The organism is Promicromonospora sp. NPDC110617 (assembly GCF_055598465.1).
The window spans coordinates 1,025,560-1,474,595 of sequence record NZ_JBVKBM010000002.1; the positions used below are offsets into that span (position 1 = coordinate 1,025,560).

Annotated in this window: 413 protein-coding genes, 5 tRNA genes, 3 pseudogenes and 1 riboswitch (2 of these 422 only partly in view); of the genes and pseudogenes, 149 read left to right on the plus strand and 272 right to left on the minus strand. The window is 73.4% G+C overall.

Annotated elements, in window-relative coordinates:
* Positions 1-2,091 carry the 3' portion of a tetratricopeptide repeat protein gene (locus ACZ7LE_RS15265; RefSeq protein ID WP_470404095.1) on the plus strand. Its footprint begins 744 nt before the window's first position, so the window shows 2,091 of its 2,835 coding nt (coding positions 745-2,835); its start codon lies off the left edge, out of view; its stop codon occupies positions 2,089-2,091.
* On the opposite strand, the gene ACZ7LE_RS15270 is transcribed toward ACZ7LE_RS15265, so the two are convergent.
* A complete protein-coding gene (locus ACZ7LE_RS15270) occupies positions 2,088-2,990 on the minus strand; it encodes a LysR family transcriptional regulator (RefSeq protein WP_470404096.1) in 903 nt (300 codons plus the stop codon). The two genes, ACZ7LE_RS15265 and ACZ7LE_RS15270, sit on opposite strands and share 4 nt — an antisense overlap.
* Positions 2,991-3,078: 88 nt before the next feature.
* On the opposite strand from ACZ7LE_RS15270, the gene ACZ7LE_RS15275 reads away from it, so the two are divergent.
* On the plus strand, positions 3,079-3,882 hold the full coding sequence (locus ACZ7LE_RS15275; RefSeq protein WP_470404097.1) for an SDR family NAD(P)-dependent oxidoreductase: 804 nt from the start codon (positions 3,079-3,081) through the stop codon (positions 3,880-3,882).
* 22 nt (positions 3,883-3,904) lie between these two features.
* Here the strand turns inward: ACZ7LE_RS15275 and ACZ7LE_RS15280 are convergent.
* Positions 3,905-4,159, minus strand: a pseudogene (locus tag ACZ7LE_RS15280) (NADP oxidoreductase); the annotation flags it as partial.
* Positions 4,160-4,199: 40 nt separating this feature from the next.
* Here ACZ7LE_RS15280 and ACZ7LE_RS15285 point away from each other — a divergent pair.
* From ACZ7LE_RS15285 to ACZ7LE_RS15310, 6 genes are all read left to right on the plus strand, one after another.
* Complete coding sequence (locus ACZ7LE_RS15285; RefSeq protein WP_470404098.1) at positions 4,200-4,982, plus strand: hypothetical protein; 783 nt, start codon at positions 4,200-4,202, stop codon at positions 4,980-4,982.
* A gap of 66 nt (positions 4,983-5,048) precedes the next feature.
* A complete protein-coding gene (locus ACZ7LE_RS15290) occupies positions 5,049-5,378 on the plus strand; it encodes a hypothetical protein (RefSeq protein WP_470404099.1) in 330 nt (109 codons plus the stop codon).
* Between the two features lie 151 nt (positions 5,379-5,529).
* Entirely contained in the window at positions 5,530-5,763 is a 234-nt protein-coding gene (locus ACZ7LE_RS15295; RefSeq protein WP_470404100.1) for a hypothetical protein, read from the plus strand.
* A gap of 74 nt (positions 5,764-5,837) precedes the next feature.
* Positions 5,838-6,293, plus strand: coding sequence for a DUF6879 family protein (locus tag ACZ7LE_RS15300; RefSeq protein WP_470404101.1), 456 nt, complete (start codon positions 5,838-5,840; stop codon positions 6,291-6,293).
* A complete protein-coding gene (locus ACZ7LE_RS15305; protein WP_470404102.1) occupies positions 6,259-7,149 on the plus strand; it encodes a helix-turn-helix domain-containing protein in 891 nt (296 codons plus the stop codon). Before ACZ7LE_RS15300 ends, ACZ7LE_RS15305 begins: the two co-directional genes overlap by 35 nt.
* Before the next feature lie 45 nt (positions 7,150-7,194).
* On the plus strand, positions 7,195-8,010 hold the full coding sequence (locus ACZ7LE_RS15310) for an HAD family hydrolase (RefSeq protein ID WP_470404103.1): 816 nt from the start codon (positions 7,195-7,197) through the stop codon (positions 8,008-8,010).
* On the opposite strand, the gene ACZ7LE_RS15315 is transcribed toward ACZ7LE_RS15310, so the two are convergent.
* Both ACZ7LE_RS15315 and ACZ7LE_RS15320 read right to left on the minus strand, forming a co-directional pair.
* Positions 8,011-8,310 (minus strand): hypothetical protein, encoded by a 300-nt coding sequence (locus ACZ7LE_RS15315; protein WP_470404104.1) that lies wholly within the window; start codon positions 8,308-8,310, stop codon positions 8,011-8,013.
* Between the two features lie 47 nt (positions 8,311-8,357).
* Positions 8,358-8,627, minus strand: coding sequence for a hypothetical protein (locus ACZ7LE_RS15320; protein WP_470404105.1), 270 nt, complete (start codon positions 8,625-8,627; stop codon positions 8,358-8,360).
* Between the two features lie 125 nt (positions 8,628-8,752).
* Between ACZ7LE_RS15320 and ACZ7LE_RS15325 the strand changes: the two genes are divergently transcribed.
* The 3 genes from ACZ7LE_RS15325 (at position 8,753) to ACZ7LE_RS15335 (ending at position 9,727) form a co-directional block, all read left to right on the plus strand.
* The gene (locus tag ACZ7LE_RS15325) at positions 8,753-8,956 is read left to right on the plus strand and encodes a hypothetical protein (protein ID WP_470404106.1); all 204 of its coding nucleotides are present in this window, start codon (positions 8,753-8,755) and stop codon (positions 8,954-8,956) included.
* A 103-nt stretch (positions 8,957-9,059) separates the two neighbouring features.
* The gene (locus ACZ7LE_RS15330; RefSeq protein ID WP_470404107.1) at positions 9,060-9,557 is read left to right on the plus strand and encodes a helix-turn-helix domain-containing protein; all 498 of its coding nucleotides are present in this window, start codon (positions 9,060-9,062) and stop codon (positions 9,555-9,557) included.
* Positions 9,558-9,574: 17 nt separating this feature from the next.
* A complete protein-coding gene (locus ACZ7LE_RS15335) occupies positions 9,575-9,727 on the plus strand; it encodes a hypothetical protein (protein WP_470404108.1) in 153 nt (50 codons plus the stop codon).
* 209 nt (positions 9,728-9,936) lie between these two features.
* On the opposite strand, the gene ACZ7LE_RS15340 is transcribed toward ACZ7LE_RS15335, so the two are convergent.
* From ACZ7LE_RS15340 to ACZ7LE_RS15555, 44 genes are all read right to left on the minus strand, one after another.
* Entirely contained in the window at positions 9,937-10,200 is a 264-nt protein-coding gene (locus ACZ7LE_RS15340; RefSeq protein WP_470404109.1) for an Acb2/Tad1 domain-containing protein, read from the minus strand.
* 1 nt (position 10,201) lies between these two features.
* A complete protein-coding gene (locus ACZ7LE_RS15345; RefSeq protein ID WP_470404110.1) occupies positions 10,202-10,696 on the minus strand; it encodes a hypothetical protein in 495 nt (164 codons plus the stop codon).
* 9 nt (positions 10,697-10,705) lie between these two features.
* Positions 10,706-11,614: an N-acetylmuramoyl-L-alanine amidase gene (locus ACZ7LE_RS15350; RefSeq protein WP_470404111.1), complete on the minus strand. Its 909-nt coding sequence runs from the start codon at positions 11,612-11,614 to the stop codon at positions 10,706-10,708.
* Position 11,615: 1 nt separating this feature from the next.
* Positions 11,616-11,861 carry a hypothetical protein gene (locus ACZ7LE_RS15355; RefSeq protein ID WP_470404112.1) on the minus strand — a complete coding sequence of 82 codons (246 nt, stop codon included), beginning with the start codon at positions 11,859-11,861 and terminating at the stop codon, positions 11,616-11,618.
* A complete protein-coding gene (locus ACZ7LE_RS15360) occupies positions 11,861-12,061 on the minus strand; it encodes a hypothetical protein (protein ID WP_470404113.1) in 201 nt (66 codons plus the stop codon). Before ACZ7LE_RS15360 ends, ACZ7LE_RS15355 begins: the two co-directional genes overlap by 1 nt.
* Positions 12,058-15,435, minus strand: coding sequence for a hypothetical protein (locus ACZ7LE_RS15365; RefSeq protein WP_470404114.1), 3,378 nt, complete (start codon positions 15,433-15,435; stop codon positions 12,058-12,060). Before ACZ7LE_RS15365 ends, ACZ7LE_RS15360 begins: the two co-directional genes overlap by 4 nt.
* A gap of 13 nt (positions 15,436-15,448) precedes the next feature.
* Entirely contained in the window at positions 15,449-16,279 is an 831-nt protein-coding gene (locus ACZ7LE_RS15370; protein ID WP_470404115.1) for a hypothetical protein, read from the minus strand.
* A 2-nt stretch (positions 16,280-16,281) separates the two neighbouring features.
* Positions 16,282-20,091 carry a phage tail tape measure protein gene (locus ACZ7LE_RS15375; RefSeq protein WP_470404116.1) on the minus strand — a complete coding sequence of 1,270 codons (3,810 nt, stop codon included), beginning with the start codon at positions 20,089-20,091 and terminating at the stop codon, positions 16,282-16,284.
* A gap of 189 nt (positions 20,092-20,280) precedes the next feature.
* Positions 20,281-20,835, minus strand: a complete 555-nt coding sequence (locus ACZ7LE_RS15380) for a DUF7426 family protein (RefSeq protein ID WP_470404117.1) — start codon at positions 20,833-20,835, stop codon at positions 20,281-20,283.
* Between the two features lie 3 nt (positions 20,836-20,838).
* On the minus strand, positions 20,839-21,609 hold the full coding sequence (locus ACZ7LE_RS15385; protein WP_470404118.1) for a phage tail tube protein: 771 nt from the start codon (positions 21,607-21,609) through the stop codon (positions 20,839-20,841).
* Positions 21,606-22,019 (minus strand): phage tail terminator protein, encoded by a 414-nt coding sequence (locus tag ACZ7LE_RS15390; RefSeq protein ID WP_470404119.1) that lies wholly within the window; start codon positions 22,017-22,019, stop codon positions 21,606-21,608. Before ACZ7LE_RS15390 ends, ACZ7LE_RS15385 begins: the two co-directional genes overlap by 4 nt.
* Before the next feature lie 41 nt (positions 22,020-22,060).
* Positions 22,061-22,405 carry a hypothetical protein gene (locus ACZ7LE_RS15395; RefSeq protein WP_470404120.1) on the minus strand — a complete coding sequence of 115 codons (345 nt, stop codon included), beginning with the start codon at positions 22,403-22,405 and terminating at the stop codon, positions 22,061-22,063.
* The gene (locus ACZ7LE_RS15400) at positions 22,402-22,656 is read right to left on the minus strand and encodes a hypothetical protein (RefSeq protein ID WP_470404121.1); all 255 of its coding nucleotides are present in this window, start codon (positions 22,654-22,656) and stop codon (positions 22,402-22,404) included. The genes ACZ7LE_RS15395 and ACZ7LE_RS15400 overlap by 4 nt, the downstream gene beginning before the upstream one ends.
* Before the next feature lie 8 nt (positions 22,657-22,664).
* Positions 22,665-22,994 (minus strand): hypothetical protein, encoded by a 330-nt coding sequence (locus ACZ7LE_RS15405; protein ID WP_470404122.1) that lies wholly within the window; start codon positions 22,992-22,994, stop codon positions 22,665-22,667.
* A complete protein-coding gene (locus ACZ7LE_RS15410) occupies positions 22,994-23,404 on the minus strand; it encodes a hypothetical protein (RefSeq protein WP_470404123.1) in 411 nt (136 codons plus the stop codon). Before ACZ7LE_RS15410 ends, ACZ7LE_RS15405 begins: the two co-directional genes overlap by 1 nt.
* 16 nt (positions 23,405-23,420) lie before the next feature.
* Entirely contained in the window at positions 23,421-23,903 is a 483-nt protein-coding gene (locus tag ACZ7LE_RS15415; protein WP_470404124.1) for a hypothetical protein, read from the minus strand.
* Entirely contained in the window at positions 23,900-24,853 is a 954-nt protein-coding gene (locus ACZ7LE_RS15420; RefSeq protein WP_470404125.1) for a major capsid protein, read from the minus strand. The genes ACZ7LE_RS15415 and ACZ7LE_RS15420 overlap by 4 nt, the downstream gene beginning before the upstream one ends.
* A gap of 12 nt (positions 24,854-24,865) precedes the next feature.
* Complete coding sequence (locus ACZ7LE_RS15425) at positions 24,866-25,420, minus strand: hypothetical protein (RefSeq protein ID WP_470404126.1); 555 nt, start codon at positions 25,418-25,420, stop codon at positions 24,866-24,868.
* Complete coding sequence (locus tag ACZ7LE_RS15430) at positions 25,417-25,569, minus strand: hypothetical protein (RefSeq protein WP_470404127.1); 153 nt, start codon at positions 25,567-25,569, stop codon at positions 25,417-25,419. Before ACZ7LE_RS15430 ends, ACZ7LE_RS15425 begins: the two co-directional genes overlap by 4 nt.
* 110 nt (positions 25,570-25,679) lie before the next feature.
* Positions 25,680-26,519, minus strand: coding sequence for a VG15 protein (locus tag ACZ7LE_RS15435; protein WP_470404128.1), 840 nt, complete (start codon positions 26,517-26,519; stop codon positions 25,680-25,682).
* A 3-nt stretch (positions 26,520-26,522) separates the two neighbouring features.
* Positions 26,523-28,124 (minus strand): hypothetical protein, encoded by a 1,602-nt coding sequence (locus ACZ7LE_RS15440; RefSeq protein ID WP_470404129.1) that lies wholly within the window; start codon positions 28,122-28,124, stop codon positions 26,523-26,525.
* The gene (locus tag ACZ7LE_RS15445; RefSeq protein WP_470404130.1) at positions 28,121-29,548 is read right to left on the minus strand and encodes a terminase large subunit domain-containing protein; all 1,428 of its coding nucleotides are present in this window, start codon (positions 29,546-29,548) and stop codon (positions 28,121-28,123) included. Before ACZ7LE_RS15445 ends, ACZ7LE_RS15440 begins: the two co-directional genes overlap by 4 nt.
* Before the next feature lie 28 nt (positions 29,549-29,576).
* A complete protein-coding gene (locus tag ACZ7LE_RS15450) occupies positions 29,577-29,840 on the minus strand; it encodes a hypothetical protein (RefSeq protein ID WP_470404131.1) in 264 nt (87 codons plus the stop codon).
* A gap of 14 nt (positions 29,841-29,854) precedes the next feature.
* Positions 29,855-30,382: a bifunctional DNA primase/polymerase gene (locus ACZ7LE_RS15455; RefSeq protein ID WP_470404132.1), complete on the minus strand. Its 528-nt coding sequence runs from the start codon at positions 30,380-30,382 to the stop codon at positions 29,855-29,857.
* Between the two features lie 189 nt (positions 30,383-30,571).
* Positions 30,572-30,889, minus strand: coding sequence for an HNH endonuclease (locus ACZ7LE_RS15460; RefSeq protein WP_470404133.1), 318 nt, complete (start codon positions 30,887-30,889; stop codon positions 30,572-30,574).
* A gap of 126 nt (positions 30,890-31,015) precedes the next feature.
* Positions 31,016-31,909 (minus strand): hypothetical protein, encoded by an 894-nt coding sequence (locus ACZ7LE_RS15465; RefSeq protein ID WP_470404134.1) that lies wholly within the window; start codon positions 31,907-31,909, stop codon positions 31,016-31,018.
* On the minus strand, positions 31,906-33,231 hold the full coding sequence (locus tag ACZ7LE_RS15470) for an HNH endonuclease (protein ID WP_470404135.1): 1,326 nt from the start codon (positions 33,229-33,231) through the stop codon (positions 31,906-31,908). The genes ACZ7LE_RS15465 and ACZ7LE_RS15470 overlap by 4 nt, the downstream gene beginning before the upstream one ends.
* Positions 33,232-33,322: 91 nt before the next feature.
* A complete protein-coding gene (locus ACZ7LE_RS15475) occupies positions 33,323-34,321 on the minus strand; it encodes a WDGH domain-containing protein (protein WP_470404136.1) in 999 nt (332 codons plus the stop codon).
* Positions 34,322-34,324: 3 nt separating this feature from the next.
* Positions 34,325-34,519, minus strand: coding sequence for a hypothetical protein (locus ACZ7LE_RS15480; protein WP_470404137.1), 195 nt, complete (start codon positions 34,517-34,519; stop codon positions 34,325-34,327).
* Positions 34,512-34,652 carry a hypothetical protein gene (locus ACZ7LE_RS15485; RefSeq protein WP_470404138.1) on the minus strand — a complete coding sequence of 47 codons (141 nt, stop codon included), beginning with the start codon at positions 34,650-34,652 and terminating at the stop codon, positions 34,512-34,514. The genes ACZ7LE_RS15480 and ACZ7LE_RS15485 overlap by 8 nt, the downstream gene beginning before the upstream one ends.
* Positions 34,649-35,155 carry a hypothetical protein gene (locus ACZ7LE_RS15490; protein ID WP_470404139.1) on the minus strand — a complete coding sequence of 169 codons (507 nt, stop codon included), beginning with the start codon at positions 35,153-35,155 and terminating at the stop codon, positions 34,649-34,651. Before ACZ7LE_RS15490 ends, ACZ7LE_RS15485 begins: the two co-directional genes overlap by 4 nt.
* Positions 35,148-35,468: a hypothetical protein gene (locus ACZ7LE_RS15495; protein WP_470404140.1), complete on the minus strand. Its 321-nt coding sequence runs from the start codon at positions 35,466-35,468 to the stop codon at positions 35,148-35,150. The genes ACZ7LE_RS15490 and ACZ7LE_RS15495 overlap by 8 nt, the downstream gene beginning before the upstream one ends.
* Positions 35,465-35,992 (minus strand): hypothetical protein, encoded by a 528-nt coding sequence (locus ACZ7LE_RS15500; RefSeq protein ID WP_470404141.1) that lies wholly within the window; start codon positions 35,990-35,992, stop codon positions 35,465-35,467. The genes ACZ7LE_RS15495 and ACZ7LE_RS15500 overlap by 4 nt, the downstream gene beginning before the upstream one ends.
* Positions 35,985-36,158: a hypothetical protein gene (locus ACZ7LE_RS15505; RefSeq protein WP_470404142.1), complete on the minus strand. Its 174-nt coding sequence runs from the start codon at positions 36,156-36,158 to the stop codon at positions 35,985-35,987. Before ACZ7LE_RS15505 ends, ACZ7LE_RS15500 begins: the two co-directional genes overlap by 8 nt.
* Complete coding sequence (locus tag ACZ7LE_RS15510) at positions 36,155-36,490, minus strand: hypothetical protein (protein ID WP_470404143.1); 336 nt, start codon at positions 36,488-36,490, stop codon at positions 36,155-36,157. The genes ACZ7LE_RS15505 and ACZ7LE_RS15510 overlap by 4 nt, the downstream gene beginning before the upstream one ends.
* A complete protein-coding gene (locus ACZ7LE_RS15515; protein ID WP_470404144.1) occupies positions 36,487-37,221 on the minus strand; it encodes a DNA-methyltransferase in 735 nt (244 codons plus the stop codon). The genes ACZ7LE_RS15510 and ACZ7LE_RS15515 overlap by 4 nt, the downstream gene beginning before the upstream one ends.
* 50 nt (positions 37,222-37,271) lie before the next feature.
* A complete protein-coding gene (locus ACZ7LE_RS15520; protein WP_470404145.1) occupies positions 37,272-37,751 on the minus strand; it encodes a hypothetical protein in 480 nt (159 codons plus the stop codon).
* Positions 37,748-38,107 (minus strand): hypothetical protein, encoded by a 360-nt coding sequence (locus tag ACZ7LE_RS15525; RefSeq protein WP_470404146.1) that lies wholly within the window; start codon positions 38,105-38,107, stop codon positions 37,748-37,750. Before ACZ7LE_RS15525 ends, ACZ7LE_RS15520 begins: the two co-directional genes overlap by 4 nt.
* Positions 38,108-38,240: 133 nt before the next feature.
* Positions 38,241-38,660 (minus strand): hypothetical protein, encoded by a 420-nt coding sequence (locus ACZ7LE_RS15530; RefSeq protein WP_470404147.1) that lies wholly within the window; start codon positions 38,658-38,660, stop codon positions 38,241-38,243.
* Positions 38,657-39,247, minus strand: a complete 591-nt coding sequence (locus tag ACZ7LE_RS15535; protein WP_470404148.1) for a hypothetical protein — start codon at positions 39,245-39,247, stop codon at positions 38,657-38,659. The genes ACZ7LE_RS15530 and ACZ7LE_RS15535 overlap by 4 nt, the downstream gene beginning before the upstream one ends.
* A 109-nt stretch (positions 39,248-39,356) precedes the next feature.
* Positions 39,357-40,868, minus strand: a complete 1,512-nt coding sequence (locus ACZ7LE_RS15540; RefSeq protein ID WP_470404149.1) for a hypothetical protein — start codon at positions 40,866-40,868, stop codon at positions 39,357-39,359.
* On the minus strand, positions 40,865-41,134 hold the full coding sequence (locus tag ACZ7LE_RS15545) for a hypothetical protein (RefSeq protein WP_470404150.1): 270 nt from the start codon (positions 41,132-41,134) through the stop codon (positions 40,865-40,867). The genes ACZ7LE_RS15540 and ACZ7LE_RS15545 overlap by 4 nt, the downstream gene beginning before the upstream one ends.
* Before the next feature lie 78 nt (positions 41,135-41,212).
* On the minus strand, positions 41,213-41,437 hold the full coding sequence (locus tag ACZ7LE_RS15550; protein WP_470404151.1) for a hypothetical protein: 225 nt from the start codon (positions 41,435-41,437) through the stop codon (positions 41,213-41,215).
* A 53-nt stretch (positions 41,438-41,490) separates the two neighbouring features.
* Positions 41,491-41,733, minus strand: a complete 243-nt coding sequence (locus ACZ7LE_RS15555; protein WP_470404152.1) for a helix-turn-helix domain-containing protein — start codon at positions 41,731-41,733, stop codon at positions 41,491-41,493.
* Between the two features lie 78 nt (positions 41,734-41,811).
* Here ACZ7LE_RS15555 and ACZ7LE_RS15560 point away from each other — a divergent pair, with 78 nt between their 5' ends.
* A complete protein-coding gene (locus ACZ7LE_RS15560; protein ID WP_470404153.1) occupies positions 41,812-42,195 on the plus strand; it encodes a helix-turn-helix domain-containing protein in 384 nt (127 codons plus the stop codon).
* 256 nt (positions 42,196-42,451) lie between these two features.
* Positions 42,452-43,999 (plus strand): recombinase family protein, encoded by a 1,548-nt coding sequence (locus ACZ7LE_RS15565; RefSeq protein WP_470404154.1) that lies wholly within the window; start codon positions 42,452-42,454, stop codon positions 43,997-43,999.
* Positions 44,000-44,017: 18 nt separating this feature from the next.
* On the opposite strand, the pseudogene ACZ7LE_RS15570 reads toward ACZ7LE_RS15565, so the two are convergent.
* Positions 44,018-44,575: pseudogene (locus ACZ7LE_RS15570) on the minus strand (NADPH-dependent F420 reductase); the annotation flags it as partial.
* Between ACZ7LE_RS15570 and ACZ7LE_RS15575 the strand changes: the two are divergent.
* Positions 44,493-45,113 (plus strand): TetR/AcrR family transcriptional regulator, encoded by a 621-nt coding sequence (locus ACZ7LE_RS15575; protein ID WP_470404155.1) that lies wholly within the window; start codon positions 44,493-44,495, stop codon positions 45,111-45,113. The pseudogene ACZ7LE_RS15570 and the gene ACZ7LE_RS15575 overlap by 83 nt on opposite strands.
* 260 nt (positions 45,114-45,373) lie before the next feature.
* Here ACZ7LE_RS15575 and ACZ7LE_RS15580 read toward each other — a convergent pair whose 3' ends face one another.
* From ACZ7LE_RS15580 to ACZ7LE_RS15615, 8 genes are all read right to left on the minus strand, one after another.
* Positions 45,374-46,480, minus strand: a complete 1,107-nt coding sequence (locus ACZ7LE_RS15580; protein ID WP_470404156.1) for a Gfo/Idh/MocA family protein — start codon at positions 46,478-46,480, stop codon at positions 45,374-45,376.
* Positions 46,477-47,223, minus strand: coding sequence for a sugar phosphate isomerase/epimerase family protein (locus ACZ7LE_RS15585; protein ID WP_470404157.1), 747 nt, complete (start codon positions 47,221-47,223; stop codon positions 46,477-46,479). Before ACZ7LE_RS15585 ends, ACZ7LE_RS15580 begins: the two co-directional genes overlap by 4 nt.
* An 89-nt stretch (positions 47,224-47,312) precedes the next feature.
* On the minus strand, positions 47,313-48,188 hold the full coding sequence (locus ACZ7LE_RS15590; RefSeq protein WP_470404158.1) for a hypothetical protein: 876 nt from the start codon (positions 48,186-48,188) through the stop codon (positions 47,313-47,315).
* Positions 48,143-50,230 (minus strand): alpha-galactosidase, encoded by a 2,088-nt coding sequence (locus ACZ7LE_RS15595; protein ID WP_470404159.1) that lies wholly within the window; start codon positions 50,228-50,230, stop codon positions 48,143-48,145. The genes ACZ7LE_RS15590 and ACZ7LE_RS15595 overlap by 46 nt, the downstream gene beginning before the upstream one ends.
* Entirely contained in the window at positions 50,227-51,126 is a 900-nt protein-coding gene (locus ACZ7LE_RS15600; RefSeq protein WP_470404160.1) for a carbohydrate ABC transporter permease, read from the minus strand. The genes ACZ7LE_RS15595 and ACZ7LE_RS15600 overlap by 4 nt, the downstream gene beginning before the upstream one ends.
* A 1-nt stretch (position 51,127) precedes the next feature.
* Positions 51,128-52,033, minus strand: a complete 906-nt coding sequence (locus ACZ7LE_RS15605) for a carbohydrate ABC transporter permease (RefSeq protein WP_470404161.1) — start codon at positions 52,031-52,033, stop codon at positions 51,128-51,130.
* Positions 52,030-53,325 carry an ABC transporter substrate-binding protein gene (locus tag ACZ7LE_RS15610; protein WP_470404162.1) on the minus strand — a complete coding sequence of 432 codons (1,296 nt, stop codon included), beginning with the start codon at positions 53,323-53,325 and terminating at the stop codon, positions 52,030-52,032. The genes ACZ7LE_RS15605 and ACZ7LE_RS15610 overlap by 4 nt, the downstream gene beginning before the upstream one ends.
* A gap of 77 nt (positions 53,326-53,402) precedes the next feature.
* The gene (locus ACZ7LE_RS15615) at positions 53,403-56,909 is read right to left on the minus strand and encodes a DUF5107 domain-containing protein (protein ID WP_470404163.1); all 3,507 of its coding nucleotides are present in this window, start codon (positions 56,907-56,909) and stop codon (positions 53,403-53,405) included.
* 130 nt (positions 56,910-57,039) lie between these two features.
* Here ACZ7LE_RS15615 and ACZ7LE_RS15620 point away from each other — a divergent pair, with 130 nt between their 5' ends.
* Positions 57,040-57,921 carry a helix-turn-helix domain-containing protein gene (locus ACZ7LE_RS15620; RefSeq protein ID WP_470404164.1) on the plus strand — a complete coding sequence of 294 codons (882 nt, stop codon included), beginning with the start codon at positions 57,040-57,042 and terminating at the stop codon, positions 57,919-57,921.
* A gap of 308 nt (positions 57,922-58,229) precedes the next feature.
* Positions 58,230-60,383 carry an NPCBM/NEW2 domain-containing protein gene (locus ACZ7LE_RS15625; protein ID WP_470404165.1) on the plus strand — a complete coding sequence of 718 codons (2,154 nt, stop codon included), beginning with the start codon at positions 58,230-58,232 and terminating at the stop codon, positions 60,381-60,383.
* A 65-nt stretch (positions 60,384-60,448) separates the two neighbouring features.
* On the opposite strand, the gene ACZ7LE_RS15630 is transcribed toward ACZ7LE_RS15625, so the two are convergent.
* Positions 60,449-61,315, minus strand: coding sequence for a LysR family transcriptional regulator (locus ACZ7LE_RS15630; RefSeq protein WP_470404166.1), 867 nt, complete (start codon positions 61,313-61,315; stop codon positions 60,449-60,451).
* Between the two features lie 117 nt (positions 61,316-61,432).
* Here ACZ7LE_RS15630 and ACZ7LE_RS15635 point away from each other — a divergent pair, with 117 nt between their 5' ends.
* From ACZ7LE_RS15635 to ACZ7LE_RS15645, 3 genes are all read left to right on the plus strand, one after another.
* Positions 61,433-62,299, plus strand: a complete 867-nt coding sequence (locus tag ACZ7LE_RS15635) for an aldo/keto reductase (protein ID WP_470404167.1) — start codon at positions 61,433-61,435, stop codon at positions 62,297-62,299.
* A gap of 33 nt (positions 62,300-62,332) precedes the next feature.
* Entirely contained in the window at positions 62,333-63,265 is a 933-nt protein-coding gene (locus ACZ7LE_RS15640; RefSeq protein WP_470404168.1) for an aldo/keto reductase, read from the plus strand.
* A gap of 197 nt (positions 63,266-63,462) precedes the next feature.
* Positions 63,463-65,097, plus strand: a complete 1,635-nt coding sequence (locus tag ACZ7LE_RS15645) for a hypothetical protein (RefSeq protein WP_470404169.1) — start codon at positions 63,463-63,465, stop codon at positions 65,095-65,097.
* On the opposite strand, the gene ACZ7LE_RS15650 is transcribed toward ACZ7LE_RS15645, so the two are convergent.
* The gene (locus ACZ7LE_RS15650; protein ID WP_470404170.1) at positions 65,094-66,518 is read right to left on the minus strand and encodes an FAD-binding oxidoreductase; all 1,425 of its coding nucleotides are present in this window, start codon (positions 66,516-66,518) and stop codon (positions 65,094-65,096) included. The two genes, ACZ7LE_RS15645 and ACZ7LE_RS15650, sit on opposite strands and share 4 nt — an antisense overlap.
* A 104-nt stretch (positions 66,519-66,622) precedes the next feature.
* Between ACZ7LE_RS15650 and ACZ7LE_RS15655 the strand changes: the two genes are divergently transcribed.
* Both ACZ7LE_RS15655 and ACZ7LE_RS15660 read left to right on the plus strand, forming a co-directional pair.
* Entirely contained in the window at positions 66,623-67,162 is a 540-nt protein-coding gene (locus ACZ7LE_RS15655) for a MarR family winged helix-turn-helix transcriptional regulator (RefSeq protein WP_470404171.1), read from the plus strand.
* A gap of 97 nt (positions 67,163-67,259) precedes the next feature.
* A complete protein-coding gene (locus tag ACZ7LE_RS15660) occupies positions 67,260-68,693 on the plus strand; it encodes an MDR family MFS transporter (RefSeq protein WP_470404172.1) in 1,434 nt (477 codons plus the stop codon).
* A gap of 3 nt (positions 68,694-68,696) precedes the next feature.
* On the opposite strand, the gene ACZ7LE_RS15665 is transcribed toward ACZ7LE_RS15660, so the two are convergent.
* On the minus strand, positions 68,697-69,125 hold the full coding sequence (locus ACZ7LE_RS15665; RefSeq protein ID WP_470404173.1) for a helix-turn-helix domain-containing protein: 429 nt from the start codon (positions 69,123-69,125) through the stop codon (positions 68,697-68,699).
* 62 nt (positions 69,126-69,187) lie between these two features.
* Between ACZ7LE_RS15665 and ACZ7LE_RS15670 the strand changes: the two genes are divergently transcribed.
* On the plus strand, positions 69,188-70,138 hold the full coding sequence (locus ACZ7LE_RS15670; RefSeq protein ID WP_470404174.1) for an NAD(P)/FAD-dependent oxidoreductase: 951 nt from the start codon (positions 69,188-69,190) through the stop codon (positions 70,136-70,138).
* Between the two features lie 206 nt (positions 70,139-70,344).
* Here the strand turns inward: ACZ7LE_RS15670 and dnaG are convergent, their stop codons facing one another.
* Together dnaG and ACZ7LE_RS15680 are read right to left on the minus strand one after the other, a co-directional pair.
* Positions 70,345-72,297 carry a DNA primase gene (gene dnaG, locus ACZ7LE_RS15675; RefSeq protein ID WP_470404175.1) on the minus strand — a complete coding sequence of 651 codons (1,953 nt, stop codon included), beginning with the start codon at positions 72,295-72,297 and terminating at the stop codon, positions 70,345-70,347.
* 9 nt (positions 72,298-72,306) lie between these two features.
* Positions 72,307-73,176 carry a helix-turn-helix domain-containing protein gene (locus ACZ7LE_RS15680; RefSeq protein WP_470404176.1) on the minus strand — a complete coding sequence of 290 codons (870 nt, stop codon included), beginning with the start codon at positions 73,174-73,176 and terminating at the stop codon, positions 72,307-72,309.
* Between the two features lie 43 nt (positions 73,177-73,219).
* On the opposite strand from ACZ7LE_RS15680, the gene ACZ7LE_RS15685 reads away from it, so the two are divergent.
* From ACZ7LE_RS15685 to ACZ7LE_RS15695, 3 genes are all read left to right on the plus strand, one after another.
* Positions 73,220-73,672: a VOC family protein gene (locus ACZ7LE_RS15685; protein ID WP_470404177.1), complete on the plus strand. Its 453-nt coding sequence runs from the start codon at positions 73,220-73,222 to the stop codon at positions 73,670-73,672.
* Positions 73,673-73,803: 131 nt separating this feature from the next.
* Positions 73,804-73,977, plus strand: a complete 174-nt coding sequence (locus ACZ7LE_RS15690) for a DUF4236 domain-containing protein (RefSeq protein WP_357486753.1) — start codon at positions 73,804-73,806, stop codon at positions 73,975-73,977.
* Positions 73,978-74,085: 108 nt separating this feature from the next.
* On the plus strand, positions 74,086-75,381 hold the full coding sequence (locus tag ACZ7LE_RS15695) for a deoxyguanosinetriphosphate triphosphohydrolase (RefSeq protein WP_470404559.1): 1,296 nt from the start codon (positions 74,086-74,088) through the stop codon (positions 75,379-75,381).
* 123 nt (positions 75,382-75,504) lie between these two features.
* Here the strand turns inward: ACZ7LE_RS15695 and ACZ7LE_RS15700 are convergent, their stop codons facing one another.
* Genes ACZ7LE_RS15700 through ACZ7LE_RS15710 form a run of 3 tightly spaced genes read right to left on the minus strand, consistent with a single transcriptional unit; the run spans position 75,505 to position 79,180 of the window.
* Positions 75,505-76,389 (minus strand): sugar ABC transporter permease, encoded by an 885-nt coding sequence (locus tag ACZ7LE_RS15700; RefSeq protein ID WP_470404178.1) that lies wholly within the window; start codon positions 76,387-76,389, stop codon positions 75,505-75,507.
* Entirely contained in the window at positions 76,389-77,957 is a 1,569-nt protein-coding gene (locus ACZ7LE_RS15705) for an ABC transporter permease subunit (protein WP_470404179.1), read from the minus strand. Before ACZ7LE_RS15705 ends, ACZ7LE_RS15700 begins: the two co-directional genes overlap by 1 nt.
* Positions 77,957-79,180, minus strand: coding sequence for a sugar ABC transporter substrate-binding protein (locus ACZ7LE_RS15710; RefSeq protein WP_470404180.1), 1,224 nt, complete (start codon positions 79,178-79,180; stop codon positions 77,957-77,959). The genes ACZ7LE_RS15705 and ACZ7LE_RS15710 overlap by 1 nt, the downstream gene beginning before the upstream one ends.
* Positions 79,181-79,365: 185 nt before the next feature.
* Between ACZ7LE_RS15710 and ACZ7LE_RS15715 the strand changes: the two genes are divergently transcribed.
* Both ACZ7LE_RS15715 and ACZ7LE_RS15720 read left to right on the plus strand, forming a co-directional pair.
* Positions 79,366-80,415 carry a LacI family DNA-binding transcriptional regulator gene (locus ACZ7LE_RS15715; protein WP_470404181.1) on the plus strand — a complete coding sequence of 350 codons (1,050 nt, stop codon included), beginning with the start codon at positions 79,366-79,368 and terminating at the stop codon, positions 80,413-80,415.
* 123 nt (positions 80,416-80,538) lie between these two features.
* The gene (locus ACZ7LE_RS15720; protein ID WP_470404182.1) at positions 80,539-82,317 is read left to right on the plus strand and encodes a glycoside hydrolase family 13 protein; all 1,779 of its coding nucleotides are present in this window, start codon (positions 80,539-80,541) and stop codon (positions 82,315-82,317) included.
* Between the two features lie 16 nt (positions 82,318-82,333).
* Here the strand turns inward: ACZ7LE_RS15720 and ACZ7LE_RS15725 are convergent, their stop codons facing one another.
* Both ACZ7LE_RS15725 and ACZ7LE_RS15730 read right to left on the minus strand, forming a co-directional pair.
* Complete coding sequence (locus tag ACZ7LE_RS15725) at positions 82,334-83,608, minus strand: arginine deiminase (protein ID WP_470404183.1); 1,275 nt, start codon at positions 83,606-83,608, stop codon at positions 82,334-82,336.
* Positions 83,609-83,618: 10 nt separating this feature from the next.
* Complete coding sequence (locus ACZ7LE_RS15730) at positions 83,619-85,061, minus strand: basic amino acid/polyamine antiporter (protein WP_470404184.1); 1,443 nt, start codon at positions 85,059-85,061, stop codon at positions 83,619-83,621.
* A gap of 194 nt (positions 85,062-85,255) precedes the next feature.
* Here ACZ7LE_RS15730 and dusB point away from each other — a divergent pair, with 194 nt between their 5' ends.
* Positions 85,256-86,506 (plus strand): tRNA dihydrouridine synthase DusB, encoded by a 1,251-nt coding sequence (gene dusB / locus ACZ7LE_RS15735; RefSeq protein WP_470404185.1) that lies wholly within the window; start codon positions 85,256-85,258, stop codon positions 86,504-86,506.
* A gap of 64 nt (positions 86,507-86,570) precedes the next feature.
* The gene (locus ACZ7LE_RS15740; protein WP_470404186.1) at positions 86,571-88,397 is read left to right on the plus strand and encodes a serine/threonine-protein kinase; all 1,827 of its coding nucleotides are present in this window, start codon (positions 86,571-86,573) and stop codon (positions 88,395-88,397) included.
* A gap of 25 nt (positions 88,398-88,422) precedes the next feature.
* Here ACZ7LE_RS15740 and ACZ7LE_RS15745 read toward each other — a convergent pair whose 3' ends face one another.
* From ACZ7LE_RS15745 to ACZ7LE_RS15765, 5 genes are all read right to left on the minus strand, one after another.
* The gene (locus tag ACZ7LE_RS15745) at positions 88,423-89,028 is read right to left on the minus strand and encodes a response regulator transcription factor (protein WP_470404187.1); all 606 of its coding nucleotides are present in this window, start codon (positions 89,026-89,028) and stop codon (positions 88,423-88,425) included.
* Positions 89,025-90,227, minus strand: coding sequence for a sensor histidine kinase (locus tag ACZ7LE_RS15750; protein WP_470404188.1), 1,203 nt, complete (start codon positions 90,225-90,227; stop codon positions 89,025-89,027). The genes ACZ7LE_RS15745 and ACZ7LE_RS15750 overlap by 4 nt, the downstream gene beginning before the upstream one ends.
* Positions 90,228-90,237: 10 nt before the next feature.
* A complete protein-coding gene (locus ACZ7LE_RS15755; protein WP_470404189.1) occupies positions 90,238-91,044 on the minus strand; it encodes an ABC transporter permease in 807 nt (268 codons plus the stop codon).
* Positions 91,041-92,012: an ABC transporter ATP-binding protein gene (locus tag ACZ7LE_RS15760; protein WP_470404190.1), complete on the minus strand. Its 972-nt coding sequence runs from the start codon at positions 92,010-92,012 to the stop codon at positions 91,041-91,043. The genes ACZ7LE_RS15755 and ACZ7LE_RS15760 overlap by 4 nt, the downstream gene beginning before the upstream one ends.
* 125 nt (positions 92,013-92,137) lie before the next feature.
* Complete coding sequence (locus ACZ7LE_RS15765) at positions 92,138-93,412, minus strand: hypothetical protein (protein ID WP_470404191.1); 1,275 nt, start codon at positions 93,410-93,412, stop codon at positions 92,138-92,140.
* 229 nt (positions 93,413-93,641) lie between these two features.
* Here ACZ7LE_RS15765 and ACZ7LE_RS15770 point away from each other — a divergent pair, with 229 nt between their 5' ends.
* Entirely contained in the window at positions 93,642-94,877 is a 1,236-nt protein-coding gene (locus tag ACZ7LE_RS15770; protein ID WP_470404192.1) for a hypothetical protein, read from the plus strand.
* 112 nt (positions 94,878-94,989) lie between these two features.
* On the opposite strand, the gene amaB is transcribed toward ACZ7LE_RS15770, so the two are convergent.
* The 7 genes from amaB to ACZ7LE_RS15805 all read right to left on the minus strand — a co-directional run bounded on the left by amaB (position 94,990) and on the right by ACZ7LE_RS15805 (position 102,493).
* The gene (amaB, locus tag ACZ7LE_RS15775) at positions 94,990-96,543 is read right to left on the minus strand and encodes an L-piperidine-6-carboxylate dehydrogenase (RefSeq protein ID WP_470404193.1); all 1,554 of its coding nucleotides are present in this window, start codon (positions 96,541-96,543) and stop codon (positions 94,990-94,992) included.
* Positions 96,540-97,970, minus strand: coding sequence for a 2-oxoadipate dioxygenase/decarboxylase (hglS, locus tag ACZ7LE_RS15780; protein WP_470404194.1), 1,431 nt, complete (start codon positions 97,968-97,970; stop codon positions 96,540-96,542). Before hglS ends, amaB begins: the two co-directional genes overlap by 4 nt.
* A gap of 16 nt (positions 97,971-97,986) precedes the next feature.
* Positions 97,987-99,234, minus strand: coding sequence for an NAD(P)/FAD-dependent oxidoreductase (locus ACZ7LE_RS15785; protein WP_470404195.1), 1,248 nt, complete (start codon positions 99,232-99,234; stop codon positions 97,987-97,989).
* A gap of 142 nt (positions 99,235-99,376) precedes the next feature.
* The gene (locus ACZ7LE_RS15790) at positions 99,377-99,772 is read right to left on the minus strand and encodes a Fur family transcriptional regulator (protein WP_377230724.1); all 396 of its coding nucleotides are present in this window, start codon (positions 99,770-99,772) and stop codon (positions 99,377-99,379) included.
* Positions 99,772-100,701 (minus strand): metal ABC transporter permease, encoded by a 930-nt coding sequence (locus tag ACZ7LE_RS15795; RefSeq protein WP_470404560.1) that lies wholly within the window; start codon positions 100,699-100,701, stop codon positions 99,772-99,774. The genes ACZ7LE_RS15790 and ACZ7LE_RS15795 overlap by 1 nt, the downstream gene beginning before the upstream one ends.
* Before the next feature lie 2 nt (positions 100,702-100,703).
* Complete coding sequence (locus ACZ7LE_RS15800; RefSeq protein ID WP_470404196.1) at positions 100,704-101,528, minus strand: metal ABC transporter ATP-binding protein; 825 nt, start codon at positions 101,526-101,528, stop codon at positions 100,704-100,706.
* A complete protein-coding gene (locus tag ACZ7LE_RS15805; RefSeq protein ID WP_470404197.1) occupies positions 101,525-102,493 on the minus strand; it encodes a metal ABC transporter solute-binding protein, Zn/Mn family in 969 nt (322 codons plus the stop codon). The genes ACZ7LE_RS15800 and ACZ7LE_RS15805 overlap by 4 nt, the downstream gene beginning before the upstream one ends.
* A gap of 180 nt (positions 102,494-102,673) precedes the next feature.
* Here ACZ7LE_RS15805 and ACZ7LE_RS15810 point away from each other — a divergent pair, with 180 nt between their 5' ends.
* Complete coding sequence (locus tag ACZ7LE_RS15810) at positions 102,674-104,080, plus strand: glycine--tRNA ligase (RefSeq protein ID WP_397399010.1); 1,407 nt, start codon at positions 102,674-102,676, stop codon at positions 104,078-104,080.
* Between the two features lie 89 nt (positions 104,081-104,169).
* On the opposite strand, the gene ACZ7LE_RS15815 is transcribed toward ACZ7LE_RS15810, so the two are convergent.
* Positions 104,170-104,892, minus strand: coding sequence for a helix-turn-helix domain-containing protein (locus ACZ7LE_RS15815; protein WP_470404198.1), 723 nt, complete (start codon positions 104,890-104,892; stop codon positions 104,170-104,172).
* A 320-nt stretch (positions 104,893-105,212) separates the two neighbouring features.
* Between ACZ7LE_RS15815 and ACZ7LE_RS15820 the strand changes: the two genes are divergently transcribed.
* From ACZ7LE_RS15820 to ACZ7LE_RS15840, 5 genes are all read left to right on the plus strand, one after another.
* Entirely contained in the window at positions 105,213-105,755 is a 543-nt protein-coding gene (locus ACZ7LE_RS15820; RefSeq protein ID WP_470404199.1) for a hypothetical protein, read from the plus strand.
* Positions 105,756-105,855: 100 nt separating this feature from the next.
* Entirely contained in the window at positions 105,856-106,902 is a 1,047-nt protein-coding gene (locus ACZ7LE_RS15825) for a FecCD family ABC transporter permease (RefSeq protein WP_470404200.1), read from the plus strand.
* Entirely contained in the window at positions 106,902-107,963 is a 1,062-nt protein-coding gene (locus tag ACZ7LE_RS15830) for a FecCD family ABC transporter permease (RefSeq protein WP_470404201.1), read from the plus strand. Before ACZ7LE_RS15825 ends, ACZ7LE_RS15830 begins: the two co-directional genes overlap by 1 nt.
* The gene (locus tag ACZ7LE_RS15835; protein ID WP_470404202.1) at positions 107,960-108,757 is read left to right on the plus strand and encodes an ABC transporter ATP-binding protein; all 798 of its coding nucleotides are present in this window, start codon (positions 107,960-107,962) and stop codon (positions 108,755-108,757) included. Before ACZ7LE_RS15830 ends, ACZ7LE_RS15835 begins: the two co-directional genes overlap by 4 nt.
* A gap of 187 nt (positions 108,758-108,944) precedes the next feature.
* A complete protein-coding gene (locus ACZ7LE_RS15840) occupies positions 108,945-109,997 on the plus strand; it encodes an iron-siderophore ABC transporter substrate-binding protein (RefSeq protein ID WP_470404203.1) in 1,053 nt (350 codons plus the stop codon).
* 115 nt (positions 109,998-110,112) lie between these two features.
* On the opposite strand, the gene ACZ7LE_RS15845 is transcribed toward ACZ7LE_RS15840, so the two are convergent.
* From ACZ7LE_RS15845 to ACZ7LE_RS15895, 11 genes are all read right to left on the minus strand, one after another.
* A complete protein-coding gene (locus ACZ7LE_RS15845; protein WP_470404204.1) occupies positions 110,113-110,910 on the minus strand; it encodes an isoprenyl transferase in 798 nt (265 codons plus the stop codon).
* Complete coding sequence (recO, locus tag ACZ7LE_RS15850) at positions 110,910-111,656, minus strand: DNA repair protein RecO (protein WP_470404205.1); 747 nt, start codon at positions 111,654-111,656, stop codon at positions 110,910-110,912. The genes ACZ7LE_RS15845 and recO overlap by 1 nt, the downstream gene beginning before the upstream one ends.
* A 63-nt stretch (positions 111,657-111,719) precedes the next feature.
* Positions 111,720-112,349, minus strand: coding sequence for a hypothetical protein (locus ACZ7LE_RS15855; RefSeq protein ID WP_470404206.1), 630 nt, complete (start codon positions 112,347-112,349; stop codon positions 111,720-111,722).
* 83 nt (positions 112,350-112,432) lie between these two features.
* Positions 112,433-113,188 (minus strand): cytochrome d ubiquinol oxidase subunit II, encoded by a 756-nt coding sequence (locus tag ACZ7LE_RS15860; protein WP_470404207.1) that lies wholly within the window; start codon positions 113,186-113,188, stop codon positions 112,433-112,435.
* On the minus strand, positions 113,185-114,492 hold the full coding sequence (locus ACZ7LE_RS15865) for a cytochrome ubiquinol oxidase subunit I (protein ID WP_470404208.1): 1,308 nt from the start codon (positions 114,490-114,492) through the stop codon (positions 113,185-113,187). The genes ACZ7LE_RS15860 and ACZ7LE_RS15865 overlap by 4 nt, the downstream gene beginning before the upstream one ends.
* Before the next feature lie 99 nt (positions 114,493-114,591).
* Positions 114,592-115,176 (minus strand): nucleotidyltransferase family protein, encoded by a 585-nt coding sequence (locus ACZ7LE_RS15870; RefSeq protein ID WP_470404209.1) that lies wholly within the window; start codon positions 115,174-115,176, stop codon positions 114,592-114,594.
* Positions 115,177-115,179: 3 nt separating this feature from the next.
* Positions 115,180-116,022 carry an ABC transporter permease gene (locus ACZ7LE_RS15875; protein ID WP_470404210.1) on the minus strand — a complete coding sequence of 281 codons (843 nt, stop codon included), beginning with the start codon at positions 116,020-116,022 and terminating at the stop codon, positions 115,180-115,182.
* Positions 116,019-116,801: an ABC transporter permease gene (locus ACZ7LE_RS15880; protein WP_470404211.1), complete on the minus strand. Its 783-nt coding sequence runs from the start codon at positions 116,799-116,801 to the stop codon at positions 116,019-116,021. Before ACZ7LE_RS15880 ends, ACZ7LE_RS15875 begins: the two co-directional genes overlap by 4 nt.
* Complete coding sequence (locus tag ACZ7LE_RS15885; RefSeq protein WP_470404212.1) at positions 116,794-117,657, minus strand: ABC transporter ATP-binding protein; 864 nt, start codon at positions 117,655-117,657, stop codon at positions 116,794-116,796. The genes ACZ7LE_RS15880 and ACZ7LE_RS15885 overlap by 8 nt, the downstream gene beginning before the upstream one ends.
* 2 nt (positions 117,658-117,659) lie before the next feature.
* Positions 117,660-118,706: an ABC transporter substrate-binding protein gene (locus ACZ7LE_RS15890; RefSeq protein ID WP_470404213.1), complete on the minus strand. Its 1,047-nt coding sequence runs from the start codon at positions 118,704-118,706 to the stop codon at positions 117,660-117,662.
* A 148-nt stretch (positions 118,707-118,854) separates the two neighbouring features.
* Complete coding sequence (locus ACZ7LE_RS15895) at positions 118,855-119,373, minus strand: nucleoside deaminase (RefSeq protein ID WP_470404214.1); 519 nt, start codon at positions 119,371-119,373, stop codon at positions 118,855-118,857.
* A 220-nt stretch (positions 119,374-119,593) separates the two neighbouring features.
* Here ACZ7LE_RS15895 and ACZ7LE_RS15900 point away from each other — a divergent pair, with 220 nt between their 5' ends.
* Positions 119,594-120,601, plus strand: a complete 1,008-nt coding sequence (locus ACZ7LE_RS15900) for a DUF2332 domain-containing protein (RefSeq protein WP_470404215.1) — start codon at positions 119,594-119,596, stop codon at positions 120,599-120,601.
* Here the strand turns inward: ACZ7LE_RS15900 and ACZ7LE_RS15905 are convergent.
* From ACZ7LE_RS15905 to ACZ7LE_RS15950, 10 genes are all read right to left on the minus strand, one after another.
* On the minus strand, positions 120,564-123,338 hold the full coding sequence (locus ACZ7LE_RS15905; RefSeq protein ID WP_470404216.1) for a molybdopterin-dependent oxidoreductase: 2,775 nt from the start codon (positions 123,336-123,338) through the stop codon (positions 120,564-120,566). The two genes, ACZ7LE_RS15900 and ACZ7LE_RS15905, sit on opposite strands and share 38 nt — an antisense overlap.
* Entirely contained in the window at positions 123,335-124,213 is an 879-nt protein-coding gene (locus ACZ7LE_RS15910) for an FAD binding domain-containing protein (protein ID WP_470404217.1), read from the minus strand. The genes ACZ7LE_RS15905 and ACZ7LE_RS15910 overlap by 4 nt, the downstream gene beginning before the upstream one ends.
* Before the next feature lie 10 nt (positions 124,214-124,223).
* Positions 124,224-125,060 carry a MurR/RpiR family transcriptional regulator gene (locus ACZ7LE_RS15915; RefSeq protein WP_470404218.1) on the minus strand — a complete coding sequence of 279 codons (837 nt, stop codon included), beginning with the start codon at positions 125,058-125,060 and terminating at the stop codon, positions 124,224-124,226.
* The gene (locus ACZ7LE_RS15920) at positions 125,057-126,316 is read right to left on the minus strand and encodes an allantoate amidohydrolase (RefSeq protein WP_470404219.1); all 1,260 of its coding nucleotides are present in this window, start codon (positions 126,314-126,316) and stop codon (positions 125,057-125,059) included. Before ACZ7LE_RS15920 ends, ACZ7LE_RS15915 begins: the two co-directional genes overlap by 4 nt.
* Positions 126,313-127,590: a pyridoxal-phosphate-dependent aminotransferase family protein gene (locus ACZ7LE_RS15925; protein ID WP_470404220.1), complete on the minus strand. Its 1,278-nt coding sequence runs from the start codon at positions 127,588-127,590 to the stop codon at positions 126,313-126,315. Before ACZ7LE_RS15925 ends, ACZ7LE_RS15920 begins: the two co-directional genes overlap by 4 nt.
* Positions 127,587-129,023 carry an allantoinase AllB gene (gene allB / locus ACZ7LE_RS15930; RefSeq protein WP_470404221.1) on the minus strand — a complete coding sequence of 479 codons (1,437 nt, stop codon included), beginning with the start codon at positions 129,021-129,023 and terminating at the stop codon, positions 127,587-127,589. Before allB ends, ACZ7LE_RS15925 begins: the two co-directional genes overlap by 4 nt.
* The gene (pucL, locus tag ACZ7LE_RS15935) at positions 129,020-129,967 is read right to left on the minus strand and encodes a factor-independent urate hydroxylase (RefSeq protein WP_470404222.1); all 948 of its coding nucleotides are present in this window, start codon (positions 129,965-129,967) and stop codon (positions 129,020-129,022) included. The genes allB and pucL overlap by 4 nt, the downstream gene beginning before the upstream one ends.
* Positions 129,968-130,261 (minus strand): hydroxyisourate hydrolase, encoded by a 294-nt coding sequence (locus ACZ7LE_RS15940; protein WP_470404223.1) that lies wholly within the window; start codon positions 130,259-130,261, stop codon positions 129,968-129,970. It lies immediately after the preceding gene.
* Complete coding sequence (gene uraD / locus ACZ7LE_RS15945) at positions 130,258-130,788, minus strand: 2-oxo-4-hydroxy-4-carboxy-5-ureidoimidazoline decarboxylase (protein ID WP_470404224.1); 531 nt, start codon at positions 130,786-130,788, stop codon at positions 130,258-130,260. Before uraD ends, ACZ7LE_RS15940 begins: the two co-directional genes overlap by 4 nt.
* A 195-nt stretch (positions 130,789-130,983) precedes the next feature.
* Entirely contained in the window at positions 130,984-132,126 is a 1,143-nt protein-coding gene (locus tag ACZ7LE_RS15950) for an amidase family protein (RefSeq protein ID WP_470404225.1), read from the minus strand.
* A gap of 224 nt (positions 132,127-132,350) precedes the next feature.
* Between ACZ7LE_RS15950 and ACZ7LE_RS15955 the strand changes: the two genes are divergently transcribed.
* Complete coding sequence (locus tag ACZ7LE_RS15955; protein WP_400550132.1) at positions 132,351-133,343, plus strand: LuxR C-terminal-related transcriptional regulator; 993 nt, start codon at positions 132,351-132,353, stop codon at positions 133,341-133,343.
* On the opposite strand, the gene ACZ7LE_RS15960 is transcribed toward ACZ7LE_RS15955, so the two are convergent.
* The 3 genes from ACZ7LE_RS15960 to ACZ7LE_RS15970 all read right to left on the minus strand — a co-directional run bounded on the left by ACZ7LE_RS15960 (position 133,336) and on the right by ACZ7LE_RS15970 (position 135,581).
* Positions 133,336-133,620, minus strand: coding sequence for a hypothetical protein (locus tag ACZ7LE_RS15960; RefSeq protein ID WP_470404226.1), 285 nt, complete (start codon positions 133,618-133,620; stop codon positions 133,336-133,338). The two genes, ACZ7LE_RS15955 and ACZ7LE_RS15960, sit on opposite strands and share 8 nt — an antisense overlap.
* 6 nt (positions 133,621-133,626) lie before the next feature.
* Positions 133,627-133,794 (minus strand): hypothetical protein, encoded by a 168-nt coding sequence (locus ACZ7LE_RS15965; protein ID WP_470404227.1) that lies wholly within the window; start codon positions 133,792-133,794, stop codon positions 133,627-133,629.
* A gap of 191 nt (positions 133,795-133,985) precedes the next feature.
* On the minus strand, positions 133,986-135,581 hold the full coding sequence (locus ACZ7LE_RS15970; protein WP_470404228.1) for a peptidase inhibitor family I36 protein: 1,596 nt from the start codon (positions 135,579-135,581) through the stop codon (positions 133,986-133,988).
* 250 nt (positions 135,582-135,831) lie between these two features.
* Here ACZ7LE_RS15970 and ACZ7LE_RS15975 point away from each other — a divergent pair, with 250 nt between their 5' ends.
* Positions 135,832-136,698: a GNAT family N-acetyltransferase gene (locus ACZ7LE_RS15975; RefSeq protein ID WP_470404229.1), complete on the plus strand. Its 867-nt coding sequence runs from the start codon at positions 135,832-135,834 to the stop codon at positions 136,696-136,698.
* Positions 136,699-136,730: 32 nt separating this feature from the next.
* On the opposite strand, the gene ACZ7LE_RS15980 is transcribed toward ACZ7LE_RS15975, so the two are convergent.
* The gene (locus ACZ7LE_RS15980) at positions 136,731-137,879 is read right to left on the minus strand and encodes an acetamidase/formamidase family protein (protein WP_470404230.1); all 1,149 of its coding nucleotides are present in this window, start codon (positions 137,877-137,879) and stop codon (positions 136,731-136,733) included.
* Positions 137,880-137,940: 61 nt separating this feature from the next.
* A complete protein-coding gene (locus ACZ7LE_RS15985) occupies positions 137,941-138,513 on the minus strand; it encodes a TetR/AcrR family transcriptional regulator (protein WP_470404231.1) in 573 nt (190 codons plus the stop codon).
* 70 nt (positions 138,514-138,583) lie between these two features.
* Between ACZ7LE_RS15985 and ACZ7LE_RS15990 the strand changes: the two genes are divergently transcribed.
* Positions 138,584-139,543, plus strand: a complete 960-nt coding sequence (locus tag ACZ7LE_RS15990; protein ID WP_470404232.1) for a DMT family transporter — start codon at positions 138,584-138,586, stop codon at positions 139,541-139,543.
* The gene (locus ACZ7LE_RS15995) at positions 139,540-140,217 is read left to right on the plus strand and encodes a GNAT family N-acetyltransferase (RefSeq protein WP_470404233.1); all 678 of its coding nucleotides are present in this window, start codon (positions 139,540-139,542) and stop codon (positions 140,215-140,217) included. The genes ACZ7LE_RS15990 and ACZ7LE_RS15995 overlap by 4 nt, the downstream gene beginning before the upstream one ends.
* Here the strand turns inward: ACZ7LE_RS15995 and ACZ7LE_RS16000 are convergent.
* Positions 140,171-140,959 (minus strand): DUF3626 domain-containing protein, encoded by a 789-nt coding sequence (locus ACZ7LE_RS16000; RefSeq protein WP_470404234.1) that lies wholly within the window; start codon positions 140,957-140,959, stop codon positions 140,171-140,173. The genes ACZ7LE_RS15995 and ACZ7LE_RS16000 overlap by 47 nt on opposite strands.
* A 48-nt stretch (positions 140,960-141,007) precedes the next feature.
* Here ACZ7LE_RS16000 and ACZ7LE_RS16005 point away from each other — a divergent pair, with 48 nt between their 5' ends.
* Positions 141,008-141,280 carry a hypothetical protein gene (locus ACZ7LE_RS16005; RefSeq protein ID WP_470404235.1) on the plus strand — a complete coding sequence of 91 codons (273 nt, stop codon included), beginning with the start codon at positions 141,008-141,010 and terminating at the stop codon, positions 141,278-141,280.
* 52 nt (positions 141,281-141,332) lie between these two features.
* Here the strand turns inward: ACZ7LE_RS16005 and ACZ7LE_RS16010 are convergent, their stop codons facing one another.
* Entirely contained in the window at positions 141,333-142,241 is a 909-nt protein-coding gene (locus tag ACZ7LE_RS16010) for a hypothetical protein (RefSeq protein WP_470404236.1), read from the minus strand.
* 85 nt (positions 142,242-142,326) lie between these two features.
* Between ACZ7LE_RS16010 and ACZ7LE_RS16015 the strand changes: the two genes are divergently transcribed.
* Positions 142,327-144,057 (plus strand): serine/threonine-protein kinase, encoded by a 1,731-nt coding sequence (locus ACZ7LE_RS16015; RefSeq protein WP_470404237.1) that lies wholly within the window; start codon positions 142,327-142,329, stop codon positions 144,055-144,057.
* 96 nt (positions 144,058-144,153) lie between these two features.
* Here the strand turns inward: ACZ7LE_RS16015 and leuA are convergent, their stop codons facing one another.
* Together leuA and ACZ7LE_RS16025 are read right to left on the minus strand one after the other, a co-directional pair.
* The gene (gene leuA, locus ACZ7LE_RS16020) at positions 144,154-145,983 is read right to left on the minus strand and encodes a 2-isopropylmalate synthase (protein ID WP_470404238.1); all 1,830 of its coding nucleotides are present in this window, start codon (positions 145,981-145,983) and stop codon (positions 144,154-144,156) included.
* Positions 145,984-146,239: 256 nt separating this feature from the next.
* The gene (locus ACZ7LE_RS16025; RefSeq protein ID WP_470404239.1) at positions 146,240-148,375 is read right to left on the minus strand and encodes a DUF7937 domain-containing protein; all 2,136 of its coding nucleotides are present in this window, start codon (positions 148,373-148,375) and stop codon (positions 146,240-146,242) included.
* A gap of 221 nt (positions 148,376-148,596) precedes the next feature.
* Between ACZ7LE_RS16025 and ACZ7LE_RS16030 the strand changes: the two genes are divergently transcribed.
* Positions 148,597-149,367, plus strand: a complete 771-nt coding sequence (locus ACZ7LE_RS16030; RefSeq protein ID WP_470404240.1) for a 4'-phosphopantetheinyl transferase family protein — start codon at positions 148,597-148,599, stop codon at positions 149,365-149,367.
* 88 nt (positions 149,368-149,455) lie between these two features.
* On the opposite strand, the gene ACZ7LE_RS16035 is transcribed toward ACZ7LE_RS16030, so the two are convergent.
* The gene (locus ACZ7LE_RS16035; RefSeq protein WP_470404241.1) at positions 149,456-151,075 is read right to left on the minus strand and encodes an alpha/beta hydrolase family protein; all 1,620 of its coding nucleotides are present in this window, start codon (positions 151,073-151,075) and stop codon (positions 149,456-149,458) included.
* Between the two features lie 81 nt (positions 151,076-151,156).
* Positions 151,157-151,762 carry a PadR family transcriptional regulator gene (locus ACZ7LE_RS16040; protein ID WP_470404242.1) on the minus strand — a complete coding sequence of 202 codons (606 nt, stop codon included), beginning with the start codon at positions 151,760-151,762 and terminating at the stop codon, positions 151,157-151,159.
* Between the two features lie 85 nt (positions 151,763-151,847).
* Between ACZ7LE_RS16040 and ACZ7LE_RS16045 the strand changes: the two genes are divergently transcribed.
* Entirely contained in the window at positions 151,848-153,071 is a 1,224-nt protein-coding gene (locus tag ACZ7LE_RS16045; protein ID WP_470404243.1) for an FAD-dependent oxidoreductase, read from the plus strand.
* 246 nt (positions 153,072-153,317) lie between these two features.
* On the opposite strand, the gene ACZ7LE_RS16050 is transcribed toward ACZ7LE_RS16045, so the two are convergent.
* From ACZ7LE_RS16050 to ACZ7LE_RS16085, 8 genes are all read right to left on the minus strand, one after another.
* Complete coding sequence (locus tag ACZ7LE_RS16050; RefSeq protein WP_470404244.1) at positions 153,318-154,079, minus strand: crotonase/enoyl-CoA hydratase family protein; 762 nt, start codon at positions 154,077-154,079, stop codon at positions 153,318-153,320.
* Positions 154,076-155,602 carry a class I adenylate-forming enzyme family protein gene (locus tag ACZ7LE_RS16055; protein WP_470404245.1) on the minus strand — a complete coding sequence of 509 codons (1,527 nt, stop codon included), beginning with the start codon at positions 155,600-155,602 and terminating at the stop codon, positions 154,076-154,078. Before ACZ7LE_RS16055 ends, ACZ7LE_RS16050 begins: the two co-directional genes overlap by 4 nt.
* A 106-nt stretch (positions 155,603-155,708) precedes the next feature.
* Positions 155,709-156,986, minus strand: a complete 1,278-nt coding sequence (locus ACZ7LE_RS16060; RefSeq protein ID WP_470404246.1) for a cytochrome P450 family protein — start codon at positions 156,984-156,986, stop codon at positions 155,709-155,711.
* Positions 156,987-157,077: 91 nt separating this feature from the next.
* Positions 157,078-158,046 (minus strand): GTPase Era, encoded by a 969-nt coding sequence (era, locus tag ACZ7LE_RS16065; RefSeq protein ID WP_470404247.1) that lies wholly within the window; start codon positions 158,044-158,046, stop codon positions 157,078-157,080.
* Positions 158,043-159,434 carry a hemolysin family protein gene (locus ACZ7LE_RS16070; RefSeq protein ID WP_470404248.1) on the minus strand — a complete coding sequence of 464 codons (1,392 nt, stop codon included), beginning with the start codon at positions 159,432-159,434 and terminating at the stop codon, positions 158,043-158,045. The genes era and ACZ7LE_RS16070 overlap by 4 nt, the downstream gene beginning before the upstream one ends.
* Positions 159,431-159,883 (minus strand): rRNA maturation RNase YbeY, encoded by a 453-nt coding sequence (ybeY, locus tag ACZ7LE_RS16075; RefSeq protein WP_397398910.1) that lies wholly within the window; start codon positions 159,881-159,883, stop codon positions 159,431-159,433. Before ybeY ends, ACZ7LE_RS16070 begins: the two co-directional genes overlap by 4 nt.
* Positions 159,880-160,932 carry a PhoH family protein gene (locus ACZ7LE_RS16080; protein WP_357487385.1) on the minus strand — a complete coding sequence of 351 codons (1,053 nt, stop codon included), beginning with the start codon at positions 160,930-160,932 and terminating at the stop codon, positions 159,880-159,882. The genes ybeY and ACZ7LE_RS16080 overlap by 4 nt, the downstream gene beginning before the upstream one ends.
* A 117-nt stretch (positions 160,933-161,049) precedes the next feature.
* Positions 161,050-161,400, minus strand: coding sequence for a histidine triad nucleotide-binding protein (locus ACZ7LE_RS16085; RefSeq protein WP_285108565.1), 351 nt, complete (start codon positions 161,398-161,400; stop codon positions 161,050-161,052).
* Positions 161,401-161,645: 245 nt separating this feature from the next.
* Here ACZ7LE_RS16085 and ACZ7LE_RS16090 point away from each other — a divergent pair, with 245 nt between their 5' ends.
* The gene (locus ACZ7LE_RS16090) at positions 161,646-163,460 is read left to right on the plus strand and encodes a helix-hairpin-helix domain-containing protein (protein WP_470404249.1); all 1,815 of its coding nucleotides are present in this window, start codon (positions 161,646-161,648) and stop codon (positions 163,458-163,460) included.
* Positions 163,457-164,302 (plus strand): OmpA family protein, encoded by an 846-nt coding sequence (locus ACZ7LE_RS16095; protein WP_470404250.1) that lies wholly within the window; start codon positions 163,457-163,459, stop codon positions 164,300-164,302. The genes ACZ7LE_RS16090 and ACZ7LE_RS16095 overlap by 4 nt, the downstream gene beginning before the upstream one ends.
* 91 nt (positions 164,303-164,393) lie before the next feature.
* On the opposite strand, the gene ACZ7LE_RS16100 is transcribed toward ACZ7LE_RS16095, so the two are convergent.
* The 3 genes from ACZ7LE_RS16100 to hrcA are packed head-to-tail and all read right to left on the minus strand — an operon-like array spanning position 164,394 to position 167,347.
* Positions 164,394-165,158: a 16S rRNA (uracil(1498)-N(3))-methyltransferase gene (locus ACZ7LE_RS16100; RefSeq protein ID WP_470404251.1), complete on the minus strand. Its 765-nt coding sequence runs from the start codon at positions 165,156-165,158 to the stop codon at positions 164,394-164,396.
* 10 nt (positions 165,159-165,168) lie between these two features.
* Entirely contained in the window at positions 165,169-166,290 is a 1,122-nt protein-coding gene (dnaJ, locus tag ACZ7LE_RS16105; RefSeq protein WP_470404252.1) for a molecular chaperone DnaJ, read from the minus strand.
* A gap of 37 nt (positions 166,291-166,327) precedes the next feature.
* Positions 166,328-167,347, minus strand: coding sequence for a heat-inducible transcriptional repressor HrcA (gene hrcA / locus ACZ7LE_RS16110; RefSeq protein ID WP_470404253.1), 1,020 nt, complete (start codon positions 167,345-167,347; stop codon positions 166,328-166,330).
* A 388-nt stretch (positions 167,348-167,735) separates the two neighbouring features.
* Between hrcA and ACZ7LE_RS16115 the strand changes: the two genes are divergently transcribed.
* The 4 genes from ACZ7LE_RS16115 to ACZ7LE_RS16130 all read left to right on the plus strand — a co-directional run bounded on the left by ACZ7LE_RS16115 (position 167,736) and on the right by ACZ7LE_RS16130 (position 172,397).
* Positions 167,736-167,921: a hypothetical protein gene (locus tag ACZ7LE_RS16115; RefSeq protein WP_470404254.1), complete on the plus strand. Its 186-nt coding sequence runs from the start codon at positions 167,736-167,738 to the stop codon at positions 167,919-167,921.
* Positions 167,922-168,030: 109 nt separating this feature from the next.
* On the plus strand, positions 168,031-170,880 hold the full coding sequence (locus ACZ7LE_RS16120) for an ATP-binding protein (protein WP_470404255.1): 2,850 nt from the start codon (positions 168,031-168,033) through the stop codon (positions 170,878-170,880).
* A 101-nt stretch (positions 170,881-170,981) separates the two neighbouring features.
* Entirely contained in the window at positions 170,982-171,845 is an 864-nt protein-coding gene (locus ACZ7LE_RS16125; protein ID WP_470404256.1) for a DUF3097 domain-containing protein, read from the plus strand.
* A 24-nt stretch (positions 171,846-171,869) separates the two neighbouring features.
* Positions 171,870-172,397 carry a DUF4870 domain-containing protein gene (locus tag ACZ7LE_RS16130; RefSeq protein ID WP_470404257.1) on the plus strand — a complete coding sequence of 176 codons (528 nt, stop codon included), beginning with the start codon at positions 171,870-171,872 and terminating at the stop codon, positions 172,395-172,397.
* Between the two features lie 124 nt (positions 172,398-172,521).
* Here the strand turns inward: ACZ7LE_RS16130 and ACZ7LE_RS16135 are convergent, their stop codons facing one another.
* The 4 genes from ACZ7LE_RS16135 to lepA form a co-directional block, all read right to left on the minus strand.
* Positions 172,522-173,490 (minus strand): hypothetical protein, encoded by a 969-nt coding sequence (locus ACZ7LE_RS16135; protein ID WP_470404258.1) that lies wholly within the window; start codon positions 173,488-173,490, stop codon positions 172,522-172,524.
* Between the two features lie 93 nt (positions 173,491-173,583).
* On the minus strand, positions 173,584-174,528 hold the full coding sequence (locus ACZ7LE_RS16140) for a hypothetical protein (RefSeq protein ID WP_470404259.1): 945 nt from the start codon (positions 174,526-174,528) through the stop codon (positions 173,584-173,586).
* A 128-nt stretch (positions 174,529-174,656) separates the two neighbouring features.
* Positions 174,657-176,042, minus strand: coding sequence for a radical SAM family heme chaperone HemW (gene hemW, locus ACZ7LE_RS16145; RefSeq protein WP_470404260.1), 1,386 nt, complete (start codon positions 176,040-176,042; stop codon positions 174,657-174,659).
* Positions 176,043-177,908: a translation elongation factor 4 gene (gene lepA / locus ACZ7LE_RS16150; protein WP_470404261.1), complete on the minus strand. Its 1,866-nt coding sequence runs from the start codon at positions 177,906-177,908 to the stop codon at positions 176,043-176,045.
* Between the two features lie 133 nt (positions 177,909-178,041).
* On the opposite strand from lepA, the gene ACZ7LE_RS16155 reads away from it, so the two are divergent.
* Complete coding sequence (locus tag ACZ7LE_RS16155; protein ID WP_470404262.1) at positions 178,042-178,596, plus strand: DJ-1/PfpI/YhbO family deglycase/protease; 555 nt, start codon at positions 178,042-178,044, stop codon at positions 178,594-178,596.
* A gap of 57 nt (positions 178,597-178,653) precedes the next feature.
* Here the strand turns inward: ACZ7LE_RS16155 and ACZ7LE_RS16160 are convergent, their stop codons facing one another.
* Positions 178,654-179,700 carry a hemolysin family protein gene (locus ACZ7LE_RS16160; protein WP_470404263.1) on the minus strand — a complete coding sequence of 349 codons (1,047 nt, stop codon included), beginning with the start codon at positions 179,698-179,700 and terminating at the stop codon, positions 178,654-178,656.
* A complete protein-coding gene (locus tag ACZ7LE_RS16165; protein WP_470404264.1) occupies positions 179,697-181,106 on the minus strand; it encodes a hemolysin family protein in 1,410 nt (469 codons plus the stop codon). The genes ACZ7LE_RS16160 and ACZ7LE_RS16165 overlap by 4 nt, the downstream gene beginning before the upstream one ends.
* Before the next feature lie 272 nt (positions 181,107-181,378).
* Between ACZ7LE_RS16165 and ACZ7LE_RS16170 the strand changes: the two genes are divergently transcribed.
* Positions 181,379-182,119 carry a maleylpyruvate isomerase N-terminal domain-containing protein gene (locus tag ACZ7LE_RS16170; protein ID WP_470404265.1) on the plus strand — a complete coding sequence of 247 codons (741 nt, stop codon included), beginning with the start codon at positions 181,379-181,381 and terminating at the stop codon, positions 182,117-182,119.
* A gap of 47 nt (positions 182,120-182,166) precedes the next feature.
* On the opposite strand, the gene ACZ7LE_RS16175 is transcribed toward ACZ7LE_RS16170, so the two are convergent.
* A complete protein-coding gene (locus tag ACZ7LE_RS16175) occupies positions 182,167-183,057 on the minus strand; it encodes an aminoglycoside phosphotransferase family protein (protein WP_470404266.1) in 891 nt (296 codons plus the stop codon).
* A gap of 55 nt (positions 183,058-183,112) precedes the next feature.
* On the opposite strand from ACZ7LE_RS16175, the gene ACZ7LE_RS16180 reads away from it, so the two are divergent.
* The 3 genes from ACZ7LE_RS16180 (at position 183,113) to ACZ7LE_RS16190 (ending at position 185,093) form a co-directional block, all read left to right on the plus strand.
* Positions 183,113-183,934, plus strand: coding sequence for an alpha/beta fold hydrolase (locus ACZ7LE_RS16180; RefSeq protein WP_470404267.1), 822 nt, complete (start codon positions 183,113-183,115; stop codon positions 183,932-183,934).
* Positions 183,935-184,008: 74 nt separating this feature from the next.
* Positions 184,009-184,440, plus strand: a complete 432-nt coding sequence (locus tag ACZ7LE_RS16185; protein ID WP_470404268.1) for a type II toxin-antitoxin system PemK/MazF family toxin — start codon at positions 184,009-184,011, stop codon at positions 184,438-184,440.
* Between the two features lie 59 nt (positions 184,441-184,499).
* Entirely contained in the window at positions 184,500-185,093 is a 594-nt protein-coding gene (locus tag ACZ7LE_RS16190) for a type II toxin-antitoxin system PemK/MazF family toxin (RefSeq protein WP_470404269.1), read from the plus strand.
* Positions 185,094-185,156: 63 nt separating this feature from the next.
* Here ACZ7LE_RS16190 and ACZ7LE_RS16195 read toward each other — a convergent pair whose 3' ends face one another.
* The gene (locus ACZ7LE_RS16195; protein ID WP_470404270.1) at positions 185,157-186,278 is read right to left on the minus strand and encodes a calcium:cation antiporter; all 1,122 of its coding nucleotides are present in this window, start codon (positions 186,276-186,278) and stop codon (positions 185,157-185,159) included.
* A gap of 243 nt (positions 186,279-186,521) precedes the next feature.
* On the opposite strand from ACZ7LE_RS16195, the gene rpsT reads away from it, so the two are divergent.
* Positions 186,522-186,782, plus strand: a complete 261-nt coding sequence (gene rpsT, locus ACZ7LE_RS16200; protein WP_026365415.1) for a 30S ribosomal protein S20 — start codon at positions 186,522-186,524, stop codon at positions 186,780-186,782.
* 165 nt (positions 186,783-186,947) lie between these two features.
* Here rpsT and holA read toward each other — a convergent pair whose 3' ends face one another.
* The 6 genes from holA to ACZ7LE_RS16230 form a co-directional block, all read right to left on the minus strand.
* Entirely contained in the window at positions 186,948-187,955 is a 1,008-nt protein-coding gene (gene holA, locus ACZ7LE_RS16205) for a DNA polymerase III subunit delta (protein WP_470404271.1), read from the minus strand.
* A gap of 45 nt (positions 187,956-188,000) precedes the next feature.
* The gene (locus tag ACZ7LE_RS16210) at positions 188,001-188,867 is read right to left on the minus strand and encodes a neocarzinostatin apoprotein domain-containing protein (RefSeq protein WP_470404272.1); all 867 of its coding nucleotides are present in this window, start codon (positions 188,865-188,867) and stop codon (positions 188,001-188,003) included.
* The gene (locus ACZ7LE_RS16215; protein ID WP_470404273.1) at positions 188,867-189,556 is read right to left on the minus strand and encodes a hypothetical protein; all 690 of its coding nucleotides are present in this window, start codon (positions 189,554-189,556) and stop codon (positions 188,867-188,869) included. Before ACZ7LE_RS16215 ends, ACZ7LE_RS16210 begins: the two co-directional genes overlap by 1 nt.
* Before the next feature lie 10 nt (positions 189,557-189,566).
* Positions 189,567-190,361: a hypothetical protein gene (locus ACZ7LE_RS16220; protein WP_470404274.1), complete on the minus strand. Its 795-nt coding sequence runs from the start codon at positions 190,359-190,361 to the stop codon at positions 189,567-189,569.
* 227 nt (positions 190,362-190,588) lie between these two features.
* The gene (locus tag ACZ7LE_RS16225; protein ID WP_470404275.1) at positions 190,589-193,096 is read right to left on the minus strand and encodes a ComEC/Rec2 family competence protein; all 2,508 of its coding nucleotides are present in this window, start codon (positions 193,094-193,096) and stop codon (positions 190,589-190,591) included.
* On the minus strand, positions 193,093-194,163 hold the full coding sequence (locus ACZ7LE_RS16230; RefSeq protein WP_470404276.1) for a helix-hairpin-helix domain-containing protein: 1,071 nt from the start codon (positions 194,161-194,163) through the stop codon (positions 193,093-193,095). Before ACZ7LE_RS16230 ends, ACZ7LE_RS16225 begins: the two co-directional genes overlap by 4 nt.
* Positions 194,164-194,423: 260 nt before the next feature.
* On the opposite strand from ACZ7LE_RS16230, the gene ACZ7LE_RS16235 reads away from it, so the two are divergent.
* Entirely contained in the window at positions 194,424-195,287 is an 864-nt protein-coding gene (locus ACZ7LE_RS16235; RefSeq protein ID WP_470404277.1) for an alpha/beta fold hydrolase, read from the plus strand.
* 97 nt (positions 195,288-195,384) lie between these two features.
* On the opposite strand, the gene ACZ7LE_RS16240 is transcribed toward ACZ7LE_RS16235, so the two are convergent.
* On the minus strand, positions 195,385-196,266 hold the full coding sequence (locus ACZ7LE_RS16240) for a DegV family protein (protein WP_470404278.1): 882 nt from the start codon (positions 196,264-196,266) through the stop codon (positions 195,385-195,387).
* Between the two features lie 94 nt (positions 196,267-196,360).
* Between ACZ7LE_RS16240 and ACZ7LE_RS16245 the strand changes: the two genes are divergently transcribed.
* The gene (locus ACZ7LE_RS16245; protein ID WP_470404279.1) at positions 196,361-198,124 is read left to right on the plus strand and encodes a helicase HerA-like domain-containing protein; all 1,764 of its coding nucleotides are present in this window, start codon (positions 196,361-196,363) and stop codon (positions 198,122-198,124) included.
* 134 nt (positions 198,125-198,258) lie between these two features.
* Positions 198,259-199,146 (plus strand): endonuclease domain-containing protein, encoded by an 888-nt coding sequence (locus ACZ7LE_RS16250; RefSeq protein WP_470404280.1) that lies wholly within the window; start codon positions 198,259-198,261, stop codon positions 199,144-199,146.
* A 67-nt stretch (positions 199,147-199,213) separates the two neighbouring features.
* On the opposite strand, the gene leuS is transcribed toward ACZ7LE_RS16250, so the two are convergent.
* Positions 199,214-202,171, minus strand: coding sequence for a leucine--tRNA ligase (gene leuS / locus ACZ7LE_RS16255; protein ID WP_470404561.1), 2,958 nt, complete (start codon positions 202,169-202,171; stop codon positions 199,214-199,216).
* Between the two features lie 127 nt (positions 202,172-202,298).
* Here leuS and ACZ7LE_RS16260 point away from each other — a divergent pair, with 127 nt between their 5' ends.
* Positions 202,299-203,624 carry an alkaline phosphatase family protein gene (locus tag ACZ7LE_RS16260; protein WP_470404281.1) on the plus strand — a complete coding sequence of 442 codons (1,326 nt, stop codon included), beginning with the start codon at positions 202,299-202,301 and terminating at the stop codon, positions 203,622-203,624.
* 182 nt (positions 203,625-203,806) lie between these two features.
* Here the strand turns inward: ACZ7LE_RS16260 and ACZ7LE_RS16265 are convergent, their stop codons facing one another.
* The 4 genes from ACZ7LE_RS16265 to ACZ7LE_RS16280 form a co-directional block, all read right to left on the minus strand.
* Positions 203,807-204,478 carry a vitamin K epoxide reductase family protein gene (locus ACZ7LE_RS16265; RefSeq protein WP_470404282.1) on the minus strand — a complete coding sequence of 224 codons (672 nt, stop codon included), beginning with the start codon at positions 204,476-204,478 and terminating at the stop codon, positions 203,807-203,809.
* Between the two features lie 46 nt (positions 204,479-204,524).
* On the minus strand, positions 204,525-205,754 hold the full coding sequence (locus tag ACZ7LE_RS16270) for an MFS transporter (RefSeq protein WP_470404283.1): 1,230 nt from the start codon (positions 205,752-205,754) through the stop codon (positions 204,525-204,527).
* A gap of 78 nt (positions 205,755-205,832) precedes the next feature.
* On the minus strand, positions 205,833-206,573 hold the full coding sequence (locus ACZ7LE_RS16275; RefSeq protein WP_470404284.1) for a metal-dependent transcriptional regulator: 741 nt from the start codon (positions 206,571-206,573) through the stop codon (positions 205,833-205,835).
* 9 nt (positions 206,574-206,582) lie between these two features.
* Positions 206,583-208,250 carry a metallophosphoesterase family protein gene (locus ACZ7LE_RS16280; protein WP_470404285.1) on the minus strand — a complete coding sequence of 556 codons (1,668 nt, stop codon included), beginning with the start codon at positions 208,248-208,250 and terminating at the stop codon, positions 206,583-206,585.
* A gap of 15 nt (positions 208,251-208,265) precedes the next feature.
* Here ACZ7LE_RS16280 and ACZ7LE_RS16285 point away from each other — a divergent pair, with 15 nt between their 5' ends.
* The gene (locus ACZ7LE_RS16285; protein ID WP_470404286.1) at positions 208,266-208,853 is read left to right on the plus strand and encodes an SRPBCC family protein; all 588 of its coding nucleotides are present in this window, start codon (positions 208,266-208,268) and stop codon (positions 208,851-208,853) included.
* Between the two features lie 16 nt (positions 208,854-208,869).
* Here ACZ7LE_RS16285 and ku read toward each other — a convergent pair whose 3' ends face one another.
* Together ku and ACZ7LE_RS16295 are read right to left on the minus strand one after the other, a co-directional pair.
* Positions 208,870-209,688: a non-homologous end joining protein Ku gene (ku, locus tag ACZ7LE_RS16290; protein ID WP_470404287.1), complete on the minus strand. Its 819-nt coding sequence runs from the start codon at positions 209,686-209,688 to the stop codon at positions 208,870-208,872.
* Between the two features lie 68 nt (positions 209,689-209,756).
* The gene (locus ACZ7LE_RS16295) at positions 209,757-210,077 is read right to left on the minus strand and encodes a glutaredoxin family protein (protein WP_470404288.1); all 321 of its coding nucleotides are present in this window, start codon (positions 210,075-210,077) and stop codon (positions 209,757-209,759) included.
* A 122-nt stretch (positions 210,078-210,199) separates the two neighbouring features.
* Here ACZ7LE_RS16295 and ACZ7LE_RS16300 point away from each other — a divergent pair, with 122 nt between their 5' ends.
* Positions 210,200-212,761 (plus strand): ATP-dependent DNA ligase, encoded by a 2,562-nt coding sequence (locus ACZ7LE_RS16300; RefSeq protein WP_470404289.1) that lies wholly within the window; start codon positions 210,200-210,202, stop codon positions 212,759-212,761.
* A 119-nt stretch (positions 212,762-212,880) separates the two neighbouring features.
* The gene (locus tag ACZ7LE_RS16305; RefSeq protein ID WP_470404290.1) at positions 212,881-213,804 is read left to right on the plus strand and encodes an NADP-dependent oxidoreductase; all 924 of its coding nucleotides are present in this window, start codon (positions 212,881-212,883) and stop codon (positions 213,802-213,804) included.
* Between the two features lie 238 nt (positions 213,805-214,042).
* On the opposite strand, the gene ACZ7LE_RS16310 is transcribed toward ACZ7LE_RS16305, so the two are convergent.
* The 5 genes from ACZ7LE_RS16310 to ACZ7LE_RS16330 form a co-directional block, all read right to left on the minus strand.
* Entirely contained in the window at positions 214,043-214,570 is a 528-nt protein-coding gene (locus tag ACZ7LE_RS16310) for a GNAT family N-acetyltransferase (protein ID WP_470404291.1), read from the minus strand.
* Positions 214,567-215,022 carry a VOC family protein gene (locus ACZ7LE_RS16315; protein ID WP_470404292.1) on the minus strand — a complete coding sequence of 152 codons (456 nt, stop codon included), beginning with the start codon at positions 215,020-215,022 and terminating at the stop codon, positions 214,567-214,569. Before ACZ7LE_RS16315 ends, ACZ7LE_RS16310 begins: the two co-directional genes overlap by 4 nt.
* Positions 215,023-215,135: 113 nt before the next feature.
* Positions 215,136-216,167: a hypothetical protein gene (locus ACZ7LE_RS16320; protein ID WP_470404293.1), complete on the minus strand. Its 1,032-nt coding sequence runs from the start codon at positions 216,165-216,167 to the stop codon at positions 215,136-215,138.
* Positions 216,168-216,688: 521 nt separating this feature from the next.
* Positions 216,689-217,705 (minus strand): siderophore-interacting protein, encoded by a 1,017-nt coding sequence (locus ACZ7LE_RS16325; RefSeq protein WP_470404294.1) that lies wholly within the window; start codon positions 217,703-217,705, stop codon positions 216,689-216,691.
* Positions 217,706-217,724: 19 nt separating this feature from the next.
* Positions 217,725-219,143, minus strand: coding sequence for an MFS transporter (locus tag ACZ7LE_RS16330; RefSeq protein WP_470404295.1), 1,419 nt, complete (start codon positions 219,141-219,143; stop codon positions 217,725-217,727).
* An 86-nt stretch (positions 219,144-219,229) separates the two neighbouring features.
* Between ACZ7LE_RS16330 and ACZ7LE_RS16335 the strand changes: the two genes are divergently transcribed.
* From ACZ7LE_RS16335 to ACZ7LE_RS16365, 7 genes are all read left to right on the plus strand, one after another.
* Positions 219,230-219,769: a GNAT family N-acetyltransferase gene (locus ACZ7LE_RS16335; RefSeq protein WP_470404296.1), complete on the plus strand. Its 540-nt coding sequence runs from the start codon at positions 219,230-219,232 to the stop codon at positions 219,767-219,769.
* A gap of 76 nt (positions 219,770-219,845) precedes the next feature.
* Entirely contained in the window at positions 219,846-220,481 is a 636-nt protein-coding gene (locus tag ACZ7LE_RS16340; protein ID WP_285108475.1) for a GNAT family N-acetyltransferase, read from the plus strand.
* 323 nt (positions 220,482-220,804) lie between these two features.
* Positions 220,805-222,010: a GNAT family N-acetyltransferase gene (locus ACZ7LE_RS16345; protein ID WP_470404297.1), complete on the plus strand. Its 1,206-nt coding sequence runs from the start codon at positions 220,805-220,807 to the stop codon at positions 222,008-222,010.
* Positions 222,011-222,187: 177 nt separating this feature from the next.
* On the plus strand, positions 222,188-222,406 hold the full coding sequence (locus tag ACZ7LE_RS16350) for an SCO4848 family membrane protein (protein ID WP_400546311.1): 219 nt from the start codon (positions 222,188-222,190) through the stop codon (positions 222,404-222,406).
* Between the two features lie 110 nt (positions 222,407-222,516).
* Positions 222,517-223,095 carry a TetR/AcrR family transcriptional regulator gene (locus ACZ7LE_RS16355; RefSeq protein ID WP_470404298.1) on the plus strand — a complete coding sequence of 193 codons (579 nt, stop codon included), beginning with the start codon at positions 222,517-222,519 and terminating at the stop codon, positions 223,093-223,095.
* Positions 223,092-223,745, plus strand: a complete 654-nt coding sequence (locus ACZ7LE_RS16360; RefSeq protein WP_470404299.1) for a pyridoxine/pyridoxamine 5'-phosphate oxidase — start codon at positions 223,092-223,094, stop codon at positions 223,743-223,745. The genes ACZ7LE_RS16355 and ACZ7LE_RS16360 overlap by 4 nt, the downstream gene beginning before the upstream one ends.
* 112 nt (positions 223,746-223,857) lie before the next feature.
* Positions 223,858-224,583, plus strand: a complete 726-nt coding sequence (locus ACZ7LE_RS16365) for a maleylpyruvate isomerase N-terminal domain-containing protein (protein WP_470404300.1) — start codon at positions 223,858-223,860, stop codon at positions 224,581-224,583.
* 68 nt (positions 224,584-224,651) lie between these two features.
* On the opposite strand, the gene ACZ7LE_RS16370 is transcribed toward ACZ7LE_RS16365, so the two are convergent.
* Positions 224,652-225,611 (minus strand): SDR family oxidoreductase, encoded by a 960-nt coding sequence (locus ACZ7LE_RS16370; RefSeq protein WP_470404301.1) that lies wholly within the window; start codon positions 225,609-225,611, stop codon positions 224,652-224,654.
* A gap of 195 nt (positions 225,612-225,806) precedes the next feature.
* On the opposite strand from ACZ7LE_RS16370, the gene ACZ7LE_RS16375 reads away from it, so the two are divergent.
* Both ACZ7LE_RS16375 and mqo read left to right on the plus strand, forming a co-directional pair.
* Positions 225,807-226,646, plus strand: a complete 840-nt coding sequence (locus tag ACZ7LE_RS16375) for a helix-turn-helix transcriptional regulator (protein ID WP_470404302.1) — start codon at positions 225,807-225,809, stop codon at positions 226,644-226,646.
* Positions 226,647-226,778: 132 nt separating this feature from the next.
* Positions 226,779-228,272 carry a malate dehydrogenase (quinone) gene (gene mqo / locus ACZ7LE_RS16380; RefSeq protein ID WP_470404303.1) on the plus strand — a complete coding sequence of 498 codons (1,494 nt, stop codon included), beginning with the start codon at positions 226,779-226,781 and terminating at the stop codon, positions 228,270-228,272.
* A gap of 72 nt (positions 228,273-228,344) precedes the next feature.
* On the opposite strand, the gene ACZ7LE_RS16385 is transcribed toward mqo, so the two are convergent.
* From ACZ7LE_RS16385 to ACZ7LE_RS16395, 3 genes are read right to left on the minus strand one after another with little or no spacing between them, the layout of a single operon-like run.
* Entirely contained in the window at positions 228,345-229,895 is a 1,551-nt protein-coding gene (locus ACZ7LE_RS16385; protein WP_470404304.1) for a hypothetical protein, read from the minus strand.
* Entirely contained in the window at positions 229,876-231,483 is a 1,608-nt protein-coding gene (locus ACZ7LE_RS16390; RefSeq protein ID WP_470404305.1) for a hypothetical protein, read from the minus strand. Before ACZ7LE_RS16390 ends, ACZ7LE_RS16385 begins: the two co-directional genes overlap by 20 nt.
* Positions 231,480-232,964: a condensation domain-containing protein gene (locus ACZ7LE_RS16395; protein WP_470404306.1), complete on the minus strand. Its 1,485-nt coding sequence runs from the start codon at positions 232,962-232,964 to the stop codon at positions 231,480-231,482. The genes ACZ7LE_RS16390 and ACZ7LE_RS16395 overlap by 4 nt, the downstream gene beginning before the upstream one ends.
* A 190-nt stretch (positions 232,965-233,154) precedes the next feature.
* Between ACZ7LE_RS16395 and ACZ7LE_RS16400 the strand changes: the two genes are divergently transcribed.
* Positions 233,155-234,609: a hypothetical protein gene (locus tag ACZ7LE_RS16400; RefSeq protein ID WP_470404307.1), complete on the plus strand. Its 1,455-nt coding sequence runs from the start codon at positions 233,155-233,157 to the stop codon at positions 234,607-234,609.
* Positions 234,610-234,704: 95 nt separating this feature from the next.
* Here the strand turns inward: ACZ7LE_RS16400 and ACZ7LE_RS16405 are convergent, their stop codons facing one another.
* The gene (locus ACZ7LE_RS16405) at positions 234,705-236,054 is read right to left on the minus strand and encodes a glycosyltransferase (RefSeq protein WP_470404308.1); all 1,350 of its coding nucleotides are present in this window, start codon (positions 236,052-236,054) and stop codon (positions 234,705-234,707) included.
* 53 nt (positions 236,055-236,107) lie between these two features.
* Here ACZ7LE_RS16405 and ACZ7LE_RS16410 point away from each other — a divergent pair, with 53 nt between their 5' ends.
* Positions 236,108-237,586, plus strand: a complete 1,479-nt coding sequence (locus tag ACZ7LE_RS16410; protein ID WP_470404309.1) for a hypothetical protein — start codon at positions 236,108-236,110, stop codon at positions 237,584-237,586.
* A gap of 143 nt (positions 237,587-237,729) precedes the next feature.
* Here the strand turns inward: ACZ7LE_RS16410 and ACZ7LE_RS16415 are convergent, their stop codons facing one another.
* The 5 genes from ACZ7LE_RS16415 to ACZ7LE_RS16435 all read right to left on the minus strand — a co-directional run bounded on the left by ACZ7LE_RS16415 (position 237,730) and on the right by ACZ7LE_RS16435 (position 243,655).
* Positions 237,730-238,623 (minus strand): ketopantoate reductase family protein, encoded by an 894-nt coding sequence (locus ACZ7LE_RS16415; protein ID WP_470404310.1) that lies wholly within the window; start codon positions 238,621-238,623, stop codon positions 237,730-237,732.
* Positions 238,620-239,030 (minus strand): hypothetical protein, encoded by a 411-nt coding sequence (locus ACZ7LE_RS16420; protein WP_470404311.1) that lies wholly within the window; start codon positions 239,028-239,030, stop codon positions 238,620-238,622. Before ACZ7LE_RS16420 ends, ACZ7LE_RS16415 begins: the two co-directional genes overlap by 4 nt.
* A gap of 173 nt (positions 239,031-239,203) precedes the next feature.
* The gene (pntB, locus tag ACZ7LE_RS16425) at positions 239,204-240,640 is read right to left on the minus strand and encodes a Re/Si-specific NAD(P)(+) transhydrogenase subunit beta (RefSeq protein WP_470404312.1); all 1,437 of its coding nucleotides are present in this window, start codon (positions 240,638-240,640) and stop codon (positions 239,204-239,206) included.
* Entirely contained in the window at positions 240,637-242,259 is a 1,623-nt protein-coding gene (locus tag ACZ7LE_RS16430) for a Re/Si-specific NAD(P)(+) transhydrogenase subunit alpha (protein WP_470404313.1), read from the minus strand. Before ACZ7LE_RS16430 ends, pntB begins: the two co-directional genes overlap by 4 nt.
* 100 nt (positions 242,260-242,359) lie before the next feature.
* A complete protein-coding gene (locus ACZ7LE_RS16435) occupies positions 242,360-243,655 on the minus strand; it encodes a cytochrome P450 family protein (protein WP_470404314.1) in 1,296 nt (431 codons plus the stop codon).
* A gap of 350 nt (positions 243,656-244,005) precedes the next feature.
* Here ACZ7LE_RS16435 and ACZ7LE_RS16440 point away from each other — a divergent pair, with 350 nt between their 5' ends.
* Complete coding sequence (locus tag ACZ7LE_RS16440) at positions 244,006-244,767, plus strand: IclR family transcriptional regulator (protein ID WP_397398819.1); 762 nt, start codon at positions 244,006-244,008, stop codon at positions 244,765-244,767.
* Positions 244,768-244,799: 32 nt separating this feature from the next.
* Here the strand turns inward: ACZ7LE_RS16440 and sigJ are convergent, their stop codons facing one another.
* From sigJ to ACZ7LE_RS16460, 4 genes are all read right to left on the minus strand, one after another.
* Positions 244,800-245,759 (minus strand): RNA polymerase sigma factor SigJ, encoded by a 960-nt coding sequence (gene sigJ / locus ACZ7LE_RS16445; protein ID WP_470404315.1) that lies wholly within the window; start codon positions 245,757-245,759, stop codon positions 244,800-244,802.
* Positions 245,759-246,397, minus strand: a complete 639-nt coding sequence (locus tag ACZ7LE_RS16450; RefSeq protein WP_470404316.1) for a carboxymuconolactone decarboxylase family protein — start codon at positions 246,395-246,397, stop codon at positions 245,759-245,761. Before ACZ7LE_RS16450 ends, sigJ begins: the two co-directional genes overlap by 1 nt.
* 368 nt (positions 246,398-246,765) lie before the next feature.
* On the minus strand, positions 246,766-247,755 hold the full coding sequence (locus ACZ7LE_RS16455) for a diacylglycerol kinase family protein (RefSeq protein WP_470404317.1): 990 nt from the start codon (positions 247,753-247,755) through the stop codon (positions 246,766-246,768).
* Positions 247,756-247,843: 88 nt separating this feature from the next.
* The gene (locus ACZ7LE_RS16460; protein ID WP_470404318.1) at positions 247,844-249,451 is read right to left on the minus strand and encodes an FAD-binding oxidoreductase; all 1,608 of its coding nucleotides are present in this window, start codon (positions 249,449-249,451) and stop codon (positions 247,844-247,846) included.
* A gap of 90 nt (positions 249,452-249,541) precedes the next feature.
* On the opposite strand from ACZ7LE_RS16460, the gene ACZ7LE_RS16465 reads away from it, so the two are divergent.
* Complete coding sequence (locus tag ACZ7LE_RS16465; protein ID WP_470404319.1) at positions 249,542-250,207, plus strand: TetR/AcrR family transcriptional regulator; 666 nt, start codon at positions 249,542-249,544, stop codon at positions 250,205-250,207.
* 59 nt (positions 250,208-250,266) lie between these two features.
* Positions 250,267-251,904 carry a glycerol-3-phosphate dehydrogenase/oxidase gene (locus ACZ7LE_RS16470; protein ID WP_470404320.1) on the plus strand — a complete coding sequence of 546 codons (1,638 nt, stop codon included), beginning with the start codon at positions 250,267-250,269 and terminating at the stop codon, positions 251,902-251,904.
* 20 nt (positions 251,905-251,924) lie between these two features.
* On the opposite strand, the gene ACZ7LE_RS16475 is transcribed toward ACZ7LE_RS16470, so the two are convergent.
* Both ACZ7LE_RS16475 and ACZ7LE_RS16480 read right to left on the minus strand, forming a co-directional pair.
* Positions 251,925-252,677, minus strand: a complete 753-nt coding sequence (locus ACZ7LE_RS16475) for a phosphatase PAP2 family protein (protein ID WP_470404321.1) — start codon at positions 252,675-252,677, stop codon at positions 251,925-251,927.
* A 292-nt stretch (positions 252,678-252,969) separates the two neighbouring features.
* Positions 252,970-254,043: a LacI family DNA-binding transcriptional regulator gene (locus tag ACZ7LE_RS16480; RefSeq protein ID WP_470404322.1), complete on the minus strand. Its 1,074-nt coding sequence runs from the start codon at positions 254,041-254,043 to the stop codon at positions 252,970-252,972.
* A gap of 97 nt (positions 254,044-254,140) precedes the next feature.
* Here ACZ7LE_RS16480 and ACZ7LE_RS16485 point away from each other — a divergent pair, with 97 nt between their 5' ends.
* From ACZ7LE_RS16485 to ACZ7LE_RS16500, 4 genes are all read left to right on the plus strand, one after another.
* Positions 254,141-255,091, plus strand: a complete 951-nt coding sequence (locus ACZ7LE_RS16485) for a carbohydrate ABC transporter permease (protein WP_470404323.1) — start codon at positions 254,141-254,143, stop codon at positions 255,089-255,091.
* 3 nt (positions 255,092-255,094) lie between these two features.
* A complete protein-coding gene (locus ACZ7LE_RS16490; RefSeq protein ID WP_470404324.1) occupies positions 255,095-256,024 on the plus strand; it encodes a carbohydrate ABC transporter permease in 930 nt (309 codons plus the stop codon).
* A gap of 85 nt (positions 256,025-256,109) precedes the next feature.
* The gene (locus ACZ7LE_RS16495; RefSeq protein ID WP_470404325.1) at positions 256,110-257,450 is read left to right on the plus strand and encodes an ABC transporter substrate-binding protein; all 1,341 of its coding nucleotides are present in this window, start codon (positions 256,110-256,112) and stop codon (positions 257,448-257,450) included.
* A 121-nt stretch (positions 257,451-257,571) separates the two neighbouring features.
* Positions 257,572-259,410 carry a glycoside hydrolase family 35 protein gene (locus tag ACZ7LE_RS16500; RefSeq protein ID WP_470404326.1) on the plus strand — a complete coding sequence of 613 codons (1,839 nt, stop codon included), beginning with the start codon at positions 257,572-257,574 and terminating at the stop codon, positions 259,408-259,410.
* Positions 259,411-259,680: 270 nt separating this feature from the next.
* On the opposite strand, the gene hutI is transcribed toward ACZ7LE_RS16500, so the two are convergent.
* The 5 genes from hutI to hutH all read right to left on the minus strand — a co-directional run bounded on the left by hutI (position 259,681) and on the right by hutH (position 267,638).
* Positions 259,681-260,916: an imidazolonepropionase gene (gene hutI / locus ACZ7LE_RS16505; protein ID WP_470404327.1), complete on the minus strand. Its 1,236-nt coding sequence runs from the start codon at positions 260,914-260,916 to the stop codon at positions 259,681-259,683.
* Entirely contained in the window at positions 260,913-262,394 is a 1,482-nt protein-coding gene (locus ACZ7LE_RS16510) for a formimidoylglutamate deiminase (RefSeq protein WP_470404328.1), read from the minus strand. The genes hutI and ACZ7LE_RS16510 overlap by 4 nt, the downstream gene beginning before the upstream one ends.
* 111 nt (positions 262,395-262,505) lie before the next feature.
* Positions 262,506-264,047: a M20/M25/M40 family metallo-hydrolase gene (locus ACZ7LE_RS16515; protein WP_470404562.1), complete on the minus strand. Its 1,542-nt coding sequence runs from the start codon at positions 264,045-264,047 to the stop codon at positions 262,506-262,508.
* A gap of 29 nt (positions 264,048-264,076) precedes the next feature.
* Entirely contained in the window at positions 264,077-265,753 is a 1,677-nt protein-coding gene (hutU, locus tag ACZ7LE_RS16520) for a urocanate hydratase (protein ID WP_470404329.1), read from the minus strand.
* 46 nt (positions 265,754-265,799) lie between these two features.
* The gene (hutH, locus tag ACZ7LE_RS16525; RefSeq protein WP_470404330.1) at positions 265,800-267,638 is read right to left on the minus strand and encodes a histidine ammonia-lyase; all 1,839 of its coding nucleotides are present in this window, start codon (positions 267,636-267,638) and stop codon (positions 265,800-265,802) included.
* Positions 267,639-267,886: 248 nt separating this feature from the next.
* Between hutH and ACZ7LE_RS16530 the strand changes: the two genes are divergently transcribed.
* Complete coding sequence (locus ACZ7LE_RS16530; protein WP_470404331.1) at positions 267,887-268,654, plus strand: IclR family transcriptional regulator; 768 nt, start codon at positions 267,887-267,889, stop codon at positions 268,652-268,654.
* A 297-nt stretch (positions 268,655-268,951) separates the two neighbouring features.
* Here ACZ7LE_RS16530 and ACZ7LE_RS16535 read toward each other — a convergent pair whose 3' ends face one another.
* Complete coding sequence (locus tag ACZ7LE_RS16535; RefSeq protein ID WP_470404332.1) at positions 268,952-269,140, minus strand: hypothetical protein; 189 nt, start codon at positions 269,138-269,140, stop codon at positions 268,952-268,954.
* A gap of 360 nt (positions 269,141-269,500) precedes the next feature.
* Here ACZ7LE_RS16535 and ACZ7LE_RS16540 point away from each other — a divergent pair, with 360 nt between their 5' ends.
* Positions 269,501-270,673, plus strand: coding sequence for a UDP-N-acetylglucosamine--N-acetylmuramyl-(pentapeptide) pyrophosphoryl-undecaprenol N-acetylglucosamine transferase (locus tag ACZ7LE_RS16540; protein ID WP_470404333.1), 1,173 nt, complete (start codon positions 269,501-269,503; stop codon positions 270,671-270,673).
* A gap of 7 nt (positions 270,674-270,680) precedes the next feature.
* Here ACZ7LE_RS16540 and ACZ7LE_RS16545 read toward each other — a convergent pair whose 3' ends face one another.
* Positions 270,681-271,133, minus strand: coding sequence for a MarR family winged helix-turn-helix transcriptional regulator (locus ACZ7LE_RS16545; protein ID WP_470404334.1), 453 nt, complete (start codon positions 271,131-271,133; stop codon positions 270,681-270,683).
* A 91-nt stretch (positions 271,134-271,224) separates the two neighbouring features.
* Here ACZ7LE_RS16545 and ACZ7LE_RS16550 point away from each other — a divergent pair, with 91 nt between their 5' ends.
* On the plus strand, positions 271,225-272,040 hold the full coding sequence (locus ACZ7LE_RS16550; RefSeq protein WP_470404335.1) for an SDR family NAD(P)-dependent oxidoreductase: 816 nt from the start codon (positions 271,225-271,227) through the stop codon (positions 272,038-272,040).
* Positions 272,041-272,081: 41 nt separating this feature from the next.
* Here the strand turns inward: ACZ7LE_RS16550 and ACZ7LE_RS16555 are convergent, their stop codons facing one another.
* The gene (locus ACZ7LE_RS16555; RefSeq protein ID WP_470404336.1) at positions 272,082-272,915 is read right to left on the minus strand and encodes a phosphotransferase; all 834 of its coding nucleotides are present in this window, start codon (positions 272,913-272,915) and stop codon (positions 272,082-272,084) included.
* A gap of 104 nt (positions 272,916-273,019) precedes the next feature.
* Between ACZ7LE_RS16555 and def the strand changes: the two genes are divergently transcribed.
* Complete coding sequence (gene def, locus ACZ7LE_RS16560) at positions 273,020-273,583, plus strand: peptide deformylase (protein ID WP_470404337.1); 564 nt, start codon at positions 273,020-273,022, stop codon at positions 273,581-273,583.
* 221 nt (positions 273,584-273,804) lie between these two features.
* Here the strand turns inward: def and ACZ7LE_RS16565 are convergent, their stop codons facing one another.
* Positions 273,805-274,482 carry a DUF429 domain-containing protein gene (locus ACZ7LE_RS16565; RefSeq protein WP_470404338.1) on the minus strand — a complete coding sequence of 226 codons (678 nt, stop codon included), beginning with the start codon at positions 274,480-274,482 and terminating at the stop codon, positions 273,805-273,807.
* A 132-nt stretch (positions 274,483-274,614) separates the two neighbouring features.
* Between ACZ7LE_RS16565 and ACZ7LE_RS16570 the strand changes: the two genes are divergently transcribed.
* The 6 genes from ACZ7LE_RS16570 (at position 274,615) to ACZ7LE_RS16595 (ending at position 278,190) form a co-directional block, all read left to right on the plus strand.
* Positions 274,615-275,190: a shikimate kinase gene (locus tag ACZ7LE_RS16570; RefSeq protein ID WP_470404339.1), complete on the plus strand. Its 576-nt coding sequence runs from the start codon at positions 274,615-274,617 to the stop codon at positions 275,188-275,190.
* A gap of 88 nt (positions 275,191-275,278) precedes the next feature.
* Complete coding sequence (locus ACZ7LE_RS16575) at positions 275,279-275,698, plus strand: GNAT family N-acetyltransferase (RefSeq protein WP_470404340.1); 420 nt, start codon at positions 275,279-275,281, stop codon at positions 275,696-275,698.
* Positions 275,699-275,702: 4 nt separating this feature from the next.
* Entirely contained in the window at positions 275,703-276,095 is a 393-nt protein-coding gene (locus ACZ7LE_RS16580; protein ID WP_470404341.1) for a hypothetical protein, read from the plus strand.
* Positions 276,092-276,307 (plus strand): hypothetical protein, encoded by a 216-nt coding sequence (locus ACZ7LE_RS16585; protein WP_470404342.1) that lies wholly within the window; start codon positions 276,092-276,094, stop codon positions 276,305-276,307. Before ACZ7LE_RS16580 ends, ACZ7LE_RS16585 begins: the two co-directional genes overlap by 4 nt.
* Positions 276,304-276,852, plus strand: coding sequence for a cysteine hydrolase family protein (locus tag ACZ7LE_RS16590; RefSeq protein ID WP_470404343.1), 549 nt, complete (start codon positions 276,304-276,306; stop codon positions 276,850-276,852). The genes ACZ7LE_RS16585 and ACZ7LE_RS16590 overlap by 4 nt, the downstream gene beginning before the upstream one ends.
* A gap of 120 nt (positions 276,853-276,972) precedes the next feature.
* Positions 276,973-278,190 carry an MFS transporter gene (locus ACZ7LE_RS16595; RefSeq protein WP_470404344.1) on the plus strand — a complete coding sequence of 406 codons (1,218 nt, stop codon included), beginning with the start codon at positions 276,973-276,975 and terminating at the stop codon, positions 278,188-278,190.
* Positions 278,191-278,195: 5 nt separating this feature from the next.
* On the opposite strand, the gene ACZ7LE_RS16600 is transcribed toward ACZ7LE_RS16595, so the two are convergent.
* Entirely contained in the window at positions 278,196-278,675 is a 480-nt protein-coding gene (locus tag ACZ7LE_RS16600; RefSeq protein WP_470404345.1) for an SRPBCC family protein, read from the minus strand.
* 203 nt (positions 278,676-278,878) lie between these two features.
* On the opposite strand from ACZ7LE_RS16600, the gene ACZ7LE_RS16605 reads away from it, so the two are divergent.
* From ACZ7LE_RS16605 to ACZ7LE_RS16615, 3 genes are all read left to right on the plus strand, one after another.
* Entirely contained in the window at positions 278,879-279,562 is a 684-nt protein-coding gene (locus tag ACZ7LE_RS16605) for a YceI family protein (RefSeq protein WP_470404346.1), read from the plus strand.
* A gap of 77 nt (positions 279,563-279,639) precedes the next feature.
* Positions 279,640-280,143, plus strand: coding sequence for a sigma-70 family RNA polymerase sigma factor (locus ACZ7LE_RS16610; protein WP_470404347.1), 504 nt, complete (start codon positions 279,640-279,642; stop codon positions 280,141-280,143).
* Entirely contained in the window at positions 280,140-281,003 is an 864-nt protein-coding gene (locus ACZ7LE_RS16615) for a zf-HC2 domain-containing protein (RefSeq protein WP_470404348.1), read from the plus strand. The genes ACZ7LE_RS16610 and ACZ7LE_RS16615 overlap by 4 nt, the downstream gene beginning before the upstream one ends.
* Before the next feature lie 28 nt (positions 281,004-281,031).
* Here the strand turns inward: ACZ7LE_RS16615 and ACZ7LE_RS16620 are convergent, their stop codons facing one another.
* From ACZ7LE_RS16620 to ACZ7LE_RS16630, 3 genes are all read right to left on the minus strand, one after another.
* Entirely contained in the window at positions 281,032-281,514 is a 483-nt protein-coding gene (locus ACZ7LE_RS16620) for a nitroreductase/quinone reductase family protein (RefSeq protein ID WP_470404349.1), read from the minus strand.
* 103 nt (positions 281,515-281,617) lie between these two features.
* The gene (locus ACZ7LE_RS16625) at positions 281,618-282,487 is read right to left on the minus strand and encodes an endonuclease I family protein (RefSeq protein ID WP_470404350.1); all 870 of its coding nucleotides are present in this window, start codon (positions 282,485-282,487) and stop codon (positions 281,618-281,620) included.
* 220 nt (positions 282,488-282,707) lie between these two features.
* Positions 282,708-283,478, minus strand: a complete 771-nt coding sequence (locus ACZ7LE_RS16630; RefSeq protein ID WP_470404351.1) for an SDR family NAD(P)-dependent oxidoreductase — start codon at positions 283,476-283,478, stop codon at positions 282,708-282,710.
* A gap of 66 nt (positions 283,479-283,544) precedes the next feature.
* Here ACZ7LE_RS16630 and ACZ7LE_RS16635 point away from each other — a divergent pair, with 66 nt between their 5' ends.
* Positions 283,545-284,129, plus strand: coding sequence for a TetR/AcrR family transcriptional regulator (locus ACZ7LE_RS16635; RefSeq protein ID WP_470404352.1), 585 nt, complete (start codon positions 283,545-283,547; stop codon positions 284,127-284,129).
* A gap of 16 nt (positions 284,130-284,145) precedes the next feature.
* On the opposite strand, the gene ACZ7LE_RS16640 is transcribed toward ACZ7LE_RS16635, so the two are convergent.
* The 9 genes from ACZ7LE_RS16640 to ACZ7LE_RS16680 form a co-directional block, all read right to left on the minus strand.
* Complete coding sequence (locus tag ACZ7LE_RS16640; protein WP_470404353.1) at positions 284,146-285,654, minus strand: sulfatase-like hydrolase/transferase; 1,509 nt, start codon at positions 285,652-285,654, stop codon at positions 284,146-284,148.
* Positions 285,655-285,658: 4 nt separating this feature from the next.
* A complete protein-coding gene (locus ACZ7LE_RS16645) occupies positions 285,659-286,660 on the minus strand; it encodes an aliphatic sulfonate ABC transporter substrate-binding protein (protein ID WP_470404354.1) in 1,002 nt (333 codons plus the stop codon).
* An 8-nt stretch (positions 286,661-286,668) separates the two neighbouring features.
* On the minus strand, positions 286,669-287,499 hold the full coding sequence (locus tag ACZ7LE_RS16650; protein WP_470404355.1) for an ABC transporter ATP-binding protein: 831 nt from the start codon (positions 287,497-287,499) through the stop codon (positions 286,669-286,671).
* On the minus strand, positions 287,496-288,308 hold the full coding sequence (locus tag ACZ7LE_RS16655) for an ABC transporter permease (protein WP_470404356.1): 813 nt from the start codon (positions 288,306-288,308) through the stop codon (positions 287,496-287,498). Before ACZ7LE_RS16655 ends, ACZ7LE_RS16650 begins: the two co-directional genes overlap by 4 nt.
* Positions 288,305-289,576, minus strand: a complete 1,272-nt coding sequence (locus ACZ7LE_RS16660; protein ID WP_470404357.1) for an ROK family protein — start codon at positions 289,574-289,576, stop codon at positions 288,305-288,307. Before ACZ7LE_RS16660 ends, ACZ7LE_RS16655 begins: the two co-directional genes overlap by 4 nt.
* 164 nt (positions 289,577-289,740) lie before the next feature.
* Positions 289,741-292,065, minus strand: coding sequence for a glycoside hydrolase family 43 protein (locus ACZ7LE_RS16665; RefSeq protein ID WP_470404358.1), 2,325 nt, complete (start codon positions 292,063-292,065; stop codon positions 289,741-289,743).
* A gap of 189 nt (positions 292,066-292,254) precedes the next feature.
* The gene (locus tag ACZ7LE_RS16670) at positions 292,255-293,091 is read right to left on the minus strand and encodes a carbohydrate ABC transporter permease (RefSeq protein ID WP_377230929.1); all 837 of its coding nucleotides are present in this window, start codon (positions 293,089-293,091) and stop codon (positions 292,255-292,257) included.
* 2 nt (positions 293,092-293,093) lie between these two features.
* Positions 293,094-294,041: a carbohydrate ABC transporter permease gene (locus ACZ7LE_RS16675; protein WP_285107974.1), complete on the minus strand. Its 948-nt coding sequence runs from the start codon at positions 294,039-294,041 to the stop codon at positions 293,094-293,096.
* Complete coding sequence (locus ACZ7LE_RS16680; RefSeq protein ID WP_470404359.1) at positions 294,038-295,387, minus strand: ABC transporter substrate-binding protein; 1,350 nt, start codon at positions 295,385-295,387, stop codon at positions 294,038-294,040. Before ACZ7LE_RS16680 ends, ACZ7LE_RS16675 begins: the two co-directional genes overlap by 4 nt.
* Positions 295,388-295,607: 220 nt before the next feature.
* Between ACZ7LE_RS16680 and ACZ7LE_RS16685 the strand changes: the two genes are divergently transcribed.
* Complete coding sequence (locus ACZ7LE_RS16685) at positions 295,608-296,537, plus strand: sugar-binding transcriptional regulator (protein WP_470404360.1); 930 nt, start codon at positions 295,608-295,610, stop codon at positions 296,535-296,537.
* 29 nt (positions 296,538-296,566) lie between these two features.
* On the opposite strand, the gene ACZ7LE_RS16690 is transcribed toward ACZ7LE_RS16685, so the two are convergent.
* Together ACZ7LE_RS16690 and ACZ7LE_RS16695 are read right to left on the minus strand one after the other, a co-directional pair.
* Positions 296,567-298,063: a mannitol dehydrogenase family protein gene (locus ACZ7LE_RS16690; RefSeq protein WP_470404361.1), complete on the minus strand. Its 1,497-nt coding sequence runs from the start codon at positions 298,061-298,063 to the stop codon at positions 296,567-296,569.
* Positions 298,064-298,208: 145 nt separating this feature from the next.
* Positions 298,209-299,063: an SDR family NAD(P)-dependent oxidoreductase gene (locus ACZ7LE_RS16695; RefSeq protein ID WP_470404362.1), complete on the minus strand. Its 855-nt coding sequence runs from the start codon at positions 299,061-299,063 to the stop codon at positions 298,209-298,211.
* A gap of 59 nt (positions 299,064-299,122) precedes the next feature.
* Here ACZ7LE_RS16695 and ACZ7LE_RS16700 point away from each other — a divergent pair, with 59 nt between their 5' ends.
* Positions 299,123-299,776 carry a TetR/AcrR family transcriptional regulator gene (locus ACZ7LE_RS16700; RefSeq protein WP_470404363.1) on the plus strand — a complete coding sequence of 218 codons (654 nt, stop codon included), beginning with the start codon at positions 299,123-299,125 and terminating at the stop codon, positions 299,774-299,776.
* 60 nt (positions 299,777-299,836) lie between these two features.
* A pseudogene (locus ACZ7LE_RS16705) lies at positions 299,837-300,163 on the plus strand (GNAT family N-acetyltransferase); the annotation flags it as partial.
* Between the two features lie 342 nt (positions 300,164-300,505).
* On the opposite strand, the gene ACZ7LE_RS16710 reads toward ACZ7LE_RS16705, so the two are convergent.
* Positions 300,506-301,453: a helix-turn-helix transcriptional regulator gene (locus ACZ7LE_RS16710; RefSeq protein WP_470404364.1), complete on the minus strand. Its 948-nt coding sequence runs from the start codon at positions 301,451-301,453 to the stop codon at positions 300,506-300,508.
* 94 nt (positions 301,454-301,547) lie between these two features.
* On the opposite strand from ACZ7LE_RS16710, the gene ACZ7LE_RS16715 reads away from it, so the two are divergent.
* A complete protein-coding gene (locus tag ACZ7LE_RS16715; RefSeq protein ID WP_470404365.1) occupies positions 301,548-302,693 on the plus strand; it encodes an epoxide hydrolase family protein in 1,146 nt (381 codons plus the stop codon).
* Positions 302,694-302,773: 80 nt separating this feature from the next.
* Here the strand turns inward: ACZ7LE_RS16715 and aztD are convergent, their stop codons facing one another.
* A complete protein-coding gene (gene aztD / locus ACZ7LE_RS16720) occupies positions 302,774-304,060 on the minus strand; it encodes a zinc metallochaperone AztD (protein ID WP_470404366.1) in 1,287 nt (428 codons plus the stop codon).
* A 145-nt stretch (positions 304,061-304,205) separates the two neighbouring features.
* Positions 304,206-305,093 (minus strand): alpha/beta fold hydrolase, encoded by an 888-nt coding sequence (locus ACZ7LE_RS16725; protein ID WP_470404367.1) that lies wholly within the window; start codon positions 305,091-305,093, stop codon positions 304,206-304,208.
* Positions 305,094-305,202: 109 nt separating this feature from the next.
* On the opposite strand from ACZ7LE_RS16725, the gene ACZ7LE_RS16730 reads away from it, so the two are divergent.
* Positions 305,203-305,808 (plus strand): TetR/AcrR family transcriptional regulator, encoded by a 606-nt coding sequence (locus ACZ7LE_RS16730; RefSeq protein ID WP_470404368.1) that lies wholly within the window; start codon positions 305,203-305,205, stop codon positions 305,806-305,808.
* Positions 305,809-305,847: 39 nt separating this feature from the next.
* Here the strand turns inward: ACZ7LE_RS16730 and ACZ7LE_RS16735 are convergent, their stop codons facing one another.
* Positions 305,848-306,510, minus strand: a complete 663-nt coding sequence (locus tag ACZ7LE_RS16735) for a DUF6518 family protein (RefSeq protein ID WP_470404369.1) — start codon at positions 306,508-306,510, stop codon at positions 305,848-305,850.
* A gap of 177 nt (positions 306,511-306,687) precedes the next feature.
* Between ACZ7LE_RS16735 and ACZ7LE_RS16740 the strand changes: the two genes are divergently transcribed.
* Positions 306,688-307,593: a helix-turn-helix transcriptional regulator gene (locus ACZ7LE_RS16740; RefSeq protein WP_470404370.1), complete on the plus strand. Its 906-nt coding sequence runs from the start codon at positions 306,688-306,690 to the stop codon at positions 307,591-307,593.
* 10 nt (positions 307,594-307,603) lie between these two features.
* On the opposite strand, the gene ACZ7LE_RS16745 is transcribed toward ACZ7LE_RS16740, so the two are convergent.
* Positions 307,604-308,095, minus strand: a complete 492-nt coding sequence (locus ACZ7LE_RS16745) for a MarR family winged helix-turn-helix transcriptional regulator (RefSeq protein WP_470404371.1) — start codon at positions 308,093-308,095, stop codon at positions 307,604-307,606.
* 46 nt (positions 308,096-308,141) lie between these two features.
* Between ACZ7LE_RS16745 and ACZ7LE_RS16750 the strand changes: the two genes are divergently transcribed.
* Positions 308,142-309,542 (plus strand): MFS transporter, encoded by a 1,401-nt coding sequence (locus ACZ7LE_RS16750; protein WP_470404372.1) that lies wholly within the window; start codon positions 308,142-308,144, stop codon positions 309,540-309,542.
* Between the two features lie 10 nt (positions 309,543-309,552).
* Here the strand turns inward: ACZ7LE_RS16750 and ACZ7LE_RS16755 are convergent, their stop codons facing one another.
* Together ACZ7LE_RS16755 and ACZ7LE_RS16760 are read right to left on the minus strand one after the other, a co-directional pair.
* A complete protein-coding gene (locus ACZ7LE_RS16755; RefSeq protein WP_470404373.1) occupies positions 309,553-310,065 on the minus strand; it encodes a hypothetical protein in 513 nt (170 codons plus the stop codon).
* 32 nt (positions 310,066-310,097) lie between these two features.
* Positions 310,098-310,748: a GyrI-like domain-containing protein gene (locus ACZ7LE_RS16760; RefSeq protein WP_470404374.1), complete on the minus strand. Its 651-nt coding sequence runs from the start codon at positions 310,746-310,748 to the stop codon at positions 310,098-310,100.
* Positions 310,749-310,902: 154 nt separating this feature from the next.
* On the opposite strand from ACZ7LE_RS16760, the gene ACZ7LE_RS16765 reads away from it, so the two are divergent.
* The 4 genes from ACZ7LE_RS16765 to ACZ7LE_RS16780 all read left to right on the plus strand — a co-directional run bounded on the left by ACZ7LE_RS16765 (position 310,903) and on the right by ACZ7LE_RS16780 (position 315,279).
* Entirely contained in the window at positions 310,903-313,221 is a 2,319-nt protein-coding gene (locus ACZ7LE_RS16765; RefSeq protein WP_470404375.1) for an exo-beta-d-1,3/1,6-glucosidase, read from the plus strand.
* 427 nt (positions 313,222-313,648) lie between these two features.
* A complete protein-coding gene (locus tag ACZ7LE_RS16770) occupies positions 313,649-314,323 on the plus strand; it encodes a hypothetical protein (protein ID WP_470404376.1) in 675 nt (224 codons plus the stop codon).
* Between the two features lie 77 nt (positions 314,324-314,400).
* Positions 314,401-314,473 (plus strand) — tRNA-Ala (locus tag ACZ7LE_RS16775).
* A gap of 179 nt (positions 314,474-314,652) precedes the next feature.
* A complete protein-coding gene (locus ACZ7LE_RS16780; protein WP_470404377.1) occupies positions 314,653-315,279 on the plus strand; it encodes a superoxide dismutase in 627 nt (208 codons plus the stop codon).
* Between the two features lie 48 nt (positions 315,280-315,327).
* Here ACZ7LE_RS16780 and ACZ7LE_RS16785 read toward each other — a convergent pair whose 3' ends face one another.
* Positions 315,328-316,731, minus strand: coding sequence for a hypothetical protein (locus tag ACZ7LE_RS16785; RefSeq protein ID WP_470404378.1), 1,404 nt, complete (start codon positions 316,729-316,731; stop codon positions 315,328-315,330).
* A 108-nt stretch (positions 316,732-316,839) separates the two neighbouring features.
* Positions 316,840-317,802 (minus strand): alpha/beta hydrolase family protein, encoded by a 963-nt coding sequence (locus ACZ7LE_RS16790; RefSeq protein WP_470404379.1) that lies wholly within the window; start codon positions 317,800-317,802, stop codon positions 316,840-316,842.
* 87 nt (positions 317,803-317,889) lie between these two features.
* On the opposite strand from ACZ7LE_RS16790, the gene ACZ7LE_RS16795 reads away from it, so the two are divergent.
* A complete protein-coding gene (locus tag ACZ7LE_RS16795; protein ID WP_470404380.1) occupies positions 317,890-318,744 on the plus strand; it encodes a helix-turn-helix transcriptional regulator in 855 nt (284 codons plus the stop codon).
* Between the two features lie 81 nt (positions 318,745-318,825).
* Here ACZ7LE_RS16795 and ACZ7LE_RS16800 read toward each other — a convergent pair.
* The 12 genes from ACZ7LE_RS16800 to ACZ7LE_RS16855 all read right to left on the minus strand — a co-directional run bounded on the left by ACZ7LE_RS16800 (position 318,826) and on the right by ACZ7LE_RS16855 (position 330,294).
* Positions 318,826-318,898: transfer RNA gene (locus tag ACZ7LE_RS16800), tRNA-Ala, on the minus strand.
* Positions 318,899-318,990: 92 nt separating this feature from the next.
* Positions 318,991-319,656, minus strand: a complete 666-nt coding sequence (locus ACZ7LE_RS16805; RefSeq protein ID WP_470404381.1) for a histidine phosphatase family protein — start codon at positions 319,654-319,656, stop codon at positions 318,991-318,993.
* Positions 319,653-320,090, minus strand: a complete 438-nt coding sequence (rsfS, locus tag ACZ7LE_RS16810) for a ribosome silencing factor (protein ID WP_470404382.1) — start codon at positions 320,088-320,090, stop codon at positions 319,653-319,655. Before rsfS ends, ACZ7LE_RS16805 begins: the two co-directional genes overlap by 4 nt.
* Complete coding sequence (locus tag ACZ7LE_RS16815; protein ID WP_470404383.1) at positions 320,087-321,256, minus strand: hypothetical protein; 1,170 nt, start codon at positions 321,254-321,256, stop codon at positions 320,087-320,089. The genes rsfS and ACZ7LE_RS16815 overlap by 4 nt, the downstream gene beginning before the upstream one ends.
* Positions 321,249-321,863, minus strand: a complete 615-nt coding sequence (gene nadD, locus ACZ7LE_RS16820) for a nicotinate-nucleotide adenylyltransferase (protein ID WP_285108607.1) — start codon at positions 321,861-321,863, stop codon at positions 321,249-321,251. Before nadD ends, ACZ7LE_RS16815 begins: the two co-directional genes overlap by 8 nt.
* Before the next feature lie 45 nt (positions 321,864-321,908).
* Positions 321,909-322,061 (minus strand): hypothetical protein, encoded by a 153-nt coding sequence (locus ACZ7LE_RS16825; RefSeq protein ID WP_285108609.1) that lies wholly within the window; start codon positions 322,059-322,061, stop codon positions 321,909-321,911.
* 126 nt (positions 322,062-322,187) lie between these two features.
* Positions 322,188-323,549: a glutamate-5-semialdehyde dehydrogenase gene (locus tag ACZ7LE_RS16830; RefSeq protein ID WP_470404384.1), complete on the minus strand. Its 1,362-nt coding sequence runs from the start codon at positions 323,547-323,549 to the stop codon at positions 322,188-322,190.
* A 134-nt stretch (positions 323,550-323,683) separates the two neighbouring features.
* Positions 323,684-324,862: a glutamate 5-kinase gene (gene proB, locus ACZ7LE_RS16835; RefSeq protein ID WP_470404385.1), complete on the minus strand. Its 1,179-nt coding sequence runs from the start codon at positions 324,860-324,862 to the stop codon at positions 323,684-323,686.
* Between the two features lie 146 nt (positions 324,863-325,008).
* Positions 325,009-326,526 carry a GTPase ObgE gene (gene obgE, locus ACZ7LE_RS16840; protein ID WP_470404386.1) on the minus strand — a complete coding sequence of 506 codons (1,518 nt, stop codon included), beginning with the start codon at positions 326,524-326,526 and terminating at the stop codon, positions 325,009-325,011.
* A 145-nt stretch (positions 326,527-326,671) separates the two neighbouring features.
* On the minus strand, positions 326,672-326,929 hold the full coding sequence (gene rpmA / locus ACZ7LE_RS16845) for a 50S ribosomal protein L27 (protein WP_470404387.1): 258 nt from the start codon (positions 326,927-326,929) through the stop codon (positions 326,672-326,674).
* Positions 326,930-327,016: 87 nt separating this feature from the next.
* A complete protein-coding gene (gene rplU / locus ACZ7LE_RS16850; protein ID WP_377228594.1) occupies positions 327,017-327,325 on the minus strand; it encodes a 50S ribosomal protein L21 in 309 nt (102 codons plus the stop codon).
* Positions 327,326-327,579: 254 nt separating this feature from the next.
* Positions 327,580-330,294: a glycine betaine ABC transporter substrate-binding protein gene (locus ACZ7LE_RS16855; protein WP_470404388.1), complete on the minus strand. Its 2,715-nt coding sequence runs from the start codon at positions 330,292-330,294 to the stop codon at positions 327,580-327,582.
* A 117-nt stretch (positions 330,295-330,411) separates the two neighbouring features.
* On the opposite strand from ACZ7LE_RS16855, the gene ACZ7LE_RS16860 reads away from it, so the two are divergent.
* Positions 330,412-331,002, plus strand: coding sequence for a protein-L-isoaspartate O-methyltransferase (locus ACZ7LE_RS16860; protein WP_397398734.1), 591 nt, complete (start codon positions 330,412-330,414; stop codon positions 331,000-331,002).
* A 179-nt stretch (positions 331,003-331,181) separates the two neighbouring features.
* On the plus strand, positions 331,182-332,291 hold the full coding sequence (locus tag ACZ7LE_RS16865; RefSeq protein ID WP_470404389.1) for a fatty acid desaturase family protein: 1,110 nt from the start codon (positions 331,182-331,184) through the stop codon (positions 332,289-332,291).
* Between the two features lie 18 nt (positions 332,292-332,309).
* On the opposite strand, the gene ACZ7LE_RS16870 is transcribed toward ACZ7LE_RS16865, so the two are convergent.
* Entirely contained in the window at positions 332,310-332,915 is a 606-nt protein-coding gene (locus tag ACZ7LE_RS16870) for a thymidine kinase (RefSeq protein WP_470404390.1), read from the minus strand.
* A gap of 35 nt (positions 332,916-332,950) precedes the next feature.
* Between ACZ7LE_RS16870 and ACZ7LE_RS16875 the strand changes: the two genes are divergently transcribed.
* The gene (locus ACZ7LE_RS16875) at positions 332,951-333,613 is read left to right on the plus strand and encodes an alpha/beta fold hydrolase (protein WP_470404391.1); all 663 of its coding nucleotides are present in this window, start codon (positions 332,951-332,953) and stop codon (positions 333,611-333,613) included.
* 66 nt (positions 333,614-333,679) lie between these two features.
* Here the strand turns inward: ACZ7LE_RS16875 and ACZ7LE_RS16880 are convergent, their stop codons facing one another.
* Both ACZ7LE_RS16880 and ACZ7LE_RS16885 read right to left on the minus strand, forming a co-directional pair.
* Entirely contained in the window at positions 333,680-334,837 is a 1,158-nt protein-coding gene (locus tag ACZ7LE_RS16880) for an acyltransferase family protein (protein WP_470404392.1), read from the minus strand.
* Between the two features lie 187 nt (positions 334,838-335,024).
* The gene (locus ACZ7LE_RS16885) at positions 335,025-338,816 is read right to left on the minus strand and encodes an Rne/Rng family ribonuclease (protein WP_470404393.1); all 3,792 of its coding nucleotides are present in this window, start codon (positions 338,814-338,816) and stop codon (positions 335,025-335,027) included.
* A 449-nt stretch (positions 338,817-339,265) separates the two neighbouring features.
* Here ACZ7LE_RS16885 and ACZ7LE_RS16890 point away from each other — a divergent pair, with 449 nt between their 5' ends.
* Genes ACZ7LE_RS16890 through cydC form a run of 4 tightly spaced genes read left to right on the plus strand, consistent with a single transcriptional unit; the run spans position 339,266 to position 346,004 of the window.
* The gene (locus ACZ7LE_RS16890) at positions 339,266-340,762 is read left to right on the plus strand and encodes a cytochrome ubiquinol oxidase subunit I (protein ID WP_470404394.1); all 1,497 of its coding nucleotides are present in this window, start codon (positions 339,266-339,268) and stop codon (positions 340,760-340,762) included.
* A 43-nt stretch (positions 340,763-340,805) separates the two neighbouring features.
* Positions 340,806-341,855, plus strand: a complete 1,050-nt coding sequence (gene cydB, locus ACZ7LE_RS16895) for a cytochrome d ubiquinol oxidase subunit II (protein WP_470404395.1) — start codon at positions 340,806-340,808, stop codon at positions 341,853-341,855.
* Between the two features lie 34 nt (positions 341,856-341,889).
* Positions 341,890-344,058, plus strand: coding sequence for an ABC transporter ATP-binding protein/permease (locus tag ACZ7LE_RS16900; RefSeq protein ID WP_470404396.1), 2,169 nt, complete (start codon positions 341,890-341,892; stop codon positions 344,056-344,058).
* A complete protein-coding gene (gene cydC / locus ACZ7LE_RS16905) occupies positions 344,055-346,004 on the plus strand; it encodes a thiol reductant ABC exporter subunit CydC (RefSeq protein WP_470404397.1) in 1,950 nt (649 codons plus the stop codon). The genes ACZ7LE_RS16900 and cydC overlap by 4 nt, the downstream gene beginning before the upstream one ends.
* Before the next feature lie 139 nt (positions 346,005-346,143).
* Here the strand turns inward: cydC and ACZ7LE_RS16910 are convergent, their stop codons facing one another.
* Positions 346,144-347,241 (minus strand): sensor histidine kinase, encoded by a 1,098-nt coding sequence (locus ACZ7LE_RS16910; RefSeq protein ID WP_470404398.1) that lies wholly within the window; start codon positions 347,239-347,241, stop codon positions 346,144-346,146.
* Positions 347,242-347,263: 22 nt separating this feature from the next.
* The gene (locus ACZ7LE_RS16915) at positions 347,264-347,944 is read right to left on the minus strand and encodes a response regulator transcription factor (protein ID WP_470404399.1); all 681 of its coding nucleotides are present in this window, start codon (positions 347,942-347,944) and stop codon (positions 347,264-347,266) included.
* A gap of 88 nt (positions 347,945-348,032) precedes the next feature.
* On the opposite strand from ACZ7LE_RS16915, the gene ACZ7LE_RS16920 reads away from it, so the two are divergent.
* Both ACZ7LE_RS16920 and ACZ7LE_RS16925 read left to right on the plus strand, forming a co-directional pair.
* Complete coding sequence (locus tag ACZ7LE_RS16920) at positions 348,033-348,842, plus strand: ABC transporter ATP-binding protein (protein ID WP_470404400.1); 810 nt, start codon at positions 348,033-348,035, stop codon at positions 348,840-348,842.
* Positions 348,842-351,367 (plus strand): ABC transporter permease, encoded by a 2,526-nt coding sequence (locus ACZ7LE_RS16925; protein WP_470404401.1) that lies wholly within the window; start codon positions 348,842-348,844, stop codon positions 351,365-351,367. Before ACZ7LE_RS16920 ends, ACZ7LE_RS16925 begins: the two co-directional genes overlap by 1 nt.
* 239 nt (positions 351,368-351,606) lie before the next feature.
* On the opposite strand, the gene ACZ7LE_RS16930 is transcribed toward ACZ7LE_RS16925, so the two are convergent.
* A complete protein-coding gene (locus ACZ7LE_RS16930) occupies positions 351,607-353,409 on the minus strand; it encodes a phytoene desaturase family protein (protein WP_470404402.1) in 1,803 nt (600 codons plus the stop codon).
* 155 nt (positions 353,410-353,564) lie between these two features.
* Positions 353,565-353,716, plus strand: a riboswitch (cyclic di-AMP (ydaO/yuaA leader).
* Position 353,717: 1 nt separating this feature from the next.
* Between ACZ7LE_RS16930 and ACZ7LE_RS16935 the strand changes: the two genes are divergently transcribed.
* Positions 353,718-354,602, plus strand: coding sequence for a C40 family peptidase (locus ACZ7LE_RS16935; RefSeq protein WP_470404403.1), 885 nt, complete (start codon positions 353,718-353,720; stop codon positions 354,600-354,602).
* Positions 354,603-354,700: 98 nt separating this feature from the next.
* Positions 354,701-355,684, plus strand: a complete 984-nt coding sequence (locus ACZ7LE_RS16940) for an NAD(P)-dependent oxidoreductase (protein WP_470404404.1) — start codon at positions 354,701-354,703, stop codon at positions 355,682-355,684.
* A gap of 104 nt (positions 355,685-355,788) precedes the next feature.
* Here the strand turns inward: ACZ7LE_RS16940 and mutM are convergent, their stop codons facing one another.
* The 9 genes from mutM to ACZ7LE_RS16985 all read right to left on the minus strand — a co-directional run bounded on the left by mutM (position 355,789) and on the right by ACZ7LE_RS16985 (position 365,039).
* A complete protein-coding gene (gene mutM, locus ACZ7LE_RS16945; protein WP_470404405.1) occupies positions 355,789-356,880 on the minus strand; it encodes a bifunctional DNA-formamidopyrimidine glycosylase/DNA-(apurinic or apyrimidinic site) lyase in 1,092 nt (363 codons plus the stop codon).
* Positions 356,873-357,613, minus strand: a complete 741-nt coding sequence (rnc, locus tag ACZ7LE_RS16950; RefSeq protein WP_470404406.1) for a ribonuclease III — start codon at positions 357,611-357,613, stop codon at positions 356,873-356,875. Before rnc ends, mutM begins: the two co-directional genes overlap by 8 nt.
* A 1-nt stretch (position 357,614) precedes the next feature.
* Entirely contained in the window at positions 357,615-357,809 is a 195-nt protein-coding gene (gene rpmF, locus ACZ7LE_RS16955) for a 50S ribosomal protein L32 (RefSeq protein ID WP_108495103.1), read from the minus strand.
* A gap of 2 nt (positions 357,810-357,811) precedes the next feature.
* Positions 357,812-358,366, minus strand: coding sequence for a YceD family protein (locus ACZ7LE_RS16960; RefSeq protein ID WP_470404563.1), 555 nt, complete (start codon positions 358,364-358,366; stop codon positions 357,812-357,814).
* Positions 358,367-358,552: 186 nt separating this feature from the next.
* Complete coding sequence (gene coaD, locus ACZ7LE_RS16965; RefSeq protein WP_470404407.1) at positions 358,553-359,065, minus strand: pantetheine-phosphate adenylyltransferase; 513 nt, start codon at positions 359,063-359,065, stop codon at positions 358,553-358,555.
* The gene (locus ACZ7LE_RS16970; RefSeq protein WP_470404408.1) at positions 359,062-359,817 is read right to left on the minus strand and encodes an RsmD family RNA methyltransferase; all 756 of its coding nucleotides are present in this window, start codon (positions 359,815-359,817) and stop codon (positions 359,062-359,064) included. Before ACZ7LE_RS16970 ends, coaD begins: the two co-directional genes overlap by 4 nt.
* A gap of 140 nt (positions 359,818-359,957) precedes the next feature.
* Positions 359,958-360,935: an endonuclease/exonuclease/phosphatase family protein gene (locus ACZ7LE_RS16975; RefSeq protein WP_470404409.1), complete on the minus strand. Its 978-nt coding sequence runs from the start codon at positions 360,933-360,935 to the stop codon at positions 359,958-359,960.
* Between the two features lie 103 nt (positions 360,936-361,038).
* Complete coding sequence (locus ACZ7LE_RS16980) at positions 361,039-363,324, minus strand: ATP-dependent DNA helicase RecG (protein WP_470404410.1); 2,286 nt, start codon at positions 363,322-363,324, stop codon at positions 361,039-361,041.
* Positions 363,321-365,039, minus strand: coding sequence for a DAK2 domain-containing protein (locus ACZ7LE_RS16985; RefSeq protein ID WP_470404411.1), 1,719 nt, complete (start codon positions 365,037-365,039; stop codon positions 363,321-363,323). Before ACZ7LE_RS16985 ends, ACZ7LE_RS16980 begins: the two co-directional genes overlap by 4 nt.
* 332 nt (positions 365,040-365,371) lie before the next feature.
* Here ACZ7LE_RS16985 and rpmB point away from each other — a divergent pair, with 332 nt between their 5' ends.
* A complete protein-coding gene (gene rpmB, locus ACZ7LE_RS16990; RefSeq protein WP_119143026.1) occupies positions 365,372-365,569 on the plus strand; it encodes a 50S ribosomal protein L28 in 198 nt (65 codons plus the stop codon).
* Between the two features lie 152 nt (positions 365,570-365,721).
* The gene (locus ACZ7LE_RS16995) at positions 365,722-366,231 is read left to right on the plus strand and encodes a GNAT family N-acetyltransferase (protein ID WP_377227809.1); all 510 of its coding nucleotides are present in this window, start codon (positions 365,722-365,724) and stop codon (positions 366,229-366,231) included.
* A gap of 17 nt (positions 366,232-366,248) precedes the next feature.
* Here ACZ7LE_RS16995 and ACZ7LE_RS17000 read toward each other — a convergent pair whose 3' ends face one another.
* Positions 366,249-367,319 carry a thiamine-phosphate kinase gene (locus ACZ7LE_RS17000; RefSeq protein WP_470404412.1) on the minus strand — a complete coding sequence of 357 codons (1,071 nt, stop codon included), beginning with the start codon at positions 367,317-367,319 and terminating at the stop codon, positions 366,249-366,251.
* Positions 367,320-367,444: 125 nt separating this feature from the next.
* On the opposite strand from ACZ7LE_RS17000, the gene ACZ7LE_RS17005 reads away from it, so the two are divergent.
* Positions 367,445-367,936, plus strand: a complete 492-nt coding sequence (locus ACZ7LE_RS17005) for a DUF3515 domain-containing protein (protein ID WP_470404413.1) — start codon at positions 367,445-367,447, stop codon at positions 367,934-367,936.
* A gap of 8 nt (positions 367,937-367,944) precedes the next feature.
* Entirely contained in the window at positions 367,945-368,712 is a 768-nt protein-coding gene (locus ACZ7LE_RS17010; protein ID WP_470404414.1) for a TetR/AcrR family transcriptional regulator, read from the plus strand.
* 28 nt (positions 368,713-368,740) lie between these two features.
* On the opposite strand, the gene ACZ7LE_RS17015 is transcribed toward ACZ7LE_RS17010, so the two are convergent.
* The 4 genes from ACZ7LE_RS17015 to ACZ7LE_RS17030 all read right to left on the minus strand — a co-directional run bounded on the left by ACZ7LE_RS17015 (position 368,741) and on the right by ACZ7LE_RS17030 (position 373,895).
* Positions 368,741-369,274, minus strand: a complete 534-nt coding sequence (locus tag ACZ7LE_RS17015; RefSeq protein WP_470404415.1) for a hypothetical protein — start codon at positions 369,272-369,274, stop codon at positions 368,741-368,743.
* Between the two features lie 87 nt (positions 369,275-369,361).
* Positions 369,362-370,543, minus strand: coding sequence for a D-alanine--D-alanine ligase family protein (locus ACZ7LE_RS17020; RefSeq protein ID WP_470404416.1), 1,182 nt, complete (start codon positions 370,541-370,543; stop codon positions 369,362-369,364).
* A 24-nt stretch (positions 370,544-370,567) separates the two neighbouring features.
* Positions 370,568-372,154, minus strand: a complete 1,587-nt coding sequence (locus tag ACZ7LE_RS17025; protein ID WP_470404417.1) for an AMP-binding protein — start codon at positions 372,152-372,154, stop codon at positions 370,568-370,570.
* A 37-nt stretch (positions 372,155-372,191) separates the two neighbouring features.
* Entirely contained in the window at positions 372,192-373,895 is a 1,704-nt protein-coding gene (locus tag ACZ7LE_RS17030; protein WP_470404418.1) for an aldehyde dehydrogenase family protein, read from the minus strand.
* Between the two features lie 194 nt (positions 373,896-374,089).
* Between ACZ7LE_RS17030 and ACZ7LE_RS17035 the strand changes: the two genes are divergently transcribed.
* Positions 374,090-375,376, plus strand: a complete 1,287-nt coding sequence (locus ACZ7LE_RS17035; RefSeq protein ID WP_470404419.1) for a PucR family transcriptional regulator — start codon at positions 374,090-374,092, stop codon at positions 375,374-375,376.
* Between the two features lie 9 nt (positions 375,377-375,385).
* On the plus strand, positions 375,386-376,561 hold the full coding sequence (locus ACZ7LE_RS17040; RefSeq protein WP_470404420.1) for an acyl-CoA dehydrogenase family protein: 1,176 nt from the start codon (positions 375,386-375,388) through the stop codon (positions 376,559-376,561).
* 131 nt (positions 376,562-376,692) lie between these two features.
* Here the strand turns inward: ACZ7LE_RS17040 and ACZ7LE_RS17045 are convergent, their stop codons facing one another.
* Together ACZ7LE_RS17045 and ACZ7LE_RS17050 are read right to left on the minus strand one after the other, a co-directional pair.
* A complete protein-coding gene (locus ACZ7LE_RS17045; protein WP_470404421.1) occupies positions 376,693-377,904 on the minus strand; it encodes a trans-sulfuration enzyme family protein in 1,212 nt (403 codons plus the stop codon).
* Positions 377,905-378,036: 132 nt separating this feature from the next.
* Complete coding sequence (locus ACZ7LE_RS17050) at positions 378,037-379,356, minus strand: MFS transporter (RefSeq protein ID WP_470404422.1); 1,320 nt, start codon at positions 379,354-379,356, stop codon at positions 378,037-378,039.
* Between the two features lie 83 nt (positions 379,357-379,439).
* On the opposite strand from ACZ7LE_RS17050, the gene ACZ7LE_RS17055 reads away from it, so the two are divergent.
* The gene (locus tag ACZ7LE_RS17055) at positions 379,440-380,489 is read left to right on the plus strand and encodes a GlxA family transcriptional regulator (protein ID WP_470404423.1); all 1,050 of its coding nucleotides are present in this window, start codon (positions 379,440-379,442) and stop codon (positions 380,487-380,489) included.
* A 179-nt stretch (positions 380,490-380,668) separates the two neighbouring features.
* On the opposite strand, the gene ACZ7LE_RS17060 is transcribed toward ACZ7LE_RS17055, so the two are convergent.
* The 3 genes from ACZ7LE_RS17060 to ACZ7LE_RS17070 form a co-directional block, all read right to left on the minus strand.
* Positions 380,669-382,552, minus strand: a complete 1,884-nt coding sequence (locus tag ACZ7LE_RS17060; RefSeq protein WP_470404424.1) for a right-handed parallel beta-helix repeat-containing protein — start codon at positions 382,550-382,552, stop codon at positions 380,669-380,671.
* A 214-nt stretch (positions 382,553-382,766) separates the two neighbouring features.
* Positions 382,767-384,668, minus strand: coding sequence for a right-handed parallel beta-helix repeat-containing protein (locus ACZ7LE_RS17065; protein ID WP_470404425.1), 1,902 nt, complete (start codon positions 384,666-384,668; stop codon positions 382,767-382,769).
* Positions 384,669-384,751: 83 nt separating this feature from the next.
* Complete coding sequence (locus tag ACZ7LE_RS17070) at positions 384,752-387,178, minus strand: glycoside hydrolase family 95 protein (protein WP_470404426.1); 2,427 nt, start codon at positions 387,176-387,178, stop codon at positions 384,752-384,754.
* A 159-nt stretch (positions 387,179-387,337) separates the two neighbouring features.
* Between ACZ7LE_RS17070 and ACZ7LE_RS17075 the strand changes: the two genes are divergently transcribed.
* Entirely contained in the window at positions 387,338-388,042 is a 705-nt protein-coding gene (locus ACZ7LE_RS17075; protein ID WP_470404427.1) for an AMIN-like domain-containing (lipo)protein, read from the plus strand.
* A gap of 37 nt (positions 388,043-388,079) precedes the next feature.
* On the opposite strand, the gene ACZ7LE_RS17080 is transcribed toward ACZ7LE_RS17075, so the two are convergent.
* The 3 genes from ACZ7LE_RS17080 to murA form a co-directional block, all read right to left on the minus strand.
* Positions 388,080-389,129, minus strand: coding sequence for an NAD(P)H-dependent glycerol-3-phosphate dehydrogenase (locus tag ACZ7LE_RS17080; RefSeq protein ID WP_470404428.1), 1,050 nt, complete (start codon positions 389,127-389,129; stop codon positions 388,080-388,082).
* Positions 389,126-389,881 (minus strand): lysophospholipid acyltransferase family protein, encoded by a 756-nt coding sequence (locus tag ACZ7LE_RS17085; protein WP_470404429.1) that lies wholly within the window; start codon positions 389,879-389,881, stop codon positions 389,126-389,128. The genes ACZ7LE_RS17080 and ACZ7LE_RS17085 overlap by 4 nt, the downstream gene beginning before the upstream one ends.
* 144 nt (positions 389,882-390,025) lie before the next feature.
* A complete protein-coding gene (gene murA / locus ACZ7LE_RS17090; protein WP_020013735.1) occupies positions 390,026-391,342 on the minus strand; it encodes a UDP-N-acetylglucosamine 1-carboxyvinyltransferase in 1,317 nt (438 codons plus the stop codon).
* A 282-nt stretch (positions 391,343-391,624) separates the two neighbouring features.
* Here murA and ACZ7LE_RS17095 point away from each other — a divergent pair, with 282 nt between their 5' ends.
* Positions 391,625-393,007 carry an MFS transporter gene (locus ACZ7LE_RS17095; protein WP_470404430.1) on the plus strand — a complete coding sequence of 461 codons (1,383 nt, stop codon included), beginning with the start codon at positions 391,625-391,627 and terminating at the stop codon, positions 393,005-393,007.
* A gap of 116 nt (positions 393,008-393,123) precedes the next feature.
* Here the strand turns inward: ACZ7LE_RS17095 and ACZ7LE_RS17100 are convergent, their stop codons facing one another.
* From ACZ7LE_RS17100 to ACZ7LE_RS17110, 3 genes are read right to left on the minus strand one after another with little or no spacing between them, the layout of a single operon-like run.
* Complete coding sequence (locus ACZ7LE_RS17100; RefSeq protein ID WP_470404431.1) at positions 393,124-394,035, minus strand: hypothetical protein; 912 nt, start codon at positions 394,033-394,035, stop codon at positions 393,124-393,126.
* The gene (locus ACZ7LE_RS17105) at positions 394,032-395,063 is read right to left on the minus strand and encodes an ABC transporter ATP-binding protein (RefSeq protein ID WP_470404432.1); all 1,032 of its coding nucleotides are present in this window, start codon (positions 395,061-395,063) and stop codon (positions 394,032-394,034) included. The genes ACZ7LE_RS17100 and ACZ7LE_RS17105 overlap by 4 nt, the downstream gene beginning before the upstream one ends.
* Positions 395,060-396,178 (minus strand): LolA family protein, encoded by a 1,119-nt coding sequence (locus tag ACZ7LE_RS17110; RefSeq protein WP_470404433.1) that lies wholly within the window; start codon positions 396,176-396,178, stop codon positions 395,060-395,062. The genes ACZ7LE_RS17105 and ACZ7LE_RS17110 overlap by 4 nt, the downstream gene beginning before the upstream one ends.
* A 143-nt stretch (positions 396,179-396,321) precedes the next feature.
* Here ACZ7LE_RS17110 and ACZ7LE_RS17115 point away from each other — a divergent pair, with 143 nt between their 5' ends.
* The 4 genes from ACZ7LE_RS17115 to ACZ7LE_RS17130 all read left to right on the plus strand — a co-directional run bounded on the left by ACZ7LE_RS17115 (position 396,322) and on the right by ACZ7LE_RS17130 (position 399,996).
* Entirely contained in the window at positions 396,322-397,005 is a 684-nt protein-coding gene (locus ACZ7LE_RS17115; protein WP_470404434.1) for a response regulator transcription factor, read from the plus strand.
* Positions 397,005-398,351, plus strand: a complete 1,347-nt coding sequence (locus ACZ7LE_RS17120; RefSeq protein WP_470404435.1) for a sensor histidine kinase — start codon at positions 397,005-397,007, stop codon at positions 398,349-398,351. The genes ACZ7LE_RS17115 and ACZ7LE_RS17120 overlap by 1 nt, the downstream gene beginning before the upstream one ends.
* Positions 398,352-398,464: 113 nt before the next feature.
* Positions 398,465-399,187, plus strand: a complete 723-nt coding sequence (locus tag ACZ7LE_RS17125) for a hypothetical protein (RefSeq protein WP_470404436.1) — start codon at positions 398,465-398,467, stop codon at positions 399,185-399,187.
* Between the two features lie 62 nt (positions 399,188-399,249).
* Positions 399,250-399,996 carry a TSUP family transporter gene (locus tag ACZ7LE_RS17130; RefSeq protein ID WP_470404437.1) on the plus strand — a complete coding sequence of 249 codons (747 nt, stop codon included), beginning with the start codon at positions 399,250-399,252 and terminating at the stop codon, positions 399,994-399,996.
* Positions 399,997-400,004: 8 nt separating this feature from the next.
* On the opposite strand, the gene ACZ7LE_RS17135 is transcribed toward ACZ7LE_RS17130, so the two are convergent.
* The 4 genes from ACZ7LE_RS17135 to ACZ7LE_RS17150 all read right to left on the minus strand — a co-directional run bounded on the left by ACZ7LE_RS17135 (position 400,005) and on the right by ACZ7LE_RS17150 (position 404,458).
* On the minus strand, positions 400,005-401,513 hold the full coding sequence (locus tag ACZ7LE_RS17135) for a tripartite tricarboxylate transporter permease (protein WP_470404438.1): 1,509 nt from the start codon (positions 401,511-401,513) through the stop codon (positions 400,005-400,007).
* Positions 401,514-401,540: 27 nt separating this feature from the next.
* On the minus strand, positions 401,541-402,104 hold the full coding sequence (locus tag ACZ7LE_RS17140) for a tripartite tricarboxylate transporter TctB family protein (RefSeq protein ID WP_470404564.1): 564 nt from the start codon (positions 402,102-402,104) through the stop codon (positions 401,541-401,543).
* A 1-nt stretch (position 402,105) separates the two neighbouring features.
* Entirely contained in the window at positions 402,106-403,116 is a 1,011-nt protein-coding gene (locus tag ACZ7LE_RS17145; protein ID WP_470404439.1) for a tripartite tricarboxylate transporter substrate-binding protein, read from the minus strand.
* A gap of 148 nt (positions 403,117-403,264) precedes the next feature.
* Positions 403,265-404,458: a hypothetical protein gene (locus tag ACZ7LE_RS17150; RefSeq protein ID WP_470404440.1), complete on the minus strand. Its 1,194-nt coding sequence runs from the start codon at positions 404,456-404,458 to the stop codon at positions 403,265-403,267.
* Between the two features lie 104 nt (positions 404,459-404,562).
* Here ACZ7LE_RS17150 and ACZ7LE_RS17155 point away from each other — a divergent pair, with 104 nt between their 5' ends.
* Positions 404,563-405,183, plus strand: coding sequence for a TetR/AcrR family transcriptional regulator C-terminal domain-containing protein (locus ACZ7LE_RS17155; protein WP_470404441.1), 621 nt, complete (start codon positions 404,563-404,565; stop codon positions 405,181-405,183).
* 15 nt (positions 405,184-405,198) lie between these two features.
* Here ACZ7LE_RS17155 and ACZ7LE_RS17160 read toward each other — a convergent pair whose 3' ends face one another.
* From ACZ7LE_RS17160 to ACZ7LE_RS17175, 4 genes are all read right to left on the minus strand, one after another.
* Positions 405,199-405,516: a DUF5808 domain-containing protein gene (locus ACZ7LE_RS17160; protein WP_470404442.1), complete on the minus strand. Its 318-nt coding sequence runs from the start codon at positions 405,514-405,516 to the stop codon at positions 405,199-405,201.
* 122 nt (positions 405,517-405,638) lie between these two features.
* Positions 405,639-406,535 (minus strand): aminoglycoside phosphotransferase family protein, encoded by an 897-nt coding sequence (locus tag ACZ7LE_RS17165; RefSeq protein WP_470404443.1) that lies wholly within the window; start codon positions 406,533-406,535, stop codon positions 405,639-405,641.
* 13 nt (positions 406,536-406,548) lie between these two features.
* On the minus strand, positions 406,549-407,742 hold the full coding sequence (locus tag ACZ7LE_RS17170; RefSeq protein WP_470404444.1) for an NUDIX domain-containing protein: 1,194 nt from the start codon (positions 407,740-407,742) through the stop codon (positions 406,549-406,551).
* A 93-nt stretch (positions 407,743-407,835) separates the two neighbouring features.
* Complete coding sequence (locus tag ACZ7LE_RS17175; protein ID WP_470404445.1) at positions 407,836-408,336, minus strand: SRPBCC family protein; 501 nt, start codon at positions 408,334-408,336, stop codon at positions 407,836-407,838.
* Between the two features lie 113 nt (positions 408,337-408,449).
* Here ACZ7LE_RS17175 and ACZ7LE_RS17180 point away from each other — a divergent pair, with 113 nt between their 5' ends.
* A complete protein-coding gene (locus ACZ7LE_RS17180; protein ID WP_470404446.1) occupies positions 408,450-409,775 on the plus strand; it encodes a glycoside hydrolase domain-containing protein in 1,326 nt (441 codons plus the stop codon).
* A gap of 23 nt (positions 409,776-409,798) precedes the next feature.
* Positions 409,799-410,071, plus strand: a complete 273-nt coding sequence (locus ACZ7LE_RS17185; RefSeq protein WP_470404447.1) for a nickel-binding protein — start codon at positions 409,799-409,801, stop codon at positions 410,069-410,071.
* 27 nt (positions 410,072-410,098) lie between these two features.
* Here the strand turns inward: ACZ7LE_RS17185 and ACZ7LE_RS17190 are convergent, their stop codons facing one another.
* Entirely contained in the window at positions 410,099-413,017 is a 2,919-nt protein-coding gene (locus tag ACZ7LE_RS17190) for a helix-turn-helix transcriptional regulator (protein ID WP_470404448.1), read from the minus strand.
* Between the two features lie 169 nt (positions 413,018-413,186).
* Here ACZ7LE_RS17190 and ACZ7LE_RS17195 point away from each other — a divergent pair, with 169 nt between their 5' ends.
* Positions 413,187-413,864 (plus strand): hypothetical protein, encoded by a 678-nt coding sequence (locus ACZ7LE_RS17195; protein WP_470404449.1) that lies wholly within the window; start codon positions 413,187-413,189, stop codon positions 413,862-413,864.
* Positions 413,865-413,891: 27 nt separating this feature from the next.
* On the opposite strand, the gene ACZ7LE_RS17200 is transcribed toward ACZ7LE_RS17195, so the two are convergent.
* On the minus strand, positions 413,892-415,310 hold the full coding sequence (locus tag ACZ7LE_RS17200; protein ID WP_470404450.1) for an FAD-dependent oxidoreductase: 1,419 nt from the start codon (positions 415,308-415,310) through the stop codon (positions 413,892-413,894).
* A 131-nt stretch (positions 415,311-415,441) separates the two neighbouring features.
* On the opposite strand from ACZ7LE_RS17200, the gene ACZ7LE_RS17205 reads away from it, so the two are divergent.
* Positions 415,442-417,037: an SLC13 family permease gene (locus ACZ7LE_RS17205; protein ID WP_470404451.1), complete on the plus strand. Its 1,596-nt coding sequence runs from the start codon at positions 415,442-415,444 to the stop codon at positions 417,035-417,037.
* Between the two features lie 29 nt (positions 417,038-417,066).
* Here the strand turns inward: ACZ7LE_RS17205 and ACZ7LE_RS17210 are convergent, their stop codons facing one another.
* Both ACZ7LE_RS17210 and ACZ7LE_RS17215 read right to left on the minus strand, forming a co-directional pair.
* Complete coding sequence (locus tag ACZ7LE_RS17210) at positions 417,067-417,357, minus strand: hypothetical protein (RefSeq protein WP_470404452.1); 291 nt, start codon at positions 417,355-417,357, stop codon at positions 417,067-417,069.
* A 150-nt stretch (positions 417,358-417,507) separates the two neighbouring features.
* On the minus strand, positions 417,508-419,574 hold the full coding sequence (locus tag ACZ7LE_RS17215) for a hypothetical protein (RefSeq protein ID WP_470404453.1): 2,067 nt from the start codon (positions 419,572-419,574) through the stop codon (positions 417,508-417,510).
* Between the two features lie 237 nt (positions 419,575-419,811).
* Between ACZ7LE_RS17215 and ACZ7LE_RS17220 the strand changes: the two genes are divergently transcribed.
* Positions 419,812-420,696 (plus strand): hypothetical protein, encoded by an 885-nt coding sequence (locus ACZ7LE_RS17220; RefSeq protein WP_470404454.1) that lies wholly within the window; start codon positions 419,812-419,814, stop codon positions 420,694-420,696.
* Positions 420,697-420,808: 112 nt separating this feature from the next.
* Here ACZ7LE_RS17220 and lpdA read toward each other — a convergent pair whose 3' ends face one another.
* Positions 420,809-422,212: a dihydrolipoyl dehydrogenase gene (gene lpdA / locus ACZ7LE_RS17225; RefSeq protein ID WP_470404455.1), complete on the minus strand. Its 1,404-nt coding sequence runs from the start codon at positions 422,210-422,212 to the stop codon at positions 420,809-420,811.
* 88 nt (positions 422,213-422,300) lie between these two features.
* The gene (gene rnhA, locus ACZ7LE_RS17230) at positions 422,301-422,768 is read right to left on the minus strand and encodes a ribonuclease HI (protein WP_470404456.1); all 468 of its coding nucleotides are present in this window, start codon (positions 422,766-422,768) and stop codon (positions 422,301-422,303) included.
* 159 nt (positions 422,769-422,927) lie between these two features.
* On the opposite strand from rnhA, the gene ACZ7LE_RS17235 reads away from it, so the two are divergent.
* Together ACZ7LE_RS17235 and ACZ7LE_RS17240 are read left to right on the plus strand one after the other, a co-directional pair.
* Positions 422,928-423,794 carry an LLM class flavin-dependent oxidoreductase gene (locus tag ACZ7LE_RS17235; protein ID WP_470404457.1) on the plus strand — a complete coding sequence of 289 codons (867 nt, stop codon included), beginning with the start codon at positions 422,928-422,930 and terminating at the stop codon, positions 423,792-423,794.
* 139 nt (positions 423,795-423,933) lie between these two features.
* On the plus strand, positions 423,934-426,045 hold the full coding sequence (locus tag ACZ7LE_RS17240) for an acyltransferase family protein (RefSeq protein WP_470404458.1): 2,112 nt from the start codon (positions 423,934-423,936) through the stop codon (positions 426,043-426,045).
* 91 nt (positions 426,046-426,136) lie between these two features.
* On the opposite strand, the gene leuD is transcribed toward ACZ7LE_RS17240, so the two are convergent.
* Positions 426,137-426,772, minus strand: coding sequence for a 3-isopropylmalate dehydratase small subunit (gene leuD / locus ACZ7LE_RS17245; RefSeq protein WP_397398666.1), 636 nt, complete (start codon positions 426,770-426,772; stop codon positions 426,137-426,139).
* A 14-nt stretch (positions 426,773-426,786) separates the two neighbouring features.
* Positions 426,787-428,316, minus strand: a complete 1,530-nt coding sequence (gene leuC, locus ACZ7LE_RS17250) for a 3-isopropylmalate dehydratase large subunit (RefSeq protein WP_397398665.1) — start codon at positions 428,314-428,316, stop codon at positions 426,787-426,789.
* A 92-nt stretch (positions 428,317-428,408) separates the two neighbouring features.
* On the opposite strand from leuC, the gene ACZ7LE_RS17255 reads away from it, so the two are divergent.
* From ACZ7LE_RS17255 to ACZ7LE_RS17265, 3 genes are all read left to right on the plus strand, one after another.
* Positions 428,409-429,128 carry an IclR family transcriptional regulator gene (locus ACZ7LE_RS17255; RefSeq protein WP_026365378.1) on the plus strand — a complete coding sequence of 240 codons (720 nt, stop codon included), beginning with the start codon at positions 428,409-428,411 and terminating at the stop codon, positions 429,126-429,128.
* Positions 429,129-429,344: 216 nt separating this feature from the next.
* Positions 429,345-429,515 carry a hypothetical protein gene (locus tag ACZ7LE_RS17260; RefSeq protein WP_020013705.1) on the plus strand — a complete coding sequence of 57 codons (171 nt, stop codon included), beginning with the start codon at positions 429,345-429,347 and terminating at the stop codon, positions 429,513-429,515.
* A 57-nt stretch (positions 429,516-429,572) separates the two neighbouring features.
* Positions 429,573-430,754, plus strand: coding sequence for a PH domain-containing protein (locus tag ACZ7LE_RS17265; RefSeq protein ID WP_470404459.1), 1,182 nt, complete (start codon positions 429,573-429,575; stop codon positions 430,752-430,754).
* A 189-nt stretch (positions 430,755-430,943) separates the two neighbouring features.
* On the opposite strand, the gene ACZ7LE_RS17270 is transcribed toward ACZ7LE_RS17265, so the two are convergent.
* From ACZ7LE_RS17270 to ACZ7LE_RS17315, 10 genes are all read right to left on the minus strand, one after another.
* Positions 430,944-431,016 (minus strand) — tRNA-Glu (locus tag ACZ7LE_RS17270).
* Between the two features lie 37 nt (positions 431,017-431,053).
* Positions 431,054-431,126, minus strand: a tRNA-Glu gene (locus ACZ7LE_RS17275).
* An 88-nt stretch (positions 431,127-431,214) separates the two neighbouring features.
* Positions 431,215-431,286, minus strand: a tRNA-Gln gene (locus tag ACZ7LE_RS17280).
* A 136-nt stretch (positions 431,287-431,422) separates the two neighbouring features.
* Entirely contained in the window at positions 431,423-432,211 is a 789-nt protein-coding gene (locus ACZ7LE_RS17285) for an HAD family hydrolase (RefSeq protein WP_470404460.1), read from the minus strand.
* Positions 432,208-433,521: a lysostaphin resistance A-like protein gene (locus tag ACZ7LE_RS17290; protein ID WP_470404461.1), complete on the minus strand. Its 1,314-nt coding sequence runs from the start codon at positions 433,519-433,521 to the stop codon at positions 432,208-432,210. The genes ACZ7LE_RS17285 and ACZ7LE_RS17290 overlap by 4 nt, the downstream gene beginning before the upstream one ends.
* Before the next feature lie 59 nt (positions 433,522-433,580).
* Positions 433,581-435,053 carry a glutamate--tRNA ligase gene (gene gltX / locus ACZ7LE_RS17295; RefSeq protein WP_470404462.1) on the minus strand — a complete coding sequence of 491 codons (1,473 nt, stop codon included), beginning with the start codon at positions 435,051-435,053 and terminating at the stop codon, positions 433,581-433,583.
* Positions 435,050-435,502: a hypothetical protein gene (locus ACZ7LE_RS17300; RefSeq protein WP_470404463.1), complete on the minus strand. Its 453-nt coding sequence runs from the start codon at positions 435,500-435,502 to the stop codon at positions 435,050-435,052. Before ACZ7LE_RS17300 ends, gltX begins: the two co-directional genes overlap by 4 nt.
* Positions 435,503-435,555: 53 nt before the next feature.
* Positions 435,556-436,416 (minus strand): GNAT family N-acetyltransferase, encoded by an 861-nt coding sequence (locus ACZ7LE_RS17305; protein ID WP_470404464.1) that lies wholly within the window; start codon positions 436,414-436,416, stop codon positions 435,556-435,558.
* 7 nt (positions 436,417-436,423) lie between these two features.
* Positions 436,424-437,017, minus strand: a complete 594-nt coding sequence (locus ACZ7LE_RS17310; protein ID WP_470404465.1) for an NUDIX hydrolase — start codon at positions 437,015-437,017, stop codon at positions 436,424-436,426.
* 1 nt (position 437,018) lies between these two features.
* Positions 437,019-437,801, minus strand: a complete 783-nt coding sequence (locus tag ACZ7LE_RS17315; protein ID WP_470404466.1) for a fumarylacetoacetate hydrolase family protein — start codon at positions 437,799-437,801, stop codon at positions 437,019-437,021.
* A 181-nt stretch (positions 437,802-437,982) separates the two neighbouring features.
* On the opposite strand from ACZ7LE_RS17315, the gene ACZ7LE_RS17320 reads away from it, so the two are divergent.
* Positions 437,983-439,614, plus strand: coding sequence for a serine hydrolase domain-containing protein (locus ACZ7LE_RS17320; RefSeq protein ID WP_470404467.1), 1,632 nt, complete (start codon positions 437,983-437,985; stop codon positions 439,612-439,614).
* A gap of 3 nt (positions 439,615-439,617) precedes the next feature.
* On the opposite strand, the gene ACZ7LE_RS17325 is transcribed toward ACZ7LE_RS17320, so the two are convergent.
* Positions 439,618-440,433: a class I SAM-dependent methyltransferase gene (locus ACZ7LE_RS17325; protein WP_377230583.1), complete on the minus strand. Its 816-nt coding sequence runs from the start codon at positions 440,431-440,433 to the stop codon at positions 439,618-439,620.
* Positions 440,434-440,813: 380 nt separating this feature from the next.
* Here ACZ7LE_RS17325 and ACZ7LE_RS17330 point away from each other — a divergent pair, with 380 nt between their 5' ends.
* A complete protein-coding gene (locus tag ACZ7LE_RS17330; protein WP_470404468.1) occupies positions 440,814-442,145 on the plus strand; it encodes a heparan-alpha-glucosaminide N-acetyltransferase domain-containing protein in 1,332 nt (443 codons plus the stop codon).
* Positions 442,146-442,210: 65 nt separating this feature from the next.
* On the opposite strand, the gene ACZ7LE_RS17335 is transcribed toward ACZ7LE_RS17330, so the two are convergent.
* Together ACZ7LE_RS17335 and ACZ7LE_RS17340 are read right to left on the minus strand one after the other, a co-directional pair.
* Positions 442,211-443,095 carry a PhzF family phenazine biosynthesis protein gene (locus ACZ7LE_RS17335; RefSeq protein WP_470404469.1) on the minus strand — a complete coding sequence of 295 codons (885 nt, stop codon included), beginning with the start codon at positions 443,093-443,095 and terminating at the stop codon, positions 442,211-442,213.
* A 163-nt stretch (positions 443,096-443,258) separates the two neighbouring features.
* Positions 443,259-444,227 (minus strand): aldo/keto reductase, encoded by a 969-nt coding sequence (locus ACZ7LE_RS17340; protein ID WP_470404470.1) that lies wholly within the window; start codon positions 444,225-444,227, stop codon positions 443,259-443,261.
* A 129-nt stretch (positions 444,228-444,356) separates the two neighbouring features.
* Between ACZ7LE_RS17340 and ACZ7LE_RS17345 the strand changes: the two genes are divergently transcribed.
* The 4 genes from ACZ7LE_RS17345 (at position 444,357) to ACZ7LE_RS17360 (ending at position 448,201) form a co-directional block, all read left to right on the plus strand.
* Positions 444,357-445,517: a 3-methyladenine DNA glycosylase gene (locus ACZ7LE_RS17345; RefSeq protein WP_470404471.1), complete on the plus strand. Its 1,161-nt coding sequence runs from the start codon at positions 444,357-444,359 to the stop codon at positions 445,515-445,517.
* 167 nt (positions 445,518-445,684) lie between these two features.
* Positions 445,685-446,293, plus strand: coding sequence for a lytic polysaccharide monooxygenase auxiliary activity family 9 protein (locus ACZ7LE_RS17350; RefSeq protein WP_470404472.1), 609 nt, complete (start codon positions 445,685-445,687; stop codon positions 446,291-446,293).
* Positions 446,294-446,535: 242 nt separating this feature from the next.
* On the plus strand, positions 446,536-447,180 hold the full coding sequence (locus tag ACZ7LE_RS17355) for a lytic polysaccharide monooxygenase auxiliary activity family 9 protein (protein WP_470404473.1): 645 nt from the start codon (positions 446,536-446,538) through the stop codon (positions 447,178-447,180).
* A gap of 136 nt (positions 447,181-447,316) precedes the next feature.
* Complete coding sequence (locus ACZ7LE_RS17360; RefSeq protein ID WP_470404474.1) at positions 447,317-448,201, plus strand: phosphotransferase; 885 nt, start codon at positions 447,317-447,319, stop codon at positions 448,199-448,201.
* Here ACZ7LE_RS17360 and ACZ7LE_RS17365 read toward each other — a convergent pair.
* Positions 448,180-449,036, minus strand: the 3' portion of a protein-coding gene (locus tag ACZ7LE_RS17365) for a DUF418 domain-containing protein (RefSeq protein WP_470404475.1). It continues 424 nt past the right edge of the window; only the last 857 of its 1,281 coding nucleotides appear in the window; its start codon lies off the right edge, out of view; its stop codon occupies positions 448,180-448,182. The two genes, ACZ7LE_RS17360 and ACZ7LE_RS17365, sit on opposite strands and share 22 nt — an antisense overlap.

Sequence of the window (449,036 nt, forward strand, 5' to 3'; positions counted from 1 at the left end):
GACGCCGACCTCGACGCCCTCGACGCCGACCCGCAGGAGGTGTTCGACGCCGCGGCCCTCGCGTTCGCCCGCGACCTGGGCGTCGCCGTCCCGGAGCGGCGGCTGAGCGGCGCCGCCGGGCAGAAGCGGGTGCTCGACGTGACGGCCGCGGCCCTCGTGGCGGTGCTGAGCACCATGGGGCGCCTCGGACGGCCAGGCGTCGTCGAGAACGTCACCACCGCCGACGTCTTCGACGAGCTGCTCCGCCACGAGACGACGACCTACTGGGCCGCCACGGCCGCGGAGGTCGGCATCGCCCACCGCCTCACCGTCGCGATGCGACAGGCCCTCGTCGCCGCGGTCACGCTGCTCGGCGCAGAGGACGAGGCGGCGACCGTCGCGCTGACCCGGCGGGTGCTGAGCGCCTTCACCGAGGACGTCCACCCCGACCCTCGGGCGACCGCGACCTGGCTGCGCAAGACCTACACCCCCGCTGACCCACGGCAGTGGGTCGGCCCGCTCACCCCGGACCGCGTCGCCGAGCACCTCGTCGTCCGGGTCCTGACGCAGGGCCGCCGTGCGGAGCGGCTGACCGCGGCGCTGCTGGAGAACCTCAGCGCCACCCAGGCGGCCCAGGCGATGACGGTCCTGTCCCGGGCGGCCACCGACCCTGCCCGGGACGAGGACCAGCAGGAGCGGGTGCGCTCGCTGGCCGACCACCTCGCCGCGCACCTGCCCGGCACCCCGGACGCCCACGCAGCCACCCTCGCGGCGGTACCGCACCCCTCGGTGCGGATGGCGCCCACCGCCGCCCTGCTCGCCCGCCGGCACGTCGAGCTGCTCGACGAGGGCGACGGCGGGGCCGACGCCGGCGCCGAGCCCGACGAGCAGCTCGCCGCGTCGCTGTCGACGCTCGGCACCAGGCTGTCCGCGGTGGGACACCCGGGCGACGGGCTGCCGCCCACGCTGCGGGCGGTGTGGATCTACGAGCGCCTGGCGGCGGACGCCCCCGGCCGGTTCGAGCCGCAGCTGGCCAGGACGCTGATCGACCTAGGCAACCGGCACTCCGACGTCGGACACCCCGGTGCCGCGCTCGACGCGACACGACGGGCAGCCGAGATCTACGAACGTCTGGTGGCGGACGACCGCAGCCGGTTCGAGCCGGGGCTCGCGAGGGCGCTGACCGACCTCGGCAGGAGACATGCCGACCTCGGGCGCCCCGGGGACGCGCTCGGCACGACCCTGGCGGCGGCCGAGATCTACGAGCGGCTGGCGGCGTCCGACCGCGACCGGTTCCAGCCCGACCTCGCGGACGTGCTGTCCGACCTCGGCGTCTGGTACGGCCAGCTCGAGCGGCAGCGGGACGGCGTGCACGTGACCATGCGGGCGCTGCGGATCCGCGAGCAGCTCGCGCAGTCCAACCCCGACCGGTTCCTGCCCGGTCTGGCGACGACGCTGTCCCACCTCGACACCTGGAGCTGGCAGCGCGGCGGGAGGGGCTCGGAGGCCCCTGCGGAACGAGCGGTCAAGATCTTCGAACGGCTGGCGCAGTCGAGCCCGGACCGGTTCGAACCCGATCTCGCGAGGGCGTTGTCCCGCCTCGGCGGCTGGTACTCGCGCACGGAGATGCTGGGTGACGCGCCGCCCCCGACCCAGCGGGCGGTCGAGATCTTCCGGCGGCTCGCCCTGTCCAACCCCGACCGGTTCGAGCCAGACCACGCCAGGACGCTGTCCGACCTCGGCGTGCGGTACTCCGAGGTCGGCAATGCCGCTGCCGGCCTGCCCCTCATCGAACAGGCCGTACGCATCCTCGAACGGCTGGCCCGGTCGAACCCCGACCGGGTCGAGCCTGACCTCGCGGACACGCTGTCCCGGCTCGGCGACACGCTCGCCGGGCTGAGCCGGCCGGGCGACGCGCTCGCCGTCCGGGAACGGGCCGTCCGGATCCTGCAGGGCTGCCACGACCGAGGGCTGGTGCACGTGCGCGACCGGCTGCTGGACCGCCTGGACCGGCTGGCCGCGATCCAGGCAGGACTGGGCGACGACGGCGCGGCGCGGGCTCTCCGCGCGCGTGCCGCGGCACTGCGCCAGGAGCCGCCCCGACCGCGCTAGGAGCCCAGCCCGCCCGCGACCTCCCGGAGCGCCCGGACCACGGCGGCCACGCCCGCCGCGCGGTCCGGGCGGGTGATGGCGACCGCGGCCCGGCCGAGGCAGGCCGGGTCGTCGACCCGGACCGTCACGACGCCGGCGGGGACGGCAGGGACGGCGAGCTCGGGCACCGTGGTGATGCCGAGCCCGGCGGCGACCAGCCCGAGGCGGGCGGGCCACTCGCGCACCGCGTGCACGACCCGGGGCGCGGGCAGCGTGGGCCACGCGCCGAACTGCGGGTCGCCGCGCAGCCCCTTGCCGACGATCCATCCCTCCCCGGCCAGCTCCGCGACCGGGACCTGGTCGCGGCCCGCGAAGCGGTGGTCGCGCGACACCGCGACCAGGGAACGGCCGTCCGCGAGGTGGTCGCGGCGCAGCCCGTCGAGGTCGTAGGCGGGCAGGTCGGCGCCCATGCCGATGACCGCCACGTCGATGCGGCCCGCACGGAGCTGCCGGAGCTGGGTGGGGGTCGACGCCTCGTGCAGGTCGACCGTCAGGCCCGGGTGCCGCTCCCGGACGAGGGCGACGGCGCGCGGCGCGAGCACCCAGGTCGCCGTCGGGAAGGCGCCGAGCACCACCCGGCCGCCCAGGGTGTCGGCCAGGCCCGCGAGGTCCTTGCCCACGGCGTCCAGCTCGGCGAGCACCACCGCGGCCCGGCGCGCCACCAGCGTGCCCGCCGGGGTGGGGACCACGCCGCGCGCGCCCCGCAGGAACAAGGGCACGCCCGCGGCGGCCTCGGCAGCGGCCACCTGACGCGACACCGCGGACTGGGTGTACCCGAGCAGGTCGGCCGTCGCGGTGAAGGACCCGGTGCCGACGACGGCGTGGACCACGCGCAGCGCGGTGACGGTGAGCTCGGCCATGGACCCATCATGAGCCATGCGTCAGACGCATGTCTTGTGTGCCGAAGAGTCGCTGGTGGAATGGCTCGGCGCGGCGCACGCTGGAGGCATGCACACCACATGGTTCATCACCGGAGCAAGCAAGGGGCTCGGCCGCGAGTGGGCCGAGGCCGCCCTCGGACGCGGCGACCACGTCACCGCGACCGCGCGGGACGTGTCCGCGCTGGAGCCCCTGACCAGCACGTACGGCGAGGCCGTGCTGGCCCTCCCCCTCGACGTCACCGACCGGCCCGCCGTGCAGGCCGCCGTCGACCGCGCCGTCGAGCGTTTCGGCCGGCTCGACGTGGTGGTCAACAACGCGGGCTACGGCCAGGTCGGCATGGTCGAGGAGGTGACCGAGCAGGAGCTGCGCGCCCAGCTCGAGACCAACTTCTTCGGCACGGTCTGGGTCACTCAGGCGGTCCTGCCGGTCCTGCGCGCGCAGGGTTCGGGCAGGATCCTGCAGGTCACCAGCGAGGGCGGCGTCCGCGCCTACCCGGGGTTCGGCGCCTACCACGCGTCCAAGTGGGCGGTCGAGGGACTGTCCGAGGCCCTGGCGCAGGAGGTGGCGCCGTTCGGCATCCACGTCACGAACGTCGAGCCCGGCCCGTACGCGACGGGGTTCGGCGCCGGGATCCGCGCCAGCGCGGAGCACCCGGACTACGCCGAGGCCCGGGTCGTCACGGCCCCCGAGTTCGAGCTCGGGGACCCGCGCGCCACGCGCGACGCGCTGCTGCGGATCGTGGACGCCGAGCGACCGCCGCTGCACGTCTTCCTCGGCAAGCCGCTCGCCGACGTCGAGCAGATCTACGCCGAGCGTCTGCGGACCTGGCGCGAGTGGGAGCCGGTGGCGCTGGGGGCGTTCGGGGCCTGAGCCCCGAACGCCCGCGGGCGGGTCAGAGGACGCGCTGCGCCTTGGTCAGGTTCTCCCGGAGCTCCTCCGCGTTCTGCCGGGAGACGTAGGCCGGGCGGTCGCGCTCGAAGCGCCAGGACTCGCTGAGCGGGCCGGCGCTGACGGTGTCGAAGCCCGCCTCGTCGTAGAGCCGCGTCACGAGCTCGACGGCCTCGGGGAAGTCGCTCGCCGTGGCCAGGGCGCGGCGGTTCGGGGTGCCGGCCGGTGTCCCGTCGGTGGTGATCGTCGGCGCCGTGATCTGTGTCAGTAGCGCGTGATCGACACAGAGAGGCACCCCCATGCGATTCCTCGCTCGCTTCATCACCGTGCTGGCCGTCATGCTGGCCACCGCCGCCTCAGCTCCACCTGCCATAGCAGCAGGATGCACCACAGCCGACGGCGCTCGCGGCAGTTACGTCTGGATCAAGAGCCCCACGACGATCGACGGCCTGACCAAGGGCAAGACGCTGCCCGCCGGCACCCGCCTGTGCAGGTCCGCCGACCAGTTCGTGAACGCGCAGCTCGTCGAGAGCCGGGACGGGCTGATCAGGGTCACCAAGCGCACGCCCAACATGGGCGGTCCCTACGGCTCGGCCGGGCGGGCGCACGCCGACGCCGCGAAGGCACTGGCCAAGAAGTACGGCGCGGTGCTGCAGTTCTCCGCGGCCGACGAGGTCGGGCGCGTCGGCTACGTCACGAAGTCCGGGGCAATGCTCACGGGCAACTACACCCCCGGCGGCGAGCGGGCGCCCGGTCAGGGCCTGATCCGGATTGGCAACGGCGGCGACAACATGTCCGTCGCCGGCAAGGGGAACAACTGGTTCAGGAAGTACCTGCTGGACGTGGCTCGCCACGAGATCGCGCACTCCGAGATCGAGCAGCGCTGCGGCACCACCCGGCCGCCCGTCGCCGGCGGCGACAAGGTGCGGACGTCGACCGGGAAGCCCGTCTACGAGCACGTGACGGAGGCATACGCCGTGCTGTACCTCGGCGCCGGCACATCGACCCGGGACGGCTACGGGTACTCGAAGGCGTGGGACGTCCCGCGCGCGAAGGCGATCCGCGCTGGCAACTGCGGCTGAGATCGCCGGAGGGCGTGGATCATGTATCGAGCGAACAACGACCAGGAGGCAACCAAGGTGCGACAGGTGAACGACCTGAACGAAGCGGAGCCCCGCGTGGGGACCCTGTACGTGGGCCAGGGCGGCGACGCCGTCATCATCGACCAGACTACGTACGACCTCGTGGCCGCCTCCGGAGCGTTCAACGCCCACGGTCGCGCCCTGGGCGCCACGGTGAGCGTCCGGGACCCGGAGCGCAACGGCCCCGACGTGGTCTTCGAGGGGTCGCTGTTCAAGGCCGCCGGCATCCTCACGTCGGGCGCGTACCGCGTGATGTACGACGACGGATCCGACACCTGGGTGCCCGTCGACGACGCCGGCCAGGTCGCCGTCATCGACGCCTCCCGGCTCCCCTGACCCTTCACCACCACGGCGCCCCGCCCGTCCGCACGGACGACGCGGGGCGCCGTTCGTGTGTCCTGGTTCACACCGAACCCTTGACGAGGGCCACAGACCATGGTGATTCTTGTCGGGCTGTCACCCCTGTTTTCGAGCAATGGAGATCGCCATGCGCGTACGTTTCCTCGGCAAGGACCCGCAGTCCGGCAAGGACGGGTCGCCCACGCTGTTCGCCACGGACCGGACCGACCGGGAGACCTTCCTCGTCCAGGGCTGGAAGGTGACCGACAGCGAAGCGCTGGCCGGCGTCGGCCAGATCCCCGGCCACGAGGACATCGTCGAGGTGCCCGTCGAGATCCTGGAGATGTACATCGCCCACAAGGAGCGGGAGGCGCAGTCCTGAGCGACCTGATCCCCATCGGGCCCCGATGGCGTGAGCTGTTCGAAACCTTCGAGCACACCGCCTTCCGGCTGGAGGTGCGCGACACGTATAACGTGCCGAGCGAGCAGGAGCCGCTGCACCAGCTCCTGGACGACGGCGTCGAAGACGCCCGCTGGCTCGACGACTGGGTGCTCGACATCCGCGCGGCGACGGCGGCCGGACGTCGGTTCCACCGGGTCCGCGTGGTCTCGCTGCCTCTGACCCGCTACAGCCGGTTCGGGCTGACCTACGCGAAGTACAACAACGACGCCGGCGAGGACATCCGGTACCTCGCTCGCGACGACGCCCAAGGGCTGCCCGAGTTCGACTACTGGCTGTTCGACTCGCGGACCGTAGCGAGGATGCACTTCGGCGACCAGGACCGGCTGCTCGGCTTCGAGCTCGTCGACGACCCGGCCGTGATCGTCGAGCTCAACTACCAGCGCGACGCCGCCTGGCACCGCGCGACAACGAGAGATGAATTTGCCGCGCGACACATTGACCAGCGGTGACATCGGCGAAGCTCGCAACGAGCTCGCCGCGCGGCTGCGCGGACTGAGACGAGCTGCTGGCCTGACAGGCCAGCAGCTCGCTCTGTCGCTGTCGTGGCAGCCGTCGAAGGTCTCCAAGATCGAGCACGCGAAGCAGACACCGTCCGACAACGACATCCGGGCCTGGTGCCGGGCCGCGAGCGCCGTGCACGAGACGGATGACCTGCTGGCCGCGCTCCACCAGGTGGAGACTCGGCACGCGGAGTGGCGCCGGGTGCTGCGTGGTGGGCACGCCGCGTTCCAGGACCATCACGCGGTCACTGAGGAGCCGGGGCGGGTCTTCCGGGGGTTCTGCCCTGTGTTCGTGCCGGGGCTGTTGCAGACGCCCGACTATGCGCGTGCTCGGTTCGTGGAGAGCGCGAAGCAATTCGGGGCGAGTCAGCACCTGGACAGCGCGGTGGCCGCTCGGATGCGGCGCCAGGAGATCCTGACGCGGCCGGGCAAGGTGTTCCGGATCGTGATCACCGAAGCGACGTTGCTCTACTCGCTGTGCCCACCGCAGGTGATGCTCGACCAGATCGGTCGCCTGATCTCGTTCTCGCTGCTGCCGAACGTGCGCCTGGGCGTGCTCGGGTTCGACACGTTCTGCCCAGTGGCTCCGCAGCATGGCTTCTGGGTCCAGGACGACGACCTCGTCACGGTGGAGACGTTCTCCGCCGAGCTCAACCTCGCGCAGCCGCGCGAGATCGAGCTGTACACGAACATCTTCGAGACGCTGGCTCTGGCCGCGAGTTACGAGCGCCGCGCGCGGGATTTGCTCGACGGCGCAATGGAGAAGGTTGCCGCCCGGATCGGCGATCAGGCCGAGCAATTTTGAGCAATCTTGTCGCCAGGTGTGACCGGCGTCTCTAGCGTCCCGTGCATGACGTCAGCGACCCCGTACCGAACCGTGCGACAGATCGACCTCACCGGGCCGGCGCTCGTCGCGAGCGACATCGACGGAACCCTGCTGCGGACCGGGGAGCCTGCCTCCCCGGCCGTCCGGCAGGCGGTGAGCGCCGTCGTTGGGGCCGGTCACCACTTCATCCCCGCCACGGGTCGATCGCTGGTCGGTACGGTGCCGGTGGGCCTGCAGCTCGGCCTCGACGACACCACGATCGTCGCGAGCAACGGCGCGATCACCGCGCACCTGTTCCGGGACCGGTACGAGATTGTCGAGCAGCACGACGTCGACGCCGAGACGGCGATCAGCGTGGCGCTCGGGGAGTCGCCGTCCCTGCTGGTCGCCGGCGAGGTCGTCGGAGCCGGCTGGCGGGTCAGCGCACCCTTCCCCACGGCCAAGCTCAACGGCACCCAGTACGTCCGACCCATGAGCGAGTTCGTGAACAACGCGACGCCGCGACTCGTCTTCCACGGGCCGGGTGCCAACAGGATCGTGCCCGCCCTGCAGGCGTACGGCTTCACCGCGATCGCCACGCGGCTCGACTGGGTCGACGTGATGGGACGCGGCGTGTCCAAGGCGGCGGCGGTGGAGAAGGTGCGGGTGCAGCTGGGAGTCGACGAGCACGACACGATGGCGATCGGCGACGGCGAGAACGACGTCGAGATGTTGCAGTGGGCCGCGTGTGGCGTAGCGATGGGCCACGCGCCCGCCTTCGTCATCGCGGCAGCCGACTACCGCACCGGCAGCCTGGACGAGGAGGGCGCCGCGAACGCCCTGTGGTCGTTGCTGGCCTGACTAGCGGGGCACGACGTCGGCGCGGCGGAGCCAGGTCGTGGGCGTCTTGCGCCGCGGGTCGTCGACGAGGACCTCTGCGACGAGCTCGCCGTCGACGATCGCCCAGCTCGTCGCGATCGTGTCGCGCCACTGCTCGCCGTCGGTCTGCCAGACGAACCGTACGGCGACCATCGGCGGCTCGGGCCACGTCCGCCGGGCGCTCTCCGGGGGCACAGGCACGGAGTTCATGAGCAGCTGCCACGGGACCCGGCGGGCGCGCGTCTCGGGCGCCGTTGGGCGGCGCTGGGCGTAACCGATCATGCCGCCAGTATGCAACACGTGTTCGAATCTGCCCACCGATGCGCCGCCTACCGCCGTTCGATCACGGCGTTGGCCCAGAGCCACGCGGACTCCAGGTTGCCCGCCCGGTCGACGAAGCGGAACCGGACCGCCTTGCGGGTGTACGCGACGACGTCGCCGTCGACCTGCTTCCAGTCGCCACCAACGAGCTCGACCCATGCACGCACCGGGATGGGCCGCTCGGGCTGGACGATCTTCGCCGTCCCGAGACCGTAGACCTTGGCCGGCATCGATCGCGGTTGGTCCGGCCATGACGTCTTGCCCCGTGGTGCACTCACACCCCCGAATATAGAACGTTCGTTCGATAGATCCAGGCCGATCGTCCGGTTCACCCTCTCTCGCCTTGTCAATTAGCAAGGCTTCCGGTAGTCTTATCTTGTCAACGAGAGAGGAGGTGGAGAAGATGGACAAGGACCTACGGAAGATCGTCCGGGCGCTGGAGGCCCAGGGCTTCGAGGTGAAGATCACGAAGCGCAGCATGGTCGCCGTGTACCGCGATGGAGAGTTCGTCGCGATGTTCGGCGCCAACGCCAGCGACTGGCGGGCGATCCGTAACGGCCTGGCCGCGCTCAAGCGGGCCGGGTTCCAGTGGCCGCCCCGGCGGTAACAACTGGGCCGGGGGTGGGAGACAGAGCTAGTGCCTCCCACCCCCGGTGGTCCTCCATCGTCCCACCACGACGCGGCATTACCCACCCATCACGGAGAATCCCATGACCCAGTACAACGCAAGGATCGAGTACCAGACCCGTGACCACGTGCTCGCAGAGCACCTGGTCGCCGTCCTCCACGACCACCACGCCGCCGCCGGCCGCAGCCCGCGCGGCTTCCTCGAGGTCACGATCACGCTGCCGGCCGAGTCCCTTCGGCAGGCCACCGTGACCGCCCTCGCCCTCGCCGACGCCGCCCTGGCCGTCGAGGTCCTCGGCTTCGAGGTCCTGCCCACCGACGAATACGACGCGCGTATCGGCCTCGCGCACCTGCCCGAGCTGGTCTCGGTCACCGAGGCCGCCGAGCGGCTCAGGGTTAGCCGGCAGGCGGTGCTGCAGCGCCTGGAGTCCGGGTCGCTGCTCGGCCAGAAGGTCGGCAAGACCTGGGTCGTGCCCGCGGACGCCCTGCTCACGCCCGAGGAGCGCCGCGAGCACTTCGAGGCCGACCGTGCCGTGCAGCTCGCCGCGGCGCCGGCCATGCAGCAGAAGCCCCGCCCCTGACCATGACGGAGGACAGCATGACCACCCAGCCCGATCACGCCGGCGAGCTCGCCGACGTCGACGTGGCCGCCTACGCGGCGGACGACCGGATGTTCGGCCCGGAGGACAGCGAGCCGGAGGAGGCGACGCCCATGGACCAGTGGTTCCGCAACGGGCGCGCCGGCCTGTGATCGCCCGGCCTTCACCCCGGGTTTCCCGAGCATTCGTCGGGTCACGCCCGTAGCGTGGAGGTGCCCCGGCGTCGCGGGGCAGCCCTCGAAGAGAGACGAGGGACCGGTCCGACGACGAAAGCGCCCCACCCCGCGTGAGCGGGGTGGGGCGCTTCTCGTTCGAGCATCCTCGGCGATGTCGGGATCAGGCTACGCCGAGGGTCTGACACTCACTCCGACGGCGGCCGGTTGGGCAGGTGCGGGGTGACCGTGTCGACCGGGTCCTGCCGGGCGATCGCGGCGTTGGACCACATCATCGCCTCCTGCAGCGCCGTCATCGCGAGCGACTTCTCGCGGCCGTCGGGCACCAGCTCGTCGAGCGCGAGGGCGTGGCCCTCGAAGCCGGCCCGGACCCGGGCGTGGAGCTGGGCCGAGTCGGGCGTGGCCCGGTGGTAGCCGAACCGGTCCTCGATCTCCTGTCGTCCAAGCGCCATGTCAGGCCTCCACCACGCCGCGCACCGCGGCGAGCGCCGCGGTGGTGGCGCCGGCCACGCGTGCGTCGTCGACGCCCTGGTTGGGAAGCGTGACGGCCAGGGCGTCCGTGATGGCCTCGCGTACGCCGGTCGTGCGGATGATGGCGTGGGTCGGCTCGGTCTCGGCCGGCAGGCTGGTCACGACGTGGGCGCCGTCGGCGGTCACCGGTGCGTAGCTGGGCGCCTGGGCAGAGCCGAGCAGGGCGCGGGTGAGCCAGTCAGGCAGGCGAGGCTCGACGTGTCGCAAGACGTAGTAGTACGCGACCTCGACCAGGCCGACGACGGCGGCCACGACGGCCCCGACGACGAGCGGGGAGGACAGGTCGACGCCGAGGAACTCCAGGGCGTCCAGCGCCCACGGGGCGTGGGCGCCGAGCCAGGCCACCAGGAGGCCGAGCAGGTAGCCGTAGACCTTGGGCACGTACGTGCGCAGGTAGGAGGTGATGCGGTCGTTCATGGTGTCCTCTCAGACGCGGTTGTTGTTCAGGCGGCGCTGCAGCGCCATGACGGCCTTGGACTCGGCGGACAGGTGCCCGTCGGCGGGGGTGCCGAGGGCCAGCTGCAGGAAGGTGATCGTCTGGGGGCCGACCTTCCCGTCGCGGTCGGCGCCGATGACCTTCTGCAGGGCGGAGATGACCCGGGAGCCGTTCGGCGTGGTGTCCCAGTCCCAGCCCGAGCTGAGCCCGGGGTTGTCGCCGCGCCAGCGCGCCGGCTGGGAGGAGACGATCCCGTCGACGGGGGTGCGCAGCACCTGCTGCAGGCGGCGCGTGGTCGCCGAGCCCCAGGAGCCGTCGACGACCAGCAGCCCGGGCTTGGCCGGCGTGGCCGGCTTCGACGGCTTCGACGGGGCCGGGTCGTCGACGAGCAGGGCGCCGGACTCGATCTCGTCCAGGCGCGCGTAGACGTGCCGGCCGGGACACGCGGTCTGCGAGACGTCGCGGTGCCCGCCCAGCGGCGCGCCGGCCGTCCACCAGCGGCCCTTGCCCTTGCGGAAGATCCGGGCGGCCGTCGCGAGCTGCGCCGGCGTGGGCTTGTTCGTCTCGTAGTTGCCGGCGAAGCAGATTGACCGCGAGGTGCTGTTGCGCCCACCGGTGTGGGTGCCGCGCCGGTTCCAGCTCACGCCCTGGTAGGCGCGCCCGGACGGGAAGATCACCACGTTGTACGAGATGCCGGTCCCGAACCGGGTCTGCCCCACACTCTCCAGGGCGCGCATCTGCTCGCACTCGTCGGCCATGTCGGCGTCGGGCGAGAGCTGCGCGCTCACGCTGTGGTGGGCCCACACCTCGCCGGCGGGGCCGATCAGCGTCAGGTCGCCGTCGGAGTACCGGGCGCCCCAGGCGCTGCGCGGGTGGATGGTCACATCGGGTTCGGTCATGTCAGGCTCCCCTGTTCTCGGGCGGTTCGTCGATGTCGTCGGGCCACGGCGGAGGCGGCGGCGGCTTGCCTTGGTAGATGTGGTCGATGAGCTGGCGGCAGTAGATCCACAGGCGCCGATTGCGGTACTCGACGACGTCGACGCGCTGCTCGAGGCGGGCCATGCGCGTGTACCGGGTGGTGAGCAGGGTGACGCCGACGGCGGCGAGCGCCGCGAGGCCGGCGAGCCAGGCGGGGATGTCGGGCATCAGGGCTCGCGCAGCTGCTCGAGCTCGGTCTCGGCCACCGCGGCGCGCTCCTCGGCCTGCAGGGCACGTCGTTCGGCGTGCTCGGCGCGCTCCTCCGCCTCTTGCGCGCGGGCGAGGTTGACGGCGGCGGAGAGCTGCGCGTCGGCGAGCTGCTGTTGCTGCGCGGCGATGATGCGGTGGGGCGCGGGCTGGTCGGTCATACGGTCTCCAGGGCTGCGAGTCGGTTGGTGAGGTCGGTCAGGCGGACCTCGTGGTCGACGAGCACGCCCTGCGCGCCGACGACCATGCGGTCGTAGTTCAGGCCGTCGGGCAGGCCGTCGGCGCCGTACTGCACGAATTCCGGGAAGCCGGCGTCGTGCACCTCCTCGGCGATGAACCCGACGTAGCGCGACGTGATGTCGGGGTTCTCCTCCACCTCGGTCCGGTCCCGCCAGGACCGGGGCCGGATGGTCAGGTACGCCGCGGTGTCGATGTCGTGGTACTCGACGTCGCGCTTGTACTTGAGCGAGCTCGTGATCCGGCGCAGCGGGTACGTGGTCCCGGAGACAGCGGCCAGGCCCAAGGTGGCGGCGGAGGTCGTGGTCGTTAGCAGGTTGTTCAGACCGACCGACCCGGCCGAGCTGATGTTCAGCCGCTCCGTGGCGCCACCCATGAGCGAGACCGAGTCGTTGCCCCGCAGGACCACGGTCGCGCCCCACAGGCGCACCTCGTTACTCGTGGTGCGCAGCAAGAGGTTGCGGTCGTTCGAGATCATCGCGAGCGCGTTCGTGAACACGTCGTGGTTGATGAACCCGAGCTGATCGCCGAGGCCTGTCTCGTCGGACGTGGTGTAGAACTCGACGCCCGCGGTCTTGATGTTGTCGGCCTGCAGGAAGTCGACGTAGGTCATCTCGCCGGAGGTGGTGTAGGCCGACAGGCGGAACTTCAACGCGCCGGTCGAGTCGAAGGCGGACAGGCCGTTCGGGTCCAACTGGAGACCCAGGTTGCTCCCGACGTACCCCTTGAACGACGTCCCGGACAGCTCGAGGCGGCTGCCGCTGGCTGCGGTGCGGATGGTGGCACCGGTGACCACCTTGCCGTCCAGCGCGCCGGCCTTGATGTTCCCGGCCTCGACCGCGTCCGCCGCGAGCTTGACCGTGGTGATCGACCCGTCGACGACGAGCTCGGCCGTCGTCCGAGCGCGCACGTCCGGCATGCACATGCGCACGACGTCGGTCGTCGTCCCGGTCTTGTACAGGCCGAAGATCACGCCGACGTTGTCCACCCCGGTGGGCACCGACATGTTGCCGGTGATCCGCGTCCACGTGTTCGCGGGGATCGCCTGCGAGGCCACCGACGTGTTCAGCACGGTCGCGCCGGTGTCCAGGCGGACCGTGCGCACCCACACCCGCGCCACGTTCGCCGCGAGCGCCACCGGGGAGAACACCCAGGCGTACACCTGCAGCTGCTGGCCGCCGGTGACGCGCACGGCGTACGTAGTCGGTGCGCTGCCGCCGAAGTAGGAGCCCTGCTGGGCGGTGCCGGCGGGGATGACGACGGCGCGGGAGCCGTCCTTGCCCTGCCCGTCGACGATCCAGGTCGGGTTCTCCCAGGCGGCGGGCAGCTGCATGCCGGGGTCGGCGTGCATGTTGTCGCCGGGGCCGATCAGAACCCGGTTGGGCAGGACGGTCCACGGGGTGAGCCGGCTGCCGTCGACGGGACCGGTGAGGGCCTCGTCGATCGCGTCGATGATGGCCTGGTCGATCTCGCCGGCGACGACGGACTGCACGACGACGGGCACCGCGGTGGTCCAGGCCGAGGGGTTGCCGGTGGTGTCGACCGCGCGCATGCGCACGTAGCGGGTCTCGCCTACGGTCTCGCCGTCGATCTGGGCGGTGCCGGTGCTGGTGAGCTTGCCGCGGATCGTCGTCGGGGTCGCCGTCGGTCCGACGGCGATCTCGACCGCGGCGAAGTCGACGGGGGTCGCCGCGGTGAGGGTGCCGTCCCAGGTGACCGAGATGACGGTCATGGAGCCGTCGACGTCGGGCACGGTGGGTACGGGCGGCGCGGTGACGTCGCCGGGCACGGTGACGTTGTCGACGGTCGTCCAGGCCGAGGGCAGCGTGGTGCGGGCGCCGATGGTCCGCACGCGCCCCTGGACGACGGAGCCGGGGGTCAGGCGGGCGATGAGCGCGCTGAGCTCCGGCGTGGTGATCGTCTGCCAGGCGCCGGCGCCGATCCGCCACTGCAGCTCGTAGCCGGCGATCGCCAGCGTGCCCGTGTCGGTCGCCGTGGTGACGGCGTTCCAGACGGCGGTCACGTTGCCGTAGGGCTGGGCGACGTCGAACACGAGGGCCGCGGTCAGGTCGAACCCGGTCGGCGTCGACGGGATACGGGAGGCCTCCGGGTCGACGGCGATCGGGGCCGGCGGCCCGCCCGGGGCGACGGTGCCGCCGCCGGCGAGGCTGGCCAGGGTGCGGGCGCGGCGCTCGTCGACGTCGAGCAGCAGGTCGTTGAGGGTGGCCGACCCGGTCACCTCGACGCCGCGGACGTCGAGCGTGATCTGCTGCACGCGCAGCGTCTCGCCGGCGGCCGTGGCGCCGGGTGCCTCGATCCACGCACCGGGCCAGTAGTCGACCAGGGGCCGCTCGGACTGCGGGGTCAGGATCAGGTCGCGGGTGTACTGGCCGCGGACCTTGCCTACGCGCTCGAGCTCGGCGTCGCCGACGGCGACCGCCGCCGACTCGTTAGCGACGGAGCCGACCTGCAGGAAGCCCTCGAACGTGCCCCAGGGGGCCGGCGCGGTGGGCTCGGTCGCCGTGGCCACGCCGCCGGCCTCGGTGCGCACGTACATGCGGCCGGCGAGGTTCTCGATCGTGCGCTTGTTCGGCGCGGCCGAGACGTCGACGCCGAGCTGCAGCACGACACCGTCGTCCCCGGACAGATCCGGGGACAGCGCGGGCGAGTCCGGCACGTAGGCGTACAGGCCGCGGGCCTGGGTGGTCCAGTCGACGGCGCCCTTGGCGGTCAGGTCGTCCAGGATCGTCAGGTAGTCGACGCCGATCGGGTAGGGCTGGTCCGGCAGGGTCGGCCACGCGACGCCAGCGGAGTCGTGGGTGGCGGTGAAGGTCGCGGCGATCGCCTGGCACACGCCGCCGCGAGCCGTGTTCTCGTTGAGCAGAGTCAGCAGCAGACTGCCCACGGTCGGCGCGACGAACACGCGGTCGCCGGCATCGTTCAGGCCAGCGGTGGCGTAGTTCTTCGCCTTGGACAGCAGCCAGGCGTAGGACGGCAGCTCGAGCGAGATCTGCCGGGTCGGGTCGGCCGGGTCGTCGCCGTCGCTGATCCGCACGAACCGGCAGCCGCGCGGCTCGGTCCAGTCCTCCGGGCCGGGCCCGAGCCACGCCTCGACGGCGACCTCGAGGCCTTCGCCCAGGGCGGTGGCCAGGTACTCCCCGCCGGCGGCCACGCTGGTGTACGTGATCGACAGCGAGCCGACGTCGTTGCGGGCCACCATGGGCCCGAACACGGTCGGGTCGGGCAGCAGCCCCAGCGGGGCGCCGTCGGGCGCGTAGGCGCGCAGGCGGTACGGCATCAGCAACCCCCGTTCACAAGTGAGCCGGCCGGCCGCGGACAGTCAGCGCAGTCGTGCCGGCGAAGCCGGATCCGGTCACCGTCACGGCCGCGCCCAGGACCGCGGGGTCGGCGCCGGCCATCCGCGGCCAGATCTGTAGCCGGCCCCCGACCGGGTAGGACACGCCGCCGGACACGTTCGTCCCGCCCGTGGCCCAGTCGGTCGCGTTCTCGCTGATCCGGGCCGTGAGCCGGTCCGCGTGCAGGAACAGGTACCGGCCGGCCGCGAGCGCCCCGGTCCAGGAGATGCCGGTCTGTGAGACGACGTCGACGGCGGAGACGAGGGTCGCCGGGCCGGTGAAGCGCAGCACGGCGTCGCCGACCGGGGCGTTCCCGGTCGCCAGCCCGGGCAGGTTGACGGTCTCGCCCGGGGTGACGACCTCGGGCGCGGAGTCCACCGACGCCCCGCGCAGGAACACGCCGGGGATGTCGAGGACCGCGGAGAACGCGGCCCAGGTGTCGGCGATGAACCGTCCTGGGGACATGCTCAGGAAGCGGGCCGGCGCCGTGGTGGTCACGCCGCCCGAGGAGCGCCCCAGGGTCAGGCCTGGGGCGCTCAGGAGGCCGGCGAGCTCGCGCTTGCGGGCCTCGAGCTCGGGCTGGGTGCTGGCCCGGCAGACGAACTCCATGGGCAGCTGCGGCACGGTGAACACGGGCAGCCCGATGGGCAGCACGCCGTGCCTGCTGGGGATGGCCACCTGGGGCACCTCGGCCCCAATGCCGGGGGTCCACGGCGTGGCTTCCTGGATGTTCCAGCGCCGCGCGTCGACCCCCGACAGGGTCCAGGTCATGTCAGCGAGCACCACGGTCACCGCCTCCCCACCCCGGCCAGAGACCGGGCCGTCTTGGCGGCCGTGACCGACGGCGCCTCATTGATCGGGTGCACGTTCGTGATGTTGAAGTTGTTCACGACGCGCGCGCCCAGGGCGCTGGCGGTCTTGGTGGCGTCGAGCATGTAGCCCGACTGCTGCGGGATGAACAGCTCCTCGCCGACCTCACCGACCTTGTACGCGGCGCCGGCCAGGATGTCGCCGCCGGCGGCCCGGGGCTTGATGCCCAAGGCCTTGGCGGTGGCGTTGCCGATCTTGGTCGCCCAGGTGCCGATCTTCTTGTCGATCGACTTCACGTTCGCCTCGGCCGCCTCGACCGCCGCCTTGGCGGCCGACGAACCTCCGGGGCTGATCGCGTCGGTGACGTACTCGCCGGCCGCCGAGGCGTACGTGTTGATGCGCGCGTACGTCTGCGCCAGGCTGGCGAGCTCGTCCTTGGGGAGGCTGAGCAGCGCCTCGGCGATCGGGATGCCCTCGTCGATGCCGTACCGGCCCAGCTCCTGCATGATCGCCGGGCCGGCCTTGGCGGCCGTGAGCTTCTTGAGCAGGTCGGCGTACTTCCACACCTTCCCGCGGTAGGCCTCGGCAGCAGCCTTGAGCTGCTGGCCGGTCGCCGGGCCCTGCTCGCCGGACCACCGGTCGACGTCGCCGGCCACGCCGGCGAGGCTGAACCCGCCCACGAGGTTGGACTGCACGCCCTTGCGGACGTCCATCAGCTCCTCGTACCGGTCGCGCGCCTTGGTCAGCGCGCCCTCGGCCTTCTCCGCCTGCTTGTACAGGGTGGTGAGGGCCTTCTCCGCGGCCGACGCACCGCTGCGCAGGCGCGCGGCCTGCGTCTTTGTCAGATCGCCCGACGCCGCCAGCTCGAGCATGTTGTCGACCTGGCCGAGCGCGCCGTCCAGGCCGCCGGTGACCTGCTCGCGGATGTCGCCGCGGCGTAGGGCCCGGGCGGTGTCCGTGCGCTCGTCCCGGAGGCGTTCGATCCGCGCCCGGGTGTCGTCGATCTTCTCGTTGATGTCCGCCAGGCGGTCCTCGGCGGCGGACAGGACCCGCGCGGAGGCGGTGGTGTCCTGCTGCCGGTCGCGTGTGCGAGCTCGCTTGACGCGGTCGAGCTCACGCCGGCGCAGGCGCAGCTGCGTGACGAGCGCACGCTGCGCGGAACCGAGGGCGCCGCCCGTGGCGAGCCCGGGCAAGTCCTCGAGCGCCTCGCGGGGGATCTGCCGGGCGTTGAGCCGGGCCATGATCTCGTCGCCGTAGTAGTCCGACGCCGGCTCGTTGACGACCCACTCGCGCGAGCGGACGCGCACGCGCGGGATGCCGGCGCCGTCGACGCCGAGGAGGTTGTCGCGCGTCGGGTCGCCCGGTGGGATGCCGGGCAGCCGGCCACCGGTCGGGAAGCCGGGCAGCCGGCCACCGGTGTACAGGGCGCCCTGGCCGTACTGCCGGATCGCGGCGTACGCGGTGACGGTACGGCCGTTGATGCTGTTCAGCGTCCGGTCCAGGTTGCCGACCGCCGCGAGCGCGGCGGACGCGTCGAGCGTCGCCTGGGTGGCGATGCGCTTGGGGATCAGCCCGTACTTGTTCGCGAGCTTCTCGGCCTGGGCGCTGGTGAGCCCCATGGCCGTGACCTGGTCGATGAACGCCTTGCGGGCCTGCTCGACCCGCGACGTGACTTCCTTCTGCGACTCGCCGTTGCGGGCCGCGGCGGCGGCCTGGTCCTCGAACGACTTGCGGACCCGCCGGACCTGGGAGTCCAGGCGCTTGCCGGACTCGGTCGAGGTGTCGATGCGGCCGTTGAGGGTCTTGATCGACAGCTCGGAGCCGTCCGCGGCGTACCCCACGCCGGCGATGTCGTCGGCGAGCCGGTTGGTCGCGTCGGACAGGGCGGCGTTGCTGATCAGCCCGTCGCCCAACTCGTTGAGCTTCGCCTGTGCCGGGTCGAGCCCGTTCTTGATCAGGTTGGTGCGGATGGCGTCCGCGGCTTCCTCGGAGCCGGCGTCGAACTCGGCGAACGAGGCCTCGGCCTCCTCGCGCATCGCGGTGAAGTCGTCGACGGCGTCGCCCAGGTCGAGACCCGGGATCGAGTCGAGGCCCTCCAGGATCGACCCGATCAGGCCGAGCACGGCGGGGCCGGTCTCGCCGACGAAGTCGCCGAAGCCCTCGGTGCCGGCGGCGGCGCCCTCGATGAGGGCGCGCCCGGCGTCGAGGCCTCCGTTGGCGACGTCCAGCAGGAACTGGACGACGGCCTCTCGGTTCTCGCTGATGTCCTCGGCGAAGTTCTGCAGCTGGGGCGCGAAGCCCTCGGCAAGGGCGCCCTGGATGCCGTTGACGGCGACCTCGATGGACCGCTGCGCGGACTCGACCTTGCCGGCGCTGTTGTCGCCGAGGGTGGTCAGGGCCCGCGACGCACGGCCCTCGAGGTCCTCGAACCCCTGGGCGGCGGTGTCGAGATCCATGGCGAACAGGGCCTTGCCGAGGTCCTCGGCCTGGGTCCCGAACAGGGCGACCGCCGCGGCGTCGCGCTTGGCCGGGTCCTCGATCTCGCGCAGCCCGTCGAGCGTGTCGCCGAGCGCCTCACGCGCCGAGTCGCCGCCGGCCGCGAACTTGGCCGACATGACCTCGGCGGACAGCCCGATCGCGTCGAAGCCCTGCTTGGTGAGCTTCGACCCGTCGATCGACCGGATCGACAGCTCCTTGAGGGCGTCAGCTGCGATGTCGGTGTCGCGGGCGCCGGCGCGCACACCCTGCGACAGCAGGCCCAGGACGTCGCCGCCGTCCAGACCGAGCTTCTGCCACTGGATGGAGTACTCGTCGAGCGTGTCGAGCCAGTCCTCGGACACGTTCAGGCCGGCCTGCTGGCCGGCGATGATGATGTCGAACGCTTCCTGCGCGTTCCGGGCGATCCCCGTGGTCAGCAGCCGAGAGGTGGAGCGGGCGACGCGGGAGACGTCCTCGTCGAGGACCTTCGCCACCCCGGACAGGGAGGAGATGATCGTCTCGGCGTCCCGCTGGGTCGCCTTGGGGTCGAGCAGCCCGGTGTCGACGGCGCGACGCGCCGTGTCCATGTTCGCCTCGAGGGTGTCGCCGAAGTTGTCGGCGTAGCTCTCGGCAGCCGCGGCGCCCAGGCGGCCCGTGGTGGCCTCGTCCAGGCCCGTACGCGCCGCCAGGGTGTCGGCCCGCACCTCGACGGCCAGGCCGTCCTGGAAGCCCTGCACGGCCGCCTCAGCGGCCGACTTCGCGATGCCGACCAGGGCGCCCGCGATCGGGATGGTCGCCAGGGCGGCGACCACCCCGGTCACCAGGGCCTTGCCCGAACGCCGGCCGCCGTCGGCGCCGGCGCCCTCCGCCGTGTCGGCCAGGCCGTCCAGCCCGGACTCGGCCGCGCTGGTGTCGACGTCGACCGTCATCTCGGCGCGCAGGCCCTCGAGCGCGCGCAGGCGATCGCGGGCCGTGCCGAGCGCGGCCTCGGCCTTGGCGATGTCCGCGTCCACCTCGGGCGAGGCGTCCAGGCGCCGCAGCACCTCGAGCTCGCGCGTGATGTCGGCGACCTTGCCCTGGGCCTTGGTGATGTCCGCGTCGATCTTCGGGTCGAAGACCCGGCCCGCGAGCGCCTTGCCCTGGGCGTCGACCTTGCTCATGCCGGCCAGGGCGTCACGCACGTTGGCGTCGACCTTGGCCACGGTCGGGTTGGCAGTGATCCGCTTGCCCGTGGTCTCGACGATCTTCGCGCCCTGCTGGTGCGGCGCGATGTTCGCCGTGAACAGGGTCTCCAGCTCGGCGATCCGCATGTGGCTACCCCCCTGTCAGTGCTCGGTACAGGCGGGAGGTGGGCTCCTCGAGCAGCCCGTGGATCCGGACGCGGACGCCCGGCCACGGGCTGGCCAGGACCTGCGGGTCATACAGGTCGATGCCGTGGATCGCGGACAGGTCGCAGATCACGGCGTCCCAGTGGGCGAGAATGTCCGCCCACCCGACGCCTACTTGCCCTGCGGCTTGGGGCGCTTGTTCCGCTTGCGGCGCCTGCGGCTTGAGCTCGACCGGGACCCGGTAGTCCGGGTAGACGCCGTCGGCGTCGGGCTCGCCGATGCCGTACTGCGCCCACTCGTCGAGCCCTTCCGGCCTTTTGGGGCCGAGGCCGCCGCGGTCTTCCCGGCGGCGTCCTCGGCCTCCTTGCGCCACATCGCCTCGGCCAGCCAGTCGGCGCGCTCCTTGCCCCGGGCCCAGTAGAAGATCCCGTAGATCCCCATGCGGCTGATCGTCTCGGGGTCGACGCCGTCGGCCACGAGCTGCTCGCGGGTCTCCTTGCCGAGGGAGGCCTCCGCCACGGGCATGGCGCCCAGGGCGTCGACCAGCTCCTGGAGATCGGCCGGCATGTCGACCTTGGCCAGGCCGAGGTGGATCTCGGACTGCACGGCCAGGGCGAGCAGGGTCTTCGCGTGCTCGACGGACGGCGGCTTGGAGCGGTACTCCTTGTCGCCGATCGCCAGCACGAGGTCGCCGCGGGCCCAGTCGGTGAAGTCGACGGTGGCCATGCGTCAGGCGCCGCGGGTGTACGAGAACGCCGCGGACGGGCCCGCGGAGTTGGTGACGATCAGCGGCGCAGCGCCGGCGTCGTCGACCGGCAGGACGCCCACGATCGTGGACCCGCCGATGACCTGGAACTCGAGCGGCTCGCCGCCGAGCGTGACGGCGGTCGCGCCGACGAACCCGGCGCCGATGATCGTGACCAGGTCGCCGGTGCCGGCACCGGCCGGGGTGACGCCGGCGATGGTCGGCGCGGTCACGCCCCAGCCCAGGAACGGGTTGGCGATGGACCGCCACGGGCCCTTGTTGGTCAGGGTGACCGCCTGGGTCTCGGTGGCGCCGTCGTTGCCCGTGTTGCTGCGCTGGGCCGCGACGGTGGCCAGGCCCTGCTGGGCGTCGGTCGGGTTCGGGGTGCCCTCCTCCGGCTTGTGGTACCACCGGGCCTCGATGACCGCGGCGTCGCCCTTGGACTCCGGGCGGCTGCGCGCCAGGATCGCCTCGACCTCGGGCAGGTACAGGCCCGTGGTCGGGGACCGGTTGATCAGCACGGTGAACGCGACCGTGTTGTTCCAGCCCACGACCTCCAGGTCCTGGGACCCGAACGAGTCGTAGCTGCCGGCGTCCGCCGTGACCGGCGTCGGGGTCGGCTGGAACGCGCTGTGCCGGCGCACGGGCTGCCACACCGGGGCAGCCGAGGTGCCGAGGTTGACGTCGATGCCGTACTCGAAGGAACGGCCGAGCTGAGAGCCGGCGGGAATGCTGGGTGCATCGGGCATGGTCATGCCTCCAATTCGAGGGTGATCTGGTAGTTGTCCGGCCGCTCCATGCGCCGGGAGCCGTCGGCCTTGGACGGCGCGGCGGAGACTCGTTGGATGGTCGACAGGCCGAGCGAGGGGCGCCGGCGCTGCAGGACGGCGAAGGTGTCGTTCGCGAGATCGTCGGCGCCGCCCGGGTCGCCGGGTGCGCCGCGGAACCAGAACTGCACCCGGCGCACGGCCAGGCCGGTCTCCAGGTCGTCGGTCGGCAGGTACGGCGTGATGCCGATCCCGCGGTGCGGGGTGGTGCCCAGCGGCCCGTACCGGATGGCGACCTCGTCGGCCGTGTAGGTCGCGTCCGGGGCCGGCCGCCAGATCCCGACGCCGGCGTCGTGCAGGATCTGGGCCAGCAGGTAGGTCAGGATGCGGTCACGCACGCGGCCCCCTCTCTGTGCGGTCGGGGTGCCGCGCGCGGCGGCTAGCTCAGGCGGCGCATGGCCGCGAGCGCCGCGGCCTGCTCGAGCCGAGGTACGGAGTCGGCGCCGACGACGGCGGACTCCATGAACTTCGCCTGCCCGCCGTTGGGGTGTTCGAGGTAGAGCGCCTCGTGCTGGTAGCGGGCGTAGACCAGCTCGGAGCCGATCTGGCCGGTCAGGTCGTCCGGGGTGGCGTGCTCGGCGAAGATCGAGTCCTCCAGGACGTGGTCTTCCTTCGGGGTGTTCTTCCGGGTGCGCTCCTGGGCGAGGTCGACCTGCGCGTTGACGGCGTCGGCCGCGGCCTGCCGGATCAGCGCGTCCAGCGCCGCCGCGCTCATGCCCGTCACGGCGCCCAGCCCGCGGGCATCTGCACGATGGCGACCGGCGGGGCGGTGGCCAGCGCGGGGGCCACCTCCTCCAGGAGCTCCTGGAACCGGGGGTGCTCGCGGGCCGCGTCGGTCGCGAACGCGGCGCCCAGCTCGAAGCCGCGCGCGCGGTCGGGCGAGCGGGGCGTGACGATGAGGAACCCGCGGGCCCGGTACTTCTCGGTCCAGCGGCGCGCGTCGGCGTGGTCGACGGCGATCAGTGCGAACTTCACGGGTCACCTCACATCAGGTGGAGGGTCTGGTACGCCGGCAGGCGCGGGTGGGCGGCCCGGGTGGAGGAGATGACGATCGCCTCGCGCTCCCCCGCCACGCCGGGCCACACGGTGACCAGGGACCCGGGCGGGGCGGTCACGTCGAAGTTGACGTGCGCCTGGGAGGTGGAGACGACCTCGGCGCCGGTGGCGTCGAGCACGAGCTTGTGCTCGTCGATGACGAACGCCGGCACCGTGACGGGGTCGGCGTGCACGTCGCCCAGACCGCCCGAGCCAATCAAGGCCCGGACGATCACCGTGTGCGGGGTGAGGCGGTCCGGGAGCGGGTGGATGTCCATCAGCTCGCTCCGTAGGCGCCGGGCCACATGTCCACGTGCCCGGCCCGCTGTCGGGCGAGCTTGAGCCGGCGCCGCTCGGCCTTGGTCAGGTACAGGTCGGCCGTGGGGTTGGCGAACGTGCGCTGCTCGGTGAACGTGCCCATGGTCTGGGAGAACTGGGTCACGCCGGGGCCGGCGCCGTCGTCGTCATCCGCGCCGGGCATCGCGCGCTTGACCATCGCGCACACGATCCCGACCAGGGTCAGGGTCGGCACGGTCAGGTTGTCCAGGACGCCGCGGCGGTCCTCGTCGAGGATCAGCTGCGACGCGTCCAGGAGCTTGGTCTCCGCGAGCGCCTGCTCCGTGGGTGTGAGGGGGCGCCAGCGGTCTTCCAGGTCGTCCACGGTCGCGAACGGTGGTGTCAGAGCCATGACGCCCCCTCTCCCCCTACTCGCCCTCGACGGGGCTGTCGGACTCGGCGGCGTCGCTGGGGGCGCCGGCCTCGTCCTCCTGGTCCTCGTCGAGGCCGCCGTCGGCGAGCTCGTTCTCCTCGAGCTCGTCGTCGTCCAGGTCGTCGTCGTCCAGGTCGTCCTGGTCGTCGTCGTCCTGGTCGTCTTCCGGGTCGTCGTCCTCGCCAGCGGTGAGGATCACGGCCAGGATGTCCGGCTTGGTCCGTGCCCCGTCGAGGTCGATCTTGCGGGCCCGGACGTACGCCCGTAGCTGCGGCACGGTCCAGTCCTCCGAGGGCTCGCCCTGGGGGTAGCCGACGCCGCCGGCGGTGTCGGTCTGCTCCCCGGCCGGCTTCTCGGGTGCCGGCTTCTGGGCGTCGTCCTTGATGACGATGTCCTGCTTGCCGGTGTCGATGTCGCGGGTGATGACCGCGACCGAGCCGTCGGGGCGGCGGCGCTCGTAGGTCTCGGTGCGGCTCATGCGTTGAGCACCCCCGTCAGGCGGGCAGCGGCCTTGCCGCCGAACACGCCCACACCGCAGTAGAACTCGATGCGGGTGCGCAGGGCCGGCTTGGTCTCCAGCTCGCCCAGGTCGGTGACCTGGACGCCGCCGTTGGTCAGGCCCGTGACCGCGCGGTCCTCCTCGTCCTCGCCGAACCGCACGGCGTAGATCGAGGACGCGACGGCGCTCGAGCCCTGGGTCTCGGACTGGGGCAGCACCAGGGTGCCGGCGCCGTCGTCGCCCGGGTCGAGGAAGGGGATGCCCTGCCACATGATCACGCGCTTGCCGTTGATGTCGGTCTCGACGAACACGTCGGCGGACAGGCGGCGGGCCGCGGAGCGCATCTTCGCGATGATGAGGTTGTTCGCGTAGATCGCGCCGTTGGAGCCGTTGATGCCGGGCACCGCGGCGCACAGGTCGTCGAGCCGGTCGAAGAACGCGTGCCGCGTGGTGTCGTCGGTGTTGATCGCCGCGCCGTTGGTGCCCGAGGAGAGCACCTGCGCGCCGGTCAGACGGGTCTTGAGGCCGTCGAACTCCTCCGGGGTCGCCGTGGCGTTGCCGTTGAAGAACGCGTCGGTGAACCCGTAGGACGCCGCCTTGATCTTCATGCGGGTCTGCGTGGCCCGCTGGTCGTTGATGTTCGACCGGGTCTGCTGGATGAACCGGTCGACGTCGGCGTCGCCACCGAGGATCTTGAGCGACTCGGTGAGCTGGTTCACCGTGCCGGTCGACTCGGTGTAGCCGGAGTTGACGGCACGGAACGCGACACCGGGGAGGGTGGCCTCCTGGTTGTACGCGTACGCGTTGCCCTCGATCTCCATCAGGGGGATGCGGTCCAGGATCGGGTTCATCTCGATGAACGTCTCGATGACCCCGCGCTGCAGGTCGTTCTCGGAGAGCTTCGCGCTCTCGGTGAGGGTGATGGCCACGGTGGGCCCTCCTTACTTCTGGGAGTTGGCGTAGGCGGCCCGCAGGGTGCCCATGCCCGAGGTCGGCTTGGGGGCGTCGGCCAGCGGCTTGGACAGCTCCCGGTAGGGCACGTGCGGCTTGCCGTCGTCGACGGGCGGCGGCGGGTCCGCGGGTGCGGCGATGAGCGGCTTGAGGAGGTCGGCGTGCGCCTGGATCTCCTCGAGCGTGGATCCCTTGAGCGCCGCGGCCGGGACGCCGGTCGCCTCGGCGACCGTGGTCTTCCAGGCCTCGACCTGCTCCTTGGACTTGAAGGCCTGGTTCTCGGCCTCGAGCTCGGCCAGCCGTGCGGCGGCCTTCTGAGCGTCGGTCATCTGCGCGGCCTTGAGCTGCGCGAGCTCGTCGGCGGCGGTCTTGTTCTCCTTGGCGCGTGCCTCCCACTTGCGGGCCTCGGCGACCCAGTCGGTCGGCTCCTGTGCAGGGGCCGCCGGCGCCGCGGGTGCGGGCGGGGCGGGAGTGGCCGGCGGTGCCGGCGTGGGGGCAGGTGTGGGCGCCGGGGCGGGCGTGGGGGCGGCGGGTGCGTCGGTCACGCCTTGACCTCCAGTCCCTGCTCGGTGACGAGGGTCAGGCCGGCCTGGCGGACCAGGTCGTCGGCCAGTGCCTCGGGCACGCCCTCCTCGGTCAGCTCCTTGCGGTATCTGCCGAGGTATTGCGCCGTGGACAGGTCAGGGGTGCTCATCGGTTGTCCTCCCGTGCGGGATCGCCACGGCAGCCCGTGCGGGCCCCGCGGTGGTGGTGGATGTGGTGGTGGTGCGCCCGCCGTCGGCCGTGCGGCCCTGGGCGGGAAGATCAGTCCTGGTCGTCCGGGTCGTCGTACGTGACGCCGGCGTCCTCGGGCAGCTCCTCGAGGTAGTTCGCCAGCCGCGCCCGGTACTCCGCGAGCTTGGCCGCGGCGCCGGCGTCGCCCCGCTCGGCCTGCATGCGCAGGGCCTGGGTCCGGGTCGAGGCGATGTAGGCGGCAGCGACGTCGATCTTCGGGGCGTCCGGGTCCCAGGTCGGGGCGACCACGCACCGGCACTCGCCGTCGTGCGCGTCGAACGCCGCGGAGATCTCCGTGTACACGCCGCCGCGGCCCGAGAGCATGCGGCAGAACTTGCACGCGCCGGCACGGACGAACCGGGCCCAGCCGCTGGCCGCCCGGTCGCGGGAGGTGTTCCGCGTGATCGTGTCCCGGCCGGGCTGCAGCACCTGGCGCTGCAGCGAGCCGCGCAGCGAGCGCAGTGTCTCGGCGGGGGTGGCCGGCATGTTCGGTGCGCGCGGGGTGCCGTCCGGTGTCGGGAACAGGCCGCCGGCCGCCCACCGCACGGTCTGCTCGATCGCCACGGCCGGCACGGAGACGGCCGGGTCGACGGCCACGGCGCGGTACGCCGCGACCGCGCCGACGGCGACGAACATGCCGGTCGACGCGGCCTCGTCGCGCAGGTCCTCGAACCACTCCGCGGCGACGGCCGCGGCGAGCTGCCCGTACTGGGTGACCAGGATGGGCAGGAACTCCAGCAGCGCGTCCCGGGCGGTCTCGGGCCGGCTCAGCGGGAGGGTGGCCCAGAACGTGGCCAGGTCCGCGTTCACGCGGTCCACGATCGTCTGGTTCGCGCCGGCGAACTCCGCGATCTGGGGCAGCGTCGCCACGGGTCAGGCGTCCTCGAGCGCGCCGGCCGCCGCCTCGGGCAGCCGCAGGGAGACCGGGACGGCGCCGGTGAACTTCACGCCGGCCAGGCCGAGGCGAGCAGCTGCATCGTCGGGGTCGACGCCGGCACGGACGGCGACGCCGAGGGCGTCGAACCGGGCCTTGAGCGCGTTCGCCTCGGCATTCGGGTCCTCCGGCTCGGCGGCCGGCGCGGGCACCGCGCTGGCGGCCAGGGACGCGATCAGCGACCCGCCCTGCTGGCGACGCCAGTCGGACTGGATGCGGGCGATCTGGTCGCGGGTGTACCCCATGCGCTCGAGCTCGACCTCGGTCGTCGCGAGCGCCGGCACGGCCTGCACCCGGGCCAGGGACGCCTGGGCCTGGGTCGCCTCCGACGGCGTCGACCAGGAGCCCCACTGGGCCTGGATCGTCTTGTGCGCCTCGAGCGCGGCGGGCGAGTCGTCCAGCAGCGCCAGGGCGCGGCGCACGATCCGCTTCCACGCCGGGCCCAGGGTGGTGCGCTCCCAGTGCTCGATGTCGATGCCGAGCTCTTCGTACCTGGCGGTGATCGCCTGGGCCGACTCGGGGTTGTCCTGGACGATGCCGAGCGAGCCGACCGGGATGTTCACCTCGCCGGCGAACATCATCGCGATCGAGCGCAGCTGGGCGACGTTCGGCTCCATGGACTGCTGGGCGAACTGGCCCACCTGCGGGAGGTTGCCCTCCTCGTCGCGGGACATCGTCAGCATCCGGCCGAGCATCACGACCCACGCGGGGATCGGGTCGCCGTTGTCGTCGGTGAACGCGTCGTCGTCGGCGCCCAGGGCGTACCGCTGCGGGGCGTTGTAGAACTCGGCGCCGATCTCGGTGCGCAGCATCGTGCGCACCCCGGAGTCCGTGTAGTACATGACGGCGCGGGAGATCCGCGAGCGCCCGAAGGGGCGGCCGAGGTCGGGCTGGTAGGGCAGCAGCTCGGCGAGCATGCCGAACCGGTGGCGGCGTTCGAAGGCGCGCCAGCGGCGCCCGTCCCACTCGATGATCACGTACCGGTTGGGGAAGTGGAGCACCATCGAGACGGGCCGGCCGAAGCTGTCGCGGGCGACGATCTCCAGCGCGGTGGACAGGGACTCGGTGTACCGGTCCCAGGTGCCGGTCGCGTCGGTCGCGTCGCGCGTGGTGATCAGGGCCTCGGGCTGGCCGGCCTGGGTGTCGCCGTTGGTGACGAACCCGAACGCGCAGGAGTGGATCAGGGCGCTGGTGTGCGCCTGGGGCGCCTTGGACGCCATGTGGTTGTCGTCCCACAGGTCCGTCAGCCCGAGCTCGTCGGGGTCGGCCGCGGTGGCGGTGAAGCCCTGCAGGATGGTGCGGCGCGAGAGGGAGTTGACGGCCTTCATGGGCCAGCCGATGACCGCCTCGACGTCGCGGAACGCCGGCGGCAGGGCGATGCCGAAGTCGCGCAGCGCCTGCTTGCTGTCGGCGTACATCGTGCGCAGCCGGTTGCGCTGGGTCTTGCGGTTGATCTTCTTGACCAGGCCGGCCAGGACGTCCTGGTCGGCGTCGTCGAGACCGTCCACGTTCGGCGTGGTGGTGAACGTCGTAGCCCTCATGCCATCACCCGCCCTCTCGTTCGTCTGCCCGGCTGTCGCTTGCTCGTCCGTGCTGCCCAGGTGGCGAACGCGGCCGACTCGACCGCGGTGGGGTCACCGCCGTTGATCCCGACCAGGCCCCAGCCGCCGGCCTTGCCGATCAGGCGTTCGCCGGACCGCTCGACCGAGTCGTTCAGGACCGGGTCGTCCAGGTGGGTGATCGTGCCGCGCTTGACGCCCTCCAGGAGCATCGTGTGGGCGGCGATCACCTGGTCCGTGGTCGGGGTGATGATGACCTTGCTCGCGACACGCCTCGCGATCAGCTCGGTGACCAGGTCGGCCTGCCCGGACTTGCCGTCGATCACGATCTGCGCGGCCTTGCGGCGCCGCGGCGCGAGCCAGGCGACCAGCCACGCGGTGCCGTCCGACGTCGGCCGGCGGGCGATGCACTCCACGTGCAGGGTGCCGTCGTCGGCCTTGCGGCACGCGGACAGCGCCACGGTGGAGCCGTCCGGGGAGAACTTCACGCCGTAGGAGTCGACGCCCTCGGCCGGCGGGGTGTTGACGTTGCCCTTGGCCCACCGCTTCGGGTGGATCTTGGACCGCAGCGCGTCGTCGTCCCATATCCCCAGCGCCTCACGCCGGAACGATCCGGGGATGTTCATGTTCTTCTTCATCCGCAGCACGGACGCCTCGTTGGTGCGCGAGGGGTAGCTGGGGTTGGCCTTGGCCCACTGCTTGCGGTCGTCCTCGTTCGCGTCCGGGTCCGCGGAGAACTCCACGTACACGGTGTCCTCGTCGCCGGCGATCGCGTCGCGGCGCTTGCCGCGGAACACCTCGCCGGGGTCCTTCGGGCGCGGCGGGGTGCCGATGAAGAACAGCAGCGGATTCTTGGCGACGTTCGTCGCCGGCACCATGTCCTCGACGGCGGCCTCGGTCAGGATCTGCGCCTCGTCGAAGATCTCGATGTCGACGTCGTCGAAGCCGCGGCCGAACCCGCGCTCGCGAGCGCCGAACAGGATGCGCGAGCCGTTCTTGAAGTAGACGACCTCGTCGCCGGAGCCGGTGGTCACCTTGGTGACGTGCGGCGCGATCTTCTTGCGGCGGGCGAAGGCCTGCAGCTTGCCGAAGGTCTCCTCGGCGGTCTTCATGCGGTGCGCTGTCCACAGGACGGTCAGGTCCTTGTTGAGCAGGCACAGCGCGAACACGATCGCGGCGATCAGGAACGTCTTGCCCGTCTGACGCGGGATGCTGAGCACGACGCCGCCGATGCCGGCCGCGTAGCTGCCGTCGGCGCGCTTGGCCAGCGCGAGCTTGCCGACGTCGTCCTGCCACTCGTCGAACGTGAGGCCCAGCTGCTTGCACTTGGACCGCACGGTCGGCCAGTACGTGGTGCGGATCCCCTGCGGGGCGCACACGTGCCGCGCGACGTCGCGCAGCCGCACCCGCTGCGGGTGCCGGCCGCGCCGAGCGTCAGAGGTCCTCGTCCGGGTCGAACTCCTCCTCCGGGTCGAGGTCGCTGTCATCGCCGGCCTCCCGCTCCTCCGCGTCGATCGCCTCGATCTCTCGGGCGATGTCCATCAGCCGGCGGGTCAGGGACGCGAGGTCGCGCGGTGAGGTCTTCTCGGAGTCGATCGCCGCGGCGACGACGTCGCGCATGGCGACCAGGACCGCGCGGCGGTCGCCGTTCTTCACGGCGTTCTGCACGGCGTTGGGCACGCTCTGCTCGGAGGGCATGTGCACACCCCCGCTCAGATCGTCAGGCGCTCCTGGGTCGTGCGGATGAACCGCTCGCGCGTGTACCGCTCGACCTTGATCGGCTCGCCGTCCAGCTGCAGCGTGCGGCGCCAGCCGCGCACCTCGGGCGCCTCGATGAACACGTGCACGCCGCGGCCCGACACGCTGCGCTCGACGTACAGCACGGGCTCGGTCACGGTCGCCAGGAACGCCGCGGCCTGCGCGTCGGTGACGCCGTCCAGGTCGTAGCAGCCCAGGCCGGCGCCGAGCATGACGCCCATGCCGTCGCCGGCCCGCGAGCGCCGTGCGGCGGTGAACGTGCACCAGGTCGACGGGTCCGTCGAGGACGCCGGCGTGCCGGCGGTCGTGATGGGCCGCTTGCCGTCGGCGCGCACCCAGCGGGCGGTGTCGGTGAGCTGCGCGGGCAGCTGCGCGCGGACGCGGGCACGGTGCGCGGCGACGCGGCAGCGCGTGGTGCAGTACTCGGCGTCGGCGCGCATGAGCGCGTCGATCTTGCCGCCGCACCTGCCGCATGACCTCATATCTCAAGTGTAACGGCTACGGGTCTGTGACCTGGGGTTATGTTCGGGTGAGGTTGGCGCGCGGGTAGACGCCGTTGCGGCGCAACGCTCTGACCTGCGGAAACGCTCGTGGAAAAAATTCGTGGATAGATCGCGCAATACCCCGGGCAGCGACCCCCTTGGGGGTGGGAGGGGTGCCTCCCCCGGGTCTCACCAGATGTTGGAGTGCAGCGGCTCGGGCCAGCCGTCGGGCAGGTTGGCTCGGTTGCGGCGCCGCGAGCGCCGGCGCTTGTTGCAGTCGGCGCAGATCACGCGGGCGTTCTCGACGGCGTCCTGGCCGCCGTCCTCGACGGGGACGATGTGGTCGACCTCGGCGCGGCGCGGGTTGTAGTTCTCCAGGCTGCGCGGCACGTAGTGCAGCGGCAACGAGCACAGCGGGCAGGTGGTGATGCCGTTGTGCAGTGCTTCGGCGATCACCGTGCGCTGCACGCGCTTCCAGTTCGCGGTGCCGGTGCGCGACGTCGCCATCGTGCCCACCTCCGTTCGGTGGTGGACGACGAAGGCCCGACACCGTGAGGGGTGATCGGGCCTTCCGCCACTTCTTGCGACCGTGACACACATTAGCGCAGACGACCGACACGATCGAGCGACACGCTACGTGGCGCGCTCCTGCGGGGCTGCGGTGATCGTGCGCAGCCGGTCGACGTCGGTGGTGTCCTGCCCCCGGCCCCGGGCGATGCGCTCGACCACGGCCAGGACCTCGGCGACCCGGTAGACGGGGTGCCCGTTGACGCGCAGCTCGTTGCCGGCGCCGTCGTGCACGGGCTCGATCAGGCCGCGGGACTTGTACTCGCGCACGCGCGACGGCGTGACGTCCAGGCCCAGTCCGACCAGCGCTCGGGCGCAGTCGGTGGCGCCCAGCTGGAGGCCGGCCGCGAGGCCGAGCAGGCGGGCGCGACGCTCGGCGATCGTGTAGATCCATCCGCACCGCCGGCACGTGAACTCGGGCCGCGTGGCCACGGAGTACAGCTCCTCGGTGCACGGCTGCTGCCGGCCGTCCTCGAGCTGCACGGTGCCGACGCACCGGCCGAGGTAGAGCCGGTCCGGTGGCCGGTCGACCGTGATCGCCGCGGTGTGCAGCACGGCAAACAGGTGGTCGACCATCTCGGCGCCGTCGTACTGCGCGCGCATCCAGGGCACCTGGGCGGCCAGCCAGTGGCCGAGCGCCTTCGGGGTGTCCAGCGGACGGAACAGCCCGCGCTCGGTGGCGATGTGGTCGGCGGCCTCCCGGAGGCGGTCGATCAGCTCGGTGCGGGCGCTGCTGGCCCGGGAGTTGAACGGGACGGGCGACTCGTCGGGGTTGCCGGGAGCCGGCGTCGACGACGAGAAGTGTTGCGCCTTGATCGTGGCGTCCTCGAGGGCGTCGGCCAGCGAGCCGGTGCCGAGCAGCTCGAGCGCGAGCTCGTCGGCGTGCCGGCCGCACACCACCATCCCGGGCGGCACCATCTGGTCGCAGCGCGGCGTCACCTGGCACTTGGACAGCTTCATGCGAGGGCCTCCCTCATCTCGTCGTTGCACTTGCGGCACGGCTCTGGGAGCCCGTGCCGGCTGCACAGGTGCTCGTCGCCCAGCGGGGATGCCGGGCCACGCCACCCGTGCCAGGGGGAACCGAACCGGTCCACCTCGGGCACCACCTCGACGTCGCCGGCATCCCAGGTCGGGGCAGGCGCGGGCGCAGGTTCGGGTGCCGGGTTGGGAGCGGGGGTCGTGGTCTTGCGGCCTCCCTTGCCCCGTCGACGCTTCCGCCGGCGGGCAGATGGAGATCCAGGTGACGGCGAGGAACCCTCCCCCTGTCCCAGGACTAACCCAGGAGAAGACCCTCCCCCTGACCCTGCCCCGCGCGTGACACGCGCGCGAGGAGACTTCTGGGGGCTGGAAGACCAGTCGGTTTCCAGCTGGTCCGTCTCTGGTCTGGTCGGCGGGCGCTGCGCCTGGTCCGGGACGGTTAATTCCGGGGCGCCAACTATTCGCGAACTATTCGACCACAGGTCAGCCTCAGCGTCCGGTGCGGGCTCGGGCGAGACAGTGGTCTCAGCAGCCGGGCCCACCACGGGCGAGACAGCGGTGCTCACAGCGGCCACCGGGGCGACGTCGGGCGAGACCGTGGTCCCAGCGTCCGACGTCGCCTCAGCGGGCGTGAGCGGGTCGAGCTCGGTCGCGCGTGGCGCCGGGCGCAGCGTCATGCCGGCCTGGGCCGGAGTCCGCTTCCCCTTGCTCCCGTTGCAGCCCTTGCAGGCCACCACGAGGTTGCGCACACCCTGAGCCTTCATCGGGTCGACGTGATCGATCGTCCCGCGATCCGGCTCCGGTGAGCGCGTGTCCTTCCTCTTCACGGTCTTGCCGCAGTAGCGGCAGGCCGCGTGCTCGGCGCCCTTCTTGTGCGTGCCCGGGAGCGCGTCGCGCGCCCAGACCGCGTTGACGAGCTCCGGCTTGGCCAGCTCGGCCCGCTTGCGGCGGTTGAGCTTGTGGATCTCGCCCGGGTCGTACCGCATCTGGAACCAGTCGTGAAACCGCCAGTGCCCGGCAGGCACTGCTGGGCAGATCTCGCACGTGTGCCCGGGGCCATGCCAGAACCCAGCGTCGACCAGCAGGCCGGCGAGCTCCTCGATGGTGGGCACGTGGTACGCGACCGCGACCAGGTCAGGCAGCGACAGCAGGCCATCGGTCAACGACGCCTGAGTCGAGGAACCCGCCTCCGTCCACAGTCCCAGCGCGGCCAGACCTCGAAGGTCCCCGGCGAGAGTGCGGGCGACGAGCTTCCTCGTCTTGGGGTTGACCGGCAGCTGGTCATCCACCTGAAAGAACGGCACGAACGGTAGCTCCTTGCGTGGTAGGGCAGGTATCGGTGGCGCGCGGCGGTCCGCGCGCGGGTCTCGACCGGTCGGCGAGCGCCATGGGTGATCAGGCCTCCTCGGGCACGCTGACGACGGTCAGGGGGCCTGCGCCGGCCAGGTAGACCGAGGGGCGCGTGACGCCGCCAGAGGCCCAGGGGTGGTGCATGGCGCGCTTCGTGTGCCGCTCGCCGAACCGGTCAGCGATGACGGTGTCGACCGGCGCGCACGCCAGCCACTTCGTGACCGGGACCTCGGCGGCGTCTAGGACGTCGCCCGGCTTGAACGGCCACGCTTTGGGCTCGACGGCGGGGGCCGCGAGCGCCGCACGCAGCCGTCGGGCCGCTTCGGCGGGCGTGTGCCCGTCCCAGTCGGGTGCGCGGTCGACCTCGGGGACGTGGAACAGGTCCCAGTCGGCGGCGGGGTAGTGGTTGGAGACCTGGCCGTGCGGGTGCAGGTCGACGACGACGATGAACCATCCACCACCGAAGCACTCTTCGCCGTCGCTGTGCCGCCAGGACTTCACGGCCTTGCCCTGCTGCGCCCAGCCCTCGGCCGCGTGGGCGTTGTAGAGCATCCGGTACTCGTAGAGCTCGGCCATCGTGTGGTGCTCGTCGCGGGGGTTGTCGCGCGCGTCGCGGAGCTGCTTGCCCACGCGCTTGAGGGCCTTCACGAGCTTGCCGTGCGATGCCTCCAGCGCGTCAGCCCGGTCGGCGAGGTCCCGCACCTCGACCGCGGTGACGCCGAAGTACCCGTCGTCAGCCAGGTACGCGGTGGGGATGATCGCCCGGATCGCCTCCCCGAGCCCGACGCCGCTCCCCCGGTCGCCGGCGGCGTCGACCTCACGGCGAGGCACGCCGGCGCCGGTGGGGATGACGCACCCCGTCGGGTGCTCGCCCACGAGGTACAGCCCCTTGGTGGTGATCGGCCCGCCGGTGGCCAGCTTCACCGGCTCCTGCCCACTGGGGGTGTCCTCGGCCGGGCTCGTCGGCGTCGGGGGCGGGCAGGCCGAGGCTTCGCCGCAGTGGTCGCCGTCGGTGCACGGGGGGCGGTGGGCGTTCGCGGTCATCGGTCAGGTCTCCTTGGTGGTCGGGGCGGTGTGGGTGGCCCGGTGCGCGTCCCAGGCGTCCGGGGTGACGTGGAAGACGGTCGGCCGGCGCTGCCCGCGCGTGACGCGCGAGGGGCGGATGGGCACGTGGGTCTTGCACTGGTGGCACCAGAGCCGGACCGCGGTCGCGGGTGCCTCGTCCGTCGCGGTGTCAGTCACTGGTGGCCCGCAGCGTCATGTAGTCGACGAGCACGTCGAGCTGCCACCGCTGCAGCTCGAAGCCGGCGGCGCGGGCCTTGCGGGCGATCCGGCGACGGATGCGCCAGCGACGGAACGGGGTCAGGTGGCTCACCGGGCGCCCCCGGTAGCCGCGAGCGCCTCGCCGGTCTCGGTGAGGGCGATGGGGCGTCCGCGGCCGTGGTAGCCCTTGGCGCCCCAGCCGGGGATCTCCTCGAGGTTGCCGAGCTCGACCAGGCCGGCGTCGACGAGCGGGGTGATCGTGACCGGGTAGGACACGCCGGAGCTCCACCGCGGGCCGAGAATGGTCTGCACGACGATGACGGCCGCCCCGTGGGTGGTGCGGTGCGCGACGACCCACGACCGGGGCGCCTTCGACCTGTTGAGGTCGGCCAGCAGCGCCCACTGGCGGGGCGTGCACTGCTGCCCGGACGGCTTCACGTCGGGCAGCAGCCGGGCCCGTGGTGCGCCGGCGCCGTCCGCTTCGGCGAACGTCAACTCGACCTTGCCGTCGCGGACCAGCTGCGCCGCCTCGCGGGCGGAGAACGCCTCGACCTGGGCCGAGCCGACGACGCGGTACGCCTCGGTGACCTCGTACACCCGCAGGCGGCTAACCACGGCGCGCCTCGAGCAGGTGTGCGCGGATCCGCTCGGCGTGCTCGCGGGCGAGGAGCTGGCGTGCTGCCATCTGGAAGCCGCGCAGGCGGGCGTGCCGCTCGCTCTTGGGCTCGAAGGGCTCGAAGGCCTCCGGGTCGGCGGCACGCGCGAGCTCGTCGACGTCGAGCAGCACGTCCAGCGCGGCGTCCAGGCCCTCCTCGAGGATCACCCGGTACGCCACGAGGTCGTAGTGCTTCGTGCGGGACACGAACGCGGCGACGGCGCGATCGCGCCGGGTCGGACCGGCCGGGGCTTCGTTCTTCGGCTCGGTCATGACAGGAGCCCGTCGACCAGGGCGAGCACGCCGGCGACCAGGCCGACGGCGCACAGCGCGCCGAGGAGGATGACCAGCAGCGCGGGGTCGGCCGAGCCCCAGTCGAGGGTCTCGGCGGGCTCGACCGGGCGCACGGCGGGCGAGACCGTGTAGCGGGAGTAGGACGGGAAGGCCTGCCGCGCCTCGCGCTTGGTGTCGTACCCGCCGCGCCGGCCGATCGGCCGCCCGTACTTGTTGTCCTGCACCACCCATGCCTCCTGGCGGGACGGGACGAGGCCGCCGGCGGCGATCTCCAGGACGACGGGCCGGTCGATCGCGTCGTGCCAGCGCGTGAGGTCGGTGCCGCCGTCCAGGGCGGCGGAGAACGGGCAGTCGCGGAGGTCCTCGAACAGGTCGCGGCACTGGCGCGAGTGCAGGACGTAGATCGTGTCGGTGCTCGACACCGCGCGGCCGAGGTGTCGCACGTCCTCCCGCCGGGCGCCGACGAGCGTCTCGATCTCCTGCGGGCTTACCAGGTCAGCCACGGCCGTACCCCTTCCTGGTCTCGTTCTCGGCGCGGGCGGCCTCGAGCTCGTCGACGTCGCGCGCCGGCCTCGGGTTGTAGCCGCGGCGTTCCGCGGCGCGGCGGCGACGGGCGGCCTCGCGGCGCTCGTCGCGCTGTCGCTGGCGGCTGTGGGATCGGGCGGTCATGCCTTGGGCTCCTTCGTGGGCTGCTTCATGAGCTGGGTGCGGATGGTGCCGTCGAGGAGGTCGGCCGGCCGCCAGACGCCGACGTCGCCGGAGGCCTTCGTCAGGGCCGCGATCCACTTCTGCTGGGCGGGCGACAGCTCGCCGTCCGCCGGGAGCAGGGCGCGCCAGATGGTCTGGCCGGGCCGGCCCGGGCGGTGCAGGACGAGCATCGGCGAGCGCCAGGTGCCGTGCTGGAGGTTCCAGCGCAGGGCGCGGGCGAGCTGCTCGACGCCGGCGCGCAGTGCCGTCTCGGTCATGTCGTCGACGCGCGGGTCGTGGGTCGTGGTGGTCATGCCAGTCCTTCGAGGTCGAGTACGTCCTGGGCGAGGCGCCGGGCGGCGATCTCGCAGTACTTCTCGTCGAGCTCGATGCCGATCGCGCGGCGGCCGAGCGCCTTGGCGGCGACGAGGGTGGAGCCGGACCCGGTGAACGGGTCCGCGATGACGCCGGCGGGGGCCTTGGAGATCAGGGACTCCATGAGCTGCAGCGGCTTGGGGGTGGGGTGCCCGATGCGGTTCGGCGCGGAGGAGGAGTGGACGGCGCGCAGGATCGGGGACTCGCGCTTGCCGTTCCAGCCGCCGCCGGCGATGTAGATCAGCTCGTACCCGCGGCCCCAGGGGAACCGGGTGTCGCCCATGCCGACGCTGCCCTTGTCCCAGATGAGCGGGAACTCACGGAACCGCGGGGCGGCGTCGATCCGGGCGGGGGATCCGAAGATCGCGTAGGGCCGGTCGCCGCCGTGCCCGCTGCGGGCCCACGCCTCGAGCGCGGCGTCGCGCACGACCAGGTCCTTGTCCCAGTCCGGCTTGGCGATCGCGCGCCGGCGCTCGGGCGTCGCGTCGGTGCGAGCCGCGTGGGACAGGTGCGCGTCGAGGCCGTAGGGCGGGTCGGTGATCAGGACGTCGGCCGTGAGCCACGCCGTCACCTCCAGGCAGTTGCCGTGGTACAGCGTCACCTGGTCGTCCTGGTAGTACGGCGCCGGTGTGACGCCTCGTGCCTCTTCGCGCTCGTGGTTCGTGATCATGCGGGCCCCCTTCGTGGTGCTGGTGTTGCAGGTGGTTCTGGTGACGGCGCTCAGCCGCCGCCGGCGTCGTCGACGCCGGGTGGTGACGCCGCTCGTTCGCGCTCGCGCATGCGGGCGCGGTAGGCGAGGTTGCGGTGTGACGGCTTGCAGTACTCCTGCGTCGGTGACGTCGGCAGGAACGGCTTGCCGCAGTGCGCGCACGCGCGCGTCACCGCCGGGGTGACGGCGTCGGACGCGGCGTCACCCCGGTCGGTGGTGACGGCGGCGGGCGCGGCGTCACCCGTCGTGGTGGTGACGGCGCGCTGGCCGTCACCACCGGCGGCGTACGCGGCCTCGGCGGTCGCGTCGAGCAGCTCGTGCGCGTGCGCGAGGTCGGTCGCGGTGGTGACGTCACCCGCGAGCAGCGCGAGCACGGCGTCACGCGCGGCGCGACGGCGGGCGTACAGCGCGGCGGTGTACCCCTCGGCGAACCCGAGGCGCACCATCTCGTCGAGGATCCGCTGCGCCGTCACCCGGCCGGGCGCCGTCACCAGTCACCGCCGTCGTCCGGCTCGTCGACGTCGTCGACGGCGATGGAGTAGACGGGTGACGGCGCCGGCCGGGTCGCCGCGCACACCGCGTGATGGATCAGCGCGGGGTGCTCGGTCGGGTCCGGCCGCTCGCCGCGGCGCAGCGCCCGGACGGTCTTCCGGCCGGCGGACAGCGCGTGTGACGGCGCGACGCCGCCGTGGTAGGTCGGGTAGCCCACCACGAGCGGGACGTACGTCGGTTCGCCCTTGGTCGGCACATCGCGCACCAGGCGCACCAGGCGCACCTGCTCGCCGCACCCGTCCTTGCACGCCTGGGTCTCGAACGGGGACCGGGACAGGGCCATCTGGCGCGTCACGAGGCACCCCCGCCGTCTCGGGCGCGGGCGGCGGCGTCGCGGGCGATCGCGTCGAGCGAAGCGCGCGCGAGCTCGTCGCGGCACGTCCCGCACAGCGAGCCCGCCCCGGGGGCGCCGCACCGGTCGCACGCCGTCACGAGGCCAGCTCCGTCGCGTACTCGGCGAGGGCGTGGTCCCACCGCGCGGCGGCCTCCACCAGGAAGGCCAGGCGCTCGTGCGCGGTGGCCATGTCCGGGGCGAGGGCGTACCAGAGCGTGCCCTCGTCCAGGTCGGTCCGGGCCTCCCCCACGGCGAGCCCGTGCCGGCGGCCGGCGACCCACGACCCGAGGTCGAGGGCGAGCGCCGGGCGCAGGTCGGGGTGGTCGGCGCTGGGGCCCAGGACGATCGGCCGGGGCTCCAGCGGGGCGCGCCAGGTCAGGCCTGGCGCGGTGTGGGACTCGACCGTCCAGTGCCCGTCGGCGATCGCCGCCTCGAGGAACAGGGCGGACGGCGCGGGCGCGCCGATCGGCAGGGCGGGCGGCAGCTGCTCGTGCAGCAGCGTCAGCTCGGTCACTTCTTCCTCCAGCGGGCGACGAGGTCGGAGGCCTGGGCCAGGCCGACGATGCGGGCGGAGATGGTGCGGGATCGGGCATCGGCGTCGAGGTCGCGCACGCGGGCTCGGCTCGTGGCCACGGCCGCCTGGGCGAAGGCATCGCCCAGCTCCGGCCGCGCCAGGCCGTGGTCGGGCAGCGCCGCGGCGAGCACGTCGTGCGGGGACGCGCCCGGGGCCGGGGCCGGCGTCGAGCAGGTGTGCTCGTCGCCGGTCCAGTACCAGTCGCCGCAGTCGTGGCACATCGTGCGGTCGATGTGATCCCGTGGGTTGGTGGCCGCCCGTGCGGCCACGGCGGCGGCCACGAGGTCGGCGTCGGCGACGATGAGCTTCGCCTGCAGGTCGGTCCGCAGCTGGCGGTGCAGGGCGTCGCGCTGCTCACCGGTCAGGACCGGTTCGGGCTGGTCGCGGGTGTCCCACGGCATCGGCCGGGCGGGGGCGTCCGAGATCTCGACCCACGGGGGCAGCGCGATGCGCGGCTGGCCGGGGCGGTTCGCGTGCCGGGCCTTGGGCGCGCCGTGGCGACGGCGCAGGGTGCGCAGGGCGTTCACAGGGAGCCCCCGATCGCGAAGCCCACCACGACGACGTAGCCCAGGATCAGCAGGCTCGCGATCGTGACCAGCGCGGACATCCGGCGCGCGGGGTGGTGCCGGCGGGCGCTCACTGGGCACCCCCGGCCGGCGTCGGGTCGACCGTGCCGCGGGAGGCCGGCAGCGTCCGCTCGGACGCCGCGCGGCACTCCTCGGCTTCGAGCTCGGCCTCGCCGCGGTGCTCGCGCACCCGGCCATCCGCGGCCCACACCTCGGCCTTGAGGTCCGCGATGTCCTCGGTCGCCGCGGTGACGCCGGTGCTGCTGCTCTGCTCGATCGCGTCGATCAGGGTGACCGTCGCGAGGGAGGACAGCTCGTCGGCGTCGGCGTCGCGCTGCTCCTGGTCGGCCCAGGCCGCGTCGGTCGCGTCCAGGGCGGCCAGGCACGCGGTCGGGGTCGTGACCGGGACCTCGCGGGTCACGGTCACGAACTCGACGGACGGGGCGGCCGGCGCCGTCGTCCCCACGATGCCGAAGACGACGAACAGCGTGACCACGGCGACCGCGAGCAGCGTCGCGGCGCGGCGGATCAGCCGCCGGCGGCGAGGCCGGTCCGGCACCACGACCGGGGCCGTCGTAGCGACGACCATCGGGGCGCGGTCGATGACCACGACGTCGGCGGGGGTCTGCTGGGGCTTGGGGACCGCGCGAGAGCAGGGGCGGTTCCACCCGCCGCCGCCCTGCTCGAACCGGACGTGCACCGATCCGTGCGCGCCGTTCAGGCCTGCGCACTCCGGGCAGCGCACCTCGGCGCGAGCCGAGGGGGTCGTGCCGTCGTCGGCGCCGTCGGGCTCGGCGGCTGCCGCCAGGGCCTGCTCGCCCTCGGCGGCCAGGTCCAGGGTCAGGGCGTCGGCGTGCAGGACGAGCAGGCCACTGCCGACGGCGACCGTGTACAGGTCGGGCAGGGGCCCGACGGCGACCACCTTGCCCGGGCGGCCGACGAGGCTCTCGGCCTCGGCGTAGCCGTCGGCGTGGACGATGCGGACGTGGTCGCCCGGCGTGAAGGTGGCGAACGAGGCGCCGCGCGTGCGCTGCGGCAGCTCGGGCAGCTCGCGCGGCTCCGCCGTGGCGGCGTCCGCCGTGGCGAGCATCCGGTGGGCCGCGAGCGCCGGCGTGCCGGTCGCCGGCGCCAGGTCCTGGGCGGCCAGCTCGTCGGCGCGGCGGTGCTCCTCCTCGTGCGCCTCGACGGCGGCGAGGTGCTCCTCGTGCTCCTCGTCCGTCGCGTCGGACGTGCAGATCATGACGAGCATGTGCTCGTCACAGGTGTAGACGGACTGCGACAGGGTCGGCTGGTCAGTCACGGTGACCTCGAGGGGCTCCGGCTCGGCGGGCAGGACGCGGACCTCGACGACCTTGTACGTGCGGCCGGTGCCGGCGTGCTGGGTGCGCAACTCGTCGACGGCCGCCTGGGCGTCGGCGGCGTCGTCGAACAGCGCCCCGCCGTCGTGCAGGGTGTGGTCGCTGGGCGTGCCGTCGACGACGTCGGCGCTCGACCAGATGTCCGCCCCCGCGACGGTCCACTCCTCGCGGGTCTCCGCGATCGCGTAGCCGAGGATCTCGCCCGGCTCCAGGGCGGCGCTCATGCCTTCACCGCCGCGGCGGCGCGGTCGGCCAGGGCGCGGATGCCGCCCTTGTCCCCGAGGTAGGCCAGGGCGTCGAGCCAGGCCTGCGCCATCGTGTCGTCGCCGGCGAGGACGGAGCGCCACCGCTCCTGCCACACCGTCTTGCGCGCGACGGCGACGGCCTCGTCGCCCTCGGCGCCGCGGGCGGTCGCAGCCGCCAGGGCGTCCTTGGCCATGCCGCGAGCAGTGGTGCTCACGGCCAGGCTCTCGGTCTTCGACTGGTGCATCTCGTACACTCCTTCTGAGTGATCGGTAGGGCCCCGGGACGTCTTGGTGGGTGACCCGGGGCTTTGCTGTGTCTGCGGTCAGGCAGCGGATTCGGTGGGCCAGTGCGCGCGCTGGGCGCGGATCAGCTCGACGAGCTCCTCGTACGACTTCCCGCCCGGGCGGACCGCGCGGCGCGCAGCCTCCTCGACGGGCAGGGAGTCACGGATCCGACGGGCCTCGAAGAGGAGGCGGCCGGCGTCCTCGATCGCCTTGTCCGACGGCGCCAGCGCGGCGACGTCACCCGGCTTGAGCTCGGTGCTCACAGGTCCCCTCTCGGTTTCGTAGGCGGGCGAACACGTATCGACTATTCGATACGTCAGGCCGCGACAATGGCGATAGTGCGGCGCGCGAAAAGCTCCTTGACCTCGACGCCGAGGAACTCGGCGATCCGGTCCAGCTCGTCCGTGTTGAACGGGCGCTTGCCGGCGAGCTTCTCCGAGACGGTCGTTGGGGTTCTGCCGATGTAGCTGGCGAGGGACGCCTGCGACTGGCCCGCGACCTTGAGTCGCACTTGGATCTGCTCGGCCACGACGTCGCGGCTCCTGACGAACGGCTTCATGGCGCGAACGTATCGAACTATCGATACTCTCGCAAGGTGACCTAGCGGGTGATCTCGAATAGTCGATACCCTCGTGGCATGCCAAGTGACTTCTCGCGCGAGTTCGCGCGCCACCTGAACGACGTGAGGGTTGAGCGCGGGGTCACCCAGACCGCCGTCGCCAAACTGCTCAGCAAGTCCCAGAGCGTGATCTCCGAGCACGTGTCGGGCGTCCGACCGCCCGACACCGACCTCATCGACGCCATCGCCTACCTAGGAGGCTTGACCAGCATGGAGCTGGTCACGATCATCCAAGACCGCATGCGCGCGCTCGCCCGACCCGCACCCGGCGCACCCGGCACACCTTCGGGTGCCGGCGTCGGTTCGCCGCATCCAACATCGCTCGCGCCCGGGGACACGAATGCAGCCCCGTCGCGCGTCCACGGACAGTCGGTTCGTCGTCGGGGCGGACGCTCCCGGTGACGTGAGCTGGATGTAGCAGGCACCACGTTGCCCAGCAGCTCGTCTCTGGGCACTTCCCCCGCAGGACACCCTTGCCCCTGTTTTCCCCCGTATGTGGCATGCACGTAAGTCTGCAACTCGCCACCCGGCCGAATGCGCCACTTGTCCGACTTTTCCCAGTACCGATCACCCGGGTGAATTGATATCCCATGTGATGACATCACCCATTTGAATGCGAATTCATCGAGTGCTTTACAAAACCGACGAGGAGGTACAAATGGGCGCACAACTCGCCGCCGTCCCGCGCGCGCTCCGGCGCGTCATCGCGATCATCCGCGTGTCCGACGAAGGCGACCGCGGGGAACAGCTCCTGTCCCCCGAGCTGCAGCTGGCAGCCATCGAACGCGATGCACCACGACGCGGCTGGAAAATCGTCGACACCGTCGAGGCCATCGACCAGTCCGGCTCCCAGCGCCGCTCCGCATGGTGGCCCACACTCGACGCACAGATCGAACGTGTCGAGGCCGGCGAGGTCGACGGCATCGTGGCCTGGAAATACTCGCGCTTCGCCCGAAACCGCGTCCGATGGGCAATCGCGGTCGACCGAATCGAATCGGCCCACGGCATTCTGGAATCGGCGACGGAGGAGCTCGACGCCACAACCAGCGCGGGGCGCTTCCAGCGAGGCGTGCTCGCCGAGGTGAATGCGTTCCAGGCCGACCAGATCGGTGAGACCTGGCGCGAGACGCACCAGAACCGCCTTGAGCGCGGCCTGCCCATCAACGGACGGCCACGCTTCGGCTACAGCTACTCACGCGAGACCGGCTTCGTGCCCGACCCGATCACCGGACCCGTGCTCGCCGAGGCATACCGTCGCTACGTCGCCGGCGACTCGTTCTACGCCGTCACGGGCTGGATGAAGGACACTGGGACACGGCCCGTCGACTACGGCAACGACGTCAAGGGCAAGGGGAAATGGACCTCCACCACGATCCGGCGCATGCTCGACTCCGGCTTCGGTGCCGGCCTGCTCAACCACCATGACCCGGAGTGCAAGCGCAAGCACGCGTCCACAGGCAGCTGTAAGCAGCGCATCTTCCGAGCCGGCGCGCACGAGGCCGTCATCGACGCCGCCACCTGGGAGAGGTTCCAGGCAGCCCGCGCCGAGCGCGGACGCCCACAGAGCGCCCGTGCCGAACGATCCGAGCACCTGTTAGTCGGCCTGGTCCGATGCGTGACAGACGTAGACGGAGAGCCCTGCAACGGACGGATGGCCTACCGCCGGCAACGCGAGGGGGTCATGGTCGTCTTCTGTGCACGTGCAGCGAACGAGCTCGTTCACCCGCGCAGCGCCGCCGTCTCAACCAACGTCGAAGCCGACGTCATGAAGTGGCTCCGGAAAACCGCCGACCGTGTCGAGGACGCCGTTGCCCTCGCAGCTGCCGCCGCGGCCGACCGCAGCAATGAGCTCGCCCAGCTCGACACCGAGATCTCTGCTGCGCGGGCCGACCTCGACCGCCAGACCCGGCGCTACGTCGCCGACCTCATCCCCGAGGAGATCTGGCCGTCCATCCTTGCCGACCTCCAGTCCAAGATCACCACGCTCCTGCGCCGGCAGGAGCGACTGAACGCGACCGACCACACCCCTCCCGAGGTGATCGCGGCCGAGGCGCTACACGACTGGGACACGCTCCCCGTTGAGCACCAGCGGAGCATCCTGCGTCGCCTGATCGACCGTGTCGAGGTGAAGACTGGGCGAATTACGCCCGTCGAGGGTGCCCGAAACAAGACCCGCCGCGCTATGGTCCACGTCGTACCCCGCTAGTTCCGATCAGACAACACTCACGTGGTTGAACGCCTTGACGACCTTGGACGTCGGCAGGTGCTCCTGGAGCAGGCCGGCGGTGGTCGCCTCGCCGCGGTCCAGGGCCTCGATGTGGCCGTCGCGCTCCCAGTAGTAGTTATTGGTGTCGAGCACGACCTTGCCCGCGAGCGGCTCGACCGGGATGTCGCGGTAGGCCTTCAGCGGCACCGAGATCACGGCGACGTCGGCGGCCTCTGCCGCCTCCTGCGCGGTCGCGGCGCGGGCCTTGGGCCCGAGCTCCTCGACGAGATCGGCGAGCGTCTCGGGGCCGCGCGAGTTGGCGATCACGACCTCGTTGCCCTGCGCGATCGCCACGCGGGCGACCTGGCTGCCGATGTGTCCTGCTCCGATGATGCCGAAGGTAGTCATACGCTCGGCAACCCCGCGGACGGGCACCGCATTCCACCCGCTCCCGCCCAGGGGATTCCTGGCGGTCGTTCGTACGATGGCCCCCATGGTGAACGGCGACGCGGGAGCCCAGGCACGGTCGTACCGGAGGGCCCCGGAGCGGCGCGCCCAGATCCTCACGAGCGCCATCGCCGTCTTCGCCGAGCGCGGCGTGGGCGCGTCCCTGCGGGCCATCGGCGAGGCGATCGGCGTCTCGCACGCCGCGCTGCGCTACTACTTCGCGCACCGCGACGAGCTGCTCGTCGAGGTGTACCGGGCGCACGAGGCCCGGGCCGCGGAGCCCGCGGCCCCGGAGGAGGTCTCGGCGGTCGCCCTGATGGAGCGCAGCGCCGAGCGCAACGCGACCATCCCCGGCCTGGTCGAGCTGTACGCGACGCTCACCACCGACGCGCTCCAGGCGGAGCAGCACCCGGACACCCGCGAGTTCGTGCGAGCCCGGTTCCGGGGCGTCCGCGCCGACCTCGCCGAACGGGTCCGGGCGGGCCAGGCCTCCGGCGTGATCGCCGCCGACATCGACCCGGACGACGCCGCCGCGCTGGTCGCGGCGGCGTCCGACGGCCTCCAGCTCCAATGGTTGCTGGACCCGGAGGCCGTGGACGTGCGGCGGTCGCTGGAGCTCCTGGAACGGCTGCTGCCCGGAAGCGAGCACCCGGCGGCGCCGGAGTAGGTCTCGTCGCGTCCCACCGCGGATTGCGAGGTGTACCGCGGGTAGTGAGGTGTACTCGGAGAGGACTGGCCGGGTGGGCTGTATTCGGGCTGTCCTGGACCCGCCGAATCCGGCCCGACCGGACTGTCCGGCTAAGCCGGCAAAGCCGTGTCACGGCCGAACGAAGTTCAGCCCACCCGGCCAGAGCCGTCCGCGTACACCTTGCTTCCCGCGCCGCCTCGCCGAGCGAACCGGACCGGCCCGGCGAGGCGGTACCGGCCCTACCCCGTCGCCTCGGCCGGGTCCCAGCCCTCCGGCAGCGGCGCGACCGGCCCGACGGCTGAGGCGATCTTCACCGGTTGTCCGGCCGCGGCGGCGTCCCGGATCCCGAGCAGGATGTCCAGGACGTGCGCCGCCACCGCGCCCGACGCCCGCTCGGTGCCGCCGTCGCGGATCGAGCGCACCAGGTCGACGACGCCGGCGCCGCGCCCGAACTCCGGGCCGGACGCCGGGAGCGCCGTCGGCTCGTCGGAGCCGTAGCGCCACAGGGACGACGCGCCGTCGAACCCGTTCGGGTCGGGCAGCACGATCGTGCCCTCGGTGCCGTTGACCTCGACGAACCCGCTGCGGGGCAGCGCGTGCTGGAACGAGAACGTCGACTGCGCCGACCGCCCCTCGCCGAACTCGATGATCGCGGCGTGGTGGGTCGGCACCTCGACGGGGAACACCTCGCCCGCCCGGGGGCCGCTGCCGATGGTGCGGGTCTGCCGGGAGGTGGAGGCCACGGCCTGGACCCGGGTCGCGGAGCCGAGGACGTGCACCAGCGTGGTCACGTAGTACGGCCCCATGTCGAACAGCGGGCCGCCGCCGAGCGCGAACAGGAAGTCGGGGCTCGGGTGCCAGGACTCCGGCCCGGGCACGTGGAACATCGTGGTCGCCGTCAGCGGCTCCCCGATGTCGCCGCGCGCGATCGCCCGCAGCGCCGTCTGGATGCCGGCACCCAGCACCGTGTCCGGGGCGCACGCGACGCGCAGGCCGCGCGCCTCGGCGTCCGCCAGCAGAGCGGCCGCGCCGTCGGCGTCGAGCGCGACCGGCTTCTCGCTCCACACGTGCTTGCCGGCGGCCAGGATGCGGTGCCCCACCTCGGTGTGCACCGCGGGGACGGTGAGGTTCACGACCACGTCGACGTCGTCCCGGGCCAGCAGCTCGTCCACGCTGCCGGACGCCGGAACGCCGTACTCCCGGGCCCGCTCGGCGGCACGCGCGAGGTCGAGGTCGGCGACGAACCGCACCTCGACGTCGGGGAACCGCGTCAGGTTCTCCAGGTACTGGGTCGAGATGTTGCCGGCCCCGACGATGCCGACGCCCGCGGCGTTCGGCCCGCTCACCGGTCGTGCTCCGTCAGCCAGGCCAGGGACTCCGCGATGCCCTCGAACACGTCCCCGCCGTAGGCGTCGAACTCGATGACCCGGGTCGCCGCCGGGGCCGCAGCCAGGATGGCGGGCACGTCGACCTCGCCCGAACCGGCCGGCTGCTGCCGGTCGACGTCACCGTCCAGCGTGCCGTCCTTGACGTGGATCAGGCGCACCCGGTCGCCCAGGGCCGCGAGCAGCGCCGGGACGTCCGCTCCCCCGACGGCCGCCCAGTACGTGTCGACCTCCAGCACCACCTCCGGCGCCAGGTGCTCCACGAACACCTCCAGGGCGTGCCGGTCGCCGAGGCGCGTGCCCAGCTCCCAGGCGTGGTTGTGGTACCCGAACTCCAGACCCCGGTGCGCGGCGAGCGCCGCCAGGGCGTTGACCCGCTCGGCGAGCCGGGCCACCTGGTCGGCCGTCTGCCACTCCTCCGCGGGCAGGAACGGGTCGATCACGGTCGCCATCCCCAGTGCGACGGCGGCGTCGAAGATCGCCTCTGGGGTCTCGGCCGCGAGCACGGGTGCGTGGCCCGACGGCGCGGTCACGCCCGTCGCCGCGAACGCCCGCAGGTAGTCGTCGGTGCGCTCGTGGAAGGCGTACGGCTCCACGTGCCGCAGGCCGATCTCGGCCAGGCGCGCCACGGCGCCGTCCAGGTCGTCAGCTACCGCGTCTCGGACCGAGTAGAGCTGTACGGATGTCACAGGCGTCGTCGGCATGGAACTCCTTCGTTCGGCACGGCCTCTCCCCGGCCACCCCGTTGCGGCCGCGTCGCTGAGTACCGCCGACGATGGTAGCGACGAAATTCTTACAGTGGAAGATTCTGTGCGCCTCCACTCACGTCCAGCCACCACTCCAGCCGGCCGTGCCCGTCCAGGTGGGCCAGCCGGTCCGGGGCCGCGCGGTCGAGGTTCGTCTCCGCCCCGAGCATGGGTTCGACGCCGACCGACCGGTACGGGCCGGTGTCGGGCCAGCCGCCGAGGTTGCGCCACACCACCAAAGACACCGGGGCGGCGTACCCCGACCCGACGCCCCAGCGCAGCACGAGCCGGTCGGCGCCGTCCACGACGTCGAGCCGGTCGGTCGCGACCACCGCGCACCGGGCGGTCCCGTCGTCCGGGCCGAGGACGTCGAGCGGCACTCCCCTGCCGTCGGGCCAGGTGCCGGCCCGCGTCGCTCCGGGCTCCGGCCACTCGACCACCAGGGTGTCCGGGCGGCCGGGGACCTCCAGGCGCGCGTCCGGACCGAGGTCGAGCAGCAGGTGCACGGCGTGCAGCAGGCCGGCGCCCGGCGGGCCGTCGATCGTGTAGCGGGCGCGGACCACGCCGTCGTCCGCCCGGAGGCGGCGGCTCAGGGCGAGGTTCCCGGCCCGGACCCGCGCCGCGCCGTCGCCGCCGTCCGACCAGGGCCGGGACCACACCTCGCCGTGGTCGCTCGGCCCGCCGATCGTCGGCAGGCACTCCTCGCCGCCGCCGGCATCGACGAACGGGTCGCCAGGGGCGACCCCCGTCCGGGCTGCCGCCGGGACCCACGGGTTGCGCCAGAGCCACTCGCGCTCCGGCGTGGCCAGCGAGGTCCAGCGGCCGCCGAGGGCCGGGTCGGTGCGGACGGTGAGCGGCCGGCCCGCGCCCGGCCCCGTCACACCCGGTCCAGCAGGACGACGTCGCAGTCCTGCCAGGTCCACGGCACGTCCAGGCCGTCGGCCGCGAGGGCCGCGCCCGTCCGCACCTCGTCCTCGCCCCGCACCCGGTACTGCGCGTCCGGGTCCAGGTCGCACAGGCGCACGGTGAGTCCCGGGGCACCGGTGCGACGCCAGGCCAGCACCACCACCGTGTCGGTCCCCGTGTACTGCACCGCGCACGCCGGGTCGGCCGGGGCGCCGTGCCGCCGGACCCGCCCGGTGTGCACCACCGGGCGGATCGAGCGGTACAGGTCCACGAACGACGCCGCCCGCTTCCGGGTCGCGTCGTCCCAGGCCAGGAGGTCCGCCCCGATACCGAGCACGCCGGCCATGGCCACGACGAACCGGAACTCCAGGCTCGCCGGTGCGCTCTGCCGGTCGGCGTCGAGGTTGTCAGGCAGGTCGGTGACCCACGAGCTCATGGTCCACGCGGGCAGCACGCCCAGGAACCCGTGCTGGATCGCCAGCCGGTCGCGCGGCCCGGTCTCGTCGCTGGGCCAGACGACGTCGGTCCGGGCGAGGACGGCGTGGTCGATCCGGCCGCCGCCGCCCGCACAGCCCTCGACGGTGACCCGCGGGAACTCGGCGCGCAGCGCGTCGAGCACCCGGTAGTAGGCCTGGGTGTGCCGCCAGGACCAGTCGTCGCCGCCCGGGGCGGTGCGCCCGCCGTCGGCGATGGAGCGGTTCATGTCCCACTTGAGGTACGTGATGTCGGTGTCGGTCAGCAGCCGGCGCAGCGTGCCGAGCACCCACTCCTCGACCTCGGGCAGGCCGAGGTTCAGCATGTACTGGTGGCGCAGCGTCTCCAGGGGACGCCCGTCCACGTGGTGCGCCCACTCGGGGTGCGCGCGGTACAGGTCGCTGTCGGGGCTGACCGCCTCGGGCTCGACCCAGAGGCCGAAGCGCATGCCGAACGCCTGGACGCCGTCGGCGAGCGGCCCGAGGCCGCCGGGGATGCGCTCGGTGTCGACCTCCCAGTCGCCCAGCGCGGCCCGGTCGGTCGTGCGGCCGCGGAACCAGCCGTCGTCGACCACGAAGACCTCCGCGCCCACCTCGGCCGCCGCCTGCGCGAGCCGGAGCTGGTGCTCCACGCGGACGTCGAACGTGGTGGCGAACCACGAGTTGTAGACGACGGGCCGGTGCTCGGGGCCGCGGGTGCGGGCCAGGGTCGCCTCGTACTCGTGCCAGGCCTGCGCCAGATCGTCGGCGTCGCCGTCGACCCGCACGCCGGCCAGGACCGGGGTGGTCAGCGTGGCGCCGGGGCCCAGGGTGAGGATGCCCGACTCGTCGTCCGGCCCGGCCGAGACGCGGACGTGGTCGGCGAACGGGACGGCGTCGAGGGCCATCCGCCACGAGCCGCTGTAGGCGAGGGCGACGCCGTACCGGACGGGGGCGTCCGTTCCGGCGGAGCGGACCACCCCGTCCGTTCCGGCGGCCACGACCGTCACGACCGGCGCGTACGTGTGCGACGTGATGCCCTGCCGGCTGCCGATGCTCAGGGTGCCCGCGCCCAGACCGGTACGGAACGGCGTGAACTCCCGCGACCACGCCCCGCCGAGCAGGTCCACCTGCGCCCCGCCCGACGTCGGCACGGTGAACGCCCCGCCCCAGCCGCGCAGCACCTCGATCGGCTGCGCCGAACGGTTGTCGAGGCGAGTCCACTTCTCCACGACGTCGTGGTCCGGGTGGGTCCTGAGGTGCAGGGTCACGCCGAGGCCGAGCACCTCGTCGGCGAGCGGGCAGACCAGGTGCGTGCCGCCGTCGTCGTCCTGGGTGAGCGAGACCTCGCCGGTCAGGGCGAGGCGCGCGCCCCGGACGCCGTCCGCGCGCCGGACCACCAGCTCCGCGCCGTGCACGTTGCGCGTGCCGAGCGCCGTGGCCTCCAGGGGCAGCAGGTCGAGGTCCGCCTCGAAGGACGACGTCGCCGCCACGGGCGGCACCGCGCCGTCGGCTCCGGGCCCCCAGCCGACGGCAACCAGCCCGGCCCCGCGCGGCGCCTCGCCCACGACGTACTGACCCGAGCGGGTCGGAAGAATCCAGGTCACTTGTTGGCTCCTACGAGAAGTCCGGACACGAACTGCTTCTGGAACAGGAAGAACACGATCGCCGTCGGCACGGCCGCGATCAACGAGCCCGCCGCCACCACGTTCCACGCGCTCGAGAACCCGCCCTGCAGGTTGAGCAGGGCCGCGGTGATCGGGAACTTCGCCTCGGTGCGCAGCACCGTCATCGCCCAGATCAGGTCGTTGAAGATCCAGGTCGTGGCGAGGGCCGCGAGCGCCGCCAGGGACGGCCGCGACAGGGGCAGCACGATGCGCCAGAAGATGCCGCCGGGGCCGGCGCCGTCGAGCCGCGCGGCCTCGAAGACCTCGTTCGGGAGGCTGCGCATGAACCCGTGCAGCACGAAGGTGTAGAAGCCGATGCCGAACCCGACCTGGACCACGACGAGGGCGGTGAGCGTGTCGCCGATGCCGATGGCCTCGGTGATCGACGCGACCGGCACGAGCAGGATCTGCGGGGGCAGCAGGTTGCCGGCGAGCATGGTGAGCAGGATGGTCCGACGGAACGGGATGTCGAACCGGCTCAGGGCGTACGCGGCGAACGACGACAGCGCCAGGGAGAGGATCACGGCGCACACGGTCACGAGCACGCTGTTGCCGAGAGAGCGCAGCACGCCGCCCGCGGTCAGGGCGGTGGTGAAGCCGTCGAGGCTGAACGACGCCGGGAGGGCGCCGAGGCCGCGGCCGGCGATGTCGTCGTAGGAGCGCACCGCGACGAACAGCACGAACACGATGGGGCTCAGCCACAGCAACGTGACCGGGACCATCGCGACGTGCAGCCACGGCGAGCGGGCGGGCTTGGGCCGGCGCCGCCGGGCGGCGGGCCGTCTGCTGGCCGTCGTCGGGGCGCCGGTCGCGGCGGGTGGGGCGAGTGCTGACATGTCAGTCCTCCGTCCGGGCCTGGCGGGCGAGGTAGGTGATGATGAAGCCGATCGCGAGGGCGAAGATGACCACCGCGATGGCGGAGGCGTAGCCGAGGTTCCCCGTGGTGAAGGCCTGCTGGAACATGTAGGTGCTCAGGAGCTGGGTCTCGTTGTAGGGGCCGCCGCGGGTCATCGCCCAGACGATGTCGAAGGTGCGCAGCGAGTCGATGACGGTCACGGCGAAGACGACCATGTTCACGCCGCGCAGCTGCGGCATGACGATGCGCCAGAACCGCTGCCACGCGTTGGCGCCGTCGACGGCGGCGGCCTCCTCCAGCGTGCCGTCGGTGCCCTTGAGGCCGGCCAGGTACAGCACCATGATGTAGCCGACCTGGCGCCAGACGGCGGCGATGAGCACGGCCCCGAGGGCGACGGCGGGGTCGGCGAGCCACTGGCGTTCCAGGTGCTCGAGACCGAGCAGGCCGAGGGTGCCGTTGATCGGCCCGTCGGGCGCGTACATGACGCGCCAGAACAGGCCGCTGACGGCGAGCGAGACGACCATCGGCAGGTAGATGGCGCTGCGGTAGAGGCTCACCATCGGGCCGGGCTTGTTCAGGGTGACCGCGAGGGCGAGGCCGCCCACCACGGACAGGCCGCCGAAGCCGAGCACCCAGATCACGTTGTTGCGCAGGGCGGTCAGGAAGATCGGGTCGGCGGCCAGGTCGCGGAAGTTCTGCAGGCCCACGGGCTCGGCCAGACCGATCCCGTCCCAGCGGGTCAGGGCGAGCGAGAACGAGTTGGCCGCCGGCCAGAACACCCAGAACAGCTCGACCACGAACGGGACCAGCAGGAACACCCAGACGAGCAGCGGGACGCGGGCGAACCGGTTCGGGCGGCGGGTCGCGGTGGACGGCTGCGCGCTCACGACGCGAAGACCCCCTCGGCCGCCGTCTGCCACTCGTCGAGGGTCTTCTTCATGGAGCCCGGGTCGGCGAGGAACTTGGTCAGGGCGGTGTCGGCGGTGGCCTGGAGGGCGTCCGAGGAGTCGCGGTTGAAGAACTGCGTGATCTCCTCGGTGTTGTTCAGCAGCTCGATGCCCTTCTGCACCAGCGGGCTGAACGACGTGGTGTCGACGTCGGGCGAGGTGGGCAGGTTGGCGGACTTGGACTGCTCGATGTACTGCTGCTGCGAGTCGGCGGACGCGAGGTAGCTCAGCAGGTCCCGGGCGCCCTGGTGGTTGTCGCTCCGGGCGGCGGCGAAGAAGCCGTCGGTCGGGGCCTCCTCGGCCGTCGGCACCGAGTCGTTGATGACGGGCACGGAGAAGAAGTCGAGGTCGTCGCGCTGGTCCTCGGGGAAGTAGCCGGAGACGAACGCCCCGACGAGGTACATGGCCGACTTGTCCTGGGCCACGGGCGTGGCGGCGTCCTGCGCGGTGTAGGAGGCCGCGTTCTTGTCGAAGTACGGGATGAGCCGCTTGTACTCCTCCATGACGGCCACCACCTCGGGGTCGTTGAAGGCGTGCTCGCCGGCCAGCAGCTCCCGGTGGTACTGGGCCCCGTTGATCCGCAGGTCCAGGTAGTCGAACCAGCCCGACGCCATCCACGGCGTGGACGACAGGCCGTTGGTCAGCGGCACGATGCCCTGGCCGCTGAGGTTCTCGCACAGCGCGTGGAACTCGTCCCACGACGTGGGCGGCTCCACGCCCCACTTCTCGAACGCCGACTTCTTGTAGAAGACGCTCCACCAGTAGTAGCTGGTCGGCACGAAGATCTGGTTGCCCGACGCGTCGCTGGACAGGCTGCGCAGCGCGTCCGAGTACCCGGCGCACGCGCCGTCGCCCTCCCACAGGGGCGACACGTCGAGCAGCAGACCCTCCTCGGCATAGGACCGGGCCACGGACCCGGCGTACCAGCTCAGCACCTCGGGCGAGTCGCCGGAGCGCAGGTAGTTCGTCAGCTGCGCCCGGAACTGCTCGGTGGCCACCGAGTTCATCGTCACGTCGCCGCCGGGGTACGCCTTGACCAGCGCCTCCAGGGCGGCCTTCGGGTCCGCGTCCTGGATCGAGTTCTGCAGCGTGATCAGGCCGGAGCTCGCGCCGCCCCCGCCACCGCCGCTGCCGCCCGACGTCGTCCCCACGCATGCGGCCAGCAGGCTCGCCGCACCCAGCGTCATACCGCCCGCGAGCAGCTCGCGGCGGGTGATCGTTCGCTTGGACATCTTTGTTCCTCCTCCGTGCGCCCTCGTTGGCGCACCTGGTACTGCTCAGATCACGGGCGCGGGTCGGTCCGCGCCCGTCAGGTTCCTGCGGCCGGGTGCACAGCCTCCCGGACGACGGCGGCGGGCCCGCGCAGCAGCGCCTCGCCGCGACGGGCGACGGCGTGCCGCAGGTCGGCCGCGTGCCGCGACGCCGCGAGCTCCGGGCGGCCCAACAGGGCCTCGGCCGTCGCGGTGTCGCCGGCCAGCAGCGCGAGCTGGGCGTCCAGCACGAGGACACGCCGGTCGCGCACGCGCAGCGGGTCCTCCTCGAACAGCAGGAGGTCGGGCAGCGAGGTGGCGAAGTAGTCGACGCGCGGCACCTCGACGGCGTACGCGTCGCGGTAGGCGCGCAGCGCCGCCGTCAGGTCGTCGGCGGCCGCGGTCTCGCCGGTGCGGCGCAGCGCGAGGACCGTCCAGAAGGTCTGCTCGCCGTGCTCCTGCGTGCTCATCTCGACGAAGTCGCCGCGCTGGGTCGCGGCGGTGCGCCACGCGTCCCGGGCTTCCGCTGTGCCGGCCGCGTCCGTGCCGGCCGCCGCGAGCGCGTCGCCCAGCAGCAGGTGCAGGTTCGCCGTGCTCGCGAGGGGGTGGCGTGCCTCTCCCAGGGTCGGCGGCGGGGCGAGGGCGGCGCGCACGTGCCCGACGGCGTCCGCGGCCCGGCCCTCCGCGAGCGCGTCCAGGGCGCGGTGGGTCTGCGCGCGGTCCCAGGCCAGGAGCGCCTGACCCTCGCCGCCCTCCCACGGGTGCAGCCGGCGGCCGCCGAGGATCGCCAGGGCCTCGGCGGCCCGGCCCTCGGTGACCATGAGGTGCAGGGCCTCGACGGCGAGGTCGTCGCGGTCGAGAGGCCCGCCCCGCTGGTCGAGACCGGCACCCCGCTGGTCGAGCCTGTCGAGACCCCCGAGCAGCATCTCGAGCCGCTCCCCCGGACCGACCCCCGTCAGCGCCGCGAGCTGGTCGCGTTCGTAGCGCAGCCGGGCGTCGTCCGGCGCGACGGCGCACGCCCGGTCGTAGGCCTCGGCCGCGCCGGCCAGGTCGCGCTCGTGGTTGACGGCGGCCAGACCGATGTTGCGCCAGGCCACGGCGTCGGACGGGTCCCGCTCGACGGCCGCGCGCCACAGCGCGAGAGCATCGCCCCGGCGCCCGGCGGCGTAGGTCCAGTGCCCCAGGAGCGACCGCGCGCGGGCGTCGGACGGGGCGGCGCCGGCCGCTTCGCGCAGCACCGCGGCGTCCGCGAGCCGGCCCGGGAAGCACCAGGCGGCGTCCACCCCGCGGGCCCGGGCCCGCTCGGCGGCGGCCTCGTCCGGGCGCCCGGCCAGCCGCAGCACGTGCGCACGGTGGTAGGCGAGCAGCGGCCGGACGGCGGTCTGCCCGGCGGGCCGGTGGTCCTCGCGGGACTCCGCCTCGTCCAGGCACGCGAGCGCGGCGTCGTGCTCCCCCACCCCGGCGAGCTCGATCGCGACGTCGAGCAGGGTCTGGGCGTCGCCGCTGGCGGGCTGCCCGTCCAGGTGCCGCAGCCACGCGTCGAGCGGGTCGAGGGCGCGGGCGGCGGCGAGGGTGGCCGCCGCGTCGGTGTGCTGCCGCAGCCGACCGTGGCACACCACGCTCAGCGCGAGCGCCTGGAGGTGGTCGGGCTCGGTGCGGCGCACGTCGGCCAGCCGGTCCAGGGCGGCCGCGTGCCGCCCGGCGCGTGCGTCGAGCCGCGCCATCCGGTAGCCCGCGGCGGCCCGCCAGGCCCGCGACCAGGCGGCCTGGGCGTAGGCGTCGTAGGCACCCGGGACGTCGCCGAGCTCCTCGCGGACCAGGCCGAGCAGGTAGACCGCCGTGGTGTCGCGGGGGCTGCGGTGCAGGCGGGTCAGCCGCGCGACGGCGCGCTCCAGGTGGTCGCGCGCCGCCTCCGCGTCGCCCGCCACGTAGGCACGCCGGGCCAGGCCCACCCGGCTGTCCACGTGCCCCGGGTCCCGGTCCAGGGCCGCGCGCCAGTACGGCTCGGGCGAGCGCGTGGCGTGCCGGTACAGGTCGAGGTGCGCCGCGACGAGCGCCAGCTCCTCGACGGTGCCGACCTCGTCGGGGGCGGGCGGCTCCTCGGCGGGGTCGGGCTCGGCCTCGTCACGGGGCGTGCCGGCCGGGGTCCCGGTCTCGGCCTCAGTCTCGGTCCAGGTGACCAGGGTCCGGTCCCCGTGGGTCACCGTGACCGTCAGGGGGCCAGTGCCGGCGGGGACCTCGTGGCTCAGCAGGGCCGGGCGGATGGGGTCCACGGCGACGACGTCGGTGGTCAGCACCGCGCCGTCGGCCGAGAGCGTGACCGTCAGATCGTCCAGGGGGCGCGGCACGACGACGCCGACGCGCGCCGTCGTCGTCGGCACAGCACCGTCGTCCCCGCCCGGACCCGACCGCTCCAGCCGGACCGCGGCGTCGAGCGTGGCCCGGTCCACCGGGCCGACGTCGCGGAACGGGTACCAGTACTGGGAGAAGACCTTGGTCTCGCCCGGGGCCAGGTACGCGAAGTCGGGCTGGTTGTCGGTGAACACGCCGGCCATGAGCTCGACGTAGTGCGAGCCGTCGTCGGCCAGGTTGGCGTCCCAGGCGTGGCCGAACGGGGCGTTGCCCCAGGTCCACTGCTTCTTGCCGGGCGAGAGGGCACGGTCGGCGACGTGCACGAAACCGAGCCGCGCCGCGTGGTCGTAGCCGCCGAAGAACTCCTCGTCGCTCGCGAGGCACATGTACGAGGTGGGCACCGGGATGTTGCGGTACCAGTCGAGGCGGTCGCCGCCCCGGTCCGCGAGCGCCGGGTAGTCCACGCCGTAGTAGGGGCGGTCCGCGTGCGGGAACGCGGTGATCGCGCGCCGCGCGTGGTCGGCCACGTACGTCACGTCGTGCGGGAAGAAGGACTGGTAGTCGTCGTCCACCTTGGCCGCCACGTTGGCCCACCACAGGAACGACTGCGGCAGCTCGCTGCGGTTGTAGAGCCGCACCGTCAGCTCCAGCACCGCGCTGTCGGGGCGCAGCCGGACGCCGTGCATGCCCTTCATCCGGGTGAACGGGTCGTGGTCGGAGCACCAGACGACGACGGCGCCGTCCGGCTCCTCCTCGATCTCGACGTCGACCGGAAGGTAGGTGGCCGGGCGGTGGTGCTGCGGCCAGTTGAGCTCCACGCCGCCCGCCACCCACGGCCCCGCCAGGCCCACCAGCGCGGGCTTGATCACGGGGTTGGTCCAGAAGAAGTCCCGGCCGCTGCCCCGCTCGCGGGCCACGTGGATGCGCCCGCCCAGCTCCGGCAGCACGACCACGCGCAGCCACTCGTTCTCCAGGTGCACCGCCTGCCAGTCGCGCGGGTGGGGCTCGTCGGCGATCTGGTGGTGGAACGGCAGGGGGTACACGCGGCCGGACGACCCCTGGTAGACGCGCCGGTCCAGGTACGCCGGGAACCGGTCGGGCGGCAGGGGTTCGTAGGTGGTCAGGGTGAGCGGCGCCTCCCAGGCGGCCGCGGCCCGGCCGGCCAGGTCGTCGGGCCGGGCGGGAAGGTCGAGCATGGACTCCACATCGAGCATGGGTCCGACGCTACGAACCTCCGGGGCGCCCCGGAAGCGACGTATCGATGCACTTGCCTGGACGATCCGACGATTCCCCGGCGGGCAACGCCCCCTGACGCGGGCGGGCGGACGGCGCTACCCTCCAGGGGTGCGCATCCGTGACGGCTTCCCCGGGCAGCGCCTGCGCGTGCTGCCGACCACCGTGGTCCGCGCGACGTCGAAGGCGGGCCCCACCTCGCGCCTGCTGGTCACGGACGCGGGCTATTTCCCGCACGCCACGAACCACGGGCGGGTCCGCCGGCAGGGCGCCGTCGGGACCATCGTCATCGTGTCCTCCGCCGGGCGCGGCTGGTGCCGCACCCCGGGCGGCCTGCACCGTATCGGCGCTGCTCAGGCGCTCGTCATCCCCGCGGGCGTGCCGCACGAGTACTGGGCGGACGACGACGACCCATGGACGATCTGGTGGATGCACGTCCGGGGCGACGACGCCGCCGAGTTCGAGCGGCACCTGGCCGGGCACGCCGGGCCGGACGACGTCGCCGTTGTCGAGGTGCACGACCTGGTGCGGGTCGTCGCCGACCTCGAACGCGTCGTCGACGCCCTGGAGACCGACGAGACCTACCCCAGCCTGCTGCGCTGCGCGGGCGCCGCGTGGTCGGTGCTCGCGCAGGTCGGGGCCGACGCCGCCGCGGGCAGCCCGGTGCGCGGCGAACCGGTCCGGGCCGCGCAGGAGTACCTGCGCACGCACCTGGACGCCGTCGTCGAGGTGGCGGCGCTGGCCCGCCGGTTCGGCCTGAGCACGTCGCACTTCTCCGCGCGCTTCCGGGCCGCGACCGGCGGCGGCGTGGTCGAGTACGTCAAGCGGCTGCGGATGGCCCGGGCGTGCGAGCTGCTCATCACCACGGAGCTGCCCGTCGCCGACATCGCGCGCTCGGTGGGCTACCCCGACCCGTTCTACTTCTCGCGGCAGTTCCGCAGCGTGCACTCGTGCAGCCCCACGGACTTCCGCCGCGGCCTCCACGACCGCTGACCACCGCTGCGGCGCTGCTGCTGCCGCCACTGCTGCCGGCGCTGCTGCCGGCGCTGCTGCCGCTGCCGCCGGCGCCGTCGCTGGCGATTCCGGGTGGTCGGCAGAATGTCAGGTGGTCGGCAGCCCGAGGTGCCGACCACCTGACATTCTGCCGATCATCGGGTGAGCCCTCGCAGGCCGCCGCGTCGGATCGTCCAGGCGGGTGCGTCGTCCTCTGCATTCCGTCGGGCCCGGGCCCGGGGTTTGCTGGGCGGGTTCCCTCCCCTCGGCCTCTTGGCCGAGCCGACGACGACGTCAGGAGACCCTGGATGTTCACCGTACGAACCTGGGCGGCGAGGACGAGTGCCGCCCTGCTCACGACGGCGCTGGCCGCGACCGGCCTGGCGGCGGGCGCCTCGGCGGCACCGGCCGCGCCTGCTGTCGGCCCCGCGCTCGCCGGCGGCCCCGCTACCGCCGGCGGCACCCCTACCGCCGTCGGCCCCGCGCCCGCGGCGACCGCCCCGGCGTCCGACAGCCCCAGCCCCACGCCCTACCAGGGCTGGAACACGTACTACGGCCTCGGCGGCGACTTCACCGCCGACGAGGTGCTGGACGTGGCCGACTTCCTCGTCTCGTCGGGCCTCGCGGACGCGGGCTACGACATCGTGTGGCTCGACGGCGGCTGGCAGGCCGACGTGCCGCGCGGCGCCGACGGCCGCCTGCAGGGCGACGCCGCGCGGTTCCCCGACGGCATGGCCGCGCTGGCGGACGAGATCCACGACCGTGGCCTGCGCGCCGGCATCTACACCGACGCCGGCCCGTACATCCCCGGCACGTGCGGCCTGGGCAGCGGCGGCCACTACCAGACCGACGCCGACACCTTCGCGGAGTGGGGGTACGACGCCGTCAAGGTCGACTTCCTCTGCGGCATCACCGCCGGCCTGGACCCGCAAGAGGCGTTCAGCGCCTTCTCGGCGGCGCTGCGGGACAACAGCTCGGGCCGGTCGATGATCTTCAACCTGTGCAACCCCGTGACCTCGCCGGACTGGGGCGACTATCCCGAGGAGCAGCAGTCCACGTGGTCGTGGACCTACGCGCCCGACATCGCGGAGTCCTGGCGCACCTACACCGACGTCGGCTTCGTGGGGCAGATCCAGTTCAAGGACGTGCTGCGCAACTTCGACGCCAACGCGCGGCACCCGGAGGTCGCGGGGCCGGGGCGGTTCAGCGACCCGGACTACCTGGGCCCGGAGCTCGGCATGACCACCGAGGAGTTCCGCACGCAGATGTCGCTGTGGACCGTCGCGGCCGCGCCGCTGGTCATCTCCAGCGACCCGCGCACGCTCAGCCAGGAGTCGATGGACATCCTGCTCGACGAGGACGTGCTGGCGATCGACCAGGACCGGCTCGGCCTCCAGGGCACCCGCGTCGGCGCCGCCGGCACCACCGAGACGTGGGCCAAGCCGCTCGCGGACGGATCGGTCGCCGTCGCGCTGCTGAACCGCGGCGACCGGCCCGCCGAGGTCGCCACGACCGCCCGTGACCTGGGCCTGCGTGGCCGCTCGTTCGAGGTGCTCGACACCTGGACCGACGCCCGCACGCAGTCCTCGGGCACGCTCCGCGCCGCGGTCCCGGCGCACGGCGCCGCGCTGCTGCGGGTCACGCCGTCCCGGCCGGGCGGCGTCCCGCGCCTGGTCGCCGCCCCGCCCGCCTTCACGGCCGTCGGGGCCGACGCCGTGGCGCCCACGACCGACCTGCTGGCCGCGGCCGGCGACCGGCTGACCACCGAGGTGACGCTGCACAACGACGGCGGCACGGCCGTGCGGTCGCCGCGCGTCTCGCTGGCGGTTCCCGAGGGCTGGTCGGCGCGCGCGCTGGGTGCCGCGCCCCGGGTGGTGCGGCCGGGCGGCTCGGCCACGGTCGCGTTCACGGTGTCGGTCCCGGTCGGGACCGAGACCGGCGGGTACGACGTCGCGGCGTCCGTCTCGTCCGGCTCCGGGCGGATCGCCACGCCGCCGTCCCACGTGACGGTCGCGCCCGCGGCGCCGTCCGGCAGCGACGTCGTGCTCTCGCGGCACCCGTGGGTGAGCGCGAGCAGCGGCTGGATGGAGCCCACGGTCGACCAGAGCGTGGGCGGCGGCAGCCCGCTCACGGTGGCCGGCGTCGTGCATCAGACCGGGATCGGCGTCGCCACCCCGTCGCACGTCCGGTACTACCTCGGGGGCGCGTGCACCGCGCTGACCGGGAGCGTCGGCATCGACGACGTCGTCGGCACGGTCGGGCCGGAGGGCGGCACGGCGACGTTCGACGTCGTCGGCGACGGCGAGACCCTCTGGAGCAGCGGCACAGTGGAGCGCGGCACGGCGATCGACTTCGAGCTGGACGTGACCGGGGTCCGCGACCTGTCCCTCCGCGCGGGCGACGCGGGCGACGGCGGCTACAACGACCGGGCCGACTGGCTGACCCTCGCCACCACCTGCTGACCCCTTCCGCTGAGTGCTGGGTATGTGCGCCCTCGAACCGATTCGAGACCGCACATACCCAGCACTCAGCGATCGGGGTCGGTGAGGAGCTCCGTGAGGTGCGGGGCCGGGGAGTCCTGGCGGTCAGGGGTCGTGACCAGCGAGACGATCCAGTTCGCCGCGCCGTCCGCCGCGACCGGGAGCGCGACCAGGCGAGCCGCCTGGGGCTTCGCCGCGACGTGCCGGGGCACGAGCGCGACGCCGAGACCGCGGTCGACCAGGTCGAGCAGCGTGTGCACGTCGTTGACGGTGAACCGCACCCGGCGCCGCACCCCGCGTGCCGCGAAGGCGTCGTCGTTCATCTGCCGCACCGCCCAGGACGGGTGGAAGTCGATGAAGCTCTCACCGCCCAGGTCACCCCGGTCCACGGCCGCGCGGGACGCCAGCGGGTGGTCCGCCGGGCAGAGGAAGACCACCGGCTCCTCACCCAGGACGGTCCGCGGCAGCACGCCCACGTGGTCGGCCGTGGCCACGAACGCGGCGTCCAGCTCGCCGTCGCGCACCCCCGCGAGCAGCTCGTGCGAGCCCGCCTGCTGGAAGGCGATCTCGACGCGCGGATAGCGCCGGTGGAAGCGTTCCAGCAGCGTGGCCACGTCGACGACGCCGAGGCACTGCTCCGAGCCGACCCGCAGCGTGCCGGCCAGCTCGCGGGAGACCTGGACCACCGCATCGCGAGCTTCCGTCGCGGAGGAGAGCATGGAGCGGGCGAACGGCAGCAGCGCCAGGCCCGCCTCGGTGGGTTCGACCCGCCGGGTGGTCCGGGTGAACAGCCGGGTGCCCAGCTCGACCTCGAGGTTACGGATGGCGGCGGACAGCCCGGACTGGGAGACGCCGGTGAGCTCGGCGGCCCTCGTGAACTGGCGCTCGTCCGCCAGGGCCACGAGGTATTCCATCTGACGCAGTTCCATTAAGAAACACCAGTTCTGGGAATGATGATGAAGAGTTGTTGGACTTCTAGGTTATCGCTTCCTAGTCTCTGGACCGAACCCGTTGCGACACGAGGAGAAACCATGCAGCTCCGTTCCATCGGCGGCCGTTCCGTCTCCGCGATCGGCCTCGGCGGCATGCCGATGTCCATCGAGGGACGACCCGACCGCGAGCGCTCCATCGCCACGATCCACGCCGCCCTCGACGCCGGCGTGACCCTGATCGACACCGCCGACGCCTACCACCAGTTCGCCGACGAGGTGGGGCACAACGAGGAGCTCATCGCCGAGGCCCTGCGGTCCTACGGCGGCGACACCTCGGGCGTGCTGGTCGCCACCAAGGGCGGGCACCTGCGCCCCGGCGACGGTTCCTGGACCAAGGACGGTCGCCCCGAGTACCTCAAGGAGGCCGCCAAGGCCTCGGCCAAGCGCCTCGGCGTCGAGGCCATCGGCCTGTACCAGTTCCACCGGCCGGACCCGAACGTGCCCTACGGCGACTCGGTGGGTGCCATCCGCGACCTGCTCGACGAGGGCGTCATCGAGCTGGCGGGCATCTCGAACGCGAACCCGGACCAGATCCGCGAGGCCAACGACATCCTGGGCGGCCGCCTGGTGTCGGTGCAGAACCAGTTCTCGCCACGCTTCCGGTCGTCGCTGCCCGAGCTGGAGCTGTGCGCCGAGCTGGGCATCGCCTTCCTGCCGTGGAGCCCGCTCGGCGGCATCTCGCTGGCCCGCTCGGGCGAGCTGGGCGCGGAGTACTCCGCGTTCCAGGAGGTCGCGGACGCGCACGGGGTCTCCCCGTTCCGCGTGACGCTGGCCTGGGAGCTTGCGCTCGCGCCCGTCGTGGTGCCGATCCCCGGGGCGTCGCGACCGGAGAGCATCCGTGACTCGGCCCAGGCGCCCGAGCTGACGCTCACCGCCGACGAGGTCGCCCGCCTGTCTGCGGCCTGAGCCCTACCGCACCAACGACTGGAGAGATATCCCGTGAAGACCTTCACCCTGCCCGGCACGGACCTCACCGTCCCCAACGTCGTCCTGGGCCTCATGCGCATCCAGGAGAAGACGGACGAGGAGGTGCGCACCCTGGTCAAGACGGCCCGGGACGCCGGGATCTCGTTCTTCGACCACGCCGACGTCTACGGCTCGGCCCTGCACGGCTGCGAGACCCGGTTCGCCGAGGCCATGCAGCTCACCTCGTCGGAGCGCGAGCAGATCGTGCTCCAGACCAAGGCCGGCATCGTGCGCGAGGGGCCGTACTTTGACTACTCGTACGAGCACCTCGTCGAGTCGGTCGAGGGCTCCCTGGAGGCACTCGGTACCGACTACATCGACATCCTGCTGCTGCACCGCCCGGACGCCCTCGTGGAGCCGGACGAGGTGGCGCGGGCGTTCGACGACCTGTCGACGTCGGGCAAGGTGCGCGCGTTCGGCGTCTCGAACCACACGCCGGGCCAGATCGAGCTGCTGCGCAGGTCCGTGTCGCAGCCGCTCGTGGCCAACCAGCTCCAGCTCTCGGTGACGCACGCGCCGCTCGTGGCGCAGGGCGTGGCCGCGAACATGCAGGGCCTGGACCAGTCGATCAGCCGCGACTCCGGCACGCTGGACTACTGCCGCCTGCACGACATCACCGTGCAGGCCTGGTCGCCGTTCCAGGCCGGGTTCTTCAACGGCGTGTTCCTCGGCTCGCCGGACTACCCCGAGCTGAACGCCGTGATCGACCGGCTGGCGAAGAAGTACGACGTGCCGGCCATCGCGATCGCCACCGCCTGGATCACGCGCCACCCGGCGCAGATGCAGGTGGTGCTCGGCACCACCAACCCGGAGCGGGTGGCGGGCGCCGCCCTCGGCTCGGACGTGCCGCTGACGCGCGCCGAGTGGTACGAGATGTTCCGGACGGCGGGCTACACGGTCCCGTGACCCGCTGACACGGGCGCCGACGGCGGCCGGAAGGTAAGGACGCGACCGCGGGTGTGTTGCGCTGCGTAGAGATTGTCTACGCAGCGCAACACACCCCGCTGTCGCGGTCGCTCCCCCGCCCCGAACCCCGGGTGAATTGCCGCCCTGACCGCCAACTTTCCTTCTCGGCGCCGAGCGGCTCTGCCAGGGTGTGCGGCATGGCCGCAACCGCACCGGACCGACGGGCAGGCACGCGTGGCCGCACCTGCGCCGCCTCCCTGGCCGCCGCGCTGCTGCTGACGCTGTCCGGGCTGGCCGCCCTGCCGGCAGGCCTCTACTCGCCCGAGTACCACAGCGACAGCTGGGCGGTGGCAGCCGCCGCGGGCCCGGCGTCCGTGCTGCCCACCCTGGTGCTCGCGGCCGCCGCGGTGACCTACGGGTCAGCCCTGTTCCTGCTGCTGGCGAGCGCTCTGACCACCCTGCACCTGGTGGGCCTGGCCGCGCTCGCGTCGGCGGCCGCGAACGGCCCGCAGGACCCTCAGGTCTTCCTGTCCGGACCCGTCGTGCTGAGCTTGGCGCTGGTCGGCCTGCTGCTGGCCTGGTGGGACGGGACGCGCGCGGACCGCCGACCGGGGATCGCGCTCGTGGCGGTCGCGCTGGCCCCCGTGCTCGGCCTGCTGGTCGACGCGCGGCAGGCCGGGGACAGCCCGTGGTACCTCCTCGGTGTCGGCGTCCTGGTGCTCCAGCAGGTCCCGGGCATCCTCACGGTCCTGGCGGCAGGTCTCGTCTGCCTGCCGGGCCGGGGAGCGCGGCTCGGCGGGGCCGCGCTGATCGCGCTCTCGGGGGCGAGCCTCCTGTGGGCCGACTCCGTCCTGTCCCCGGCGACGCCGGTGCCCGGGCTCCGGCTCGCCGCGATCTCGGGTGCCGTCGTGTGCGCGCTCGTGGCCGCCGCCCAGGCCCCGGGGTCCACAGCCCACCACGAGTTCGACGAGACCGACGTCGCGTCACCGGCCACCACGCCCACGCCCGCACCCCCGCCCGCGCCCGCTCCCACGCCCCCACCCACACACCAGTCCGGCACGCCCGGCCCCACGGTCGCACCGCCGACCCGGAGCCTGCCCGCGGTGGCCCTCGCGGTGCTCGTGCTCGCGGTCGCGGTACAGGTCCCGGAGCTGTTCGCGCTGGGCCCCGGCATCCGTCCGGGGCTCGCGGGTCCGTGGCCGCTGGCCGGCTTCGTGGTCGACGCCGGGCTGCTGGCGGTACTCACGCTGACAGCCGGTGCGCTGACTCTCAGGACCCGGGGAGTGCTCGTCGTCGCGAGTGCCTGCTCGGCCTTGCTCGCGGTCGTCCTCGCGGCGAGCCGGGTGACGACGGGCGCCGGGCTCACCTTCCAGGACATGCTGCCGTTCATGTCCCTCGGCCTGGCTCTCGCACTCGCGTGGGCCACCACGCCCCGGCCGGGGCGGGACGACCGGACGGTGCTCCGCTGGGCCGCGGTGGCGCTCCTGGCCCTCACGGCCTCACCGCTGGTGCTGCTCGCCGACCCCGGCGTCGACCTGGCCTCTCTGAGCCGGTACCTGCTGTCGTACCCGCTGGCCGGTGCCGGGCCCGTGGTCGCCGCAGCCCTGCTCGGGTTCCCGCGCCGCGGCACCCGGCTGGCGGCGGCGGTGCTGCTCACGGTGCTCGCGCTGATCGCTGTCAACGCCCTGATGTACGACGCCTCGGGGCTCCGCCTGGCCGCCGCACTCGACCTCCTCCGGATCTGCGGGTACGGCCTGGCCGCAGCGCTGGCGGCCGTGGCCGCCCTGCCTCGCCGCGGCGAGACGGGGCAGCCGACGCCGCCGGCAGGCTAGGCCTGGGGCGCCACGTTGTGGTTGGACGCGAACAGGTTGCCCGGGTCGTAGGCCCGCTTCACCTCGCGCAGCCGGGCCAGAGTCTCCTCCGGGTACGCGTTGCGGACGTCCTGCTCCGTGGCCGTGCCCATGAAGTTCACGTAGCCGCGGCCGCGCACGCCCAGGGCCTCGGCCGCCGAAGCCACCCAGGCGGTCGTCGCGGGCAGCGCGTCGGGCGACATCGCGGTGCCGCCGACCGAGACCATGAACGCCGGGTCGCGGTGCGCGAAGGCCGTCGCTGCCGGGTCCACCCGGGAGATCGCACCGCCCATGGGCCGGATGTTGACCGCGGAGGGCCCACTCGCCCCGGACACCGCCTCGATCGCGGCGGCAGCCCAGTCCTCGTCGGGTGCCCAGGCGCCCTGCCCGAGGAACCCGGTCCGCACGTCGCCGACGCCGCCCGCGGGCGGCCCGCCCGGCCCCTCGAACAGCGCCGGGTAGGGGATCTGCTGGACGCCGTCGAGCAGCGGGCCCAGCGCGCGCAGCGGCCCGAACACCTCGGCCGCGTCCTCCACCGCGCCCGAGTGGCACAGCAGCGCCATGAGCACCGGCTTGCCGTGCAGCTCGGCCGGGATCATCGGCACGGGCGGGGCCAGCATGACGTTCACCATGCCGGAGAACTCCTCCGGCCCCTCGGCGAACGCCCGCAGGACCGTGGCCAGCCGCGCCGGGGTGGGCTCCCACATCATCATCCCGCCCGTGACCGTGCCGACCTCGCGCAGCCGCAGGTCCAGCCGCGTGACGACGCCGAAGTTGCCGCCGCCGCCGCGCAGCGCCCAGTAGAGGTCGGGGTTGTTGTCGGCGTCGGTCTGGACCACCTTGCCGTCCGCCAGGACGACCTCGGCACCCAGCAGGTTGTCGACCGTGAGGCCGTCGCGCCGGCTGAGGTAGCCGATCCCGCCGCCGAGGGAGATGCCCCCGACGCCGACGGTCGCCGTGTCGCCGAACCCGGTGGCCAGACCCTGCGCGCCGGCCGCCGCCGTGTACGCACCCGCGAGCACGCCGCCCTGCGCGCGCCCGACGCCGGCCGCGGTGTCGATCTCCACGCCGTCCAGGAGCCGCAGGTCCAGCACCAGCCCGCCGTCGACCAGGGCGTGGCGGGCCTGGTGGTGCCCGCCGCTGCGGACCGCGAGCGGCAGGCCCGCGTCCCGCGCGACCGCGAGCACTGCCGCGACCTCGTCGGTGGTCCGGACGCGCGCGACGGCGGCCGGGGTGAGGGGCGGCCCGCCCACGAACAGGGCCGCGGTGTCGGCGAACGCGTCCGCCGAGGGGGTGAGCAGGCGGTCGCCGAGCGCGGCTGCGAGCGGGGCCAGGGCGCGAGCGAGCGCCTCGGGCGAGAGCTGTGTGGTTCCGGTGGTGCTGGGGGTGTCCTGCGTGGCCATCGTCGAGCCTCCGTGTCGGTACCGGATCTTCCAGGTGACAAACGTTAGGCATCTAAGGATTAGGCGTCAATGCATTTCGGGGACAGCCGAACTATCCTGCGTCCATGCAACCAAGCGGACGGCCCGGCGGCGATCCAGACGGCCCCGCGGCGGGGGTGAACCCGGGCCGGACCGGCCCCGTGCCGGTCGCGGTGGCCATGTGGCAGTCCGTGCACCGCGTCATGCGGGCGTTCGACGCGCAGCTCTCCGAGCAGGGCGCGAGCTGGCAGGTCTGGCACATCCTGCTCGCCCTGCACCAGGGCACCCCCGCCACCCAGCGCGAGCTCGCGCACGCCGTCGGCATCCGCGAGGCCACGCTCACGCACCACCTGCGCGGCATGGAGGACAGGGGACTGATCGTCCGCAGCCGCCAGGAGACCAACCGCCGGGTGCAGCGGATCGAGGTCACCGCCGACGGCGAGGCGCTGTTCCGCCGGCTCAAGGCCGAGGCGATCGAGTTCGACCGGACGCTGCGGGGTGCGATCGGCGCCGAGGAGGACGACGTCGAGGCGTTCTTCGCGACGCTGGGCCGCCTCGCCGACGTGGTGCCCGACGGCGGACGCGACATCCTTCCCGAGGGTTGGCCCGGCAACCGGCAGGGCTGAACGGGCAACTGCCGGGAACAACCCACGACCGATCGGGAATAGGCGCTGCCCCGGGCAACCTTGTACGTGTCGTGCAGCACACCCCGGAACCCCAGGCATGACCGCGACGTCCACCACCGACACGCGGCTCGGCCTGCGCGGCGACCGCGGCCCGATCCTCGGCGCGCTCATGCTCGCCACGGCGCTCGTGGCGCTCGACGCCACGATCCTCGCCACCGCCTCGACCACGATCGCGCGCGACCTCGGCGCGTTCGAGCAGGTCCCGTGGCTGTTCTCGGCGTACACGCTCGCCCAGGCCGTGACCGTCCCGGTGTACGGGCGGCTGGCCGACGTCTTCGGCCGCAAGCGCGTGATCCTCGCGGGCATCACGCTGTTCCTGCTCGGCTCCGTGCTGTGCGCCGTGGCCTGGAGCATGCCGGCCCTGATCTGGTTCCGCGTGCTGCAGGGCCTGGGCGCCGGCGCGATCCTGCCGATGTCCATGACGATCGCCAGCGACATCTACACGCTCGCGGAGCGCGCCAGGACGCAGGGCTACATGGCCAGCGTGTGGGCCGTCTCCTCGGTGCTCGGCCCCACCCTCGGCGGCGTGTTCAGCCAGTTCGTGAGCTGGCGCTGGATCTTCTGGGTCAACGTGCCGATCGGCGCCGTGGCCCTCCTGGCGATCTGGCTCAAGTTCCACGAGAAGGAGCGCGACGGCGAGCGCCAGCCCGTCGACTACGTGGGCGCGGTGCTGCTCACGGGCGGCAGCACGCTGCTGGTGCTCGGCCTGCTGGAGGGCGGGCACGCCTGGGGCTGGGCCTCGGCGCAGTCGATCGTCATCTTCGTCGCGGCCGTGGCGCTGCTCGTCGCGTTCGCCGTGTCGGCCCGGCGCACGGCCCACCCGATCTTCGACCTGCGGCTGCTGCGCCGCCGGGTGGTGGGCGCGTCGACGGCGGCGTCGCTGATGGTCGGCGTCATCACGCTGGGCCTGTCCACCTACATCCCGATCTACGCGCAGGGCGTGCTCGGCGTCGGGCCGCTGGTTGCCGGGTTCGCGCTGGCCGCGCTCACGCTCGGCTGGCCCATCGCGGCCACGCTGTCGGGCCGCGTCTACCTGGCGATCGGCTTCCGCTGGACCAGCACCATCGGTGCGGTGGTCGTCCTGGCCGGTTCGCTCCTGACCCTCCTGCTCGACGCCGACGCCGCCGTGTGGCAGATCTCGGCCGCCGTGTTCGTCATCGGGCTCGGCATGGGCCTGGTGGCCGTGCCCACCCTGCTCGCCGCCCAGCACAGCGTGGGCTGGGGCGAGCGCGGCGCGGTGACCGCGACCAACATGTTCGCCCGGTCGATCGGGCAGGCCGTCGGCGTGGCCGCGCTCGGCGCGGTGGTCAACGCCCTGACGGTGGTCGGCGCGGACGGCACGCCCGAGGGCGCGGGGCTGGCGAACGCCATGCACCTGGTCTTCTGGTGCGTCGTGGCCTGCGCCGCGGTGATGATCGTGACGGTGCTGCTGCTCCCCCGCGACAACCCGAGGCTCACGCAGGACGCGTGAGTCTCACGCGGTCCGCGTGACCACGAACCCCTCCCGCACACCGTCGAGCACGTCCTGCACGTGCTTGCGGAAGCCGGGGCAGGTGGCGATGTCGTGCGCGCGGCACTGCAGGGCGTGCTCCGTCATCGCGCGGGACGCCGCCATGTCGGCCATCCGGCGGTCGAGGTCCGCGATGTGCGCCTCCAGGACCTGGTGCCGGTCGTACGCGCCGGCGTCGAGCATGACCCGCACCTGCTCCAGGCTCATGCCCGCGGCCTTGCTGCGCACGATGACGCCCACCCGCACGACGTCGTCGCGCCCGTAGCGCCGCCGCCCGGCGCCGTCGCGCGCCGGGCGCAGCAGGTTCTCGTCCTCCCAGTAGCGCAGCACGTGGGTCTCCAGCCCGAACCGCCGGGCTGTCTCGCCGACCGACCAGGTCTCGCTTGACTTCATGTCAACATGAAGTCACATCCTGGGGTGGTACCGCAAGACGTACCGGGAAACGGAGCCCTGCCATGTCCGCCACAGACCCCCTGACCTCTTACGACGCCGTCGTGATCGGCGGCGGCCCCGCCGGCCTCCAGGCCGCGCTCACGCTCGGCCGTATGCACCGGCGCGTGCTGCTGCTCGACTCCGGCGAGTACCGCAACGCCACGGCCGAGCACATGCACAACGTGGTGACCAACGACGGCCGGCCCCCGGCCGAGTTCCGCGCCGCCGCCCGCGCCGAGCTCGCCGCCTACGCGACGGTGACCGTTCGCGAGGCGGCCGCGACCGCCGTCGTGCCGGACGGCGACGGGTTCCGGGTGGAGCTGGGCACCGAGCCCGTGACCACCCGCGGCGTGGTGCTCGCGACCGGGCTGCGCGACACCCTGCCCGCAATTCCCGGCCTGGAGCCGCTGTTCGGCACCGTCGCGGCCGTGTGCCCCTACTGCCACGGGCACGAGCTCAGCGGCAAGCCCGTCGCCGTCCTGGGCAACGGACCGCACGTGGCTCGGGTCGCGTTCCTGCTGGAGCGCATCGCCAGCCGCCTCACGATCCTGGCCGACGGCGGCGACCTCGACGCGGACACCCGCGCCCTGCTGGCCGACGCCGGCGTGGCCGTGCGGCCGGAGCCCGTCAAGGAGCTCGTGCGCACGGTCGACGGAGCGCGCGTCGTTCTCGCGGAGGGGCCGAACGAGGAGGTGGGCGGCCTCTTCGTCGCCGCCGAGTTCGGTCAGCGGGCGCCGTTCGCGGAGCAGCTCGGCCTCGACCTGCTGCCGTCGGGCGCCGTGGAGGTCGACGCGATGGCCCGCACCAGCCTGCCCGGCGTGTTCGCGGCGGGCGACATGGCGCACACCGCGGCGATGCCGGGGCCGATGGCGTCGGTGCTCATGGCGGCGGCGTCGGGCCAGCTGGCCGCCGTGTCCCTGGACGCCGAGCTCCTGGGCCGGGACCACCCGGCGCCCGCGGCGACGCCGGCCTGACGCGCTGCGAGTCGGCAGTCTCCTGAACCCGATCCCACCAGGTCGGCAGTCTGTATCGAGGTCGGCACAGGCCTGTGTCGACCTCGACGCAGAGTGCCGACCTCCAGGCGGGCACCCAGGAGACTGCCGACCTCAGCACCAACGCCCCAGGGGACTGCCGGCCTCAGCACCAGCACTCAGGAAGTGCCGAACTCCGGCTCACGCACTCACGCGCTCTCGCGCAGCGCCCGCCGCTCACTCTCGATCGCCAGGAGCTCGGCGAACGCCGAGTTGTAGGTCTCGGCGTCGGCGGGGTCGAGGCGCTGGAGGCGGCTGCGCGCGTCGTCGACCCGGCGCTTGAGGCCCAGGTCGACGACGCGGCGCACCACACCCTCGACGAACGCCGCGACGGCCGCCTCCCGGTCCTCCGGGAGCGACGCCACCGAGAGCTGGGTGACCACGATCGCCACCGTCTCGGACGACTGCTCCAGCACCGCGGCGACCCACTGCGCCGCCGACAGCTCGCGCCCGACGGCGGCGCCCCCGGCCGCCCGGATCGCGGCGTGGACGGCGCGCCAGGCCGGCACGGCGAACGCGTCCTCGCCCAGGTCGTCGAACGACGCGGGCGCGTGCTGCGGGTACTGCAGCACGGCCACGAGCGCGAGCCGCTCGTCGCGCGCCACGGGGTCCCGCGGGTCGGGGGCCGGGAGCTGGGCCACGGCGCCCGACGCCGGACGGCCGGCGCCCGGCGCGGCACCAGCGACCGGGGTCGCGCCGGAGGCCGGACGCGCGCCGTCGGCCGGACGCCGCTGGGACGGCGTCGACGCCGCGCGCGCCACCTCGCGGCGCACCTCGTCGATCTCCGTGCCGATCCAGCCCGCGACCTGGCGCATGTACCCGTCGCGCTGGCTGCGGTCGCGGATGCCCACGATCTCGGGCGCCGCCGCCCGCACGGCGGACACGCGACCCTCCACCGTGTTCAGGTCGAACTGCTTGATCTTGGCCTGGATCACGAAGGCGAACAGCGGCTTGCGGCCGTCCACCAGCGCGCGCACCGCCTCCGGGCCCCTGGCCATGCGCAGGTCGCACGGGTCCATGCCGTCGTCCGCGACGGCCACGTACGTCTGCGCGAAGAACCGCTGGTCCTCGCCGTAGGCGCGCTCGGCGGCCTTCTGACCCGCCGCGTCGCCGTCGAACGTGAAGATGATCTCGCCGCCCACGGTCCCGCCGGACGCGAGCTGCATGCCGCCCCCGGCCGTCGTGTCGCCGAGCAGGCGCCGCACCACCTTGGCGTGGTCGGCGCCGAAGGCCGTGCCGCACGTCGCGACCGCAGTCGTCACGCCGGACAGGTGCGCCGCCATGACGTCCGTGTACCCCTCGACCACCACCACACGCTTGCCCTTGGCGATCTCCCGCTTGGCGAGGTCGATCCCGTACAGCACGTGCGACTTCTTGTAGAGGCTGGTCTCGGGGGTGTTGAGGTACTTGGGTCCCTGGTCGTCCTCGAACAGACGCCGCGCGCCGAACCCGATCACGGCCCCCGTCACGTCCCGGATGGGCCACATGACCCGCCCGCGGAACCGGTCGTAGATGCCGCGCTGCCCCTGCGACATCAACCCGCTCGCGACCAGCTCCGCCTGCGTGAAGCCCCGGCCCTGGAGATGCCGCTGCAGCGCGTCCCAGCCCTTGGGCGCGAAGCCCACGCCGAACCGCTCGGCGTCGGACCGGTCGAAGCTGCGCTCCGCGAGGAACGTGCGCGCCGCCGACGCGTCCGGCCCCATGAGCTGCTCCGCGTAGAACTCCGCGGCCACGCGGTGCGCGTCCAGCAGCCGCTGCCGCCGGCCCGGCTCCTCGCGCGGACGGGCGGAGCCGCCCTCCTCGTAGCGCAGCTGCACGCCGGTCTTGCCCGCGAGGTACTCGATGGCCTCGGTGAAGCTCAGCCCGTCCATCTTCATGACGAACTCGATGACGTCGCCGCCCTCGCCGCACCCGAAGCAGTGGTACCGGCCCACGCTGGGCCGCACGTTGAAGCTCGGGCTCCGCTCGTCGTGGAAGGGGCACAGCCCCACCAGCGCGCCCACCCCGGCGGGCTTGAGGGTCACGTGCGCCGAGACGATCTCGTCGATCCGCGCGCGCTCGCGGACCTGGTCCACATCCTCGCGTCTGATCAGCCCGGCCACGTCGGAATTCTATGCCCGCTGCCGGGCGCCCTGGCGGCAGGTCCGGGCGTACTCCCCCGGCGGCACGCCGACGGCGCGGACGAAGTCTCCCGTGAAGTGCGCCTGGTCGTAGTAGCCGACGGCGGCGGCCAGCCCGGCCAGGTCCAGCTCCGGGTCGCGGCCCAGCAGCTCGGCGGCGAGGTGCACCCGGTGTCGCTGCAGCACCCACTTGGGGCTCACACCCACCCAGTCGGCGAACAGCCGCTGCAGCGAGCGCGGCGTGGTGCCGAGCGTGCCGGCGAGCGCCGCGACGGATGTGCCCGGCACGGCGTCGGCGAGCACGGCGAACGCCTCCCTCAACGCGGAGAGCGCCGCGGCCGAGCGGACGGTCCGGGACCGCTCGGCCGCTTCCCGCAGCAGCGGGGTCAGGGTCCGGACGGCGGCGTCGGGCTGCCCGGCCGCCGCCTGGGCGACGGCCTCCTGGTTGGCGCGCGCCGCCGTCGGGCCGAGAAAGGGCTCGACGGTGCCGCGGTCCCCGGGGTCGGCTCGGCCGAGCAGGGCGCGGTAGCCGCCGGGGCGCAGCTTGGTGCCGACCACGGCGCCGGAGCCGGTCAGCGTGCGCACGAAGAGGCCGGCGGGCATCGCGTAGGCCAGCAGCCCCTCCTGCTCCGCGACCACGTGCCCCACGGGGTGCGGCATGACGGTCTGCGTGAACGCGACCCCGGGCGGCAGGTCCCAGCTGATCACCCAGTGCCAGTCCACGAGGTCGGCGAGGTCGGCCGCCGGTTCCACGCGGGCCAGCGCGAACGCGTCACGCGCCCGCACGGGGTCGACGATGCCGAGGGTGGGCCCGGTATCGAGCGCACTGTTGACCGTCTCGCCGTCGAACACCTGTCGCATTCTTCCAAGACTGGCACATCCGGGCCGGGGCAGCATCGACGGTATGAGGAACTCAGCCCTGCACCCCAACATCGCCGTGTCCGACGCCCGCGCCGCTATCGCCTTCTACGAGGCCGCGCTGGGGGCCGAGACGCTCGACGTGATCACCGCGGGCGACGCCGTGATCCACTCCGACCTGATCCTGCGCTCTGCCGCGGGCGAGTCGACGTTCACCGTGGCGGGCGCGTGCCCGCCCGACTCGGTGGCGCCCGAGCCGGGCGGCCCGACGCACGCAAGCTTCACGATCCCGGTCGAGGACACCGACGCGGCGTACGCCCGCGCGATCGGCGCCGGCGCGAGCAGCATCGCCGAGCCCGCCGACTGGTTCGAGGGCTTCCGGCAGGCCGCGGTGCGCTGCCCGTTCGGCCACCGCTGGTACTTCGTGACGGTCGCGGAGTCGGTGACGCCGGACGACGTCCAGCGCGCGAGCGACGCCTGGATGTCGGCCCGCGACTGACGCCCGCGATCGACGTGTCAGACATACAGGTCACCCGAGGGATCTGTATGTCTGACACGCTCCCTGGTTTGGTTTGCCGGACTAGCGCGGTTCGGTACGCTTTGCCCGACTCAGGGAGGAACAAAGGCACCATGGGAATCAGGTATCGCAAGCGGCTGTCGCTCGGTCCGCTCAAGTTCAACATCACGCAGCGGGGCCTGTCGTCGATGAGCTTCAAGGTGGGTCCCTGGACCTGGAACTCCAAGACCAAGAAGCACTCGATCAACCTTCCCGGCGGCCTGAGCTGGTACAGCAACAACAAGTAGCGCTGCACGGCGGAGGCAGGCACCTGCCTCCGCCGGCGACGGCACCGGGCGCTCCCCCGGAGTCTCCGCGGACCGCGTGATTCCGGGATGTCGGACCGCGTGACTAGAGTGGCGGGCGTGGAGCAAGCCCTCGGGAAGAGCATCCCGCCGTCGTACAGCGCGCAGGACGTCGAGCGCTGGGTGACCGAACCACCCAAGTCGCAGGCCCGGACCCCGTTCGAGCGCGACCGCGGGCGCGTGGTGCACTCCTCCGCGCTGCGCCGGCTCGGCGCGAAGACCCAGGTGCTCGGCGCCGGGCACGACGACTTCGTGCGCACCCGCCTGACGCACTCCCTCGAGGTGGCCCAGGTGGGCCGCGGCATGGGCCGCTCGCTCGGCTGCGACCCCGACGTCGTCGACACCGCCTGCCTCACGCACGACCTGGGGCACCCGCCCTTCGGGCACAACGGCGAGACGGCGCTGGCCGAGATCGCCGAGCCGATCGGCGGTTTCGAGGGCAACGCGCAGACCCTGCGCCTGCTCACGCGGCTGGAGCCCAAGGTGATCGGGTTCGACGGCGTCCCCGCGGGCCTCAACCTGACCCGGGCCAGCCTCGACGCGAGCGTCAAGTACCCGTGGGCGTACGGCGCCGGGCCCGCACGGCCCGACGGCACGGCCAGCCGCAAGTTCGGCGTCTACCCCGACGACCTGCCCGTGTTCACGTGGCTGCGCAAGGACGCGCCGGACGGCGTGAAGTGCCTGGAGGCGCAGGTCATGGACCTCGCCGACGACATCAGCTACTCCGTGCACGACGTCGAGGACGGCGTCGTGGCGGGCCGCATCGACCTGGACCTCATGGCGGACGCCGAGGAGCGGGCGCGCGTGGCCGAGTTCGTGCGGTCCTGGTACGGCGAGTGGTACCGGGCCGACGCCGTCGACGCCGCGATCGGGCGGCTGCAGGAGTACCTGCGCGGCGAGGGTCACCTGGTGCGGGCCTTCGACGGCTCGCGCGGCTCGCTGGCCTCGCTCAAGGACATGACGAGCCAGCTCATCGGCCGGTTCATCGGCGCGGCGATCGACGCCACGCGCGCCGAGTACGGCGACGGGGCGCTGACGCGGTACGCCGCGCGGCTCGTGGTGCCCGACGAGACCGAGCACGAGATCCTCGCGCTCAAGGGCATCGCGGTGGCCTACGTGATGGCCCCGCGCGGCCAGGAGCCCCGCTACCTGCGGGAGCGGGAGATCCTGACCGACCTGGTGCGCGTGCTGGCCGACCGCGGCCCGGACGAGCTGGAGCCGCCGCTCGCCGCGGACTGGCGCGCGGCGTCCGACGACGCCGCGCGCCTGCGCGTGGTGGTGGACCAGGTCGCGTCGCTGACGGACCTGTCGGCGATCGCGCTGCACCAGCGGCTGGTCAGCCCCTAGGTTCGTCCGCCAACCGTGGACTGGCTCATAGGGTGCCCGTGACCTCATCTTTGAGGCCTAAGTTTCTTCGCTTTGAGGTACCTCAAAGCGAAGAAACTTAGGCCTCAAAGGGGAATGAGTCACTCAGCCCTTGACCGAGCCCGCCGTCAGGCCGCCCACGATGTACTTCTGCAGGAACAGGAACAGCGCCAGCACCGGCAGCGCCGAGATCACGGCGCCCGCCGTGAACAGGCCCCAGTTGGCGTCCTGCAGCGACGACACCCAGCCGTAGAGGCCCACGGCGAGCGTCCAGTTCTCCTCCGACTGCAGCAGCACACGCGCGATGATGAACTCGCCGAACGTGCTGATGAAGCTCAGCAGCCCCACCACGGCGAGGATCGGCGCGGTCAGGCGCAGCACGATGGTCCAGTAGATCTGGGCGTGCGAGGCGCCGTCGATCTTCGCGGCCTCGTCGATCTCGCGCGGCACGGTGTTGAAGAACCCGTACATGAGGAACGTGTTCACGCCGAGCGCGCCGCCCAGGTACACGCAGATCAGCGAGAGCTTGGAGTCCAGGCCCAGGCCCGGCACCACGTTCCCGAGCGAGATGAGCAGCAGGAAGATCGCCACGAACGCGAGCATCTGCGGGAACATCTGGATCACGAGCAGGGCGGTGAGCCCCACCCGGCGTCCGCTGAACCGGAACCGCGAGAAGGCGTACGCGGCCGCCGCGCCCATGATCACGGTGCCGGCGCCCGTCGCGACCGCCACCACCAGGGTGTTGGCCATCCAGGTCCAGAACCGCGTTCCGGCCAGGGCCGCGTAGTTGGCCCCCGACACCGACGCGAACAGTTCGTTCGAGCCGGTCAGGGTGCCGCCGTCGGCCAGGGACGCGGAGACGACGTAGACCAGCGGGAAGCCCGCGTAGACCACGGCGACGACGCCCACCAGGTGGCGCCAGCCGATCTCGGAGAACCAGCGGGCGCGCTGCCCGGGACGCCGGGCGACGTGTGCGGTGCGCGACTTCATCAGGCGATCTCCTCGAGCGATCGGGTGCGCCGGAACGCGAGGGCGGAGATGGTCGCGACCACCACGAAGATCACGATCGACAGGGCGCTGGCCAGGCCGTAGTCCTTGGCCGCCGTCCCGTCGAGCCCGGACACCGAGTAGACCATCGAGATGAGGATGTCGGTGTGCCCGAGCGGCACCGAGGCGTCGTCGAAGCGCGGGCCACCGCCCGTGAGCATGTAGATCAGCGTGAAGTTGTTGAAGTTGAACGCGAACGACGAGATGAGCAGCGGCGCCGTCGCGACCAGGAGCAGCGGCAGCGTGATCGAGCGCCACGTGCGCCAGCGGCCCGCGCCGTCGATCTTCGCGGCCTCCAGCACGTCGGTCGGCAGCGACTGCAGCGCGCCCGTGCAGATCAGGAACATGTACGGGAAGCCGAGCCACAGGTTCACGCCGAGCACGGCCAGCTTGGCGAGCACCGGGTCGGTGAGCCACGGGATCGAGGCCCCGCCGAGCAGCACCTCGTTGACGAACCCGTAGGACCGGTTCAGCATGCCGGACCACAGCAGGGCCGCGAGAAACCCCGGGATTGCGTACGGCAGGATCACGAGCGTCCGGTAGATCCGGCGGCCGCGCAGGCGCGCGTCGTTGAACGCGATCGCCAGGAACAGGCCGAGCAGGAACGTGGACGCCACCGAGAGCACGGCGAACGCGAACGTCCAGACCAGGATCTTGCCGAACGGCCCCGCGTAGCGGTCGTCGCCGAACGCGGTGACGAAGTTGTCGAACCCGACCAGCACGCGCCAGCCCACGGGCAGGGTGCTGCCGTCGGCAGCCTCGAACTGGCCGTCGTCGTTGGGCGTGTACGTCACCCCGGTGGTGGTGTCGGTCATCGTGTCGGACGCCGCGTCGTACTCCAGCGTGGACGTGAACACATAGCCGGTGCGGGCGTCCTGCGTGCGGACCGAGCCCTCGTTCGGGTCGTCCGAGACGGGGACGCGCAGCTGCGTGACCTCCTGCTGCCGCTCCAGGACGGCGGCGTACTCCAGCACGTCGTAGCCGGGCAGCGCGGTGACGCGGCCGGCGTCGACGGTCGCGCCGTCCACGGCCGCCAGCGGCTGGTCGGCCGTGCCGGCCTCGACCTCGCCGTCGGGCGAGACGATCGCGAAGCCGAGCGTGTCGCCGTCGGCCACGACCGTCAGCGGCGCGGCGGGCGAGCCCTCGACGCGGCGCTCGTTCTGCACCAGGAGGGCCTCGATGGCCTGCTCCTTGGTGCTGTTGTGCCCGTCGCCGTAGTTGGTGAACGCGACGTAGCCGGTGTAGGCCACGACATACACCTGGTAGACGAGCAGGAAGGCGAGGCCGGGCAGGATGTACTTCAGCGGCAGCGCACGCCTGGAGAAGTAGGCCCAGTTGGCCACGAGCAGCAGCGCCACCATGGCGGCCAGCACGCCCCAGGACTCGGCGCCCCACGCGGCCAGCACGGCGTAGACGCCCAGGGCGTCGACCAGGGCGATCAGGACGAGCTTGACGAGAAACCCGGGGCTCCAGCCGGTCCGGCCGGAGCCCCGGGTCACGGGTGAGTACATCAACCGATCTCGCCCTGGATGTCGGCGACCATCTTGTCCCAGGCCTTCGCCGGGTCGGACTTGCCGGAGATGATCGCGGCCTCGGTCACGCCCCAGTACGCCCAGACGGCACCCATCTCGGGCAGCGACGGCATCGGGACGGCGTCGGCGCCGACGGCGCGGAAGCCCGCGGTGATCGGGTCCTCGGACGCGGTGTCGGCGGCCTCGATGAGAGCCGGCGGACGGTCGCCCGCCTCGTAGAGCGCGAGCTGCGCCTCGGGGGTGGCCATGTAGTTGACCAGGAAGTCGTTGGCGAGCAGCGCGTTCTCGCTCTGTGCGCTCACGTAGAAGCCGGCCACGCCCACGAACGGCTGGGCGGGCTCGCCGCCGGCGCTCGGGAGCGGGTCGATCGACAGGTCGAGGTCGCCGAACGACTCCAGCATCCACGGGCCGCCCACGATGAACGGCGACTCGCCCTTGGCGAAGGCCGCCAGCGCGATGTCGTAGGTGACGTCGGTGCTCAGGTTGCCGGCGTCGCCCTGCTCCGCGAGCCACTCGGCGAACGCGGTGCCGCCCTCGCCGCCGAGCGCGAGCTCCGGCTTGTACGAGCCGTCCTCGTTCTGCTCGAACACGGGCGCGCCGAACGACGTCTGCAGCGGGTAGAAGGTGTAGGGGTCACCCTCGGTGGAGGTCTGGATCAGCAGCGGGTACTTGGTGCCGGCGTCCTTGCCGGCCGCGATCGCGTCGTCCCAGGTCGCGGGCGCCTCGGAGGCGAGCTCCGTGTTGCGGATCAGCGCGATGTTCTCCACCGCGTAGGGCAGGCCGTAGACCTGGCCGTCCTGCGTGAACGCCGAGACGGAGACCGGCTCGAACTTGTCGGCGGTGTCGCCGAGCTCGATCGGGGCCACGACGCCGTTGGTCGTGAGCTCGCCCAGCCAGTCGTGCGCGCCGACCGTGATGTCCGGGCCCTTGCCCGTGGGCACCTGCGCCAGGAAGTCGGGGCGGATGTCCTCGAAGTTCTTCAGGACCACCTCGACGTCGGCGCCCGTGGTCTCCTCGAAGCCGACTGCGGCCTCCTCCACGGCGGCCTGGCGGGTCTCGTCGACCCACACGGTCAGGGTGCTGCCCTCGCCGTTCGGTGCGGCCGACTCCTCGCCGCCTGCTTGCTCCTCCGCGCCGCCCGCGCAGGCGGCCAGCGCCAGCGTCGTGGTCAGGACAGCGGCGGTCAGGATGCTCCGTCGCATCGTCACTCCCGATGGTTCGCGGCCCGACGTCGGGCCTGGGTTTCGATGCCCGAACCGTACGGGCACATCGGCAGATTATGCAAGAAGTTGCGATAAAGTTTCAGCATCGCTTGCAGCCGTTACCAGGACGACGGCGGCGACCGCGGGGCACGACACCCGTGGATCACCCGGGACGAGGAGGTCACATGTCACTTAGGCTGCCAGGCGTGCGCACCCGACTGACCGACCTCGCCGAACAGGCGGGGGTCTCCACCGCGACCGTGTCGCGCGTGCTCAACGGCAAGCCCGGCGTGGCGGGCGAGACCCGCCAGGCGGTGCTCGCCGCCCTGGACGTGCTCGGCTACGAGCGGCCGTCCGCGCTGCGCGCCCGTCCCGCGGGCCTCATCGGCCTGGTGGTCCCCGAGCTGTCCAACCCGGTGTTCCCCGCGTTCGCGCAGGCCATCGAGTCGCAGCTCGCATCGCGGGGGTACACGCCGCTGCTGTGCACCCAGTCGCCGGGCGGCACCACCGAGGACGAGTACGTCGAGACGCTCATCGACCACGCCGTGGACGGCATCGTCTTCGTGTCCGGCAAGCACGCCGACACGCGCGCCTCGACCGAGCGCTACCAGCGCCTGCGCGGGCGCGGCCTGCCGATCGTGCTGATCAACGGCTACGCGGAGGGCATCGACGCCCCGTTCGTCTCGCCGGATGACAGCGCGAGCATCGAGCTCTCGGTGCGGCACCTGGTGGCGCTGGGCCACCGCAGCATCGGGATGGCCATCGGGCCGGACCGCTTCGTGCCCGCCAAGCGCAAGATCGAGGCGTTCGTGGCCCAGCTCCTGCGACACGGCCTGGCGGCCACCGAGGAGGAGGCGCGCAAGCACGTCAGCCTCACGCTCTACACCCTGGAGGGCGGCCAGGCCGCGGCCGGAGAGCTGTTCGACGCCGGGCACACCGCCGTGGTCTGCGGATCCGACCTGATGGCGCTCGGCGCCGTGCGCGCGGCGCACGCCCGCGGCCTCTCCGTGCCCGACGACGTGAGCGTCGTCGGCTACGACGACTCCCCCCTCGTCGCGTTCACCGACCCGCCGCTGACGACGGTCCGGCAGCCCGTGGCCGACATGGCGCACGCGGCCGTGAGCGCCCTGCTCACCGAGATCCACGGCGAGCGCGCACCCCGCTCGGAGCTGCTGTTCACCCCCGAGCTGGTCGTGCGCGGCTCCACCGGCGCGGCGCCGCACGCCGCCGGCTGACGACTGTCCGACGGCCGGCCAACGGCTGTCTGACGCAGCACACTGTCCGATCGGGCGCGATTCCTCCCGTACGCTTGCAGCAAGCGTTACAGCCCCTTTTCCCGACCCCTGAGGACGCGCCACGTGACAAGCACTGCCCCGATCACCACCGACGACCTCACCGCCGGAGCCCTCGTCCACACCCCCGCCGGCAGCGGCGAGTGGTGGCGTGACGCGGTGATCTACCAGGTCTACCCGCGCTCGTTCGCGGACGGGAACGGCGACGGCACCGGCGACCTGCCGGGCGTCACCGCCAAGCTCGACCACCTGGCGCAGCTCGGGGTGGACGCCGTCTGGCTGAGCCCGTTCTACCGCTCGCCCCAGAAGGACGCCGGCTACGACGTGGCCGACTACCGCGACATCGACCCGCTGTTCGGCACGCTCGCCGACTTCGACGAGATGCTCGCCGGGGCCCACGAGCGCGGCCTGAAGGTCATCGTCGACCTCGTGCCGAACCACTCCTCCGACCAGCACGCCTGGTTCCAGGAGGCGCTGGCCGCCGCCCCCGGCTCGGCCGAGCGCGAGCGGTACATGTTCCGCGACGGCCGTGGTCCGGCCGGCGACGAGGTGCCGAACAACTGGCAGTCCATCTTCGGCGGTCCGGCCTGGACCCGGCTGGCGCCGCGCGAGGACGACGGGCCGCTCGGCCCGCAGTGGTACCTGCACCTCTTCGACTCCACGCAGCCCGACCTCAACTGGGACAACCCCGAGGTCCGCGCCGAGTTCGAGGACGTGCTGCGGTTCTGGCTCGACCGGGGCGTGGACGGGTTCCGCGTCGACGTCGCCCACGGCATGATCAAGGCCGCCGGCCTGCCCGACTGGGACGGCCAGGTCGCCATGGTCGAGGGCACCGTCGAGGAGGCCACCGAGGGCGCGACCGACCCGGCCGCCCCCGAGGACGGCTCCACGGGCGCGGGCAACCGCGGCCCGATGTTCGACCAGGACGGCGTGCACGACATCTACCGCGCCTGGCACCAGGTGCTCGCCGAGTACGACGGCGACCGCTGCCTGGTCGCCGAGGCCTGGGTCGAGCCCCTGAGCCGCCTGGCCCGGTACGTGCGCCCCGACGAGATGCACCAGGCCTTCAACTTCTCGTTCCTCACGGCGCCGTGGGACGCGGCGACGGTGCGCACCGTCGTCAACGCCTCGCTGAGCACCATGGAGGCCGTCGGCGCCCCCACCACCTGGGTGCTGTCGAACCACGACGTGGTGCGGCACGCCTCCCGCTTCGGCCTGGACGAGATCGGCGGGCGCCAGCTCAACGGCATCGGCGCGACCGACCCGCAGCCCGACGCCGCGCTCGGCCTGCGCCGCGCCCGTGCCGCGACGCTGCTCATGCTCGGCCTGCCCGGCTCCGCGTACCTGTACCAGGGCGAGGAGCTCGGCCTGCCCGACCACACCGCCCTGCCCGACGACGTCCGCCAGGACCCGTCGTTCTTCCGCACGAACGGCGCCGAGCCGGGCCGCGACGGCTGCCGCGTGCCGCTGCCGTGGGTCGGGGCCGCCCCCGGCAACGGGTTCGGTCCCACGGGCAAGACCTGGCTGCCGCAGCCCGACGTCTACGCCGAGCTCGCCGCCGACCAGCAGTACGGCGTCAAGGGCTCGACCTACGAGATGTACCGGGCGGCCCTCGGCCTGCGCCGGGCCGAGAACCTCGGCGCGGGCGCGCTGGCGTGGGTCGACTCCCTGGCCGACCACCCGGACGTCGTCGCCCTGCGGGTGGCGGACGTCGTCGTGGTCGCCAACCTCGGTGCGAAGCCGTTCGCGCTGCCCGCCGAGGCGGAGGTGCTGGTCGCCTCGGGCGAGCTCGACGAGGCCTCGGGCGACCTGCCGTCGGACACGACGGTCTGGCTGCGCGCCTGACCCGTCCGGGCCCGGCTCAGAAGGCGGGTTCGCGGATGATCGGGCACGTCATGCAGTGCCCGCCTCCGCGGCCCCGCCCCAGCTCGGCACCCGTGATCTCGATGACCTCGATGCCGGCCTTGCGCAGCAGGTCGTTCGTGGTGGTGTTCCGGTCGTAGGTGAAGACGACGCCCGGCTCCACCGCGACGGCGTTGTTGCCGCTGTCCCACTGCTGTCGCTCGGACTCGTAGACGTCGCCGCCGGTCTCGATCACGCGCAGCGTGCCGAGCCCGGTCTCGCGGGCGACGACGTCGAGGAACGGGGTGCTGCCCTCGTCCGTGACGGCCACCTCCCCGGCGCCGGCGGGCCGCAGCACGAACGCGTGGATCGCCTCGACGATGCGCGGGTAGACGGTCACGGTGTCGACGTCGGCGAAGGTCATGACGGTGTCCAGGTGCATCGCCGAGCGCAGCTTGGGCATGCCCGCGACGATCACCTGCTGCGCCGCGCCGCCCTCGAACAGCGCCGCGGCGACCTGCGTGATCGCCTGCCGCGACGTGCGCTCGCTCATGCCCACCAGCACGGTGCCGTTGCCCACCGGCATGACGTCCCCGCCCTCCAGCGTCGCCCGCTGGTGGTCCGTCTCCGGGTCACCCCACCAGATGGTGGACCCCACGAAGTCGGGGTGGAACTCGTAGACGGCCTTCATCAGCAGCGTCTCGTCGTGCCGGGCCGGCCAGTACAGCGGGTTGAGCGTCACGCCGCCGTAGAGCCAGCAGGTGGTGTCGCGCGTGAACAGTGTGTTGGGGACCGGGGCCATGAGGTACTCCCGGGCGTCCTGCGTGTACTCGGCGAGGGACCGGTAGGCGGCCGGCAGGTCGGGCACGTCGTGGGTGGCCAGGCCGCCGATGAGGTACTCGGCGAGCTGCTCCGGCGCGAGCCCCTCGAGGAACCCCCGGGTCGCGTCGATCAGCCCCGGCCCGACGATGCCGGGGACGATCTTGCGGTCCAGCAGCCAGTCCCGGGCCCCGGGCACCCGCAGGGTCGCGGCGAGGACGTCGTGCAGCTCGACCACGTCGACGTCGCGCGCCCGCAGGTCCGCGACGAACGCGGCGTGGTGCTCGATCGCCCGGTCCACCCACAGCACGTCGTCGAACAGCAGGTCGTCGGAGTTGGTGGGCGTCAGGCGCCGGTGCGCGAGCCCGGGCCGGCAGACCAGCACCTTGCGCAGGCGCCCGACCTCCGAGTGCACGCCGTAGGCCGCCGAAGGCAGGGTCGTGCCGCCGTTCTGGTCGCCGCTCTGGATCGTCATGGTGCCCCTTTCAGATGGAGATCGCGCCCGTGGCGAGCGCGACGACGCCGATCACCGCGCCGATCACCGACACGACGAAGATCACCAGCTCGCCCCGGCTGAACACGCGCCGGCCCTGCTCGCGCCGGGTCATCGCGAACAGGATGGTCGCCGGGGCGTAGATCACGAACGACAGCAGCACGAACGTCAGCCCCGCCGCGAACAGCAGGAACGCGGTGTACAGCACGGCCAGCGTCGCGATCACGAGGTCGCCGGTGGTCCGGCTGCCCTCCGCCGGGCCGCCGCGGCCCAGCGCCAGCTTGAGCGCGTAGCCCGCGGCGAGCAGGAACGGGATGAGGGACAGCGCGCTGGTCAGGTCCAGCGCGAAGGTGAATGCGTCGTCGGAGAGCAGCGTGATGAACAGGACCACCTGGATCAGGGCGGTCGTCAGCAGGAGCGCGGCGCGCGGCACGTCGTTCGCGTCCGACGTCGCGAGAAACCGCGGCATGTCCCGGTCCTTGGCCGCGACGTACAGCACCTCGGACGACATGAGCGTCCACGCGAGGTAGGCGCCGAGCACGGACACGATCAGGCCGGCGCTCACGAACACGGCGCCCCAGCCGCCGACGGCCGCCTCCAGCACGCCCGCCATCGACGGCTGGCGCAGCTCGGCGAGCTCCTCCATCGGCAGGATGCCGTACGACACGATCGTCACGGAGGCGAAGATCGCGAGCACCATGAGGAAGCCCAGGACGGTCGCCCGGCCGACGTCCTCCCGGCGGCGCGCGTGCCGGGAGTAGACGCTCGCCCCCTCGACGCCGAGGAAGACGAACACGGTGGCCAGCATGGTGCCGCGGACCTGATCGAACAGCGGGCCGGTGATGCCGTAACCCTGGAAGTTCTCCGCGAGCACCTGCGGGTCCAGCAGGAACGCGCAGATGAGCACGAACACGATGATGGGCACCAGCTTGGCGACGGTGACGATGCGGTTGATCGCCGTCGCCTCCTTCACCCCGCGCCGCACCAGCAGGTAGAACAGCCACACGCAGGCCGAGGACGCGACGAACGCGACCACGGTGTCGCCCTCGCCGAGCACCGGCAGCAGCGCGCCGAGGGTGGACATGATGAGGATCCAGTAGGTGACGTTGCCGACGCAGGCGCTCGCCCAATACCCGAACGCCGAGAAGAAGCCGAGGTACTCGCCGAACCCCGCCTTCGCGTACGCGTAGACCCCGGAGTCGAGGTCGGGCTTGCGGATCGCCAGGCGCTGGAAGACGAAGGCGAGCATGAGCATCCCCGTGCCGGCCACCGTCCAGGAGATCAGCGCCCCGAGCACGCCGGTCTCGCCCGCGAACCGGCTGGGCAGCGAGAAGACCCCCGCACCGACCATCGAGCCCACCACCATGGCGGTGAGCGTGGCCACGGTGATCTTCGCCGTGCGGCCCTGCGTGCCGCTCTCCGACTGCTGCGCCATCGTGAGACCCCCATGCGGTCGAGCACGGCCCGGTTGCACCTCGCCGGTGCGTCGCGTCGTCCGGCGCTCCGGCAGAGCAATTACATACATGGGGGTAACTAGTCGGCAAAAGATGGCAGACCCGGCCTCCCGACCGTTCCCGACGGCCGGGCTGTGGCCCCCGTCGCAGCGGCTCCCGGCGGGCGTGCGTCAGAATGGACCCCGTGACCTCCCTGCTCGGCTCCGCCCCGCTGCCCGACGCCGCCACCCGTCCGGGTGACGCGGCGCGCCCGGGCTCGCCCGTGCTCGCGCCCCTCCAGATCGGGCCCATCACCGTGGGCACGCCGGTGGTGCTCGCACCGATGGCCGGCGTGACCAACCGCGCCTTCCGCACCCTGTGCCGCGAGGCGGGGCAGTCGGCCGGGTTCGACCCGGGCCTGTACGTCGCGGAGATGGTCACCAGCCGTGCGCTGGTGGAGCGCAATGTCGAGGCCCTGCGCATCGTCACCTTCGGCGCGGACGAGACGCCGCGCTCCGCGCAGGTGTACGGCGTGGACCCGGCCACCGTGGGCGCCGCCGTGAAGATCATCGCGGGCGAGGACCGCGCCGACCACGTCGACCTCAACTTCGGCTGCCCCGTGCCCAAGGTGACGCGCAAGGGCGGCGGTGCCGCCCTGCCGTGGAAGCGGCAGCTCTTCACGGACATCGTCCGGGCGGCGGTCGAGGCCGCCGAGCCGCACGGCGTGCCCGTGACGGTCAAGATGCGCAAGGGCATCGACGACGACCACCTGACGTATCTGGAGGCGGGCCGGATCGCGGAGTCGCTCGGCGCCGCCGCCGTCGCGCTCCACGCCCGCACCGCCGCCCAGCACTACTCCGGCCAGGCCGAGTGGGAGGCCATCGCGCGCCTCAAGGAGGCCGTGCGGACGGTGCCGGTGCTCGGCAACGGCGACATCTGGTCCGCCGAGGACGCGCTGCGCATGGTCGAGGAGACCGGCGCCGACGGCGTCGTCGTGGGCCGGGGCTGCCAGGGCCGGCCCTGGCTGTTCGCCGACCTCGCCGCCGCGTTCAACGGCTCGGACCTGCGGATCCGGCCCGGCCTGCGCGAGGTCGCCGACACGATCTACCGGCACGGCCTGCTCATGGTCGAGTACTTCGACGGCGACGAGGGCAAGGCCATGCGCGACCTGCGCAAGCACATGGCGTGGTACCTCAAGGGCTACGCCGTGGGCGGCGAGAAGCGGCACTCCCTCGCGCTGATCGACACCCTGGCCGAGCTCCGCGAGCGGCTCGACGCCTTGGACCTGGACGCCCCCTACCCCGGGGACGACGCCGAGGGCCCGCGCGGCCGTGCCGGCTCCCCCAAGACCCCGCACCTGCCGTACGGCTGGCTCGACTCGCGGGAGCTGTCCGAGGAGTTCGAGGCGAAGCTGCGCGAGGCGGAGCTGAGCGTCAGCGGCGGCTGAGCTGACGAGGGGTAGAACTCCCCAGACCGTGGGTGAAGCCGACCCCGTCCGCTAGGCTCCTCGGGTGCTGTCCGCCGTGGTCCGACGTGTCCAAGTACCTGAGGTCGAGCCCCCCACGGTCGATGACCCGCCCGAGATCGGTGGTTACGAGATCCGCGGCCGGCTGGGTCAGGGCGGCATGGGCGTGGTCTACCTCGGCGCGACCCGCAGCGGCCGCCTGCTCGCGATCAAGGTGATCCACCCCGAGCGCACCGGTGAGAGCGAGTTCCGCACCCGGTTCCGCCGCGAGGTCTCCGCCGCGACGCGGCTGCGCAGCCACCGCACGGCGGCCGTCGTCGACTTCGACGTCGACGCGCCCACACCCTGGCTCGCGACCGAGCACGTACCCGGGCCCACCCTGGCACAGGCCATCACCGAGCTGGGCAGCCTGCCCGAGGACGCCGTCCGTGAGCTCGCCGTCGGCCTGGCCGAGGCGCTCGACGCGATCCACCGCCAGGGCCTGGTCCACCGGGACGTCAAGCCCACCAACGTGCTGCTCGGCCCGGACGGGCCGGTGCTGATCGACCTGGGCGTCGTCGCCGACTCCGACGCGACCTCCCTGACCACCACGGGTGTCCAGCCGGGCACGCCCCAGTTCATGTCACCCGAGCAGGCCCGCGGCGAGGCCGTCACCACCGCGACCGACGTGTGGTCGCTGGGCGCCGTCGCCCACCTCGCCGCGACCGGGACCCCGCCGTTCGGCACGGGCAGCCTGGCCACGGTCACCTACCGGATCGTGCACGAGCCGCCCGCCCTGGACGACGTGCCGGCCGGCCTGCGTGCCCTGGTGGCCGCGTGTCTGGCCAAGGACCCCGCCAAGCGCCCGACGACGGCCGCGGTGCTCGCCTCCCTCGCGCCCCTGCCGCTCGTCGAGCCGGAGGTCACGGGCCTGACCGGCGCCGGCCTGACCGGCGCGGACACCGTACTGGGCACGGAACAGACACCCGGCCCAGGCGACGCGGCACCCGATCCTGTGCCCGCGCCGGGGCGGGTGCGACGCCGGGTGCTGACCGGTCTGGTCGCCCTCGGCCTGGTGCTGGCCGGCGGCGGTGCCGCGGCCCTGGTGCACTTCCTCGGCCCCGACAACCCGGGCAGCACGTCCCAGGCCGAGGAGTCCGCGCCCGCGGAACCCTCCACCACACCCAGCCCCAGCCCCAGCCCGAGCACGACGGGGCCGTCGAAGGAGCCGTCGGCGTCCCCCAGCGCCCCGGCCGCCCCTGTCGACGAGCCCGTCGACGAGCCGGACGACGGGGCCGCTGAGAAGCAGGACGCCGTCCTGACCCAGTTCCGGCCGGGCACCGTGTCGATCCCGGCACAGGTCGAGGTCGGCCAGAAGATCACCGCCTGGCCGAAGAACTGGGCGCCGCAGCCGGCCAGCAGCACGTGCGTGTGGAGCATCGGCGGCGTGGAGCGGGACAACCTCGGCTCGTGCAGCTACACCATCGCACTCGACGACGTCGGCAAACCCGTCCAGGTCAAGCTGACCGGCACCCGGACGGGATACCGCGAGGCCGTGGCGCTCTCCAACGCCACCGGCACGGTGCCCCAGCCCACCGTGCCGAAGCCGAGCTGCGCCGTACACCTGACCGAGGGCACGCTGCACGCCGGCTGGTTCGCGTACTGCGAGGTCGACCAGGACCCGAACGTGACCTACACCTGGACCTACGTCGACATCGACGGCGGCGTGGCCATCGGGTCGGCGGAGGAGCCGGCCGGTCCGCGCACGTGGATCCGCGGGAGCCACAAGGGCAACCGCATCACCGTGACGGTCAAGGCAGAGCGGGCAGGCTACCGTTCGGACGAGTTCCGCGACACGTTCACCATGCCGGCCGACTGGACTCCGCCCGAGTGACCTGCCCGGCGCGACCCGGCGCGCCTCACAACCAGCCGTTCTCCCGCGCGATCCGCACCGCCTCGGCCCGCGTCCGCGCGCCCGTCTTGCCCATGGCGGACGACAGGTAGTTACGGACCGTCCCCTCCGACAGGTACGCCTCCGCCGCGACCTGGGCCACGGTCCCGCCGTCGGCGGCCAGGGCGAGCACGTGGGTCTCCCGCTCGGTGAGCGGGCTGGAGCCGACGGCCAGCGAGGCGACCGCCAGGTCCGGGTCAACCACGCGCAGGCCCGAGTGCACCCGCCGCACGGCGTCCGCGAGCTGCTCGGCGGGGGTGTCCTTGACGACGAACCCGCTCGCCCCCACGTCCAGCGCGCGCCGCAGGTAGCCGGGGCGGCCGAACGTGGTCACGATCAGGGACCGGCAGCCCGGCAGCTCGGCCCGGATCGCCGCCGCTGCGGCGATCCCGTCCAGGCCCGGCATCTCGACGTCGAGCAGCGCGACGTCGGCCCGCGCGGCCCGTGCCGCGGCCACCACCTCGTCGCCGCGCCCCACCTGCGCCACGACCTCCAGGTCGGTCTCCAGGTCCAGCAGCGCGGCGAGCGCGCCGCGCACGAGCGCCTGGTCGTCGGCCAGCAGCAGCCGGATCATGCGGTGTCCTTCCTGTCCTGTGCGGGTCCGTCGGGGGCGCGCACCTCCAGCCGGAGGCCGCCCAGCGGGCTCGGCCCGGTCGCCACGGCCAGGCCCGCGGCCCCGGCCCGCTCGGTCAGGCCCGTCAGCCCGTGCCCGTTCGACGCCGCCGTCCCGCCCCCGCGCGCGCCGCGCCCGTCGTCGTCCACCACCAGGGCGTCCGGCGTCAGCGTGACCACGACGTGGCGGGCGGCCGCGTGCCGCAGCACGTTGGTGGTGCCCTCACGCAGCGCCCAGGCGAAGACGTCGCGGCGTGACTCGGCGACCTCGTCCACCGCGCCGGGCAGGTCGGCGTCGATCCCCGCGGCGTCGAAGGCGGACCGGGCCGCGGCGAGCTCGCCCGCCAGGGTCACCTGGCGCTCCCCGGCCACCATGCCCCGCATGTCCGCGAGCGCCGAGCGGGCGAGCGCCTGGACCTCGGCGATCTCGTCCGCGGCGCGCCGGGCCTCCGGCGTGAGCTCGGCGGCGCCGCTGCGCAGCAGCCGTGCGGCGAGCTCGGCCTTGACGGACACGACGGTCAGGGAGTGACCCAGGATGTCGTGCATGTCGCGGGCGATCCGTTCCCGCTCCCGGGAGACGGCGAGCGCGGCGACCTCCTCGTGGGCCAGGACCAGCTTCCGGTTGCGCTCGACCACACCGCGCAGGCCGAGCACGGCGAGGCTCGCGAGGACCGCCGAGACCACCGTGCCGTCCTCGGGCTGCCAGCCGGGGACCACCCGGGGCAGGAGCAGCAGCCCGAGCAGAAGGGCTACGACGATCACGAGACCGAACCGTCGCGGTACGACCAGCACGACGCTGACACAGACGAACACGAAGCCGACGAGACCGTGCTGCGCGGCGGCGATCGTGGTCAGGCCGACGCACACGAGCTGGGCGGCGACGAGGAGCGCCGTCTCGCCCGGCGTCGGCGGCCTGCGGCTCCGGAACCGGTAGAGCGCCCGGACGAACAGCGCGGCGGTCCCCGCCACGCCGATCACCCCGATGACACGGAGCGCGACAGTGGGGGCCGCCAGCGCCTCCCGGAGCGGCTCGGCGAGGAAGACGATCCAGATCATGCCGAGCGCGGGGCCGAACCGGGCCAGCCCGGCGCCCTGGTAGGGCGCCGGGGCGGCCTCCGGGCTCCGGGCCGGCCCGCCGGGCGGCGCCTGTCGCGTGGTCACGCGGTCATCCTCACACCCGGGCCGTGTCCTTGCGGAACCGCCAGACGGCCCCGGCGAGGAAGATCAGCGTCCAGGCCACCACGTTGACCACGGCCGCGGCGCCCACGGAGCCGCCGCCGAGCGGGGCACGGACGAGCTCGGCGAGCCCGTAGGTGGGGACGACCTGGGCGACAGTGGCGAACCAGGTGTCGCCGAGCGGCATGAACAGCCCGCCGGCGAAGGACAGCAGCGCCAGGACGGGACCGAGGATCTGGATCACGTTCTCCGTGGGCAGGAGGTAGCCCATGAACAGGCCGAAGGCGGCGAAGACGAGCGAGCCGAACCAGGCGATGAGCGCGCAGGCGATCCAGGCGGACACCGGCATCCGCGCCCCGGCGAAGGCGCCCACCACGAACGTGACGACCACCGACACCGCGCCGAGCGTCATCGACGCGAGCACCTTGACCAGCACGTACGCCCAGGGGTTCAGCGGCGTGAGGCGCAGCTGCCTGGTCCAGCCCTGGGCGCGCTCCACGGCGACGCCCGCACCGCCGGCCGTCGCCGTCAGCAGCGCCCCGTAGAGCGCCATCGAGACCAGCACGTACGCGACGACGTTCGTGTCCGGGCCGACGGAGGTGGAGCGGTACTCGGCGGAGGTGCCGAACAGCAGGAAGAACACCGGCGGCATCACGAACGAGAAGACCAGGGAGCGCCGGTTGCGCAGCATGCGGCGCAGCTCGAGCCCCAGGTAGGCGCGGACGGCCCCGGCTCCGGGGGACGGGCGCCCGGCGGTGCCCGACGTCGGACGGGTCACCTCGGGCAGGGACGTGGCGGTCATCGGGTCGCTCCTTCGCGGGTGGTCGGGCGGTCGGGGACGGTCGCGGCGGCGTGGTCGGAGGTGAGGGCGACGAACGCGTCCTCCAGGTTGTCGGACGTGATGCTCAGGTCGTGGGCGCGGGTGGTGGTGAGCAGGTGGCGGGCCACGGTGTCCGAGTCCGCCGTGCGCACGAGCAGCCGGGTGGCGCGGACGTCGACGCTGTCGACGCCCGGCAGGGCGCGGACCTGGCCGGCGGCGCGGGCGGCGGCCTCGGGGTCGTCCAGCTCGGCGCTCAGGGTGCGGCCCGACGCGAGCGCCTTGACCTGCGCCGCGCTGCCGTCGGCGACCACGCGGCCGTGGCTGACCAGCACGATCCGGTCCGCGTAGGCGTCGGCCTCCTCCAGGTAGTGCGTGGCGAAGACGACGGTGCGGCCGGCCGCCGCGTCGTTCCGGATGGCCGCCCAGAACTCGCGGCGGCCCTCCACGTCCATCCCCGTGGTGGGCTCGTCCAGCAGCAGGAGGTCGGGCTCGGAGACCAGCGCCATCGCGAACCGCAGGCGCTGCTGCTGCCCGCCGGAGCACTTGCCGACCCTGCGGCCGGCGAGGTCGGCGATCCCGGCGCGCTCCAGGAACGGTCCTGCCGGCCCCGTGCGGCCGAACAGGGCCGCGGTGAGCTCGACCGTCTCACCGACCGTGATGTCGCGCAGGAGGCCGCCGGTCTGCATGACCGCGGCGACCTGGCCGTCGGCGATGGCCCGGGCCGGCTCCTTGCCGAACACGCGGACCGTGCCGGACGTCGGCGCGGCCAGCCCGAGCACCATGTCGATGGTCGTGGTCTTGCCCGCGCCGTTCGGGCCCAGGAAGGCCACGACCTCGCCGGGCCGGATCGTGAGGTCGAGGCCGTCGACGGCACGGACCGTTCCGCCGGGCCCACGGAACTCCTTGACGAGGCCGCTCGCCTCGATCGCCGGTGCAGTTGTCGATGTCATGCCCCCACCCTGCGCCGCCGCCGCCTGCCGGACCGCTGCCGGGTGTCACCAGGTCGACATGACATCTGTCATCCCGCCGGCCGACCTGGCCTCACGACGAGCCCGGCCTCACGACGTGCCCGGCCTCACGACCAGCCCGGCGGCGGGACGCGGCCCATGACGGACGCCGCCATGACGATCCCCGGCTCGTCCCGGCCGGGCGCCGGCTCGCGGTCCCGCAGCAGCGCCGCGCCGTCCCGCGGCCAGGTGAGGCCGGAGCGGCCGGACGCCGCCCGGTACAGCGCGTCCAGGTGGTCCGGGTGACGCTCGGCGAGCAGGGCCAGCACCCACGACGGCGCGTCCGGGTCAGCCAGCACCTGCGCGAGCCGCCGCGGCTTCCACGGCAGGAGCGGCGCCGTGTGCACCTCGCGGAGCTGCGCGTACCAGTCGAGCAGCCGCAGCCCCTTGACGGGGTGGTGCACCAGGGCGAACGTGGCGTCGTCGGGGTCGGCGGCGTCGTCGGGCAGCCAGCGCTCGTCGCGGAGCGCGCCGAGCAGCGCGAACTCCTCGGCGGGCGCACCGACCCGGTCCTTGAACCGGAGGCAGCAGTCCACGACGTGCGACGCGGTGCCCTCCACCACGACGTCCCCGAAGAGGTCGAGGAAGGCCCGGTGGTGGTCGGCGACGAGCTCGCGCGCGCGGGCCAGCGTGCGCGGATTGCGGAAGGCCGGCGACGGCGAGGACGTCAGGAGGGCCACGACGCCCTGGACGACCCCCTCGATCGCGTCCGGCGGGAAGACCGCGGGGGTGCTCGCGAAGACCCAGACCGCGCCGACGGGCAGCACGCGCCCGGACAGGGGCAGGCCGGGCACGAGGGCGACCGCGCGGATCTCGGAGCTTCCCGTGAAGACCCGGTAGTCCAGGTCGTCCTCCAGGTTGTGCAGCACCACGTGCTCGTCCACCAGGTCGGTCACGATGAAGTGCCCGAGCACCCCGCCGTCGTACCACTGCTCCAGCAGCGCACGCTCGGCGGCGTCGAGGACGAGGCCGGCGGGGTCGGTGCCGTCGTCCTCGGGGCCCGCGCCGGGGCCGTGGACCGGGCACGGACGAGCCTCCCCGAGGAGGCGGCGGACCAGGGACGCGCGCTCCTCCCGGGGCCCGGCGTGGACCAGCAGGTCCGTCGCGCAGTCCCGGGTGACGGCGGCGTACCGCTCGGGGTCGACCTCGTCCGCCGGCACGACCGACTCGGACCGGACGTACCCGACGAGGCGCTCGACGGCCGCCGCGTTGGCGGGCCGCAGCACGTGCGCGGCCAGGCGCCCCGCCAGCCGGGCGGCGAGGTCGAGCCGGTCGCGGAGGCTGAGCCCGTCGAGCGGTCCGACGGTCGAGGTGATCGGCGTGGGCCGACGTGTTGTGCTCATAGGGCTATCATTCGGCACGAACATCTATCGCGCTCCGCAATAAAGCATCATTGTGGATAACTATTCGCCCCGGATCGACCCGAACGACCGACCCCCGAACGCGCCGTTCGATAAAAGATTGAGGTCGATCTTCGGCGTGAAGAGCGCATAGGACGCAAAGTAGACGAAGATCAGCCTTGCACCATCCCCACCGTCCTCACCTGTTCTGACCGAAAGGGACCTACCCAACATGGCATCGGAGAAACGTCCCCGACGCGTTCCGGCGGTCATCGCCGACACGCGGAGGAACCCGGGCTTCGCCCTGGGTGCCTTCGGGCTCTCGGCCTGGGCCTACATCGGCATGTCGCACACGATCGCTGCCTATGAGGGCCCCCGGCTCGGCTACGCCCTCGGCGTCGCCTACGAGGCACTGGTGATCGGCCTCGCCTGGGAGGGGCGCCGCCGGGCCGACCGCGCGCTCGAGACCGGCCGCCCGGTGTCCGGGCACGCCCGCTGGCTCGGCGGCGCGATCATCGTCGGCATCCTCTCCGGCGCGCTCGCCGCCTGGCACGGCTGGCTGCTCGGAGAGGGCATCTTCGCCATCTCCCGCGCCGTCGCCCCCGTCCTGGCCGCGGTCGCGGTCCACCTCTTCTTCCAGTCGGCCTCCAGCTCGCGCGCCCTCGACCGGGCCGCGGAGATCCACAACGACCGGCAGACGGCCGTGCTGGACATGCTCGACGCGGTGCGGCTCGCACAGATCGCCCCCGAGGAGGAGCGGGCGGCCCGCATCGCCGACGTGAACGCCGCGGTGGGCCGGGTCCACCGGCACGTGCCCGCGGCCGTGACCGCCGAGGTGACGCGCCCGCACCTGGAGTCGGAGCGCACGATCCGCGACGTGGTCCAGGAGGCCGCGACGCTGGCCGGCGAGTGGATGCCAGAGCCCAACGCACCCCGGCGGACGCCGGAGGAGGCGGCCGCCAGCGGCGCCGCCCTGGCCGACCTGGTGCTGCCGAAGCTCGTGCTGCCCATCAACCCGGAGGACGGGACCCCGGTCGTCGACCTGGTCGAGGCCGACGGCACCGCCGACGCCGCGCCGGCCGACGCCGGGACGATCAGCGCCGAGCGGCTGCACCTCGAGGACAAGTACGCGCCCGTGCAGCCGGACCGGACCGCCCTGCCGGTGAGCCCGCCCGCCGAGGCGCCCGCCGCCGACTGGGAGGACCTCTCGACGGAGGTCGCGCCGGCCCCGAAGCCGACCCCGGCGCCGGCGTCCGCGCTCGTCGCGGCGCCCGCGGAGCCGGCGCCGGCACTCACCACGGCGCAGATCAGCGAGATCCGCGTGCTCCGGTGGGCGCAGAACCTCAGCATCGAGGAGGTCGCGGCACGTCTCGACGTCCCCATCGCCTCGGTGAACCGGTATGCCCCGAGCACCGACCCGACGACCGAGACGGGTTCCCTCATGGCGATCCCGGCCGCCGTCTCCTGATCGGTTCCCGACCGGGAGCACGACAGCGGCCCGGCCCCACGCGTCAGTACGCACAGGGCCGGGCCGTTCTCGTCCGCCGGGACCGGCCGGCAGGGCCGGTCAGCAGGGCCGGTCAGCCGAAGTTGACGCCCTGCGCGAGCGGCAGGTCCGTGGAGTAGTTCACCGTGTTGGTGGCGCGGCGCATGTACTGCTTCCACGCGTCCGACCCGGACTCGCGGCCGCCGCCCGTCGACTTCTCGCCGCCGAACGCGCCACCGATCTCCGCGCCCGAGGTGCCGATGTTGACGTTCACGATGCCGCAGTCCGAGCCGACCTCGGACAGGAACGTCTCGGCCTCGCGCACGTCGAGCGTGAAGATGGACGACGACAGGCCCTGCGGCACGTCGTTGTGCACGGCGATCGCCTCGGACAGCTCCGAGTAGGTCAGCACGTACAGGATCGGCGCGAACGTCTCGCGCTTGACGACGTCGGCCTGCTCCGGCATCCGCACGATCGCCGGGTGCACGTACGCCGCGTCCTCCGCACCGGGCACGTCCACGGCCGTGCCGCCCACGACGAGCTCGCCGCCCGCCGTCACGGCCTCGTCGATCGCGGCCAGCATGCGGTCGCGCGCCGCGGCGTCGACCAGGGGACCCACCAGCGTGCCGTCGGTACGCGGGTCGCCCACGGGCAGGCCGGCGTAGACCTTGGCGAGCCGCGCCACGACGTCGTCCACGATCGACTCGTGCACGATCAGGCGACGCAGCGACGTGCAGCGCTGCCCGGCCGTGCCGGCCGCGGAGAACACCGCGCCGCGCACGGCGAGGTCGAGGTCCGCCGACGGCGCGACGATCGCACCGTTGTTGCCGCCCAGCTCCAGCAGGTACCGGCCACCGCGGGCCGCGACGACGGGCGCGACCTGCTGGCCCATCCGCTCCGAGCCGGTCGCGGAGACGAGCGCGACGCGCGGGTCGGCCACGAGGGCCTCGCCGGCCTCGCGGTCGCCGAGCAGGAGCTGCGAGACGCCGGCCGGGAAGCCCGCCTCGGCCAGCGCCCGGTCGAGCAGCGCGGCGGCGCCGACGGCGGACAGGAGGGTCTTCTCGCTCGGCTTCCACACCACGGTGTCGCCGCAGACCAGCGCGACGGCCGTGTTCCAGGACCACACCGCGACCGGGAAGTTGAAGGCGCTGATCACGCCGACCACGCCCATGGGGTGCCACGTCTCCATGAGGCGGTGGCCGGGGCGCTCGGACGGCATGGTGCGGCCGCCCACCTGGCGGGACAGCCCGACGGCGAAGTCGCAGATGTCGATCATCTCCTGGACCTCGCCCAGGGCCTCGCTGGTGATCTTGCCCGCCTCGATGGTGACGAGCTCGGCCAGGTCGGCCTTGTGCTCGGTGAGCAGCTCGCCGAGGCGCTTGACGACCTGCCCGCGCACCGGGGCCGGCACGGAGCGCCAGGTCGTGAACGCCTCAGCGGCCTCGCCGACGGCGGTGGCGGCCTCGGCGGCGCCGGCGCGGCGCAGCTCCAGCAGCGGCTGCCCGGACAGCGGCGACACGACGGGCAGGCCCGTACCGGCCTCGGCAGGATCGACCAGCGCGGGCGTGGCGCCCAGCCGCGCCAGCGCGGCGAGGGCGGCGTCGTGCAGCTCGGTCGTCAGCGGGCTGTGGGTGGTGGTGCTGGTCATCGCGGTGCTCCCGTTGTGCGGTGGGTGGTGGTGAGGGTGGCCGGGTCGACGCCGAGGGTCTCGGCGGCGGCGGTCAGGGACCTGGCCACCTGGTCGGCGTACAGGTCGAAGGGGTCGTTCAGCTCGCGGCCGAGCGCGCCCGCCATCCAGTCGGCATCCCGGTCGGTGCCCTCCTGGCTGGCGTCCTTGGCGCCGTCGGACGTGAGGTTGGACTGGAAGATCCCGGCCGCCGAGCGCGGCAGGAAGTCCTCGTAGACGATCGGCTGGCGGACGACGGCGGGGATGCGCGACCCGGTCTCGACAGGCTCGACCACCGGTTCGTAGGTGAACCAGCCGAGCTCCTGGTCGGCGAGCGCCGCCTCGGTCGTCGGGAAGGTCTTCTGCCAGACGGCGCGCGCGAGCTGCTGGCGCTGCGCCTCCGTGAAGCCGGGGTCGGCGGCGCGGGCCGCGGCGGCGGCCTCGTCGATCTCGACCACGGCGGCGTCGTACGCGGCGCGGCCGGCGCGGGTCAGCGCGATGCCGCGCGCCTCGACCTCGCCGAACCGCACGCGCAGGGAGTCGCTGATGATCTCGCCGTCGGCGGTGCGGAAGGTGCGGGGCTCGGCGAGCGCGCGGAACGACGTCTGCCGCAGCAGCACGTCCGGGCCCTCCCAGCGCGGCGGCCCCTGGATCGCGTCGATCATCGTGATGCCGCGGGCCTCCATGCGCGCGTACAGGTCGTCGATGTCCAGCACGCGCGGCGTGAGGTGGTTGATGTGCGTGGAGGCGATGCCGCCGATGTCGGCGGCGACGGCGCTGACCGCCTCCAGCTCGCGGTACCAGGCCTGGTCCACGGGCTCGCGGGACAGCTCGAACGCCTCGGTCGCCAGCCGCAGGAACTCCGTGGCCTGGTCCTCGGGGAGGCCGCCCTCGGCCTCCGCGCGGTCGGCGAGCGCGAGCAGCTCGGGGCCGAACAGGGTGCGGGCACCGAGGAAGTTCTCCAGGCGCTGCTCCAGGTCCGCCGTGAAGAAGCGGCGGTCTGCGGGCACGAGCATCGACGTGAACACCCGGAAGGGGTTGCGGGCCAGCTCCGCGCGCTCGATCGGGCGGAACGCCGTGGAGATCACGGGCACGGAGCTGGAGGAGGCGTCCCGCAGGTCGTAGAACCCGACCGGGTGCATGCCCATCGCGCCGAAGACCCGGGCGACCTGCGACATCTCGGTGGGGGTGCCCACCCGGATCGCGCCGTGCCGTTCCGCCGTGACGCGGGCGATGGAGCCGAGCCGTTCGGCGTCCGCCCCGTGCTGCGTCACGAAGTCGGCGTTGACCTCGTGCGACACGTCGAGCAGCGTGGTGTAGGCCGGAACCTCCTTGCCGTACATGTCCGAGAGGCTGCGCGCGAACGCGGCCCTCAGCTGCCAGGGCTCGAGGAACGTCGGTGCCGACATCGATCTCTCCTTGCCTTCAGATGATGTTCGCCTCGGGGCCTCGTCGCCCCGAGCGCGTGGTGGGAGCGTTCGTGGCGCTCGTCGTGGGTGGGGTGGGGTCGTCGTCGTCCGTCGCGAACCGGTCCGCGCCGAACCCGGACACGTCGATCTGCGGGGTGCGGCCGGCGTACAGGTCGCGCACCACCTCGCCGACGGCGGGCGCCTGGAGGAACCCGTGCCCCGAGAAGCCCGTCGCGTACAGCACGCGGCCGGGCACGCCGGTGGCCTCGCCGATCAGGGCGTTGTGGTCGGGCGTCATCTCGTAGAGCCCGGCCCAGCCGCGCGCGACCGGGACGTCGTCCAGGCCGGGCGCACACGCGCCGATCGCGCCGCGCAGCAGCGGCAGCCAGGCCGGGTCGTAGGTGCGCTCGAACGCGATCGGCGTCTCGGGGTCCGCGATGCCGAGCAGCAGGCCGCCGGGCTCGGCGTTGTGGAAGTAGAACGTGCTGCCGTAGTCGATCGTGAACGGGATGCGGGGCGGCGTCGGGTCCAGTCGCGGCGTGAACCCGATCTGCCGCCGGTAGGGGTCCACGGGCAGGTCGAGGCCCGCCTTCGTGGCCAGCTCCCGCGTCCAGGCCCCGGTGCACAGCACGACGGCGCCGGTGCGCACCCGGCCCTGGCTGGTCCAGACGGCGACGACGGCGTCGCCCCGGGTCTCGACGTCGGTCACGGTGACGTGGGTGCGGACCGTGGCGCCGTGCCGCTCGGCGCCGTCCGCGTAGCCTTCCACGACGGCCTTCGGGTGTGCGAACCCGTCGCGCGCGGCGTACGCCGCCCCGGTGTAGCGGTCGGCGTCGACGTACGGGTTGAGCCGGCGCACCTCGTCGTGGCCGAGCATGCGGCTGGCCACGCCGCGCTCGTTCTGCATGGCCACGGACTCCTCGAACAGCACGACGTCGTCGGCGGTCGGCAGGAGGAACAGGTAGCCCGGCTGCTGCAGCCCGATGTCCGCGCCCGGGCGCGACGCGAAGTCCTCGTACAGGTCCAGGCTGCGGTTGCCGAGGTCGACGTTGGCGGGGTCGGAGAACTGGGCGCGCACTCCCCCGATGGGCTTGCCCGAGCTGCCCGAGGCGAGCTCGTCGGCCTCCAGGAGGAGCACGTCGACACCGTCCTCGGCCAGGTGGAACGCCACCGACGAGCCGAGCGCGCCGCCGCCGACCACGACGACGTCGGCGCGCGCGGGCAGCCGTCCCCGACGGTCCGCGGGGCGCCGTGCTGAGGTCATGCACGCATCCTGCCACGGGCTCCGGCCGGATATGGTCGGCACCGGAATTGTTCTTGCGAGACCGCGCGAACTCGGGGGAATCAGGTAGCGACAGGGCCCCGCGGCGTCGTCAGTTCAGTGCGCACGGGGCAGCGCGCTCGGCTCAGTGCGCCGCCGCGCGGCAGTCCGCGCACGTGCCCCACAGCTCGATCGTGTGCTCGATGTCGTCGAACCCCTGGGAGGAGGCGACCTTCGAGGCCCACGCCTCGACGGTGGGGCCGTCGATCTCGACGGTGCGGCCGCACATCCGGCACACGAGGTGGTGGTGGTGCTCGCGGCGGGCGCACCGGCGGTACAGGCTCTCGCCGTCCTCCGCGCGCAGCACGTCCACCTCGCTCGCCTCGGCGAGCGCCTGGAGCGCCCGGTACACGGTCGCGAGCCCCACGGACTCGCCGCGGGCCCGCAGGGCCTCGTGGAGCTGCTGGGCCGAGCGGAAGTCGGCGAGCTCGTCCAGCGCCTCGACGACAGCGGTGCGCTGCCGGGTCATGCGTGCGGTCATCAGCGGCACTCCTTCGCGGCGGCGGCCGCACGTTCGGTGGCGGCCGCGGGCAGGTCGACGTCGTCGGGCAGGTCGGGGTGCGGGTCGTGCGCGGGGCGCCGTCGGCCCAGGAGCGGCGCCAGCAGGGAGACCACCGCGTACACCCCGATGGCCAGCACCACGATAGTGGCGCCGGGCGAGACGTTGTACCAGTAGGTGATGCTCAGGCCCGTCAGGCAGACGACCACGCCGACCACGCACGCGGTGAGCATGGTGCGGCCGAAGGCGTGCGTGACCTGCTGTGCGATGGCGACGGGCACGATCATGAGCGCGCTGACCAGCAGCAGCCCGACCACGCGCATCGCGACCGTCACGGTGAGGGCCGACACGACGGCCACCACGATGTTCAGCGCCCACACCGGCAGACCGGAGGCGATCGAGAACTCCTCGTCGTGGCTCACGGAGAACAGCGCGTGCCGCAGGCCCACGCCGACCGCGAGGACCACGGCGGAGAGCACGACGGTGAGCCAGAGGTCGGCGTCGGACACCGTGGAGATCGAGCCGAACAGGTAGGTCATGAGGTTCCCGGAGGAGCCGCCGGCGATGCCGATGAGGAGGACGCCGCCCGCGATGCCGCCGTAGAACATGATGGCGAGCGCGAGGTCGCCGGACGTACGACCGCGGCGCCGGACCACCTCGATGAGCACGGAGCCCACCACCGCGGCGACCACGGCGCCGGGGATCGCGAGGGCGTCGTTCGGCGTCAGGCCCATGCCCGCACCGACGAGCCAGCCCAGCGCGACACCCGTCAGGGCGACGTGCCCGATGCCGTCACCGAGCAGGGAGAGCTTGCGCTGCACCAGGTAGGTGCCCACGACGGGCGCCGTGACGCCGACCAGGAGCGCGGCGACGAGGGCCCGCTGCATGAACGGGTCGGTCAGCATGAGCATGATCACGGGCGCACCTCCAGGTCGAAGGCCCTGGACTCGGCGGGGTCGAGGGAGTTGTCGTCGGCGTGCGGGTGCTGGTGGCGGTGCCCCGCACGGTCGTGGTCGTGCCGCGCCTGCGGCGGGGCGCCGTCGTGCACGACCTTGCCGTGCTTGAGCACGACGGCGCGCGTGACGAGCGGTTCGAGCTCGCCCAGCTCGTGCAGCACCACGAGCACCGTGAGGCCGCCGTCGACCAGCCGCCGCATCGTGGTGGCGAACGCCTCCTGGCTGGCGACGTCCACACCCGCGACGGGCTCGTCCAGCACGAGCAGGTCCGGCTCGCGGACCAGGGCGCGCGCGATGAGGATGCGCTGCTGCTGCCCGCCCGACAGGAGGTGCACCGGGTCGTGCACGCGCTCGGCGAGGCCGACCTGCTCCAGGGCCACCGCGACGCGGTCGCGCCAGCCGCGCGGCAGCCGCAGGCGGCGCCCGTGCAGCAGGCCCGAGGCCACGACCTCCTGGGCGGTCGACGGGATGCCGCCGCCCGCCCCGGCGCGCTGCGGCACGTAGCCGATGCGGCCCCAGTCGACCGTCCCGGCCCGCCGGCCCGCGCCGAGAGGCTCGCCGAGCAGCCGGACCGTGCCGGCGGACGGCACGTTGATGCCCACCAGCGACTTCACCAGCGTGGACTTGCCGGAGCCGTTCGCGCCGAGCAGCGCGACGACCTCGCCGGCCTCGACCGTCAGGTCGATGCCGCGCAGGATGTGGCTCGCGCCCGCACGGAAGTGCAGGCCGCGCGCCTCGATGACGGGTTCGCTGGTCTCGGTCACCTGCTTAGTGTCCGTCATGCGCAGACCAGTCCCTCCTCGAGCGCGGCGAGGTTGACCTGCATCACGGAGACGTAGTCGTCACCCGCGGCCGCGGCCTCCTCCGACAGACCCTCCAGCGGGTCCAGCACGGCGGTGTCCACACCCAGGTCTGCGGCCAGCGTCTCCGTGACCTTGGGGCTCACCAGCGTCTCCGAGTACAGCGTCTTCACGCCGTTCTCCTTGACCACGGCGCCGATCTCGCGCAGGCGCGCCGGGGACGGCTCCGCCTCCGGGTCGAGCTCGGAGATGCCGACCTGCTCCAGCGCGTACCGGTCGGCGAGGTAGCCGAACGCCGCGTGGCTCGTCACGAGCGTCGCGCCCTGACAGGCGGCGAGGCCGTCGGCCATCTCCTGGTCCAGCTCGTCGAGGCGCTCGCCGAGCTGGAGGGCGCCGGCGGCGTACTGGTCGGCGTGCTCCGGGTCGACGGCGGACAGCTCGTCGGCGACGGCCTGCCCGACGGCGGCCAGCCGGCTCGGGTCCAGCCAGAAGTGCGGGTCGACCGCGCCGTGGTCGTGCCCGTCGCCCTCCTCGGCGTGCTCCGCGTGCTCCTCCTCGGTCTCCTCGGCGTGCTCGACGAGCCCGGCGGCGTCCGCGGCGTCGACCACGTGCTCCGGGGCACGGGACTCGACGCCCTCGTCGACGGCGGCCTGGAAGCCGGAGAGGTAAACCACCAGGTCGGCGGTGCCGATCTCGCGGACCTGCGCCGGGGACAGTTCCAGGTCGTGCGGCTCGGCGGCCGGCGGCGTGAGGTTGTCGACGGTGACCAGGTCGCCGCCGATCTGCTGCGCCACGTACTGGAGCGGGTAGAACGACGCGAGCACGACGACGCCGTCGGACTCCCCGCCCGCGCCGCCCGCCCCCTGGGCGGAGCAACCCGCGAGGGTCGCCGCACCGGCGAGGACGAGGCTGGTCAGGGCGGCGCCGGTGGCGCGGGTCGAGGTCATGAGAACGATTCTCACGCTTGTTGAGAACGATTGTCAAAGATCGGGATCGAGAGGTCGGTCACGCGCACGACGCCCGCTGGTTGAGCCAGTCGAAACCAGGTCTCGACAAGCTCGACCGGCGGGCGCGGACGGTAGGCTGGGCGGACGTTACTTCCACCTGTTCCCCTGGAGAGATCCCTCGTGTCCGACAAGTCAGTGCGCTCTGCGCAGACCGCCAAGCTCGACGCCGTCGTCTCGCTCGCGAAGCGACGAGGTTTCGTCTTCCCGTCGGGCGAGATCTACGGCGGTACGCGCTCTGCGTGGGACTACGGACCCCTCGGCGTGGAGCTCAAGGAGAACATCAAGAAGCAGTGGTGGCGTGCGATGGTCACGAGCCGGGACGACATCGTCGGCCTCGACTCGGCGGTCATCCTGCCGCGCCAGGTGTGGGTGGCCTCCGGCCACGTCGGCGTGTTCACCGACCCGCTCACCGAGTGCCTCTCGTGTCACAAGCGGTTCCGCGAGGACCAGATGATCGAGGAGTTCGAGGAGAAGAAGGGCCGCGCGCCCGAGGGCGGCCTCGCCGAGATCGTCTGCTCCAACTGCGGCACCCGCGGCCAGTGGACCGAGCCCCGCGACTTCAACATGATGCTGAAGACGTACCTCGGCCCGGTCGAGGACGAGTCCGGCCTGCACTACCTGCGCCCCGAGACCGCGCAGGGCATCTTCGTGAACTTCGCCAACGTCGCCGCCGCGGCCCGCAAGAAGCCGCCGTTCGGTATCGGCCAGATCGGCAAGTCGTTCCGCAACGAGATCACGCCGGGCAACTTCATCTTCCGCACGCGCGAGTTCGAGCAGATGGAGATGGAGTTCTTCGTCAAGCCGGGCGAGGACGAGGAGTGGCACCAGTACTGGATCGACTACCGCACGAACTGGTACACGGACCTCGGCATCTCGGCCGACAACCTGCGCCACTACGAGCACCCCAAGGACAAGCTGTCGCACTACTCGACCCGCACGGTGGACATCGAGTACCGCTTCGGCTTCCAGGGCAGCGAGTGGGGTGAGCTCGAGGGCATCGCCAACCGTACGGACTTCGACCTGAAGACCCACACGGAGAGCTCGGGCAAGGACCTGGCGTACCGCGACCCGGTGACGAACGAGAAGTACTTCCCGTACGTCATCGAGCCCGCCGCGGGCCTGACCCGGTCCCTCATGGCCTTCCTCGTCGAGGCGTACGCCGAGGACGAGGCGCCGAACACCAAGGGCGGCGTGGACAAGCGCACGGTCCTGCGCCTCGACCCGCGCCTGGCCCCCGTCAAGGCCGCGGTGCTGCCGCTGTCCAAGACGGCGGACCTGCTGCCGACGTCGGAGAAGCTGTCCGCCGAGCTGCGCAAGTACTGGAACGTCGACTACGACGTGACCCAGGCGATCGGCAAGCGCTACCGCCGGCAGGACGAGATCGGCACGCCGTTCTGCATCACCGTCGACTTCGACACCCTCGACGACCAGGCCGTCACCATCCGGCACCGCGACACCATGCAGCAGGAGCGCGTCGCCCTGGACAAGGTCGTCGGCTACCTGGCGGGCCACCTCGTCGGCGCCTGAGCCCCTCGTTGGTCGAGCCTGTCGAGACCGGTCTCGACAGGCTCGACCAACGGACGGCCCGGGTCTCGACAAGCTCGACCAGCGGTTGGCTAGTCACGCGCGTCCTGTGCCTGCTCCCGCAGCAGGCGCAGGACGCGCGCCGCGTTGCGGTCCGTGGTGTCGATCTCGTGCAGCGGCTGCACCCGCAGGGGCCCGTGCTCGCCGTTGTCGATCAGCACGTGCCGCGCGACGTCCTCGGGCGGCGCGAACCGAAGCGGTGTCTCGTGGAAGAAGCCGCGCACCATGATCCAGCCGTCGGGGCATTCCGCCTCGATCAGGTCGTGCACCTCCTGCGGCGTGCGGGGCCATGCGGTCCCCACCCAGCTGGCGGGCCGGAGGCGAATCCGTTCGTGCCGCAGCTTGTCGGCGAGCCACTCCATCGCACGGTCTGTCCTGGCGACGGCGACCTGAGGGTCGCCCGCGTCGACGGGGGCACCGAGCAGTGCGGCCGCGGCGAGCCCCTCGATCCGGATGTCGAGGCCCATCAGGTCCTCGATCTGCTCGATCGCGAGGTGGACCCGGTCGGCAAGCCCCGGATCGTGCCGGTGCTCGACGATCTGGCGGCGGACGTCCTCGTCGAGCGGCTCCAGCTCCAGCCGGACCTGCTTCCCCAGTGCGGCGAGGATCTTCCGCAATGCCTCGAAGCTGGGCGTCCGCACTCCGGCCTCGAGCTGGGAGATCGATGCCCGGGACCGACCGACCCGACGCCCGAGCTCCTCCTGCGTGAGCCGGGCCTCCTGGCGGGCCTCCTTGATCAGTGCGGCGAGATCCATCGACCGATCGTGCCAGTGATCGGGCCCGCGGTCCGGGCGAGGTCGACGCGCCTGTGGACAACCTCTCCGGGGAAGAGCTCTGCCAGCCGGGTGCGCAACGGAGACGTAGCAGTGGTAGCTCTGCGTTACGTACCCAGCTGGCAGAGCTCTTCCCCGGAGGGGACCTGTCCGCCCCCGACGTGCAGCCCGCGCGGCCCCAGCGTCGGTTCACCCGGGTGAGGTCGGCCCGAATCGGGTCATAGTGCGCGCTGAGCGGGGTCTGTGAACTCGTAGCGTGCCCCGTCCGGGGGGCACCCCGAGTCACCGAAGAGGTTGGCCCCATGATCCGCCGCACCATCGTCGCCCTGGTGAGCGTGCTCGCGCTCGCCCTCACGGCGTCGGCCCCCGCGCAGGCCGCGACCGTCTACACCACGAACGTGACGCTCGACGCGAAGCCCGAGCCCGTCGCGAAGAACAAGACGGTCACCCTCAAGGGGACGCTCAAGTACAAGAAGGACGGTCAGTGGCGAGCACTGCCCACGACCAAGGTCCTGACGGTGACCTTCGACCCGTCGGGCCCGGACAAGCCCCGGAAGATCGGCCTGGTCCGGACCACGCGCACCGGCGCCTACACGTACAAGGCGACGGCGTCGCGCTCCGGCAAGTGGACGGTGAAGTACGCGGGCAAGGCGGGCACGTTCCGGGCCGACTCCGGGGCCGACTCCGTCTGCGTGTACTCGGCCGGCCGGTGGCAGTGCCCCGTCTCGCCGACCAACCCCGACCTCGACTGCAAGGACATCCGCAAGACGGTCTGGGTCGGCACCAAGGACTACCACGCGCTCGACGCCGACAACGACGGCTGGGGCTGCGACTCGTACTCCTGACCGGCTCGCCTCGTTCCTGCCCGGCGGTCCGCCCGGTCATCCGAGCAGGGTGACCGGGCGCACGTACCGACCATGCCGGACCGTGTGAAATGCTTAGGCAATGCTTACCTCACCTGCGGCTGCGCCCGCGGGACGCCGTGAGGGTGCGGAAGCCGTAGCCCAGCGTGCCCGACGTCGGACGTTCGCGTTGCTCACGGCGGTTGCCGCGCTGCTGCTCGTCGTCCTGGCGAGCCTCGCGCTCGGCGTCCGCGACATCAACCCGGCCGAGGTCTGGCGAGCGCTGACCGCACCCGTCGCCGGGTTCATGGACCACGACGTGGTGCTGGAGCAGCGTCTGCCCCGCACCATCGTGGGCCTGGCGGCGGGTGTCGCGCTCGGCACGGCGGGCACGCTGATCCAGGGCGTCACCCGCAACCCGATCGCCGACCCCGGCCTGCTCGGCCTGAACTCGGGTGCGTCGCTGGCGGTCGTGTGCGCGGTCTGGCTGCTGGGCATCACCTCGCCGCTGGGCTACGTCTGGTTCGCGTTCCTGGGGGCCGCCGTCGCCGCCGCGATCGTGTTCTCGGTGGGACACGGCCAGCCGGTGCGGCTCGCGCTGGTCGGGGCCGCGGTGACCGCGCTGATCACACCGCTGATCACCCTCGTGCTGCTGCGCGACCAGCAGGCGTTCAACCTGTACCGGTTCTGGTCCGTCGGCTCCCTGACGGGCCGTGGCCTGGACACCGTCACGGCGCTGTGGCCGTTCATCGTGATCGGCCTGGTGCTCGCGGTCATGCTCGCACACCGCCTCAACATGCTGGCCCTCGGGGACGACGTCGCCACGGCGCTCGGCCAGCGGGTCGGCACCACGCGCGCCCTCGCGGCCGTCGCGATCGTGCTGCTCGCGGGCACCGCGACGTCGCTGGCGGGGCCGATCGCGCTCGTCGGGCTCGTGGTGCCGCACGCGGCCCGGCGCCTCGTCGGCACGGACTACCGCTGGGTCATGGCGATCGGCGCCCTCCTGGGCCCGGTGATGCTGCTGACCGCGGACGTCCTCGGCCGGCTGGTGCTACCCCGATCCGAGCTCGAGGCCGGCGTGGTCGCGGCGCTGCTCGGCGCGCCGGTGCTCGTCGCCGTGGCGCGCAGCAGGAACGTGGTGGGGGCCTGATGTCCGCACCCGCACCCGCGCCCGCCACCGCCCCCACCACGACGGTCACCACCGTCGGCGGCCTGCGTACCCTCCGCCGTCGCCGGCAGGCGCTCGTCGTGTCCGGGATGGTGCTCGTCGTGCTGGTCGCCGGGACCGCGGCGCTCCTGATGGGCGCGGCCGGCCTCAGCCCGGGCCAGGCGATCGCCGGTGCGTTCGGCCTCGGCGACAAGGGCGACGTCTTCGTCATCCAGAAGCTCCGCCTGCCCCGCATCGAGGCGGCCGTCGTGGTCGGCGTCGCGTTCGGCCTGGCCGGCGCCCTCTTCCAGTCGACCCTGCGCAACCCCCTCGCCTCCCCCGACATCCTGGGCATCTCCACCGGCGCGAGCCTCGGTGCCGTGATCGGTGTGCTCGTCCTCGGGCTGAGCGGCATCGCGCTGTCCGGCCTGGCGTTCGCGGGTGCGGGCGTCGTCGCGCTCGCGATCTGGCTGCTGGCGTGGCGCAAGGGCCTGCACTCGATCCGGTTCGTGCTGGTCGGCGTCGGGTTCGCGTATCTGGGCTCCTCGCTGATCGCCTGGGCCATGGCCCGGTCGCAGGAGCACGAGGCGGCGGCGGTCCTGATCTGGACCGTCGGCTCGGTGTCCGACGTCCGCGGCGAACAGCTCACGATCGTCGCCGCCGGGACCCTCGTGCTGTGCGCCGTCGTCGCGATCTTCTCGCGGACGCAGGGGCCGCTCGCCCTCGGCGACGACAACGCGCGCGCCCTGGGGGTGCACGTCGACGCCGCCCGGGTCGGCGCGCTGCTGCTGGCCGTCGCGCTCGTCGCGCTCGCGACCAGCGCCGCGGGCCCCATCGCGTTCGTCGCGCTGGTCGCGCCCGCCATCGCGCGCCGCCTCGTGAACGACGGCGGGGCCGCCCTCGTCGCATCGGCCGCGACCGGCGCCGCCCTGACCCTGACCGCGGACGTCATCGCGCAGCACGGGCTGCTCGGCGTCGCTGCTCCCGTCGGGATCGTCACGGGGCTCGTGGGCGCCCCCTACCTGCTGTGGCTGCTCGCCACGACCGAGAAGAGGAGCCGATGACCAACCTGCGCGCCGAGGGCGTCAGCCTGGGCTACGACGGCCTGAAGGTCATCGAGAACCTCGACCTGACGCTGCCCGACGGCAAGATCACCGCCGTCGTCGGGCCGAACGCCTGCGGCAAGTCCACGCTGCTGCGCGGACTGGCCCGCCTGCACCCGCTCGACGGCGGCCGCATCACGCTCGGCGGCGCCGACATCACGCAGATGCCGCGCAAGGAGCTGGCCCGCAAGGTCGGCATGCTGCCGCAGTCGTCGATCGCGCCGGACGGCGTGCGGGTCGCCGAGCTCGTCGCCCGCGGCCGGTACCCGCACCAGGGCTGGTTCGGCCGCCACTCCTCCGACGACGACGCCGTGGTCACCACCGCACTGGAGTCCACCGGCGTCGCCGAGCTCGCGGACCGGCCCGTCGCGGAGCTCTCGGGCGGGCAGCGGCAGCGCGTGTGGATCGCGATGGTGCTGGCGCAGCAGACCGACATCGTGCTGCTCGACGAGCCGACCACGTTCCTCGACGTCCGCCACCAGCTCGACCTGCTGGACCTGCTCACGGAGCTGAACCGGAACCAGGGGACCACGGTCGCGATGGTGCTGCACGAGCTCAACCTCGCCGCCCGGTACGCCGACCACCTGGTCGTGATGTCGGCCGGCCGGATCGTCGCCGAGGGACTGCCGTCCGACGTGCTGACCCGCGAGGTGGTCGACGAGGCGTTCGGGCTGCGCGCCCAGGTCGTGCCCGACCCCGTGGCGGGCTCCCCGCTCGTGGTCCCGGTGGGCCGTTTCCATTCCTCCGCCGGTTGAGCCCCCCCTCGCTGGTTGAGCTTGTCGAAACCAGGTCTCGACAGGCTCGACCCGCGGTGTGCACCAGTGGTTTACCTCACGCGGACCTCCCGCATTTTCGCAACATCACCGTGATCTATTGTGGTTAGGGTTACCTCATCTCGGCCGGCGCCCGCCGGTCGTTCGACTGATCACCCCGGGAGAAACCGTGCGACCTCGCCGATCCCTCGCAGCGGCCGTCGGCCTCGTCGCCGCGTCCGCCCTCGCCCTCGCCGGCTGCGCGTCCGAAGAGCCGGCCGGCAGCGACGCCGCCACGCCGTCCGCCAGCACCTCCGGCGCGACCGACGAGTTCCCCCTGACCATCGAGCACGCGCTCGGCGAGACCACCATCGAGGCCGCGCCGGAGCGCGTGGCCACGTGGGGCTGGGGCTCGACCGAGGCCGCCATCGCGGCGGGCGTCTTCCCGGTCGCCGTCGCCGAGCAGACCTGGACCGTCGGCGAGGGCAACCTGCTCCCGTGGGTCGAGGACGCCTACGACGAGGCCGGCGTGGAGCACCCCACGGTGCTCACCGACGCCGAGGCCGGCGCGACGGTGCCCTACGAGGAGTTCGCGGCCGCAGAGCCCGACGTCATCATCGCCACGTACTCGGGCCTCACGCAGGAGCAGTACGACCTGCTCAGCGAGATCGCCCCGACGGTCGCGTACCCGGAGACGCCCTGGCAGACGCCGTGGGACGAGATCATCACCGCCACGGACGACGCCCTGGGCCGCAGCGCCGCGGGCGAGGCGAAGGTCGAGGAGATCAACGCGTACCTGGCCGAGCAGGCCGAGGCGCACCCCGAGTTCGAGGGCAAGACGGTCGCGGCGATCGTCGACTCGGCCGCCGAGGGCCTCATCTACGTCTACCGGGCGGGCGACCCGCGCGCCGGCTTCCTGGAGGGCCTCGGTTTCGAGACCGCCCCGGCCGTCGAGGAGCTCGCGCCCGACGACGGCTCGTTCTTCTACACGCTGTCGTACGAGGAGCTCGACAAGCTCGAGTCCGACCTCGTCGTGGCCTACACGTACACCGAGGAGGAGGCCGCGGCGCTCCCCGACAAGAAGGAGCTCCAGGCCCTGCCCGCCGTCAAGAACGGCATGGTCGCGCAGCAGGTCGGCACCGTCGCGGTCTCGGCCGTCTCGCCGCCCACGGCGCTCTCGGTCGAGTACCCGGAGGGCATGCCCAAGCTGATCGACGCCCTGGCGGAGACGCTGAACAAGTAACGCGCTGCCGCCTCTCGCCGGTCGAGCCCCTCTCGTTGGTCGAGCTTGTCGAGACCTACCCAGGTCTCGACAAGCTCGACCAGCGAAGGGGCAAGCTCGACCAGCGAGGGGTCTTCTACTTCGCGGTGGGCTTGTCGAGCGCCCCGCCGTAGCGGCGGTCGCGCTTCGCGTACTCCTCGACGGCGTGCCAGAGGTGCCGGCGGTCGACGTCGGGCCAGGGCTCGTCGAGGAACACCATCTCGGCGTACGCCGCCTGCCACAGCATGAAGTTCGACGTGCGCTGCTCGCCCGACGAGCGCAGGAACAGGTCCACGTCGGGCACGTCGGGCAGGTAGAGGTACTTCTGCACGGTCTTCTCGGTGATGCGCTTCGGGTCCAGCCTGCCCGCGGCGGCGTCCCGGGCCATGGCCGCGGCCGCGTCGGCCAGCTCGGCCCGGCTGCCGTAGTTGACGCACATCGTCAGCGTGCAGAGGTCGTTGTCCTTGGTGCGCTCCTCGGCCTCCAGCAGCACGTCGATCACGGACTTCCACAGCTTGGGCCGACGTCCGGCCCACCGGATCCGGACGCCCCACGACGCCATGACGTCGCACTGGCGCTTCATGACCTCGTGCGTGAAGTTCATCAGGAAGCGCACCTCCTCGGGCGAGCGCTTCCAGTTCTCCGTGCTGAACGCGTACGCCGAGACGTACTCGACGCCCACGTCGACGGCGCCCGCGACGACGTCGAGCAGCGAGTTCTCGCCCGCCCGGTGCCCCTCGATCCGCGGCAGCCCGCGCGCGTTGGCCCAGCGCCCGTTGCCGTCCATGACGACGGCGACGTGGCGCGGCAGGAACTCCTTGGGGATCCGCGGGGCCTGCTCGCCGGACGGGTGCGGGAACGGCTTGACCAGCTCCCGGCCGGTGTTCCGGGCCATCAGCGCTCCACCATCTTCAACGATCGCAACGTTCTCTCCAGGTAGTACTGGCCGTAGGCGGCGACGATGCCGCTCGCCTCCTTGCGGTGCCGCGCGTCGGACGCGTCGGCGGTCGCCCAGTCGCCCGCGAGCAACGAGGACAGCAGGGCGAAGGTCTCGGGCGCGGGCGCCGTGGAACCCGGCGGCCGGCAGCGCGGGCAGACGGCGCCGCCCTGCGCCACGTTGAACGAGTGGTGCGGCCCGGGCTCGCCGCAGCGCGCGCAGTCCTCGAACGACGGCGCCCAGCCGGCCACCGCGAGCGCCCGCAGCAGGTACGAGTCGAGCACCAGGCCGGCGTCGTGGTGCCGCTCGGACAGGGCCCGCAGCCCGCCGGCGAGCAGCCAGTACTGCTGCACCGCGGGCTCGTGCTCCGCCGCGACCAGCCGGTCGGCGGCCTCCAGCATCACGGTGCCGGCCGTGTACAGGCCGTAGTCCTCGCTGATGGACCGGGCGTACGCGCCGATGGTCTCGACCTGCGTGACCGTGTCGAGCCCCATGCCCGGCCGCGGGCTGCGGCCGGTGTGGAGCTGCACGTCGACGGCCATGAACGGCTCCAGGCGCGCCCCGAACTTCGACGACGTGCGCCGCACGCCCTTGCCCACCCCGCGCACCTTGCCGTGCTCGCGCGTCAGGAACGTGACGATGCGGTCCGCCTCGCCCAGCTTCTGGGTGCGCAGCACGATCGCGTCGTCTCGGTACAGGGGCACAGAGCCATTCTGCCCCCAGTCACCGACACCCAGGCACACCCGCGGGTCGAGCCTGTCGAGACCTCACCGCTCGACGAACCTGGTCCCGTCCGGCGTCAGCTCCGGCTCCCACACGAACCGGTGGATCACGTGCTTCTCCAGGATCCAGCGCGCCAGCAGCGCGACGCCGCCCCAGATCACGAACAGCAGGAGCGTCTGGAGGAAGTTGATGCCGATCTTGCCGAAGCCGGTGAGCGCCAGGGTGGGGATCAGGAAGATCAGGCCGAGGAACGCGGGCAGGAGCTGGATGCCGACCCACTGCACCACCGAGAGCATGTCGACCCGGCGCTCGGCGACCACGCCGTGGTAGTCCATCACGTTGACCACGTGGTCGGCGCGCCACTTGGCGACGTGCCGGGCGACCGTCCACTGCGCGTCCCGCGCCTCCAGGGCGGCGCTGCCCGTGGGCAGCCAGATCCCGAGGATCTGGTGGATCTCGGCGGGCGTCAGGTACCCCTTGTCGAGGATCGCGAGGCTGTGCACGGGCGGCTGCCGGGTGTTGGTCGGCAGCACGAGGGCGGCCAGGAACAGCAGCACGCCGCCGGTCCCGAGCAGGCCCACGAGCGCGTCCGGGAGCCACGGCAGGAGCAGGGTCGCGATGGCGAACGCCAGGGCGCCCAGCAGCGCGCAGACGATGCGGTTCTTCATGGTCATGGTAGGTAGGACTTTACCGGCATCTCGTCGACCTCTGGGGCGATACGTCCGTTTCGAGACCTAAGTTCCGGCGGTGCGGACCGTCAGAAGAAGAGCGTGTCGCGGCGGTCCAGCGGCCGGGAGACGAGCCACCAGGCGGCCACCTGCAGCGCGAGGACCAGCGGGAGCACCACCAGCGCGACGACGCCGAGCGCCGCCATCGTCTCCTCGGAGACCGCGCCGCCGACCAGGCGCGGCCAGGCCGCGATCGCCGTGCCGACGACGGGGGCCGCGATCATCACCGAGGTGACGGCCACCGGCAGCGGGCCGGTGCGGCGCAGCCGCCACGCGACCAGGGCGTCCCCGTGCAGGCGCGTGACGACCACCGCGGCGATGCCGAGGGCCAGCGCGGCCAGGCCGCTCCCCCAGGCCACGCCGAGCAGCGCGCCCCAGCTCCCGGCCAGCGCGATGCTGGCGACCACGAGCACCACGTCCCACGCGTCCCGCCACACGTTGCCCGGACGGCGGCTGCGCAGCCAGATCGCGGCGTCCCGCAGCGCCCAGGACCCGACGAGCACGAGCGCCACGGGGTACCCGGCGCCCAGCAGCTCGGCCTCGGCGTGCGGGAACACGCCCACCAGCACGCCGAGCGCCGCCACGAGCCACACCTCGCCCGGCAGCAGGACCGGGCCGACCGCCCCGAGCACGACGCGGCGCTGCGCGGGGTCCCGGCGCCGGTCCTTCCCGTCCGGGCCGCGCTCCTGGAGCAGGGTCGCACCCGCGCCCTGGACGGCGCCGTCGAGCACCACCCAGCCGACCAGCAGCACGGTCAGGAGCACGGCCCACGCCGCCGCGTTCATCGGGCGCCCTCCGGCTCGGGTCCGGCGCCGTGGGCCCCGTCGCCGCGCGTCCCGTCGTCGGGCGCCCCGAACCGGAGCAGCACCTCGTCGCCCGCGCCGTCGTCGCGCAGGACGTCGCCCGGGGCGGCGCCCAGCACGAGCCGGTCGGTCCCCGCGCGGGCCAGCCGGCTCAGCACCCACCAGTCGAGCACGGCGAGCGTGACCATGAGCCCGACGAGCAGGACGAGCGAGACCAGGACGGCGCGCGCGGACTGGTCGGAGGTCACCTCGTCGACCCGCAGCACCCCCTGGACGACCCACGGCTGCCGCCCCAGCTCGCGCACGAGCCAGCCCGCGAGCCCCACGACGAACGGCAGGGGCAGCAGGGCCGTGAGCACCACGTAGAGGGCGCGGCGGCCCCGCATGCGGAACAGGGCGCCCGCGATGAGCAGGAAGGGGAGCACGAGCGCGCCGAGGAAGACGAGGTCGGCGGTGCGCATCATGACCTCGAGGAGCACGCCGACGGCGGGGTTCTGGCCGAAGCCGCCCTCGATGTAGCCGAACTGCGCGTAGCCGAACCCCTGCGCGAACAGCACCCCGACGACGCCGGTCCAGATGCCGGCCCGCAGGGAGTACCGCCACAGGTCCTCGTCGGGGCCGGTCGGCAGGCGGAGGCCGCCGCCGCTGCGCCGCAGGTGCCACGCCGAGACGCCGACGAGCACGAACCCGCCGGCCATGAGGCAGGCGCCCACCACGTGCAGGCCGGACAGGAGCGCCGCGGGGTTGGTGACCAGCGCCCCGACGTCGGTGATGCGAGCGACCTGGTCGCCGGCCGGGCCCTCCAGCACGTACCCGAGGGGGTTGCGCAGGAACCCGTTGGCGACCATCACGGCGAAGGCCGAGGCGTACCCGGTCAGCACCACGGCCCAGAAGATCGCGGCGTGCAGCGCGCGCGGGAACAGGTGCCAGCCGAACACCCACAGGCCGAGCAGGGTGGACTCCAGGAAGAACGCGGCGAGGGTCTCCACGGCCAGCGGCGCGCCGAAGACCTCGCCGGCGACGTCGAGCAGGCCCGGGAAGTGCAGGCCGAACTGGAGCTCCAGCACGATCCCGGCGGCGATGCCGAGCGCGTAGTTGACGAGGTAGATCTGCCCCCAGAACCGGGTGGCGTTCTCGAAGACGACGGCGCGGTCGCCCGAGGCGCGTGCCCAGCGCGTGTTGAAGATCGCCACCACGGGACCGAGCCCGAGCGTGAGCAGCACGAACAGGAAGTGCACTGCGGCCAGCAGCGCGAACTGCAGGCGGGCGAGTTCCGAGGCCTCCACGTTCCCGAGACTACGTAGCCGAACCGGTCGCGGCGACAGGATTCGGGCAGGACCGGGGAAAGGTCAGGGATGACCCCTAGCCCGGTGGTGGGGCTGTCCCTACCTCCGGTCGACGTCGTCGCCGCCGCCCAGGTCGGTGCAGTCGATGCCGACGGCGCCGTGCGCCCGCAGGTACTGCCCGGCGCCCGTGTCCCCGCGCACCGAGCCGGCGAGCGCCGCCCAGTGCTCGCGGCCCAGCAGCACGGGGTGCCCGGGGCGGCCGTCGTAGGTGGCCCGGGCGAGGGCGTGGCGGGCGGCGTCGGGCTCGTCGAACGGCTTCAGCACGCGGCGCACGGAGTCCGCCCGGAGGCCGGGCAGGTCCACGAGGGAGACGACGGCGGCGTCCGCCCCTGTCTCCTGGGCCGAGGCGAGGCCGGTGCGCAGCGAGGCCGCGAGGCCGCTCTCCCACTCGTCGGCGACCACGGACGTCGCGTCGGACAGCGCCAGCCGCTCGGCCTCGTCGGCCCGCGCACCGAGCACCACGACGACGTCGGCGCACCCGCCGTCGACCAGGGCCTGGCAGGCAAGCTCGAGCCAGGGCGTGCCGCCGTCGGCCCGGGCGAGCGCCTTGGGCATGCCGAACCGGGTGCCGGCGCCGGCCGCGAGCACGACGCCGACCGCCGTGGTGCCGTACCTGCCGTCCATGGATCAGCTCCGTCCGTATCGGGCGAGGACGAACGACTCGATGACCTGCGCCGCCAGGTAGAGCACGAGCGACGCGAGCGTGACCACCAGGACGCACGCCCACACGAGGTTGTTCTCCGACCGTCCTACCGCGTTGACCACCATGCTGCCGATCCCCTCGCCGGTGATCAGCCATTCCGCCAGCAGCGCGCCCGTGATGGCGCCGGGCACGGAGATCCGGACCGAGGCGAACAGCGCGGGCAGCGCCGAGGGGAAGGCGACCCGGAACAGCAGGGCCACCGGCCCGCCACCGTACACGTGCACGACGTCGGTCAGCTGTGCGGACACGGACCGCAGGCCCTGCACGATGTTCACGAGCGCGGGGAACAGCACCACGATGCCGGAGACCACCGCCACTCGCACCACCTCGTCGGTGAACAGCAGGCGGATGATCGGGGTCAGCGCGATGAGCGGCACGGCGCGCAGGATCAGGGCGACCGGCATGACGGCGGTCTCCACGGGCCGGGACAGCACGATGAGCGCCGCCGCGAGCGTCGCGGCGACCATCCCCGCGGCGAAGCCGAGGGCCGCGTCGCCGAGCGTGACGCCGAGCGCGGCGAGGATCTGGGCGCGGGTCCCGGCTGCGTCGTCGGCCGTGAAGAGGAACTCGTGGACCTCGGCGGGGCCCTTGGCAACGAAGGTGTTGTCGACCAGGGCCACGGAGACGACCCAGACGACCGTGAGGACCGCCGCCATGAGCAGCGCCGTGCTGACCGCCCGGCCGAGGCCGGCCACGAGCGCACGTCCGGCGCCCCCGCGGCGGGCCGAGTCCCTGCCGCGGGTCGAGCTCGTCGAGACCTCGCTCATCGTCGTCCTCCACCGGTCGACCACGGCACCGCGACCCGGCCCAGCAGGCCGAACGCGGCGTACCCGAGGCCCGCCACCAGGGCGCAGGCGAACATGATGCCCCAGGCGCGCTCCACCATGAGGCCCTGGCCGGCGGCGACGAGCGCGGGCCCGACGCCGCGGTCGACGCCGCCGATGTACTCCCCCAGGATCGCCCCGAGGAACGCGGCCGGCGCGGCGATCTTGAGGGCGCTGACGATCTCCGGCAGCGCGGACACGAGCTGGACCGTGACGAGCTGGCGCCAGCGGCCGCCGCCGTAGACGCGCACCACGTCGAGCGCGGCACGGTCGGCGGACCGGAAGCCGAGCACGGCCCCGACGACGGTCGTGAAGAACACGGACAGGGCCGCGAGGACGACCGCCGTGGGCGACGGGTCGCCCGGGTCCGGCGGACCGAGCACGATGTAGAGGATCGGCAGGATCGCGATGGTCGGCACGCAGTAGCTGATCACCGCGACCTGCGAGATCACGGGCTCGAGCCGCGGCGTCAGCAGCACGAGGGCCGCGAGCACGAGCGCCAGGCCGTTGCCCCACGCGAACCCGATCAGCGCCTCGACCACCGTGCCGGCGAAGTTGTCGGCGTAGAAGGCCCAGCCGTCGGCGGCGTACTGGCGCAGCACGCCGGGCGGCGTCGGCATGGACGAGCCGTCGAAGGCCGTGACCGCGAGCAGCCACCACAGCGCCACCAGGGCGGCCAGGCCCGCCGCTCCGCCGAGCCAGGTGCGGGCGCGGTCAGGCATCGCGGGCCGTGTCGTCGCGGGCGGCGTCGAGGGCGGCGTCGGCGGTGAACAGGAGCTCCGACGCCCGGTCGTGCAGCGCGTGGAACTCGGGGGTGCGCATCATCTCCGGCAGGCGCGGGCGGGGCAGGTCCACCTCGATGACCTCCTTGATCCGGCCGGGCCGCGGGCTCATGACCGCCACCTGGTCGGAGAGGAATATCGCCTCCGAGATGCCGTGCGTGACCATGAGGGTCGTGGCCGGCTTCTCGGTCCAGATGCGCAGCAGCTCCAGGTTCAGCCGCTGGCGGGTCATGTCGTCGAGCGCCCCGAACGGCTCGTCGAGCAGCAGCACCGAGGGCTTGACCACCAGGGCGCGCGCGATCGAGACGCGCTGGCGCATGCCGCCCGAGAGCTGCGCGGGCCGCGCCTTCTCGAAGCCGCCCAGGCCGACCAGCCGGATGAGCTCGGCCACGAGGTCGTGGTCCACGGGCTGCCCCGAGACCTGGAACGGGAGGCGCAGGTTGGACTCGACCGACCGCCACGGCAGCAGCGCGGCGTCCTGGAACGCGATGCCGAGCTCGTGGCCGGCCCGCAGGCGCGCCGGATCCTTGCCGTCGACCTTCGCGGTGCCCGACGTCGACGCCTCCAGACCCGCGAGGATCCGCAGGATCGTGGACTTGCCGCAGCCGCTCGGGCCCAGGAGGGACAGGAAGCTGCCCTGGTCGGTGTGCAGCGTGACGTCGTCGAGCGCGGTCACCGTGCGGCGGCCGGAGCCGAACGACTTGGACAGGTGCTCGACGTGCAGGCCGGTGCCGGCCCCGCCCTCCGGGGCGGGGCCGGCGCCGGTCGGGACCTGCGTGACGGACTGGTCGACCACGGTCAGCCCTTGAGCTCGGGCTGCTCGTCGAGCAGCTCCTGCAGGAGCGACAGGTCGAACACGTCCTCCTGGGCGGCGTCGATCCCGGCCGCCTCGAACGTGGCCATGTTCTGCGCCAGGAGCTCGTCGCTGATCGTGAAGATGCCGTTGCCCGCGGTCTCGTCCGTGTTGATCAGCTCCTCGCACTGGATGGTGTTCTGCTCCACCTCCTTGGCCGGGTCGAGGTCCAGGTCGGCCCCGTACTCCTCGACGGCGAGCCGCGCGCCCTCCTCCAGGTCGGCGCAGGCGTCGGTCCAGCCCTTGATCTCGGCCTCCAGGAACGCCTTGACCACCTCGGGGCGCTCGGCGATGGTCTCGTCGGTGGCGATGACCGACTCGGCGACGAACGGCAGGCCGTTGTCCGCGAACAGCAGGTTGGTCACCTCCTCGCCCTGCGACGAGACGATGATCGACTCGTTGGTCACGTACGCGAGGAACCCGTCGACCTCGCCGTTGACCAGGGGCTGCGGGTCGTACTGCACCGGCACGATCTCGACGTCGTCCTCCGTGAGGCCGTTGGCCGCCAGGAGCGCGGCGAACAGCAGGCCGTTGCCGCCGTCCTGCACGCCGATCTTCTTGCCCTTGAGGTCCTCGACCGTCTCGATGTCCGCCCCGTCCTTGAGGGACAGGATGGTGAACGGGTTCTTCTGGAACGTGGTGCCGACGATCTTGATCGGCGCGTCCTCGTTGGCCACGACCTGGCCCACCGTGACGGCGTTGGTCAGGCCGAAGTCGGCCTTGCCGGAGGCCACCAGGTTCTCCGTGGCGCCCGGGCCCGCGTTGAACGTGACGTCGCCGAAGCCGGCGTCCGCGTAGTAGCCCTTGCTGTCGGCCATGAACTCGCCGGCGAACTCCGCGTTCTTGATCCAGGAGAGCTGGACCGTGAGGTCGCCCAGGCCCTCCCCCTCGGCGGGGGCGTCGTCGCCGGAACCACAGGCCGCGAGAGCGAGCGAGGCGGCGGCCGCGACGGCCGTCAGGCGCAGCGCGCGCCCAGGACGGGAAAGCATCATGAGTGGTTCTCCTGGTGTGCTGGGTGCGCGGGACGAAACCCGCGTCTCGTTGCCCAGGACGCTAGGGACCTGCGGTTTCACGCCTCACGTCGGCCGGTTACACGGCCGTTAAACGTGCCCCCGCACCGGGTGAACCGCTGCGCGCGCCTCAGTACGGGACGCGCGTGGTGTGCTCGCGCCAGGCCTCGAAGGGCTCCCCGGCCCGCTCGATCCGGTGCTCGACGACGGGGTGGGGCCACGTCGACCGGTCGCGGTCGAGCAGCTCGTAGAACTCACGGTCGTCGAAGCCCGCCCGCTCGGCGTCGTGCCGGTCCGCGGCGAACACCACGCGGTCCACCCGGGCCCAGAGCGCGGCGGACAGGCACAGCGGGCACGGCTCGCACGAGGCGTACAGCGTGGTCCCGGCCAGCGAGAAGGTGCCGAGCTCCTGGCAGGCCGCCCGGATCGCCACCACCTCGGCGTGCGCGGTGGGGTCGAGGTCCCGGGTCACCCGGTTGCCGGCGGCCGCGACCTCGGCGCCGTCGCGCACGACGACGGCCCCGAAGGGGCCACCGCCGTCGGCCACGTTCCGGGACGCGACCTCGACGGCGCGGGCGAGCCACGCGGCGTCCTCGGGGCTGACGGACGCGCGGGACGGTGTGCCGGAGGTCTGGCGTGGGCTGGTCACCCTTCGATGCTCGCACCGCTGCGTTTCAACGGCGTTCCCAGGAGGTCACCTGGTCGAAACGTCTGTTTCGCCGGGAGTGCTCGGTCCCCTGTGCTCGGACCCGGGATCGAGATCGGTCCATCGCATCGAGATCGGTCCATCGATGGACCGATCTCGATGCGACGGACCGATCTCATTTTCGGGCCGGTCCCCCAGGTGGCCGGTCGCTAGCGTGTGCCGCATGGACACCGCCGCCGTCTACGCGCAGTTCGCCGGGAGCCAGGCTCGCAACGGCGGCTCCCCCACCTACGAGGACTGGGCGCTCGGCGTCGCCGCCGACCCGGAGGTGTGCGCCCTGCTCGACACGCTGCCGGAGCCCAAGCGGCAGCCCAACCTGCTGTTCGCGGCAGCGCGGCTGGTCGGGGCGCCGGCGGGCGGCTGGGCCGGGCTGCGGTCCTGGCTGCTGGCCGCCTGGCCCGACGTCGAGCGCGAGATGCGGGCCCGGGCCACACAGACCAACGAGCCCAGGCGCTGCGCCACGCTCGTGCCCACGCTGGCGGCGATCGACGGGCCGGTCGCGCTCGTCGAGGTGGGCGCGTCGGCGGGGCTGTGCCTCTACCCCGACCGGTACTCCTACCTGTACACGTCACCCGACGGCGTCCGCACCCGGCTCGACCCGGCCGACGGCCCGAGCGAGGTGCTGCTCCCCTGCGACATCCAGGGGCCGGTCCCCGCCCGGCTGCCCGGTGCCGTCCAGGGTCCGGCCCCCTCCCGGCTGCCCGACGTCGTGTGGCGTGCCGGCCTCGACCTCAACCCGCTCGACGTGCGCGACCCGGACGACCTGGCCTGGCTGGAAGCGCTCGTCTGGCCCGAGCACGGCGACCGCGTCGAGACGCTGCGCGCGTCCGCCCGGGTGATCGCTGCCGACCCGCCGCACCTGGTCCGGGGCGACCTCCTGACCGGCGTCGCCGACCTGGTCGCCGCCGCACCGGACGACGCCACGGTGGTGGTGCAGAACTCGGCGGTGCTCTACTACCTGACCCCGGCCGAGCTGGCCGAGTTCACCGGCACGATGGAGCACCTGCGGCGCACACGCGGCGTCGTCTGGCTGAGCAACGAGGGCTGGACCGTGCTGCCCGACGTCGCGGCCCGGCTCCCCGCGGGCACCGACCCGCAGTTCATCCTGGCCCGGGACGGCGAACCGGTGGCACTCACCGACCCGCACGGCCGGTCGGTGCGGCTGCTGTAGCGCCCGAGGGGTGCGGGCCGAACAGGCGCCACAGCCGGTCGGGCTGCATCGGCAGGTCACGGGGGCGCACGCCGGTCGCGTCGGCGATCGCGTTCGCCAGCGCCGGGGCGACCGGGTTGTACGGGGCCTCGCTCATCGACTTCGCGCCGCGTGGCCCGAGCCGGTCGACCGTGTCGGCGAACCGCACCTCGGTGGGCGGCACGTCCGCGATCTGCGGCACCCGGTAGTGGCGCAGCCGGTCGGTCACGACCACGCCGTCGCGCACCACCATGCGCTCGGTGAGCGCCGTGCCGATCGCCTGGGCCACGCCGCCCTCGATCTGCCCGCGGAGCTGCTCGGGGTTGATCACCACGCCGGCGTCCGCGGCCTGCACCGACTGCAGGATCCGCACCGCCCCGGTCTCCCGCTGCACGGCCACCCGGAACCCGTGCACGTTGAACGCCACGGACCGAGGCGACCCGTCATGAACAGCCTCGGCCGACAACCCCACCACCCCCGCCACCCCCGCTCGTTGAGTGCTGGGTATTTGCGCTCTCGAATCGTTCCGAGGGCGCAAATATCCAGCACTCAACAACTGAGTGCGGAGGGCGGCGGCGGCGCGCGCGACCGCCAGGCCCGCGACGACCGAGCCCGCCGAGCCGAAGGCGCCCGTGTCGTAGCCGGACGTCGCCGTGTCCGACGGACGCACCCGCACCCGCTCGACCGGCACGCCCAGCTCCGTCGCGGCGAGCTGCGCGTGCACCGTCGTGGTGCCGTTGCCGAACTCGGCGGTGCCGACGTCGACCACGAAGCCGCCGTCCTCCGCGACCGTGACCCGGGCGTGCGTGTAGTGCCCGCGCGGCGGGATGGTCGCGATCATCGCGAGCGCCACCCCGCGCCCCTCGGCCCAGCCCTCCGGGGCCGCCTCGCCCCGGCCCGAGGCCAGCGCGTCCTCGACGAGGTCGAGGCACTGGTCCAGCCCGTAGGACCCGTACTCCAGGTCCCCGTCCACCGGTTGGCCGACGACGAAGGGGTCGCCCGGGCGGATGACGTTGCGGCGGCGCAGCTCGACCGGGTCGAGGCCCAGCCGCGCGGCGAGCTCGTCGAGCGCGCCCTCGATCGCGAACTGCACCTGCCCCAGCCCGTACCCGCGGAACGCCCCGGACGGCACGTTGTTGGTGTAGACCGACTCGGCGTCGACCCGCTTGTTCGGCGCGCGGTACACGGCCATGGACTCGTGCACGCCGTGGAACAGCACACCGGGCGCGTGGTTGCCGTAGGCGCCGGTGTCCGCCAGCACGTCGATCGCGAGCGCCGTCAGCTCGCCGTTCGCGGACGCCCCGGCGCGCACCGCGACGCGGAACGGGTGCCGGCACGGCACGGTCGTGAACTGCTGCTCGCGCGTGAGCTCCCACTGCACGGGTCGCCCGGTGCGCAGGGTCGCGAGGGCCACGACGTCCTCGACGAGCAGCTCCTGCTTGCCGCCGAACCCGCCGCCCACCCGTCCCGCGACCACGCGCACCCGGTCCTGCGGCAGGTCCAGGAGCCGCGCGAGCTCGTCGCGCACGAGGAACGGCACCTGCGTGGAGGTGCGCACGTGCAGCACGGGGCCGTCGGTCCCGGTGCGGTCCGCGCCGGAGCCCGGCTCCAGCCAGGCCCGTGCGCCGTGGGTCTCCAGCGCCACGTGGTTGACGCGCCCGGTGGTCCAGGTGCCGGTCACGCTCGCGGCCGACGCCGCGAGCGCCGCCTCGACGCCGTGCTGCCCGGGTTCGGCGTATTCCTCGTGGATCTGGACGACGACGTTGCGGCCCGCCTCCGCGACGCGGTGCTCGGCGGGTGTCTTCTCCGGGTGCAGCAGGGGTGCGCCCGGGCTCCGCGCGGCCTCGGGCTCGAAGACGGCGGGCAGCACCTGGTACTCGACCGTCACCAGATCGAGCGCCGCGCGCGCCTGCCGGGGCGTCTCCGCCACGGCGACGGCCACCCGCTGGCCCACGAACCGCAGCACGGGGTCGAGGATCCGGGTGTCGTCGGGGTCGTCGAGCCGGCTCTGGTGCCGCCCGGTCGAGTAGAGCGTGCCGGGCACGTCGTGGTGGGTGAGCACCAGGTGCACGCCGGGCGCGTCCCGGGCCGCCGTTGCGTCGATGCGAGTGATCCGGGCGTGCGGGTGCGGGCTGCCGAGCACCGCGACGTGCAGGAGGCCGGGCGGCTCGGGCTCGTCCAGGGTGTAGGGCTCGCGGCCGCGCACCACGCGGGCGGCGGCGGGCGCGACGACGGCGCGTCCGAACGCCTGGCCTGGCTCCGCCACCTCGGTGTTCACGTGCCCGGCGATGGCGTCGCGGATCGACCGGTACCCGGTGCAGCGGCAGAGGTTGCCCTTGAGGAGCTCGTCGGTCGAGCCGGCGCTGGTCGAGCCGGCGACCGTACAGACCATGCCGGCCGTGCAGAAGCCGCACTGGAAACCGGCCGCCTCGACGAACGCGCGCTGCACGGGGTGCAGCTCCTCCTCGTCGGCGTCCGGGTCCCCGCCGGGCCCGAACCGGCCGAGCCCTGCCGCCGTGACCACCTCGGCGTCGACCGCCCGATGGGCCGGTATCAGACACGACTGCACGGGGGCGCCGTCGAGCAGCACGGTGCACGCGCCGCAGTCGCCCGCGTCGCAGCCCTTCTTCACGGACGTGGTGCCCTGCTCGCGCAGGTACGTGCGCAGGCACTGGCCGGGCCGGGGCTCGGCCGTGACGTCGGCGCCGTCGATCCTCATGCGTCACCGCCCAGCTCGTCGAGCACCTCGTGCGCCAGGCGCCGGGTCATCGCAGCACGCCAGTCGGCGGTGCCGTGGGTGTCCTCGAACCAGCCGATCGTGCCGGCCAGGCGGGCCCTGCCGACCTCGTCGATGAACCGGTCCAGGTCGTCGTGCGCCCCCGGAGCTACCTCGACCAGCACGGGGACCGGCACCGACGCGGTCACGGCGAGCACCATGCGCCGCGGCCCAGCCCCGTCGGCCCCGTCCGCCCCGTCAGGGACGGCCCGACCCGTCACCATGGCCGCCGTCCGGCCGGTCGGCGTGAGCGACGCCCGCCGGAACGCTGTCCGTGCGCCGAGCGCCGCGGCGGGCACCCGCACCTCGCGGAGCACCTCCCCCGGGTCCAGGGCGACCACGCCCGCACCCGTGACCAGGTCGGCCACGGCGACCTCGCGCGAGCCGGCGTCCCGGCCCGGCAGCCAGACCACCGCCCAGGCGTCGAGCGCCACGAACAGCCCGACCATCGACCCGGCGGGCAGGCCGAGCGCCAGGTTGCCGCCGACCGTCGCGGTCCGCGCCACCTTCGCCGACAGTGACAGCGCCGAGACGCAGTCCCCCACGATCCCGAGCCCGCGGTAGGGCCCGGGCGAGCCGAGCGACCCCGGCCCGGCCACGAGTTCCGCCAGCGTGCACGTGCCGGCCACCCGGAGCCCGGACCCGTCCACGGACCACGGCTCCCAGCCGAGACCCGTGAGGTCCACCAGCCCGGTCACATCAACGGGCACGGGCTCCGAGTACAGGAACGTGCCCCCGCCGAGGAACGCCTCACCGGGCCGCAGCACGCAGTCGGCGCGGGTCCGCGCCACCCGCACGGTGTCGAGGTCGAGATCCATGGGGCGCGGGTCACCTCTCGTCGATCTCGCGGAGCAGCTCGTACCGGGCGTCGATCGCCTCGACGCGCGCGCCCGCGCCGTCGAGCACCTCGTGCACCCGGTCGGACAGCATCGCCACGACGCTGACCGGCGCGACCAGCGAGTCGAACGCGCCCTCGGTCGCGATGGGGCACTCGATCCACCAGGTCACGCTGCCGGCGAGGTGCCGCAGGCTGGTGTCGGCGAGCAGCAGCACGCGGACGCCGTCGGCCAGCAGGGCCTCGACCATCTCGCCCACCCGGAACGCGTGCCGGCGGATCGAGACCACCACGACCACGTCGTCGGGGCCCAGCCCCACGAGGTCGTCGGCGAGCGACTGCCCGGGGCCGGGCGCCAGGTGCACGCGCCCGCGCACCTGGATCAGGTTGCGCCGGAGCTGGGTCGCCGGGCCGAGCGAACCGCGCCGGCCGACGACCACGACGTCGCGCGCGGTCGCGAGCGCGTCGGCGATCTGGTCGAGCATGCCGTCGTCGAGCGCCGCGTAGACCTTCTCCAGGTTCTTGACCTCCTGCTCCAGCCGCTCGCGCAGCCCGGGGGAGGGATCGACGGCGATCGGCAGGCCGCGCCCGCGCTGGGTGCGCAGGTCCTCGCGCAGCCCCTCGAAGTCCTCGTAGCCGAGCTTGCGGAACAGGCGGCTCATCGTCGCCTTGGAGACGCCGGCCAGGGCGGCGAGCTCCGTGGCGCGATAGGTGCCGAGATCGCCGAGGTGATCGAGCAGGGCGTCCGCGGCGCGACGCTCCTGCGGGGACAGGTCCCGGTAGCCGGCGGCGATCCGGTCCTCGAGCGGGCGGTCCGCGAGCGACGTCATCCGAGCTCCTTCGCCAGTGCCAGCACCGCGGCGGCGTACGCGTCCAGGGCCACGCCCACGTCCTCGGCGTCCACGTGCTCGTCGGGGTGGTGGCTGATCCCGTCGCGGCAGCGCAGGAACAGCATGCCGACGTCGGTCACGGCGTCCATCGCCATGCCGTCGTGGCCGGCCGGGCTCCAGAGCCCGAGCGGGTCCGACGACGTCGCGGTGGCCTCCGCGATGCCCGACGCCACGGCCTCGATCAGCCGCGGGGCGCAGGTGGTCGACGGCGCCCGGTGCGTCTCCGTGTGCTCGAACGTGACGCCCCGCGCGTCGGCGATCTCCCGCCCGGCGGCGGCGATCCGCTCCCACAGCGCGTCGCGGCCCGCATCGGTGCGGCCGCGCAGGTCGAGCGTCAGCTCGGCCCGGCCGGGGATCACGTTGACGGCGCCCGGCTCGACGTGCAGGTCGCCCACGGTGGCGAGGCTGTCGGTCGCCCGGGCCAGCTCCTCGATCCGCGTGACGAGGTGCGCCGCGGCGACCAGCGCGTCCCGGCGTCGGGCGAACGGCGTGCCGCCCGCGTGCCGGGCCTCGCCGGTGACGGTCAGCACGAACCGCCGCGCCCCGGCGATGGTCGTGACGTACCCGAGCGGCAGTCCCTCGGCCTCCAGCACCGGCCCCTGCTCGATGTGCGCCTCGAGGTATCCGACCAGGTCAGCGGGGTTGCGGGCGGCGTCGCCCACCCGGTCCGGAGCCAGGCCGAACCGCAGGAACGCCTCGCGCAGGGTCACGCCGTCGGCGTCGGCCTGGTCCCACCAGGCGGGGTCCCACTGGCCCGACGCCGCGCAGCTCCCGAGCAGCGCCTTGCCGAACCGCGTGCCCTCCTCGTCGGAGAAGCCCACGACCTCCAGCGCGAACGGCAGGATCGTGTCGCGCAGCCGGTGCGCGACGGCGATCGCGAGCACCACGCCGAGCATCCCGTCGTAGCGCCCGGCGTCGGGCACGGTGTCGAGGTGGGAGCCGAGCACGAGCGCGGGCTCACCCGGGGTGCCGGGGCGCTGGGGCGTGCCGTCGGCGGCGCGGCGGCCCCAGATGTTCCCGGCGGCATCGGTCTCGGTGTCGAGGCCGGCGTCCAGCATCCAGGCCCGCACCGCGGTGTTCGCGGCGGAGTGCTCGGGCGAGAGGTACACCCGCTCCAGTGCGTCCGGCCGCGCGGAGTGCCGCGTCAGGTCGTCGCACCGGGCCATGACCCAGGCGGTGGTGCCGATCTCGGTCACAGGCGTGCCTCCCTCGCGACGGCGGTGTCGGGGACCGGGTCGTGAAAACCACCGTGGCCGGCGGCGTCGTACGCCGCGAGCGCCGCCGTGACGCCGCCGCCCGCCGGGGCGTGGAACCCGCCCCGGCGCAGCTCGTGCTCCAGGGCCGCGAGCGTGGTCAGGACGGCGTCGCGGCGGGCGTTGAAGCCCATGGTGCCGATGCGCCACACCACGCCGTGCAGCGGGCCGAAGGAGGTGCCGATCTCGATGCCGAAGTCGTCCAGGAGGCCGCCGCGGACGGCGTCGCCGTCCACGGCCTCGGGGATGCGTACGGCGACCACGTTGTGCATCTTGTGGGCGACGTCGCCGAACACCTCCAGGCCCAGCCCGCGCACCCCGGCCAGCATCGCGGCGCCGTGCTGCGCGTGCCGGTCGACGGCCGAGGCCATGCCCTCGGCGACCAGGAGCCGCGCGCACTCGCGCGCGGCGTAGAGCATGGACGTGGCCTCGGTGTGGTGGTTGAGGCGGCGCGGGCCCCAGTACTCCATGATCTGCGCGAGGTCGAGGTAGTTGGACTGGATGGGCACGCCGTGCGGCGCGACGTCGTCGGCGGTGCGGATCCCGGCCTCGACGTGCCGGCGCCGGTCGATCGCGGCCACCGCGGCGGGCGACAGGGTCACCGGCGCGCTGCCCGACGGGCCGCCCAGGCACTTCTGCAGCCCGGCGGTCGCGGCGTCGATGCCCCACTCGTCGGTGTGGAACGGGTTGCCGCCCAGCGTGGCCGTGGCGTCGACGTACAGCAGCGCGTCGTGCTCGTGGGCGATGCGGCCCAGGTCGGCGAGCGGCTGCGCCATGGTCGTGGAGGTGTCCCCGTGCACGACGGCGAGGAGGCGGGGCCGCACGCGGCGCACGGCGTCCTCGATCTGGTCCGGTGCGAAGACGCTGCCCCACGCGGCCTCGATCGTGTGCACCTCGGCCCCTGCCCGGGCGCCGATCTCGGCGAGCAGGTGCCCGAACCGCCCGAACACGGGCACCAGCACCCGGTCCCCCGGCTCCAGCAGGGACACGAGCGCCGCCTCGATGCCCGCGCGGGACGTGCCGTCCACGAGCAGCGTCTGCTCGTTGGCGGTGTCCCAGACGGTGCGCCACAGGGTCATCGCCTCGGTCATGGTGTCGGTCATGAACGGGTCGAACTGGCCCACGAGCGGTGCGGCCATGGCGCGCAGCACGCGCGGGTCGGCGTCGACGGGCCCGGGGCCCATGAGGAGACGCGCGGGCGGGTGGATCTGGGTCATGCGGGCCTCCTGAGCAGCGTCCCCCGGCTCCCTGCGCCGGTCGAGCGTGCCGAGACCCGGGTCTCGGCGAGCTCGACCAGCGGGACGACGGCGCCCTGGACCGTCAGGCCGTCGTACGCGCTGATCTTGTTCTTGTGCGCCATCTCGGCGGCGCGGAAGGTGGTGGACGCGGCGGGGTCGTAGACCAGCAGGTCGGCCGCGGCTCCCTCGGCGATGACGCCGCGCGGGCGCTTGCCACGGTCCAGGCCCACGAGGGCGGCGGTGTTCGCCGAGGTCCAGCGGGACACCTCGGACAGGGGCACGCCCCGGTGCCGGGCGGCGTCGGCCAGGGCGAGGAAACCCGCCTGGAGGCCGGAGATGCCGCCCCAGGCGGCCTGCAGGTCCGTCTCGCCGGGCCGGCTGCCGCCGGACTTCTCCTCGGCGGTGGCCGGCGAGTGGTCGCTGACCACGCAGTCGATGATGCCCGCGCGCAGCCCGTCCCAGAGGGCGTCCTGGTTGCCGCGGTCGCGGATGGGCGGGCAGCACTTGAACGCGGCGTCGCCGTCGGGCACGTGCTCGGCGTCGAGCACCAGGTAGTGGTGGCAGGTCTCGACGGTGACGGGCAGCCCCTCGTCCTTCGCCTCCTGCAACAGGTCGAGCGCCCGCGCGGACGACAGGTGCAGCACGTGGGTGGGCGTGCCCGTCTCGCGGACGGCGTCGAGCAGCCCGGCGATCGCCGTCGTCTCCGCGTCGTGCGGGCGCGAGGCCAGGAAGTCCGCGTAGGCGCGGCCGGGCCGCTGCGGCGCGGCCGCGAGCGCCGCCGCGTCCTCGGCGTGGACGACGAGCAGCCCGCCGAACCGCGCGATCCGGTCCATGGCGGCCACCAGCTCGTCCGGGCCGAGCGGCGGGAACTCGGGCACGCCCGAGTCGGCGAGGAAGCACTTGAACCCGAAGACGCCGGCGTCCCAGAGGGGCTCCAGGTCCTCGACGTTGCCGGGCACCGCGCCGCCCCAGAAGCCGACGTCGCAGTGCAGCTCGCCGCGGTCACGGACCGCCTCGGCCGCGGCGCGCTTGGTCTCCAGCGCGGCGACGTTCGTGGTGGGCGGCAGCGAGTTGAGCGGCATGTCGACGATCGTCGTGACGCCGCCGAGCGCGGCGGCGCGGGTCGCGGACGCGAAGCCCTCCCACGCGGTGCGGCCGGGCTCGTTGACGTGCACGTGCGTGTCGACGACGCCGGGCAGCACCACCTGGTCGCCCAGGCGCACCACCTCCGGCGGCGGCTCCGGGGTGGCGCCGAGCACCTCGCCGAACAGGTCGTCGGCGGGCTTCAGCACGGCGTCGGGGTCGGACGTGCCCCACCACACCTGGTCGATGCGGTCGCCGTCGAGGCGCAGCACAGCAGGGCGCAGCTCGCCCTCGACCAGCACCCGCTCGGACGCGAGGACCACGCTCATACGAACCCTCCGATCGTGGACCACACGGGGTGCTCCGGTCCAGCGTTCTCCGACCGTTGGACGGCCGCCTCGATGAGGCCGTAGGGCCGGTCGGCGGCGAAGAACACCTCGCCGGGGTTGTCCAGCCCGAACGGCTCCAGGTCCACGAGGAAGTGGTGGTTGTTGGGGCACGACAGCCGGATCTCGGCGATGTCGTCGAACGCCTCCAGCACGGCCTTGCCCATCGCGTGGACGGACTGCTGCAGCGCCAGGGAGTGCAGCTCGGCGAACGTGGTCAGCAGCAGCGCGCGGACGGCGGCGAACCGCTCGTCGTGGTCCGCCGGCGTCGCGGCCTCGGCGAACGACGTGTCGTAGCGCCACCAGGCGGTGACGTCGGTCGCGAGGATGCGGTCGTCGGTCTCGGGGAGCGTCGTGTACCGGTCGCGCGGGAACCCGGCGAACTCCGACCCGGTGGACTTCAGCACCGTGACGTCACTCAGTCCTGCGAGCAGCGTCAGGCCGGCGTCGTCGGCGTGCACGAGCGCCGTGCGGCGCTCGGCGGCGCCGCGGACGAACGCGTGATCGTGGCCCGGCCCGCCGTCGGCGGTACCCGACCCGCCGTCGGCACCCGGTGTGCCCGTCGCGATGCGCTCCCAGCCGTACTGCTCGGCGCGCCAGCGCCCGCCCGTGACCTGGGGCTCGGCGAGGAAGTGCCGGGCGAGCCGCAGCAGGAACGCCTCCGGCGACCCGACGCCGTCCCGCGCGAACGCGTACATCGTGTTCTTCTGCGTGTCGGTGGCGATGACGCCCGTGTTGTCCCCGGACTCGTGCGTGGCCCGGAAGTCCCCGCGGAGCTGTGAGGTGATGTTCAGGTCGGTGATGCGGTGCCGTGCGGTGTCGCGGTCGACGCGCACCAGCCGCACCTCCGCCTTCCCGTACTGGTTGGGCCCCAGGACGATCGACATTCAGCTCCCCCGGTAGGTGGTGTAGGCGAACGGGCTCAGCAGTAGCGCGACGTGCGTGTGCTCGGGTCCGAGCACGACATCGAGCAGCACCTGCCCGAAGAACGTGTCGCGGCCCTGCGCCGCGAACCAGTCGCCCGCGGCGAAGGTCAGGACGTGCCGGCCGGGCGTGACCTCTCCCCAGGCGATGCGGCCGTCGTCGTCGGTCACGGCCTGCCGGGTGCCCAGCGAGACCGCCAGGCCGGCGGCCGGGAGGCCGCGGGCGGCGTCCAACACGTGGGTCGAGGCGGTGCTCATGGCGTCACCGCCGGGTCCGGGGTGGCCGGCGCCCCGGCCAACTCCTCGACGAGGGCCTCCAGCCGCAGCAGGGCGATCTGGCGCAGCTGCTCCGCCGTCACCAGCGCCTCGTCCGCGGGGTCGTTGGCCAGCCGCTCGGTCAGGTTCTCGAGGATCTGCTCCGCGGTGCGGCCCGCCGCACGGACCAGGAAGATGCGGCCGAACCGCGCTTCGTAGGCGACGTTGCCCTCGGCGATCCGGGCGGCCGTCGCCTCGGCCGCTGTGGGCTGCTCGGTGCGGGACAGCCGCGCCTCGGCGCTGTCGCCCGTGGCGCGCTCGCCGATCCGCGGGTGGTGCGCCAGGGCCGCGTCGACGTCGGCGGCCCCCCAGTCGGCGGCGGACCGCATGGCATGCACCAGGAGCTGGTCCCGCCGCAGGTAGGGGCGGCCGGCCACCACCGCGTCGACCCAGGAGCCGACGTCGGCGCACGGGCGGACGGCCGCCGCGGCGTCGGACGGGGACAGGGTGTTGAACGTCGCGAGGTCCATGAGACAAATCTACGGTTTCAACGCGATTTGCGAGTGGCACACGAGTTTCAGATCCGTAAATCTTCGCCGCGACACCGCTGATCACGCCGAACGTAGGGTTGCTCGGCGCATCAGGCCGCATGCACCGATCAACCCTACGTTCGGCTGATCGGCTCTGCCTGAAGACCGCGGGATCGCCCGCCGGGCAGGCCGCCGCTACGCCCCGAGGCGGCCCGCCAGCGCGAGCAGCGACCGGTCCGAGCCCGCCGGGCCCACTAGGCAGGTGCCCGCCGGGAGCCCGCCGGGCGTCGTCACCGGCACCGACACGGCCGGCAGCCCGCCGATCCCCGCGACACACGTGAGCAGCATCGTCGCCTCGCGGGCAGCCTCGGCGTCCTCGGGGCGCGGCGCGACGGTCGCCGTGGACGGCAGCACGAGCGCCCGGTCCCCCAGCCGCTCCCGGATCTGCGCCCGCGCCCGCGCGACGTCGGCCCGCGCCGCCTCGGCGTCGGCCGCACCGACGGACCGGGCCCGCTCGAACCGTCCGCGCACCGCGGGACCGAGCGTGTCCATCCGGTCGGCCAGCCACGCGCCGTGCACAGCCCAGGCCTCGGCCGCCTGGAGTGTCTGGAACGCGGCGAGCCACGCCGGCTCGGGCGCCCAGTCGACCGGCTGCGCCCCGGCGGCCCGCGCGAGCTGCCCGACGGCGTCGCGCACCTCGGGCGCGGCCAGGTCCAGCAGGGCGTCGCTCACCACGAGCGGGGCGCCCTGCGGCAGCGAGGCCGCATCGGCCGGGAGCAGCACCTCGCCCACCCGGGCCAGCGTGCCGGCGTCGCGGGCGAGCCAGCCCACGGTGTCGAACGACGGCGCCAGCGGCAGCAGCCCGCCGGTCGGCACGGCGCCGTGCGTCGGCCGGATGCCCCACAGCCCCTGGTAGGCGGCGGGCACGCGCACCGACCCGCCGGTGTCGGTGCCCAGGGCGACGCTCGTCTGGCCGGCGGCGACCGCCGTGGCCGGGCCCGACGTCGAACCGCCGCTGATGCGTCCCGGCGCGCGCGGGTTGGGCGGGGTGCCGTGGTGCGCGTTCGCCCCGGTCAGCGAGTAGGCGAACTCCTCGGTCTGCGCGAGGCCCGCGACGGCGGCGCCGGCCGCGAGCAGTCGCGTGACGGCGGCGGCGTGCTCCTCCTCGACGGGCGCCGCCGCGAGCCAGGCCGGGTTGCCGGCGCCGACCCGCTCGCCGGCCACGGCGAACAGGTCCTTGACCGCGACGGTCTCGCCGTCGAGCGCGCCGGAACCGCTGGGGGCCACCAGCGGACCGGGCTCGGGCCGGACCCGCCACACGCTGCGATCAGAAGCCATGCGCACATGCTGCCAGGCCCCCGGGTGAGGCCGGGCCGGGCCGGAGGTGGGCGAGGAGCGGCGGTCAGGCGCAGGCGGACGGAGAATCCGCAGGTCAGCGGCCCGCAACCCGGAGCGGGTGAAGTCCGGCCAAACCCCTGGCCGCGCCCGCCACCCTGTGCGATTCTCCGAGACCGGGACTGCCACCCGGCGCCCCTGGGGTCTGTCCGATCGGGGAGTCGAAGATGCTGCAAGGCCTGGGGCTGTCCGGAACCGCCGAGTCCGTCTACCTGCAGATGCTCCGGGACCGCGACGCGGGGCCTGACCGGATCGCCGAGGCGCTGGGCATCGACGAGGAGCAGGTCCGCGACGCGCTGGACGAGCTCTCCCGCCTGATGCTCGTCGAGGCGTCGTGGGCGGGCGACGACGGGTTCCGCCCCGTCAGCCCGGAGATCGGCCTCGCCGCCCTGCTCGCGCGGGAGCAGGCGCAGGTCGCGCAACGCAACCAGGAGATCGAGGAGGGCCGCGTCGCACTGGCGCGCCTCGTCTCCGAGCTGCAGAACGTGCGCAAGGGGCCCGACGTCGAGGTGCTGGAGAGCGCGGAGGAGGCACGCGACCGTCTGGCGACGCTCACCGAACGGTGCACGCAGCAGCTGTGCACGTTCGTGCCCACCCGCGCCACGTCGTCCCGCGCGCTCGAGTCGAGCCGGGCGCTGAGCCAGCGCCTGCTGGACCGGGGCGTGCGCATGCGGACCGTCTACCTGGAGAGCATCCGCAACGACCAGGCCACCTGGGACCACGCGACCTGGCTGCGCAACAACGGGGCCGAGGTGCGACTGGCCGCGACGGTGCCCGTCCGGCTGCAGATCATCGACCAGGGCTACGCGATGGTTCCCCTGGCCAACACCGAGTCCGGCTCCGGCGCGGTGGTGATGACCTCCCCCGGCGTCGTGGCCGCGCTCATGGCGCTGTTCGCGCAGACCTGGCGGTCGGCCACCCCGCTCGGCGCGGACCGGCGGCGGGACGACGACGGCCTGTCCGTGCAGGAGCACGAGCTGCTCCGGCTGTGGGCCAAGGGCGCCACCGACGAGACCGCCGGGCGCCGGCTGGGCGTGTCCCTGCGGACGGTGCGCCGCCTGAGCAGCACCCTCATGGAGCGGCTGGACGCCGGCAGCCGCTTCCAGGCGGGTGCCCGGGCGCTGGAGCGTGGCTGGCTGGACCCGGCCGACCTCAGCTGAGCTCCGCCGGGCTCCAGACCCGGACCGCGCCCAGCGACCACTCGCGCAGGTCCAGGGAGTCCGCCGCGGCGAGCAGCAGGCGGCACCCGGTCGCCGCCGCCTGCTCCAGCGGGACCAGCAGGAAGATCACCACGCCGAAGCCCGTGGGCAGCGTGCCCGCGTAGACGTGCATCAGCTCGTCCTGCGGTACGGCGACGGCCTGGACCGCCTCGACAAGCTTCGCCGACGTGGTCCAGGCCGTGGAGGGCGCCTCGACGATGATGCTGACGACTCGCATCGATCGTCAGGGCTGGGTGGCAGTCGGCGGAGCCGACTCCCACTGCGGGTCCGACCACTGCGGGTCCGACTCCCACTGGGGGTCGGACGCGCTGGCGGCGAGCTGGCCCGCGCCGGTGAGCAGGAGGGCGGTCAGGACGACGGCGGCGACGCGCCGGACATTGTTGATACGCACGATGAATTCTCCGTTTCGGCGCGGGATTCTTGCTTTCTGTTTCTCATCCTTTCCCGCCGTCGGCCCGACAACAAGACAATGGCACTGTCCTGACGGTGCCACGACAATTCCTGCCGCGGGGAGAAGAAATGGCACGGTCCTGCCACCGAATGCGGTGGCAGGACCGTGCCATTGTCAGCCGGGTGACCGGATCACATGTTCACCCGGATACCGAAGTCACCCCCGTAGACGTTCGTCACGTGCACGCTGGTCGAGTTGCGCGGTGGCGCCGCCTCGACCATCTGGCCGTTTCCTAGGTATATCGCCACGTGATAGGTGCTCGACCAGCCACCCCACATGATCAGGTCACCACGCTGCAGGTTGCTCATGGAGACCTTGGTGCCCTTGCTGAGGTGGGCGCCGGTGTAGGTGCCGATGTCGACGCCCGCACCCTGCCAGAACGCGTACTGCGTCAGGCCGGAGCAGTCGAAGCCGAACCGGCTCCGGTCGTCGTAGCCGCCCGGGCTGCAGCAGATGCCGTAGGTCGGGCCGTACTTGTTGCCGCCGCCCCAGGAGTAGGTGTACCCCTGGCCGGTCTGCGCCAGCGCGGCCTGGATGACCCGCTCGACCTTCTGCGCGTAGTCGCCGCTGGTGTCGCCACCGGGGCTGCCCGGGTCGACCGGACCCTCGGAGACCGGGCACGTGGTGCCCGTGATGAACTTGTGGGAGGCGTTGTTGTTGTAGAGCGTGCCGTTCAGCGCGCCCTTGAACCCCGCCGCCACGGCCTGCGAGGAACCGCCGTAGTAGCTGTTGAAGTAGACGCAGACGGTCTTGCTGGACCGGTTCCACACCGACGCGGCGTTGTTCTTGATGCACTCGCCCTGGCCGGCGCCCGCACCCTTGAAGTCGTAGCACGACGGCTGCGACGTGCCGTAGTCACCGACCGAGTCGGAGAAGTCCGAGATCGACCCCACGTTGCCGCTGTTGTAGTAGTAGCAGAGCTCGCCGCTCTCGCAGGTGCCGCTGCGGGAACCACCGCCGGGGGCAGATGCCCCGACGAACTGGTGCGAGGCGTTGTTGTTGTAGAGCGTGCTGTTGAGCTGGCCCTTGTACCCCGGCGCGACGTCCTGGTAGGTGCCCGCGTAGTTGCTGTTGTAGTAGACCCGGACGGTCTTCGTCGACCGGTTCCACACCGACGCGGCGTTGTTCTTGATGCACTCGCCCTGGCCGGCGCCGGCACCCTTGTAGTCGTAGCACGTGGGCTGCGCGTCGCCGTAGCTGCCGGCCGACTCGGTGAAGTCCGAGATCGACCCCGCGTTGCCGCTGTTGTAGTAGTAGCAGAACTCGCCGTCCTCGCAGGTGCCGCTGCGCGCGCCGGTGTCGGTGCCCGCGGTGCCGACGAGCTGGTGCGAGGCGTTGTTGTTGTACAGCTCCGCGCTGAGCTGGCCCTTGTAGCCGGAGCCGATGTTCTGGTACTCGCCGCCGTAGCCGGTGTTGTAGTAGACGCGGACCGTCTCACCGGTCCGGTTCCACACCGAGGCAGCGTTGTTCTTGATGCACTCGCCCTGGCCGTTGCCCGACCCCTTGAAGTCGTAGCAGGACGGCTGGGTGGTCCCGTAGTCGCTCACCGAGCCCGTGAAGTCCGAGACGGACCCCGCGTTGTCGCTGTTGTAGTAGTAACAGAACTCGCCGCTGTCGCAGACCCCGTCACGTGCCGCGGCCGAGGCGGGACTCGCCACGCCCACGACGGCCACCAGGAAGGAGGCCAGCAACGCGATCACCGCGAGAAGCGCAGGTGCTCTTCTCATCAACATTCTCCCTTCAGCGGGCCGTTTCCCGGCCCGGTGCTTTCTCTGCCGATTCGGGATGCCGGACCGGATAGGAAAATGTTTGCAATTCGCGGACGATGCCGGGAAGTGGGATGACGGTGCCACGAACGGTGAATGACTGCTCGGGACAACTACCGCGCTCCTGGCACCAAGATGCACGCCGCGGGCCTGGCAGCGGTGGGCCAGAAAAAAGATCGCGAGCCGGCGGGCCGCGCTGTTGGATCGCCGTATGACCGTCATCATGAGCACCCCCGGCACGGGCGACCTGGGCGCCGCGACCGACGCCCTGCGCGCGTGGCAGGACGATGCCCGGCCCGTGCAGCTGCATCCCGGGGACGTGGGCTGGTACCAGCGGTTCGGCGCCGGGACCGTGGCGGCGGCCGTCCGGACCTGGAGCCGGGACGGGCGGGTGCTCGCCGTCGGCCTCCTCGACGGGGCACGGGTGCTGCGCATGACGACGGCGCCCGACGCCCACCGCGACGAGGAGCTGGCGCGGCGGCTGGTCGCCGACGTGACGGCGCCGGAGCGCGGGGTGCTCCCGGACGGGGAGGTCAGCGTCGAGGCACCCCCGGGCGCGCTGGTGAGCGACCTCCTCGCGGACGAGGGCTGGCGCACCGAGGACCCGTTCACGCCGCTGCAGCGCGACCTCACCGACCCCGTCGAGGACCCGGGCGTGCGGGTCGAGGTGGTCGGCCCGGACCGGGTGAGCGACCGCACCCGCGTGCACCGGGAGGCGTTCGGCGGCCCGACGTTCACGGACGAGCGCTGGCACGACATGGCGGCCGGTCCGCTGTACGCCGACGCGCGCTGCCTGCTCGCCTACGACGACGCGGGCGCGGCCGTGGGCGCGACGACTGTCTGGTCGGCCGGCCCCGGCAGGCCCGGCCTCATCGAGCCCCTGGGCGTGCACCCGGACCACCAGGGTCGCGGCTACGGCCGGGCGATCACGATCGCCGGGGCGGCCGCGCTGCGCGAGCTCGGGTCGTCCAGCGCCGTCGTCATCACGGAGGCCGCTCTCACCGGCGCGGTCGCCACGTACGTGTCGGCGGGGTTCGAGCGGCTCCCCGACCGCCACGACCGGCAGCGGGCGGCCTAGCCAAGCCGTCAGCCCGGCTGTCAGCCCGGCTGTCAGCCCGGAAGGAAGTCCGCCTTCCGGATCCGTGCGTGCACGCCCTTGACCACGTCGACCACCTGCGAGATGTCGAAGTCCGTGGCGGCCGACAGGTACGCGTAGGCGTGCGCGGGCGACATCCCGTACCGCACCCCCAGCAGCGCGATCGCCGCGCGCACGCAGTTCTGCACGGCCACGTCGAGGTCGCGGTCGAGCCCGGTCGGCACCAGGAACTCCGTGGTCTCGGCGAGGGGTCCGGCCAGCTCGCCGAAGGTCGCGACGGCGTCGGCGGCCGGGATCAGGTCGAAGCCGAGCCGCACCCGGAGCGAGGCCTCGAACGCGGTGAGCGCCACCTCGCCGTCGCCCTGCGCGAAGTGCGGGTCGCCCACGTACGCGAGCGCCCCGGCCACCTGCACCGGCAGGTACAGGGTGGACCCGGCGCCCAGCAGGTTGATGTCGATGTTGCCGCCGAACGGCCCCGGCGGCACCGAGTGCGGCCGCTCGTCCCCCGCGGCGGCCACGCCCATGATGCCGAGGAACGGGTGCAGGTCGAAGCCCACGCGGCGCTCGGCGCCCTCGGCGAGCGGGATCGAGCCGCGTCCCGCGCCGTCGGCCCACGAGTCCACCTGCGCGAACACGCTGACGATGTCGGCGCCGCCGGCAGGGTACTCGTCCGGCAGCGAGCCGCGGCCGTGCCGGTTGGAGATCACGCCGTACGGCACCCGGGGGTCGGTGGACAGCACGCGGATCGCGAGGAGGTCGCCCGGCCGCGCACCGCGCACCTCGACGGGCCCGGTGACGACGTGCCCGCCGTGCGCGCCCGGCACGTCGGGCAGTCCGGGCGTGCGCGCCCCCAGGCGGGACGTGCGGGCGGCGGCGAGCTCCACGGCGTCGGCCAGGACGGCGGTCTCGGCGACGCCGCGCTCCGCGAACCAGGCGATCGGGTCGCCGCCCTGGTCCTCCAGGATGCCCTCGTGGGACAGGGTGTCGACCACGACCTCCTCGCCCGGGTCCACGGCCAGCACCGCGCGGTCCGCCGCGCAGGGCAGCCGGCCCCACCAGGCGGTCTCGGTCGAGGTGGGCAGGTACGCAGCCCCGTCGACGACGGCGGAGCCGGCGCCCGCGCCCGTCCCCGTGCCGGGCTGGAGGATGGTCTGCTGGTGCACGGCCCGAGAGTACACAGCGGGTGTCGCGGGCCCGTGGCGCCGTCGTCGCAGGTCCGCGCCGTCAGACCTGGAGCAGCGCTCGCGCCGCGGCGCGGGCGGCGCCGAACGCGTCGGGCTGCGCGCGCGTCGTGTGCGCCACCATCGCGCCCTCGTACAGCAGGTGGACCTGCTCGCCGACGCGCTCCGCGTCCGGGTGCCCGGCGTCGCGCAGCAGCCGCTGGAACTCGGCGAGCATGTACTGCTTGTCGGCCAGGATCACGGCGTTGCCCGGGTGGTCGGTGGCGCCGATCTCGCCGTGGGCGTTGACGAACGCGCACCCGCGCACGTTGTCGTCGGCCCACTCCTCGGCGACCTCGAGCGCGACCAGGACCTGGTCGAGCCCCGCCGCCCCGCGTTCCGTGAGCCGCCGCCCGAACCACGTGGCCCAGCGCTCGTGCCGCCGGGTCAGGTAGGCGGCCACCAGGGCGTCCTTGGACCCGAACCGGTCGTAGAGCGTCTTCTTGGTGACCCCGGCCTCGTCGGCGATCAGGTCGACGCCGACGCCGCGGATGCCGCGCTCGTAGAACAGGGCGCTGGCGGCGACGAGGATCCGCTCGCCGGCGGGGGTGTCGGGGTTGGGGCTGCGTCGGGCCACGGGACCTCTCCTGAACTGCTGGTATGCCGGTCTACTGCGAGTATACCGACCTGTATGGTTACCTGCTGGCATGAGCTTTCTCCGGCACCTCGCACCCGCCGTCCTCGTGGTCATGTGGAGCTCCGGCTTCGTGGGCGCCACGTTCGCGGCCCCGGTCGCGCCGGCCACGACCACGCTCCTGTGGCGCTACGTCGTCGCCGCCCTGCTGATGGTGGTGGTCGTGCTCGCGCTGGGCCGCCGGTACGGCGCGCGCTACCTGCGGCGCGAGGCGGTGCTCGGCGCGCTCGGCCAGGCCGGCTACCTGTACGGCGTGTTCCGGTCGGTCGAGGAGGGCCTGCCCGCCGGGACCGCCGCCCTGCTCGCCTCGCTGCAGCCGGCACTGGTCGCGGTGGTCCTGTCCGCGTCGGGACGCGGGGACGGCGGCGGACGGCGCCAGGCCGTCGGCCTGGCCGTCGGGTTCGCGGGGGTCGCCCTCGCCGTCGGGCCGGACGTCGCGGCGGGGAACGGTGCCGCGGGCGCGCTCTGGGCCGTGCTCGGCATGCTCTCGCTCTCGGCCGCCACCGTGCTGGGCGACCTCTGGCCCACGCCCGACGCGGCGGGCGAGCACGACGTGCTGGACTCCCTGGCCGTGCAGGGCGTCGTCGCGCTCGGGATCTTCGCGGTGCTCGCCCTCGCGAGCCGCCAGGCCGTGCCGCCCGCCGACCCGACCTTCTGGCTGGCGATCGCCTGGCTCGTCGGGCTGGCGTTCCTCGGCGGCTACGGCATGTACCTGTACGTGCAGCGCACGCGCGGTCCGGTGGCGGTGAGCACCTGGCTCTACCTCACCCCGGCGGTCTCCGCCGCGTGGGCCTGGGCCATGTTCGGCCAGGACCTGCCGCTGCTCACCGTGGCCGGGTTCGTGGTCAGCCTGGCGGGGGTGCTCCTGACCCGGCCCACCCGACGGGCCGCGGACGAGACGCGGTCGGCCCGGCCGGACGCGGATGAAACCCGGCCGGGAGCACCCGTGGCCTCGGTACGCTCCGGGCCGTGAGGATCACCGACTTCCGGCCGCGGCAGAGCAGGGAGGCCGCCGAGGTCGCGGCGGACGCGTTCGCCGACGACCCGCTGTGGACGTACACCGTGCCGGACGCCGGACGACGTCGCCTGCCGCACCTGATCATGCTGCGCGCGGGACTGCGCGTCCTGCGGCCGCCGGAGGCCGCCCGGGTCGCCCTGCACGACGGCCGGATCATCGGGCTGGCCACCTGGACCACCGCCGGCACGGAGGACCCCTACGACCCGTTCGCTCCCACCCGGCGCGTCGACCCCCGTGTGGCCCGGGCCACCCGGTCGCTCGTCCGCCGGGCGGCGAGCGACTGGCCCCGGCTCTCCGCCCTGTACGCCACGCTCGCCCAGTCGTACCCGAACGACCCGGGCTGGTTCCTGGGCACGCTCGTGGTCCGCCCGGAGCACCAGGGCACCGGCGTCGGCAGCGCGCTCCTGCGCGACGGCCTCGCGCAGGCCGACGCCGCCGGCCAGCCGGTCTCGCTGCAGACCAGCACCACCGAGAACGTCGAGTTCTACCGGCGGCACGGCTTCGAGGTCACGCGGACGTTCGCCGAGCTGTACCCGGGGTCGCCGCCCCTGTGGAACCTGCGCCGGCCCGCATCGGCGCAGGTCACCACGCATGTCCCCAGCGCGCCACGTGGTGCCACACCTTCTTGAGGTCCTGCGGGTGCTGCTCCCCCGCCCGCACGGCCGCGCCGATCGCCCGGGCGTCCAGCCGACCGTCCGTCGCGTGCCCGACGGCGACCGCGCGCGCCACGTCCACGATCGCCGGGCCCCGGAACTCCGGGCGCGCGGCCACCTCGTCGACGTGCAGCGAGAACCCGTGGTGCCACTCCACCGCGACGCCGACGCTCTCGGCTGCCTCGGCCACGGCGGTGCCGCGGTAGCAGGGGTCCAGCACCAGCGCGTCCACGTCGGCCGCCAGGTCGACGGCGCCGTGCACCTGGGCCTCGACGTAGTCGTCCAGGAGGTCGTGGACGCCGGCCGTGGTGTCGGCGTCCGCCAGCGCGACCAGCGGTGCCGGGTCGGCGGCGGCGAAGTGCTCCGGCTCCAGGAAGGAGTCCGGGTAGCAGAACGTGGTCCGCTCCAGCACGTGCGGGCGCAGCCGCAGGTGGGCGGAGCCGAAGCGGACGGCGGCGCCCGCTGCCCGACGACGGTGGTTCAGTGCGCCGTAGCGCGGGCGCAGGTGCGGTGCGGCGTCGTCGTACCGGCCGTCGAACATGCGCTGCTCCCAGCGCCACCGGTCGCCGCCCTGGTGCGCGGTGAGGCCGCCGTTGCTGGTGCCCGTCTCGAACTGGGAGCGCCACACGCGGTCGTGGGCGAGGCGCTCGATCAGCGTCTCGCTGCCGTCGGCGACCAGCCGGTCGGGGTGGAAGTTGATCGTGACCGGCCAGTTCATGTCGGGAGGCTACCTGGCGTTCACCGGGCGCGGGTACGTTCACCCACCGTGAGCACACGGATGACCAGGACTGCCCGGTTCGCCGCACCGATCCTCGTGGTGCTGACGCTCGCGGGGTGCGCGCAGGACGACGAGATCTATGTCTCCACCGTCACGGACAGCCACGGACGCGCGTGCACGTTCGTCTACACCGCCCGCGAGGGTGAGGACGTCTGGAGCGGCAACGACGTCGACGTCAGCCAGCTCGACTGCGAGTACCCGCCCGAGGGCCAGGATCCCGGCAAGGCGGAGACCATCCACCTGGAGCCAGATACGGACTGACCCGGCGCCGGCCGGCTGTGCCCACCGACCGGCAGCCGCCCACGTCAGTACCTCAGTCCCGCGTCTCCAGCATCCGGCGGCGGGCGCGGACCAGTGCGGCGCCCGCGGCCGTGAGGCCGAGCGCGACGGCGGCCACGCCGGCGACCTGGACGCCGGTCTGCGCGAGCGCACCCGGGGCCTGGGCCTCGCCGATCGCCTGGATCGGCAGGCCCGCGTCGACGCCGGCGCCGAGCCCGGGCGTGTTCGACACGGGGATCGTGCCACCGTCGTCCGACCCGCCGCCGGAACCGCCTCCGTCGCCGTCGCCCCCGTCGCCGGGGTCGCCGCCGCCCGGGCCGCCGCGCTCCGGGCTCTCCAGGAGGTCGTCCACGACGCCGTCCTCGCCGGTGATCGCGCCGATCGTGCCGGGCACGTCGCCGCGGCCGAGGTTCTCGCCCACCGAGCCCACGTCGCCGATGACCTCGGCGGGCAGATCGTCCAGCACGCCGCGCCGGGGCGCGTCGGCGCCCAGGACGTCGTCGACGGCGCCCTCCTCGCCGGCCACCGACGTCACGGCGCCGGACACGCCGCGCACGACGTCCTCGACCGGACCGCTGCCGGCCGCGGGGGTCTCGGTCCCGCCGCTGGTCACGCCCTTCACCACGTCGTCGACGGCGCCGTCCTTGCCGGCCACGGCGTCGACCGCCCCCGTCACGCCCGTGACGGTGTCGTCGACGGCACCGTCCTTCTTCGTGACCTGCTCGACCGTGTCCGTCACCTGGGTCAGCGTGCTGTCGACCGCGCCGCCCTTGCCGACCACGGCGTCCACCGTGCCCGACAGCAGGTCACCCAGGCCCCCGGACTGCTGCTCCACGCTCGACGTGGCGCCGTCGGCCGCGGTCGCGGAGATGGTGCCCGTGACCAGCAGACCGCCCGCGACGAGCACGGACGGCAGCGCGCGGCTCACCAGCTTTCGCTTCATGGTTCTCCCCCTGCGTCTGGAATTCTCTGTTCTGGAACGCGAATCACCATGACCGAAATATCGGGTGAATTCAAGGATATCCGGTATGTTTCGCACCATGATCGCGCCAGGCTCCGGGGCAGCCCCGCAGATCCACCCGCTCGAGCCCGGCGACCCGCAGGAGCTGGGCGGATACCAGCTTCTCGGCCGCATCGGAGCCGGCGGCATGGGGGCCGTCTATCTCGCGGAGACCCGTACCGGCCGCAAGCTCGCCCTCAAGGCGATCCTGCGGGAACACGTCCAGGACCCGGAGTTCCGCACGCGGTTCCGCCGGGAGGCGGCCGCCGCGATGAAGGTGCGCGGCCGGTTCCTGGCCACCCTCATCGACGCCGACCCGGACGGCGACCAGCCGTGGCTCGCGGTCGAGTACGTGGAGGGGCCGTCCCTGACCGCCGTCGTCCGGAACCAGGGACCGCTGCCCGAACCCGACGTGCGCCGCATGCTCGCCGGCGTGGCCGAGGCGCTGCGGGCCGTGCACCAGGTCGGCATCGTGCACCGCGACCTCAAGCCGTCCAACATCCTGCTCGCCCAGGACGGCCCGTTCGTCATCGACTTCGGCATCGCCCAGGGGTCCGACTCGACGTCGCTGACCCGCACCGGCCTCAAGGTCGGCACGCCCGCCTTCATGGCGCCCGAACAGGTGCGTGGCAGCCTGGCGACACCGGCCGCCGACGTCTGGGCGCTGGGCGCCGTCGCGCTCTACGCCGCGACCGGCCAGCGCGCGTTCGGCGAGGGCGACACCACCGTCGTCTACTACCGCGTGGTCCACGAGGAGCCGGACCTGAGCGGGTGCCCGGAGTGGCTGCTCCCGCTCGTCCAGGCCTGCCTGGCCAAGGACCCCGAGGCCCGGCCCGGGTTGCCGGAGGTGCTCGACTTCCTGAACGAGGTGCCGGCGGACGGGCGGACCGGCGCCGCGAAGATCCTCGTGGCCGGGGCGGCGGGGACGGCCGGGGCCGCGAGAGCCGCCGGGGCCGCAGGCACGGGCACCGGCACCGGCACCGGCACGGAGGGCGACGACGCGACCGCGCTGCGCGACGACGGGACGGTGGTCCGGGTGGGCGGCTCGATGCCGGGGTCGGCGTCGGCGTCGGCGTCGGACCTGGGGGCCGAATCGGCACCGGAACCCGAGCCGGAGGCGCCCCGACGCGGCCTGCTGACCCGGCCGACCACCTGGCTCGTCGCGGCGGCCGCCGTGGTGATCCTCGGGGGCGGCACGACGGCGGCCGTGCTCGGGCTGCGATCGGGAGAGGCGGACGCCGCCCCGTCGGGGACGCCGTCCGCGGCGGCATCCGGACCGGCCTCGGAGCCGACCACGGACTCCGGCGAGCCGTCCCCCTCGGCGCCCCCGGCGGCGCCGTCGGTCATCGACGAGTGCCTCGTGGGCCGCTGGGAGCAGACGGACCTGACGACGGAGATCTCGGCCCAGGGTGAGACCTACCCGACCACGGGGTGGACCGGGCGCGTGGTGGAGTTCCGCCCCGACGGGACCCAGGTCGTGGAGTTCGACGACGCCGAGCCGCTCCGCGCGGACCTGCCCGCCGGGGAGTACGTCGAGACCTGGACCGGCACGGCCACGTACACGGTCTCCACGAAGGGCGGCACGCTCACCTTCGAGACGGTCGACTTCCAGGACACCGAGGTCACCCGGAAGCTCGGCGAGAACGGGGACACCTACGAGCCCGAGGGCCTGTCCCAGCCGCTGGAGTACACCTGCGACGCCACGACCCACACGCAGTGGACGACAGGCTTCGAGGCAACCTTCACCCGCCTCGACTAACCCGAACCAAACCTGTTGAGTGCTGGGTATCTGCGGGTTTCCGGCCGGAAATCCCGCAGATACCCAGCACTCAACGGCCAGGGTGGGGCGGTTGGGTCAGGACGCCGCGCGCTCCGCGCGGTTGACGGCCGAGACGATCGCCTTCAGCGACGACAGGGTGATCGACGGGTCGATGCCGACGCCCCACAGGACGTCGTCGCCCACCGCGCACTCGACGTACGCCGCCGCGCTGGCGTCGCCGCCCTCGGACAGGGCGTGCTCCGTGTAGTCGAGCACGCGTACGTCCACGCCGACCTGCGCGATCGCGTTCACGAACGCGTCGATCGGGCCGTTGCCCGTGCCGGTCAGGGTCAGCTCCTTGCCCCGGTCGGTCACGTCCACCTCGAGCGTGTCCTGCGCACCCTCGGCCGAGACGGCACGGGTGCCGCGCAGCGTGAGCCGGCCCCAGTGCTCCAGGCCGGACGCCGCGTTCTCCTCGACCGGCAGGTACTCGTCGGTGAAGATGCGCCAGATGTCCGCGCCGGTCACCTCGGTGCCCTGCTCGTCGGTCACCTTCTGCACGGCGTGCGAGAACTCGATCTGCAGGCGGCGCGGCAGGTCCAGGTTGTGCTCGCTCTTGAGCAGGTAGGACACGCCGCCCTTGCCCGACTGCGAGTTCACGCGGATCACGGCCTCGTAGGACCGCCCGACGTCGCGCGGGTCGATCGGCAGGTACGGCACGCCCCAGTCCAGGTCGTCGACGCCCACGCCGGCGGCCTCGGCCCGCCCGGCCATGTGCTCGAAGCCCTTCTTGATGGCGTCCTGGTGCGAGCCCGAGAACGCCGTGAACACCAGGTCGCCCACGTAGGGGTGCCGCTCGTGCACCGGCATCTGGTTGCAGTGCTCGACCGTGCGGCGGATGCCGTCGATGTCGCTGAAGTCGATCTGCGGGTCGATCCCCTGCGAGAACAGGTTCATGCCCAGGGTCACCAGGTCGACGTTGCCGGTGCGCTCGCCGTTGCCGAACAGGCAGCCCTCGATGCGGTCCGCACCGGCCAGGTAGCCCAGCTCGGCGGCCGCGACGGCCGTGCCGCGGTCGTTGTGCGGGTGGAGCGACAGGATGACGTTCTCGCGGTGGGCCAGGTGCCGGCTCATCCACTCGATGGAGTCCGCGTACACGTTGGGGGTGGCCATCTCGACGGTCGCGGGCAGGTTGATGATGACCTTGCGCTCCGGCGTCGGCTCGAAGACCTCGATGACCTCGTTGCAGATGCGGACCGCGAACTCCAGCTCGGTGCCGGTGTACGACTCCGGGGAGTACTCGTAGTAGATCCGCGTGCCCGGGACGGTCTCCTCCAGCTTGCGGCACAGCTTCGCGCCGTCGAGCGCGATGTCCACGATGCCGTCCTGGTCGGAGCGGAACACGACCTCGCGCTGCAGCACGGACGTCGAGTTGTACAGGTGCACGATCGCCTGCTTGGCACCCGTGATCGACTCGTAGGTGCGCTCGATGAGGTGGGCCCGGGCCTGGGTCAGCACCTGGATCACCACGTCGTCGGGGATCCGGTTCTCGTCGATCAGCTTGCGCACGAAGTCGTAGTCGGTCTGGCTCGCGGACGGGAAACCGACCTCGATCTCCTTGTAGCCCATCTTGACCAGCAGCTCGAACATGCGCAGCTTGCGCTCCGCGTCCATCGGCTCGATCAGGGCCTGGTTGCCGTCGCGCAGGTCCACCGCGCACCAGCGCGGGGCCTTCTCGATGCGCTTGCCCGGCCAGGTGCGGTCGGGCAGCTCGAGGCTGATCTGCTCGTGGAAGGGCCGGTACTTCTGGGTCGGCATGCCCGACGTCTGCTGCGGGTTGTCCTCGATGATCCCGCCTGCTGCGCCGTGCACGGTCGTCTCGTGAACTCCGCCGGGGGTGGTGGCGGTGATGCTGTTCTCCATCATCTGTCCTTCGCTCGGTGAGGTTGGCCGGCACACCAAGCCTCCGCGACGAGGGACCGGCCTGTCTAGGCCTCGTCGCGGCAGCGAAGGAGAAGGATCACCGTCAGGCGCACGTCGTCACTGTACCCCCGCTACCACGGAGGAACGCCAACCACGCCCACGATCCGGACCTGACCCCGCTTGCAGGAGCGGCACCCCGCGCACACGTGTCAGACGTACAGGTCACCGGAGTGACCTGTACGTCCGACACGTCGGGGGGTCAGCGGCGGCTGCGCAGCGCGGCGTCGACCTGGGGGTCGCCCAGGGCGCCCAGCCAGTCCAGCAGCGCCGGGTACGTCGACGGGTTCGCCGCGACCTGCGGGCGCAGGTGCGGCGCCTCCTGGACGATCTTCGCCAGGTCCGCGAGCGGGGTGGCCGGGTCGAGCGCAACGGCGGGGGTCCACCGGCCGCCCACGGGCGGCAGCACCGCGGTGTGTCCCGACTCGGAGCCGTAGTCCGACGACGCGGCGCCGGCGCCCTGCCCGGAGACGACACGGCGCGTGGTGTGCTCCTCGACCTCGCCGGTCGAGCCCTGCACCGCCGAGCCCTGCGCGGGCGCGGCCTGCTGGCCGTTGCCCACCGGCCGGATGCGCGCGGTCGGCTGGGCGGTCGGGTGCGCGCCCGACGTCGGCTGCGCGGCCACCGGCGTGGCGCCGGAGCGGACAGGGGGCATGGTCGCGGTGGCGTCGACCGGCGCGGCCGCCGCCGGCATGTCCTCGACCGTGCGCATCGAGCCGAGCGAGACCTCGCCCGAGCCCGGCTGCGCGGCCTGCACCGGGACCACGCCGCGCTGGCCGGCGGTGGCACCCGCGACGGTCCGCACGGCGCCGGTGGAGGTGACGCGGCGCGGCTCGGCGGGACGCCGCAGCTCGGGGGCGCTGCGCACGGGCTCCTCCGGCAGCGTGGCCGGCGGGGCCTTGTCGCCCTTGGGGCGCGGCGGGGACCAGACGTAGGCCTGGGTGCGGTCGACGTCGGCCTCGCCGCCGATGCCGGCGGTCTGGAAGTGCTCGCGCACGGCCTTGGGCACCATCAGCGCGCTCGCCGCGACGATGGGCAGGGCCAGCGCCATGAGCAGGTCGCCCAGGTTCACGCCCAGACTGGCGCCCGACGTCGCGATGACGACCACGAGGCCCAGCACGCCCGCGACGCACGCGGCGCCGACGGCGGGCACGTGGCCGGTGTTGGGGTCGCGCTGCAGGGAGCGCCGCGCGAACCAGGCGATACCGGCGACGACGGCGCCGAGCACGAGGCGCAGCACCAGCGTGACGCCGGCGCCCGAGCCGACGAAGCCGGGGTCGATGAGCTGCACGAGCGCGGCCAGCGCGCTGCAGACGGCGAGCAGCACGATGACGTCGAACGCCCGGATCGCGACCCGCACCCAGACGCCGGCGGCGTGCTCGGTGCTCTCCTCGGCGTCGGCGGCCGCGGGGTCGCGCCGCACGGCAGGCGAGCCGGCCACGGCAGCGGCGAGCGGGAGCAGCACGAGGCCGAACCGGCTCGGGTCGGTGACGCCGGGCTGCATGGACTCCATGCCGGTCAGCGCGCCGCCGGAGGTGAAGACGAACAGGAGCGCGAGCACGATGCCGACGGCGACGAGCACCAGCCGGGACGGCCGGTCGTGCCGCACGGTGCCGCCCACCAGGAGCCACACCAGGCCGAGCGAGAGCGCGAGCCACACGGGCGCCAGGAGCCGGTCGCCCAGGGTCGCGCCGTCGGCGAACTCGGCGAGCAGCGTGGAGATGACGGCGCCCAGCGCGATGAGCGCACCCACGCCCGCGAGGCCGAAGCGCCAGGCGCGCACCACGGCGGCGTCCTGGTCGACGGGTCCGAGCTCGCTGTCGCGCGGGGTCGCGGCGAGCGCCGCGCCGGCGAGCGCGAGGCCCAGGCCGGTGCCGACGCCCGCGCCGGAGCGCAGGTCGAGCACGAGGTGGACCAGCCCGATCACGGCGAGCGGGAGCCCGGCGATCAGGCGGGCGCGGCGCGTCGAGTGCACGGTCCACGTGACGGGCAGCACGCCGAAGCGCGCGAGGTAGGGCAGGGTCAGCGAGGCGAGCGACAGCGCGACCGCCAGCACGACCTCGACCCGGTCCGCCGAGCGGTCGGTGACGTTCCACGGGAGGGCGAGCGACACGAGCAGGGCGAGCGCGGCGATGGCGTCCCGCACGTAGTCGGCGGCCGCGATGTTCGCGAACGGCCGGACCGCGCCGGAGTCCTCGGCGGCGGTGTCGGTCCCGGCCTCCGGGGCGAGCGTGGCGACGTGCTCGTGACCGAGGCTCTCCGTCGGCGCGCCGTTGGCGTCGTCCGCGACGTCGGCCGAAGTTCTCTCGTCACGCTCCGAAGCGTGCTGGTCCATCATCCGTTCACTCCTCGATAACGCCGCTGGTCGAGACTGGGGAAGTGTGGCTGGCGGCGCTGGGGCCCACCACGTTTCTACCCGTTGGGTACCGGCTCTGTCAGGCCGTGGCACGGCGAGTCCGGTCACACCTGTATTTCTGCGCACGTCCATCACATCTGGTGTGCGTGGGACATCCGCCGTCGGCGACAGCTGGCAGCACACCGAGGTCACAGGAGAACGCAGTGGACCCAGCAGCCGCACCGGCCCCCCGCACCTGCGACGTCTGGCTCGTTCCGGTCCGACGCCGCGAAGCCTGGTCGCGCCTGCTGACCGTACCGGATCGGGAGCAGCTCGTGGGCCTGGACGCACTGGCCACGGACGTCCACCTGACGTCGCGCGCGGCGCAGCGCCTGATCCTGTCCCGGTATCTCGGCGTCGCGCCGGAGGACGTCGTGGTGGAGCGGGCGTGCGACCGGTGCGGCGACCCGCAGCACGGCCGGCCGCACGTCGCGGGAGCAGCCCTGGACTACTCGGTGTCGCACACGCGCGCCTGGGTGCTGGTGGCCGTGGTGGGCGAGGGTCGGGTGGGCGCGAACCTCGACGCCCGGCCCGCGGACCGGGACCTCGACGACCTCGCGGCCGCCGCGCTCACCCGGGCCGAGCACCATGCCTGGCGCCGCCTCCCGGCCCGCGACCGCGCGGACGCGCTGCTTGCGTCGTGGACGCGCAAGGAGGCGACGACGAAGCTCACGGGGCACGGCCTGGCGATCCCCCTGCGGGACCTCGACGTGACCGGGCCCCGCCCGAGCCTGGTGACGGCCGACCCGTCGGTGCGGCTCCCCCACCCCCGGCCGTACCTGACGCACGTGCCGGCGCCGCCGGGGTACAGCGCGGCGCTGGCGACGACCACGCACGTGGACCAGGTGCGGCACCTGCGGCTCCCCGACGAGATCCCCGACGCCGCCGCCACGACCCGCCGCCTGGCAGGGGCGGCGGCGCCGGGCCGATACTGACGTCGGTTCACCAGGCGGACGGCGACCGCGACCGGAGCCGATACGGTCGCCTCCGGCCTGTTGACTTCCGGACAGCAACGGACGGGCGTCAGATGCCCAGCTGGTAGGCGCCCCAGTAGGCGAGGGTGACCAGCAGCGCCGCGGCGCCCAGGACGGTGACCCAGAAGCCCGTCGAGACCATGGCGACCGCGACGCGGTGGGGACGGTGCGGCTCCGGCCGGGCGGCGTCCGGACCCGGGTCGGCGCGCGCCGTGTCCGCCGGACCCCGGTCGGCCACCGACATCCTCAGGTCGCGCACGCGGTTCAGCAGCAGCGCGGCGGCGACGACGGCGACCAGGCCCAGCAGCCGCACCGCGATCCAGCCGCCCTGCACCACCAGGGCGTTCTTCTCGTAGTCCAGGGCCAGCCGGGCGACGGCCCCGAGGTACGCGGCCAGGCCGAGCATCGTCGCCACGGCCCCGACGCCCATACCGGTCAAGGGCGCACGGAGCCCCCGCGCGAGACGGACGCCCGGGCGACCGGACCGCCGTCGGGCCACCCGGCCCGCGACGGCCACGCCGCCCAGCAGGAGCGGACCCACGACCAGGAGCCCGCCGGCGGTCACGACCACCCCGACCAGCCAGTCGCCGTCGCCGTACCAGTGCGGCTGCGGCACGGGCGCCGCGAGGTAGAGCTGCTCGGGCTGCGCGCCGGCGACCTGCGGCGGGGCGGACGCCGTGGCCGGCAGCCCCAGCACCCAGTCGGCGACGTCGCGCGCGAAGTCGGGGTGCAGCACCAGCCCGCCGGGCGTCTCGACGTTGATGCCGTGGTTGGCACGCTCGTAGAACCGCACCGTCACGTCGTCGGCGTCGGCCAGGAGCTCCCGCGTGCCCTGCTCCAGCGGCATCGAGGCGTCGTTGGTGCCGAAGACCGCGAGGATCGGGTCCTCCTGCTCCCGCAGCCAGGGGCGGACGTCGAAGTCGGCGTACTCGAACCCGCCGCCCGGCACCTTCATGCCCACCGCGCGCGGGATCGCCCGGAACACCCCGCCCGGCACGTCGGTGTTGCGCAGGTAGTTGTCGACGGCGTAGGCGGCCTGCTGCCGCGGCGGCACCACCGGCGCCGAGACCAGGATCTGGAACGCGAGCCGCGGGTCGTCCACCATCATGACCGGCGACACCCACGCGCCCTCCGACTCGGCGTACAGGCCGACGTCGTCCGGGTCCACGCCCGGGACCTCCCGCAGGAACCGCACCGACCAGGCGTAGTCGCGCGCCATCTGCTCGTAGTCGCGGTGCCGGGTCGAGTAGTTGTCGAGCCGCTTGTCGGGCACCAGCGTGGTGATCCCCGCGCTCGCGAGCGCGGTCGCGGCCAGCGTGAACGCGTCCGTGGCCTTGCCCGTGCCCGCGCCGTGCACGAACACGATCCCGGGACGGCCGACGTCCTCGTCGGCGTCGACTCCCCCTGCGTCGCCGGTCCCCACCGGCTCGCGCAGGAGCCCGCCCACCTCCCGGCCGTCGGCCAGCGGGATCGTCACCGCGGTCTCGCGGACCTCGAAGTCGCCGGGCTCCCCGGCGTCGGGGTCGGCACCCCCGATCGCCGTCGAGGAGGTGGTCAGGTGCAGGTGCTCGGTCACCGGTTCCGGCTCCCAGGCGGGGCCCGCGACGGCACCCGTGACGGCCAGCGCGACCAGGATCGCGGCGGAGGTGGCGACGGTCCGAAAGAACACCTTCGGATGCTACGCCCGGCGCCCCGTTCGCTCGATCCGGAACGGGCCGCGAGCAGGCGGATCACCCGGACGCGGGGCCCCTCACACCGGCGGGCGCGAGTCCAGCATCTCCTGCGTGTCCCACGTCAGCTCCCCCGACCGCAGGTCGGCGACCACGCCCCGCACCCAGTCCAGCTCCGCGCGCGTGGCGACGAGCAGGTGCTCGTGCTCCAGCAGCAGCACGCGCGGCAGGCCCCACTCCTGCGCGTCGGCGGCCTCGCGCTCGGCCTCGGCCAGCGTGGCCTCCAGCGCCGCCGCGCGTTCCGTGAGCCGGTCGCGCACGAGGTCGGGCCCGGTGATCGCGAGCACGGCCAGCACCGCGCGGAACTCGGGGAACTCACGCGCGGGCGTCGCGAGCGCCGCGTCCATCCAGCGGCGCAGGGCGGCGGAACCGTCGGGGGTCAGGGCGTAGACGATCCGGGCCGGGCCGGCGTCGGCCGCCAGCTTCTCGTGCACCCCGATGAGGCCGTCGCGCAGCAGGCGCTCGATGGACTGGTAGACGCTGTTGCTGCGCGCCACGTTGACGACGTCGTCCTTGCGCCGCGTCTTGATCAGCCGCTGCATGCGGTAGGCGTGCATCGGCTCCTCGGCGAGCAGCGCGAGCAGCACCATGGCGAGCGGGGAGCGCGGCCGGGAGTCCTGGGTCACGGCGCCCAGCCTAGGCGGACGGGTCGCGGCTGCTCGTCGGCGGAACATCTTGCCATCTTATGGTTAGCCATTTTATGGTGAGTGCATGAGCGCGATCATCATCGGAGCGGGCATCACCGGACCCGTGACCGCCATGGCCCTGCAGAAGGCGGGCATCGACGCCGAGATCCACGAGGCCTACGACCGCACCGCGGACGGCGTCGGCGCCTACCTCACCCTGGCACCCAACGGGCTGGCCGCCCTCCGGGTGCTGGGCATCGACCACCGTGACCTCGGTGGTTTCGACACGCCCGCGCTGGAGCTGCGCGGGTCGAACGGGCGGCTCCTGGCCCACCTCGGCATGGGCCGGGACGCCGACGCGGGCACGGTCAGCCAGACCGTCCGCCGGTCCGACCTCTACGTCCGGCTGCGCGACGAGGCGGTGCGCCGCGGCATCCCGATCCACTACGGCAGGCAGCTCGTCGACGCCGCGGCGGTCGGGGGCGTCGACGCCGCGGCGCCGGACGCGGGCGGCGTCGTCGCCACCTTCGCCGACGGCACCACCGCCGAGGGCGACCTGCTGGTCGGGGCCGACGGCCTGCACTCCCGCACCCGGGCGATCCTCGACCCGGCCTGCCCGCCGCCCCGCTACACCGGGCTGCTCAACACGGGCGGCTACGCCGCGGGCGTCTCGGTGGACGGCCCCGTGGGCGTGTTCACCATGATCTTCGGCCGACGGGCCTTCTTCGCCTACGCGAACCGCGGCCCCGGCGACGTCTGGTGGTTCGCGAACGTGCCGCGCGCCCGGGCCGCCACCGACGGCGAGCTCGCCACCTGGACCCCGGAGCGGTGGCGCGCGGAGCTGGTGCGCCTCTTCGCCGACGACGCCGGCCCCGCGCTGCGGATCCTCGCCGCCACCCCGGAGATCATCGCGCCGTGGAACACGCTCGACCTGCCGAGCGTGCCCGTGTGGCACCGCGGGCCGATCGGGCTCGTGGGCGACGCCGCGCACGGCATCTCGCCGACGTCCGGCCAGGGCGCCTCGCTCGCGATCGAGGACGGCGTGCTGCTCGCCCGGTTCCTGCGCGACCACGGCGACCCGACCAGCGCGTTCGCGGCCTTCGAGGCGGCGCGCCGGACGCGGGTGGAGCGGCTCATCGCGCAGGCGAAGCGCACCTCGAACCAGAAGATCCCGAACCCGCTGACCCGGGTGCTGCGCGACCGGGTGATCCTGCCGCTCGTGAGCCGCGCCGCGGCCCGCACCACCAACGACTGGGTCACGGACTACCGCATCGACTGGGACGCCCCGGCCGACCGCCTCCCGGCGTGACCTCGTCGCCGACCCCGCCACCCCGCCGTCCGCCCGCGACGCGTCCGCCCGACCCCCGTTGCCGACCCCCGGCGTCCGCCCGACCCCCGTTGCCGACCCCTGGCGTCCGCCCGATCATCTTTGAGGCCCGGGTTTCTCTCCTTTCAGCTGGCCGAAAGGAGAGAAACCCGGGCCTCAAAGAAGACCAGCAGCTCAGGTCAGGCCAGCAGCTCAGGTCAGGCCCGCGGCTGTCAGGCCGGAGTGCCGTCAGGCCGGGGTGCCGTGGCGGCCCGCGCCCGCGGCGAAGTCGGCCGCACCCGCGTAGGCGTCCGCCGACAGGGAGCGGGCGCCGTGCGTCCACTCCTGGGCCAGCGCGTCGGCCTCGCCCAGGCCCCACTGGTCCAGCACGGAGGCGCGGTCCTCACGCAGGCAGACCTGCGGGAACGCCGCGAGCGACGCGGCCAGCGCCACGGCCGCCGACACCGCCTGCCCTGCCGGCACCACCCGGTTGGCCAGGCCGATGCGCAGCGCCTCGTCCGCGTCGACGGACCGCCCCGTCAGGATCATGTCCATCGCGTGCGACTGCCCGATCAGCCGGGGCAGCCGCACGGTGCCGCCGTCGATCAGGGGCACGCCCCAGCGGCGGCAGTAGACGCCGAAGACCGCGGTCTCGTCGGCGACCCGCAGGTCGGCCCAGGCCGCCAGCTCCAGCCCGCCCGCGACGGCGTGCCCGGACACGGCGGCGATCACGGGCTTGCTCAGCCGCAGCCGGGTGGGGCCCATGGGCCCGTCGCCGTCGGGCGCGGCGCGGTTGCCGCCCGGGGTGCCGAGCGCCTTGAGGTCGGCGCCGGAGCAGAACGTGCCGCCTGTGCCGTACAGCACGGCGGCGGTCGCGGCGTCGTCGGCGTCGAAGGCCCGGAACGCGGCGGCGAGCGCCGTCGCGGTGGGGCCGTCGACGGCGTTGCGCCGCTCGGGCCGGTCGATGCCGATCAGGGTGACGCTGCCCTCGCGGGTGACCAGGACGCTCACCGGCGGCCCTCCCACAGGGGCTCGCGCAGCGCGCGGCGCAGCACCTTGCCCACGGGCGACAGCGGCACCGAGTCGACGGCGCGCACGCTCTTGGGCACCTTGTACCCCGCGAGCTTGTCGCGCACCGCGGCCTGGAGCGCAGCCTCGTCCACGGCGGCGCCCGGCGCGGGCACGACGAACGCGGTGACGGCCTCGACCCAGGTGTCGTCGGGCGCGCCGACGACGACGGCCTGCGCCACCGACGGCTGGGCCAGCAGCACGTCCTCGACCTCGCGCGGGTAGACGTTGTAGCCGCCGGTGATGATCATGTCGCTGCGCCGGTCCACGAGGTAGAGGTAGCCGCGCTCGTCCACGCGGGCCATGTCGCGGGTGCGCAGCCAGCCGTCGCCGGCGAACATCTCGGCGTTCAGCTCGGGCGCGGCGTGGTAGCCGGCCATGGTGAACGGCGCGCGGACCCGGATCTCCCCGATCTCGCCGGGCGCGACCGGGGTGCCGGCGTCGTCGGTGACGAGGATCTGGGCGTCGAGCGCGGGCTGGCCGCAGGAACCCAGCAGGGACGCGTCGGCGTGGTCGGCGGCGTCGAGCACCGTGAGGCACAGCGGTGCCTCGGTCTGGCCGTAGTACTGCGCGAACCGGGGTCCCCACACCTCCATCGCCTGCTCGATCACGGGGCGCGGCATCGGGCTGGCGCCGTAGATGGCGGTGCGCAGGGAGGACACGTCGGCACCGTCGGCGACGCCGGACGAGAGCAGCATCCCGATCATCGTGGGCACCAGGTTGATCTCCGTGGCGCGGTACCGGGCGATCGCGTCGACGTAGCCCTGGGGCTCGAAGCCGGACAGCACGACCGACTCCCCGCCGCGCAGCCAGTAGGGCAGCACGAACGTGCCGCTGGCGTGGATCAGGCTGGCCGCGTGCAGCATCACCGAGTCGCGCGCGGGGCTGACCAGGTTGGTCAGGATGTTCGCGACGATCGCGGCATAGCTGGCCTGGGTGTGCTCGACCGCCTTGAGCGTCCCGGTGGTGCCCGACGTGTACAGCAGCAGGATCGGGTCCTGCGGGTGCGCGGGCAGGTTCGGGTCGGCGGACGAGACGTCCTGCATCGCCACCAGCAGGTCCGGGCCGCCGACGGCGCCGGGCGCGCCCAGGCCCAGCGTCGTCAGGCCGTGCGCCTCGGCGAGCTCGCCCGCCCGCTCGGCCAGGGCGGCGTCGTGCACCAGGAGGCGCACCTCCGTCTCCTGGAGCATGCGGCCCTGCTCGGTGGCGGACAGCCGGGCGTTGAGCGGTACCCGCGTGACCCCCGCCTTGAGACAGGCGAAGTCCATGGCGATGGACCACAGCCCGTTGCCCATCAGCAGCGCCACGCGCGCGCCCGGCTCGGCGCCGTGGGCGTGCAGCACCCGCGCCATGGCGTTCGCCGCGGCGTCCACCTGCGCATACGTCAGGGACTCGGCACCGAAGCGGACGGCGGTGCGCGGCCCGAACCGGGCGGCGCCGCGGCGGACCAGGTCAACGGTGAGCATGCTCTTCCTCCACGGCAGATGTCCGGTAAGTACGTTTCGTGACCGTACTACCGGGTCCGCGCGGCGCGGAAGGGTGCGTCGACTACGTCACACCGCGGGCGCTCCCTCAGCGCACCACGTAGATCTCGGTGCCGGACGACCGCGCCCGCTGGTACCGGACGGGCAACGCCTGCGGGTGCCGCACCCAGGGCGACGGGACCCAGGCGAGATCGTGGTCCTCGACCGCGAGCTCCAGGTCGAGCTCGGTCAGCAGCCGGTTGATCGCGACGCGCGCGATGATCCGCGCCTGCCGCGACGCGGGGCACCGGTGCGGCCCCACGCCCCAGGCGAGGTGTGCCCGGTTGCCCACCTCGTCCCACATGTTCCCGGTGTGCACCAGCGGGTCCTGGTTGGCGGCGGCGACCGCCATGATCAGGGCATCGCCCTTGCGGATCAGCTTGCCGTCGATCTCCAGGTCGTTCATCGCGTACCGGGGCAGCGGCGGGTTCGCGGCGGGCGCCTCGCGCCAGAGCACCTCGTCCAGGGCGTCGTCCAGGGCGATCCGGCCGCCGGTCCAGCGCGCCGCGAACCGCTGGTCGGTGAGCAGGAGCCGCAGGGTCAGCGCGATCCACGCCGTGAGGAACTCGCTGGCGGCGATCAGCGGCACCGACATCGAGTCCGCGATCTCGCGGTCGTCGTGGAAGCTCGGGTGCCGCACGAACGACGACGTCAGGTCCGACCCCGCCGTCTCCTTCCGGGCCCGGACGTGCGCCATGAGGTTGCGGCCCATCCGGTCGCGCGCCTGCGCCGCCTCCCCCGTGTGGTCCATGATGTGCGCCGAGTCGGCCATCATCTGGTTCGCCGTGTCGTGGTCGAAGCCGAACAGCGCCGTCACCGCGAGGAAGCCCACCTTCTTGGCCCAGTCCTGGACCAGGTCGGCCTCGCCGCTGCCGCCGAGCTCCTCGACCAGCCGCATGCTGACCTCCTCGACCTGCGCCACCACCAGCTTCTCCGGCAGCGCCTCCAGCCCGTCGTCCAGAGGCTGGCGCAGGCGACGACGCCGCTCGCCGTCGTGGTGGTAGGAGGAGTTGCGCGGCTCCCGGGGCGAGATGCCGAGCAGCGCCGAACGCTCCGACAGCAGCCCGTCGTAGTGCCAGCGCCAGTTGCGCGGGTCCCGGGAGAACTGCGACTCGTTCCGGGTGATCTCGCAGATCTCCGCGTGCCCCATCACCAGCCATGCCGGCACGCCCGGCTCCATGTCCACCGGCGCCACGACGCCCCATCTGGCCCGCAGGACGTCGTAGATCTCCTGCGAGTCCGCGCCTCCGGTGGTTGCCGACAAGGGGGTGAGCCCGGTCAGGCTCGTGAGCTCGACGGGGGGCGTTCGAGCGACCACTCTCTCCATCCCGCAATCACAGCACAGTGTCCGTATTGCCCGTAATCCTGGCTGCGATATTCGAGACCGAGTTGCACCGGGTACGCCGGTGCACCGCAGGTCAGAAGCCCAGCCGGCGCAGCTGCTTGGGGTCGCGCTGCCAGTCCTTCGCGACCTTGACGTGCAGGTCGAGGTAGACGCGCTGGCCCAGCAGCTTCTCGATGCCCTGCCGGGCCTCGGTGCCGACCGACCGGAGCCGGGACCCGCCGCGCCCGATGATGATCGCCTTCTGCGAGTCGCGCTCCACGAACAGGTTGACGCGCACGTCCAGGAGGGGCGGGCGACCCTTGGCCGGGTCGCCCGAACCCTCGCGCTCGACGATCTCCTCGACGACCACCGCGAGGGAGTGCGGCAGCTCGTCGCGCACGCCCTCCAGGGCGGCCTCCCGCACCAGCTCGGCCACCATGACGGCCTCGGGCTCGTCGGTCAGCTCGCCGTCCGGGTACAGCTCGGGGCCCTCGGGCAGGTGGGAGACGAGGACAGCCTCGAGCTCCTCCACCTGGTAGCCGTCCTTGGCGGAGACGGGCACGATGTCGGCCCACTCGCGGTCCACGGACCGCGCGAGCTGGTCGACGGCGATGAGGTGCTCCATCAGGTCGGCGCGCGGCACCAGGTCGGCCTTGGTCACGACGGCGACGACGGGCACGGCCCGGCGGCCCGTCATCAGCTCGGCGAGCTGCGCCGCGATGTAGCGGTCACCCGGCCCCACCTTCTGGTCCGCGGGCAGGCAGAACGCGATGACGTCCACCTCGGACAGCGTGTCGCGGACCAGGTCGTTGAGCCGCTCCCCCAGCAGGGTGCGGGGCCGGTGCAGGCCGGGGGTGTCCACCAGCACGAGCTGGGCGTGCGGGCGGTGCACGATCCCGCGGATCGTGTGCCGGGTGGTCTGCGGCCGGGCCGACATGATCGCGACCTTCTGCCCCACCAGCGCATTCGTCAGGGTCGACTTGCCGGCGTTGGGACGCCCCACCAGGCAGGCGAACCCGCTCCGGTGTGCGGCGGTCTGTCGCCCTGCGGGCTGCTCGCTCAAGAGGTCACTTCCTTCTGGTCACGCTTCTGATCACGGTGGTCGTGCTGGTCGAGACCACTGTTGCTGTCTTCCGGCTCGCCCACCGGTTCCGTGCGGTGCACGAGGATCGTCGAGATCTGCTTGCGGCGGCCCTCGACCCGCTCGGCCTCCAGGTGCACGCCGCCGACCTCGACGGAGGCGCCGGCGAGCGGCACCTTGCCGAGGGCCTTGGCGAGCAGCCCGCCGGCGGTGTCCACGTCGTCGTCGTCCAGACGCAGGTCGAACAGGTCGCCGAGCTCGTCCACCGGGAGCCGCGCGGGCACGCGGAGCACGCCGCCGCCCAGGTCCTCGACCTCCTGGACGGGCACCGTGTCGTGCTCGTCGGTGAGCTCGCCGACCACCTCCTCCAGGAGGTCCTCGATGGTCACCAGGCCCGCGACGCCGCCGTACTCGTCGACGACCAGCGCCATGTGGCTGGCCGAGGCCTGCATCTCGCGCAGCAGGTCGTCGATCGGCTTGGACTCCGGCACGAAGACGGCGTCGCGCGCAACGTCCGCGGCCGGGCGCCGGGACGGCTCGGGCGCGGCGCCGCCGTCACCCACGGGCCAGTGCACCGCGGCGACGACGTCCTTCAGGTAGGCGACGCCGACGACGTCGTCCACCGACTCGCCCACGACGGGCACGCGCGAGAAGCCGGACCGCAGGAACAGCCGCAGGACCTTGTCGAGCGAGGTGTCGGCCGTGACGGTCACCATGTCGGTGCGGGGCACCATGACCTCGCGCGTGATGGTGCCGCCCAGCTCGATCACGGAGCGGAGCAGCTCCCGGTCGGACTCCTCGAAGGCGCTGGACTCCCCCACCCGGTCGGCGATGTCGCGCAGCTCCGCCTCGGTGGGCGGCGACGGGTCGTAGTGCGGCACCGAGATGCGGGTGAGCCACGCGACCGCGCGCGAGACGCCGGTCAGGGGGCCCACCAGCGCGAGCAGCACCGCGACGGGCCGGCGGAAGCCGAGTGCACGCGGCGAGACCCGCACGAAGATGACGCCGACCACCACACCCACCACGAGCGCGATGAGCATGACCGGCAGCTCGTTGGGCACCCCCTCGCCCGGGATGGCCTGCTGCACCAGCAGCGTCCCGGCGGCGATGGCGACCACCTCGGACATGACCCGCACGAGCGCGAACGAGGCGACCGTCGCCGGCGGGTCCACGACGAGCGCCTGGGCCCGCCGGATCCGGGCGGCGCGCAGCGGGTCGGGCGACTGCCCCAGCTCAGCCTCCGCGAGCGCCTCGGTGAGGGACGCACGGGTGACGCGCAGGAGCGCGGCCTCGCCGGCGGAGAGCATGCCCGCCAGCGAGAGGCCGACCAGCATGACGAGGGTCAGGAGCAGGACGATCACGCCGGTCACCGGGTCGCGAGGAAGGTCAGGAGAAGCTTGCGCTGCAGGCCGAACATCTCCTTCTCCTCCTCCGGCTCCGCGTGGTCGTAGCCCAGCAGGTGCAGGATCCCGTGCGTGGTCAGGAGCAGCAGCTCCTCGGTCGTGGAGTGGCCGGCGGCCTTGGCCTGGGTGACCGCGACCTCCGGGCACAGCACGATGTCGCCGAGCGTGCCGGCCGGCGTGATGTCGCCGTCACGGCCCGGGCGCAGCTCGTCCATGGGGAAGGAGAGCACGTCCGTGGGGCCGGGCTCGTCCATCCACTGCACGTGCAGGTCGGACATGACGGTGGTGTCGACGAAGATGATCGACAGCTCCGACTGGGGGTGTACCCGCATGGCGTCGATGACGAAGCGGCCGAGCGCGGCGAACTCCGCCTCGTCGACCTCGAACCCCGACTCGTTGTTGACCTCGATGCTCACCTGCGCTGCCTCTTGCTCCCCGGACGGTGGTCCTGCGGCTGGCGGCCCGGACGGCGGTCGTCCGTGAGCACGTCCCACCGCGCGTACGCGTCGATGATGTCGCTGACCAGGCGGTGCCGCACGACGTCGGACGACGTCAGGCGGCAGAACTCGACGTCGTCGACGCCCAGCAGGATGTCCTCCACGACGCGGAGCCCGGAGGTGGTGCCGCCGGGCAGGTCGACCTGCGTGGCGTCGCCGGTGATCACCATCTTGGAGCCGAAGCCGAGACGGGTCAGGAACATCTTCATCTGCTCGGTCGAGGTGTTCTGCGCCTCGTCGAGCACGATGAACGAGTCGTTGAGCGAGCGGCCGCGCATGTAGGCCAGCGGCGCCACCTCGATGGTGCCCGCCTCGATGAGCTTGGGCACCTGCTCGGGGTCGACCATGTCGTGCAGCGCGTCGTACAGCGGGCGCAGGTAGGGGTCGATCTTCTCGGACAGCGTGCCGGGCAGGAACCCGAGGCGCTCCCCCGCCTCGACGGCGGGACGCGTCAGGATGATCCGGTTGACCTGCTTGGCCTGCAGCGCCTGGACGGCCTTGGCCATGGCGAGGTACGTCTTGCCGGTACCGGCCGGGCCGATGCCGAAGGTGATGGTGTTGGTGTCGATCGCGTCCACGTACGCCTTCTGCCCCACCGTCTTGGGCCGGATGGTGCGGCCCCGGTTGGACAGGATGTTGAACGTGAGCACCTCGGCGGGGCGCGACGCCGACGCGTCGCTCAGCATCGCCACGGAACGCTTGACGACCTCGGGCGTGAGCTGGGTGCCCGCCTCGACGACCTCGATCAGCTCGTCGAGCAGCTGGGTGACCAGGGCCACGTCGCCCGCCGGTCCGTTCACCGCTATCTCGTTGCCACGGGCGTGGACGTCGACGCCGGGAAAACCCTCCTCGACGGCCCGCAGCACCGAGTCCCGGCTCCCGAGGAGCGCGACCGTCGGGATGTGGGCCGGGACGACGATCTTGTGCTCGATCCGGGTCTGGGACTGTGTGCTGGGCGTAGTTGTCATGAGCCGGTCCCGCGGGACCGATCCGCTCCTTCACGCGGTAGGGATGACGACAGTGCTCATCCTATCGACCCGTCAGGGTCACGCCACGGTCTTTCCTGCTCCCGGTCGAGGCGAAGTTCAGGCGAAGCCGGGCAGCTCGCCGCCGGCGAGCAGGTGGGCGTGGACGTGGAAGACGGTCTGGCCCGCCTTGGGCCCGGTGTTGAAGATCAGGCGGTACTGGCCGTCGGCGAGCTCGCTCGCCACGCCGTCCGCCAGCGCGATCACGCCCGCCAGGCCCTCGGGGTCGGACGCCGCGAACGCGGGGACGTCCGGGTAGTGCTCCCGGGGGACCACGAGGACGTGCACCGGCGCCTTGGGCGCGATGTCCCGGAAGGCGATGGCGGTGTCCGACGAATCGACGAGATCCGCGGGGATGTCCCCCGCGACGATCTTGCAGAAGAGGCAGTCCGGGCTGTCGGTACTCGTCATGTCGGCAGGCTACCGGCGGTCGTGCGCACGCCGCGCCCGCAGGCGGCGGCGACGCCTCGGGCGGGGGCACACCAGGATTTCCCATTCCGTTACATGGTTCGAAATGCCTGGGTGAAGGCGGTGTGGGAGAGTTTGCGGCGTTCGATGGAGATTGGCGTACTGAGACACCTTTTCGGTGTCGTCCAACCTCGCAGGTCCCGTCGGTCGCCCCTCACACCACACACCGCAGTCACCTGGAGGTTCGCGTGGGTTGGTTCATCGCCCAATCGCTCGCATTCATCATCATCGCGGCCCTGATCGGCCTCGCGATCGGCATCTGGATCGGCTGGCTCGTCTGGGGCCGCCGCGCCAAGGGCAAGCACACCGCCGAGAAGGCGGAGGCGACCACGCGGACCGCTGCCGCGACGAAGGCCGAGCCGGACACCGCCGAGGTGGTCCCCGCGCTCGCCGTCGCCGGTGCCGCCGCGACCGACGCCGCCGGCGACGCACGGCAGGACGCGGAGACCGCCGCCGCCACGGACACCGTGCTGCCCGTGACCGACGAGGCCGTGGGGGCGGGTGCGGGTTCGGATGCCGACCGCACGGCCGACGGCGCGCAGGAAGGTGCCGCGCAGGACCAGAAGGGCGACGAGCCGACCGACGAGCAGGGCGAGGACAAGCCCGCCGACACCGCGCACGACGTCGAGGCCGCCGGGTCCGACGTCGTCGCCGAGGCCGAGGCCGTGGCGCGCGCCGCCGCCGAGGCGGACGCCGCCGCCAAGGCGGCCGCACTGGCCGAGGCCGACACCCCGACCGAGACCGCCGTCGACACCGCTGCCGAGACCCCGGACGACCTGCAGCGGATCGAGGGCGTCGGGCCGAAGATCGCCGCCGCGCTGGCGGCCGCCGGCTACCCCACGTACGCGAAGATCGCGGGCGCGACCGAGGACGAGCTGCGCCAGGCCGTCGCCGGCCAGGGCATCAAGTTCGCGCCGGCGGCCAGCAGCTGGGCCGACCAGGCGCAGTACCTCGTCGACAACGACGCCGCGGGCCTGGAGGAGTACCAGGACTACCTCGTGGGCGGTCAGGAGCGACGCGCGAAGTTCAACGAGAACGTGGACTACACGGACGTCGACGAGGTCGAGGGCGCCGAGGCCAAGGCCGCCGCGCTCGCCGCGGACGAGGCCGCCGCGGCAGCAGCGGAGGCCACGCCCGAGCCCGAGTCCGAGCCCGAGCCCGAGCCCGAGCCGCAGGACCTCCAGCGCATCGAGGGCATCGGGCCCAAGATCGAGACCGCCCTCAAGGCCGCCGGCTACACCACGTACGCCAAGGTCGCGGGCGCGAGCGAGGACGAGCTGCGCGAGGCGCTGACCGCGAGCGGCATCACCTTCGCCCCGGCCGCCACGAGCTGGGCCGACCAGGCGCAGTACCTGGTGGACGGCGACGAGGACGGCCTGCGCGAGTACCAGGACTACCTGATCGGCGGGCAGGACCGCGCCTCGAAGTTCAAGGAGAACGTCGACTACGCCGACGTCGACGAGATCGAGGGTGCCGAGGCCAAGGCCGCAGCGATCGCCGAGGACGAGGCGGAGGCCGCCGCGGCCCCGGAGCCGGAGGCCGAGCCCGCGGTCGCCGCCGAGACCGAGCCGGCCGCCGCCGTCGAGCCCGAGCCCGAGCCCGAGCCGCAGGACCTGCAGCGCATCGAGGGCATCGGGCCCAAGATCGAGTCCACCCTCAAGGCCGCGGGCTACGCGACGTACGCGAAGATCGCGGGCGCGACCGAGGACGAGCTGCGCGAGGCGCTCGCCACGGGCGGCATCACGTTCGCCCCGGCCGCCACGAGCTGGGCCGACCAGGCCCAGTACCTGGCCGACGGCGACGAGGACGGCCTGCAGGAGTTCCAGGACTACCTGATCGGCGGCCAGGACCGCCGGGCCCGGTTCAAGGAGAACGTCGACTACACCGACGTCGACGAGATCGAGGGTGCCGAGGCCAAGGCCGCAGCGATCGCCGAGGACGAGGCCAAGGCCGCCGCCACCGACGGTGACGCCGAGCCCACGCAGTCCGAGGTGAAGGCATGAACCTGAAGGTCGTCCTGCCCCCGGTGGTCATCGTGGTCCTCGGGATGGGCGCCCTGTCGGGCGTCCAGAACACGGGCTTCCGCGAGCACATCGAGTCCACGCTGACGGAGAGCGCGCAGGGGGCCCTCTCCGCGGCGGGGCTCGACGGGGTGGACGTCACGTTCGTGGGGCGCGACGCCGACGTGACCGCGCCGACCGACGCCGAGGCGCTGGCGGCCGCCGACGTCGTCGGCGGGGTCGAGGGCGTCCGGGCCGCCGCGGCCTACGGCCCGGACGGGCTGGTCTCCGCCGAGGACGGTGCGGCGGAGGCCGCCGCTGCGGAGGCCGAGTCCGAGTCCGAGTCCGCGACGGAGGACCCCGCCACGGAGGTGGAGGACGAGGCGACGGCGTCGCCTGAGCCGACCACGACGCCGTCGGGCAGCGGGACGGCCAAGGACGACCAGGCCGGGGACGACGAGCCCGAGCGCGAGCCGACCCGCGAGGAGCGGGAGAAGGCGCAGGAGGACCTCGTCGAGATCCCGAACATCACGTTCGTCACGGACAGCGCGCGGCTGACCAAGGACGGCCGCAAGGTCGTGAAGGAGGCCGCCGAGGTGCTCGCGGAGCACCTGGAGGTCGAGGTCCGCGTCGAGGGGCACACCGACTCGGTGGGTACCGAGGCGCACAACCAGCGGCTGAGCGAGCGTCGGGCGGAGGCCGTGGTCGACGAGCTCGTGGAGCTGGGCGTGGACCGCGACCGGCTGACGTGGAAGGGCTTCGGCGAGTCCGACCCGCTGGTCGTCCCGCGCACGTTCGCGGACCTGGAGAAGAACCGCCGCGTGGAGTTCGACGTCACCAACTGACCCCACCACCTCGTTGAGTGCTGGGTATTTGTTGCTCTGAAGCCTTCAGAGCAACAAATACCCAGCACTCAACGGTTACGCGGGGCGGGGGTTACCAGCGGCCCAGGCGGTCGCTGAGGAGGGCTATCGCGATCGGGCCGGCCGTCGACGTGCGGAGCACGTGCGGACCCAGGCGGGCCGTGACCGCACCCGCCTCCGTGAGCAGGGCGACCTCGGCCTCCGAGATCCCGCCCTCGGGTCCGACGACGAGGAGCAGGGCGCCGGCGTCGGGCAGCGGGACCGCCGACAGGCCCGTCGTCGCCTCCTCGTGCAGCACCACCACGGCGCCGCCGGCGGCGACCACGTCGCGGGTGCGGACCGCGAGCTGCTTGGTGCTCAGGGACACGTCGACGTCGGGGATCCGCGCCCGGCGGGCCTGCTTCGTGGCCGCCCGCACGGTACTGACCCAGCGGGCCCGCGACTTCGCGGCGCGGTCCCCGCGCCACACCACGACGGACCGCTCGGCCTGCCACGGGATGATCGCGTCCACCCCGGTCTCCGTGGCGGCCTCGATCGCCATCTCGTCGCGGTCGCCCTTGGCGAGGGCCTGGACGAGCGTCACGACGACGTCGGGCACGGGCTCGACGACGGTCTGCTCGACGCGCAGGTGCACCTCGGCGCCGTGCACGGCCTCGACGACGGTCCGCAGGCGAACGCCCGCGCCGTCGACCACGTCGATGTGCTCCCCCGGCCCGCGCCGCTGGACCACGCCGGCGTGCCGGCCCTCGGCGCCGTCGAGCACGTACAGCGCACCCGCGCCGTACTCGGACAGCGGGTGGGCGGCGGACGCCTCGGCGAGAAAGACTGGCGCGCTCATCGGTGCGCGGTCAGCGCCCGCTGAGCTTGTCGCGCAGGCGCGAGAAGACGCCGCCCTGGACCGTCGCGAGCCGCGGCTCGGGCCGCTCCTCGCCGCGCAGCGCCGCGAGCTGCTGCATCAGCGCGGTCTGCTCCTCGTCGAGGCTCGTGGGGACCTGGACCTCGATGTGCACGTTGAGGTCACCGCGCCCGTTGGAGTGCAGGTGCCCCACGCCGAGGCCCTTGAGCGTCATGACCTGACCGGGCTGCGTGCCCGGGCGCAGGTCGATCTCCTGGAGGCCGTCCAGCGTGTCGAGCTCGAGCACGGTGCCGAGGGCGGCCGCCGTCATCGGCACCTGGAGGGTGCAGTGCAGCTCGTCGCCGCGCCGCACGAACGTGTCGTGCGCGCGCTCTCGGATCTCCACGTACAGGTCGCCCGCGGGGCCGCCGCCGGGGCCCACCTCGCCCTGCGCGGAGAGCTTGATGCGCGTGCCGGTGTCGACGCCCGCGGGGACGTTGACCGCGACGGTGCGCCGCGAGCGCACGCGGCCCTCGCCCGAGCAGTCGGTGCAGGGCTCGGGGATCACGGTGCCGAAGCCGCCGCAGGCGGAGCACGGCTGGTTGGTCATGACCTGGCCGAGGAACGAGCGGGCGACGCGCTGCACGGAGCCGCGGCCCTGGCAGACGTCGCAGGTGCGGGCGTGGGTACCCGGCCGCGCGCCGTCGCCGCCGCAGGTGTTGCAGACCACCGCGGTGTCGACCTGGATCTCGCGCTTGGCGCCGAACACGGCCTCCGCGAGGTCGAGGTCGAGGCGCACGAGCGCGTCGTTGCCGCGGCGCGCGCGGGGAACCGGGCCGGTCGGCTGCCCGCCGCCGAAGAAGGTCTCGAAGATGTCCTGGAACCCGAACCCGGCGCCGAACCCGCCGCTCGCGCCGCCGCCGGGCGACGTCGGGTCGACGCCCATGTCGTACTGCTGGCGCTTGTCGGGGTTGGACAGCACCTCGTACGCGCGCGCGACGTCCTTGAACCGGTCCTCGCCCGCGTCGCCGGCCACGTCCGGGTGCAGCTCGCGGGCCAGCTTGCGGTATGCCTTCTTGATCTGCTCGGGCGAGGCGTCGCGCGGAACACCGAGAATCTCGTAGTAGTCGGTCACAGGTCTCTCTTTGTGGGGAGGATTGTGGAAGTTCGGGTCAGCCGGGCAGCACTCGCGACAGGTAGCGCGCGACGGCGCGGACCGCGGCGATGGTGCCCGGATAGTCCATACGGGTGGGGCCGATCGAGCTCAGGATCGCGACGGTGTCGCCGTCGGACGAGCCGTAGCCGGACGTGACGACGGAGGTCTCCGCCAGCCCCGCCAGCCGGTTCTCGTGCCCGATGCTCACCGCCACCTTGGCGTCGTCGGTCATGTCGGTGAGGAGGCCGAGCAGGACGACCTGCTCCTCGAGCGCCTCCAGGACGGGCCGCAGGCCCTGCTCGAAACGCATGCCGGTACGTGCCAGGTTGGCCTGGCCGGTCAGCACGATCCGCTCCTCGCTCTCCTCGGCGAGCGCGGCGGTGACCACCTCGGCCACGGCCGTCGCCAGCGGGCGGTGCTCGGCCGGCATCGCCTCGGCGACCCCGGCGAACGCGTCACCGAGGTCGGCGAGCCGGCGGCCGGCGGTCGCCGCGTTCAGGCGGGCGCGCAGCTCGCCGAGCGTGCCGTCGTCCAGGTCGACCGGAACGTCGAGGAAGCGCTGCTCCACCCGTCCGGTGTCCGTGATGACGACGACGAGGAGCCGCCCCTCGGCCGTCGGCACGAGCTCCAGGTGTCGCAGCCCGGACCGGCGCAGCGACGGGTACTGGACCACGGCGACCTGGCCGGTGAGCTGGGCGATGAGCCGCCCGGCGCGGGCCACGACGTCGTCCAGGTCGACCGCCTCGGACAGGAAGGTCTCGATGGCCCGCTTCTGCGGGACGGTCAGCGGCCGGACCTCCGCGAGCTGGTCCACGAAGAGGCGATACCCCTTGTCGGTGGGGATGCGCCCCGCCGAGGTGTGCGGCTGGGCGATGAGCCCGGCCTCCTCCAGGGCGGCCATGTCGTTGCGGACCGTGGCCGGGGAGACGCCGAGCTGGTGGCGCTCCGTGAGGATGCGCGAACCGACGGGCTCCCGTGTGCGGACATAGTCCTCCACGATGGCCCGCAGGACATCGAGTCTGCGTTCCTCGCTCACCGCGCTCACCTCCGTCCCCAGGTAGAACGTCCGGGACGTGCACCCGGGTTCCGGCCCGCTCACCGACACTGCCTTCCAGCACTCTCACCGACCGAGTGCCAATCCTACGCGGCACGCGCCACCCGCCGGGTCGCCGACCCGCCGCACGCCGCGCGCACCCGGTCCGGCCGAGCCGTCCCGCCCCGGCGAACACGCGGCTGACCTGCATGTCCTACCGTTCGCCGAGGGCTGAGCACCGAGCATAGGGCGATGCCTTAGGCGCGCCCACCCCGCCCCGCGAACCGACGGGGAAAGATGCGGCGGCCGCCCGATCCGCGCGACGTACCTCACAGACGAACCTGGAATCACTGCCGGCGAGGGGCCGGCGGTGACACCGGGAGGAACCACCATGTTCGGTTTTTCGGACTACGCCGAGTACCGCCGCAACGAGCAGGAGCTCGACCAGCGCAACGAGCGGGTCCGCGTGGCCCGGGAGCAGAAGGACGCGGCCCGCCGTCAGGCCGCCGCGCCGCGCACCGCCGAGCGCGGTGCCCGGGCCGAGGCGGCCGACGCCGTCCGGCCGCGCGTCGCCTGATCCCGCAGGGAGGGCGACCGTGCCGGGCAGCGGGCAGGCCCGCGGAAGCGGCGGGCAGGCCGACGAAAAGAAACAGAACGACCACGGACCGGCATGGGACGATGAGCCCATGCCGGTCCCCCGTGCCCGCCTGGTGGGCCGAGCCCCCGAGCTCGGCGCGCTCGAGGCCGCTCTCGCAGACGTCCGCTCGGGCGGCAGCCGCACCATGGTGATCGCCGGCGAGGCCGGGATCGGCAAGACCCGCCTGCTCGACGAGCTCACCTCCCGGGCCGACGGCGCCCACGTGATCGTCGGCCAGTGCGCCGACGAGGGCTCCGGGCCGCTCCCGTACGCGGCTCTGGTCGGGCTCCTGAACGGTGTCGTCCGGACCCTGGGCCCCGAAGCCGTCGTCGCCGCGGCCGGCCCCTCGGCGGGCGCCCTGTCCGCCCTCGCTCCCCAGCTCGTCGCGCCGACGCCCGACGCCGGGGCCGACCGCGTCCCCGAGGTGCTCACCGACCTGCTCGCCGGGCTCGCCGGCGAACGCCCCGTCGTGGTGGTGATCGAGGACCTGCACTGGTCCGACGACGTCACGCGCGCCGTCGCCCTCCGCCTCGCCCGCACCGCGCCGCCGGGCCTCCTCCTGCTGCTCACCTACCGCAGCGACGACGTCGGCCGCGCGCACCCCCTGCGTGTCGTCCTCGCCGAGCTCGACCGCGCCCGGCTCACCACCCGCCTCGAGCTGAGGCGCCTGGGCGAGACCGAGGTCCACGAGATGGCGCAGGACCTGCTCGACGTCGGCCTCGACGCAGAGCAGCTGGCCGACCTGGCGGACCGCAGCGAGGGCGTGCCCTTCTACATCGAGGAGCTGGTCGGTTTTCTCGGCACCGACCTGCCCGACTCCCTGCGCGACATCCTGCTGCTGCGCTACTGGAACCTGAGCCAGGAGGCCCGGTCGCTGTGCCGCGTCGTCGCCGCCGCCGGCCCGCGCGTCTGGTACGACGTGCTCGACGACGTCCTGGCGGACCCCGCGACGGGTCCAGGACGGCGCGCCCCGCAGACCGGCGCCGAGGCGGAGGAGACCGTCCGGGAGGCGGTGGAGGCCCAGGTGCTGGTGGTCACCGAGGTGGGGTACGCCTTCCGGCACGCCCTGGTCCAGGAGGCCGTGTACGCCGAGCTGCTGCCCGGCGAACGGCACCGCCTGCACGCCGCCTACGCACGCGCCCTGGAGCTGGCCCTCACCCGGCGCGCCCACTCCGTCGCGAAGCTGTCCCGCATCGCCGACCACTGGTGGCGCGCCGGCATGCTCGACAAGGCGCTCGCGGCGGCCGTCGAGGGGCACCGGACGGCTGCGGACGGCGCGGCGTCGTCCACCGCGGTGGCGCTGGGCGAACGGGCCCTGGAGCTCTGGGACCAGGTGCCCGACCCGGAGCAGGTCGCCGGGCTGTCGCACCACGAGCTGCTGCGCTCGGTCGCCGAGGCGCTGCGCGGCTCGACCCGGACCGCCCGCGCCCTGGACGTGGCCCACCAGGCGGTCGCCGAGTGGCCCGAGGACGACCCGGCCGGCCTCGCCCGGGTGCTCTGCGACACCGCCCTGATCGCGGGGCATGCCGGCTCGGACGAGGGGCCGGCGCTCATCGACCGTGCCCTCGCGCTCGTGGAGCCAGGGCGGGACGACGCCGTGCGTGGCCAGCTGCTGGTCCTGCGGGCCCGCCACGCCATGCTCAACGGCCGGCCCCGCGAGGCGATCGCGGCCGCGACGGCGGCGCACGAGGCCGGGCTCGCGATCGGCAGCGACGAGCTCGTGTCGGTCGCCCTGAACCTGCGGGGCGTGTGCCGCTTCCAGCTCGGCGACACCGGCGGGCTGGCGGAGATCGACGCCGGCCGGGCGGCCGCAGGGCACCACTGGCAGGGGCTGAGCCGGTACTACATCAACGGGTCGGACGTCTTGCTGCTCGCCGGCGACTGGGCCCGGGCTGCCGAGATCGCCCAGGAAGGTGTCGCGGCGGCGCGCCGGTACGGCTCGTCCGAGGGTTCCCGGGTCATGGTCGAGGGCAACCTCGTCGACGCCTGGATCGGACGGGGCGACTGGGCCGAGGCCGCCGTCTGGTACGAGCGGACCGTCCCCCTGATCCACGACAGCGTCTACGCCGCCTATCTCAGCGAGCGCCGGATCTGGCTCATGATGTGGCGGGGCCAGGTGGAGCAGGCGCAGGCCGAGGCGCGCCGCAGGACCCCGAGCTGGGAACGGTTCGGCCGCCTGGAGGAGCAGATCAGGTCGCGCACCAACGTGACCCAAGCGGAGCTCGCGCTGCTGCGCGACGAGCCGGCCGAGGCCCTGGAGCGCATGTCGGTGGTGGTCGGCCCGGACCACGTGGTCAGCCCGGCCTACGACCTGCAGCAGCTCGCCGCCGCGGCGCAGGCGATCGCCCGGCTGCGCGCCGCCGGGCAGGACGTCGACGACGCCCCCTACCGGGCGGCCCTTGCCGAGTGCGCGCACTGGCCGACGTACCCCCTGTGGTCGGCGCTGTTCGAGGCGGAGCTCGGGACCGGCCCCTGGACGACGGTCGCCGACCTGCCCGGTCCCGGACCCGTGCACCTGCGCCCGTACGCGCTGTACCGCGAGGGTGCGCGGCTGCTCGACGCCGCCGACCGGGCCGGGGCCCGGGCGGCGCTCGGCGCGGCGGTCGTGGAGGCGGAGAAGATCGGCGCGGGCCTGGTCGTCCGGCAGGCGCAGGCGCTGATCGACCGCGCGGGACTGGTGGACGGGGCGGCCGGCGCTCCGCCGTCGGGCGCGGGGACGGACGCGCTCACCGCGCGCGAGCGGCAGGTGCTGGCCCTGGTGGCCGAGGGCCTGACGAACGGGCAGATCGCCGAGCGGCTGTTCATCTCGGCCAAGACCGCGTCGGTGCACGTCTCGGCGATCCTCCGGAAGCTCGGTGTCGCCTCGCGCACCGAGGCGGCGCTGCGCGCCACCCGCTGATCCCACCCCGACGCCGTCGAGCACGGGCTGTCTGCGCCCGGTGACACTCCGGGAGCACGGATATCCAGCACTCGACGGGAGGGGCGACCTAGGCTCGCGACGTGGTCGACGAACGGTACGGGTCCGATGTGCTCTCCCCCCAGTTTCCTGGCGCGCAGCGAGGGCGGCGGCCCACGTCGCAGCCCACGCCGGCCGAGCAGGGGCTCGTGGTCGAGGAGGTCGAGACCGGCTGGGTCGGCGCCGTGGTGCGCGTCGAGAAGTCGGGCGGCATGCACGTGGTGGTCCTGGAGGACCGCCGGGGCCGCACCCGCACCTTCCCGCTCGGCCCGGGGTTCTGGGTCGAGGGCAAGCCCGTCGTGCTCACCGCGCCCGTCGTGAACCGCGCCCCCGCGCAGCCCACCCGCACGGCCTCCGGCTCCGTCGCGGTGCACGGCGCCCGGGCGCGCGTCGCCCGGGGCAGCCGCATCTGGGTGGAGGGCAAGCACGACGCCGAGCTCGTGGAGAAGGTCTGGGGCGACGACCTGCGCGTCGAGGGCGTGGTGGTCGAGATGCTCGACGGCGTCGACCATCTCGCCGAGCGCCTTGCCGAGTTCGGGCCCGACGCCGAGCGCCGGGTCGGCGTGCTCGTCGACCACCTGGTGCCTGGGTCGAAGGAGCAGCGGCTCACCGACGAGGCGCTGCGCACGGTCCCCACGGGCACCGTGCTCGTGCTGGGCCACCCCTACGTGGACGTGTGGCAGGCCGTGCGCGCCGAGCGCCTCGGGCTGGAACGCTGGCCCGTCATCGACCGCGGCACCGAGTGGAAGCTGGGCATCCTGCGGTCCCTGGGCTGGCCTGCGGAGACGCAGGCGGACGTCGCCCGCGGCTGGCAGCGGATCCTGGGCACCGTGCGCGACTTCCGGGACCTCGACCCGGCCCTCCTGGGACGCGTCGAAGAACTTATCGATTTCGTGACCATCTCGTAAGGCACAGCCTCTACGGTTGGTCATATGTCCGAAAACCCGCAGGAGCCGCAGGCTCCTCAGCAGCCCGGCCCGGCGCCGCAGCAGCCCGGCCCCGCACCTCAGCAGCCGCAGGACGCCCCGGCCTACGGGACGCCCCAGCCGCAGTCGCCGTACCAGGGTCCGCCGCCGGCGGGTCCGGCCTACAGCCCCGGCTACGGCCCCGGCGTGCCGTACCAGCCCCAGCCGCTCACCCCGTCGGACGAGCGCATGTGGACGGTCTTCGCGCAGGTCGGCGGCATCATCTTCTCCTTCATCCCGCCGCTGGTGATCTGGCTGGTCTTCAAGGACCGCAGCCGGTTCGTGGAGCAGGAGTCGAAGGAGGCCCTGAACTTCCAGATCACCCTGGTCATCGCGCAGATCGCCGCCGCGATCATCACCGCGATCACCTTCGGGATCGGCGGGATCGTGTACCTCGTGTTCATCGCCGCGGTCGTGTTCATCATCCTGGCCGCCGTGGCCAACGGCAAGGGCGCGCCCTACCGCTACCCGGTGAACATCCGCTTCATCAAGTAATCGGCCGTACGCCGGAACGACCATGCACCTGCTGCCAGCTCCGGACTCCGGCTGGCAGCAGGTGCATGGTCGTTCGCGCGTCGGGCCCGAACGCCGTCGGGCGACCGACACCAGGTGAACGCCGTCAGGCGACGGCGGGACCCATCGTGCCCGGGCTTGCCGTCGCCGGGCCGCTGGCGACCGGTCCGCCGGTGAGGCGGCGGAACGCGAAGGCCAGCGCCAGCAGCGACAGCGGGATGGTGACGAACAGGCCGAGCCCGCACACCAGCGCGCCCACGATGTTGATGCCCAGGAGCGCGAGCTCCAGCAGGAACACCGTGCCGAAGTTCTGCCCCACCAGGCGGAACGAGCCCGTCAGCGCGTCCCACGCGTTCAGATTGCGGTCGACCACGTTGTGGTAGGTGAACGGCGCGAAGATCGCCAGGGCGATGAGGCCCAGGCCGCACAGCAGTGCACCCACGAAGCCGGCGACCAGCAGCAGGAGCGCCGTCAGGATGATCATCGGGTAGCTGTTGACCTTGAAGAGCGTGCCCCAGGTCGCCTTCTCGCCGGACACCTCACGCAGGGCCGCGTTGATCCCGAGGGCGCCGAGGATCGAGTTGACGATTCCACCGACCAGCCCGAGCAGCGAGCTGCCGAAGGACACGCCGACTGCGGTGCCCGTGCTGATGTCGCCGCGGCTCGCTGCCTCGCTGATCTCCTGGTAGTCGCCGAAGTTGCCGGCGTTGAAGATGGCACCCACGGCGAACGAGAGCAGGATGAAGAGCACCCAGAAGAGCCAGTTCCCCGTGAAGCGGCTCCACCCGAAGCTCAGCGCCTCGCCGACGGCGAACGGCGCGGCCGACTGCGTGCCGTAGGGCGCGCTGGGGCCCCCGTAGGCCGGCGGCTGCCCCGCCGCGCCGTAGGCCGGAGGCTCGGTGCCGCCGCCGTAGGGCGGCTGCTGGCCGGCACCGTAGGGCGACTGCTGACCGGCGCCGTACGGCGGCGGCTGCGCGGGCCCGCCCGGCTGCGTCGGCCCGCCGGCCGGGTTCTGCGGCGGCGTCGGACCGCCGGCTCCCGGCTCGTACGGGTTCTGCGGAGTGTTCTCGGTCATGTGTGTCCCCTTTTCACTGTTCAGTGATCCGAAGCCACCTTCACCTTTTCTCCGCAAATTCGCATGTGCAACCGCGGAGTTGTTACCCGCAGGTCAGGACCGGACCGGCTCCCCGGTCCACCGCTGGACGAGACAGGCCCCCACCAGCAGCATCGCCGGAGCGACCACCACCAGGCCGATCCCGCACGTGAAGACCGACGCGACGGCCAGGCCGGCGAAGATCCCGAAGAACGCGAGCGCGGCGCCGAGGTGGGACAGCACCAGCCCGACGCCGCTGCCGAGCGCCCGGCCGAAGCCGACGCCCCTGAGCAGCAGGAAGGGCACCGGGAGCAGCAGCAGCGTGCAGACGAGCTGGATCGAGCCGCCGACCACCGGGACGACGGTGCTGACGAACCCGATCACCCCCGCGAGCAGCGCGTACGCGACCAGGCCGCCGAACCCGCGCAGCAGGAAGAAGTCCCGGAACCGGACCCTGCGGGTCCGGGTCGCGGCGAGGGCGCCCGCGTACAGGAGGGCCTGCAGCAGGAAGCTGATCGCGGTGCCCGCCGCGCCCAGCGCCTTGGCCTCGAACGACTGCCCCGCGGTCAGCGCGGCGTCGAGCGCCACCGGATCGGTGGAGCTCGACAGGGCGTCCATGGTGGACGGGCTGAACAGAAGGACGACCGCGATCTGCGCGACGCCGAGCGCGAGGCTCATCAGCACCCAGATGCCCCAGCTCGCACCGAACGCGCCCCAGGCCCAGCGCCACGCGCCACCGATCGTCGGGGGCACGTCGTCGGGGCTCGGCTCCGGCTCCTGGACCGGCGCGTAGGCCGGGACCTGCTGCTGCGGCGCCTGGTACTGCTGCTGGAACCCGCCGTGCGGGTACTGCGGGGGCTGGTAGTCCGGCCGGCCGTACGGGTTGGCGGGGCGGCCGTACGGATCGCGCGGGCCGTACGGGTCGGGCTGCTGCGGGGCCTGGCCGCCCTGCGACCGGGGGTCCGGGTGCTGTCCGGAGGAGGGATCCTGCGGGTTCCAGCCACCGTAGGTGTTGCTCATGCGCGTGCCCCTTGTCAGGCGGGACCGAGCCGCCTCGTAACGGTATGAACAGCACAAGATATCGACGGTTTCGCCCACCGTGCAAACAAACGAAAAGGACCTTTTGCGTGAAGAAAAGGGGCGCGGGGTCAGGCGGTCAGGTCTCGCACGACGGCGTCGGCCAGCAGGCGCCCGCGGCGCGTCAGGACGGCGCGCGCGGTACCCGCGCCGGAGGTGCCGGGCGCGCCGGTGCCGGGCGCGCCGACCCCGAGCGCGGCGTGGCCGTCGAGCAGCCCGCGGGCCACGAGGCCGGCCACCGCGGTTCGGCCCTGCGCCGAGAGCACACCGAGGTCGAGCCCTTCGCGCAGCCGCACGCCGAGCATGACACGCTCCAGGTGCGCCTCCTCGCGGGTGAGCAGCTCGCGCCCGGCGCCCGGGCTGTGCCCGGCCTCCAGCCGCGTCGCATAGGCGCGGGGGTGCTTCACGTTCCACCAGCGGACGCCGGCCGGCGTCTCGTCGGCGGGCGTGTCGCCGGCGGGCGTGTCGTCGGCGTCGACCCTCTCGACCGCCGGGGCCGGCGTCCCGTCCGCCGTCGGTGCCGACACGTAGCTGTGCGCGCCCGGGCCCACGCCCCACCAGTCGTCGCCCCGCCAGTAGCCCACGTTGTGCCGGCACTCGTGCCCCGGGCGCGACCAGTTGGACACCTCGTACCAGCGCAGTCCCGCCGCGGTGAGCAGGTCGTCGGCCAGCTCGTACTTGGCGGCCTGGTCGTCCTCGTCGGGCAGCGTGACCTCACCGCGGCGCACCTGCGCCGCCATCTTGGTGCCGGGCTCGACCACGAGCGCGTAGGCGGACACGTGGTCGACGCCGGTGGCCAGCGCCGCCTCGACGCTCGTGCGCCAGTCGTCCAGGGACTCGCCCGGCGTGCCGTAGATGAGGTCCAGCGACACGTCCAGGCCGGCGTCCCGGGCCCAGCGCACGACGTCGGGGATGCGCAGCGGGTCGTGGGTGCGCTCCAGGGTCGCCAGCACGTGCGGCACCGCCGACTGCATGCCGAACGAGACCCGTGTGAACCCGGCGTCGGCCAGCACGCGCAGCGACTCGGGCGTGACGGAGTCCGGGTTGGCCTCGGTGGTGACCTCGGCCCCTGCTGCCAGGCCCCACGCCTCCCGGACGCCGGTCAGCACGCGGGCCAGGTCCTCGGCGGGCAGCATCGTCGGGGTACCGCCGCCGAAGAAGACGGTCGAGACCGCGGCGGGCGACCGCCCGGCGTCGGACAGGACCTGCCGCGCGAGCGAGACCTCACGCAGCGCGGTGGTCGCGTAGGCCGCCTGGTTGGCGCCGCCGCCCAGCTCGGCCGCCGTGTAGGTGTTGAAGTCGCAGTACCCGCAGCGCACCGTGCAGAACGGCACGTGCACGTACACGCCGAACGGGCGCGCGTCCAGGTCCGGCGTGGGCTCGACCGGCGACGGGCGCACCCAGGCGGGCAGCCCGCCGTCGTCGGGCACGGGGATGCCGGGAGGAAGTGCGGGCACCTACTTCTTCTTGTCCTTGGGGCCGTCCGCGTCCGAGGAGAGCGCGGCGATGAACGCGTCCTTCGGCACCTCGACGGAGCCGATGTTCTTCATGCGCTTCTTGCCCTCCTTCTGCTTCTCCAGCAGCTTGCGCTTACGGCTGATGTCACCGCCGTAGCACTTGGCGAGCACGTCCTTGCGCATGGCGCGGATGGTCTCGCGGGCGATCACGCGCGCGCCGATGGCCGCCTGGATCGGCACCTCGAACTGCTGGCGCGGGATGAGCTCCTTGAGCTTCGCCGTCATCATGACGCCGTAGGAGTACGCCTTGTCCCGGTGCACGATGGCGCTGAACGCGTCGACCTGCTCGCCCTGCAGCAGGATGTCGACCTTCACGAGGTCGGCCACCTGGTCGCCCGACGTGTCGTAGTCCAGCGACGCGTAGCCGCGGGTCTTGGACTTGAGCTGGTCGAAGAAGTCGAAGACGATCTCGGCGAGCGGCAGGTGGTAGCGCATCTCGACGCGGTCCTCGGACAGGTAGTCCATGCCCTGCAGGTCACCGCGCTTGGACTGCGAGAGCTCCATGACGGCGCCCACGAACTCGCTCGGGGTGAGGATGGTGGCCTTGACGACAGGCTCGCGGACCTCCTTGATCTTGCCCCCGGGGAACTCCGACGGGTTGGTCACCTCGACCTTGGTGTTGTCCTCCAGCGTGACGTCGTAGATGACGTTCGGGGCGGTGGAGATGAGGTCGAGGTTGAACTCGCGCTCCAGGCGCTCGCGCACGATCTCGAGGTGCAGCAGGCCGAGGAAGCCCACGCGGAAGCCGAAGCCGAGGGCCACCGACGTCTCGGGCTCGTAGTTGAGCGCGGCGTCGTTGAGCTTGAGCTTGTCCAGGGCGTCGCGCAGCACCGGGTAGTCCGAGCCGTCGATCGGGTACAGGCCCGAGAACACCATGGGCTTGGGGTCGCTGTAGCCGCCGAGCGCCTCCGTGGCGGGCTTGGCGGCGTTGGTCACGGTGTCGCCGACCTTGGACTGGCGCACGTCCTTCACGCCGGTGATCAGGTAGCCCACCTCGCCCACGCCGAGCCCCTTGGTGGGGTGCGGCTCGGGCGCGCTGACGCCGATCTCCAGGAGCTCGTGCGTGGCGCGCGTGGACATCATCGCGATCTTCTCGCGCGGGTTCAGGTCGCCGTCGACCACCCGCACGTACGTGACGACGCCGCGGTAGGTGTCGTAGACGGAGTCGAAGATCATGGCGCGCGCCGGGGCGTCCGGGTCGCCGACCGGGGCGGGGACGCTCTGCACGATGCGGTCGAGCAGGGCCTCGACGCCCACGCCCGTCTTGCCGGAGACCTTGAGCACGTCCTCCGGGTCGGAGCCCACGAGGTTCGCCAGCTCCTCGGCGTACTTCTCGGGCTGGGCCGCCGGCAGGTCGATCTTGTTCAGGACCGGGATGATCTCGAGCTCGTTCTCCATGGCCAGGTACAGGTTGGCCAGGGTCTGCGCCTCGATGCCCTGCGCGGCGTCGACCAGCAGCACGGCGCCCTCGCAGGCGGCCAGCGACCGGGAGACCTCGTAGGTGAAGTCCACGTGGCCAGGCGTGTCGATCATGTTCAGCGCGTGCGGGGTGCCGTCGAGCTCCCACGGCATGCGCACGGCCTGCGACTTGATGGTGATGCCGCGCTCGCGCTCGATGTCCATCCGGTCCAGGTACTGGGCGCGCATCGCGCGCGCGTCGACGACACCCGTGAGCTGGAGCATGCGGTCGGCAAGGGTCGACTTGCCGTGGTCGATGTGCGCGATGATGCAGAAGTTGCGGATCAGCTCGGGCGCGGTGGCATTCGGCTGGATGCGCGCCGTGAGCGCAGGACCGGGGATGGGCAAAGCGTTCTCGCTCCGTCGTCAGGTGATGGTCAGGATGGGCGGGGCCAACCGTCATTCTCCCACGTCCCGTGCGAGCGGGGCGCGGTCGTGCCTACGGTCACCGGGTAGCGACCCCGATGAACGGAGGAGAACCATGGCGCACCTGACCAGCCGCCAGGTACTGGCGATCGTGACCAACTACGGCGTCGAGCAGGACGAGCTCCTGGTACCCGTACGCCACCTGCGCGACCACGGCGCGGTGGTGACCGTGGCGGCCGCGCAGCCGGGCGACGTCCGCACCTTGGTGGGCGACGAGAAGCTGGGCGACACGGTGCAGCCGGACACGACGATCGACGCCGTGGACACTGCGGGGTTCGACCTGCTGCTGGTGCCCGGGGGCACCATCAACGCCGACGCCCTGCGGCTGCGGCCGGAGGCGGTGGCCGCCGTGGCGGAGTTCGCGTCCTCGGGCCGGCCGGTCGCGGCGATCTGCCACGGCCCGTGGGCGGTCGTCGAGGCCGGGCACGTCGCGGGCGCGACACTCACCAGCTACCCGTCCCTGGCCACCGACGTGCGCAACGCCGGCGGGACCTGGGTGGACGAGCCGGTCGTGCGGGACGACGGCGCGGGCTTCCCGCTGATCACGTCCCGCACGCCCGGCGACCTGCCCGCGTTCCTCCGCGAGATCGACGCGGTGCTGGAGGACTGAGCCCCCCGGCACCGCGCCGGTCCCGGCCGCGCCCGCCCCGCGGCGGGCGCGGCCCCGTCAGACGGGCTGGCCCGCCGTCGTGCGCGGCAGCAGGCGCCGCAGCACGTCGGCGAGGGTCACCACGCCGAAGTCCGCCGCGGACCCGTCGGGTCCGTCGGCGTCCGACCGGGGCACGACGGCGAGGTGGTTGCCCGTCTCGCGCATGCTGGTCAGGGCGGTGTGCAGCGGCACGTCCGCGGCCAGCTCGAAGACCGGCCGGGTGACGTCCGTGACCGGCGCGTCGTCGGCGAGCAGGAGCGTGTCCCGGACGTGGACCACGCCCTCCGGCCGGCCGCCGTCGCCCTGGACCAGGATCCGCAGGTGGCCGGAGACGCGGGACGCCTCCTGCACCTGGGCGGCCGTGGCCCCGTGCCCGACGGCGGACGGCGCCGCGTGGTCGGCCAGCAGGTCCTCGACCGTCAGGCGGCGCAGATCGAGCGCGCCCGAGAGCTGGTCGGAGTAGGCGACGTCGAGCGCGCCCACGCTGGCGGAGTGCTCCACCAGGTGCCGCAGGTCGTCCGGGCCCTGCCCGGAGGCGACCTGGTCCGCCGGCTCGACGCCGACACGGCGCAGGCACCAGTTCGCGGCGCCGTTGAGCGCCAGGAGCACGGGCCGGGTCACGACCATGAAGGCCCGCATCGGCAGCGCGAGCATCGTCGCGCTGGCCTCGGGGTGGGCGATGGCCCACGACTTGGGCGCCATCTCCCCCACCACCAGGTGCAGGAACGTGACGATGACCAGCGCCAGCACGAAGCCCGCGACGTCGGCGGCCCAGTAGGGCGCGCCCCACGTCTCGAACAGCGGCGTCAGCCAGTGGTGCACGGCGGGCTTCGTGATCGCGCCGAGCGCCAGGGTGCAGACGGTGATGCCGAGCTGCGAGCCGGCCAGGAGCACCGTGAGCTCGCTGGAGCTGCGCAGCGCGGCGCGCGCGGAGCGGCTGGTGGGCGCGGCGTCCTCCAGGCGGTGCCGCTTGGCGGCCAGGAGCGCGAACTCCACGGCCACGAAGAACGCGCTCAGCGCGATGATCACGACGGTCGCGGCGAGGACGACCCAGGGGTTGCTCATCGGGTCTCCTCGGTCTCGGTGCCGGCGTGGTGGTGGGCGGGGGTCTCCGCCTCGTCCTCAGGGGGCGCCTCGACGACGGTCACCCGGACGTGGGACGGCACGTGCCGCTCCACGTCCAGCACCTCGATGCGGAGCACCTCGGTCGGCGGCGGCTCGGGCGCCACCAGGGTGGCCGGGTCGACGGGCAGCGCCACGTCGACGACGTCACCGGCCGCGGGCAGCGCGCCGTGCACGGCGATGGCCAGGCCCGCGATCGTCTCGTGGTCGCCCTCCGGCAGGTCGCGCTCGACGGCGCGCTCGACCTCGTCGAGGTGCACGTCGCCGGCCATGACCCAGACGCCGTCCGACGCCGCGGTCACGGGGTCGATCTCGTCGTCGTGCTCGTCGGTGATCTCGCCGACGAGCTCCTCGGCGAGGTCCTCGACGGTGAGCACGCCGGCGAACCCGCCGTACTCGTCCACGACGCACGCCATCTGGTTGCGCGTGGCCGACAGCTCGCGCAGCGCGTCGGGCAGCGCCATGGACGTGGGCAGCACCAGCGCGGGACGCAGCAGGTCGGCGACGGTGGTCGCCTCCGGCGCCGCGGAGAGCAGGTCGGTCAGGTGCACGACGCCGGTGACCTCGCCGTCGTCGTCCACCACGGGGTAGCGGGAGTGGCCCGCCGCCATCAGCTCGCGCACCTGCGCGAGCGTGTCCTTGCTGTGCACCATGCCCACGCGGGCGCGCGGGATCATGGCGTGCTCCACGTCCTGGCGCGGGAAGTCCAGGATGCGGTCCAGCAGTACCGACAGGTCGCCCGGCAGGTCACCGCTGGCGCGCGAGTCCGCGACGATGTGCTCGAGGTCGCGGGCCGTCGCCGAGTGCTCGACGTCGTGCACGGGCTCGATGCGCAGCAGGCGCAGGAGCGCGTTGGAGGCGGCGTCGAACACCTTGATGAGCCAGCCGAAGACGGCGAGGTAGATCGTCGTGGAGCGGGCCAGCCACAGCGCGACCGGCTCCGGCCGCGCGATCGCCAGGTTCTTGGGCACGAGCTCGCCGAACAGCATCTGGACGAGGGTCGAGAACAGGAGCGCGAGGACGGTGCCGATGGCGACGCCCGTGCCGACCGGCACGCCGACGCCGCCGAGGGCCTCACCCAGCGCCTCGCCGACGAGCGGTTCGGCGACGTAGCCGACCAGCAGGCCGGTCACCGTGATGCCGAGCTGCGCGCCGGAGAGCATGAAGCTGGTCCGCCGGGTCACGCCGAGCGCGCGCCGCGCCCCGGCGTCGCCGGCCTCGGAGCGCGAGGCGAGCCGCGCGCGGTCGACCGCCATGTACGCGAACTCCTGCGCGACGAAGTACCCCGTCACGGCGGTGATCACCAGGATCACCACGACCCCCAGCAGGAGGGAGATCACCCAGGTCAACGCATCCACCTCCTCTCGGTGGTGCGGAGACGTGCGTTCGGGCCGGGACTATGACTGTCGGGGTCCATGATCCTTCACTGGTGATCGTGCGGTTGTCTCGGGCCGAGGGCCTCGGTCCGGATGCGCGGCGCGCATCGCGTGGAGAACGTCGGAGCTGGGTCCACGGTTCCACGGCGCGCGGAAGTCGTCATCCGGAGCGCGGTCTCGTCCCGCGGTCTCGTCCCGGCACGAGGGCGGACGGCGTGTCGGTGGTGCGCGGTACCTTTCGGCCCATGACGCTCGACCACCTGGCCCTGCTGGCCCGGTTCCAGGACGACTTCCTGGCCGCGATCCCCGCCACCGACGCCGACGCGCGGATCCCCGCCTGCGGCGACTGGACCGTGCGCGGGCTCGTGGAGCACCTCGCGGACGTGCACCACTGGGCCGCGGGCAACGCCCGCGGGGTCAAGGGCGCGGCGCTGGGCGACGGGCCGTTCGACCTGGCGCCGCACTACGCCGCGCAGGCCGCGGAGCTGCGCGCGACGCTGTCCGACCTCGACCCCGGGGCCGAGTGCCGGGTCCTGGCCCATCCCGAGCCGCTGGGCCCCGGCCCGGTCCGGTTCTGGCACCGTAGGCAGACCCACGAGACGCTCGTGCACCTGCACGACCTGCTGGCCGCCTCCGCGGGCGCGGCGGCGTCGGACCTGGTCGGGGCGGCGCCGGAGGTGTGGGCCGACACGGTCGACGAGGTGGTCACGGTGCTCCAGCCCCGGCAGGTGGGGCTGGGCCGCATGGCGCCGCTCCGCTTCCCGGTGGTGCTCGTGGCGACCGATCTCGCCGGCGCGCCCACCTGGGTGCTCGGCGCGCCGGGCGAGCGCGCGGACGAGGTGGCGCCCGACGTCGTCGTGGCCGGGCCGGCCGAGGGACTCGCCCTGACGCTGTGGCGCCGGCTGACGCCGGACGAGGCAGGACTCACCGTCACGGGTGACCGCGGCGACCTGGAGGCGGCGCTGGCACAGCCGATCGTGCCGTAGCGGGCGGCGTCGGCGTGAGCGAGCGCCGGCGGCGGGGTGCGCCGGCGTCAGCCCGCGAGCACCGCGGCGATCCGGGCCTGGCCTGCCCGCGCGAAGGCGGGCCAGCGGTCCCAGTAGTACGGCAGGGCGATGACCGCCTGCACCAGCATCCACCCGCGCCCGCGCTCCCACGCGTCGTCGGGGTCGGCGAGCCCGTCCGTCGCCGCGGCGCGGAACACGGCCCGCTCCGCGGCGGTGAGCCCGGCGCCCCACGCGGGGATGAGGTCAGCGGCCGGGTCGCCCACGCCCATGGCGCCCCAGTCGATGACGCCGGTCAGCCGCCCCTCCCGCGTCAGCAGGTTGCCGGGCAGGAGGTCGCCGTGGAGCCACCGGGTCTCCGCCGTCGGACGGGCGTCGAGCGCCTGCTCCCACGCCTTCGTCACGGCAGGGCCGTCGACGCGGGTGCCGGACGCGGCGATCGCCGCGCGGACGTCGTCGTCCAGCCGGGCCAGGGGGACGCCCCGGGACGTGCCCTCCTTGACCGGACCGCCGTCCGCAGGCACCGTGCGCAGGGCGGCGACGAGCTCGCCCAGGCTGCGGGCGCCGTCGGCGCCGAGGCTCCCGGGAGCGGGCGGCTCGCCCTCCAGCCAGGGCACCACCGACCAGCGGAACGGGAACCTCTCGCCGGGCTCCCCCACCGCCACGGGTACGGGGAGCTCCACCGCGAGATGAGCGGCGAGGTGCGGGAGCCAGCGCGCGTCGGCGACGGCCTGGTCCTGGGCCCAGGCGATCTTGGGCATCCGGACCAGCAGCTCGTCACCGAGCCGGAACAGGTGGTGGTCGGTGCCGCCGGCCGGTCCCGGCCGCACCGGCAGCCCGGACCACTGCGGGAGCTGGGCCGCGACCAGCCGGTGCACGAGGTCCGGCGTGGAGACGATCTCGTCGTCGTGGAGGCGCATGGGCCACACCGTGGCACCGGCGCGGACCGGCGGGCCAGCGCTTTTCGTCCCGCCGATGAGTTCCGCGCGCCGCCGCCGTCGGACGGACATGACCGACCACGCGACCACCAGCCAGGGCGACCGCGTCGCCTACGACCTGCGCGGCACCGGCCCGGCCCTCGTCTTCGTGACGGGCGCGGGACCGGACCGCGCCGACGACCCGATCACCGCCGAGACCGCCCGGCGCGCCGCCGACGCCGGCCGCACCACCGTCACCTTCGACCGCCTCGGCCGGGGGGAGAGCCCCGCCGAGGGCCGCCTCGACCTGGACCGCGAGCTCGCGGCCGTCGCCGCGATGATCGAGGTCGCGGGCGGCTCCGCCGTGCTGGTCGGGCACTCGTCCGGCTGTTCGGTCAGCCTGCGGGCCGTCGCCGCGGGGCTGCCCGTCAACGGCCTCGCCCTCTGGGAGGCACCCCTGGGCGACCCCGCCGCGACCACGCAGGCGTGGGCCGACGAGATCGAGCGCCTGCTCGACGCGGACGACACCGAGAACGCCATGCGGCACTACATGAAGGACATGCCGCCGGAATGGCTCGCGGGGATGGAGGCCTCCCCCGACTGGCCCGCGCTGGCGCGCACCGTGGCCGCCTACCGGGCCGACGCCCAGTCGCTGGCATGGGCGCAGCACGCGCTGGAGGACGGCACGCTCGACGTGACGGTCCCGGTGCTGGCGATGTACGGGACGCAGACGTTCCCGGAGATGCTCGTGGCCGCGGCGAGCATCGTGGCGCAGGTACCCAAGGGCACCGAGAAGGAGATGCCGGGCGCCATGCACAGCTGGGAGCCGGAGCCGATGGCGGCGGAGCTGGTGGGGTTCTCGCGGGCGTGCGCGGGGTGATGCTGCGCCTGCTGTCAGCCAGCGCCCGGTAGGTCTCGGATGTGCACTTCACCCGTTCCGGTACGGTTTCAGGCGTGACCTTCGCATCAGAGAACAGCTACCCCGGCGACTTCGAGGGTGAGGTGCACCCGATCTACCACCCCCAGCTCGACGGCGAGCCGGACCCGGGCGAGGTGGTCTGGACCTGGGTGCCCTACGAGGAGGACCACAGCCAGGGCAAGGACCGCCCGGTGCTGCTCGTGGGCAAGGACGGCCCGTGGCTGCTGGGCCTCCAGCTCACCAGCCAGGACCACGACCGCGACGCGCTGCAGGAGGCGCGCGCCGGCCGCATCTGGATGGACGTCGGCACCGGACGCTGGGACCCCTCGGGGCGCGAGTCGGAGGTGCGGATCAACCGCGTCATCCGGGTGGACCCCGACGACGTGCGCCGCGAGGGCGACGTGCTCGCCGAGGACATGTTCAACGACGTCGTGAAGTACATGGACCGGGCGCTCGACCTGACCTGATCCGCCGTCCGGCGTCGTCCCGCCTGCCCGCCGGGCGGCATCGGGCTACCCTGCCCAGCGTGAACCAGCAGAACCCGTGGCTCAAGCTGCTCGGCGAGGTCGTCGAGGTAGTCGCCCGCACCGTACTCGACCAGAACGACCGCCCGTCGGGCGGCGACCGGCCGTCCGGCGACCGGCCGGCGGGCTCCCGGCCGGCGGGCTCCCGGCCGACGGCGACGCCGAGGGCGCCCCGGCCGTCGGGGCGCGACCTGCCGGAGACCGACGGCTACCCGGGCGACTTCGAGGGCAAGGTCACGCCCGTCTACCGCCCGGAGCTGGACGGCGAGCCGGACCCGGGCGAGGTCGTGTGGTCATGGGTTCCGTATGAGGAAGATCACAGCCAGGGCAAGGACCGGCCGGTCCTCATCGTGGGCAACGACGGGCCCTGGCTCCTCGCGCTGCAGCTCACCAGCCAGGACCACGACCGGGACGCCGAGCAGGAGGCCCGCGCCGGACGCCGCTGGATGGACATCGGCACCGGTGCCTGGGACAGCTCCGGCCGCCCGTCCGAGGTGCGCCTCAACCGCGTGATCCGTATCCACCCGGACGCCGTCCGGCGCGAGGGCGCGATCCTGGACCGGGCGATCTTCGACGAGGTCGCGGCCGCGCTCTGATCTGCGCCAGATGTGTCAGACCCTCAGGTCACCCGGGTGACCTGAGGGTCTGACACGTCGGGGTTACGGCTGGACCGAGACGACCAGGAACGCCGCGAGCAGCACCAGGTGCACCACGCCCTGGAGCGTCTTGGCCCGGCCCGGGGCGATGCTCAGCATCGCCACCACCACCGAGACCGCGAGCAGCACCATCTGGGTCGGGTCCAGGCCGAGCGTGAGGGGCCCGTCCATCCAGATCATCGCGACGGCGATGGTCGGGATGGTCAGGCCGATCGACGCCATGGCGGAGCCGTAGGCGAGGTTGAGGCTGATCTGCACCCGGTTGCGCAGCGCGTTGCGGACGGCGGCGATCGACTCGGGCGCGAGCACGAGCAGCGCGATGACCACGCCGACGACGGTGTAGGGCAGGCCCGCGGCCTCGACCCCGTGCTCGATCGTGGGCGAGAGCATCTTGGCCAGGAAGACCACCGAGACCAGCGCGACCATCAGCAGGGCGACGCTGAACCACGCCTCCTTGGCGGGCGGCGGGTCGGCGTGGTCGTCGCCGTCCTCGTCGAGCAGGCCGGTCACCCGGCCGTACTTGTCGCTGGCGACGGGCAGGAAGAAGTCGCGGTGCCGCACGGTCTGCGTGAACACGAACGCCCCGTAGAGCGTCAGCGAGGCCACGGCTGCGAAGCCGAGCTGGAACGGGGTGTACGCCCCGCCCTCCGCCGACGTGGTGAAGCTGGGCAGCACCAGGGAGACCGTGGCCAGCGCGACGACGGTGGCCAGCGCCGAACCGGTGCCCGACGCGTTGAAGCTCACCAGGTGGTGCTTGCTCGCCCCCACCAGCAGGGACAGGCCGACGATGCCGTTGAACGTGATCATCACGGCGGCGAAGACGGTGTCGCGGGCGTACGTGCTCGCCGAGTCGCTGCCGCCGCTCATCAGCATGAGGATCAGCCCCACCTCGATCACGGTCACCGCGACCGCGAGGATGAGGGAGCCGAACGGCTCGCCGACCCGGTGGGCGACGACCTCCGCGTGGTGCACCGCGGCAAGGACGGCCCCGACCAGCGCCGCGCCGATCGCCGCGAGGGTCACCGGGTGCTCATGGTTGCTCCACGTCGCGACGAGGAGCACCAGGGCAAGGACGGGGACCACCACGGTCCATTGAAAACGGCCCCGAAGTGTCCTGGTACTCATAGCCAGAGTCTATGGTGGCTCGTCAGAGGCCCTTCACGTGCCGGACCGCTGGTTGCCGGTGTCACACCGCACCGCCCCACGAAGGGCCGGACCCTCTGGTAACCTTGGAGGTCGCGTGTCCGCCCAGGTCGGCGGGCACAGTCGCAGTTCCTCTCCACGGGTCCCCACCCCAGTCCCGGACCTGCGACCGCCCTCTACGACCTATCCGCTCGCCGCAAGGCGAACACACCAGGAAGTCCACTCGTGGCAAACATCAAGTCCCAGATGAAGCGCATCAAGACGAACGAGAAGGCTCGTCTGCGCAACAAGTCCGTCAAGTCGGAGCTGAAGACCCACGTGCGCAAGGTGCGCGAGGCCGTCGCAGCCGGCGACAAGGAGACCGCGACGGTCGCCCTTGCCACCGCGTCGCGCAAGCTCGACAAGGCTGTCGCCAAGGGCGTCATCCACGCGAACCAGGCCGCGAACCGCAAGTCGGCCATCGCGAAGTCGGTCGCCGCTCTCTGAGCCACTTCGTCGGACGCCGTTCGCCCTCCGGGCGGGCGGCGTCTTTCGTGTGCCTGGACACGGCTGAGGCGCGGCGTGCGGCCGATCGGCGGCCGTCGCGCGTGCGCCGGCCGCGAGCCGAGCAGCAAGTGCGGGCGCGCGGTGCGGGGTGCCGCAGCGCGGGGGTCAGGCGCGGCGGGAGCGGGCGATCGTCATGACAGCGCGTTCGACGGCGAACACCGTGTCCCGCGCCTCGCCCTTCACGTCGGCGTCCGCCTGCGCGACGGCGGAGATCGCCGCCGCGAGCCCCTCCGGCGTCCAGGCGCGCAGGTCCTTGCGGGCGCGGTCGATCTGCCAGGGGGCCATGCCCAGGTCCCGCGCCGACAGTCCGCCGCCCCGCATCGAGGCGACCTTGGCCAGGTTCCGCAGGCGCAGCGCCAGAGCCGCGACGATCGGCACGGGGTCAAGTCCGGTGTCCAGCGCGTGCCGCAGCAGGGCGACGGCGCCCCCGGCGTCGCCCGCCACCGCGGCGTCCGCCACCCGGAAACCCGTGGCCTCGACCCGGCCGCCGTAGTACCGGTCCACCGTGGCGGCCGTGATGGTGCCCGTGGTGTCCGCGACGAGCTGCGCGCACGCCGCCGCGAGCTCGCGCAGGTCGCTGCCCAACGCGTCGACGAGGGCGCGCACACCCTCGGCGTCCGCCCGGCGGCGAGCCGCCTTGAACTCCCCGACCACGAACGACGCCTTCTCCGCGTCCTTCGTCACGGGCTCGCACACCATGACCGGCGCGCCGGAGCCCGTGATCGTGTCGAGCATCTTCTTTCCGCGCTGCCCGCCGCCGTGCACCACGACGACGGTGGTCTCCGCGTCGGGTGCGCCGACGTAGGCGATGAGGTCGGCCATCAGGTCCTCGGTGCCCGACTCCGTGGAGCGGACCACCACCACCTTTGCCTCGCCGAACAGCGACGGGCTCGCCGCAACCATGAGCTGGCCGGTGCCGTACGTGGCTCCCTCCAGCTCCACCTTCTCGACGTCGGGGTCGCGCTCGCGCACGAGCCGCACGACGCCGTCCACCGCACGCTCGGTCAGGAGCGGCTCGGCACCGCGCACCAGCACGACGGGGGCCACGGTGGGCTCGTCCCAGCTCCGGCCGGCGGGAGCGGTGGCGGTACGGCGTCTGGTTGCGGGAGGCACGGACACAGCCTGCCACGCGCCACCCACACCGGCCGGTCCCGGGCCCTACTCCCAGACCAGGTCGGCCAGCGCGATCCGTCCGCCGTCGGTCCACGCGTTCGCGATCACGCAGGCGCCCGCGTCGGCGCAGTCCGCGCTTCCTCCGCCGACCAGCTCGATCTCCCGCACCACGCGGAGCTGCGTGACCAGGGTGCCCGCCCGGTCGGCGATCACGCGCTTCCCGTCGTCGTACAGGCAGTTGTCCCCGTCCACGGCGCCGTCCGAGGTGGTGGCGCACTGCACGATCCGGACGGTCGCACCCGCCGCGTAGCCCTTGCCCGTCACGGTCACGCGACCGTCGTCGGCGTCGAGCTCCCGTTCGGACAGCGTCAGCGTGGGCGCGTCCGGCGGCTCCGAGCCGCCCGGCAGCGGCGCCGGGGCGGCCGCGAGCACCCGGTCCGACAGGTCGGCGACGGCCAGCGCGCACGGGTCGCCCGTGCAGTCCACCTCGGAGACCGAGCCGACGTTCACGAACGCCCGTGCCGGACGGGTCGCGGTGATCCGGCCGCTCTCGTCGGCCACCACCTGCTCGCTGGTCGACATGTCGCACTCGTCGAGCGCGCTCGCCCCCGTCGTCGTCCCGCCGACGCACTGGACCAGGTACTGGTTGCCGCCCGTGAAGCCCGTGCCCCGCACGAGCCAGGCGCTGCCGGCGGCCCGCACGGTGATCTCTGGTTCGTCCGAGCTGTCCGAGCCGCCCGTGTCGTCCGAGCCGCCCGTGTCGCCCGACGGCGACGGGCTCGCCTCGGTCGTCGCCCCCGCCCCGCGCGACGGTCCCGACGTGGCCGGACCGGTCGGGGCCGCGGTGCAGCCGGCCAGCAGGAGCAGGGCCGCGGCGACGGCGGCTGCCGCGGCGCCCTGCCGGGCGCGCATCAGGGGTACCCCATGTACACGTCGACGGCCATGGCCAGGCGCCAGCTCCAGGAGTCGCGGTCGCGCATCCAGTTCACCCCTCGTTGCCAGACGTGGAAGTCCTGCTCCAGGTAGCACGCGACGGCGTTGGTCTGGTTCAGCTCGCCCAGGTCCGTCCGGTACTGCCGGGTGTCGTTGGTGCCGGGGCTGCTCGCGCCGACGCGCTGCACGATCTTCGCCGCGCACTCCTTGCCGGCGCTCGACACGTACATGGCGTGCGTGCCGTACCGCGACGCCGGTTTGCCGGACTCACAGGACGCGCTGATGGCGTTGGAGTGCAGCGGGATGTGCAGGTCTGCCCCCACCCGGTTCGAGCTGGCGATGTTCTTCCGGGTGAGCCCGTTGCCCCGGACCACCTTGTAGCCCCGCTCCAGGAGACTGAGGTGATCCGTGCTGCCGCCGTTGATGGTCGACATCGCCACCTTGTAGGAGTTGATGTTCTCGCTGAAGCCGTCGCAGCCCGTGTTGTCGTGGCACACGGTGTCACCGCGGTCGTGGCACGCCTGCGACAGGTAGACCACCTTGCCGTTCCAGTTGTCCGGCACGTAGGTCACGTCGGCGGCCGCCGTCGGGGCCACGGCCAGTAATCCGGCGGCGCCCACGAGGACGACGGTGAGCACCGACACGAGCCGTCGGAGAGTCTTGCGCATCGCCACCCCCTCAGCCGAGATCGATCGGCAGGTCGGTCGACGCGCACATGTCGCCGCCCGTCGCGTACGCGAAGGCGAGGCAGTCCCCGTCGAGCGTGAACTTCACCGAGTCGACCGCCCCGTTGCTGTACGCCGTGAACAGGAGCGCCTGCCAGACGTCGCCCGGGTAGACCCCCGCGTCCGCCAGCGCCTGCTCGAACCCGGCGCCGACGTCGACCGTGGCGTGCCCCTTGCTGAGCCGCACCTTCGTGGCCGGCAGGTCAGCGCCCGGCAGGTAGGACGCCAGGACGTCGTCGACGGCGGTCCCCAGCGTGCGGGACGGACCGCCCTGCGTCGCACGCGCCGCCCCCGCGGTGAGCTGGACGTCCTTGCCGGTGCCGCAGCCCAGGACCGGCGTCGTCGAGCCGTCCTCGGACCGGGGACCCTCCGGGACCTCCGGGCACGAGGCATCCGGCGGCGTGTCGCCCGCCGACTGCTGCTCGTCCAGCGCCGCACGCTCCTCACCGGACCGCGGCTTCGCCCCGCCCACGACGACGGTCCAGCCGTCCAGCACCTCGGCCGACTCGTCCAGCCACTCCGCGGCGGCCTCCGGGTCTCGCGTCGTGTCGACCCGGACCACCTGGTCGGTCTCGGAGACGTCGGTCACGACCGACTGGTCCAGCAGCTCCTCCTGGAGCTGGAGCTGCGCGCTCGTCTGATCCCGGCCCGCGGCGCTGAGCGCCGCCGCCGGAACGAGGAGACCCACTGCCGCTGCGACCGCGATGATCCGGCGGTGCCGCCGGGCGGTTCCGGTTGATTCGACCACGTTGCCCCCTGGTACGTGCTGACGGAACTTCACCCGTCCTCCCCCCACGTTAGGGCCGTGGCCAGGATCCGCAACGTTTCGCGAAGTGTCGCGCTCTCGTGTACCAGTGCCTCTGTGGCCTGCGGCGGGACCCGGGGCGGCTCGTGCCGGTGACCGCCTGCCGCCGGCCTCCTGGCGACGCGTGCTCGGGGCGCGGAGCGCTCGGCGACCGCCCGCGCCCCGACCGCTCAGCAGCCGGCCAGTGACACCTCCCCTCCGCGGACGACCAGCGCGACGGTGCCGCACTCGTCGGTGCGCACCACCGCCGCGCCGACGCCCGCGTACAGGTCGAGCGCCTCGTCGGTCGGGTGCCCGTACTCGTTGCCCTGGCCGGACGAGACCAGGGCAACCGCCGGACGCACCCGTTCCGCGAGCGCGCGGGACTGCACCGCCGACCCGTGGTGCGCGATCTTCACGACGTCGAAGCGGCCCGCCTGCGGGACCAGCGCCTCCTGTCCGGCGTCCTCCAGGTCGCCCAGCAGCAGCACGTCCAGTCCTGCGACGCGGGCGGCGAGCACGACGCTGGAGTCGTTGGCACCCGAACCCGCGCCCGCCTGGAGTACCGGCCAGGCGAGGCTCCCCAAGGATCCCTGGTCGCCGGTCCCCGCGATCCGGACCGGTACGCCGGCGGCGCTCAGTTCGGCTTCGGTCGCCGCGGCGTTCGCGGCCGGCTCCGGTACCGGGGACACGAGCGCCGCGACCACCTCCCGCCCGGCGAGCACGGGCCGGAGACCGCCCACGTGGTCGGCGTGGAAGTGGCTCAGCACGAGCAGGTCCACCCGCTCGATCCTGAGCTCGTCGAGGCAGCGGTCGGCGGCAGGCCCGTCCGGTCCGACGTCCACGACCACGGCCGACGCCGGACCGGTCCGCAGGGCGAGCGCATCCCCCTGCCCGACGTCGCAGGCCGCCACCTGCCAGTCCTGCGGCATCCCCGAGCGGGCCGCGAGACGGGGCACCGCGAGGGCGACGACCAACGCCGCCGCCGAGGTAGCCGCGAGAAGCACGAGGAACCGCGCCCGCGTGAGCGGTTGCCGGAACGTCCGAGCCTCGGGCGGGGCGCCCCGCAGCACCTCGCGCACGACCTGGCGCAGGCCGGAGCGGGCCGTCGCGCGCCACGACTCGGGCCAGCCGCGGAGCGGGTCACGCCGCAGCACGGCCCACAACACCAGTCCCGTGAGCACGGCCAGCAGGAGCGCGCCCGCCGGCCCGCCCGGCCAGGGAACGGTCGCGCCGGGAAGAGCGGCGCACCGGTGCGCGACCGCGGCGATCCACCAGGTGGCACCGCTCGCCGCCCAGGCCACGAGCCCCGCGACGGCCGGGAGCCACGGCGCGAGCACCGTGGCGACCAGCCCGAGCACGGTGGCCGGGACCAGGGCCGGCCCCGCCAGCAGGTTCGCGAGCACCGAGACCGTGGACACCGAGGGGTCGAGCAGCACCAGCACCGGACCGCACGCGGCCTGCGCGGCGAGCGGCACGGCCAGACCGAACGCCAGGGCCTCCCCCGTCCAGGGCGCCAGCCGCGCGGCCAGAGGCGCAGCGAGCAGCACGAGCCCCGCCGTCGCCGCGGCCGACAGCGCGAACCCGAAGGAGCGGGACAGCCACGGGTCGACCACCAGCAGCCCGACCACCGACGCCGCGAGCGCCGGGACGGCCTGGGAGGGGCGGCCGAGCGCCACCCCGGTGAGGGCGAACGCCGCCATGACCGCTGCCCGGAGCACGGCGGGTTCGGGCCGGACGAGGAGCACGAAGGCGAGGGACGCGAGCGCGATGACGAGCACCCTGACCGGTCTCGGCAGGCGGGCCACGGAGCAGAGCAGGGTCAGGACGGTCACGACGACGGCGAAATGGCCCCCGGACACCGCCGTGATGTGCGACAACCCGGTCGTCCGCATCTCCTCGGACAGGTCGTCCGGGAGCCGCGTCGTGTCCCCGATCGCAGCGCCGGGCACCAGCCCGCGGGCCTGCGGGGACAGCGGGTCGGTCACGTCGAGGAGCGCTGCGCGGTGGGTGTCGAGCACCCGAAGGGCGGACGGCGGGGCCCGGATCTCGGCGGTGCTCTCGGCGTTCAGGCGGGCGGTCTCGGCCGCCCCGGGGTCGGCGGGACGCAGCCCGCCCGAGACGGTCACGGTCGCCCCGTACCGGGGCACGGCGTCCGACAGCACCTGGACGTGGGCCCGCGTCGCCGACCCGACGCCGCGGGCGTCCACCGCACGTGCGGCGAGCACCCAGCGGTGCTGCCCGGCGCCCGGGGCGAAGGCGAACGGCTCGGGCTGGGAGACCACGGCGCCGACGAGGGTGGCCGTCACGCGCTGCTCGGCCAGCCCTGCGAGCGGCGCGCGGCTCGCGAGCTGGACGTGCGCGGAGGCAGCGACCCCGAGGACGCAGGCCGCGGCAAGGGCGGCGTGCGCGACGAGGGCGGTCGTGGTCGAGGGCCGGGCCGTCACCGCATGCCGGGCGGTCGTGACCAAGGGCCGGGCAGTCACCGCACGCCGGGCGTTACCTGCTCGTCGGGGGCGAGGTGCCGGACGCCCGCCACGACCCGGGCCGCCTAGGAACGCGATCCCGAGGCACGCAGCGACGAGCACAGCCCCGGCCGCCCCCGCCGCGAGGCCGCTCCAGCGCTCCCCGGGGCCGGTGAGCACCCATGCGGCAGCCCAGACCGCGACGGCCGCGGGCACCATCCGCAGGTCGGTCATGGCCCCACCCGCGCACTGTCGCGGAGCTCGTCGAGGGTGGCCGGGCCGATGCCCGGCACGTCGTCGAGCTCGTCCACGCTCGCGAACGCTCCGTTCGTCTCGCGCCACTCGACGATCGCCTGGGCGATCGACGGCCCCACGCCGGGGAGCGCCTCCAGCCCGGCGGCGTCCGCCATGTTGATGTCGACGGCGCCCGCCGTGCCGCCCGCGCCACCCGCACCGCCGCCCCCGTCGCCCGAGGCCGTCGCCCCGCCGGCGCCCGGTGCGACCGCGCCCGGCACCGGCTCACCCGGCTTCGGCACGTACAGCTGCTCACCGTCGACCACCGCGCGGGCCAGGTTGACGGCCGTCAGATCGGCCTTGCGGGTCACACCGCCGGCGGCTTCGACCGCGTCCGCCACGCGGGCGCCGTCGGGCAGGGTGACCAGGCCAGGCCGAGCCACCTCGCCGACCACGTGCACCAGGAGGTCGCCGCCCGCCTCGCCCGGAAGGCCGCCTGCGGTGCCGGACCCGTCAGGCACACCGAACGCGCCCGAGCCGCCCGTCTCCGACGGAGACGACGGATCGGACCCGCTCTCGGCTTCGTTCCCGCCCGCCCCGGGACTCGCCAAACCGCCGTCCGGACCCTCGCCGGCAGCGACCGGGGCCAAGGCCTCGACCTCGCCGCCCCGCAGCGAGAGCGCCGCCACGCCCAGCCCGAGCAGCAGCACGGTCACGACCGCCACCACCGCCGTCGTGCCGGTCAGGGCCCACCGGCGGGTGCCCTGCTCGGCCCGCGGGTCGGCGGGATGCCCGTGCGCGGCAGCGTAGGCGGCGGCCACGCCCGAGGTGGACCGTCGGGCACGCAGCCGGGCCACCAGGTCGTCGGTCTCGGCGCGGGCGTCGGCCTGACCCGCCGTCGGGACGGCGGACGCGGCCCACTGCTCGTCCGGGGACGGCGCGGGTGGCGCCATGGCCGACGGCCCGGTCGGCTCCACGGCGGGCAAGGGTCCGGGGCCGTCGGACCCGCGCACCGGGCCGAACGGCCAGGGGTCTGGGCGGCGCTGCTGCGCGGTCTCTGGCTGCATGTCCCAGGACGCTAGGCGCGTTGCGCACCTCTCGGACGGGCGCCAGGCGCCGTCTGTGCACAGACCGCGAAAAGCGCCCCCTGTGGTCGGGCTCTTCCCCGCACGACGCCGTCCCGAGGGTCCGCCCGCTCGGCCGACGAGTTTCGTCCCGGCGCACCGATGAGTTCGCCCCGGCGCCGTCGTCGGACCTGACGACCGCATGCGGACCCGAGCGGCACCCGCAGACCCGGGCCGCGCGGAACAGACCAGGAGCGAGCACCATGACCGACAAGAAGACCCACACCCTCGACGTACCGGGCGCCGTCCTGACCTATGACGTGCGCGAGGCCGCTACCCCCACCGACGAGCCGCCGCTGCTGCTGATCGGCCTGCCGATGGGCGCCGAGGGCTTCACCACGCTGGCCGGCCACTTCACCGACCGCACCGTGGTCACCTACGACCCACGCGGCGTCGAGCGCAGCACCCGCACCGGGGAGCCGTGGATCGCGGAGCACGCCGACGACGTGCACCGCATCATCGAGACCGTCGGCGGCGGCCCGGTGGACCTCTTCGCCTCCAGCGGCGGCGCCCTGGTGGCGCTCGAGCTCGCGGCGACGCACCCGGGCGACGTGCGGACCGTCGTCGCGCACGAGCCGCCACTACCCAGCGTGCTCCCGGACCGGGAGGCCGTGGACGCGGCCCTGACCGACATCCACGACACCTACCAGGCGAAGGGGTTCGGCGCGGGGATGGCAAAGTTCATCGCCCTGGTCATGGCCACGGGCGAGCTCACCGCGGACTACGTCGACCAGCCCGACCCGGACCCGGCTGCGTTCGGCCTGCCGACCGAGGACGACGGCACGCGCGACGACCTGCTGCTGGGCGTCAACATGCGTCTCCTGTCGCAGTACGAGCCGGACTGGGCGGCCCTCCGGGCCGGCACGTCCGACGTCCTGATCGCCGTCGGCGAGGACACCGGTGAGGAGCTGACGGGCCGCTCCGTGCGCGCGACGGAGGCGCTGCTCGGCGCCGCGCCGGTCGTCTTCCCCGGGGGCCACGGCGGGTTCAGCGGCGGGGAGTACGGGCAGCCGGCCGACAAGCCCGTCGAGTTCGCGGCGAGGCTGCGCGAGGTCCTGTCGCGCTGACCAGCGCTGTGGTCGGTAGAACGTCAGGTGATCGGCAGTCCGAGCTGCCGATCACCTGACGCTCTGCCGACCACCCGCACTCAGGCCGAGCCGCGCGTCAGTGCGCGTGGTCGCCCAGGTCCGCGACGACGACGGCGAGCGTGCCCGGGCCGACGTGCACGCCGAGGACCGCGCTCAGCGGCGTGACCTCGACGTCCGCCCGCGTGCGCGTGTGGAGGCGGCCGGCCAGGGCGAGCGCCCGGTCGTGCGCGCCGAAGTGGTGGACGGCGACGACGGGGCGCTCCGCCTCGGCGACGAATGCGGCGGCCTGCTCCAGCAGCCGTTCGGCGCCGGCCGCGCGGGTGCGCACCCGCTGGGCCAGCTCGATGGCGCCGTCGGTCAGCCGCAGGATCGGCTTGACGCCCAGCACGGTGCCGAGCGCGGCGGCCGGGCCGGACAGGCGTCCGCCGCGCCGCAAGTGCTCCAGCGTGTCGACCACGAACACGGCGTGGGCCGTCCCGGCGACCTCCATGGCGCGCGCGGCGACGTGGGTGGCGTCGGCCCCGGCGGCGGCGCACTCGGCCGCGGCGCGGGCCGCGAAGCCGAGGCCCGCGGCCGCCGTCCGTGAGTCCACCGCACGTACCTGCAGGGGCGAACGCGCGGCCGCGGTGCCCGCCGAACCGACGGTGCCCGACAGCGCACCCGACAGGTGCACCGAGACGACCGAGCGGACGCCCTGCTCGCCGAGGTTGCGATAGACCGCGGCGAACGCCTCGGGGGACGGCTGCGACGTGGTCACCTGCTCGCCCTCGGAGACGAGCTCGGCCAGCCGGTCGGGCGTGATGTCCTCGCCCTCGGCGTACGCCTCGTCACCCACCAGGACGCGCAGCGGCACCACGACCGGGCCGCCCGTCGAACCAGCGGGGAGGCAGGCGGTCGAGTCGGTGACGACCCGCACCTCCTGGGGTGCCGGGCGGGAAGGACGACGACGGTTGCGCATGACCGCGACACTCTATCCGCGCGGGGAACCCGACGGCGAAACGCCCGGGAGCCTCCCCGCGCGCGGCACCAGGGGCCGACTTAGCATCCGAGACATGCCCGATGCATCGACGCCAGATCTCGCCGCTCTGCGCGAGGCCGCCGCCGCGGCCCAGAAGGCCCTCGAGGAGGCGGAGCGGGCAGCCGCGCCCGCGGCCCCGGAGACGGGCGGACCGGAGGAGGCAGCGCCGACGTCGTCCGAGGTACCCGACGCCCCCGGCGCCCTGCTCGACGGCTACGCGGCCGAGGTCGCCGCGGGCTACGCGGCCGAGGCCACGCTGCCGCTGGGCGCCCTCCTGGAGGGTGAGCCCGGCGGTGAGGCCACACCGAACCCGCAGGTCCAGGTCGGTTTCGCGCTCTCGATGCTGAACCGGCACGGCCTCGTGGCGGGTGCCACGGGAACCGGCAAGACCAAGACGCTCCAGGGCATGGCCGAGGGGCTGTCGCTGGCCGGGGTGCCGGTCTTCCTGGCGGACGTCAAGGGCGACCTGTCGGGGCTCGCGCTGCCCGGTCCGGACAACCCGAAGGTCGCGGAGCGCGCGGTCAGCATCGGACAGGACTGGAGGCCGACCCAGTACCCGGTCGAGTTCTACTCGCTCGGCGGGATCGGCAAGGGCGTGCCGATCCGCACGACGGTCACCGACTTCGGGCCGCTCCTGATGTCCAAGGTGCTGGGCCTCAACGAGACGCAGGAGTCGAGCCTCACGCTGATCTTCCACTGGGCCGACACGAAGGGCCTGGCGCTGCTGGACCTGAAGGACCTGCAGTCGGTGATCGCCTACCTGACCTCGGACGAGGGCAAGGGGGAGCTCAAGGGTATCGGCGGTGTCTCCGCGGCCACGGCGGGCGTCATCCTGCGCGAGATCGTGGGGCTGGAGGGGCAGGGCGCCGACGTGTTCTTCGGTGAGCCCGCGTTCGCGACGTCGGACCTGATCGCGACCAAGGATGATCTCGGCGTGCTGAGCGTGCTGGAGCTGCCCGCGGTGCAGGACCGGCCGCAGCTCTTCTCGACGTTCCTCATGTGGCTGCTCGCGGACCTCTTCCAGGACCTGCCCGAGGTGGGCGACGCCGACAAGCCGAAGCTCGTGTTCTTCTTCGACGAGGCGCACCTGCTTTTCACCGGTGCCTCGAAGGACTTCCTGCAGCAGGTGGTCCAGACGGTACGGCTGATCCGGTCCAAGGGCGTGGGCGTCTTCTTCGTGACGCAGTCGCCCAAGGACGTGCCGTCCGACGTCCTGGCCCAGCTCGGCAACCGGGTGCAGCACGCGCTGCGCGCCTTCACGCCCGACGACGCCACGGCGCTGCGGGCCGCAGCCCGCACCTTCCCGAAGTCGCCGTACGACCTGGAGCGTCTGCTGCAGTCGCTCGGCACGGGTGAGGCGGTGGTCACCGTGCTGACCGAGAAGGGTGCGCCCTCGCCCGTCGCCTGGACCCGGGTGCGGGCACCGCAGGCCTCGATGGACCCGGCCGGCGACGCCGCGATCGACCAGGTCGTCGCGGCCTCCCCCGGCCAGGCGAGGTACGGGACCGCGGTCGACGCGGAGTCCGCGTTCGAGCTGCTGCAGGCGAAGACGCAGGAGCAGGCGGCCGGCCGCGCCGCCGCCGAGGGCTCGGCGACCGCGGCCGAGGACGAGCGGGAGCTGGCCAAGGAGCGCGCCCGGCTCGAGAAGGAGGCGGCGACGCGTGAGAAGGCGGAGGCCCGGCACAAGGAGCAGGCCGCCCGCGACCGCAATCGCGTGGTGGCGTCGCTGGCCAAGACGGCGGGCACGGTCCTGGTCCGCGAGCTGACCCGCTCCCTGTTCGGCACCCGCAAGCGCTGACCCACCGTCGTTGAGTGCTGGCTATTTGTTGTCCCGGCCCGGAAATCTCCGCAAATAGCCAGCACTCAACGGGAAGGGGGTCGCGGGGCTGTGGATAGTCAGCAGGGCCGTGTCACGGAGTTCAGCCTGAACCTGTGGCAAACCGCATCTTCACCGTGTCCGAAGCATCGGACCTTGATATCAGCCCTCATCTGTTGCGAGCCGGACGGTTCGCGGTTCCGACGTCCGGCGTCCGGATCGACGACGCCGACCCGTCGCTCATCGACCGCTGCCGCGCGATCACGCGCGTGGTACATCCGAACGCCGCCTTCGCACGCACGACGGCGCTGCGGCTGCTCGGCGTCGACCTCCCCTGGCAACTCGCGGAAGATCAGGCGATTCATGTCGTGACCCCCCGCAGGGGCGAGCGGGCGCAGCGGTATGCGATCACCGCACACTTCTGCGGTCAGAAGCAGCTCGACGTCGTCGACCGGTTCGGTCTACGCATCACGTCGGCGCCTCAGACCTGGCTTCAGGTCGCGCACGGCCTGGACCGCGACAGCCTCGTCGGCCTGGGGGACGCGATGACGCGTCGTAAGGCGCCGGCAACCACGGTGCCGGCGCTGAGGCATCTCATGCGCGAGACCTTCAAGATGAGAGGGCTGGCGCTCTGCCGCGAGGCTGTCGACCTGGTCCGGCCGGGAACCGACTCGCCCATGGAGACGAGGCTGCGGTTGGTCGTCGTGGACGCGGGCCTGCCCGAGCCCGCCGTGAACGTCCCAGCGCGCGATGCCGCAGGCGAGTTCCTCGCGCTTCCCGATCTCTCCTATCCGCAGCTCAGGATCGCCATCGAGTACGACGGCGACCACCATCGGACCGACCCGGAGACGTGGCGTCATGACGTCGAGCGTCGGCAGCGCCTCGAGGACGCGGGGTGGCTGATCATCACGGCGACGGCGGACGAAGTCATCCGGCACCCTGCCCGTCTGGTCGCCAGGATCCGCGCGGCCGTCACACGACGCACGGCCCTGCTGGAACGTTGAGTGCTGGGTATTTGTTGGTTCCGGACCGAGAACTCAACAAATACCCAGCACTCAGCGGAAAGAAGGGTCAGGCCGGGACGATGTTGACCAGCTTCGGGGCGCGGACGATCACCTTGCGCACGCCGCGGCCGTCCAGGAACTTGACCACGTTCGGCTCGGCCAGGGCCGTCGCCTCCAGGTCCTCCGCGGAGATGTCCGGGGCGACCTCGAACTTGGCTCGCACCTTGCCCTGCACCTGCACCACGCAGGTCACGGTGTCCTGCACGAGGTACTGCTCGTCGGCGGCCGGGAACGGCGCGTGGGCCAGTGACTCCTCGTGGCCGAGGCGGGACCACAGCTCCTCCGCGATGTGCGGCGCGATGGGCGCCGTCATGAGGACGAGCGGCTCCACGGCCGAGCGCGGCACGGCCGACAGCCCCGTGAGGTGGTTGTTCAGCGTGATGAGCTTGGCGATCGCGGTGTTGGGCCGCATGTTCTCCATCTCGACGCGGACGTCGGCGATGGCGCGGTGCACGGCGCGCAGCGTGGCGGTGTCGGGCTCGTCGTCGGTGACGGTGAGCTCGCCCGTCTCCTCGGAGACGACATTGCGCCACAGCCGCTGCAGGAACCGCTGCGACCCGACGACGGCGCGGGTCTCCCACGGGCGCGACAGGTCCAGCGGGCCCATCGACATCTCGTAGACGCGGAACGTGTCGGCGCCGTACTGCTCGTACATCTCGTCGGGCGTCACCACGTTCTTGAGCGACTTGCCCATCTTCCCGTACTCACGGTTGACGGGCTGGCCCTGCCAGGTGAACCCGGCCTGCTCGTCGCCCTCGACCTCCTCGGCCGGCACGTACTGGCCGCGCGAGTCGGTGAATGCGTAAGCCTGGATGTAGCCCTGGTTGAAGAGCTTGCCGAACGGCTCGACGCCGCTGACGTGGCCCAGGTCGAAAAGGACCTTGTGCCAGAACCGCGCGTACAGCAGGTGCAGCACGGCGTGCTCCACGCCGCCCACGTAGAGGTCGACGCCGCCGGCCGGGCCGGACGTCGGGTTGTGCTGCGGCCCCAGCCAGTAATTCTCGAGCTCGGGCAGCGCGGCCGCCGTGGTCTCGGCGGGGTCGAGGTAGCGCAGGTAGTACCAGCACGACCCGGCCCAGTTGGGCATGGTGTTGGTGTCGCGGCGGTACTTCTTGGGCCCGTCGCCGAGGTCGAGGGTGACGTGCACCCAGTCGTCGTTGCGGCCCAGCGGCGCCTCGGGCTCCGAATTGGCGTCCTCCGGGTCGAAGGTGCGCGGCGCGTAGTCCGGCACGTCCGGCAGGTCCACCGGAAGCATCGCGTCGGGGATGGCGACCGGGCGGTCGTCCTCGTCCCACACCACGGGGAACGGCTCGCCCCAGTAGCGCTGGCGGCTGAACAGCCAGTCGTTGAGACGGTACGTGGTGGTGCCCTCGCCGATGCCCTTGCTCTCCAGCCAGGCGATGATCTTGGCCTTGGCCTCGACCACGCCCAGGCCGTCCAGCGAGATCTCGTCGTTGGCGGACCGCACGGCGACGCCGTCGCCCGCGTACGCGCCGGTGTGGTCCTCAGGCAGGCCACCGGTCGGCTCGACGGTGTGGATCACCGGCAGGTCGTAGGCCTCGGCGAACGCGAAGTCGCGCTCGTCGCCGCCCGGCACGGCCATGATGGCGCCGGTGCCGTAGCCCATGAGCACGTAGTCCGCGGTGAAGACCGGGACCTGCAGCCCGCTGACCGGGTTGACGGCCAGGTGCCCGGTGAACACGCCGGTCTTCTTGCCGGCGTCGGCCTGCCGCTCGACGGCGGTCTTGGCGGACGACTCGCGGCGGTAGGCGGCGACGGCCTCGACCGGGGTGTCGTACCCGCCGGTCCACGCGGAGCGCGTGCCGTCGGGCCAGGCCGCGGGGACCTCGTCCAGCAGCGGGTGCTCCGGGGCGACCACCATGAAGGTGGCGCCGAACAGCGTGTCGGGCCGGGTGGTGAAGACCTCCAGCGAGCCCGCCGCGCCGGCCGGGTCGCCCTCGGCGGTGCCGACGACGTCGAACCGCACGTTGGCGCCCGTGGACCGGCCGATCCAGTTGCGCTGCATCGACTTGACCTTCTCGGGCCAGTCGATGAGCTCCAGGTCGTCCGTGAGGCGGTCGGCGTAGGCCGTGATGCGCATCTTCCACTGGCGCAGGCTGCGCTGGAAGACGGGGAAGTTGCCGCGCTCGGACCGGCCGTCGGCCGTGACCTCCTCGTTCGCCAGCACGGTGCCCAGGCCTGGGCACCAGTTGACCGGCGAGGAGTCGACGTAGGCGAGCCGCTGCGCGTCGATGACGTCCCGCTGCTCCGGCTCGCTCAGCGCGGACCAGACGGCACCGCCGGCGTTGTCGCCGTCGTGCCCGGGGACGGGCCGCGTGCCCGCGGCCAGCTCGGCGCGCAGCTCCGCGATGGGGCGCGCGCGGCCCGTGCCGTCGCCCGCACCCGTCACGGGGCCGGGACGCTCCGCGTCGGCGTCGTACCAGGACTCGAAGATCTGCAGGAAGATCCACTGCGTCCAGCGGACGTACTCGGGGTCGATCGTCGCGAACGTGCGGCGCGAGTCGTGGCCCAGGCCGAGGCGGCGCAGCTGCCTGCGCATGTTGCCGATGTTGGCCTCGGTGGTGGTCCGCGGGTGCTGGCCCGTCTGGACCGCGTACTGCTCGGCGGGCAGGCCGAACGCGTCGTAGCCCAGCGCGTGCAGCACGTTGTCGCCGCGCATGCGGCGGAAGCGCCCGGTCACGTCCGTGGCGATGTAGCCCAGCGGGTGACCCACGTGCAGGCCCGCACCCGAGGGGTACGGGAACATGTCCATGATGAAGTACGGGTCGCCCGCCGCCGGGCTCCCGCCCGGCCCCGTAAGTCGCCCCTGCGGGTTCGCCGCGTGGAACGTGCCGCGCTCCTCCCAGATGTCCTGCCAGCGCAGCTCGATCTGCTGTGCGAGGGTCGGGGTGTAGCGGAAACGGGGCTCGTCGGGAGACGTGGTGCGCTCGGGTGCGTCGGGCATGGTCACCCGGCCGAGTCTACCGAGTGCGCCGGGCCCGGGCCCTCGGTCGTCCACAGCCTCCAGGGTTCATCCGACATTCGCCCCCACCTCCCCCGAAGTTCGCCCCGCGGGTGCTCGAATTGCCCGCATGATGCCCTCGTTGCGAAAGATCCTCGCCACCAGCATCGCCGCCGCGACCGTGTGGACGGCGTCGACCGCCGCCGCCGCGCCGCTGCCCGACGACGACGCCCGAGGCGGCCCCGCTGCCCGCGCCGACCACGTGATCTTCCTCGCCCTGGACGGGTTCGACGTCGACTACCTCGACCTGGTGCGCGACGGCGCCCGCTCCCCCGGCACGGTCGAGATGCCGAACCTGCGCGCCCTCCTCCGTGCGGGCAGCGTCACCACCTCGACCGGCGTGATGACGTCGATCACCAACCCGTCGTGGTCCTCGGTCGCCACGGGCGCCTGGCCCGCCACCCACCACAACACCGCCTACTGGTTCGACGCCGCGAGCAACACCGCGCGGGGCCAGCAGCGCGACCTCGCCGTACCGACCGTCGCGGAGTCGATCCGGGAGCAGGGCGGCACCGTCTTCTCGTCGCAGTGGTTCATCCTGCAGAACCACGGCGTCACCTTCGGCGACCCCGACGCCCTGTACACGCAGCCCGGCGGCGACTGCGCGCGCCGCACCGACGACGTCGTGGCCGTGCTGCGCGGCGAGCCCGTCAGCTCGAACGGCCAGCTCGTCACGACCAGCGGCATCCCCGACCTCATGGCGGTCTACTGCGACACGCTCGACGCGATCGGGCACGACGGCGGCGACGCCGACCCCCGCATCCCCGGCGCCCTGGAAGACATCGACCGGCAGATCGGGCGCATCGTCGCCGCCACGAAGGAGGCCGGCGTCCACGACAGCACGGCGTTCGTCATCACGGGCGACCACGGCATGACCACCTTCGACAAGGGGTTCGCCGCCGAAGGGCTCGCGGCGATCGAGGCGGCCGGCTTCACCCCGCAGGTCCTGACCAGCGGGCAGTCCCCCGCGCCAGGGACCGACGTCGTGATCGTCGTGGGCGGGGTCGCCGACGTGCGTCTCGTCGGCGAGCGGGCCGGCGACCGCGCCGTCGTCCGCCGCCTGGAGCGGGCGCTGACGGCGCTGCCGCAGGTGCGGAACGTCTTCGACAAGGCCGACCAGCGGCGCCTGCGGATGAGCCCGAACCACGGCGACCTGCTCGTGGAGCCGAAGCCCGGCTGGTCGTTCGGGGCCACACCCACCGACCCGGCCGGCCGGCACGGCGCGACCACCGAGCTGCGGATCCCGCTCGTCCTCGCCGGTGCCGGCGTCCGACCGGGCGCGCACCCGCGCGACCCGCGCCACGTCGACGTCGCGCCGACGATCTCCGCGCTGCTGGGCTACGCGCCGCCGTCGGGCAGTGAGGGCCGGGTGCTGCGCGAGGCCCTGCGCCGCTGAGCCTGCGCGACGAGCCTCCGCGGCCGAGCCTGCCGACTGATCCCGCGCAGAGTCCCGGTGCGAGACAACAACAAAGAGGTGTGTTGCGCTGCGTGGACAAGGTCTACGCAGCGCAACACACCTCTAGGACGCGGTAACTCCCCGGACCCCGCGGAGCCGCGAGCAGCCCCGCCGCGGACCCGTCAGAACGAGTCGATCAGGGGCCCGCCCACCGCGATCATCAGCCACGCCACGGCCGCCACGTAGCCGATGACCAGGATGATGTGCCGGTTACCCACCACGATGCTGCGCAGGCCTGCGCTCGCGGGCAGGTCGCCCGACTGCACGCCGCGCACCAGCTGGTACCAGAGCAGCGGCCACATGATGGTCCACACGACCATGCAGTAGGGGCACAGCGCCACGATCGCGTAGAAGCTGGTCCACATCAGGAAGAACACGAGCGCCTGGCCCAGCACGGTACCGACCAGCAGCGACATCCAGTACCAGCGCGGCAGGCGCGTGCCGAGCAACAGCATCACACCCGTGGTGATCACCACGGGGAACGCCGCGACACCCAGGTAGGGGTTGGGGAAGCCGAGCAGCGCGCCCTGCCACGAGGACATCGCGGCACCGCAGTCGACGAACAGGTTGATGCTGCAGGACGCCGTCCGGTCCGGGTCGAGAAGTTTGAGGTACTTCTCCCAGGCCAGGGCGAAGGAGGCGGCGAAACCGACCGCGCCCAGCACCACCAGGATCAGCGCCATGGCCCGGCCGCCGAGCGGCTTGGGTCCGTACGTGGCGACCTCGTTCTCGCCGTCCGGCGAGCTGTCCATCGAGCTGTCCGACGACGTCGTGGTCGCCCCGGTCTCAGTCACCCGCCCTACGCTACCGGCGCAGTCTGGGACATTGCTGAGACCCGGGTCACAGTGCGGTCTCCGTCGGCTGGTGCACCACTCGCTGCCGGCCGAACGCCACGATCAGCCCGAGGCCCAGCACGGTGACGACGGCGCCGGCCCACGCGGGTGCCAGGTAGCCCCAGCCCGCGTCGATGACCACGCCGCCCAGGAACGCCCCGGCGCCGTTGGCCACGTTGAGGCCTGCGTGGCACAGCGCGGCCCCCAGCGACGGCGCGCCGGGCGCCAGGTCCATGAGCCGGGTCTGGAACGCGAGCCCCAGCATCTGCGAGGTGACGCCCAGCAGGAACAGCGAGACGAGCGCGGGCACCACCGAGGCGCCGGTCAGCGCGAACAACACGAGGGAGGCCGCGGTGGCGACGAAGCCGATGAGCACCGCCCGCAGCACGCCGCGGTCGGCGAGCCGTCCGCCGATCTGCGTGCCGACCGTCATGCCGACGCCGAACAGGGCGAGGACCCACGGCACGGCGCCGCCGGGCAGGCCGGTCACGCCCGTCATGGTGGGGGCCACATAGGTGTAGACGGCGAACATCCCGCCGAACCCGATCGCGCCGGCCACGAACGCGAACCACAGCGGCCCGTTGCGCAGGGTCGCCAGCTCGGTGCGCACCGAGCGGCCCTCGCCGCCGGCGCCGGCCGGGATCAGCCGCCAGAGCCCCAGGAGCGTGGCGGTGCCCAGCACGCCGATCAGCACGTAGGAGACGCGCCAGCCGAACGCCTGGCCCACCCACGTGGACAGCGGCACGCCGACGACGTTCGCGATGGTCAGGCCGGTCATCATCGTCGCGACCGCCCGCCCGCGCTGCGCCGGGCCGGCCACGGCGGCACCGACCGCGGCGCCGACGCCGAAGAACGCGCCGTGCGGGAGCCCCGCGAAGAAGCGCCCGACCACGAGCCAGCCGATGTCGGGCGCCGCGGCGGACAGCACGTTCGCCACCGTGTAGAAGCCCATCAGCGCGAGCAGGAGGCGCTTGCGCGACATCCGCGCCGCGGCCACGGTCAGCAGCGGCGCCCCGACGACCACGCCGAGCGCGTACGCGGTGATGGTGTGCCCCACCTGGGGGTCGGTCGCGCCGAGGTCGAGGCCGACGTCGGGCAGCAGGCCCATCGCGGCGAACTCGGTGGTGCCGATGGTGAACCCGCCCACCGCCAGCGCGACGAGCGCGGGCGCGGCACGGCGCATCGAGCCGGTGCCGGGCGCCTGGTCCGGGGCGTTCTGGGGTGCACTGCTCGCCATGGGGTCTCCGGGAGTGTCGTATCGATTCGGTCTACCGTCGACGACACCGGCGACGAGCACGAGGGAACGGGGAGCAGACTACTCCTGCGCCACCCACACGCGGGAGGCCGCCAGCAGGCCGAGATCGGCCACGCGCTCGTCGGCGCCGGCTGCACCGCCGCCGACCGCTCCGCCGTCGGGCCTTGGAGCGGGCGGGCACGTCCAGGCGACGGCGACCGTCCCCGCGAACTCACGCCGCGTGGTGACCTCCACGCGGATGTCCAGGTCCAGGCCCAGCTCCGCGAGGTACCGCAGCGCCTCCGGGTCGGCGTCGGAGATCCGCACCACCGTGCCCGCGTCGCCCGCGTGCATCGACGACAGCGGCACCGCGTCGGGCCGCACCACCGTGCCGTCGGCGGACGGGATCGGGTCGCCGTGCGGGTCGCGCGACGGGTTGCCCAGCCGCGCCGCCATCCGCTCCACGAAGACGTCCGAGACCGCGTGCTCCAGGACCTCGGCCTCGTCGTGCACCTCGTCCCACCCGTACCCGAGCTGTTCCACGAGGAACGTCTCCAGGAGCCGGTGCCGGCGCACCATCACGAGCGCGAGCCTGCGGCCCTCGTCCGTCAGCCGGATCGCGCCGTACCGCTCGTGCTCCAGCAGCCCCTGGCCGCTCAGCCGGCGCACCGTCTCGGACACCGTGGACGCGCCCACGCCCAGCCGGTCGGCCAGATGCTTGGTGGTCACCTTCTCGTCCGACCACTCCTGGGCCGACCACACCGCCTTCAGGTAGTCCTGGGCGACGGGCGTCAGCTCGGCCGGGTCGGTTGTGATCTCCACGCCCCGAGCCTAGTTGCCCGGCGCCGACGACGACGGCGCCGGGCCCGCATCCGGTACGTCGCCCGGCGCGTCGTCGGGCACCTCGTCCGGCAGCGGAACGGGCTGCGGGACGGCCTGACGCTCGCTCACGGCCGCCTCGCCCTCGGGTGTCACCTCGACGAGCTGCCAGTCCACGAACTGCCGCCGCTCCGGGTCGAACCGCAGCACCGTCATCTGGGAGGTGTCGCGCAGCGGCCCCACCGACGCGTTCCCCTTCGTGGCCCCGCCCGTGCTCGCGTTCACGTACCGCACGCCGTAGCCCACCACGTCGGGACCGATCCGCTTGTGCATGTGCCCCGAGATCTGGAACGGCACACAGCCCGACTCCAGGGCAGCGTCGCCGACGGCCGGCTGGTGGATCATCAGCAGGTCGACCCGGTCCTCCTCGGTGAACCCGCCGAGCCCGGCTTCCCCGGCCGCCTCGCACGCGACGTCCCGCAGCCGCTCCCCGGCCTCCTCGGGCGTCTCCTCGCGCGCGATCACCGTGCCGCCGCCGATCCGCGTCTCCAGCGGGTCCCGGTCGCCCAGGATCCGCACCCCCTCCACCTCGACGACCTCCCCGTCGAGCACGATCTGCCGGTTGGCCAGCTCCGTCGCCGTCGTCAGGCGGGAGTCGTGGTTGCCGTCGGAGACGACGAACGGGACGCCGTCCGGCACCGCGGAGGCGAACGAGTCCACGCAGACCGACTCCACGCTCGTCCCGTTGATGGTGGTGTCCCCGGCGTTGAGCATGACGTCGGGCGCCAGGCGGTCCGCGAGGTCACGGATGAGCGGCGTCATCCCCGTGTTGCAGTGCAGGTCGGAGACCAGCAGGAACGTCACGTAGTCCGTGGTCCCCGGGCTGCCCGACGCCGTCGCGTCCTGCTCGCCGTCGGCCGCCTCCTGCTCCGCGACCCGGGCGTCCCACGCCGCCATCAGCTTCTCCCGGGCGCCGGCGTAGAACACCTCGTTGGCCTGGTAGGTCTCCACCAGCTGGCTGCTGTACGTGTCGATCACGCCCGCCAGCCGGCCCGTGATCCGCGCCCCCTCCAGGGCCGTCCCCGCGAAGACCGGCGAGGCCGGCAGCGCGGCCCGCTCCTCCGGCCCGGCGCTCGCCGTGGCGGTCGCGGCCACCAGCACGACGACGACGCCGGCCGCGGTGATCTCCCAGGTACGGGACGCGAAGGTGCGGGCGAGCTCCCGCCGTCGGGGCGCGCCGAGCAGAGCCCGCAGGCCGAACGCCACGCCCACCAGCACCACGGCGGCGGCCGCCGCCCCGCGGAGCGCGTCCCAGACCAGCGCCCACGCCACGGTGCGCACCGTGCGCTGCGGGGTGTCGAAGAACTGCAGGTACCCGTCGAGGTCCCCCGCGAGCGCGTCGAAGCTGGCCGCGTCCACGGCCGAGAGGTCCGTGGGGATCTCGTGCACCGTGATCCGCACCCCGAGGGTCAGGGGCAGCGGGGAGTCGGTCACGACCGTGCCGAGCGGACCGAGGTCGGCGACGATCTGGTCGTCCGCGGTGACGGCGTAGGTGGCCTCGTGCGGGCCGAGGCTGAGGTCGGCTCTCGCCGTCGTGATCCCGAGCATCAGGCAGAACAGGGCGGCTGCCCCTCCGGCAAGGGTCCAGCGCAGCCAGCGGGGCGGGTGGGGACGACTCATCGCCTCTACCTTTTCATGCGTCCGCCGCGCTCACCTGCCGCCCTGACCGACGACGGCGCGGCGTCGGCCGGCGCGGCGTCCGTGGACGGCACGATGGGGGCCGTGTTCGTCCTCGAGTCCGTCTGGCGTCCGGCCGCCCCCACCGCCCGGGTCTGGTCGGTGCTCGCCGACCCCCGGTTCACCTGGCCCGACTGGTGGCCCGGGCTCACCGCGGGGGCGACCCACGGCGTCGTCGGACCGGACGGGCTGGCCGCGCCCGGGACGTGGGCGCACCTGCGGGTGCGCAGCCCGCTCGGGTACGCCCTGCGGTTCCGCCTGGACCTGCGGGAGACGACGGCGCCGTCCGACGGCGTGGCCGGGCGCGCCCGGCTGGACGTCGCGGGCGACCTGGAGGGCCGGGCGGACGTGACCGTCGCGGACGCGCCGGCCGGCACGCCGTCGGCGGCGGAGGTGCGCCTCCTGTGGCAGGTGTCCCCCGGGCCGCCGTGGTTCCGGGCGGCGGCGACCCTCGCCCCGGCCCCGCTGTCCTGGGCGCACGCCCACGTGATGCGGGCGGGCGAACGCGGCCTGACGACCCACCTCGCCCCGCCCGCGGCGCGCTGACCTCGACGAGGGGAGGTCAGCCGGTCTTGCGGGACGTCTTGCGGGACTTCTTCGCGTCGGCGACGCTGCGCTTCAGGGCCTCCATGAGGTCCACGACCTCGGCGCCCTCGCCCTCCTCCTCGGCCGCCTCGCCGAACGTCGCCGCCGTGTCGACGGTCTCGCCCGCCTCCAGCTTCGCGTCCACGAGCTTGCGGAGCTGCACCTGGTAGTCGTCCTCGTAGTCCTCGGGCGTGAAGTCCGCCTCGAAGCTGCCGACGAGCTGGGCCGACATCGTCAGCTCCTTGGCGCTCACCTTCGCGGGCTCGTCGAGGGACGGGAACGCAGCCTCGCGGATCTCGTCGGCCCACAGCAGGGTCTGCAGCACCAGGATCTCCTCCCGGACCCGCAGCGCCGCGAGCCGGGTGCGCTGCCGCAGCGCGAACTTCACGATCGCCGTGCGGTCGGTCTCCTCCAGCGTCCGGCGCAGCAGCACGTACGCCTTCGTGGACTTGGAGTCGGGCTCCAGGTAATAGGTCCGGTCGAACATGATCGGATCGATCTGCTCGCTGGGCACGAACTCGACCACCGAGATCTCGCGGTCCCGCTCGGCGGGCAGGTCGGCGAGGTCCTGCTTGGTGAGCACGACGGTGCGCTCGCCGTCGTCGTAGGCCCGGTCGATGTGCTCGTACGGCACCACCTCGCCGTCGATCTCGCACACGCGCTTGTACCTGATGCGTCCGCCGTCGGCGTCATGCACCTGGTGCAACGGCACGTCGTGGTCCTCGGTCGCGCTGTACAGCTTGACCGGGACGTTGACGAGACCGAAGGTCACGGCACCCTTCCAGATCGCCCTCATCCTTCTATGGTGCGCCCCAAGCGCACGACATGCCCAGGTTTAGTCCTGGGCGCGGTTCCCTGGGGGCGTCAGAGGCCGCAGCGGTCCAGCTTCGCGGCGAGCTCCGCGTTGGTGGGCTCCACCAGGTGCTCGCCGTCGGGGAACACCAGCACGGGGATGGACTTGCGGCCGGTCAGCGCCTCGGCCTCGTCGGCCCGGGTGGGGTGCTCGACGAGGTCCACGTAGACGTAGTCCACGCGCCGGACGTCGAGCACCGCCTTGCTGCGCCGGCAGTCCCGGCACCACTCGGCGCCGTAGACGGTGAGCCGCTCGGGCCGGCCGATCGAAGGAGCGTCGGCGGCAGCCGACAGGGGCGCCAGGGACACGTCGATCGAGATGTCAGAAATCACTCGCGGGAGCCTAGCGGAGTTCTTCACCCGGCCTCTACACCGTTCGAGTGATCTCGCCGACTCCGCGCACGACTCTGTGCACGACTCCTGCGCGCGCGGCAGACCGGCGGCATGATGGGGGGATGGCGACGACGCAGACGGTCACGGTGGACGGCCACCGCCTGCGCCTGAGCAACCTCGACAAGGTCCTGTACCCGGCGTCGGGCACCACCAAGGGCGAGGTGCTGCACTACCTGGCGGAGGTGGCACCCGTCCTGCTGCCGCACGCCGCCAACCGCCCCGCGACCCGCAAGCGCTGGCCCGACGGCACAGGCGGGCAGATGTTCTTCCAGAAGAACCTCGACGCCTCCACCCCGGACTGGGTCAAGCGCCGGTCGATCCAGCACAAGACGTCGGCCAACGACTACGTCCTGGTCAACGACCTGGCGACCCTGACCTGGCTGGGTCAGACCGCGACGCTGGAGCTGCACACCCCGCAGTGGCAGTTCGGTCGCACGGGGGCGCGCCTCGACCCGGACCGCCTCGTGCTCGACCTCGACCCCGGGCCCGGCGCCGGGCTCGCCGAGTGCGCCGAGGTCGCGCGCTGGGCCCGCGAGATCCTGCAGGGCATGGACCTGGAGCCATACCCGGTCACCTCCGGCTCCAAGGGCATCCACCTGTACGCGGCCCTCGGCAAGGCGGCCGACACCCGGCTCGACTCCGACGCCGTGTCCGCCGTCGCGCACGAGCTCGCCCGCTACCTGGAGGCCGAGCACCCCGACCTGGTGGTCAGCGACATGAGCAAGGCCCTGCGGTCGGGCAAGGTGCTGGTCGACTGGTCGCAGAACAACGGCAACAAGACCACGATCGCGCCCTACTCCCTGCGCGGGCTCGACCGGCCCTGGGTCGCGGCGCCCCGCACCTGGGCGGAGCTGGAGGACCCGGACCTCGCCCAGCTCACGCCCGAGGACGTGATCGCGCGCATCGCGGCCGACGGCGACCTCCTCGCGCCCCTGCTGGAGGGTCACCTCGCCGCCCTGGAGCCGACGTCGGAGCGCCTGGCCACCTTCCAGAAGCTGGAGACCTACCGCGCCAAGCGCGACCCGGCGAAGACCCCAGAGCCGTTCGGGCCCGAAACTTCCGAGCGAGGCGAGCCGCATCCGCCGGGCGAGCCCGTCGAGACCAGGACCGACGAGACCGACCCCACCTTCGTGATCCAGGAGCACCACGCCCGCCGCCTGCACTGGGACTTCCGGCTGGAGCACGAGGGCGTGCTGGTGAGCTGGGCCCTGCCCCGCGGCGAACCCACCGACCCCGGCCGCAACCACCTCGCCGTGCAGACCGAGGACCATCCCCTGGAGTACGGAGCGTTCGAGGGCAGCATCCCGGGCGGCGAGTACGGCGCGGGTGAGGTCACGATCTGGGACTCCGGCACGTACGAGCTGGAGAAGTGGCGCGACGACGAGGTCATCGTCACGCTGCACTCCGCGGAACGCGGGGCCCGGCGGCTCGCCCTGATCCGCACCGGCGGGCGCGACGGCGACGCCGAGAACAACTGGCTGATCCACCTGACCAAGGCCCAGCCGAACGGCTCCCCCGCCCCGGTGAGTGCTGGACATCTGTCGTCCTCGACGCCCCCGACCCCGCAGAAACCCAGCACTCGACGAGAGGCGGGGGCCGGCGGGCGGCGTCGGGCCATGCTCGCCACCGCAGCCGCCCCCGGCGACCTCACCCGGCCCGACGACTGGGCCTTCGAGATGAAGTGGGACGGCTTCCGCGCCCTCGCGCACGTCCAGGACCCCGAGACCCTGCGCCTGGTCAGCCGCTCCGGGCAGGACCTCACCGTCACGTTCCCCGAGCTCGCCGCGCTCGCGGGCCAGGTCGACGCCGCCCGCCTGCCCGTCGTGCTCGACGGCGAGATCGTCGCCCTCGACCGCGCCGGCCGCCCCGACTTCCGCCGTCTCCAGCACCGCGCCAACCTGCACAAGGAGCGCGACGTCGCCCGCGCCAGGGCCCAGGTCCAGGTGGACCTCATGCTGTTCGACGTGCTGGTCGCCGACGGCGACGACGTCACCGCCCGCCCCTACACCGAGCGACGCGAGCTCCTGGAGTCCCTGGTCACGCCCAGCGCGCCCATCCACCTCCCGCCCGCGTTCGACGGCGACCTGGAGGCCGCGCTCCGCACGTCCCGCACCCTCCGGCTGGAGGGCGTGGTCGCCAAGCGCCGCACCTCCACCTACGCCGGACGGCGCTCGCGCGAGTGGCTCAAGATCAAGCACCAGGCCATGCAGGAGGTCGTGATCGTGGGCTGGCGGCCGGGTCGCGCGGACCCGTCGGTGATGGGTTCGCTGCTCATGGCAGTGCCGGAGGCGCGCTCCGAGGCCGACGGCGACACCCTGCTGCGGTACGTCGGCCGCGTCGGCACGGGCTTCTCCGAGCGGGAGCGCCGAGAGATCACCACGCGGCTGCGCGGTATGGAGCGCAAGTCGCCGGGCGTATCCGGGGTGCCGGCCGAGGACGCGTCGGACGCCCGCTGGGTCACGCCCAGCCTGGTGGGCGAGGTGACATACGCGGACTGGGCCGAGGGCCCGGACGGCGCCTCGGGCGAGCGGCGCATGCGGCACTCGGTGTGGCGGGGCTGGCGTCCGGAGAAGACGCCGGCGGAGGTCGTCGTGGACCCGCCCCCGCCCGCCGAAACCCGATGACCGCTGCCGGGTGAGCGCCCAGCGCTTGGCACACTATTACTGGACATCGTGGCTGCGTGTGGCCCGGCCCACCCGGCGGGCGCGGAATACCGGCGTCCGACAGGCCCGTTGTGGCCTGCATGCGAGCCATCACCTATGCAGAGTTCGGCAGCGCGGATGTCCTGGAGCTCACCGAGCAGCCGGACCCGCACATCGGCCCCGACACGGTCGTGGTGCGCGTGCGGGCGGCGTCGGTCAACCCCGTCGACTGGAAGATCCGCCAGGGGAACCTGCAGGGCCTCATCGACGCCGAGCTGCCCGCGATCCCGGGCTGGGACGTCGCCGGGGTCGTCGAGCAGGTCGGCCTGGACACGCCGGAGTACCAGGTGGGCGACGAGGTGTACGGGTACGTGCGCAAGGACACCGTGCACGGCGGCACGTTCGCCGAGCTGGTCGCCGCGCCCGTGCGCACCCTGGCCCGCAAGCCGGCGTCGCTGAGCTTCGAGGAGGCCGCGGCGGTGCCCCTCGCGGGCCTCACCGCCTACCAGGCGATCCAGCGGGCCGGCGTGGCGGCCGGACAGACCGTGCTGGTGCACGCCGCGGCCGGCGGCGTCGGCGCGTTCGCGGTGCAGATCGCCCGGGCCCTGGGTGCCCGCGTCATCGGTACGGCGAGCGAGCGGAACCACGAGTTCCTGCGCGGTCTGGGCGCCGAGCCCGTCACCTACGGCGACGGCCTGGCCGACCGTGTGCGGGCCCTCGCACCCGACGGCGTCGACGTGGTCCTGGACTTCGTGGGCGGCGGCGCCGTCGCCGCCAGCACCGAGATCCTGGCCGACGGCGGCACGGTCGCCTCGATCGCCGACCCCACCGCCCGCAGCGAGCACGGCGGGCACTACGTGTGGGTGCGGCCGTCGACCGCCGACCTCGACGCGCTCACCGCGCTGTTCGACGCCGGCAAGCTGACCGTCGAGGTCGCAGAGGTCTTCGACCTCGCCGACGCCGCGGACGCGCACCGCGCCAACGAGACGGGCCACACCCGCGGCAAGGTCGTGGTCCGGGTCTGACGCGGGGCCCGGGCCGGCGAGTCTGATTGGCTGGGTGGCTGACCGGGTGGCTGGCTGGCCGGCTGGCTAGCTTGCTGGCTGGCTGACCGGGTGGCTGGCCGACCGGGTGGCTGGCTGGCTGGCTAAGGGTGGTCGGCAGAATGTCAGGTGGTCGGCAACTCGAGCTGCCGATCATCTGACATTCTGCCGACCACTCAGTTTCGGGCGATCAGCTGCCGCAGACCGACGGCGATGACCCTCAGCCGTAGACCGGCGGGTAGCTGATCGCGCCGCGCAGGCTCGCGTCGGCCGGGTCGTAGGCCGGCAGGAGGTGGACCTGTCCCGCTTCGGGTGGGGCCCACTCCGGCAGCTGCATCTCGATCCCGTGGTCGCGGGCCGCGACAAACCCGAGCGCTCCGTAGTACGCCGGGCTGCCCTCCAGCACGACGAACGGCTCGCCCGCCTGCTCAGCACCCGCGAGCACGGCCCGGACCAGCGCCGAGCCGATGCCGCGGCGCTGGTGCTCCGGCAGGACGCCGAGCGGGGTGAGCATCGCGACCTCGCGCTGCCCGGCCTCGCCGGTGACGGTGCAGCCGGTGATCATGACGTGGCCCACGACCGCGCCGTCGGCCACCGCCACCAGCGACGTCGCCGGGCGGTAGATCCAGGACTCGCGGATGCGGTCGACGCCTTCGGCGACCCGGTCCTCGCCGAAGGCCGCGACCTGCACCGTGCGGATGGCGGGAAAGTCCTCCGGCGCCTCGGGCCGGATCACCCAGTCGCTCATGCGTCGGCGGGCTCGGCCCGGGCGGCCGGCTCGGCCGCCTGCTCCGCCGCCTTCTCGCCCGCCGCGACCTCTTCCCGCGAGCGCAGCACGCAGAACTCGTTGCCCTCCGGGTCGGCGAAGGTCACCCAGCCCGAACCCGGCCCGTAGATCCCGCGGTGGTCGCCCACGACGGTGGCGCCGAGCCCCTTGACCCGCTCGATCTCGGCGTCGCGCAGGTCCGCGCGCGGACGCAGGTCGAGGTGTACCCGGTTCTTGACCGTCTTGGCCTCCGGCACCTCGATGAACAGGACGTCCACGCCCTTGCCGTCGGGGTCGACGATCATGCACTCCTCGTGACCGGGCAGGTTGGGGTCCCCGGGCACGTCCTGATAACCGAGCACCGTTTTCCACCACTCGGACAGCGTGTACGCATCGGAGGAGTCCACGGTCACGTGCGAGACGAAGGAAGTCATGCGGGGACCCTGACACAGCCGCCCGAGCACGCCCAACGCATTAAGGCATCAGTGGTCGGCAGGCCGTCAGGTGGTCGGCACCTCGGAATGCCGACCACCTGACATTCCGCCGATCACGGTGCGCCCGCCTTGCGGGCGGGGCGGGCATCGCGGGCAGGGCGGGCAGGGCGGGCGGGGCGGGCGGGCGCCGCGGGCGGGACGACCGGGTGGTGAGGCGGCGGTGGGAGGAGGTGCAGGGGTGTCAATGCTTTGCGGGTTGAGGGTGGGAAGTGGCGGAGGACGCGGTCTTCCGCCTCGGCGGGTGTGTCCGACGACGTCGCGCGGACGACGCCCCAGCCCTCCTCGCGAAGGTGGTCCTCCCGGCGCTTCTCGTCGAACAGCGCGCGCTCGGCGTCGTGACCAGGACCGAGAGCGCCCCGGATGTACTTGACGCGCCCGTCGAACTCGGCCAGCAACCGGAACTCAGCCCAGCCCAGATCGGCACGGTAGTCGCCGTGCGGCGTGCGCACCTGGAGCTGTGCGGTCGGCCGAGGCAGGCCGGCCCGCAGCACGATGTACCGCAACCAGGTCTCCCACGCGGATTCCGCCCCCGGGTCCGCCAGCTCGAGCACCAGCCGTGCCCGACGCCGCCCGCGTGGGTCACGCCGGGCGTCCAGCACGGCGAGGGCGGCGGCCCGGTCCATCCCGAGCGCGAGCGCGTGGTCCGCGATGACGAGCGCGAGCAGCGGGTGCAGCGTGACGCAGCAGTCGACGACCGTGCGTTCCAGACTGGTCGTCGCCACCCCGTCGATCCCGACCTTCTCGTGCTCGGCAAGGTCGAGCCGGTGGCGCGCGATGTCGCCGGCCGAGGCCGACGACGCACGGTACTTCTGGACGACGTGGACGCGGTCGGGCAGCTGCCACAGCCGGAGCCCGTGCAGCAGCGCGGCCGACTCGTGGCTCACCCAGGCCTCGCGAAGCTGAGCGGCGACCGCCAGGGTGCGCGCCCGGGCCCGGTCGTCCGCGTCACGGAACCGGTCGCCGGTCGATGGCCGCCGAGAGCGATAGGCACCTCGCCGGATCTTCTCCGCCCGGTTGGCGCGGAGCGCACGCCGCAGTGCCTCTCGGTCGTGGTGGCGAGCTAGGACGATCCCGGTCTGGTTCATGCCTCGACGGTGCCGTACATCCGCATTCCGCGGCAGCCGTCCTCCCTCTGCCTGTGCACGAATCCCGAGAACTGGCACCTGTGGTCGCGCTCCCCGCGACCCAGTCCCTCACCGAGGGTCTCGCCGCCCCGGCGACGATCTGCCCTGCTCCCAACACCAGCCTCAGCGATCAGCAAGTGGTCGGCAGAACGTCAGGCGGCCGGCGGCGAGGGTCGGCGGTTGGCCGGTCGGCCGGGCGGTCGACGTCGGGCGGTCGGCCGGGGGGCGGCGGTTGGCCGGGCGGCCGGGCGGTCGGCAGTACGTCGGGTGGTCGGCAGAATGTCAGGTGGTCGGCATTCCGAGCAGCCGACCATCTGACGTTCTGCCGACCACCCGGAAGAGCAGCACCAGCACCAGCACCCAGCCCGAACACCGAACACCGAACACCGAACACCGAGACCAGTGCCACCAGCACCCAGCCCGCGCGCAAGACCGGGGCGCCACCATGCCCCAGCGCCAGCGCCAGCCAGCGCCAGCAGCTGTCAGCTCGGGGACGAGCGGCCGTGGCGCCAGTAGCCCACGAAGTCGACGTGCGCCTTGGGCACGCCGCGCTCCCCCACCAGGTTCCGGCGCGCCCCCGTGGCCAGCGCCGACTCGCCGATCGTGAAGGCGTACACGTCGCCGGTGTGCCCGGCGAGGTCCAGGGCACACAGCTCCGCGAGCGCCGCCTGCCCGGGGACGGCGTGCGCGGCGGCCTCCGCGACGGCATGCGCCGTACCGCCCGCAGCGGTACCCGCCGCGCCGTCCGCAGCTACCCCCGCGGCGCCGTCTGCAACTAGACCCGCGGTGCCGTCCGCAACTACACCCGCGGCGCCGTCCACCGCGCCGTCGGACCGCACCACCCAGCGCAGCTCGACGCCGGACGGGACACGGAACTCCTGTGTGTCCGCGGCCGTGGGCACCTCGACGACGGCGAGGCCGCGCGCGTCGTCAGGCAGGGACTCGCAGATGCCAGCGACGGCGGGCAGGCCGGACTCGTCGGCGACCAGGAGCGTCCAGTCGTGGTCGTGCCGCGGGTTGTAGGCGACGCCCTGGTCGAGCAGGCCGACGCGCAGGCCCCGCTCGGCGGCCTGGGCGAATCCGGCCCCCGGGCCGGCGGCATGACCGGCGGCGTGTCCGGCGGCACCTCCCGCCGCGTGCGCACCCGCGGAGTCGGCGTCGTCGTCCCCCGCGTGCAGCACGAAGTCGACGTCGAGCTCCTTCAGGTCGGGGCGCGCGGCGCGGACGGTGTAGTTGCGCACCCACGGCCGGCGGGCCTTGGGCGTGGTGAGGTACTCGGCGTACCAGAGCCCGGACGTGCGTGTGGGCAGGCGCAGCACGTCCTGGCCGGCGCGCGGCAGGAAGAGGCGGAACCACTGGTCGTAGCCCGCGGGCGTGAACCGGTCGAGCTCGTCGCCGCCGAGGGTCACGCGCATCATGTTCGGCGAGACCCGCTTGGTGCTGACGACCTCGGCCATCACGACGTGCGGGTCGACGGCCTTGCGCCCCTTGAATGCCATGCACTGAGGTTAGGCATACCTAACTGGTTTTGACCAGGTTTGCGTCGGGATCTACTCCACGCACGTTCCGGATCCCCACCAGCGACAGCAGTCCGCCGAGGAACAGCAGGCCCGCCGTCACCAGCAGCGCCCGGTGGAACGACGCGACGTCGAGCACACCGCCCGTGATGATCCCCGCGAACGCCACGGTCACCAGGCCCGCCACCCGCGCCACCGCGTTGTTCACGGCCGAACCGATGCCGGCGTCGTGCGTCGGCACGGCGCCCAGGATCGCGGCCGTCAGAGGCGCCACCGTGATCGCGAGGCCCAGCCCGAAGACGAGCTGACCGGGCAGCACCTGCGTCGGGTAGTAGGCGGTCTCGTCGATGGCGAGCATGAGCAGGTAGCCGACGCCGGCCACGATCGGCCCCACGGTCATGAACAGCCGCGGCCCGTAGCGGCCGGCGAGCGTGCCGAACCACGCGGACAGCGCGATCATCGCGAGCGTCGTCGGTAGCTGCGCCACCCCGGACCACGTCGCCGAGTACCCCGCGACCTGCTGCAGGAACAGGGTGAGCACGAAGCCGCCCAGGGACAGCGCGCCGTAGATCGCCGTGGTGGCCAGGTTGCCCCAGGCGAAGTTGCGCGCCCGGAACAGCCGCAGCGGCAGCATCGGGTCCGCCGCCCGCCGCTGGTAGAGCACGAACGCGACCAGCATCACGGCGCCCGCGATGATCGAGACGAGGATGACGGGCGACGTCCAGCCGAGCCGCTCCCCCTCGATCAACCCGAACACCACGCCCGCGAGGCCGAGGGCGGCCAGCACCGCACCGGGCACGTCGATGTGCCGGCCGGGCTCACCTTCCGCGGCGGGGACGCCGCGCAGGAGCCAGAGCGTGACGGCGATGACGGGCACGTTGATCCAGAACACCCAGCGCCACGACGCGAAGTCCACCAGCATGCCGCCCACGAACGGGCCGACGATCATCGCGCCGGTGGTCAGCGCGGTCCACCGGCCGATCGCACGGGACTGCGCCTCGCCGCTGAACGTCGCGATGATCAGCGCCAGGGAGCTCGGCACGAGCAGGGCACCGGCCACCCCCTGCAGGGCACGCGCGAGGACGAGGAAAGGCCCGGTCGGCGCGACGGCGCACAGGATGGAGGCCAGCGCGAACCCGACGAGCCCGGCCGCGAGCACGCGGCGCCGGCCGTAGACGTCGGAGATCGAGCCGGCCACGAGCATCAGCGCGCCGAGCGTGATCAGGTACGCGTCCACGACCCACTGCTGCAGGGGCAGCGCCTCCATGCCGGGACCTGCGAGCTCGTCCGCGATCGCGGGCAGGGCGACACTCACCACCGTGCCGTCGAGGAACGACACGAAGGAGCCGAGGACGGCGACGACGAGGACTCGTCTCTGGAGCGTGGTCACGGGCCTCACGCTATGCCCGGCCACCGACATCTGCCCCGAGCACGGCGTGCATTTCGCCCACGCCCGAACGCCGGGACGGTTTCGAGGTCGCCCCGCGCATCCGGCACGATCGCCCCATGGACCTGACGATCCGCCCCGCGACCCCCGAGGACGCCGCGGCCTGCGCCGACATCTACGCCTACTACGTGCGCGAGACCCACATCAGCTTCGAGTCCGAGCCGCCGGGCACCGAGGAGATGGCGCGCCGCATCGCGACCTACTCGGCCGGGCACGCCTGGCTCGTCGCCCTGGAGGCGGGCACGACCGACGTCGTCGGCTTCGCGTACGCGGCGCCGTACTCGCCGCGCGAGGCCTACCGCTGGGCGGCCGAGACCAGCGTCTACCTCCAGCAGGGCCGACGACGGACGGGCGCGGGCCGCGCGCTGTACGAGGAGCTCTTCGACCGGCTCGCCGCGCGGGGCTTCCGCCGGCTGGTGGCGGGCTTGGCCCTGCCGAACGAGGCCAGCCTGGGCCTGCACACCGCCCTGGGGTTCGAGGTCGTCGGCACGTTCCACCAGATCGGCTGGAAGCACGGCCGGTGGCACGACGTCGTACGCCTGCAGAAGGACCTGGCGCCCGCCCTGGGGGACGCGCCGCCAGCGGGCGAGCCGGGCTGATTTACCTGCTCAGCGGGTCGCCGTCAATTCAGTGTTGCGATCATCCTGCCCGTGCGGAACACGACAGGATCCGTGCATGGACAGCATCGTCCGCGTCGCGACTCCCGACGACGCCGCAGCCTGCGCCGCCATCTACGCCCCCTTCGTCGCCGACTCGGCGGCGACGTTCGAGACCCGCCCGCCGGACGCCCGCGAGATGACGCGCCGCATCGAGCGCTTCTTCGGCCGCGAGACGTGGCTGGTGCTGGAGTCGCACGGCACGGTCGTGGGCTTCGCCTACGCCAAGCCGTTCGCGGACCGCCCGACGTTCCGCTGGACGCTCGAGACCAACGTCTACGTCGCGACCGAGCACCAGCGCGTCGGCGGCGGTCGCGCCCTGTACGAGGCCCTTCTGGCGCGGCTCGCGCGCCGCGGCTACCACCGCGTCGTCGCGAGCATCGTGCTGCCGAACGACCCCGCGATCGCGCTGCACGAGGCGGTCGGGTTCCAGCGCGCGGGCTCGTTCGAGAAGATCGGCTGGAAGCTCGGCGCCTGGCGTGACGCCGTCCTGTTCCAGCGCGACCTCGTGGCGGACGACGGCCTCGCGCCCGGCAACCGCACGGCCGACGCGGAGCTGCAGGGCCTCCTCACGCCGGAACCGCTGGAGGTCACGCGCACACCGCTGCTGCGCCCGCACCCGGCGGAGGACCAGGTCGCCTACTTCGGCGACTGAGCCGGAGGCGCAGCGCAGGGTGCGGGCCGAGGAACGAGGCACGCGCCCCGGAGCGGAGCCGCAGGCTCAGGCGCGAACCGTAGAGCCTGAGCCGGAGGCGCAGCGCAGGGTGCGGGCCGAGGAACGAGGCACGCGCCCCGGAGCGGGGCCGCAGGCTCAGTCGCGAACCGTAGAGCCTGAGCCGGAGGCGCAGCGCAGGGTGCGGGCCGAGGAACGAGGCACGCGCCCGGAGCGGAACCGCAGGCTCAGGCGCCGACAAGCAGAGCCTGGATTGTATTTTTTGGGCTCGCCCGCTCCCTCACCCGTTGCCTAGGGTCGCCTGCATGACCCTCACCGTGCGCCGGATCGAGTACGCCGACCAGCCCGACTACACCCGGCTGGGCGGCGAGGCGTTCGGTGTGCCCGCCGGGGGCCGCGAGGTCCCGACCGCGGCGGAGTGGGCCGCTTCCGGCTTCCGGGAGTGGGGCGCGTTCGACGGCGAGGGGCTGGCCGCTCGCCTGCGGGTGTACGGGTTCACGTCGTGGTTCCACGGCGCCCGGGTGCCGACGGCGGGCGTGGCAGGCGTCGCCGTGGAGCCCGAGCGGCGCGGTTCCGGCCATCTCGCGCGCCTGTTCCGCGCCGCGCTCGACGAGGCCCGCGAGCAGGGCGACGTCCTCTCCACGCTCTTCCCGTCGGCACCGGGCATCTACCGCCGCCTGGGCTACGAGGTGGTCGGCTCGTTCGACGACGTCGACGTACCGCTGCAGAACCTGAACCGCGTGCCGGCGCCCGCCGGCGTGGTGACGCGGCGCGCGACGACTGCCGACTTCGACGCCGTCGTCGCCGTGCACCGTCGCTGGGCAGCGGCGCAGAACGGGCCGGTCTCCCGGGCGGAGAAGCCGTTCTGGACGCCGCCGGAGAAGTTCTTCGCCGACTACACGGGCGTCACGCTGGCTCTCGACGCCGCGGACGAGGTGGTCGGGTTCGCGAGCTGGACCCGCGGCGACGGCTACACGCCGGCCACGACGGTCATGGAGATCGACGACCTGATCGCCCTGACGCCGGACGCCGCCCGGGCCCTGTGGCGCACCCTCGGCAGCTTCTCGACGGTGGTCGGCACGGCGCGTGTGGCGACGTCGGGCCTCGATCCCGCGTGGCTGGTGCTGCCCGACCTGACCACGACCGTGCACGCCGCCCACCCCTACATGCTGCGGATCCTGGACGTGGCCGGAGCGCTGGGCGGGATCGCGACGCCGCTGGAGGGTGCGCGCGTGCCGTTCGCCGTCCGGGGCGCGGCGGATCTCGCGGGGGCGTGGACGCTCACGGTGTCCGACGGCGTCACGCACGTCGAGCGCGACGCCGTCGACGTAGACGACGCGCACCACGCGCGGCCGGTGTTCAGCCCGAACGGACTGGCGCTGCTGTACACGGGAGCGCAGTCGGCGGCGAACCTGCGGATCGCGGGTCACCTCACCGGCCCGCCGGACCACGACGCCGCGCTGTCGACCCTCTTCGGCGGCCGCCAGCTCCACGTCCGCGACTACTTCTGACGCCGCCGCCCGGCGCGCCCGCCGCCGCCCGGCGCGCCCGCCGCGCCCGGCCGTCCCGGCCGGAGTTGACCACAGCACTTCCTGCCACGACAGGCGTCCGCCTGGCAGCAACTGCTGTGCTCAACACCATGGGTCGGGCGTGGCGAGGGTCGCGTCGCGGCGGCGGATAATCGGCGGGTGGATATTCCTGTCGGCTGGTCCGTCGTACTCATCGTCACCGCGCTGTGGAACCTGCTCATCTGGCCGCGGTTCTGGCAGCGCATCGTCGCCGACCCCCGGTCGCGCGACGCCGACGGGCGGGCCACGACGTTCCTCACCGTGCACAGCGTGCTGATCGCGGTCTCGCTCGCCCTGGCCCTGGCGGTCGGCGTCCTGGGCGTACTCACCCTGTTCTGACGCCGCCGGGACCTGGCCGGACGCCGCCAGCTCTCAGCGCGACCACACCATCCCACCCTGGCCGGAAGTATTCGGTTGGCACCATACCTGGAGGTAGGTATGGTGCAGCCATGAGCAGCAGCACCTCCGCACGTGAGCGGCTCGTCGGCGCCGCGCAGGACCTCTTCGCCGCCCAGGGGGTCGGGCCCACCAGCCCGCGCGCCGTGCTGGCGGCGTCCGGCGTCGGGCAGGGCAGCCTGTACCACCACTTCCCCACCAAGCACGACCTCGCCGTGACCGCCGTCGGCGCCACCGTGGACGACGCGCTCACCCGCGCGATGCGCACGCTGGGCGGCGACTCCCCCGCCGTCGAACGCCTGGTCGCGTACCTCGAACGGCCGCGCGAGGCGCTGGCCGGCTGCAAGATCGGCCGCCTCACGGCCGACCAGGCGGTGATGGACGACGACGGCCTGCACGACGTGGTGACCGCGTACTTCGTGCGGCTGCTGGGCACCGTCACCCAGATCTTCCGCGAGACCGGGCTGTCCGACGACGTCGCCCGCGACCGCGCGCACGCCGCCCTCGCGATCATCCAGGGCGGATACGTCCTGGCCCGGGCCACGCGGGATCCCGGCGCGCTCGACGCCGCGGTGCGCGGCTTCGTCGGCCTGCTGAACCAGAACATTCTGCCCCCGAAGGAGAACTCGTGACGTTCCGCGAGCGCCTGCGCGCGCTGCCCACCTTTGCCCGGCCGGGGCTGCCGGTCTTCGACACCGCGGCCGCGCCGTCCACGCCGCACGAGCTGTTCGTGACGTGGATCGAGCAGGCGATCGACGGCGGCCTGCTGGCCCCGCAGGCGGCGACGCTGTCGACGGCGGACGCCGCCGGGCGGGTGCACGCCCGCACGCTGGTGCTGAAGGACGTGACGGCGGACGGCTGGTGGTTCGCGTCGCAGTCGACGGGCCCCAAGGGGCGTGACCTGGCGGCGAACCCGAACGCGGCGCTGACGTTCTTCTGGCCGGAGCTGGGGCGCCAGGTCAAGGTGACGGGCACGGCGGCGTCGGCCGGGGCGGAGGCGAGCCGGGCGGACTTCCTCGCGCGGCCGGACCTGTCGCGGGCGGCGGGGCTGGTGAACCACCAGAGCGAGCCGCTCGGGTCGCCGGAGGAGTACGCGGACGCGTTCGCCGAGGCGCTGCGCACGGTCACCGCCGACCCCGGGCTGGCCGCCCCGGACTGGACCGCGTACGTGCTCGCGCCGACGGAGGTCGAGTTCTGGCAGGCGCCGGACGACGGCCCGCACACGCGGCTGCTGTACCGCGCCGGCGCCGACGGCTGGTCCACGGGCCTCCTGTGGCCCTGACCCGCACCCGTCCGTCCGCGCGGTGTCAGACCTACGGCTCCCTCGGGTGACCCGTACGTCTGACACGTCTGACACGCCCGACCCAGCCCGCCCGACGAAGGGACACACCCCTGTGAGCACCGTGCCCAGCAGCACCCCGAGCACCACCCCGAGCACCACCCTTACCGCCGGCCCCGGCCCCGACCTGATCGCCCACGCCCGTGGCGACGCCGCGGCGGGGCTGGACGACCTCCTGTCCGCCGTCGGGCGGCTGACCGCCGGCGATCTCGCCGGTCCGTCGACGCTGGACGGCTGGACCCGCGGGCACGTGCTGGCGCACGTCGCGGGCCTGGCCACGGCGATGCTCGGTCAGGCACGGGCCGCCGAGCGCGGCGAGGTCGTGCCCGTCTACGCCAGCCCGGAGGCCCGCGCCGCGGGGATCGAGGCGGGCGCCGGACGCACCGTCGCCGAGCACCTGGCGGTCCTGGGCGACCTCCGTGACGACCTTTCCCAGGCCTGGCCGGAGCCCGGCTCGCCGCTGTGGGACGCCCCGAGCGGGTACCGCGGTGGGCCGCTGTCGGGCTGCCTGCTCGCCTGGTGGCGCGAGGTGCGCATCCACTCCGTCGACGCCCTGGCCGGCACCGTGCAGGAGGTCGGGTACGAGACGTGGGACGACGCGCTGTGCGCGCACCTCCGCGAGTTCCTCGCGGTGCGGCTGCCCGACGGCGTCTCCGTGGACGACGTCGAGGGCGACCCGCGCGACGTCACCGCCTGGCTGGCCGGACGCGTGCCGGTGACGCCGCTGCCGGGCGACCTGCCGGAGCTCGGCCCCTGGCCGTCGGCGATCCCGGCCCGCTGAGCGAGAGCGACGTGTCAGACCCTCAGGTCACCCGGGTGGCCTGAGCGTCTGACACGTGCACGGGGGGCTCACGGGTTGTCGCCCACGGCCGCCGCGAACCGCACGCCCGTGAGCCGTTCGGACGCCGCCCAGACGCGCGCGGCCTCCTCGGCGCTGCGCAGCGGCGCGTACATCGTCTGCTCGGCGGGCCGGCCGCCGAGGTTGCCGGGCCCGCTCGGGCCGTAGAGCACGCCGGCCCTGGCGGCGGGGTCGGTCGCGGCCAGGAGGGCCGGCAGCTTCGCCGTCTCGACGGTGCCCACCAGGATGCCGCGGGCCGAGAGCGCGCGGATCAGCCGGACCGCGGGGGTGTCGCTGCCCCGCCCGAGCTCCGGACGCGCGGCCAGCAGGCTGGTCGGCGCGACCCCGGGGTGGGAGAGGTTGCTCGTGATGCCCCAGCCGTGGGCCCGGCTGCGGCGCTCCAGCTCTAAACCAAAGAGCCCGAACGCGATCTTGGACTGGGCGTAGGCGCGCATGCCGTCGTACGAGCGCTCCCAGTTCAGGTCGTCCCAGTTGATGCTGCCGCGCCGGGCCGCGACGCTGACCTGCGAGGTGACGCGCGCGCCGCCGTCGCGCAGCAGCGGCAGCAGGTGACCCACGAGCGCGAAGTGGCCCAGGTGGTTGGTGCCCGTCTGCAGCTCGAACCCGTCGGCGGTGGTCTGCCGGCTCGGCGGCCGCATGACGCCCGCGTTGTTGATCATCAGGTGGATCGGCCGCCCCTCGTCGCGCAGGGTGTCGCCCAGCGCCGCCACGGACTCCAGGGAGGACAGGTCGAGCGAGCGCAGCGACAGCCGCGCGTCGGGCACCGCGCGGCGGATCGTGGCGACCGCCGCCTCGCCCTTGCGCGGGTTGCGCACGGGCATGACCACCTCGGCGCCGGCCGCGGCCAGCCGGGTCGCCAGGCCCAGCCCCATCCCGTCGCTCGCTCCGGTGACCAGCGCGCGCTTCCCGGCCAGGTTCGGCACGGTGATGTCGATCGGTGTGCGTGACATGGGCACGTCTCCCTCGTGTCGTCGAGATCGGTTCGTCGTCGACCTCGATCCTGGGCAGACGGCGACGACCTATCCAGGGCCTGCCGATCACAGGCTCGCCGGGTCACGGGTCCGCCCCGTACGGGGGATCGGCGGGCCGTGGCTCCGCCGTCGGGCACACGGTAGAAAGAAGCGGTACTCGAGACAGGGGGAGCCGTGATCGATCGCACCGGGCTGGCAGAGTTCCTGCGCCGACGCCGCGAGCTGCTGCAGCCGGAGGACGTCGGGATGCCGCGGGGGCAGCGCCGCCGCACGAGCGGGCTGCGGCGGGAGGAGGTCGCCGTGCTGTGCAACATGTCGACCGACTACTACTCCCGGCTGGAGCGCGAGCGCGGACCCCACCCGTCCGAGCAGATGGTCGCGTCGATCGCGCAGGGCCTGCACCTGTCGCTCGACGAGCGCGACCACCTGTTCCGGCTGGCCGGACACCACCCGCCGGTGCGCGGCACCACGAGCGAGCACATCAGCCCGGGGCTGCTGCGTATCCTCGACCGGCTCGACGACACCCCCGCGGAGATCGTCACGGAGCTCGGCGAGACCCTGCGGCAGACGCCGACGGGCGTGGCGCTGACCGGGGACACGACCGGCTACACCGGGCCGGCCCGGAGCATCGGGTTCCGCTGGTTCACCGACCCGGCCACGCGGGAGCTCTACGCGCCGGACGAGCACCCGTTCCTGACGCGCATGTTCGCCTCGGGCCTGCGCGAGATCGCGACCGTCCGCGGTCCGGGCTCGCGTGCCGCGCGGTACGCCGAGCTCCTCCTGGAGCGCAGCGCGGAGTTCCGGGAGGTCTGGGAGGCCCACGAGATCGGCGTCCGCCCGCACGAGGTGAAGCACTTCGTGCACCCCGAGGTCGGGGCGCTGGAGCTGACCTGCCAGTCCCTCCTCGACCCGGACCAGTCGCACCGGCTGCTCGTCTACACGGCCCTGCCCGGCAGCGAGAGCCACGAGAAGCTGCGGCTGCTGTCGGTGCTCGGGCCGCAGGCGGTGCGCTGACGCACGCCCTGCGGGCGACGCCGTCCCCCGATGCGCCGTCCGCCCATACCGTGAGCGAGGTCACGGTACACATCACGTGATTCATGCCACAGCGCTCGTTCCGCTTTTCACAAGCGCGCTATCTTTCTGAGCGTGACTTCTTACCTCCAGACAGCCCCGCGTCCCTCCGAAGAGGTCGACGTCGCGCTGATCGGCGGAGGGATCATGAGCGCCACCCTCGGCGCGCTGCTCACGATCCTCGAGCCGACCTGGCGTGTCGGGATCTACGAGCGCCTCGACGAGGTGGCCCTCGAGTCGTCGAACCCGTGGAACAACGCGGGCACCGGCCACGCCGCCCTCTGCGAGCTGAACTACACCCCGGAGCGCAAGGACGGCTCCGTCGACATCTCCAAGGCGGTGAAGATCAACGAGCAGTTCCACACCTCCCGCGAGTTCTGGAACCACCTGCTCACCGCCGGTCTGATGGAGGGCACCGACTTCATCAACGTCACGCCGCACATGACGTTCGTGCGCGGCGCCGACAACGTGGACTTCCTGCGCCGCCGCTACGAGGCGCTCAGCGTGCACCCGCTGTTCAGCGACCTGGAGTTCAGCTCCGACCCGGCCGTCATCGGCTCGTGGGCCCCGCTGATGACCCTGGACCGCGACGCCGACGAGCCCATCGCGGCCACGCGCGCCGCCGCGGGCACCGACGTCGACTTCGGCTCGCTGACCAAGAAGCTGATCGGCTTCGCCACCGCGCACAACACCGAGCTGCACGTGAACCACGAGGTGCGCGGGCTCAAGAAGCTCCGGGACGGCCGCTGGCGCCTGACCCTGAACGACCGCACCTGGAACGCCGGCACCCGCCGTCGCACCGTCACCGCGAAGTTCGTCTTCGTCGGCGCGGGCGGTGGCGCGCTCCCGCTGCTGCAGGCGTCGGGCATCAAGGAGGCGCGCGGGTACGGCGGCTTCCCGATCTCGGGCGAGTTCCTGCGCACCGCCAACCCCGAGCTCGTCGCCCAGCACAACGCGAAGGTCTACGGCAAGGCCGACGTCGGCGCCCCGCCGATGTCCGTGCCCCACCTGGACACGCGCATCGTGGACGGCCAGAGCTACCTCATGTTCGGCCCGTACGCCGGGTTCAGCCCCAAGTACCTCAAGAACGGCAAGTACCTGGGCCTGATCACGTCGCTGCGCGCGCACAACGTGTTCTCGATGCTCGGTGCCGGCGTGAAGAACCTCGACCTCACCGGCTACCTCATCGGCCAGGTCGCGGCCGCTCCGGAGACCAAGTTCCACGAGCTGCAGCGGTTCATGCCGACGGCGCAGCCCGCCGACTGGGAGAAGATCACCGCCGGCCAGCGGGTCCAGGTCATCAAGTGGGTCAAGGGCAAGGGCGGCGTGCTGGAGTTCGGCACCGAGGTGGTCGCGGCCCAGGACGGCACCATCGCCGGCCTGCTGGGTGCCTCCCCGGGTGCCTCGACCGCCGTCGCCGCCATGACCGGCCTGCTGGAGCGCTGCTTCCCGGCCAAGTACGCCGAGTGGAAGCCGCAGCTCACCTCGATGATGCCGAGCCTCGGCGGCGACGTCGACTACGACGCGACGCAGCTCGCCCCGGCGGAAAAGGTCCCGGCAGGCGCCTGACCCCCCAGGCAAACAGCTGAGTGCTGGGTATTTGTGGGCTGGAACCGGTTCCAGCCCACAAATACCCAGCACTCAGTTGTTTGTGCTCGGCTCGGCCGGCGCGGTCAGCAGCTCCGACCAGCGGGTCAGCAGCGCGTCGATCGTCGCCGTCGCCGTCGGGGTGCGGGGCATGCGGGCGCGGACGGCGATGCCGGCGTCCGAGCGGGAGACCCACACCTGCAGGTCGTCGGCGCGGGTGGCGGCCGAGACGTGGTGGGCCCGCCGTCCGGCGGCCGCGGCGTGCCCCGGCAGTCGCCGGTAGTCCAGGTACGACACCTGGAAGATGTCCGTCCGCGGGAACCGCAGCGGCTGGGGCAGCGACGTCACCACCTGCTCCAGCGGCACCGCGGCCAGCTCGCGCGCGGCCCGTAGCGCCTTGCCGGTCGCGGCCAGCGCGGTGTCCGGGACGGTGTGCCGGACGGCGGGGTTGGCGGGCACGGCCCAGGGCCGGACCTCCGCGGTCGGGGCCTCGATGGCGGAGTCGATGCGCAGCGGCACCGTGGTGGTGTGCCAGCCGACGGCGCCGCGGGCCGCCGCGTCGTCGCGGGTGTGCACCGGCAGCAGGGTCTCCAGGACGGCAGGGCCGCCCAGGTCCGCGACCGCCCGGGCCAGCGTGACCAGCACGGCCGCCGACGTCGACGCGCCGGCCGCCCGGGCGCGCGCCGCGACGGCGTCCGCGGCCGTGGCGTCGGCGAGCGGGCGCACGACGGTGCGCTGCGCCACCCGCTTGCCGTCGGGCACGCCGAGCGGCAGCGGGAACGTGGGCAGCGCCCAGCCGCGGTCGCGCAGGAAGCCGTGCCAGGCCGCGAGCCGCGGGTCGTCGGCGCCGACAAACGGCGGGCCGGCGGTGTCGACCGACGACGGGCCGACGGGCAGCGAGCCGGCTGTGTCGACGGGCGGTGGCCCCACGGGGTCGGCCGGGACCGGGGCGTCGACGATCGCGGCCGCGGTGCCGGCGGGCAGTCCCGCCGCGCGGCCTGGGGCGGCGGGCCGCCCGGCTCCGCCCGGGCCGCCTGCGTGGGCGCTGCCGCCCGTGCGCTCCGCGTAGCGGGCGGCCAGCTCGTCGATCACGACGGTGGTGGACCAGGCGTCGGTGTGCAGGTGGTCCATGCCCAGCACGATCGTCGACCGGTCGGGTCGGCTGATCGCGGCGGGCAGGAACGCCGGGTAACCGAAGGGCGCGCACCGGCGGGTGAGCTCGGCCGCCAGGCGTTCCCGGGTCTCCGCGACCGTGCGCGTGACCGGGCCGTCGTGTCGCCGCCAGACCAGGCCGTCCGGGTCGTGCCGCACGAGGCCCACCAGCTCGGGCGCGGGACGGCGGACCGCCTCGACCCGCAGGCCCGGGTGGTCGGCCACGAGGTCGCGGAAGACGGTCTCCAGCGCCCCGGGGTCGATCGGCCCCTCGACGTCGAACGCGGCGGTGATCCACACGCTCGGTTCGCCGGAACCGGCCCCGAGGAGGTGGTTGCGCTGGTTCCAGGTCGGCGCCGCCGCGGCCGGACGACGGCCCGCCCCAGGCGCGACGTCCCACGTGACGACCCGGCCGGGCGCCGGCTCCCAGAGGTCAGCCGAGAGGACCCGCACCGGTCGCCTCCAGCCGCGCGTCGGGCACGTCCCGCAAATCCCGCACGACGGCAGCCGGGGCGACGTCCGCACCGGCATCCGGATCCGCGTCCGGGGCCGCGGCCTCGGCGACGGCCGCCGCGAACGTCGCCGTCAGCTCCGCGAGGTACCGGTCCACGGCGGCCTGCGCCGCGGGGGTGTCCGGCGTCTGCGTGACGACGTACAGCCGCTCGTGGTCCCGGTTGACCCAGAGCGACGCGTTCGCGGTGCGGCCCTCCCCTGTGAAGTGCAGGCCGTTGTCGTAGGCGGGCCGCCCGACGCCGGGGAACCGCCGCAGGTCGAGATAGCTGATGAGCTGCGGGCTGCCGAGGGAGGCAGGGTCGAGCACGCCGCCGGCCAGCATGACGCCGAGGGCGGCGTGCACCGGCACCTCGGCCACCTTCCTGGCCTGGCGGAACGCCGCGTCGGCGACGGGCAGGGCGGCCGTGAAGGACGCCGACCCCTCACCGTCGGGCACCGGGGCGGCGTCGGGCACCGGGAACGCGACCGGCGCGAAGTTGCACAACCAGCCCTGCGTGGTCTCGAAGCCCGGGCCGCGCGTGCCGACCACGGTGACGCCGAACCAGTCGGACGCGCCGGTCAGCCGGGCGTCCGTGAGCGCGATCCCGGCGAACACCGCGCCGGTGAACCGGGCGCCGTGCGCGGCGGCGAGCACGTCGATGCGCGCGAGACCGGCGGCGTCGAGCAGGGTCGCGGAGCGGATCCTCACGGGTGCGGTCTCGCCCGGCGGCAGGCCGAGGTCCAGCGCGAACTGCGGCAGGCGGCCGCCGTTCGCGGTCACGGCGTCGGACCAAGCGCGGATCTGGGGCGCGTCCGCCGGGGTCGCCGCGGCGAGATCGTGCTCGGCCCGGGCGTGGTCCAGGAAGGACCCGGCCGTCGGCGGCGGTTCGACCGGCGCGGGGTCCGGCCCGACGTCGCCGGACCCCGCGCCGTCGCCCGCAGCGAGCTCCTGCCCGTACAGCTCCTCGATCTCGCTCAGCACCATGAGCTGCGATCCGCCGTCCGTGAACGCGTGGTCGCAGCCCCAGAACAGGCCGAACCCGTCGTCGGTCACGACGGCGCCGAGCGCGAACGGGGCCCAGGAGTCGGGGCGGCACGCGGCATCGAAGGTCGCGTTCAGGTGCCCGGTCACCCACTCGTCCCACGGGAGGCCGGGTACCGGCGAGAGGGCGGGCACGTCCACCGGCGCGAAGTCGACGGCGTCCGCGGGGACCAGGTGCCGCACCGCGCTGCCGCCGTCGGCACAGGCGTCGACGTCGAACCAGGTGCGCAGGCCCTCGTGCCGCCGCACGAACCGGGTCAGGGCCCGGGCCAGGGCGGCGCCGTCGAACGGCCCGTCGAGGCGGGACGCGGTGCCGGTCCAGGCGCGGTGCCGGCCGCCGGAGGCCCGGCGCGCCGCGAAGGCGCGCAGGTGGTCGCCCTGCAGGAACGACGGCGGTCCGGCGTCCGCCGGTGCCTGCCGGGCCGCGGCGAGCGCAGCTGCCGTGGGCCGCACGTGCACCACGTGCCCGGCGCGCGAGGACCAGGTGCCCAGGGCGCCGAGGATCATGCGACCGCCTCGCTCAGGCCGGCGGTGCCGAAGGCCCGGAAGCAGGCGCGGAGCTCCTCGATCAGGGCATCCGTCGCGGCGTGCGCCTCCGGGGTGTCCGGGTAGCGGGTGGAGACGTTGAGGCCGTCGTGCGTGCGCAGGAACCACAGGTAGAGCTCGTCGGTGCCGTACGCGGGGCTGCGCAGGGTGCGGGCGTCCCAGTCGTTCCAGCGCTCGGCCCCGGGCACGAACCGGGTGTCCACGTAGGAGACGGCGAGGTGCGGACCGTCGGTGATGCCGCCCAGCTCGGCGATGCGCGCGAACGAGTACCGCACCAGGGGTTTGCCCGCCGCGACCGCGGCGTGCACACGCTCGACGGCGGCGGTCAGCGCGGTGCCGTCGACCACCCGGCCGGAGCCGGCCCCGGCCCGGCCGGCCCCGCGCGCGTCGACCTCGCGCAGCACAGGGTCCACGCCGGCGAGGTCCAGGTCCACGGGGCACAGGCCCACGTACCAGCCGACGGCGGCGGCGTGCTGCGGCGCGTACCGGGTGTGCATGGGCAGCACGAACCGGAGCCGGTCGATCCCGTGCACCCGCCGCGCGGCGTGCGCGAACGCGGCCAGCACGCCGGACTGGGCGGACGCGCCGCGGGCCCGGCTGCGAGCGCTGAGGTCGTCGGTCTGGTCCGCGGTGGCGAGCCAGGCCGACCGGGAGGCCTGCGGGCGGGCGGCCTCGGCGGCGTCGGCGGCCGGGTGCGTGACGCCCTCGGCGCCGTAGCGGGGGAACGTGGCGCCCGGCCCGAGGAAGTCGAGCCAGCGGTGCACGGGCTCGCCGTCGGCGGCGAGCGTCATGGCGAGCTTGCGGTCCTCGGCGGAGAAGTCCACGTGGGAGCCCACCTCCAGCGCCCGGAGCTCGGCGTCCGGCACGCCCCGGCGGGCGGCGTCGTACAGCGAGACGATCTCCTCGAACCAGAGGAGCTGCGAGTAGGCGTCCATGACCGAGTGGTCGGCGCCGAACGCGAGCACGAAGCCGTCGGGGCCGGGCGAACCGGAATCCGGGACCGTCGGCTCCGGCACGACGCTGGCCAGGACGCAGTGCGGCCAGGCGGTCGGCGAGACGTCCGCGAGCAGGCTGGGCAGCAGCGCCGCGACCTGCTCGGCGGTCAGGTGGCCGACCACGAGGTCGCGGACCGCGACGGCCTCGGCCGGCGCCGTCACGCGCCGCCAGCCGGCGCCGGCGTCGCGGGTCACGGTGGTGCGCAGCACCTCGTGGCGGCTCATCCAGGCGTGGATCGCGCGGCGCAGCGACTCCGCCTCGTACGGCCCGGGGACCCGCAGCACCGAGCCGATCCAGGAGCCCGGCTCGGAGTCGCGCAGGTGCGCCTCGTGCCCCGGTGAGAGGTCGCGCGGGTCCTGCTGCCAGCGTCCGGCGTCCGCCCGCGGCGTCCAGGACGTCACGACCCCGGCGGGCAGGTCGTAGGCCGAAAGCTCGGTGTATTCCATGCGGTCGGGTCCCTCGATCGGTCTGTGGGCACGGCCAGCACGACGTCGGACGAGTTCCGCGGTCCCCTTGCGGCGACCTTTATACCGGATTCGCCGGGTGAAAGTTAGTCCCCCCGTAATGCCCGGTATGGTCGGGATGCTGAAAGCCCACGGTCCCCTCCGGGACCGCGAACCGACCGGAGAGACGAGCGTGACGGACCCGCCACCCGCACTGCGCCTGCAGTTCGCCGACGACATGTTCCTGCGCCGGCACGACGGCGGCGCGAGCCCTGCCGTGAACCAGGTGCTGTGGCGCCTCGACGGCGCCTTCGACGCCGATCGCCTGCGTGACCTGGCGCAGCGCCTCGCCGCCGGGTCGCTGCACCGGCGCGTGGTGCGCGCCCGCGTGCCCGGCGCGCGGCACCGCTGGGCGCCCGCGGGCACCCTGCCGGTGCTGGACCTCCAGACGGCGCCCGTGCCCGAGGGCGGCATCGGCGCCTGGGCGCAGGCCCAGGCCGACGTGCCGCTCGACCCCGCGCGGGGCCTCTCCTGGCGGATCTCCGCCGCGGACGTCGCCGGCCGCCCGGGCGCCGGCGGCGCCGGGAGCGTCGCCGGGTCGGTGGTCTCGCTCACCTGTGCGCACGCCGTCGCCGACGGCGCCGCGCTGATCGACGCCGTGGTGCGCGCCGCGACGCACGCCGAGCCGATCGTCGTCCCCGCACCCGAGCGCGGCCGGCGCGCGCTGCTCGCCGACGCCGCCGACGCCGCTGCCCAGGCCGCCGCCGTCGCGCGCTGGGCGCGGGACAAGGCCCGGGCGAAGGCGCAGGCCGCCGCCCAGGAGGCCGCCCCGCAGATCGAGGCCGGGGCACCGGGCACGCGGCACGAGCCCGTGCCGCCCCCGCCGGACGAGCCCGCGCCCCGCGGCCAGGCCGGGATCGCCGACCCGGGGGGCCCGGCCCCCGCGCCCGCCGACCGCGCCGCCGACGCCGGCTGGCGCGTGCCCGTGCTGCACGTCGAGCTCCCCGCCGACCAGGTGACCCAGGCCGCCGCCGCGCACGGCGGCACGCCCAACACCTGGTTCGTCGCGTTCCTGGCGCGCCTGGTGCACGCCACGGGCCGGTTCCCGGGCGAGCCCGTGCCCGTCGCGCTGCCGGTCTCGACCCGCGGCGCCGACGACCCGCGGGCCAACTCGACCAAGATCGCCCGCGTCACCATCCCCGCCGACGTGCTGGCGCACCGCGACCTCGGCTGGGTCCGGGCGGCCGCCAAGGAGGCGTACACCGCCGTCGGGCAGGCGGAGCCCGGGGTGGCCCCGGTGCCGCTCGAGCTGGTACAGATGCTGCCGGACAACCTGGTCAGCCGCCTGCCGCAGCCGCCGGTCGCGGCCGCGCTGGCGTCCAACCTGGGCCGCCCGCCCGAGGGCTACACGCAGGCGGCGGGCGGCCCGGTCCGCGCCGTGGCCACGCTGTCGCACTACCAGGGCGCGTCGGCCGCGGAGCTGCGCGCCGCGGGCGGCGGGCTGGTCGCGTTCTGCACCACGGCGGGGCGCACGACGACGCTGAGCGTCGCCGCCCTCGACCCCGACCGCGTGGCCGACGCCGACACCCTGCGCCGCCTGGTGCTGGCCGAGGCCGAGGCCTGGAAGCTGCCGGCGGCCCCGTGGTGAGAGGGCGGGGCTGTGTCATCGGGCGCCTGAACCTGCGGTTCCGCTCCGGGCGCGTGCCTCGTTCCTCGGTCCCCACCCTCCGCTGCACCTCCGGCTCAGCCGCCGGTGATCGCGTCCGCCGCCGCCGCGACCGCCTCGGCCGGGGGCACCAGCCGCGAGCCGAGGGCCGCGGCGCGGGCCGCGGTGGCGTCGTCGAGCACCTCGGCCAGTGCCCCGGCGAGCACACCGGGCTGCGTCAGGGTGCTCGCCCGGCGGGCCACGCCCACCCCCGCGCCGCGCAGCAGGTCACCCCACATCGGCTGGTCCGCGGAGTACCAGCCGACGACGGCGGGCAGGCCCGCGCGCAGCGCCGCCGCCGTCGTCCCGGCGCCGCCGTGGTGCACGGCCACGCGGCAGCGGGGCAGCACCGCCGCGTGGTCGACGGCGCCGACCACGCGCACGCGCTTCCCGTCCGGTGCGGGCGACCCGGCCTGCCCGGGCTGTCCTGCCGACCCGGCCGGCCCGCCGGGACCGGCCGCTCCCGTGAAGTCGTTCCAGCCCGCGCTGACCAGCGCGCGCACCCCGAGGTCGGCGCACGCGGCGTCGACGGCGGCGAGCAGCGCGGCCGGGTCCGCCACGGGCATGGAGCCGAATCCCACGTAGACGGGCGGCTCGCCGTCGTCCAGCCACGCGTCGAGGCCCGCGTCCGGCCGGGCGACGCCGCCCGCCGACCCGGCGCCGGCCTCCCCGAGGCGCGCCCGGGCGGCGTCGTCCAGCGCGAGGAAGCCCGTCAGCGGGCGGCGCGGACCCCACTCGTCGGCCAGCCCCGGCGCGAGCACCGGGTCGTAGGCCTGGATCTCCACGGCGCCGGCGTCGCGCAGGCGCGTGGGCAGGTGCACGCGCGTGCCGCCGAGCCCGAGCTCGGCGCGCTGGGCGTTCTCGGCCCGGCGGGTCAGGCCCCAGCGCACCCGCTCGCCCAGCGCCCAGACGGCCCGCGTGGCGCCCGGGCCGCGCACGCCGCTCACCGGCGAGACCACGCGGTTGGCCCGCACCGGGCAGTAGTGCAGGGCCGCCATGGCCAGGCCGCGGCGTTCGGCCACCGCGGCGGCGACCTCCTGGCCCAGCAGGCCGGTGACCACGGTGTCCGCGCCGCCCACGTCGTCGAGCAGTGCGACCAGCCCGGTGCGGAGCTCGTCCCAGCCCGCCGCCGCCACGGCGCGCAGCGCGCGCACCCGGCGCACCGGGTGGGCCGACCGCATGTCGCGCCGCACCAGGTCGGACCCCAGCAGCGCCGCCGAGTCGATGCCCAGCGGCACCGGGTCCAGGCCGAGGCGCGCGGCCAGCGGCACGAGGTTCGGCGCCACGCCGGTGACCACCTCGTGCCCGCGCCGGCGCAGCTCCAGGGCGACCGCGAGGGCCGGCTGGACATCTCCTCGACTGCCCACCAGGGCCATGACATGACGCACGCGCGCAACCTACACGCCCGCCGACCACCCGCCCGCCCGGCACCGGAGAACCAGTGACCAGCCCTGTGACCAGCCCGCCCGCCATCCCGCCGACCGCTCCCCCGACCAACCCGCCGAGCACGGTCTCCCCCGCCGCGAGCAACCGCCTGACCTACGACGACGACCTGTTCCTGCGCACGCGCCGGGTGCTCGGCGTGGCCGTGGTCAACCAGACCGTGTGGCGGCTGCCGGCGCCGCTGGACCTCGACGCGCTGCGCGCCCTGCACCGCGGTCTGGCCGAGGGCCCGCTGCAGCGCGTGGTGCGGCCCGGCCGCCTCCCGGGCGCCCGCGCCCGGTGGTCGGCGTCCACCACGTTGCCTGACCTGCTCATCGGGTCCGCACCGGTGCCCGAGGCCTACGTGCTCGCCTGGGCGGACGAGCAGGCCCAGGTGAGCCTGGACCCGGAGCGCGGCCCGACCTGGGCGCTGTCCGCCGCGCCGACGACGAGCGGCGGGAGCCTGCTCAGCCTCCTCACCTCGCACGTGGTCGCCGACGGCGGGATGCACGTGGGCGCCCTGGAGGCGGCCGTCGCCGCGGCCGCGGCCCGGGGCGCCTTCGCCGGCGGGTACGCCGAGGGCGCGCCGTCGTCCGAGGGCCGCCGTCTGCCCAAGGAGGGCGAGCGGATCCGGACCGGCCTCGTGGCCGACCTGCGCGACGCGACGGACCAGGCGCGGGCCGCCGTGGGCGGGCTGCGCCGGATGGCGCGGCAGGGTCCGGTGCCGCCGCTGATGGCGCAGCAGTCCGCGGACCGGCCCCGGCCCGCCCCGCGGCCCGACGACGCCGAGCCGGCCCACCCGCCGATCGTCGTCGTCGACACGGACGCCTCCACCTGGCACCGCGCGGCGCACGCTGCGGGCGGCACGGCGAACAGCCTGCTCATCGCCGTGTGCACGGAGATCCTGCTCGCCGCGGGCGCCGCACGGGCGGGCATGCCGGTGCGGGTGTCGCTGCCCGTGAGCCTGCGGCAGCCGGGCGACCTGCGGTCCAACGCGACGTCCGGGGTGTCCATCGCCGTGGACACCACGGTGACGCCCGCGCCGGAGCGGGCCGGTGTGGTGGCGGACATGGCACAGATCCGGGCCCGCTCCAAGGCCGAGTTCGCGGCGCTGACCTCCGGCACCCGGGTGGACACCCTGGGCCCGCTCAAGCCGCTCATGCAGATGGTGCCCGACGCCGTGGCCAGGCGGGCGGCGCGCGACGGCACCGCGCCGCTGTGCCTCGCCTCGAACCTGGGCCGGCTGCCGACGGCGTTCGCCGCACCGCTCGGCACACCCGCCTCCAGCGTGCTCATGCGGGGCGTGACGCAGGGGCTGACCCGCGGCCGCCTGCGGCAGATGCGCGGCGGCCTGGACTCGTGGTGGTCCGAGCACAACGGCATCGCGACGCTGGCGGTGCTCGGGCTGGACGACGAGCGGCTGGGCACCCCCGCCCAGGTGCGCGCGGCGGTCGAGAGCGTCTACGCGCGGCACCGGCTGCCGGTCCGGTTCTGGTAACCCCCGCCGCTCACCTCCCCTTTGAGGCCCGGGTTTCTTCGCTTTGAGGCGGCCCAAAGCCAAGAAACCCGGGCCTCAAAGGGGAAGACGGCGGCCGGGTCCCACACAAGGGGGCGGACGGCGGCCCGGCCCATCGGTGTCGCCTAGCGACCGACCGACGCCGCCAGCTTGTCCACCGTCGCGGTGAGCACCGGCAGCACGATGCCGTGCCGCGCACCCGCGCGCAGGATCGCGCCGCCGATCGCGTCGAGCTCGCCCGGCCGCCCCGCCGACAGGTCGGCCTCCAGCGAGCCGACGGTGAGCGGCGGCATCCCGGCCAGCAGGTCGCGCAGGCCCGCGCCCGTGGAGGGCACACCCTCGGCGGACGCGACGGCGGCGATCTCGTCCAGGAGCGCGGCGGTGAGCGCCGGGTCGCGGTCCAGGGCGTCGGCGATCCCGGTCTTCCACGTGGAGGTCAGCAGCGACAGGGCGGCGAGGAACCGCAGCTTCTTCCAGAGCACCTCGGCCTCGGTGCCGCCGGTCTGCAGCACGGCCCCGGTGTCCCGGAGGGCGGCGGTCAGGCCGAGGTCGGCGGCGGCGTCGGGCACCACGACGGTGAGCAGGTCGAAGGAGTGCGTGACGGTCGCGGGGCCGGGGCCCTCGGCGGGCGTGCGGCGCGTCTGGCCCGCGATGGTCGCGCCGAACACGGCCGCCTCCGGTGCCGCCGCGCGCAGCGGCACCATGTGCTCGACGCCGTTGAGCAGCGCGATCACCTCGACCGGGTCCGCGGCGCGGAGCAGGTCCGCCGCGGCGGCGACGCCGTCCGCCTTGACCGCGACCAGGACCTGGGCGCCCGCCGGCACCGTGGTGGACGCCGCGAGCGGCGCGTGCCACGACCCGAACATGTCGGAGACCACGTCGAGCCCGTGCTCGGCGATGTGCGCGGCGGTCGCCTCCCGGGCGACCACGGTGACGTCGTGCCCCGCGCGCTGCATGAGGGCGGCCATGAGACCGCCGATCGCACCCGGGCCGACCACCGCGACCGGCACGGCGCTCACGCGGCCATCCGCACCGGAGGGTGCCCCTTCGACCCGGGGATCGCGGTGGGCCGGGCCGCCTTGCGGCGGCGGATCGTCACCAGCACGCCTGCGGACGCCGCCGCGAACGCCAGCACACCGAAGCCGGTGGACCACGCGTCCAGGTCGACCGAGAGGGCGAAGGCGACGATCGCGCCGACCGGGGCGACCATCCCGACGAGCACGGAGATGCGGGCCAGGCGCATGGCACGGGCGATCCGGGCGACGGACCACCCGACGACCGCCCAGGTGAGGACGGTGAGGGCGGCGCCACCCACGGAGGCGAAGATCTCACCGGCGTTGTGCGCGCCGGACGGAGGCCCGAACCAGAAGAGCTCGGTGGTCGCCACAAGCACCAGGAACCCCACGATCGCGGCCGTTCCGGTCACGAGAGAGCGTGTCAACACTCGGCCTCCGCACTGAGGGACTGCGCCGGACTTTCCTGGCGCGCCCCTTTATACCAACTCGTTACCGCGCGGTGTGAGCGCGTCACCCTCAATTCACCCACACATGACCACCAGAATGCAAAAGGCGCAGGCCAGGCCCGGGGCGACCGACGCCGTCAGAGGGCCTGGACGATCAGCTCCACCTGGTCCTTCGCGTCCCCGAACAGCATGGCGGTGTTCTCGCGGAAGAACAACGGGTTCTGCACCCCGGCGTAGCCCGTGGCCATCGACCGCTTGAAGACCACCACCTCCCGAGCCTGCCACACCTCCAGCACCGGCATGCCCGCGATGGGCGAGCCCGGGTCGTCCTGGGCGGCAGGGTTCACCGTGTCGTTCGCGCCGATCACCAGCACGACGTCGGTCGCGGCGAAGTCGTCGTTGATCTCGTCCATGCCCAGCACCTGGTCGTAGGGCACCTTCGCCTCGGCGAGCAGCACGTTCATGTGGCCCGGCAGCCGGCCGGCCACGGGGTGGATGCCGAACCGCACCGTGGTGCCGCGCGCCGTGAGCCGGGCGACGAGGTCCGCGACCGGGTACTGGGCCTTCGCCACGGCCATGCCGTAGCCCGGCACCACGATCACCGACCGGGCGGCGGTCAGGCGGTCGGCGACCTCCAGCGCCGTCGTCTCCCGGTAGGTGCCCTGCTCGGCCGGCGCCCCCTGCGCGACGACGCCGGTCTCGGCGCCGAACCCGCCCAGGATCACGCTCACGAACGACCGGTTCATCGCGCGGCACATGAGGTAGCTGAGGATCGCACCCGACGACCCGACCAGCGCGCCCGTGATGATGAGCAGGTCGTTGCCCAGCATGAAGCCCGCCGCGGCGGCCGCCCACCCTGAGTAGGAGTTCAGCATCGAGACGACGACGGGCATGTCGCCGCCGCCGATCGCCGCGACCAGGTGCCAGCCGAGGGCCAGCGCGACCACGGTCATGAGCAGCAGCGGCACCAGCCCGGACTCCCCCGCCGCCAGGAACCACCAGAGCAGCCCCGCGCAGGCCACGAGGGCGGCGAGGTTGAGCCAGTTGCGGCCCGGCAGCAAGAGGGGCGAGGAGCGGAGCCGGGCCGACAGCTTGCCGAACGCCACGACGGAACCCGTGAACGTCACGGCACCGATCAGCACGCCCAGGAACACCTCGACCAGGTGCACGGTCGCGCCCGCCCCGGCGGCGTCCGTCCCGCCGGACGCCCCGCCCGTCCCGGGGTCGGTCAGGTAGGACGCGAAGCCCACCAGCACCGCCGCCGCGCCGACGAACGAGTGCAGCAACGCGATGAGCTCGGGCATCTGGGTCATCTCGACGGTCCGCGCCCGCCACGTGCCGACCGCCGCGCCCACCAGGAGCACGAGCAGGATCAGCCCGGCCGTCACGCCCACCGGCCGCTCGGACCGGTCCAGGGCCAGCGCGACGGTCGCCACCAGCGCGAGCCCCATCCCGGTCATGCCGAGCAGCACGCCGCGCCGCGCCGTCTCCTGCTTCGAGAGGCCGGCCAGGGAGAGCACGAACAGGACCGCCGCCACCAGGTACACCGCCTGGACCACCGACTCGACGCTCATCGGCCCTCCCCCTCGCCCGGGCTGTGGTGGAACATGCCGAGCATGCGGTGGGTCACCAGGAACCCACCGAAGATGTTGATGCTCGCGACCGCCGAGGCCAGCACGGCCAGCGTGGTCACCACCGGGTCCGCCGAGCCGATCTGGAGCATCCCGCCGACCAGGATGATCCCGGAGATCGCGTTGGTCTGGGACATGAGCGGGGTGTGCAGGGCGTGGCTGACGTGCGAGATCACGTAGAAGCCGACCACGACGGCGAGCGCCAGCACGGTGAAGTGGGCCGCCTGGTCCGGCGGCGAGGCCGCCACGGCCAGCGCCGCGAGCACGGCGCCGAGGGCGACGAGCACGGTACGGGCGAACGGCGCCCGCGCAGGGCCGTCGGCCGCCCCGCCCTTCGCCGGTCGAGCGTGTCGCGACCCTGGTGAGGTCTCGACGGCCTCGACCGACGGGGTCTGGCCCGGCGGGGTCCCGACGGGCTCGACCAGCAGCTGCGGTGCCGAAACGGCCACCGGGGGCGGCGGCCACAGCACCTCGCCGCCGGCGGCCACGGTCATCCCGCGCACGACGACGTCGTCCGGGTCGAGCGCGAGGCGGCCGTCGCGTTCCGGGGTGCCGAGCTGGACCAGGTTGGCGACGGCGGTGCCGAGCAGCTCCGAGGTGTGCCGGGGCATGCGGTCGGGCAGGTCGGTGTACCCCAGGACCACCACGCCGTTGTCGCTGACCACCCGCCGGCCCGGCACGGTCAGCTCGCAGTTGCCGCCGCCGGGCGCGGCGAGGTCGACGATCACGCTGCCGGGCCGCATCCGCGCGACCATCTCGGCCGTGATCGTGGTGGGCGCCGTCCCGCGCACGAGCGCCGTGGTGACGACGATGTCGGCCGCGGCGGTCTCGACGGCGTACGCGCGCAGGGCCGCCGCTTCCTGGTCGGCGGTCAGGGCCTGGGCGTACCCGTCGGCACTGACCTGCTGGGCGGCGTCGTCGGCCCGGACCACCGTGGCGCCCATGGACTCGATCTGCTCCGCGACCTCGGGGCGCACGTCGAAGGCGCGTACCTGCGCGCCGAGGCTGCCCGCCGCGCCGATGGCCGCGAGCCCGGCCACGCCGGCGCCGATGACGAAGACGTTCGCGGGCGGGGTGGTGCCCGCCGCGGTGACCTGGCCGGAGAACATGCCGCCGAACTCGGCGGCGGCCTCGACCACGGCCCGGTACCCGGCGACGTTCGACAGCGCGCTCAGCACGTCGAGCGACTGCGCGCGGGAGATGCGCGGCACGGCGTCGAGCGCCAGGGCGGTGACGCCGCGGTCCGCGAGCTCCCGCACGAGGTCCGGCCGGGCGGCGGGCGCGATCTGGGCGATCAGCACCGCCCCGGTCCGCAGCGCCGCCGGGCCGGGCGCGGTGAGGTCCTCCGGCGCCCGGGTGACCGCCACGACGTCGGCGGCCCACGCCTCGCCGTCGGGCACGACGGCGGCTCCCGCGGCCGCGTAGGAGGCGTCGGGAAATCCTGCCCCCGCGCCTGCCCCCGCTGCCACGGCCACCTCGTACCCGAGGCCGACCAGCCGGCCGGTGGTCGCGGGGGTGGCGGGCACGAGCGGCCCGCCGTCGTCCGGTATGCCGATGCGCATGTGACCCTCCTTGCTCACTGGCGCAACCTACCTCCGGGACCCCTCGCCCGGGCACTACCACCTGCCCAGGGGTCGCGTGCTATGCCTGCTCGGCCGGTGGTCATGCCGGCTCGGGCGGCCCCGCCTTCCCGACGGGCACGGGGAACGTGACCGGGATGCTCACCGGCTGGCGGATCCACAGCGCCCGGTCCCACGCGACGTCGGCGGCGGGGATCCGCAGCACGGCCTCCAGCCGGCGCAGCGCCGTCTCGACGGCGATCCGCGCGATCACGCGCGCCGTGCGGGGCGCCGGGCAGGCGTGCGGGCCGGTGCCGAAGGAGACGTGGGCCCGGCTGCCGACGTGGTCCCACGGGTCGCCGGTGTCCATCCGCGGGTCGGTGTTCGCCGCGTGGATCGCCAGGACGAGCGGGTCGCCCGCCGCGACGAGCTTGTCGTCCAGCACCACGTCCTGCCGGGCGAACCGGGGCGGGCTGTGCAGGGTCGGCGTCGAGCGCCACAGCACCTCGTCCATGGCGCTGTCCAGGTCGATGCGGCCGCCGTGCAGCCGCCCCGAGAACCGCGCGTCCGCCAGGGTCAGCAGCAAGGTCTGCGCGATCCAGGCGGTCAGCGTCAGGTTGCCCGAGTAGGCGACGGTGAGCAGGGTGTGGGTGACCTCGACGTCGTCCCGCATGTTCGGGTGCGCCACCAGCGAGCTCGCCAGGTCGCGCCGCGGGTGCTCCCGGCGCACCGCGACGAGGTCGCCGAGCATCCGGTCCAGCTCGTGCACGGCCTCGGCGGCGTCGGTGCCGCCCCCGGCCATGCGGCGGGTCAGGTCGAACAGGCGCTGCCCGTCCTCCGGGTCGAAGCCGATCATGTCGGCGACCACGAGGAGGGGGATCACCGACGCGTACTCCAGCATCAGGTCGGCGCGGCCACGGTCCTCGAAGCGGTCGATGAGCAGGTTGCAGAACGATCGCACCTTCGCCGCCGTGAGCGGCTCGGAGAGCTGTTCGAACGCGTCGTCGAGGGGCACACGGAGGCGCTGCCGCAGCGCGCCGTCGGCGTGGTTGGCGGAGAAGCGCTGGTGGGACGTGAGCACGGGGCGCAGGCCCGACGTCCGCGGCAGCCCGCCGCGCGCGTGCCCGTTCCAGAGCTGCGGGTCGGTGGCGAACACATGCTCGTTGCGCATGATGTCGTAGACGAGCCGCTGCCCCATGACGAGCCACGCGGGCACGCCGGGCTCCAGCTCGACCGGGGCCACCTCGCCCCACTGCGCCCCGAGCTCGTCGTAGAGCTCGCGCGGGTCGGCCAGCCCCGATGCCTCGACCAGCGGCGTCAGGTGCGTGACGGCGTCGAGGCGCAACGGCCGCGTGCCTCGCCAGGATTGGCCCTGGGCGTTGCGCAGGTCATCGAGCACGTTCGCGGGCCTCTCGGGGGACGGCTCCGGCTCGCGTGGGCGGTCCGGTGGCCTCGGGGGGACTTGTCGGATATCACCCAGTTCGTGTATTTTCATTGATTCACCGTATCTGTGCAGTCGTCCTCGATCGCCCAGGGTGAACCCACCCGTGTTGCCATTTTGTACCGTGACCTAGGCCACACGCGTAGTTAACATGTCTGCGAGGGCAGACAAACTGTCGCACCCTCGATACACCCTGTCGAGACCTGTCAGACCACGTTCACCCTCGACAGTGCACCGTCGAACATGCAGAGTCGAACATGCACCGTCACACAGGTACCGTCGGCAACTCCGACGAGCAAGGGGGACACGTGACACTCAACTCCGAGCGGGAACGCCCCGACGACCTGGTACAGAGTGTCGCCCGTGCCTTCCGCGTCCTCGAGGTCGTGACCCGCTTTCCCGGCCTGCCCGTCAAGGCGATCGCCCGCCGCAGCGGCCTCAACCTCTCCACCACGTACCACCTCGTGCGCACGCTCGCCTACGAGGGCTACGTGACCCGGCTGAAGGACGGCACCTACGACGTCGGCGAGCAGGTGAGCCACCGGTTCTACGAGCAGCTCGGCTCGCTCGGCCGCGGCCCCGACACCCGCGAGGTGCTGCGCCACCTCGCGCAGAGCAGCGGCTACAGCGCGTACCTGGGCCGCATCAGCGCGGGCCGGGTGGTCGTGGTCGACTACGCCGAGGCGCCCGGCTCCCCGTACATCGAGGACCTGGAGCGCGGGCTCGACGTCTCGGCGCACGCCACCGCGCTCGGCAAGGCCCTGCTGCTGGGCATGTCCCGCCGCGAGCGCCACGAGCTGGTGGTCGACGCCGGGATGCGCAAGTTCACGCCGCGGACCGCGGCGGACATGACGTCGCTCGACGCCCAGCTCGCCCGCCTGCGCCCCGACGCCGTTGTCGAGGAGCACGGGGAGTTCCGCAACGACATCGCCTGCGCCGCGCACCTCGTCCCCCGCCGCGTGGGTGACGACACGTCGTGGGCCGTCGGGCTGAGCATCCCGGGCGAGGTGGTGCCGCCGCACGCCCGCCGGGAGCTGAGCCTGGTGGCGGGGGACCTCGCGGGGGCCTGAGTCCCGCGAGGTCTCCGGTTCCGCGAGGTCGGTCAGCCGGGCTGCCGGCGCAGGCCGGCCAGCCGCTCCGGGTTGCGGAACACCATGACGCGCGCCAGCAGGCCGTCGTGGTCGCCGGTGCCGAACTCGGCGACGGTCGCCATGGCGGGCGCGCCGTCGAGCAGGGCGAGCATGCCCGAGGCCCCGTTGATCTCGACGGGGACCCACTCCATGCGCCCCACCGTGGTGTCGCCGGCGAAGGCGACCAGGGCGCGCGAGACCTTGTCGGCGCCGCGGATGATCCGGCGCGCGGCGCGGACGACGCCGCCACCGTCGGTCACGAGCTCCACCTCGGGGGCGAGCGCGGCCAGCACACCCGCGACGTCGCCCGTGAAGCACGCCGTCAGGAACTGCTGCGTGGCCTCGGCGTGCTGCGGTCCCGCGGGCGTGTACCGCGGCCGCCGCGCCCGCACGTGCTCGCGCGCCCGGTGGGCGGTCTGCCGCACGGTGGCGGCCTCGCGGTCGAGCGCGCCGGCGATCTCCTGGTAGGGCAGGTCGAACACCTCGCGCAGCACGAACACCGCGCGCTCCAGCGGCGACAGCGTCTCCAGCACCACGAGCAGCGCCAGCGACACCTCCTCAGCCCGCTCGACCGGGAGGGCGGCGTCGGGCGTGGTGAGGATCGGGTCGGGCAGCCACGGCCCCACGTAGGTCTCGCGTGCCCGGCGCAGCGTGCGCAGCCGGTTCAGCGCGAGGCGCGTGGTGATCCGCACCAGGTAGGCCCGCGGGTCCAGGACGTCGGAGCGGTCCTGCGCCGACCAACGCAGCCAGGTCTCCTGCACCACGTCCTCCGCATCGGCGGCCGCGCCGAGCATCTCGTAGGCGACGGTGAACAGGAGGCGGCGGTGCTCGGTGAAGGCGTGGGTCGCGGCGTCCGGGGTGGCGGCGTCCGGGGTGGCGGGCGCGGGGCCGCGTGCGGCGTGCGCGGGGCCGGGTGCGGCGTCGTCCGGCACTAGGCCTCGCCCACCTGGGCGAGCGGACCGCCGAGCGGCACCTCGCACCGGTCGCTGAAGCCCTGCGCGCTCAGCCCCATCGCGGCGTTGATCCGGCTGCGCAGGTTCTCCACGGCCACGATCGCGACGAGCTCGGTGAAGGCCTCCTGGCCGAGGGCGTCGGTCAGGCGCGCGGCCAGCGCGTCGTCGACGGTGGGCGGGGTGGCCGTCTCGGCCTCCGCGAGCGCCAGCACGTCCCGCTCCAAGCCAGTGAAGCGCTCGCTCGTCCGCCAGACGGGGACGTCGTGCAGGTTCGCCGGGTCCATGTGGCCATGCTGCGCCTCCCAGTACCCGAAGTCCACGCACCACGTGCAGCCGATCTGGACCGACGCGGCCATGACGGCCAGCGACTTCAGGCCCGGGTCCAGCGCCTTCCAGCCGCCCACGCCGAGCTCGGTCAGGGCATACGTGCGGGTCACCTTCCCGTGGTGCCCGACGGCGACGAGCGGGTCGAGCACCACGCCGTACCGCCGGCGGGAGAAGGCGGCCATGGCCCGGTTGGTCAGCGTTCGCGGCAGGTCGGTGCTGACCCGGGTGCTGCCGCTGCGCTCGGGGGTGCGCTCGGGGGTGCTGCCGTTGCGCTCGGTGGCGGGGGACATGATCGGCTCCGTTCGACGACTCGGCTGGAACCATCCAGACACCGCCGCCTCGACGGACGTGACATCCCCGTGCGTGACCTGGCTCACACCCGGGCCCGGGCCGACCGCGCACCCGCCGTCCGGCCTCCCCTTTCAAACATTCCCTCTCCGACCTCCCCTCCATGGCCTCCCCTCTCCGACCTCCCCTCTCCGACCTCCTCTCTCCGACCTCCTCTTTGAGGCCCGGCTTTCTTCGCTTTGAACCGGCTCAAAGCGAAGAAAGCCGGGCCTCAAAGGGGATGGGGGCAGCCGCCCCCGGCGTCACGCGGGCACGCAGGTCACGCGGGCACGCAGGTCACGCGGGCACGCAGGTCACGCGGGGACGCAGGTCACGCGGGGACGCAGAGGGTCAGCGACCGGCGGTGGGCCTCGATCGTCACCGGGACCGGGCCCATGGGCTCGCCATCCGCGTACGTGACGAGGCCCGCCGGGGCCGCCAGGCGGACGGCGGACGCCCGCAGCGACGTCACCTCCGGCCGGTCGACGTGCGTGCCGGCCTTGATGAGCGCGTCGAACGCGAGGAGCCGGAACCGGCCCATCGCCTGCACGAGCGTGACGTCGAGCAGCCCGTCCGCCGGGTCCGCGCCGGGGCAGATCGGCACGCCGCCGCCGTAGGTCCTGGTCAGACCGATCGCGAGCATGTATCCGTCCTGCTCCAGCACGCGCACGTCCGACGCCGGCGTCCCCGGCTCCACCGCACCCGCATCACGCGCACCCGCACTCGCGCCGGACCCCGGCGCACCCGGCTCCCCCGACAGCTCCAGCCGGTACCCGAACCGCCGCAGCCGCAGCCACTCCAGGTAGACGGCGGCCAGGTACCGCGCCGGCCCGCGCGGCCACGTCATGCGGTTGGTGCGCTCGTTGGTGCGCGAGTCCAGGCCCGCGCACAGCACGGTGACGAAGTGTCGCACGGTGCCGTCGGCGGCCGTGACGGTGCCCGTGTCGACCTGGCGGCGCCCGCCGTCGAGCACGAGGTCGGCGGCGGCCGCGGCGTCGTCCAGCGGGATGCCGTGCTCGCGCGCGAGGTCGTTGCCCGTGCCCCCGGGGATCACGGCCAGCGGGACGCCCGCGGCCAGCACGGGCCCCAGCACGGAGGAGACCGTGCCGTCGCCGCCGACCACGACGACGACGTCGGGCCGCTCGTCGACGGCCTGCCGCCCGAGCGCGACGGTCTCGCGCTCGTCCGCGCCCTGGTAGACCCGGACGTGCGCGCCCCGGGCCCGCAGGCGCTCGACGGCGACGTACCCGCTGTCCGCCCCGACGCCGTGCCCCGAGGCGGGGTTGACGAGCACCGCGATGTGCCCGACCTGATCGGTCATGCGCGCAACCTACCGGACGTGTCAGATCGACAGGTCATCCGGGTGACCTGTCGATCTGACACGTGGAAGGGCGGAGCGGTGCGAGGGCTCATCGCAGCAGGGCGCCCGGGTTCATGATCCCGGCCGGGTCCAGCTCGGCCCGCACCGCCCGGAGCATGCGCAGGCCCGTCGCGCCGATCTCCTGCTCCAGCCAGGGCGCGTGGTCGGCGCCGACGCCGTGGTGGTGGCTGATGGTGCCGCCCGCGGCCATGATCGCGTCGTTCACGCCGGACTTGACCCGGTCCCACGGCTCCAGCGGCTCGACACCGAGCCCGGCGATCACCGTGAAGTACAGCGAGGCGCCCGTCGGGTACACGTGCGAGATGTGGCACAGGATGCGGTGCTTCGCGTGCTCCCGGTCGAACCCCTCGGCCAGCGCCGCGGTGACGGCCGCCTTGAGCGCGGCCAGGTCGGACCAGGTGGTGGCGGTCTCCAGCGTCTCGCAGAAGACGCCGGCGGCGAGCAGCGCGTCGCGCAGGTACGGCGCCTTGAACCGGCCGTGGTCCCAGGACGCGGCCAGCTTCTCGGCGGCGGGCCGCCCGCCCGCCTCGCGCAGCACGCGCGTGGTGGCCTCCCGGCGCGCGGCGGCCAGGTCCGCTGGCCCCTCGTGCAGGACGACGGCGGAGCAGCCCCGGGTCAGCGCCCTGCCGATGTTGCCGACCTGGGCGAGGGACACGGCCGTCTCCTCCTCGTCGGACAGCCGGAGCACCGTGGGGCCCGTGCCGAGCTGCGCCACGCGGCGCAGGCCGTCGGCGCCCGCGGCGAAGTCGCGGAAGGTCCAGGCGTCGAACAGCCGCGCCTCGGGCGTGGGGTGCACGCGCAGGCGCACCTGCGTGATCACGCCGAAACTGCCCTCCGAGCCCAGGAACCAGCGCACCAGGTCGGGCCCGGCCGCCGAACCGGGCGCCCGGCCCAGGTCGAGCGTGCCCGTGGGCGTGACCACCCGCAGGCCGGTCACCATGGCGTCGAACCGCCCGTACCCGGCGGAGTTCTGGCCGGAGGACCGCATGGCCGCGAACCCGCCGAGGGTCGCGAACTCGAAGCTCTGCGGGAAGTGCCCCAGCTCGAAGCCTCGCCCGGCCAGCGCGGCCTCGGCGGCGGGCGCCGTCGTCCCCGCGTGGAAGGTCGCCTCGTGGGAGACGTCGTCCAGGGCGACCAGACCGCTGAGGCGGCGCAGGTCGAGGCTGACCACGCCCCGGTGCGCCCCGGCGTCCGGCGCGAGGCCGCCGGTCACGGCGGTGCCGCCGCCGAAGGGCACGACGGCGAGGCCGCGCTCGACCGCGACGGCCAGCACGGCGGCGACGTCGTCCTCCGAGCCCGGGCGCACGACGGCGCCCGGTGCCGCCTGCTCGGCCTGCCGGCGCCGCAGCAGGTCCGGCGTGGACTTGCCGCCGGCGTGCAGCAGCCGCACGTCGTGGCCGGTGTCCACCTGCTCGGCGCCGACGACGGCGGCGAGCGCCGCGACGTCGTCGGCGGGCAGGGGCGGGGTGCTGATCGTGACGTCGGCGAGGTCCGGGCCGGGCGGCGGTGCGGGCGTGCGGCCGAGCACGGCCGTGAGCAGGAGCTTCACGCCGCCCGGGAGCCCGTGCGCGCGGGCCGGGTCGCCCCAGCCGTCCCACCGCATGTCGATGCGCTCGTCGTCGGGCTGTGTGCTCACGCGTCCTCCGGGTCGTGTCGACGGCCATGTCGTGGTCGACGGCGGCCGGTGTTGGCCACCGACCGGCGCCGCGTTACAGTGTTACACAAGATGACAATTCGTAATGCACTCCCGGAGGGGATCTCGCCGGCACCGGACGCGTTCGGCGACCCCGCGTCCCGCGACCCCGCTGACAGGGACCCCGGCCCCGACGCCGCCCCTGACCGCACCGAGGCGCGTCTGCTGGAGGCCGCCGCCGGGCTCGTGGCCTCGCGCGGCACCCGCGGCCTGTCCGTCACGGAGCTCGCCCGCGCGGCCGGCGTCTCGCGGCCCACGGTCTACCGCCGCTGGGAGTCCGCCGACGACGTGCTGCGCGCCCTGCTCGCGCACCGCGCCCAGCTCGTGATCACCGCCGTCGGCCCGCGGGCCGCCGACCGCGCGACGATCGTCGACAAGGTGGTGCGGTTCGGCGAGCTGCTGCGGGCCGACCCCGTGTACGGGCACCTCCTGACCGAGGAGCCCGCGGTCTTCACGCGGTACGCCTTCGAGCGGATCGGCCGGTCGCAGCGCGTGATCCTCGAGTGGCTGGCCGCCGCGGTCGCCGCCGCGCAGCGGGGCGGCACGGTCCGGGCGGGCTCCGCCCCGGACATGGCGGTCATGATCCTGCTCATCTCCCAGTCGGCGGTGCTCTCGCACCGCACCGTCACCGCCGTGATCGACGACGCCGCCCTGCGGGCCGAGCTCGCGCACTCCCTGGACGGGTACCTCCGCCCCTGACCCGGACGCGCGCACCGGCGTCCGCCACCCCGAACCCGACCCGACCCGGAAGCAGACCGATGCAGCGCACCGCCCTCACCGCCCGGCGCCGCGAGCGCGAGCTCGACGAGCTCGCCGCCGAGCCGGTCGACCTGCTCGTGGTCGGCGGTGGCGTGACCGGCGCCGGCGTCGCCCTGGACGCCGCGGCGCGCGGCCTGTCCGTCGCCCTCGTCGAGGCGCACGACCTGGCGTGGGGCACGTCCCGGTGGAGCTCCAAGCTGGCGCACGGCGGCCTGCGGTACCTGGCCACGGGCGACGTCGGCGTGGCCCGCGAGAGCGCGCGCGAGCGGCACGTGCTGATGACCCGCACCGCACCGCACCTGGTCCGGGCGCTGCCGCAGGTGCTGCCGCTCACCCAGGGCGTGGGGCCACGGCAGGGCATCACGGCGGGCATCGGGTTCGGGCTGGGCGACCTGCTGCGGCGCGACGCCGGGACGTCGTCCGACGTGCTGCCCGCGCCGCGCCTGGCCCGGCCGGGCGAGGCCACCCGGCTCGTGCCGGCGGTCGCCCGCGAGCACCTGCATGGGGCGTGGGTGGCGCACGACGGCCAGCTCGTCGACGACGCGCGGCTCGTCGTCGCCCTGGCGCGCACCGCGGCCGGGCGCGGGGCGCGGATCCTGACCCGCGTCCGGGCCACGGAGCTGCACGCGGACGGCGCGACGCTGCAGGACACGCTGACCGGCGCCGGGCTGCGGGCGCACGCCCGCGTCGTCGTGAACGCGACGGGCGTGTGGGCGGGGACGGTGGACCCGTCGGTGCGCCTGCGGCCGAGCCGCGGCACGCACGTCGTGGTGCCCGCCGCGCGGCTGGGCGACCCCGCGGGCGCGCTCATGGTGCCGGTGCCCGGGTCCGCCTCCCGGTTCGTGTTCGCGCTGCCGACCCAGCTCGGGCGCGTGATCATCGGCCTCACCGACGAGGAGGCGCCCGGCCCCGTCCCCGACGTCCCCGAGCCCACGCGGGCCGAGATCGACTTTCTCCTGGCCACCGTCTCCCGCGTCCTGGACCGCCCCCTGCTGCCCGACGACGTCGTGGGCGCCTTCGCCGGGCTGCGGCCCCTGGTGGACTCGGCCGGGCCGGGCGACGGCGCGGGGCTCGGCTCGTCCGACGTCTCCCGCCGGCACCTCGTGGCGCTCTCCGCCGCGACGGGCGCGGTGAACGTGCTGGGCGGCAAGCTGACGACCTACCGGACGATGGCCGAGGACGCCGTCGACCTGGCGGTGAAGCACGCCGGGCTCACCGCGGGGCCGTGCTGGACGGCGGACCTGCCCCTGGTCGGGGCGCCGCCGGTCAGGACCCACCCGCGAGTCGGAACCCACCCGCGGGTCCCGACGCACCCGCGGGTCGAGCCCCACCCGCGGGTCGAGCCTGTCGAGACCCAACGGCCCTCCCTCGTCGCCCGGTACGGCGCCGAGGCCCCCGACGTGCTGGCCGCCGCCACGCTGCCGGACGCGACGGACGCCGTCGGGCAGGGCAGCGCGGGCACCGGGCACCTGGACGTGACGCGCGCCGAGATCGAGTGGGCGGTCACCCACGAGGGCGCGCTCGACGCCGACGACGTGCTGGACCGCCGGACCCGGATCGGGCTGGTGCCGGCGGACCGCGCGGCGGTGCGCGACGTCGTCGGGGAGATCGTCGCGGACGCCCTGGCGCGGCTCTGAGCGGCGCCGCGGCCCCGACCCTAGGCCGGGCTCGGCGGCGCGGCCGGCGGTGCGGGTTCTCGTTCGCGGCGCGGGGCGCGCAGCACGGAGAGCGCCACCATGCAGGCGATGAACCCGAGCAGCCAGCCGCCCGGGATGTCGCTCAGCCAGTGGTAGTCCAGCCAGGACATGAGGGCGCCCGCGATCATCACGATCACGGCGACGACGGGGATCATCTTGCGCAGCCGCGACACGCTCGGGTACAGGCCACGCTGGGTGAACAGCAGGCACAGGATGAAGAAGCCGGTGAAGAACGTGTTCGCCGCGTGCCCGGACGGGAATGCCTGGCCGCCCGCGTGCAGCACGTCCATGTTGTGGTGCGGGCCGGTGCGGCCCAGGCCGAACTTGGTGCCGTAGCCGATCAGCGCGATCGTCGCGAGGCCCGCCAGGACGGCGAGCACCGGGCGACGCGTGCAGATCTCCCAGAGCGAGCCCGGGCCGCCCTGCTTGCGGGCCACGTACAGCGCGGTGCCGCCCACCATCGGGATGGTGAACATGCGCTCGCCCGTGATGCTCGCGACGATGTCGAGGAACATCTTCTCCCAGCCCACGGGGTGGTGGGAGTCCACGTAGTAGTGGAACTGCCAGTCCCAGGCGATGAACGGCCCGCGGACGACCACCTGCCAGATGCAGAGGCCGAAGACCAGCGCGGCGAGGACGGCGGCGACGACGGAGCTGCGCCAGGTCGGACGGGTCGACGGGTCGAGCAGAGCCCCTGTCGGTTGTGACTCCACTCGGGTAACACCCCTGCCGTCTGATTGCGCCATCGAGCCGATCCTACGGGTCTCGGGGTGAATGTTCGGTGCCGGAGACGTGTCCGGCAAGGGCTCCGGGTAACGATCCCGGCACGGTCACACCGACCCAGGGGTGACCGTATACCGTCCGCCTGGGACAGCGTCCCAGGCCAGGCGCACGTGGTTCGACGCCGCCCGCCCGCCGGGGCCCGTCGTGACCGCACCTCCCTGCGCGCCCCGGACGACGACGGACGTGCCCAGCGTCACCCTCACGTTCACCCGCCGGCCCGGCTCATCCGCGCGGCGGCGCCGTGCTCTCGCGGACCTTGAGCTCCACCGGGATCACCTCGTGCAGGTCGGCGGCCTCGTCACCGCCCTCGCCGTCCCCCTCGGCACCACCCGCACCATCGCCGCCCGCACCACCCGCGCCGGCCCGGACCTCGCGCAGCAGCCGGGCCACCAGGCGCCGGCCGATCTCGCCGAAGTCCTGCACCACCGTCGTCAGCGGCGGCCAGAGGTACTCGGCGAGCAGGATCCCGTCGAACCCCACCACGGACACGTCGCCCGGCACGGTGCGGCCGGCCTCGTGCAGCGCGCGGAGCACACCGGCGGCCATCTCGTCGTTGGCGCAGAACACCGCGGTGACCTCGGGGTCCGCGGCGAGGCGCCGGCCGGCGGCGTAGCCCGAACCCGCCGTCCAGTCCCCCGGGACCACCTCGGGGACAGGGCGCCCGGACGCGACGAGCGTGTCGCGCCAGGACTCCTCGCGGAGCTGTGCGGGCGCGGACCCGGCCGGGCCCCGCACGTGGTGCACCGTGCGGTGCCCCAGGTCCAGGAGGTGCTGGGTGGCCTGCCGGGCGCCGTCGACCTGGTCCGCGCCGACGGCGGGGTGGTGGCCCACGAACCGCGAGTCGGACACCACCACGGGCAGCCGGGACGGCAGCGCGAGCCGGTCGGGCGTGACGGTCTCGGCCCGGACGATCACCAGCCCGTCGATGGCCTGGTGGGAGAGCCGGGTCGCCGCGGCGGAGACCACGTCGGACGACGGGTTCTCGACGTCGATCAGCGTGACCGTGTAGCCCTCGGTGCGCGCCGCCTCGACCACCGCCTCGATGGTGCGCGACTCGCCGGTCCGGGCGAGCCCGTGCGCGATCATGCCGATGGTCCGGAAGCTCCCGTACCGCAGCGCCCGGGCCGCGGTGTTGGGGGCGTAGCCGAGCTGCGCCATCGCGGCGAGCACCTTGTCGCGCGTCGCGGGACGCACGTTGTCGAGCCCCATCGACACCCGGGACACGGTCTGGGTCGACACTCCCGCCAGCACCGCGACATCGCCCAGGGACGGACCTCTGCCCTCCACGGCATCCACCTCCTCGTGATGTGCCTCGCACCGGTGTGCGCTTGACACCTCCGGCAACTCACGAGCACCCTAGTCCGCGTCACCATGTTTACGTCAACACGACGACATGCTGACCCCACTCGTGAAGGAGCGACTTCCCTTGACCACGCTCGCATCGCCGCCGGCCGTGCCCAAGACCCTGGGGCGGACACGACGCCGCTCCCGCTGGACCGGATGGGGGTTCGTCGGACCCTTCATGGCCGTGTTCGCCCTGGTCTTCCTCGCGCCGATCGTCTACTCGCTCTGGCTGAGCCTGTTCCAGACGCAGCTCGTGGGCGGCACGTCGTTCGTAGGATTCGACAACTACGCCCGGGTGCTCAGCGACCCCCAGTTCTGGGACGGCGCGGGCCGCGTCACCCTGTTCCTGGTGGTCCAGGTGCCGGTGATGCTCGGCATCTCGCTGCTGGTCGCCCTCGCGATCGACAGCGGCCGCCTGTACGGGCGGGACTTCTTCCGCCTGACGATCTTCCTGCCGTACGCGGTGCCCGGCGTCGTCGCCGCCCTGATGTGGGGCTTCATGTACGGCGAGCGGTTCGGCCTGGTCGGCAACATCAACGACCTGTTCGGCACGAGCATCCCCGACCCGCTGGCCTCCGCGCTGGTGCTCCCGGCGATCGGCAACATCGTCACCTGGGAGTTCGTCGGCTACAACATGCTGATCTTCTACTCGGCGCTGCGCGTGGTCCCCACCTCCCTGTACGAGGCCGCGGAGATCGACGGCGCCGGCCCGTGGCGGGTGATCTCGGCGATCAAGCTGCCCGCGATCCGGGGCGCCCTCGTGGTCGCGACCATCTTCTCGATCATCGGCTCGTTCCAGCTCTTCAACGAGCCGAGCATCCTGCAGCCGCTGTCGCCCAACTACATCTCGACGCACTACACCCCGAACCTGTACGCCTACTCGCTGTCCTTCTCCGGCCAGCAGTACAACTACTCGGCCACGGTGGCGATCATCATGGGCGTGCTCACGATGCTCGTGGCCTACGTGGTGCAGCTGCGCGGCATGCGCAAGGAGGCCTGAGCCATGACGAACGTCCTGCTGTCCGCGCCCACCGTGCGCCCCCGCAAGTCCCCTCCGCGCCTGCGCAACAACCGCCGCACCTCGCACGCCCGGCCCACGCGCAGCATCCTGCTGACGGTGCTGACCGCGCTGATCGGCCTGTACGCGCTGATCCCGCTGGTGTGGCTGCTGATCAACGCGACCAAGACCCAGCCCGACCTGTTCAGCTCGTTCGGCCTGTGGTTCAGCGGCGACTTCGCCCTGTGGGACAACATCACCGGCGTCCTGACCTACGACGGCGGCGTCTTCGGGCGCTGGTTCCTCAACACGCTGCTCTACGTGGTGGTCGGCGCGGGCGGTGCCACGCTGCTGGCCCTGCTCGGCGGCTACGGCCTCGCCAAGTTCAACTTCCCCGGCAAGCGCGCCGTGTTCGCCGTCGTCATCGGCGCGGTGGCCGTGCCCGGCACCGCCCTGGCGGTGCCCACGTTCCTCATGTTCGCCAACCTCGGCCTGACCAACACGCCCTGGTCCGTGATCATCCCGTCGCTCATCTCGCCGTTCGGGCTCTACCTCATGTGGACCTTCGCGGCGGACGCCATCCCCGACGAGATCATGGAGGCCGCCCGGATCGACGGCGCCAGCGAGGCGCGCACCTTCTTCCAGGTGTGCCTGCCGATGATGGCGCCCGGCATCGTCACGGTGCTGCTGTTCACCGTGGTGGCGACGTGGAACAACTACTTCCTGCCGCTGATCATGCTGCGCGACCCGGACTGGTACCCGCTGACGCTGGGCCTGAACGCGTGGAACGCGCAGGCGACGACGGCGGGCGGCGAGGCGATCTTCAACCTCGTCATCGCCGGCTCGCTGCTGACGATCCTGCCGCTGATCGTGGCCTTCCTGCTCCTGCAGCGCTACTGGCAGTCGGGTCTGGCCGCCGGCAGCGTCAAGGAGTGACCCGCGCCGGGCGGCTCGCGCCGCCCGGCTCCCCAGAGCCTTCCCCCAGACAGATCCGACTGACGATGAAGTGAGAGGAACCACCATGACCATCCGCCACCACCGCGCGCTGGGCGTGCTCGCCGCGGCGAGCGCCCTGGCGCTCACCCTGACCGCGTGCGGTTCGGGGTCCGACGGCGGCGACGCCGCGGAGACCGTCTCCCCCGAGGACGTCTCCGCGGCCCTCGAGGAGGGCGGCGACCTGCTGGTCTGGGCGTGGGAGCCCACGCTGGACCAGGTCGTCAAGGACTTCGAGACCGAGTACCCGAACGTGAACGTCGAGCTGGCGAACGTCGGTACCGGCAACGACCACTACGTGGCCCTGCAGAACGCGATCAGCGCGGGCTCGGGTGTGCCCGACGTCGCGCAGATGGAGTACTACGCCCTGCCGCAGTTCTCCATCGGCGAGTCGCTGGCCGACCTCGCTCCGTACGGCGCGAGCGACCTCGACGGCACCTACTCCCCCGGCCCGTGGGGCGCGGTGACCAGCGGTGACGCCGTGTACGGCCTGCCGATGGACTCCGGCCCGATGGCCCTGTTCTACAACGCGAAGACGTTCGAGAAGGCCGGCGTCGAGGTGCCCGCCACCTGGGACGAGTTCGTCGAGGCGGCGAAGAAGATCCACGAGTCCGACCCGAACACGTACATCACCGCGGACAACGGCGACGCCGGCTTCGCGACGTCGATGATCTGGCAGGCCGGCGGCCACCCCTTCGCGGTGGACGGCACCGACGTGACCGTGGACCTCGGCGACGAGGGCTCGACGAAGTTCGCCGAGATGTGGCAGCAGCTCCTCGACGACGACCTCGTCGCCGACGTGCCGGCCTGGTCCGACGAGTGGTTCCAGGGCCTGGGCAGCGGCGAGATCGCGGCCCTGGTGACGGGCGCGTGGATGCCCGCGAACCTGGAGTCCGGCGCCGCCCCGGCGTCCGGCGACTGGCGCGTCGCGCCCATGCCGCAGTGGACGGCCGGCGAGACCGCGACGGCCGAGAACGGCGGCTCCGCGCTGTCGATCACGCAGGCGAGCGAGAAGAAGGCGCTGGCCTACGGCTTCCTCCAGTACGCGAACGCCGGCGACGGCGTGGCCACCCGCCTGGAGGGCGGCAACTTCCCGGCGACGCTCGCCGACCTCACCGACGAGAAGTTCCTCGCCGAGGAGTCCGAGTACTTCGGCGGGCAGAAGATCAACGAGGTGCTCTCGGCGTCGGCCACCGGCGTCGTCCCCGGCTGGCAGTACCTGCCCTACCAGGTCTACGCCAACAGCATCTTCCCCGACACCGTGGGCCAGGCCTACACGGGCTCGACGCCGCTGACCGACGGCCTCGGCGCCTGGCAGGAGTCGATCGTCAAGTACGGCAACGAGCAGGGCTTCACCGTCTCCGAGTGAGCCGCGGCTGAGCTGACCAGGACGACGGCGGGGGGCCTTCCCCCGCCGTCGTCCCGTGTCCCCACCTACCCCCCACGCCTCGTGCCTCTGCCGCACGACCGCACCCCCTGAGGAACCACACATGGCCACGTTCGAGATCGGAACCGAGGACTTTCTGCTCGACGGCGAGCGGATGCAGGTCGTCAGCGGCGCGCTGCACTACTTCCGCGTGCACCCCGACCAGTGGGCCGACCGGATCCGCAAGGCCCGGCTCATGGGCCTGAACACCATCGAGACGTACGTGCCGTGGAACTTCCACGCGCCCGACCCGGGGTCGTTCGACCTGACCGGGCGCCGTGACCTCGGCCGGTTCCTCGACCTGGTGGCCGCCGAGGGGCTGTACGCCATCGTGCGGCCGGGGCCCTACATCTGCGCGGAGTGGGACGGCGGCGGGCTGCCCGGCTGGCTGTTCGCCGACCGGGGGGTGGGCGTGCGGCGGCACGAGCCGCGGTTCCTCGCCGCGATCGGCACCTACTTCGCGAACCTGCTGCCGCTGGTGGCGGAGCGTCAGGTGACGCGCGGCGGGCCGGTGCTCATGGTGCAGGTGGAGAACGAGTACGGGGCCTACGGGAACGACCCGCTGCCGGAGCGCCAGAAGTACCTGCGCGCGCTCGTGGACCTCACGCGCGAGCAGGGCATCGACGTGCCGCTGTTCACGTGCGACCAGGCGGACGACGAGATGCTCGCCCGCGGCGGCCTGCCGGAGCTGCACAAGACGGCGACGTTCGGCTCGCGCAGCACGGAGCGGCTGGAGATCCTGCGCCGGCACCAGCCCACGGGCCCGCTGATGTGCATGGAGTTCTGGAACGGCTGGTTCGACTCGTGGGGCCTGGAGCACCACGTCGCTCCGGCCGAGGCGAACGCCGCCGACCTGGACGACCTCCTCGCGGCCGGCGGGTCCGTGAACCTGTACATGTTCCACGGCGGCACCAACTTCGGGCTGACCAGCGGCGCGAACGACAAGGGCATCTACCGGCCCATCACGACGTCCTACGACTACGACGCGCCGCTCGCCGAGGACGGCACGCCCACGGCCAAGTACCACGCGATGCGCGAGGTGATCGCGCAGCACCTACCGGTGCCGGAGGCCGGGACCCTGGCCGCGGACGCCGGGGCCGCGGGCGCGCCGGGTGCGCCGGGTGCGGCGCCGGTGCTGGACGTCGACCTGACCGCCCACGTGCCGCTGGCCCACGCGCTGCCGAGCCTCCTGCGCGAGGACCTGCGCGCGTTCCCGTCGACGCCCACCACCGACGACCTGCGGCTGTGGTCGGGCTTCGCCGTCTACCGCACGCGCATCTCGCCCGACGACCTCGTGCTGACCGTCGCCGAGGTGCGCGACCGCGCCGTCGTGCTGGTCGACGACGAGCAGGTGGGCGTGCTCGACCGCGCGTCCCACACCTTCGCCGTCGCGCTGCCCGCCCGCGCGGGCGACCTCACGCTGCTGGTGGAGGACCAGGGCCGGGTCAACTACGGGCCCCGGATCGGCGAGCCCAAGGGCCTGATCGGGCCGGTGCGCACGGCCACCCGCACCCTGGACGAGTGGGAGGCGGGTGCGCTGCGCGTCGAGGACGCGCCGGAGCTGCTGCGTGCGGCGCTCGACGTCCCGGGGCGGGCGCTGCCCCCGGTGCCGGACGGCGGGGTGCCGCGGCCGGTCGGGGCCGGGCTGTACCGGGCGACGTTCGACTCGGAGGGCGGCGCCGACCACTTCCTGCGGCTCGACGGCTGGTCCAAGGGCCTGGCCTGGGTCAACGGCGAGCTGCTGGGCCGGTACTGGAGCCTCGGCCCCACGCACACGCTGTACGTGCCGGGCCCGCTGGTGCGCGACACCGGCAACGAGCTCGTGCTCCTGGAGCTCCACGGCGCGGCCGCCGCGCGGGCGCACTTCGTCGCGGCCCCGGCCCTGGGCGTCACGGAACAGTAGACCCGCTCGCGTCGCGGCCGGGCCGGCGCAACCGAACGTAGGGTTGGTCGCTCGAAGAGCCCTCTTAGGCCGACCAACTCTGCGCTCGGCTGTGGCCTCGTTCGAGGCTGACGCCGACCCCCCACTGGCACGGACATCTCCTTTGAGGCCCGGGTTTCTTCGCTTTCGGACCAGCCGAAGCGAAGAAACCCGGGCCTCAAAGGGGAGTACCACGCGGCTGATTCGGGCAAAGCGGGCAGGTCGGCCGGGCTGGCTGGGCCTCCGGGTTCGTCAGACGGCGCGGGTGCCGTTCTGCCAGACCTCGCGGACCAGCGGGACGCCCGGGCGGTACGCGAGGTAGGTGTGGCTCGGGGCGTCCAGCACGGTGAGGTCGGCGCGGGCGCCGACCCCCAGGTGTCCGACGTCGTCCCGGCGGAGCGCGAGGGCCCCGCCCGCCGTCGCCGACCAGACCGCCTCCGCGGGGCTCATCCGCATCTCGCGCACCGCGAGCGCCACCACGAACGGCATGGACGACGAGTAGCCGGAGCCGGGGTTGCAGTCCGTGGCCAGCGCGACCGGCACACCCGCGGCCAGCAGGCGGCGGGCGTCGGGATACGGCGACCGCGTCGAGAACTCGACGGCGGGCAGCAGGGTCGCGACGGTGCCGGAACTGGACGGGCTCCACGAGTCCGCGAGCGCGGCGACGTCGGCGTCGGTCAGGTGGGTGCAGTGGTCCACGCTCGCCGCTCCGACCTCGACCGCGAGCCGCACGCCCGGGCCGGCCGAGAGCTGGTTGCCGTGCACGCGGGCTCCGAGTCCCGCGCGCAGCCCGGCGCGCAGGACGGCGCGGGCCTCGTCCTCGTCGAACGCCGTGGGCGCGGCGGGCTCGCAGAACACGTCGACCCAGCGGGCGTGCGGGGCGCAGGCGGCGAGCATCGGGCCGGTGACGAGGTCGACGTAGCCGGCGCGGCCGGCGGCGAACTCGGCGGGGACGGTGTGGGCCCCGAGGTACGTCGTCTCGGGCGTGAGCTCGCGGGCGATCCGCAGGGTGCGGGCCTCGGTGGCGACGTCCTGGCCGTAGCCGCTCTTGATCTCGACGGTCGTGGTGCCCTGCGCGAGCATCTCGCGCACCAGCGCCCGGCCCCGTGCCCGCAGCTCGTCCTCGCTCGCGGCACGTGTCGCGGCGACCGTGGTCGCGATGCCGCCGCCGGTGTAGGGCTCGCCGGTCATGCGCGCGGCGAACTCGGCGGAGCGGTCGCCCGCGAACACGGTGTGCGAGTGGGAGTCGACGAACCCCGGGAGCACGCAGCGTCCTTCGAGGTCGACGACGTCGTCCGCCGCCGGGGCCGATGCCGCCGGTCCCGTCCAGGCGATGCGCCCGTCCTCGACGACCACGGCGGCGTCGGGCACGAGGCCGATCCCGGCGGCCGCGACGCCGACCCCCGACGGCGCGGCACCCGGTCCCGACCCGCCGTGGTCCGGGTCGTTGGTGACCAGCTCGCCGATGTTCGTCAGCAGCACGCTCATGCGTCGCACCCCCTGGTGTTGTCGTGCGTGGGCTCGTGCGTGCCGACCCGCCCGGTGTCCCGCTCGGCCGCGGCCCAGATCTCGTCGATCGCGTCGGCGAGCAGACGCGCCACGTCGCCGGCCCGGTGCACGCCGTCGCGCACCACGAGCTCGCCGCCCGCCACGACGTCCGACACGTCGGCCGCGCCCGCGACCAGCGCGACCTGCGCGGGGTCCGTCCCGACCGTGCGGGGCGTGTCGAGGCGCACCGCGACGAGGTCGGCGGGGGCGCCCACGGCGATGCGGCCGGCGTCGGGCCGGCCGAGCGCGGCGTGCCCCGCCGACGTCGCCAGCTCGATCAAGGTCGCCGGGTCGAACGCCCCGCGCCGGCCGCTCGCGAGGCGCTCGTGCTCCTCGACGCCGCGCGCCTCCGCCAGCACGTCGGCGCCGACGTGCTGATCGGTGCCGACACTGAGCGGGCTGCCGGCGCGCAGCAGCCGGAGCCCGGGGGCGATGCCGTCAGCGAGGTCGCGCTCCGTCGTCGGGCAGAGGCAGACGCCCGTGCCCGAGGTGCCCAGCAGCGCGACGTCGTCGTCGGTCAGGTGCACCGCGTGCACCGCCGTGGTGCCGGGGCCGAGCGCCCCGGCGTCGTGCAGCAGCCGCGTCGGCGTGACGCCGAAGGCCGCGAGCGCCGCCTCGTTCTCCCCCGGCTGCTCGGACAGGTGGACGTGCAGCGGCGCGCCGGCGTCCCGCGCCCAGCGGGCGACCGTGGCGAGCTCGTCCGGCGCGACGGCGCGCACCGAGTGGGCGGCGGCGCCGACCAGCACCCGGTCGTCGTCGGCCCAGGCGGCGCGCAGCGCGTCGATGCGCCGCGCCCACTGCTCGACCGTGCCGTCGCCGAACCGGGCCTGCTCCGGCGCGAGCGGTTCGTGCCCCTGGGGGCCGAGGCCGCCGTGCAGGTAGCAGGTGTCGAGCAGCGTGAGGTGCACGCCGGCGTCGCGCGCGGCGGACCGCAGGGCCTCGGCCATGGCGTTCGGACCGCCCTCGGGGGCGGGGTACGGCGTCCCGTCGGGGCGGTGGTGCACGTAGTGGAACTCGCCGACGGCGGTGGTCCCGCCGAGCGCGAGCTCCGCGAAGACGGCACGGGCCAGGCGTTCGTACCGGGCGGGCGTCAGTGCTGCGGCCACGGCATACATGCCCTGGCGCCACGTCCAGAACGACCCGCCGTCGGCGTGGGTGCGCCCGCGCAGGGCGCGGTGGAACGCGTGCGAGTGCGCGTCGGCGAGGCCGGGGAGCACGATGCCGTGGAGCCGCACGTCGCCGTCCGAGGGTGGGGCGCCGGGCTCGACGCGCACGATCCTCCCGCCGTCGGTCGCGACCCGGACGGACTCGGCGACGTGGCCGGGGGTGCCGTGGCCGGGGGTGCCGTGGCAGGGGGCGCCGTCGGGCGCCTCGCTCGGCCGGGGCAGCCAGGCCCGTTCGCACCAGAAGCTCGTCACGACTCTCCTTCCACGTTCCACGCTCTCTCGGTGTTCGGTGATCCCCTTCGAGGCCCGGGTTTCTCCGCTTTCAGGGCCGGCACAGCGAAGAAACCCGGGCCTCGAAGGGGATCACGGCAGACCTGCCGGGTCCGGGTCCGGGACCGGGTCCAGGTCCGGGCCCGTCAGGAGGTCCGCGAGGACGGCGGTGAGGGCCCGGACCCCGGCGGCGCAGTCCGCCGGCTCGGCGTGCTCGGCCGGCGAGTGCGAGACGCCGGTCGGGTTGCGCACGAACAGCATCGCGGTGGGCACACCGGCGGCGGCGAGGATGCCGGCGTCGTGCCCGGCGCCCGTCCCGATCACCGGTGCGGGAAGGGCGGAGCCCGGCCGCCCGACGACGTCGGCGAGCCGCGGCGCGAGCGCCGGCTCGAACACCGTGGCCGGCGTCCAGGACTCCTCGACGGGCCGCCACTGGGCCAGCCCACCGGCCCGGTCGCCCGCCAGCCCACCCGCGAGGTCCGGCGTCGAACGTAGGCCTGGTCGCTCTCTGAGCCCTGATGCGGCGACTACTCCTACGTTCGACGGATCGCCGGTCGACGGATCGCCGGGCCAATCACCGCTCCACGGCTCGCCGATCACCGAACGGACGGCCTGTTCCGTTTCCGCGCGGGCGTCGATCCAGGCGCGCACGCGGGACGGGATCGCGTTGACGCCGTTCGGCTCGACCTCGACCTTGGCCAGCGTCGCGAGGGCGCCGGCGTGCTCGGCGGCGGCACGGACGTCGGTGATGAGCCGCGCGAGGTCCAGCATCGGGTCGTGCCGGTGCGCCAGCGGTGTGGTGCCGGCGTGGTTGGCCTCGCCCCGGAGGTCGACGCGCCACCGGCCGTGCGGCCAGATCGCGGCGCCGACGGCGACGGGTGCGGCCTCGTCCGCGGGCAGGTCGGCGAGGTACCGGCCCTGCTCCACGTGCAGCTCGACGAAGACGCCGATACGCGCGAGGGCCTCGTCATCGCGGCCGTAGTGGTCGAGCCGCACGCCGTCGGTCGCGCCGGTCCGGCGGGTCCCCCCGGGCCCGCCGGTCCCGCCGACCCGGCCGGTCCCGCCGGTCGAGCCGAGCCCACCAGACCCGCCGGTCGAGCCGGCCGAGCCGGCCGAGCCAAGCCCACCGGCCCCGCCGGTCGAGCCGACCGAGCCCGAACCACCAACCCGCCCGAGCACGTCCGCGAGGCTGTCCCCCGCCCGGTCGCGCAGCGCGAGCAGCCGGTCGGCCGGAACCGTCCCGGTCACGGCCCGCGACCCGAGGCACGCCAGCCCGAACCGCGCCCCCTCCTCGTCGGAGAAGTTCACGATCCCGAGCGGCCGCACGGGCACCACGCCGGACGCCCGCAGCGCGTCCAGCGCTGCGAACGCGCTCGCCACCCCGAGCGGCCCGTCGAACGCGCCGCCGCCGGGCACCGAGTCGAGGTGGCTGCCGGTCACGACGCCGGGACCGTCGGCGTCCGGGTCGCCCCACCACGCCCACTGGTTCCCGGCCCGGTCCACCGTCACGTCCAGACCGCGCGCCGCGGCCTCGGCGGCGAACCACTCGCGGAGGGCGAGGTCGTGCACGGTCCAGGCGAACCGCTCGTACCCGCCGGACGGCGCCCGCCCGACGTCGGCGATCGAGTCGAGCAGGCTGCCGGCAACGCCGACGCCGGAACCCGTCACGCTCCCTCCCGCATCGGCACCCGCAGCCCGCCGCGCTCGGCGGCCGCGACGGCGTCGTCGTACCCGGCGTCGACGTGCCGCAGCACGCCCGTGGCGGGGTCGTTCGCCAGGACGCGCGCGAGCTTCTCGGCGGCGAGCGCCGTCCCGTCCGCGACGGACACCTGCCCGGCGTGGATCGACCGCCCCATGCCGACGCCGCCGCCGTGGTGCAGCGACACCCACGTGGCTCCCGAAGCCGTGTTGACCAGGGCGTTCAGCAGCGGCCAGTCCGCGATCGCGTCGGAACCGTCGGCCATAGACTCCGTCTCCCGGTACGGCGAGGCCACCGACCCGGAGTCCAGGTGGTCGCGCCCGATCGCGAGCGGCGCGGAGATCTCCCCCGACGCGACGAGCTCGTTGAACCGTAGCCCCGCGACGTCGCGCTCCCCGTGCCCGAGCCAGCAGATGCGCGCGGGCAGCCCCTGGAACGCGACCCGCTCCTGGGCGGCGCGGATCCAGCGGCCGAGGTGGTCGTCGTCCGGGAAGAGGTCGAGAACGGCCTGGTCGGTCACCGCGATGTCGCGGGCGTCCCCGGAGAGCGCGGCCCAGCGGAACGGCCCCTTGCCCTCGGCGAACAGCGGCCGGATGTACGCGGGCACGAACCCCGGGAAGTCGAACGCCCGGCCGTAGCCGCCCTGGCGCGCCTCGTCGCGGATCGAGTTGCCGTAGTCGAACACCTCGGCGCCCGCGTCCTGGAAGCCGACCATGCCCTCGACGTGCCGGGCCATCGACTCGCGCGCCCGCTCGGTGAACCCGTCGGGGTCCTTCTCCGCGAGGTCGGTCCAGTCCTCCAGCTCCACCCCGGACGGCAGATAGGACAGCGGATCGTGCGCCGACGTCTGGTCCGTCACGACGTCCACCTCGACGCCGCGGCGCAGCAGCTCCGGCACGACGTCGGCCGAGTTGCCGACCACGCCCACCGACAGCGCACGCCGGTCCCGCTTGGCGGCCAGCGCGAGCTCCACACCCTCGTCCAGCGAGGAGGCGACGACGTCGAGGTAGCGGGTCTCGACGCGCCGGTGCATCCGGGCCGGGTCGACGTCGACCACGAGGCACACGCCGCCGTTGAGCGTGACGGCCAGGGGCTGGGCCCCGCCCATGCCGCCGCAGCCGCCGGTCAGGGTGAGCGTCCCGGCCAGCGTGCCGCCGAACCGCTTGGCCGCCACGGCCGCGAACGTCTCGTACGTGCCCTGGAGGATCCCCTGGGTGCCGATGTAGATCCAGGACCCGGCTGTCATCTGCCCGTACATGGTCAGGCCGAGCTGCTCCAGCCGCCGGTGCTCGGGCCACGTGGCCCAGTCGCCCACGAGGTTGGAGTTGGCGATGAGCACGCGCGGCGCCCACTCGTGCGTGCGCAGCACGCCGACGGGCCGACCGGACTGGACCAGGAGGGTCTCGTCCTCGCGCAGGTCCGTCAGGGAGCGGACGATCGCGTGATAGCTCGGCCAGTCCCGCGCCGCCCGGCCCGTGCCGCCGTAGACCACCAGGTCGTCGGGCCGCTCGGCCACCTCCGGGTCGAGGTTGTTCATGAGCATGCGCAGCGGCGCCTCAGTCTGCCAGCTCCGGGCGGTCAGGGCGGTGCCGCGCGGGGCGCGGACAGGTACAGGGGTCCCTCGGTCGTACGGCTGGTTCACTTCGGTCTCCTTCGGCTCAGTTCGGCTGGGGGGTGCGGGTGCTGCGTCAGTGCAGGTGTCCGACGGCGGCACCGGCCGCCGCCACGATCCGCCCGTCATCGACGAGCCCCACCACGTGCTCGATCTCGGGGGCGAGATACCGGTCCGGCCCGGGACCGGGCACGACGGCGCGGACGACGTCGTGCACCGCCGCCGTACCCGCCGCGGGGGCCTCTTCCCGCAGATCGAGGGCGCGCGCGGCCGTGAGCACCTCGATCGCCAGCACCCGGGTGAGCCCGTCCACGGAGCGGCGCAGCTTGCGCGCGCCGGCCCAGCCCATGGACACGTGGTCCTCCTGCATCGCGGAGCTCGGGATGGAGTCCACGCTCGCGGGCGCCGCGAGGCGCTTGAGCTCCGAGACGATCCCCGCGGCCGTGTACTGGGCGATCATGTGCCCGGAGTCGACGCCGGGGTCGTGCGCGAGGAACGCAGGCAGCCCCTCGTTGCGCGCGACGTCGAGGAACCGGTCGGTGCGCCGCTCGCTCATGCTCGCCAGGTCGGCGGCCGCGATGGCGAGGAAGTCGAGCACGTAGGCCACGGGCGCGCCGTGGAAGTTGCCGTTCGACTCCACGCGCCCGTCGGCCGTGACGACCGGGTTGTCGATCGCAGAGGCCAGCTCCCGGCCCGCGACCGTGGCGGCGTGGTCCAGGGTGTCGCGGGCGGCGCCGTGCACCTGGGGCGCGCACCGCAGGGAGTACGCGTCCTGCACGCGGGTGCACGCGGGGTTCCCGGCGTCGTCCAGCTCGCGGTGGCTCGCCATGAGCGGCGAGCCCGCCAGGAGGCGGCGCATGTTCGACGCCGACGCCGCCTGCCCGGGGTGCGGGCGCAGGCCGATGAGGTCCTCGGCGAAGGGCGCGTCCGACCCGAGCAGTGCCTCGACGGACAGGGACGCCGCGACGTCGGCCGTGGTGAGCAGGCGCCGCAGGTCGTGGATCGCGAGGCAGAGCATGCCTAGCATGCCGTCGGTGCCGTTGATGAGGGCCAGGCCCTCCTTCTCGGCGAGGACGAGGGGCTCGATCCCGGCATCGGCGAGGGCCTGGGCGGCGTCGACGACGGCGCCGTCGTCGCCGGTCGACCCGACCCCGTTGGTCGAGCTTGTCGAGGCCCCGCCGGTCGAGCCGCCCCTGCTGGTCGAGCCGCCCCCGGCGGTCGAGCCTGTCGAGACCCCCGGCCCTGCGTCGCTGGTCGAGCCCGTCGAGACCCGCGTGCGCACGACCCGCACCTGCCCCTCGCCCATGGCGGCGAGCGCCACGTGGGCGAGCGGCGCGAGGTCACCCGAGCAGCCGAGCGACCCGTACTCGTGCACGACGGGCGTGATGCCCGCGTTGAGCATCCCCGCGTAGGTCTGCGCGGTGACGGGGCGCGCGCCGGTGTGGCCCGTGACCAGGGTCGCGAGCCGCAGGAGCTGCAGCGCCCGCACCACCTCGGTCTCGACCTGCGGCCCGGAGCCCGCGGCATGCGAGCGCACGAGGCTGACCTGGAGCTGCGCCCGCATCTCGGCGGGGATGTGTCGGCGGGCCAGCGCGCCGAAGCCGGTGGAGACGCCGTAGTGCGGCGCGGCGTCGTGGGCGAGGTCGTCGATGACTGCACGTGTCTGCGCCATGCGGGCCAGCGCACTCCCGTGGATCTCGACGGTCGCGCCGTGTCGGGCGACGGCGACGACCTGCTCGACGGTCAGCGGGGTGCCGTCGAGCACGACGTGCCGGGGCAGCTCGCCGGTGTGCTGGTCGCCGACCGGCCCGGCCTGGACCTGCCGGTCGTGGGGCTGGGCGGTGCCGGTGGTGCTGTTCCGGGTCGCCGCCGCGCCGGTGGCGGGCGTCGTTGCCGCGTCGTGCAGGGTGCTCATGCGCTCATCGAACCTCGCCACGCCCCCGCTGGCGCGGCCGGAGCCGGCGATAGAGTCTGGGATACGAGACATTCTGGATCCGGGTTCATGTCCCGATGCGGGGCGCGTGTGGTCGGTAGTTCGGGTGGTCGGTAGTCCGTCAGGTGATCGGCAGCTCGAGTTGCCGATCACCTGACGGACTACCGACCACCCGAACTACCGACCAACCAGCTCAGCACCAGCAGCACCACCAGCAGGAGGTCACCCCTGTGGGCAGCAGCAGCGCCGTCCCCGCCGCGCGGAGCACCGCGCGGCTGCTCTCGTTCCTCGCGGCGCAGCCCGGTCCGGTGCCCGCGGGCGCGATCGCGCACGGCATCGGGGTGCCCCGGTCCAGCGTCTACCACCTGTTATCGGTGCTGGGCGACGAGGGCTTCGTGCGGCACTTCCCCGACGAGCGTCGCTACGGCCTGGGCGTCGCGGCCCTCGGCCTGGGCAGCGCGTACACCCGGCAGGCGCCGCTCACCCGCCTGGCCGCGCCCGTGGTCGCCCGCCTTGTGGAGGCCGCCGGTGAGAACGGGCACCTCGCCGTCCTCAACGGGCGGGAGGTGCTCTACCTGGTGGAGCAGCGGGCGGCGGGGCGCCCACCCCTGGTGACAGACGTCGACGTCCACCTCCCGAGCCACCTCACTGCCAGCGGCCGAGCGGTCCTCGCGCTGCTGCCGCCGGCGCAGGTGCGTGCCCTCTACCCGACGCCGGGGTCGTTCACGGACCTGACCGGCGCCGGGCCGCGCACCCTGCGCGAGCTGCGCGACGTGCTGCGCCTGGCCCGGGCACGCGGCTTCGCGGTGGAGGACGGCGAGGTGACGACTGGCTTCGCGTCGGTAGCCGCCGCCGTCGTCGACCACACGGGCCGCCCGGTCGCCGGGCTCGCGATCACGTTCCGCTCCGAGGCGTACGACGACGACGCGCGGGCGGGCCTCGCGGAGCAGGCGACCCGGGCGGCGCGGGAGGTCAGCCGACGGCTCGGAGCGCGGTGACGCCGACTCCAGGCGGCGGCGACTGTGCCGACCTCGACGCAAAGTGCCGACTCTGCGCCACAAACTGCCGACCCCGCGCAGCAAGACTCCGACCTCACGGACCCGGCGCGATCGAGAAAGCCGCGGCGGGACACAGCCCCGGAAAAGGGCCCCTGAACTGCAACAATGCACCGGCTTACAGCCCATTCGAACAGCAGGGAAAAGCACCTGCTCCGGTGCCTGGGCCACCGTGCGCGGCGCCGTCCGGAATGGACGTCATCGCGACGATCGCCGCGCTCTCCGCACGGGCGGCGCGCCTCACTTCATCGAGAGGTCGACCAGCGGAACGGTGAATTCTCGGGACCGCAGCGGGCCCGGAGCCACCACCACGGCCTCCTTCCCGGCCCACCCCTGCCGGACGGTCTTCACGACTCCCTCGGAGCCGCGCTCCAGGCTCGACATCCCGGTCACCCGCACGTAGACGCCCGTGGCGATCACGCCGCCCATAACCTTCTACTCTCTGTCGCAATTCCGAGCCAGGGCCGACCGATTTCAACGTTCGTCTCGTGACCATTTGGCACCCAGTTCGATGGGTGGCCGAGATCCTGCCAGCAATTGCAGAGAGCCGTCAAGACAAATGCGCAAGTAGAAATAGGACACCTTTCCGCCATTCATGTCGGCACATTTCTTTACTCGAACTCCAGTTTTCGTAGGTCTGCGCCAGGCCCTCCCTGGCCGCGCCCTGCGGACCCACCCCGACACCCTGACCTGCGACTATCCGTACCTCACTCGCGAAGCGGACGACCGCCGTCGACCCCCTAGAGTGGGGATCACGCCCCCTTCCGCTGCCGTCCAGGGAGATGTCTCGTGAGTTCACAGCCGTCCGAGTTCCGACTGCTCGTCACCGGTGGCGGGACCGGCGGCCACACGTACCCGGCGCTCACGACGCTGCGCGCGCTGCAGACCCGGCTGGCCGAACAAGGCACCGCCGTCAGCGTCCTGTGGGCGGGCACGGCCGACGGGCTGGAGGCCCGGGTCACGGCGTCCGAGGGCATCCGGTTCCTGCCGGTGGCGACGGGCAAGCTGCGCCGCTCGGCCAACCCGCTGGGCATGCTGTCGGCCAGCAACATGAAGGACATGGCGCGGGTGCCGCTCGGTGTCGCGCAGGCGCGCTCGATCGTGGCCGAGTTCAAGCCGGACGTGATCCTGTCGACGGGCGGCTACGTCGCCGTACCGGTCGGGATCGCGGCGGGCCTGGTCCGCCGTCCGCTCGTGGTGCACGAGCAGACCGTGCGGCTCGGGCTGGCCAACCGCCTGTTGGCCAAGCGGGCCACGCGCGTCGCCGTGTCGTCGTCGTCCACGCTGGAGCTCCTGCCGGACGCCGTACGCGAGCGGGCCGTCGTGACCGGCAACCCGGTGCGCGCCGAGGTGCTGACCGGCGAGCCGCTCAAGGCCGTCGACGCGCTGGGCCTCGACTCGTTCGACCCCGACCTGCCCGTCCTGTACGTCACGGGCGGCGCGCAGGGGTCGGTGCAGATCAACGAGCTGGTCGCCGAGACACTGCCCTGGATGCTCCAGCGCGCGAACGTGATCCACCAGTGCGGCCCGAACAACCTCAAGGAGATGTTCGAGCGCACCGCCACGCTCCCGGCGGAGCTGGCCGCGCGGTACCGCGTGCTCGGGTTCGTCGGCGCGGAGCTGCCGGACGTGCTCGCCCTGGCCGACGTCGTCATCTCCCGCAGCGGGGCCGGGACGATCGCCGAGCTGACGGCGCTGGGCAAGCCCGCGGTGCTGATCCCGCTAGCGTCGTCGGCCGGGAACGAGCAGGCGCACAACGCGCGCCGCCTGCAGGACCTGGGCGCGGCCGTCGCCCTGGAGGGCGACCTCACGTTCTCGGACCTGCGCGGGGCGCTGGCCGGGCTCCTGGACGACGCCGGACGGCGCGAGCGCATGGCCGACGCCGCCCGCAAGAACGGGGTGCCCGACGCCGCCGAGCGGCTCGTGGACGTGCTGCTGGAGGTCGCAGGCCAGCGGAAGTGAAGGTTCGCTAGCCCGCGACCCGCTCGGCGGCGGCTGTGTCGTCCCGCGCCGCGAGCGCCTTTGCCAGCAGCCCGGCCAGCTCCCGCAGGTCGTCGGCGTCCAGGCCGGCGAACGGCGTCCGGTCCAGCGTCCCGGCGATGATCTCGGCGCGCACGCGCCTGCCCTCCGCGGTCAGGACCACGACGCGGGACCGGCGGTCGTGCGGGTCGGTGGCGCGCTCGACCAGGCCGCGCTCGACGAGCTGGTTGGTCACGAAGCTGAGGTTCGGCGCGTTGCAGTGCAGGCGTTCGCTCATCACCTTCATCGACGGCGGCGCCTCCTCCGGGTCGATGACCCACAGCGCCTGCGCCGTCTGGAGCGTGAGCCGATGCCGCGCGACGACGTCGGCCACCCGGTCGCCCGTGAGCATGAAGAGCTCGTGGTTCGCCCGGACGACGGCTTCGAGATCGGTCTGGCTCATCCAGCGATCCTAGCCCGTATTAGTTCGAGACTCGAAGGTGTTAGGGTCAAACTACTTCGAGACTCGAAGCATCAAGGGATGAAGGCGGACCATGCACAGCTACCGCGGCACCACCACCCTCGTGACCGGAGCCTCCCGCGGCCTCGGCACGGCCTACGCCACCGAGCTCGCTCGGCGCGGCTCGGACCTCGTGCTCGTCGCCCGCTCGGCCCCGGCGCTCGACGAGCTGGCCGCGCGGATCCGCGCTGCACACGACGTCACGGTGACCACCCGCGCGGTGGACCTGACCGACCGCAACCAGGTCGCCACCCTTGTGCGCGACCTCGACCCTGCCTCGGCACCGGTCGACCTGCTGATCAACAACGCGGGCATGGGCCCCGCAGGTCCCTTCCTGGACCGCCCGTTCGAGCCCCAGCAGACGGCGGTCGACCTCAACGTCTCCGCCCTCATGGCACTGACCTACTGGTTCGGCACCCCGATGGCGGCCCGGGACAGCGGCGGCATCATCAACGTCGCCTCGACGGCAGCCTTCCAGCCGATGCCCTACCAGGCGAGCTACGCCGCGACCAAGGCGTTCGTGCTGTCGTTCACCGAGGCGCTGGCCGAGGAGCTGCGCGGCACGGGCGTCCGCGTCATGGCCGCCCACCCCGGCGGGACCGACACCGCGTTCTTCGCGGGCACCACCCACACCATGGACCGGCGGTTCGTCGACCGCCCCGACGACGTGGCCCGCCGCACCCTCGACGACTTCGCGCGCGGCAGGAGCGTGTCGTACCCGGGGCGGCGGCTGAACCAGGTCGCGTCGTGGCTCCCGCGGTTCCTCCCGCGCACGGTGACCGCACGGATCACGGGGAAGCTCAACCGCACCCTGGGGCTCGACGCCGTCCGCACGGTCCCCGCCGCCTGACGGCGCCCGCCGCGCGGACCCAGCCACACGCGCGCGGCCGGTCAGGCGAACCGGTCGCGGACGACCGCCTCCGCCTGACGCCGGACCGGTTCCGCGATCTCCGGGTACGCGCCGATGCCGACCAGCCGCAGGTACTTGTCCGCGGCGGTGAGCTGGGCGACCACGCCGGAGTACGTGTCGAGAACGTCGGCGAACTCGGCGCGGACCCGGGCTGCGACATCAGGCTGGCGGATCGCGGAGCAGGCGAGGACGGCGGCGTCGTACCCCGCGGGCGCCCAGCCCCAGTACTCCCAGTCGAGGATCGTCAGGTTCGGGGCGGTGAGGTTGCCGAAGTGCAGGTCGCCGTGGGCGACCTCCCACTCGATCCGGACGAGGTCGATCTCCACGCCGAACTGGGCGCGGACCGAGGACCGGAGGACGTCGGGCTCCAGGACCCGGCGTTCGGTCCCGGTGACCCGGCGCAGGGTGTCGAGCCCGGCCCGCAGTCCGGCCCACCAGGTGTCGGACAGGTCGACCGGATGGTCGAGCACGAGGCCGGTGCCCACCGCCGGCTGGTCCACGAAGGTGATGAGGTCCGCCCGGACGACCTGGTCGACGTCGTCCCACCGCGCGACCCACTCCGCGGACCGCAGGTGGCGGGGCATCGGGATGTCGTCGAAGGCCTCGCCCGTCGCGGTGGCTATGCCGGTCCAGATCTCGCCCTGGGCCCACTCGGGCGGCTGTGCCGTGACCCGCAGCCACGCCGGGCCGGACGTGCGGACGGCGAGGGTCCGGTCGTAGGCCCCCCGGACCGGCCTGCCGGCGAACGTCACGCCGAACCGGGTGGCAGCCTCGACGAGGAGCCCGGCGAGCCGGTCCCGGCGTGCGTCCGACATGTGTCTCCCCTGGTGATGCGGCCTGCGCCCAGCGTGGATGCGTCCCACGCAATCACGCCGCGGGTACGGTGGCGCGGAACCACGCCCGCCCCGGAAGGAATCGAGTGACCCAGCACCGCAGCGACGACAACTGGATCAAGGGTGTCGCCGACGCCGGCCTCGTCACGATCGGCGACCCGCGCCTGAAGGCCCCCACCTCGCAGATCGAGCCCGGCGAGGCCCCGGAGCTGCTGGCGACCCTCACCACCCGGCTGCGCGAGCTGAACGGCGCCGGGCTGGCCGCCCCGCAGATCGGCGTCTCGGTGCGGGCTGCGATCGTCGAGGTCCGCCGGACCGACGTCTTCCCCGACCGGCCCGAGACCGGCCTGATCCAGATCCTGAACCCGACCGTCCTGGAGCGCTCCGCCGAGACAGTGCTGGACTGGGAGGGCTGCTTCAGCGTGCCCGGGTACCTGGGCCTGGTGCCCCGGTCCGAGAGCATCACGGTCCGGTACACCGACGAGACCGGCCAGACGATCACCAGCGAGGTCAGCGGGTACGCGGCGCGCGTCTTCCAGCACGAGATCGACCACCTCGACGGCCTGGCCTACCTCGACCGGATGCCCGACATGACGAGCCTCACGACCACGCAGAACTACCTGGACCACCACCGTCCGGCCTCGGTATAGGGCCTAGCCCAGCGAAGGCCGGCCAGGCAAGGTAGACACATCCCAGGGGCGCCGGGTCTCCCGTACTGCGTTCACGGAGGCCCCGCATAGTTCACCCTGGCCGAACAGTCCGGCTGAGATGGACTGCGCATGTTCCAGGTGAGCGATGTTCGCCGCACCCGACACCCCTCGTCCTGGTGGTGTCAGGTACGGGGCCCCGACCCGACCACGGCGAACGCTGGTCAGGCGTGGATGCACGCGGCGATCCCGTCGAGCTCCTCCGGCGGATCGGGGTGACGCGCGGCCACCCCCTCAGCCACTCGGGACGCGGTCCAGCACGCCACGGCGGCGTCGAGCACGTCGTCGGGCCCGGATACCTGCCCCGCCCGCCCGAGATCGGCGGGCAACGTGAACCCGGCCCCGGCGAGCAGCGCCCGCCGGTCCTCCAGCCCTGCCCACGTCGACTTGGACGCCGGCAGGTGACGCCCGGCGAGAGTGACGAAAGACAGCTCGGGATGCACCTCCGCGATGCGACGGTCGACCGACCGCACCACTGCGTCGACCTCCAGGATGCGCGGCCCAAGCACCCACGCCTGCTTGCTGATCCCCTTGCCGGACTCCCGACGCGCGATCTCCAGCGCCGCGGCATAGGTCGGTGCCATCAGGGCGGCCTGCGGCGGCGTCATGAACACCGACGACCGGCGCAGTCCGACAGCCTGACGCGCCAGGACATCGGCGCGGCGGTATCGGACGCCGTCGGGCATACCGATAGGCATGTCGATACCGACCACCTCGACCGGACCATCCGCGTCCGCCGCCGCGAGCACACCGGTGAGCGTCAGGTCCGCGTACGCACGCAGGTCGCTCGCGACCGCGACCCAGTACTTCTTCGCGACGTCGACGCCCAGCACCCGGACCATGCTTTCATCGTCGCCGACACCGGCCCGCGGAGCACGGGCAGTTCCGCCGGGCGCGCGGAGCGTCGCTGCCGCCCCACCACGGCACCACGGGTGATACTTACGCATTTCACCCACACCACGGAAGGTTCGCCGATGATCCTGGTTGGCCCGCTCGCCGCGGGGAAGTCCACGCTCGGCGCCCTGGTCGCCGAGCGGACCGGGCTCCCGTTCGTGGACATCGACGACATCGCCTGGACCTACTGCGCCGAGGTCGGCTGGAGCCTGGACCGGCTCCTCGAACGGGACGACGCCGTCGGCTGGGCCGGCGCCGAACGCGAGTGGGAGCCGGCCCGCGCACACGCGGTGCAGCGCGTCATCGAGGAGCACCCGGAGGCGGTCATCGCGTTCGGCGCGGGCTACACCAGCTTCACCAGTCCGGAGCACGCCGACCGGGTGCGGGGGGCGCTGGCGCCGGTCCCCGACGTCGTCCACCTGGTGCCCAGCCCCGACCCCGAGCGGTCAGTGACCGTGCTGCGCGAGCGCGCGGTCGCGAGCCGGGGCAAGGACTGGATCATCGAGGGCCACGACTGGATCGCGCGGTGGGTCGCGGACCCGCTGGCCGGCGAGCTCGCCGCCGCCACTGTCTTCACCGACGGCGTCACCCCCGAGGAGTCAGCAGACCAGCTCGTGCGACTCCGCGAGCGCCTCCTGGCGGAGCTCGCCGCGTAACGCGGACCGCCGATCAGGCCGTCGCCAGCAGCCGCTCCATCGCCGCCCGGTCACCATTCCGAGACGCGCTCATGCGTAGGGTGCCTTCATGAGCGACGACCCGTACCTCCTGGTCCCCACCGCGCCCAGCGTCGACGAGTACCTGCACCTGCGCGCGGCGTCCGGCCTCTCCCCCAAGAATGCCGAGCAGGCCGCGCCCGCGCTGACGGCGAGCTGGGCCTTCTGCCACGTCCGCGAGGTCGCGACGGACCGGGCGGTCGCGATGGGCCGGACGCTGGGCGACGGCGGCTGGTACTTCCACATCGCCGACATCGCGACCCTGCCCGAGCACCAGAGCCGCGGCCTGGGCCGCCGGGTGATGACGTGGCTCCTCGACCAGATCGCGGACCGCGCGCCCGACGGCCCGTACGTCACGCTCAACGCGGACGAGCCCGGCCGGCCGCTGTACCGCAGCCTGGGTTTCGTCGAGACGGCGCCGGCGAGCATCGCGATGCGCCTGGCCGGGTAGTGCCGTGTCGGACCGCGCGCTCCAGGTCGTCCGGCTCGTCTGGGTGCTCGGCTACCTGGTCGGCACCACCACCCACGTCGTCGACCTCGTGCTGGGCGGCACGGAGGTCTACGCCGGTTTCCCGACGGCGGTGCGCGTGTTCTGGGTCTCGCTCACCGTGATCGACCCGCTCGTCGTCGTCCTGCTGCTCCTCCGGCGAAGGCTCGGTGTGCTCCTCGGCGTCGTCGTCATCGTGGTCGACGTCGCGGTGAACGGGACGGTGCTCGCCCTGACCGAGGGCCTGTCGTTCGCCGGGCTCGTGAACCAGTCGCTGTTCGCCGTCGTCGTCCTGGCCACGGCGCGCCCGCTGTGGGCCTGGTTCGGGCGGCCCGCTCACCTGACACGATACGACTCATGACGACCTCGAGGCCCCGTCACCAGCACCTGTCGCCGCGCCCGGAGGCGATCGAGGACGGAACGGTCGTCGACGAGTCCCCGAGCGAGATCGTGGTCGAATACTCCCGCGAGCTCACGGACTGGACCGGCCAGCCCACCGGGGACGCGGACACGGTCTGCTACCGGTTCCCGCTCGACGATCCCGACAACTTCAGCGAGGCCCCCTGCCCATGACCACGCCCCAGACCACCGCCGTCCTCCTCATCGACCTCCAGGCCGACGTCGTGCAGGGGTGCTTCGACGCCGACGGCGTCATCACCCGCTCCGCCGCTCTCGCGGACCGTGCCCGTGCCGTCGGGACGCCCGTCGTCTGGGTGCAGCACCACGAGCCCGGCCTGGAGCGGGACACCCCGGGCTGGGCCCTCGCGGACGGGCTGGACCGCCGCCCCGACGAGCCGCTCGTGCACAAGGCGTACCGCGACTCGTTCGCCGACACCGACCTCCGCGACGTCCTCGACGCGCTCGGCACCACGCGCCTGGTCGTCGCGGGCGCGCAGTCCGACTTCTGCGTCCGCACGACGACACAGCGGGCCGCCGCGCTCGGCTACGACGTGACCCTCGTGAGCGACGCGCACACCACCACCGACACCGTGTGGGACGGCGTGCCGATCACCGGCGAGCAGATCGTGGCCCACACCAACATGTACTTCTCCGGGCTGCGGTACCCGGGCAGCACGTTCGGCGTCGCGCGGCACGACGAGGTTCCGCTGACCCGTTAGGCCTGCTAGCGTCCGTGGCAGTCGTCCGGGTCCGCATCGGCCCGGGCCGCGTCCCATCGCAGCCTCAGGCGCCGGCGGCCCCGGGTGGCCCGTCCCGCCGGGCGGCGACGAAGGACACCCATGTCTGCAGCCGCCTCCGGCTACCGTTCCCTGCTGCGCGCGCCCGGCGCCGCCGCCTTCTTCCTCGCCGCGACCACCGGCCGTGTCGGCATCGCCATGACGGGCCTCGGCCTGGTGTGGCTGCTGCGCGACCGCACCGGCTCGTACGCCACGGCCGGCCTCGCCGCCGCGGCCTTCGCGCTGGCCGAGGCGGTGGTCGGCCCGCAGCTCGCCCGTCTCGTCGACCGGTTCGGCCAGACCCGCCTGCTCCCCCTCTACCTGGTCGCGCACGGCACCGCCGTCGCCTGCGTCCTCCTGGCGCACTCGCCGACGTCGGCGGTGGTCGCCGCCGGGTGCGCGGGCGCGGCGGTCCCCCAGCTCGGCGCCCTGTCCGCCGCACGCTGGGCGTACCTCCTGCGCGGCGACCGCGCCGACGACCTGCCCGGCGCGTTCTCCCTGGAGTCGCTGGCCAACGCCTCGAGCTTCCTGCTCGGGCCGGTGCTGGTCACCGCCCTGGGCGCGGCGGGCCACGCGGCGGCGGCCACCCTCACCGCGGCGGCCCTGATCCTGGGCGGCGGCACGGCCCTGACCCTCCAGCGCCGCACCGCACCTCCGCCGCACACCGACGCCGCACGCGTCCGCGGCGCACGGTCCACCCTGCACGCGCCGGCGTTCCTGCTCCTCGCGCTCCTGAACCTCGCCGTCGGCCTGTACTTCGGCACCATGGGAGTGGCGGTCACCGCCTTCGCCGTCGGCCACGGGACGCCGGGGGCGGCGGCGCCGGTCGTCGCCGCCGGGAGCGTGGCCGGCCTCCTGTCGGGCTGGCTCTACGGACGGCGCCGACGCCGCACCCCGGCCCGCCTCCAGCTCGTGGTCGTCACCGCCTGGCTGACGGCGGCCGCCGCGCTGCTGCCGTTCGCGCCGTCCGCCGTCTGGCTGGGCCTCGCCCTGGTGCTCACGGAGGCCGCCGTGCCGCCGACCCTCGTGCTGCTCACCGTGCTGACCGAGCGAGCGGTCCGCCCGGCCGTGCTCACGCAGGCGTTCACCTGGAACAACTCCGCGAGCGCCGCCGGGTCCGCGCTGGCGGCGTCGCTCGCGGGCCGGGCCGCGGACGCCTGGGGTGCGCCGGCCGCGCTCGCCCAGGCGCCGGCGGCCGGAGTGCTGCTCGTGGCCCTCGCCGTCGTCCTGCTCCGTGCCGGACGCCGGGGCGCGGGGCGGCCGGGAGAGGGGCGCCGGTGACGGCGTCAGCGGTCCGCCACGAACCCGGCCATCTTGTCGAGGCACGCCTCCAGGCCCTGCTGCGACATGTCGCGGGCCGCGGCGGACGTGTACCCGTGCTCGACCATGTGGATGCGGCTGCGTCCGTCGCCCAGGCCGGTGATCTCGACCTCGTGGTGCCCCTCGGCCGGGACGTCGTCCATGGGCGGGTCCTGCGGCGCGCCCTCGGGGTCGCTGAACCGGAACGTGTACTCGATGCGCCGCACCGGCTCGACGAGCGTGAAGTCCCAGGTGGACCACGTGTCGCCGCCGCCGTACTCGGCGGGGGCGCGCATCGCGACGAGCGCGCGACCGCCCACCCGCAGGTCGACCTCGGCCGCGGGGCAGGTGAAGGGACCGGGCCCCCACCAGGCGCGCAGGCCTTCGGGGGTGCTCCACGCGGCCCAGGCCGCCTCGACGGGTCCGTCGAGGTCGCGGGTCACGTCGACGTCGAAGGTGTCGGTCATGATGCCTCCAGGTGAACTGGTGCCAGGGCCGCGCGACGCACGCCCACCAGCCCTGACCGGCCAGGCCTGCTGAACTCATCGGACCGCCCGCCATCAGATCGGTCGGATCTGACTCGAGCCCGCATTGAACCGGTACGCCCTTTCACCCGTCGTACGGGGCAGAGGCCGGTATCCGGTCGGCCTGCGAACGAGAGGGGCGGAGCGTGCGCACTGGGGCAAAGGTAGGCGTCGGCGTCGGAGCGGCCGTGGTCGTGATCGGCGGGGCGGCGGCGATCTTCGGGCCGGGCCTGTACGCGGACTGGGCCAACGAGGCCGCCGCGGAGGCGCCGAGCCTGGCGGCGTCGGCGGCACCGCTGCCCGACGCCGAGGCGGCCGCCGGGACCTGGACGGTGACCGACGGGTCGTTCGCGGGCTACCGCGTCGAGGAGGTGCTGCAGGGCGAGGACGTGACCGTGACCGGGCGCACCGAGGACGTCACCGGGTCGGTGACCGTCGCGGACGGCGCGATCAGCGCCGCCGACATCGAGGTGGACATCGCGAGCGTGGCCACCGACGAGGCCAACCGCGACGGGTACTTCCGCGACACCGCGATGGAGGTGGGCCAGTTCCCGACCGCGACGTTCGTGCTCACCGAGCCGGCGCCGATCGAGGAGGGCGCCACGTCGGTGGAGCTGACCGGAGACCTCACCGTGCACGGCGTCACCCAGCCGGCCACGTTCGACGCCGAGGTCGCGGGCGACGCGACCAACGGCGACCCGGTGCAGGTCGTGGGCAGCGTGCCGGTCACGTTCGAGGACTTCGGCGTCGAGGCGCCGGACCTCGGGTTCGTGACGGTGGAGGATGAGGGCAGCATCGAGTTCTCGCTGCAGCTCGCCCCCGGGCAGTGACGCGGTAGCGACCGGACCGGCAACCGACACACAGGAACCGACGCACAGGAAACCGACACACACGGAAGGAGCCGCTCGTGGGTGCCGAGGACGAGCTCCTCGAGGCGGTGCACGACACGCACGCCGACGCGCTGTACCGGTACGTCGTGCGCCGCACGGGCGACGAGGAGGAGGCGCGCGACGTGGTGCAGGAGACCCTGCTGCGCGCGTGGCGCCACCCCGAGGTGCTGGAACGCTCGGAGGACTCCGTGCGCGCCTGGCTGTTCACGGTGGCGCGGAACCTCACGGTCGACCACCTCCGCAGCGCCCGCCGCACCCGCGAGCACTCCACCGGGCACCTGCCCGACCGCGAGGAGCGCGACACCACCCAGTCCGTGCTGGACTCGTGGCTGGTGGCCGACGCGCTGCTGTCGCTCTCGCCGTCGCACCGCGCGGTGGTGGTCGGCGCGTACTACGGGGGACGTTCGGTGGCCGAGCTCTCGACCGAGCTGGGCGTCCCCGCCGGGACGGTCAAGTCGCGGCTGCACTACGGGCTGCGGGCGCTGCGCCTGGCACTGCAGGAGAAAGGAGTCACGGCATGATCCCCGCGGCAGAGTCAGCCGGTGGCGGCGACCGGTACGCCGAATGGGACGCGGCCTACGTGCTCGGCGCGCTGAGCCCGAGCGACCGGCGCGCCTACGAGCGGCACCTGGCCGAGTGCGCCGCGTGCCGCGCGGCGGTGGCGGAGCTCGCGGGCCTGCCGGGCCTGCTCGGCACCATCAGCCCGGCCCACGCGGAGGCGCTCGTCGCCGAGACGCCCGGCCTGCCCGGCCCGCCCGGCACGCCCGGGACCCCCGGGCTGCCCGACGGCGGAGCGCCGTCCGGGGAGCACGCCCCCCGGCGGCCGGCCGACGTCGTCCCGCTCACGAGCCTCGCCCGTGCCGCCCGCCGGTCCCGGTTCCGGCGGCGGGCACTGGGCGCCGTGGCCGCGAGCGTGCTCGTGGTCGCCGGCGCGGTGGGCGGTTCGGCGCTCACGGCGGCCGGCCTGTTCGGCACGCCGGACGGCGGGGTGCCGGACGCCGGGGGCACCACCCCGCCGTCGGCCACCGCCACCACCACGGCCCGGACCATCGAGCTGCGGCCGGTGGCCGGGGCGGACATGCGCGCGGAGGTGGTGGCGACGCCCACCACCTGGGGCACCAAGTTCCGGTGGAGCTGCCACTACCCGCCGGATCCCGGGGAGCCGCCACCCGAGGGCGTGTACGTGCCGCCGGAGCCGATCCGGTACGAGCTCGTGCTGGTCGGGCGGGACGGGGCGCGGACGGTCGCGGCGACGTGGTCGTGGTCGGGCGGCCAGACGACGGGCCTGGACGCGTCGACGGCCGTGTCGCTCACCGACATGGACCGCATCGAGATCACGCTGGACGGGCACGACGAGGCGCTGGCATCGGCCACGCTGTGACGCTCGGCGCCTCACGCCCTGGGGCGGTTCAGTGGTGCGCGGGCTCGTCCCATGGGTGCAGCACCACCACGGGCGTCTCGGTCGTGCGGAGCGCGGCGTAGGCGTCGAGCTGATGGTCGTAGTCGCGCCACCTGGTCCAGAGCCGGACGCGCTCGGCACCCTGCGCCGCATGGGCGCGGACGGCGCGCGAGTCCTCGTCGACCAGGTCCACGGTGGCCTCGGGGTGGGTCCGCAGGTTGAGCCACCAGCTGGGGTGGCCCTGGGCCCAGCCGTTCATGGCGAGCGTGACGAGGTCGGCGCCGTCCTCGACGTAGGCGACGATCACGCTGTGCTCACGGCCGGTGCGGCGTCCGGTGGTGGTCAGGCGCATCATGCCCCAGCGGTGCCCCCGGGGACGCCGGAGCCCGAGCCGGCCGCCGCTGGCGCGGTACAGGCCGCGGTGGACCTGCCAGGCGAGCCGCACGAACCAGCGCGGCGGGATCCGCGGTGCTGACGTGACCTCGTCCGGCACGGTGACCACCTCCCGGTTCCCTCTCCAGGGTACGGAGATCGCCGTGTCAGACCTACAGGTCACCCGGGTGACCTGTAGGTCTGACACGTGCCGCTGGATCTGGTCAGCCCCAGATGGCGTCGGCCCACTCCGGGTGGTCGACGAACGGGTTGCGGTTGTGCTGGAACTGCTCGTAGATGACGTCGTTCCGGTGGGCCTCGAACGAGGACACCGGGTCGGCGCCGTTCCACTCCAGCAGCGTGGAGAGCTTGCCGTGGTACGGGGCCGAGCCGTTGTTCACGGTGTCGTTGGGCTCCAGGTCCGCGAAGCTGTCCTCGCCCTCCCAGCGCACCGCCATGTACAGGATCATGCGCGCGACATCGCCCTTGACCTCGTCGCGGGGCTCGAAGGAGTCTGCGTCGGTGTAGTTGCCGGGCGCGCCGCTCACCGCGCTTCCGCCTTCGTCGAAGTCCTTGTTGCCCCGGATGCTGTTGACCTGGACGTCCGTGGGCCGCAGGTGGTGCAGGTCGGTGCCGGGCCCGGTGGACGTGCCGAAGTCGCCGTGCGACTTGGCCCAGACGTGCTCCCGGTTCCAGTCGCCGACGTCGCCGCCGTTCAGGCTCTTGGCCCGCGACTCGCCGCTGTACAGGAGGATCACGTTGTTCGGGTTCGCCGGGTCCTCGTCGGTGGCCATCAGGCCGTCCCACACCTGGCTGTAGGAGAGGGCGTCGGCGTCGCTGATGATGTCGTTCAGCTCAGCCTTGAGCGCCTCGCCCGTCAGGCCCGCGGCGCTGTCGTAGTAGCCGGCGGGGACGTCGGCGACGGCCCGCGTCCCGGTGTCCGACGGCGCGGCGTCCTGCACGACGGCGGCCGACGTGACGTCCTGCGCGACGGCGCCCGGCGCCACCAGCACCCCGGCCGCGACGGCGAGGGCCGCCACCCCGCTCCACCGGACCCGGCCCAGACCCCGTGCCCGTACGAGACGTGTGCGCATCGTCGACCTCCGTGTGCGACGGCCCGCGACCCCCAGCGGGCCCCGGCGCCTCGCTCACCCTGACACGCCACGACCCTGACCTGAGGTGACATCAGTAGATTTTGGGTGAAATCTACCGACAAGCCGCACTTTCATCCGAAAGCGGACCATGCACTTGCTGCCAGAACCTGTCAGATCCTGGCAGCAGGTGCATGGTCATCGGGTGCGGTCATCGGTGCGGTCAGCCGGCGACAACCGCCACGTTGGCCCGTCCACCGTCGACGTCGAGCGTCGCGCCGTGGACGAAGGCCGCGTCGTCCGAGGCGAGGTAGACCACCGCCGCGCCGATCGCGTCCGGATGGCCCGGGCCGCCCGCGGGCGTGCCGGAGGTCATCGCGCCCGCGAAGTCTGCGGCGGGATCGAGGTGCGGCGGCCGGATGACGCCCGGCGAGACCGCGTTGACGCGCACGCCCTGCGGACCGAACTCGGCGGCCCACGAGCGGGTCAGCGACTCCAGCGCGCTCTTGGTCGAGGCGTACAGGCCGCCGAGCGGCGTGGCGAGCCGGGCCACCCAGGAGCCGAGGTTGATGATCACGCCGCCGCCGTCGGCCACCATGCGCGGCGCCACCACCTGGGTGAGGAAGTAGGGGGCCTTGACGTTCACGGCGTAGTAGCGGTCGAAGGTCGCGGAGTCCGTGTCGGCCAGGAACACGGTCGGTGCGTAGACGCCCGCGTTGTTCACCAGGATGTCGAGCCGCCCGCCGAGCAGCTCGGTGGCCGCGGCGGCCAAGCCATGGCTCGCCTCCGGGCTGCCGTCGAGGTCGGCCGCGACGAAGTCGGCCCGCCCGCCCCGCTCACGGATTCCGGCCACGACCTCCGCGCCGCGCTCCGTGCTGCGCCCGGAGACGACGACGTGCGCGCCCTGGGCGGCGAGCGCCTCCGCGATCGCCCGTCCGATGTTGCTCGTGGACCCGGTCACGAGGGCGGTCCGGCCTTGCAGTCGTTGTGTCATGTCCACGACGCTAGGAACCCATTTTTGGACTAGCAAGTCCAGAAGATCGCCCGTACCGTCTCCGGTGTGAAGCTCACCCCGAAGGGCCAGGCGACCCGACAGCGCATCATCGAGGGCGCCGCCGAGTACCTGCGCGGCAACGCCCCGGGCACGGTCACGCTGGACGACGTGGGCGCCGTGACGCGCACCAGCAAGGGCCAGATCTTCCACTACTTCCCCGACGGCAAGGAGGGGCTGCTGCTGGCCGTCGCCCGGTACGAGGCGGACGGCGTGCTGACCGACCAGGAGCCGCACCTCAGCGCGCTCGACTCGTGGGAGTCGTGGACGGCGTGGCGCGACAGCGTGGTCGCCCGGTACCGCGCCCAGGGCCGGCACTGCCCGCTCGGCGCGCTCATGGACCAGATGTCGGGCTCGCCCGGCACCGCCGAGGTGATCACGGAGCTGCTGGCCCAGTGGCAGCGGGCGATCCGGGCCGGCGTCGTCTCGATGCAGCGCAGCGGCCAGGTGCGCGCAGACCTGGACCCCGACCGGACCGCGGCGGCGTTCGTCGCCGGGATCCAGGGCGGGGTCCAGGTGCTGCGCGCCACGGGCCGGTCCGACCAGCTGGAAGCCGCCTTCGACCTGCTGATCGACTACCTGCGCCGGGCCTGAGCCCGGCCGGGCAGGCCTACCGCGCCGCGTACGTCGTCTCGTCCAGCCCCGACTGGGTCGGGTCGTGGTCCACCTCGCCGACGTCGTACATCGTGGTCATCCAGTGGTAGAAGTTGTCGCCGCGGTCGCGGAGCAACCGGTACAGCCGCCCCATCATGCGGTGCCGCACGTCCGCGAGCGCCGGGTCGGCGTAGGCGTTGGTCAGCTCGTCCGGGTCGGTGTGCAGGTCGTAGAGCTCGTTGACGGAGTCCGGGTTGACCACGAGCTTGTACCGGTCCTCCCGCAGCATGCGCTGCGGGTAGGGGAAGTGGTGCCCGTGGAACTCGCACACGATGTCCGGCTGCCACTCGACGTCGTCCCCGTGGGCCAGCGGCAGCAGGCTGCGTGAGTCCACCGCGGGGGCCGGGTCGATCCCGGCCAGCTCCAGGATCGTGGCCGTGCAGTCCAGCAGGCTCACGAACTCGGTGCGCACCTGGCCTGCCGGGCCGCCGGGGACCCTCAGCAGGCCGGGCGTGCGGTAGATGTCCTCGTACATCGCCGGGCCCTTGTCGTGCAGCCGGTGCGCGCCGGTGAACTCGCCGTGGTCGCACGTGAAGAACACCGCGGTGTCGTCCACCAGCCCGAGCCGCTCCAGGGCATCGAGCACCCGGCCGATCTGCTGGTCGATGAGCGTCACGTAGCCCCAGTAGACCGCGACGAGCTTGCGCGTCACCTCGATCGGCATGGTGTCGAACGTCCAGTGCGCGCTGTAGTTGGCCTGCACGGGCGGCTTGCCCTCGAACGTCTCGGCGATCGAGGCGGGCAGCTCGACGTCGGCCGGGTCGAAGAGGTCGAAGTACTCGTCCGGCACGATGTACGGCAGGTGCGGTCCGAAGAAGCTCAGCTCCAGGAAGAAGGGCCGCTCCCCCGACCGGAAGTCGTCCGCGTACCGCTCCAGCAGCTCGATCGTGCGCGTGGCCAGGTAGTGCTCGAACGTGGCCTCGGCCGGCTGGTGCAGCCGGGCGGCCAGGAGGTTGCCCGGCCCGCCGTTGGGCAGCGTGCCGCGCACGCGGTCGCTGATCTCGTACGGCGGCAGGTCGTGCTCCGCCAGGTAGGCCAGGTAGTCCGCGTTGTCGACGGGGTTGTGCCAGCCGGGCAGGTCCGGCCCGTCGAACCCGAAGGACGCGGCGTTGCGCTCCGTGCCGGCGTGCCACTTGCCGACCAGGCCGGTGTTGTACCCGTGCTCGCGCAGGGCCTCGACAAAGGTGAACGTGCCGTCGGCGAGGTCCTCCTGGTAGCCGACGTTGCGCTCGTGGTTGGCCAGCACCCGGTGCCGGAACGGCGCCTGGCCCGTGAGCAGGCTCGCGCGCGACGGCGTGCAGATCGCCGTCGGCGTGTACCAGCGGTCGAACCGGGTGCCCGACGCCGCGAGCCGGTCGAGCACCGGCGTGGACGCGCGCGGGTTGCCGTAGGCGCCCAGCGTGTCGGCCCGGTGCTGGTCGGTCATGAGGAACAGGACGTTCTTGGCCCCCGCTGCGCCGCTCACCGGGTCACTCACCGGCCGTGACGAACTGGTCGCCCAGGTAGAACTCGGCCGGGTCCACGGCCTCGGGGAGCTGGCCGGAGCCCACGAAGTAGTCCTGCATGCCGGTCAGCCAGGTGTCGGCGGTGCCGTCCTGCGTCAGCGCGTCCACCTCCTCCGCCGAGAGGACGTCCACGTTGGCGGCGTCCGCCTCGACGTCGGCCGGCTCGAGGTCGTTGAAGTCGGCGGTGAGCGCGATCGCCTCGTCCAGGTGCTCCGAGCGGTAGGCCATGGCCTCGCGCAGCACCTTCAGCACGGCGTCCACCTTCTCGGGATCGTCGGCCACCACGTCGTTCCCGGCGACGAACGCCGTCGGGAACGCGACGGTCTCCTCGAAGTCGGTGTTCTCGGCGAGCTCGACCAGGTCCGGCACCTGCTCCTTGACGGTCGCGAGCGCCGGGTACCAGAAGCCCGCGGCGTCGACCTGCCCGGACGACAGGGCGGCGACGATGGCCGGCGGCTCCATGGGCACCAGCTCGACGTCGTCCTTGGTCATGCCCGCCTCCGCCAGGGCGAGCGTGAGGATCATGTCGCCCGACGTGCCCTCCGGCACGGCGACGGTCTTGCCCTTCAGGTCCTCGACGGAGTCGATGCCGGGCTGCGCGACCACGCGGTCGGCCCGGCCGAGCGTGTTCAGCGCGACGATCTTGGCCTGCCCGGAGGCGGGCAGCCAGAACGCGCCGGGCCCGATGTAGCCGAAGTCGAGGTCGCCCGTGCCGAGGGCTTGGATCTGGAGCGGCCCGTTGGTGAACGACGACGTCGTCACGTCGATGCCGTGCTCCTCCCAGAGGCCCTGGTCCTCGGCGATGGCGAGCAGGCTGGTGCCGTTGAAGTCGGGGATGTAGCCGAAGTTGACCTCGACGGCGCCGTCCTCGTCCGCGGCGGCGCCGCCGGACGAGCAGGCGGTCGCCGACAGCACGAGGGCGAGGCCGGCGGCGGCCGCGCCGAGAGTCTTCCTGGTCAGTCGCATGGGGGTCCTCAGTTCTGGGTGTGGTTCTCGGTGGTCCGGCCCGGGGCACCGGGGGTCTGGTGGTACACGGCCCGCCACACCCGGTTGCGCAGCTCCGCGAACTCGGGGCTGAGCCGCAGCTCCTCGGTGCGCGGGTAGGGCAGGTCGACGTCGATCACCTCGTGGATGCGGCCCGGACGGGCGGCCATGACCACCACACGGCCGGCGAGGAACACGGCCTCGTCGACGTCGTGCGTGATGAACAGGACGGTGCGCTTCTCGGTGCTCCAGGTGTCCAGGAGCTGCTCCTGCAGCCGCACGCGGGTCAGGGCGTCCAGCGCCCCGAAGGGCTCGTCCATCAGCAGGATCGACGGGTTGACGGCGTAGGCGCGGGCGATGGCGCAGCGCTGCTTCATGCCGCCCGAGAGGGTCTTGGGCAGCGCGTCCGCGAACTGCTCCAGGCCCACCAGGCGCACGTAGTGCTCGGCGCGCTCGCGCCGCTCGGCGGCGGGCAGGCCCGCGACCTTGAGCCCGAACTCGACGTTCTTGCGCACCGTCAGCCACGGGAACAGCGCGTACTGCTGGAAGATGACGCCGCGCTCCGGGCCGGGGCCGGTCACGCCGGCGCCGTCCACGAGCACCTCGCCCGACGTCGGCGTCTCCAGGCCCGCGACGATGTTCATCAGGGTGGACTTGCCGCAGCCCGAGGGGCCCACGACGGTGACGAACTCGTTGTCGGCCACGTCCAGCGAGACGCCGTCGAGGGCGACGAACTCCTCGTCCTTGAGGGCGAAGGTCTTGCGGGTCTCCCGCACGGAGATCTTGGCGGTCTCCGTCAGGGTGGGGGTGTCGGTGGTCATCGTCGTTCCTGCCATCCGGTCAGCCGGGTCTCCGCGAGCAGCAGCAGCCGGTCCATCACCAGGCCGAGCACGCCGATGGCGACGATGGAGACGAAGATCGTCGCGAGGTCGTAGTAGGTCTGGGCCTGCTGCATGCGGAACCCGAGGCCCGCCTGCGCGGCCAGCAGCTCGGCGGCCACGAGGGTGGCCCAGGCCGAGCCGAGACCCACACGCATGCCCACGAGGATGAACGGCGAGGACGCCGGCACCACGACGCGCAGGAAGATCGTGCCGTCCTTGGCGCCGAGCACGCGGGCCGCGTTGATGAGCGTGCGGTCCACGCTCACCACGCCCTGGTAGGTGGAGATCACGCAGGCCAGGAACGCCGCGAGGAAGATGACGAACACCTTGGGCAGCTCGCCGATGCCCATCAGCACCAGCACGAGCGGCAGCAGGGCGAGTGGCGGGATGGTGCGGAAGAACTGGATCCACGGCTCGAACAGGCCCCGGGCCGGGGTGTACCAGCCCATGAGGAATCCGACCGGGACCGCGGCCGCGGAGCCGAGCAGGAACCCGGCCAGCACCCGGCCCAGGCTGGCCAGCAGGTCCTCGGCCAGCGTGCCGCTGACCGCCAGGTCCACGGCCTTGGCGAGCACCTCGGGCGGTGTCGGGAGCTGGAGGCCGCTGAGTGCCAGCACCCACCAGATCCCGATGCCCGCCACGATCGAGACGGCGTTCAGGGTCAGCAGCGTGGTGCGTCTGCCCGCCCGGCGGCGGGGCGGTGACCCGTTCCGCGCGGGGGTCGGGGTCGACACGGTCGACGTGGTCACAGGGCTCTCCTCAGGCGTGCGTGCAGGGGTGCGGGCATCGGGGTGCGCAGCGTGCCGCGCAGGTCCCCGCCGTCGTCGGCGGCCTCGGGCCGGGGGTAGCCGGCCAGCAGCGGGGACAGGTGGAAGGCGGCGGCCAGCGCGCCGAGCGCGCCGTCCGTGTCGCGCAGGCGCCCGGCCCGCACGACGAGCGGCTCGTCCGTGGGCAGCGGGTGCAGCTCGTAGCGCAGCGTGGCCGCCGCCTGCTCGACGATCACGGGCGCCACGTGCACGATCTCGCCGCCGATCACGATCTCGTCGGGGTCGAGGGTCAGCGCCGCGGTGCTGAGCACCCGGCCCACGGCCGCGCCGACGTCGCGCAGCACGGCCTCGACCACCGGGTCGCTGGTGGCCACGGCGGCGGCCAGGTCGTCGAAGGTGGTGACCTCCGCGCCCTGGGCGCGGCACGCCGCGAGGATCGCGGGCGCGGACGCGACGGTCTCCAGGCAGCCGCGCTTGCCGCACCGGCACCGGCTGCCCGCCGGGTCCACGCAGATGTGGCCCAGCTCGCCGGCGAACCCGTGCGCCCCGGTACCGATCCGCCCGCAGACGACGAGGCCGCCGCCCACGCCGTCCGACAGCCGCACGTACAGCAGGTCGGTGGTGCCCTCGGGCTGGGACACCGCCTCCGCGAGCGCCGCCAGGCGCGTGTTGTTGTCCACGACGACGGGCGCGCCGAACCGTTCGGCGAACGCGCCGTGCACGTCGTGCGGCGCGGAGCGGCGGGCCCACGAGACCTGCCGGCTGTCGACGCGCCACCCGCCGTACGGGCCGACGACGCCGATGCCGACCGCCTGGAGCTCGCCGAAGTGCAGGTCGTGCTCGCGCGCGAGCCGGTCGACGAGCCGGAAGGCGAGGTCGAGCCGCTGGGGCCACGGCGTGTCGTCGTCGTAGTGCTCGACGCCGGAGGCGACGGTCTCGCGGGCGGCATCCGCCACGGCGGCGCGCACGCGGCGGTGGCCGAAGTCGACGCCGAGGTACTGGCCGGAGCCGGGGTCGAGCGCGAGCCGTTCGGCGGGCCGGCCGCTGCCGCGCCGCGTGGCGGCGTCGGTGTCGACCACGACGACGGCGCCGCGGCGCAGCAGCTCGGCCGTGGTCTCGGAGAGGGTGGTGCGGGACAGGCCCACGCGCCGGGCGAGCTCGGCGCGGCTCAGGGGCCCGTCGCGGAGCGCGGCCAGGACGCGGCCCTCGTGGGCGCGCCGCGCGGAGCTGCCGGTTGTCGTCGTCGACATGCCGGCGACCATAAGGACCTCCAAATTTTTCCGTCAACGACCCGGCAGAAAACCACACCAATTCGGTCGGATCTCACCAGAACCCACCCCCGCCTCGTTGAGTGCTGGGTATTTGTTGCCTGACGGCCGCAGGATCGACAAATACCCAGCACTCAACGAAGGGGTCAGGGCTGGGTGTACGTGCGGACGTAGTCGAAGGTCGCCGTGGCACCCGCCGTGTTCATCGAGACGAGGCCGATGCGCAGGGGCTGGTCGTCGGGCAACGTCCAGACGCCGCCCCACCGCCAGGTCTCCCCGTCGGTGCTGGACGCCATGCGCACCTCGTACTCGTCGTTCGCCGCGTCCCGGTGCACTGCCAGCCGCAGCCACGTGGTCTCCCCCGGGGCCGCCCCGAACATCGGGGCGCTGTACGCGGCGACGGGCGGCGTGCTGGTCGTCCGGGCGGCCTCCTTGGTGAACTCCACCATCTGCGCCGCAGTCCCCGGCTTGCGCAGCAGCCCGAGCTGGGAGTGCACCAGCTTCACGAACTGGTCGTCGTCGGCGTGGAGCACGAGCCCGGCCTGCCGGTTCACGCCCATGCCGTCGAGGTCCAGCCGGGTCTCGACCAGGTAGTCCCCCGCGGGCGCGGCCCGCGTCAGCACGGACGCCGTGTTGGTGCCCTGGTACAGCTCGGCGCCCTGGGTCGGCCAGGCGAAGGCGCCGTCCTCCAGGCGGACGCCGGCCGCCGGGCCGCGCACCCAGTCCCAGCCCGATCCGGCGGCCCCGGGCACGACGTCGCCGTCGAACTCGTCCGAGCTCTCCGGCACCAGCTCCCCCGGTTCGGGGTCGGGCACGCGCTCGGTCACGGGACGCGCGGCCGGCACCAGGCTCACGTTGTCGGCGTCGGCCCCGCCGCGGGAGGTAACGCCCACCGGGACGCGGCCGGCGTGCCCCCGCACGTCGAGAGCGACCGTGCCGAGCGGCTCCTTGAGGTTGTCCGCGGACACGGTGGCCGTGTACGTGCCGGACCGCGCGTCCCGGTCGAGGGTCACGACGTTCCAGGCGGCGTACGGGAAGTCGGACGGCAGGGGTACCGCCGCACGCTCGGCCCGGGGTCCCCGGCCCGTCTCCACGCGCAGCTCGCCGGCGGCGCTGTCGATCCACGCCGTCACCCGGCCGCCGCCCGCGCCGCCGCCCGCGCCGGCGCCCGTGCCTCCGCCCGCGCCGAGCGTGAGCCCCGCGGCGCCGTCGTCGCCCGTGATCCGCAGGTCCGCCTGGGCGCGCAGGTCGCCGGCGGCCCGCTCCCGGCTGGTGAGCGCGGCATCGTCCAGCGCCGCGTACGGCCCCGCGTCCGGCTCCTCCCCGACGACGACGTCGCCGTCGGCCCGCCAGCCGGCGAAGGAGCCGTCCGCGAACGTCGTGGTGACGGCGCCGGCCGTCACGGGCGCGGCCTGCGGGGACGACGACGGCCCGGCTCCCGCGTTGACGACCGGCCAGCCGTCGATCCAGTCGAGCCGGTCGATCATCAGCGGACGCTTGGTCAGGTTCAGCACGCCGTTGCGGGTGTCCACGGGCGGGAAGTCGGGGTCCGCCGTCGGGATCGCGTGGTACGCCATCCAGTCCTGACCCGCCAGGTCGGTGACCACCGAGTGGTGGCCGGGGCCGGCGAACCCGTTGCCGTTCGACGTCAGCACGTAGCCACCCTTGCTGGACTCGGCCATGAGGTCGGTGCCGTCGTCGTCCACGAAGGGACCGCGCGGGCTCGCGCTGCGCCCCACCTTGACGGTGTAACCGCTGAACGCGCCCTCGCAGCAGCCCGCGTCGGAGTACATCAGGTAGTAGAGGTCGTCGTGCCGCACCACGTACGCGCCCTCCATGCGGCGGCCCTGGGCCACCTGGGTCACGGGTCCGGTGAGCTCGCCCGCGCCGGGCGTCAGCTCCGAGACGCAGACGACGTCGTAGCTGCCCCAGTACAGGTAGAGCGTGCCGTCGTCGTCGGTGAACAGGGCCTGGTCGATGTTGCCCGTGGGGCAGCCGGCGATCGGCGCCGACGGGACGAGCAGCTCGTCGCGGTGCTCCCACGGCCCGGTGGGGGTCGGCGCGGTGGCCACGGCGAGGCCGCCCGTGGACAGCCCGTAGGTGAGCAGGTACTCGCCGTCGACGTAACGGATGTCGGGGGCCCAGGCGCGCGAGTTGTCGCGCCACGTGGCCGGGACCTCGTCGGGCTGGATCACCTCGCCCGCGTACTCCCAGGTCACCAGGTCGGTCGACCGCAGGATCGGCAGGATCCGCTCCCCCGCCTCGCCCTGGCTGTCGAACACCGGGTTCTGCGTGCCGTAGGCGTACCAGGCACCGTCCTTGCCGCGGATCACCGCGGGGTCCGGGAAGGTGTCGGTGACCCCGGCGGTGACGGGGTTCGTGTAGGTGGCGGGTGTGGTGGGCGGTGGGGCGACGGACGTCGCGCCGTCCGCGGCCGCCGGCAGGACCGGGGCGAGCCCCGCGGCGAGCACGATCGCGGCGCAAACCGCGACCCATCGGGTCCGGACAGGTCTCCGTTGATCTGATCCAAGGCGCATGCCACCCATCGAACGAGCGACGATTTTCTCCGGCAAGTACCCGACAGAAAAAGTAGGGAATTCTGCCGACATCCGGCGCTTCCGGCCGCCCGCCCGGCTCCCACCGGACGAGCGACCGGGCGTCTACTTGATGGCGCCCATCGACAGCCCGCGCACCAGCTGCTTCTGCGCCACCCAGCCCGCGATGATCACCGGCAGCGACGCCAGCAGCGCCGCCGCGCACAGCCGCGCCAGGAACAGGCCCTCGCTCGTCATGGTCGACACGATGAGCACCGGCACCGTCGCCGCCCGCGAGGCGGTGAGGTTCAGGGCGAAGAAGAACTCGTTCCACGAGAAGATCACGCAGATCAGCGCCGTGGCCGCGATGCCGGGGGCCACCATCGGGATGAGCACGGACCGCAGGGTCCGCATCAGCCCGGCGCCGTCCACGGACGCCGCCTCCAGCACCTCCCCGGGCACCTCCAGGAAGAACGAGCGCATCATCCATACCGCGATCGGCAGGTTCATCGCGGTGTACAGGACCACCAGGGTCCAGATGTTGTCGAGCACCTTGAGCTGCCCGGCCACCACGTAGATCGGCACGATGACGGCCACGACAGGCAGCATCTTGGTGGAGATGAAGAAGAACAGCACGTCGCTGACCTTCTCCACCGGCCGGATCGACAGCGCGTACGCCGCCGGGATGCCCAGCAGCAGCACCAGCACGGTCGAGACGCCGGTCGCGATGGCCGAGTTGGCCACGTAGACCCCGGACCCGCCCTCGATCACGGCCCGGAACTGGTCGAGCGTCGGCGTGAAGAACCACGTGGGCGGGTCGGACGCCGCCTGGTTCTCCTGCTTGAACGCCGTCATGGCCATCCAGGCGACCGGGAAGAAGAAGGCGAGCGCCAGCAACCAGGTCAGCGTGGTCAGCACGCCACCCGTGGTTCGACGGCGGTACGCGCGCGTCACGTCGGACATGCTCACTCCTTGACCTCGAAGCTGCGGAAGATGAGGCGCAGCGCGGCGGAGGCCACGATGATCGTGGCGATCACGACGACGACGCCCATGGCGGCGGCCTGCCCGATGTCGAACCCGAGGAACGCGCGCTGGTAGATGTAGAACGGCAGGTTGGCGCTGGCGGTACCGGGGCCGCCCGCCGTCATGAGGTAGATCTGGTCGAACGTGTTGACCACGTAGATGACGCCGAGCAGCACGCCCAGCTCGATGTACCGCCGCAGGTGCGGCAGCGTGATCGAGCGGAAGGTGCGCCACGGGCCGGCGCCGTCCACCGACGCGGCCTCCAGCACGTCCTTCGCCTGGGCCTGGAGCCCGGCGAGCACGAGCAGCATCATGAACGGCGTCCACTGCCAGACCAGCGCCATGAGGATCGCGATGATCGGGTAGGTCGAGGTCCAGTCGACGGCCTCGATGCCGAACAGCCCGAGCGTCCAGTTGAGCAGGCCGTAGGTGGGGTTGAGCAGCGCGACGGACCACAGCACCGACGTCGCCACCGGCATCACCAGGAACGGCGTGATGAGCATGGTGCGGGCCACGCCGCGGCCGAAGAACGGGCGGTCCAGCAGCAACGCCAGGACGATCCCGAGCACCATCGCGACCAGCACGCAGCCCAGCGTGATGACCACCGAGTTCAGCGCCGTCTGGCGGAACGTCGAGTCCTGGGCGATGTCCACGTAGTTGGACAGGCCCACGAAGAGGTCCTCACCGGGCCGCAGCAGGTTCTGCGAGCGCAGCGAGTACCAGATCGTCACCAGGAACGGGAGCTGCGTGACGATGACGGTGAAGATCAGCGCGGGCAGGAGCGGGCCGCGGCGGCGCCACCCCTCGGCCTTGCTGATCGAGCGTTCGGACGCCGACGCGCGGGCGGCCCGGCGCGAGCTCTCCAGCCGGTCGATGGTCGAGGTGCTCATTGCCCCTCCTGGTTCCGGTAGGTCTCCGCCACGGTCTCGGCGTAGCGCTGGGACTGTGCGATCGCCTCGTCCACGGTCACCTGGCCGGCGATCGCCGCGGACATCTGCTGGCCCACGCGGGTGCCGAGGTCCTGGAACTCGGGGATGCCGACGAACTGGATGCCCGGGTAGGGCACCGGGTGGGTCATCGCGGCCTCCTGGGTGGCCCCGCCCATCGACTCCAGGGTGGCGTCGGCGTAGGCCTCGGACACCTCCGCGTACTCGGGGATCTCGTAGGTGGACAGCCGGCTGCCCGGGGGCACGCGCTCCCAGCCGATCGTGTCGCCGACCAGCCGGATGTACTCCTTGTTCGTCATCCAGGACACGAAGTCCCAGGCGGCGTCCTTGTGCTCGCTGGTGGACGGGATGGCGAGCGACCAGCTGTAGAGCCAGCCCGCCGACTCGGTGTCCGCGACGGGCGCGGGCGCATAGCCGACCTTGCCCGCCACCGTGGACGACGCCGGGTCCTCGACGGAGGAGACCATGGACGTGGCGTCGTACCACATGGCCGACTGGCCCTGGGCGAACCGCGTGAGGCAGTCGCCGAAGCCCGACGTGGCCGCGCCGGGCTGCCCGGAGGTCTGCACGGTGTCGACGTAGGTCTCGATGGCCTCGCGGCTCTCGGGCGAGTCAAGGGTCGCGTTCCAGTCCTCGTCGAACCAGCCGCCGCCGAACGTGTTGATCGCGGTGCTCATCGGGGCCATGACCTCGCCCCAGCCGGCCAGGCCGCGCAGGCAGATGCCCGAGAAGTCCTCGGCCGGGTCGTTCAGCTCGGCGGCGAGATCGCGCACCTCGTCCCACGTCGGGTGGGCGGGCATCTCCAGCCCGGCCTCCTCGAACAGGTCGGCGCGGTACGCCAGGAACGACGACTCGCCGTAGAACGGCACCGAGTACATGTCGCCGTCGCGCGAGAGGGCCTCGCGGACGCTGGGGACGAAGTCCTCGGCGTCGTAGCCCTCCGTGGCGTCGATGTACGGCTGCAGGTTCTCGATCCAGCCGTTCTCGGCCCACATCGGCGTCTCGTAGTTGGAGATCATGACGACGTCGAACTCGCCGCCGCCGGTCGCCACGGACGCCGTGATCTTGGCGCGGGCCTCGTTCTCGGGCAGCGACACGAAGCGCACGTCCACGCCCGGGTGCGCGGCACGGAACTCGTCCTGCAGCGAGATCGCGTCCTGCATCTGCGGGTTGGAGACGATCGCGACCACGATCTGCTCGCCGTCGTCCCCGCCCACGGCGCCCGCCCCGGCACAGCCGGACAGGGCCAGCGCGGCGGCGGCCGTCGCGGCGGTCGCCGCCGACCGCACCGCAGGACGTCGTGCCGAACTGCCTCGCGCCGAAACACCCCTTGGAGGTCGGAACATCCTCGTCCTCTCCTCGGCGCAGCCTCTCCGCCACGCTCATTTGAGAATATGGAACTGCTCATCTGCAACCGCAGAGTAGTTGGGTATGCTCAGGTGAGCAAGGCCCTCCGCTCAGAAGTCGCTCGAATGGTTCCCGCTGCCGCCTGCGGGAGTGAGGACGCAGGTGCCCCAGAACGACACGAACCTCATGGTCGAGGTGAGTACGGACTACTACCTCGACGGCAAGTCCAAGGTGGACATCGCACGCGACCGCGGCATCTCCCGCTTCCAGGTCGCGCGCCTGCTCGCGCAGGCCCGGGAGCAGGGCGTGGTGCGCATCGAGATCACCGCGCCCCGGGCCGACGGCGAACGCGGGGCCGGCCTCGCCGCCCGGCTCGGCGCGCGCGAGATCCTCGTCGCGCCCAGCGGCGCCGACCCCGTCGCGACCCGTGAGAACGTCGCGGTCGAGCTCGCCCGCGCCGTGCGGGAGCACATCGCCGAGGGCATGACCGTGGGCGTGTCGTGGTCGCGCACGGTCGAGGCCGCGGTGCGACACATCGGGCAGCTCCCGCACTGCGACGTCGTCCAGCTCGTCGGGGCCCTGCCCGTCGAGGGCAGCGGCAACTCGCTGGCCCTCATCAGCACGTTCGCGCAGATGCCGGGCGTGCGCACGTGGCCCGTCTGGTCGCCGCTGCTCGTGGCCGACGCCGCGACGGCCGCGGGCCTGCGCCGGCAGCCCGAGATCGCCGACGCCCTGGAACGGGCCGACCGCCTGGACGTCGCCGTCGTCGCGATCGGCCACTGGTCGGAGCGCAGCTCCACCGTGTTCCCGCAGATCAGCGCCGAGGAGCAGCGGGCCGCCACAGCGGCAGGCGCGATCGCCGAGTGCTCGGGCCGCCTGTTCGACGCCGCGGGCCGGCCCGTCCGGACCAGCCTCGACGAGCGCGTGGTGGGCGTGACGCTCGAACAGCTCGCCGCCACACCCCGCGTGATCGCGATCGGCTACGGGTCCGCCGTCGCGCCCGGCCTGCTGGCCGCGGTGAACGGCGGCGTCGCCGACACCCTGGTGGTGGACGACGCCGCCGCGACCGCGCTGGAGGCCCTCCTCCCCTGACCCCTCCGCGGGTCGAGCCCACTCGCGGGTCAGGAGCGGGCGACGAGCTCCTCGACCGTGGCGCGGGCGCCCTTCTGGTGCAGGGACTCCAGCGCCGCGAGGTAGGCGGCGGTGAACCGCTCGTCGTCCACCAGGTCGCCGAACACCTCGCGGTCGCGCAGGAACGCGAGCGGGTCCTCCGCCTGCGCCAGGGCGGCCCGGTGCAGCCGGTCGGCGAGGCGGTCGACGATCTCGATGGGCTCGCCCGCCTCGTCCACGCCCTCGTCGTAGCGGGCCCAGGAGGCCACGACCAGCGCCGCGTGCTCGATCGGCCCGCCGTGCTCGAGGTGGTACCGGACCACGGGCAGCAGCCACTTCGGGATGCGGTCGGACGACTCGGCGCACAGCCGCGCGAGGGTGTCGGCCACGTGCGGGTTGGCGAACCGCTCGATCAGCGTGCGCTGGTAGGCGTCCAGGTCGATGCCCGGCACCGGCTCCAGCGTGGGCGTGCCCTCGCGGTCCATGTAGCCGAGCAGGAACCGGGCGAACACGTCCTGCCCGGCCACCTCGTGCGCGTACCGGTGCCCGGCGAGGTAGCCCACGTAGCAGAGGGCCTGGTGGCTGGCGTTGAGCAGGCGCAGCTTCATCAGCTCGTACGGCTCGACGTCGGACACCACCTGCACACCGGCGTCCTCGAACGGGGGCCGGCCCGTCGGGAAGGTGTCCTCCAGCGCCCACTGCTCGAACGGCTCGGCCACCACGGGCCAGGCGTCGTCGACGCCGAAGCGCTCGGTGACCATCGCGCGGTCGGCGTCCGTGGTGACGGGCGTGATGCGGTCGACCATGGAGCTCGGGAAGGCGACGTTCTCCTCGATCCAGGCCGCCAGGCCGGCGTCCTTGGCACGGGCGAACGTGGTGAATGCCCGGCGCGCGACCTCGCCGTTGCCCTGGATGTTGTCGCAGCTCATCACGGTGAACGGCGGCACGCCCCGCTCGCGGCGGCGGCGCAGGGCCTCGGTGACCAGCCCGAACGTCGTGGCCGGGACGGCGCCGTCGGCCAGGTCGGCGGCGACCGCCGGGTCGGCCAGGTCGAACTCGCCGGTCACGTGGTGGATGTTGTACCCGCCCTCGGTGACGGTCAGGGAGACGATCCGGACCTCGGGCGAGGCCATCTTCTCCAGCACCGCCTCCGGGTCGTCGGGTGCCAGCAGGTACTCCGCGATCGACCCGATCACACGCGCCTCCAGGCGCCCGTCCGGGTGCTTGAGCACCAGGGTGTAGAGGCCGTCCTGGGCGGCCAGCGCGTCGCGCATGCGCGCATCGCCCGGCAGCACGCCGACGCCGCAGACCGCCCAGTCGAGCGCCTTGCCCTCGGCCATCAGCCGGTCGAGGTACATCGCCTGGTGCGCCCGGTGGAAGCCGCCCACCCCGAGATGGACGATCCCGGTGGTGAGCCGGGACCGGTCATAGGTGGGCACCGTCAGGTCCGCGCCCTGCGGCGCGGACGCCACCAGGCTGCCCACGGTCTGCTCGTCGAGTGCCGTCATCGTGCTCCTCCGCCGCCCTTCGACTCCGTTGAACAGCCGCCAGGCTAACAGATGAGCACGATGACACTCACAGATGAGCAGCCCCGGCGGTCGAGCTTGTCGAGACCGCACCTGGGTCTCGACAAGCTCGACCGGCAGTGTGCGACTACGGCAGCGCGACCGGGAACGGCTCGCCGAAGTCCGCCGACCGGCTCACCGCGCTCCACCGCTCGTCCGACTCCAGGAGCCGGCGGTCCTGCGCCACGGACATCTCGGTGGCGTTCACCCCGAGCGGCAGGTTGTCGGGCAGGTCGTCGCGCGACGCGAGCGCGACGAGGATCTGGGCCGCCCGCGCCGGATCGCCCGCCGCACCCGCACCGGCCTGGCGCATGCGGGCGTTCATCGCACCCACGGTGGACTCGTACCCGGCGGGGGCGTCGTGCACGGTCATCGACGCGCCGGCCCAGTCGGTGCGGAACCCGCTCGGCTCGACGACGAGCACCTTGACGCCGAAGGGCGCCGTCTCGGCGCGGAGCACGCGGCTGAAGCCGTCGATGGCGAACTTCGCCGCCTGGTAGGACGCGATGCCCGGCGAGCCGCCGACCCGGCCGCCGACCGAGGAGAACTGGATGACGAGGCCGCCGCCCTGCTGCCGCAGCAGCGGGATCGCCGCCTTCGAGACGTTGTAGACGCCCCAGAAGTTGGTCTCGAACTGGGTGCGGACGTCGGCGTCGTCCGCCGTCTCGATCGGGGCCACGTTGGCGTAGCCCGCGTTGTTGACGATGACGTCGACGCGTCCGAACCGCTCCGCCGCCTCGGCCAGCGCGGCGCGGGCGCCGTCCTGGTCGGTCACGTCGAGGCGGAGCGGGAGGATCCGCTCGCCGTACTCCGCGACGAGGTCGTCGAGCTGCTCGGGGCGGCGCGCGGTGGCGGCGACCCGGTCGCCGGCGGCCAGCGCAGCGAGCACCAGGTTGCGGCCGAAGCCGCGGGACGAACCGGTGATGAACCATGTCTTCTGCATGTCGTTAATACAACACCGTTGCTCTAACTTACGCAACCCCGTTGCGCTAAGATGTGACCATGACGACTCCCGACTTCCAGCGCGCCCGCTCCCCCGAGGCCAAGCTGCTGCGAGAGGCCGCCATCCTGGACGCCGCCCGCCGGCTCGGCACCGAGCGCGGCATCCGGGAGGTGACGCTCACCGACATCGCCTCCGCCGTGGACATGCACAAGTCCGCGATGCTGCGGTACTTCGAGACGCGCGAGGAGATCTTCCTGCGGCTCACCGCCGAGGGTTGGCAGGACTGGGCGCCGGCCCTCGCGAAGCGGGTCGGTGCCATCGAGCGGCCGGACGCCGACTCGGTCGCCGCGGCGGTCGCCGCCACGCTCGCGGAGCGCGGCATGTTCTGCGACCTGCTCGCGCAGACGCCGCTGAACCTCGAGCGCAACGTGTCGGTGGAGAAGGTGCGGGAGTTCAAGCTGACCACGCGCGACGGGCTGGACCAGATCGTCCCGGCGGTCCGCGCGGCCCTGCCCGGCCTGACCGAGCAGGACGGCGTCGACCTGGTCGCGGCGGCGACGTCCCTGGCGGGCACGTTCCACCAGATCGCGACGCCGGGCCCGGAGGTCGCCGCGCTCTACCGCTCGGACCCCCGGCTGTCGCACGCCCTGGTCGACGTCGAGCCGCGGCTGGCCCGGATCCTCGGGGCGATGCTGCGCGGGATGCTGGCGTAGACGGGGCGAGGGCGGCGGCGATCGTCGACTGGCTGCGCCGGTGAGCGATACGTTCATGGGATGCCGCCTAGTGCTACCGCGCGCCTGCGCTTTCGTGACATGGCTGACGAGGATCTCGACGCCATGGCGGCGCTGCTGGGCGACCCGAACGTCATGGCGTACTACCCGGCTCCCAAGACCAGGCAGGAAGCCGCTGCATGGATCGCCTGGAACCAGCGCGACTATGCCGAGCACGGCTGTGGACTGTGGGTCGTCGAGACTCACGACGGGCAGTTCGTCGGCGACTGCGGGCTGACGTGGCAGACGGTCAACGACACGACGAAGCTTGAAGTCGGGTACCACGTCCGTCACGAGCTTCAAGGCCGCGGGTACGCCACAGAGGCAGCCAGATCGGGATGGCCCACATCGCCGATGACGCCTCCGGTCGAGCCGCCGTCCGTGCGGTCATGGGCATCCAGTTCGCCCCCACCGCATAGGCCGGCAGACCAACAGCGTTGCCGAAGGCTGAACGTGGCGCACTCTGCGACCGCTGGGAGACACGTCCTAGTCGTCGAGAACGAGCCAGACCACCCCGTCGTCGGCCGACCGGGACCCCCGCCCGGCACCACCGGTCAGGTACTCTTCGGCGATCGCCTGCACGACGGCGTACATGACCCACTCCGCGAGCCCCGCTGCCGGGTCCCACCTCGTCCAGAGCGGGTCCGCGGTCAGCCGGAGGACCCAGGCGGCTCAACGCACCGCCCGGTCGTACCGCCGGGACAGCACGTTCAGGTGGTCCACGAGGCCCTGCGGCCCGGTGACCGTGAAGTCCAAGCCCAGCATGCCGATCCACACGGCCACGGTCTCGATGCTGTCCCCGCCGGTGACCAGCAGGCAGGACGTGTCGTCCCTCGGCTCCACCGTGCCCACGGCCGGGTTGATGCGGTCGAGCACCTCGTGCACCGGGGCGTGCACGACGATCCGGGTGTGCACCGCCCAGCCCGTCCGGGCCACCTCGCGCACCACGAACTCGGTCAGGTCGAACGGCGGCTCCACGGGCGTGAAGCGGCGTCCGCCGGGGCGGCGCAGCTGCAGCCAGTCGACGCGGAAGGGCTCCCAGCGCCCCGAGCCGACGTCCCGCCCCACGAGGTACCAGCGGCGCTGCCAGGCCACGAGCCGGACCGGCTCCACCTCCCGCGGCTCCTCGCGGAACCAGACGCGCAGGCCCTGGTGGTCACGGATCGCCGCGGCCAGCTCGGTGAGTAGCGCGGGGTCGACGACGGGGTCCTCGACGTTGCTGTCGGTGTTCACGGGCCCGGCGTCCGTCGCGTCGCGCAGCGCGGCGACCTGGTGCCGCAGCCGGTCCGGCAGGACCTGCTCCAGCTTGCCGAGCGCGCGGGCGCTGGACTCCTCGATGCCCGCCACGGTGTTCGCGGCCCGCAGCCCGACCGCGATGGCGACCGCCTCCTCGTCGTCGAGCACCAGCGGGGGCAGCTTGCCGCCCACCCCCAGCCGGTAGCGGCCGCCGGGGCCGCGCACCGAGTCGACCGGGTACCCCAGGTCGCGCAGGCGCGCGACGTCGTTGCGCACCGTGCGGTCGGTGACGTCCAGTCGCGCCGCGAGCTCCGGCCCGGTCCACTCGGCACGCGACTGGAGCAGGCCCAGAAGGGCGAGCAGCCGCCCCGCCGTCGTCGTCATCGTGGCTCCTCCGCACCGGCATCTGAAAAAAGATCGGGAACCCGTTCAGAATAGAGGAAAGAACTGTTCCTGAACCGCTCGTAGTGTCGGAGACATGAACACCAACGACACCAGCATCCGCCCCTTCCGCATCGACATCCCCCAGGCCGACCTCGACGACCTGAACGACCGCCTCGACCGCACCCGCTTCGCCCCGGCCGCGCCGGGCGACTCGTGGGACTACGGCACGCCCGAGTCCTACCTGCGCGAGTCGGTCGAGCAGTGGCGCACCTCCTTCGACTGGCGCGCGGTGGAGGAGCGCGTCAACGCGTTCCCGCAGTTCCTGACCGAGATCGACGGCCAGAACGTCCACTTCCTGCACGTCCGCTCGGCCGAGCCGGGTGCGCGGCCGCTGCTCCTGACCCACACCTACCCGGGCTCGGTGCTCGACTTCCTCGACATGATCGGCCCGCTCACCGACCCCGTCGCGCACGGCGGCCGCGCCGAGGACGCCTTCCACGTGGTGGTCCCGTCCGTCCCCGGCTTCGGCTTCAGCATCCCGCTGAGCGAGCCGGCCGACGGCGGGAGCTGGACCATGGGCCGCGCCGCCCGCACCCTGGACGCCCTGATGCGCCGGCTCGGCTACGAGTCCTACGGCACCCACGGCAGCGACGCCGGCGCCATGATCGGCCGCGAGCTGGCGGTGCTCGACCCCGAGGGCTTCCAGGGGGCGCACCTGCTCCAGCTCTTCTCGTTCCCGACGGGCGCCGAGGGCGAGATGGACGGGTTCGGCCCCAAGGAGTTCGCAGCCCTGGAGCACCTGCAGTGGTTCCAGAGCGTGGGCGCCTACAACACGATGAACGGCTCCCGGCCGCAGACCGTGGCCGCGGCGCTCAGCGACTCGCCGGTCGGGCAGCTCGCCTACAACGAGCTGTTCGAGAGCTTCGGCAACGGCACGAGCCTGGTCTCGCGCGACCAGGTCCTGGCCCAGGTCACCCTCTACTGGCTGACCAACACGTCGGCCACCTCGACGCGCTACCACTACACCGAGGCACGGTCCGGCGCGGAGCCGGTCGTGAGCCAGGGCCGGATCGGCGTCGCCGTCTTCGCCGACGACTTCAAGACCATCCGGGCCTTCGCCGAGCGCGACAACGCCAACATCCAGCACTGGTCCGAGTACCCGAACGGCGGCCACTACGCGGCGATGGAGGTCCCGGACGTCCTGGTCGAGGACATCCGCACCTTCTTCTCCCAGCCCTGACCCCAACCACCCCGTTGAGTGCTGGGCATTTGTTCCTCCCGAGGCCCGGGAAGCACAAATACCCAGCACTCAACGTGTTGTCAGTGGGTGTGCGGCTCGCCGCCCGTGACGCCGGCCAGCTCGTTCGGGGTGACGCCGAGGTCGGCCGACTTCCAGACCTCGCCCGTCTCGACGTCGACGGCGTGGATCGAGTCGGTCGCGGGGTCGGTCACGTAGACCGAGCCGTCCAGGGTGAGGATCGCGGGCCGCGGCTCCTGCCACTCGACCGGCTCCTCCCACTCGTCGATCACCGCGATCGACTTCGTCAGCTCGCCCGACTCCGGGTCGATCACGTGCACCTGGCCGTCCGTACCCAGCACGAGCGCCTCGCCGGCGTCACCCCGGGCGAGCGACCGGAAGGTGTACGACGACGGCAGGTCGACCAGCCGGAGGTCGCCGGTCCGTGTGTCGATCAGCGACACCTGCGTGGGCCGCTCCAGCTCGGCGTCCTGGTCGGTCTTGTAGTCGCCCAGCACGACCGGCGACTCCTCGGTGCCGGCCTGGTTGCCGATGCGGCCGTAGTCGTCCGGGGACTGGACCTTGGTGATCTTGCCGTCCGCGTAGACGACGGCGCCGTCCTCGCAGCCGATGACGACGGCCTCGTCCGCCGCCACGGCCTCGCCGTGCACGCCGGGGCACTCGTCGGAGGCCGCGATCTCCTTGTCGTCCCCGTCCAGCACCCGGATGCCGGTACGCGCGTCCTCGGTGCCCTCGGAGACCACGAGCGTGTCGTCGGTCAGCTCGACGGCCACACCGTGGTGGGCCGACGGCGTCGTGTACTCGCGGGCCGCCGCGTCGGCGTCGGCCACGTGCGCCGAGTCGAGCACACGCACCAGGCCGGTGCCGTCGTCGAACAGCGCGGTGCGGCCCTCGTGGACCACGACGTGACCGGGCTCGGACGCCTCGTACATGACGTCGGTCAGGGTCGGCCCGGCCGTCCAGTAGTGGGAGTGGTCGCCGTGCGCCTCGGCCCAGGAGCCCAGGTCGAGCGCCTGGAAGCCGCCGGTCGTCGAGACCATCAGGTGGCGCTCGTCGCCCGCCGGGTTGAGGCGGGTGAAGCCCTCCAGCTCGATCTCGCCCACGGGTTCGAGGCTCATCGCGTCGAGCACCAGGACGCCGCCGTCGTACGTGACCGCGACCCGGGGCGTGCGCGCCTGGGCCTCGGTGGCGTCGGGCGCCGCGTGTTCGTCGTGCACCTCGTGCTCGTCGGCCTCCGCCGACCCCGAGGCCGAGCCGGACGCCGCGCCCTCCGCGGCGCAGGCGCTCAGGAGGACGAGGGACAGTGCCGCGCCGAGGCCGGCGGCCGCGCGGGTTCGGTGATTTCTCATCGTTGGTCGGGCGGCCGGGGCCGCCCGCTCCTTCCATCTAGAATGACAATCATTCTCGTTACCGAGGAGGAGTCAACCAGAAATGAGAACGATTCTCAAACAGCCTTGACCTGCTCGTGGCCCGGATCCCGACCGCCCCTGGGGCTCAGCCGTCGACGCGCACCGACGGGTCGTGCTGCCCGACGAACCGCGCGACCCGTGCGCCGACCTGGCCCGGGACCTGCCCACGCACCCCGTGCCCGCCGCCGGGGACGATCTCGACCTCAGCCCCGGGGAGACGTTCGGCAAGCCGGCGCCGCGCAGCGTCGGGTGCCGAGAGCACGGACTCTGCGCCGTAGACCGCCAGCAGCGGCGCGGCGATCGAGGCCAGCTCGGCATCCTTGAGCGGGCGTGCCCAGCCCGCCCCGGTCCGATAGCCCTGCGCGGCCTTCATGCACGCCAGCTCGACGTCCGTCGGCTCGGTCCCCGGCGTGAGCCACTCGCGCATCCGGCGCCAGCCCTCGTCGGTCGGGTTCGCGCCGAACCGGAGCATCTTCAGCAGGGCACGGGTCGGCGTCCGGGTGAACACGCCGTTGGGCTCGATCAGGGACACGCTCGCCACCCGGTCCGGCGCGTGCAGCGCCGTCAGCGTCGCATGCCAGGCACCCAGGGACTCCCCCAGCACGTGGGCGCGGTCCAGGCCGAGCCCGTCCAGCACCTGCGCGAACCAGGCGCCGTAGTCCGCGTCGCGCCCCAGGGGCGCGGTCTGCACGCTGCGCCCGGCCGAGCCGACGGTGTCCAGGGCGACGACGACGCGGTCGCGCGCCAGGTCCTCGACCACGTCGTGCCAGAACAGGCTGTTGCCGCCGAACCCGTGGAGCAGCACGACCGGCAGCCCGGCACCGGAACCCGACCGCCGCACATGGGTGCTCCCGTACGCGGTCGGGACGTCGGACACCGTCGACGGCAGGGGCCAGAGCCCTTCCATCGCCGCGTAGGCGCGCAGGTACTCCTCGCGCGCCGTCTCGTTCTTGAACCGCCCGATCCTGGCCATGGCGCCTCCCGCCCGTCGTCTTGTTGGTATGAACGTATCATTTATGATGGTGCAGGCATACCATTACCGGTCCGGACGGGCCGCGCGCAGCACGAGAGGACGGGACCGCATGCCCCGGCTGGCCGACCACGATCAACGGCGCACGCAGATCACCGACGCCGCACGGCGGGTCGTCGCCCGCGCCGGGCTGGAGGCCGCGACCTTCCAGTCGGTGGCCGCCGAGGCGGGCATCTCGGTGCGCCTGGTCCAGTACTACTTCGGCACCAAGCGCGCGTTCCTGCTGGCCACCCATCAGGCCGTCGTGGCCGAGGCCGGCACCCGGTTCACCCGCCGCCTCGGCATGCTCGGCGAGGATCCGGCACCGCGCGAGGTCGTCCGAGCGCTCCTCGTCGAGCTCCTGCCGACCGACGACCCGCGACGGCAGGACACCGTGGTGCTCAACGCGTTCCACACGGCCGCCCTCACCGCCTCCGACGTCGACGGGGAGGACACGTTGGGCGCGCCGCGCTATCTGGTCGCGGCGATCGCGGACCAGCTCCGCCGCGCCCGCGCGGGCGCGGCGGCCTCCGACACGGACCTGGACGCCGAGCTGGATGCCGAGCTGATCGTGGCCGCCGCGAGCGGGCTGGCCCAGACCCTCCTGGTCGACGAGACCGCCGGCGCGCGCGCCGGCCAGCTCCTCGACCGGCTGCTGGACCGGCTGGTCGCGCCCTAAGACCGGCCGACCGGGCAGCCGCGCCGTCGAAGGCAACCCCTACAGGCTGGAGTAGGCGAGGTAGAAGGCCGCCGCGACGAGCAGCGTGCCGCCCGCGGCCAGAGCCACCGGCAGCGCGCCACGAACCCGGCGGACAAGCTGACCGGCCACCAGCGCGAGCCCCGCGATGCCGATCACGGTCCAGTAGACGGGGCTGGTCGTCTCCCGGATCACCGTCAGCCCGTAGACCGACTCCCCCACCCCGATGCCCGCGAGCAGCGCGGTGCCGAGCGCCGCCCGGACGCCGGTGGCGCGCAGCCAGGACGCGGCGACACCCACGAACGGGCCGGCTACGAGGCCCACCGCCGAAAACAGGAGCGGGTCGTACACGTAGCCCCGCACCTGGGCCGCGACCGTGTACCCGAGCACGAGCAGCACGAAGCTCACCGCGCCGAGCACCGCGGCGGGCGCGGTGCGCAGCCGTGACCAGAACACGAGCAGGGCCGTGAGCACGGTCCAGCCGCTGGCCGAGTTGGCGAACGACGCGAACGCGTCCGGCAGGAACCCCTGGGCGTACGACGTCAGCCCGCCCAGCACGAAGCTCAGGACCACGACGACCCCGGCACGTACCACCGGGTGGGACAGTCGCGCGCGGGCGGCCGGGGTCTTCGCGGTCGGGTCGGCAGCGGTCGGGTCGGCAGCGGTCCGGGCGGTCGAGGTCATGGCCACGACGCTAGCGAGCGGAGCCGCCGTCGGCATCGGGCCCAGGGTGGACGCCGTCGTCGTCCCCAGGGTGGATGCCACGTCGCCCCAGCACGCCGCGCGCCCTGGATAGTCCCGGTCGTTCCGGGTAACGCCAGTGCCTCCCACGGCGGCAGGGGTCGGCTTACCGTGGGGGGCATGGGACAGATCGACCATCGCGCCGAGGTCCGCGAGTTCCTGAGCTCGCGGCGGGCCCGCCTCACGCCCGAGCAGGCCGGGCTGCCCGCCTACGGGGGCAACCGGCGGGTCAAGGGCCTGCGTCGCGAGGAGGTCGCGATGCTGGCCGGGGTCTCGGTCGACTACTACGTGCGGATGGAGCGCGGGAACCTGTCCGGCGCCTCGGACGGCGTGCTGGACGCCCTGGTCGGGGCGCTGCAGCTCGACGAGGCCGAGCGCGAGCACCTGTACACGCTGGCCCGCTCGGCCGGTTCGGGCAAGGCCCGGCGTGGCCGTGCGCCGACGACGGTGCGCCCCGCCGTCCAGCAGGTGCTCGACGCGATCAGCGACGCGCCCGCGTGGGTGCGCAACGGGCGCCACGACATCGTCGCGATGAACCGCCTGGCCCGCGCCCTGTACGCGCCGGTCCTGGCCGACCCGCGCCGCCCGGCGAACACCGCGCGGTTCGTCTACCTGGACCCCGCCGCCCGGGACTTCTTCGTCGACTGGGAGCGGATCGCCCGGGACTCCGCCTCCTACCTCCGCCTCGAGGCGGGCCGCAACCCGCACGACCCGGCACTGATCGAGCTCGTCGGCGAGCTCTCCACGCGGAGCGAGCTGTTCCGGCAGCGGTGGGCCTCGCACGACGTGCGGCTGCACCGCAGTGGGTTCAAGCGGCTCCGCCACCCCGTGGTGGGGCAGCTCGACCTGACCTTCGAGTCGATGGAGCTGCCGTCGGAGCCGGGGCTGGTGCTCAACGTCTACACGGCGCCGGCCGGTTCACCGGCGGCGGACGGCCTGGCCCTGCTGGCCTCCTGGGCAGCGACTCAGGACGCCGCCGAGCTCACCGAGCAGCCTGGCGCCTCCGTGGAGGACCTGCGGGGCTGAGCGCTCGCGATCAGCCCTCGTCCGACGACGAGCCCGCGCCCGCGGCGCCGGCTGCGGCAGCGTCGTCGGCGAGCAGCACCCGGCGCAGGAGGCCCGTCAACGTGGCCAGCTCGTCCGCGCTGAGCACGGCCAGGTCTGCCGCCTCGCCGGCTCGGGCACCCTCGATCAGCTCGGCCGCGAGACGCGCGCCCGCGGGTTCGAGCTGCACCTGCAGACGCCGGCGGTCCCCCGGGTCGCGGAGCCGGCTGACCAGGCCCGCCTCCTCGAGCCGGTCGAGGTATCCGACCAGGTGGCTGCGGTTGAGGCCGAGCCGGTCGGCGAGCTCGTGCTGGCCGAGCGGGCCGAGATCGTGCAGCCCGGTGAGCACCGCGAAGTGCGGCAGCCGGAGCCCGTGCCGCGCCAGATCCGCGACGAGCGCACGGTGGCCGATGCGCGAGACGTGCCCGGCGAGATAGGAGGGCAGGCCCAGCAGCGTCGGGGGTCGGCCCGCGGGATGTTCCACGTGGAGACACTATCACCAGGTCGTTACATAGTGTAATGATGTCGCCATGACATCAAATCGCGAGGCGGCCCGCCAGGGCACCGCCGGGCCGTTCGTCGCGCTGCTGCTGGCCGTGCTCTCGTTCTCCCTGCTGCAGACCATGGTCGTGCCGGCGCTGCCCGACCTGCAGCGGGAGCTCGACGTCTCGCCGACGACGACGGCGTGGCTGATCAGCTCGTTCCTGCTCACGTCGTCGGTGGGCACGGTGATCATCGGGCGCCTGGGCGACATGTTCGGCAGGCGCCGCCTGCTGCTGGTGAGCCTGGCGATCCTTGCGGCCGGGACGCTGCTGGCCGCCCTCGCCGGCGCGCTGCCGGGGTCGATCGGCGTGCTCGTCGCCGCCCGCGCGGTCCAGGGCCTGGGTGCCGGGACGTTCCCGCTGGCGTTCGGGATCGTGCGCGAGACGTTCCCCCGGGACCGCGTGCCCGTGGCGATCGGGACCGTCAGCGCAATCTTCGGCATCGGCTTCGGGGTGGGCCTCGTGGTGCCGGGCCCGATCATCGACGCGCTCGGCTGGCCCTGGCTCTTCTGGGCCGCGCTCGTCGTGATCGCCCTCGCCCTGGCCGCGGTCGCGGCGTTCGTCGACGCCGACCGGCCGGGGCTCGGCGGCCGGGTCGACTGGGCCGGCGGCGGCGTGCTGACCGTCGCACTCACGGCCCTGCTGCTGGCGATCAGCCAGTCCCGCCTCTGGGCACCCGGCGCCGTCGTCGCCCTGGTCGCCGTGGCGGTCGCCGCGTTCGCCGGCTTCGTGGTGCTGGAGTCGCGCCTGACCGCGCCGCTGGTCGACCTGCGCGTGCTGCGCCGCCGGACCCTCGTCACCGCGAACCTCACCGCCCTGATCATCGGCTTCGGCATGTACGGCGCGTTCACCCTGGTGCCGCAGCTCGTGCAGACCCCCGCCGAGGCGGGCTACGGGTTCGGCGCCACCGTGACCGAGTCCGGGCTCTACCTGCTGCCCATGGCCGTGACCATGCTCTTCGCCGGACCGCTCGCCGGGCGCCTCGGCCCGCGCATCGGGTTCACCGCGACGCTGGTCGCGGCCTGCGTCATCGGCGCGATCGGCTTCGCGGCCTTCGCCGTGGGCCACCAGCACCCGTGGGCCGTCGCCACGGGGGCCGGTGTGCTGGGCGTCGGCATCGGGTTCGCCTTCTCGTCGCTCGCCAACGTGGTGGTCGGCGCCGTCGAACCGCACGAGACCGGGGAGGCCACGGGTGTGAACACCATCGTGCGGACCATCGGTGGTTCCCTCGGGGCGCAGGTCGCGACCGCCGTCGTCGGCGCGACGACGCTCGCGGGCACCGGGCTGCCGACCGCGGCGGGCTACACGACGGCGTTCGGCGTCTCGGCCGTCGCCCTCGTGGCGGCGGCGCTCGTCGCGCTGGCGGGCGGCCGCGGGCGGGCACGATGAGGCGGGCGAGTCACCGGGCCCGGGCGAGGTCCCGGACCAGGGCGGGCGTGCGCCGTCGGCCGACCAGCACCAGCCACTGGGCGACCGGGTACGACAGCCGGACCACGAAGTAGTTCACGTGCTCGAGAGCGCCGAACACCCAGACGAGCAGGCACAGCACCAGGGCGCCGGCGCCAGGGGTGGTCAACAGCAGCCCTGCGAGGCAGACCACGAGCAGGACCGGGTTCAGCACGCGGAACGCCCGATACGCCAGGGCGACCCGGTGCGGCATCCCGGGGCGCCCGGCGCCGGGCAACCAGGTGCGCGCGGCGAGCCAGTACGCACCACCCTGGACCAGGACGACCAGCAACGGCGTCATGGCCCACCACAGCGCACGCCCGCCGTCGTCGCCCAGCCGGGCAGCCACCACCGGCTGGACGACGACGAAGACCGCGACCGAGACCAGCTCGCCCAGGCCGAGGCTCAGATAGGTCCGGCGCAGCCGCGCGATGCCAGGGCGGGAATCAGGTCGTCCGTCGATCATCCGGGCCAGCGTACGGGCTGGTGGTTGCGCCATCAGTCGAGGGCGGCAGATGCCTCGGCCTGCTCGACGGGCCCGACCGGCTGCCGGAGGATCGTCCGCTGCTTCTCCGGCGCGCCCCTGCGGAAGTCGCTGAGGTAGATCTCGTGGTGCCGGCCGGTCCGGCGCAGCCCGTGGGCCGGGATGAACTCGTCGTGCATCCGCGCGAGCGTCGCGGCCTCGGCGTCGAAGGGCCCGACGTGCAGCGTCTGCACGCAGCGCCCCTCGGACAGGGTCTCCAGGCGGACGTCGCCGAGCCGGGCCGGGCCGCCCTTGGCCCGGACCTGCTCCACCGCGGCGGCGAACGCCTCCTGGTCGGTCCAGTCCGGGACCATGATCAGCAGCGTCCAGTCCCAGCGGGACTTGTCGCGGGCCGTCGTGAAGGCGCCCATGTCCTCGGCCCACCACTGCCCCTCCAGCGGCATGACGACGTAGTCGCGCCCGAGCTCGCGCTTGCTGGCGAACTTGAGCGTGTAGGCCACGGGGTACAGGGCCTCGACCGCCTCGGTGAAGGCCGGCGAGCTGTTCGGGTCGCCGTGCCCGTCGATCATCAGGTACCGCAGGTCGGGTACGTCGACGATCCGGAACTCGTCCCGCTTGGCCCGGTAGGCGTCGAGGGTCTTCTTGAGGTCGGTCTTGTCGGCCATGGGCACCTCGCGGGTCGGTATCGGCGTCGGCTCCGTCACAGGGACAGTAGCCGCCGCCCGGCAGGCCGGACCACGGCAGGTGAACACCCCGGCGGCCCTTACCTAGCGACTGGTAGGTTTCCGGCGTGCGAACACAGACCGACAGGAGCGCCCGATGACCAGCGTCCACGACACGTCCGCCCCGGCAGAGGCCTACCTCGACCCCGGCCTCCCGGTCGCGGAGCGGGTGGCCGACCTGGTGGCCCGGATGACCGTGGCGGAGAAGGTGGGGCAGATGCTCCAGCTCGACGCCCGCGGCGACTACGAGGGCGACATCCTGCGCAAGCACGTGGGATCGATCCTGCACACCTCGCCGCACCGGGTAGGGCTCGCGCACGACCTGGTGGAGCAGACCCGGCTGCGCATCCCCCTGCTGGTGGGCGAGGACTGCATCCACGGGCACTCGTTCTTCGAGGGCGCGACCATCTTCCCGACGCAGCTCGGGATGGCCGCGACGTGGGACCCCGCGCTGCTGGAGCAGGCCGCGCGGATCACCGCGGTCGAGGCGTCCGCGACCGGTGTGCACTGGACCTTCAGCCCCGTGCTGTGCATCGCCCGCGACCTGCGCTGGGGACGGGTGGACGAGACGTTCGGCGAGGACCCGTACCTGATCGGCGAGCTCGCCTCGGCGATGGTGCGCGGCTACCAGGGCGCCGGCCTGGCCGACCCGACCGCGATCCTGGCCACCGCCAAGCACTTCGCCGGGTACTCCGAGACGCAGGGCGGGCGCGACGCCTCCGAGGCGGACATCTCCCGCCGCAAGCTGCGGTCCTGGTTCCTGCCCCCGTTCGAGCGGGTCGCCAAGGAGGGCTGCGCCACCTTCATGCTGGGCTACCAGTCGATGGACGGCGTGCCGATCACGATCAACGACTGGCTGCTGAACGACGTCCTGCGCGGCGAGTGGGGCTACACCGGCACGCTGATCACCGACTGGGACAACGTGGGCCGGATGGTCTGGGAGCAGAAGGTCCAGCCCGACCACGCCCACGCCGCCGCGGCGGCCGTCCGGGCCGGCAACGACATGGTGATGACCACCCCGCAGTTCTTCGAGGGCGCCCAGGAGGCCATCGACCAGGGCCTGCTCGCGGAGTCCGACCTCGACCGCGCCGTGGCCCGCATCCTGACGCTGAAGTTCGAGCTCGGCCTGTTCGAGAACCCGCGCCGGCCCACCCTCGACCGCGACAGCGCGCTCATCGGCTCCCCCGCGCACGCCGCCGTGAACCTCGACGTGGCACGCCGGTCGCTGGTCCTGCTGCGCAACACCGACGCGGCGCTCCCGTTCGCCGGCGGCTTCACCGGCGTGGACGACGGCGGCCGCGCGGCCGGTTCCGCGGACGACCGACCCCGGCGCGTCGCCGTCGTCGGACCGCTGGCCGATGCCGCCCAGGCGCAGCTCGGCGACTGGGCAGGCAGCTCGGGGCAGGCCGACTGGCTGCCCGACGGGCACCCGCGGGAGATGATCACCACCGTGCTCGACGGGCTGCGTGCCCTGAGCCCGCAGGACTGGACGGTCACCAGCGCGCTCGGCGCCGAGATCGTCACCCTGGTCTCGCCGCCCGAGGGCGACACCCTGCCCGACGGGCAGCCCCGCCCCAAGATCGCCGTCCCCCGCGACCCCGACCCGGTGCTGATCGCCGAGGCCGTGGCCCAGGCGCAGGACGCCGACTACGTCGTGGCCGTGGTCGGCGACCAGGTCGAGCTCGTCGGCGAGTACAAGTCCACCGCGACGCTGGAGCTCGTCGGCGGGCAGGTCGCCCTCCTGGACGCGCTGGCCGCGACCGGGACGCCCATGGTCGTCGTGGTCATGGCGTCCAAGCCGCTCGTGCTGCCCGCGTCCGCGCTGAACGCCTCAGCCGTGATCTGGACGGCGAACCCGGGCATGGAGGGCGGCCGGGCCGTCGCCGAGCTGCTGCTCGGGCTGATCGAGCCGTCCGGTCGGCTGCCGATCTCGTTCGCCCGCCACGTGGGCCAGCAGCCGGTGTACTACAACCAGATCCGTGGCCAGCACGGCGCCCGGTACGCCGACCTGACGCAGGAGCCTGCCTTCGTGTTCGGGCAGGGCCTGTCCTACAGCACGGTGGAGTACTCCGGCCTCGGGGTGCGGGACGCCGAGCTGGGCCCGGACGACACCGTCCACGCCCGGGTGACCCTGACCAACACGGGTTCCCGCCCGGCGCGCGAGACCGTGCAGGTCTACGTCAGCGACACCGTGACGTCCGTGAGCTGGACCGACAAGGAGCTCAAGGCCTACCGCCAGGTCGACGTCGCCCCCGGGCAGAGCGTCGTGGTCGAGATCGACCTGCCGGTGGCCGACTGCACGATCGTCGACCGGGCCGGCGACCGGGTGGTCGAGCCGGGCGGTTTCGACCTGCTCGTCGGCTCGTCGTCGCGCGACGCGGACCTGCTGCGGGTGCCGTTCACGGTGACTGGCTGACCAGTGGCGACAGGCTCCTTCGCAACCTCGGCCCCGAGATCCGCGACGAGAGCCGGCAAGGCAGGGCGACGACCACGACGTCAGGGCACGTGGTGTGCGAAAAGGTCCTCAAGGCGTCGAACCGCATCCTGCGGTTCGACGCCTCCTGCATGTACAGCGGTCCTGCGTCCTGGTTGACGCACAGGTGGACGGACGCACGGTGGCCGCGATTCCGCATCGCGGCAGTATCACAGCCCTCGTCTGGTCACTCAGCGACGCGGTCTGCGACGGTGACGGCCCCAACTGCCGGAGGTGCTTGATGCCCCATGGACACGCCGTCAACTGCGCGGATGCTGTGCGAACCACACCGGAACAGTGCAGGTGCCAGTGCGAGGGAGCGTTCCACGGCGGCCCTCACTCCGAGCGTGTCCGTGCCCTTGTCTGGGACGTGGAGAGACGACCCGCATACTCGCGCCGCCTGGTCACTCGCACCAAGGGGCACGCGAAGGAGGCCCTGGCGGCAGGCGTTGCAACCGGTGAGGCATGTACCGACTTCGCCGTCGTCCACGCCGTCGACGAACTGGTCCACAGCTCTGCACCGGGCGAGCAGGAGCTTGCCCGTAGCGTGATCGCCGACGTGCTCCAGCCGTTCGTGAAGGCGATCGCGTCGGCAGATCTCACCAAGGACGACTCCGACACGCTTGAGGCGGCGGTGAATCAGCTGCATGTCCTGTGCACGCTGTGCGCCGCCGTGCTGGAGGCGATTGCTGCGATCCAGGAGCTGACGGACAGGCTGGCCGACGAGACAGCTGACCTGATCACGGCTGCGGCAGCGGAGGACATCGCACTCTCGACCGTCGCTCAGGCGGTACTCCGGCAGGCGCTCCAGGCCGCCTTCGGCGCTGTTGCCGTCGTGGCTGCCGATCCTGTGCGAGTACGAATGCTTCAGCTCCTCGGATACGCCACCTGCCCTGACGTGTCCGAGCATCCTGAGGTTCGGCAGTTCTGCGTAGAACCTCTCGCGGACGACCTGGTGACGACCGCGATGGAAGAGTGGATCGGAGCCGGGTTTCCGGCCGACGCCGAGGCACTCCGACGGGCCAAGCCTCGAAGGAAGAAGTGAGCTGCCGGCCCGCTTTGGTCTCCGGGCCGGGATCGGTCTAGACTGACGGCGCTCGCCCACCTGGGCGAACGCTGTTCGGGGCTGTGGCGCAGCTGGTAGCGCACCTGCATGGCATGCAGGGGGTCGGGGGTTCGAGTCCCCCCAGCTCCACCGGACGAAGGCCGCTGACACGCACAAGGGTGCGGGTCGGCGGCCTTTCTCGTTCCCGGGTCCAGCGCGCGCGCAAGCGCGGGTGTGTCGACGATCACCGTCCCGCCCGGCCCGGGCCCCTTGATCTGAACCATGGTTGAGGTTCTAGCGTCGGAAGCACTCGACGAGAGGACCCGGAAATGCCCGTCTACACCCTGCCTGACCTGCCCTACGACTACGCCGCGCTCGAACCGCACATCAGCGGGCGGATCATGGAGCTGCACCACGACAAGCACCACGCCACGTACGTCGCCGGCGCCAACGCCGCGCTCGACGCGCTGGCCGAGGCGCGCGAGAGCGGCGACCTGGCCGCGGTGAACCTGCATGAGAAGAACCTCGCGTTCAACCTGGGCGGCCACATCAACCACACCGTGTTCTGGAACAACCTCTCGCCCGACGGCGGCGGCGAGCCGGACGGTGAGCTGGCGGCCGCGATCACCGACCAGTTCGGCAGCTTCGCGGCCTTCCAGGCGCACTTCGCCGCCACGGCGACCGGTATCCAGGGCTCGGGCTGGGCGGTGCTCGGCTGGGACAGCATCGGCGGGCGGCTGCTGGTGTTCCAGCTCTTCGACCAGCAGGCCAACGTGCCCCTGGGGATCACCCCGCTGCTCATGCTCGACATGTGGGAGCACGCGTTCTACCTCGACTACCTCAACGTCAAGGCGGACTACGTCAACGCGTTCTGGAACCTCGCGAACTGGGCCGACGTCGGCGCACGGCTCGACCGCGCGCGGGCGACGACCGGAGGTCTCCTCACACCGGCGTGACCTGCACGACGTGAACGAGGGCCCGGCCGCCGGCCGGGCCCTCGTTCGTCAGCGCCGTGCGGTCCGGGGCGTGGGCTTCGGCGTCAGCGAGGGGCCGGTCGACGCCGGGTCGGGCCGCTTCTTGCCGTCCTCACCGATCATCCGCGGCGAGGGCTTGATCGGCCAGCGCTCCACGACCTCGCTCTGCAGCTCGTGGCCCCGAGCAGCGGCGACGACGTCCCACACGATCGCGCCGATGACGAGGGCGACCGATACCGCGAGCGTCACCAGGGCCTGGGGCACGAAGCCGCCGAACGTCTCGTCGGCGTCGCCGTACAGCGTCGCGACGTCCTCCATCCCGCCCGTGCCGAGGCTGTACACGCCCCAGCCGAGCGTGGTCCCGACCGCGGCGAGGAGGGCCAGGGCCTGCACGAAGATGACGGGCTGGTGGTTGGCGTACTTGCGCAGCAGTCCCCTCGGCGGGCGTGGGGCCGCCCGGTCCTCCAGCGCCTGGCGCAGGATCTCCTGCTCACGCCGCTGGACGGCCGAGTCGGCGAGGAACCCCACCACCAGGAGCCCGACGGCCACCACGACGAGTGCCGCAAAGACCCAGACGCCGACGACGAGCACCACCTCGACGCCGTGCCCGTACTCGACCCGAGGTCCGGCGTTGGTCGTGGACCGGAACGGGTGGGTGACGAACAGCCAGACCTGCAGCAGGCTGAACCCGAGCGCGAGGCACACGATGCCCACGTACTCGTACCAGGTGGCCGTGCGCTGCTTGCGCCGGAGGTCGGGTGGAAGCGCCGCCTCGTCGTCGTCCTGGGACCTCGCAGGGGCGGCTCGTCGCCAGGCCGCGTGCTCGTCGGCCGTGGTCCAGTGCGCCGCGATCGCCAGCCGACGGCGGTGGTGCGCGGGACGGCCCGCCAGCGCGACGAGCACGAGGGCCCCGGCGACCCCCGTGCCCGCGAGCGAGCCCCACAGGATGTACATCTCGCTGTCGTTGACGGTGAAGGCCGCCACCACGGTGAACAGCAGGCCGATCCCGCCGAGCAGGGTGGACATGACGAGGAACGCGAGGAACGGCGGCTGGGCCGTCACCAGGTCGACCTGGCTCGGGTGCGGGACGGCCGCCCTGGGTGCTCCCGCACGGGCCGCCCGGGCGAGGGCACGCGAGGTGATCATCTCCCGCAGCGCGACCAGGATGGTGGTCACGATCCCGGCGCCCACGGCCAGCACGAGCACCGGCATCATGCCGGCCCGGGCGAGCTGGTCGAGCGCGCCGCTCACGGCGGGCTCGTCGAACAGGGCCTCCTCACCCACCATGGCGACGGCCAGGAGGAGCAGGAAGGCGGCGCCGACGCCGACGAGGAACGGGGCGAGGGCATTGATCGCCGCGTTCACCAGGTTTCCCGCGGCACCCACCGGGTACACGCGCCAGTGCGGCTGATCTGCTCGAGGTCGCTCGGTCATGTGCCGGCAGCCTATCCACGGCGAGCGACCCACAGCCGGCTCACACGCTGGCATGCCTTGCCGCCGGATCGAGCGTCGCCCGACCGGCACACGCCCGGACGGCGTCGGCTACCTGGTCTGCACGCGAGCCAGCGACGGGCGGTCGTTGACGGCGTCGAGGGCCCGCTGCCACGCGGGGTCGCCGGCGCCCAGAGCCGACCGCAGGTAGGCCCAGGTCATCCGCTGGGTGACGGCGAGCCGTTCCGGGTCCTCGTCGTCGGTCTCGGCGAGGTCGTAGCCCATGATGCCGCCGAGGTAGTGTCTCGCCCCCGGCAGGGTCAACAGGGCGTCGGCGCCCGGGCTGAGGTGGTAGGCCTCGGCGGACCAGTCGGCGCCGCGGGTGGTGGCGGCCGGGTTGTCGTCCTGGTCGCCGTGGACCACCAGCGTCCGTGTGGTCAGGTGCGAGAAGTCGGTTTGCAGCTCCGGATACCGCTCGCGCATGGCTTCGGTCATGCCCTCGGCGCTGCCGGTCGAGGCGAGCAGCACACCCGCGCCGATGCGGGGCTCCCGCAGGTCGAGGATGCCGTCGGCCGGATCGGTCGCGCGCGCGCCGAGCAGCACGCTGACAGTGTTGCCGCCCGCGGAGTGGCCGACGGCGGCAACACGGGCAGGGTCGAGCCGCCCGGCGACGACCGGTGCCTGGGCCTCGATCGCGTCGAGACCATCGAGGATCAGCGTGAAGTCGTCGACCCGCGAGCGCCAGAACAGCGGATGGCCGGGGGCGTCCTGGTCCAGGCCGAGCCCGCCGTCTGGGGCGCTCAGATGGGTCGGCTGGAGGACGGCGAAGCCGTGGCTCGCCCAGAAGTCGACCAGGGGCGCGTAGCCGTCCTTGGACCGCAGGTGGTACGAGCTGCCGCCGCCGTGGGACAGGAGCACGATCGGCAGCGCGTCACCGTGCAAGGGCGCCGTGACCCGCAGCGCCAGCGGGAGTGCACGGTCCGGCGCCGGGAGGGTGACCGGGTTGACCGCGACGGTCGGCACCGCGGGCGGGACGGGGATGTGTCGGGCGAGCCCGACGTGGTGGTTGGTCATGTCCCTAACATGCGGCCGGTCGCCGTGGTTCATCCAGGACCGGTTCGGTCCTGGATGTGGCTGCGGCCGCGGGGACATACTGAGCAGGTGATCGACCGGCCCGGACTCGCCGAGTTCCTGCGCCGACGGCGTACGGCTCTCGCGCCGTCGGACGTCGGCCTTCCGGAGACGTCGCGCCGCCGGACGCCCGGCCTGCGCCGCGAGGAGGTCGCCGTGCTGGCCGGCGTGTCCAGCGACTTCTACGCGCGACTGGAGCAGGCGCGCGGCTCCGACCCGTCGGGGTCGGTCGTCGCCGCGCTCGCGCGGGCGTTGCGGTGCGCCCCGGACGAGCGGGACCATCTCTTCCGCCTCGCCGGCGTGCCGGTCCCGTCCCGGCAGGTCGGCCGCCATCTCGGCCCCGGGCTGCAACAGCTCGCCGGGCACCTCGACGGCTTGCCGGTGTGCGTCTACAACGAGCTCGGCGACGTGCTCCACACCAACGCGCTCGACGACGCCCTGCACTGCCGGGGCGAGCTGCGCCCCGGCCGGGACAGCAACGTCTACTGGCGGTGGTTCACCCGGCCGGAGTCCCGTGATCTCGTCCCGGAGACGGATCATGACCGCCTGTCGCGGGCACATGTCAGCGACCTTCGCGCCACCTTCTCCCGGCGCGGGGAGGACGACGGGATCACCGGGCTCGTGACCGGCCTCGCCGCGCAGAGCGCGGAGTTCCGGGCGCTGTGGGACCAGCACGACGTGGCGGTCCGTCGCTCCGACCTGAAGGACGTCCAGCACCCTACGGTCGGGCTGGTCCGGCTGCGGTGCGAGGTGCTCGTGACGCCCGGGAGCGGCGTCCGCGTGCGGGTCCTCCTGCCGCTGGAGGGTACGGACGCCGCCGACAAGCTCGACCTGCTCCGGGTCCTCGGCACGCAGCGGTTCGCGGAGGCCGCAAAGGCCGAGTGAGCACGCGGGTGAAGCGAGCACAGGTAGCACGAGAAAGGCCGCTGACCCGCACTCTCGTGCGGGTCAGCGGCCTACATCCGGTGGAGCTGGGGGGACTCGAACCCCCGACCCCCTGCATGCCATGCAGGTGCGCTACCAGCTGCGCCACAGCCCCAGATTGGTCTCTCCCAGCCGTTGGGCCGGGCGAGCGTCGTTAGTCTATGCAGAGCGACGCCAGGGACCAAATTCAAACCGGCGTGCGCTCGGTCACTGCCGGGCCTCGGGCCCGGACTGCCACGTGTCGAGCGGGTACCCGGCGCCCACGTTGTGCGCGACGAGGCGCCACGCCGGGGTCGCGCCCGGCCCGGAGGCGCGCAGGTGCGACCAGTGGACGTTGTGCAGACCGTGCAGGCCGCGCCACGTCGCGGGGTCGAGACCGAGCAGGCGGGTGATCGCCTGCGTGATGGCAGAGCCGTGCGAGACCACCACGAGCGTCTCCCCCGGGCCCAGGGACTCGGCGTGCCGCAGCACCGCCTCCTCCATGCGCCGGGCGGTGACCGCCTTGGACTCCACGCCGTTCGCCTCGGGCTCGCCGCCGCCGCGCCAGACGGCGTGCTCCTGCGGCCACCGCTCGGCGATCTCGGCGTCGGTCATCCCCTCCCACTCGCCGAACGACCGCTCGCGCAGCCCGGCGTCCGTCACGACCTCCAGGTCGAGGTGCCGCGCGTACGCGACAGCCGTGTCCCGGGCCCGCTGCAGGTCGCTGGAGACCACGAGAGACCCCTTGTGCGACGCCGCCAGCGCCGTGGCGCCCTGCTCCGCCTGCCAGCGGCCCACCTCGTCGAGCGGGATGTCGATCTGGCCCTGCAGGCGCAGGCCCGCGTTGTACGCCGTGCGCGCGTGGCGCAGCAGCACGATCGTTCCTGCGGTCACAGGCGGGAGTCCCCGGCCAGGTGGATCGCACCGTCGTCGGGGTCGCGGAACTCCGCCGCGTCACCGCCGCCCTGGGCGTCCTCGGGCAGCGGGATGGCCGGGCAGTCCTTCCACAGGCGCTCGAGCGCGTAGTAGGTCCGGTCCTCGGCGTGCTGCACGTGCACCACGACGTCGCCGAAGTCGATGAGCACCCACCGCGCCTCGGACTTGCCCTCGCGCCGGATCGGCTTGACGCCCTCCTTGAAGAGCGCCTCCTCGACGGCGTCGACGATGGCGGAGACCTGACGCTCGCTGGCGCCCGAGGCGATGAGGAACACGTCGGTCAGCACGAGCTGCTCGCTGACGTCGAGCGCGATGATCTCCTGCGCCTTGATGTCGCTCGCCGCCCGCGCCGCGATGATCGCGAGCTCCGTGGCCCGCTCGGTGGCCGTCATACCGCATTACCTCCCATGAAGCCGGGCAGCCCGCCCGGCAGGGTGCCCAGCAGGGCTGCCGCTTGGTCCGCCGGGTTCCCGGGGGTGTCCCCCTCGAGCACGAGCTTCCAGATCAGGAGGCCGAGCACGAACGCCACGACCACCAGGATGATGTAGTGCAGCCAGGTGTACTGCGGGCCCTCGTCCTCCTCTTCCCATTCCTCCTCCACCTCACGGCGGGAGGCGCGGGACGGGGCGATGGGGCCGGCACCGAACTGGCCGGGAGCGCCGGGGTGCTGCTGACCGGGGCCGCCCATCTGGCCCGGGCCGCCGATCTGACCGGAGCCGGGACCACCAGGGGCGCCGGGGACGGGCTGACCGCCCGGGCCACCCCGGCGTCCGGGGAACGGCGAACCAGGGGCCGCGGGCGCACCACCCGGGGGCGCGGACGGCGGAGCCGCCGGGCCACCGGCCTCCCACGGCAGCGCGGGCGCGCCGGCCGAGACGGCACCGCTGGGCGGCGCACCGGCCGGGCGGCCCGGGGCACCCGGGCGCTGCTGGCCGAGGCCGCCGGGCGCCCCGGGCGCGGTCGGCGCACCAGGACGGGCGCCGAACGGCGACGGCGGCTGCTGCGCGGCCGGGGCGGGTGCGGGCGGTCCCCACTGCGTCGTCTGGCCGACGTCGGCCGGTCCCGCGGACGCGCCGGGCGCCTGCGGCGGGGCGAACCGCGCGGAGCGGCCCTGCTGCGGCGCGGGCGGCACGGGTGCGCTCGCCGGACGCGAGCCGAACGGGCTCGGCGGGGCGCTCTGCTGGCCGGGCCCGCCGGGGGCACCCTGGCCGCCCGGACCCGCCGGAGCACCCGGACGGCTCTGGCCCCCACCGGGGCCGAAGGGCGACGGGCTGCCGCCGGGCTGCTGCACCGGCGTGAGCCGGCCCGTCGCGTCCACACCGCGCGAGCCGCCCGTCGCCTGCGGGGGCCGGGCGACCGGCGGGTTGCCCGGGTTCGGCGACCAGCCGCCCTCGGGAGCAGGGGCGGGTGCGGGCGCGCCACGGTGCGGAGGCTGCTGCCCGCCCTGCGGCGGGTAGCCACCACCACCGGCACCACCACCGGCAGCGGCAGCCGCGGCGGCAGCCTCACGCTCGCGGATCTCGCGGCGCGTCATGGGACGACCCTTGTTGTCACTCATCGTGAAGACCTCGATACAGTCCGTGCTTGGCGATGTACTGGACCACGCCGTCAGGCACCAGATACCAGACCGGCAAACCCTCCTCGGCCCGACGACGACAGTCGGTCGAGGAGATAGCTAGTGCAGGAACCTCGAGTGTCGTCACGCCGTCCCGAGGAAGCCCGTCCACGGTGAGCATGTGCCCTGGCCGTGTGACAGCGACGAAGTGTGCCATGTCCCAGAGCTTCTCGGCATCCTTCCACGAGAGAATCTGCTGGATGGCGTCCGCTCCCGAGATGAAGTAGAGGTCCGCGTCCGGGCGCTGCGTACGCAGGTCCCGGAGCGTGTCCACCGTGTAGGTGAGGCCCGCCCGGTCGATGTCGACGCGGCTCACCGTGAACCGCGGGTTCGACGCGGTGGCGATCACCGTCATGAGATAGCGGTGCTCCGCCGGGGTGACCCGCTGCTTCTGCTTGAAGCCCGGACGGCCGGTGGGAACGAAGACGACCTCGTCCAGCTCCAGCTGCGCGACCGCCTCGCTCGCGGCCACGAGGTGACCGTGGTGGATGGGATCGAACGTGCCGCCCATCACCCCGATGCGCGGCCTGGTCCCAGTGGGGGCACTCATGCGGTGCGTGCGCTCATCTGGTCGTCAGGCTCCCGTCTAGATGGATCAGTGCCGGTTGCCGACGTTGCGGAACGCGTACGTGACGACCAGCGCGGCCACGAGCGCGCCGAAGGCGATCAGGCCGAGCGCGATCGGGGCGATCGGCTCGTTGGCGTGCTCCGAGGCGGCCTCGGCAGCCAGGACGGCGGTGTGCAGCACGGGTGTTCCTCCTAGTCGAACAAGCTCAGGTGGGCTTTAGTCTCTCACGGACGAATTGCGGCGGGCGCACCGCGGCACTGGGTCGCAAGGAGATCCTGCGGAGGTCTCCGGGACGCCAACGAGCCCTCACGGCTTGACGTGGCCGTCGCCCGTGACCACCCACTTGGTGGTGGTCAGCTCGGTCAGTCCCATGGGGCCGCGCGCATGCAGCTTTTGCGTGGAGATGCCGATCTCGGCACCCAGGCCGAGCTCGCCGCCGTCGGTGAACCGGGTCGACGCGTTCACCATCACCGCGGCGGAGTCCACCTCCGCGACGAACCGGTCGGCCGCCGCGATGTCGCGCGTGACGATGGCCTCGGTGTGCCCGGAGGACCAGGTGCGGATGTGCTCGATCGCCTCGTCCAGCGACGGGACCACCCGCACGCCGAGCTCCAGCGCGAGGTACTCCGTTGCCCAGTCCTCGTCCGTGGCGGGAAGCACGGTGGCTCCCTCGGGGGCAAAGGACAGGGCTGCCGGGTCGCCGTGCAGCACCACGCCGGAGCCGGCCAGCGCGGCGAGCGCTGCCGGGAGGAAGGCCGGGGCGGCGTCCTCGTGCACGAGCAGCGTCTCGGCTGCGTTGCACACGCCGACGCGCTGGGTCTTGGCGTTCATCACGATCGCGACGGCCATGTCGACGTCGGCCGTGGCGTCCACGTAGACGTGCACGTTGCCCACGCCCGTCTCGATGACGGGCACCAGGGACTCGCGCACGACGGTCTGGATGAGGTCGGCGCCGCCGCGCGGGATGAGCACGTCCACCAGGCCGCGGGCGCGCATGAGCGCCACGCCGCCGGCGCGGCCGTACGCGTCGATCGACTGGACCAGGTCGGCGGGCAGGCCCCGCGCCGCCAGGGCGTCCTGCATGACGGCGACGATCACGGCGTTGGACGACGCCGCCGCGCTGCCACCGCGCAGGATCACCGCGTTGCCGGACTTCAGGGCCAGGCCTGCGGCGTCCACGGTCACGTTGGGGCGAGCCTCGTAGATCATGCCGACCACGCCCATCGGGACCCGGACCTGGCGCAGGCGCAGGCCGTTCGGCAGGGTCTGCCCGCGGACCACCTCGCCGACCGGGTCGGGCAGGCCGGCGACGTCGCGCAGCGCGGCCGCGATCTGGCCGATCCGGTCGGGGGTGAGGGCGAGCCGGTCCAGCAGGCCGTCCGACATCCCGTTCGCGCGACCGCGCTCCAGGTCCTCGGCGTTGGCGGCCACGATCTCGTCGGCGGCGGCCACCAGGGCGTCCGCGACCGCGCCGAGCGCGGCGTCCTTGGTCATGCGGTTCGCCGTGGCCAGGGTGCGGGAGGCGACCTTGGCGCGCCGGGCGACGTCGTGCACGGCGGCGGTGACGTCCGTGCCCGCGACCTCCGTGGTGCCCGACGGCGGCGGGGTGCCGGCCCCCGCGGAATCGCCCCCGGCAGGTGTCGCCTCGTACTGGCTCACGATCGTCATGCGTCGAGAGTACGTCGGGTGGGGGCGAATGCCGAGGACGATTCCGTGGTGCGGACGTGGGGGCGGCGCACGGTGCACCTGACCGGAGTCGAGGCTCGTCCCTGCGGGGAACCGGGTGCGTGCCCGTTGTCAGGTCACCGGGCCGTCTCCAGGACCAGGTCGTCCCGGTGCACGACCACGCGGTCGTACCCCTCCCCCAGCTCCTCCCGCAGCGCGTAGGTGGAGCGGCCCAGCAGCGCGGGCAGGTCGCTCGCGTCGAAGGCGACGAGCCCCCGGGCGACGACGGCGCCGTCCGGCGCGACGAGCTCGACCGGGTCGCCCGCGTCGAACTGGCCCTCGGCCCGGGTGATCCCGGCGGGCAGCAGCGACGCCCGGCCGCCGAGCACGGCGCGCGCGGCGCCGTCGTCCAGGTGGAGGCGGCCCTGCGTGCGGGCGGCGTGCGCGATCCAGAGCCGGCGCGCCGAGGTGCGGCGGCCGGTGGCGGCGAAGAAGGTGCCGACGTCCTCCCCCGCCAGCGCGGCGGCCGCGTTGGCGGTGAGCGTGAGGACGGCGGGCACACCGGCGCCGGTCGCGATGCGCACCGACTCCAGCTTGGTGACCATGCCGCCCGTGCCGACGGAGCTGCCGCGCGCAGTCACCTCGACGGCCGCGATCTCCGCGAGGTCGTCGACCAGCGGGATACGACGGGCGCCGGGACGCGACGGCGGGGCGTCGTGCAGGCCGTCGACGTCGGTCAGGAGCACCAGGGCGTCCGCCCGCACCAGGTGCGACACGAGCGCGGCGAGGCGGTCGTTGTCGCCGAACTTCAGCTCGTCGGTGGTGACGGCGTCGTTCTCGTTGATGACCGGCACGACCCCGAGCGCGAGCAGGCGCTCCAGCGCGCGCTGGGCGTTGCGGTAGCGGTGGCGGCGGACCGTGTCCTCGGCCGTGAGCAGGATCTGCCCGATCTGGATGCCGAACGCCGCGAACTCCTCCTGGTACCGGCCCGCGAGCTGGCCCTGGCCCACGGAGGCCGCGGCCTGCATCGTGGCGAGGTCGCGCGGCCGGCTCCCCAGACCCAGCGGCCCGATACCCGCCGAGACCGCGCCCGACGTGACCAGCACGACCTGGGCCCCCGCGGCCTGCCGGGCGGCGAGCACCTCGACCACCCCGCGCAGCGCACCGACGTCGAGGTGCCCGTCCGGGCCGGTGAGCGACGACGAGCCGATCTTGACCACCACGCGCCGGGCGGCGGCGATGGCGGCCCGCGGACCCGGGACGCCCTGGAGATCTGGGGCGTCCTGGTGGCTGGCGGAGGGATCGAGGGAGTTCACACCTCATCCTCTCCGGAGCACCCGCCGCGACGCTCGCTCATTCCACGGGCCGGTCACGCCCGTGTCAGACGGAACCGCACGTGTCAGACGTACGGATCACTCCGGTGACCTCTACGTCTGACACGTGCGGCGTGGTCTGGCAGGTCCTAGTCGGCGTCCGGGTCGGTCCAGTGGCCCGCCTCGCGCTCGGTCCACAGCTCGCGCCGGGCCTCGGCCTTGGCGTCCATGCGCTCGGTGAACTCGCGCCGCTTGTCGCCGCGCGTGGGCCGCTCGTTCTGGTCGAGCCGCAGGTCCGTCCCGCGTCCGCCCAGCAGCTCCGCACCGGTCTGCAGCGTGGGCTCCCAGTCAAAGACGACGGCGTTGTCCGGGTCGCCGATGCGCACCTCGTCGCCCGCGACGGCGCCCGCCTTGAACAGACCGTCCTCGACGCCGAGCTTCGCGAGCCGGTCCGCGAGGAAGCCGACCGCCTCGTCGTTGTTGAAGTCGGTCTGCTTCACCCAGCGCTCCGGCCGGGTGCCGCGCACCTCGAACCAGTAGGCGGTCTCGCCGCCCAGCCGGCGCACGGTGAACTTCGACTCGTTCACGGCGCGCGGACGCAGCACGATCGGCGCGGGCTCCGGCGCGGGGGCGTCCGCACGAGCCTTCTCCACGACCTCGGCCAGGGCGAACTTGAGCTCGCGCAGGCCCTCGTGGGACGCGGTCGAGATCTCGAAGACGCGCAGCCCGCGCGCCTCGAGGTCCGCCTTGACGAAGTCTGCGAGCTCGCGCGCCTCGGGCACGTCGATCTTGTTGAGCACGACGAGGCGCGGGCGCTCGGCGAGCGGCACGCGGCCGCCCGCGATGCCGATGTCGCCCGAGTAGGCAGCGAGCTCGGCCTCGATCACGTCGAGGTCGCTGATCGGGTCGCGGCCCGGCTCCAGCGTGGCGCAGTCGAGCACGTGCACGATCATCGCCGTGCGCTCGATGTGCCGCAGGAACTCCAGGCCGAGGCCCTTGCCCTCGCTCGCGCCCGGGATCAGGCCCGGCACGTCGGCGACGGTGAACCGCGACTGGTCCGCCTGCACCACGCCGAGGTTCGGCACCAGCGTGGTGAACGGGTAGTCGGCGATCTTGGGGCGCGCGGCGGAGATCGCGGCGATCAGCGACGACTTGCCCGCGCTCGGGAAGCCCACCAGCGCGACGTCGGCGATGGTCTTGACCTCGAGCTCGACCTCCGCGGTCTCGCCCTCCTCACCGAGCAGCGCGAAGCCCGGGGCCTTGCGCCGCGGCGACGAGAGCGCGCGGTTGCCCAGCCCGCCCTTGCCGCCGGCGGCGACGACGTACTCGGCGCCCGCGCCCACGAGGTCGGCCAGGACGTTGCCGTCGAGGTCCTTGACGACGGTGCCGTCCGGCACGGTCAGGACGAGGTCGCCGCCGTTGGCGCCGTCCCGGTCGTCGCCCATCCCCTGGGTGCCCGACGTCGCCCGCCGGTGCGGCGAGTGGTGGTACTCCAGGAGGGTGGTGGTGTTCGGGTCGACGACGAGCTTCACCGTGCCGCCGTCACCACCGTTGCCGCCGTCGGGCCCTGCCAGGGGCTTGAACTTCTCCCGGCGGATCGAGGCGCAGCCGTTCCCGCCGTTACCGCCGGCGGCATGCAGAACCACCCGGTCCACGAAGCTGGCCATGTCTCGATCCTCTCAGGTACTGCTCAGGGCGAGCGGCCCAGGGCCGCTCATGAAAAGACGTGAGGGGGCGCACCGTCACCGGTGCGCCCCCTCACGCGGAAGCCGAGGCTCGGCGCTCACGGCGCCGGAGCCTGGGTCTGACTGCTCAGGCCTCGGCGGCGACGATGTCGATGACCTTGCGGCCACGACGGGTGCCGAACTGCACGGCGCCGGCGTCGAGGGCGAACAGGGTGTCGTCCTTGCCGCGGCCGACGTTCACGCCGGGGTGGAAGTGGGTGCCGCGCTGGCGGACGATGATCTCGCCGGCCTTGACGACCTGGCCACCGAAGCGCTTCACGCCGAGGCGCTGGGCGTTGGAGTCACGACCGTTGCGCGAGGAGCTCGCGCCCTTCTTGTGTGCCATCTGGCTGACCTGTCTTTCGGGACGAAGGAGAAGAAGAAGTATCTAGCTCGCGCGGGCTCGCTCGTCAGAGCCGGCCCGCAGCGGAAGTCACTTGATGCCGGTGACCTTGAGGCGGGTCAGCGACTGGCGGTGGCCCTGGCGCTTCCGGTAACCGGTCTTGTTCTTGTACTTGAGGATCGTGATCTTGGGACCCTTCTCGTCCCGCACGACCTCAGCGGTGACCTTGACCTTCGCCAGCTTCTTCGCGTCGGTGGTCACCTTCTCCCCGTCCACGAGCAGGAGGGCCGGGAGCTCGACGGTCTCACCGGCGCTCGCCTGGACACGGTCCATGACGACGATGGTCCCGACGGACACCTTCTCCTGGCGGCCACCGGCCTTGACGATCGCGTAAACCACGTTCAACTCATCTCTCTAGTCTTGGCGTGCGCGCACGACGGAGATCATCGGCTTTGCTGTGACTCGCTCCGCCGCGGCGGTCGAGTGCGATGCGCCATGGGCACGCAGGACGGGTGCGCAGACAGCACACCGAAGCACAAGGTTACGCGATGCCCTCAGCGGGTTCAAACCGGCGGCGACGTGGCCTTGCCCACGCCGGCGCACGCATCGAGCCCGGGCCGAGCCCGCGTCGAGCCCTCACCAAGCATCCGGCATCATCCGTCGGCCCGTCCCCAGCCTGCCACCCGCTCGCGGTTCTCGGCCAGCCACCGCTCGGCGACCTCCTCCGGCTCCCGCCCGTCGTGGTCCACGGCCGCGATGAAGCCGCTGAGGTCCTCGTCCGTGAGGTCGACGTCCCGCAGGATCCGGACCGCCGCAGGCGACGTCTCGGCCAGCGCGGACGCCCAGGCGACGTGCACGTCGACGCTCTCGTCGCCCTGGTCCGCCGCCCAGGGGATCGACGCGAGACGGCGGAGCGAGAACTGCTCGTGGATGCCGTCCGGCTCATACCCGTAGAAGAGGAGGGGCCGGCCGGAGGCGGCCTCCTGCTCGAGCCGCGCCTTGAAGATGGTCGCGGAGTACGACTCCCCCTCGATCGACTCGTGCCCGCTCCGCTCCAGCCACGCCGCGAGGTTCTCGGTCGAGGCCCAGCCGCGCGGCCCGATCCACATCTCGCCCCGCCCGTCGCCGTCGCTGTCGAAGAGCGCCGAGACCTCTGGGGCGAACAGGTCCTCGGCCTCGGTCAGCACCTGCTCGGAGCCGGCCGCGTCGAGGACGTAGACGCCCTGGGTGCCGGTGTAGGAGTGCTCGCTGAGCTGGATGGTCCCGGCGGCGACCCACTCGCGCACGGCCACCCCCTGGTTCTGGAGCCACAGGTCTGGGTGGACCTGGACGGCCGGGTTCTCGGCGCCCATCCCGGCGACGGCGTCGACGTGGTCCATCTCCTCGACCTCGACCGTCACGTCCGCCGCCGCGAGCGCGCCCTTGAGGACCTCGGCCGTGACGCTCGCGCCCGGCCAGCCCGGGTCGGCGACGGTGACGGTGGCGTCCTCGGTCTCGGGCGCCGCCTGCACCTCACCCGGGCGTGGGGCGGAAGCGGCGACCGACGTACCGATCTCACCGTTGAACGCGGTGGGCATGAGCACGACGGCGAGGATGACCAGGGCCGCCGTGCCCAGGTAGAAGGCGTTGAAGCCGCGGCCGGCCGGGAGGGACTCGACCACCCGGATCGGTCCGTCACCGTCCCGCGTCCGGATCCCGTCCCGTACCTGCGCGGCCGTGAACTCGCCGGAGTCGAGGATCTCCGAGGGGAGGTAGTACTTCTTGCCGATCTCGCGAAAGCCCTGCTCCAGCCGCCAGATCTGGCTGCTGAAGCCGTGGATGTTGTTGCGGTCGTAGTCACGGATCGCGAACATCGCCAGGAACGCGCCGCCCGCGAAGACGATCGCGCCGGCGTTGCCCAGCGGGGAGTCGCCGCGCAGGAGCAGCACGAAGACGATGGAGCCGAGGCCGGTGAGCCACAGGGCCGCCCGCTCGCCGAGCGACAGCCGGTCCAGGTGGATGGAGAGCCAGCCGTTGAAGGCGTCCAGGGCGCTCTCCTGCGCCGGGGTGCGTGTCCCGGCCTCGCCGGACAGGGCGCGCTTGATCCGCAGGGCCCGGCTCTCCTTGCCCTCGGCGGTGGTGTCGTACTCCAGCTCGATGAGGTCCTGGAGCAGCTCGTCCGCCGCGTCCTTGCCCGGCGCGTCGTCGGTGGCGATCAGCCGGCGGACGACGGTGGCCCGCGCGTCGAGCTCCTGCGTGCGGCGGCCGGCGACCTGGGCGAGCGTGAAACCGGCGAGGATCGCGAACAGCCCGGTGATCGCCGCGGCCATCTCCGGCACCGAGCTCAGCACGTCGCGCGGCAGCACCTGCGCGGCGAGCGCCACGTACACGGTGGCGACGAGCGACAGGGACAGCGCGTTCATGGACCGGTGCCGCGCGTGCAGGGTCAGGTTGGAGAACAGGATCAGGACCAGGCCCACGATGGCGATCGGCCGGACCGGCTCGTCGAAGAGCAGGTACAGGAGCACCACCGAGACGGCGGGCGAGAAGTACGGCAGCGAGGACAGCGTGAGCGACTTGTACTCCTGGAACGCCCAGGTCCAGGTGATCTCGGCGACCAGGTAGGTGCCGACGCCGATGAGGCCGCAGACCAGCAGCACCTGGGCGTCGAAGGCGTGGAAGCGCAGGGTGTGCCCGCTGACCCACAGCGCCACCAGCACGGCGGCGAGGGCCGTGGCGTTCGCCACCGAGATCGCGTAGAAGGTGGCGATGGGGCGGCTGCCGACCACCCGGTCGAACGAGCGGGTCGAGTTGATCGCGAAGGGCAGGTAGAGCCCGCTGCCGACCGCCGCGACGAACGCCCAGACGATCTCGCCGCTGTCGCCGCTGCCGGCCTGCGCCGCCCCGACGTTCGACACCCCGATCGCGGCCGCACCCACGAACGAGGCCAGCACCATCAGCCACTCGTTCCACCGGAGCCGGGCCGCCGTCGCCGGCGAGAAGACGCGCATGGCGACCACGGCGATCAGGGGCCAGGTGAAGGCGATGATCGTCGCGTCCACCTTCGGCGCGCCGTAGAGAGCGCGGTAGAAGCCGTAGTACCAGAGGGCGAGAAAGAGGCCCGAGACGGCCGCCGAGCCGACGCCGGAGAGGCTGTCGCGCCCGCCCCGCAGGACGGCCGCGGTCCGCCGACGCAGCACGAGAGCGCCCACCAGGCTCGTCAGCACCGAGATGGTGCCGGCCACGACGTAGACCTCGGCGTAGTCCCCGCGATCCCCGATGATCGAGATGAAGACGGGTTTGAGGGACCAGAACGCGACCGCGGTGAGCGCTGCGACGGTGACCGCCGCTACGGACAGCTTCGGGGGGACGGACGTCTCGGTGGCCAAGGCCTCTCCTGGTGGACGCGGTCGGGGCGGGCCGCAGTCTATGGGCAGGCCGGCCCGGAACTGAGCACGTGGCGGGCAGGATCCGCGTGTGCCTACCCTGGGCTCAGGTGATACCTGATGGTTTCCGAGCCGGCCGCCGAGCACGACGACATCGCACGCGCGATGCGCGCCATACCCCGCCGTGACTTCCTGCCCCGGTCCCAGCGGCCGTTCGCCGGCCAGGACCAGCCGCTGCCGATCGGGCGTGGCCAGACCTCCTCCCAGCCCACGACGGTGGCCGCCATGCTGCGCCTGCTGCGGGTCCCGCTGGGCGCGCGCGTGCTCGACGTCGGCGCGGGCTCCGGCTGGACCACGGCCCTCCTGGCCTACCTGACCGGGCCGCAGGGCTTCGTGCTGGGCGTCGAGCGCGACAGCCGGCTCGCCGAGTGGGGCTCCGCCAACGTCGGACGCACCGGCATGGGCTGGGCGACGCTCGTGCAGTCGGCGCCCGGTGTGCTCGGCCACCCCCAGGAGGGCGGCTGGGACCGCATCCTGGTGTCGGCGTCCGCGGCCGCGCTCCCCCGCACGCTGGTGGAGCAGGTGGGGATCGGCGGCCGGATGGTCATCCCCGTCCGGACGACGCTGCTCCTCATCGAACGCCTGCCCGACGGGCGCACCCGCGCGACCGACCACGGTGGCTACCGCTTCGTACCCCTGATCGAGGACTGACGGCCACGTCCGAAATGTCAGGCGAAGGTAAACACATCGTCTTCAATCCTCCGCGATGCGTCCACAACTGCCCCTTGGGACGCCAACCTACGCCCCCGTAGGCTCGACGCCATCCGCATGACGGGCGACACCGTCCAACTCCACGGCTGGGAAGTCGAACCCGAGCAGCTGAGGTCCAGATGGCCCAAACGGCCCCCGTCGTCCGCGACGGCTTTCGTCCGACCACACCCCGCGATCCCAACGCCCAGCCCGTGACCAGCACGTACTCGTCCCTGGCCCGCACCGTGCGCGACGCCGGCCTGCTGCGCCGGGCCCACCACTACTACGCCTGGACCCTCGCCGTGCTCACCGTGGCGCTCGGCGGGATCGTCACCGGGTTCGTGCTCCTGGGCGACTCCTGGTTCCAGCTCCTGATGGCCGGCGCACTCGGCCTCGTCCTCACCCAGTTCGCCTTCGTGGCGCACGAGGCCTCGCACCGCCAGGTCTTCGAGTCAGGCCCCCGCAACGACCGCTGGGGCCGATTGATCGCCAACGTCGTCGTCGGCATCAGCTACTCGTGGTGGATGACCAAGCACACCCGGCACCACGCCAACCCCAACAAGATGGGCAAGGACCCGGACATCGAGAACGACACGATCGCGTTCACCGAGGAGGGCGTCCGGCAGCACCGCGGCCTGAAGCGGTGGATCAACCGCTACCAGGGCTGGCTGTTCTTCCCCCTGCTCACACTCGAGGGCATGAACCTGCACGTCACGTCGATCCGCTCGCTGTTCACGGGCAGCCCCGAGACGCTGCGCTCGCGCCTGCGCGAGCTCGGCACGATCACGGTGCGCCTCGCCGTCTACGTCGCGATCCTGTTCTGGGCGCTGCCGCCCGGCCTGGCCTTCGCGTTCCTCGGTGTCCAGCTCGCCGTGTTCGGTGTCTACATGGGCGCCTCGTTCGCCCCGAACCACAAGGGCATGGCGATCATCCCCGCCGACAGCCGGATCGACTTCCTGTCCAAGCAGGTGCTCACCTCGCGAAACATCCGCGGCGGGCGGTTCATGAACATCCTGATGGGCGGGCTCAACTTCCAGATCGAGCACCACCTGTTCCCGAGCATGCCGCGCCCGCACCTCATCCGGACCGCGGAGATCGTCCGGGAGCACTGCGCCACCCTCGGCATCCCCTACACGGAGACGAGCCTGGCGCGGTCGTACGTGATCGTCGTCAACTACCTCAACAAGGTCGGGCTCGCCGCACGGGACCCCTTCGACTGCCCGCAGTACAAGCTGATGCGCAAGGTCTGACGGCGCTGCGCGCGCCCGTCACGGCACGACGGCGGCGTGCCTCCGGCAGCGGGCCTCGTACGACTCCGACCCGCCCACGTGCGCCGCGACCGGCACGAGCGCGTCGTCCGGCCGGGCGGAGCCGGCGTCGGGCACGGGTGGCGCGCCGGGCAGCCGGACGTGGAAGGCGGCGTCCGCCCCGCAGACCGAGCACACCGCCGTGAGCTTCTCCACGGACTCGGCCAGCGCCATGAGCTCGGGCAGCGGCGCGAACGGCTGCGCGTCGAAGGTGACGGACAACCCCGCGACGACCACCACGAGCCCGCGGTCCGCCAGTTCGGAGACGACGGGCACCAGGCCGGCGCCGAAGAACTGGGCCTCGTCGACGGCGACGAGCTCGGTCCCGGGGCCGAGCAGGCCGGGGATCTCCCCGGCGTCCGACACCGTGTGCGACGGCACGCCCTGGCCGGAGTGCGACGTGACCCGGCCGACGCCGCGCCGGTCGTCCAGCGCGTGGCTCACCACCGCCACCTCGCGCCGCGCGATGCGGGCGCGCCGCACCCGGCGGAGCAGCTCCTCGGACTTGCCCGCGAACATCGGGCCGGCGATGACCTCGAGGCGCCCGGCGCCCAGACCGTCTTTCATGGGCGCCAGTCAAGCATTCCGTTACGTTGTCCGGCATGGCAGCCGACGTCGACACCGTACTGTTCCTGCCGGGCCTGGGCGCCGGCAAGGACCCCTGGGCCGCCCAGCTCGGCAGTCTGCCGGCCGGACTGACCGGGCTGGCGCCCGACATCCCGGGCCTCGACCGGGCCGCCGAACCCGGTGCGTTCACGCTGGCGGACGCCGCTCGCGAACTGTCCCGTCTGCTCGACGAACGAGGCGTCGAACGGGTCCACGTCTGCGGCCTGTCGCTCGGCGCGATGACCGCCACCCGGCTCGCGCTCGACTTCCCCGACCGGGTGGCGTCCCTCGTGCTGTCGGGCAGCCAGGTGCGGCCGCACCCGGCGCTCATGGCGATCCAGCGGACGATCGTCCGGATGCTGCCGGAGCGCACCGCCGCCGGCATGGAGATGACCAAGGCGCAGTGGCTCGGCGCCCTCCGGGTGGTCGCTGACACGGACTTCCGGGCCGGGCTGCCCAGCATCGAGGCGCCGACGCTCGTCCTGTGCGGCAGTCGCGACGTCGCCAACATCCCGGCGGCACGCGAGCTGGCCGCCGGGATCCCGCACGCGGAGCTGCGCATCGTCCCGCGTGCGGGGCACCCCTGGAACGTCCAGCTCCCCGAGCTCTTCTCGCAGACGATCGCCGACTTCTACGGGCGGCTGTCGCGGGACGGCTGACACCGCCCCGCGACCTACGGCACCCCCGCGACCTACGGCACCCGTGCGACGGGCGGCACCCACCGCCTACAGCACCCGCGCCACCCCCGGGATGCGCCGCAGCAGGTAGGCGACGCCCCAGCACAGCGGCACCGACAGGGCGAGCAGCACCAGGAACTTCACGCCCGCGGGGGCCACGAGCGGCGACAGCAGCACCGCCACACCCACCAGCACCAGCGGGTGGATGACGTACACCGCGAAGGAGTGCTGCGCCGCGAACCGGGCCCAGGCCGGCTGGCTCGAGAACCGCTCCCGGAACAGGACCAGCAGGCCCACGACCGCGCCGATGGCGACGATGTTCTCGGTGAGGCTCTGGCCGAGCAGCACGAGGATCCCGGCCTCCGGCGCGGACGCGAGGGCCGACATGCCCAGCGCGGGCCCCACCCCGACGAGCGCCACGATCAGCGCGACCCGGCCCTGCCGCGCGGTGAGCGCGGTCAGCCAGCCGCGGCGCGCGGCGAACAGCCCCGCGACGAAGAGCAGCACGTACTGCGGCAGGTAGGCCGGCGTCGGGAGGCCGACGCCCACCCAGTACGTACCCAGCGGCACCGCGAGCCGCCAGAGGACGGTCACGACGGTCAGGACCGCGACGAACCCGGCGATCGCGCGGAAGGTCAGGGGCTGCGCCACCGGCGCCGGTTCCGCGTCTGCGGCGTCGTCGGCCGGAGCCGGCACGGCGCCCGGGCGGGTCGCGGACCGTGCCCGCAGTGCGCGGAACGCCGCGTAGGCGAGCGACATCACCAGGAGCACCTCGACGAACCACATCGGGCCGGGGTCGCCCACGCTGAACCAGAAGTGCAGGAACGACTCCCCCTGGGCACGGCGCTCGGGCCAGCCCGGCAGGGAGAGCACCGGCCGCGCGAGCAGCCAGAACGCGACCAGCGGGACGCCCAGCCGGACGAGCCGGTCGCGGGCGAACGCGCCCGGCCCCTTGCGGTCCACCGAACCGGGGACGAACAGGCCGGAGAGCAGGAAGAAGAAGCCCATGAACCAGAACTGGTTCGCGACCACGAACACCATGAGCGCGAGCCCGGACAGGCTCTCGCTGGGCTCGGTCCAGTACCAGATCGGGAGTGCGCCGTAGGTCAGCGCGCAGTGGTGGGCCAGGACCAGCACGGTCAGCAGGATCCGCAGGTTGTCGACGTACCCCAGCCGGGTGGTCGGCCTCGCGGCGATCGTTGTCATCTCGGTCTCCGTCGTCTCGGTCGCGCTTCGTTGGTTCGTTACTCGACTAATGAACCACAGAACGTGCGCGACGCGCAACCAAAGGCGCGGCGTGCAACAAAAAACGAGGGCCGCCACCTCGCGGTGGCGACCCTCGTCCGGATCAGGTCAGCGGCCCAGCAGCCGCGCCCAGAATCCCTTCTTCTGCTCAGGCGACCTCGTCGCCAGCTCCTTTGGGCGGTTCCGGCTGCCCAGTGCCGGAGCCCCCCTCCGGCGCGTCGCTCGCGGACGTCGCGGCATCCGCCGGCGAGTCCGCGGAGGCGGAGGTGTCCGCGGTTGCCGGCGAACCGGCGGAGGCGGCGGACGTGGGGCTCGACGCACCGGACCCCGCGGCGGGCAGCTGGATCTCGTCCAGCGTGGACGGCCCGCCCTCCGCCGCGTCCTGCGTCTCGTGCGCGTGCTGCGCCGCGGCGGCGATCGTGGCGAGCGTGGCCTTGACGGCCTCGCGCGCCTCGGACCGCTCCTCGGGCAGGCTGGCGACCGGCGCCGTCTGCTCCGGCGCGGGGGCCGCCTTCTCCTTGGCCTCCTTGCCGCGCTTGCGGCGCGACCGCGCGGCGCGCGGGCTCTCCTCGACCGCGGCAGCGCCGGGGCCGACGCCGGAGCCCGGCTTCTCGATCGGCTCCTCGTGCACGATGAAGCCGCGGCCCTTGCAGTGCTCGCAGGTCTCGGAGAACGCCTCGACCAGGCCCTGGCCCACGCGCTTGCGCGTCATCTGGACCAGGCCCAGCGAGGTCACCTCCGCCACCTGGTGCTTGGTGCGGTCCCGGCCGAGGCACTCGACGAGGCGGCGCAGCACGAGGTCGCGGTTGGACTCCAGCACCATGTCGATGAAGTCGATGACGATGATGCCGCCGATGTCGCGCAGGCGGAGCTGCCGCACGATCTCCTCGGCCGCCTCGAGGTTGTTCCGCGTGACGGTCTCCTCGAGCGTGCCGCCCGCACCGGTGAACTTGCCGGTGTTGACGTCCACGACGGTCATCGCCTCGGTGCGGTCGATGACCAGCGAGCCGCCCGAGGGCAGCCAGACCTTGCGGTCCATGCCCTTGGCGAGCTGCTCGTCCACGCGGTGCACCGTGAACACGTCGGTGTTCTCGACCCATTTGGACACGCGCTCGCGCAGGTCGGGAGCCAGCTCCTCGACGTAGTGCGCGATCTCGTCCCACGCACCCTCACCCTGCACCACCAGCGACGAGAAGTCGTCGTTGAAGATGTCGCGGACCACGCGGATGGCCATGTCCGGCTCGCCCTGCAGCAGGGCCGGGGCGTTCGCCTTCTTGGACTTGGCCTGGATGGCGTCCCACTGGCCCTGCAGGCGCTCGACGTCGGCGCGCAGCTCGTCCTCGCTGGCCCCCTCGGCGGCGGTACGCACGATGACGCCCGCGCCGTCGGGCACGACCTCCCGGAGGATCTTCTTGAGGCGCGACCGCTCGGTGTCGGGCAGCTTGCGGCTGATGCCGGTCATGCCGCCGCCCGGCACGAACACCAGGTACCGGCCGGCCAGCGTGACCTGGCTCGTGAGCCGGGCGCCCTTGTGGCCGATCGGGTCCTTGGTGACCTGCACCAGGACCGAGTCGCCCGACTTGAGCGCCTGCTCGATGCGGCGCGGCTGACCCTCCAGGCCCGCCGCGTCCCAGTTGACCTCGCCCGCGTACAGCACGGCGTTGCGGCCCTTGCCGACGTCGACGAACGCGGCCTCCATGGACGGCAGCACGTTCTGCACGCGGCCCAGGTAGACGTTGCCGGCCATCGACGCCTGCGACTGCTGCGAGACGTAGTGCTCCACGAGCACGCCGTCCTCCAGCACCGCGATCTGCGTGCGGCCGTCCTTCTCGCGCACGATCATCGACCGCTGCACCGACTCGCGGCGGGCCAGGAACTCGGCCTCGGTGATGATCTGGCGACGACGGCCGTGGTCGCGGCCCTCCCGGCGCCGCTGACGCTTCGCCTCGAGACGCGTCGAGCCCTTGAGCGCGGTGACCTCGTCGCTGCGGCTCGTACGGGCGGCCGCGGCCTCGGCCCGCTCGCCGCGGGTGCCCCGGCGACGCCGGCGCCGACGACGGCTGCCGCCCTCGCCCTCGCCGTCGCTCTCGTCACCCTCTGCGGCGTCCTCGGCGTCGCCGTCCTCGTCCGCGGACGACTGCGCGTCCTCCTCGGACTCGTCGTCCTGGTCCTCGTCCGCCGAGTCGTCCATGTCGTCCGAGCGCGTGCGGCCGCCACGGCGGCCGCGGCCACCCCGGCGACGACGGCGGCGCGACGGGCGCACCTCCTCGTCGTCGTACTCCTCGAAGTCCGCCGGGGCGAGCTCCTCGAGCTCGACGCCCTCGGCGACCAGCTCCTCCTCGATGGCGCCGACCTCGTCGACCGCCGCCGCGTCGTCCTCGCTCAGCTCGGCGGCGATGAACTGCGGGGCGGCGGGGGCGGCCGCCTCCGGGGCGGACGTCTCGGCCGGGGCGTCACCCGTGGGCTCGGCGTCGGGCTGCGTGCTCTCCTGCGCGAGGTCCGGCGTGCCGGCCTGCGGCGCGGGCTCGGCAGCGGGCTGCGCTGCCGGTTCGCCCGTACGGCGCACGGCCCGGCGCGAACCGGACCTGCGGGTGCGGGGCTCCGGCGCGGCCTCGGACGGGGCCTGCGCGGGCGCGTCGGCGACCGGCGTCTCAGCGACCGGCGTCTCGGCAGCCGGGGCCTCGGTCCGGGGCGCACGGCGCTCGGGCGCGGCCGGCTCGGGCGTGGGCTCGACGGGGCGGGCGACCGGACGGGCGAACGTCGGCGTCAGGTCCTGCGGACGCGGCGGCCCGGCGGGGGCCTGCGCACGGCGCGCACGACGCGCCGACGAGTCGTCCGGCGCCTGGAACAGCAGCGCCGTGGTGGCCAGCCGCGGCACGCGCGTGCCTGCGGTCGTCGCGGCGGGCGACGTCGCGGGCTGCGCGGGCGCCTCGGGCTGCTCGAACGCCGGGCGGCGACCGCCGCGGCGCGTGCGGGACCGGGTGTCGGGCTCGGCCGGGGCCTCTGCGGCGGGGGCCTCGACAGCGGGAGCGTCGGCGGCCGGCTCGACGGGGGCGGCCTCCGCCGGCGTCTGCTCGACGGCCTGCTCCGATGCGGCGGGCTTGCGGCGCGACCGGCTGCGCCGGGGGGCCGCCTCGGGTGCGGGCTCCGCCGCGGTCTCGGCGGAGGGCTCGGCCGTGGCGGCTTCCGCCGTCGGCTCGGCCTTCCTGCGGGTCCGGCGCTTCGGCGCGGCCTGCTCCGCCGCGGCAGGCTCGGCGGACGGGCCGCCGGGCAGCACGATGTCGTCGAGGCTCGCGACCCCGCGGGCCGGCGCCTCGGTCGCAGCCGGCTCGGCCGCGACGGGCTCCGGCAGGTCGAGGTCGAGCGGAGCGGCCTGCTCGGCAGGCGCCTCGGGCTCGGCGGAGGGCTCGGGCTCGGCGGAGGCCTCGGGCTCCGCGGCCACGACGGCCTCGGGCTCGGCGGCAGGAGTCGCCTCCGGGGTGATCTCCGGGGTGATCTCCGTCTCGGCGGGCGCGATCTCCTCGGCCACGACGGGCTCGGCGGCGACCGGCTGCTCCGCCGTCGGCTCCTCGACGGGCGCGGGAGCGGCAGGCGCCTCGACCGCGGTGGGCGACGAGACGCCACGCGTGGCGCGCCGGCGCGGGCGCTTGGTGGGCTCACCGGCCGTGGGGGCCGCGGAGGTCGCGACCGCCGCGGTGCCGCCCGTGGTCACGGGCTGGCTCTCCGCCGGGGCGGCGGGGGCGTCGGACGGGCCGACGACGATGGGCTCCACGTTCGTCGCCGTCGAGACGACGGACCGCGTGGCCCGACGACGCGGGCGCTTGGCGGGCGCAGCGTCCGCCGGAGCCTCCCCACCAGTGGTGACCTGGGCGTTCGCCTCAGGTGCGTCGTGATCATCCTGTGACCCGATGGTCGAACCGGTGGTGCTGGAAGGCGTCACGTGAGGTGCTCCTGTAGCCGGCGTCCGCTCCACACCATGCGGACCGCCAGGCGGTCGGTCGTCCGGTGGATGCATCGCGGCGAAGCGACACATCTGGACGGAAGTCTCGGCTGCGGCCCTGTTCCTGCGATCTTCGCGGACGCCTGCGGCCACGTTCTGTCGTGACTGCGGCACCGCGTGCGGATCGCGGGCAGTGTTGGACTCTGCAGTCCACGCAGGGATGTGGCCTGCGCGGGTTCGACCAGTATCGCACAGGAGACCATGCCCGCACCGCCCGCATCTGAGCCTTGGGCAACAAAGAGCCAAACTGCGCTCCAAGTGCGTGTACAGTGCCTTGTGAAGACATTCACAAGCGACGGATTCACCCCGCGGCAACGCGCGGACCTGGCGGATCAGGCCTAGCGTCCCAAGGGAAGAGCCGTTTCGGAGACACACCTCAGGAGCCCGGAGTGGAAGCTCTCGACCTGGCACGCTGGCAGTTCGGCATCACCACCGTCTATCACTTCATCTTCGTCCCGCTCACGATCGGACTGGCCCCGCTCGTCGCGATCATGCAGACCGCCTGGGTCCGGACCGGGAACGAGCGCTGGCTGAGGCTGACCAAGTTCTTCGGCAAGCTCTTCCTGATCAACTTCGCGCTCGGCGTCGTGACGGGCATCGTGCAGGAGTTCCAGTTCGGCATGAACTGGAGCGAGTACTCCCGGTTCGTCGGCGACGTGTTCGGCGCCCCGCTGGCCATGGAGGCCCTCGCCGCGTTCTTCGTGGAGTCGACGTTCCTCGGCCTGTGGATCTTCGGCTGGGACCGCCTCAACAAGAAGGTGCACCTGGCCTGCATCTGGGCCGTGGCCATCGCGGTGAACCTCTCGGCCTTCTTCATCCTGGCCGCCAACTCCTGGATGCAGCACCCCGTCGGCGCCCGGTTCAACCCCGAGACCGGCCGCGCCGAGATGGAGTCCATCTGGGCGATCCTCGCCAACAACACGCTGTGGGCGGCCTTCCCGCACGCGGTCTCGGCCGCGTTCCTGACGGCCGGGACGTTCGTGGCAGGCATCGCCGCCTGGTGGATGGTGCGCCTCGCACGGACCAAGCAGCCGGAGTCCGTGGAGCTCGCCCGGAACGTGTACCGCCCCGCCGTGATCCTCGGCACAGTGGTGATGCTGGTCGCCGGCGTCGGCGTGGCGCTGACGGGCGACGCCCAGGGCAAGCTGATGTTCGAGCAGCAGCCCGGGAAGATGGCGTCCGCGGAGGCGCTCTGCGAGGGCGAGGAGGCGGCGAACTTCTCGATCCTCACGATCGGCGACCTGTCCAACTCCTGCGAGGGCGTGCGGCACATCCTGGAGGTGCCCGGCCTGGCCAGCTACCTCGGCACCGGCCACTTCTCGGGGCCGGAGAGCTTCCTGCCCGGCGTCAACGACGTGCAGCAGGAGTACTCCGAGCGGTACGGCGAGACCGACGACGCCGGCAACGCCATCTCGTACACCCCCAACCTCGCCGTCACCTACTGGAGCTTCCGGCTCATGATCGGGTTCGCGGCCGGGTCCGTGCTGCTCGCCCTGGCCGCGCTCTGGTTCACGCGCGGCGGCCGGGTCAGCGACAACAAGTGGCTCGCCCGCATCGGCATCATCGCGATCCCCACGCCGTTCCTCGCCTCGTCGTTCGGCTGGATCTTCACGGAGATGGGCCGCCAGCCCTGGGTGGTGGCCCCGAACCCCACCGGTATCGACCAGATCCGCCTGCTCACCATGCGCGGGGTCTCGGAGGTGGTGAGCCCGGGCATGGTGCTCACCTCGATGATCGTCTTCACCCTGGTCTACGGCGTGCTGGCCTTCGTCTGGTACCGGCTCATGCACCGGTACACGATCGAGGGCGTACCCACGACGGTCCGCGACGAGTCGCCCGAGGCCGCCTCGGACGACTCCGACCGGCCCCTCTCCTTCGCCTACTGACCCTGTCCGCAAGACCTGACCTGACTCAGACAAGGAAGTGACCGTGGACCTCGCACTCCTGTGGTTCTTCATCATCGCGATCCTGTGGACCGGGTACCTCGTGCTCGAGGGCTTCGACTTCGGCGTGGGGATGCTCATGTCCCTGCTCCCGCGCGGCCGGGCCGAGCACCGGGAGAAGGAACGGCGGGTCCTCCTGAACACCATCGGGCCCGTCTGGGACGGCAACGAGGTGTGGCTGATCACCGCGGGCGGCGCCACCTTCGCGGCGTTCCCCGAGTGGTACGCCACCCTGTTCTCCGGGTTCTACCTGCCGCTGCTGCTGATCCTGGTGGCGTTGATCGTGCGCGGCGTCGCCATCGAGTACCGCGGCAAGATCGCGGACGCCGTCTGGTCGCGACGCTGCGACCTCGCGATCCAGGTGGGCTCCTGGGTGCCCGCCGTGCTCTGGGGCGTCGCGTTCGCCAACCTGGTGCGCGGCGTCCAGCTCGACGGGGCGCACCAGTACGTGGGCGGCTTCTGGGCCCTGATCAACCCGTTCTCGCTGCTCGGCGGCGCCACGACGCTCGTGCTGTTCCTGCTGCACGGGTCGGTGTTCGTGGCGCTCAAGACCGACGGCGACATCCGGGCCCGGGCCCGGCGGTGGGCCGGCGTGCTGTCCCTGGTCGCGGTGCTCGTGGCCGGCGGCTGGGCGGTCTGGGCGCAGGTCGCGTTCTCCGCCACCTGGACGTGGGCCGCCGTCGCGGTCGCCGCGCTGGCCCTGGTCGGCGTGGTGCTGACGAACCGGGTGGGGCGCGAGGGCTGGGCCTTCGGCCTGTCGGCCGTGACGATCATCGCTGCCGCGGTGCTCATCTTCGGCTCCATGTACCCCGACGTCATGCCCGGTCTGGACGGCGGCAACTCCCTCACCATCGCCGAGGCGTCCTCGACCCCGTACACCCTGACCATCATGACGTGGGTGGCCGCGTTCCTCACGCCCCTCGTGATCCTGTACCAGGGCTGGACCTACTGGGTCTTCCGCCGCCGGCTCACGGTGGACCACATCCCCGCGCCGGTGGGCCTGACCTGGAAGAAGATCAAGGAGTCGGCATTCTGAGCCGGACCCGGGACAGGTACGGGAACATCACGTCATGAAGCCCCTCGACCCCCGCCTGCTGCGCCACGTGCACGCGGCCCGCTGGTACGTGGCGCTCACGGTCGGGCTCGGCGTGGCCGCCGCCGTGCTGATCGTGGCGCAGGCGCTGCTGATCGCGGCGATCCTGACGCCGGTGGTGCGCGGCGACGGCGCGGCCGGGCCGGAGCTGGTGCGGTCCGTCGCGTGGCTGGCCTTCGTCGTCGCGGGGCGCGCCGCGGTCGCCTGGGCCCAGGAGCGGTACGCGCTGCGCGCGGCCGCCCGCACCATCGCCGAGCTGCGTCGCGCCGTGGTCGAGGCGTGGGCGCTGCGCGGCCCGCGGGCAAGCTGGCCGACGGCGGACGGCGGTGCCGCCGCAGCCAGGGGCGGTGCCGCCGCGACGTCGGGCAGCGGGAGCGGAGCGAGCCCCGAGGCCGAGGTCGCGACCCTCGCGACACGCGGCCTGGACGCGCTGGAGCCGTACCTCGTGCGGTACGTGCCCCAGCTCGTGCTGACGGCGCTCGTCACCCCCGCCCTCGTGTGCGTGGTGTTCGGCCTGGACTGGGTCTCCGCGGTCATCGCGATCGTGACGCTGCCGCTCGTGCCCGTCTTCATGGTGCTGGTGGGGCGGCTGACGGCGGGCACCTCCGAGCGCCGGCTCGCCACCGTGGAGCGGCTCGGCGCCCAGGTGCTCGACCTGGTCGCCGGGCTCCCGACCCTGCGCGCCTTCGGCCGGTCGTTCGGGCCGGGCGAACGGGTGCGGGCGCTGGGCGACGCCTCGCGCAAGGCCACGATGGGGACGCTGCGGATCGCCTTCCTGTCCTCGATGGTGCTGGAGCTGCTCACCACGCTGTCCGTCGCGATCATCGCCGTGGGGGTCGGGCTGCGGCTCGTCGAGGGCGCGATGTTGCTGGAGCCGGCGTTGGCGGTGCTGGTGCTGGCTCCGGAGATCTATCTGCCGCTGCGGAGGGTCGGGGCTGAGTTCCATGCGTCCGTGGACGGGGTGGCGGCTGTCGATCGGGCGTTTGCTCTTGTCGGGTCGGGTTCGTCTGGTTCGAGGTCGTTCGGGTCCGGTTCGCTCGGGTCCGGTCGGTCGGAGGGCGAGGACGTCCCTGCGCCGCCTCGCTCACGCTCGCTCGTTCCTCGCTCCCTCCGCTACGGCTTGACGGCGGCGCAGGGACGTCCTCGCCCTCCGGCCTCTGCTGGTGACTCACCTTCCTTGGTGGGTGGCGCTGGGCATGCCGACGCGGGGGTGGGTGGCGGGGGCGAGGGCTGGGCTGGTTCTGACTGTGCCGTGGGTGGCGGCGGTGCGGCGGACCGCGCGGGCGCGGGCGTGGGCGTGGGTGAGGGCGTGGCGGCCGTGGTGCTGGACGGGGTCTCCGTGCGGGCTGCCGGGCGGGGGGTGGTGGCTCCTGCTGGGCTGTCGGCGCGGATTCCGCTGGGGTCCGGGGTGCGCGGCGGTGCCGACGGCGGCGGGTCGGTCGTTGCGTTGCGCGGGCCGAGCGGAGCCGGGAAGTCGACCGCCGTGCTCACGATCCTCGGGCTGCTGGCGCCGGATGCCGGGCGGGTCGGTCTGGTCACCGGCGACGGCGCGTTCCGCGACCTGGCCGATGCGTCCGCCGACGAGCTCGCGGGCTGGTGGGGCGGGCTCACCTGGGTGCCGCAGCGGCCCGCCCTGCCGCCGGGTCGGCTGCGCGACGTCGTGCTGGAGGGGGCCTCGGGGCTCGGCGGTGCCGCGGGTGGGGGCGCGGACGAGGGCGCGGGCGGCGACCGCGCGCTGGCGGAGGCGGCGCGGCTGACCGGGCTGGACGCCGTCGTCAGCACGCTGCCCGACGGGTGGGACACCCGCGTCGGGCTCGGCGGGGTGGGGTTGTCCGTGGGGCAGCGCCAGCGCGTCGCGCTCACGTCCGCCCTGCTCGACGACGCGGCCGCCCGGCCGCTGGTGATCCTCGACGAGCCGACCGCGCACCTCGACGCGCGCGGCGAGCAGGCCGTGCTCGACACCGTCCGCGCCTGGCGAGACGCCGGCCGGACCGTCCTCGTCGTCGCGCACCGGGCGTCCTTGCTCGCCCTCGCGGACCAGGTGATCGACGTCCGCTCGGCGGCGGACCCGGCCCCGTCGGGGACCGGGCCGGCGGAGCACACGACCGGGCCGGCGTCCGGCCTCGCGAGCCGGGAGGCACGATGACCGCTCCTCTGACCCACGACCTCGCCCGCCCGGCCGCGCCCGGCGCCGGCCCCGACCCGTTGCGGCGCATCCTGCCGCTGCTGGAGGTCCGGCCCGGCAAGGTCGCCGCCGCGATCGGGCTGGGCGTGCTGGCCCTGGCCTGCGCGATCGGGCTCGCCGCCGTCGCCGCCTGGCTGGTCGCCCGGGCGTCGCAGATGCCGCCGGTGCTCACGCTCTCCGTGGCGGTCGTGTCGGTACGCGCCTTCGGGATCGGGCGCGGCGTGCTGCGCTACTGCGAGCGCCTCGCCTCGCACGACGTCGCCCTGCGGGGCATGGCCGCCCTGCGCGCCAACCTGTACGAGCGGCTCGCCGCGGACGACCGGCCGGTCACCGTGCGGCGCGGCGAGCTCCTGGCGCGGATCGGGCAGGACGTCGACGACGTCGGCGACGTCGTGGTACGCGCCATGGTGCCCGCCGGCGTCGCGGTGGTGACGTCGCTCGGCTCCGTGATCCTGCTGGGCGTGCTGCTGCCCGCCGCGGGCGTGGCGCTGGCGTTCTGCCTGGTGCTGGCGGGCGTCGTGACGCCGTGGCTCGCCGCGCGTGCCGCCGCCCGGACCGAGGCCCGGGGCGCTACCGCCCGCGGTGAGGTGACGGCGCTGACCCTGGAGCTCCTGGAGGAGTCGGCGCCGCTGCGGGTCGCGGGGCGGTTCGGCGCGCGGCTGGCCGACCTGGACGCCGCCGACGCGCGCCTGTCCGCCGTGGCCGACGACGGCGCGCGCACCTCCGGGCGCGCCGCCGCGCTGGGGGCGCTGGCCCAGGGCCTCGCGGTGCTCGCGTCGCTGGCGTTTGGCATCCCGGCGGCGCTGGCGGGCACGCTGTCGCCCGAGGCGCTGACGGTGATCGTGCTGACACCGCTCGCCGTGTTCGAGGCGACCGCCGGGCTGCCCGCCGCGGCGGTCCAGCTGCACCGGTCGCGGGAGGCGGCGCGGCGGCTGCTGGCGCTGCTGCCCCCGGACTCACCGGACGTGTCAGACGCACAGGTCACCCGAGGGATCCGTGCGTCTGACACGCCGGGGGCTGCGGGCCGCGCGGGCGACGGCGGAGCACTGCTCGTGCTGGACGACGTCGCCGCGGGCTGGCCCGGTGCCGACGGCCGGCCGGTCGCCGCGGTCGAGGGGGTGTCCCTCACGCTCGAACCGGGCTCGGTCGTGGCGCTGGCCGGACCGTCCGGCGTGGGCAAGACGACGCTGCTGATGACGGCGGCGGGACTGATCCCGCCGGTCAGCGGGGCGGTCGGCGGAAGGTCGGCAGCTCGTCAGGTGATCGGCAGCTCGGACTACCGAACACCTGACGACCTACCGACCGCGCTGACCGAGGACGACCGTGCCGGGACCCTGTTCGTCGCCGAGGACGGGCACGTGTTCGACACGACCGTGCTGGAGAACCTGCGGGTCGCGCGGGGCGACGTCACGCACGACGAGGCCCGCGCCGCGCTGGACGCCGTCGGGCTGGGCGACTGGCTCGCCGCGCTCCCGGCGGGCCTGGACACCGTGGTGGGCACGGACGCAGCCGCGGTGTCGGGCGGCGAGCGCCGTCGGCTGCTGGTGGCCCGCGCGCTCCTGGCGCCGGCCCGGGTGCTGCTCGTGGACGAGCCCGCCGAGCACCTCGACGGCGCGACCGCCGACGCGCTCGTGGACGCCGTCGCGGCACACGCTCGCACGACCGGCCGAGCGGTGCTGCTGGCGACCCACCGGCTCACGCCGCTGGCCGTCGCGGACGAGGTGCTGCTCCTTGCGGACGGACCGGCGGACGGGCCGGCGAGCGGGACGGCGGACGGGCCGGCGGACGGGCCGGCGAGCGGGCCGGCAGGCCGCCGCTCCCCCGCGACCGTCGCGGCCCGCGGGCGACACGCGGACCTGCTCGCCGCCGACGCGGCCTACGCCTGGTCGGCGGCCCAGGAGGCCTGAGGACGTCGGACCATGCAGCTGCTGCCACGCGGGGCGCGCCGCCGGCAGCAGCTGCATGGTCTTGCGACGCAGCCCGGCCGACACCAGCCCGGGCCGACACCGACCCGGCCGACGCCCGGCCGGCCGGCGCGCTGCCGGCTCAACCGGCAGGCAGGCGGACCGTGGCGCGGAGGCCGCCGCCCGCCCGGGGTTCGAGGGCGAGGGTCCCGTCGTGCGCCTCGGTGATGCTCCGGACGATGGCGAGGCCCAGGCCGACGCCCACGTGGTCGCCGCCGGACCGCCGGGCGCGCGCCCGTTCGGTGCCGCGCTGGAACGGCTCGGCGAGGGTGGCCACGAGGCCCGCGGTGAGCCGCTCGCCCGTGTTCTCGACCATGAGCGTCGGCCCGCCGGGCCCCGCGGTGGTGCGGACCAGGACCGTCCCGGGCTCGGCGGCGCCGTCGGGCAGGTTGTGCACGATCGCGTTGTGCACCAGGTTCGTCGTGAGCTGCAGCAGGAGCGTCGGCGACCCGGTGGTGGGGGCGACGTCGCCCGAGGTCTCGATCGTGACGCCGCGGCGTCCTGCCAGCGGCAGGAGCGTCTCGGTGGCCTCCTCTGCCAACAGGGACAGGTCGATGCGCTCCGGGGTGAACGACCGCTGGTCGGCCCGGCTGAGCACGAGCAGGGCCTCGGTGAGGTCGATCGCCCGGGAGTTGACGGCATGCAGGCGCTCGACGAGGTCGCCGGTGTCGCCGTCCGGGTCGCGGCGGGCGACGTCGAGGAACGTCTGGGTGATCGCCAGCGGGGTGCGCAGCTCGTGGGACGCGTTGGCGGCGAACCGGCGCTGCTCCGCGACGTGCGACTCCAGCCGGGCGAGCATGGCGTCGAAGGTGTCGGCCAGCTCGCGGAACTCGTCCCGGCGGCCCGGCAGGTGGATCCGGTGCGCGAGCGAACCGCCCGCTGCCCGGCGCGCCGCGTCGGTGACCTGCGCCAGCGGCGCGAGCATGCGGCCCGCGAGGAACCACCCGCCCACCAGGCCGAACACCAGCAGGAACACCATCACCACGAGGGCGGCCGGCAGGAACACCCGCGGCCCCCACCCACCGATGAAGACTCCGGGGTTGAGAAGCTCGCGCAGGGAGTCGATCCCGTCCCGGGGCGAGTACCGCAGCAGGAACGCCCACACGACGCCGAGCACGAGGGTGCCGGCCAGCATGAGGAACCCCGTGTAGCTCAGCGTGAGCTTGAGCCGGACGCTCATGCCGGGCGCCCTGTCCGGCGCCCTATCCATGGTCGGCGTCCTCGGCCACGTCGATGCGGTAGCCCACCCCGGCCACCGTGGCGATCACCCACGGTTCGCCGAGCCGCTTGCGCAGCGCCGAGACGGTGATGCGCACGGCGTTGGTGAAGGGGTCCGCGTTCTCGTCCCACGCCCGTTCGAGCAGCTCCTCGGCGCTGACGACGCCGCCCTCCGCGCCGACGAGGACCTCCAGCACGGCGAACTGCTTGCGCGTGAGCGGCACGTAGCGGCCGTCGCGGTAGACCTCGCGACGGAACGGGTCAAGGCGCAGGCCCGCGATCTCCCGCACGGGCGGGCGGTGGTGGGCCCGACGACGGTCGAGCGCCCGGAGCCGGAGCACGAGCTCGCGCAGCTCGAAGGGCTTGGTGAGGTAGTCGTCGGCGCCGAGCTCGAACCCGGAGGCCTTGTCGTCGAGCCGGTCGGCGGCGGTGAGCATGAGGATCGGCATACCGCTTCCGGACGCGACCACGCGGCGGGCGATCTCGTCCCCCGAGGGCCCGGGGATGTCGCGGTCGAGCACCGCGATGTCGTACCCGTTGACGCTCAGCAGCTCCAGCGCGGCGTGGCCGTCGCCCGCGACGTCGGCGGCGATCGCCTCCAGGCGCAGGCCCGCGCGGATGCCTTCCGCCATCTCGGGTTCGTCCTCGACGATCAGCACACGCATGCCCCCGATGCTACGGAGCCCCGGTATATCGGGGGCATATGGAAATCCGCATACGCGGCGGCAACCGCGTGCCGACTTGGCTGACGCCATGTCCTCCAGCAGACGAGCACCGGCGACGGCGACCGACCGGCCGGCCGCCGCCACGCACACCGCCGCGCACACCACCACGAACACCGCCACGCACGGCACCGCGCCCGCCCAGGAACCCGGTACGCAGCCCGCCGACGAGCCCCTCGCCGCCGCGCGCGGCCTGACCAAGACCTACGGCCGGGGCGAGGCCCAGGTGCACGCCCTGCGCGGCGTCGACCTCGACGTCCCGCGCGGACGGTTCACCGCGATCATGGGCCCGAGCGGGTCGGGCAAGTCCACGCTCATGCACTGCCTGGCCGGGCTGGACCGCCCCAGCGGCGGCACCGTCGCGGTGGGCGGCACCGACCTCGGGTCGCTCGACGACGACGCCCTGACGATCTTCCGCCGCGAGCACATCGGCTTCGTGTTCCAGTCGTTCAACCTGCTGCCGATGCTCACCGCGCGCCAGAACATCCTGCTCCCCCTGGAGCTGGCCGACCCGCGGACCGCCGACGCCGCCCGCGAGCGCGCCGACGAGCTCGCGGACAGCCTCGGCGTGGCCGACCGGCTCGACCACCGGCCCGCCGAGCTGTCGGGCGGCCAGCAGCAGCGGGTCGCGATCGCCCGGGCCCTGATCACCCGGCCGGCTCTGCTGTTCGCCGACGAGCCCACCGGCAACCTGGACAGCACCACGTCGGCCGAGGTGCTGGACCACCTGCGGCGCTCGGTGCGCGAGCTCGGGCAGACCGTCGTGATGGTCACCCACGAGCCGGACGCCGCGGCGTACGCCGACGACGTGGTCACCGTGCAGGACGGGCTGATCGCCTGATGCGCACCGTCCTGCTGCAGTCGCTGCGCCGCCACCTGCGCCGGTACGTCGCGGCCGCGATCGCCGTGGTGGTCGCGGTCGCCTTCGTCGTGGCGGTCGGCGTGCTCACGGCCGGCGTGCGGACCGGGATCACGGCCGGCGCGGGGGCGCAGTTCGCGGGCGCCGACCACGTGGTCCGGGACCTGGGCACCCAGAACGCGATCACCTACGCCGCGCAGCACGGCGACGACGTCGCCGTCCTCGGCTCGGCCACCCTCCCGCTGCGGGCCGGCGCCGAGCAGGCCCCCGGCAAGTTCGTCGCGAACATCGCCGCCGCACCGCGGCTGCGCTGGCAGACGCTCGACTCGGGCCGCTTCCCGGAACGCACCGGCGAGGCCGTGGTCGACGTGTGGACCGCCCAGGACATGGAGATCTCCGTGGGCGACCAGATCACGCTCGGGGCCGGTTCCACCGCCGCCGACCTCGAGGTGGTGGGCATCGTGGCGGCGTCGGCGAACCTGGGCCAGGCCGCGGTCTACGTCACCTTCGACCAGCTGCTGCACTGGCGCGACGACGAGACCCTCCTGCTGGACCGGGCGGTCGTCGTCGGGGACCCCGGCCGGCTGCCCGGCGGCGCGACGGCGGTCACGCCCGAGGAGCACGTCGCCGAGAGCATGGCCCAGCACACCAACAACGTGAACACGCTGTCGCTGCTGCTCCTGGTCTTCGCCGGCATCGCGGTCTTCGTCTCGGTGCTGGTCATCGCGAACACGTTCTCGATCCTGTTCGCCCAGCGGGTGCGCGACTTCGCGCTGCTGCGCTGCGTCGGCGCCACCCGCCGCCAGGTCATGGGGTCGGTGCGCCGGGAGGCCGCCGTCGTCGGGGCGCTGGCCTCGCTGGTGGGGGTCGCGGCCGGCGCCGGCCTCGGCTACGGCCTGATCGCCGTGGTCGACGCGCTCACGCGGCAGAGCCCGCTGACCGCTCCCGCGCAGCTCCCCGGCTGGTGGCTGCTGGGTGGGTTCGCGGTCGGGCTGGTCGTGACGGCGGTCGCGTCCTGGCTGCCGACCCGGCGCGTGGTCCGGATCAGCCCGCTGGCGGCGCTGCGTCCCGACGGCGCCGTGGACGTGCGGTCGGGCGCGGGCCGCGTCCGGGTCTCGCTCGGCGCGCTGTTCCTGGCCGGCGGCGGCGCGCTGCTCGCGGTGGCCGCCGTCCGGGACAGCGCGGTCAGCATGGTGGCCGGCGGCGGCACGCTGTTCGCGGGCGTGCTCCTCCTCGGGCCCCTGCTGGTACCGCGCGTGGTGCGGGTCGTCGGGGCGCTGCTCGGCCCCGGCGGCCGGCTCGCGACGGAGAACGCCGTGCGCAACCCGCGCCGGACCGCCGCCACCGCCGCATCCCTGCTGGTCGGCGTCACCCTGACGACGGCGGTGCTCACCGGGCTGGCCACCACGCGCGCCTCGGTGGACGCCAACCACGGCACCGCGCACCCGCTCGACGTCGCGCTCACGTCGTGGACCGGGCCGCTGGACGCCGACGTGCTGGACCAGGTGCGGGCCACACCCGGCGTGGGCGAGGCGATCGCCGTCGACGGCGTGCTGGTGGACGTGGCCGGGGGCGGCGAAGCTGGGGGCGACAGCGGCGCGGCTGAGAACAGCGCGGCCGGAGACAGCGCCGCCGGAAGCGATGTGACCGCGGCCGACCGGCCGCTCCTGCTGCTCGGCGCGCCCGACGCGAGCGCGGTCGCCCGGGACGGCGGGGCGTTCGCCCGGGTCGAGCCGGGCACGGTCGCACTGGATGCGGACGTGTACGGCGAGGACCCGGCGGAGCGGCTCGGCGACGGGACCGCCGGCACGGTGACGGTGAGCGCCACCGGAGACGGCGAGCACGATGTCGCCGCGCCCGATGTCGCCGCGCCCGTGGACCTGCGGGTCACCACGGGCTCGGGCTGGGGCGGGGCCGGCCTCGTCGCGCCGGAGACGCTGACGTCCCTGGGCGGGCCGCAGACGTACGCGGTGTGGGTCCGCGCCTCGGCCGACGCCGACCCGGTCGCGCTCCTCGCCGACCTGGACACGCTGGCCGACGCGGCGGGCGCCGACGTCGACAACGGGCTGCGGGCCGAGGTGGCCGACAACCAGATGCTGGGGACCATCACGGGAGCAACGCTCGGACTGCTGGGCATCTCCGTGGTGATCGCGCTGATCGGGATCGCGAACACGCTGGGACTGTCCGTGCTGGAACGGGTCCGCGAGCACGCGATGCTGCGGGCGCTCGGGCTCACCCGGCGGCAGCTGCGGCGGATGTTGGCGGCCGAGGCCGTGCTGCTGTCCGTGACCGCGACCCTGCTCGGCACGGTGCTCGGCGTGGGGTTCGCCTGGGTGGGCTACGAGACGTTCGTGAAGACGGCGCTCGACGAAGCGACCTGGCGCGTCCCGTGGGCCGAGCTGGCCGCCGTCGTGCCCGTGGGCGCTCTGGCGGGGCTGCTGGCCGCCGTCCTCCCGGCGCGCCGCGCAGCCGCCGTCACCCCGACGACGGCCCTGACCCTCGACTGAGGGTCAGCCCTGCTGACTCCGCCTCAGCAGGCGGCGGACGACCACGAACGGCCGGATACGGTCGCCCACGGCCTGCTGAACCAAGTTCAGCTGCTGTTGACCACAGCACTTCCTGCCAGGACCGGCCCTCCGCCGGCAGAAAGTGCTGTGGTCAACACCGGCCGGGCCGGCGACGCCGGCGCGGCAGCGGCGGGCCGGCGGCACCGGCGGGGCAGCGGCGGGCCGACGACGCCGCCGGGTCAGCTCGCCGGAGTCTCCAGGACCGCCATCGCCGCGGCTCGGCCCGGGATGCCGCTCACCCCGCCGCCGCGGCGGGCGCCGGCGCCGGCGAGCAGCACCCGCGGGTGCGCGGTCGCCACGCCCCAGCGTTCGGCGGCGCTGCCGACACCGGCACCGACATCAGCCCCGACGCCCAGCCCGGTGACAGCCCCGGCAACCGCCGACCCGGTCGCGCCCGGCCCGGCCGAGCCCGACCCAGCCGAGCCCGACCCAGCCGAGCCCGGCCCGGTCGCGCCGAACCCGGCCGCCGCACCGGCGTCGCCCTCCGCTGTCTCCGCGAAGGGCCAGCTCAGGTCGCGGTGGAAGATGTGCCCGCCCGGCAGCCCCACGTCGCCCTCCAGGTCCACGGGGGTGCGCACCTCCAGGCAGGGCGCGCCGTCGGCGTCGAGGGCGAGCACGTCCTCGACGGGCTCCGCCAGCACCGAGTTCAGGGACGCGAGGGTGGCCCGCAGGGCGCGCTCGCGGGCGCCGTCGGGGTCCGCGCGGAAGAGCCGGGCCGGCATGTGCAGCCCGAACAGCGTGATGGTCTGCGCCTCCGTCGCGGCCAGCTCCGGGCCGAGGATCGTCCGGTCGGACAGCGTGTGGCAGTAGATCTCGCTCGGCGGCAGGTCGGGGATGCGCCCGGCGGACGCCTGCGCGTACGCGTCCTGGAGCTGGGTGAGCGACTCGTTGACGTGCAGCGTTCCGCTGAACGCGGCCACGGGGTCGACGTCGTCGCGCAGCCGGGGCAGCCGGCGCAGCAGCATGTTCACCTTGAGCTGGGCGCCCTCGGGCCCAGGCCCGGCAACCCCGGCCCGCCCCGGCTCCGCGGAGGCCGAACCGGAGGCCGCGCCCCGCCCGGCCACGGCGAGCAGGCGCTCGAGCTCGGCCGGCGCGCACCCCGCGAGCACGTGCCCGGCGGTCACGCCCCGGGTGCGTCCGGCGGCGTCGGTCCAGGCCACCTCGGCTCCCACGGCGCCGGGGTCGACGGCGGTGACGGTCGCCGACGTGACGATCGTGGCACCGGCCGCCAGCGCGGCGTCGCGCAGGGCACCGGAGACGGCGCCCATGCCGCCCACCGGCACGTCCCAGTCGCCGGTCCCGTTGCCGATCACGTGGTAGAGGAAGCAGCGGTTCTGCCGCAGGGACGGCTCGTCGACGTCGGCGAACGTGCCGATCAGGCCGTCGGTGGCGGCGACGCCCCGCACGACGTCGTCGGCGAAGGTGCGGCGCAGCACCTCACCGAGGGGCTCCTCGAAGAGCGCGCGCCAGGCCTCCTCGCCCACGCCGTCGGCGACGAGGTGTCGGACGGCGGAGCGCGGGAGCAGGGGCTCGGTGAGCGTCGGGGCGAGGCGGCGGGCCACCTCGGCGGTCATCGCGTAGAACCGGCCCCAGGCCTCGAAGTCGGCGTCGGAGCCGGTGAGGCGCCGGAACGACGCGCGGGTGGCGGCGTCGTCCTGGGTGTCGACCAGCAGGCCGCCGTCCGCCACCGGGGTGTACGACGACCAGCGGCGCCGCACGAGGCGGACCGGCAGGCCGAGCTCGTCGACGATCCGGCGCGGGAGGAGCGAGACCAGGTAGGAGTAGCGCGAGAGGCGGGCGTCGACGCCCGCGAACGGGCGGGCCGAGACGGCGGCGCCGCCCACGTGGTCGGCGCGCTCCAGGACGAGGACCGAGCGCCCGCCGCGGGCCGCGTAGGCCGCCGCGGTGAGGCCGTTGTGACCGCCGCCCACGACGACGACGTCGTACCGGGCGCGCAGGGGGTCGAGCAGGGAATCGGGCATGCACGCCATGGTGACACGCGGCACTCATTGCCAGGAACGTTCCATCACAAGATGGTATGTGACCTAATCGTGACATTTCCGCAACGGACGAGTACGGTCGATCTCGCCGCTCCAGCAACGGGGAGGTCCAGGCCCGGACGCCGAATCCTGTCACCGGTCCTGAGCAGCCAGAACGTGACAGGGGCGGGGGAACCAGGTAAGCCGGGCACGCGAGTGTCCTCGGGGTGAAGCCTCCTTGTGAGGCCGGGTGATCGCTCTCCCCATCCGAACCCGACAGCTCACCTCGTAGGCGTCCGAGGAGATCACTGGTGACCGTACTCACCGACCGCACCCACGACTGGGCGGACGACCAGGCAAACCGACCCAGCAACCGGGGGCGGCACCGCGCCGAGGGCCCCGCTCTCACCCCCTTCACCGCTCTGACCCAGACAGCAGCCGAGAATGCCGCCCGTACCGGCGCCATCGCGGTCGTCACGTCCGGCATGCTCGCGTCGGTCTTCACCCAGACCGCCCACACCGCGCCTGCCGAGTCCCACACCCAGACCACGCTCGCCAACAAGACGTTCGACACCAAGACCCGTGCGGGCCTGGCCGAGAACCTCGTGACCAAGGTCCAGGTCGCCCACGACGCCGACTTCCAGGCCGAGCAGGGCCACGTCACCGTGACCCCGTACGCCGAGACCGAGGCCGGCATCGCCGAGGCCAAGGCGAAGGCCGAGGCAGAGGCCCGCGCCAAGGCCGAGGCGGAAGCCAAGGCGAAGGCCGAGGCGGAGGCGAAGGCCGCCGCCGAGGCCGCTGCGGCAGCTGCCGCCGAGGCCGAGGCCGCCACGGCGGCAGCGTCCGAGTCCTCCGCGGACCTGGGCCAGCAGGCCGTCAACCTCGCCCTCGAGTACGTGGGCGTGCCCTACGTGTGGGGCGGGGCCTCCCCCAGCGGCTTCGACTGCTCCGGGCTCATCCAGTACGTCTACGCCCAGCTCGGGGTCAGCCTCCCGCACAGCTCGGCCTCGATGTCGACCGTCGGCTACCAGGTCTCCGCCGCGGAGGCCCAGCCGGGCGACATCGTCTGGACGTCCGGCCACGTCTCGCTCTACGCGGGCGACGGCATGGTCGTCGAGGCACAGCAGGAGGGCGTCCCCGTGCACTACACGGAGATGTGGCAGACCAACCCGGTGTTCATCCGGGTGACGGGCTGACGCCTCCCGCACCGCACGCCGGAGCGCCCGTGCAGCCGATCCTCGGACGGCTGGACGGGCGCTCTGCTTCGTCGCCCCGGTCGGGTAACGTCCCCGGCGTGAAGATCCTCGTACCGGACGTGCCCTTCGACCTCGACTTCCCGTCCCTGCTGCCCGACGGCGGAGCCTCCTTCGCACCCGGTGGCACCGACACCGTCGCCACCTACGCGATGAACGAGCCGATCCCCGCCGAGCACACCGACGCCGAGCTGCTCGTCACCTGGTCCAGCCCGCCCAAGATCGTCGCCGACGCCGCCGAGCGGCTGACCGGCCTGCGCTGGGTGCAGACCCTGTCGGCGGGCCCGGACGTCGCGCTGCGCTCCGGGTTCGCCCCCGACGTCGTGATCTCCTCGGGCCAGTCCCTGCACGACGACACCGTCACCGAGCACGCACTGGCCCTGATCCTGGCGTCGGTCCGCCGGATCGACGTGTCCCTGGCCGCGCAGCGGGAGCACCGCTGGGCCAAGGAGATCGCGTTCGCCCAGGCCGACGGCGTCACCGGCCGTGAGTACTCGCTCGACGGCGAACGGGTGACGATCTGGGGCTTCGGCTCGATCGCCCTGCGGCTCGCGCCGCTGCTCACCGCGCTCGGCGCGCAGGTCACGGGCGTCGCCTCGCGGGCGGGCGAGCGCTCCGGGTACCCCGTGGTCGACGCCGCCGGCCTCGACGCACTGCTGGCCGAGACGGACCTGCTCGTCTCGCTGCTGCCCGCCGTGCCCGCGACGCGGCACATCCTGGACGCCCGGCTGCTCGGCCTGCTGCCGCCGACCGCGCGGTTCGTGAACGTCGGCCGCGGCGCGACCGTGGACGAGGCCGCCCTGGTGCACGCCCTGCGCTCCGGCCGGCTCGCCGGTGCGGCACTCGACGTCATGGAGACCGAGCCGCTGCCCGCCGACTCGCCGCTGTGGGACGTGCCGAACCTGATCCTCACGCCGCACGTCGCGGGCGGCCGACCCCGCGGCGCGGCTCGGTTCCTGGCCGAACAGCTCACGGCCTGGCGCGCGGGCGGCGCCGCGGAGCTCCGTAACGTCGCCCCCCGCTGACCGCCCACCCGCCGACCCGCCCGCCTCCTCGTTGAGTGCTGGCTATTTGTTGGATCCGGGGCCCGGATCCAACAAATAGCCAGCACTCAACGAGGAGGGTTGGGTCAGAGGTTGCGGGGGCGCGGCTGGCAGACCGGGCAGCTGAACGACGACCGGTTCATGAACGCGTCGCGGCGCACCAGCGCACCGCAGCGACGGCACTCCTCGTTCTCCCGCCCGTACACGGCGAGCGACCGGTCGAAGTAGCCCGACTGCCCGTTGACGTTGACGTACAGCTCGTCGAAGCTCGTGCCGCCCTGCGCCAGCGCCTCGCGCATCACCTCGGCCGCCGAGTCCAGCACGCGGCGCACGTCGGCGGCCTTCAGCTTGTCCGTGGGCCGGGCCCAGTGCACCTGCGCCCGCCACAGCGCCTCGTCGGCATAGATGTTGCCCACGCCGGACACGACGGTCTGGTCCAGCAGGGCGCGCTTGATCTGGGTCCGACGACGGCGGACGCGGCTCACCAGGGCGTCCAGGTCCAGGTTCGGGTCGAGCAGGTCGCGCGCGATGTGCGCCACCGGCTCGGGCAGCACGGGCAGGTCGGAGCCGTAACCGGCGGGGACGCTCACGCTGGTCCCGTCGGGCACCAGGTCCTGGACACTCAGTTGCCCGAACGTGCGCTGGTCCACGAAGTCGAGATACCGCGCGCCGGAGGGGGCGCCGGCCAGGTGCAGACGGACGCGCAGGTGGGGGTGCTGCCAGTCGTCCGCCGGGTCGGCGGCGCCAGTCGGGGTCCGGGCTGGTTCCTTGTCCGCGGCGGCGGCCGCGGCGGTGCCAGGGGCCGTGCTCGGTGCGACGCCGGGCGGCGCGACCGGAGCAGCGCTCGGCACGGCGCCGCGCACGAGGAGCTGGCCCGACATCCCGAGGTGCGCCAGCAGCCCGGCCGCGGGGACGACGTCGCCCGCACTGCTCGCGGGGCCCTCGGAGTCTTTCGGGTCTCCGGGGTCCGCGGGCTGGAGCGGCAGCCAGAGGAACTTGCCGCGGCGCACCGCGGCCGCCAGCCGCCGTCCGGTGAGCTGGTCGCGGAAGGAGTCCGGGCCGCCGTCGTGCCTGCGCACGCTGTACTCGCGGAAGACCTCGACCTCGCGCACGACGGCGCCGACGACGAGCCGGTCGAGACCGTCCCGGACGGTCTCGACCTCGGGGAGCTCAGGCACCGGCGGCCGGTGCCTTGGGCAGCGGGAACTTCTCCAGCAGGGCCCGGTAGGTCTCCTCCGCGGCTCCCTGCTCGGCGTGCTTCTTTGCGGTGCCCGAACCCGAACCGTAGGTGACGCCGTCGATCACGACGGTCGAGTGGAAGATCCGTGCGTGCTCGGGGCCCTCGAACGTGGCGATGTAGTCCGGCGAACCCAGGCCGCGCTCGGCGGACGCCTCCTGCAGCGAGGTCTTCCAGTCCAGGCCCGCGCCCAGCCCGGCGGCGACGTCGAGCGTCGGGTCCACCAACCGGTGCACCAGATCGCGCGAGGTCTCCAGGCCGTGCGACAGGTACGTGGCGCCGATCAGCGCCTCGACCGTGTCGGACAGGATCGAGTCCTTCTCGAAGCCGCGCGTGCGGATCTCGCCCTTGCCGAGCAGCACGTACTTGCCCAGGCCGAGGGTCCGCGCGATCGCGGCGAGCGCACGCTGCGACACCGTGGCGGCGCGCATGCGCGCCAGGTCACCCTCGGACTGGTCCGGGTGGCGCCGGTACAGCGCCTCGGTGACCACCAGCCCCAGCACCGTGTCGCCCAGGAACTCCAGGCGCTCGTTGGTGGGGATGCCCCCGGCCTCGTGCGCGAACGACCGGTGGGTCAGTGCCAGCACAAGAAGCTCGGGGTCCAGATGGACCCCGAGCTTCTCGAGCAGCGCGGTAGGTTCCGGCCTTGCCGGGGCCGTCCCGCCCTTGGCCACGTCAGCCCGCGTGAACGGTCTTCAGGGCGTCGCGGTAGGTGCGACCCTTGTAGGTACCGCACGTCGGGCACGCCGTGTGGGGCAGCTTGTTGCCCTGGCACTGCGGGCAGGTCGTGAGGGTCGCTGCGGTGGTCTTCCACTGCGAGCGACGCGCACGGGTGTTGCTGCGCGACATCTTGCGCTTCGGAACAGCCACGGCTAGCTCTCTTTCGTCTCGTCCGACACGCTCGTAGGTTCGAGCATGCTCTGTAGCGCCGACCAACGAGGGTCGACCACGTCATGGTGATGACCGGGGTCATCCGCCAGGCGCGCTCCGCACTCGGAGCACAGGCCCGGGCAGTCCTCCCGGCACAACGGTTGAAATGGTAGTGCAGTCACGACCGAATCCCGAAGCGAGGGCTCCAGGTCGGCCATGTCGTCCTCCAGCACGGACTCCTCGTCCTGGACGTCGTCGTCCCCCGCCTCGGCCGACGCGGCGGCCTTCTCGGGGTAGGCGAACAGCTCGGTGACGTCGACCGTGATCTCACGGGAGATGTCGTCGAGGCAGCGGCTGCACTCGCCCTTGACCGTGCCGCGGACGGTGCCGGAGACCAGCACGCCCTCCATCACGGACTCGAGCCTCAGGTCCAGCTCCAGGTCAGAGCCTTCCGGGATACCGATCACGGCGGTGCCGAGGTCCGACGGCGCCTGCACGGTCGCGCTGTGCGTACGCATCGTTCCGGCACGCCGAGAGAGCTCGTGCGTGTCGAGCACGAGCGGCGATTTCGGTTCGCGGGAGATAACAGGCTCCGATGAGGGCAGAACGAGGACAGCGTCCGGATGGACGATGAGGGGGGTGGACCGACTCTCAGCCACGCAGAGGAGGCTGGCGCCAGGGACCAAAAAGCAATCCTACGACATGGAACGGGCGTTACGCGCGCCCGTGCGGGGTGACAGGGCTCACGAGCCCGCGGCGGGCTGCCCCAGCGCGGCCCGCAGGGCCTCCGTGACTCCCGCCGGAACCAGGTCGTCGACCGGACCGCCGTGCCGCACAATGTCCTTGACCAGCGACGACGCGACGTGCGCGTACCGCTGGTCGCCCGGCAGGAAGATCGTCTCGACGCCCGACAGGTGCCGGTTCATGAGCGCCATCGGCTGCTCGGCGTCGAAGTCGGCACCGCCGCGCAGGCCCTTGACGACGGCGACCGCACCGATCTCCCGGCAGAAGTCCACGAGCAGCCCGGGCACGACGGCGACCCGCACGCGGGCCAGCTCCTGCTCGGCGTCGGCCGCGGACGCCAGGGCCGCGCGTACGAGCCCGGCCCGCGTCTCCAGGTCGAGCAGGCCGGACTTGCCGGGGTTCTTCGCGACGCCGACCACGACGTCGTCGAACATCGTGGTGGCGCGGCGGACCACGTCGAGGTGGCCGAGCGTGATGGGGTCGAACGAGCCGGGGCAGACGACGGTGGTCACGCGCCCACGCTATCCGACGGCGCGGGGCCCTCGTCCTCGGGAGCGGTGTCCTCGGGCGCGGTGACCTCGGGAGCGGTGCCGGACGGTTCCGCGTAGTAGACCGCCGTCTCGCCGTAGTCCTTGCGCGCGAACCGGGCCAGGCCGTGCGGCCAGGTCGGCTCCGGGGTGCGGGTCGAGCGCTCGACGACCACGACGGCGCCGTCGGCGAGCACCCCCGGCGTCGCGAGCTGGGTCAGGACGACGGCGAGGTCGTCCTCGGCGAGGTCGTACGGCGGGTCGAGGAACACGAGGTCGAGCCCGCCGGCCGCGTGGCCAGGGCTGGCGGCCGCAGGAGCGGGGCTGGCGGCTGCGGCACCGCCCGGGCCCGCGGCACCGACCGGGCGCGACGCGCCGCCCGGGCCCGCCGCGCCGCCCGCCGCCCGGCCCGCCAGCGCGGTCGCGTAATGCTCGGCGCTCTCCGTGGTGACGCGCACCCCGGTCAGGCCGAGGGCGGCGACGTTCTTGCGCGCGACGTCGGCCGCGGCGCGCGCGCTGTCCACGAGGGTCACCGACACCGCGCCACGGCTGGCGGCCTCCAGCCCGAGCGCGCCGGAGCCGGCGTAGAGGTCGAGCACGCGGGCGCCGTCGAGCACGTCGAGGTGCTCCAGCCGGGAGAAGATCGCCTCGCGGACACGGTCGCTGGTGGGGCGGGTGCCCTTCGCGGGCACCGCGATGGACCGCCCGCCCACCGACCCCGCAACGATCCTGGTCACGCCGAAAACCCTAACCCCCCGCCCACCGACCCGTTGAGTGCTGGGTATCTGCGCTTCTGGCACACGAAAAAGCGCAGATGCCAGCACTCAGCGACCTGGGCGGGGCGGGTCGGGGGTGGGGTGAGTCACGGGTGGGGGGGTCAGGACCAGGGGGTGTCGACGTGGGCGACGACCGGGAGGTGGTCGCTGGTCGTGCGGGGCAGGGCGCGGACCTCCGTCACGGTCGCGCCGCGGGCCAGGACGTGGTCGATCTGCGCCACCGGGAACACTGCGGGGTAGGTGAACTCGAAACCGGTGGTCGGGGCGGTGACGAGGTTGGTCAGCGGCGCGATCGCTTCGTCGGCGAGGACCGCGTTCAGGTCTCCGGCCACGATCACCGTCTCTGTCTGCTCGGCGTCGATCGCGTCCGCGAGCCGCAGGCCGCTCGCGTCGCGCAGCTCCGTCTCGAAGCCGCCCGTGCCGAACCGGACCGACGGCAGGTGCGCGACGAACAGCGCGACGCCCGCACCCTCCCGCTGGATGACCACGCGCAGGCAGCGGTCCCAGGAGGCGTCGACGCCCTCGGGCCGGATGTCCACGGCCTGCGCCCCCTTGAGCGGGTACCGGGACCAGATCCCGACGGTGCCCTGGGTCTCGTGGTGCGGCAGCGCCTCCGCGAACGCCTGCGTGAACCGGTCCGCCGTCGCGTCGGACACCTCGGTGAGCGTGACGATGTCGGGTTCGGCCGCGAGCAGCACCTCGGCGGTGCCCTCGATGTCGGTGTTGGTGTCGCTCACGTTGTGCTGCACCACGGTCAGGCCGCCCGGAGGCGGGGCCTCGGCGCGGATCTGCGGCAGAAAGACCCAGATCCAGGCCGCCAGCGGCAGCAGGACGGCGAGGACCGCGAGCGCCGACCGCCGCAGCAGCGCCGCGAGGATGCCGAGCGGCACCGCGAGGCCGAGCCACGGCAGGAAGGACTGGACGAGGCTGCCGAGGTTTCCCCAGCGGTTGGGCACGTACTCGTGGCCCACGAGGAGCAGAGCGACCAGGACGGATCCGAGCGCGAGCAGTCTCCCGCGCTGCCACGCGGTCTTCGCGGGCCTGCCCGTGTGGATCGCGTGCCTCGCATCGACCGTCACGGGCGGGGACTCTATCGGTTGTATGTTTCGGGCGTAAGGAGTGGGTCATCCCGTTCGGGGTGGTCCATGCCCCGGATGTGGCCGTCCGACCAGGTCAGCGGGGTCAGGTGCGCTCCAGGAACTCCTCCTGTTCCTCGTCGAGCTGGGCGCGGATGGCGCGTGCGAGCTCCGGGAACTCCGTGAGGTCGGGGGACGCCGCCACGACGTCGGCGGCCGCGGTGCGCGCCTCCTCGATGAGCCCGGCGTCCTTGACCACGCGGAGCAGGCGGAGCGAGCTGGCCCGCCCGGACTGCGCGGCGCCGAGCACGTCGCCCTCGCTGCGCAGCTCCAGGTCGAGGTTGGCGAGCTTGAAGCCGTCGGTGGTCTGCGTCATGGCCTCCAGCCGGGCGAAGGCGGGTGTGCCTGGTTCGGCGTCGGAGACCAGGAGGCACAGGCCCGGGTCGCTGCCGCGGCCGACCCGCCCGCGGAGCTGGTGGAGCTGGGAGATGCCGAACCGGTCGGCGTCGAAGATCACCATGGCCGTGGCCTCGGGGACGTCCACGCCGACCTCGACCACCGTGGTGGAGACGAGCACGGGTGCGGCCCCGGAGGCGAAGGCGGCCATGGCGGCGTCCTTCTGGTCCGGCGGCATCTGCCCGTGCAGCACACCGACCTCGATCCCGGCGAGCTCCGGCCGCGAGCGCAGCTCCTCGACCACCTCGAGCACGGCGCGCAGCGGGCGGCGGTCCGCCGCACCGGCGACGCCGGGGTCGGCCGGGTCCAGGAACTCGGGCACGTCGTCGAAGTCCCTGGCCGGGGCCTTGGTCCTCGCGCCGCTCTTCTCGTCGTTCTCCTCGTCCGGGTGGATCCGCGCGCACACGACGTAGGCGCGGCGGCCGGCGTCGACCTCCTCGCGGACGCGGGCCCAGGTGCGGTCGGTCCAGCGGACGTTCCCCGCGGGGACCGCGACGGTCGTGATGCCCGCGCGCCCGGCCGGCACCTCCGTGAGGGACGACGTCTCCAGGTCGCCGAACACCGTCATCGCGACGGTGCGCGGGATGGGGGTGGCGGTCATGACCAGGAGGTGCGGCGACACGCGCCCCTTGGCGCGCAGCGCGTCCCGCTGCTCGACGCCGAACCGGTGCTGCTCGTCCACCACGACGAGGCCGAGGTCGGCGAACTGCACCTGCTCCGCCAGCAGCGCGTGCGTGCCGACCACGATCCCGGCCTCCCCGCTCGCGGCCTGCAGGAGCGCCTCCTTGCGGGCCTTCGCGCCCAGCGACCCCGTCAGCAGCGCCACGCGGGTGCTGGCGCCCGCACGCTCGGCGCCGAACAGGGTGCCGCCGTCGGCCAGCGGGCCCAGCAGGGCGCGCAGGGTGCGGGCGTGCTGCGCGGCGAGCACCTCGGTGGGGGCGAGCAGCGCCGCCTGTCCGCCGACGTCGACCACCTGGAGCATGGCCCGCAGCGCGACCACCGTCTTGCCGCTGCCGACCTCGCCCTGCAGCAGCCGGTGCATCGGGCGGGGCCGGGCGAGCTCGGCCCCGATCTCGTCGCCCACCTCGCGCTGGCCGTCGGTGAGGGCGAACGGGAGGGCCGCGTCGAAGTCCGCAAGGATGCTCGGCTGCCCCGCGGGCAGCGGCGGGCGGGCGGTCGCGTCCTCGGCGGCGGTGCGGGCGCGGCGCTGCGCGAGCGCGGCCTGCAGCACGAACGCCTCCTCGAACCGCATGCGGTGCCGGGCCTGGTAGGCCTCCTCCAGCGTCGCGGGCCGGTGCAGGCTGCGCAGGGCGGCGGCCCGGCCCGGCAGGCCCTGGCGCTGCCGCACCTCGTCGGGCACCGGGTCCGGCACGTCGGCGTCGGTCAGCGTGTCCAGGACGACGCGGAGCGCGCCCTGCACCTTCCAGCTCGGGATGCCCGCGGCGGCGGGGTAGATCGGGATCGGCTTCGTGGCGTGCTCCATGAGCGCCTCGTCGCTGTCGAGGTCGGACTCCTCGCCCATCAGCGTGAAGTCGGGATGCGTGAGCTGGCGCGTTCCCCGGTACAGGCCGACGGTGCCCGTGAACAGGCCCTTCGCGCCCGGGACCAACCGCTTCTCGTGGTTGTAGAGCGAGCCGCGGTGCTTGCCGAAGAAGGTGAGCGAGAGCCGGCTGGTGCCGTCCGTCACCACCACCTCCATGAGTGCGCCGTTGCGGTTGCGCATGGGCCGCACGGTGGCCTGCTCGACCCGCGCGAGGATCGTCACGTGCTCGCCCACCTCGAGGGCCGCGATATCGGTCAGCGCGCCCGGGTCGGCGTACCGGCGCGGGTAGTGGCCGAGCAGGTCGCCCACGGTCGTCAGCCCGAGCTTGCCCAGGGCGGTCGCGGTCCGCTTGTCGAACGCGCGCTCCAGGCGCTCGTCCACCCGTTCGCTCATGCGTCAGCCTCCGGTTCCGGCGCGGCGGCCTCCGCGCCGAGCTGCACCCCGTCACCCGGTCGACCGGTCGCCAGGACGACGAGCTCCGCGTCCGGCGCGCGCCCGGCGAGGGCGGCGGCGAGCCGGTCGGACAGGTCGGCGGGCACGCCGGCGTCGGCGAGCACCGTCACCACGGTGGTCCCGGGCCCGGCGGCCTCCTCCAGCATGCCGACGGCGGACGCGGCGGACGTGGCGTGGACGGTCAGCCCGGCGAGCGCCTCCCCCACGACCGCGTGCGCGTCGACGGGGTCGCCGCCCAGGTCCGGCAGTCCGACCGGCAGCAGCGTGCCGAGGGCCGCCAGCGCCACGACGGCGTGCACGTCGGTGGCCGACGGCACGGTGATCAGCTCGTCGACGTCGAGGTGTGCGCCGGCCCCCGCGGTCACCTGCTCGTCCGTTCCCAGGAGCAGCACGCGCCGGGCGCCGGTCGAGGCGGCGGCCCGCTCGACGTCGTCGGCCACCAGGGGCTCGACCGTCGCGCCGACCCCGCCCGTGAGGAGGACGACCGCGCCCGCGCGCGCGAGCTCCCCGGCCAGCCCCGGCGCCGACGTCGCCGCCACCACGCCCCACTCGTGCTGGCCCGCCGCCGCGAGGTGCCGCACGTGCACCTGCGCGAGCGTGCCCGCCCGCGCGGCGTCGGCCGCGATCACGAGCGCCCGGTCGAGGTGGTCGGTGTGCACGTGGGCCTGCCAGACCGCCGTGCCGGTCCCCGCGTCGCCGCCGACGACGACCACCGAGTCGCCCACCTCCGCCAGGTCGCCGCGCAACCCGGCGGCAACGGTGTCGGCCTGCTCGCCGGCCGGGCCGGTGAGGACGAACATGAGCTCGAGGGCGCCGGAGCCGGCGCCGTGCGGTTCGGCCTCGCCGTCCGCCGCCGGGTCCGGCGCGCTCGGCAGCGCGCCGGCGTCGAGAAGCTGGTCCAGGGTCACGGTGTCCATGCTGCCCCGCACCACTGACACTCCGCCCGCGGCCGGGTCGCCGGCGGACGGGTCGCCTGCTCCGGGCGCGCCCAGCGCCGCACCCGCCGCCGCGACGGCCAGCGCGTCGAGCACGAGGACCAGGCCCAGCGCCCCGGCGTCGAGCACGCCCGCGGTGCGCAGCACGTCGAGCTCCTCCCGGCTGGCCCGTGCGGACGCCCGGGCGGCGGCGGCCGCGGCGGTCACCACGGGCACCGGCCCGGCATCGGGCCCGGCGGCGCGCGCGGCCGCCCCCGCGGCGTCGGCGGCCGAGAGGATGGTGCCCTCGGCGGGCACCGCCACCGCGGACCGGGCGGACGCCGCCGCCCGCGTGAGCAGGTCCGCCGTGGTGCCACCGCGCCGGGCGGCGACGGCCAGCCCGCGCAGCCACTCGCTGAGGATCACGCCGGAGTTGCCGCGCGCGCCCAGCAGCGCCGCCCGCGCGAGCGTGGCCAGGAGCCGCGGTCCGGTGGCGTCCGCAGGTGCCGCGGCGACCGCCCGGTCGCCCTCGCGGAGGGTCAGGTAGAGGTTGGTCCCGGTGTCGGCGTCCGCCACCGGGAAGACGTTGACCCGGTCGATCGCCTCGCGCTCGCGCCGCAGCGCCGCCGTGGCCCCGCGCGCCCAGGCGCGCACGACGCCCGGGTCGTCGAGCCCGGCCCCGGGCGGGTACGCCTGGGGACCCGGCCCAGCCGTCCGGCTGCCGCTGTCGACGTCGGTCACGCTCTGCCCTCCTGCACCTGGTGTCTCGAACGCTCGTGCCACGAACGACCGGCTGCCCGGGCACCCGCACGGACGGATCCCACCGTACCCAGCGGGTGAGACGATTGCGTCCGGCCGTCCACAGGCCTGGGGGCGGCCGCCCGGTCCGTCCGGTGTGACGCAGCACCCCGCGGCTACGGTTTGAGGGCGCGGCCTGCCATCAGGTACTCTGTCGAAGTTGCCTGGAACGCCAAGAAGCGTTGATTGCTCCGAAGTCTCCAGGCGTTCCCTTTAGACCACCATCACGTCGTGCTGTCGTTATGCACAGGCGTGCACGACATTCAGGAGACACCGTGGCTGCCAACTGCGACGTCTGCGGCAAGGGCCCGGGCTTCGGGCACAGCGTTTCGCACTCCCACATCCGCACCAAGCGCCGCTGGAACCCGAACATCCAGCGCGTCCGCGCGATCGTGGGCGGGACTCCCAAGCGCGTCAACGTGTGCACCTCCTGCCTCAAGGCCGGCAAGGTCACGCGCAAGGTCTCGGCCTGACGCTGCCGCAGCCGGGTCGCTGACGCGACCCGCACATGCTTGACGAAGACGCTCGCCGGTTCGCCCGGCGGGCGTCTTCGACGTTTCCAGAACCTTCATCCGGTACCAAAGAAGTGGTTGCGCAGGGCCCCGCACGGTGAAAAGGTAAGGTCATGATGGCACCGGAAGACGTGACCATCCGCCCAGCAACGACGACCGACGCCGAAGCTATCGCTCGTGTCGACATCGCCTCTTGGCGTGGTGCTTACTCAGAGATCCTGTCCGACTCCTACCTGGCCTCGCTCGACATCACCGACCGGGCCGGGCAGTGGACGGCGGCGGTGACCGCGCGAGATACCACTGTTCTCGTCGCCGAGGACGAGAGCGGGCCCATCGGGTTCACCAGCGTGGGGCCGTCCCGCGACGAGGACGCCGAACCGGGCGACCTGGAGATCTACGCCATCTACCTGCACCCGCGCGTCTGGGGCAGCGGCGTGGCACGCGACCTCATGCGCACCGTGCTCGACGGCCTGCACTCGGGCTCCGTGACGCTCTGGATCCTGGAGGGCAACGAGCGCGCGCAGCACTTCTACCGGCGGCACGGGTTCCAGCACGACGGCACCGAGCGCATCGACGAGATCGGCGGCCAGCCGCTCACGCAGCTCCGGTTCCGCAAGCGCTGAGCTCGGCGCTGCCGGCCTCACGCCCGGAAGTGGTCCCAGCCCGGCCCGACGTCGGGCGCCGCGCCGCCGATGGTGACGGCCGGGACCGCCCCGCCCAGCTCCTGCACCCGCCCGACGGCGGTCCAGCCCGCCGGCAGCGGCACCTCGGCCGGGAACGTGGCGAGCAGCCCGTGGTCCTCTCCCCCGCCCCAGATCCAGCCGTCGAGCACGCCGTCGACGTCGGACCGGTCGGGTCCCCACCCGGGGTCGCCCAGGCCCGACGCCGCGGCGACCGCCCGCGCGGCCGAGCGCAGCTCCGCCCGGTCGGCGGGGAACGCGTCGACGTCGAGGTCGATCCGCACGCCGCTCGCGGCGGCGAGCCGCCCGGCGTCGCGGAGCAGGCCGTCGGAGAGGTCGAGCATCGCCGTCGCCCCCGCCTCGGCGGCCGCGACACCCGCGGCGAGCGGCGGCTCGGGCCGCAGGTGCGCGGACACCAGCCGCTCCCACGCGTCCTCCAGCAGCACACCCTCGCTGACCTCCAGCGGTACCGGGGACGGCGGCTCCTTGACCAGCCCCACCTCCAGGAGCGCCAGCCCGGCCGCCGACCACCCGCGCACCCCCGCGTGCGCGACGACGTCGCCCGGCCGCGCGCCCGACCTGAGCACCGGCGGGCGTCCTTCCAGGTCACCGTGCACGGTGACGCTCACGACCAGGCAGGGGCCGCCGGACAGGTCGCCGCCCACGGCGCCCGCACCGGCCGGCGCGCAGCCGTCGGCCAGCCCCCGGGCCAGCCCCGTCACCCACTCCACGTCGGTGTCGCCGGGCACCACCAGGGACGTGACCAGCGCCGTCGGCCGGGCGCCCATCGCCGCGATGTCGGCGAGGTTCTGCGCGGCGGCACGCCGTCCGACGTCGTACCCCGTGGACCAGCGCGCGCGGAAGTGGCGGTCCTCGACGAGCACGTCCGTGGACACCACGAACCGTCCGTCGGGGGCGGCGAGCACGGCGGCGTCGTCGCCCGGGCCGAGCAGCGTGGCGCTCCCCCGGGGCAGGAGGGGGAGGATGCGTTCGAGGATCTGCTCCTCGGAGAGGTCACGGACGCGGGTCACTGGAAGACCTTAAGGTGCCGCCCCGCTCCGGCGCGGCATCCGGACCGGCGCGCGGGGCGCGCTCCGGCACGCACCCCGGGCGGGCGCCGGGGCGGGCACGCTCCCCAGGCGGGTAACGTATCTCCGTGCTTCCCGCCCGAATCGTCACCCCCCGGACCGTCGCCGTGCTGGCCGCCGCCGCCCTCACCGCCGTGGCCCTGGGCGGCTGCGCGCGGACGATCGGGGTGGAGGTGGCGCCTGACGCCGCCGACCCGCTGTGCGCGGAGGTGCTGCTCGCCGTGCCCGACGAGCTCGGCGAGGACCTGCCCAAGGTGCCGACCGACGCGCAGGCCACGGCGGCCTGGGGCGAGCCGGGCGGCGCCGTCACGATGCGCTGCGGCGTGGAGCAGCTCGGCCCGTCCAGGGACTGCCAGCACGTGGACTCGGGCGACGGGACCACCGTCGACTGGATCGTCACGACCGACGACGAGGGCACCTGGTCGTTCGTCACCTACGGCCGCGACCCCGCCGTCGAGGTGATCGTCCCGCCTGCTGTCACCGACGACCACTCGACGTCGTTCATCGCCGACCTCGCCGGCGCGGTGTCCCAGGTACCTGCCACGAAGGAGTGTCAGTGAGCCCTGCCGTGAGAGAACGACCCACCACGGGGCAGCCGGCGACCGTGGACGCGGAACCGCCCGTCCAGTCCCGGCGGGAGCGCCTGCGTGACGAGCTGCACCGCGAGGTGCTCGACGCGGCCCGGCACCAGCTCGCGGGGCAGCACGGCCTGAGCAAGCTCACGATGGCCGCGATCGCCAAGGAGGTCGGCGTCACGCCGCCCGCGCTGTACCGGCACTTCGAGAACCGGCAGGACGTCATCGCGCAGCTCTGCGTGCTGATCGTCGAGGAGGTGCTGGACACGCTCGGCACCGCTGTCGCCCGGCAGGAGCCCGGCGACGTCGCCGCGGCGCTCGTCGCCTCGACCCGGGCCTCGCTCGACTGGGCGGTCCGCAACCCGGCGGAGTTCGACCTGGTCATCGGCTCGGGCATCAGCTCCGAGCTGCCCGAGAGCCACGACCTGCAGCGCCGCATGGCGGAGATGATCGGCGGCCACTACGTGCCGCTGTTCCGCGAGCTGGCCGCCTCCGGCGTCCCGTACCTGGCCGACGACGAGCTCGACGCCGAGCTGGCCGGGCAGGTGGGCCGGTACCGCGACGCCGTGGGCGGGCAGGACCTGCCGCTCGGCGTCGCCCACCTGATGGTGACGAGCTGGCGGCAGGTGTACGGCCTGCAGTGCATGGCCGTGTACGGGCACCAGGAGTTCGCGTTCGGCGACCACGTGGCGCTGCACGAGGACCTCGTGTCCTCGCTGCTGGTGCGGTTCGGCCTGGACCCGCACCCGACGGTCCGCTGAGCACCGTCCGCTGAAGCCGCCCGGCCGCTCAGCGCACCATCGAGTCGCGCCCCGCCTCCAGCGTGTGCAGCGAGTCGGCGTTCGAGATGAGCTGGATGCTGCCGTGGTAGGAGATCGACGGGTCCTTCATCGCCGCGCCCACCAGCTCGGCCAGCGCGGCGAGGTGCCGGTCGTCGTGCGCGCAGATGCGGTGCACGTGCTGGGAGGCCGTGACCATCTGCAGGGCGAACACCGGGTACCTCCAGATCGGCTTCCAGAACGCGGTGCGCTGCCACACCCGGGTGGCGGGCCACGCGAGGCCCGCGCAGGCCGTGGCGAACGCCGCCTCCCAGGGGATGTCGTCGGCCCCCGCCATACGGAGCAGCAGCAGGACCACCGCCGCGATGCAGAACGGGTAGGCCACCTGGTTGGCCCACGCCCCGATGGGCTGCGGCTTGGCCACCCGGATGACCTCGAGCCGCATCACGTTCCCGAGGGCGAAGGAGGTCAGCCCGATGCTGAGCACCCCGTTCGCCACCCGCACGTCGCGCACCGCGTAGCTGTAGCGAGGCTCGCCCAGCATCCTGCCTCCTCGAGCGCCCTCGTCTCGAGCGCCATCGCACCACCGGCCGGACGGTCCCGGCCCTGGTCAGAGGCAGGGTACAGGCGATCAGCGCAGGCCGGTGGGCCGTTCGAGGGCGAGCTGGATCAGCTCGTCGATCAGCTCCGGATAGGGCACGCCGGACGCGTCCCACATGCGCGGGTACATCGAGAACGGCGTGAAGCCCGGCATGGTGTTGATCTCGTTGACGACCACCTCGTCGTCGGGCGTGACGAACACGTCCACGCGGGACAGGCCCTCGGCGCCCACGGCCTCGAAGGTCCGCACGGCGATCTCCTGGACCTCCTTGATGACGTGGTCCGGCAGGTCGGCCGGGCAGGTGAGCTGCACCGCGGACTCGTCGAAGTACTTGGCCTCGTAGTCGTAGAAGCCGTTCTTGGTCTCGTCCGTGACCACGATCTCGCCCGGCAGGGACGCCCGCGGGCGCTCCCCGCCGCGGCCGCCGAGCACCGCGCACTCGATCTCGCGGCCCACGATGCCGGCCTCGACGATGACCTTGGGGTCGTGCCGGCGCGCCTCGGCGACGGCGGCGTCCAGCTCGTCCAGCGAGTCCACGCGGGAGACGCCGAGCGAGGAGCCCGCGCGGGCCGGCTTGACGAACAGGGGCAGCCCCAGGGGCTCGATCGTCTGCAGCACCACGTCGCGGCGGACGTCCCAGTCGCCCGGCTTGATCACGGCGTACGGGCCGATCGGCAGGCCGTGGCCGGCGAACACCATCTTCATGAAGTGCTTGTCCATGCCGACGGCGGACGCCAGCACGCCGGACCCGACGTACCGCGCGTCGGCGAGCTCCAGGAGGCCCTGGACGGTGCCGTCCTCGCCGTACGGGCCGTGCAGCAGCGGGAACACCACGTCGACGTCCGCCAGGGCGGACGGGACCTGGCCCGGCTCCATGACGCGCAGCGCGGAGTCGCCCACGGTCAGCGGGAGCACGACCTCGGCGTCGGACGCCGGGACCTCGGCCGCCTTGCCGTCGGTGATCGCCCAGCGCTCGGGCTCGTCGGCCGCGATGACCCACTGGCCCTTCGGGGTGATGCCCACGGGCACCACCTCGTACTTGGAGCGGTCGATCGCGCTCATGACGCCGCCGGCGGTGGCGACGGAGATCCCGTGCTCGCCGGAGCGGCCGCCGAACAGGATCACGACGCGGGTCTTGCGGGCAGCGCCCGGCGTCGGCACGAGGTTCGTGGAATCCCCGGCGGAGGCTGGTTCTGGAGTGTGGTGCGACATCGCGCCCGACCCTACCGGACCCGGCTACCCCGCCGTGGCCCGCAGGTCCTTGCGCAGGATCTTGCCGGACGCCGACTTGGGCACCGCCTCGATGAACTCCACCGAGCGCACCTTCTTGTACGGGGCCACCTGCTCGGCGACGAACGCGATGACCTCGGCCTCGGTCAGCGAAGCCCCGGCCACCGGCACGACGAACGCCTTCGGGATCTCGCCGGCCTCCTCGTCGGGCAGCCCGATGACGGCGACGTCCGCGACCTGCGGGTGGGAGAGCAGCAACGCCTCCAGCTCCGCGGGCGGCACCTGGTAGCCCTTGTACTTGATGAGTTCCTTGAGCCGGTCCACGACCTGGAACACGCCCCCGGAGTCGACCGTGACGATGTCCCCCGTGTGCAGGAACCCGTCCGGCTCCAGCGTCTCCGCCGTCGCCTCGGGGTTGCCGAGGTAGCCGACCATGACGTTCGGCCCGCGACACAGCAGCTCGCCGGGTCCGGAGACGCCGTCGGCGGGCTGCTCGATCTCCGCGCCCGTCGCCGGGTCGACGATCCGGGCCTCCATACCCGCCACCAGCAGCCCCACCGACCCGGACGGGATGTCCGCGCGGTCGAACGGGATGCAGTGCGAGACCGGCGACATCTCCGTCATGCCGTAGCCCTGCAGCACCCGCACGTGCTCGCCGAGCCGGTCGCGCACGGCGCCCGCGAGGCTCTCGCCGAACGGCGCGGCCCCCGAGAGCACGGCCCGCACGCTGGACACGTCGTAGGAGTCGACCAGCGGGTGCTTCGCCAGCGCGAGCGCGATGGGCGGCGCCACGAACAGGAACGTCGCGCGGTGCTCCTGGATCACGCCCAGGTACTGGGCGAGGTCGAACCGGGGCAGCGTCACGAGCCGGGCGCGGGTGCGGAGGGCCAGGTTGAGCAGCACCGTCATGCCGTAGATGTGGAAGAACGGCAGCACGCACGGCACCACGTCGTCGCGCCCCACGCCGATGGCCATGGACTGCTCCACGTTCGCCACGAGGTTGGTGTGCGTGAGCATCACGCCCTTGGGGCGGCCCGTCGTGCCCGACGAGTACGGCAGCACCGCGAGGTGCGTCGCCGGGTCGAACGTCACGTCGGGGGCGGGGTGGGGGTCGGCGAGGAGATCGGCCAGCGACGTGTGGCCGGGAGCGCCGTCGAGCACCACGACCTGGTCGCCGCCGAGGCCCGCGTCCCGGGCCCCGGCCTCCCCCGCCGGCAGCAGCGCGGAGACGGTGATCAGGAGCCGCGCGCCGGAGTCGGCGAGCTGGTTGGTGATCTCCGGAGCGCTGGACAGCGCGTTGACGGTGGTCACGGTGACCCCGGCGCGCAGCAGGCCGTGGAACACCGTCACGTAGGCCGGGACGTTCGGCGCGTGCAGGGCGACGACGTCGCCCACCCCGAACCCCCGCGCCGCGACGGCCCCCGCCACCGCGTCGATCTGGTCCCGCAGGGCGCGGAACGTCGTGGCCGCCCCGCTGACGCCGTCGACCACCGCGACGCGCTCCAGCTCCGCGTCCGTGATCGTGCCGAACAGGTACTCGTACACGCTGATGGGCGGGATCTCCACGTCGGGCAGCGGGCTGCGGATCACCATCGTCGGTCTCCCTCGGTTCGTCAGGCGCGGCAGGTCGTCAGGCGCGGAACGCGGCGAGCAGGACCGGCACCAACCGCCCCCACGACGGCGCTGCCGCGTAGCGGGTGAGCTGCCGGCCCGTGTCGGTCACGCTCCGGGACCCACTGAACCACGGCGGCTTCGGGAAGAGCGAGAGCTCGCCGTGCAGCACGCTGCGCGGGAACGGGCGGAACGGGCCGGTCACCACGGTCCGCTCGGGTCCGGACAGCAGGTTCCCGTTGTGCACCACGTCGATCCCGGAGCCGACGTCGGCCACCGTGTGCCCCGGGAACGCGCCCCAGGTCGCGCCCGGCAGCAGGAAACCCACGCCGGTCCACGCGTTGATCGCGACCGTGCCGTAGCGCAGGTCGGCGATCGTGTCGTCGAACGCGGTGCCCATCGCCCGGCGGTCCTGCGGCCGCACCACCACGTTGGCGCCCAGGGTGCCGTACAGGGAGTCGTTGGCGAAGCCGACGGCGGCGCGCAGGAACTCGGCGCCCGTGCCCGGAAGCTGCGTCCACGCCAGCACCGGCGCGAAGTACTCGTCGGAGCATGCCGGGTCGCCGGGGGCGACCTCCATGAGGATCCGGCCCGCCAGGTGCTCGGCGTCCGGGTGCGTGTCGTCGGCGCGGGCGACCTTGTCCGCGGTGCCGGGGTACCAGGGGTCGCGGGCGGGCATCCGCGCGAGCGCGGCGCGGAGCTCGGCGAGGAAGTCGTCCTTCTGCGGCCAGTCCGCCGACAGCACCACGACCTGGCCCGCGATGCAGTTGTGTCCCGCGTTGTGCAGCCGCATCGAGACCAGATGCTCGGCCTGGAACCGCAGGTCGGCGGCGCTCCACCGTCCGGGCACCACGATCATCGGCGCGACGCCGCCCAGCTCGCTCGTGATCGGCACCTTGAGCCGGGGGTCGTCGGCCGCCCGGCGCAGCTCGGCCTCGTCACCGGTGCCCCACACGATCGCGTCGTGCGTCGCGGCGGAGCCGGTGATGTGCACCTTGTCGATGCCGGGGTGCCGCGTCAGGTAGGCCCCGACGGCGCCGTCCCCGGTGACGACCCGGACCGCGCCGACCTCGATCAGGGGCGCGAGCGCCCGGCGGTAGACGTCGAGCAGCGCGCCGAACGTCGGGTTGAGCTTCACGATGGAGGCGCGGTTGTGCGCCACGAGCTCGTAGAACGCGTCCAGCGGGGCGATCGACGAGATGTTGCCCGCGCCCAGCACGAGCCCCACCCCGCCGTACTCGCCGACCTTGCCGGCGCCCAGCCCTGCCTCGGTGCGCACCTGGTGCTCGCCCACGCCCGGCGGCATCCAGACCTCGGCCCGGAACCCGTTGAACAGCACCCACTCCTGGGCGTTGCGCGGGAGCACCCGGACCGCCACGCGGCCGCCCGGGGCGGTGCCGACCCGCAGGCCCTCGGCCGGCGACCGGCCCGCCGCGAGCGCCTCGTACGAGCGCGCGTACGACGCGGCGCTCTCCAGCGCCCCGTACGGTCCGGTCATCCACTCCTCGCCCGCGTACGGCGCGGACGGGTCGACGTGCTTGGCCCGGCCGGCGACGGTGGCCCACTCGTGGGCGACGTCGACGACGGCAGCGTGGACCTGCCGGAACAGCGCCGCCCGCTCCGCGACGGGCAGCTGCGCCCACCGCTCCGCGCCGACCTTGAGCTCGTCGACCGCCTGGTCGAGCTCGCGCTCGGTGGTGGCCTGCGCGTCCGTCACGCTCATCCGCTGTCTCCTTCGACCGCACTCTGCCTGCTTGGCACGCTGCCTGGTCTGCCTGCTCGACCAACGCGCCGATCCTCGCTGACCGGCGCTCCAATAGCCTAGGGGTCGGAGCCGGTCCAGGGCGAGACCCCGTCGCGCCCTTTACATTTCGACCTTCGATGCACAACCAGGACACCGCGACTAGGCTGCCTGGCATGTCGGACATCGCCGCGACTGGGCGTCATGACCTCCGCGACGCCCTGGATCTGCTGAGCGAACAGGTGGCCGACGGCATCCTGCACGCCGAGCCGGTGTACAGCGAGACCCTGCTCCCCGCCGCCGTCGTGCAGCCGCTGGTCCGGGCGAACGTCGCGGAGATCCTCACCGCCCTCGCCGGTGAGACCTCGTCGCTCGCGCCCGCCCGGGAGACCGGCCGGGTCACGGCCGCCGAGGGCATCCAGCTCGACCTGCTCCAGGACGCCTACCGGCTGGCCGGGCTGCGCATCTGGGAGGAGCTCGCCCGGCGGCTGCGCCACCAGTCCGACACCGGCGCCCTGTTGCGGGCCTCCTCGCGGGTCTGGTCCGCGATCGACCGCTCGTCGAACGTCGCGGTCCGGAGCCACCTGGAGGCCGCGGCGGGCTTCGGCGAGAGCATGGCCCGCACCGAGCTGCTGCGCGGGATCCTGACCGGCGTCGTCCAGGACCTCGAGACCGCGCGGCGCGCCCTCGGGCTGCCCGCGGACGTGATGCTGGTGGTTGCCGTCACGGCGCAGGGTCCGGCATCGGGCGGGGTACCGGGTTCGGCGGCGGGTGGGGCACGAGGTCCGAGGTCCGGCGCGACGTCGGCCGCGGCGTCCGACGCCCTGTCCGACGCCGCGTCGGACGCCGCCCGGGTGACCACCCGCTGGCTGATCCACGAGGGGGATCGGCTCACCCTCGTGGCCGCCCCCACGTCACCGGAGGCCCAGGAGGCGCTGGCCGGCCTCGCCACCGGCACCCGGACCGGCGCGAGCCGCCCGTTCACCCGCCTCGCCGACGCGCCCGCCGCCCTCGCCCAGGCCCGCACCGCGGTGCGGTCCCTGGCCCCGGGCCAGGCCGGGCTCTCGTGCTTCGGCGACCGCCCGCTGGACGCGCTCCTGGCCGCCGACGACGAGCGCGCCGGCGAGCTCGCCCTCGCCGTCCTCGGCGGGCTCCGCGAGCGCGACCCCCGGGACGAGGAGCTGCTGCTGGCCACCGTCGAGGCGTGGTTCGAGCACGGCGGGTCCGGCACCCGGGCCGCCGCGGCGCTGCACTGCCACCGCAACACGGTGCTCAACCGGCTGGCGCGCGTCGCCGACCTGACCGGCCGCGACGTCAACGACCCGCGCGCCGCCGCCGAGCTCTACGCGGCCGTGCGCGCCCGCCGGCTGCAACCCACCGTTCTCGGCACAATTCACCCTGCGGCGATACTCACCGCACTTCCAGCCGAAAACCAGCACCGCCCCGGCCCCTCCCAGGGTTAGCCTCGTGGCGTGACCGATCTACTGTCCGGCGAGCTGCTTGCCGACATTCGCGAACGTGCCGCCGACTACGACCGGGACAACGCCTTCTTCGCCGAGGACCTGGCCGACCTCCAGGCCTCCGGCTACCTCGGCGCGATGGTCCCGACGGCCCTCGGCGGCGGCGGGCTCACCCTGCGCGAGACCGCCCACGAGCAGGCGCGTCTGGCCGCGCACGCGCCGGCGACGGCACTGGCCGTGAACATGCACCACGTCTGGGTCGGCGTGGGCCGCTACCTGCACGAGCGCGGCGACTCGTCGCTGGACTGGCTGCTGCGGGAGGCGGCATCCGGCGAGGTGTTCGGCTTCGGTTACTCCGAGCCGGGCAACGACCTGGTGCTGCTCGGCTCGCGCACGGAGGCCCGGCCCGACGGCTCGGGCGGGTACACGTTCCACGGCCGGAAGATCTTCACCTCCAACTCCCCCGCCTGGACGCGGCTGGGCGTGCTCGGCCTCGAGAAGACGGGCGTGCTGCGCGGTCGCAACGGCGCGCCGCGCCTGGTGCACGCCTTCGTCACCCGCGAGGGCGGCGGGTTCCAGATCCTCGACGACTGGGACACCCTCGGCATGCGCGCCTCCCAGTCGCGCTCCACGCTGCTCGACGGCGCCCACGCGCCCGCCGACCGCGTGCTGCGCCTCCTGCCGCCCGGCCCGTCGCTGGACCCGTACGTGCTGGGCATCTTCACGTCGTTCGAGGTGCTGCTGTCGTCGGTGTACGCGGGGATCGCGGACCGGGCGCTGGAGCTCGCGGTCGAGACCGTGCACAAGCGCACGTCGATGAAGACCGGCAAGACCTACGCACAGGACCCCGACGTCCGGCGCCGCATCGCCGACATGGCGCTCGCCCAGGACAGCGTCTGGCTCCAGCTCGACGGGATCACCCGGGACCTCGACGCGTCGGCGGCGGACCCCACGCTGGACCGCGGCGCGGGCTGGTTCCGGGCCACCGCCGGGCTCAAGGTGCGGGTCACCGAGGCCGCCCGCGAGGTCGTCGACCAGGCCGTGCGGGTCTCCGGCGGCTCCACGTACTTCAACGGCTCGGAGCTGGGCCGCCTGTACCGGGACGTGCTGGCGGGCATCTTCCACCCGTCCAGCGACGACGCCGCCCACGCCACGGTGGCCCAGTCCCTCCTCGGCCCGCTGGAGTAACCGGGTCGCGGTGAGCGCGGCAACAGGGCGACGCCAGGTGGTCGGCAGGATGTCAGGTGGTCGGCAGCTCGAGTTGCCGACCACCTGACATCCTGCCGACCACCCGACCTCTTACCGACCACCGCGGCCGGTCAGGCGCGGAGCGCCGCGTCCAGGTCCTGCCAGAGGTCCTCCACGTCCTCGATGCCGACCGACAGGCGCAGCAGGTCCTCCGGGACGGTGTGCGCCTCGGTGCCCCAGCGGCGGCGGCGCTCCAGCATCGACTCGACGCCGCCCAGCGAGGTGGCGGGCAGCCACAGGTGGACGGCGTCCACGACGGCGTCGGCCCGCTCGACGGCGGTCGGTCCCGTCCCGGCGGCCGCCGCGTCCCCCGCACCCGGCCGGGGCCGGGGCCGGACGCCGATGATCGCGCCGAACCCGTTCATCTGCGTCTTCGCGCGCTCGTGCCCCGGGTCGCCGGGCAGCGAGGGGTGCCGCACCTCGGCGACCTCCGGGTGCTCCGCGAGGCGCCGGGCCAGCTCGGCCGCGCTCGCCTGGGCCCGCTCGAACCGCAGCGCGAGGGTGCGCAGCCCGCGCAGCGCGAGCCACACCTCGAACGGCCCGGCGATCGCGCCGTGCAGCGTGCGGTGCTCGCGCAGCGTCGCGGCCAGGTCGGCGTCGCGCGTGACGACGGCGCCGAGCACGACGTCGGAGTGGCCTGCGAGGTACTTGGTCACGGAGTGCAGCACGATGTCGGCGCCGAGCTCCAGCGGACGCTGCCCGAGCGGCGTCGCGAACGTGTTGTCCACGACCGAGCGCACCCCGGCCGCCCGCGCGGCGGCGAGGACGGCGGGCAGGTCGGCGACCTCCAGCATCGGGTTGGTGGGCGACTCGGCCAGGAAGAGGTCGGCGCCCTCCAGCGCGGCCACCACGGCGTCGGTGTCCGCGATGTCCACGTACCGCAGCGTCACGCCGTGCCGCTCGGAGATCTGGCGCGCCAGCACCATGCCCGCCTGGTAGGCGTGCCGCGGCAGCACGAGTGTGCCGCCGTCGGGCACCAGGGAGAAGACCGCGGCGATCGCGGCCATGCCGGACGAGAACACGAGCGCCTCGCCCGGCTCCCCCGCGCCCGCCTCCAGGGCGGCCAGCGCCGACTCGAACGGGTGCCAGGCGTCGTTGTCGCCGCGCGCGTAGGAGAGCTCGCCGGAGGTGACCACGCCGCGCGACACGTACGTCGAGTTCAGCGGCACGGACGGGTTGATGTGCCCGCCCTGCTCGCGCGCCGGGCGTCCGGCGGCGACGACGAGGGTGGCGGGGGCGAGCCCGGTGTGCTGCGCGGCGGTCTGCTCAGGGGTGGTGCTCATGGTCCGGAGAATACGACCGCCCCGCGGCCGGCGCCTCGGCCGTCCGCAGGGCGACCTGTCAGACCCCGGCGACCTGTCAGACCCACAGGTCACCCGCGTGTCCTGTGGTCTGACACGTGCCGGCCGGGTGGCTCAGGCGGCTGCCGCGTCCGGGGCGGCGGTCTGGCGGACGCGGCGGATCACCAGCGACATCAGCGCGGCACCCGCGCACAGCGCGCCCGCGCCGTACCAGACGGCGTCGTACGAGCCCGTCATGTCCCGCACCAGGCCGCCCGCGAAGGCCACCACACCGGCCCCGACCTGGTGCGACGCAAGCACCCAGCCGAACACGATCGGCGCGTCCTCGCCGTAGAACTCGCGGCACAGCGCGAGCGTCGGCGGCACGGTCGCCACCCAGTCCAGCCCGTAGAACACGATGAAGAACAGCATCGGCATCTCGACGTGCGGGGCCATGAGCGACGGCAGGAACAGCAGGGCGACGCCGCGCAGCGTGTAGTAGACGCCCAGCAGCACGCGCGGGGAGAACCGGTCGGTGAGCCAGCCGGACCCGATGGTGCCGATCACGTCGACCACCCCGATCACGGCGAGCAGGCTCGCGGCGACCGTGATGGGCATTCCGTGGTCGTGCGCGCCGGGCACGAAGTGGGTGCGGACCAGCCCGTTCGTCGTCGCGCCGCAGATCGCGAACGCCCCGGCGAGCAGCCAGAACGGGCCGGTGCGGGCGGCGTCGAACAGGGCGGTGACCGCGCGGCGCGCCGCGCCGCGCGTCGGGGCGGGCTTGGGGGCGTAGGTGCCGCCGTAGGGCGCCAGGCCCAGGTCCGCGGGATGGTCGCGCAGCAGGAAGAGCACGAGCGGGATCGCCACGAGCGAGGCGATGGCCACCGTGACCGACGCCGGGCGCCAGCCCTGGTTCTCGACGATCCACGCGAGCAGGGGCAGGAAGACGAGCTGGCCCGACGCCGTCGCCGCCGTCAGCACGCCACTGACCAGGCCGCGGCGCGCCACGAACCAGCGCCCCGTCACGGTGGCGGTGAACGCGAGCGCCATGCTGCCGCTGCCCACGCCGACCAGGAGCCCCCAGCCGAGCACGAACTGCCAGGGCTCCGACATCCACACGGTCGACAGGGCGCCGCCAGTGATCACCACGAGCGCCACAGCGACCACGGGGCGCATGCCGAACCGGTCCATGAGGGAGGCGGCGAACGGCGCCGTGAGCCCGTAGAGCACCGACTGCAGGCCGACGGCGAACCCGATGGTGGCGCGCGACCAGCCGAGCTCCGCGTTGAGCGGGTCCACGAAGAGGCCGGGCGCGGCGGTGAACGCCGCGGCGCACATGACGGTCACGAAGCTGACCAGGGCGACCCACCAGGCGGGGTGGATGCGGGGCGCGGTGCGCCGCGGTGGCTGCGCGGTGTTCTGGCCCGCCGGCACGGGGACGTCTGTCTGGGTCACGGGATCAGCATGCTGGCGCGGGACGGCGGGAAACAGTGGCCGGAGGGACACACAACGCTAGGTTCGGGCCATATGATCGGGACATGGCTCAGCACACCCCGCCCCGGCATCGCGTGGCCGTCCTGATCCGGCCCGGCTTCATCCCGTTCGAGCTCGGCATCCCGCACCGGATCTTCGGTATCGCGCGCGACGCCGAGCACCGGCCCCTGTACGAGGTCGTGACCTGCACGCCCGGCGGCCCGGGCCTGGTGCGGTCGGACTCCGACGTGCTGGTCCAGGTCGAGCACGGGCCCGAGGTGCTGGAGACGGCGGACACCGTGGTGGTGGCGGCGTCGCACACCTCCGGGCCGGACGGTACGGACCCGGCCGCCGGCGACCCGCAGCTCGAACCCGAGCTCGCCGCCGCGCTCGCCCGGATCCGGCCCGGAGCCCGGCTCATGTCGATCTGCACGGGCGCGTTCGTGCTCGCGGCGGCGGGGCTGCTCGACGGCCGCCCCGCCACGACCCACTGGCTGGAGAGCGACCGGTTCCGCCGGCTCTACCCGCGTGTGGAGCTCGACCCGGACGTCCTGTACACCGACGACGGCGACGTGCTCACCTCCGCGGGCGTCGCCTCCGGCGTCGACCTGTGCCTGCACGTGGTGCGGCGGGACCACGGCACCGCCGTCGCGCAGGACGTCGCGCGCCGCACCGTGGTGCCGCCCCATCGCGACGGCGGCCAGGCGCAGTACATCCGACGACCCGTGGGGATCGAGCGGGCGGTCGAGCGGGCCGCGACCTCGGGCGCGGCCGCCGCGGGGAGCCGCGGCGCCGGCACGGCCGCCGCCCGCGCCTGGGCGCTGGACCGGCTCGACGAGCCGCTGACGCTGTCCGACCTGGCGCGGCACGCCGCGATGTCGGTGCGCACCTTCACGCGGCGGTTCCGCGACGAGACCGGCGAGAGCCCCGCCCAGTGGCTCACGCGCCAGCGGGTCGAGCACGCGCGGACCCTGCTGGAGACCACGGTGCTGCCGGTCGAGCAGGTCGCGCGGCGGTGCGGGTTCGGCACGGCGCAGTCGCTGCGGGCCCACGTGACGGCGGCGCTGGGCGTGACGCCGTCGGCCTACCGGAGGACGTTCCGCCGGGCGGCGTGACGGACCCGCGGACCGAGCGACGTCGCTGGTCGAGCGACGCCGCTGGTCGAGCGACGCCGCTGGTCGAGCGACGCCGCTGGTCGAGCGACGCCGCTGGTCGAGTGACGCCGCTGGTCGAGCTTGTCGAGACCTGATGAGGTCTCGACAAGCTCGACCAGCGAAACAAGCTCGACCAGCGGTTACGGGACCGGGTACGGGAAGGCGTCGGTGACGCCGATCTTGTCGTACTCCATCAGCGAGGCGTCGAAGTCGTCCTCCCAGTTGCCGTTGCTCACCTCGTTGCACTGGTAGGACTGGTACGACTGATCGGTCGTCTCCCCTACCTCGATGTTGCTGAACGAGAACGCACAGCCCCCGGCGTCCATGTGCACGCCGCGGGTCCCGCTGTCCGGCATGGCCCCGGCGGGGTCCGGGATGACGTCGCCGATCACCATCTGGTCCACGGTGTTCTGGACGGGGTGCGGCTCCTGGTTGTCGACGCCGTAGGTGTAGAACGCGCCCATGTCACCGGAGTCCAGCCCCGCCTGCTCGATCCGGATGTACCGGAACGTGTTGTGGTCGGTGTACTGGTCCCCGTCCACCACCTCCGGGCGGGACTCCAGGCTGATCCCGTAGCGCGCGGAGTGCTCGACGTGGACGTGCTCGACCGTGTTGTCGCCGGTGCTCATGAGCTCGATCCCGGCGGCGTCCCCCGGCACCAGCTCGCCCACGTGGTCGATGTACAGGTTGCGGAAGGTGTGGTGGTGCGACAGGTCGCCCTCTCCCGGCCAGCCGCCCTCGACCTTGACGCCGTCCGCGCCCAGGTTCTCGAACAGGCTGTCCTCGACCGTGAGGTGGTCGTTGGCGAACAGCGCGTAGACGCCCGTGAACCCGGTGTCGCGGACGTGCATGCCGGTGAGCGTGACGTCGCTCGTGTTCTCCAGCGTGACGGCCCCGAACCGGTTGCGCGGCATCTCGATCTGCCGGTCGTACTCGGGGTACTTGTGCTCGACGCCGGAGTCGCCCGCGCTGATCCACCCCGCGCGGTACCAGCCGAGGTAGTCGGAGTACTGGACGCCGATACCGTCGAACGTGATGTCGTGCGCCCGGTCCTCGGGCGAGGCGCCCTTGACGTCGAGTACCTTGGCGACCGTCGGCCGCATGACCCGCACGCCGTCCATGTCGCCGCCGCGCGGCTTGTAGTAGACCTCCCCCGCCTCGTGGTCGAGGTAGTACTCGCCCGCCTGGTCGAGAAAGTCCAGCGAGTTCTGCAGGAAGTACCGGGACCCGCTGCGGGTGTTCATCATCGCGTACCGCGTCCAGTGGTCCAGGATGATCTTGTTGTCGCTGTCCGCGGTGTCGGCGTTCTTGATCGGCACGGTGTCGGTGAACCAGCTCCACGAGCCGCCCGACCAGATGGTCACCTGCGCCGGCCAGCTCGTGGAGGACCCCAGGTCCGCCGACTCGTCCCAGTCGCCCGGGTTGTAGCCGATCTGGTCCCGGACCCCCTCCTTCTCCGGCTCGATGAGCCGCGAGACCAGGTACGGCGCGTGGGTGTCCGCCGACGTGCGGTTCGGGTGCCGCGCGGTCGTGGCCCGCTCGCCGTCGACGAAGAGCGTGTAGAACGGCGCGTCGGTGTCGACCGTGGCCCGGTAGATGCCGTCCCGGAAGGGCTCCCACCCGGTGACCTCCTCGGCGCCGACCAGGTTGGCCGCGCCGGGGCCGTCGCTGCTGCGGTAGACCACCTGGTTCCCGTCGGCGCCCGAGTCCTCGTCGGTCAGCTCGATGGTCTCCGTGACGGGGTAGTCACCCGCCGCGAGATTGATCGTGATGTCGCACTTCATCCGCCCGGGGCGGTTTAGGCCCGCCTCCCGGACGTGGTCGCGGGCCCGCTCGATCGTGCGCCACGGGTCCTGGGCAGTTCCCCGGGCGTCGTCGTCCCCGGACGGGGAGACGTAGAGCTGCGGGCACCGGCCCGCGCCCAGCGCGGCGAGGCTGTCGAGCGCGGCGCCGCCGGTCAGGCCGGCCACCAGGCTGAGCGCGGCGACGGCTACCGCGCCGTCCCGGATCCATTGTCTGGACATCGTCGTCCTCTCGGTCGATGAACACGTGGTCTGTCGAGATGTCGGGCGCGGGCCGAATCGCACGGGCCGATCGGTACCCGCTGGTCGAGCTTGTCGAGACCCGGTGAGGTCTCGACAAGCTCGACCAGCGGAGGGTCGACCGGCGGAGGCTCGACCAGCGGAGGGTCGGCCAGCGGAGGGTCGACCAGCGGAGGCCCGACGCGCGATTACGGGGTCAGGACTCCGGGACCGGGTACGGGAACGCGTCCGTCACGCCGATGAGGTCGTACTCCATCTTGCTGGCGTCGAAGTCGGCCTCCCAGTTCCCGTTCGTCACCTCGTTGCACTGGTAGGACTGGTACGACTGGTCGGTCGTCTCGCCCACCTCGATGTTGCTGAACGAGAACGCACAGCCGCCGGCGTCCATGTGGATGCCCCGGGTCCCGCTGTCGGGCATCTCGCCCACCGGGTCGGGGATGACGTCGCCGATCACCATCTGGTCCACCGTGTTCTGCACCGGGTACGGGTCCTGGTTGTCGACGCCGTAGGTGTAGAACGCGCCCATGTCACCGGAGTCGAGGCCGGCCTCGTCGATCCGGATGTACCGGAAGGTGTTGTGGTCGGTGTACTGGTCGCCGTCGACGACCTCGGGGCGGGACTCCAGGCTGATGCCGTACCGCGCGGAGTGCCGCACGTTCACGTGCTCGACGAGGTTGTCGCCGGTGCCCATGAGCTCGATGCCCGCCGCGTCGCCGGGCACGAGCTCGCCCACGTGGTCGATGTACAGGTTGCGGAAGGTGTGGTGGTGCGAGAGGTCGCCCTCGCCCGGCCAGCCGCCCTCGACCTTGACGCCGTCGGCCCCGAGGTTCTCCAGGAGGGAGTTCTCGACGGTCAGGTGATCGTTGGCGAACAGCGCGTAGACCCCCATGAACCCGGTGTCGCGGATGTGCATCCCGGTGAGCGTGATGCCCGTCGTGTTCTCCAGCGTGACCGCACCGAACCGGTTGCGCGGCATCTCGATCTGCCGGTCGTACTCGGGGTACTTGTGCTCCTCGCCGGAGTCGCCCGCACTGATCCAGCCCGAGCGGTACCAGCTCACGAAGTCGGAGTACTGGATGCCGATACCGTCGAAGGTGATGTCGTGCGCCCGGTCCTCGGGCGTGGCCCCCTTGACGTCGATCACCTTGGTGACCGTGGGCTTCATGATCGTCACGCTGTCGATGTCGCCGCGCGGCTTGTAGTAGAGCTCGCCGGCCTCACGGTCGATGTAGTACTCGCCCGCCTGGTCCAGGAACGGCAGGGCGTTCTGGATGAAGTAGCGCGACCCGCTGCGGCTGTTCACCAGGGCGTACCGCGCCCAGTAGTCGAGCGTGGCGAAGCCCTTGCGGTAGTCGGCGCCGCCGATCGGCACGATGTCGGTGAACCAGCTCCACGAGCCGCCGGACCACAGGGTGACCTGGGCGTCCTTGAGCGGGTTGCTCTCGGGGGTGTCGTCCCAGGCCGGGTCCCAGTCGCCGTCCTGCCAGTACAGCCACTGGTGCACGGCCTCCTTCTCGGGCTCACCGAGCCGCGAGAACAGGTACGGCCCCTGGGTGTCGTCCGAGCCGCGGTTGGGGTAGCGGGCCAGCTCGGAGCGTTCGCCGTCCTCGAAGAGCGTGTAGAACTGCTTGTCGGGGTCGACCTGGGTCTTGTAGATGCCGTCCTGGTACTCCTCCCAGCCGGTCACCTCCTCGGCGCCCACGAGGTTGGCCGCGCCTGGGCCGTCGCTGCTGCGGTAGACGACCTGGTGGCCGCCGCCGCCCGAGTCCTGCTCGGTGAAGCCGATGGTCTCCGTGACGGGGTACTCGCCCGCCGCGAGATTCACGGTGATGTCGCACCGCTGCCGGCCGTCCTTGTTGAGGCCCTTCTCCTGGATGTACGCGCGGGCCCGGTCGACCGTCCTGAACGGGTCCCGGGCCGTGCCCTTGCCCTGGTCGTCGCCCGTCGGGGACACGTACAGCTGCTGGCACTTCGCGGACGTCGCCGCGATCGCGGCGTCGGCGAGCCGGTCGAGCGCGACCCCGCCGCCTCCCGCGGCGGCGACCAGGCTCAGCGCGGCGACCGCCACGGTGCCTGTCTGAATCCAGTTCCTGGACATCTGTGTCCTTTCGTAGGTGCGGTTCTTGCGGGTGGTTCGGTGAGGTGGGTCAGTCAGTGAGCTGGGTCAGGCAGCGAGGTGGGTCAGGCCGTCGGTTCGACGACGTACGTGGCCCCGCGGCGCGTCCGGAAGACGGCGAGGCCGTCCTCGGGGCGTTCGACGTCGACCGGGCCGCCGGGGCCCGAGACGCGGACCCGGCCCTCGGTGCGCAGCCGGATCGTGTTGCCGGCCAGCGACTGGATCCGCGCGCCGTGGAGCCGCCCGTCGCGCCAGGTGACGGCGAGCTCGAAGGCGCCCCGGGTGCGCAGGCCGCGCACCCGCCCGGTCGGGAAGGCCTCCGGCAGGCACGGCAGCAGCCAGACCTCACCGGAGTGGCTCTGCACGATCGTCTCGTTGATCGCCGAGGTGCCCCCGAAGTTGCCGTCGATCTGGAACGGCGGGTGCAGGTCGAACAGGTTCGGCGCGGTCCGGCCGGGCGAGAGGAGCTGCTTCAGGTGGGTGTAGACGCCGTCCCGCTGGAGCAGCCGGGCGCGGATGTTCATCTTCCACGCGAGCGACCAGCCCGCCGTGACCGCGGGACCGCGCAGCTCGAGCGACCGGTTGGCCGCCGCGGCCAGCTCGGGCGTGCGCCGCGGGGTGATCTGGTCGCTGGGGAACACGCCCCACAGGTGCGAGACGTGCCGGCTGGTCTCCTGCGCGGCCTCCTCCCAGTCGATCAGCCACTCCTGGATCTGCCCCAGGAAGCCGATCTGGTTGGGTGGCAGCTGCTCGCGCGCGGCCAGCGCCTGCGCGGCCATCTCGCGGTCCTGGCCGAGGACGGCGGACGCCCTGTCGAACGCCGTGAACAGGTCCCGCAGGATCTGCATGTCCATGGTCGGGCCGGCGCACATGCTCACGCCCACGTTGTCGATGTCGTGGTGCTTGAGCTCGGGCGAGTGCGAAGGGCTGGTGACGAGGTAGCCGGTCGCGGCGTCCTGCACGAGGGTGTCGAGGAAGAACTCGACCGACCCGCGCAGCACCGGGAAGTACTCCCGCAGCACGTCGAGGTCACCGGTGTACTCGTAGTGCTCCCAGAACAGCAGCGAGAGCCAGGCGCCGCCGGTGGGCCAGACCCCGTAGTACGCGAAGTCCACGGGCGCCGATCCCCGCCACAGGTCGGTGTTGTGGTGCGCCACCCAGCCCTTGGCGCCCCACATCTTCTGCGCCGTCCGGGCGCCGGACTCGGCCAGCTCCTCGATCATCGCGAAGAGCGGCTGCCAGCACTCGGCGAGGTTCGCCGGACCGGCCGGCCAGTAGTTCATCTGGCAGTTGATGTTCAGCGTGTACTTGGACTGCCACGGCGGCAGCATCTGGTCGTTCCACAGCCCCTGCAGGTTGGCGGGCTGGCCCGGCGTCCGCGAGCTGGAGATCAGCAGGTACCGGCCGAACTGGTAGTACAGGGCCGCGAGCTGCGGGTCCTTGCCGTCGCGGAAGGCGGCGACCCGCTGGTCCGTCGGCAGGTCGACGGACGCCGAGGTGCCCAGGTCGATGTCGACCCGGCCGAACATCTCCTGGTGGTCGCGCACGTGGGACCGCCGCAGGATCCCGTAGCCCTGGGGCGTGGCCCGCTCCAGCGGGGCCACCGCCGCCGCCAGGTGGTCGCCGCCGACGTCGAGGTAGTTGCGGTGGCTCGTGCCGATGGACAGGACCAGCGTGACGGCGTCCGCGCCCCGCACGTGCAGCCCGGTGTCGTCGCAGGTCACGCTCCCGCCCTCGGGCACGGCGCGGACCAGGCTGACGAAGCGGACCTTGCCCTCCAGGCCCTCGGCCTCACCGCTGATGCCCTCCAGGGCGAGCGTGCGTGCGTCGTGGGCGTAGGTCGACGTCTCCTGGAGCGACGTGTACCCGGCGTCGAACGAGATCGCCCCGCGCTCGCTCGCGGTGAGGCGGACGACGATCACCTGGTGCGCGTGGCTGCCGAACACCTCCCGGGTGTGGCGCACGCCGTCGGCCACGAACGACGTGGTGCTGATCGCCGTGGTCAGGTCGAGCGACCGCTCGTAGCCCGTGACGTCCTCGGTCAGCCCGGGGAAGGCCAGGTGCAGGTCGCCGACCGGCTGGTACTGCATCTGCTCCGTGGGGCGGCCCATGAACCGCTCGTCCGCGAGGTTCTGCGCCTCCAGCCACTTCTCCTCGCTGATGAGCCGCCGGATCTCCGGCAGCGCCTCGTGCCCCGACGGGTCGGCGTAGTCGTGCGGGCCGCCGGCCCAGACGGTGTCCTCGTTGAGCATGAGCTTCTCGGCGGCCACGCCGCCGAACACCATGGCGCCGAGCCGGCCGTTGCCGATGGCGAGCGCCTGGAGCCACTCCTGGGCGGGCGCGGTGTACCAGAGCCGCATCGGGTTGGTGTCCGAGGCGTCGCCGCCCTCGGGCTCGGCCGCCGCGCTCGTGGGGGCATGCCCGGCGAGCGCGAACGCCCCGGCGGTCAGGCCCGTCGTGCGCAGGAGGTCTCTTCGCGTGATCGGATTCATCGAGCGACTCCTTCGTCCTCTTTGTCATCACCGTCATCACCGTTGAACGACGCGGGGCTAAATGTAGTACGTCACATGTATCACAAGTCAAGAGTTAAGACCGGTCCCGTTCGCCGATCGTGACCGACCAGTCCGCGCCCCAGGCCCTACGCTGGGCACATGGGACGAGCCGGACACCGCACAGCCCTGCTGGTCGCCGCCTGCGCGGCGTTGCTGCTGGCCGGGTGCACGGGCGCGCAGGGCACGGGCGGGCCGGAGCTCAGCAACACCAGCCCCGTGCCGGTGTCCCCCGACTCCGACGCGGAACCGACGTCGTCGCCGTCGTCGAGCGGGTCGGACGACGACTCAGCGGACGACGGGGACGACGCCCCCGAGCCGAGCGCCTCCGCGACCGAGACCGAGTCCGGCCCGGCCTTCCCGGCGGACACGAAGCCCGACACCGCGGCGCCCGCCGGGGAGGGCGAGACGTTCCTGAGCGTCACCGACGTGCGCGTCGCCGCGCACGACGGCTACGACCGCGTCGTGTTCGACCTCGACGGCACGGGCAGCGGCAAGCCGGGCTGGCGCGTCGAGTACGTGGACCAGGCGTCCGACGACGGCTCCGGGGACGCCGTCGCGGTGGACGGCGACGCGATCCTGCGGGTGTCGCTGTCCGGCACCGCCACCCCGATGGACAGCGGGGTCGACGAGTTCTCGGGCGACCGCATCGAGCCCGACGGCACCGAGTCGGTCGAGGAGATCGTGTACCGCTACTGGTTCGAGGGGTACACGACGGCGTTCATCGGCGTGGACGACGGCGAGCGGCCGTTCCGCGTGTTCCTCCTGGAGGACCCGATGCGCGTCGTGGTGGACGTGCGGCACTGACCGCCCGGCGCCCGCCGCCGAGCGGTGCCGCCCAGGATCAGCCCGCGACCTCGGACTTCTGCGGCCGGGCGAGCAGCGTCGCCGCGAGGTCGGACAGCGGCAGGTTGCCGGCCAGCACCTCGACGACGCCGGCCGTGATCGGCATCTCGACGTCGTGCGCCCGCGCGAGCTCCAGCACCGACTGCGACGACTTCACGCCTTCGGCCGTGCCGCCCGTGGCCTTGATCGCCTCGGCGAGCGTGAGCCCTTCGCCCACGTGCTTGCCGAGCCGGTGGTTGCGCGACAGCGGCGACGCGCACGTCGCCGTCAGGTCGCCCATGCCGGCCAGGCCCGCGAACGTGGCGGCGTCGGCCCCCAGGGCGAGGCCCAGGCGCGTGATCTCGACCAGGCCGCGCGTGATGAGGGTCGCCAGCGTGTTCCAGCCGAAGCCCTGGCCCTGGGCCATGCCGGCGGCCAGGGCGATGATGTTCTTCACCGCGCCGCACAGCTCCACGCCCACCACGTCGGTGTTCGTGTAGGGCCGGAAGTACCCGGTCGAGCAGGCCGCGGCCACGAGCTGGGCCGTGGCCTCGCTGCGCGAGGCGACCACGGTCGCCGTCGGCTGCCGCTCGGCGATCTCGGGCGCGAGGTTGGGCCCGGAGACGACGGCGACGCGCTCGTCCGGCAGGTCCAGCACCTCAGCCATGACCTGGCTCATGCGCTTGTCCGTGCCGAGCTCGACGCCCTTCATCAGGGAGACGACGACGGCACCCGGCGCGGCGACGTCGTGCACCAGGTCCTTCATCGACTCCAGCGTGGCGCGGGCGACCTGCGACGGCACCGACACGACCACGATGCCGGCGCCCGCGAGGGCGACGGCCGGGTCGGTCGTGCCGTGCATCGGCGGCAGCTGCACGCCCGGCAGGTACTTCTCGTTGCGGTGCGTCGTCTCGACGGCGTGGAGCACCGCGGCGTCGCGGCCCCAGAGGGTGACGTCGCACCCGGCGTCGGCCAGGACCATCGCGAACGTGGTGCCCATCGAGCCGGCGCCGAGCACGGCGACCTTGGGCTGCGTCGAGGCGCCCTGCGCTCCTGTCGCCGCGCTCACGGGCGCTCCACCGGGGGGTAGGTCGTCATCTTGGCCTCGTAGTCGGGGTGCTTGCGGAGGTCGAAGCGCGGCTTGGGCGCCACCTCGCCGCGGATCTGCTCCAGCTCGGCGGTGATGGCGTCCATGATGCGACTCGTGGCCTCGCGCAGGGTGGCGGTGTCCTGGGGCCGGTCGTACAGGTCGCTCAGGTCCACGGGCGGGCCGGTCTGGATGGTCACCTTCTTGCGCGGGAACGGCTTGAGCACGCGGCTGTACCGGCCGAGGATCTCGGTGACGCCCCACTGCGCGACGGGCAGCACCGGCAGGCGCGTCGTCAGCGCGATGCGGGCCACGCCCGTCTTGCCCTCCATCGGCCAGTAGTCGGGGTCCCGGGTCAGCGTCCCCTCCGGCAGGATCGCGACGCAGGCACCGTCGCCGAGCTGGCTCGCGGCGTCCTTCAGCGACTCGGCGGACTTCGTGGAGTCCCGGTCCACCGGGATCATCTTGGTGCCCCGCAGGGCCCATCCCGTCAGCGGCGAGTCGAACAGGCCGCGCTTGGCCAGGATGCGGGGCTCACGGCCCATGTCGAAGAGGTAGTGCGCCAGCGTCAGCGCGTCGAGCTCGGTGACGTGGTTGGCCGCGGCGATGAACCCGCCCTTGGCCGGGAAGTTCTCCCCGCCCTTCCACTCGTACTTGCACAGCGCGAACATGAGGTTCCGCACGATGAACGCGACGAAGCGATACATGCGTGACTCAGGGCGTGGGATGGACACGGCCGAAAGGATACTCGGCCAAGCTGCCCTCCCCCGCCCCGCGACGCGTGGCACCCGGGCCAGGTGGAACCGAACGTAGGCCTGGTCGCCTCATGAGATCTCATGAGGCGACCAGGCCTACGTTCGCCGACGGGGTCCGCTGTCTCAGCCGCGGACGACCTCGGCGCCCAGGGCCTCCAGCTTGTCCTGGAAGTTCTCGTAGCCGCGGTCGATGAGACCGATGCCGCGCACCGTGGACTGGCCCTTGGCGGCCAGCGCCGCGATGAGGTGGGAGAACCCGCCGCGCAGGTCCGGGACCTCGATGTCGGCCGCGGAGAGCGGCGTCGGGCCCGAGACGACGGCGGAGTGGTGGAAGTTGCGCTGGCCGAACCGGCAGTCACGACCGCCCAGGCACTCCTTGTAGACCTGGATCGTGGCGCCCATCTTGCGCAGCGCGTCCGTGAAGCCGAAGCGGTTCTCGTACACGGTCTCGTGCACGATCGACAGGCCGGTGGCCTGCGTGAGCGCGACGACGAGCGGCTGCTGCCAGTCCGTCATGAAGCCCGGGTGCACGTCGGTCTCCAGCACGATGGACTTGAGGTCGCCGCCGGCGTGCCAGAAGCGGATGCCGTCGTCCTGCACCTCGAAGCGGCCGCCGACCTTCCGGAAGGTGTTCAGGAACGTCATCATCTCGGGCTGGGTGGCGCCCTTGACCGTGATGTCGCCGCCCGTGGCCAGGGCCGCCGAGGCCCAGGAGGCGGTCTCGATGCGGTCGTTCAGCGCGGTGTGGGTGTAGCCCTCGAGGCGGTCGACGCCCTCGATGCGGATCACGCGGTCGGTGTCGACCGAGATGATGGCGCCCATCTTCTGCAGCACCGCAATGAGGTCCATGATCTCGGGCTCGATCGCCGCGCCCGAGAGCTCGGTGATGCCGTCCGCGCGGACCGCCGTCAGCAGCGTCTGCTCCGTGGCGCCCACCGACGGGTACGGCAGGGAGATCTTGGTGCCCTGGAGGCGGCGCGGCGCCCGCAGGTGGATGCCGTTGGGCCGCTTGTCCACGACGGCGCCGAACTGGCGCAGGATGTCGAGGTGGTAGTTGATCGGCCGGTCGCCGATGCGGCAGCCGCCCAGGTCCGGGATGAACGCCTCACCGAGGCGGTGCAGCAGCGGCCCGCAGAACAGGATCGGGATGCGGCTGGAGCCGGCGTGGGCGTCGATGTCGGCCACGTGGGCGGACTCGACGTTGGACGGGTCGAGGTCCAGGATGCCGGCGTCGGTGTCGTACTTGACGTTCACGCCGTGCAGGTCCAGGAGCCCCGAGACGACCTTGACGTCACGGATCTGCGGAACGTTCCGCAGCACGCTCGGGGTCTCCCCCAGCAGAGAAGCCACCATGGACTTCGACACGAAGTTCTTTGCGCCTCGAACGGTGATGGTCCCGTTGAGCGGGTTGCCGCCGTTCACATACAGCAGATCGTTCATATCCTCGTCGTCGTCTCGTTCGTTCCGATGATGGATGTCCGATGGCGGAGCCTCCGGGAGCCCGGTCGATCCTGCCCCTCACCGCCGGTCGTGCCAACACGGCAGCCGGTGGGAGTATTCACCGTTCACCACACCTTCACTCGCGACGCACCAGGTCGCAGTTCGACACGCCGCTCGTGCACAGGGCCCGCGCATGCCGCCGTCGGCAGCCTACGTCAAGACCCCATCCATATCGCGAGACGGCCTTCCCGGATCGCGGACACCAGGCCTAACCTCGCGGGCATGAGCACCTCCGCAGCGCCGACCGCCGGGACCCCCGGCGGCGGGCAGAGCACAGCGCCGGCCGGCAATCCCCGCGGCCGCGTCGTCGTCGCCTCCCTCATCGGTACGTCCATCGAGTTCTACGACTTCTACATCTACGCGACGGCCGCCTCGTTGGTCTTCCCGACGCTGTTCTTCCCGAACGCCGAGGACCCCACGACGCAGCTCCTGTCGTCCTTCGCCGTCTTCGGCGTCGCCTTCGTGGCGCGACCGGTCGGCTCGGTCCTGTTCGGGCACTTCGGTGACCGGATCGGCCGCAAGGCGACGCTGGTCGCGTCGCTGCTCACGATGGGTGTCGCGACGGTGCTGATCGGCCTCATCCCGGCGGCGGCGACGCCGGGCTGGGCCGTGGCCGCGCCGGCGGTGCTCGTGCTGTGCCGGTTCTGCCAGGGCCTCGGGCTCGGCGGCGAGTGGAGCGGCGCGGCCCTCCTCGCCACCGAGAACGCGCCCGAGGGCAAGCGCGCCATCTACGGCACGTTCCCGCAGCTCGGCGCGCCGATCGGCTTCATCCTCGCCAACACGGTGTTCATCGCCCTGTCCACGTCGCTCACGCCGGAGCAGTTCGCGGCCTGGGGCTGGCGCATCCCGTTCCTCGCGTCGGCGATCCTCGTGATCGTGGGCCTGTGGGTGCGGCTCTCGCTGCTGGAGACGCCCGCGTTCCGCAAGGTGCTCGAGGCCGAGGCCGTCAGCAAGGTGCCGGTGGCCCGCGTCTTCCGCACGTCGTGGCGCAAGATCGTGTCCGGCACGTTCATCATGCTGGCCACCTACGCGCTGTTCTACCTCATGACGACGTTCACGCTGAACTACGGCGTCGCGCCGACCGCACCCACCGACGGCTCTCCCGCCGGCCTCGGCTACGAGAAGATCGACTTCCTCTGGATGCTGATCGTGGGCGTCGTGTTCTTCGGCGTCTTCACGCTCGTGTCCGGGCCGATGGCGGAGAAGTTCGGCCGCCGCAAGCACCTCATCTGGGTCACGGTGGCGATCATCGTGTTCGGCGCCCTGTTCGTGCCGCTGTTCGCCGGGGGCGACCTGGGCGTGCAGACCCTGCTGATCCTCGGCTTCACGCTCATGGGCCTCACGTTCGGCCCGATGGCCGCCGTGCTGCCCGAGCTGTTCCCGGCCAACGTGCGGTACACGGGCTCCGGCATCGCGTACAACCTGTCCTCGGTGCTGGGCGCGGCCGTGGCCCCGTTCATCGCCGTGTGGCTGTGGGCCGAGGCCGACGGCTCCCCCGTGCTCGTGGGCGTCTACCTCTCGGCGATGGCCGTGATCACGCTGGTCGCGCTGCTCCTGACGCGCGAGACGCGCGACGTGGACTACGCGGACAACGTCGGCGACTGACCGCCGCGCCGGCCCGCGCTCCGAGCGCCGACGCCGTCGCGCACCCTCCGCACGGGGGTGCGCGACGGCGTTCGTGCGTCCGGGGCCGGCGCTGCGCGCGGCCGTCCCTATCCTGCTCAGCCGTCGCGCGTCGTGAGGCGGGCGTACGCCAGGGACATGCCGATCACGAGGTAGCACAGCGCCCGGAACGCGCCCTCGCCCAGGTCGCCGGTGGCCACGGGGTCCCGGATCAGGTCGACCAGGCTGCCCAGCGACTGCGGCAGCAGGTACGGGTGCAGCCAGTCCAGGGCCGAGATCTGCAGCAGCACCCCGGACACGATGAGCCCGCCGAGCACGCTGACGACCACCAGCATGGGGTGCTCGGTGGACGCCGAGATCGCCAGCGCCACCGCACCCACCGCCATCAGGTAGAGCGTCGCCCAGGCGATCGCGACGGCCAGCCGCCCCAGCACCTCCGGGACGGACAGCTCGGTCCCGGACATCGACGCCAGGTTGTCCGTCCCGGCCAGGACCAGCCCGGTGACGAAGCCGGACGCGACGACGAGCGTGGCCGCGACCAGGGCGACCGCCAGCACACCCACGGCCTTGACCAGGAGCAGCCGGCCGCGGGCCACGGGCGCGAGCAGCCAGCCGCGCAGCGCCCCGTGGGACTGCTCACCGGCCAGCGCGTCCCCGGCCGCCATCGCGACCGTGAGCGGCAGCAGGAGCATCAGCAGCGTCATCAGCGAGCCCAGCGGCAGCACGAACGCGCTGGTGGCCATGGTCACGAAGATCGGCGGCTCCCCGCCGGGCCCGTCCGGACCGGGTCCGCCCGTGGCGGGGGCGGCCGCGCCGTCCGCCGTCAGGTCCACGGCGATGCCGGTGATCACGGGGAGCACGGTGAGCAGGCCCAGCACCACCAGCGTCCGCGGACGCCGGAAGATCCACCGCAGCTCGGCCCGCAGCAGGCGGCCCACCGGGGCGCGCAGGCGGTCCGGCGCCGGGTCGGGGGTCGGCGCCGGGGTGGTGACCGAGGCCTGGGCGGTCATCGGACCGGCTCCCGGTCCGGCGTCGGCCGGGCGGCGGCCTCGGCGGGCTCGCCGACGGCGCCGTCGCCCGTCGCCTCCCCGAGGTCGTGCGTGAGCCGCGCGAAGACGTCCTCCAGCCCGGTGCGCTCCCGCCGGGCCTCGTCGACCCGGACCCCCGCCCGGACCAGCGTCTCGATCACGGTCGCCGGCGTCGTGCTCGTGAGGTCGACGCGCACGCCGGTGGGCGCGAGCCACGCGGTGACCCGGCGGTCGCGCAGGGCGGCCGCCGCGGCGGCGCCGTCGGCGGTGGTCACGAGGAGCGTGGGGTTGCCGGACTCCAGCAGGTCGTCCAGCGGGCCCTGCGCCACGACGACGCCCGCGTTCAGCACGACGACGTGGGTGCACGTGGCCTCGACCTCCCCCAGGAGGTGCGACGAGACGAGCACCGTGACCCCCTGCGCGTGCAGCTCCGCGATGATCCGGCGCACCTCCTGCGTACCGGCCGGGTCGAGACCGTTCGTGGGCTCGTCCAGCACCACGAGCCGGCGCGGGACCAGCAGCGCGGAGGCGAGCCCCAGCCGCTGCTTCATGCCCAGCGAGTACGCGCGGTACTTCTTGCGGGCGGCACCCGCCAGCCCCACCCGCTCCAGCGCCGCCGAGACGGCGCCGTCGAGCTCACGTCCGGACAGCAGGGGTTCGGCGGCGGCGAACCGCAGCAGGTTCTCCCGGCCGGACAGGAACGGGTGGAACCCCGGCCCCTCGACCAGCGCCCCGACGTGCGGGAGCACGCGGTCCACGGCCCCCGGGACGGGGACGCCCAGCAGCTCGATCTCGCCCTCGGTCGGCTGGACGAGACCGAGCAGCATGCGGATGGTCGTCGTCTTGCCGGAGCCGTTGGGCCCCAGCATCCCGACCACGGCGCCCTGCGGTACCTCCAGGTCCACGCCGTCCACCGCGACCGTGCCGCGGTAGACCTTGCGCAGGCCCCGCGTCCGGGCCGCCGGTGCGGCCTGCCCCGCGACGGCCGGTTCGGGCGCCGGTCCGGTCACTGCTGGTCCAGGGCGTCGACGAGCACCTGCCGGGGCACCGCACCGGCCGCGAACCGGCCGTCGTCGGTGACGATCGCGCCGCCGACGGTGATCCGGACGTAGGAGCCGGAGCCGAACTCCCCGGACACCGGCTGGCCGATCTGGGCCAGGAGCCCGGCGACGTCCTGCTCGCCTCCCGCCGAGCCCGCGTCGGCGGGCACCGTGCCCACCACCACCGCGTCCCAGCCGTCGCCGACCGTCGTCAGGCTCTCCCCCGGGCCGCCCGCCCGGCCGGCCTGGCCCGCGTGCTCGCCCTGGGCCTGCGCGACGTCGCCCGCGTCCGTGGTCTCGACGTCGGCGCCCGACGGCGGCGTGAACTCGAACAGGCCGGCGTCCTGCGCGCCCACCTCGAACTCGGTGAAGCCGAGCGACAGGACCGGCTCGGACCTGCCGTTCGCGTACACGTCGAACCGCAGCGGCACGCGCGTCTGCTCGTCGATCGCCACCGTGACCTCGCGCAGCAGCGTCTTCTCCGACGGCTTGGGTGTGAGCACGAGCTCGTAGGCGGCGCGGTCGGCGACCCGCGCCGTGCCGTCCACGACGATGTCGCTGGTCGGGCGCAGGTGCTCGATGAGCTCGGTCGCCGCCTGCGCCGGGTCCGCCATCCGTGCCTCGGCGTGGCCCTGCTTCCCGGAGACCTTCCCGGCCTGCTGCTCGGCGTGCTCACGAGCCGCCGCGAGGTCCGCGTCGTCCCAGGTGAGGTGCCGCGCGCTGTTCTCCTGCGAGTCGTAGGCCCACGCCTCGTCGGCGTTCTTGACGAACGTCAGCTCCGACGTCGGCCGCTCGACCTGGACCCGGGCGGACTCCGCGCCGTCGTGGAACACCCGCACCGACTCGAAGTCGAGGGCGTCCGCCCCGGGCACGGCGGGCAGCCCGAGCTCGTTGCGCACCTCGGCCACGCCGTCGAACGCGGGCGGCGTGGCCTCCAGCGCGGACGTCACGAGCTGCTCGGCGTCGATCGTGGGGAGCACCGGATCGTCGTCCGCGCCCGCGGGCAGCGCGGTGAGCGCGAGCCCGCCCAGCCCGACCGCGATCCCCGACCCGGCGGCGACCAGCGCCTTCGTCCTCGGCCTCATGTCCCGCTCCTTCGCGTCCGGTACCAGTCTGCTCCTTCCACCATCCCCCGGGGCGGCTGAGACCTCGCTGAGAACGCCCGGCCCGCACGCCGGCCTACGCGTCGGCCTACGCGTCGGCCACCGCGTGCGGCATGCTGGCAGGCATGAGGCCGCAGATTCTCGTGGTCGACGACGAGCCGGGCGTGCGCAAGGCGCTGGACCGCGGCCTGCGCGCCGAGGGCATGGACGTCACGGTCGCGGCCGACGGCCCGACGGCGCTGCGCCTGGCGCGGACCGGGTCGTTCGACGCGGTGCTGCTGGACATCATGATCCCGGGCCTGTCCGGGTACCGCGTGCTGCAGGAGCTGCGGTCCGCCGGCGTCACCACACCCGTGCTGCTCGTCTCCGCGAAGGACGGCGAGGTGGACCAGGCCGACGGGCTGGACCTCGGCGCCGACGGCTACGTGGTCAAGCCGTTCTCGTTCGTGGTGCTGCTCGCCCAGCTCCGCGCCGTCCTGCGCCGGGCGGCCCCGAGCACGACGCGGGAGCCGATCCGGCTCGGGCCGCTGACCGTCGACCGCGGGGCCCGCGCCGTCCGCTACGACGACGTCGACGTGCCCCTGAGCCCGCGCGAGTACGCGCTGCTCGTGGCGCTGGCCTCGCGCGCCGGGACGGTGTGGACCAAGCAGGAGCTGCTGACCGAGGTCTGGGGCGACGAGCAGGCCGCGACCCGGAACGTCGTCGAGGTGTACGTGGGCTACCTGCGCCGCAAGCTGGCGGACGCCGGCGCCGCCGACCTGGTCCGGACCGTCCGGGGGCAGGGGTACCGGCTCGGAGGCGCGCCCTAGTGCGGGCGGCACCGGGCGGGCGCCGGGCCCGCGGGCCCTGGGCGGGCGCGTCGCTGCGCCTGCGGGTCACCATCCTCGCGACGGCGGTCACGCTGGTCTGCCTGCTGGGCCTGGCGCTGGTCGCGGGCCGGGGCCTGGGGCCGCTCCTGACCGGGGCCGTGGACGACGAGCTCCGCACGGCGCTGAGCGGGGCCGCCCGCGACGTCGTCACGGGCGCGGAGCCCGCCCCGGCCGACGGCCTGGAGGTGCGCGTGCTGGACACCGCGGGCGGCGCCGTCGACGACGCCCCGCCGCCTGCCCTCACGCGCGACCAGGTGCGCGCGCTCAAGGCCGGGACCCCGGTCACCGCGGGCGACCGGCAGCAGGTGCGCCGGCTGGGCACCGTGGTCACGGCGCCCGACGGCAGCCAGCGGCTCGTCGTGGTCGGCACGGGGCTCGTGGGGCAGCGCGCCGCCGAGGCGTCGGGCGGCCGCTGGCTGCTGGTCACGGCCCTCGTCGGGACGGTGGTGGCCGGCGTCGCGATCTGGTTCGCCGTCGGGTCCGCGCTCGTCCCGGTCGCGCGGATGCGCCAGTCCGTGCGCCGGCTCGCGCCCGGCGCCCGGGTGGAGGTGCCCGACGGCACGGCCGGCGAGCTGCGCGCCCTCGCCGACGACTTCAACGAGCTGCTGGACCGGCAGGAGGCCACCACGGAGCGGCTGCGCCGGTTCACGGGCGACGCCGCGCACGAGCTGCGCTCGCCCGTGGCGTCCATCCGCCTCCAGTCGGAGGTCGCGGTGGCCGACCCCGACCCGGCGCTCTCCCAGGAGGTGCACGCCGACGTGCTGGCGGACGCCGAACGGCTGTCGGCCCTGCTCGACGGGCTGCTGGCGCTGGCCCGCTCGGACGCGGGCGAGCTGCCCCCGTCGGACGACGTGGACCTGGTGGGCGAGGTGCACGCGGCGGTGGCACGCGCCGGGGAGCAGCCGGTGCCGATCGTCGTCAACGCCGCCGCCGACCAGGTCTGGGCGGCCGCCGCGCGCACCGAGACGGGGCTCGTGCTGGACAACCTGCTGCGCAACGCCTGCCGGTACGCCGGCACGCGGGTCGTGGTCTCGGTGCTCGCGGGCCGGTCCACCGTGCGCGTGCTCGTCGACGACGACGGCCCCGGGGTGCGGCCCGAGCACCGGGACAAGGTGTTCGACCGCTTCTACCGCGTGTCCGACGACCGCGCGCGCACCTCCGGCGGCGCCGGGCTGGGCCTCGCGCTGGTCGCCGAGCTCGTCCGCCGCCGGGGCGGCCGGGCCGCCGTCGGCGAGTCGCCCGACGGCGGCGCCCGGTTCACCGTCGTGTGGCCCCGGGCCCGCTGACCTGACCTGCGCGCCGGTGCGGCGCCGTGGGTGTCACCCCATAGGCTGAATGCACCATTTGTTCCTTGCACTCGAACGGGTGCTCAGACTTGTGCTCAGAGAGGTCGCTGACGATGTCGTCGTCGCACGCCGCACCCGATCCTTCGGCACCGCCCGCAGCGCCCGAGGGCGCGCGCGCCGCACGCCGCGTCCCCCAGGAGCTCTGGATCGCCGTCATCACGGCGGTCGCCACCATCATCACGGCGGTCATCGGGACCGTGCTCGCGGTCGACGCCGGGACCGTGGAGGTCCGCGTGGTGGGCGACGGCCCCGGCAGCGCGGAGCTGCAGTCCGCCGTGGACCGGCTGGAGGCGGAGAACGCCGAGCTCAGGTCCGCCAACGAGGACTACCGGGCACAGGTCGAGGAGCTGCGCGGGCAGGCGGGCACAACCCCGGCCGGGACGGACGAGGGCGCGGACGGCGGCGAGGAGGACGGCGCCGTCGTCCGGCGTGCGACGACCGAACCGATCTCCCTGGCCGAGTCGGGCTGCCTCGACCTCGACTCGCTCGAGGCCGACGCGCCCAACTGGGACGTCGGCGACGAGGGCGACGTCTGCGTCGACATCTTCAACAACTTCATCGGCACCGACCTCACCGTCGTGGACGAGGAGCCGTCGCTGGCCGACTGCGAGGCGCAGACGCACCTGCGCGACGACGTCGGCGACGTCGCGGCGGTCGTCGGCCGGTACGTCTGCGCCTGGACGGACGGCGGGCGCCTCGCCCGCATCGAGATCGTCGACGCCGAACGGTCGGAACGGACCGACCTGGCCGTCACGGTGTGGGAGACGCAACACTGAACGGCCGCTGATCAGGGCGTTCACGGCCCAGCGCGGTAGCGGATCGGGGTTAGCGTGTCCGGGTGGAGACGACGGCCCTGATCGCAGCGTGCGTGGCCGTCGTCCTCGGGGCCGGGCTGCAGCGGGTCGCCGGGATGGGTGTCGGCATGGTGGCCGCACCCGTGCTCACGGTGTTCCTCGGCGCGTCGGTGGGCGTGCTGGTCAGCAACGTGACCGCGATCGTCACGGCGCTGCTCATCCTGCGGGCGCTGCGCGACGGCGTGGACTGGCGGCGGGTGGTCACGATCCTGCCGCTCATGCTCGTGGGCTCGGTGCTGGGCGCGCTGACGGTCCGGGAGGCCGACACGGCGTGGCTCGACGTGATCGTGGGCGGTTCGGTGCTGGCCGCGCTGGGCGCCTCGGCCCTGCTGCGCCGCCGGGTCCGGATCCAGGGCCGCCCGGTCGCCGTCGTCACCGGGCTGGCGGCCGGCTTCATGAACACGACCTCGGGCGTGGCCGCGCCCGCCTGGACGGCGTACGCGCTGGCCACCCGCTGGGAGCACCGGTCGTTCGCCGCGACGATGCAGCCGCTGCTCGTGGTCATGAACGTCATGTCGGTGGTCACCAAGCTCGGCTTCGGCGCGATCCCGGCAGGATCGCTCCCCTCCTGGTGGGTCTGGCCGGTGCTGCTCGCGGCCGTGCTCGGCGGGGTGGCGTTCGGCAATGTGCTGGCCCGGCGGCTGTCCACCCGGGTCGCCTCCCGCACCGCGGTCACGGTAGCGGTGGCGGGCGCAGTCACGGCCCTCACGCGCGGCCTCCTCACCCTCTGAAGACCTGGTCAGTCGTCCTCCGCGAAGACCACGTCCCGCTTGCGGCGGATCGCCGGGAGGACCGCGACCACCAGCGCCAGCACCGCCAGGGTGAGCAGCACGGCCGAGATGGGGCGCGTGAGGAACACCGTGGGGTCGCCCCGGGAGATGAGCAGGGCCCGCCGTAGGTTCTCCTCCAGCATCGGCCCCAGCACGAACCCGAGGAGCAGCGGCGCGGGCTCGCACCCGCAGCGCACCAGCACGAAGCCCAGCCCGCCGAAGAACGCCATCGCGAGCACGTCCCACGGGTTCTGGTTCAGCGAGTAGGTGCCGATGCACGCGAACACCACGATCACGGGGAACAGCACCGAGTAGGGCACCGACAGCATGCGTACCCACAGCCCGATGAGCGGCAGGTTGAGCAGCACCAGCAGCACGTTGCCGATCCACATGGACGCGATCAGGCCCCAGACGAGGGCCGGCTGCTCGGTCATCACGTCGGGGCCGGGCGTGATGCCCTGGATGATGAACGCGCCCACCATCAGCGCCATCACGGGATGGGCGGGCAGGCCGAGCGTGAGCAGCGGGATGAACGACGTCTGAGCGGCGGCGTTGTTCGCCGACTCGGGGCCGGCCACGCCCTCGATCGCCCCGTGCCCGAACTCCCCCGGCGTCCGCGAGATCCGCTTCTCCACGGCGTACGACGCGTACGAGGCGAGCACGTGCCCGCCGCCCGGGAGCACGCCCAGCAGCGACCCGAGCCCGGTGGCGCGGAACACCGGGGCGACGATCCGCCGCAGCTCGGCCCGGCTGGGCCACAGGTTCGCCACGCGGCTGACCATGCGGGTCCGGGCGCGCGGGTCGTGCAGGTTGCGGAGGATCTCCGCGATGCCGAACACGCCGACGGCGACCGCGACGAAGCTCAGCCCCTGGTACAGCTCGCGCACGCCGAAGGTGAACCGCGGCGTGCCGGTGTACAGGTCCTGGCCCACGGTGCCGAGCAGGATGCCGAGCACGATCATCGCGAGCGCCTTGAGCGTGGAGCCGCTCGCCAGCGCGATCGACGCCACGAGGCCGAGCACCACGAGCGAGAAGTACTCGGCGGCCCCGAACGCGAGCGCGGCCCGGGCCAGGGGCGGGGCGGCGACGGCGAGCACCACGGTCGCGACCGTCCCCGCCGCGAAGGAGCCGAGCGCCGCCACCGCGAGCGCCACCCCGGCCCGGCCGGAGCGCGCCATCTGGTGGCCGTCGATCGCGGTGACGGCAGCCGACGACTCACCGGGCAGGTTGAGCAGGATCGCCGTCGTCGACCCGCCGTACTGGGCGCCGTAGTAGATGCCGGCGAGCATGATCAGGGCCGACGTCGGGTCGTCGAACCCGAACGTGATCGGCAGCAGCAGCGCGATGGTCGCCGTGGGGCCGATGCCGGGCAGCACGCCGACGGCGGTGCCGAGGGCGACGCCGAGCAGGCAGAACAGGAGGTTGTGCCACTGGAGCGCCTCGGAGAAGCCGAGGGCGAGGTTGTCGAGCAGGTCCATGTCGTCTCTCCTCGTTCCCTCTGGGGCCTAGCCGCCGAGCCAGTCGCCCAGCAGCGGGAGGCGCAGCTGCAGCAGGACGACGAAGATGACCCAGCTCGCCACCGTCAGGCCGGCCGCGATGACCAGGGCCCGCGACGGCCTGGTGCCGGGCCGGGCCAGCGCGGCGAGCAGGCCGGTGCCGAAGGTCGCGGGCAGCAGGCCGAGCCCGTCGACGGTGAGCGCGAAGAACACCACCGCGGCGAGCACCGCCAGCGTCGGCCGCCACCGGAGGCCCGCGAGCGGGCGGGGGTCGGGTACGGCGTCGTCGGGCACGGCGCCGTCCGGGACGGCGTCGTCGGGGACGGCGTCGTCCGGGACGGCGTCGGCCACCTCGCCGGGCGCCGGGTCGGGCGCGACGTACGCCTTGACGACCGTCGCGAGGCCGAGCGCGGCGAGCACGAGGCCGAGGGCGAGCGGCACGTACCCGGGGCCCATCTCGAGGAGGGCCCCGAGCTCGTAACCGAGCGCCCCGACCGCGAACGCCACACCGAGGCCGAGGAAGACCAGGCCCGCGACGAGGTCGCCCGTCGACCGGGGCCGGAGGATGCCGATCTCAGCCTCCCTGGCCGTCGGCGATGATCCCGCCCCAGGTCGCGATCTGCTCCTCCAGGAGTGCCGCGTGCGCCTCGGGGGTGGCCTGGTCGGCGCTCACGGGCGCGGTGCCCAGGTCGGCCATCTGGTCGACGACGCCCTGGTCGGCCAGTGCGACCTGGAGCGCGTCGGTGAGCTTCGCGACGACCTCGTCGGGCGTCTCGGCCGGGACGTACAGGCCGTGCCACACGCTGACCTGGATGTCGCCCTGGCCGCCCTCCGTCGTGGTGGGCAGGTCGGGCAGGGCCTCGATCCGCTCGGGGGTCGTCACGGCGTAGGCCTTGACCTCGCCCGCGGTGATCTGGCCGGTCGTGTTCGTGGTCTGGTCGCACATGAAGTCGACCTGCCCGCCCACGATCTCGGCCATGGCGGGCCCGGTGCCGTCGTAGGGCACGGCCGTCACGTCGACGCCGAGAGCATCGGTCAGGAGGAGGCCGCACAGGTTGGAGGCGGAGCCCTCGCCGGCGTGCGCCATCGTCACGTCGTCGGCGTTCTCCTGGACGTAGGTCACGAAGTCCTCGAACGTGTCCGGCTCGAAGTCGGCGCGCGCGATGATCGTCATGGGCACCTCGGTGACCAGGCCGACGGGCTTGAAGTCGGCGACGGGGTCGTAGGCCAGGTCGGGGTAGAGCGCGGGCGCCGTGGACATGCCGATGTGGTGCATGAGCACGGTGTAGCCGTCCGGCTCGGCCGTCGCGGCCTGCCCGGCCCCGACGGTGCCGCCTGCGCCGTCGACGTTCTGCACCACGAGCTGCACGCCCAGCTCGTCGGCCATGGGCTCGGCGACCATGCGGGTCACGGTGTCGGTGGGGCCGCCGGCGGAGAACGGCACGATCACCTCGATGTCGTCCTCGGGGTAGGCGGCGGGGTCGGCGCCGCCGCCCGAGGAGCAGGCGGCCAGGGCGAGTCCGAGACCGGCCAGCGCGGCGAGGTGCGCGGCCTTCCGGCGTCTCCGGGGTGCGGCGGGGGTCATGTCCGTCTCCGATCATCGTTGATCTGGCAGAGGTTGATCCGTGGCAGTCGATCCGGTCGAGACCGTGACATTACCGCCCAACATGTGATGGACGCCACAAACTTCTCATGCCTTGACCCAACAGTGACCTCTTCGGCAGGGCAGGAGGTCAGCACCTCAGCCGCCGGTCGACGAGCAGCAGCCCGGCGACGGTCAGCGCGATGATCACGACCAGGCCGACCCGGTCCACGGTGGTGTGCGCCATGATCACGAGCCCGCCGAGCGAGTGCGCCACGAGCGCACCGCCGATCAGCACGAGCGTGTGCCGGGGTGTCCAGGCCGGGGACGCCGCCGTCCGGGTCAGGTAGCGGTAGCAGGCGACGGCGCCGACGGCGGTCAGCGCCATCGGGACCAGCACCACCCACCCCTGCGTGAACGCCGGTTGCTGTGCGCCGGGCACGGGGAAGGAGAGGCCGAAGAAGACCAGCGTGGCCAGGCCGGACGCCCCGAAGAGCAGGCCGCGGGACGGGACGGACGCACCGTCGGCCGCCACCCGGACGTGGGTCCGGTCCGGCGCGGCGGCCGCGGCGCCGGGGGCGGCGGCCGCGGCGCCGGGGGCGGCGGCCGTGTCGCCGGGTGCGGCGGCCGTGTTGCCGGCGACGGCCCGGCCCCGCGCCGGCGGCACGACGTACAGCGCGACGATCCCGAGCACGACCACCAGCACGGCGACCCCGAGCACGAACGGGACCGGCGCCTGGTAGCCGGCGTCCTCCGACAGCGACACGGTGCGCAGCAACCCGACGCCAAGCACCGCGACGACGGCGGCGACGACCGTCCCGGGCACGCCGAGGTACGGGCGGCCCCGGTGCGCGGGGAAGAGCAGGTTCGTCAGCGTGATCGGGATGCAGACGGTGAACACGGCGTGGTAGATCGCGTTCGCCTCGAGGTACGGCAGGTTGACGCCGAGCACCCGCGCGCCCCACGACGCGGCGTCATACAGGTGGGGGCTGGTCAGCGCCTGCAGCCCGATCCCGTCCTCGACGAGCTCGTAGGCGAGCGCCAGCAGCAGGATGCTGGGCCAGCCCCGCCCACGCCGGGCCACCAGCTCGCGGATCAGCAGCACGCCCGCGCCGTAGACCGGCATCCAGAGCAGCACCAGCCAGGCCATCCGGACCGGCGTCGAACCGAGCGCGAGCTCCGCGATCAACGGGGTGAGGACCACGAGCGTCCACGCCGCGCCCCGGTGGCGCACCGCGCGCCCGCCCGCGTGCTCGACAGCCTCCCCGGTGCCGGCCCCGGCGTCCACGCCGGTGTCCACGCCGGTGCCCGCCCCGGCCCGTGCCGCCGTCCGCTCGTCGGTCATCGCCGCTCCCCCGTGTCGCGCGCCACTGTCGCGGCGCTCCTTATCACTGATAAATATCGCACTTGATTATCACTGATAAGGACCGACCTGGCTAGAGTCGGGCCATGCCACGCACCCGCCCGCGACTGGACCGGCCCACGATCGTCGCCGCAGCCCTCGAGACGCTGGACGAGCGCGGCCTGGACGGGCTGTCGAGCCATGGCGTCGCGCGGCGGCTCGGGGTGCAGCAGCCCGCGCTGTACCACCACTTCCGGAACAAGGCGGAGCTGCTGGCCGCCGTCGCGGCCGAGGTGCTCGACCGCCGGCACACCGAGCGCCTGCCCGAGCCCGACGAGGCCTGGGACGCGTTCCTGCTGCGCAACGCGCGCAGCCTGCGCCGCGCCATGCTCGGCGTACGCGACGGCGCGCGGCTGATCGCCTCGACCGGGCCGCGGGCGCCGAACCTCGCCAACTCGGTCGCCCAGGTCGCCCACCTGGAGGCCCAGGGGTTCACCGGGCCGGATGCGGTGCTGGCGTTCATCGCCGTCTCCCGTTACACGATCGGGGCGACCCTGGAGGAGCAGTCCGCACCCGGCGGGCAGGCGGTCCTGGCGGACGGCACCGACGGCGTCGAGGGCGCCGACCACCTCGCGGACGTCGTCCGGGCCGTGGCCGGCCTCGGCCCCGAGCACGAGTTCGACGTGGGGCTCACGGCCCTCGTCCGGGGCCTGGCGCCGCCCCGCTAGCGCCGCCCGGGCGCCTCAGACGTCGAGCTTCTCGCGGACCAGCGCGACGACCCGGCCCACGTTGACCGCCCAGCCGACGCCGAAGACGCGCGGCCCGATGACGTGCTCCGCCTCCGGGTCCCACAGCCGTTCCTTGGCGCGCTCCAGCGTGGGGAAGCGGAAGTCGTACGGCACCACGGCCGCGACCTTGCCGTTCCAGGTGCGTTCTTCCTCCGGCAGGCGCAGCTCCTTGACCACCGCCGCGACCGCCAGGCCGATGGTCACGAGCGTGACGAGCCGCTTCAGGCCGCCCCCGCGGTGCTTGGTGCTGCCGCCCGACTTGGTGGAGCCCACGACGTCCTCCGGTGCTCGCGGCGCCGGCTCTCGCCGCCGGTGCCTGTCGGCACCATCCTGGGCCACGCGTCAGCAGGTCGCGAACGCAGGTCGGAACGCCGCCGACATGGTTCGCGCCGTGGTCAGGCCAGGGCGTCGACGAGCCGGGCGCACCGGGGCGGGTCCTCGGTGAGGCCGTTGTCCAGCCCCCAGACCCAGTAGTCGATGACCCGCCACAGCGCCCACGCCCGGGCCAGCCCGGCGTCGAGGTCCGCGGCCTCGACCAGAACGTCGAACCAGCCCGGGATCTCCTGGTCGGTCATCTCGTCGACCCGGTGCCAGAGCACGTTCACCGCCGTCCGTTCGGCGTCGCCGCGCCGCAGCACGGGGTCGACGACGCACCACCGGCCGTCCCGGTCCCGCAACACCTGGTCGAAGTGCAGGTCGGCGTTCACGGCCACGGGGTCCCGGTCGCCGGCGAGGATCACTGCCGCGGCGCCGGCCGCGACGTCCAGCACACCCGGGTCGAACGGCCGGCCCAGGTTTTCCCAGGCGGGGCGCAGGCGTGGGGTCAGCCGGGCCACGTCGTCCGCCACGTGGCGGACGCCGACCGCGACGTCGTCGCCGGCGGGGACCGCGAGGCGCCGCGCGACCCGGCCGATCTCGGCGAGCGCGACGTCCAGGGGCTCGCGGACGAGCGAGCGGTCCGGGTCGAGGCGGTCCAGCAGGAGGACCCCGGCCGCGGCGTCCGCCTCGAGCTCCCCCACCACGCCGTGGCCGCGCCAGAACTCCAGCGCGGTCGACAGCGCGGCGGTGTCGTCGCCCGGGGGTGTCAGACGGAGCGCCGCGGGCGACCCGGCGCGGCGCACGGGGACGACCAGCGCGTTCGACCCGTGCCGGGGCAGGCCGTCGACCGTCAGGTCCCAGCTCCGGCACCGGGCGTCCACCAGGCGCGGCAGGTCGGCCAGCCACTGCTCCTCGGCGGCCGTCGCGGTCCACCACCGCGGCATCGCGAGGAAGGTCGCGGGTACCTCGATCACGACGGGTCCGCGATCACGACGGGTCCGCGGGACGCGCGGCCTCCGCGAGCAGCGCGTGCCGGTTGGTCCGGAGGAACGCCTTGAGCGCGGTGGGCACCAGGTCGACGTCCGCGAGCGCCTTCTCGTCGCGCAGGTCCACGTGCTCGACGTCGTACGTGCCGCGCATCGGCTCCTGGAACTCCGGGCCGGACCGCAGCGTCAGGTCCATGGACGTCACGCGCGCGAGGAAGTAGTGGTGCACGGCGACGCCCGCGTCCTTGGGCCGGGAGGTCAGGAACACCTGCCGGACGACGTCGGCCGTGGCGCCCAGCTCCTCCATCAGCTCCCGGCGCAGCCCGTCCTCGACCGAGGCGTCCTCGGGTTCGACGCCGCCGCCGGGCGTCACCCAGTACGGTGCGCGGCCCCGGACGGTCCGCTTGATCAGCACGAGGCAGCCGGCGTCGTCGAGCAGGATCGCGCGGGCCGAGCGCCGCACCACCACCGGCGGGACGGTCCGGGCCGCCTGCGGCTCGTCGACGACGGGCGCCTGGCGCAGGTACCCCTCGAAGAGCGGTCCGCCGGCCGCGTCCAGGGTGGCGCGGGCGACGTCGACCATGGCCTGGTCGTCGTGCCGGGCGGCGACCCACCGGGCGGCGTAGCCCAGGTCCCAGGTACGCAGCTCGCGCAGCAGCCACTTGCCGCCGCCGTCCCACCGCCCGGCCGCGGCCAGGGCGAGGTGTCCGACCCGCTCCCACAGCACGGACCGCACGACGTCCGCCTCGCCGCCGTCCCGCGCGTACGCGAGGTCGTCCAGCAGGTCCGTGACGCCGTACCGGGCGTCCTCCAGCGCGGTGTCCGACGCCGGGCCGGGGCCCGCGTCCAGCAGGGCGCGGCACTCGGCCTGCAGACCGTCGACCGCCCCGGCCGGGCCCGCCACGAGCACCCCCGTGGCGATCATCCGCGCGAGCGTCGGCCGGCGCCGGGCCGTCTCCTTGGCGATGAACCAGCGGTGCCCCGCCTCGGTGTTCACGAACAGCTCGACCGGCCAGCCCCGCCAGCGCAGCGCGTCGCGGTGTCCGACGGCGTCGTCCGGCAGGCACACCACGATGTCCAGGTCGGAGCCCGCGGTCCGGGAACCGGGGTCGAGCACGCTGCCGGCGAGCAGCGCCCAGCGCGCCTCGGGGTAACGGTCGGCCACCAGGGCAGCAGCGTCAGCTCGCGGGTCCACGTCCGTCATCCTTGCGCACGACGAGGGGCCGACACATTCGTTTTCGTGAACCCTGCCCCACGTCCAGGTGAACCCGGGCGGGCGGACCCGCCGTCAGGACACCGGAACCCGGCGGCGAATTCGCGTCACGATGCTCCGCGTCGCGATCTTGTGGACGCCGGAGTCGATCACCAGCAGGCGGTAGACCGCGCCGAGCACGCCCGGGAAGGTCGCGTCGGTGTGCGCCTCGACCCGGGTGCCGGCAGCGTCGGGCACGAGGCGGAAGGTGAGGGTGTAGACCGAGAACCGGTGGACGCCGTCGAGCACGAGCCGGCCGGGCGCCTCCGCAGCCCGGACCCGGAAGCCTGGGACCACGGAACCGGCCGTGAGGGGGCGCGGCCCCGCGGGCCGCCGGTCGCGGCAGCCGATCAGGGACACGTACCAGGCCGGCCTCCCGAGCACCTCGACCTGGTCCAGGACGGCGCGCCAGGCCACCTCGGGCGGGGCGTCGACCGTTGCGGCGTGCACGTCGCGATAGCGCCGGGGGCCGCCGGCGCCCGGAGCAGCGTCGCCCGGAGCGGCGTCGCCGGAACCTGCCTCGCTCGAACGGGCCATGACCGGACCCTATCCGGCGGGCCCTCGGGATCGGGACCAAAGACCCTGCCGCCGCGACCTCGGGCGACGGACACTCCGAGGTAGGTGAGGGGGCCCGTCCACGGAGGTTCGCCATGCCCGCCACCCGCACCATCCTCAGGAGCCTGGCGGCGTGCGGCGGCGGACTGGCCGTCCTGCTCGGCGGGCTCGCCCTCCCGGCCGCCGCCGAGCCGGAGACCCCGGTGTACTACACCTCCGGGTCGACCATGACCCGGGCGGACGGCCTCGGCTTCGACACCTGCACCGCGCCCTCGCTCACGCAGCTGGCGGCCTGGCAGGGCACGTCGCCGTACAAGGTCGTGAACATCTACTTCGGCGGCAACAACCGCGGCTGCGCCCAGCCGAACCTGACCCGGACGTGGGTGCGCGACGCCGTCGTGGGCGGGTGGAAGCTGCTGCCCACCTACTTCGGCTACCAGCCGTACTGCATGTTCGGGAACAAGCCGAACCGCTACACCGCCGACAACGCCACCGCCCGGGGGAACGCGGACGGCGCGGACGCCGTCACACAGGCCGCGTCCTTGGGCGTGCGGCCGGGCAGCGGCCTGTACGCGGACGTCGAGCACTACGACCGCACCGACGCGAGCTGCCGGACGGCGGTGCACCGCTATGTCTCGGCCTGGACCAAGACCGTGCACGCCTCGGGGTACCTGGCGGGCGTGTACGCGCACCAGGACTCGGGGATCCGCGACCTCTCCGACGCCTACAACTGGACCACGTACGCCCGGCCGGACGCCGTCTGGATGGCCCGCTGGGACGGCAACCCGTCGCTGACCAACTGGCCGACGGCCCCGAACTGGCAGTGGTCCTACTACCAGCGCGCCAAGCAGTACCAGGGCGACCACAACGAGACCTGGGGTGGGGTGACGATGAACATCGACTCCGACGCCGTCAAGGCACCTGTCGCCACGGTGGCGCGCACCTACCGGGTCACGAGCACGGATCCGCTGAACGTCCGCAGCGGTCCGGCGACGTCCTACCCCGCCGTCCGTACCTACCAGCCGGGTGCCACGCTGTTCGTGGTGTGCCAGGCCACGGGGCAGACGGTCGGCACGACGTCGGTGTGGGACCGGCTGACCAACGGGGCGTGGGCGAGCGACTACTACGTCTCGACGCCGTCGAACACCGGGTTCTCGTCGACGCTGCCGCGGTGCCTCTACCCGGGGCAGGTGACCGTCGACTCGCTCAACGCCCGCACCGGTCCGGGGGCGTCGTTCCCGACCACCGGCAGCCCGCTGCGCCGCGGCGCCCTGGCCCCCGTGATGTGCCAGGCGTCGGGGAGCAGGGTGGGGACGACGTCGGTGTGGGACAAGCTGTACGGCAACCGCTGGGTCAGCGACTACTACGTGTCCAACCGGTCGAACACCACGTGGAGCGCGCCCGTACCGCGCTGCCCGTGAGGCCGGACCGAAGGGAGTCCATCGTGCCGCTCTACATCATCGAGCGAAGTTATGCGCAACGCGTCGAGCCCTATCTCGGCGCCTTCGAGAAGCTGAACGAGATCAACGCCAACGAGGGGGTGCGCTGGCTGTACTCGTTCCTCTCGCTCGACCACCGCAAGTCGTACTGCCTCTACGAGGCGCCCTCCGCCGAACTGATCCTCAGCGCCGCCGCGGCGGCGGGGATCCCGGCGGACCGCGTGGTCGAGGTCGCCAGCCGGGTGCTGCCCTCCGGCGCGCTCGAACCGGTGGTCTGACGGCCGGCCGGTCGAGCACACGCCGTGTCAGTCGAGCAGGCCCTGGGTCGCCGCGTACCGCGCGGCACGGGTGCGGTTCTCGCAGCCCGTCTTGAGCAGGATGCTGCGCACGTGGTTGGCGGCCGTGTTCTCGCTGATGAACAGCGCGCGCGCCAGCTCGCGGTTGCTGAGCCCCTGCGCCACGAGCCGCAGCACCTCCACCTCGCGGTCGGTCAGCCCGTCCGCGCGGCGTGTCCGAACGCCGTCGGGCTCCCCGAGCGCGGCGTCGAGCATCCGGAGCACGCGCCGCGACCCGACCGACGTCGCGATCCGCCGCGCCTCTGCGGCGAGCGCCCCGACGTCGCAGCCGGCGGCGCCCGTGCTGACGTGGGCCATCACGTGCGCGGCCAGGGTGTGGGCGACGTGCAGGTGCGCCCCCATCCCGCGGTCCATCGCCTCGGCACGGGCGAACTCCGCCTCCCAGTCCCCCGTGCCCAGCAGGGCGTCGAGGGAGCCCAGGTAGCGGTCGGCACTGCCCATCGCGCTGACGAGCGAGCCGAACATGATGTTGAGGCCCGCGTACGGGACGAGCGCGGTACGCACCAGCCGGGCCGCGTCCGCGTCGCCGAGCGCGACGGCGGCGTCGGACAGGAACGTGAGGACGCCCGCCCGGGTACCGGGTGACGACTCGGCCGTCCGGGACTCGATCAGCCACCACAGCGCGCGGCGCGCGGCGTCCTGCATGCCGAGCTCGGTGTAGAGAGCGAGCAGGCCCGGCACCCACTGCCCGTCGAAGTCTTCGTCGCCGCTGAGCAAGCCTCGGACGTCCTCGAACCGGCCTGACTCCCTGCGGAGCACGAACTGCTGGACGCCGTACTGACCGTCGGGGCCGGCGCGCGACTCGAGCTCCAGGGCGGCGCCGATCTCGAGGACCTCCTCCGACACCTGGGCGGCCTGCGCGAGGTGTCCCGCGGCGACGTGCCGCGAGAAGTCGACGCATCCCGCGAAGTAGTCGAACTGAAACTCTCGGGTTCCCTCGTTGACCAGGCGCAGGTCGGTCAGCGCGGCTCGGAAGACGGCCAGATCGCCGCGCTGGTAGCCCAGCAGCGTGCGGTACGCGGCCGACGGCCCGAGCCGCCAGAGGTCATGGGTCCGCAGACAGTGCTCGGCGAGGTCGGCCGCCCGGGCGAGCTTGGCCTCGGCGTCGGTGACCGCGCTACCGAGAACGAGCGAAGCGACCGTGACGTCCGCGAGCAGATCGCCGTCTCCCAGCTCACGGGCGCGGATGATCGAGCGTTCGACCAGGGCACTGCCCTGCTCGTCCGCGCCGTCGAAGACGAGCGCACGGCCCAGGCCCGCCAGGGCTCGAACCGCAAGTTCGCCGTCGTGGTCGCCGGACGAGGCGAGCGCGGCCCGCAGCAGCTCGACCGACCTTCCCGCGTCGACATTGGTCCGCCAGTTGGCGTCCTCGTACTGGACGGCTGCCCGGAGCCGGTGCACCGACGCCGCGTCGTCCGCGATCGGCTCCGCGAGCGCCCTCGACCGCACGAACGCGCCGGTCAGCATGCGTTCGCGGGCGGCGCACAGCGCGGCGTCGTCGGCCCGGTCCCGGTCGTCGTCGATCGCGGCAGCGCGCTCGTAGAGGTCGGCGGCCTCGTCGTGCGCCAGGCCCTCCGCCGCCAGGACCGCGGCGAGGCGCAGGTAGCGCACGGCCTCCGCGCGGTACCCCAGCACGGCGGCCGCCTCGAAGTGGTGGGCCACGCTGGCCACGTGGGCGGCGCCGCGGCCGCCGCGCGCCTCGAGCGCGCGGGCGACCTCCAGGTGCAGGCCGGTGCGGCGGGCCGACGGCATGGCCCCGAGCACGACGTCCCGCGTGATGGCGTGGCGGAAGCGGACGGCCGTCGCCGCGTCGTCGACCGGTTCGAGCAGGTGCGCGTCGACCGCGGCGTCGAGGTGCCCGAGCACCGTCTCGGGTCGGGTGTCGCCCGCGGCGACCAGCAGGTTCACGTCGACGACGTCGCCGATCACGGCCGCGTGCTCGACCGCCGTGCGCGTCCCGGGCTCCAGCGCGCCCAGCCGCGCCTCGACCGCGTCCTGCACCGACGGCGGCATCCGCCCGCCGGGCTTGACGAACCCGGTCGGGCCGCCGGCCCCCAGGGTCTGCACGAGCTCGCGGACGAAGTACGCGTTGCCGCCGGTGCGGTCGTGCAGGTCCAGGGCGGCGGTCCGGGCCAGGGCCGCCGGTACCTTCGCCTCCTGCACGAGGTACTCCTCGACGTCGTCCGTGGCCAGCGGGGGCAGGTCGAGGCGCCGCACGCCGTCGAGGCGGTAGAGGCCGGCCACGTGGCGCACGAGGCGGTCGGTCCGGTCGGTGGCGGTCACCCGCTGGGTCGCCACGAGGAGCAGCCGGAGGTCCGCCGTCTGCTCCACGAGGTACGAGAGCAGCTCCCAGGCGGTCTCGCCCGCCCAGTGCACGTCGTCGAGCAGCAGCACCAGCGGCTCGACGGCGGCTGCCGAGCGCACCGAGGTGACGACGGCGTCGAGCAGGTCGAGGCGGGACGCGCGGCCTGCCGGACGCTCGCCCGCGACCGTGTCCAGGAACGCGATCGTGTCCGCCACCGCCTGCCCGTCGGGTGACGGGCGCGCCAGCGGGAGCAGGCCGTCTGCGATCGCGCCGCGCATCGCGGCGACCGGGGCCACGAACGGCTCGTAGGGCGACGCGAGCGTGCTCGGACAGGCTCCGGCGAGCACCGTCACGTCGTCGTGCGGCAGGTCGTCCGCGAACTGCGCCAGGAGGCGCGACTTGCCGGCCCCCGGCTCGCCGCCCACGAACCTGACCTGCCGTTCCCCGTCGCGGGCCGCCGCCCAGGCCTCCTGGAGCTGGCCGCGCTCGGCCCGGCGCCCGACGAACCAGCCCCGCGCCGCCTCGCCCCGGCGCCGCAGCTCCTGCGCCGACCAACCGGACACGACAGCAACGTTACGCCCGGCGCTCCTGCCGGTCGATGGTCAGAACTGACTATCTGCGGCAGCCCGGCGAAGATGGTCGGTTCCGGTCATGATTCGCCTCGTCCCCGCTCCTAGCGTCACTCGTACCAGGGCCCCGACCGGAGGGGTCCGATCACGAAGGAGTGGACCCATGTCTGGACAGAACCCTCGGGACACGCGCCGCGCCGGCCTGCTGGCGGGCATGCTCGCCGCGGTCGGAGCCGCGACGCTCGCGCTGGCCGCACCGGCCACCGCACGGACCCTGGAGGACGAGGAGACGAACGGGGCGAGGGCCGTGCTGGGCGGCCGCGCCTCGCTGGACCGCGGCGAGCTGGCCGACGGCGGGTGGACGATCGTGACCGACACGCCCGACCGGCTCATGCTCACCTCGGGCGCGGTGCGCGTCCGGGTCGTCGTCGACGCCGTGGTCGGCCCGACGGCCGACCCGTCCGGCACGGAGACCCTCGTGCCGGCGCTGGGCGAGGCCCCCGGGCTCGGGACGGTGCAGTACCTGCCCCGGCCCGCCGGCGCTCTCGCCGTCTTCGACACGGACCCGCCGGCGGGCGCGACGTCGTCCTGCACGTCGCTGCCGTGGCTGGCGGGCACGGCGAACCGGACCACGCTGACGGGCGACGGCGACGCCAAGGTGGTGCTGGGCACGCCGTGCACCGCCGAGCGGGCGTACGTCGTCGCCCAGGGTCCGGGCAACCTGCTCGCCGAGGCGCAGGCGCCCCGCGGACCGGACGGCGGAGCGGCGGCCCTGGACGCGGCGGACGCGCTGGTTCTGACGCTGGTGCCGGCGGGTGTGCCCGCCGACGGCGCCCCGTAGACCGTGGGGGGCGGGCCGGACGCCGTCCTAGGCGGGCCGGAGGTTGGCGAACAGGTCGTTGAGGGCCTCGGTCATGGAGGGGTGGGTGTAGATCTCGTCGCGCAGCTCGCCGGCCGTCACGCCGTGGCGCATGGCGAGCGCGACGGTGTTGATCGTCTCGTGGGCATCGTGGCTGAGCATCGTGACGCCGAGGATCTGATCGGTCTCGGCGTCGACGACCGCCTTCATGACGCCCCGCGGATCGTGGACGATCCGCGCCCGCGGCACGGTCGCCATGTCGGCGACCTGCCGCCGGGCGATCAGGAGCGGTCGCCCGGTCACGCGGGCCTCGGCCTCGGTGAGGCCGACCCGCGCCAGGGGCGGGGTCATGAAGAGCGCCGAGGCGACGGCCCTGCGGTCCGTCGTGGTGCGCCGCCCGTCGCCGGTGAGGTCGTCGAGCACGATCCGGTAGTCGTCGAGCGAGACGTAGGTGTACTGCGGCCCGCCGTTGACGTCGCCCACCGCGTAGACGTGCGGCTGGGTGGTGCGCAGGTGCTCGTCGACGACGACGGCGCCGCGAGCGTCGGTCCGGATACCGGCGGCGTCGAGACCGAGATCGGCGGTGTGCGGACGGCGCCCCAGCGCGGCGAGGACCGTGTCGCCCCGGACCGTCCGGGGTGCGCCCGCCGCGTCGGTGAAGGACACGACCGCGCCGCCGTCGGCGTCCTCGATGCCGGTGACGGTGGTGCCGGTCCGGATCGTGACCCCCGCGGCGGTGAGGATCTCGGTGGCGGTGGCGACGACGTCGTCGTCCTCGGTACGAAGAAGGCGCGGGCCACGGGCGAGGAGGGTGACCCGCGCACCGAACGCGGCGTGCATGGAGGCGAACTCGACGGCGACGTACCCGCCGCCGAGGACGACGAGCTCGTCGGGCCGTTCGGTGCGGGCGAGCAGCTCGGTGCTGGTGACCACGCGCTCGCTCTCGCGCAGGCCCGGGACCGGCGGGAGCTCGGGATCGGCGCCGGTGTTGACGACGATCGTCCGCGCGGTGACCCGCAGGGTGTCGTCGCCGGCGCGCACCGTCAGGGTGTGCGGGTCCGCGAACGCCGCGGTACCGGTGACGACCGTGACGGTGTCGAGCGTGTCGAGCATCGCGAAGTTCTTGCCGCGCAGCAGCGTGGTCAGGGCGTCGGTGCGCTCCGCGGCGCGGCGGTAGCGGTCCGGCCCGGGCAGGCCGTCCGAGCCGGTCTCGGCGTCGTGCACGAGAGCCTTGGTGGGGACGCACCCGATGTTGATGCACGTCCCGCCGTACATACGGTCGGACTGCTCGATCATCGCGACGCGGCTGCCGCGGCGGGCCATGGTGGCCGCGAGGGTCTTGCCGCCCTTGCCGAAGCCGACCACCGCGAGGTCGACGTCGAGCTCGGCGGACCGCGTCGTCACGGACTCGTCAGCGAGGTTGGTCATGCGTCGATCTTGCCGGGTGGTCCGAATCACGACCAGCGCGGCGGCCTGCCTGCCCGGGGCCGCCCGCCGACCCGGCGCCCGGGTGCGACGATGGAGCACGTGCGACGACACCCTCGACCGGCGAGACAGGCATGATCGACCCCCTGGTCGCGACCTTCGTGATCCTGGCGCTGGCGGTGCTCGGCTTCGCGACCAACCGGGTGCCCCTCGTCGTCGTGGCGCTGTTCGTCCCGGTGGCGTTGTGGGCGACCGGGGTGCTGCCGCTGGGCGAGGCGCTGTCCGGCTTCAGCGACCCGATCGTCCTGTTCATCGCCACGCTGTTCGTGCTCGGTGAGGCCCTGCAGACCACGGGGATCACGGCGTGGATCGGGACGCAGCTCGAGCGGTGCGCCTCGCTCGGGCGCGCCGCGCTGCTCGCGACGATGGTCGGCGGCACGGCGGTCCTCGCGGCGGTCATCAGCATCAACGGAGCCGTCGCGGCCCTCCTGCCCGTCGCGGTCGTCGCCGCGGCACGGGCCGGCATCGTGCCGTCGAGGATGCTCATCCCCGTGGCGTTCGCCGCCAGCGCGGGGTCGATGCTGACGCTGACCGGGACCCCGGTGAACGTGATCGTCTCCGAGGTCGCCGCGGAGGCGGGCGGCCGGGAGTTCGGGTACTTCGAGTTCGCGCTGGTGGGCCTCCCGCTCGTCCTGGTCGCGATGCTTCTCGTGGTGGCCGTCGGCGAACGGCTCCTTCCGGAGCGGACGCCGGAGCACCTGGTCGACGTCGCGGCCGACCCGCGCGAACGGGTGCGTTCGTGGCGGGAGAGCTACGCCGCGGAGCTCGACGCAGCACGGCTCTTCACCGGCGCGACGGGAGTCGTCGAGGTGCTCATCGCGCCGCGTTCGTCCCTGATCGGTCGCCGCGTGAGCCCGGGCATGACCACGCGGAACGAGGATCTCGTCGTGGTCGCGCTCCGCCGTGGCAGCGACTCGTCGAGCGGTCCCGACGGCTCCCCCTCGTCCGGGCCGCTGTCGCTGCAGGCCGGTGACGCCGTGCTGGTCCGCGGACCGTGGGAGGCGCTGCACCGGTACACCCGGTCACCCGACGTGATCGCCGTCGAGGCGTCGCAGAGCGTGCAACGGAGCGTTCCGCTCGGGCCCGGCTGGAAACGCTGTCTCGGGGTGCTGGTCGCGACCATCGGGCTGCTGGCGACCGGCGCCGTTCCTCCGGTGATCGTCGGTCTGCTGGCGGCCGGGGCGCTCGTGCTGCTCCGGGTGGTCACCGTCCCCCAGGGGCTCCGCGCGATCTCCTGGGACACGGTCATCCTCATCGCCGCGCTCATCCCGTTGTCGGCGGCCTTCGTGTCCTCCGGGGCGGCCGAGGCGATCGCCGACGTCGTGATGCGCCTCACCGGCAGCGGCTCCCCGCACCTCGCGCTCCTGGTGCTGTGCGCACTCACGCTCGTGCTCGGCCAGTTCATCTCGAACGTCGCCACGGTGCTCGTCATGGCGCCGGTCGCAGTGTCGTTCGCCCAGACGCTCGACGTGAGCGTGCAGCCGTTCATGATGGCCCTCGCCGTGGTCGGGGCCGCGGCGTTCCTCACCCCGATCGCGACGCCGGCCAACCTCATGGTGCTGCAGCCCGGGGGCTACCGGTTCGGGGACTACTGGCGGCTCGGCCTGCCGCTGGCCCTCGTGTTCCTCGGGGCGGCGGTCTGGTACGTGCCGCTCGTCTGGCCGTTCTGAGACGCGGGCGGCGGCGCGGGAGGCGCGCGCTACTGCAACCGGCCTTCGCCCTCCGGCGAGTACCGCCAGGCCCACTTCAGGTCGTCGGACTCCGCCAGCGGCAGGTGCAGGGTGCGCAGGGCCGGCGAGTGGACGTTGCCCATGGTGCCGCCGTAGCAGTGCCGGCCGCCGTCCACCGGGTCACCGAACGCCGTCCAGTAGTGCCACCCCGAGGCCGCCTGCTCCAGGGTCACCGGCTGGCGACAGAACACGCAGAACTTCTTCGTTCCCACCTCGGGCATCGGGGCATAGAGACCCGACAGCGGCTTTCTGGCGTCCATGAGCAGTCATCATCCACGAACCTCGACGGTGAGAGCACATCACCATCGCGCTGCACGACGGCTGTTACCGAACCGGGACAGTGCGGCGGTCCCGCGAGACGGCGCAGGCCGGCCCGTATCGACGGGCCGGCCTGCGCTCCGCTGGCGGAATCAGCCGGTGGCGACCAGCGGCGGCTCCTTCCGGGCCGGCGGGTCGTCCGGGGTCGGGGTCGGGGTCGGGGTCGGGGTCGGGGTCGGCTCCGGCTCGACCGGCTCCTGCGCCGTGCCACCACCGATCAACGCGTCCTCGTCCCCGTAGCCCACGATGTCGACGCGGGATTCCTGGACGGCCCGGGGCAGCTCCGGATGGTCGCGGCGGAACTCCTCCTTCGGCGTCTGCTTCCTGGGCGACTTGTCCAGCTCGACGCCACCGTAGATCGGATAGGTCCAGGTGTACGGCTCGCCCTCGACGATCTCCTCCCGGGTGACCTCGAACTGGACCCGGGTCCAGTCGTTCTCCATCATGTCGTCCCAGACGTCCTTGGCCTCCCAGCCGGTCCCCTCGGGCCACAGGGACACGTCCCCGGAGTCGATGATCGCGTCGTACGGTCCCGGGTTCGCCTCGTTGCGCTGCTTCACCCACGCGGCGGCGACCCGGGCCCGGTAGACGCTGCGCAGGTCCGCGTACTTCGGGTCGGTGTTGATCAGCTGCTCGACCACGGGGGCGAGGTGCTCCTGCGCCATCCGGAAGTTGTGGTCCATGATCTCGTCGCTCGCGGTGCAGGGCTCCTGGCCGTCGGGGTAGTTGGTGAACTCCATCCGCTCCTTGCCGACGCTCATCGGGGCATCGAGGATGTACAGGCGGTCACCCTCCTGACGGACCTTGGCCGGTGCGGCGTAGATCCACTGGCGGGTGGAGGGCCAGCACACGCTGCCGTCCGGGTTGGTCCGCAACGAGTCCCAGTACGCCGCACCGACCTCGGTCTCGGGATTGGTCAACCGCGTGAAGTCACGCTTCATCTCCAGGTCGGCCTCCAGGAGCACGCGAGCGGCCTTGGTGTCCGCGAACAGCGGGTCCGTGACCTGGTCGGGGTGATCCGGGTTGAGGTTGACCCAGAACACCTGGTCGGGCAGGGCGAGCCACGTGTAGAACGCGTCCGAGCTCAGGCCCAGGGTCTCCTCGCCGCCGAAGGACGGGTTCGCCGCCTCGTCGGGGTTGTCGTCCGCCTGGAACGAGTAGCCGACGTCGCCCGTGCCGGGGTCGACCTCCAGGTAGCTGAGCTCGAGCGTCGACCAGTCGATCCCACCCGGCCGCCGGAACCCCCAGTCGCGCGCGCCGAGCTCACCGGGCAGCTTCTGGTACCGCCGCGCCTCGGCCGGGTTCCTGCCGGTCTGCCGCGCCAGGTCCTGCACCTTGCTGTTCTGGCCCTTCGAGCTCGGGTCCATCGGGCCGGGCGCGCAGCGGGCGGTGGGCTGCACCACGCTCATGCCGGAGACGCACCCGCCCGGGAAGGTCGGCCGGATGTTGGTGATCCTGGGCTTCACCTTGATCGGGGCCGAGTCCATCTTGGCGTTCTTGAGCGCATCACGGGTGGGCTTGTCCGGTGCCTGGCCGTGGACGTACGTGGTGCGGGACAGCGTCTTCTTGTCGACGAGGTCCTTGTACCTCGCCAGCTGGTCCCGGGTGTGCCCCGACCCCGCCTTCACCTCGATGGCGAACTTCGTCTTCTTGTGGACGATGTCCACCCGGACGGTCTTGCCCTTCTCGCCGAGAGTCTTCTCGCACAGCCAGTCGTCGCCGGTCAGCCCGAGCTTCTCCACGACGAGCTTGTGCAGGGCGTGCCCCCGCGCGTTGTTGTCGTGCACGGTGACGTAGCTGGTGCGCCAGCCGTCGAAGGCCGCGTTGATATCCGCCTTCGTCTTGAGCTCCGGGTGCTTGTCGAGCCAGGCGTTCCACCGCGCGAACAGGTGCTTCTCGGTGCCGACGCCCTTCCCCCGGTAGTTCGTGCCGTACTTCGCCCGCACCTTCGCCGGATCGTCGCTCGGCAGCGCGGCGTTCCGGACCGGCTCGGCCGGGTTCACGTAGTCCAGGGGCAGGTCCCCGAGCGCGGCGATCTCCGCCGGGTCGGGCATCGTGGTCCGCGGCGGACCCGTGGGTGCGGGCAGGTCGAACACGTCACGACACAGCTTTCCCTTGAGCGGCGCCGCGGAGGCGGACTCCGCCTGCGGGACCGTCACCAGGGAAAAGGTCAGTGCGAGAGCCAGGAGGACTGCCGGTAGCCGTTTCCGAGTCTCGGTCGTCAGCGACACGATGACTCCTTCCAGGACGATGGGCCCGTCCGGCCATCGAGCCGGACGTCGCATGGCGGCACCAACGTACGCACCGAAGTAGCACAAGCGCGACAAAAGTCAAAACCGGACGGTGCGGCCCGGATTCCGTGGCGACGGCGACGCCCACCCGCCTACCGTGGCGGCATGCAGACAGCGCCCGACGACGGCCTCGCCCACTGGCTCGACCACATCGGCCCGATGCTCGCAGGGCTGCAGGACCTCGTCGCCGGGTCCGGCACGACGCTCGACCACTCCGCCGCGTCCCTGCACGACCTCGAACGCCTCCTGCTTGTCGAGACGCTGGACGCCGCGCCCCGCGAGGGCCTGGTCGAGGCGCTCGGCGGGTACCTCGGGGAGGTGCTGCTGACCGTCGGCGGCGGGGCCTGGGCGTGGGACGGGAGCTCCGGTCTGCCCGTCGCCGTCCTGGACGTCGGCGGGACGGTCGAGCCGATGTCGCTCGTCCTCGACGCCGTCACCCGCCGCACGGGCGCCGTCTGGGCGACCGAGCACGCACGCGTCACGGCGGAGGGGGCCCGGCGCCGTGCCGCCGACGACGGCTGGGAACCTCGCCGCGCCGACCTGCCCGCGCTGCCGAGCCGTGGGGAGGACGGCCCGCCCGACCCCTGGCTCACCCGCTGGCTCACCACGCGCCGGGAAAGGTTCGACGCATGGTCCGCGGACACCGGGCGGGCCCAGGAGCTCGACTTCAGCCCGGCGTCGCTGGTGCCGCTCGCACAGGTGATCCGGCTGCGGATCCCGTCCGCGGAAGAACTCGACGCCCGGATCGAGGACGACCTCGTGCAAGGCGCGATCTGGTACCTGGGCGAGGTCGCACGGATCCACCGCGACGCACGCTGGCGCTACACACCCGACCCGGACGGCACGAGCGAGAACCCCTCGGTGGGCAGGCCGTGGGTCGCGCAGGACGACGACGGCGGGGGGTCCGCGATCCCCGCGCTGGAGCTCTGGGTCGCGGTCGAGGCCGACACCGACGACGTGCTCCTGGAGCGGTTCGCGGAGTTCGACTGACCGCGGACGTGATCCTTGCGGTCGCCAGGACACCAAGAGGCCCGGATCCGCGGAGTTCCGCGGATCCGGGCCTCTGGCCAGGTACGGCTCCCGAGAGGTCGGGAGGCCGGACTCAGAAATTGATCATGTGCCCGGCGATGCCGTGGATCGACTCCTGCAGCGCCTCCGACAGCGTCGGGTGGGTGTGCACGTTGCGCGCCATCTCGTCGGCCGTGAGGTCCCACTTCTGCGCCAGCGTGAGCTCGGGCAGCAGCTCCGAGACGTCCGGGCCGATCATGTGGGCGCCGAGAATCTCGTTGTACTTGGCGTCGGCAACCAGCTTCACGAAGCCGGTCGGGTCGCCCAGACCGTGGGCCTTGCCGTTGGCCATGAACGGGAACGAGGCGACCTTCACGTCGTAGCCCTCGTCCTTGGCCTGCTGCTCCGTGAGGCCGAACGACGCGATCTGCGGGGAGCAGAAGGTCGCGCGCGGCATCATGCGATAGTCGCCCAGCGTCTGGGTCTCGGCCCCGGCGATGGTCTCGGCGGCGACGACGCCCTGCGCCTCGGCCACGTGCGCCAGCATGAGCTTGGCGGTGACGTCGCCGATCGCGTAGATGTGCGGCACGTTGGTGCGCATGTAGTCGTCGATGCCGATGGCGCCGCGGTCGGTGAGCTCCACGCCGGCGCTCTCCAGGCCGATACCCTTGACGTTCGGCGCGAAGCCGACGGCCATGAGCACCTTGTCGACCACGAGCTCGCCCGGCTTGTCGTCCTTGACGCCCTTGAACGAGACGGTGACGGACGACCCCTCGTCCTTCACCGTCTGGACGGCGGTCGAGGTCAGCACCTTGATGCCGAGCTTCTTGTACTGCTTGGCGATCTCCTTGGAGACGTCCGCGTCCTCGTTCGGCAGCGCACGGTCGAGGAACTCGATGATCGTGACGTCCACGCCGTAGTTCTTCAGGACGTAGCCGAACTCCATGCCGATCGCGCCGGCGCCGACGATGGCGATCGACTTGGGCAGGTCGCGCGTGAGGATCTGCTTCTCGTAGGTGACCACGTTCTCGGACAGCTCGACGCCGGGCAGCAGGCGCACCTCGGAGCCGGTCGCGATGATCGCGTTGTCGAAGGTCACGGTCTCGGTGCCGCCCTTGTTGAGGGCCACCTCGATGGTGTTCGCGTCGCGGAACGTGCCGCGGCCGTCGAGCTCGGTGATCTTGTTCTTCTTCATCAGGAAGTGGACGCCCTTGACGCGGCCGTCCGCGACCGTGCGTGAACGGTCGAAGGCCTTCCCGAAGTCGAACGTGACGTCTCCGGACATGCCGAAGAAGTCCTTCTGGTGGGTGAAGATGTGGGCCAGCTCGGCGTTGCGGAGCAGAGCCTTGGAGGGGATGCAGCCCACGTTGAGGCAGACACCACCCCAGTACTTCTCCTCGATGATCGCAACGGACTTGCCGAGCTGGGCAGCGCGGATGGCGGCGACGTAGCCGCCGGGGCCCGCACCGAGGAGTACGACGTCGTAGTGGGAAGCCATGACTCAAGGGTATTGGTGCGCGCGAATCGTGGTGACGTGACTTCTGTCTCGTTGTCCGGACGTGGCGTCCGACGTGCCCCGTCGTGCGTCAGCGCACGCTGTCGACGCCCTTGTTCGCGAGCGCGTCGGCCCGCTCGTTGCCCGGGTCCCCGGCGTGGCCCTTGACCCAGACCCAGCTCACCTCGTGCTTGGCGACCTCGGCGTCGAGCGCCTGCCACAGGTCCACGTTCTTGACGGCCTGCTTGCTCGCGGTCTTCCAGCCGTTGCGCTTCCAGCCGTGGATCCAGGTCTTCATCCCGTTCATCACGTACTGGGAGTCGACGTGCAGCGTGACGACGGTGGGGCCCTTGAGCGCCTTGAGGGCCTCGACGACGGCGGTGAGCTCCATGCGGTTGTTCGTGGTGACCGGGTCGCCGCCGAACAGCTCCTTCTCGTGCGTGCCGGAACGCAGCAGCGCGCCCCATCCGCCCAGGCCCGGGTTGCCCTTGCAGGCTCCGTCGGTCCAGATCTCCGCGGTCGGCCGCGTCGCGCTCGTGCTGGTGCTCGTGCTGGTCACGGGGCTCACCCTAACCGGCGGTCCGGACGGCGCACGCCGTCGCCACCGCCGTCCCGCGCCCGGTGCCGGGCCAGGGTCGGTGGCAGTGTCAGTGTCAGTGTCAGTGGTCCGGCATAGCGTGTGAGTCGGCCCCGGTACGACGACGCATCAGGAGGACGGATGAAGTTCGGATTCATCAGCAGCTTCGGCACCATCGACCAGCACGTGGCGCTCGCCCGCGAGATCGAGGAGCACGGCTGGGACGGGTTCTTCACCTGGGATGCCATCAATCTCGGCGGTGAGTGGGCCATGCCGGTCTACGACCCGTTCGCCGTCCTGGCGGCCGCGGCCGCCGTGACCGAACGCATCACGCTCGGCGCCATGGTGTTCGCCGTCCCCCGTCACCGGCCGTGGGAGCTCGCGCAGCGGGCGCTCACCGTGGACCGGCTCTCCGGCGGTCGCCTGGTGCTGCCCGTCGGCGTCGGCGTGACCGACGACCGGGGCTTCACGTCCGTCCCGGGCCAGGCCACGGAGCTGAAGGACCGCGCGGCCCTGCTCGACGAGACCCTGGCGTGGCTGGAGAAGTCGTGGTCGGGCGAGGAGTTCGAGGTCTCCGGCGAGCAGGTCACCACGGGCCCGTTCCGCTTCCCCGAGCCCCCGGTGAACGGCCGCATCCCGGTGTGGCCGGTCGGCGTCTGGGACGCCGAGCGACCGCCCACCAAGAACCTGCGGCGCGCCCTCCGCTGGGACGGGATCGTCCCGCAGCTGCGCGGCACGGCGGACGACCTGACGACGGACGACATCGCCGCCCTGGTCGGGTGGCTCACGGCGAACCGGCCGGAGCCGACGGGCCCGGACGGCACGGACCGCCCGTTCGACGTCATCCTGCAGGGCAAGCTGTCCAGCGACCCCGCCCAGGCGGCCGAGCAGGCCCGCGCCATGGCCGACGCCGGGGTCACGTGGTGGATCGAGTCCTGGTGGGACCCGGCGAAGGACTCGGCGGAGTCGCTCCTGACGAAGGTGCGCCAGGGACCGCCGGTGATATAGCAGGTAGCATCTCCGTCCGCACCGCTTTTCACCCACACTTCACCCGGTAGTTCACCCGGTCGCGTGTCAGATGCCGCGCACCAGGCCGCCCAGGGGTCGATCCGTGCGGTGAGGCATCCGGGCGCGGACGGAGAGACGAGTGACGGACGACCGCCGAACCGCCCTGCGGGCAGACATCCAGGCCCTGCGGGCGGTAGCCGTACTGGCGGTCGTCCTGTTCCACCTCTGGCCCAACCGGCTCACGGGCGGGTACGTGGGCGTGGACGTGTTCTTCGTGATCTCAGGCTTCCTGATCACGTCGCACATCGTGCGGGACGTCGACGCGGGGCGATTCTCGGTGACCGAGTTCTGGTCCCGCCGCATCCTGCGGCTCTTGCCCGCCTCACTGCTCGTGCTCGCGGTGACCGCCGCGGGAGTCCGGGCGCTCGCCCCGATGCAGCACTGGGAGCAGTGGTTCCGTGAGATCGCGGCGTCCGGCCTCTACGCGGAGAACTGGGTGCTGGCCGCCGACGCCGTGGACTACCTGGCGGCCGAGAACGTGGCCTCGCCGGTCCAGCACTACTGGTCGCTCTCCGCCGAGGAGCAGTTCTACCTGGTCTGGCCGCTGCTCATCGCGCTCTGCCTGCTCGTCGGACGGCGGCTCCGTCCCGCCGCCGGGACCGGCTCCGGGTCCCAGGGCCTGGACCGCGCGGGCCGCCGGGCATCCTGGCGGCCCGTGGTGGCCGGGGCGCTCGTCACGGTGGTGGTCGCCTCACTGGTGACCTCGCTGGTCTGGACCGGCACCGATCAGGCCTACGCGTACTTCATCACCCCGACCCGGGCCTGGGAGTTCGGCGCGGGTGCGCTGCTCGCGTTCGTCCCGTCCTGCACCGGGCGGTGGTCGACCGCTGCCGCCTGGATCGGCCTGGCCCTGATCGGGGTCTCCGCCGTCCTGTTCACGGGGGCGACGCCGTTCCCCGGCGCCTGGGCGGCCGTGCCCGTACTCGGCACCGTCCTGGTCATCTGGGCTCAGGCGTCCGACCGTTTCACCAGCCGCCTCGCCGGCCTTCCCCCGGTGCAGTTCCTGGGCGACGTGTCGTACGCCGTCTACCTGTGGCACTGGCCCCTGGTCGTGCTGGTTCCGTACGCAACAGGGCACGACCTGCGCACCGTCGACAAGGTGGCGATCCTGGCGGTCACGCTGCTGCTCGCGTGGGGCACCCGGCAGTGGATCGAGGAGCCGGTGCTCACCCATCGACACCGGTTCCGGCCGCGCGCCACCTTCCTCGCCGCGGCGCTCGTGGGCGCCGTCGTCGTCGGCCTCGCGCTGCTCGGCGTGCATGCTGCGCGGGAGCACGTGCGCACCGAGCTCGCCCAGGCCGAGCAGGCCACCACCGCCGAGTGCTTCGGCGCGGCGGCGCGCCCGCCCCACGGCGAACCGTGCACCAATCCCGACCTGGTGGGCACGGCCGTCCCCGCGCCCGAGGCGGCCGGCGACGACATGCCGGAGCCCTACGCGGAGGGCCCGGACAAGTGCCCCGGGACCACCCGGGAGGACGTGGACCCTGTCGCGTGCGAGCGCGGCGACCGTGGGAGCGACGTCCGGATCGCGCTCGTCGGCGACTCGCACGCCGCGCACTACTCGAGCGCCTTCGTCGAGGCCGCCGAGGCCAGGGGCTGGGCGCTGGACATCTACATCAAGGCCGGCTGCCCGTTCTCCGACGTGATGCGCGTCCAGGACGAGGTGCTGACCGCCGCGTGCGTCGAGTGGGTCGACCGCGCCCAGCAGGTGCTCGTCGACGGCGGCTACGACCTGGTCGTCACGTCGCAGCTGAGCGGCGTCGACTGGGTGCCGCCCGCCGGCACGACGCCGGAGGCCTTCGCCGAGGACGGGCTGGTCTCGCTGTGGGGCGGGCTCGCCGACCAGGGGCTACCCGTGGTGGCCGTGGCCGACGTGCCCAAGCCCGACCCGACGGTGATCGACTGCCTGACGGCCCCCGACGTCGACCTCGCCACGGACTGTCGCACGCCGCGGGCCGACGCGACGGGCCCGTTCGACCCGCAACGGGGCGCCGTGGAGCGGCTCGGCCGGAGCGACGTCACGCTCCTCGACCTCACCGACGTCTACTGCGACCCCCGCGACTGCTTCCCGGTGGTCGGCGGCGTCACGGTCTACCGGGACGACAACCACCTCTCGGACACCTTCGCCCGCACCCTGGCGCCCTACGTGGCGAACGCGCTCGCGCCCCAGCTGCGCGGAGCAGGTGGCTGACGGCGGGTCCGAACACGGGTCGAGCCTGCCGAGACAGGGTCTCGACAGGCTCGACAAGGAGGGTCCGGCTCGGCCAGCGAGCCCGCAGCCATCAGACCGGGCGGGCCGCCTCGATCTCGACGGACGGCAGGTGCCGGGCCGGGAGCGTCTTCGGGCGCCACGACGCCCGGGTCTCCTCGAACGCGGTGATCTTGTCGGCCTCCTGGAGGGTGAGCCCGATGTCGTCGAGCCCCTCCATGAGCCGCCACCGCGTGTAGTCGTCGATCTGGAACGGCACGGTGACGTCGTCGGCCGTGGCGGTCTTGGCCGCCAGGTCGACGGTCACCTCGGTGCCCGGCTTGGTCTCCAGGATCTTCCACAGGATCTCGATGTCCTCGGGCGAGACGATGCCCGCCACGAGGCCCTGCTTGCCCGAGTTGCCGCGGAAGATGTCGGCGAACCGGGAGGACAGCACGACCCGGAAGCCGTAGTCCTTGAGCGCCCAGACGGCATGCTCGCGCGACGAGCCGGTACCGAAGTCCGGGCCCGCCACGAGCACGGACCCCGCGGAGTACGCCTCCTGGTTCAGCACGAACGACGGGTCGCCGCGCCACGCCGCGAACAGCGCGTCCTCGAACCCGGTGCGCGTGACCCGCTTGAGGTACACGGCCGGGATGATCTGGTCGGTGTCGACGTTGCTGCGCCGCAGCGGCACGCCGACGCCGGTGTGGGTGGTGAACTTCTCCATGGTCAGTGGTCCTCTCAGCGCAGCGCGGGCTGGATCGCTACGGGAACGGGCAGGTCGACGACGACGGACTCGCCCAGCGGCGAGGCGCCCACGCCGTCGAGCGGCGTGCCGTCGAACGTGGTGATGTCGATGTCGTACGGCAGGTCCAGGTCGCCCACGCTGGAGAGCGTGCCCCGGATCGCCGTCGCGGCCGCGACGAGCGGCGACACCAGGTGGGTGCGCCCGCCCTTGCCCTGCCGGCCCTCGAAGTTGCGGTTCGACGTCGAGGCCGACCGCTCCCCCGGCGCGAGCTGGTCCGGGTTCATGCCCAGACACATGGAGCACCCGGCGTTGCGCCACTCGGCGCCGAACTCCTTGAAGATCACGTCGAGGCCCTCGGCCTCCGCCTGCAGGCGCACGCGAGCCGACGACGGGACCACCAGGACGCGGACGGACTCGGCCTTGCTCCGGCCCTTGACGACCTTCGCGACGGACCGCAGGTCCTCGATGCGGCCGTTGGTGCACGAGCCGATGAACACCGTGTCGACGCTCACGTCGCGCAGCGGCGTGCCGGCCTGGAGGCCCATGTACTCCAGGGCCCGCTCGGCCGCGAGACGCTCGTCCTCGTCGGCGATGTCCGCCGGGACGGGCACGGACGCCGAGAGCGGCAGGCCCTGGCCCGGGTTGGTGCCCCAGGTGACGAACGGCTCCAGGTCGGCCGCCTCGAGCACGACCTCGGCGTCGAACTGCGCGTCGTCGTCGGACCGGAGGGTCTTCCAGTACTCGACGGCGGCGTCCCAGTCCTCGCCCTCGGGCGCGTGCGGGCGGCCCTTGAGGTACTCGAACGTGGTCTCGTCCGGCGCGATCATGCCGGCGCGCGCGCCGGCCTCGATCGACATGTTGCAGATGGTCATGCGGGCTTCCATCGACAGCGCCCGGATGGCCTCGCCGCGGTACTCGAGCACGTAGCCCTGCCCGCCGCCGGTGCCGATCTTGGCGATGATCGCCAGGATGATGTCCTTGGACGTCGCGCCCGCGGGCAGCGCGCCGTTGACCGTGATCGCCATGGTCTTGAACGGCGCGAGCGGCAGCGTCTGGGTGGCGAGCACGTGCTCCACCTCGGACGTGCCGATGCCGAACGCGAGCGCGCCGAACGCGCCGTGCGTGGACGTGTGCGAGTCGCCGCACACGACGGTGAGGCCGGGCATGGTCAGCCCCAGCTGCGGTCCCACCTGGTGGACGATGCCCTGGTCCGCGTCACCGAGGCTGTGCAGCCGGACGCCGAACTCCTTGGCGTTGGCGCGCAGCGTCTCGATCTGCGTGCGGCTCGTCGCGTCGGCGATCGGCCGGTCGATGTCGAGCGTGGGGGTGTTGTGGTCCTCGGTCGCGATCGTGAGGTCGGGTCGCCGCACCTGCCGTCCGGCAAGGCGCAGACCCTCGAACGCCTGCGGGCTCGTGACCTCGTGGACCAGGTGCAGGTCGATGTAGAGAAGATCAGGCGAGCCGTCCTCGCCTCGACGCACCAGGTGCGCTTCCCAGACCTTCTCCGCCAGCGTGCCGGCCATTGCGGTTCGCCTCCCTGTCAAAACTACCTCTGTCAGAAACAACTTTGGGCCTCGACTTGCAATCTCACGTTCCGAGACGGCAATATCGCGGTATGGACGATACTAGCGGAGTCGGCGTCTTGGACAAGGCGGCGTCCGTCCTCGGGGCACTCGAGGCCGGCCCGGCCACCCTGGCGCAGCTCGTCTCCTCCACCGGCCTGGCTCGCCCGACGGCGCACCGCCTGGCGGTGGCTCTGGAGCATCACCGCCTCGTGGCACGGGACATGCAGGGGCGGTTCGTGCTGGGCCCGCGCCTCAACGAGCTGGCCACGGCCGCCGGTGAGGACCGCCTGCTGGCGGCAGCGAACCCGGTGCTCATAGCGCTGCGGGACCACACGGGCGAGAGCGCGCAGCTCTACCGCCGGCAGGGCGACCACCGTGTGTGCGTCGCCGCCGCCGAGCGCCCGGTCGGCCTGCGCGACTCCATCCCCGTGGGCGCCACGCTCAGCATGAGCGCGGGCTCCGCGGCGCACGTCCTGCTCGCCTGGGAGGAGCCGGACCGGCTCCACCGCGGCCTGCGTGACGCCACCTTCACGGCCACGATCCTCTCCGGTGTCCGACGCCGGGGGTGGGCGCAGTCGGTCTCAGAACGTGAGCTCGGTGTGGCATCGGTCTCGGCGCCCGTGCGCGGCCCCTCGGGCCGGGTCGTGGCGGCCGTCAGCGTGTCCGGGCCCGTGGAGCGGCTCTCGCGGCAGCCCGGGCGGCTGCACTCGGCTGCCGTCGTCGCCGCCGCGAACAAGCTCACCGAGGTACTGCACCGGTCCGGCGAGTGACGCGCGGGCGCCGTCCGCCGGGCGGCGCCCGCCACCACCCCGCGACCCGGCCGGTGCGCACGAGGTGTGCGGTCGATGTGAGCGGTCCGTGAGCGTTGGGCCGCCACGCCGGGCGTGGTGATTCCCCAGGTCCGGGTGGTGTCAGTAGTCTCGTCCGCGACGTGTGCACACCCGGTGCGCGCGCACCAACGTCGGAGGAATCTGATGCCGCCTAAGGTGAGACTCATCATCATCTGGGTCGTGGTGATCTTCCTGCTCTACTCGGTCATCAACGACCCCGAGCGATCTGCCGACGTCGTGCTCGCCCTCTGGGACGTCATCTGGGGTGCCATCGCGAACATCGGCACCTTCTTCGAGGAGCTCTTCACCGGGTCGATCGGCCGCTGACGACGTAGGGTCGGCGGCGGCAGAGGACCATTCCGAACGCACCCCGGGGAGACCCGCATGAGCGCAGCAGCGGACTTCGTGATCCGTCATCGCGCCCTGCAGCGGTACATCCTCGCGGACGAGAAGGTGATCGTCGCCACCCGGCGGCACTGGGCCAGGCTCTGGGAGCCGATCCTCACCACGACCGGGGCGTTCTTCCTCGGGCTGGCGATCCTCGTCGCGGTGGACCCGGACGTCCGCGACGGGCTCGCCTGGGTGTGGCTGCCGTTCCTGGTGCTCGGCCTGCGGCTGCTCTACAAGTGGCTGGACTGGCGGGCCGAGTGGTTCGTGATGACCGACCGCCGGCTGATCCTGCTCACCGGGCTCCTGGTGCACCGGGTGGCGATGATGCCGTCCGAGAAGGTGACCGACTTGGGGTACGAGCGCACCCCGCTGGGCCAGGTGCTCGGCTTCGGCACCTTCGTCTTCGAGACCGCGGGCCAGGACCAGGCGTTCGACCGCGTCACGTGGATCCCGCGCCCCGACTCGCGGTACCGCCTCATCATCGCGACGCTCTTCCACCCGGACGCCGCCGACGCCGAGGCCGCCGCCCAGTCCGGCCCCGACTTCCGCCCGCAGGCGGTACCGCCTGCCGATCCGGCACCCGCCGCACCACCCGCGCTCATGCCGCGGATCGGCCGGCGCAGCAATCCGCCGACGCAGCGTATCGAGGTGCCGGTGCTGCGGGACCTGGCCGGTCCGGGCGGCGGGGCTTCGGGTGCTGCGTCCGACGGCACCACGACGGACGGCGTCGGCTCGGACGGCGTCGGCTCGGACGGCGTCGGCTCGGACGGCGTCGGCTCGGACGGCGTCGGCTCGGACGGCGTCGGCTCGGGCGGTGTCGGCTCGGACGGTGCCGCTCCGGACCGTGGCGCGGCCGGAAGCCCGCTCTCCGCCGGCGCGGGTCAGGCCGGCACGTCCTCCGGCGGTGCGGTGCGGGACGGCGCAGTGCGGGATGGCGCAGTGCAGAACGGCGCGGGCCGCACCGGCCCAGGCGGCGGGTCCACGGGCGCCGCCCGGCCGTCGGCGAACGGCACGCCCCCGGTGGCGGCGGCGTCGGGCAGCGGAAGACTGCCGGGCCGGACCAGCGACGGCAAGGGCGGCGACCACGTGCCCGGCGGGCCGACGTCCGCGACCGACGGATCGGACGCCCTGCCCAGCCCGTTCATCGAGGGCGGCAAGGACCCGAAGATCCGCTGAAACGACCGGCCGGCTCGCGGACCTACCGCCGACCGACCGCCGACCGACCGGCCGACCGGCGAACGTAGGCTTCGTCGGCCCACGACGGCTCAGAGACCGACGAACCCTACGTTCGACGCCCTGCCACCGGAGAGCAAGCCGCCGGGAAAAGCACGAAGGCCCGGTCCGTCAGGACCGGGCCTTCATCTGTACCCCCAGCGGGATTTGAACCCGCGTTACCGCCGTGAGAGGGCGGCGTCCTAGGCCGCTAGACGATGGGGGCCTTGAACTCGTCCGCCGACCGGAGCCGGTGGACTGCGTACCCCCAGCGGGATTTGAACCCGCGTTACCGCCGTGAGAGGGCGGCGTCCTAGGCCGCTAGACGATGGGGGCCTTGAACTACCGGTGTGAACCGGCACCGTGAGAACGATAGCGCACCCGACAACCAACTTGCGTCGGTGTGGATGCGCAGTGCTCTGCGCTGGGGTACCAGGACTCGAACCTAGACTAAGTGGACCAGAACCACTCGTGCTGCCAATTACACCATACCCCATGGGGGTATGACCGCCTGGATACACCTGTCTCCGACAGGCGTTCCGTGGGGGCCCTACCGCTGGAGAACATTACCTGACCTCGGACGGTGGGCAAAACGGAATGAGGGTGCCGTCCGTCACCCGGGTCAGATCGGGTCAGCCGAGGGCGGTCCCGTAGCCCAGCGCCGCCGGGAGCTCCGCCAGCGTCTCGAGCACCACGACGCCCGCCGCACGCAGCGCCTCCGGGTCCTGCGGGTCGCTCTGGAGCCCGGTGCGCGGCCCGGCGTGGCCCCCGTAGGCCGGACCGCGGCGGTGCCCCGGCCGGTCCAGCCAGACGCCCGTCAGGCCCGCCTCGTGGGCCGCCAGCGCGTCCACCGTGGGCTCGTCGCCCACATAGGCGGCCCGGGACGGCTCGATGCCCAGCTTGCGGGCGCCCTCCGTGAACACACGAGGGTCCGGCTTGCCGAAGCCCAGGGTGTCGACCCCGACGAGCACGGGCAGGTCGCCGAGCCCGGCGACCTTCAGCTTGCGTTCCTGGAGCTCCGTGGCGGCGTTCGTCACCACCCCGACGCGGAGGCCCGCCGCGAGGGCGGCGTCGACGGCGGCGCGGGCGTCGTCGTGCGCGGTCCACGACCGCTCGAAGGTGCCCCAGAACAACGCGTCCCACGCCTCGAAGGACGTCTCCGTGACCGGCGCGGCGCCGAACGTCTCGTGCAGCAGCGCCGCCCGGTGCCGACGCTGCGTCACGTGGTCCATCTCGCCCCGCGTGTACCGGCTGTAGAAGCCGCCCGGATCGGTGCGCCAGTGCGACAGGATCTCCGGGTCGCGCTCGGCCGGGACGTGCGGCAGGTGCTCCGCCCGCACCGCCTCGAGCGCCCGCGCGAAGGCGCCCTTGGTGTCGACGAGGGTGTCGTCGACGTCGAACAGGATGCCCTCGATCGTCATACCGTCTCTCCCTTGACCCGTTCGTGCTGTGCCTGTTCGTGCCGTGCCTGTTCGTACTCCACCAGCCCCGTCACCGGACTCACCACCGGCACCGGGTCCGTCACCACCAGCGTCGGCCTGCGGCGCCGTGCCCACCAGAGCAGGACCGCGGTCGTGACGAGCGTGACACCGATGCTCACCGCCCCCTCGGACGGCGCCACCTCGGTGATCAGCAGCGCGTCCTGGAGCCCGTCGTAGGCGACCGCGAGGCCGAAGGCCACCAGGTTGTTCGCCGCGTGCAGCGCGACGGCGACCTCCAGCCCACCGGTACGCCACACGAGCAGGCTCGCGACCAGGCCGAACACCAGCCGGTCGGCGAACAACCACGGACTCTGCGCGCCGTGCGCCATCGCGAAGAGCAAAGCGGACACCACGGCGGGCACGAGCACGGCGACCCACCGCCGGCGCAGCATGCTGCCGAGCCACTGCGTCAGCCAGCCGCGGAAGAAGTACTCCTCGCCGGCCGCCTGCAGCGGCGTGGTCAGCAGGACCACCAGCGCCAGCAGGGCCCAGCCGGACGCCGGGGTGAGCGGCCACAGACCGGCCTCGTCGGCACCCGGCCCGGCGTCGGCCCCGCCGAGCTGGGCCATCAGGACGCTCGTGCCGATCGTGAGCGGCACCAGGAGCAGCAGCGACATGCCGAGCCCGCCGAGCAGCAGGCGCCAGCGCACCCGCCCCAGCACGGAGGAGACGAGGCCGCCGCGCCGGGCCTGCGCCCAGGTCGCGAGGAGCGCGAGCGGGATACCCAGGGCGAGGCCCAGGTTCGTCACGAGCAGGCCGGCCGGCGAGACGAACCAGGCGTCGGTGAGGGTGCTCGGGTCCGGGAGCTGGGTACCCAAGGCCTGCGCGACGACCCACACGAGGGCGTACAGCAGCATCGCCCCGAAGATCACGACCACGCCGACGGCGGCCGCGGCCAGCCCCACCAGGGGGCGCCACCAGCGGTGCCGCGGACCCCGGAGGGCCTGCGGGTACTCCCGCGGCCCGGCCGGCAGCACCTGCGGCGGCGCGGCCGGGGCCCAGGCGGACGACGGCACCGCCCCGGCCGGGGCCCAGGTCGACGACTGCGCTGCCCCGCTCGTCGGCGGACGCACCGCCGGGGACGCCGGCACCCGAGACGCCGGCACCGAAGACGACGGCGCCAGGGACGACGGCGCCGCAGCCCCCGGCAACGAGGACTGCGGCGTCGGCTGTGGTGCGGTCGGGCTCGGCGGCGCCGCGGGCTGATCGGTCGTGGGCGGCACGGCGTCAGGAGTCATGGCGTCGGTCACGTCTGCCACGTTAGTCCAGAACGCCCCGGTCGAGGCGCCGAGGCCCCCGCGTCCGGGTCCTAGGACGCCACGTTCGCCGACGCCGTCTCGGCGAGGCGAGCCAGCGCGGCGTCGACCCGCGCGAGCGTGCGCTCCCGGCCGAGCACCTCGAGCGACTCGAAGAGCGGCAGGCCGATGCGGCGTCCGGTCACGGCGACCCGGACCGGGGCCTGCGCCTTGCCGAGCTTCATGCCGTGCTTCTCGCCCACGACGGTGACGACGTCCTTGAGCGCCTCGGCCTCCCAGGCCGCGTCGGCCAGGGCCACCCGGACGTCGGCGAGGAGCTCGGCGGCGCCGGCCTTCATGGCCTTGTTCCAGGAGTCCTCGTCGACGATCGGGGCGTCCAGGAACAGGAAGTCGACGTTGGCCGTGATCTCGGACAGCAGGGCCACCCGGGAGTGCGCGAGCGGCGCGACGGCGTCGAACACGGCCTGGTCGAACTGCTCCGGCGTCCACGGCGCGGCCGGGGCCCGCAGCCACGGCGCGCAGGCCACGGCGAACTCCTCGACGCTCAGGGCGCGGATGTACTCGCCGTTGAAGGCGGTGAGCTTCTTGACGTCGAAGAACGCCGACGAGGAGTTGATGTCCTCGACGCGGAACCGGCGGACCAGCTCGTCGAACGGGAGGATCTCCTCGTCGTTGCCCGGCGCCCAGCCCAGCAGCATCAGGTAGTTGACCATCGCGTCGGGCAGGATGCCCTCCGCGAGGTAGTCCTCCAGGGCCACCTTGTCCCGGCGCTTGGAGAGCTTCTGCCGCTTCTCGTTGACGATCACCGGCATGTGCGCCCACTGCGGCGGCGTCTGCCCCAGGGCCTCCCAGAGCAGCTGCTGCTTGGGCGTGTTGGGCAGGTGCTCCTCGGCGCGCATGACGAGGGTGATGTGCTCGTCGATGTCGTCCACCACGTTGGCCAGCAGGAACACCGGCGAGCCGTTGCCGCGCGCGATGACGAAGTCCTCGAGGTTCGCGTTCGGGAAGGTCGGGTTGCCGCGGATCAGGTCGACGACCTGCGTCTCCCCCTCGTCGGGCGTGCGGAAGCGCAGCGCGCGGCCCTCGGCGTACTCCAGCCCGCGGTCGCGGCAGAAGCCGTCGTAGCCGGTCTGCTGGTTGCCGGTGCGCGCGATCAGGGCGTCCCGCGTGCAGTCGCAGTAGTACGCCTTGCCCTCGGCGAACAGGCGCTGGGCGGCGTCCTTCTGGATGCCCGCGTTCTCGGACTGGAAGTACGGGCCCTCGAAGGCCGGGTCGTCCTTGCGGATGCCCAGCGCCTCCATGGCCGACAGGATGCCGTCCACCCACTCGGGCTGGTTGCGCGAGGCGTCGGTGTCCTCGATGCGCAGCACGAAGGTGCCGCCCTGCTGCTTCGCCACGGCCCAGTTGAAGAGCGCGGAGCGGGCACCGCCCACGTGGAACATGCCGGTCGGGGACGGCGCGAAGCGGACGCGCACGGCCGCGCCGTCGGGCGCGGGCTGGGTCGGGGTGTCGGTCACGGAAGTCACGGGCCAAGCCTAGGCGCTGCGGGGCCCGACGGCGGCGCCTGCCGGGCCACCCGGTCCCGCCAGGCGCGGATCAGGAGGGCGACCGCGAAGCCGGGCCACACCGGGATCGACGCGAAGGCGGGCGTCAGGACGAAGAGGAGGGGCCACCCCTCGTCGCCCTCCGGGAGCGAGACGGCGACGACGAAGTAGGCGACCGCCAGGACGACCGTGGCCAGGACGAGGCCCACGGCCAGCGACGCCCAGTCGCTGCGGACCTCCAGCAGCCGGAGCAGGGCGGCCGCGGCGACGATCGACCCGAGCGCGCCGGCCGTCACCACGAGCGCGCTCACGAGCCCGAACACGACGCCGTCCCACGCGATGTCGCCGCTCGTCTGGAGGTACACGAGCACCACCGCGGTGATGCCGAACGCCACAGGGGTCAGTGCCAGGAATCGTCGTGCGGTCTCCACGGGGACCATGATGCGTGCCGGGCACCGCGGTGACCACGAATGTCGGCGGTGGGCTAGCCCAGCCGCTTGAGGTACCGCCGCGTCGCCACGGGCACGGGACCCTCGGCCGTCTCCGCCCGGTAGTCCAGCGGGCCGCCGTCCGACCAGCCGGCGCGCTCGTAGAACCGGCGTGCCCGCGTGTTGCCGGTCACGACGGCGAGCCAGGCCTCGGTGTGCCCGGCGGCCGCGATCCGGGCCTCCCCCGCGGACAGCAGCTCGGCCGCGATCCCCGAGCCTCGGTGGGCCGCCGCGACGAAGAGCTGCTCCAGCTCCTCGCCCTTGACGGTCACGAATCCGGCGACGGCGTCCTGGCCCGGTTCGCCGCCGGCCGCGGCGCCGCCCGGGGCGGTGTCGAGGGCCACCGCCACCGTCGTCCCCGGGACCCGGGCCGCGGCGCGGGGGCCGAACGACTCCCGGGTGCGGGCCGCCTCCAGCGCCGGCGGCACGAGGCCACGGTGGCCGTCGCCCCAGGCCGCGTGCCAGACGGCGGCGATCGCCGGTGCGTCCGCCGGCCTCGCGTGCCGGAGCTCGACGTGCCGCACGCGCAGCGGCCCGAGGAGGAACCGGTCCTCGTCCGGCAGCACCACGGGCTCGGTGCGCCACCCCGGCCCGGCGTACGCCGCGAGCGCCGCGGCGTCGCGCCAGCGGCTCACGTAGGTCAGCATGTCCGGAACCGGGGCGTCCGGGGTCGCGGCGTCCAGCGTCGCGGCGCCCGCGGTCGAGGTGCCCGGCGCCCCGCTCCCCCGGCGGACGACGATCTCGTCGCTCACGAAGCCGGCGTGCGTCGCGAACCCGGCGGTGCCCGCCTCGATGAACGCGCGGAACTCGTCGAGCATCCCGGGCCGGACCCGGGCCGTGGAGCGCCTGATGATCATTCCTCGATCATGCTCCACTGGTCCGGGCGCGGGCCAGCATCACCAGCTCGGCCAGCTCGGGTTCCGGGAGCGCGTCGACGGACCACCAGCGCAGGTCGAGGGACTCGTCCGAGACCGCCGTCTCCGCACCGGGTGCCGCGACGGCGACGAACCGCACGTCCAGGTGGTGCACCGGCCGGTCCGGGTCGCCCGTGCCCGGTCGGCAGAACGGCACGACGTGCTCGTCGAGGTGCACCGGGACGGCGTCGAGCGCGAGCCCCGCGATCCCGGACTCCTCGCGCGCCTCGCGGGCGGCGGCGTCGGCCAGCGAGGCGTCCCCGGCCTCCAGGTGCCCGCCGAGCTGGAACCAGCGCCGCGCCTTGGCGTGCAGGGTGAGGAGCACCCGCGCGCCGTCGTGCGACAGCACCAGGGTCGACGCCGTGAGGTGGTCCGGCACGGACTCGCGGAACACGCCGTCGTCGTGCGCCTCGAGGTGCGTCACGTACCGGGCCCGGAGGCGCTCCTGCTCCGGCGTCGGCCCGGTCCAGGAGCGCAGGGTCGCCAGGGCGTCGGCGTGCAGGGACGTGCCGGACTGGGTGCCCGGCCGGGTCTCGGCGCTCACCTCAGCGGCGCCGCAGCACCGGGTTGGCGAGGACGCCCACACCCTCGACCTCGACCTCGACGCGGTCGCCCTGGTCGATCCGGCCGACGCCGGCGGGGGTGCCGGTGAGGATCACGTCGCCGGGCAGCAGGGTCATGGCCTCGGAGATGTACGAGACGAGGAACGGCACGTCGAACACCATGTCGCGGGTGCGGCCGTCCTGGCGCGGCTCGCCGTTGACGCGCGAGCGCACGGCGACGTCCTCCGGGTTCAGGTCGGTGTCGATCCAGGGCCCGAGCGGGCACGAGGTGTCGAAGCCCTTGGCGCGGGCCCACTGCCCGTCGGTGCGCTGGGCGTCGCGCGCGGTGACGTCGTTCGCGACGGTGTAGCCCAGGATGTACGCCGGCGCGTTCTCCGGGGTGACGTCCTTGCAGACCTTGGAGATCACCACGGCCAGCTCGGCCTCGTAGGAGACCTCCTGCGTGAAGTCCGGCAGCACGATCGGGTCGTCCGGGCCGACCACGGCGGTGTTCGGCTTGAAGAACAGCAGCGGCGTGGTCGGGACGTCGCCGCCCATCTCCTTGGCATGGTCGGCGTAGTTCTTGCCCACGCACACGATCTTGGAGCGCGGGATCACCGGGGCGAGCAGCCGGACGCCGTCACCCAGCTCGATGCGCTCGCCGGTCGGCATGGCCGGCATGTAGAGGGGGTCGCCGCCCAGCACGGCGAGGAAGGTCCTGTCACCCTCCTGCTGCACGAGGGCGAAGCGGGGGTCGTCTCCGGTGGTAAATCTCGCGATACGCACGGGCTCAGCGTAAGCCGCGCGACGCGGTGGGCCCCGTCGGGGTCGGTCAGGGGGCGGTCAGGGACGGTTCAGGGCTGCGGCCCAGGTCATCCCCGATGCCCGGGATCCGCCCCGCTCCATAGCGTGACGCGCGGGACGACCTGGCCGCGGACGGCGCCGGGCGCGGTGACGAGGAGCTCGGATGACGAACGACCGGATCGGGGCGCGGCGCCTTCGCGCGGCACGGGGCGTTGCGCTCCTGACGGCGGCGGTGATCGCGTTCGCCCCAGCAACAGCAGGGGCAGCGGCAGCTCCGTCGACGGCGGAAACGGCGGCGGCAGCGCCGTCGAGGGCGGCAACGGCCGTCCCGGCGTCCGCAAACGGAACGGCCGCTCCGTTTCGGGAGAGCGTCGTCACGGCAGGGGCGGACGACGCCGCCGTCGACGCGTACCTGGCCGAGTACCTGCGGGTGCACCGCACCCCCGGCCTGGCCCTGGTGACGCTGGCCGACGGCGCCGCGCGCGTGCGGGTGCACGGGACGACGGGCAGCGGTGCCCAGGTCGGCGAGGACACGCCCCTGCGCATCGGCTCGATGAGCAAGGCGTTCACCGCGCTGGCGGTGCTGCAGCAGGTGGACGCCGGACGGTTCGAGCTCGACGACCCGGTCGCCGGGCTGCTCCCCGAGTTCCGGCCGGCCGACGACCGGTACCGCTCGATCACGGTCGAACACCTCCTGACGCACCGGTCGGGGTTGGCCGCGACGGGGCTGGAGTACGCCGCCGAGCCGGCGTCGGCGCCCGCGGAGACCGTCGGCCGGCTCGCGCCCGAGAAGCTGGCCGCCGCGCCGGGGACCACCACCCTGTACAGCAACGCGGGCTACGCGGTGCTGGCGCGCCTCGTCGAGCGCACGGCCGGCGGCCAGGGCGGACCAGGCGATCCAGGCGACGGCGCCGATTTCGGCGAGTACCTGGAGCAGAACGTCTTCGAGCCGCTCGGCATGACCTCCACGACCGTGACCGAGCGGTGCGACACCGAGCCGGCCGGCCTCGACCGGGGCTTCTCCCTGCTGGGCCCCGCACGGGTCGCCGTGCCGGAGCTCCCGCTGGCCTGCGCCGGGAGCGGCGGCATCGTCTCGACTCCGCAAGACATGACGGCCTGGCTGCGGTTCCAGGTGGGCGACGGCGCGTCCGCGACCGGCGAGCGGCTGCTGCGCGCGGAGACCTTCCGCGCGTTCCACGACGTGCCGACGAGCGGCACGGAGTACGGGTACGGCTGGCACGGCACCACGGCCGACGGCGACGACGCGCCGCTGGTCGGGCACGGCGGCACGCTGGCCACCTTCGCGTCCGGGATCGAGTTCTCCCCGCGGACCGGGACCGGCGCCGTGGTGCTCACCAACGCCGCCGGGGACCCCATGGCGCTGACGCACGACGCCGTCGTGGCGGTCGACGGCGGCACGCCCCTGCCGATGACCAACCCGTTCGACCCGTTCAACGCCGTCGTCGTGGGCCTCGCCGTGCTCGCCCTGCTGGGCGGGGTGCTCGTCGCCGTCCGCTCCCGGCGGTGGGCGGAGCGCCGCGCCGCTGGATCCCGGCGCGCCACCGTGCTGCGCCTGGTGCCGCTCGCGCTGGTCGCGCTCCTCGGCGCGGCGCTCCCCTGGCTCGGGGCCACGCTCATGGGCCTGTCCGAACCCGTGGCCGCCTACCGCGTCGTGCTGTGGCTGTACCCGGCCGTGGTGCTGCTGGGCCTGGCCCTCGTGCTGGGGGCGGGCGGCGGGCTCGCCGCCCGCCTCGTCCGGCTCCGGAGCGCTCCGGCCCGGCCCACGCAGGCGTAGGGGTCAGGCGCGCGCCAGGACCTCGCCGTTGAGCACCGCGAACCAGCCGTCCGGGGCCGCGGCCCACTCGCGCCAGCCCTGGGCGAGCTGTTCGAGGGCCACGTCGTCCGCGAGCGCCGAGTCCTTGGCCTGCACGGCGAAGTTGGACTCGGTGCAGCGCTCGGCCCAGAGCCCGCCCCACCACGTGCGGTCGTCCGGGGTGGCGTAGCACCAGACGCTCGCCCCGGGCTCGATCGTGGCGGGGTCGAACCCGGCGTCTCGCACCCAGGAGGCGAGGCGGCGACCGGCGTCCGGCTCGAAGCCATAGGTGTGCGTGACCTCGTGGTAGAGCATGTTCCACTCGGTGAGCTCGGCGGACTCCGGGTACCAGGTCATGGCCTCGTAGTCGGCGTCGCGCACCGCGACGAACCCGCCCGGCTTGGCCACGCGCTTCATCTCGCGCAGGGCCGCGACCGGGTCGGAGAGGTGCTGCAGGAGCTGGTGGGCGAAGACGACGTCGAACGAGTCGTCCTCGAAGGGCAGCTCGTACGCGTTGGCGTGCTCGAAGGTGATGTTCTTGGTGCCGTGCGCGTCGGCGAGGCCGCGGGCCGACTCCAGCACGTCGTCGGAGGCGTCGACGCCCACGACGCTGCCCTGCGTGAGCCGCTCGGCGAAGTCGACGGTGACGGTGCCGGGGCCGCAGCCGACGTCGAGCAGCGTCATGTCCGAGAGCAGGTGCGGCAGCAGGAACGCGGCGGAGTTCGCCGCCGTCCGGCGCCGGTGCGAGCGCAGCACGGACTCGTGGTGCCCGTGCGTGTAGGACTCGGACTCCTTGGACAGGTCGGTCCCCGCGCCCGGGTTGTCGGGGCTCTCCGCGCTCTCCGCGCCGCGGGTCAGGCTCGTGAGGCTGCTGGGGGCGTCGACCGCGTCGATGGGGTCGGTGCCCGCGGGCGTGGTCCGGTCCCGGGCGGGGCCGCCGCTGCCCTCGTTCGCGGGAAACCTGCCGCCGAACGTGTCGCCGAGCTTGTGGCTGGACGCGTCGGTGCGGGCCGTGTCGATGCGAGCGATGTCGTGCTCGTTGGCGCTGCCGGTCATGGCCGCACTGTATGTGCGCCGCGCCACGCTGCACATCCGCGTTCTCATCCTTCGGGACGGCTGTCCGGACGATCACCCGGCGTGGCCCGCGCGCGCCGGTCCGCGCGACGCGCAAGGATGCGCGCATGTCCACGCTCGCCCAGCCGTCCGCCCGCGTGCGGAGCACCCTCCGCGACAACCTGCTCGGCGGCCCGGGCCGCGTGCTCGGCGCCGACATCGCGCGGGGTGTCGCGGTGCTCGGCATGTTCACAGCGCACGTGGGCGTCACCTCGGACGACCTCGGCACGTTCGAGGGCTGGCTCAGCCTCGCGCACGGGCGGTCGTCGATCCTGTTCGCGACGGTCGCCGGGCTCTCCCTGGCCCTGGTCACGGGCGGCTCGACGCCGTTCACCGGCGAGCGGATGCGCACGGCACGCGCCCGGATCCTCGTGCGCGTGGTGCTGCTCCTGGCCCTGGTCGCGGTGCTCGACCTGTTCGGCACGCGCGTGCTGCTCATCCTGGGTTTCTACGCCGCCTACTTCGTGCTCGCGCTGCCGTTCCTGCGCGTGCCGCCGGGCCGGCTGGCGGCGATCGCCCTGCTGGTCGCGGTCGTCGGCCCGGTCCTCGTCTACTACGGCCCCGAGGCGCTGGCCCGCGCCGGGCTGCGAGCGCCGCACGACGGTTCCGGCGCGGCCACCGACTTCCTCCTCACGGGCCACTACCCCGCGCTGGTCTGGATGGCGTACGTGCTCGCCGGGCTCGCGCTGGGCCGCTGCGACCTGCGGTCGCCGACGGTGCACCTGGGCCTCGTGGCGGGCGGGTTCGGGGTGGCCGCCCTGACGGCGGTCGCCTCGGCGGTCCTGGTGGCCGACGCCGGGGGTCTGGCCGCCATCGAGGGGCAGCTCGCCGTGACGTCATCGGAGTTCGCGGCGTCCCCGCCCACCTGGTCGGACCCGTGGCCGCCCGTGTCGGGGCTGTATCTGGAGGGGCCGCACGACGACACGATGTTCGAGGCGATCGGCTCCGGCGGGTTCGCACTGGGCGTGCTCGGGCTGTGCCTGCTGCTCGGCGGGGTGGCGCGGGACGGCTGGTCGGCCGCGCCGTCCCCGGCGGCCGGTCCTGCCGGTCCTGCCAGGGCTGCTGGGGCAGCCGGGGCTGCCGGCGTCGCAGAGCGGAGCGCGGCGCGGGGCGAGGCGCGGCCCGGCGGCGTCCTGCGGGCCGCGCGCGCCGTCGTGCTGACGCTCGTGACGCCGCTGGCCGCCGTCGGCGCGCTGGCCCTGACCGTCTACTCCCTGCAGATCGTCACCATCTGGTGGTGGACCCGCACCTACTGGGACCTCCTCGACCCCGCGACCAACGCGCCGCTGGGCTGGATGGTGCTCGTCACCCTCGTCGTGGCGACGCTGTGGCGGGCCCTGCTGGGCCGGGGCCCGCTGGAGCGCCTGTTCGGGTGGGTCGCCCGGCGGGCTTTCCCGTAGCGGCCGGGCTCTCCCGTAGCGGCCGGGCCGGGCCTCGGGTCCGGCCGCCTGCCTGGACATCACAGCTAGAGCGTTACCTCGCCGACGATCGTCGTGAACGTGTCGCCGCCCACCCACACCTCGCCGTCGGGCAGCTTCGTGACGTGGACGCGCCCGGCGCGCCCCATCGCCGTCCCCTGCGACGCGACGTACGACGACGGCAGCACGTCGCCGGCGAGCCACTGCCCGAGGCCGGCGTTGAGGCTGCCGGTCACCGGGTCCTCCCCCACGCCGATGGACGGGACGAACGCGCGCACCTCGACTGCGGGCGCGTCGGCGCCGGTGCGCGCCGGGTGGCCGCTCGGGTACTCGCCGACCACGCCCAGCTTCAGGTCGCCCATCGCCACGAGGTCGGGCTCCAGGCCGAGCACCACGTCGGCGTCGCGGAGCTGGACCGCGACCCAGCCCGGACCGTTGTCGACCCAGGCCGAGCGGACGACGTCGGACACCTCCAGGCGCAGCGAGCGCGCGATCTGCGCGACGTCGGCGTCGTCGACCGCGCCCGAGCGGGACAGGGGCGGACCGGCGAAGGCGAGGCGCTGCCCCGCACCCGTGTCCTCGCGCCGCACGCGCACCAGGCCCACGCCGCACTCCTGGACCACGTCCTGCCCGCGGGGCACGCCGCCCGCCTCCAGCCAGGCGTGCGCGGTGCCGAGCGTCGGGTGGCCGGCGAAAGGCAGCTCGCCGCCCGGCGTCCAGATCCGCACGCGGTAGTCGGCGCCGGCGGCCTGCCCGGCCTCGGTCGGGTCGAGCAGGAACGTGGTCTCCGAGAGGTTGGTCCAGCGGGCGAAGGCGGCGAGCTGCTCGTCGGTGAGGCCGTCGGCCCCGTGCACGACGGCGACGGGGTTGCCGCCCGTCGGGGTGGCGGAGAAGACGTTGACCTGGCGGAACGGCCGGAACGGGTGGCTCATGCCCGCCACGCTACCCAGCCCGGGTCCCGCGTGTCAGGCCGTCTCGCACGGGTCAGACCGTCTCGCACGTGTCAGCCGCACAGGTCACCCGAGGGATCTGTGCGTCTGACACGTGCGGTGGGGTCTGGCGGGGTCTGAGCGGGGTCTGGCGGGGTCTGACAGGTCAGGCGGGGAAGATCTCGTCCAGCTCGGCGAGGTCGTCGGTCGTCGGGGTCCACGTCCAGGCCTGGGCGTTGCCGCGCACCTGCTCGGGCCGGGTGGCGCCCGCGATCACCGACGACACCTCGGGCCGGGACAGCAGCCAGGAGAAGGCGACGACGGTCTCCGTCACGTCCCGCTCCCGGCAGAACGCCGCGAACTTGTCCAGGGCCGCCCACGGCGCGGTCTCCAGGAGCTGGGGCTTGATCGTGACCAGGCGCGAGCCGTCGGGCCGGGCGCCGCCCGCGTACTTGCCCGTGAGCAGGCCGTTCTCGAGCGGGTGGTACGGCAGCACGCCGATCCCGTACTCCCGCGCGGCGGGCAGCACCTCCCGCTCCAGGCCGCGGGCCAGCAGCGAGTACTTGTTCTGCGCCGAGACGAACCGGGTGCTGCCGCCGCCCAGCCCGCGGGCCACGTGCTCGGCGTCGGCCACCTGCCAGCCGCGGAAGTTCGAGTGACCCACGTACCGGACCTTGCCCGAGCGCACCAGGTCGTCCAGCGCGGCGAGCGTCTCGTCGACCGGGGTCGCCGGGTCGGGCGCGTGGAGCTGGTAGAGGTCGATCCAGTCCGTGCCGAGCCGGCGCAGCGACGCCTCGGCCGCCCGCACGATGTACCGGCGTGACCCGCGCGCCCCGAAGTCCTGGCCGTTCGCGCCGTGCACGTCGAGCCCGAACTTCGTGGCGATCAGCACGTCGTCGCGGCGGCCCTTGAGCGCGGCGCCGAGGAGCTCCTCGGAGAGGCCGGGCCGGGCGCCGTAGGCGTCGGCGGTGTCGAAGAAGGTCACGCCCGCGTCGACCGCGGCGTCGACCAGGGCCGTGGCCCCCTCCGTGGTCTCGGTGACGGTGCCGGGGCGGCCGAGGTTGTTGCACCCCAGGCCGACGACGGGAACGGACAGGCCGGAGCGCCCGAGACGGCGCAGAGGGAGGTCGGACATGGTCGCACCCTATGCGCCGCGCGGTGCCGAGCCGGTGGCGGGCCGGAGACGGGCCGGTGGCGGGCCGGTGCCGAGCCGGTGCCGTGGCCGGCGGCGGGCCGGTGCCGTGGCCCGCCGTACCCTGGACCGGTGACCACAGTCCTCGGCAGGCCGACCGCGGCGCTGCTCCCCGAGGAGTGGCTGCCCCTCGCCGCCGCCCACGCCGAGCGCGCCGACGCGCTCACCGCGGTCTGGCGCGCCGCCCGCACGGCCGGGCGCAAGCACGCGATCGAGGACTTCCTGTTCACGTACTACCCCACGCGCATCGCGCACCTGCGGCGCTGGCACCCGGGCGCGGGCGTCGCGCTCGCGCTGCCCGACGGCGGGGAGGCGGTCGGCCCGACGGCGGTCGGCCCGACGGTGCCCGGTCCGACGGTCGGCCAGGCGGCGTCCGGAAACCCGGCGGCGTCCGAGAACTCGGCTGCCCGGAACTCGGCGGCGTCCGGAAACCCGGCGGCGTCCGGGAACCCGGCGGCCGGAGCCGGCGCGCCCGACCCGGAGGACCGCGCCGCGTGGCGGTGGCACCGGACGTCCCGGCCGGACGACGGCACACCGGCCGCCGTCACGCTCGACCGCGACACGTTCCTCGCCGACCGCGGCGACACCGTGCGGTACGTCCGCGAGCTGCTGTCGGCGACGGCGTCGCGGCCCGGCACGTTCGGCTGCTTCGGGTTGCACGAGTGGGCCATGGTCTACCGCGACCGCGAGGCGGGCCGCGACCAGCGGCACCCCCTGCCGCTCCGGCTCGGGCACGAGGGCACCGACGCCGTGGTCGAGGCCAACCCCGTGCGCTGCTCGCACTTCGACGCGTTCCGGTTCTTCACGCCGGAGGCGACGGCGCGCAACCAGCTCCGGCCGACGCGCGCCGCCCAGGCGGGTATGGAACAGCCCGGCTGCCTGCACGCCAACATGGACCTCTACAAGTGGTGCCTCAAGCTCGGCCCGGCCGTGCCCGGCGACCTGCTGCTCGACGCGTTCGAGCTGGCCCGCGACATCCGCTGGACCGACATGGCGGCCTCCCCGTACGACGTCTCCGAGTACGGCGTCGCGGCCGTCCCGATCGAGACGCCCGACGGCAAGGCCGAGTACGTGCAGCGGCAGCGCGACTTCGCGCGCCGGTCGGGCGCGCTCCGGGAGCGGCTGGTCCAGGCCTGCGACACGGTGCTCGACACGGTGCCCGACACCGCGTTCGACGCTGTGCCCGACACCGCGTTCGACGCTGTGCCCGACACCGCGTTCGACACGCCGTAACCGGCGTCGACCCGCGCTTTTCGAGCCCGCACCCGTACGTAGTTGCCCTACTTGTCGGCGGGCCATCCTCCTTTCTAGCGTCGTGCCTGTCGCACCCCAGCACTCAGGAGCACCCCAGGCAACTCCCAACTTCGCAGTCCCCACCGACAGAACACGAGGTGAGCCCCATGAGAGTCACCGCACCGCAGACACCCGTCGCCAGAGTCCTGCTCGGCGTCCTCGCCGTCCTGGCCCTGACCCTGACGGCGCTGGTCGCCACACCGAACGCCCTGACCCCCCGGGCCGAGGCCCACGGCTGGGTCGTCTCGCCGCCGAGCCGGCAGGACCACTGCGCCAAGCGGACCGTCAGCTGGTCCTGCAACGGCGTCGAATGGGAGCCGCAGAGCGTGGAGGCGCCGAAGGGGTCGATGCTCTGCTCCGGCGGCAGCCGCTTCACCACGCTGGACAACAGCTCCCTGGCATGGCCCCGCACCAGCATCAGCAGCACGCACACCTTCCGATGGACGCTGACGGCCTTCCACCGGACGGCGAGCTGGGAGTACTTCGTGGACGGCCGGCTCTTCAAGACGGTGAACGACAACGGCGCCACACCGCCCGCGACGGTCACGCACACCCTCACGGGCCTGCCGAGCGGCAACCACACGATCCTCGCCCGCTGGAACGTGTACGACACCGCCATGGCGTTCTACGCCTGCATGGACGTCAACATCGGTGGTGGCAGCCCGAGCGCCGGCCAGACGGCGGTCAGCGGCCGCCTGCTAGCCGCCCACCTCTGACTCCCGGCGGCTAGACCGACCCACGACCCACGTCCCACCCACGACCAGCCGGCTGACTCGCCACGCGGAATAGGCCGAGTCAGTCGGCTGGTCCGTGCATGACGACCCGCTCACAGGCGTCCGCAGCCGAAAATACGGGGAACCGCGTACGAATTCACCCTCATTGTCAGCAAAGCGACCATTTCCTAGGTTCGATGCCTACCCAGGAAATTTCACCCGCTCGTACGACGGAAGGCATCACCGTGAACCGTGCACGAACCGCCAGCCCGCAGACCCGCCTCCTGCTCTCCGCGCTCGCCGCCCTGGCACTCGCGGCGGCCTTCCTCACCGCCGCGCCGGGCGCGCTGCTGCCGCAGGCGCAGGCCCACGGCTGGATCACCAGCCCCCCGAGCCGCGCGGACCACTGCGCGTCCGGCACCGTGAGCTTCGACTGCGGCGGCCTCCAGTACGAGCCGCAGAGCGTCGAGGCACCGAAGGGCTCCACGCAGTGCTCGGGCGGCAGCGGCTTCACCGTGGTCGACGACGACTCGCTGCCCTGGCCGCGCACCACCATCGGCGGCGACACCACGTTCCGCTGGCAGATCACGGCCCGGCACTCCACGTCCACCTGGGAGTACTTCGTGGACGGCCAGCTCTTCAAGACCGTGGACGACGGCGGCGCCCAGCCCGGCGCGACCGTCGAGCACACGCTGAGCGGCCTGCCGGCCGGTGACCACACGATCCTGGCCCGCTGGAACATCGCGGACACCGTGAACGCGTTCTACCAGTGCGTCGACGTCACCGTGACCGGTGCCGCCGCGGCCGACGCCGGCACCGACGCCGGCGCGGGCACGGGCGCGCAGGCGCCGGCGGCCCTCGACACGCGCGGGGCGCTGACCGCCGTCTGACACCCACTGACCATCCGGGGCCGGGTGCCCGACGCCGATCAGCGCGCCGGGCACCCGGCCCCGTCGTGTCACCCAGTGCCCTGCGGCATCACGAACCGGTCGCCATTTTTCACCCGCTCTATGGGAGGATGGTGCCGTGTCGAGCACAGTGGTCGGCATCGGTCCGACACCCGTCGAAGTACCGCCCGTCATGCACGACCTGGCTGGACGACTGCGGCCGGCCGCGACGGTCGTTCCCGTGTGGCGCAACGAGTACGGCGGTTTCACCGCCCGGCTCGAGGACGGGCGGCCACCCGGCCCGGCGTCGGACACCGCCGGCCGGAGCACTTACCTCAAGTGGGTCCCCCGCTCCTCGGCCTGCCCCGACCCGTTCGCCGAGGCGGACCGGCTGACCTGGGCCGGATCGTTCACGGCGGTGCCCCGCGTGCTCGCCGTGGGACGCGACCCGCGCGGGTCCTGGCTGCTGACCGAGACCGTCGAGGTGGGCGGCACGCTCGCCACGTCCGCCATCGAACCCCGCTGGCGCGCCCTCGCGAAGCGTTCGGCGATCGCCGTCGGCCTGGGCCTGCGCCGGTTCCACGACGCGCTGCCCATCGACACCTGCCCGTTCGTCCGCACGGCCGAGCTGCGCGTCGCCGCCCTTCCGACCGGCACGGCGGCCCGTCCGTCGATCACGACGACGCTGGGCACCCCGCCGCGGGTGGACCGGCTCGTCGTGTGCCACGGCGACGCGACCGTGCCGAACACGCTGCTCGACCGCGCCGGACGGTTCGCGGCCCACGTCGACGTCGGCGACCTGGGCGTGGCCGACCGCTGGTCCGACATCGCGGTCACCACCCGGAGCGTCACGCGCCGCTACGGCCCCGGGCTGGAGCCACTGGTCCTGGCCGCCTACGGCGTCGCGCCGGACCTCGAACGCACCCGCTACTACCGGGCCCTCTGGGACGCCGAGGAGGCACTCCGGGTGCGGCGCGTCGGCCAGCAGCCCGGCCCGCGACGTCACCTGCGGCCCGCGTCGTAGACACGGTGCATCACGAGTTCGATCGGGCCGCGGTGCCACCTACGGAGCCACAGGGGCGCCGCCACCATCAGCGTCAGCGAGATCGCAGCCCAGATCAGGACGACCTGCCACGGGTCGCCCCCGGCCAGACCAAGACCCCAGTCGAAGCAGATCACCGAGGCGAGCACGTTCTGCAGCACGTAGCAGGACAGCGCGGTCCGCCCGACCCCCTCGACGCCGCGCCGCAGCAGGCTCGGCGGGCTACCCGGCCGCAGGCGGGCGACGAGCGTGGTGCCCAGCGCGAGGATCCCGAGCGCCACCAGCGGCGGGACGAGGTAGCGGTCCACGAGGACCCAGCTGGGCCCGGCCCACGTCGTCAGCGCGTTCAGCGGGACCCCGGCCCCCAGCCCGACCCACGCGAGGCGGCGACGCAGCCGCGCCCCCTCGGCCGTCGTCGAGAACATCCCCGCGCGGACGAGCCGCGAACCCACCAGGAACAGCACCGTGGCCGACGGCACGATGAGGAGCAGCTCGATCCGGAACACGTCCATGTGCGTGAGCCGCACCACGACCTGGTCCAGCCAGCTCGCCGTCGACAGGCTCGCGACGCCGTCGCCCGCGGCGGTCGTCGTCTCGCCCTGCCCGGCCTGCCCGACTCCACCCTGCCCGTCGCTGCCCTGCCCGCCCTCGGCCTGAGCGCCCGAGGTGCCGACCAGGAGCGCGGTGAGCGCCACGATCGCCGCGACGTAGACGCCGGCCACCACGCCGCCCCAGGCGCGCACCACACGGTCGCTGCGCCCGACCAACCAGGCGGCGAGCAGCGAGGCGATCGCGTACCCCATGAGCACGTCGAACT

Bases quoted from the DNA above. Each gene is read 5' to 3' on its own strand.
- ACZ7LE_RS16225 (WP_470404275.1), bottom strand. From the start codon at position 193,096: ATGACCGACCTGCGGATGGTGCCCGCGGCCGTCGCGGTCTGGGCTGCC.
- ACZ7LE_RS16925 (WP_470404401.1), top strand. From the start codon at position 348,842: ATGCGCACCGTCCTGCTGCAGTCGCTGCGCCGCCACCTGCGCCGGTAC.
- ACZ7LE_RS16875 (WP_470404391.1), top strand. From the start codon at position 332,951: ATGGCAGCCGACGTCGACACCGTACTGTTCCTGCCGGGCCTGGGCGCC.
- ACZ7LE_RS15690 (WP_357486753.1), top strand. From the start codon at position 73,804: ATGGGAATCAGGTATCGCAAGCGGCTGTCGCTCGGTCCGCTCAAGTTC.
- ACZ7LE_RS16080 (WP_357487385.1), bottom strand. From the start codon at position 160,932: ATGACAACTACGCCCAGCACACAGTCCCAGACCCGGATCGAGCACAAG.
- ACZ7LE_RS15940 (WP_470404223.1), bottom strand. From the start codon at position 130,261: ATGAGCACCGCCTCGACCCACGTGTTGGACGCCGCCCGCGGCCTCCCG.
- ACZ7LE_RS16815 (WP_470404383.1), bottom strand. From the start codon at position 321,256: ATGAGTGACAACAAGGGTCGTCCCATGACGCGCCGCGAGATCCGCGAG.
- ACZ7LE_RS15540 (WP_470404149.1), bottom strand. From the start codon at position 40,868: ATGAGCGCCGCCCTGGAGCCGGGCGAGATCCTCGGCTACGCGATCGCG.
- ACZ7LE_RS16755 (WP_470404373.1), bottom strand. From the start codon at position 310,065: ATGATCGACGGACGACCTGATTCCCGCCCTGGCATCGCGCGGCTGCGC.
- ACZ7LE_RS17220 (WP_470404454.1), top strand. From the start codon at position 419,812: ATGCAGACAGCGCCCGACGACGGCCTCGCCCACTGGCTCGACCACATC.
- ACZ7LE_RS16430 (WP_470404313.1), bottom strand. From the start codon at position 242,259: ATGCGCATCGGCATACCGGACGACGGCGGGCCGCTCGTGCCCGCCACC.
- ACZ7LE_RS15385 (WP_470404118.1), bottom strand. From the start codon at position 21,609: ATGACCATGCCCGATGCACCCAGCATTCCCGCCGGCTCTCAGCTCGGC.
- ACZ7LE_RS17075 (WP_470404427.1), top strand. From the start codon at position 387,338: ATGGGACGAGCCGGACACCGCACAGCCCTGCTGGTCGCCGCCTGCGCG.
- ACZ7LE_RS15515 (WP_470404144.1), bottom strand. From the start codon at position 37,221: ATGATCACGAACCACGAGCGCGAAGAGGCACGAGGCGTCACACCGGCG.
- ACZ7LE_RS16015 (WP_470404237.1), top strand. From the start codon at position 142,327: ATGTTTCGCACCATGATCGCGCCAGGCTCCGGGGCAGCCCCGCAGATC.
- ACZ7LE_RS16550 (WP_470404335.1), top strand. From the start codon at position 271,225: ATGCACAGCTACCGCGGCACCACCACCCTCGTGACCGGAGCCTCCCGC.
- ACZ7LE_RS15845 (WP_470404204.1), bottom strand. From the start codon at position 110,910: ATGGCCCGGAACACCGGCCGGGAGCTGGTCAAGCCGTTCCCGCACCCG.
- ACZ7LE_RS16725 (WP_470404367.1), bottom strand. From the start codon at position 305,093: ATGGCCAGGATCGGGCGGTTCAAGAACGAGACGGCGCGCGAGGAGTAC.
- ACZ7LE_RS16565 (WP_470404338.1), bottom strand. From the start codon at position 274,482: ATGGTCCGGGTGCTGGGCGTCGACGTCGCGAAGAAGTACTGGGTCGCG.
- ACZ7LE_RS15970 (WP_470404228.1), bottom strand. From the start codon at position 135,581: ATGAGAAGAGCACCTGCGCTTCTCGCGGTGATCGCGTTGCTGGCCTCC.
- ACZ7LE_RS17065 (WP_470404425.1), bottom strand. From the start codon at position 384,668: ATGTCCAGGAACTGGATTCAGACAGGCACCGTGGCGGTCGCCGCGCTG.
- ACZ7LE_RS16270 (WP_470404283.1), bottom strand. From the start codon at position 205,754: ATGGCGAGCAGTGCACCCCAGAACGCCCCGGACCAGGCGCCCGGCACC.
- ACZ7LE_RS15415 (WP_470404124.1), bottom strand. From the start codon at position 23,903: ATGAGCCGCACCGAGACCTACGAGCGCCGCCGCCCCGACGGCTCGGTC.
- ACZ7LE_RS16130 (WP_470404257.1), top strand. From the start codon at position 171,870: ATGTCCGAAAACCCGCAGGAGCCGCAGGCTCCTCAGCAGCCCGGCCCG.
- ACZ7LE_RS16865 (WP_470404389.1), top strand. From the start codon at position 331,182: ATGGCCCAAACGGCCCCCGTCGTCCGCGACGGCTTTCGTCCGACCACA.
- ACZ7LE_RS16100 (WP_470404251.1), bottom strand. From the start codon at position 165,158: ATGAGCGCGCCAGTCTTTCTCGCCGAGGCGTCCGCCGCCCACCCGCTG.
- ACZ7LE_RS15450 (WP_470404131.1), bottom strand. From the start codon at position 29,840: ATGCCCTCCGAGCAGAGCGTGCCCAACGCCGTGCAGAACGCCGTGAAG.
- ACZ7LE_RS16210 (WP_470404272.1), bottom strand. From the start codon at position 188,867: ATGCGCGCCCGGCAGGGCGCCGCGGCAGCCGCCGTCGCCGCGGCCCTG.
- ACZ7LE_RS15990 (WP_470404232.1), top strand. From the start codon at position 138,584: ATGAGCTTTCTCCGGCACCTCGCACCCGCCGTCCTCGTGGTCATGTGG.
- ACZ7LE_RS16180 (WP_470404267.1), top strand. From the start codon at position 183,113: ATGAGTTCCGCGCGCCGCCGCCGTCGGACGGACATGACCGACCACGCG.
- pntB (WP_470404312.1), bottom strand. From the start codon at position 240,640: ATGAGCGTCGAGTCGGTGGTCCAGGCGGTGTACCTGGTGGCGGCGGTC.
- ACZ7LE_RS16740 (WP_470404370.1), top strand. From the start codon at position 306,688: ATGGGACAGATCGACCATCGCGCCGAGGTCCGCGAGTTCCTGAGCTCG.
- ACZ7LE_RS16280 (WP_470404285.1), bottom strand. From the start codon at position 208,250: ATGAGTCGTCCCCACCCGCCCCGCTGGCTGCGCTGGACCCTTGCCGGA.
- ACZ7LE_RS17235 (WP_470404457.1), top strand. From the start codon at position 422,928: ATGAAGTTCGGATTCATCAGCAGCTTCGGCACCATCGACCAGCACGTG.
- leuS (WP_470404561.1), bottom strand. From the start codon at position 202,171: ATGCCCGACGCACCCGAGCGCACCACGTCTCCCGACGAGCCCCGTTTC.
- ACZ7LE_RS17070 (WP_470404426.1), bottom strand. From the start codon at position 387,178: ATGAATCCGATCACGCGAAGAGACCTCCTGCGCACGACGGGCCTGACC.
- ACZ7LE_RS15830 (WP_470404201.1), top strand. From the start codon at position 106,902: ATGTCCGCACCCGCACCCGCGCCCGCCACCGCCCCCACCACGACGGTC.
- ACZ7LE_RS15925 (WP_470404220.1), bottom strand. From the start codon at position 127,590: ATGACCCAGATCCACCCGCCCGCGCGTCTCCTCATGGGCCCCGGGCCC.
- nadD (WP_285108607.1), bottom strand. From the start codon at position 321,863: ATGAGTGCCCCCACTGGGACCAGGCCGCGCATCGGGGTGATGGGCGGC.
- ACZ7LE_RS15955 (WP_400550132.1), top strand. From the start codon at position 132,351: ATGCTGCAAGGCCTGGGGCTGTCCGGAACCGCCGAGTCCGTCTACCTG.
- ACZ7LE_RS15730 (WP_470404184.1), bottom strand. From the start codon at position 85,061: ATGGCGCAGCAGTCGGAGAGCGGCACGCAGGGCCGCACGGCGAAGATC.
- ACZ7LE_RS16995 (WP_377227809.1), top strand. From the start codon at position 365,722: ATGATGGCACCGGAAGACGTGACCATCCGCCCAGCAACGACGACCGAC.
- ACZ7LE_RS15630 (WP_470404166.1), bottom strand. From the start codon at position 61,315: ATGGAATACCTCGTGGCCCTGGCGGACGAGCGCCAGTTCACGAGGGCC.
- ACZ7LE_RS15765 (WP_470404191.1), bottom strand. From the start codon at position 93,412: ATGAGCACAACACGTCGGCCCACGCCGATCACCTCGACCGTCGGACCG.
- ACZ7LE_RS16135 (WP_470404258.1), bottom strand. From the start codon at position 173,490: ATGACCGAGAACACTCCGCAGAACCCGTACGAGCCGGGAGCCGGCGGT.
- ACZ7LE_RS16570 (WP_470404339.1), top strand. From the start codon at position 274,615: ATGATCCTGGTTGGCCCGCTCGCCGCGGGGAAGTCCACGCTCGGCGCC.
- ACZ7LE_RS15430 (WP_470404127.1), bottom strand. From the start codon at position 25,569: ATGAGCACCCCTGACCTGTCCACGGCGCAATACCTCGGCAGATACCGC.
- ACZ7LE_RS16715 (WP_470404365.1), top strand. From the start codon at position 301,548: ATGAACACCAACGACACCAGCATCCGCCCCTTCCGCATCGACATCCCC.
- ACZ7LE_RS16670 (WP_377230929.1), bottom strand. From the start codon at position 293,091: ATGTCCGACGTGACGCGCGCGTACCGCCGTCGAACCACGGGTGGCGTG.
- ACZ7LE_RS16675 (WP_285107974.1), bottom strand. From the start codon at position 294,041: ATGAGCACCTCGACCATCGACCGGCTGGAGAGCTCGCGCCGGGCCGCC.
- ACZ7LE_RS17155 (WP_470404441.1), top strand. From the start codon at position 404,563: ATGCCACGCACCCGCCCGCGACTGGACCGGCCCACGATCGTCGCCGCA.
- ACZ7LE_RS16910 (WP_470404398.1), bottom strand. From the start codon at position 347,241: ATGAGCGTCCGGCTCAAGCTCACGCTGAGCTACACGGGGTTCCTCATG.
- ACZ7LE_RS16600 (WP_470404345.1), bottom strand. From the start codon at position 278,675: ATGACCGACACCTTCGACGTCGACGTGACCCGCGACCTCGACGGACCC.
- ACZ7LE_RS16325 (WP_470404294.1), bottom strand. From the start codon at position 217,705: ATGGCATTCAAGGGGCGCAAGGCCGTCGACCCGCACGTCGTGATGGCC.
- ACZ7LE_RS16395 (WP_470404306.1), bottom strand. From the start codon at position 232,964: ATGGAATACACCGAGCTTTCGGCCTACGACCTGCCCGCCGGGGTCGTG.
- ACZ7LE_RS17030 (WP_470404418.1), bottom strand. From the start codon at position 373,895: ATGAGCGTGACGGACGCGCAGGCCACCACCGAGCGCGAGCTCGACCAG.
- ACZ7LE_RS16455 (WP_470404317.1), bottom strand. From the start codon at position 247,755: ATGACCGATCAGGTCGGGCACATCGCGGTGCTCGTCAACCCCGCCTCG.
- ACZ7LE_RS17110 (WP_470404433.1), bottom strand. From the start codon at position 396,178: ATGAGGCCGAGGACGAAGGCGCTGGTCGCCGCCGGGTCGGGGATCGCG.
- ACZ7LE_RS17095 (WP_470404430.1), top strand. From the start codon at position 391,625: ATGAGCACCTCCGCAGCGCCGACCGCCGGGACCCCCGGCGGCGGGCAG.
- ACZ7LE_RS15440 (WP_470404129.1), bottom strand. From the start codon at position 28,124: ATGAGGGCTACGACGTTCACCACCACGCCGAACGTGGACGGTCTCGAC.
- ACZ7LE_RS17055 (WP_470404423.1), top strand. From the start codon at position 379,440: ATGGCTCAGCACACCCCGCCCCGGCATCGCGTGGCCGTCCTGATCCGG.
- ACZ7LE_RS17125 (WP_470404436.1), top strand. From the start codon at position 398,465: ATGTCGTCGTCGCACGCCGCACCCGATCCTTCGGCACCGCCCGCAGCG.
- ACZ7LE_RS15660 (WP_470404172.1), top strand. From the start codon at position 67,260: ATGACCGCGACGTCCACCACCGACACGCGGCTCGGCCTGCGCGGCGAC.
- ACZ7LE_RS16345 (WP_470404297.1), top strand. From the start codon at position 220,805: ATGACCCTCACCGTGCGCCGGATCGAGTACGCCGACCAGCCCGACTAC.
- ACZ7LE_RS16120 (WP_470404255.1), top strand. From the start codon at position 168,031: ATGCCGGTCCCCCGTGCCCGCCTGGTGGGCCGAGCCCCCGAGCTCGGC.
- ACZ7LE_RS15475 (WP_470404136.1), bottom strand. From the start codon at position 34,321: ATGACCGCGAACGCCCACCGCCCCCCGTGCACCGACGGCGACCACTGC.
- ACZ7LE_RS15950 (WP_470404225.1), bottom strand. From the start codon at position 132,126: ATGGCTTCTGATCGCAGCGTGTGGCGGGTCCGGCCCGAGCCCGGTCCG.
- ACZ7LE_RS16710 (WP_470404364.1), bottom strand. From the start codon at position 301,453: ATGACGACGACGGCGGGGCGGCTGCTCGCCCTTCTGGGCCTGCTCCAG.
- ACZ7LE_RS17335 (WP_470404469.1), bottom strand. From the start codon at position 443,095: ATGAGCCACCCGTTCCGGCCGTTCCGCCAGGTCAACGTCTTCTCCGCC.
- ACZ7LE_RS16660 (WP_470404357.1), bottom strand. From the start codon at position 289,576: ATGTCGACGACGACAACCGGCAGCTCCGCGCGGCGCGCCCACGAGGGC.
- ACZ7LE_RS16615 (WP_470404348.1), top strand. From the start codon at position 280,140: ATGATCCCCGCGGCAGAGTCAGCCGGTGGCGGCGACCGGTACGCCGAA.
- ACZ7LE_RS16315 (WP_470404292.1), bottom strand. From the start codon at position 215,022: ATGACTTCCTTCGTCTCGCACGTGACCGTGGACTCCTCCGATGCGTAC.
- ACZ7LE_RS15455 (WP_470404132.1), bottom strand. From the start codon at position 30,382: ATGAGGTCATGCGGCAGGTGCGGCGGCAAGATCGACGCGCTCATGCGC.
- ACZ7LE_RS16900 (WP_470404396.1), top strand. From the start codon at position 341,890: ATGAAGCCCCTCGACCCCCGCCTGCTGCGCCACGTGCACGCGGCCCGC.
- ACZ7LE_RS15790 (WP_377230724.1), bottom strand. From the start codon at position 99,772: ATGACCGCACGCATGACCCGGCAGCGCACCGCTGTCGTCGAGGCGCTG.
- ACZ7LE_RS17035 (WP_470404419.1), top strand. From the start codon at position 374,090: ATGTCGGACATCGCCGCGACTGGGCGTCATGACCTCCGCGACGCCCTG.
- ACZ7LE_RS16285 (WP_470404286.1), top strand. From the start codon at position 208,266: ATGCGTCCGCCGCGCTCACCTGCCGCCCTGACCGACGACGGCGCGGCG.
- ACZ7LE_RS16140 (WP_470404259.1), bottom strand. From the start codon at position 174,528: ATGAGCAACACCTACGGTGGCTGGAACCCGCAGGATCCCTCCTCCGGA.
- ACZ7LE_RS15405 (WP_470404122.1), bottom strand. From the start codon at position 22,994: ATGGACATCCACCCGCTCCCGGACCGCCTCACCCCGCACACGGTGATC.
- ACZ7LE_RS16025 (WP_470404239.1), bottom strand. From the start codon at position 148,375: ATGATGGACCAGCACGCTTCGGAGCGTGACGAGAGAACTTCGGCCGAC.
- aztD (WP_470404366.1), bottom strand. From the start codon at position 304,060: ATGAGAAATCACCGAACCCGCGCGGCCGCCGGCCTCGGCGCGGCACTG.
- ACZ7LE_RS17205 (WP_470404451.1), top strand. From the start codon at position 415,442: ATGATCGACCCCCTGGTCGCGACCTTCGTGATCCTGGCGCTGGCGGTG.
- ACZ7LE_RS16750 (WP_470404372.1), top strand. From the start codon at position 308,142: ATGACATCAAATCGCGAGGCGGCCCGCCAGGGCACCGCCGGGCCGTTC.
- ACZ7LE_RS16335 (WP_470404296.1), top strand. From the start codon at position 219,230: ATGGACCTGACGATCCGCCCCGCGACCCCCGAGGACGCCGCGGCCTGC.
- ACZ7LE_RS15495 (WP_470404140.1), bottom strand. From the start codon at position 35,468: ATGACCGAGCCGAAGAACGAAGCCCCGGCCGGTCCGACCCGGCGCGAT.
- ACZ7LE_RS15315 (WP_470404104.1), bottom strand. From the start codon at position 8,310: ATGATCGGTTACGCCCAGCGCCGCCCAACGGCGCCCGAGACGCGCGCC.
- pucL (WP_470404222.1), bottom strand. From the start codon at position 129,967: ATGTCGATCGTCCTGGGGCCCAACCAGTACGGGAAGGCGGAGGTGCGG.
- ACZ7LE_RS15960 (WP_470404226.1), bottom strand. From the start codon at position 133,620: ATGCGAGTCGTCAGCATCATCGTCGAGGCGCCCTCCACGGCCTGGACC.
- ACZ7LE_RS16320 (WP_470404293.1), bottom strand. From the start codon at position 216,167: ATGAACCAGACCGGGATCGTCCTAGCTCGCCACCACGACCGAGAGGCA.
- ACZ7LE_RS15670 (WP_470404174.1), top strand. From the start codon at position 69,188: ATGTCCGCCACAGACCCCCTGACCTCTTACGACGCCGTCGTGATCGGC.
- ACZ7LE_RS15360 (WP_470404113.1), bottom strand. From the start codon at position 12,061: ATGACCGACCAGCCCGCGCCCCACCGCATCATCGCCGCGCAGCAACAG.
- ACZ7LE_RS16735 (WP_470404369.1), bottom strand. From the start codon at position 306,510: ATGACCTCGACCGCCCGGACCGCTGCCGACCCGACCGCTGCCGACCCG.
- lpdA (WP_470404455.1), bottom strand. From the start codon at position 422,212: ATGGCTTCCCACTACGACGTCGTACTCCTCGGTGCGGGCCCCGGCGGC.
- ACZ7LE_RS16045 (WP_470404243.1), top strand. From the start codon at position 151,848: ATGAGCGCGATCATCATCGGAGCGGGCATCACCGGACCCGTGACCGCC.
- rpmA (WP_470404387.1), bottom strand. From the start codon at position 326,929: ATGGCACACAAGAAGGGCGCGAGCTCCTCGCGCAACGGTCGTGACTCC.
- ACZ7LE_RS16340 (WP_285108475.1), top strand. From the start codon at position 219,846: ATGGACAGCATCGTCCGCGTCGCGACTCCCGACGACGCCGCAGCCTGC.
- ACZ7LE_RS15295 (WP_470404100.1), top strand. From the start codon at position 5,530: ATGCGCGTACGTTTCCTCGGCAAGGACCCGCAGTCCGGCAAGGACGGG.
- ACZ7LE_RS15560 (WP_470404153.1), top strand. From the start codon at position 41,812: ATGCCAAGTGACTTCTCGCGCGAGTTCGCGCGCCACCTGAACGACGTG.
- rsfS (WP_470404382.1), bottom strand. From the start codon at position 320,090: ATGACGGCCACCGAGCGGGCCACGGAGCTCGCGATCATCGCGGCGCGG.
- ku (WP_470404287.1), bottom strand. From the start codon at position 209,688: ATGAGGGCGATCTGGAAGGGTGCCGTGACCTTCGGTCTCGTCAACGTC.
- ACZ7LE_RS17180 (WP_470404446.1), top strand. From the start codon at position 408,450: ATGCCCGCCACCCGCACCATCCTCAGGAGCCTGGCGGCGTGCGGCGGC.
- ACZ7LE_RS17060 (WP_470404424.1), bottom strand. From the start codon at position 382,552: ATGTCCAGACAATGGATCCGGGACGGCGCGGTAGCCGTCGCCGCGCTC.
- ACZ7LE_RS17015 (WP_470404415.1), bottom strand. From the start codon at position 369,274: ATGCTGGGCGAGCCTCGCTACAGCTACGCGGTGCGCGACGTGCGGGTG.
- ACZ7LE_RS16240 (WP_470404278.1), bottom strand. From the start codon at position 196,266: ATGCGCAACCGTCGTCGTCCTTCCCGCCCGGCACCCCAGGAGGTGCGG.
- ACZ7LE_RS15610 (WP_470404162.1), bottom strand. From the start codon at position 53,325: ATGTCCAAGCGAACGATCACCCGCCGCGAGCTGCTCGCGGGCGGTATG.
- ACZ7LE_RS15510 (WP_470404143.1), bottom strand. From the start codon at position 36,490: ATGACCACCACGACCCACGACCCGCGCGTCGACGACATGACCGAGACG.
- ACZ7LE_RS16870 (WP_470404390.1), bottom strand. From the start codon at position 332,915: ATGAAAGACGGTCTGGGCGCCGGGCGCCTCGAGGTCATCGCCGGCCCG.
- ACZ7LE_RS15910 (WP_470404217.1), bottom strand. From the start codon at position 124,213: ATGGATCTCGACCTCGACACCGTGCGGGTGGCGCGGACCCGCGCCGAC.
- ACZ7LE_RS15310 (WP_470404103.1), top strand. From the start codon at position 7,195: ATGACGTCAGCGACCCCGTACCGAACCGTGCGACAGATCGACCTCACC.
- ACZ7LE_RS15880 (WP_470404211.1), bottom strand. From the start codon at position 116,801: ATGCCTGACCGCGCCCGCACCTGGCTCGGCGGAGCGGCGGGCCTGGCC.
- ACZ7LE_RS15350 (WP_470404111.1), bottom strand. From the start codon at position 11,614: ATGACCGAACCCGATGTGACCATCCACCCGCGCAGCGCCTGGGGCGCC.
- ACZ7LE_RS16170 (WP_470404265.1), top strand. From the start codon at position 181,379: ATGACGCTCGACCACCTGGCCCTGCTGGCCCGGTTCCAGGACGACTTC.
- ACZ7LE_RS16235 (WP_470404277.1), top strand. From the start codon at position 194,424: ATGACCGACAAGAAGACCCACACCCTCGACGTACCGGGCGCCGTCCTG.
- hutH (WP_470404330.1), bottom strand. From the start codon at position 267,638: ATGAGCACCCTGCACGACGCGGCAACGACGCCCGCCACCGGCGCGGCG.
- ACZ7LE_RS16585 (WP_470404342.1), top strand. From the start codon at position 276,092: ATGACGACCTCGAGGCCCCGTCACCAGCACCTGTCGCCGCGCCCGGAG.
- ACZ7LE_RS17045 (WP_470404421.1), bottom strand. From the start codon at position 377,904: ATGAGCACCACCCCTGAGCAGACCGCCGCGCAGCACACCGGGCTCGCC.
- ACZ7LE_RS16330 (WP_470404295.1), bottom strand. From the start codon at position 219,143: ATGTCGGTGGCCGGGCATAGCGTGAGGCCCGTGACCACGCTCCAGAGA.
- ACZ7LE_RS15635 (WP_470404167.1), top strand. From the start codon at position 61,433: ATGCAGCTCCGTTCCATCGGCGGCCGTTCCGTCTCCGCGATCGGCCTC.
- ACZ7LE_RS15650 (WP_470404170.1), bottom strand. From the start codon at position 66,518: ATGGCCACGCAGGACACCCCCAGCACCACCGGAACCACACAGCTCTCG.
- ACZ7LE_RS15975 (WP_470404229.1), top strand. From the start codon at position 135,832: ATGACCGTCATCATGAGCACCCCCGGCACGGGCGACCTGGGCGCCGCG.
- murA (WP_020013735.1), bottom strand. From the start codon at position 391,342: ATGAACGATCTGCTGTATGTGAACGGCGGCAACCCGCTCAACGGGACC.
- ACZ7LE_RS15335 (WP_470404108.1), top strand. From the start codon at position 9,575: ATGACCACCCAGCCCGATCACGCCGGCGAGCTCGCCGACGTCGACGTG.
- ACZ7LE_RS16535 (WP_470404332.1), bottom strand. From the start codon at position 269,140: ATGGGCGGCGTGATCGCCACGGGCGTCTACGTGCGGGTGACCGGGATG.
- ACZ7LE_RS16690 (WP_470404361.1), bottom strand. From the start codon at position 298,063: ATGACGGCACTCGACGAGCAGACCGTGGGCAGCCTGGTGGCGTCCGCG.
- ACZ7LE_RS16500 (WP_470404326.1), top strand. From the start codon at position 257,572: ATGGCCACGTTCGAGATCGGAACCGAGGACTTTCTGCTCGACGGCGAG.
- ACZ7LE_RS15465 (WP_470404134.1), bottom strand. From the start codon at position 31,909: ATGAAGCTGTCCAAGTGCCAGGTGACGCCGCGCTGCGACCAGATGGTG.
- ACZ7LE_RS15545 (WP_470404150.1), bottom strand. From the start codon at position 41,134: ATGCACCAGTCGAAGACCGAGAGCCTGGCCGTGAGCACCACTGCTCGC.
- ACZ7LE_RS17135 (WP_470404438.1), bottom strand. From the start codon at position 401,513: ATGGACCTGCTCGACAACCTCGCCCTCGGCTTCTCCGAGGCGCTCCAG.
- ACZ7LE_RS17025 (WP_470404417.1), bottom strand. From the start codon at position 372,154: ATGGTGATCCGCAGCCCGCTGCCCGACGTGGAGATCCCGCCCATCAGC.
- ACZ7LE_RS15905 (WP_470404216.1), bottom strand. From the start codon at position 123,338: ATGAGGATCGACGGCGCCGACGTCACGGCCGAGCCCCGGCCCGGCCAG.
- ACZ7LE_RS15900 (WP_470404215.1), top strand. From the start codon at position 119,594: ATGGACACCGCCGCCGTCTACGCGCAGTTCGCCGGGAGCCAGGCTCGC.
- ACZ7LE_RS16260 (WP_470404281.1), top strand. From the start codon at position 202,299: ATGATGCCCTCGTTGCGAAAGATCCTCGCCACCAGCATCGCCGCCGCG.
- ACZ7LE_RS17020 (WP_470404416.1), bottom strand. From the start codon at position 370,543: ATGTCGCACCACACTCCAGAACCAGCCTCCGCCGGGGATTCCACGAAC.
- ACZ7LE_RS15600 (WP_470404160.1), bottom strand. From the start codon at position 51,126: ATGTCAGCACTCGCCCCACCCGCCGCGACCGGCGCCCCGACGACGGCC.
- ACZ7LE_RS16085 (WP_285108565.1), bottom strand. From the start codon at position 161,400: ATGACGAGTACCGACAGCCCGGACTGCCTCTTCTGCAAGATCGTCGCG.
- ACZ7LE_RS15330 (WP_470404107.1), top strand. From the start codon at position 9,060: ATGACCCAGTACAACGCAAGGATCGAGTACCAGACCCGTGACCACGTG.
- leuD (WP_397398666.1), bottom strand. From the start codon at position 426,772: ATGGAGAAGTTCACCACCCACACCGGCGTCGGCGTGCCGCTGCGGCGC.
- ACZ7LE_RS16000 (WP_470404234.1), bottom strand. From the start codon at position 140,959: ATGAACTGGCCGGTCACGATCAACTTCCACCCCGACCGGCTGGTCGCC.
- ACZ7LE_RS16860 (WP_397398734.1), top strand. From the start codon at position 330,412: ATGGTTTCCGAGCCGGCCGCCGAGCACGACGACATCGCACGCGCGATG.
- ACZ7LE_RS17285 (WP_470404460.1), bottom strand. From the start codon at position 432,211: ATGACGATCGAGGGCATCCTGTTCGACGTCGACGACACCCTCGTCGAC.
- uraD (WP_470404224.1), bottom strand. From the start codon at position 130,788: ATGGACCTCGCGACGTTCAACACCCTGTCCCCGTCCGACGCCGCGGCG.
- ACZ7LE_RS15785 (WP_470404195.1), bottom strand. From the start codon at position 99,234: ATGACCTCAGCACGGCGCCCCGCGGACCGTCGGGGACGGCTGCCCGCG.
- ACZ7LE_RS17210 (WP_470404452.1), bottom strand. From the start codon at position 417,357: ATGGACGCCAGAAAGCCGCTGTCGGGTCTCTATGCCCCGATGCCCGAG.
- ACZ7LE_RS15665 (WP_470404173.1), bottom strand. From the start codon at position 69,125: ATGAAGTCAAGCGAGACCTGGTCGGTCGGCGAGACAGCCCGGCGGTTC.
- ACZ7LE_RS15815 (WP_470404198.1), bottom strand. From the start codon at position 104,892: ATGGATCTCGCCGCACTGATCAAGGAGGCCCGCCAGGAGGCCCGGCTC.
- ACZ7LE_RS16625 (WP_470404350.1), bottom strand. From the start codon at position 282,487: ATGCGCACACGTCTCGTACGGGCACGGGGTCTGGGCCGGGTCCGGTGG.
- ACZ7LE_RS15915 (WP_470404218.1), bottom strand. From the start codon at position 125,060: ATGACGTCGCTCGCGGACCGCCCGCTCGAGGACCGGATCGCCGCCGGC.
- ACZ7LE_RS15645 (WP_470404169.1), top strand. From the start codon at position 63,463: ATGGCCGCAACCGCACCGGACCGACGGGCAGGCACGCGTGGCCGCACC.
- ACZ7LE_RS15575 (WP_470404155.1), top strand. From the start codon at position 44,493: ATGGTGAACGGCGACGCGGGAGCCCAGGCACGGTCGTACCGGAGGGCC.
- ACZ7LE_RS15755 (WP_470404189.1), bottom strand. From the start codon at position 91,044: ATGACCGCCACGTCCCTGCCCGAGGTGACCCGTCCGACGTCGGGCACC.
- ACZ7LE_RS15715 (WP_470404181.1), top strand. From the start codon at position 79,366: ATGTCACTTAGGCTGCCAGGCGTGCGCACCCGACTGACCGACCTCGCC.
- ACZ7LE_RS15505 (WP_470404142.1), bottom strand. From the start codon at position 36,158: ATGACCGCCCGATCCCACAGCCGCCAGCGACAGCGCGACGAGCGCCGC.
- ACZ7LE_RS15820 (WP_470404199.1), top strand. From the start codon at position 105,213: ATGATCCGCCGCACCATCGTCGCCCTGGTGAGCGTGCTCGCGCTCGCC.
- ACZ7LE_RS16880 (WP_470404392.1), bottom strand. From the start codon at position 334,837: ATGACAACGATCGCCGCGAGGCCGACCACCCGGCTGGGGTACGTCGAC.
- hutI (WP_470404327.1), bottom strand. From the start codon at position 260,916: ATGAGCGTGCTGCTGACGAACATCGGCGAGCTGGTCACCAACGACCCG.
- ACZ7LE_RS15655 (WP_470404171.1), top strand. From the start codon at position 66,623: ATGCAACCAAGCGGACGGCCCGGCGGCGATCCAGACGGCCCCGCGGCG.
- ACZ7LE_RS15340 (WP_470404109.1), bottom strand. From the start codon at position 10,200: ATGGCGCTTGGACGACAGGAGATCGAGGACCGGTTCGGCTACCACCGG.
- ACZ7LE_RS15870 (WP_470404209.1), bottom strand. From the start codon at position 115,176: ATGGACGGCAGGTACGGCACCACGGCGGTCGGCGTCGTGCTCGCGGCC.
- ACZ7LE_RS16115 (WP_470404254.1), top strand. From the start codon at position 167,736: ATGTTCGGTTTTTCGGACTACGCCGAGTACCGCCGCAACGAGCAGGAG.
- ACZ7LE_RS15805 (WP_470404197.1), bottom strand. From the start codon at position 102,493: ATGACCTCGACCCGCGCCACCGGCGCCGCCCTGACCAGCCTCGTCCTC.
- ACZ7LE_RS16195 (WP_470404270.1), bottom strand. From the start codon at position 186,278: ATGAGTACCAGGACACTTCGGGGCCGTTTTCAATGGACCGTGGTGGTC.
- ACZ7LE_RS15410 (WP_470404123.1), bottom strand. From the start codon at position 23,404: ATGGCTCTGACACCACCGTTCGCGACCGTGGACGACCTGGAAGACCGC.
- obgE (WP_470404386.1), bottom strand. From the start codon at position 326,526: ATGGCCAGCTTCGTGGACCGGGTGGTTCTGCATGCCGCCGGCGGTAAC.
- ACZ7LE_RS16010 (WP_470404236.1), bottom strand. From the start codon at position 142,241: ATGAAGCGAAAGCTGGTGAGCCGCGCGCTGCCGTCCGTGCTCGTCGCG.
- ACZ7LE_RS17200 (WP_470404450.1), bottom strand. From the start codon at position 415,310: ATGACCAACCTCGCTGACGAGTCCGTGACGACGCGGTCCGCCGAGCTC.
- ACZ7LE_RS16215 (WP_470404273.1), bottom strand. From the start codon at position 189,556: ATGCGCAAGACTCTCCGACGGCTCGTGTCGGTGCTCACCGTCGTCCTC.
- ACZ7LE_RS16785 (WP_470404378.1), bottom strand. From the start codon at position 316,731: ATGACCGAGCGACCTCGAGCAGATCAGCCGCACTGGCGCGTGTACCCG.
- leuC (WP_397398665.1), bottom strand. From the start codon at position 428,316: ATGGCCGGCACGCTGGCGGAGAAGGTCTGGGAAGCGCACCTGGTGCGT.
- cydC (WP_470404397.1), top strand. From the start codon at position 344,055: ATGACCGCTCCTCTGACCCACGACCTCGCCCGCCCGGCCGCGCCCGGC.
- ACZ7LE_RS17265 (WP_470404459.1), top strand. From the start codon at position 429,573: ATGAGCGCAGCAGCGGACTTCGTGATCCGTCATCGCGCCCTGCAGCGG.
- amaB (WP_470404193.1), bottom strand. From the start codon at position 96,543: ATGACCAGCACCACCACCCACAGCCCGCTGACGACCGAGCTGCACGAC.
- ACZ7LE_RS15565 (WP_470404154.1), top strand. From the start codon at position 42,452: ATGGGCGCACAACTCGCCGCCGTCCCGCGCGCGCTCCGGCGCGTCATC.
- ACZ7LE_RS16595 (WP_470404344.1), top strand. From the start codon at position 276,973: ATGTCTGCAGCCGCCTCCGGCTACCGTTCCCTGCTGCGCGCGCCCGGC.
- ACZ7LE_RS17195 (WP_470404449.1), top strand. From the start codon at position 413,187: ATGTCTGGACAGAACCCTCGGGACACGCGCCGCGCCGGCCTGCTGGCG.
- ACZ7LE_RS16915 (WP_470404399.1), bottom strand. From the start codon at position 347,944: ATGCGTGTGCTGATCGTCGAGGACGAACCCGAGATGGCGGAAGGCATC.
- ACZ7LE_RS16765 (WP_470404375.1), top strand. From the start codon at position 310,903: ATGACCAGCGTCCACGACACGTCCGCCCCGGCAGAGGCCTACCTCGAC.
- ACZ7LE_RS16300 (WP_470404289.1), top strand. From the start codon at position 210,200: ATGGCGACGACGCAGACGGTCACGGTGGACGGCCACCGCCTGCGCCTG.
- leuA (WP_470404238.1), bottom strand. From the start codon at position 145,983: ATGATGGAGAACAGCATCACCGCCACCACCCCCGGCGGAGTTCACGAG.
- ACZ7LE_RS15615 (WP_470404163.1), bottom strand. From the start codon at position 56,909: ATGCTCGATGTGGAGTCCATGCTCGACCTTCCCGCCCGGCCCGACGAC.
- ACZ7LE_RS15725 (WP_470404183.1), bottom strand. From the start codon at position 83,608: ATGACGATCCAGAGCGGCGACCAGAACGGCGGCACGACCCTGCCTTCG.
- ACZ7LE_RS17175 (WP_470404445.1), bottom strand. From the start codon at position 408,336: ATGGCCCGTTCGAGCGAGGCAGGTTCCGGCGACGCCGCTCCGGGCGAC.
- ACZ7LE_RS15365 (WP_470404114.1), bottom strand. From the start codon at position 15,435: ATGCCGTACCGCCTGCGCGCCTACGCGCCCGACGGCGCCCCGCTGGGG.
- ACZ7LE_RS17320 (WP_470404467.1), top strand. From the start codon at position 437,983: ATGACGAACGACCGGATCGGGGCGCGGCGCCTTCGCGCGGCACGGGGC.
- ACZ7LE_RS16160 (WP_470404263.1), bottom strand. From the start codon at position 179,700: ATGAGCAACCCCTGGGTCGTCCTCGCCGCGACCGTCGTGATCATCGCG.
- ACZ7LE_RS15770 (WP_470404192.1), top strand. From the start codon at position 93,642: ATGGCATCGGAGAAACGTCCCCGACGCGTTCCGGCGGTCATCGCCGAC.
- ACZ7LE_RS17350 (WP_470404472.1), top strand. From the start codon at position 445,685: ATGAGAGTCACCGCACCGCAGACACCCGTCGCCAGAGTCCTGCTCGGC.
- ACZ7LE_RS15890 (WP_470404213.1), bottom strand. From the start codon at position 118,706: ATGATGCTTTCCCGTCCTGGGCGCGCGCTGCGCCTGACGGCCGTCGCG.
- ACZ7LE_RS15795 (WP_470404560.1), bottom strand. From the start codon at position 100,701: ATGCTCATGCTGACCGACCCGTTCATGCAGCGGGCCCTCGTCGCCGCG.
- ACZ7LE_RS15345 (WP_470404110.1), bottom strand. From the start codon at position 10,696: ATGAACGACCGCATCACCTCCTACCTGCGCACGTACGTGCCCAAGGTC.
- ACZ7LE_RS16650 (WP_470404355.1), bottom strand. From the start codon at position 287,499: ATGACCACCGACACCCCCACCCTGACGGAGACCGCCAAGATCTCCGTG.
- ACZ7LE_RS16495 (WP_470404325.1), top strand. From the start codon at position 256,110: ATGACCATCCGCCACCACCGCGCGCTGGGCGTGCTCGCCGCGGCGAGC.
- ACZ7LE_RS16930 (WP_470404402.1), bottom strand. From the start codon at position 353,409: ATGCCCGATTCCCTGCTCGACCCCCTGCGCGCCCGGTACGACGTCGTC.
- ACZ7LE_RS16645 (WP_470404354.1), bottom strand. From the start codon at position 286,660: ATGCGACTGACCAGGAAGACTCTCGGCGCGGCCGCCGCCGGCCTCGCC.
- ACZ7LE_RS15825 (WP_470404200.1), top strand. From the start codon at position 105,856: ATGCTTACCTCACCTGCGGCTGCGCCCGCGGGACGCCGTGAGGGTGCG.
- ACZ7LE_RS16700 (WP_470404363.1), top strand. From the start codon at position 299,123: ATGACGACTCCCGACTTCCAGCGCGCCCGCTCCCCCGAGGCCAAGCTG.
- ACZ7LE_RS16465 (WP_470404319.1), top strand. From the start codon at position 249,542: ATGACAATTCGTAATGCACTCCCGGAGGGGATCTCGCCGGCACCGGAC.
- ACZ7LE_RS16155 (WP_470404262.1), top strand. From the start codon at position 178,042: ATGGCGCACCTGACCAGCCGCCAGGTACTGGCGATCGTGACCAACTAC.
- ACZ7LE_RS16055 (WP_470404245.1), bottom strand. From the start codon at position 155,602: ATGCTCACCGTTGACCTGGTCCGCCGCGGCGCCGCCCGGTTCGGGCCG.
- ACZ7LE_RS16230 (WP_470404276.1), bottom strand. From the start codon at position 194,163: ATGCAGCCAGAGACCGCGCAGCAGCGCCGCCCAGACCCCTGGCCGTTC.
- ACZ7LE_RS15855 (WP_470404206.1), bottom strand. From the start codon at position 112,349: ATGACCATGAAGAACCGCATCGTCTGCGCGCTGCTGGGCGCCCTGGCG.
- ACZ7LE_RS17150 (WP_470404440.1), bottom strand. From the start codon at position 404,458: ATGACCGACGAGCGGACGGCGGCACGGGCCGGGGCGGGCACCGGCGTG.
- ACZ7LE_RS16590 (WP_470404343.1), top strand. From the start codon at position 276,304: ATGACCACGCCCCAGACCACCGCCGTCCTCCTCATCGACCTCCAGGCC.
- ACZ7LE_RS16830 (WP_470404384.1), bottom strand. From the start codon at position 323,549: ATGACGATCGTGAGCCAGTACGAGGCGACACCTGCCGGGGGCGATTCC.
- dusB (WP_470404185.1), top strand. From the start codon at position 85,256: ATGGACCCCGTGACCTCCCTGCTCGGCTCCGCCCCGCTGCCCGACGCC.
- ACZ7LE_RS16790 (WP_470404379.1), bottom strand. From the start codon at position 317,802: ATGACCAACCACCACGTCGGGCTCGCCCGACACATCCCCGTCCCGCCC.
- ACZ7LE_RS16695 (WP_470404362.1), bottom strand. From the start codon at position 299,063: ATGCAGAAGACATGGTTCATCACCGGTTCGTCCCGCGGCTTCGGCCGC.
- ACZ7LE_RS15375 (WP_470404116.1), bottom strand. From the start codon at position 20,091: ATGCGGATCGCCGAGCTGGAGACCCTGTTCACGGCGAACATCGCGCCG.
- ACZ7LE_RS15325 (WP_470404106.1), top strand. From the start codon at position 8,753: ATGGACAAGGACCTACGGAAGATCGTCCGGGCGCTGGAGGCCCAGGGC.
- ACZ7LE_RS15710 (WP_470404180.1), bottom strand. From the start codon at position 79,180: ATGCGACGGAGCATCCTGACCGCCGCTGTCCTGACCACGACGCTGGCG.
- ACZ7LE_RS16730 (WP_470404368.1), top strand. From the start codon at position 305,203: ATGCCCCGGCTGGCCGACCACGATCAACGGCGCACGCAGATCACCGAC.
- ACZ7LE_RS16355 (WP_470404298.1), top strand. From the start codon at position 222,517: ATGAGCAGCAGCACCTCCGCACGTGAGCGGCTCGTCGGCGCCGCGCAG.
- ACZ7LE_RS15685 (WP_470404177.1), top strand. From the start codon at position 73,220: ATGAGGAACTCAGCCCTGCACCCCAACATCGCCGTGTCCGACGCCCGC.
- ACZ7LE_RS15875 (WP_470404210.1), bottom strand. From the start codon at position 116,022: ATGAGCGAGGTCTCGACGAGCTCGACCCGCGGCAGGGACTCGGCCCGC.
- ACZ7LE_RS15680 (WP_470404176.1), bottom strand. From the start codon at position 73,176: ATGCGACAGGTGTTCGACGGCGAGACGGTCAACAGTGCGCTCGATACC.
- ACZ7LE_RS15305 (WP_470404102.1), top strand. From the start codon at position 6,259: ATGAATTTGCCGCGCGACACATTGACCAGCGGTGACATCGGCGAAGCT.
- ACZ7LE_RS15285 (WP_470404098.1), top strand. From the start codon at position 4,200: ATGCGATTCCTCGCTCGCTTCATCACCGTGCTGGCCGTCATGCTGGCC.
- ACZ7LE_RS15585 (WP_470404157.1), bottom strand. From the start codon at position 47,223: ATGCCGACGACGCCTGTGACATCCGTACAGCTCTACTCGGTCCGAGAC.
- ACZ7LE_RS16630 (WP_470404351.1), bottom strand. From the start codon at position 283,478: ATGACACAACGACTGCAAGGCCGGACCGCCCTCGTGACCGGGTCCACG.
- ACZ7LE_RS16470 (WP_470404320.1), top strand. From the start codon at position 250,267: ATGCAGCGCACCGCCCTCACCGCCCGGCGCCGCGAGCGCGAGCTCGAC.
- ACZ7LE_RS15355 (WP_470404112.1), bottom strand. From the start codon at position 11,861: ATGCCCGACATCCCCGCCTGGCTCGCCGGCCTCGCGGCGCTCGCCGCC.
- ACZ7LE_RS16310 (WP_470404291.1), bottom strand. From the start codon at position 214,570: ATGAGCGACTGGGTGATCCGGCCCGAGGCGCCGGAGGACTTTCCCGCC.
- ACZ7LE_RS16575 (WP_470404340.1), top strand. From the start codon at position 275,279: ATGAGCGACGACCCGTACCTCCTGGTCCCCACCGCGCCCAGCGTCGAC.
- ACZ7LE_RS15555 (WP_470404152.1), bottom strand. From the start codon at position 41,733: ATGAAGCCGTTCGTCAGGAGCCGCGACGTCGTGGCCGAGCAGATCCAA.
- ACZ7LE_RS16245 (WP_470404279.1), top strand. From the start codon at position 196,361: ATGCCCGATGCATCGACGCCAGATCTCGCCGCTCTGCGCGAGGCCGCC.
- ACZ7LE_RS16095 (WP_470404250.1), top strand. From the start codon at position 163,457: ATGAACCTGAAGGTCGTCCTGCCCCCGGTGGTCATCGTGGTCCTCGGG.
- ACZ7LE_RS15760 (WP_470404190.1), bottom strand. From the start codon at position 92,012: ATGACATCGACAACTGCACCGGCGATCGAGGCGAGCGGCCTCGTCAAG.
- ACZ7LE_RS15460 (WP_470404133.1), bottom strand. From the start codon at position 30,889: ATGGCGACGTCGCGCACCGGCACCGCGAACTGGAAGCGCGTGCAGCGC.
- ACZ7LE_RS16490 (WP_470404324.1), top strand. From the start codon at position 255,095: ATGACGAACGTCCTGCTGTCCGCGCCCACCGTGCGCCCCCGCAAGTCC.
- ACZ7LE_RS16920 (WP_470404400.1), top strand. From the start codon at position 348,033: ATGTCCTCCAGCAGACGAGCACCGGCGACGGCGACCGACCGGCCGGCC.
- ACZ7LE_RS17340 (WP_470404470.1), bottom strand. From the start codon at position 444,227: ATGTCCGACCTCCCTCTGCGCCGTCTCGGGCGCTCCGGCCTGTCCGTT.
- ACZ7LE_RS15705 (WP_470404179.1), bottom strand. From the start codon at position 77,957: ATGTACTCACCCGTGACCCGGGGCTCCGGCCGGACCGGCTGGAGCCCC.
- ACZ7LE_RS15745 (WP_470404187.1), bottom strand. From the start codon at position 89,028: ATGATCCGGCTGCTGCTGGCCGACGACCAGGCGCTCGTGCGCGGCGCG.
- ACZ7LE_RS17305 (WP_470404464.1), bottom strand. From the start codon at position 436,416: ATGATCATCAGGCGCTCCACGGCCCGGGTCCGGCCCGGGATGCTCGAC.
- ACZ7LE_RS16555 (WP_470404336.1), bottom strand. From the start codon at position 272,915: ATGTCGGACGCACGCCGGGACCGGCTCGCCGGGCTCCTCGTCGAGGCT.
- ACZ7LE_RS15270 (WP_470404096.1), bottom strand. From the start codon at position 2,990: ATGGCCGAGCTCACCGTCACCGCGCTGCGCGTGGTCCACGCCGTCGTC.
- ACZ7LE_RS15860 (WP_470404207.1), bottom strand. From the start codon at position 113,188: ATGAACGCGGCGGCGTGGGCCGTGCTCCTGACCGTGCTGCTGGTCGGC.
- ACZ7LE_RS17100 (WP_470404431.1), bottom strand. From the start codon at position 394,035: ATGACCGCCCAGGCCTCGGTCACCACCCCGGCGCCGACCCCCGACCCG.
- ACZ7LE_RS16370 (WP_470404301.1), bottom strand. From the start codon at position 225,611: ATGTCACGCACACCGATCGACATCACCGTGCCGAACCTGGCCGGGAAG.
- hglS (WP_470404194.1), bottom strand. From the start codon at position 97,970: ATGTCGGCACCGACGTTCCTCGAGCCCTGGCAGCTGAGGGCCGCGTTC.
- ACZ7LE_RS17330 (WP_470404468.1), top strand. From the start codon at position 440,814: ATGTCCACGCTCGCCCAGCCGTCCGCCCGCGTGCGGAGCACCCTCCGC.
- ACZ7LE_RS16545 (WP_470404334.1), bottom strand. From the start codon at position 271,133: ATGAGCCAGACCGATCTCGAAGCCGTCGTCCGGGCGAACCACGAGCTC.
- ACZ7LE_RS17145 (WP_470404439.1), bottom strand. From the start codon at position 403,116: ATGACCCCCGCCGCACCCCGGAGACGCCGGAAGGCCGCGCACCTCGCC.
- ACZ7LE_RS16060 (WP_470404246.1), bottom strand. From the start codon at position 156,986: ATGGAGAGAGTGGTCGCTCGAACGCCCCCCGTCGAGCTCACGAGCCTG.
- ACZ7LE_RS15835 (WP_470404202.1), top strand. From the start codon at position 107,960: ATGACCAACCTGCGCGCCGAGGGCGTCAGCCTGGGCTACGACGGCCTG.
- ACZ7LE_RS15625 (WP_470404165.1), top strand. From the start codon at position 58,230: ATGTTCACCGTACGAACCTGGGCGGCGAGGACGAGTGCCGCCCTGCTC.
- ACZ7LE_RS15700 (WP_470404178.1), bottom strand. From the start codon at position 76,389: ATGAAGTCGCGCACCGCACACGTCGCCCGGCGTCCCGGGCAGCGCGCC.
- ACZ7LE_RS16390 (WP_470404305.1), bottom strand. From the start codon at position 231,483: ATGATCCTCGGCGCCCTGGGCACCTGGTCCTCGCGCGCCGGGCACGTG.
- ACZ7LE_RS16485 (WP_470404323.1), top strand. From the start codon at position 254,141: ATGCTGACCCCACTCGTGAAGGAGCGACTTCCCTTGACCACGCTCGCA.
- ACZ7LE_RS17115 (WP_470404434.1), top strand. From the start codon at position 396,322: ATGAGGCCGCAGATTCTCGTGGTCGACGACGAGCCGGGCGTGCGCAAG.
- ACZ7LE_RS15275 (WP_470404097.1), top strand. From the start codon at position 3,079: ATGCACACCACATGGTTCATCACCGGAGCAAGCAAGGGGCTCGGCCGC.
- ACZ7LE_RS16780 (WP_470404377.1), top strand. From the start codon at position 314,653: ATGCCCGTCTACACCCTGCCTGACCTGCCCTACGACTACGCCGCGCTC.
- allB (WP_470404221.1), bottom strand. From the start codon at position 129,023: ATGAGCGTGGTCCTCGCGTCCGAGCGGGTGCTGGTCGAGGGCGAGCTG.
- ACZ7LE_RS16760 (WP_470404374.1), bottom strand. From the start codon at position 310,748: ATGGCCGACAAGACCGACCTCAAGAAGACCCTCGACGCCTACCGGGCC.
- ACZ7LE_RS16305 (WP_470404290.1), top strand. From the start codon at position 212,881: ATGCGAGCCATCACCTATGCAGAGTTCGGCAGCGCGGATGTCCTGGAG.
- ACZ7LE_RS16450 (WP_470404316.1), bottom strand. From the start codon at position 246,397: ATGTCCCCCGCCACCGAGCGCAACGGCAGCACCCCCGAGCGCACCCCC.
- ACZ7LE_RS15380 (WP_470404117.1), bottom strand. From the start codon at position 20,835: ATGGCCACCGTCGACTTCACCGACTGGGCCCGCGGCGACCTCGTGCTG.
- ACZ7LE_RS17255 (WP_026365378.1), top strand. From the start codon at position 428,409: ATGGACGATACTAGCGGAGTCGGCGTCTTGGACAAGGCGGCGTCCGTC.
- ACZ7LE_RS15800 (WP_470404196.1), bottom strand. From the start codon at position 101,528: ATGACGGACACTAAGCAGGTGACCGAGACCAGCGAACCCGTCATCGAG.
- ACZ7LE_RS16175 (WP_470404266.1), bottom strand. From the start codon at position 183,057: ATGCGCCTCCACGACGACGAGATCGTCTCCACGCCGGACCTCGTGCAC.
- ACZ7LE_RS16980 (WP_470404410.1), bottom strand. From the start codon at position 363,324: ATGAGCGAACGGGTGGACGAGCGCCTGGAGCGCGCGTTCGACAAGCGG.